Raw genomic sequence first — 461,373 nt, forward strand, 5'->3', positions numbered from 1 at the left:
TTCAATAAATCATTTAAATTCAAGTGCCAAGATTCACGTCTAATAATTCTAACAATTCCAATTGCTTGACGCCTTAATGCGTAGGGATCATTAGAACCACTTGGAATCATCCCGGCCGAGAAGAAAGTTAAAATACTATCGAATTTATCCGCAAGCGCTAGGGTTGCACCAACTTTAGATTGTGGTAATTCACCATCAGATGAAATCGGCATGTATTGTTCACGAATTGCCCTAGCGACTTCATCATTTTCACCCTTTAATTGGGCATACTTTGCTCCAATCACACCTTGTAATTCAGCAAATTCCCCCACCATTTCGGTTACTAAATCAAATTTATAAATTTGAGAGGCACGCTTTAAATTTTTTAATTGAGTTGAATCTAATCCGACATGTTTGCCAATAATTTGTGAAATGTGTTCAACCCGTTGCATTTTTTCATACATAGTTGAAATTCTATCATGAAAACTAACCCGTTTTAAACGGTTAACAAAGTAGTCAATCGATTTATTCATATCATTATGATAGAAGAACATTGCATCATCTAAGCGAGCCGTTAATACCTTTTCATTTCCAGCAATTACATTTTCAATATAGTCACTATTTCCATTACGAGCGGAAACAAAGTAAGGTAATAATTTACCATTTTGATCCTCAACGTAGAAGAAACGTTGATTATCACGCATTGAAGTAATCAAAACGGAAGCGGGCAATTCTAAATAACGACGGTTGAAACTACCGGCAAAAATAGTTGGCCATTCAACTAAATTATTAACTTCTTCTAATAAATTAGGATCAACCTTAATTTGCCAATGATGTTTTTTAGCTAAATCGTGAATTTGATTAACAATCAATTGTTTACGTTTTTTAGCATCAGCAATTACATATTGTTGTTTTAAATCATCTTCATAGTCGGAAACTTTTTTAATTGCAACATCATGACCTAAAAAACGGTGTCCACGGGTTATCCGATTAGCCTTAACATCAAGAATTGAAAAGGGAATTACCTGATCATCTAAAATGGATACAATCCATCTAATTGGTCTAACGTATTCTAAATGATAAACATTCCACTTCATCATGGTTGGGAATGTCATATCGGTAATCACTTTTTTCATCCCGGACAAAACATCTTGAACCGGTTTACCAGGAATATGCTTATTGACAAAAACATAGTCGGTTCCCTTAACATTTTTAAATTGAATATCATCAGGGGTTAATCCTTGACCACGGGTGAAACCAATTGCTGCTTTAGTCCAATTACCCTTATCATCCTGAGCAATTTTCTTTGATGGTCCCTTAACTGATTTATTAATATCAGGCTGTTTATCACTTAATCCTAAAATTTGAATGGTTAAACGTCTCGGGGTCGAAAATGGTTTAATTGAATCAAAAGTAATCCGTTGTTGCTTTAAATAATCACCTGCTCGTTTAATTAATTGCTTTATACTTGGTGTCACTACATGCGCAGGCATTTCTTCCAAACCAATTTCTAATAAATATTCATGAGTCATTTTATTTATCCCCCTTTTTATTTTTAGAATGATCTTTCAAGAGTTCTGCTCGTTTCTTTTCATCCTTAATCAACGGGAAGCCACGTTTCTTTCGTTCAATAACAAACGCTTTTGCAACCGCTCTTGCCATTTTTCGAATTCTAGCTAAATATCCAGCTCGTTCAGTTACTGAAACGGCACCCCTTGCGTCAAGCAAGTTAAAGGTATGACTACATTTTAAAATATAATCATAAGCGGGATGAACTAGACCTAATTTAATTAAACGGGTAGCTTCTTTTTCATAGGAATTAAACATGTTCAAAAGCATGTTTTGATTACTTTCTTCAAAACCATACTTAGAATGTTCATATTCTGGTTCTTTGAAAATATCACCATACTTAACGCCATATCCCCATTCAAGGTCAAAAACACTATTAACATCCTGAACATAGGATGCTAGTCGTTCTAATCCATATGTAATTTCAGATGCAACTGGATCCATTTCCTGACCACCAACGATTTGGAAATAAGTAAATTGACTGACTTCCATTCCATCAAGCCAAATTTCCCAGCCAACACCGGCACAACCCATTGAAGGATTAGCCCAATTATCTTCAACAAAGCGAATATCATGTTCTAATGGATTAATACCTAACTTTTTTAAACTATTAATGTACAAATCCTGAACATTTTCTGGTGATGGTTTCATCAAAACTTGGAATTGATGGTGTTGATATAAACGGTTCGGATTTTTTCCATAACGTCCGTCGGCCGGCCTTCTTGATGGTTCAACATAAGCAACATTCCATGGTTCTGGACCAACAGCACGCAAAAACGTGTATGGACTCATGGTACCGGCACCTTTTTCAGTATCATAAGCTTGCATTAACATGCAGCCCTTCGATGCCCAGTATTCTTGCAATGTTAAAATAATTTCTTGCATTGACAATTTTTTTGTCATTACAATCATCCTTTCTTTAGAATTGGAATACGAAAAAAAGCCCTATGTTATATTAAATCAATTATAGACAGATTTAATATAACATAGGGACGATCAACAATCGCGGTTCCACCCTAATTCTAGTTTGTCTAAAAACTAGCAGCTTCGTTCATTTCAGTTCAAAAAGTGCCCTTTGTGATTAAACCAATTGTTAGCTTCCACCATCCTAACTTCGCTTAAATTGAATTTAACACAATTTATCTTCTATCATCACTGAAAATATTCATTTCAAACAATTTTAATATTAGTTTAATGCCTAACAAATGTCAATTGTCAAATATGAAAACGATTCATTTGATCCAAAAAATGTTTACTTTTTAAATTTAAACCAACTTCGTTTTTATAAATATCATCCAATAGCATTCTTAAATTTTGTTTAACTTGATGATGTACTTTAATACTTCTAATTTGTTTCAAGTTAATAACTGAAAATTTTCGTAAGTAATAAATAGTTCGTTTATCAAAATGCATTCTTCTTGGATCCATTGAAAAATGATTTTCACAAAGGAGCCCGCCATAAATTTCAGAAAAATCCATTGGTAAATCAGAACGACCACAAATAACACAGTGCTTTAATTGGGGAGCAACACCAAATACTGGTAATAATTGAATTTCAAAGATATTAGTTATAATAGCAGGATCAATTCCGTGATCAATTAATCGTAACCCATAAAACAATTGATTGAACCACCTAAAAATCGGGGTTGAATCTGGAAAAGCCGCATCAATCAACCCCATAATATATGTCGCATAGGCATTTAAATCAATGTTTTGACTAATATTATTATAATGACTGATATCTAAAGCACTAATAATATATGAAAGCCCATTTGGACTTAAATTTCCTGAGTACTCTCCGTATGTAAAGGGTAAAATATCAGCAGTCATTTTAAACCGTGGTTTCATTGCACCCCGAACAAAGAACATTTTTTTACCGGCTTCTGCAGTTAAAAATTTAATCAGTAAATCATGTTCCTTATAGGGCTTTCGATATAATAAAATTCCATGAAAATTAGTATAAATGTGATTACTCAATTGTGATCACCTACTAATAATTAGATTTATGATAGCCTAGTGATTTCAATTCGTTTGAATTATCACGCCAATTAGGCTGTACTTTTACCCATAATTTAAGGAAGACCTTGCTACCTAATAGATCTTGAATATCTTTTCTAGCAAGCGTTCCAATTTTCTTTAGCATGGAACCCTTGCTGCCAATGATAATTCCCTTTTGACTATTTCGATCAATGATAATGGTAGCGTCAATATCTACCATCCCACTATCTCGCTTCTTCATTCTTTCAATGAAAACAGCAACAGAATAAGGAACCTCTTCTTTTGTTAATTGAAAAATTTTTTCACGAATCAATTCTGATACAATAAAACGTTCAGGATGATCAGTAATTTGATCAGTGGGGTAATATTGAGGACCATGTGGCATGGTTCTTGCCAATTGATTTAACATTTGTTCAACGTTGTTACCTTGAAGGGCTGAAATTGGGAAAACACCCTTCCAATCAATTGTATTTCGCTTATACGAATCAACAATTGGAACTAAATCATTTGGATTGATTTGATCAATTTTATTAACAATTAAATAAACCGGTTTTTTAATTGATTTCAATTTATTAATAATAAAGTTATCACCAGCGCCACGTTTTTCAACAGCACTGACCATAAACAAAATGGCATCAACTTCTCGTAATGCAGATAGTGAAGATTCTTCCATAAAAGTTCCTAATTTATTTTTAGGTTTTTGAATTCCAGGAGTATCAATAAAAATTAACTGAGCATCTTTGGTTGAATAAACTCCTTGAATTTTGTTTCTAGTTGTCTGAGCTTTATTACTCATAATTGCAATTTTTTGGCCAATAATACGGTTCATAAAAGTTGACTTACCAACATTAGGACGTCCAACAATTGCTATAAAACCAGAACGATAATTTGGATTATTTTGCATACTGTCATCTCCAATTTAAAATTAATTTTATAATGATTGGGATGAAAATAATACAACCGACAACAACAGCAAAAATTGCAGCAATAACGACATTTGCAGCTGCCACATCCTTAATTTTCTTCACTAAATCATTATAATGATTACCAACAATTAAATCACTTGTCCGTTCAAATAAAGTATTTATAATCTCAGAACTAATCACTGCTAAAATACATAGCAATAACCATAACCAATCGTTTAAATTTATTTTTAAAAGTAGCCCCAATAAGATAACGAGCAAGCCCATTTTAATATGAAAACTAAAATTACGTTCCTCAACCCATAAATCACGAAACCCATGAAAGGCATGCCTAAAGGACTGAAAATATGTCTGATTCTTATAAAATGATTGATGCTTATCTTTTAAGCCCATATGAATCCATAATCTTTCTTTGAAGTGGGAACATAACTGCCTCATCCTTTGGCTTCATATGATCGTATCCATTCAAATGAAGAAAACCATGAACTGATAAGAAACCTAATTCACGTTCATAAGAATGATTCAAAAACTCGGCTTGTTCTTGAACTTTATCAATACAAATAAAAATATCGCCTAAGTTTTCTGGTAACTCTGCTTTCAACTCTTTAGGCATTTTTAGTGGAATATCATCGTCTGAATCATCTTCAATTGCAAAACTAATGACATCAGTTGAACGGTCAACATGACGGTATTTTTTATTAATTTCTCTAATTTTATCATTATTAACAAAAGTAACTGACATTTCCGTATTTTCTTTTAATTTTAAGTATTTGCCAGCGTATTCTAAAACGTTTCTGACAAGATCAACGTGTTTTTTTGAAACGCCATCTTTAGTCTTATCATAAATTTCTAAATCCATACTTCTGCTTCCTTATTACTTATTATTTTTATCTTCATACGATTCATAAGCATTAATAATTTTTGCAACCACTGGATGTCTTACAACATCCTCTGAATTGAATCGAACAAATTGAATGTGGGTCACATGACTTAATATTTTAGGTGCTTGAACTAAACCACTGCTAGCATGCCTTGGTAAATCGATCTGTGATATATCACCATTAACAATCATCTTAGATCCAAAGCCCAGACGGGTTAAGAACATCTTCATTTGTGCATTAGTTGCATTTTGGGCTTCATCTAATATAACAAATGCAGAATCTAGCGTTCGACCACGCATATATGCTAATGGTGCAATTTCAATGATACCACGTTCCATTAAACGATTAGTATGATCAGTTCCTAAAATAGCAAACAAAGCATCGTAAATTGGACGCAAGTATGGATCAACTTTTTCCCTTAAGTCACCAGGCAAAAAGCCTAAACTTTCACCAGCTTCAACTGCAGGCCTTGTTAAAATGATCTTATCAACTTCATGTTTCTTTAATGCAGCAACAGCCATTACAACAGCTAAGTATGTTTTACCAGTTCCAGCAGGTCCAATTCCAAAAACAATATCATTTTTAGATACCGCCTGAACGTACTGCCGCTGACCAAAATTTTTAACACGAACTGCATTTCCCTTATTATCTCGAATCAGAACTTGATCATATAGATCTTTAAAATAGTTTAATGTGCCATTTTTAGACATATTCATAGCACTAACAAAATCATTACTGTGTAGTTTGACCCCTTGATGAATTAGGTCCAACATATTACGCAAAATTTTAATGACTTGACTTGCAGTATCAGAATCACCAGTGATTTTAATTGATGTTCCAACAGCATTAATTGATACATTCATGCCCTCTTCAATCAATTTAACAAACTTATCTTGAGCTCCTAATAAAACAGGTTCATCGTCTAAATTATTTAAGATGAATTCTTTTGTAACTTCAGAATTATCAGCCAAATATACTGACTCCTTTTATCGATATTTATTAAAATTTTAGCATACTTTCAACATTTAACAAAACAATTATATATGTATCAGCAGGCATTTTAAACCTGCTTTTTTAAATTAAACTAATTTAATTGAGCTTTAACGATTCGATTAACAACGGAACCATCAGCATGCCCCTTTACTTTTGGCATGACAGCACCCATCATTTTGCCAAAATCTTTCATACTGCTTGCACCAACTTGGTCTGCAGTATCAGAAACAATTTTTTTAATTTCATCTTCTGATAATTGTTTAGGAGCGTACTTACTTAAAATCTTTAATTGAGCTTCCTGTTCTTTAACAAGATCATCCCGATGACCCTTTTTGAATTCTTCGATTGATTCTTTATTCTGTTTCATTTGTCTTGAAACGACAGTGTTAATTTCATCTGGCTTTAAATCATGCCCTAATTTAATTTTTTCATTAGTTAGTGCAGATTTCAGCATTCTGATAACAGACATTGCTCTTTTATCATGACCTAACATTGCTTTTTTTAAATCTTCCATAAGCTGTTTGTTTAAATCCATGATTTTTTCTCCTTTGTTTTTCTATATCCTCAAAAATAAAAACGCCCCTGAAACACAGGGACGTTCCTACATTTTAATAGAAGCGTTGACGTTGATGACGACGACGTCTCTTTTTGCTGTCACGTTTACGAGCAGCCTCTGATTTTAACTTACGTCTTACACTAGGTTTTTCGTAAAATTCACGCTTACGATATTCTCGTAGGGTTCCGTTTCTAGAAACAGAGCGTTTGAAACGTCGAAGAGCCTTATCAAAGGATTCATTTTTATGAATTTTTGTAGACATATAAAAGTCCCTCCCCTCCGAGTTCAAGTTCAAATGATTAGAAAATAGAAACTAAACATTTCTTAATAATTATACCTAAATATTTAAAAATCGTCAATTAATCCTCATAAAATATTATTAATAAAATATGATAAAATATACCTATATCAAATATCAATCGAGGCCTTAATTATTATGGATAAATTAAACATTTTCATTATATCAGATGCAAGTGGTCAGACGGCGTTAACAGTTGCAAAAACAGCTGCTTCTCAATTTCAACACACAACGCCGAATTATCAACGTTTCACATACGTAACTGAAAAAGAAAGTTTAAAAAATGTTTTAAAACAAGCTGAAAAGAGTCAAAGTGTAATCTTTCACACCCTAACCAAACCTGAAATGAGCAAAATTGTGATTGATTTTGCTAAAAAACATCATCTTTTAGAATGTGATTGCATTCAAAAGCCAATTACAATGCTTGCAAAACAAACTGGCATGGAGCCTGAATATGTGCCTAATTTAGTCCATAATTTGAATTCTAATTACTTTAATCGCATATCAGCAATGGAATTTGCCGTCGTTAATGATGATGGTAAAAATCCACAAAATTTAAGTAAAGCTGATATTGTTATTTTAGGAGTATCAAGAACATCCAAAACGCCCTTATCACTATATTTAGCAAATAACAATTTTAAAGTTGCTAACGTTCCAATCAATCCTAAAATTCAATTACCAGATCAAGTCTGGGACATCGATAAAAACAAAATTTTTGGTTTAACCAATACTGTTAAATCACTTAAGAAAATTAGGCGTGAGCGGATGCGATCCTATGGAATGAATCTTGATACCCCATACTCTAATTCCAAAAATATTAAAGCTGAATTGGAATATGCTAAAAATCTCTACAAAAAGATTGGCTGCCGTTCAATTAACGTTTCTAATAAATCAATCGAAGAAACTGCCACAATCATTATGAGTAAATTAGGCTATAGTAAAATTAAGAATTAAATTATTTTTGATTTTTAATATCTGATAATAAATGATCATTAAATTGTTGCTTCTCTAACATTGATACTTCATATTTATGGGGTATCAATTTTTTCTTACTTCCGTCAACTTTTAACGCTGGTGTTTCCATAATTTTAGGAACATTAGTTAATTGCGGATGATGAGCAATATAATTTAAGCTCTTGAATCCAATTGTTCCCAAGCCAATAATTTCATGACGATCTTTATGACTCCCCATTTTATTTTTAGAATCATTTAAATGAACGACCTTTAGTCTAGATAATCCAATGGTATGATCAAATTGATCTAAAACCCCATCAAAATCATTTTTAACATCATATCCAGCATCATTAGTATGACAAGTATCAAAAGTAACGGAAAGTTTTTCATTTAAGTTAACCTTATCAATAATTTTAGCTAATTCATCAAAATTTCGGCCAACTTCAGTTCCTTTACCAGCCATTGTTTCTAAAGCAATTTGGACGCTTTGATCAGGTTCAATCACTTCATTTAATCCCTTAGCAATGTTATCAATGGCCGCGTCAGCACCGGCTCCAACGTGTGATCCAGGGTGTAAAACAACTTGTTTAGCACCGATTGCTTCCGCACGCTTAATTTCTTGGTGTAAAAATTGAACCCCAAACGTAAAATTACGTGGCTTTTTAGTATTACCTAGATTAATAATGTATGGAGCATGAATCACAATCGATTTAATATTATGTTCATCCATATATTGATGGGCAGGTTTAATATTTAATTCACTAACCGGTTTACGCCTAGTATTTTGAGGCGCACCAGTATAAATCATAAATGTGTTTTCGTTGTAACTGGCAGCTTCCTGTGCAGATCCAAGCAACATTTTTTTACCGTTCATACTTACATGTGAACCAATTAAGAAATCATTCTCTGCCATAACCATTCTCCTTTAATAATCTTACAATTGCTTCTGATGAGTTAATATGTTCCCAAGAACAATATTTTTGATGGAATCGATCTAATTTAGTTTGGTAATTTTTAAAACCACCATCATTAGTAAAGATATCTAATTGATGATATAAATCATCAGCTTTAGTTACTAATGGACCTGGAACATCTTTTTTATAGTTAAAATAAAACCCACGAAGCTGATCATCATAGTGCTCTAAATCATATGCGTAAAACAACATTGGCCGTTTTAAATTGGCATAATCAAACATAACTGATGAATAATCCGTAATCAACATATCACTAGCAAGATAAATTTGATTAATGTCACCTTCACTTAGAATTTTAACACGTTTTTCAAAGCCTTTAATGTTAATTCGATCCTTAATTAAATAGTGGGGTCGAATAATTAGCTTTGTATTACGATCGACATGCTTAAAAAATTGATTTAAATCAAACGGCAACTCAAAACGATAACTGCCTTTACTTCGATAATCATCATCCCGCCAAGTTGGTGCATATGTAATGATAGTTGCATTTGCATCCCCAACTAATCTCTGTTTCAAGCTTTTAATCTTATCACCCACATTGTCTTGATATAAAACATCGTTTCTAGGGTATCCACTTCGAATGAAATGATTTTTGAAAGCAAAAGCACGTTTGAAAATTTTTTCAGAATATAAATTAGGGGCAATTAAAGTATCCCAACGACTACTCTCTTTAGCAAAATTACGTTTATATTTTTTAGTGGTGGTCCCCGGAATGGAAACATTTTGAATATCTAATCCTAATTTCTTTAAAGGCGTCCCATGCCAAGTTTGAATATAAATAGTCTTTTTATTTTTGTGCCACCAAATTGGCATTCTAGAATTAAAGATCCAAAAATTGGCCCGTGCTGTGTACCAAATCCATTTGGGCATAAAACGTTTTAAAAGCTTAATGTTCGGATATTTTTGATGGATTTTTCGATATTGACTTGGTTTAATACCAAAATATAAATTATTAGCTTTAGATGGGTAGTCCCTTATCAATTGACGGTAAATTGCTGCTGGATTATCGCTAATATCCTTTCCATTAAAACTTTCAAAAATAATTAAGTCCTTTTTAACCGGTAAACAAATAAACCCATCGTTAATAACGATGAGTCCAATGCGAATTAAAAGTTTAACAGCGCGAACAAATTCTAATTTTAAATTATTTAAATTCATTTTATTCGCCCTTTTCATTTAAATTAAATCAACAAATCTAGATCTGAATTTGTAATGTAAATGAGAACCAACAACTAAGAAGAAAGCGACAAACAACCAGAACAAAATAGTCAGAACTGGTCTTTGCCAAAACCATGATTGAGATAACATTGAATCTCTAAATCCTGAAACAACGTAGAAAAATGGGTTTAATTCTAAAATTCTTACTAATGGTGCTGGAAAGGCATTAGTTTGGAAATTAAATAATACTCCAGACATATAGAATAACATTCTCATAATTGACTGTAACAGAATTCGATAATCCCTTACTAATACTGAAATGGTTGAATTAAAGATACTAAAAGCAACTAACCACATAATCATTGCAAAGAAATAATAAATCCACTGAAGCCAATAAATGCTTGGTGTTACTCCCCCAACAAAGAATCCAATGAAAACTGAGAAAGCAAGCATTGTCCAAAATGAACTTAAGTTGGAAACGATTTTAATTGATGGTAAAACACTAACCGGAAACTTCATCTTAGAAACCATGCCAACTTGATTATATATACTTTTGGCAGCTTGATTAGTAACCGTTTGCATATAAAACCACGGTGTGATTCCAATTACCATCCATGCTAAGTAATTAATGCCGCTAGAATTTCCCTTTTTTAAACCAATTCCAAAGACGAACCAGTAGATACAAATTTGAATCAAAGGATTTAAAAATTCCCATGCCAAGCCTAAATAATGACTTTGATAGTCAGATCGACTTTGGTATTTAGATACCCTAAACATAATCCTTAAATTGTTAAATTGCTCTTTAAATAAAGTAATGACTTCTTTCAAGTCTTTACACTCCTTTATTATCTTTTAATATATAGCGTTGGACAACCCGTTCAGTTGCATGACCATCATTGTATGTATTCCACACTTGATTAAAATGTTTAAAATCAGTTAGACGGTTATCTTTAATGGCATTTTCTAAATCATCAACATTTTTGATTGGTTTACTAGGTAGCCAATTATCCAAATGTTCTTGAATGCCAGTTGTTAAACGATATTGATCTAAATCGTACATAAAAAATATTAATGAATGTGCATTCGGCAATAAACTGAAATCAAAAGCAACTGAAGAATAATCAGTCACTAAGGTATTGGTTACTGAAAGCAATTCACTAGTTGATAGTTCACGATAAAAATGAATTCTAGGATTATTAATATAGCTAATCCGGTTCTTACGATAAAAAATTGGGTGCAAGCGTAGAACAACAACTGCATTTGGGTCGGCACTTAATGCTTTAAACAAACCGATGGGCGGATTAAAGTGAAATCCCTTTCGATAAGTCGGCGCATACAAAATAACCCGTTTTTGTTCAAGCTCCGGTGCCACTCGATAAACCCGTTTTCTAATTTTATCAATCCACAATTGACTAAGATATCGATCAGAACGGGGATACCCAAGTAATTTTATTTTAGAATGATCGGCATGGTAATTGTTAATAAAAACATTTCCCATTGCCTTTGAAGCAACAACGTATTCATCAAATTGATTATAAACAGCCTGAAAACGTTGTTTGTCTAATCGGCTACGCTTACTAGTACTGGGATCACCCCAACCAAATTTTTTAATTGCACCATTTGCATGCCATAATTGGATTATCTTCATACTTTTGGGATGAAACATTCCACCCAAAAACGGGAAATAATTATCACAAAAAATAGTTTTTCCTGACATAACAATGGGAAGAATTCTAAAAACAAAGTGTAACCCATTCCAAAAAGGAATTGTTTTGATACCAAATGCGGCTAAATCAATAGCTGCATCCTCAATTTTAGGATCGTATAATACAATTATTTTTTGGTGATCAGATAATTTTAACGCCATGCGTTTAATTAAATTTAAATTATTGCCAAAGCTCATAATATAAATTATATTTGATTTTTTGCGAAAATAAAAAAATCCGGAAACCATTCTAATTAAGCATAAATATAAAAATTTTAGCATTTATTACCACCATTAACGTTTTAATTAATACAATTTTGTATTATAACACAACTAAATTTAAAAATTATAATCAAATTGTAAACATTAACGTTTAGGTTCATAAAAATGCCCAATAATTTTAGTACTACTGGTAACCGTTGCAAATGCCTTAGAGTCTGATTCACTTAAGGCTTCTTCAAGTTCATTCATTTCATACAAAGAAATTGCAGTGAATAAAATTGTTTTTTTATCATGGTAGTAAGCACCCTCTGCACCATGAACAATTGTAATCCCACGTCTTAAATGATTTTGAATGCTATCAATTACCATTTTAGGTCTACTGGTTACAATCATAACTTGCATTCTTTGTTGTCTTGTATAAGCCATGTCAATCATTTTACCATTAACAAACAAACCAATGGCCGAATAAAAAGCATAGGGCCATCCATAAGCAAAACCAGCTGCAACAATGATAAATGAATTAAAAATAATGTTCACCGTTCCAATTGTTTTGCCAGTTTTTCTTCGAATGACAATTCCTAAAATGTCTAATCCGCCGGTTGAAATTTGATTTTTTAAAGCCCAACCGGTACCAAATCCATTAATGACGCCACCAAAAATAGCACAGATCATCGGATCAGTGGTTAATGGTAGTGGGTGAATGACCCTCATCATAATACTGGCTAATAAAACAGATAAGAAAGTAAAAAAAGTAAACTGGTGCCCAATATGACGCCAAGCAAGTATAAACATTGGAATATTAATAATAAAAAGTGCTAAGGAAGTTGAAATTGTGACTGGAAAATACCTTGATGTAATGGTATTCAATAATTGAGCAAATCCAGTATATCCAGATGAATATATGTGTCCTGGCGTCCAAAAAATATTCATGGCTAATGAAACCATGATTGCATATATTAAAGAAAAAGAAGCCTTCGTAAGATATTGATGCTTCTTAAACAGATCGTCCATATTAAAATTACCTTTCCTAAATTTAGTATGAAATTAGTATAACATAACAAAGCAAAAACACCCGTCAATTATAATTGGCGGATGTTTTAAATCGATTTTAATATCAATTATTTCTTATATTTAGAATTAACATCGATTCCTAAATCATCTAATTGTTGTTGAGTAACAGGACTAGGGGCATTAGTCATTGGTTCTGATGCATTGGAATTCTTAGGGAATGCAATCACATCACGAATATTGCCACGTTGTGCTAACAATCTAGCAAAACGATCTAATCCAATTGCTAAACCACCATGAGGTGGGAATCCATAATCTAAAGCCCTTAAGAAGTAACCAAAACGTTTTTCTGCTCGTTCCTTAGTGAATCCAAGTGCACGAAGCATCTTTTCTTGCATTTCTCTAGTATGAATACGGATTGATCCGCCACCCAATTCTAAGCCATTCAAAATAATATCATAGCTTTGGGCATGGGCTTTATAAGGATCTTCGCCCTTATTCAAGTAGTGTTCATCGCCTTGATTAGGCATCGTGAATGGATGATGGGCTGGAACCCAGCGTTTTGCACCTTCATCGTATTCAAATAATGGCCAGTCAACAACCCACAAGAAATCAAAAACGTTCTTTGGAATCATGTGTTGTTCCTTAGCGATTGAACGACGAAGAGCACCTAGTGAATCAGCGACAACTTTCTTGCGATCGGCAACAAATAGTAATAAATCACCATCTTTAGCACCGGTCCGTTTAGTAATGGCATTAAATAGCTGATCACCCTTTAAGAATTTAGCAATCGGACCGGTAAACTTACCATGATTAATCTTAATCCAAGCTAAACCTTTCGCACCAAAACGTTTAATATAATCGGTAAATTTATCAATTTCTTTTCTAGAATATTTATCAGCACCACCAGGAACAGCAATTGCTTTAACCTGGCCACCATTATCGGCAACGTTAGCAAAGACTTTAAAATCAACATCTTTCATAATGTCAGTTAAATCTTTTAATTCCATCCCAAATCGAACGTCGGGTTGGTCAGTCCCAAAACGATCCATTGATTCTTGCCAAGTAATCCGTTTAAATGGAGTCTTAATTTCAATATTTAAAGTATCCTTCATTACTTTTGCAATTAAGCCTTCAGTAATATCTTGAATCTGTTTTGCAGACAAGAACGAAGTTTCCATATCAATTTGCGTAAATTCAGGTTGTCGATCACCACGTAAATCTTCATCACGGAAGCATCGTGCAATTTGATAGTAACGGTCAAAGCCAGCTCCCATTAACATTTGTTTAAATTGTTGTGGTGATTGTGGCAATGCGTAAAAAGAACCCTTATGAACCCTAGAAGGAACTAAGTAATCACGAGCACCTTCAGGAGTTGAAACAGTCATTTCTGGAGTTTCAATATCAATAAAATGATGTTTATCAAAATAACTGTGAACCGACTGCATAATCCGGTTTCTAATTAAAAGCCCTTTTTGCATCACTGGCCTTCTAAGATCTAAATAACGGTACTTTAATCTTAAATCTGCGGTCGCAGTGGTATCATCTTTAATTTCAAATGGCATTGGCTTAGATTTACTTAAAATTTCGATCTTATTAACATGAAGTTCAACTTTGCCAGTTTTCATATCTGGATTAACTTCATTTTTAGCTCTTGGAACAACTTTACCAATAACTTTAATAACATATTCATTACCAAGGGTATCAGCAATCTTTAATGCATTTTTATCGATATCTTCACTGAATACTAACTGCAAAATTCCAGCACGGTCTCTTAAATCGATAAAAAGTAATTTACCTAAATTCCTTCTTCTTTGGACCCATCCACACAGGACAACGTTTTGATCAACGTATTTTTCGTTAATCAAACCAACGTACGTGGTTCTTTTCATGATTAACAGCTCCTTTTAATTAAAACTATCTTCAATAACTTCATTAAAGTTATCTTTAACATCCTTTAATGGAACACTGACTTCTTCACCAGATGCCATTGATTTAACATTAATTTTATGACTAGCCAGTTCTTTGCCGCCAATCGTTAAAGTATATTCAGCATTTAAACGGTTCGCAGCCTTAAACTGTCCACGTGGTTTCTTATCTAAATAATCACGGTCGGCAGAAAAACCAGCATCTCGCAAAGCTTGAACAACTTTAAATGTTTCGGTATCAGTATCATCACCAATTCCAACAACGTAAGCATCAAGCGGGTGTAAATTAGGGAATGGAATGTTTTCACCCTCCATAAATAGAAGAAGCCGTTCAACACCTAATCCGAAACCAACACCAGACATATCAGGTCCGCCAAGTTGTTTAACTAGCTCGTTGTATCTACCACCAGCACAAATAGTGGTATATCCTTTACCTAGTGACTTTGATTTAACCATAATCTCAAAAATTGTATGATTATAATAATCTAGTCCACGAACGACTGATGGATCAATATCATAATCAATATTTAAGGCATCCAATAAAGATGTAACCTTATCAAAATGCTGTTTAGCATTATCAGTAAGGTAATCCAAAATTGATGGAGCATCGGCTACAAATTGTTTATCTTTAGGATCCTTGCTATCCAAAACTCTCAAGGGATTCTTATATAAACGTTCTTTAGAATCATCACTTAATTCATCATAGTGTGGCTTTAAATAATCAATTAAGGCTTTTCGATAAGCATCGCGGGTTTCTTCATCACCTAAAGTATTAAGTGCTAAACGAACGTGCTTAATTCCAAATTGTTTTAATAAATCTAAAGCCATTGCAATGACTTCAACATCTAATTCAGGCAAATCACTACCAAAAGCTTCCACCCCAATCTGATGAAATTCACGTTCACGTCCTGATTGTGGCCGTTCATATCTAAACATTGGCCCCATATAAAATACTTTATATGGTTTATATGTATCCGGACCATATAATTTATTTTGAACAAAAGCACGGACAACACCAGCAGTGCCCTCTGGTCTTAATGTAACATGGCGACCACCTTTATCATTAAAATCATACATTTCCTTAGTAACAATATCGGATGTATCACCTGAGGTTCTAGAAAAGACATTAAAATTTTCAAACATGGGAGTTCTAATTTCATGATAACGATACTTTGAAAATAATTTTCGAGCTGTATTTTCAATGTATTCCCATTTATAACTTTGACCAGGTAATATATCAGCAGTTCCCTTTGGACGTTGATATTTCATCTTATTTCCTCCCTATTTTTAATCTTATATCCAATAAAAAAAGCCCTTGTTAATTAATTAAAATTAACAAGGGCGCAAAAAGCACGGTACCACCTTTTTTATTTCTTACCGGATAACGTCTAAGACGAATAGCAAATTAGCTATTAACCTCCGAAGTGTCTTTCAGATCTTAAAAATACATTTTTTCACCAACCAAATGTTCTCTTTAAATTCTTTGATCCTACTATTCTTCATCATGGGCCTTTATTTATATCTCAAATTTAGAGTAATCAAAATTAAGTTAAATGTCAAGAAGAATCTATTTTAAATTAACTTAAATTAATTATACAATATGTTTAAATTATCATAAGGAGATGTTTTATTTGAATCAAAAATGGTTAAGTCAATTGCCAATTCAAAATATCAAAAAGGTAATTCCGGTATCCGGCGGTGACATTAATGAATCTTACCAAATTCAGACTGATAATCAAAAATTCTTTATGAAAGTTCAGCCCAAACGAGGCAAAGCTTTCTTTCAACATGAAGTTGAAGGGCTAAAATTACTGAATAAAGCGGCTAACGTTCCAGAAGTCGTTAATGATGGTGAAATTAATTCAGATGGATATTTAATCCTAAAATGGATTGATTCCGGATCAGGAAGTCAGTATGAACTAGGGCAAATGGTTGCTAAAGTGCACCAAATTCATAATCATCAATTTGGTTTGGATCACGATTTCAAAATCGGTAAAATCCCTAAGAACAATCATTGGCAATCAAATTGGATTGATTTTTATATTAACCAACGGCTGGAACCATTGGTAAATTTAGCAAAGCGAAACCATGTCTGGAATCAAAATCGAGACAACCATTATCAAAATCTAAAGCAAACTTTCATTAACTATTACAAACATCATAGAATCACACCTAGCTTATTGCATGGTGATTTATGGGCTGGTAATTTTATGTTTGATAAGAATTCAAAACCAGTATTAATTGATCCGGATGTCTTTTATGGCGATCGTGAAATGGATTTAGCGATGACAACCGTTTTTGGCGGTTTTAACGAAAATTTTTATAAGGGATATAATGCAGTTTATCCAATTCAACCGGGATTTGATAAACGGGTAGCTTGGTATCAATTCAATTATTTAATGGCCCACCTTAATTTATTTGGTGAACTATATGGATCAAGTGTTGATCGGATTTTAAATCAATTTTAAAAACAATAATGCAAAATAAAAGCGCAGGATTAATCCTGCGTTTTTATTTATTATCGGTATCAAAAATAATTGTTACCGGTCCATCATTCTCCAATTCCACTTGCATATCCGCACCAAAAACACCAGTTGCAACGTGAATTCCATCATTTTCTAATGCATGATTAAATTGATCATAAATTTTCTTAGCATGATCTGGTTTCCCTGCATTGAAAAATGAAGGTCGATTCCCCTTAGCAGTATTTGCATAAAGCGTAAATTGAGAAATTGAGAGGATCGAGCCATTAACCGATGACAAATTATTATTCATCTTTCCTCGATCATCTTCAAAAATTCTAATTTTACTAATTTTATGAACGAGGTAATCAATTTCATCCTGGCCATCAGTATCTTCAACGCCAACTAACAACATATACCCACGATTAATTTGACCATGAATTTTACCATTAATCGACACTTTAGCATGATTAACCCGCTGTAATACAACTTTCAAAAAATCACTCCTTATTATTGAAAAGCACGTTTAACAGAATAAATATCATTTACATTCTTCAAACTACTCTGTAATGCTTGATATTGTTGTACATTGTGTAAATCCAAATAAATCGTAATTGAAACCACTTCTCGATTACCAACTTTTCCTTCAACCGATTTAATTTGTTTTGTGACCGCATTAATCTTCTTTAACACATCGTTTAAAAGGCCGGTTCGATTATATCCCCTAATTTTCAAAATGGTATTGTAATTAACGCCATTTGAACTATTATCAGCCCAGTGAGCATTAACAATTCGTTGACCAGTTGATTCAAATTTCTTCACATTAGGGCAATTCTTACGATGAATTGCAACCCCATGACCCATCGTAATATATCCAACGATGGGGTCACCTGGGATTGGATTGCAGCAATGGCTTAAGTGAATTAATAAATTATCAATTCCTTCAATTACAACATCACTGCCATTTTTCTTATTTTCATGACCTGATTTGCGATTAGGATCAATGGGATGATGTTGATTTAAAAGCTGTTGCTGTTCAATTGCACGGTGCTCTTTTTCTTGATTTTCTCTAACATCCTTAGTTAAACGTTTAACAATTCCTTCAGGTTGAATATCCCCAAAGCCAATCATTGCCAATAGATCATCCATATCTCGATAGTGCATCGATTGGGCAATTTTATTAATATTATCATCAGTAAGAATTATTCTTGGATCATAATCATCATCTTTAACTTTTTTATTCAAAATTTCTTTCCCAACGACAATGTTACGTTCCCGATCATTTCTTCTGAAGTATTGTTTAATTTTTCTTTTGGTTTTTACACTGGTAACCAATCCAAGCCAGTCTCTGCTTGGTGATGCATTACTGGAGGTTAAAATATCAACTACATCACCAGTTTTCAACTCATAATCAAGCGGAACCATTTTGCCATTTACAGTTACACCCGTGGTATGATTACCAACTTCAGTATGAATTTTATAAGCAACATCCAATGGTTTTGAGTGCTTGGGGAGCTCTAAAACATCTCCACGGGGGGTGAAAATATAAACATGATTATCAAATAATGCATTGCGTCCACTGTTTAAAGTTTCATCAATTTCATTTTCATCACTATTCTTATCTTGTTCCTGAAGCTCAATGACATGTTTATATTCATTTAATTTATAGTTATCAGAACTACCCTTTATTTTATCTTTAATGCCTTCTTTATATGCCCAATGGGCAGCAACCCCATACTCAGCAATTTGATGCATTTTGGCAGTTCGAATTTGAGCTTCTAGTAGCTTACCTTCAGGTCCAATCACTGTCGTATGCAACGATTGATACATATTCGGTTTAGGATTGGCAATATAATCCTTGAAACGGCCATTAACCGGTTTCCACTTCGATTGGATAGCACCTAAAACAGCATAGCAATCCTTAATGGATTTTGTAATCACACGTAATGCTAACAAATCGTAAATTTGACTGAATTTCTTATGCTTATTGTGCATTTTACGGTAAATCGAATAAATGTGCTTTGGTCTTCCATATACATCAACTTTGATGTGCAAATTAGAAATTACTTTTCTGACATCATGAACTGCCATATTAATATAAGCAACCCGTTGAGTTCGCTTAGAATGCATTAAATGTGCAACCAAATAATATTGTTCTGGGTCAAGATATCTTAATGACAAATCCTCCAATTCCCATTTAATAGCACCAATTCCTAAGCGATCAGCCAACGGTGCGTAAATAGCTAATGTTTCGTTAGCAATCCTTAAACGTTTTTTAGATTCAAGGTGTTTTAAAGTCCTCATATTATCAAGACAATCAGCCAATTTAACAATAATAATTCTTATATCGTGGCTAACAGACAGAAGCATTTTTCGATAATTAGCAGCTAATCGATCATTATGTGATTTATACTTCATCTGACTGATTTTTGTAACCCCATCAACGATTAAAGCAATATTATCACCAAATTGCTCCTTTACGTCTTTAATTGGAACATGCGCATGCTTAATAACATCATGTAATAACCCGGCGCAAATTGTTTCCGGATCCATTTTTAATTCAGCTAAAATACCAGCAACTTGCAGTGGATGCACAATGTATTTAGTTCCTGATTTTCTTAGTTGATTTTTATGGGCATGATCTGCAAAATTATATGCTCTCTTTACCATTTTGACGTGGTCAGAATTCATATATGTAGAAACACGATGTATTAAATCATCAAAATTCCATTTCCTTTCTTTAGACATATTATCAATCTTCTTTCAAATAACGCTGTTTTTATTCCTTTAATTCAAAGAAAGTTGAAAAAGCTGCCAATAAATACAACGGTGCCGTTTCAGTTCGTAAAATCCTTGGTCCGAGTCCAATTGGGGCAACACCATTAGAAATCATTTGTTTAATTTCAGACGGTGAAATACCACCTTCCGGTCCAAAAATAGTTAATGCAGTATTATCACCTTTCATTTGATTCATAATCATTTTTAATGTTGTTCGTTCACCCTGCTTGGCGGATTCTTCATAGGCAACCATTCTTTTATCAAAATTCAATTTTAATAGGTCGGTTAAAGAATCAATATATTCGACCTTTGGAATTATATTTCGATGAGATTGTTCAGCAGCACTTTTAGCAATTTTATTTAAACGTTTTAATTTTTTATTAACTCGATTTCCACGCCATTTGGCAATTGACCATTGGCTTTTGAAAAAAATAATCTCAAAAACACCCATTTCAACTGCCTTTTGAGTAATTAAATCAGCTTTATTCTTTTTAGGCAGGCCACACGCAATGCTCACTTTAACTGGCATTTCAGTATTAACATCTAAATACTTTACAATTTTAACAATCGATTCAGGATCCTTTTGAACCAATTTTCCCAAATATACCTGATGCTTATTATCAACAAATTCAGCTTGATCATTCAATTGAGCACGAACAACTGATATCCAATGATGGGCAACTTCATGTGGCAACACAATGTTTGAATTTAATTTTAAATGTTCATGTAAAAAATAATGTTGCATTCGAAATCAATTCCTCCATTTAATTCAAACAATTTTTTTTGCAATAATTCCATACCAATCTTTCATCGACGAAACTTCAATTATTTGAAAATGATTTTCCGTCAATTGGTCTAAAATTGTTGTTAAATCAGTATTAATAATTCCAGAAATAATAAATAATCCATCATTTTTAAGATTCTTATTTGCTTGTGGAATCAGTGGCAAAATAAATTTTGTCAACATGTTAGCAACAATCAAATCTGCATGCTCATTAATATGATCCAATAAATTATTAGTACTTATTATTACTTTATCACTAACATGGTTTAATTTCACATTTCTTTTTGCTGATGTAATTGAGTCATCAGTAACATCAAACCCCTTTGCTTCCTTAGCACCTAATTTCACTGCTGCAATACTTAAAATTCCAGAGCCGGTTCCAACATCTAGAACATGTTCTTCACCATGGATACTAGCTTCCATTAATTGAAGGGTCAATTGAGTGGTTGGATGAATTCCCGTTCCAAATGCTCTTTTAGGATCCAATTTTAAAACAATTTCACCCGGCATTTGGACATGGTAAGTTTGCCAACTTGGTACAATTGTTAGAAAGCGGGTGATTTTAGTAACGTGGTAATTCTTCTCCCATGCAATTCCCCACTGTTGATCATCAACTATTGATGTCGATATTTGATATTTTCCGGGATTTAAGCCAAATTGATTTAATCCCTTTACTTGATGCTTCAAAGATTTAATTTTAGATTCCACCGATGATTTAGGTGGAAAATAAGCTGTCATTTGAATTTGATGATCAATGTTTTGAATTTGGATCCCATTAGCATCTATCTGTTCTAACATATTACTAACAGCAGATGCTGCTTCATTAGAAATTAAAATTGATAATTTAGTCCATTTCATTTAATTCCACCTGATTTCCATCCATATTGGTTTAAATCCATATCACGTTTTTTCATCTGTGATACATATGGATTGTTTAAAACAATATAACGTAATTTAGCATCTGTCCATTTTCCTTTATTAGGAACGCCAATCCTGGATGTTGCTTTAATACTTTTAGGCCTTTTACAGTGAATTAAATCTAAGGATAAATTGGATTGATTGAGCATTTTTAAATTCAGTTTTAAATCAATCCCCATTGCCTCGGTTAATTTACCAGGCCCATTGGTAATATTAAAGCCCTTTTGATGTCGGTTGCGTTCCATAATATCTAATCCTAATTCAGGTTCAACAGCACGAATTAATACACCTTCTGGAATTCCCTTTCTCTGGGTAATAAAATTCAATAAATTTCTTCCCCAAATTGTAAAAATGTAAATCGTTCCTGGCCGCCTAAAAAGTGCGGAACTCCGTTTGGTCTTTAATCCTTGGTATGAATGGGCAGCCCGATCAATAACTCCCATATAAGCCTCAGTTTCAACAATAAAGCTTGATACTATTTTACCATTATGATGATAAATGATTCGTTTCCCTAATAAATCACGTGCAATTTGATCCGTTGACTTACTTTCTAAAAAATTTTTAACTTGTTTCAAAAATAAATTCACCAACTTCAAAAAAAGTGCCAAATGATTTTGGCACTAATTAGTTATAATTAACTTGTTTTTTTTATATTTTTAATTGCTTTTAATTTAATCTCATGTTCCTTCAAATGATTCTTTAAATAATTTAATAAATCACTTTCGGTTTTAAATATCCGTGGATGCTTTTGTTTATGAAGTCTTAAGTCAATTTCATTTATTTTTTGACGCCCAGTCCACTTGTGTCCATATCTTATGATTAAACGATTATTTAAGTTATTTTTACCGAATCTAAATACATAGACATTATCAGGGGTCATTAATGGACGAATATACGTCTTCTTATACTGATAGTTATTTTGTTTAAGATAGTTTTTAGTTCGAATTAACATGGATTTCACCTCCATTTTTCTTTTAATTTAATTAAGCAGTCTATTTATATCTATAATATGATAATAGAAATTAATTCAAAAGGCAAATTATCAATAATCTAAATAAAAAAGTCTATTTTGAATTTAAGCAAAATAGACCATTTCATTTTTATAAAATAAAATTTAATTATCACTTTTTCCAACATCAATTGCTTGATGCTTAAGATTAGGAAAAACATACTTATCGGATAAGCCTGTAATTCCACCTTGGAAGAAGAATGCAAATAATGTTCCAACTCCAAAGCTTCCACCAAGATCCCTGGTAATACAAAATGCAATGATAGCCATTACAGTCGGTGGAATGTATGAAAACCACATTGCCGTTGCCGCATTACCATGACAATATTTAAATCTTAAAATTTGCATTAAATCATCAGCAGGATGCAATGCTAAATTAACACGTTGATAAATTGAAATTGCCATTGCAATCATTGCTACACCTAAGAAATTCATTAAAACATAGATGATATCTGCAACAATTCCGTGGGCTTCGGGCAACAATCCAACAAAGATGTTATCAAAAAATTGAATCAAAAGAGAAAATGGTCCAAGAAAAATAATATTTCCAAATACTCTAGACCAACTCCAATGTCCAACTAAAATAGCATTTAAAACTGCTGTTAATAAACCTAAACCAAAGAAGGCCCAAAATAAACTCCAATGAAGTGCGATCCCCAAATTATTTTCAGCAGCAGTCCAATAAGCTGCTCCTAAAAATGAAGGATGAATCTTAGCACTTGATATTAACGTTAGAACGTTTCCAGCAGAATTAAAAACCAAAGAAATGGCAAAATAAATAACTGAACTAGTCATGGAAATTGTTCTTGGCGTCTTTTTACTACTCATTAACAAATCACTTCTCATTTAAATTTTTATTAACATTAACATTCCTGAAAATTAATTTTATCACAATGTAAGCGCTTATATAATTTCATTATATTTATATTAACACATGCCCACGGTAAAACTCAATTATAATTTGAAATTTTGTGAAAAAATTTCATAAATAAAGGAACTTATATCAACATAAGTTCCCATTATTTATTAGCAATTAAATCATCCACATGAACCCATACTCGATAATGCATCTTTGGATGTTCAATCAGCGCATACTTCATTCCAAATTTTTCATTAAATGAAGTTGACCGCAGTTGCATTACTTTAATAACGTTAAAAGTATCATTATTTTGATCATAATTTTTAGCAAAATTAACGTCAAAACGATCGGTAAAGTCCTTATCTTCCATCCACATCGAAGCACCATCGGCTAACTTCATGGTTGAATTTAATTTTGATTCTTGAAGTTGTTTAGATGTAACTTCAGAAACATTATTTAAACTTAATAATTGTTCAACAACACGTTTAGATGATTTTCCATCCATCCAACGATCATACCGATCGACAAATTGTTGATAACGATCATCAAAGTGCCAGTCACCATTAAAAATATTAGATAATTCATTAATTACTTGATGATTGGTAGTTAGGATTTTACCAGGAGCCTGTTTTCTGAAATCAAAGTAAAAGCCCCTTGTGTCACCAGCATATTGATCAATATCATAAGCAAAGAAGATAATTGGACGTTTCAAAATCGAATAATCAAACATGACTGAAGAATAATCAGTAATCAAAACATCACTAACTAAGTATAATTCGGCAATATCTTCATAATCACTAACGTTAATTGCGGTACTACCATAACCTGATAAATCCAATTGATTAGCAATTAAATAATGGGTTCGAATTAAAACGGTTACTTGATTACCAAAGCGTTCTTTGATTTGATTTAAATCTAAATGTAACTTAGCTGTGTACTCGCCATTACGAATAAATTCATTATCACGCCACGTTGGTGCATACAAGACAACTTTCCGATCAAATGGAATTCCTAGTTTTTCTTTAATATTCCTAATCTTTTCGGAAGTGGCATTAATCAAAATATCATTTCTAGGATAACCAGTCAGCATCATTTGATTAGCATTTTTTCTAAAAGCACGTCGCATAATTTGGTTTGAATACATATTAGGAGCAATTAAATAATCCCAGCGTTTAGCATCATTATATACCTGTCGATGATACTTATGAGCATTATTACCAGGCATTGTAACTAGGTTAACATCCGTTCCAATTGTTTTAAGCGGCGTTCCATGCCAAGTCTGTAAAAGGATGGTATTTCTAGGAACATCCCATCTAAATGGACGTCTAGCATTGGTAATCCAGTATTTAGCCTGAGCCTGTTTAAAAATACCGTGATACCCAAATCTTTTAATATATGGAATATGATGACGCTTAAAGTAATCAACGTACTCAGGATTAACGTTCCAATACAATTTATATTTTGGATAATGTTTTTTAACATAGTTATAAATTGCCTTAGGATTATCTGAAAACTGAGTTCCAAAGAAACTTTCAAACATCATAATATTCCGTTTCGGTAAAATTTGACCTAAATAATTTAAAAGCCGTGATTGAAAATTTCGAATCTTAAAAATATGCCAGAACTTATTAAAAATCACACCATTTACTGGTTCTTGATCCAAATCATCTGACTTAGTATTCAAAATAGTTTCAACCACCTTAGCAGTTGCATCCCCATTATTACCGTACTGAGCAAAGCGATCATGAAACTGTTTAATTTGGTTTCGATAATTATTTTTCACCATATCTAATTGATTAATTTGATCAATTAAATCAGTTTCATCTTTAACAATTGGCCCTGGCATTTGAGAATTATAGTCCAAATAAGTCCCACGATTAGCATCATTTAAGTACCAATCTTTATCATAAGCATAAAAAATTATTGGTTTCATTAAATGGGCATAATCAAACATCACTGATGAATAATCGGTAACTAAAACGTCACTAATCAAATAAAGATCATTAATATTTTGGTAATCACTTACATCATAGACAAAATGAGGCTGATTATAGAAACTATGGGAATGAGCAACAAAATAATGTAATCGAACTAATAAAACATATTTATCGGACAAATGCTCCTGCATTCGGTTTAAATCCAACGGAAAATCAAAACCACCATTATCTCTAAATGTGGGTGCATACAAAATTACCTTTTTATTAAGCGGAATGTTTAACTTGGCTTTAATTGCATCAATATATTTTTGATGATTATGTTTATGCAATTCATCATTTCTAGGAAAACCCGCTTTAATATATTTTTGATGATAATCAAATGCATGTTCCGTTGTTTTAACCATATAATCAGATGGAGCAACTAAATAATCCCAACGTCTAATCCGCATTGCAAATTTATTTTGAGTTCCGGGACCGGCATTCTTAAAATGTGGTTCATCAAATCCCATGTGTTTTAGAAATGTCCCGTGCAGCGTTTCAGTTTCAATTTGTCCACGACGTTTCAAATATTGATTTGGCATGTTAGTATTTTGAACAATATATTTAGCAACTGCTAAATAATACCAATATTGTAATGAATTGACCCGAACCCGTTTTCCATTTCCGGTGATTGGCGTTAATCGATTCTTAAAGAACCAAACGGTTTTAATATTTGGATGCTTTTTTTGCATATATTCATACATTGATTTTTCATTACTGCTGAATTGACTTGCCCAATATGAATCAAATACCATTACATTTTTCAACGGGAGGAGTCGCATCAGAGGGTATAAAACAGAATAATCAATGGAACGGTAACTCTTCTTTTGGTCAAGAAATCCAGAAAATGGCTGATTGATAACGACATTAAAATCAAGATTAATCGAAGTCATTACATAATAATAAATCCGATCTTTATTTTTAAATGGTAATTGCTTCCTTGGATTCTTTTGACTATGATTCATTTTAACCTGCAAATCAACAACGTGATTATTAACCGGTAAATATAACTTTAAAAAGTAACGCCCTTTTAAAATTTTAAGTTGATTTAATGACTGATTCAAAAATGGAATATCAAACGTTATTCTTTGGTTATGCAATGACATATTAATATCACTAGCATTAAAAACATATCGGTTTTGCATATCACGGCTAAGCAACTCAATTTTAAATGAATCAGCATTTGTATCATCATTAGATACAATGTTCAATTTACCGGATACTCTAAGCATTCGTTTATGAATTAATTGATATTTATCAATTATGACAGGACGGTAACCAAATGAAAGCTTAATTCCGTCCAAATCAGCGTAAGATATAAAGACACGTTGTTTAGCATTATAGGATAAACCATAATGTTTCTTATAACTAGCTTTATATTGATATTCAATTTGATGATTAGTTCTTAAATGAAGAAGCAACAGTGTAAAGTAATGATTAAAGAAACGCCGTTCAACTTGTTTGGGATCAAATTTTAAAAATGTTTTGCCATTTTTAGAAACAACCTGGCCCTTTAAATCAAATTCATTTTCTTCACTTTCACTATTGGGATTGAAACGCAAGATTGGAATGACATCATTCGGATGAACAATTCCAGCTTCAAAGCATAAGGACTGATCCATATTGATTTGCGGATTCTTAACCCAGTTAGTATTATTTGATCCAATTAAAGTTAACGGAACCGCATGGAAAGTTAATTGAACATTGGTATCAAAATCATTTGTAACGTTAACACCATGATAATTAAATGGAGTCAAAATTTTATTATTTGGATTTTTGGGCCAGCCCAAATAACCTTGAACAGTATATTTATGGTCAACGGTATCAGTAACTAACATTTTCCATCGACCTAAACCTAATTGTTGAATTGCTTTTGGATAACTAAATTCAAACAAATAACGGGCATTAGTCCAACCATAACGATGCCTTAACAATTGCTTATATGTCGGTGTTTTCTTTCGATAAAATTTGATTGACATTTCTTTATGATTAGAAAGATTAACTAATTTACCGGTAATTTGTTCCCTTACATTTTGAGAACTAAATAATTTTTTTACGTATGGTAATGATTTAATTCTAAACATTCCATCACCATTGCAAATGCCACGATTTGGATCAAACGAAAGATGACTTAAACGTTGGTTTAAGCGGAGCACATTAGTTGTCATATTAACATGTTTTAAGACATCATCACTAATTTCAGGAATTTTAAAATGATAGTGGTTAGTAATAAAGGAATGATTAAATTTACCAATGTTTTTGGTAAAAGTATATTTTTTTAACAATTCAATGTTCCCAGTTTTAATTGCATAGTATTGAATTTGTTGTTTTAATGGTAATTTTTTCATATACTTAGAATTCCATAAATGCCAATCACGTAAAAAACGATACGTTAATTCTTGAACATTATAAATATATTGTTCGTCCGTATTACCGATATTTTCTAAATAGTTAGCAATATCAATTCTTAAGACTTTGTACATCAAGGTCTGATACAGTAAACTATCCTCACCATACCCAGCATTTATCAGTTCATTCTTACAACGATTTAACGAAGAAATCCGACTTTCATAGTTAGACAGGTCGCCACGACTCTGTGTAATCGAATTGGCGGTTTCACGCCAACGCCAATGGTAGACAACATCATTAATAACTGAAATATTGTCTGACTTCAAATACGTAGCTAAAGCAAATGGTAAATCTTCATACAAAATATCTTTAATAAATCTAAATCGATACTGATTTAAAAATGATTTTAGGTATAATTTATTCCAAGCCGTTGTATCATACATTAAGCTTGGCGTTTTAGCCAATGTTGTCTTATATTTATTATCTTGAATGGCAAAACTGTGTAAAAATGAATCCCGATTTCTTAAAGAATCAAACCGTTTAACAAATCCAGATACAATATCCGAATGCTGAGTCTCAGCAGTATAGACTAAATCAGTATATGCATCGGGAGGAACGATGTCATCTCCATCAACAAATACAACGTATTTTCCGTTTGAATGGTCAATTCCATAGTTTCTAGCGTCACTCAATCCACCATTAGGCTTATGCAAAGCTTTAAATTGAGAATAATGATAATCATAACGATTTAAAATTTCTGGTGTACTATCAGTCGATCCATCATCAACCATTAAAACTTCCATATTGTCGGCAGGAAAATTGGTGGCGGCAAGTGAATCTAAGCATTCTTCAATTGTGTCTGAAACGTTATAACAGGCGACAATTACACTCAAATCAACCTTATTCATACTAATTCTTCACTCCATTTATTTTTTATCTTAATTTTGAATCCTCGGATCGTTTTTTAGCATGGCATGAACTACTCTCTCAGTTGCATGACCATCATCCCAAGCACTAAAACGTTGATTGAATTGATGGTAACGATCCTTATATTTATCCTTAATTTGATCAATGTTTTGGATTGCATTTAAGACTTCATCACTAGTTTTTAATAATGGGCCAGGTAAATCTTTTTCCATGTTCAAGTAGAATCCTCTTAAGACACCAGCATATTTAGAGTAATCATAAACATAATACAAGATTGGTCGTTTCAAAATTGAATAATCGAAGAAGACGCTTGAATAATCAGTAATTAAAAGATCTGAAATCAAGTATAATTCAGCAATATCATCATAATCAGATTCATTATAAACAAAATCACCAAATGAAGATGTATCTAAATGATTAGTAATAAAATAATGGGTTCTTAGTACCATAACATAATCATTACCAAGTGCCCGCTTTAACTTTGCAATATCTAATTTTAGTTGAAATTTATAATTACCAGCACTAAAGTATTGATCATCCCGCCATGTTGGTGCGTATAAAATCACTTTTTTATCTAATGGAATGCCAAGTTTTATTTTAATTTTTCTAGCAATCCGGTCACGATTGGGATTATTTAAAATATCATTTCTAGGGTATCCAGACTTTAACATGTGATCTTTAGGATACATAAAAGCATGACTAAATACGTTGGCAGAAAATTGATTAGCAGTAACTAAATAATCCCACTGTCTAGATTGATGATAAAAAATTTGTTTATATAGAGAAGTTGCACTTGCCACATTGTCCATATCAAAAACTAAGTGTTTTAGTGGCGTCCCATGCCAAGTTTCAATAAATTTAGTCCCATTTTTCTTATCAAACCATTTTGGCTGACGCATGTTAAAGACTTGATACTTAGATGTTGCTAAATAATACATATATTTGAAGCCAAAACGATTAACAACAATCGTATTCGGTTCGTTTTTTAGATCCTTCTTGATTTGATCGTTAGCAGCAACCCAAACATTCAAAAATTTTCCAGGATAGTGTTTTTGGATATACTTATAAATATATTTCGGACTATCAGAATAGTTACGTCCCAAAAATGATTCATAAATAATCACCCTTGGATTAACGGAAAGATGTTTAAAAAGCAATTCATATGATGCCCTGGTAGCTCCACGACCACGATTAACAACTAATTTATGGGCATCCCTTGTTGCAATTAAACTAACCATTAAATATTTAGCTCGAGCAAAATTACCATTTTTAACTTCCATTAAAATTCTTTGACTTAAGATATTAATACTATGAAAATCACGATTTGAAAGTAATCGTAAATAATTTTGTAACTTCTTTAATGTATTTTGGACGTTACCAATATTAGAATCATGCAAAATAACGGCCTTATAAAATCTTTCATGGATTTTTTGAATCGTATAACTAGCAAATGCATGTTGAATGAATGGATCATGAATGCTTTGATATCCAACAATACAAGCATTAATCCATTGTTCCCAACGGTCGGGCCGTACAACCTGATCCAATGATGGATCATTTACCGGGTCATTATGTCGAACCAAGATGTAAGCATAGTCATTTAAAACTAGCCAATGACTGGTAAATTGTCCAACTTGCAACATTAATTTAACTGATGAATGAAGTGGGTTATTTTCATCAAATTTTAAATTATGATCGACAAATAACTGCTTAGGAATAATTTTTCCAGAAACAACTAATTCATCTTTCATATGATCAAAATAATCTTTTTGATTGTAAATTGAATATGGATGTTTCAGCCATTCAGAATATTTTTCATTTTTAATTCCAAGATCATTGATCATTTTTGAATTAAATTTTAACTGACGGTTAACCGGCCGTTCAATTTTTCTCCCACCCCATTTTGGAAGATCATCTAAATAATGTTTACCTTGCTTTTGTGCTTCTAAAAATGAATTTTCAGGCTCATAGGTTAAATAAGCATTTAAATCCAAAATAGCATTGTTTTGATTTTGATCTAAAATAGTTTTTGCTTGTTTTAACACATTAAAACTTAAGAAATCATCAACATCAATAAAGACCAAATACTTACCATTAGCATTAAGAATGGCAGCATTTCTAGCAGATCCAACGGTATCTTTAGAATCATTAACAATATGAATTGGAAATGACGCATCGGAAAAATTGTCAATCGTTTTATTTGAAGCAATGATCCATTCAAAGTCAACGCCGCTTTGTTGGTCTAAATTATTTTTTAGTGCAGTTAATTTTTTAACATCATTGCTTTTACACGGTGTAATGATACTAAAATCCATTCTATAATCCCTTCTTTGATAATAATTGATTAGAGAAACGTGTTAGACGTCCCATCGCCATTTTAGAAATATTCTTAATTCTAAAAATATAAGGTAATTTTTGATTATATTGAATAATTCGATCCAAAATTTTGCGTTTCTTTGAACGATTTAACTTAGAATTTCGAAGTATCAAAAGTGAATTCTTAATTTGGTTAGCAGCAAAAACATGGTACGAACCTAAAAAGTTTGCATCACCAATGTCTCTCATTCCAGTAAATACTTGGTTCAACCATTCCATTTGACGATTTAATTTCATTAAACTAATTGCAACCGTGGGCATTTGTAAACTTAATATTTCTTGATGATCTAACATTAAGTGCAAAATGGTTGTAAATTTAGATGGATCAAATTTTTGCAATGTATTTAGATTACACTTAAATAAAATTTGATTTAAATTCATATCAGCAGACTGACTTAAAAAATCAAAACGATCGGTATCCTTTAAAATATTATATTCCTGTAAACCGAACGAAATTGCCAGTTTTTGTTTTAATGATAAATCTTTCAATTGAACATGCTGGTAAAACAAATTTTGAATTGTATTCCGCTTAGCATGGTCGGCTTTTTTTATTAAATAGTTCATTTGTTGATTAAATGATTTTTCGTTTTTTAAACTGTGCAGCCACAATTCTGATGAAGGATGGCGGCATAAAACTGATTGCCATTGATCAATTGCTGATGGTAATAAACAATCGTTATCTTTTAAATTAATCCAATAATAACTGTCGTCCTTATCTAATGAAACATCAGAATAGTGGTTAACAATTTGAATTTTTAAAGAAGCATGACTTAAAAAATCAATCATTTCATGATTTATAAATGATTTTTTAATAATTAATTGAACATTCGAATTATTTTGATAAGCAATGTTTTCAATTAAAAGTTTTAATTTATGATTCGTTAAATGATTATTTGGTAAAACATTAATTAGAAATTGCATGAATCTAGCCCCTAATTATTATTATTTCCTTAATTAATTATATCACGGATAAATTAGTTAAATTATAAACCAAAGTGAAAATATATTAAATTTTGTTAACAAAAAATCAACCTGAAATAATTACAGGTTGATGTTAAAGTTAACGATTACTTAAATTTATTTGCCACCTTTTTCATCTTCATCGGTTTTTAAAATGGCCATAAAAGCAGATTGTGGAACATCAACTTTTCCAACTGCTTTCATTCGTTTTTTACCAGCCTTTTGCTTATTTAACAACTTATCTTTTCTAGTTTGATCTCCACCATATAGTGGACCGGTAACATCTTTTCGATAAGCTTTAATATTTGTTCTTGCAATAATTTTAGAACCAATGGCAGCTTGAATCGGAATTTCAAAATTCTTTCTTGGAATTAAATCCTTTAATTTTTTAACAATCACACGACTTCTACTGTTAGCAAATGAACGGTGTGAAATAAAACTTAATGCATCAATTTTTTGACCATTCAATAAAATATCAATTTTTACTAAATCACTAGCACGATAATCTTCTAATTGATAATCTAATGAAGCATAACCGTGGGTACTAGATTTCAAATTATCGAAAAAATCATAAATGATTTCCGAAAGCGGCATATCATAAATAACATTAACACGATACTTATCCAAATATTCCATCGTTTCAAATTGACCACGTCGATGCTGGCATAATCGCATTACTGCACCAACATAATCATTGGGTGTCATAATTGTCGCTTTAACGAATGGTTCTTTGACATCTTTAATTGTTGAAACATCAGGCATTTCAGAAGGATTTTGAACGCTGATAACTTTATTATCAGTGGTATCAACGCGGTAAGTAACAGATGGAGCCGTGATAATCAATTGCATCCCAAAATCACGTTCCAACCGCTCCTGAACAACATCCATGTGGAGCATTCCTAAAAATCCACACCTAAAGCCAAATCCTAATGCTTGAGAAGTTTCCGGTTCAAATTCCAATGCAGAATCATTTAGTTGTAATTTTGATAGTGAGTCCCTTAAATCACCAAAATCTTCGTTATTGGTTGGGTATAATCCAGCGTACACCATTGGCTTCATTTCACGATAACCAGGTAATTCCTTTTCAGCTGGATTATCAACACATGTAATGGTATCCCCAACCCGGGTAGTCCTGATATCTTTAATACTAGCAGTAATGTATCCAACGTCACCAGACATTAAATAATCTTTTTCAATTGGATGTGGTGAATTAACACCAACTGATACGACGTTATATTCACTACCATTATTCATTAATTTAATTCGATCGCCAGGTTTTACAGTCCCCTCATATAATCGAACGCTCAAAACAACTCCTTGATAGTCATCATATTTTGCATCAAAAATTAATGCTTTTAAAGGATCCCTTAAATTGCCTGACGGTGCTGGAATTTTATGAACGATTTGTTCTAATAGGTCTTTAATTCCAATGCCTTTTTTAGCGCTTGCCATCACGGCATCAGATGTATCTAAACCAATTACATCCTGAATTTCACTCTTGACCTTTTCTGGTTGAGCAGATGGCAAATCAATTTTATTAATAACTGGAACAATTTCTAAATCATCATCAATTGCTAAATAAACATTAGCTAAAGTTTGAGCTTGAACCCCTTGAGATGCATCAACAACTAGAACAGCACCTTCACAAGCAGCTAAACTTCTTGAAACTTCATAAGAAAAATCAACGTGTCCAGGCGTATCAATTAAATGAAATGTATACGTATGGCCGTCATCAGCATGGTATTTCAATTCAACAGCATTCAAACGAATTGTGATTCCACGTTCTCGTTCTAAATCCATATCATCCAAAACTTGACTTTTCATGTCATGTTTATCAATTGTATCCGTTAATTCTAAAATTCGATCTGCTAACGTAGATTTACCATGGTCAATGTGAGCAACAATTGAAAAATTACGAATATACTTTTGATGCTCTTTCATTTTATTAAAATCCATGTTTATTCCTACCTTTTATTATTTTAGTTCTATCTATTAATTATAACAAACCCAAAACAGTGATGATAGTGCAATTACTCCTTAAAGTCAAAGATAATAAAAAATCGTATCTAGAAAATTCTAGATACGACTTTTATTTTTATAAAAGCATTTATTTATCAAAGGCTTCCTTCATTTTATCAAAGAAACCTTTGCCTTTATTACCTTTTAATTCACCACTAGCTTCTGCAAAAGCACGCATTGCAATTCTTTGACGCTTGTTCAAATGCTTAGGTGTATCAACTTTAACAATTACGTTTTGATCACCATGACCACTACCGTGAATCTGTGGAACACCCTTTCCTCTTAATTTAAAAGTGGTTCCAGTTTGGGTCCCGGCAGGAATCTTCAAACTAACGTTACCATACATTGTTTTAACATTAACGTCAGAACCTAGTGATGCCTGTGAGAATGTAAGTGGCTGGTTATAGTAAAGGTTTAATCCTTCACGACGGAAATCTTTACTTGGTCTGATTCGAAAGACAATGAATAAGTCTCCGTACGGTCCACCATTAGATCCGGCTTCCCCTTGGCCTTGAAGACGCATTTGATTACCATCATCAATTCCAGCTGGAATATTAACTTCAATTTCATGTTCAGAATGATTAATTCCTTCTCCATGACAAGTTGGGCATTTATGCTTGATAATTTTACCAGTTCCATGACAAACCGGGCAAGGTGATTGAGTTTGCATTTGGCCTAATGGTGTTTTAGCGACCCTTGTTACCATGCCAGTTCCATTACAATTTTGACATTGTTCCGGATGAGTTCCTGGTTTAGCACCACTACCGTGACAAGTATCACATGTTTCATCACGTTGATAGTTAATTTTGGTTTTTTTACCAAAAATGGAATCTTTAAAATCAATGGTCATATTATACTGTAAGTCACGGCCACGTCTAGGTGCGTTAGGATCATGACGTCTAGTTCTTCCGCCACCAAACATTGAATTAAAGATATCGCTAAAATCGCCACCACCAAAGTTACCGAAACCGCCGGCACCTCCGGCATTACTAAATCCAGAGCCACCAAAGCCGCCACCTTGGGAAGCATCAGCATCTCCAAATTGATCATAATTAGCACGTTTTTGTTTATCACTTAAAACTTCATGTGCTTCATTAATTTCTTTAAATTTATCTTCAGCACCAGGTGCATGATTAATATCAGGATGATATTTAGCTGCTAATCTTCGATAAGCATGGTTAATATCGGATTGACTAGCATCTCTTGAAACACCTAATATCTTATAATAATCCTTACTAGCCATCGTTAACCCCCTATTATTTCTAAATTTATAAATATCAAATTAAATATAGCATATTTTACAATAAAAAGCCAAAGCCTTAAACAAGCTCTGACTTTTTACCATCATATCATTTATATTTAAATGATTATTTATTATCTTTATGAACTTCATGGAAGTTACCGTTAACAGTTTTACCATTATTTCCATTACCGTTATTTCCATTATTTGAAGAATTACCATTAGAACCATTGGTTTGAGTGTTACCACCCTTACCTTTAGCTTGGTTTTGTTGATATAACTTAACAGCTAAGCCTTGAACTTGTTTGGTTAAAGCATCTTTCTTAGCTTTCATATCGTCTAAGTTATTATCTTTCTTAGCCTTCTTCAATGCATCTTCTGCATCTTTAGCTTTCTTAATTTCATCTTCTGATACTTTACCTTTAACATCTTTCAATGTCTTATCAGTTCTGAATATTAATTGATCAACTTCATTCTTCAAATTAGCTTCGTCTTTACGTTTCTTATCAGAAGCTTCATTCTTCTTAGCTTCGTTCATCATCTTTTTAACTTCTTCATCTGATAAGCCACTGGAATCCTTAATGGTAATCTTTTGTTGCTTACCAGAGCCTTTATCCTTAGCTGAAACGTTAACAATCCCGTTTTTATCAATATCGAATGTAACGGCAATTTGTGGAACGCCACGTGGTGCTGGTGGAATATCAGTTAATTGAAATTGACCAAGTGTCTTATCATCAGCTGCCATTGGACGTTCACCTTGTAATACATGAATATCAACGGCAGGTTGATTATCAGCTGCAGTAGAGAATACTTTGGTCTTAGATGTTGGAATAGTTGTGTTTCGATCAATTAATTTAGTAAAGACGCCACCCATGGTTTCAATACCAAGTGATAGTGGAGTAACATCTAATAGAACAACATCTTTAACATCACCAGTAAGAACTCCACCTTGAACAGCAGCACCTAAAGCAACGGCTTCATCAGGGTTAATTGAATGATTAGGTTCCTTACCAGTCCATGATTTAACAGCTTCTTGAACAGCAGGAATTCTAGTTGATCCACCATTTAAGATTACATTATCAATATCAGATGCAGATAAGTTAGCATCTTTTAATGCGTTATCAAATGGAACTTTGGTTTTATCAACTAAATCAGATGTTAATTCATTAAATTTAGCACGACTTAAAGTAGTCTGTAAATGTAATGGGCCATTATCACCTGAAGCAATGAATGGTAAACTGATTTCGGTTTGGCTAACACCAGATAAGTCCTTCTTAGCTTTTTCAGCAGCATCCTTTAATCTTTGTAATGCCATTTTATCTTTAGATAGATCAATATTATGATCCTTCTTGAATCCATCAATTAACCAGTTCATAATTCTTCGGTCAAAATCATCACCACCAAGGTGAGTATCACCATTAGTAGAAAGTACTTGGAAGACCCCGTCACCTAATTCTAAGACGGAAACATCAAAGGTACCTCCACCTAAATCATAAACAAGGATCTTTTGATTCTTATCTTTTTTGTTTAAGCCATATGCTAGTGATGCAGCAGTTGGTTCATTAATGATTCGCTTAACATCTAAACCAGCAATCTTACCAGCATCCTTAGTAGCTTGTCTTTGAGCATCATTAAAGTATGCAGGGACGGTAATAACTGCTTTGTTAACTGTATCACCAATATATTTTTCAGAGAAATTCTTAATATATTGTAAAATCATTGCTGAAATTTGTTGTGGGGTATACTTCTTACCGTTAACGTCAACTCGGTAATTATTATCTCCCATGTGTCTCTTGATTGATGAAATTGTGTTTGGATTAGTAATCATTTGACGCTTTGCAACTTCACCAACTTGTGTTTCACCATTTTTGAATGCAACTACTGAAGGCGTTGTACGTGCACCATCAGGGTTAGTAATAATTTTTGGTTCATTACCTTCTAAAACAGCAACTGCTGAATTAGTAGTTCCAAGATCGATACCAATAATCTTGTTACTTGCCATAATTAAATCCCTCGCTTTTTTATTTTTTAATTTTAAATTTTAATCAACATTATTTAGAAACGATAACCATTGCTGGCCTTAAAACCCGGTCAGCAATTTGATAGCCATCTTGAAGTACCTTAACAACTTGGTCATGTGGCTGATCTTTCTTAGCTGGCATGCTTTGAACAGCTTGGAAATATTTTGGATCAAATTTCTTACCGTCAGCTTCAATTTTTTTAACATTATTATCAGACAAGGCTTTGTTCAAATGCTCATAGACCATTTGAACACCCTGTTTTAATTGTTTGCCATTTTTATCAGAAACTTTAACTTCCATTGCCCGCTTTAAATTATCAACCACAGGCAAAATATTACTAGCTAATTTTTGACCATCATATTTTAGTAAATCCGCTTGTTCTTCACGAGCATGACGCTGAATATTCTTCATATCAGCCTCTGCACGCAAGTAACGATTTTCCATGCTATCCAACTGCTTTTTTAAATCTGCAACTTCCTTAGCATGGGCATCAACTTTTTTAGTAGATGCTTTTGATTTTGATTTACTTGATGACTTAGCTTGTTTTGATGTAGAATCATCAGTTTTTGCTTGACGCTTAACATCTTTTTCTGACATTTAAATGCCTCCTTGTTTACCGATGATAATAATTATTATAATAAGTAATTAATTTTTTAGCCAATTCTTCTCTAAATGCACTTACAATTCCAATTACTTTAGAATATGGCATTCTAGTTGGACCCAAGACTGCAATGATTCCCTTACCAAATTGACCAGCATCATAAGTCCCTGTAATTAAACTATAATGATTAAACAAATGATTTCTAATTTCATTACCAATTTTAACTGATACGGGGCCATCATGATTATCAATAAACTTTGAAACATCATCAGTCTTATCCAGAAGTGAATAAATTGACTTTAATTCCTTTGTATTACTACTATCAGTAAAATTCAATAGATTCAATTCACCACCAATGTAAAATTGGTTTCTAGCTGCTTTATCTAATACATCGTTAAAAGTACTTAAAAAACCACTTGGCGTATGAATATACTTAGTTATTTCAGCGGGAATTTCCGTTTGCAATTTTTTAATTACATCAGGAATGGACATTCCAGTTAGTTTGTCATTAATTAATCTTACGACCGCTTCTAACTGGTCTCCAGAAATAGATTTAGAAATATTAAAAATTTGATTCTGCACTTCATTATTATCAGTTACTAATATGGCCATAACTTGATAATTACTTAATGCTACCAACCGAAATCCCTTTAAATGACGAACATTATTTTGTTCTGGACGTAATGTTAACGCCGTATAATGCGTTAAATCAGATAAAATATTAGCAGATTTTTTAACAATTTCATCCATCTTACTAAAATTACCATTTAACGTTTTTTGAATAATATCCTCATCATTTTTGTTGATCGGATTAGGCTGAATTAAATGGTCAACATAATAACGATAACCCTTAATTGTTGGAACCCGTCCAGATGATGAGTGGGTTTTGTTAATCAAATTCAAACTTTCTAAATAAACCATTTCATTCCTAATTGTTGCTGAACTAACGCGCATTGGTAGTTGATTTGCTAATAGCTTAGAACCTACTGGTAAACCATCCTTTGTGTAATGATTTACGATTGCTCTAAGAATTATCTTTTCTCGTTTACTAAGCTCCAAATCAATCACCTCTTTTTAGCACTCACATAACACAAGTGCTAAGGCACATATATAATGTACCAAAGCCCCATATATAAGTCAAGAAATGTACCTATGACAAAATTATTTTTTGGATTGAAGGTATTTCATCGAAATAACTTGATCATTACGCAATTGTTTAATCAATGAATCAACGGAATCAAACTTAATTTGGTTTCTGATTCGATCATCCCAATAAATTTTAACTTTTTCACCATAAACATTCTGATGAAAGTTGAAAATATTAATTTCAACTGTAATCGGATTTGAATTACCAAATGTAACATTATGACCAATTGATGCCATCCCACCATAAAAATGATGATTAATTTCTACTTCTACAACGTAAACGCCGACTTTAGGCAATAATTGATATTGATTATGTTCAACATTAATCGTGGGGAAACCAAGTTTGCGTCCCCTTGCATATCCATGGACAATTAGGCCGTTGGTTGTAAAACATCTTCCTAATAGCGAATTAACGGTTGCAATATTTCCATTTGACAAATCATTTTTAATTCTAGTTGAACTAATTTTATGGTAATTGGCTGTTCGATCATCAACACTAACAACGTTGATTTGATGATGAACATATGATGGTAGTGCTTTCATATCAGCATCATGATTTTGATTATCACCATAAGTATGGTCAAAACCTGCTACAACAGTATCTAAATTCATATTCATTAAATAATGGTTCACAAAAGCTTTAGGAGATTGATTTTGAAAGGCATATGTATAATTAATCACATATACAAATTGAACTCCCATTGAGGCTAAAATATTCATTTTAGTATGATAAAGAGTGATGTAGCTTTTACTTAAATAATCCATTTTCTGGTAAACGACTGCCGGATGATGATCATAAGTCAGCACACCCAATTTTAAATGCTTAGCTTTTGCAATGGATTTAGCCTTTTTAATAACTGCTTGATGGCCAAGATGAACCCCATCAAAAAATCCCATTGCCAAAACTGATGGTTTAGAAAATCCTAATTGACGATGATTGGGATGATGAAGAGTAATGATTTCCATTTGTTTCCACCTACCTAATATTAATCATTTTATATGGTTTGTATTTTTTTATTTTATCATCATAGTAATAAATAGCTCTAACAATCCCACGATAAGTAATTACGATTTTTGATCCCTGTGCTTTTAATTCATCTGGGTATAAAAAAGCACCATTAATAACTCGTTTCCATTGATAATCATCAATACTATCATGGACATATTGTTGTAAAATTGTATCAATTGGTTTTAATAATTTTTCAATCCGATGATTCAAAACGGCTGATTGAATTTCCTCAAATGAATAAGTTTGTGAAAGATCAAATCCGCCACTTGATAATCTTTTCAAATCAGACATTACAGCAGGAATATGAAATTGTTTTCCAAAATCGACCGCTAGCGTTCGAACATAAGTTCCTTTACTACACTTAACGCGAAAGTAAATTGTCTGTTGATGCTTTAAAGCATTATATTGAAATGGTTTAATTTGTTCAAATGATTTAACTTGAATATGACGTTTAGGACGCTTTACATTCTGATGTGCCCGCGCGTATTCATATAATTTTCTACCATTTACCTTTACTGCAGAATACATTGGTGGAATTTGAATTAAATCATCACTAACCATTTTATGCAACCCCGAATTGATCTGCTGATTAGATAGTGGTACCATCATTGCTTTTCTTTTAATTACTTCACCATCTAAATCTTCAGTAGTTGTCATTAAACCAAGGGTAATACTGCCCTGATATATTTTACTGTGTCCCATTAAGAAATCAACAACTTTAGTAGCATTTCCAATACAGATTGGTAAAACACCATCAACATTTGGATCTAAAGTCCCACTATGCCCAATTTTTTTAGTATTCAATATTTTTCTTAATTTTCGAACACAATCAAAACTTGTCATCCCACGTGGTTTATAAAGTGGCAAAATTCCATTCATTCATTATCACTTCCATTTAATATCAATAATAAAAAAGGCAGGTTAATCCCACTCAGAATTAACCTGCCTTAATTTTTAACGATCTTCACGTTTTAATTTATTAATTAATCGGTCAATGTTATCTCCATACTGAATTGATTTATCACGTTTAAATTGAATTGTAGGTGTTTTATAAATACTTAACCTAGAACCCAATTCGCCTCTGATTAATCCAGTTGCTTTATCCAATCCCTGTTGGGTAATCTTTTGGCTGTGTTGATCATCTTCTAAAATACTGTAATAAATCGTAGCATTTTGAAGATCACCAGTAACATCAACACCAGTAATTGTTACGCCCTTAGTTCTTGGATCTCTAATTCTTTTCAAAAGAATGTCATCGACTTCACGTTGAATTTCTTGTTCTAATCTTCCGACTCTGTAATGTTTAGCCATTTAAATCCCTCCATTCTTTATTTTACGGGAACGGCCTTCATAACATATGCCTCGATTACATCGCCAACTTTAATATCATTATAATCTTGAATTGTAAGACCTAATTCATAACCCTGTTTAACTTCATTGACGTCATCTTTATAACGCTTCAAACTAGCTAATTCACCATCATAAATAATTTTATTATCACGAATTAAATGAATTTTGCTATCACTCTTAATATAACCATTGGTTACCATTCCACCGGCGATGGTACCAACTTTAGAAGCCTTGTAAAGTTGTCTTACTTCGACATCACCAGTAATTTCAGGTTTGTAAACTGGTGCTAATTTACCCTTCATTGCTGATTTTACTTCATTAATTGCATCGTAAATAATTCGATGGAGTCGAATATCAACGTTACTATTTTTAGCTTGTGATCTAGCACTTGGTGTTGGAGTGACATTAAATCCAATGATAATGGCATGACTGGCTTCTGCCAATGCAACATCACTTTCGCTAATTGCGCCAACTGCACTATGAATAATGTTTACCTTAACACCCTTAACTTCAATTTTCTTTAAACTCGATGCCAAAGCTTCAACAGAACCTTGAACATCAGCTTTAATAATAATGTCGACCTCTTTCTTTTCACTTTCTTTAAGTGAGTCAAAGAGATTATCTAAGGTAACTGTATTAGTCTTCTTACGTTCTTCCATCTGTGATTCTTCAGCACGTTTTTCACCAACGGATCGAGCAGATTTTTCATCATCAAAGACAACGAATCGATCACCGGCTTCAGGAACATCATTCAATCCAGTGATTTCTACTGGTGTTGATGGCTTAGCAGTTTTAACTGCGTGTCTAAATTCATCATGCATTGTTCTAACACGCCCATAGGTATCGCCAACAACAATAGGATCACCAACGTGCATGGTTCCTTGTTGAATTAAAACAGTTGCAACTGGACCTTGTCCACGGTCTAATCGAGCTTCAATCACTGAACCAGCAGCGTGTTGCTTTGGATTAGCCTTTAATTCCATTACTTCTGCTTGGAGAATAACCATGTCCAATAGTTTATCAACATTGGTACCAACTTTAGCAGAAATATTGACAAACATGGTGTTACCACCCCAGTCTTCTGGAATTAATCCGTACTGGGTTAATTGCTGTGCAACGTGTTGAGGATTAGCCCCTTCTTTATCAATTTTATTAATTGCAACGACAATTGGTGTTTTAGCTGCCTTAGCATGATCAATTGCTTCAACTGTTTGTGGCATTACACCATCATCAGCAGCAACAACTAAGATTGTAATATCAGTAATATCAGCACCACGGGCACGCATTTCTGTAAATGCAGCATGACCAGGTGTATCCAAGAAAGTAATCATTTTACCATTATGTTTTAATTGATATGCACCAATGGCTTGAGTGATTCCACCTGCTTCACCAGAAGTAATATGAGAATGTCTAAGATGATCAAGTAAGGTTGTTTTACCATGATCAACATGTCCCATAATGGTTACAACCGGTGCTCTTGGTTCTTCATACTTGGTATTTTTTTCTTCTTTTTGGAAAATCTTATCAATATCAGATAAGTCTTCATGCTTCTTTTCTTTTGCATTAATATTGTAAGAAGCAGCTAACAATTCAATTGTATCCTTATCTAAAGACTTATTTTGATTAGCCATAATTCCAAGCATAAATAACTTCTTAACTAATTCTGACGGAGAACGGTGAAGAATTTTACCTAGATCTTGACAGTTCATCCCAACTTCATAAACCAAAGTTTTTGGTAATGGACGTTCTTTTCTTCTAGTCGTTTGTTTGTGGTTATGACTTGGCTTAATCCTTTGATTAGTAGCATATTTGTTAAAACGACGACGTCTTTTCTTGCCATATCTTCTGTTATTACCATTTCCATGGTTATGATGATTATTTCGTTTTAAGCTACCACCAAAACGACCGCCATTATTATTGTTTCGATTGTTATTATTTTCAGAATTCTTATGATGATTGTTTGAAGACTGGTGGGTAGCATTGTTATGAGACTTCGGTTTTAATACATTTCTCAGTTTATTTTCTTCTTGTTGACTAAGTGTTGACATATGGTTTTTTACATGAAGCCCATTTTGATTAGCTGTATCTACTAATTTCTTGTTAGTGATATGCAGTTCTTTTGCTAATTCATAAATACGTTTTTTACCCATATCATCACCATCCTTTGTTTATTAAATTAATCCATGTTCATCACCATCTTGTTCAAATGTTTGGCAAAGCCATCATTATTAATTCCAATAATGGTTCTAGACATCCCAATTGCTTTGCTAATTTCTTCCCGATTAAAACGATCATAAAAGGGAATTTGGTGTGATTTGGATTTATCGTGAAACTTTTTACTTGTTGATTGACCACTATCTTTAGCAATTACTAAAAATCGGATTTGCTGATTTTTAATTGCAGAAAGAACATTATCTTCTCCAATAATAATGTTACCAGATTGTCTAGCAATTCCCAAAAGATTAAGAAACTTTTTTTTATTTGTCATTTTGGAATAATTGCTTTCTTGCTTGTTCATGTTCGGCATAATCAATTAATTGATCATAAAAATGATTATCTAATTTAACACCAAAACTTTTATCAAAAATTTTAGTTGCTTTTGCTTTTTTAGCAACATCAGCATTCATTGTAATATATGCTCCACGACCAGATTTTTTACCAGTCTTATCGATCGATACATTATTATTTTTATCTCGGACAATTCGAATTAATTCTTTTTTGGGTGCTGATTCACCGGTAACAATATCTTTTCTCATTGGAATTTTACGACGTCTCATTTTAAATGCCACCTTCTAAAATCAATTATTTTTCATCTGGTTTAGTTTGAGATGATTCATCATTTTGATCTTTATCAGATTCTTTATCATCTGAAGATTCGTTATTGTTGGTATTATCAGAAGATTTCATTTCAGATTCAGATTTAATATCAATTTTATAATCAGTTAACTTGGCAGCCAATCGTGCATTTTGCCCGCGTTTCCCAATTGCCAATGATAATTGATCATCAGGAACAACAACGGTACAAGCTTGTTCATTGTCAGGATCAAAAATAACATCCAATACTTCGGCTGGGTTTAAAGCATTGGCAATAAATTCAGCTTTATTGTCCGTCCATTGAACAATATCCATATTTTCGCCATCCAATTGATTAACAATTGACTGAACACGTTCACCACGAGGACCAACCGTCGTTCCAACAGGATCAATTCCATCAACAGTAGATCTAACAGCAACTTTTGCTCGGTCGCCAGCTTCCCTAGCGATCGATAAAATTTCAACAGTGCCGTCATAAATTTCTGGAACTTCCTGTTCAAATAGTCGTTTTAATAAACCAGGAGCAGTTCGACTAACAAAAACTTGTGGACCTTTAGAAGCATCTTCAACCCTTGTAACGTAAACCTTAATTTTATCCTGCGGACGATAAACTTCATTTGGCATTTGACCACGCTTAGGCATTACTGCTTCAACTTTACCTAAATTAATGTAAACAAAGCGGTTATCTTCACGTTCAACTTCACCAGTAATTAATTCGTCTTGGTACTTACTATATTGGTCATATACACCTTGTCTTTCGGCTTCCCTGATTCTTTGCATCACAACCTGTTTAGCTGTTTGGGCTGCAATTCGGCCGAAGTTCTTTGGGGTAACTTCAAATTTAATTTCATCCCCAACTTCATAACCTTTATTAATTTGTAAAGCATCATCTAGGCTATATTCCAACCTAGAATCAGCAACTTGATCAACTATCTTTTTAACAGCATAAACATGAATTGCTCCATGCTTTTGATCAAATTCAACGTCAACATTCTGGGCTTGATTGTAATTTCTTTTGTAAGCTGAGGTTAAAGCAGCTTCCAATGCTGAAATAATGGTTTCTTTTTTGATTCCTTTTTCTTTTTCTAAGGCATCAAAAGCCCCTACTAATTCTTTACTCATAAGAATCTCCTTTTTTAGAACTTAATTGCCAATCTAGCTTTAGCAATTGCTTTAATTGGAATGGTAATATTTCTGAATTGTCCTTTATGATTGTATTCTAATACGATATTTTCATGATCCATTTTTTTAAATGTTCCTTCGTACACTTTTTGCTTTTTGACATTATAGTATAAAGAAACATGGATATATTCATTGATTGCCTGTTTTAATTCGGCTATATTTCTTAATGGACGTTCAGCACCAGGTGACGATACATCTAAATAATAAGCCTGTGGAATTGGATCTGGATCCATTTCGTCTAATTTTTGTCCTAATTCATCACTAATCAAAGCACAATCATTGATTGTAATTCCGCCTGGTTTATCAATGTATACCCTCAAATACCATTTTTGACTTTCCTTAACGAAATTAACGTCAAATAAATTAAAGTGATGCTGTTTTAAAATTGGATTAAGAACATCGGTAACAGTATCTACGACCTTACTCAATTAAACGCCCCCTTAAAAAGTCTAATAAAAAGAGTGAGCATCCCTGCTCACTCATTTCATACGAGTTATCAATACAAAACATATATTATCATAATAATCGTAAAAACTCAAATTTCATAGTAGTTTAAGATGCATTTAGTTACATATCAAATAAACTAAGTTGATTTTTATCGGGCATTCCCTTCAAAGTGCCATTTTCGGTCATAAATTGAATTAGTTTTTTAGAAACTTTGCCACGTTTAGATAAATCTTCTTTTGATATAAATGGTTTATCGGCACGGGCAGCAACAATTTGCTTTGCAACGTTAGAACCTAATCCAGGTGCCGAATTAAATGGTGCAATTAACTTATTACCATCAATGATCCACTGGGATGCATCTGAACGCTTTAAGTCAATCATTTCAAAATCAAACCCACGTTCCTGCATTTCATTTGCTAACTCTAAGACGGTCAATAAATTCTTATCCTTAACGGATGCATCACTACCCTCAGCATTAATTTCCTTAATCCGTTTTTTAACGGCTTCTTTACCATTACACATTGCAACAATATCAAATTCATCAGCACGAATTGAAAAGTATGCCGCATAGTAAATTAATGGGAAGTAAACCTTAAAGTAAGCAATTCTCAATGCCATTAGAACATAAGCTGCCGCATGGGCACGTGGAAACATGTATTGAATCTTTAAGCAAGATTTAATATACCAATCTGGAACATTAGCATCTTTTAATTCTTTCATGAAATTATCCGCAATGCCACGACCATGCCGGACTGATTCCATCACTTGAAATGAAGTTTCAGATTTAACCCCCCATTGAATCAAATCAGTCATAATATTATCACGACATCCAATTACATGTGCAATATCAACGATGCCCTTTTTAATTAATTCTTCAGCATTGTCTAACCACACTCCGGTTCCATGCGATAAACCGGATATTTGAAGCAACTCAGAAAATTTCTTAGGATGGGTTTCTTCTAACATCCCACGAACAAACCTAGTCCCAAATTCAGGAACACCTAGGGTTCCGGTTTTTGAAAAAATCTGTTTAGAATTAACACCCAAAACTTCAGGTCCAGAGAATATTTTCATAACTTCAGGATCATCAACAGGAATTGACTTAGGTTCGATTCCAGATAAATCTTGTAATTTTCTAATCATCGTTGGATCATCATGCCCCAAGATATCCATTTTTAGCATATTATCATGAATCGAATGGAAATCAAAATGGGTAGTTTTCCAATTAGTGTTAGAATCATTGGCTGGATATTGGATTGGCGTAAAATCAAAAATATCCATGTTATTAGGAACAATAATAATTCCGGCGGGATGTTGGCCAGTTGTTCGCTTAACACCTGTATCACCCTTAGCTAATCGGTCAGTTTCAGCATTCCTTAGTTCCTGATTAGTATCACGTTCATAAGCTTTAGTATAACCATAAGCCGTTTTATCAGCAACGGTTCCAATCGTTCCGGCACGATAAACATTTTTTTCACCGAACAAAACCTTCATGTAATTATGAGCAATGGGTTGATAATCACCAGAGAAATTTAAATCAATATCTGGAACTTTATCTCCTTTGAATCCTAAGAAAGTTTGAAATGGAATATTATGTCCATCACCAATCATCATTGTTCCACATTTAGGACATTTCTTATGGGGTAAATCAAATCCTGAACTATATTCACCCTTTGTAAAGAAATGCGAATACTGACATTTTGGACAACGATAGTGCGGTGGAAGTGGATTAACTTCAGTAATCCCGGCCATTGTAGCAACCAAACTTGAACCAACCGATCCACGTGATCCTACTAAATAACCGTCTTTATTACTTTTAGAAACAAGACGTTGTGCAATTAAGTAAATTACTGAGAAACCGTTCCGAATAATACTATCCAATTCTAAATCTAAACGATCCTTCACAAGTTTAGGAAGTGGATTGCCATAATAGTTATGGGCAGTGTCAATGGTTCTCTTTTTAATTTCTTCTTCAGCGCCATCCATGTGAGGAGTATATAAATGATCCTTTACTGGATGGATATCACCAATTTCATTTGCAATTTTTTGTGAATTATCAACAACTATTTTTTGAGCGGTTGCTGAACCTAAGTAACTAAAATCATCAAGCATTTCATTTGTCGTTCTAAAAGGAACCTTAGGCAATGTTTCACGATTTAGACGATTAGCACCACCTTGAGAATGAATCAAAATTTTTCTATAAATATAATCATGGGGATCTAAATAATGTGCATCCCCAGTTGCAACTACAGGTTTATGAAGTTCTTTGCCCAATTTAATCATTTTTTTAATAATATCATGAAGATGATCAAGATCATGAATCAAATGTGATTCAATTAACGGTGCATAATTAGCTTGTGGCTGAACTTCCAAATAATCATAAAATTTAGCACGCCGTTTAGCTTCCGAATACCCCTTTTGCATCATTGCAATGAATACTTCTCCAGAATGACAAGCTGAACCAACAATGATACCCTTACGGTATTTAGTAAGTTGACTGCGTGGAATCCTTGGAACCCGGTAAAAGTAATTAATATGGGCTAAAGAAACTAGTTTAAACATGTTCTTCAAACCCTTTTGCGTTTTAGCAAGCAAGATAGCATGGAAAGGACGGGCATGCTTATATGCATTATTATCGGTCATATGATCATTTAACTGATTCAAAGTTTTAATTCCATATCGTTTTTCGGCATCTTTAATGAAAATATAATTCAAGCGTCCCGTACTTGTTGCATCAGATATTGCACGGTGATGATGAGTTAAAGTAACATGAAACTTTTTAGTTAAAGTATTTAAACGATAATTTCCAAAATGGGGGTACAAAAATCTAGCTAAGGTCAATGTATCAATAATGGGATTCTTAACTTCTGGCATTCCATGACGTTTATAACCATGATTCATAAATCCAATATCAAAGGTAACATTATGTCCAACAATGACATCATCACCACAGAATTTTCTAAATTCTTTAAAAACTTCTTCTTCAGATTTAGAACCTTTAACCATTTCATTAGTAATTGATGTCAATTTAGTAGTTTGTTCTGCTAATGGGAAGCCCGGATCAATAAATTCTTCAAATTGATCCAAAATATCATTATGATGCATTTTAACGGCAGATAGTTCAATTACCCGATCATAAATACCGGACAATCCAGTTGTTTCAGTATCAAAAACAACGTAAGTGGCATCTTTTAATCCTCTGTGATCAGTATTATAAGTAATTGGAATCCCATCATCAACAACGTTAGCTTCAACACCATAAATCATTTTAATATGATTTTTTTGGCTAGCTTTAAAAGCAGCAGGAAATCCTTGAACAGCAGCATGATCAGTAATTGCAATCGCTGGATGTCCCCATTCTTTCGCACGTTTTACGAAATCACTAATATCATTGGTTGCATCCATCTGACTCATATTGGTATGCAAATGTAATTCAACCCGTTTTTTATTAGCGGTATCCTGCCTGCCTTTATGATGGAATGGGTTAATATCATAAGCATTCAAAGTTAATTCATGGGTATAATTATCCTCTCGAACACTTCCACGAATTTTAACCCAGCTGCCCTCTTCGATACTACTAAATTGTGCCTCGTCATCTTCATTTCTAGAAAACTTTTTAACTTCGATTGAAGAAGTATAGTCAGTAATTTCTAAAATAAGTAATTGACGTCCGGAACGAAGTGAACGAATTTCCTTATTAAAAATATAACCATTAACAACCACCGAACGCTCTTCTTGAAGAATATCCTTCATATGAACAATATTTTGATCAGTACTAATCTGTTTCCCAATCATTAAGGGACCATGATGTTCCTTAGCATTTTTAGCTCGTTTAGCTTCCGCACTCTTAATTGCATCGGTTGCTTTTTTAGCTAATTTTGCATCACGCTGTTCATGAGCAGCTTTAAATTCTTTGATTTTTGCTTGTGATTGATTTTCATCAACAAATGTATGAATCATAAATTTTGGAAAACCCAAACTTTGATATTGTTCTTCAATTGGGCCAAGTGCTTTATGGGTTAAAAAGTCTTTTACAATTTCATTTTTGGCTAAGAAATTAACCCGACCATCACTTAATTTAGGAATTCCATCACATAATTCTTGAATTAATGAAGGTGACAGCGAGGTTGAATTGTGCTTTAAAATCCAATGCCAATAATCACCGAGTAATCGATTATTCATTTTAGGATCATCAACTTGAATTTTTATTTTTATTTTTGCAATTTGATCAAATGCTGTCTCCATTCGATGATAAAAATCTGAAAAAGCATCAAAGGGCATAATTTGATTTAATTGAAGATCAAATTGCCAAATTTTAGACTTTTCGTGAATTTCTAACCTATTGATTTTAGCATCCTTAAAATAATCCTCATCAGCTTTATTTTTCAATTGCAATTGTTCCAATAATTTTTGAAACAACTCATGCTGATTTAAACTCACGTTTAATCCTCCTGTCAATCATTAAAATATTTAATTTACTTACTGTTCAATTCATTCAAAAGAATTTTAATGGTATTACTTAATTCGGCTTTCTTTACTTCAATTGTTGAACCAGTCTTTCTAATTTTAACTTCAACAATTCCATCATCTGCTTTACGACCGACTGTAATTCGAATTGGAATTCCAATCAAATCAGCATCAGCAAATTTAGCTCCGGCCCTTTCTTTACGATCATCATACAGAACTTTATAACCGGCATCATTTAGTTCTTGATTGATTTCAGATGCTAATTGTCTCTGGCTATCTTTTTTAACGTTTACTGGAATGACATGAACATCAAATGGAGCAATTGAAGTCGGCCAAACCAAACCATTTTGATCGGATTGTTGTTCAGCAATTGCGGATAATAATCGACTGATTCCAATCCCATAGCATCCCATTACAATCGGTTTGTTACGACCATTTTGATCTAACACGTTCGTCTTAAAATCCTTAGTATACCTTGTTCCTAATTTAAAGATATGGGCAATTTCGATTCCACGGGTGAATTTCAATTTACCCTTATGATCTGGTGACGTTTCGCCTTCTCTTACAACTCTAAAGTCATCATAGTCATTAGGTTTAAAGTCACGGCCTGGATTAACATTTTGATAGTAATAACCATCAAGATTAGCGCCCGCAGAAGCATTTACCATTTCTTGAACGTTCTGATCAGCAATTACCTTAACTGAAGATGATACATCAATGGGTCCAGCATAGTTAGGTGTTGTTCCCATATACTTCTTAACTTCATTATCAGTAGCCTGATCCAAGAAATCAGATTTTAAATAGTTCTTTACTTTGACTTCGTTAATTTTATCATCGGCACGAATCAAAACTAAAACTGGTTTCTGATCAGCAATATAAAGAACGCTTTTGATGACATTATCTTTAACTTCATTCTGTTCATTTGAAACTGAAATCTTTTTCAACTCACCAGGTTTAGCATGCGATTTAACTGGATGGTATGCACTTTTAGCCATCTCTAAATTTGATGCATAGTCACTATTGTCAGAATATACAATTGTATCTTCACCAACAGCAGCCGGTGCAGAAAATTCTTCTGAGTCGGAACCTCCCATTGCACCACCGTTTCCAATAATACTTCGGTAATTAAGATTCAAGCGGTCAAAAATCTTAGAATATGCTGATTCCATCTGATCATATATTTTATCCAATCCGTCTTTATCAACAGTGAATGAATATGCATCTTTCATCATAAATTCACGGCCACGCAACAAACCATACCTTGGACGATCTTCGTCACGATATTTGGATTGAATTTGATAAACAACTAGTGGTAATTCTTTATATGAATTAATATTTCCATGAAATAATGATGCAATTGTTTCTTCATGGGTTGGACCTAAAATAAAATCCGTATTATGTCGATTTTTAAATTTGAATAGTTCCGGACCATAAGTCTGATAACGTCCAGATTGTTTCCATAATTTAGCAGGCAAAATTGTCGGCAATAACATTTCGTTAGCACCAATTTTATTCATTTCATCCCTAACAATTTGCTCAATGTTAGAGAGGACTCGATAAGCTAGTGGTAAATAAGCATAAACACCAGCCGATATTTGTCTAATATAACCTGCTCTAAGCATCATTTTATGACTTAGGGCTTCAGCACCCTTTGGCGCTTCCTTAAGCGTTGGTATAAACATTTTTGATTGTCGCATAAAATCTCCCCTTAATGTAAGAAGTACCGTTCAATATCATTCCAAGTAACCAGTACCATCAAAACTAAAATAAAAGCAAAGCCAATAAATGTAATTATCATTTCAACTTTTTCTGAAAGTGGTTTTCTCCTAATTCCTTCAATTATATTCAACAATATTTTACCACCATCTAATGCAGGAATTGGAACTAAATTAACGATTGCTAAATTAATTGATAGAAAGCCTAAAAAGTATAATACCCCTGATAATCCTAATTTTGTTGCTTGGGAAGTGGTTGCAAAAATAGCAACCGGTCCCCCAAGGTCATTCAAACTAAAGTGTCCCATAATCATCCTAAACAAGAAACCAACCAGTAAAACAGTCATTGACCATGTTTGAGTAATCCCAGACATTAATTTAGCAGTAAAACTATGGTCTAAAACATTTTTAACACCAATAACACCAACCTTTTTACCATTGGCTTTGGTTGAATCCGTCTTTAACGTAACATTTTTTTGACTACCATTATGATTGACAGCCAGTTTAATTTTTTGATTAGGATGTTTTTGAATTGCAACTTGTAGCTGATTCCAGTTATCAGTTTTAGTCCCATTGACATTTGTAATACGGTCATTTGATTTAATTCCAGCGTTCCTAGCAGCAGAACTTTTCGGTAATGGATTAACCTGATTAGAATTGGTTGAAACCCCACCTTGAACAAACGATAAAATCATAAAGGTTATAACTGCCAAAAGAACATTATTAAAAATTCCTGCAAAATTAGTAAGGATCCGCTTCCAAAGTGGAGCTGATTGAAACTGAACATCTAACGGTGCAATCTGGACTTCAGTCCCATCAGATTCAACAATGGTGGCATCATGATCAACAGAATATTTTTTAACGGATGACTCGTCACCATTTTGATAACCCTTAATCCATAATTCCCTTTCTAAATCAGAATCCGTAACAATTACTGGGATTCCTTGAAACAAGGTCTGCTTTTTACTTAAATTAATTGAACTAACCTGATTATGGTTACTAACTTTTAATGTTACAGGCGTTCCCGGTTGAATTTCTTCATCTTCATCATCAGCACTACCGGCCATTCTTACATATCCGCCAATTGGCAGCATCCGAAGCGTATAAGTAGTTCCGTTAAAACGATGGTAGAAAATTTTAGGTCCCATTCCAATCGAAAATTCCCTGACCATGATTCCCGATTTTTTAGCCACAATGAAGTGACCAAATTCATGAACGACAACTAAAATACCAAATACAATGATGAAGGTAATAATAGTTATAATCATTTATCGATATCTCTCCTTAACTAGATGATTCCAACAAGATGTAGAACTGGTAGTACCAATAATAGACTATCAAAGCGATCTAAAATTCCACCATGTCCTGGTAAAATTTTACCAGAATCCTTTACACCATAATACCGTTTAATTGCTGATTCAATTAAATCACCAAATTGACCAGTAATTGATAGCAAAATGGTAATGAAAAACATGATCAAATTATTGTAAATATGATTAGGGAAGAACATTAACCAAATTGTACATACAATTACTGCTAAAACAGTACCACCGATGGATCCTTCCCATGTTTTATTGGGGCTAACAGGTGATAATTTATGTTTACCAAATTTTTTACCAAATATATAAGCACCACTATCTGTACACCAAACAATCAACAAAGCGTACATGATAATTGTCCAATTTTCCGCCCTTGCGGCTAGAAAATAGTGAAATCCCATTCCAATATACATCATTCCTAGTGAAATTACACCAGCATCATCAAATGAAAAGCGATTATCAGTAAATACTGTGCTTAATAACAAAAGAACTATGAATATGTATAAAGCAAAAAATGGATTCCTAATCAACGTTGGAACATTTTGATACCAACCTACTGGAGCAATCACAAATAAAGTTCCAATTAATGAAATAATTGCTTCTATGGAAACTAAAATTTGTTTCTTCATGATTAAAATTTCAGATAATGCAATCATTCCCAAAACAAAAGCAGTAATATCAAGCCAAATTCCACCCAAAATTAATAGTGGAATAAAAATCATTAATGCTACTACTGCTGTAATGACACGTTTCTTCATTTTATTATTACCTACCTTAGTTCTATTTCAATCCACCAAACCTTCTATTACGGTGTTGAAATTCGTGAATACAATCAACTAATGATTTTTTATCAAAATCAGGCCAATATTCATCAACAAAAATAAATTCACTATAAGCAAGCTGCCATAGTAAAAAATTGGAAATTCGTTTTTCACCGCCAGTTCTGATTAATAAATCTGGATTAGAAAAAGGGCCTAAAAAATTAGTCATTAAATGATCTTCAAAACACTCTTCATTAATATTCGATACATTTAATTGCCCGTTTTTAACTTCTTTAGCAATCTTTTGAGCTGCAGTAACAATTTCATTATGTCCACCATAATTAACAGCAAAATTTAAAATCATCCCATCGCAATTCTTGGTATCTTCCATTGCTTTAATCATTGCTTGATAAGTAGATTTAGGGAGATGCTTTAAATCACCAATGGCTTTTACTTGAACATTGTTTTGAACTAATTCTGGAACAAACCGGTTAAAAAAAGTGGTTGGAAGTGACATTAAATAATTTACTTCTTTACTTGGGCGTTTCCAATTTTCAGTTGAAAAAGCATACAGTGTTAAAACTTTAACGCCTAATGAATTAGCATCCTTAGCAATTTTTTCAACAACGTTCATTCCACGTTTATGGCCCGCAATTCTGGGTAAATGTCTTTTCTTAGCCCATCTGCCATTACCATCCATAATAATGGCAATGTGATTAGGAACGTGGTCTAAGTCAATCAAATGGTTTAAATTATCATTCATTATTTTAATCACTTCCTAAATTTATTTATAAAATAAAGAAAGGATGAGTAAAAAATTCCTCATCCTTGTTAAACATATTCAATTCGATCTTAATTATTGAATTAAACGCCAATTACCATGTTTAGTTTCAACCAAGGTGTTGAAATATTTTAAAATTTGATTAGCTTTATCTGAATCATATCGATCTAATTCATTTAATCCCTTCCCAGTTGGAATTGGATTTGATAAATTAGTAATTTCATACTCATTTTTTATATTGGCTTTAGCAAATGCCATAATCCAATCATCTTGAATCAACTGAGCAACGATGAAGAACAAGTTAAATCCAGCTGATAAATTAATATAAGCGGGCATAATATAAATTCCATCTTGAATTAATTTTAATTGACGATGATTATAACTAAGCATGGTTAGTGTTTGAGGAGTTATTCGATCATTCAATTTAAGCACAATTCGATTAAATTGAGGAGTGCCTGGTATCATTTCAATTTCATCTGCCATAAGCAATCCTCCTTAAATTAAGCAATAAAAATTAATTTCCTTTGATATCCTTTTCTTTATCAGAAACAATTTTTTCAACGCCGTTAATTGCTTGATCAGTTAATTTTTGAATTTGCTGTTCTAAGTTATATTCTTCATCATCAGTTAAATCATCATCACTGTTACCTTTTTTAGCATCATCCATTGCTTCTCTTCGGACGTTTCGAACGGCAACTTTGCTTTCTTCACCAACGGCCTTAACTTTTTTAGCTAATTCATTTCTTCGTTCTTCAGTTAATTGTGGAATCACCAATCTAATGACATCACCATCATTAGCTGGATTGATACCAATATCGGCTTTTAAAATTCCCTTAACAACATCATCCATAGAACCTTTATCATATGGTGTAACCATAATCACACGTGGTTCAGGAATTTTAATTGAAGCAACTTGGTTTAATGGTGTTGGTGCACCATAATAATTAACCATAACATCGCTTAAAATGCTTGCATTAGCACGGCCTGCTCTAATTTTACCTAAGTTCTCAGATAAAACATTTTGGGCTTTTTTCATTTTTTTCTTAGTATCTTGAATTACATTATTAGAATTAATCATGAATTGTCACTCTCCTTAACAGTTGTTCCGATTTTTTGACCTTTAACCACTTTTTCAATATTACCAGGTTGATTTAAATTAAAAACAACGAACGGAATGTTATTATCCATTGCTAATGAACAAGCAGTATTATCCATTACATTCAAACCCTTATCAATAATATCCATGTAACTTAAAGTATCATATTTTTTAGCATTAGGATCTTTCTTTGGATCAGCAGAATAAATTCCATCAACACCGTTTTTAGCCATTAAAATTGCATCAGCATTGATCTCGGCAGCACGTAATGAAGCAGTGGTATCAGTTGAGAAATAAGGATTACCGGTTCCACCAGCAAAAATCACAACCCGATCTTTTTGTAAATGACGAATTGCCTTTCTTCTAATATAAGGTTCAGCAATCTGTCTCATTTCAATTGATGTTTGAACCCTAGTGGGAACACCAATTGATTCTAAATTATCTTGTAATGCTAAACCATTCATAATTGTTGCTAACATTCCAATATAATCAGCTTGGACCCTTTCCATTCCCATTTTAGCGCCGGTAATGCCTCGCCACATGTTACCACCACCAACAACAATTGAAATTTGAATTCCAAGATGATAAATATTTTTAATTTCCTTAGCAATTGATTTAATTACTGGTGGATTTAACCCCATTTTCTGGTCACCAGCTAAAGCTTCACCACTTAATTTTAAAAGAACACGCTTATACTTCAAAGCTGCCATTTAGTTCCCTCCTATTAATTTTACTACAAACAATTTTAGCATAATAATAAAAGAAACGACAATTATTATCAATTAAATCGGTATAAAAAAAAGCGTGTATTAAACACACTTTTCTTTAATCAATATTAAAAATTAATTTATTTCATTTGGTTCTTAACTTCATCAGCAAAGTTATCTGTTTTCTTTTCGATTCCTTCACCAACTTGGTACCTAACAAATGACTTTAATTTACCGCCTTTAGATGCAACAAACTTAGAAACAGATTGGTCGTTATCCATTACAAAGGCTTGGTTAGCTAGGCAAATTTCAGATAAACGTTTATTTAAACGACCTTTAACCATCATTTTAACAATTTTTTCTGGTTTACCTTCATTTAAAGCTTCCTTCTTTAGAACTTCTTTTTCATGTTCTAGTCGATCTGAAGGAATTTCATCCTTAGTTAAGTATTCAGGGTTTAAAGCTGCAACGTGCATTGCAATTTGTTTAGCGGTGGTATCGTCAGCACCACTCAATACTACTAAAGCAGCAATTTGGCTACCATTATGAACATATGCACCAAAGTGGTCGTCTGATCCCTTCCTTAATACTTTGAAACGACGTAAATTAATTTTTTCACCAGTGATTTGAGTTGTTTTAATGATATCATCATTTAAAGTTCCATTATCAGTAGGTAATTTTAATGCATCATCTAAAGTACTAGGATTTTCAGTTGCAATTTTGTTAGCAATTAAATCAACTAAATTCTTAAAGTCTTTACTACTTGAAACGAAATCAGTTTCAGAGTTAACTTCAACAATGGCGGCTTTATCACCGGAAACAACAATCTTAGTTAATCCGTTATCAGCAACTTTACCACTCTTTTTCTTAGCTTTGGCAATTCCCTTTTCACGTAAAAAGTCAATTGCCTTTTTTTCATCACCATTAGATGCTTCTAAAGCCTTTTTAGCATCCATAATTCCAACACTTGTTTTATCACGTAATGCTTTTACTTGTGATGCAGAAACACTTGCCATAATATATGGCCTCCTTATGAATTTTAATAGTTATCTTTAATTTTATAAAATCATTATTTAATTAACAAACAAAAAAGCTAACCCAAAGCCCAGGCCACTACCCGGTCTTATGAGTTAGCCTAAGCATTAAGTAATATTAACTATGAATTACTTAGATTACTTTTCGTTTTTGCTTTCTGATTTTTCATCAGTATTTTTTGATTCTTTTTTATCATTACCCTTTGAGAAGGTTTTTTCGTCAATATTCTTATCTTTACCTTGGCGACCTTCAACAATAGCATCAGCCATCTTAGATGTAATTAAACGAACGGCACGGATTGCATCATCATTAGATGGAATAATAACATCGATGTCATCAGGATCAGTATTAGTATCAACCATTGCAACGATTGGAATATTTAATTTATGAGCTTCGTTAACGGCAATTTGTTCTTTACGAGGGTCAACAATAAACATAACATCAGGGATCTTAGGCATATCTTTAATTCCACCTAAGAAACGTTCTAATTTTGCACCACGCTTCTTAAGAGTAGCAACTTCTTTCTTAGGAAGGCGATCAAATGTACCATCCTCAGAAATCTTCTTTAAGTGCTTTAAGTACTTAATTCGAGATTGGATAGTTGTCCAGTTAGTTAAAGTACCACCTAACCAACGAACATTAACATAATATTGACCAGCTCTAGTTGCTTCTTTTTGAATGGTATCTTGAGCTTGTTTCTTAGTACCAACAAATAAAACAACAGCACCCTTAGATGCTTCATCACGCATATATTTATAAGCGTTATCTAACATCTTAACGGTCTTTTGTAAATCAATAATATAAATCCCGTTACGTTCTGTGAAGATATACTTCTTCATTTTAGGATTCCAACGACGGGTTTGGTGTCCGAAATGAACACCAGCTTCTAGTAATTGTTTCATAGAAACTACAGACATAAAATTAATCCTCCAATAAATAGTTTTTCCTCCCCGCTGATCACTTAGCTTAGACACTAAATAGCACTAACTAAACTATTACAACGGGTGCGAATTGTTATAAATAATAACAAAGTTAAGTATATCTAATAATAATTTATTTTGCAAGCGAATATCAAAAAAAGTCATAATCTTAATTAAGATTATGACTTTTAATTATAAATAGTTATTAATTAAAACTTAACTAATTTATCTGAATTGCCAGTTTGAATTAATGACTTGTTAGCGTCCATTGAGAATTTAACCATGTTATGAACGGCAGTCTTAGTATAGAAAGCAATGTGTGGGGTAACTAATACATTATCACGCTTCATTAAATTCTTAAGTCTGTCATCAGAAATAGCATCAAAGCTACCAAAATTCTTATTGAAGACGCCAACCTCATCTTCATAGGTATCTAAAGCAGCACCAGCAAGTTTGCCGCTATCTAATGCTTTAATTAAAGCATCAGTATCAACTAAAGAACCACGGGCAGCATTAATTAAGTAAGCGCCATCTTTCATTTCAGAAAATGCTTTATCGCTAACCATGTGTTCATTACTCTTTAATGCTGGAGCATGTAAGGTAATGATATCTGATTTTTCGTATAATTCTTTTGGTGTTTTAACGTAAATACCTTCCTTTTGTAATTGAGGATTAGGGTATGGATCATATCCAATAACGTTAGCACCAAAGCCGCGGCAAATATTTAATACAACACGGCCAATATGACCAGTTCCAAAAATACCAACGGTCTTGTGCCCCATTTCTTCACCAACATCAGGAGCCCAACGTAAGTCACCTTCACGTTGTTTACGTTCAAATTTTTTAGTGTTACGTAGTAAACGCATCATTTCAGTAACAGCAAGTTCTGCAATTGCGTTTGGTGAATATGCAGGAACGTTAGTTACTTTAATATTGTTACGTTTAACAGCATCAGCATCAACATTATCAACACCAACATTTCTTAATGATAATGCTTTAATACCGAAACGACCTAATTTGTCTAAAATAGAAGCAGTGTAAGGTTTTTGTTGGTATGCAACAACACCATCAAAGCCTTTAGCTTCATCAACAGTTTTATCATCTAAAAGTGCTGATTCACTCTTTACTTCTACATCTGGGTTTTCTTGATCCCATTGTTTCAAATAAGGCATTTCATCATTACGAATACCATATGCAATGATTTTCATCATTAATTACCTCCAAAATAAAATGGAATTTAGTGAATTTTCACTATTTAATGAAAAATTACATTTTAATTTTAACATTCATTCATTAAAACTGATACTAAAAAGATTAATGATGGCTAATTTAAACCATATTTGGTCAGGATTTTTTCAATCTGAACGCCAGATGATTTTAATTTCATTAACTTTTGATGCCGATTTAACCGTTTAAATTCCCACTCTTTATGTAATGCCATCCCCTTCGTTTTATATTCCCAATCATATAAAATCATAAGTGGCGGATGTGATCTTGTATATTTAGCACCTTTCCCAGCTTGATGACGCTTAAATCGCTGAATGACATCTGTTGAGAATCCACAATATAATGATCCATCGTTACATAGTAAAACATAAACGTAGAATTTACTTGCCATATAGCATTTTCCTAACCTCTTTACTATAGTGGTTACCTTGATAGGCAAATAATGGTGGAAGGATTTTTAAACCATCGGCATGCCCATCTTTAATTGCCTTAATCAATACAATGTTGGCATTTTTTTGTTCTTTAGGATAAACAAAACGAATTTGTTTGGGTTCCATTCGGTGTCTTCTCATAATAATTAAAATATCAGACAAGCGGTCCGGCCGGTAAACAAAAAAAGCTTTCCCATTCATTTTTAATAAGCCACTTGCAATTTTAACCGTTGATTCTAGATTAGTTTTAATTTCATGTCTGGCAATTGCTAAATAAGGATTAGGATTTTTCTTACTGGTTACTAGATTTTTAAAATAAGGCGGATTACAAGTTACAACATCGACCGAATCTTTGGGAATGTATTGATATGTATTTTTTAAATCAATATTTAAAACTTTAATTTTAGAATCCAACTGGTTCATTTCAATACTTCGTTTAGCCATGTCAGCCAGTTGAGGCTGAATTTCAATTTCTATAATCATTCCATTCGTTTGATGTTGAGTTAATAATCCAATCACACCATTACCCGCACATAAATCAACTACCCGTGTTTTTTTATTTTTAGGAATTTTAGCAAAGGAAGACAGCGCAACTGCATCAAGTGAGAAAGCAAACATTTTAGGATTTTGGATAATTTTAACATTCTGACTATAAATTTGATCGATACGTTCATTTGGTTTCAGTTTCAAATAAAAACCTCCTTTGAAAAAATAACTTGCAATTGTTAACATTCATAGAATACTATTATTTTATATGGGAAACTTATGAAATGGTTTCCTGATTTTTATAAAACGAAAGGAGCTATCAATTTGCTATATTCATTTTTAAGAGTAATAGCAAGGCTTGTTTTATTAATTGTAAATGGAAAAGCTTCCTTTGAAAATAAAGAAAAATTACCCAAGGGAAATTATATCTTAGTTGCACCACATCGGACTTGGTTTGATCCAATCTATCTTGCACTAGCAGCTAATCCAAAACGATTCACTTTTATGGCTAAAAAAGAATTATTTAATAATAAACTACTGGGGTGGGCTTTACACCACGTCAAAGCAATTAGCGTTGACCGAAAACATCCCGGTCCCTCTGTGATTATTAAACCAGTTCAAATCTTAAGAAAAACCGATTTATCAATTATTATTTTCCCATCTGGAACACGGCATTCTGAAAAGCTAAAAAGTGGTGCTGCCCTGATTGCTAAAATGGCAAAAGTTCCTTTAGTTCCAGCTGTATATCAAGGACCATTAACATTTAAAAGATTATTCTCTAGAAAACATGTTACAGTTTCTTTCGGTGATCCAATTAAGGTTAACCCCAATTTAAAATTAAATGAAGAGGGTCAAGCTAAAGTTGAAAAAGAAATGAACGATGCATTTGAAAAATTAGATCAGGAAATCAATCCAAGTTTTCACTATGTTGATGTTTCAAAAAAGTAAATTTGTTACGTTAAAGTTAAAAAGATGGAATGCAGATAATGCATCCCATCTTTTTCTTTTTTATTTACCAGATCGATTTTTCATTGTATTCATCATCTGACGTAATTTCTTTTGTGAAGGTCTTTGACCCATTTGAGCCATCATTGTACTCATTTGTTCTTCACTAATTGGTGGGTTATTGTGTAAATATTTTTCCATGTATTTACGAGCCATGTAAAAACCGCCTAAAACCCCAACTAATAGAGCTAAAATCACAATTACGATCCAAATCCAAGTAGCCATCAAAATCCCTCCTTCATATTATTCATCTACCTATTAATTTTTGCACAAATTGTTAATAAATAAAAGAACATTTTATCTCAAGCCTTTTTTTCGCTGGATTTTACGAACTTTTTTAGGGGTAACTTCGTTTCCTTTTTTATCGTAAACTTTTGTCATTTCTAACTGTTTTTTGAAATTAGAACGAAAACGTTTTAAGTATTTTTTTCGTAATTGTTTTTGTTCTGCTCGCTCATCATCAGTTAACCCTTCTTTTTTAGACTTATGAGCTAATTCATTAATCCGTGGAAGGATTTTTTTAAAAACAGGATCCATTGCCATATTATCACCCTTTCATTTTATTATTTATACTATTCAGTTTGAAACTTACATCCCTATATGATATCTTATTATAATCATATGTGAAAGGAATTGGAAAACATAAAACCTTCAGAGAAACAATTACAAATTTTAAATTTCATTTGGAAATTTCAAAAAGAAAATAACTATCCCCCGACCATCAGAGAGATTTGTGATGAATTTAACATCTACTCCACTGCTACTGCTCATGGCTACATTAAAAGGCTAATTAAAAACAAATACTTATTAAAAAAGCCTGTCAAAAATAGAGCATTAGACATCACTAAATTAGGATTAGAAACATTAAATGTTCAAGTTGAAAGTAATGAAATGCCCATTTTAGGTGAAGTTGCCGCTGGAATGCCGATTAATGCAATTCAAAATATAGAAGGATATTTTCCCATTCCATTTGAACACCAATACTTAAAGGAATCATTATTCATGCTCAAAATTAAAGGAAGCAGCATGGTCAAAGCGGGTATTTTAGACCACGATTATGTCATCGTCAGAAAACAGCCCACAGCCGAAAATGGTGAAATTGTGATTGCAATGACTAAACAGAACGAAGTTACTTGCAAACGTTTTTTTAAAGAAAGAAGTTATTATCGACTTCAGCCTGAAAACGATGAAATGAAGCCAATCTATTTATATCAAGTTACAATCATCGGTAAGGTTATCAGTGTCTACCGCAATAAAGTAGCGTAATTTTTAAGTCAGTGGGCCCTTATATCGAATCGTTTTTAAATTATTAAAGTTATAATTTTTTACTTCACTTATTTTAGTTAAGTAAGCCCTTAAACTACCAGTAATCATCAAATTTACAATTCCCTTTTTACTGTGAAAAATAACAACTGGTTTATTATGGCTGTATGCATACCCAATTTCAAATGCGGTTCCGCTATCAACATATTGAGAATCAAAATCAATAATCGCTAGAACAACATCGCATTTTTTTATTGCATCTGTATCAATTTTAAAAATTTTAGTTGCCCAAAGAGATTGATTATGATTCTCCTCGGGCAATTTTATTTTTCTAGGACTAAAAACGTGACCAACAGTTAAATTATTGTCCAATGCTTGCTCAATTTTTTCAATCCTTTGAACTTGATCTGAATCAAAAAATGGACCTGCTAAATAAATTGATTTCATATTATTCTCCTATTTCGTTCCATAAACCCGTTTTTGATCATGAATGCCCTTTAAAATAAATTTAGCATTATCATCGGATGAATCTAATTTGATATCGGCTGCCTTAATTTTTTGATTAGAATTAAATATTTTTTCGTATTGAGAAATTGAAATCTGTTTCCGATGTTTTAAATTATTTTGAATTTTAGAAGCCCGATTTGCATTCTTAAATTGTGGCTGTAAAATTCCAGAATAAAATTCTCCTTGGGCCCCTGATCCGTAGCTAAATAACCCAATTCGATCATTAGCCTCTAGATCATCAGCGTGATCAATTAATGATAATAAACTTAAATATAAAGATCCCGTGTACAGATTACCAACATATCGATTGTATTTACGACTTGCTTCAAATTCATTCAGTAGACTCTGCTGCTTAATACTAGAAGCCTTTGGCAAAATGGCCCGCAATCCTTTGAGCCCCATTTTGGTGTACGGTAAGTGAAATGTAAAAGCCTTAAAATCATTGATTTTTAAACCAGTCATCTTTTGATATTGATGCCAAGTATGTTTAAAAAAATTAATATAAACGTCATTAGAATAATGTCCATCAACAAGTGCTTCACTTCTGTACAATGGACGCCAAAAATCCATGATATCTTTGGAATAAAAAGCACTGTTTTGATCAAAAGCAATGACTTTAGGATCAGAACTAATTACCATTGCGATTGCCCCGCCACCTTGGGTAACCTCCCCAGGAGTATGTAATCCATACCTTGCAATATCAGATCCAATTACCAAAACCCTTTTAGATGGGTGAAGTGTTACATAATCACAAGCCATTTTTAATCCAGCAGTGGCACCATAGCAAGCCTGTTTGATTTCAAATGCTCGCGTTTCTGGCTTTAAATTGAGTAGGTGTTGGAGATACATTGCAGCTGATTTAGAATTATCAATTCCCGATTCAGTCCCAAAAATCACCATATCAATTCTTTTACGATTATCATCATCAATTAATGGATCAGCCGCGTTAGCAGCTAAAGTAACTGCGTCTTGAGTATTAGGAATCACTGCTTGTTTATTTTGACCAATTCCAATTAAATATTTATTTGGATCTTCATTTCTAGCATGTGCTAAATCCACCATGTCAATATCTAAATTCGATGTGTAAAAATTGATCTGATCAATACCAACCTTTGTCAATCTAATTTCCCCCTAAATAATGAAAGCCATAGTCCATTCCAGTTGTATATAATTTATATGCTTTTTCAGATTCATTTAAAAACGTTACTAAAATCGTTGGAGTTCCCCAAGAAGAATATCCCCAAAAGATTGAATTAATATTATCATAATGACTGTTGGGATAATGATAATATCCAATTTGATCATCCCAAATGATTCCATTTGTCCTTAACCAATCCTCAGCAATCCCAGCTCTCACTTCAGCAATGGATGCATAATTATCATGAATTAACTTTGATAGTTTATGCCAATCCAATTGCCAATGATGTAATTCTGGGCGTTTTTGATTAGTATGATAAATTTTAGAATCATTGATTAAGCTTAATTTAATTGGTTTCAAATCATTAAAATCCAATTTAAGTCACTTCTCCAATCAAAATCATAATAAAAAAACGATGCATTTATAATGCGTCGTTGTTCATTTTAATTAATAAAATTAATTTTATATTTAGTAACACCGCTAAATGATTCGATTACTTGTCCCTCTTTAAAGAAACCAGCATAAGCAAATCCCTCGTGATCATGATCAGCGGGAACAAATGTCCATTGGACAACACGGCTGCCAACTGAAAGGCTCGGGATTCTAACCCCAGTTAATTGTCCAGTACTCGAATCAGAAAGCATCACCTCTTGGTTACCCAATCGGCGATCTAAGTTTAATGTTAGCATTCAATACCCATTCTTTCATTAGAATATGTTAAACATAATAACATAATTTATTAAAAAATGCATTAAAATCAGTATGCCTTAAAGCGTTTGAAGAAATATTGAACGTATGGATAACTCTTTTTATAAAATTGACTCCCACTATATGGGTTAGGACTTTCTCCCCAGAATGATAATGATACACCAATGTTATTTTGGTGACCCTTGCCATTATTTAATTGTTTAGTATGGTCTTCATTCCAAATTTTAGAATTCCAATTATGAAGTTCGTGTCGCCAATATCGATATGATTGTGATGTTAAATTTTTAGGGTCAGCAACAATGTATGTAAAATAACTATTACAATTAATTGTCTTAAAACCATCCCGGTTTAATTCGGGCAAAGTTGCACGATTCTTAACGTGATCCTTATAAGCACCTGGATCAGTTACATCCCCACTTAAACTCCAGTAATTAATTAAAATATTCTTATGGTAACGATTCAAATCATATTTTCTAAAACTATCATTCCATGCCATCATTTTTAATCCATGGTGATTAATATAAGTGTCCATGCTATTCAAATAGTGCATAATGGCTTTATCATCATCATGACCATTAATGGCAAGTTCATCAGCGCCAATCGAAAAATAGTCATTATGCTTCAAATATGACATATATTCACGAATGATCTGTTTAGATAAGGATAATGTTGCCTTCCTTTGATAAAACATCTCTTGGGGGCTATTTTCTACTTTTTTAACTAATTTAGGATTAACCTTGGAAAGTAATTGGAGCATTGCTTGAGCATGACCAGGTAAATCAATTTCTGGAATTACTTCAACATGTTTCCGTTTTCCATAATTAATAAGATCTTTTAATTGATCTTTGCTTAAAAATGCTAAATGAGTTTTTTGATTATAATAAACATTGCCAACCTTTTTAGCATTATGGGTAGTCTGATTTAATGTTTTACTTTCAATTCCAAAACGTTCATTATCAGATAAATGCAGCATTATATAGTTTCCGTGGCCCTTATGAATATCATTAATGTATTTTTTAATGGTATTCGGTGAATTATACATCCGTGCGCAATCTAGATTAAGGCCAACTGGTCGTTCTTTAGAAAGAACTGGATCATTTTTACTATTAAAATATATAAAAAATGAAACAGAAGAAATAACAATCAAGAGCAAGAAAGCTATCAAGATTGAATAAACAGATTTCTTTTTACCCATCGTTTCTCATCTCGCTTTAATAAATTAAATTCATCATACACCATTAGTTATAAAATTCAAAAGAAACCCTCAAAGGATAATTTAGCTCTATCCCTTGGGGGTTAAAATAAGGAGAGTACAGGAGTCGAACCTGCCCGCCGGTATTAACCGGTTCGTCGGATTTCGGGTCCGATGCATTACCGCTGTGCCAACTCTCCAAAATAAGACGCATATTCACAATAACAAATTTAAGCATAAAATTAAAGTGAATCATGGTCTTTAAAATATTTACATGTTATATATTAATATTTAACTAAACTTAAAACATCACAATCATTCATTTTGTTTCTGCCATTTAATTCGGATAATTCAATAATAAATGCAGCACCAACAACTTTGCCACCTAATTCTTTAACCATTTTAATGGTAGCTCCAATCGTTCCACCAGTTGCAAGCAAATCGTCAATTACAACAACCTTTTGGCCTGGCTTCACAGCTGATTGATTCATATAAAGAGTTGATTTACCATATTCTAAACCATATGAAGCACTTACCTTTTTACCAGGTAATTTGCCTTCTTTTCTTGCCGGTGAAAAACCAATTCCTAATTTATAGGCAACTGGACACCCAATAATAAAACCACGGGCTTCTGGTGCTACTACTAAATCAGCATTCTTTGATTTAACAAAGTCAGCAATTTTATTAACGGTTTGTCTAAAGGCATTCCCATTTTCAGTCAAAGGGGTAATATCTCTAAATAAAATTCCTTTTTTAGGAAAATCTGGATAGGTCGCAATGTATTTATCAAAATTAAAAGCCATTAATCCAAAACTTCTTTCTTTTTATTTAACAATCTGCTAATAAGTGAAATTAAGTTGCTAGTAGGTTGTAATAATAATTGTTGTTCAGTTTTTATTTGCTGCTCTCTTAAATGATATCGGCTTGCATCTTGAATCGATTGTTTTTTAGGATGGTGATTAAAAATCATCATTTCATCTTGAACCGAAACAAAACCCAATTCAATAAATAATTGAATCATAAAAATAACGGTTGATTTTGACAACTTAGTCTGTTCAACCACCAAATCAAAATCCTTTGTTAAATCAATTTTACCCTTCGTCTGAATCAAGCGAAAAAATTTAATAAATTGATTTCGGCTTGGAATGCCATCTAAAGTAGCGCGCTGCTTCTTATAAAAGTAAACAAATAGTTGAGTCGGGTTGATTCGTTCAAAAACACCATATAAATCAGAGAGTCGATCTGGACAATCAACAAATATTATATTATCAAAACGTTTGTCATCTGGCAAATGATTAAACATAACAAAAGTGGATTGCTCATTACAAAAATCTTTCAGATGATGCATCAAACTAGAATGAAAAAAGATATAGAGACCATGGGTATTAAAAATTGACTTGGTTAGGAAACGGGTCCTTCGATCAATAATTGCCGTTCCAATCCCCTTGATATCCTTCATCATAATTTGAATGCTATCCCGACCGCGCCAATGATTAAGACTGATGGACCCAATCATTGCAATTTGACTTGGCATGCTAGCAATGGATTTAGCTAAGTACCCTTTTTTGAACGCAATTACTTTCAAAAATTTATGCTTGCCATTAATTTTAAAACTTAAATGGGTATTATCCTTCCCCATGGTTTTAATATCAGTAATGAAACTAGGCTTAATTTCAAAAATCGGTCGTTCATTATCAGTTCCGAAGGGAGCTAATTGAAGTAAATCTTTATAAAATGACAAAGAAATATCATCAATTGATATTTTTTCTGCAACCTTAATATTTTTTCGATGATTTAATTTTAAATGCTGATCTTCTCCAGCACTTTCTAAATCATTAACCAAAGCGTCTAGTTTATTAGAATTAATGGTCAAGCCAACTGCCATCGGGTGACCACCAAAACTAATCATATCATCGCGATGATGGTCTAATGCTTTAAATAAATTAAAGCCATCAATACTTCTGCCTGAACCCTTGGCGGTATGATTTTTTGGATTGATATTCAAGATTAAAGTTGGTTTATTAAAAGTCTCAACAATTCGACTCGCAACAATTCCAACAACCCCTTCATGCCAGTTCTTGCCAGCAATAACTAAAGTTTTCCGATCCTTGTTTTTTCCTGTTTGAGCTTTTTCTACTGCGGATTTAGTAATATTTGTAACCAACTGTTTCCGCTTATTATTTTGAGCTTCAATAAAATCAGCCAATTGTTTAGCTAATTCATCATCGAAAGTTGTTAATAGGCGGACCCCAATATTAGCATCCCCCATTCTGCCGAGTGCATTTAAACGGGGAGCAATTCCAAAACTAATGCTTTCTTCATTTAAATAATCAACGTTCAGATCTGCGTTTTGCATTAATGATTGGAGCCCAAGACGCTGGGTATCCGCCATTATCTTTAGACCATTTTTAACAATGATCCGATTTTCATCAGTTAATGATACCAAATCAGCAACGGTTCCAATACTGGCTAAATCAAGCAATTCTTCTGGAATTTCATTTAATAGTGCACAGGCAATTTTAAAAGCAATTCCTGCACCTGAGAAATCACCAAATGGATACTCATGACCTGGATACCGTGCATGGATAATGGCATAAGCATGCGGAATTTTCTTTGGAAAATCATGATGATCACTAATAATAACATCACAATTCATTTGATTAGCAACTTCAATTTGATCATAACCACTAATTCCATTATCAACCGTGATAATTAAAGAAGTTCCATCATTGATAATTTTTTTAAAGGCTTTGGTATTAGGGCCATACCCATCAGTAAATCGATTGGGAATGTAATAGTCTACATTGGCACCAATATCATTTAAAACTTCATACATAATCGATGTACTAGTTAATCCATCGGCGTCATAATCACCATAGACTGTTATTTTTTCATTATCAGCAATTGCCTTTTTAATCCGCTGAATTCCCTTTTTCATATCATGAATTAAAAATGGAGAGCGCATTTGATCTAATGTTGGTTTTAGAAAATGTTCGATTTCTTCTTCATTTTGATAACCACGTTGTTTTAAAATCGATAAAATAAGTGGATTCAAATTCAGCTGCTTTGCTAAATTTTTTTCTGGTTTTAAATCTTGCAAATTCCATTTATATTTTGATGCCAGCATCGTGTTCTTCCTTTTCTAAAATTATTTTCGAATTTGTTTACCTTTATTTACCAATTGATTATTTAAATGTTCTATTTTTTGGTTTAAATCCTTAACTTCTTGATTCTTTTTTCTTTTCAACTGATTATACTTGCTATTTTGTTTGAATGTATTAATCGTCGATAATAAGAAATTAATAATCATTCCCAAAAGAATGGAGATAAACAGTAATAAAACAAGTGGGATGTTAACAACTGAAAATCCAAAATGAATTGAGACGGTACCCATATTTAAAAGTGCAAATATAGCAATTAAAATCAATAAAATAATCAAAGTAATCATTTGAATTTGTCGTTTCATTGTTTATTCCTCCGATCTTTTATTTTTATCAAACGGAATTTCATAGATATCAAAATCATTAACAACTTTCGTATTTGGGAAGATTTTCTTGGCTTGATTTTGTAATAAATAAGATTGTTTTCCAGTATACCTCGATGAAATGTGGGTTAAAAATAATTGCTTTACATCAGCATTCTTAGCTAATTGAGCTGCCTGAACATTAGTAGAATGGTAATAATTATGCGCCAAATTAGCCTCATTTTTACCAAACGTACTTTCATGAACAAGTACATCTGCATCTTTAGCCAATTTATATGAATGTGGTGATTTCCGGGTATCCCCTAAAATAGCAATAATTCGTCCCTTTTGAGCATGACCAACATAATTCTTACCATCAATCATTCTGCCATCATCCAATTTAATAGTTTTGCCAGCTTTAATTTTGCCATAAGCAGGTCCTGATGGAATATTATCCTGACGTAATTTATCTACCAATAGTTCCCCCGGATGATCACGTTCGATAATTCGATACCCAAAACATTTAATATTATGGCTTAAAGTATCCGCATATACGATAAATTTATCGTTATCGACAATTTTACCTGGATTAGTAAGTTCAACGTAGTTAATATGATAGGCTAATCTCGTTTGAGAAACTCTTAAACTAACCTTAACAAAATCCTTGATTCCTTTAGGACCATAAATTGTTAAAGGTGTATTACCACCTTGAAAAGAACGGCTGCTTAATAAACCTGGTAATCCAAAAATATGATCGCCATGAAGATGAGTAATGAAAATCTTATTAATTTTCCTAGGTTTTAAGCTTGAATTAAGGATTTGCTGTTGAGTTCCTTCACCAACATCAAACAACCAAACGGAATTACACTCATCTAATAAACGCAATGCAGTACAAGCTACATTACGAAACTTACCAGGAACACCGGAGCCAGTCCCTAAAAATTCTAATTTCATATTTAAAATCTTTCCTTTACCATATAATCTCAAAAAATTGTAACTGAATTAATTTTACCATATAGTAGAATTAAGTTCAGACGTAGGAGGAAGCATTTTGAAAAAGACGATATTTACAATTTTATTAATCGGTATCCTTTTAACCGGTTGTGGCCAAGAAAAACAATCATCAACCACCATAAATAATAATTCATCAAATTCAAATCATCAGCATTCAAGTTGGAATCATTCAAATATTAAAACTAATGAATCAGATCAAAGTAAACAAAAGCAAAGTAATTTCGATCATTATCACTATCAAGTCCCAAAATCATACCGTTCTAATCATGAATACATTAAAAATGGTAATTTGAAGCATGTTGGTGAATTTAGTTTTGATCAATTTGGTACGAAAGAAAAACTCGATCGCATTAGTAATATTAACCAATCAATTAATAGTGGCAAAATAAAGTACACAATTAAATCGATTCATTTGTTTAAAAATAAAGCCCACAACAAAGAAGCATTAGATGCTGTTAAACAAGTTTTTAATCTGAATCAAATTTCATCAACGTATGATACAATCCAATTGAAATTTAATGTTACTAATCGTTCAGATCAAACCGTTAATTTAAATGGGATTAAATTAATTCAAATTAATCATGACCAAACGCTGTCTTCAAATCAACAGTTAAATGATGAAAGTGCTGGACAAACATTACAGCCACATCAATCTAAATCCATGTTTGCAATGGGGCTGATTAATAATTATAATTTTAAGCATTTGAAATTACTCCAAATTCAATTTAACGGAGTCTATAACCAACATGGCAAGTTGATTGATCCACCTTCTAGAACAATTAATATCAACTATTAAATTAAAAAATAGCCTATCAAAAGATAGGTTATTTTTTAATCTTTAAATATATTTTTAGCAATTAGTGAAGTAAATTTTCGATTTCCTAAGGGATTAGGATGAACATGGTCATCCCAGAAATACTCAGGATGATTATAACTATATTGATACCAATTAATGACATGAACATTCGGATGCGTTTTAGCAGCGTGGTTAATCGTCTCATTAACTTGTTGCTCCCAATTTCTAGTTGGAACGTGGCAATTGATCCAATAAACATTCCGCTTTGATCCAATTACACTCAATGTTTGATTAATTTGAGCAGACGTCATTGGACTATTGGTTCCCAAATTAATTATGATATTTTTAGACAATTCATTTCGCTGTTTTAGTTGATTTAAAACGCCCGATGCTTGCCAAATTTGTCTTCCAACAGCTGCTGAAATATAAGCATTTGGAAAAACATTATGAAGATCATCAGAACTATCAGCTAAAATTGAATCCCCAATTGCAGTTACTTGATAATTATGAGCAAGCAAAATTTGTTTTTTTGTTAACTGATAATACTTTTTTGTTTGTTGTTGTTTATTAGTCAGCGGCTGATCTAAATTAATTGATGGGGAAACAGAATGCTGCTTTTTCAATACCCTTTGATTATTAGCCTTCATTGCTAATTGATTACTATGAATATTACGCTGTAATCTTTGCGAACTATTAATTTGATGATCTGGTGAAGTAGCAGCACCAAACATGGAAATTAAAACAATTAAAAGAATTGGAATTAGCCATAATCGTTTTAACCCATAAATAGAATGTTGATTAAATAAATTTTTAAAGAATTGACCGATATTTCGATAATCATAATGACGAAGCGGCTGTTCAATGTAACGATATGATAATTCACTAATAACCATAATTAAAATAGCCTCTACAGCTGCGTTTATAATTGGATGTTCACCAATATTAACAATTTTGGATTCATAAAAAATCATGACAGGAAATTGGTATAAATAAATGCCATAACTTCTAGTTCCCATCCAATGAAATAATGGATTGGTTAACAATCGATTAATATCAGCACCGGGATGCGCACAAGTTGCAACTAAAATAGTAGCAAAAAATGAAACAATAAACATTCCGCCATAATAAGTAAAATCACTCTGCCCGGATAAAAAGAAGCACATAATTATTAGGACGATAATTGAAAGAATCCCCGCGCCATCTAACAAATAACGTTGGGATTTGCTAATAATCCGTGGTAATTTTGTAATCGGCCAAATCATTGCTAGTGCAACACCAAAAACAATGGAATACAATCTTGTATCCGTCCCATAATAAACACGATCAACATTATGAGTGAAGAAGTATATCCCTGCCATTAAAAGTCCAGAAGCACAAATAATTGATATCAAAACGTAAAAAATTCGACGTCGATTTCTTAAAAGCATGATCATAACAAATAATACAACTGGCCAAATTAAATAGTACTGCCCTTCAATTGATAATGACCAAAGATGGACAAATGGTGATTCACCTTGAAAACGATCAAAATAATTTTGGCCATGTAGAATTTCCCACCAATTATAAACATACGTTAAATTGGTAAGAATAATTGATCTTAAATACCCCATCATTGAACGTTCGAAAATTGTAATATATGCAGCAGTAGTTAATACCATTGTAACTAACGCCGGATACAGACGCCGCATTCTTCTAAAATAAAAACTTAAAATATTAATACTACCATTTTGTTGCCATTCTTGAAGTAGCAAATCAGTAATTAAATAACCAGAAACGGTGAAAAAAATAGGAACCCCTAGATATCCACCCTGCAGTTTATATGGTAAAAGATGATAAATAATAACGGCTAATACACCTAATGCCCTAATACCATCAAATCCAGTAATATAACGACTGTGTTTTAAACGCTTATGTTGTTTTAATTCCATTTGAAACATATTCCCCAATCACTAGTCAACGTAAGTAAAAGTAAAATCTAAAATTGAAACATTATCCCCATCTTTAGCACCAGCATCTCTTAAGGCTTTATCAACACCCATCCCATGCAATTGTCTTGCAAAACGGAGCATACTTTGATGGTGGGCCGTGTCTGTCATTTGGAATAATTTTTCAATTTTATGACCGGACAAAATCCAATTACCATTTTCATCACGATTAATTTGAAATGGTTTTTCTTCTTTAAATGTGTATTTAACATTCTTTTGATTGGATTGTTTTTCTTGATGGGCAGGAAATTTTGGAGTTTGATCTAATAATTTAACCGTCTGGTGAATTAAATCCAATAATCCATCGTGAGTAATAGAAGAAATCGGAATTATCTTTCGATCAGATACTTTAGATTTGAATTTAGCTAAATTATCATTTGAATTTGGCATATCCATTTTAGTTGCAACGATAATTTGAGGACGTTTCATTAAATCTGGATCATAATCTTTGAGTTCCTTATTAATTGTCAAATAATCATGGTATGGATCACGACCTTCGACTCCACTCATATCAATCAAATGAAGTAATACCCTGGTTCTTTCAATGTGCCTAAGGAATTGAAAACCAAGTCCAATCCCTTGTGATGCACCCTTAATTAATCCAGGCATGTCGGCAATCACAAAATCACTGCCATCCCTTAATCTAACCATTCCTAGGTTAGGGATTAAAGTTGTAAAATGATATCCAGCAATTTTAGGCTTAGCAGTTGTGATTGTGGATAGCAAAGTTGATTTTCCAACTGATGGAAAGCCAACGAGGCCAACGTCTGCTAATAATTTTAATTCAAGACGAACATTCTTTTCTTCACCAGGTTCACCATTTTCAGCAATTTCAGGTGCCGTGTTCTTAGCACTCGCAAAATGAACATTACCACGGCCACCACGGCCACCCTTAGCGGCAGTATATGAATCACCAGGATGAGTCAAATCACATAGAATTTGATTGTTAGATTCGCCGTAAATCGTTGTCCCTTCAGGAACATCAATAATGGTATCCTCTGCACTTCTACCTGTCATTTTTTTATTACCGCCATTACCGCCGCTAGCAGCTTTAATTTTACGACGATATCTTAAATCCATTAATGTACTAAGGCCAGAATTAACTTTAAAAATAACGTTACCGCCACGGCCACCGTCACCACCGGCTGGTCCTCCGTTGGGAACGAATTTTTCGCGACGGAATGCGACGGCACCATTACCGCCTTTTCCAGCCTTAATTGAAATTTTAACTTGATCTACAAACATTTTATTCCTCACTTATTTTTTAATTTACTTATTATTAATTTTTTGAACCTACTTTTGGATGGTCCAATGTAAACTTAATTGTTTGAGCAGTCGTCTTAGATATTCCAAGATTTCTTAAATCATCAATTTGGGCATTTGCAATATGTTTAATTGAACCAAACTTTCTAAGAAGTTTATTCCGGGTCTTGGGTCCAACCCCATGAATATTATCTAATCGAGAGTTAATCGAACTTTTGGTGTGAACATGATGATGATAATTAATAACAAATCGATGGACCTCATCTTGAACCCTTTGAACAAGATAAAATGCTTGGCTCTTAGGATTCAGATTTACATGATGATCATATGCACCATAAAGTAAATCAGCAGTTTTATGCTTATCATTCTTTACCATTCCAGCAACTGGAATGTGTAAGTCTAATTCATTAATCAAAACATCTTTAACTGCATTCATTTGAATGACGCCACCATCCATCAAAATTAAATCTGGCATTGATTTATGTTCTTTTAGCAATCTTGAATATCTTCTTCTAATAACTTCCCTTGTACTTGCTGCTTCATCAGCATGATGAACAGTTCTTAATTTATACTTTCGATACAATTTATGATTAGGTTTTCCGTCAACGAAAACCACCATTGCTGAAACTAAATCGGCACCTTGAATATCAGAATGATCAAACGCTTCGATTCGATGACCAGGCTTAATGTTCAATTTATCCGTCAATTCTTTCATAGCACCCTTAGTTTTTCTATTATCCAATTCAATTAACCTAAATTTTTCCTTTAAAGTCAATTCAGCGTTTTTGGCAGCCATTTGAATCAATGCATGTTTTTGCCCTCTTTGCGGCGTTCTAACTGGAACATGCAACAACTTACTAATGACATCACATGGCAGTTGTTTTGGTACCAAAATTTCCTTAGGAAGTGGTTGATTCCTTTTCTGATAAAATTGGACAATAAAGTTAACCATTTCTTCTTCTGGTGAATTAAGAATGGGAAATAACTTCTTAACCCGTTTCATTAAACGAGCTTGCCTTAGATAAAAGATTTGAATTGAAAGCCATCCTTTATCCATATAATAATTAAAAATATCTCTTGGAACATAATCTTTAGAAATAATTTTCTGCTTTTCAACGGTTGCTTCAATATAATGTAATTGGTCACGGACTTCAGCCGCCCTTTCAAATTCAAGCTTGTCAGCAGCTTTTTCCATTCTTTTCGATAACATTCTTTTAGCAATTGAAACATCACCATTTAAGAATGACTTAATTTTTTTAATTTGCTTATCGTATTCAGATCTAGGAACCGTTTTGAAACATGCTCCTAAACATTGACCCATATGATAATATAGGCACGGTCTCCCTTGATAACCATGGCAACGTCTTAGTGGATATACTTTTTGTAAAAAATTAACCGTTTCATCGGCAGCATAGACATTTGGATATGGGCCAAAATAGTAGCCGCCATCTTTTTTATAGCTATTAACAATCATAATTCTTGGATCACGTTCATTCGTAATTTTAATATATGGATAACCGTTATGGCCCTGCTTTAATTGAATATTAAAATATGGACGGTACTTTTGAATCAACGTAATTTCTAATAAAAATGATTCTTTATCAGTTGATGTAAAAATAGTTTCAAAATCAGCAACTTCTGATACCATTTTAGCCGTTTTACCAGTATGACTACTTTTAAAATAAGAACGAACACGGTGTTTTAAATTTTTAGATTTACCAACATAAATAATTTTTCCGTTAATATTTTTCATTTCATAACATCCTGGCAAATCGGGCAATAATTTTAATTTATGTTCAATATGTGATGAGGCCATGCATTCACCTCCTAAAATAATATCATCTATTTATTAATATAACTATATTATAACGCATTCTGAAATAGAACAACTTTGTTTTTAAATATTATGACAAACGAATGTATATTTGGTATCATGATTGTTGATTAAGGAGATGATTTTAATGGGATTAATCGTTAATAATCAAAATAATCTAGATAAAATGCTTAACAATTTAGCCAAATTTAAACCGGATGATGGTAAAAAGAAAAATAATGGCAAGCAGAAGAAAGATAACAAGAAAGCAAAAAAATAAAGGATAATAAATTAGTCATATAACAAAATCGTTATATGACTTTTTTATTTATTAACTATCATTAATTATTTTTAATGATGATATTTATGACTTAAACGGTTAATATTGTTTTCACCAACATCTTCGAACGGAATGTTTTCCCATTGTGCAATCTGGGATAGGTACCATAAAACGTCTCCCATTTTACGGATTAATTCTGCTCGATCAAGATTTTGACCATCAAAAGTATATTGTTTAATTAAATTTGCAACTTGTCCACTTTTGCTAGATAATCCTAAAGCGCAATTGGTTAATATTTGCTCCTGACCTTTTAAAGTGCTGTTAGCTTTTTTTTGATATTCATTTAAATTCATTAATCCATCACGACCCCACTTTGTTGTTGAATCCAATTCCAAATTTGATCCTTTCCAGAACGAGTTTTGGCAGAAAATAAAACTAACTGATCATCATTTAAACCCATCGTTTTTTTAATCAAACTTTTGCTTTTATTCCAATGACTTTTTTTAATTTTATCCATTTTAGTAGCAACAATCAATGTTGGAATTTGATAGTATTCTAAAAATGCTTTCATTTGAATGTCAGTCTGGGTTGGTTTATGACGACCATCAATTAAATTAATTGCTCCATCTAACTGGTTTCTTTGAGTCAAATAGGTTTCAATCATTGTTGCCCATTTTTCACGTTCCATTTTGGACACCCGTGCAAAGCCATATCCAGGAATATCAACAAAATAAATTTTATTTTCAACGTTATAAAAATTCAAAGTTTGGGTTTTACCAGGTTGGTTAGAAGTATGCGCATAATTTTTACGATTGACTAATACATTTGTGAGTGAGGATTTTCCAACATTAGAACGTCCAACCAATGCAATTTCAGGATGGTTAGAACGCGGATATTGTTTTGGTTCTACCGCACTAATTTCTAGATTAACATTATTAATATTAACTGCCAAATCATTTCATCTACCTTTTAGAATTTTATTCTAACACAAAATAAAAGGAGCAAATTCAAAAAAATGCTCCCTCGTACAATCTATTTCAAAATTAATTTTGGTTCTTGATGTTTAGTAATCGTTTCGGGTTCAATTACAACTTCTGAAACGTCATCACGGTTTGGCAAATTAAACATAACATCACGCATTGAGTCTTCCATAATTGATCGAAGCCCCCTTGCACCTGTTTTTCGCTTAATTGCTAATTTGGCAATTTCTTTTAATGCTTCTGGTTCAAATTTTAATTCAGCACCATCAAGTTCAATTAATTTTTCGTACTGTTTAACCAAAGCGTTCTTAGGTTCAGTTAGAACACGAACCAGATCATGTGCATCTAACTTATTCAAAGCAGTCAAAATTGGTAATCTTCCAATAAATTCAGGAATCAATCCAAATTCTTTTAAATCAGAAGGGATTACATATTGCATTATATCCTTATCATTTAATTTGGTGATTTCTGATGAATCAGTTCCAAATCCAATGGTCTTATTTCCCATTCGATTTTTAACAATATCTTGGATTCCATCAAATGCACCACCAACAATGAATAAAATGTTAGAGGTATCAATTTGAATGAACTTTTGCCTAGGGTTCTTTCGCCCACCCTGTGGCGGAACATTTGCAATCGTTCCTTCTAAAATTTTAAGTAGTGATTGTTGAACACCTTCGCCTGAAACGTCACGGGTGATTGATACATTATCTGATTTTTTGGCAATCTTATCAATTTCATCAATGTAGATAATGCCTTTTTCAGCACGTTTAACATCATAATCAGCGTTTTGAATTAATTTTAGCAAGATATTTTCAACATCTTCACCAACATATCCAGCCTGGGTTAACGAAGTAGCATCAGCAATTGCAAACGGTACATTTAACAATTTAGCTAATGTTTGAGCAATATAAGTTTTTCCTGAACCAGTTGGTCCAATCATAGCAATATTACTCTTCTGTAATTCAACGTCTCCCGGTTTTTTATTAAGCATTTGGTGAACACGCATATAATGATTATAAACAGCAACAGCTAGCGTTTTTTTGGCTTCATCTTGTCCGATTACGTATTGATTCAATTTACTAACAATTTGAGATGGGGTTAAAACATTGACGCCCTTTTCAGACTGTTCTTCTGCCAATTCTTCATCAACAATTCTTTTACATAAATCAATACATTCATTACAAATATAAACTCCTGGTCCAGCTACAATTTTTTTAACTTGATCCTGAGTTTTCCCGCAAAATGAACAAGTAATGGGGCCGTTACCATTTACATTGCCACTATTGTTTTGAAACATATTTAATTACACCCCTTATTATTTAACCGAATTAACTAGTCAAATGAAATATATCACATTTTATAATAATCATAAAATACTTTGTTTTAAACCAAAAATAAAAGCCTAATTAAAATTAATTAGGCTTTTAAATAAAAACAAAATAGTAATTTTATCTTAGATTACTTACTGCTTTTACTAGTTTTAGAAGTTGACTTAGAGCTCTTTAATTGGCTCTTAGGAACTTGTTTTGCGTTATCAGTAACTAACTTAACGGCCTTTTGAATTGAAATATCATGTTTCAACATATCATCAGTTAAAGCACCCTTAACAGCACTTTCTTTCATGCCATATTGTTTAGCAAGGTTTTTAACTTCATCATTCATTTCTTTGTCAGTTGGTTTGATATTTGCATCTTTAACAATTGCTTCTAAAACAAGGTTGGTCTTAACACGACGACTTGCCCCGTCTTGGAATTGTTTCTTTAAGTCAGCTTGAGTAGTTCCAGTTAACTTAAAGTAAGTACTAGCATTAATCCCTTGTTGTTGCATATTTGCTAAATACTGATCCATTTGACGTTGAACGTCTTGATCAACCATTGGTTTAGGAATTTCTTTAACCTCGGCATTGTCAACAGCTGCATTAATCGCTTCATCCTCAACAGTATTCTTAGCCTTAGTTTCTTTTTGTTCCTTTAATTGTTTCTTGGTTTTATCTTTCAATTCATCTAAGCTATCAACGTCTTCGTCGACATCCTTAGCAAATTCATCATCTAATTTAGGTAATTGTTTTTCTTTAATTTCATGAACAGTTACTTTAAAAGTTGCTTCCTTATTTTGTAACTTCTTAGCTTGATAATTCTTAGGGAAAGTAACTTTGACATCAACATGATCCCCAGCTTTATGACCAATTAATTGATCTTCAAAACCTGGAATAAATGAATTAGAACCTAATTCAAGTGAGTAGTTATTGGCTTTACCGCCCTCAAAAGGTTTGCCGTCAACGTAACCATCAAAATCAATGACAACTGTATCACCCTTAGCAGCAGGCTTATCCTTTTTCAAAACTAATTCAGCTTGTGACTTACGTTTACGATCGATTGATTCGTCAACATCTTTCTTGTAAACGCGAGTATTTTGTTTCAATACCTTCAAGCCTTTGTAAGCGCCTAATTTAACATCAGGCTTAACAGTTACATTAGCTTCTAATACCCATGGCTTACCCTTATCTAATGATTTAACATTAACTGAAGGTTGAGCGACTGGTTCGATTTTAGTTTCTTTTAATGCATCACTATATACTTGTGGAAGCATAATATTTAAAGCATCTTGGTATAATGCTTCTTCACCGTACATTTCATCAAAAATATGACGAGAAACCTTACCTTTTCTAAAACCAGGTAGGCTAATATTTTTTTTATTTTTATTGAAGGCTCTATCTAGTCCTTCTTTAACTTGATCTGTGCTTAATTCAAAGGTTAATGTACCTTGAGTAGCACCTTTCTTTTCCCATTTTGCAGACATTATATTCCCTCCGAGATGAAAATATATTTTTTATTTACAATTTATCTACCAATTGCACATAAAACTATTTTAACGTATGGTATTTAAAAAGTAAATCTTTTTAATAAGAAAGTAAATCCCTCTTAATTAATATGTATAAAAAGGATTCGGAAAAATTCCGAATCCCTTTTAAATTTGTATTATGACAAAGATTATTTAACAATCTTAGTAATAACACCGGCACCAACGGTATGACCACCTTCACGGATGGTAAATCTAGTACCTTCTTCAATGGCAACTGGCTTAGTTAATTCAACATTGAATTTAGCGTTATCACCAGGCATTACCATTTCAGTTCCCTTTTCTAATTCAACAACACCGGTAACATCAGTGGTATGGAAGTAGAATTGAGGACGGTAATTTGAGAAGAATGGAGTATGACGTCCACCTTCTTCTTTCTTTAATGCATAAACTTGACCTTCAAACTTAGTATGGGTCTTAATTGAACCTGGGGCAGCAAGAACTTGACCACGTACAACTTGGTCACGGTTAATACCACGAAGTAAAATACCAACGTTATCTCCAGCTTCACCAAGATCTAAGGTCTTATGGAACATTTCTAAACCAGTAACAGTTGATTTAAGAATATCAGGAACTAAACCAACAATTTCAACTGGATCACCAATCTTAACTGTACCACGATCAATACGACCAGAAGCAACAGTTCCACGACCAGTAATTGAGAATACATCTTCAACTGGCATTAAGAATGGTTTCTTATCATCACGAACTGGAGTTGGAATGTATTCATCAACAATGTCCATTAACTTTAAGATAACCTTTTGTTGTTCTTTATCGCCTTGTAATGCTTTAAGAGCAGAACCACGAACGACTGGAACATCATCACCAGGGTAATCGTATTCTGAAAGTAATTCACGTACTTCCATTTCAACTAAGTCAACTAATTCTGGATCATCAACTTGATCAGTCTTATTAATAAATACAACGATGTATTTAACACCAACCTGGCGAGCAAGTAAAATATGTTCACGGGTTTGTGGCATAGGACCATCGGTTGCTGCTACAACTAAAATTGCACCATCCATTTGAGCAGCACCAGTAATCATGTTCTTAACGTAATCCGCATGACCTGGGGCATCAATATGTGCATAGTGACGACGTTTAGTTTCGTATTCAACATGGGCAGTATTAATAGTAATACCACGTTCACGTTCTTCTGGAGCAGCATCAATATCAGCATAACTTTCAGAATCAGCTAAGCCTTCTTCAGATAATACTTTTGTAATAGCTGCAGTTAAAGTAGTCTTACCATGATCAATATGGCCAATAGTACCAATATTTACATGGGGCTTTGTTCTTTCATAATGTTCTTTTGCCATTAATGAAAACCTCCTGTTAAAATTCATAAAAATAGCACCAGAAGTATTTCTTCTCAATGCATCTTTACAATTATTATACTACATCTCTTTGAAAATACAAAATGATATTCCAAAGGACAATTCCTATATCATTATATATACTGTAATTTTATTTGTAAATACTAACGAGTTAATTTATTAATGATTTGGTCTAATTTTTTCTGCTGACGCCAAATTTCAACTTCCAATTTGGTTTTAAAATTAAATTGTTGATCATTAAACAAAGAATCAGTTATTTTAAACCACAATTTAGCACTGTTAATTTTCCTATCATTATATGGATAAAGAATCAGTAATTGCATGTTAAAAAGATTATTCAATCTAAATGTCATCATTGGATCATCATGACCATAATGACTATCAACAATTTTTGACAACTGCAAATATGATTTAGTTTCAAAAAGTGGTTTTAAATTAGACGGGTTAATTAAATGCCGTTGATGATCAATCCATAAAAATTCAATCTGCTCATTTAAATCAATCTTTCTTAAAATATCAAAAATACTGATTCTCATGATGGGATTTAAAAATGGATTAGTTAATAGGTACTTACAAGCAAAAACAAATTGATGTAATGGCAGTTTAAGTGCTTTTTCTAATTCATTTTTCTGAAAAGGTAATTTTTGATTCACAATTGAGCAAAAAGATTTAACCAATTCATTAATTGTTGATGAATGTTTTTTACTATAATTATTTTCATAATCAACAATTTGTTTTAAATTATCTCGTTTTAAAGTTTCAATATTTACAGAAACTGTGATTTCACGTGCTTTAATAAAAGAAGCATTTTTCAATAAAACTAAAATCATAAAGTTGAAATCATCAACTGAATTAGTATAACTATCAGGCATTTCCAACAAATTTTTTTCAGCTTGTCGGTATTTTTTCAGATGAAACAAGGATTTAACAATTAAATGATTGATTTTTAAATTTGAATGATCTAAATCAATTGTTTTTAACTTATCAATTGCACTTTGATATTTATGATATTGGTAATCATCATAAGCTGAAATATAAATTCGTTTATTTTCAGTAATGTTATTATCACCCAATGATAAAATCATTCCCTATTATTTATTATGGATAAATTTTTTCTTCTTCATATTTTTACGATGATGTTGATTAATTTCCATGATAACCGGCAAAATAACCGGATGTGATTGGGTTTTCTTAAATAAATAAGAATTTAATTTTTCTCGAACTGATTGTTTCAGATGACCCCAATCAAATTCCTCATTATCAAGATTTTTTTGAACCGTATTATAAACCAATTTGGAACATTCATTCATTAAATTTTTATGTGTTTTAACATAAATATAACCACGTGATGTCAGCTTAGGTTTAGCAACAACTTGACGTTTTTTACGGTCAATTGTTATAACAGCAATAAAAATTCCGTCTTCAGAAAGGACTTTACGATCCCTTAACACAATATTACCAATGTCACCAACGCCAATTCCATCAATCATAACACTTCCAGCTTTAACAGCCGTACCACGATACATTTTATGATTTTCAGAATTATATTCAATCACATCGCCTTTATTGGGAATAAAAATATGATTTTTTGGAATACCAACACTTTCAGCTAATTTAGCATGTGCATTTAACATCCTATATTCCCCTTGAACCGGAATAAAGAATTTTGGTTTCATTAAATTAAGCATTAACTGTAAATCATTTTGACTCGCATTTTCAGAAGAATTTAAATCATCAGATATCATTTTTACATGGGCGTTAGCACGATAAATCATATCCTTAGTCTTAGCAACATTGGTTTCCATTGCATGTGATGGAGTTGTTGCAATTAAGACTAAATCATTTTCTCGAATGTTAATATGGCGATTTTGTTGGTTAGCCATTCGTTGAATTGCATTAATAGGTTCACCCATTTTACCAGTTTGTAAAATAACAATTTGTGAAGGTTTTAATTTATTCATTGAACGAATTGAATGTAAAATGATGTTTTCATCTGGCAAATGCAATTGATGCAGATCCGTTGCAATTTTAACGATTTTATTTAAATCATGGCCAGCTAAATAAACTTTTCTATGCGATTGATATGCCGCATTAAATATTTGTTGAATTCTTAAAATATTATAAGCGACACTGGCAACTATAATTCGATCATCGGTATATTGAAAAGTATCAGTAATATATGAACTAATTTTATTCTCACTAACACTTTCATAGGGATTTTCAGCATTGCTTGAATCACTTAGTAATGCTAAAACACCCTTTCTTCCAATATCACTTAATGATGAAAAATCCGTTCGATAACCCTTTTGGGCAGTCTGATCAAATTTAAAATCGCCAGTATAGACAATTTGACCTTCCTTAGTTGATAAAACAATTCCCATTGATTCAGGGATAGAGTGGGTTGTTTTAAAGAAGCTGACTGTAACATCATTATTGAATATAATTTCGCTATTTTCATTAATAACGTTAAATTTATCAAACGATTTAGTTTCTTTATGCTGATTAATTTCCATTTTGGCTAACTCAATTGTTAATTTAGATCCAAAAACGGGAACATCAAAATCACGCAAGAAATATGGAAGTGCACCAATTGCTTCAGAATGACCATGTGACAAAAATACCCCCACAATTTTATCTTTCTTGCTCTCCAAATAAGTAAAATCTGGAATTACTAAGTCAATTCCTAACATTTCATTATCTGGATATCTAAGTCCGCAATCTAAAATATAAATATATCCACTAACTTCAACGGCATACATATTCTCGCCATTTTCTCGAACACCGCCAAGTGGAATGATTTTAATATTACTTTTCATTACTCCACCTCAAATTTATAATTAATTTTTTCTTTTCATTACGTCCAATCAAAGTTAATTATAGTGTACCATATTTTATTAAGATAACGAACAGTCAATATAAAACAAAGGGATAATTTCCTATCAATAAATTTACGGGTATCTTCTCTTATTTTAAGCAAAACAAAAAACGAGATTACCAAAATAGTAATCCCGTTAATAATCATGTCAGAATAAAGAATTAACGACGTAATCCTAAACTCTTGATTAATTTTCTGTATTGAACAACATCCTTATTTCTTAAATAAGCTAATAAGTTACGACGATGACCAATTTTCTTCATTAAGCCACGTTGTGAATGATGATCCTTCTTATGGGTCTTCATATGTTGGTTAATTTCATTAATGTCAGCAGTTAATACGGCAACTTGAACTTCAGTAGAGCCAGTGTCGCCTTCGTGTTGAGCATACTTTTTAATAATTGAATCTTTATTTGCTTGTGTTAAAGCCATTTAAATTCCCACCTTTCTAAATAAAAATCGCCATGAACTGAGATTCCGCCAGTGAGATAGCGATAAAACTAAGTTCAGGTTTCAATATTTAATAATACTATTCTATTTTACTAAAATCAAGGTCAATCTAATCTAAAGTCAAATATAATTTAGTATCTATTGAAATTGCAATTAGTGTTTTGTATAATGGTATTTGTTTAATTATAGACGATTGTTGGAGGTGAAAATATGCCAGTTATTAAATCTGCTATTAAACGTGCTAAAACAAATGTTAAAGCTAATAAACGTAATACCGCACAAGTAAGTAAAATGAGAGATGCCATAAAGAAATTTATGAAATCATCTAAAAACGATGAAAACGTGTATCGTGATGCTATTAGCGCAGTTGACCATGCTAAGAGCAAGGGCTTAATCAAAGCTAATAAAGCTGATCGTGAAAAATCACACATGTCAGCTAAATTTAATAAATAATTATTATTTATTATAAAAAGATACCCTAAAATTTTCAATTTATTTTGAAAATTTAGGGTATTTTTTATTTAGAAATAAAACTCAACATAAACATTTCAAAAAGCAATTCCGGAGAAGCTTGAGATGATTTTAATTTAATTTCATTGTCAATTAATCCTAAGTACGCTTGTTTTAATTCTTTAAATTGATATGTTTGAATTGTTCTTAATGCAAGTTTGATTCTAAATGGATGAACTTTTAAGATACTAGCTAAACTACCCTGACTGTGACCATGGGAAGCTAAAATCATAACTTGAAGTAAAAGTCTAAATTGACTAACAAGAATTGCATTAATTTGAAGAGGTTCTTTTTGCTCTAAAATTAAATTATGGTATAAATCGACGGCTAATTTAACCCGTTTTTTTAAAACATAGTTAACTAGATCAAAAATATTTTGATCCAGTGATTTAGTTACCAGATTATTTATAGCATTGCTAGTAATAACTTTATCACGGCAATAAACAAATAATTTTGGCAGTTCATTCATTATCATTGATAATTTACCGCCAGTTCTTTGAATCAGCAAATTTAGTGAATTTGCATCACATTTATAATTGTGCTGGTTAATGTAACTTTTGACGTAATTTTTGACTTGGCTTTCAGAAAATTTGTTTATATCAACCATTTCTGCGACATTTTTTAGCCTTTTAGTAACTTTTTTTCTGCCATCCAATTTAGGATATGGAGCCATGAAAACAACCACTGACGATGGTTCTGGATGTTTTAGATATTGAATTAGTCCATCAATATCATGGTCAATATTATTTGATACCCGTTTGTTCGTTAAAAAATACGGTTGGTTAATTAGAACAACCCGTCGTTTACCAAAAAAAGGTGCTGACATTGCATCGTTCAAAGCAGCAGATAAAGGAGTGTCTTCCATATCATAGGATGCGTAATTCATGGTCCGTTCTTCCTTTGGAACAAGTTTAATAAACGCATTTTTAATTTGATCACTTAAATATTCCTGCCTTCCAAGAATCAAATAAACCGGCTTAACATCGTTCTTAGGTAATGATCTTAATAGTTGATTCACATTCATATTGAAATTCATCCTCCCTTCATTTAATTAGAATTTTTAATAAATGGATGCCAGGATCCATAATGATTAAAATAACGATAAGTAATCATCCCATTTGTCTGGGTATTGTATTCAATCATATGACGTTGCTTAATTTTAACAATTGTCTCTGGATTGGGATGATGATAACGATTATTTCTGCCAGCTGAAATAATTGCTATTTTGGGTTGAACTGCATTTAAAAATTCATTGGACGAGGAGGTATTGCTACCATGATGTCCAACTTTCAATACATCAGTCCTTAAATTGGGCATTTTTTGAATAATATCATTTTCACCGGCTTGATCTAAATCACCCATAAAAAGCCATTTTAATCCACCAAAATAACCATTCAGAACCATTGAATCATGATTATTACCAAGTCCCTGAACAAATGGATGGACAATATCAAATGGCAATCCATTAATATGATCATTTGCCTTTACTTGAATAATTTTAGTTTTATTAATATAGGGATCAATTCTATTCATAAAATGTTGATTATTAACCATTCCTAATGGAATAAATAACCGCTTAACTTTCATTTCAGAAAGAAAAGCTGGTAAATCACCACAATGATCAGCATCTTGATGACTGATGCATAAATTATCGATCCAATCGATGCCAATGCTATGAAGATAATTAATTGAAATTCCATCAGCCTGATAATGATTGGTTTGGGGTTGATTTCCAAAAGTTATTTTACCACCTGTATCAATCAAAGTAATCGTTTTATTAAACGGTTCACGAACTAAAAAGCTATCACCCTGTCCAACGTCAAAATAACTTACTTCCCCATTAAAGGGAAAGTGAATGCTCAAAAATGAAACCGCGTACAGCATTATTAAAAATAATATTTTAAATTTTCTTTGAACAGCAATGATACTAAATGTAATCAAAAACAATATCAATGTAATATAGATATTCAATTTACCAAACATAATATTACCAGGTAAATTGCCAATTAGATTAACGAATGCATCGAAAAATTGCAATATTTGTGCAATAATTTGACCAACAATGGGAATAAATAATCCTACTGAGCATCCGATTATTACCATCGGAAAAATAAGGATTGAAAATAATGGTAATATTAATAAATTAGCAAACATCGTTAATAAATGCCATTGATAAATATGATAAATAATAATTGGTAAACCAATTAGGTTCATTAATGCGGTCTGTTTCAAGAATGAAAAATGATTTGTGAATATTAATCCAAATGACAGAGCATAACTTAATTGACATCCAAATTGAATTAACATTTGCGGATATAGAAACAGATTGATTAATAAAGTAATTGACCACACATCTAATGGATTTAAATTGATTTTTAAAAATTTAGTGGTCAAAATGGTTTCAACCATTAAAATTGATCTTAATAACCCGATTGAAGAACCTGCAATAACAAAATATACTGGCAACAATGCCATGATTAATAAACGATAGTCTTCTCGTTTCATTCGTAAATATATGAAGAATAATTCCAGCATGTTAACAATATAATAAACATGCAAACCGGAAATACTAAATAAGTGAATTAACCCTAATTGTTTAATACCAGTTAATTCACTATTAAAATCATTATTCATGCTGCCAAGAATTAAACTTAAGCCATATAAATTTAAAGGATGCGGCAGTTGATCCATTGATTGCATCATTTTAAATCTTAAGTTATGAATCATAGCAATCAATGAATGGTCCGGTTTAAATTGAATCATTTGATTAATTTTAACTTGATTAGATATGTTTTGACTTTGGTAAAAGCGACTAGCATTAAATTGATTAACATTGGTCGGTGATTTAATTGGGCTAACATCAGCATTAACTAGCCACGTTCCACTCACATGATTGGTTTGCTTAATTTGATTTAAATCATCATCATTTTTAGCGTAACCACTTATAATTAAATGCTGATTTAACCCATCTGACCATCCCCTTCCATGATAATAATCACCATCATATTGAATATCATCAGGATAAATTTGAACCTGCATTTGTTTGTGATTAATCACCACGGATTGGTGTTCAAGACGGTTAAAATTAAAAAGACATAAGCATAAAAAAGCAGCTGCAATTAAAACGTTTTGAACGAAAAAATGGGGCTGTTTTAATAAATAAATTCTGATTAGCCAGAAAATAAGTAATAAGCAACTAAGAATCATTGGACCAATAAAAAAGCAGCTTACAATTGCACAAAGAACTGCTGGAAAAATATATAAATTAGTTTTTATGATTAATTAGATAAATAGGATGAAAACGGTAATTGTTTCATGATTTTAGGATTTAATTTAATCTTTTTTAAAGTAACATGTTTTAATTTGATAAGCGATTTAGCATATGCACTATCATGATAATCCCTTAAATAATTGATTTGTTTAATTCCGGATTGTAATAACACCTTAGTACATTGTAAACATGGGAAGTCAGTTACATACAATTCAGAATTATACGTTGCCTCGCCAAATTTAGCACACTGGGCAATTGCATTCATTTCAGCATGAATAGTTCTCAAGCAATGACCATCAACCATGTAGCATCCCTTATCTGTACAATGAACATCACCAGATACAGAACCATTATAGCCACTAGCAATAATACGGCGATCTCGCACAATTGTAGCTCCCACTGACAAGCGATTACAAGTACTTCTAGATGAAATTAATACTGCTTGAAGCATGAAGTATTGATCCCAAGGAATTCTTTGATCCATTTTATTTACTCCTTTAATTCAATATAAACATAATTATAGTATATCAATTATTGAACACAAATAAAATTTTTAATGTTATCAAAACTACGATCGCCAAATCCTGGGATATTTTTAATATCTTCAATTTTATTAAAATCACCATGTTCTTTTCTGTAATCAAGGATTTTTTGTGCTTTCTTTTCTCCAACACCATTTATTTTTTGCAGTTCATTTTCATCTGCCGTGTTCAAATTAATTTTATTTGATGTCGAATCACTTGATGATCCACTAATATCACTTGTCTGAGAACTAGATGTATTATTTACGTTAGTTACAATTTTACCTTTGATTTCACCACGAAACGGAACGTAAATCACCTGTTGGTCATTTAATTTTTGCGCTAAATTTACGTGATTTCCATCAGCTGATTTAGTTAAACCACCCGCTGCCTCGACAGCATCATCAATCCTTAAGCTTGACGGTAATCGATAAACACCCGGTTGTTTAACGGCACCCTTCACGTCAACCACGACGAGATTATTATGGGACGTTTGGCTAAAAGAATTAGATGTTTGATGTAAATTCTTAATTTTAGAACTTGAATTAGTATTCATACTACTAGCTTGGCTCATATTATTTGAAAAATTGGTTTGTGAATCACCTTGATGATTAGAAAATAAAATTATTAGGATCAAAACAACAATCACCACCGATCCAATCATTAAATAACGACGATATTCATTTATGAATTCCTTAATCCTATCCATCCATTTCACTCCCTTCAAATATAAATTCGAAAAAAGACATCTATATTTTTATAGATGTCTTTTAATTCATTAATATTTTTTAATTGCAGAGAGTGCCTCTTGAAATGTTTGAACGGGAATTACTTTCATTTTTGGAGCATACTTTTTTGCAGTCTTAACTGCCAATTGATAATTAGTAATATGCCCAGGTTCTTCACTTAAATCAGATCTAGTCGGTTTAATATAGGGAGATAAAAAGATCTTAGCATTTTTCCGTTTAGCAGCAATAATTTTTTTATCAATCCCACCAATTTCGCCTACTTGACCATCAGCATTAATTGTTCCAGTTCCTGCAATATTTTGATTACGTCTAATATTCTTACCAGTTAATTGACCATAAATTTGTAGTGAAAACATCAGTCCGCCGGATGGGCCACCAATTTGTCCAGGATCCACTTTAATTGGAATTTTAGTATGGGTATCAACATCATCAGTTAATTCAATCCCGATTCCAGCCTTTTTTCCATAAAGTTTGGTCAAAGGCTCAGAAACAGTTTGAACTCGACCATGATGTAAATAAGTAATTGCAATCTTGGTACCAATTTGGTGTCTTTCAATATAGTTTTGATAACCGAGAGCGCTGCTGAAATGATGACCATTTACCTTTAAAATAGTGTCTCCAATGTTTAAATGATGTTTAAACTTTGAATTATTTAACACATTAATAACATAAATTCCACGATAATAATTTGTAACCTGTTGATGGGCGTTTTTATAACCAGTATAAATAGCCTCGTTAATTGCACTTTTCATATAAAAAGATTGAACACGATTGAAGTCATTATTATTTGTTCCGCCAGTAACATCATTAGGGCTTTCAATTGAATAGTACGGAAGCATCTTTGCATATAGATATCTGAATGGCGTTGCCCTTGAGATGTTTACAGACATTAACATAAATTTGCCTGAATAACGATCCGGATGTCCTTTAATATTAACAATCGGTTTTAAATTAGTTGCATCCCCTGGACCTTCAATATAAGCAGATAACGGAAAATCAAATCCAATTAAAATACATAAAGCAACAATGGCAAAAACGACATACTTGCGATATTTTTTTAATTTCATTCATTTGACCTCTTATACTTTTGTTTCATTTTAGAAATGACATTTTGAGGCAAATACTTATGAACGTCACCATTGAAAAATACAATTTCTTTTAACAAGCTCGATGAAATAAATTCAAACTGCGGCCTAGCAAGCATAAAAATAGTTTCAATTTTATGATCCAAAGCAGAATTCATCTGAGCAATATCTTTTTCATATTGAAAGTCATTATTATTCCTCAATCCACGAACAATAATATTTGCATGGATCCGGTGCAGAAAATCAACCGTTAATTCATTTTCAACAGTAACCTTAACGTTTGATAAATTTTTAATATTATCTTGAATTAATTGTTTCCTTTCGTTAGCAGTGAACATCCCACTTTTATGGGTGTTTTCCCCAACCACTACAATTAACTGATCAAATATTTTGCTGGCGCGTTTAATCAAATCCAAATGTCCATTTGTAATTGGATCAAAACTTCCCGGAAAAATAGCAGTTTTCATTATTTGTCACCTACGTATTTATAAATTGAAATTACCGTTAATCCATAGTTTTTTTGCTGAATCAATTGATAACTATCAATATTATCAGACAATTCAACATGATTATCCGTTTCACATATGACTAACGCATTAGACAATAACAATTTTTTATTATTTAATTTATTTAATTGCTGGACCATTTTCTGTTTTTTATATGGCGGATCAAGATAAACAAAATTAAATTTTATTTTTTCATTTTCAAATTCATCAAGTGCTTGATTAGCATCCATTTTTAAAATTTTAAATTGTTCTGGGTGTTTGGTCATTTGAACATTAGCTCTGATGGTCCTTATAGCAGCCATTTGTTTATCCACCAAAAATGCTTTTGACATTCCTCTTGATATAGCTTCTATTCCAACACCACCTGAGCCAGCATATAAATCTAAAAATTGGCCATTTTGAAAATATGGACCAATCATATTGAATAGTGCTTCCTTTACTTTATCAGTTGTTGGCCTCGTTTTATTAGTCGGGACTGGTGTTAATCGACGACTACCAAATTGACCTGAAATAACTCTCATTAATCATCATCCTCCGTTTTAGGTTCTTTATAAAAACTGTTAAATAAATCTTTATATGGAGAAATCAAAACCCGTCTTACAAATTTTAAACGTTTAATTTTGTTTTTAGTTTCATCAAAATGATTTTCGTTTAAATACATAATTACATAGTGCATCCGATGGGAAATATAAGTAATGTTCCCATAACGATTTAAATATCGTGCCTGTTTCAGAGAATGGACATAAACAATTAAGCTCTGTCGACTTTGAATTTTAAAATTCATTTTATAATCCTTCTTTATTTATTAATCTGTTTCTAAGTAATTTCTGATGATAACTAATTCTCAGTACTAATCCTAAACAACATGACAGAGTAACCATACTCGAACCGCCATAACTAATGAATGGAAAAGTAACCCCCGTAATTGGTAATAATCCTGTGACTCCACCAACATTAAATAGCATTTGAATAGTTAAATAGGTTGCTGTTCCATAGCACACTAAAGCTGAATAAGCATCATCACTTCTAATTCCAATAACTATAATTCTGCAAACCATGAACGTAAGCAGAATCATAACAATCGCAATAGCAAAGAAACCCAATTCTTCAGCAATAATTGACATTATAAAATCGGTGTTAGGTTCAGGTAAATACCCATTTTTTTGGATACTGTTTCCTAACCCCACACCAAAGAATCCACCGTTACTTAATGCATAATATGAATTAACTAACTGTTGTCCGATTCCATGCGAATAAGCGAACGGGTCGGTAAAAGCTACAATCCTTTGCAGAGCATAAATACTTGAATGCTTAGAAACTGGTACTAAAATGCAAAAGAATACTAAAAATAAAATGGTTATAATACTAGCTGCAAATCCAACTGCGCGTTGCCATCTAATGCCACTTGCAAGCAGCATTACAAATATAATTCCAGCATTAATTGCCGTTCCACCAATGTCTGGTTGAATTAAAATTAAAATCAAGACAAGTGCTGAATACACATAAATATTCATCATTCCACGCATCCAATGATGGACAATTGCCCCTTGATGATGATCAACGTGATTAGCGATAAAAATAATAAAATAAAATTTTGTAATTTCAGATGGTTGAATATTAAACAAACCTAAAACGGAAATCCACCCAGCAGCGCCATTTACACTTTTACCAAAGAAGAAAAGATAGACAAGCATAATAATAATTAACATTCCAAAGGTTGCAATAACTTTTGTACTGCGTAAGAAATTAGCATGAAAAATAAACATAATTGTGATTAAACTTAAGATAAAGAAAAATGTCTGTTTCACTAGATACCCCATTGGACTTCCTCCATTTTGAATGGCAATATCAGAACTAGCTGAATAAACCATCACAATTCCAAAAATAGACAGAATAAAAAACGGGATAAAAACAAAAAGATCTAATTTTTTAAAAGTATCATAAAGTAATTTAATAATCGTTCTCAATTGATCGATCTCCAAATGAATAATATAGATAGTAATATTATATCATACGTCTACCAAAGCCAATAATCCTTTCGTGAAAATAATAAAAAAAAGATGGGGAATAAATATTCCCCATCTTATTATTTATTATCAATTAATGATTATTTACCATGACGTGAGCGCTTAGCAGCTTTTTCACGTTCATTAGTATTTAAAATCTTCTTTCTTAAACGAACATTCTTTGGAGTAATTTCACAAAGTTCATCTTCATTTAAGAATTCTAATGATTCTTCAAGTGTGAAGTGTTCAGGTTCTTTAATCTTAGCAGTTTCATCACTTCCAGCGGCACGAACATTGGTTAATTGTTTACCACGGGTAATGTTAACAGAAATGTCGTTTTCACGACTATTTTCACCAACAATCATTCCTTCGTAAACTTCGGTAGCTGGATCAACTAAAATGGTTCCACGGTGTTCAATTCCCATAATAGCATAAGTAGTTGCTTTACCACGGTTGATTGAAACTAATGCACCATTACGTCTACCAGGGTTCCAGTTCTTAACGAATGGCAGGTATTTAGCAAAACTATGGTTCATAATTCCATAACCACGGGTGATTGACATAAATTGAGTTGAATATCCAATTAATCCACGTGATGGAACTAAGAATGTTAAACGACTTTGACCATTACCAGTACTTTCCATGTTCTTCATTTGACCTTTACGTTGGGATAAAGTATCAATAATTGAACCGGCATATTCTTCTGGAGTATCAATTTGAACGTTTTCAAATGGTTCACATTTTTTGTCATTAATGGTCTTCAAAATAACCTTAGGACGTGAAACTTCTAATTCATAGCCTTCACGACGCAATGTTTCAGCTAAGATTGAAAGATGTAATTCACCACGTCCAGAAACTAACCATGCACCTGGATTATCCGTTTCATCAACTCTTAATGAAACATCAGTATGCAACTCACGCTTCAATCTGTCACCTAATTGTCTAGCAGTAACAAATTTACCATCCTGTCCAACAAATGGTGAAGTATTAGTTCCAAAAGTCATTTGTAAAGTTGGTTCATCAATTCTTAATTTTGGAAGAGGTTCTTTCTTATCTGGATTAACGATGGTTTCACCAACATTAATATCTTCCATTCCAGAAATAGCGATTAAATCTCCAGCTCTAGCTTCTTTAATATCAACTTTTTTAAGTCCAATGAAGCCCATTAAACGGCTAACTCTAAAGTTTTGGGTTGAACCATCTAATTTCATAACAGTAACACTGTCGCCGACTTTAATTTTACCTCTAAAAATACGGCCAATTCCAATTCGACCAACGAAATCATCGTAATCTAGCATTGCAACTTGAAATTGTAGTGGCATATCTTCATTATCAATTGGAGATGGAATATCCTTTAGGATCGTATCAAACAAAGGCTTCATAGTATGTTTCTGAGTTGAAATATCATCACTATAACTTGAAGTACCGTTCATAGCAGATGTGTAAACAACGGGGAATTCTAATTGATCTTCATCAGCACCAAGTTCAATGAATAGATCTAGAACTTCATCAACAACTTCTTTTGGACGTGCACCTTTACGATCAACTTTATTAATAACAACAATTGGTGTTAAATGTTGATCTAAAGCTTTCTTCAATACGAAACGGGTTTGTGGCATTGGTCCTTCAAAAGCATCAACAACCAATAGAACACCATCAACCATTCGCATAACACGTTCAACTTCACCACCAAAATCAGCATGTCCTGGTGTATCTAAGATATTAATTTGCTTACCATTATATTTAACGGCAGTATTCTTAGATAAAATAGTAATTCCACGTTCACGTTCAATGGCATTAGTATCCATCGCACGATCTTGGATTTCGGTATGACCATTTAGTGTATCAGATTGCTTTAACATTTCATTAACTAAAGTGGTCTTACCATGATCGACATGGGCAATAATCGCAATATTTTTAATATCGTCTCTTAGTTTCAATTTATTCCTTCCCTTCATACATACAGTTATGATGATTCAGTATGGTTTAATTCACAATTATAAATCATGCCTTTTTCCTATGTTAAAAAAACTGTGACAACAAGTCACAGCCAAAACTTAATAACTGTTTATATAGATCATCAATATGTTCAATAACACTCTAATGTTATCACAGTTAACTAAAGAACGTCAATGGTATATTACAATCACATTTTAATCATCTCTTGATTACTTTTTCTCGCTTTTTGCCAAGTTTTAAAAATATTATATCCTGAAGCTAAATAAAATTTATGCTCTAATTGCTTCTGTTCCATTTTTGATGGATTAATTTTAGTAAAGATCTGATAATTCTTCAAAATTAAATCGCGACGGCTTCCCTGGTTAATTTCATAAGCATCCTCTACACTTCGATAAAGTTTGACAACTTTAATCAATTCATCCTTAGACCAATCGGAAAAGATTGGATAACTATAATTATTTCTAATCATTTTCATCCCCAAATTAACTATTTTTACCATATTATATAATAAATCATTTAATATGATAAAATATAATTAAACGTAAATGGAGGTAGTATTTTGATATTAATGAAAAATATCGTCAGAGACGGGAATCCTGTATTAAGAAAGCAAGCAAAAAAAGTAGAATTCCCATTAAATGAAAAAGATAAAAAATTAGCTAAAGATTTAATGCAGTATTTAGTTGTCAGTCAAGATCCTAAATTATGTAAGAAATATCATTTAAGGGCCGGAGTTGGATTAGCTGCTCCTCAAGTTGGGGCTTCAGAAATGATGGCAGCTGTTCTAGTTCCGGATGATGATAACAAAAATGATGGCAAACCATTATTTAAAGACGTTATCATAAATCCGGTTATTATTTCAAATTCAGTTCAACCAGTAGCCTTAACTGAAGGGGAAGGTTGTCTATCAGTTGATAAGGATGTTCCAGGATTTGTTCCAAGATCAGCCCGAATCACCCTTCAATACCAAGATGTAAACGGTAAACAGCATGTCGTAAGATTAAAAAATTACGCTGCAATTGTTCCGCAACATGAAATTGATCATTTACATGGAATGTTATTCTACGATCACATTAACAAACAAAAGCCATTTTCACGCAAATCAAGTGACGAAATTTTTATTAGCTAATTGATTAATTTTAAAAATAATTAAAATAGGGGGAGCTATCATTAGTTCCCCCTATTTTAATTTATTAATATCCTTAACATAATCTAAAGTTGACTGGTTAACTAAATATGCAATATCAATATGAACATAATTATTATATTTAAATGCATCTGTAATTATAAATTGTTTAGGATACTTGTAACCAGTTCCAAATTGTTTCAATTCATTTGATAACGAAGTCCGAATTTTTTTGATATTATCATTTTCTTTAAAGTCAATTACATATTCAAAAACTAAAATTCCACGTCCCCATACATCAGATAATTCATTTGATTTAATAATATGATATTGCCAATTTAAATGTTGAATTGAAATTTTTAATGACGAATCAACATTTTGCTTCATTTTTAAAAGTCTTTTTCGACTTGGAACTACAACAAAAAAATGATGAACTAAATTATAAATAAAAAGTGCAATCAATAACCCTAGTGCAACTTCAAGCGCTAAAAACATACTGATCCTCCGTTCACAATACTAGTTGCATTTTACCATAATCCAACTATACTTATTTAATATTATATGATAAAATTATCTTAAATAGTTGCCATATTGCAACCCTGTTCGGTTAAATAATTCAAAATATAAAGGAAGTTTTTTTAATGATTTTTAAAGTTCTTTATCAAGATACTTTAACACAACAAGCCAAGAGAGAAACAACTAAGGTAATATATGTAAAGGCTAATAACGAATCAGATGCAAGAAGATTAGTCGAAAAAAATACTAAATATAATATCGAATTTGTTGAAGAAATATCTGGTAATCATCTTAAATACGAAGAAAACGAACCAGGATTTAAAATCACAAAATTTAATTAACAATGGAGTCTAACCAATTATGAATAAATTAAACGTCAAAAACAACGAAGTTGCTATCTATGGCGTTGGTGGACTAGGCGAAATTGGAAAAAATACCTATGGAGTTCAATTTCAGGATGAAATTATTTTAATTGATGCTGGAATTAAATTCCCAGAAGATGAGTTATTAGGTGTTGATTATGTTATTCCAGATTATCAATACCTAGTTGCTAATAAAGATAAAATCAAAGCACTTGTCATCACCCACGGTCATGAAGATCATATCGGTGGTGTCCCATATCTTTTACAGGATTTAAACGTTCCAATTTATGCTGGACCACTAGCACTTGCACTAATTAAAAGTAAATTAGAAGAACGTGATTTACTCAAAACAGCTAAATTACATGAAATTACGCCTAAATCAGTTCTAAAATTTAACAAATTAAGTGTCTCATTCTTTAGAACTACCCACTCAATTCCAGATACAATTGGAATTGCCGTTCACACGCCATTTGGTGTGATTGTCCAAACTGGTGATTACAAGTTTGACCTTACACCAGTTACCCACCAACCACCAGATCTACAAACAATGGCTGAATTAGGTAAGGAAGGCGTTCTTTGTTTAATGTCTGATAGTACAAACGCTGAAAAACCAGTTTGGACCAAGTCAGAAAGTTGGGTTGGTAAATCAATCCGCCACATTTTTGATAAGGTAAAGGGACGAATTATTTTTGCAACGTTTGCATCTAATATTTCAAGAATTGAAACGGCTTGTAAAACCGCCCTATCGCACCACCGAAAAATTGCGGTTTTTGGTCGAAGTATGGAAGCAGCATTAGTTAATGGTGAAAAATTGGGATATTTAGATATCCCACAAGATGCATTTGTAGATGCTTCAGAATTACACAATCTTCCTGCCAATAAAACGTTAATATTATGTACTGGGTCACAGGGTGAACCAATGGCCGCCCTATCAAGAATTGCTAACGGTACTCACCGTCAGATATCAATTCAACCCCATGATACAATCGTATTTTCAAGTAATCCGATTCCAGGTAATACAATTAGCGTTAACCACGTTATTAATGAGCTAGAAGAAGCAGGAGCAAATGTCATTCATGGTAAAATTAATAACATTCATACATCAGGTCATGGTGGTCAAGAAGAACAAAAGCTCATGCTTCGTTTAATGAAGCCAAAGTACTTTATGCCAATTCATGGTGAATATAGAATGCTTAAAATTCATACTAAACTGGCCGAAGAATGTGGAGTCCCAAAAGAAAATACATTTATTATGCAAAACGGTGATGTATTAGCTTTAAGCAAGGATAGTGCTAGAATTGCTGGTCACTTTATTGCCGGTGATGTATATATTGATGGAAATGGTATTGGAAACATTAGTGATGTCGTTCTACATGATCGTCAATTATTATCTCAAGAAGGATTAGTTGTCGTTGTTGCAACAATTAATTTAAATGATCACGATATTCAAGCTGGACCTGATTTATTATCAAGAGGTTTTGTCTATATGCGCGAATCTGGCAAACTTCTTGATGAAGGCCGTAAATTAGTCTTTAGAACCATCGTTAAAACAATGAAAAATAAAAACGTTAATGAATCAATGATTAGAGATGCCGTCATTGACAGTCTTCAGGAATTTTTGTTCAAAAAGACTGAAAGGCATCCAATGATTCTACCAATGCTAATTATGAATAATCATTAATTACTACTAGCGAATTCAAAGTGAATTCGCTTTTTTAATTAGCAGATTAGGGAGTGAATTCCAATTGCAATTAAAATATTTTATTATTCTAAATAAAACTGCTAATGGTCATAAGGTAGCTAAACAATGGCCACAAATTAAACAAATTCTAAATCATTACAAAATTAACTATCAAGTAACCGAAACTAAATACTCGCACCATGCCAAACTAATTACAAATTTGTACTTAAAAAAGATTGTTTTCGATCAATCTAAAAATGTTAAAAATATTTTGTTTGCAATTGGTGGAGATGGGACTATCAACGATGTTTTAAGTACGGCTAGTAATTGGCAAAATAACCACCCTAATTACAATAAAGCACCAATTGCTTTTCTTCCATTGGGAGCTGATAATAATTTTGCTAAAGCTAATCATTTGCCATTAAATTGGAAAAATGCATTAAATCAAATTTTAAAGTGCCAAAAATCAAAATTAATTAATATTGGTGTTTACAATGAAGAAATTAAAAGGGAAAATGGTTGTTTTACAAATAATTTAGGGATTGGTTTTGATGCGGAAATTGTAAATCAAGAAAATCAATTCAATAAAAAGCATCACCATAAATGGCAATTTAAAAAAATTAACTTACTACTTTCATTAATAGTAATTCTCTATAATTCACAAACATTTCCTGTTGATATTATTGAAGATGGCAAAGAATATCATTATCAAAAAGCTTTAATGCTTAATATTGCTAATAGTCCATATTTCAATGGATTTAATTTAATTAAACACGCAAATATTAAAGATTCAAAATTAAGTTTAATCGTTGTCGAACGGAAAAATATTTTTAGTTTTATTTTTAATTTAATGATGATTGCAATTGGTCATTATCTTAAACGCTCCAAGACAATTCATCATTTCAAAAGCAATCATATGCATATTACCGTTCCATCATTAGAATATGGTCAAACTGATGGCGAAGAAATTGGCAGTCGCTTCTTTGATCTTAATTTTAAAGTGACTCAGTGGCCATTTTGGTTATAAAATAAAAATTGTAAATAAAAAACTTTCAGATTAATTCTGAAAGTTTTTTATTTATAATTATTAATGATTTTATTTCTTTAAAATTTTATTAATTTGATCTAATTCATCAGTACTAAATTTAGTATTATCAAGTGCCTTTAAATTATCATTTAGATGTTTTACCTTAGAAGCACCTGTAACAACACTAGCAACCGTTGGATTATTCAATAACCAAGCAATACTCATTTGTGCTAATGTTTGATGACGGTTCTTAGCAAGATCATTTAATTGATTTAATTTATTAGTTAAGCCATGTTTTAAAACATCGTTATTACTACGGTGTAATTTAACATCATCAGGAACACCATTTAAATATTTATCAGTTAATAACCCTTCAGCTAGTGGTCCATAGACTACTAACCCATCATGGTCATCCCTTAATGCTTGAATCGTACCATCATTTTCGATTTTCCGATTTAACATGTTATATGACATTTGATTAACAACAAACGGTGTATGAAATTCATTAAAGTATTTAATAATTTCCTTTGTTTGTTTGCCATAATAATTAGAAATCCCAATATATAAAGCTTTTCCTGATTTAACAATGTCATCCAATGCCTTCGCTGTTTCTTCTAAATTAGTATTAGGATCAAATCGATGACTATAATAAATATCAACATAGTCTAATCCCATCCGCTTTAAACTACGATCTAAAGCAGCAATCAATGTTTTTCTAGAAGAAAATTGTCCATAGGGACCCGGCCACATATGATAGCCAGCTTTTGTTGTGATGACTAATTCATCACGATAAGGCTTTAAATCCTTTCGATAAACTTGACCAAACATTCTTTCAGCAGCGCCTGATCCCGGTCCATAATTATTAGCTAAATCAAAACTAAAAATACCCTTATCAAAAGCATCTAACATTACTTTTTCACTATTTTGAAAGTTAGCATCATCACCAAAACTGTGCCACATTCCAAATGAAATTGCGGGTAATTGCAATCCTGAATCTCCAGCTCTTCTTATCTTAATATTATCATAACGATGATCATTAGCTTTATACATTTAGAAATCACCTTCCATTATTATTCTTAACAATTGTAAAATATTTTATTAATCCAAGTCAAAGAAAAGATATTTTATGACATGAATTGTTGTGGAGTAACACCATGCATCCCAATCATCGGATCAATTTGATTTGATTGAATTAATTCATTAGTTAATTGGTGTTTCTTAGGTTTCTTCAGTTTAAGATCCAATTTTTTTGATGAATCTGAATCATGATCTTTCTGACCACCCATAATATCAATAATTCGTTTTTTAAGCGTTGTTTTTCTATTAACAGAAGCATTTTCAACACACTGTTCAAATGATTGGTAATCGCCTAGCATAATAAGCATTTTAGAAGCTCTTGTAATCGCTGTATATAACAAATTACGTTTTAGCATAATATGGTACTGGGGAAGCATTGGCAAAATCACCATATCAAATTCACTCCCCTGTGCCTTATGAATTGACGTACAATATGCTAATGTTAATTGATCCCAATTCTTACGATCATATTCAACTTCCTTATCACCAAAACTTACCGTTAATTTGTCCTTCATTTTTTGGCGGTCATCATTAATTTGCATTCCGATGATTTTACCAATATCACCATTAAAAATATCATTTTCAGCATCGTTCACTAATTGTAATACCTTGTCATGCATTCTAAATTTAATCCCACGGAATGGGATTTCTTCTTGTTCATGTCGATCCTTAGGGTTCATAATGTTTTGAACAATTGAATTTAAACGGTTAATTCCACTAATACCACGGTAAATGGGTGCTAAAACTTGAATATCAGATGCACTAAATCCTTTTTTCTTTGCTTTAACCACAATTTGATTAATAACTGAACCAACTTGATAAGCATTACAAGGAATAAAACTACGGTCACTTTTATTGGTTGTAAAATCAGATGGTAATTGACCATTTTTAATGGCATGTGCTAAAGGAATAATTGTTGAATGATCATTCTGCCTATAAATCGTATTCAGTTCAATTTTGGGAATCATTTTAGAAGACAAAAGATCACTAAAAATTTGGCCAGGACCAACGGAAGGTAATTGGTCTTTATCACCAACTAAAATAACTTTCATATCATTAGGAACAGCTTGAATTAATATTTTAAAAAGAGAAGTATCAACCATCGACATTTCATCAATAATTAATAATCCACCCTCAAGATCATTGATTGAATCGTCATTATTATCATCATAACTGTTTAATCCTAGTAATCGATGAATGGTACTAGCAGGGATATTAGTACTCTCACTCATTTTTTTAGCGGCCCGTCCAGTGGGTGCAGCAAGCAAAATTGGATACGGATGGTCAGCATCATACGTCTTAATATCTAATGAATAGCCATTTAAGTTAGCAAATAAATGAACCAATCCATTAATAATGGTTGTTTTACCAGTTCCTGGACCACCGGTTAAAATAAAAATTTTGGACTGAACAGCTTTAGTTAAAGCATCAACTTGTGATTGATCATAATTAATTTGTAAATCCCTTTCAATTTGTTTAATTTCACGCTTAATATTCTTTGGGGCAAATTTTTGATGCTTTGAATGATCCATAATTCTTTTAATATTTTCAGCAATTTGCCATTCTGAATAATACAATTGTTTTAAATAAATCCGATTTTCATCACAAATCACTTTCCGTTCGCGTGCCAATTGAATCAATGCCTTTGCTAATCCATCTGGATCAACAGATGTTTCAATTCCGTCATTCAATAATGATAATGATTTATCCAAAAGTGATCGAGTAGTCGTATAAGTATCACCATTTTGCACTGATAATTGCTTTAATGCTGCTAATAATCCGGCTTTAAGACGTCCTGTAGAATTAACACGAAGTCCCATCTCCCTTGCCATTCGATCGGCACGTTTAAAGCTAATCCCGTTGATATCTTCAACCAATTTGTATGGATTTTCTTGGATAATTTTTAAAGTATCATTTCCATATTTTTTAAAAATAGCAGCTGAGAGACTACTACCGAATCCATAACTATTTAGTCCAATGATTGTTTGCGCAGTCCCATTGTTTTTTTTAATTCCATTAACAAGGGTTTTCTGTTGTTTATCGGTTAATCCAATTTCCTTTTCCTTTAGTGAATCTGGTTGGTTTAAAATTACTTCAACTAAATTATTACCTAGATTATCAACGACCCTTTGGGCAATTTTTTTACCAATTCCCGGGAAATTACTTCCTGATAAATAATTAACTAATCCTTTTTTAGAATGATTAATTTCATTTCGATAATTTGATGCTTTAAATTGACGTCCATATTTAGGGTGATCAATTAATTTTCCATTAAAACGATAGGTTGAATCCGGATTAAGTTCACCAAAGTTACCAGTTACAACAATGGTATCTTCTGACCAATCAAAATTTTGGTCATCAACTTGAACCAAAAGAACCTTATAAAAACTGTCATTTGCTTGGAAAAAGGTCGTTGTTGGTTTCCCAACGACATATTTTTGTTCATTTTGATCATTATTTTGAGGTTCGGAAAATAAATTCATTGATTGTGCCACGGTAACTGCTCCTTGTTATTTCTTTGTCTGGTTATTTTTATTTTTACGTTGAACTTGAATAAATCGTTCGATATCTGCTAATTTCTTCTGACCTTTTTTAAAGTATTTTTCATCATACTTTTGAGCACGAGCAAAATATTCATGGAAATCTTCACCAAGAACCATTGCAACAATTCCACGATCAAAATTAGCACGCCCATCATTAGGAAGTGCATTTAAAACATGATCATAAAATTGAGCCGATTCTTTAAAATTACCTAATGCTAAAAGACTTTCACCCAATAAACGATTGACATCAGGATCTTGTCTACGATGTCCTTGAGCCGTTAATGCAAAAACGATTGCTCGTTTATAATCTTTTTTTGACATATAACTTTGAGCCAGCATAATATATGCATCAACTTTTAAATGTTCATCATCAACCTGTTGAAATTGTTTAATTGCCTTATCAAAATCACCAGCGGAATAATAAACATTTCCTAATCCATAAAGCAAAGCATTCTTAGCCCTTTTACTTTTATCTGCAAATAATCCCAATGCTTTCATTAGTAATTCTTCGGCCTGGGTATAACTCTTTAATTCAACTAAAAATGTCCCCAAATCATAATATGTTCGATAATTATGAGGATGATTATCAATATCGGATACTAGTTTATGAAGGGTTTTGTCTGCTTTTTTTTGAGCAGCTTCCCTTACTTTACTTACGTGTTTTTGATGCTTTCGATTTTCAATTTGCTTTTTTTTAATATTTTCGTTTGGTTTCATTTTATCAACCGTCCTTATCGATTAAATTACGTCAGTCGCACTGGGTTTCTTTGATAAATAACTAGTATCATTCCATTTAACTAATTGAAAGTGTTTCCCAAAATCATCAGTTGAAAGAATCGTTGTACTAGTGTTAGCCAATCCACCGCGTTTTCTTAATTGTGCTAGGGGTACATTCAACAATGAATTAATTTCAGCATTCAAAGCGGCCCCATGACTGACAATCATTACATTATCGTCTTTTTGATAAATTGATGCAATTTTTTTAATTGCGGGAGTCATTCGATTAATAACATCGGAGAAATTTTCGCCACCAATGGATCTTCCATCGTATAAATCAGGATGTGAACGAAAATTTTTAAAGATATTTGGAAATTTAGATTCAACTTCTGAAAATTTCATTCCTTCCATTTGACCTAAATTAAATTCCTTTAAACGACTTAATAATGTTAGTGGCGGACGATGATTTAAACGGGTTCTAATTCTAGATGCAGTAATTCGTGCTCTTTTAATGGGGCTTGCATAAATGTGTGCAAAATGAACATTATAAAAATATTGAGCTAATTCATTCATTTCAATGTAACTTTCGTTAAGTAGTGGTGAATCACCACTTGCCCCTTGGTATTTACTTTCTAAATTCCATTTAGTTTTACCATGACGAACAAAATATATTTTCAAAATAAGACCCCCGTTAAAATTTATTAGCTAATTATATTATAACAAATTAATTACCCAAAAATAAAAAAGCTCCCTTAAAGAATAAGGAGCTTTCAATTAAAAAATTAACCGTTTAATTATACATATTGAAGCTTTTTAGCATGATTATAAGCGGCATCAATTACAGCTGATCCCAAGCATTCTTTGCCATCATAAAATACGACGGCCTGCCCAGGTGTAACCGCTCTTGCTGGATCATCAAAATCAACTTTGACGCTACTTCCGTCATCACTAACGTGAACTGTTACACCAGTATCTCTTTGACGGTATCTAAATTTAGCGGTGCATCGAAAATCTTTTCCATACTTACTTGCATCGTTGATCCAAGTGAGACCGGAAGCCTTTAAACTCGTTGAGTACAAATGTGGGTTATGATAGCGTTGTCCTACCAGTAAAACATTTCTAGATAGGTCTTTGCCGATAACAAACCATGGTTCGTTACCATATTTACCGCCACCGCCAATACCAAGGCCCTTTCTCTGACCGATGGTATAATACATTAATCCATCATGCTTACCTTTAACTTCGCCATCTAAAGTCATCATTTTACCTGGTTTAGCAGGTAAGTAATTACTTAAGAACCGTTTGAAATTACCTTCACCAATGAAGCAAATTCCCATTGAATCACGCTTATTAGCAACATATAATCCGGCATCACGAGCAATTTTTCTTACTTTAGGCTTTACCATTCCACCAATTGGGAACATAACATGGTCAATTTGTTGGTGTGATAATTGACTTAAAAAGTAAGTTTGATCCTTATTAGAATCAAGTGCCCTTAACAAATGATTATGACCTTGATCATCACGAACTAACTGTGCGTAATGACCGGTCGCAATATAATCAGCACCAAGTTCAATTGCATAGTCTAAGAATGCCTTAAATTTAATTTCAGTGTTACATAAAACATCAGGATTAGGCGTTCGCCCTTTTTTATATTCATTTAAGAAATACTTGAAAACACGATTCCAATATTCTTTTTCAAAATTAACTGAATAATAAGGAATTCCAATTTGATTAGCAACTTTGGCAACATCTTTATAATCATTAGTTGCCGTGCAGACACCATTCTCATCGGTATCATCCCAATTTTTCATGAAGACACCGACAACATCATACCCCTGCTTTTTAAGTAGGTATGCACTAACGGAAGAATCAACTCCGCCACTCATACCAACAATTACACGGGTATGGCTTTTATCTTTTTCTACCATATAAATATCACCATCATTTCTATTAGATTCTGGAGAATCTACGATTGAAGGTCGTACTTCCAGCATTATTTATCATACATTATTTATATTCATAATTAAAGATTACTTACTTTTAATTACCTTTTTAATTGATAGCTCGTTCATAAAATATCTAAATTGTTCAACTTCTTTTTGATGATCATGGTTAAATAAATTAACATCCCTAAAACCAGTTGAATCTAAAATTCTCATTTTAAATTGTTTTAAATCTCTTTTAATTGTAATTTTTAACTGATAACTAGTTGGAAGATCTAAATTTAAAGAACGAACCAATCTATAATTACCAGCATTTGTTTTTTGAAATCCCATATCTGACAAAGTATATGATTTAATATCTGGGTTCAAAATATAAACCGTATTACTACCGTTTAATTTTACCTGGTTTGAAAAAAGCATTAAACCTCTTCCTGCTTTCTCTTTTTAATTTGTTTAACAATTTTAGCAATGTTCTTTATTAAAAATTGAATATCACTTTCAGTTGTATATCTTCCAAAACTAATTCTAATTGATTGTGATATTCTTGGACTTTTAGTACCATACATTGCAGTTAAAACATGTGAAGGAGCAATACTCCCAGCAGTACAAGCCGAACCACCAGAAACAGCAATTCCAGCTAAATCTAAATTAGCTTGCATGACATAGGTTGAAATTCCTTTAATCCAAATATTAAAAACATGTTGTAAATTATGACGATTTAATTCACCATTAATTTCAAAATCAATCTGATTCTTTTTTAAACCGTCAATAATTTCTTTTTTATATTGATAATAAACATCCTGTCGATGCTTTTTTTCAGTTGATGGCAAATTCTTAACAGCGGTTGCAAATCCAGAAATGCCTGGAACATTTTCAGTTCCAGCACGACGTTTAGATTCCTGATCTCCACCTTTAATGAAACTGGGATAATTAATTCCATTTCTACGGTATAGAAAACCAACCATTTTTGGTCCATTTAATTTATGGGCAGAAGTTGAAAGCATATCAATATGGTCCTTTTTAACATCAATATCTAATAATCCATATGCTTGAACGGCATCCGTATGAAACCATGCTTGATGATTTTTTAATATTTCGCCAATTTCATGGATTGGCATTCGGCTACCAACTTCGTTATTCCCGGTCATAATTGTAACTAAAATGGTATCATCATCTAAAGCTTTTTTAAAATCAGATAATGAAATATTTCCTTTACTATCAACAGGCAAGTAAGTAACTCTAAAGCCATGATTTTCTAAATATTTTAATGGTTTTAAAACTGCTTCATGTTCAATTGAAGTTGTAATAATATGATTACCTAATTTTTTCCTAGCCAAAGCAGTCTGCATAATTGCAGTATTATCACTTTCGGTTCCACCACTTGTGAAAACAATTTCATTATCGTCAGCATTGATACTTTGAGCAATAATATGTCTGCTACGATCTAAAATTCGTTTTGAATTACGTCCCAATTGGTATAGAGTCGAAGCATTGCCATAAACGTTCTTTAGCTTATCATTCATATCTGCAAGAACTTCCTTAGAAATTGGTGTCGTTGCAGCATTATCTAAATAAATTTCTTTCACCATTGATCACTTTCCTTAATTAGTTCTGATACTCAAACAGATGAATTAACATTTCAGCAGATCTTTTCCCTGCTTTAATAATAAATTGATCAAAACTTGTATTGGCATTTTCATCACCAACATCAGACATAGCACGGACAACAACGTATGGAACATTAAATTGATGAGCAACCTGTCCAACAGCTGCACCTTCCATTTCACAAGATAAAGCATCCGGAAAATGTTTTAAAATATTATCAATTGTTTTTTGGCTCGCAATAAATTGATCACCAGATACAATTAATCCTAATTTAGCATTTAGACCAACTTGTTTAGAAGCATTAACAATAGCCTCTCCCCATTTTTTAGAAGCTTTAAAGCGAGCAGGCTGTTGTGGCAATTGACCATATTGATATCCTGCCGGAATAGCATTGACATCATGATAAGCAGTTTCGGTTGAAACAACTAAATCGCCAACAGAAAGGCCTTTACCAATTCCACCAGCGGAACCCGAATTAATAACAACATCCACGTTAAATTCATTAATTAAGAGCGCCGTTGTTAACCCAGCTTCAACTTTACCAATCCCAGAACGAACTAAAACAACGGATTGATGATTAATTTGTCCAGAATAAAATTCAATTCCTTTTAAATCCTTCGTTCTTTTTTGGTCCAATGCATCATCAAGCTTCTTAATTTCTTCTTCCATTGCACAAACAATTCCAAAAGTCATTTAAATAACTCCTCAATAATTAAAAATTAACAAAAAATAAAATCAAAAAGACCAAAGTAATTAAAACAATCAAAACAATAATTACTTTATCCCAAAATTTAGCCAACCGCTGGCTTTTTTCAGCTGCAATTTGTTTCTTTTGATCAATTGCTTGCTGATCAACATTATTTTGATATTCTTCTCTGGTTAGCCGCGTTTTACGGTCAAAATCATTATTATCCATTGAACTAATTACCCCTTATTTTGCATTAATTGCCAATACAAAATAGCCATGATGGTTTTACCATCAACAATTTTTCCAGAATGTAATAATGATAGGGCTTCATCTAATGAATATTCTTTAATTTCTAAATATTCACCCTTATCACGGGGTAATTCATTAGACACAGGCTCTAAACCCGTTACTAAATATAAATCCATATATTCATTAGAAAAACCAACTGTCGAATAAAAACCAGTTAAATGTTCTATCTTTTTAGCCTTGTAACGTGTTTCTTCGTTCAATTCTCGAATCATAGCATGTTTTGATGGATCAGATGAATCACTATCCCTAGGATCAACTTTTCCAGCTGGGATTTCTAGTGTCGTTGAAGCAATTGGTGCCCGCCATTGAGTTTCCATAATCATTTTATGATTACTCGTTAATGCCAAAGCACCAACCGCTTTAGCATGTTTCACAATATCTCTAGTAGCTGTTTGTCCATTAGGCAATTCAACCGTTTGTTTTTCAACGTTAATAATCGATCCATTATAAATATGATCAGTTTTCATTACTTTTTCTTTAAAATTCAATTAAATCACCTATCCCTATTCTTTTTAATTTTAATAATAATTTAAAACAATTTCAATTAAAGTGAGTTGTGATTATTCAAAGTTATTTTAGCAGCTTGTGGTCCCCTCGCACCATAAGCAACTACAAAATTAACCATTTTACCGACTTTTGGGACATCATTATGGTTTAATAAGCCAGAAACATGGAAGAATAATTTTTCACCATTATCACCTTTAATATAACCAAAACCATGGTATTGATCGTATGAATCAATTTTTCCACTTAACATTTTTATTTCTCCTTTATGATTACAACAAAAAAGGTTGGGAAATCCCAACCTGTAATTGATTTAATTAATAGTTATTAGTCGTCGAACCCATCTTTAACGGTTGATGGAAAATCTTTTCGAACTAACTTAGCACAACGAGCACAGAAGTTAGGATAATCAGAATCACTACCAACATCTGTCTTAAACATTCTGCAACGACGGCATGGTTTACCATCAGCATGTTGAGCTAAAACATAAAAATCATCTGAATATTTGTCAGCATGATCATCAGCTTTAGATGCATCAGCAGTATTTAATTGTGAAACCATGAGAACCTTTCTAATTTCATCATTACCACCTAATGAATTAAATAAATTCTTCACATCATCATTTAGATATAAAGTTAATTTAGCTTCAGACGGCTTCCCAATGACCTTTGCATCACGGGCTTCTTCTAATGATTTTAGAACATCTTTTCTAAGTTCCATAAATTGATTCCATTCTTTATAGACTTGATCTTCATTATCATAATGCTTTACTGATGGCATTTCAGATAATTGAGCAAATTGTTCAGGTTCATCTAAGAAGTGCCAAATTTCTTCAGCAGTATGTGGTAATACAGGTGTCATTAACTTAACTAGACCAACTAAAATGGTGTAGATAACAGTCTGCATTGAACGTCTTGAAACGCTATCCTTTGAATCAATGTAAACAACATCTTTAGCAAAATCCAGATAAAATGCAGATAGGTCTGAATTAACAAACTTCAAAAATTCTTTGTACATGTCTAAGAAATCATAATTATCAAAATAATTTTTAATATCACTAACAAAATGATTAAATTTAACTAGCATGTATTGGTCAACTGAACTCAAATCATTGAATTTAACAGCATTCTTCTTTGGATCAAAATCACTAGTATTAGATAACATGTATCTAAGGGTATTTCTAATCTTCTTATAATTACCAGCAATTTTAGCAAAACTTGCCATTGAGCAACGGACATCGGCTGAAGTGTCAACGGATGCTACCCATAAACGAACAATTTCAGCACCCATCTTTTTAATAACTTCACTAGGTGCAATTGTATTACCCAATGATTTACTCATTTTATGACCAGTGCCATCTAAAGTGAACCCTTGCGATACTACTTGCTTATATGGAGCTTTACCGCTAAATGCAACGCTAGTGATAATACTTGAATTAAACCAGCCACGATATTGGTCAGAACCTTCTAAGTATAAATCAGCTGGATATTTCAAATCCGGTCGTTCTGCTAATACACCTTGGTGAGATGAGCCGGAATCAAACCAAACATCCATAATATCAGTTTCTTTAGTAAACTTACCATGAGGTGAATGGCTATTTGTATACCCCTTTGGTAATAAATCTTTGGCATCACGTTCAAACCAAACATTAGAACCATACTTGTAGAATAAGTCCGCAACATGATTCACTGTCTCTGGCTCAATAATTGCAGTTCCATCTTCAGCATAGAAAATTGGTAATGGAACACCCCAAACACGTTGTCTAGAAATGACCCAGTCGCCACGATTAGCAAGCATATTGTGAAGACGCTTGTTACCCCAGCTTGGGTGAAATTTAACCGTGTCTACAGCTTTCAATAATGGTTTTTTAATCTTATCCACGGATGCAAACCATTGAGGAGTTGCTCGATAAATAACGGGTTTCTTAGTTCGCCAATCAAATGGATAACTATGTTTATATGGAACATACTTAAGTGTTAATTTCTTTTGCTTTAATTTATCTAATGAAATTTTGTTAGCATCATCGTAAAAGATGCCTTCAAAATCTTTTCCTGCTTCCTTAGTTAAATATCCCTTATTATCAACGTCAACAAAAATATCTAATCCATATTTTTTACCAACATTATAATCATCTTCACCAAAACCAGGAGCAGTATGAACTAATCCAGTACCTGAATCAGCAGTAACAAAATCACCAAGCATTACCAGTAATTTTCGATCAGAATTAAATGGATGCTGTGCGGTCATTTTTTCTAATTGACTACCTTTAAGGGTTTTAACAACATTGTATTTCTTCCAACCGAATAATTCTGCATCGTGCTTTAATAAAGCATCGGCAATAACATAATTACGGTCACTACCATCAGGATTAACAACATCATAATCAAAATTAGCATCGACTGTAATTCCTTCAGAAGCTGGAATGGTCCAAGGAGTGGTAGTCCAAACGGCAAAGTATGTATTCTTAGGATCTAATAGACCTTTACCATCAACAACCTTTTCACCATAAAATACTGATGGTGATGTTACATCATGATATTCGACTTCTGCTTCAGCCATTGCTGATTCAGATGACCAAGACCAAATAACTGGTTTTTTACCACGATAAATTAATCCTTTTTCGGCCATCTTACCAAAAACTCTAATTTCAGCAGCTTCAAATTCTGGTTTTAAAGTTAAATATGGATGATTCCAGTCACCGGTGACTCCTAAACGTTTAAATTCATCACGTTGGCGATTAACTTGTTTCAATGCATAATCATGACATAACTTTCGAAATGCATTAGTCGACATCTTTTTTCTATCATAACCAGCTTGTGTTAATTTTTGCTCAATTGGTAAGCCATGAGTATCCCAACCAGGTACATAAGGTGCACGATATCCATTCATAGATTTAAAACGAACAATAAAATCCTTAGAAATTTTATTCATTGCATGACCCATATGAATATCACCATTAGCATATGGTGGTCCATCATGTAAAATAAATGTTGGCTTACCTTGATTTAATTTTTGTCTTTGTTCATAAACATGATTATCTTCCCAAACTTTTTCACGTTGAGCTTCTTTAACAGGAAGATTCCCACGCATCTTAAACTTAGTCTTACCCAAATTCAATGTATCTTTAACACGCATTTGATTCACCCTCTAATATAAATATGTAAACACTAATTAATAAAAAACGGAAAAGGCTTCATCACAAGGGACGAAGTCTTTTCCGTGGTACCACCCAAATTCAGAATTTAAAAATTCTCTTCATTGATTTTATTTAATTAAAAAATTAAAGCTGATCTGTAAAATCAAGAGTGACTATTGGACTTCTCATCAATACCAACTCGCTTGAAGTATCTTGATTAAACTTTCTAATCTTTAATGAAATGAAACTATCTAATTGTTTTATAAGAATCATCAGGATAAAAAACTAAAGTTTGAAGATCTTCATTAATTTTATTTCCCAACTTACTTTTAGATTTTACACTGTAAGGATTGGATTTGTCAAGTTTTTTAATACTATCATGAATTCCTTTATAATCAATAATGTCATTAGAATTCAATAAATGATTCCACTCATCATTCTTAACGAAATCTAATTGAGCCTTTAAAATTGTCTGAAATTTATTTCTAAATAATAATGCATCTTTTTGCAAATCTTCAATTACTGTTGCTAATGATTTAGCACGGTTACTAGCATCCTTAATTTTATCATTAGCCTGTTGATTAGCATTTTTAACGATTGTTTTAGATTTTTTATTGGCATTATTAATAATATCACGTGATTTAATTTCTGATTGTTTCTGAACATTATTAGCAGCTTCTTGAGCCACTAAAATTGATTGGTTCAATGATTTTTCCATGCTATTATAATTTGCCAATTTCTTTTCAGCATTCTTTAGAGACGCATTCAACTTGTGATTTTGATCAATTGTAATTTGATAATCCTTTAAAACTTGATCTAAAAAATCATTAACTTCATCAATACTATATCCTCGCATTTTTACAGAGAATTCTTTATTATGAATATCTTGTGGGCTTAATACCATGAAAATTTCCTCCAAATTATTTTTTTAGTTTTGCAATAACAATCCTTATTTTATTTTTTTTAGTGATTCCAGAAACATCATCAATTCTTAATCTGCCAAATCCCCTTACAGATATTAAATCATGAATCTGGAGCTCATAATCAGAATGCATGCAAATCATCCAGTTAACATGTATTTTACCATTTTTTACAAGGATTTTGGAATTTTTTCTTGATAAATGAAAGCCGGTGGAAACAATATTGTCGATTCTTAACGAAGAAACAGTTCCATTGCTCTGATGCCATTCATCGATTGGTTGAACGAGCTTAGATAAATTTTCAGATTCTAGCCCGACTTTCACTCTACCAACTCGATCAATTTGACTTCTAAAATAGGGTTCCATTTCTTTCTCAGTCAAAAATTGCCAAATTTTCCCATCAGTATAGATATCGCCAATTACATTTCTTTTAATACCAGTTCCCATTAATGTACCTAGGATTTGGCTATGGTTAATTTGATTAAATTTAACTGGATAATCAATATTAAACAAAGTTAATTTAAAGTCCTGTTTTTGGGGTTGAAAATAATCTGGATGGATGATGGCCCTTTGCATCTCAGCGTTATCACTACCGCCAAAATAGCTTAATTTAACATCATTATAATGATTAACAATCGTCTTCAATAAATATAATTGTCTCGGATTAATAAAATTTGTTAAGATTGGCCGATATTGCGACAAAACTTCATTGACTAAATCATCACTATATTCTAAAAACGGTGCTTCATTTTTTCTAAAATGCTGTTTAATATTATTATTCATTTAAATCAAAATCTCCATAATAAACTATCAATGACAATTTTTAAAGCTTGCATTATTATAAGAGCAAACACAGGTGAGAAATCAACTCCGCCAATTGTAAAGAAACGTAATTTTTCTTCAAATGGTTCAATAATTTTAGAAAGAAATACCCCTAATTTAGATTCATAACCACCTGGTAGCCAACTTAATAATGCATGAACAAAGATAGCTAAAATATAAAGATTGATCAACCAATCAATACACGTTCTGGCAAACTCAATTATTGTTAACATTATTTCTCCTTATTTAAAACGATCTTTAATTGAATTACTAATTTCATAATTATGTGGAGTAAATAGAAAAACTTTTGAGCTGATTCTTTCAATATGACCGTCAATCGTAAAAATAGAACCATTCAAGAAATCAATGATTCGACGAATAGAATTATTATCAGCTTTATTAAAGTTAACAATGACAGCATTATTATTAACTAATTTAGAAGCAATTCCCTTAGAATCAGAATAAATTCTTGGTTCAAAAATGGCAATGTGGTTTTTAACAATCCGATTGCCATTTTTCATTGGAACCACTTTGCTGGAATTATTAATTGCAGCATTTTCTTTATCACTATCTTCAGGTTCATTAATTCCAAAGAAATTACTCAAATTAAATCGATCTGACATTAAGATTTACTCCCTTTCAAGATTGTAGTTCTCATTAAAAATCTATTTGTTCTTGTTATTACGACGATACTTAAAGAATGGAGGCAAATCATCATCAGAATCATTTTGACTTGTATGATCATGCTTTACATTATCAGGATCAAATGGATTAAATTCACTCTTCTTGGCATGATGATCACTACTAGTTGTATGGTGACTTGGTGCTTTTCTAATATCCCAGTCATTAAGCGGATCAGAATCGGTATGATTTAATTTACGATCATCAGAATTATGATTATGACTGGATGTTGCTTCATTTTGATCATCATGATGATGAAAACTGCCTAAATGATGTTTAGGGGTAACAACATGGTGTTGAGTATCACGTTCATGAAGCGACTGACCATTTTTAATCTTATTTTGACGCTCTTTTTTATTTGCAATTCCGGTAGCAATAACGGTTACCCTGACTTCATCACCTAAATCCTTTTCAATCGATGTTCCAAAAATAATATTAACATCATTGTCAGTTGCTTGGGCAACAATGTTAGAAGCATCTTGTGCTTCAAATAATGATAAGTTAGGACCACCAGTAATATTTAATAGAACCTGTTCTGCACCATCAATTGAAACCTCAAGTAATGGTGAAGATATTGCTTTTTTAGTTGCTTCTGCCGTGCGGTTTTCACCGGTTGCCGAACCAATTCCCATTAGTGCTGATCCTTTATTTTGCATCACTGTTTTAACATCAGCAAAATCTAAATTAACGTATCCAGGACTAGTAATTAATTCAGATATTCCTTGAACACCTTGTCTTAAAACATTATCAGCTGCTTTGAAAGCTTCCATCATTGGTGTCTTTTTATCTACCATTTCTAATAAACGATTATTAGCAATTACAATTAAAGTGTCAACATTTTCTTTTAAAGCTGCGACGCCTTCTGCAGCATATTTAGAACGCTTAGGTCCTTCAAAAGAAAATGGTCTAGTAACGACACCGACTGTTAAAGCGCCTTGATCCTTAGCAATTTTAGCAATGATTGAGGCCGCTCCATTACCAGTTCCACCGCCCATTCCAGCGGTAACAAAAACCATGTCGGCACCTTCTAATGCTTCACCAATTGCTTCTTCACTTTCTTCAGCGGCTTTCGTTCCAATTTCAGGATTAGAACCTGCTCCCAATCCTCTCGTTAATTTAGGTCCTAATTGAATTTTAGTTTCTGCTTTAGAAGCATTCAAGGCTTGAACATCAGTATTAGCAACGATGAACTGAACACCAGTGACTTTTTCATCAATCATTCGATTAACGGCGTTTCCACCACCGCCACCAATTCCGATAACTTTGATTTTGGCACCCTGATTTTCAGTTGAATCTAATGAAAATTCCATTTTTATTCCTCCGTAACATTAATCAAAAAAGTGTGTAAAGAAATGTTTAATTGAATTTCCACGCTTTTTGATTGGCTTAGTGTTTGTATTATTTTTTGATGTATTATTCTTAGGCTTTACGTTAGAATCATCATTATCTTGATGATCATCAATATGATTAAAGTTACTATTAATCAACTTATCATCTTTAGTTGGATTAAACAAAGATGATCTAACTAGTGATTCAATTTCACTCATATTAGCACGATATGAAACTAAAGCTAATGGAAGCGAAAATGACGGATGTCTCAATCCCATTTGATTAGGAATATATACTCTAACATTTGTTCCAAATTGATCGGCAGCTAATTCAGAAACGCCAGGAAGTGCAGCTACACCACCGGTCAGTACAATACCACCAGGTAAGTCTAAAGCAGAAACATCATCAAGTTTCTTACCGAGCCTCTCAAAAATTTGTTCAAGCCGGGCTTGAATGATTTCCGATAAATATTTTTCAGAGATTTTAACCGGTTTACTTTGACCAACAACATCAATTGGAAATTCATCATTATTTGACGCATCAATCGAATATGCATATCCATAATCACGTTTAATTTTTTCTGCACTTTCAATTGATGTATTTAAAACGACAGAGATATCTTTTGTAATATATTCTCCGCCTTCATTATCAACTGAAGTAAATTTTAATTGATGATCATGAATAATAGAAGCAGTCGATTGTCCACCACCAAGATCTAATAAAATAGTTCCAAAATCTTGTTCGCCATCATCCAACAATTCTTTTCCTTGAGCGAGTGAATTTACAACAATTGAACTCGGTCTTAACCCAGCATGTTCAACTGCTTTTCTTGTATTATGAATGATTGTTTTAGGACCAGTTATCAATCGGCCATGAATTTCCAATCTTACGCCGACCATTCCCCTTGGGTCTTTAATTCCATTAAATCCATCGACCACGAATTCATCTGGTAAGATATCGATGATTTCCCTTTCAGGGGGTAAATTTTTAGTAAGGGCTGAATTAGTCACCCTTCTAACATCATCATCATCAATTTCCTTGGATTCATCTGCAACAGCAATCATTCCACTACATTTTTCAATTTTTAGAGAATTAGAAGGAATACCAACAATTACATCATTTATTTGAACACTTGATTTATCCTCAGCCTGTGCTGCAGCTCGTTTAATTGACTGAGCGGCCTTATCTATGTCAACGATAATTCCACGACTTACGCCTTCAGAATGTTCGTTTCCAATGCCCAAAACGTTTATTTGTCCTTGAACTTTTTCGGCAACGATAACTTTGATTGAGGTGGTACCAATATCAAGTCCAACATACATTCCTGATTTGTCCATATTAAAATGGGACCTCCATCTTTTTTATGATTAATATAACCTTAATTAAATTGATAAGTATATCATTTTTTATTGTAAACTAAAGATAATTTTAACACAGTTATATTTTATTAAAAATTAAAAATCATTTCAAATCACTTTTGTGGGTAAGAATAAGCTCCTACTTCAAAATTAATAATACTTGTTTTTTTCAATGACTTAGCTATTGAAAAATAGTATGACATTTTATATGCTAACGTGTCAATCTTAGCATAAATTTGATTGCCATCACGCATTATTAAATGAATTCTCATGTCATCAACATTACTTGGAGCATATTCAATTTTAACAATATTTTTTTTGATTGAATTCGGTAATTTTTGATATTGATTAATTAATTTATGTAAAGCGTTCGAAGAATGAAAATTAACTAAGACCGGTAATTTATTATCATGATTAGCAATTGGTTGATAATCAATCCTCCCATTGTTCATAATCGGATAATAATTATGATTAGCAAAAAGATAGCCGGTTAAATAGTATTCATCACTTTGAACGTCAATATGATTGAAACTTCTAATTTTTAAATGAAGTTTTTTAACATATGGATCAAAACTATATATATTTCTTTCAATTTTATTACGATGAGTAATAAATTTAAAAATAGAATCACCCTTTGATATTTCAAGATGATTTAGAATAATTTTCTTAGAAACTTGATTTTGATTTCTTATTTTTATAGAAGCAATCTTGCTTAATGGTGAAATGAAATAAAACATTATTAAAATGATAATAATAAAAATCGATAAATTTATAACTATTTTTTTAATTAATCGATTATGACGTTCCGACTGAAATCCAGGCAAATTCTGACTAATTTTGTTTTCATATCCATGGTTACTTAACTGTTTAGACAAAGACGGAATTGGGTTAGTGTTATTTTTCTGATTTTGCCATTTCAAGTCGGATCATCTCACTTTAAGTTAAAATTATTTTCCAGTTAATTGCTTCATAACATGATATAAACGGGTTGCCGCATCTTGGACACCCATTTTTCTAGAATTAGTTGCCATTTGATGACGTTCATTGGAATTAGCCATTAATTCATCAATCGGTTTAATTAAACTATCGGCATTTAAATCTGATTCTTTAACAATTATTGCCGCATTATTTTTAACTAAACTCATTGCATTTTTAGTTTGATGATCGGCAGTAACGTAAGGACTTGGAATTAAAATTGACGGAATTCCAATTGCCGTAATTTCCGCTAAACTAGTAGCTCCAGCTCTTCCAATAATGACATCAGTTTTAGGTAGAATCAATGGCATATTAGAAATATATGGCTTAATGACAACATTAGAATTAATATCAATTCCAGATAATTTTCTTTTAACATCATCATAACGTTTAGGACCTGTAACAAATACCAGTTGATATTTTCGCTGGTTAAATTTTTTGATTGCTTCAACCGTTGATTGATTTAATTTTAATGCTCCCTGACTTCCACCGACAATCAATGCTGTTGGAACATCATCTTTTAAATCATATTGGCTCCATTTAAAGTTACTTTTTAAATTAGCAACTTGTTGGGCCCTTGGATTACCTGTAAAAACAACTTTTCCAGATGGAAATTGATCAGCAGCCATGTGAAAAGCAATTGCAATTTTATTAACATAATGACTTAAAAAGCGATTAGTTAATCCAACAACACTATTCTGTTCATGGATCAAAGTTGGAATATGTAAACGAGATGCAGCATAAACAACCGCTCCTGAAACATATCCACCGGTTCCAATTACTATATCAGGATGAAATTGTTTAATAATTTTTTTAGATTCATGAACGCTTTTTAGAAATAAATAAACCGTTTTAAAATTATCCAATGACAAGGAACGCTTAAATCCTTGAATTCTAAGTTCCTTAAATTTAATACCTAGCTTTGGAACAATATTTTTTTCAATTCCACGTGTTGAACCAACATATAATACTTCTGAATCTGGTTCTTGTTTCTTTAATTCTTTAATTAAAGCAAGTGCTGGATAAATATGGCCACCAGTACCGCCACCAGAAATAATTAATCTCACTTTAATCTTCCTCCTGCTTTCCAGTTAATTTTTCAACATTGCTAATGAAACGATCCCCTCGGACTTCGAATGTTGGGAATTGGTCCCAACTAGCATTAGCAGGAGATAGTAAAATCACATCACCTGAATCGCTATATTTATAAGCTACTGGAACAGCCTGGTCAATATTATCAACTAATTTAATATTAGAAATTCCGGCTTTTTTAGCAGCATCTTCCAATAGATGGGCCGTTTCACCAAATAATACGATTGCCTTAACATGTTTCTTTAAATCTGGAACTAGTTTATCAAATTTGTATCCACGATCCAAACCACCAGCAAGAAGAACAATAGGTTGGTGAAAACCACGTAATGCCATCTGAGTAGCTTCAATATCAGTTGCTTTTGAATCATTATAAAATTCCCGACCATCAGAAGTTAAAACGTATTGGCAACGATGCCTAACTCCACCAAAAGTTGTTAAAACATGCACAATTGCTTGATTTGATTTTCCTTCAATTTTAGCAACAGCAATTGCTGCCAAAGCATTTTCTATATTTTGATCACCAGGAACCCTGATGTCCTTCGCGTCCATAATATATTCATCTTTAAAGTAAAGTTTGCCATTACGTTCATATGCACCATTCTCATTAACGTCTTTTCTAGAGAATGGAATCACCTTAGCTTTAGATTGCTTGCTAAGATCACGCCATTCTTTAGAATCAAAATTAATCACAAAATAATCATTAGCATTTTGGTTTTTTGTAATTTGCATTTTAGCATGAACATAGTTAGCACGCGTCTTATGATAATCCAAATGATTAGAATAAATGTTTGTAATAACTGAAATATGTGGATGAAGAGAAGTGATTCCCAATAACATAAAACTAGATATTTCCATTACAATTGTATCTTTAGGGGTTGATTTTTCTGCTACTTTAGAAGCATCAATTCCAATATTACCAGCAGCGTATGCCTTTCCAGATTGTCTTTCTTGATTCATCATTTTGGTAATCATTGTTACAGTTGTGGTCTTCCCATTGCTTCCAGTAACACCAATTAATTCAGAATTAGTAATTTCACTTGCAATTTCAATTTCAACAATAATGGGCATCTTCATATTTACAGCACGTTTTACGACTGGATTATCATATGTGATACCAGGATTCTTAACCATTAAATCATAATGATGATTTAACAATTCAGGAGATTGTTTACCACTAATAACCTTGATGTTATTAGCTAATAACTTATCAATTCCAGCCATTTTATCGGCTGGTTTTGAATCACTTACAACTACATGTGCACCTAATTTTTTCAAAAGAAGAGCTGCATTGGTACCACTTTTTCCAGCTCCTAAAATTAAAATATCTTTATTTTGATATGTTGTAATATGCTCCATTTTAAATTACCTCTTCAAAATTAATTTTTAGATTTAAAGAATTACCATTAATGCTGTAATTGACGTAAAGAGAGCGACACACCAGAAAACAATATCAATTTTCCATTCGCTCCATCCCATCAGTTCAAAGTGATGATGAATTGGTGTCATTTTAAATACCCGTTTTCCAGTTAGCTTAAATGATGTAACTTGAATAATGACACTTAACGTTTCAATTACAAAGACTAATCCAATCCAAAGCAACGATAATTCATGATGCAATAAAATCGAAACAGCAGCTAATGAACCACCAAGTGCAAGTGATCCCATGTCACCCATAAAAATTTGAGCTGGTTTATGATTATAAATAAAGAATGCAAGCATCCCACCAACAACTGCGGCACAAAAAATCAAAACATCCGTTTGATGTTGATACATTGCTATAATGCCATAAGTTAAAAATGAAATAAATGCTAATCCACTAACTAATCCATCTAAACCATCGGCTAAATTAACGGCATTTGAAAAACCAGTAATCCAAAAAATCATAAACAAAATATAAAAGAATCCTAATGATACATCACCATATCCTGGGATTCTTAAAGCAAGTGGAAAGTAATGGGTGTAGACAATTGAAAAAATAATTCCACCAACGATTTGACCCAACAATTTCTGCCAGGCCCTTAGACCAAGGTTACGGCTTTCAAAAATTTTAATGCTGTCATCCCACATTCCTAATAACCCATAAAGGATTAAAACAAATAATAGAATCATTAACATTGCATTCAATTTATGAACCATCAGTCCATATAAAACACATGAAATTACAATCGCAACAATAAATAAAAACCCACCCATTGTTGGGGTACCATTCTTTTTTTTATGCCATTTAGGACCCTCTGCTCTAATTGTTTGACCTTCATGTTTTGATCTAAAATAACGAATTAAAAAGGGCATGAAAATTACCGTGATTAAAAAAGTGCAAATTAAAGGAAATAACCAATTCATCTTTTACCATCCTTACTTAATTTATGATTTTAATTTTATAACAATTTGTTGATTATCTAAAATTGATTTATTTGGTTCGACACTCTGTTGATAAGCAGAACCGTGACCAATAACCTTGATGTTAGTATTACTTATTTTTTGATACGATTTTATACTTTGTTCATTCCAACCATTAAAATTAGGAACGGTTGAAACCCCATTTGTCATTAAAATAATTCGACTGCCATTTTTTACTTTAGACTTAGCATTAATCGATTGTTTAGTTATAATCTGTCCCTTTCCAATTACAATCGATTTGAATCCTAAGTGATTCAGTTGATTAACTGCTTTGTTTTTTTGATCAGAAATAACATTAGGAGTATTTAATTCATAATTACTAATATAATTACTGTTTTCTTGTAATGCTCTTCTCATCACTGGTTTAAATATTTCAGCCATTAATTGGGTAGCCGTTTTATTACCAGGTAAAACTGGTTTTTTCATTGTAATATACATAACATACTTCGGATTATTAGCTGGAACCATTCCTGCAACGGAATAAAGATAACTATCATTTCCCGATTCATACCCAGCGCTACCGCTCGTTTGAGCTGTTCCAGTTTTAGCGGCAACTTTGTATCCAGTCATTTTATAATCAGAACCAATTCCATAGGGTTTATAAACCACATCTTCCATGTGTTTTCTAACCTCAGAAGCAGTATTGGCGCTGATTGGGGTTCCAACAACTTCTTTTGGATAGTTTTTAATCACCTGATGGGTATTCGAATTCACAATTTTAGATACAAAACGTGGTTTAAGCATTTTACCATTATTAGCAACCGCACTAAGTGCCCTCATCATTTGCATAACGGTAACTTGAATTCCCTGTCCAAAAGCAGTATTAGCTTGCTCAATTGGATATGTGAATTGAACGTTACCTAAGGGTTCATTATCAATTCCTGAATTAGTACTTTGCAGGAATTGAAATTTTTTAATATAACTCATCCAAGTACTTGCAGACATCTGTTGCTCTAAATGAGCCATTGCAACATTACTAGATAACGCAAAACCCTTATTATAAGTGATTTTACCCCAACCATTGGGATCCCAATCAGGAATAATCTTACCATCAACAGAATAACGACCAGATTGATAAATATCATTTCCATTATAGTGACCACTATTAATGGAAGCAGCCATCGTAAAAATCTTCATGGTCGAACCAGGTTCATATAGATCCTGTACAATCGTATTTCGCCAAATACTACCAATTCCCTTACCAGTCATCGCATTAAATGTAGGACGCTGTGATGCTGCTAGAATTTTGCCAGTTTTAGCATTCATTAAAACGGCATTCATATTAGATGGATGTGCCTCATTATTAACAGTTGCCATTTGATTTTCTAATAGTGTTTGTAACCTATAATCTAAAGTTGTATAAACATTATCACCATTCTTAGCAGGCGTTGTTTTATCAAGAGCTGAATTATTTTTATCAGTTTGATGAAAACCATTTTTACCAGATAATTCCTGATTAAATTCACGTTCAAGGCCCATTTCGCCAACTAAATTAGTCAACCCATTCTTTCCAGTTTCAGGTGTTACTAATCCAATTAGATTGGAAGCAAAAACGCCATTAGGATATAAACGGGCATCTTGTTTTGTAAAATGGACACCGTTTAAGTGATACGATTCAATTTTTTGCTTAGTGGTTAAAGATAAATTCTTACCAGCATTTCCAAATTCAACTTGAAAGGTATCTTTATTCTGGGGTGATAAAATATGTAAGGCATTTCGATATGAAATCGAGATGTTATTAGATAAAACATGAGCAATTTTATTTTTATTAGTCATATACAAGGGCTGCCCATCAAGGCCATGTTGTTGTTTGTTTAGGACAACATAAATTGAATAGTTACTAGTATTTTCAGCTAATGGCTGTCCACTAGCATCATAAATATTACCCCGTTGAGCTTTAATAACATTCGTTTGCGTATATAATGACCTTGTCATCTTAGTTAAGCTGACGCCTTTTACGGTTTTAAACGTTGAAATATAGAAAAAACGCCCAATCATAACTATAAAAATAATAGCAAAAATAAAAAATAAACCTTCGCCGACAATTTTACGATTTACTTTTGGACCCATTTATTAACATTCCTAACGTTATTATTTCTTAAAGACAAACCAGCCTTATGTGCAATTTTGTTTAACCTGCCACTATTTTGTAATTCACTTATTTCTTGTTGTAAATTACTGTTAGAGTTTTTTAAATTAGCAACGCGGTTAGTAAATGACTGCAAATGTTGTTGTTCACCATTAATACTATTTTTAACCCCTAATTGTGCAATTACTAATCCTAGAATAATAACTACAGAAACAGCAACGACTGTTTTTTCAAAATTAGAGAATTTCATCGTCCATAAACTTACATCTGATTTATTTTTATTAGCATGCTGATCAAATGTATTTTCATGCTTTTCACGATTTAATTTATGATTTGTCGATATTTCATTTTGACGAACCAAATTATTTTGTGACATACAACAAACTTCTTCCTACAATCATTTTATTTTTTGAATGATTCTCAACTTAGCACTATGAGAACGGTGGTTACCAGCCATTTCCTTTTGATTAGGTACAATCGGCTTTTTATTAACCATTTTAAAACTAGGCTTCATGCTATCGGGAATCACGGGTAATCCATGTGGAACATCCTTAATTGTACTTACTTCTTTAAACATTGTTTTAATTAAACGGTCTTCTAATGATTGAAATGTAATTACACTAATCCGACCGCCAGGTTTTAGCATTGATAATGATTGTTCAATTGATTCTTCTAGTGAACCTAATTCATCATTAACTGCAATCCTAATTGCTTGAAAAACTTTTTTAGCCGGGTGTCCCCCATGACGACGTGCCGCAGCCGGAATACTTTCTTTAATTATTTTAACCAAATCACCAGTGGTATCAATTGAGTTGTTTTTACGATCACGTTCAATTCTTCTAGCAATTGGTTTAGAAAAGCGTTCCTGCCCATACCTGAAGAAAATTTTAATTAACTGTTGATAACTCCAAGTATTAACGATTATCCATGCATCAAGTTTTTGTTCCTGATTCATGCGCATATCTAACCGGGCATTTAATTGATAACTAAATCCCCTGCTACCATCATCAAATTGTGGTGAAGAAACTCCTAAATCATAGATAATTCCATCAACATGATCAATTTGAGCTTGATTTAAATCCTGTTTAATATTTCTAAAATTATCATGAATAAAACTTAATTTAGATGATTTCAAATACTGTTTTAAATGATCACGGTTATAATCAATTGCTAACTCATCTTGATCGAAAGCAAATAAATGACCATGATCAAGTCGTTTCAAGATATTAGCACTATGACCGCCTCCGCCCAATGTACAATCTACATAAATGCCATTAGGTTTGACGTTTAAACCATCAACAGCCTCATTTAATAAAACCGTTTGATGATGATAATTAATCAATATTAAAGCTCCTCAATTAACAATTTTATAGTTATAATTCAATATATTATAATTATCTTCAATTTTACCACGAACATTGGTTTCAAGCCACACCGTTAATAATTTTATAAGCAAAAATTTAATATTTATTTTTAAATTTTAGTAACCATTGCCCAAATGATACTAAAAAGCCATGAAACCGATAATAAAATATCCCCAATTCGCCAAAATATTTTATAAAACAATTTTAAATTAATGTCTTTTTGGAAATAACCCTCATAAATGGTTAAACCAATCCCAATCAGCATCCAAACTATAACAATGTATGGCATAATTGAATAACCATGGACATTCAATGTTAATCTATAAATAAAATATAATAAAAATGGTGGAAGAAGATCCATTAAACGAATTGAATAAATAAATTTTGACTTTTTAGAAATTATTTTTTTTAGAATTGATAATATAATAATTATTATAATTTGAATACAGACTGCTAATAATAAGTTAAAGAAATGAAACAATTTCATGACCTACTTTCTTTTAAAAATTTACTATGTAATAATATAATAGTTGTTAAATACATATAATTAAGTTTAAGGTGGTGATACTTTGAAAAAGAAAAAGAGCACCTTTCAAAAAATAACGTACTTTTTCATTTGGATGATGGTTATTTTAAGTATTTTATCAGTTGTCTTAGGGGCTGCTGCAGCATTCCAATAAAACAAAATCAGTTCATCTTTAAATAAAAAATCCTATTATCATTATGATAATAGGATTTTTTATTTAAAATTTATCCTTTAATTTATCATGAGGATAACGATGAACACGCTCCAAATCATTAAAATTTTGCTGACGCAAGACTTCAAAAATAACGATTGCACACGAATTAGATAGGTTCAGAGCTCTAATATGTGTATCATCTTGTGGAATTCGAATTGCCTTTTCTTGATTCTTTCTCATAAATGGTTCTGGCAATCCAGTTGTTTCCTTTCCAAACATGAAGTAATAGTCGCCATCGATATGATTACTATAATTATTTTCAGTGTAATCTTTTTCAGCAAATTTAGATACTAAAAATAGTTTAGATTTTGGCTTCATCGATTTCATAAAAGCAGGTAAATTATCATGATAGTGAATATTAACTTTATTCCAATAATCTAATCCGGCTCTTTTTAAATGCTTATCATCGACTGAAAAACCAAGTGGTTTAATTAAATCTAAAACAGTATCCGTTCCAGCACATGTTCTTGCTATGTTACCAGTGTTTGATGGCATTAATGGTTCAAATAATACAATGTGATTGGTCAACTAAAAAATTCCTCTCTTAAATATTAAATTTTATTAATTAAGCATTGAATATCAAATGGTAAATTAGAATGACATTGAATAAATTGATTTGTAAGCGGATCATTAAATTTAACTTCAAAACAATGTAGTCCCTGACGTCTTAAATGTTTATCACTAGGATTATACAACCAATCACCAACTAATGGATGACCAATTGCGCTTAGGTGCACTCTAATTTGATGAGTTCTACCCGTGTGTAAACAAACTTTAATGACTGCCATTGATAAATTTTGTCTTAGTACCCAAAATTCAGTTTTTGAAAATTTTCCGTTTGAATCAATTTTCCGCTTAATATATGAATTTTGATCCCTTTCAATGGGTAAATCAATTTCATAATGATTGCTACTAAAATGACCACATACGACCGCAATATAATATTTCTTTAATTGGTGATGTTTTAATTCATAATCTAAAATTGAATGAGCATAGTGATGTTTAGCAAATATTACAATTCCACTTGTATCACCATCTAGTCTGGTCACAATATGGGTTTTACAACTTAAATGATGATCAATTAAGTACCCCTTAACCCGATTAATCAACGAATCATTATCATCCTGAGCAGATGGCATTGAATGCAAATAAGGTGGCTTATTGACAACTAAAAAATTATTATTTTCAAAAATAACGTTAATTGATTGATGTGAAGCAATTAAATTACGATTAGGATTTTCTTTTGGTAAATAAACACTAATCAAATCATTATGATGAATAAAATATGAGGGAAACTGTGGTTCACGATTTACCATTAGCCTACCTCCATGAAATTTAATTTGTTTCAATAGTGATTTGCTTATTAATTTTGAAAACAAAAAATTCCTTAGTCGCTTTTGATCGTATCCTTTGTATCTAAAAGAAAATTTGATCATTTTTTATTCACACCAATGAATGAATTACTGACCCGATTCCAAAAATGAGAATGACGATATTTAGCAAAATAAATACGGTGTTTAGATATTTGATAGGAAATTGAACGAATTGGTCGATCTTTAATTAAAAGCTGGTCACAAGTCAAAATATTATGATAAATGTCATCAGGAATTAATGTTACCCATTCTTCCGGTGGAATAATAATCGGTGATCCCATTGTTCTGAAAACACGATTATTAATTGAAGCAATTTCAGAAATTTGCATTGCATTCAAGCGTGGATCAATAATTGCACCACCAACAGCTTTGTTATAGGCAGTCGAACCGGTTGGTGTCGATATACAGAGTCCATCCCCTCTAAATTTTTCAAAGAAAACGTCTTTAATATAAACATCGGTTACCATCGTTGTACTAACTCGTTTTAATGCCGATTCATTTAAAGCTAAAATTTGATCCGAACTACCACCATCAGCATAATGAATTTTGATTTTTAATAATGGATAACTAACACTTTGTCGATTATCCATTTCTAAACTTTTAATTAACTGATCAACTTCATAGTCACGCCAATCAGTATAAAATCCTAAGTGACCAGTATGAATGCCAACAAAACGAATATGATCGATTGCATCATTAAAATGATGAAAAGCAGATAATAATGTTCCATCCCCGCCAACTGAAATGACAATTTCAGGATTTAATCCATCAAAAGTTAATTTTTTTGATGCATCGATTTTTTTACGCAATTGAACGGTAACGTCACTAGAAGCGCCAACCATGTTACTAAAAATTGCTACTCTCATCTTATCATCTTCCTAATTATCAATTGATTTATTTTGCGGCTGTTTTGTCTGACGCAGTTTAGCTCTAATGTTAGACATATTTTGGTCTAATTGATATGCTAAATCAGCAGATTTTTGAAGTTTCTTTTCTAGATAATCAGGAAATATACCATCATATTTATAATGCAATGAATGTTCAACCGTTGCCCAGAAATTCATTGCTAAAGTTCTAATTTGAATTTCAACTAAAATCTTTTTTTGTCCAGTAATCATTGGAACGGAATAATGAAAAATCATGTGATAGGAACGGTATCCACTAGTTTTATTATTTTTAACATAATCACGTTCTTCAACTGCTTCTAAATCATCACGTTTTCTTAGAATATTAACAACTTTATAAATGTCTTCGATAAATGGACATATAATTCTTAATCCAGCAATATCTTCCATATCTTGTGAAAGACGATCATCTGAAATATAACGCCGTTTCATTTTTTCTTTAATGCTTGGAATAGTTTTTACCCTACCAATTACAAATTCAATTGGTGATTGTTGTTGTAAATTTAAATATTGGGATCTAATTCCCCTTAATTTGATTTTTAACTCGTTAACTGCTTGCTGATACGGTTGTAAAAAAGATTTCCAGTTTCGTTCCATTCATATCATCTCCTAAAAACAACACTCTCGTATTATAACCTATTCGGATATTAAAGAAAAAGAATATTACAACATTTTTAATAAAAATGCAAATTAACATAAGCAAAATAATTGTATTTTAAGTCGGATTTGGTATTCTATATTTAAGTTATAAGACGTTTAGACACTTTATGGTTAATTAAAACAGGGGGAAGCATTTTGCTTGAAGCATATTTATTTGTTAATCCATTATGCCAGCAATGCATTCAATCTGAAAAAACCGTTTTAAAATTGGCAGATACATTACAATGTAAATTTTCATTTCGATTCGTACCAATGTTAAATGTTAGCATTATTCATGAAAATATTAAGGAATTAGAAAATCAAATGGATTTAGATATCTCGGTTAATCAAAGCTATAAAATTCATTACGATTTGGTTTTAGACTATAAAGCTGCTTCATTTCAAGGCAAAAAATGCGGTCGTAATTTTCTAATGACATTGCAGGACAGTATTTTAAATCAAAACCGACCTTATAGTGATAGATTAGTACTATCAATTGCTAAAAAATCAAAATTAGATTTAAAAATGTTCAAGGATGATCGACAGTCATCATTAGCAAAAAACGCTTTTAAATATGATCAGGAACTAACAAATGAAATGAAAATTCAAAAGCCTTCTTCAGCGGTTATTTTTAATTGTGATTCATCAGATTGTGGCATTTTGATTGACGAAATCAATTATCAATATTTATTAAGTGTGTGTTCGAAGAATGGTAAACATTCGTTTTATAAGCACCCAGAAGATTTTAGAAGAAATTTTCATTGTATTTAAATTATTTTTAAGTCAAATAAAAAATCACTTCTTTTAATTGAAGTGATTTTTTATTTGGCTTGTTTTATCAAAATAGTCTAAATACCATTTAAATTCCTTTAATTGAAATAATCGGTAATGTTTGATCTTAATATAATGAAAACAAATTAATAATTTTATAAAATGAATAAATATTGATTTATACATTATTTCAACATTTTTAATCATAATCCAATCATTTTTTGCATCCAATTTTTCAAATGTTTTTTGATAAAGTTCCTTTAATGGTATACCTGAATCTAAATTTAAAATAATTAAAATATGCCATTTTAAAATTTGATGCCCTAAAATTGGCATTTCAGCCAATGGATAATGGCAAATAAAAGGACAAGTTACCATTGAATGACCGTTTTGATAACAAATCATTTGAAATTGTATCGTCTTTAAATCATGGTGCATTAATTTTATTTGAATTTGTTTAATTTGTTTTAATATATCTGAAGGATGGCAGTGAGGACTTTTTATGTGATTACTATTCCAAAATAATTTAAATTGCTTGTAATTATATAAGATTATTTTTCTAAAATTAAATTTACCACTTTGTTCAGTAATTTGATAGTGAATTTCTAAACCACACCGGGTAGTTGACCAATACATAATGTAAAATCCAAAATTTTTGGAATATTTTATAAACTGAATCATTTGTTTTAATGATAAATGACGGTTTAAATATGGTGACCCTAGAATCCAAAATGACGTCATCCCTAATTGATGATAACCAGATATCCTTTGTTTTAAACGTTGGCTAGAAATTGGGCTACATTGAAATTCAAATGCTATCTTTGAGCACAAAATATCAGGTCGTTGACGAATCGTTGGTAAATAAGATTCTAATTTAATATTTTTTAAACCTCCGTTGATCAAGAAATCGTGAATTTGTTGTTTACCCAATAAATGTTCATTTGTTTCCCCTTCACTAAAAGAATGGCAGCAATTATTTTGATCATGCGCAAAATGAGCCATTTTTTTAGATCCTTTTTTCAAAATAACTTTATTTTGACATGATGGACAAAAATATAAATTTTTCTTATGAGCAAATTCAGCATTGATTAAGTTATGATTTCGATCAACTGCAATCAGCAATTCTAATCACCCTAAAATAATTACGAAAAAAAGGCAGATGAGATTTAATTCATCCGCCTTTGTTATTATTTTTATCTAAAATAGTACCTAGTAAGCTCTAAAGCACTTGTATCCATGATTCGTTTACCATATTCTAATAGAATATCAGAGGTAACATTGGTATGATCACCATATTCATATGCAAATGCTAATTTATCTTTAATATCATCACTAGAAGTTCCATCAACATTAAGAAAGAAAGTTAAGTGCAAATAATATTTACCCTTGTATTTATAAAGATCAGAAGTTCCATTATTAATTTTCAATACTTTTGAAATGGATATAAAATCTTCAAAATGATCCAATTTAATTACGTATTGTTGGGTAGATGAATCATAATGATCAGAAGTTCCTTCTGAATCCCAATGATGATTATCTAAATCAATATTCTTATCATCATCTAAATTATTTTGATCTTGCATAAGTTCATCCGTATTTTTAATTGCATCATGGCTGCCTTTATCACCCTTAGTGATAATTAATTCTAATCCATTTTTGTTTGGTAGAACTTGAAATACAACTGATTTATCATCAATAAATTGATGCTTTGTATCTACTTCTTTCAAAATATCATAAAAGAAATCTTTAATTTGATCGCGTTTTCCCAATAAATCTAGTACAGTGATGCCACGCTCACTTAGGTCGCTATTGCTTACTAATACTTTAATGGTATCGTCATTAATTCTTCTAATTTCCATAAGTAAGCACACCCTTTCAAATATACTAATTAGTAATGTTAAATGACAATGAATCAATTATCAAATATTTACCTTTTTGTTCAATGTCGCAATTTCAACATTAACGTGACTGCCAGCACTTTCTTTAGTTTCAGAAAGTAATTGTTTTAAATTGCCAAATTGAGGCAAATGTGAAATTAATAAATGTTTGCAATTAGATCTTTTAGCTAGAAAGCCGGATTCAGTAGAGGTCATGTGCCATTTCTGACCGGTTTTATTAGAATAGAAATTAGTATCTGTTAACAATAAATCGGCATTTTTAGCGAAATCAATTAACCCATCAAAATAATTAGTATCAGATGTAAATACCAATATTTTATGGGTAGATAATTCCTCAATTCTCATTGCAAATGCAGGAACTGGATGATGGGTCTTTTTAAATGTAATTTTAAACGGACCTAAATGCAAAACACTAAATTCATTATATCCATATCCCTTAGTAGAATGCATCCAAGTTAATCCACCAAAATTAAGCGGATCTTCAGTATTACCATAAATTGGTAATACCGGTTCCCTTCTATTCTTAGGATGTAATTGCCAATAGTACTGTAAAACACCCACATCAGCAGTATGATCATGATGATAATGAGATAAAATGACTGCATTTAATTTTAACGGATCTAATTGCTTTTCAAGATTTAATAAAATTCCACTACCACAATCCATTAACAAATTATAATCATGACTTTGGATTAAATAACCGCTGGTTCCAATTCCATTGAATGGAAAACCACCATAATATCCTAATACTGTTAATTTCAAAATTATCACTCCATTTATATTCATTATCAATGCATTTAAGTCTAATTTCAAATATAATTAATTTAAGAGGTGAAAAGCATGAAACAAATTAATATCACATTTGGTAGCAAGTATATTGTTAAACAAATCATTAAAAAACATCCAGAAAGGAAATTATTTACTTTTTCATCAACTGGTCAAGATGATAACATTATGATAATGGATTTTTCTAATTTAAAACCAATTTTTAAAAATCCAATTAAATTTATAGTTAATGATTCAATTATTAAAAATCACTCTAAGCCCTTTATTAGTGTAACGAGTATGATTTTAAATGAGGATGATTTAAAACAATTTGATTCACAGTTCATAAATTTACATCATCACCATTTTCAAAATGGATTTATGGGAATTTATAACTTAAGATCCGCTGATAATTCTTTTAAAGTAACTATTTTAAATATTTGGAATTCCTATAATAATTATAAGAAATCTGAAAAAAATGATCCTTATTTAGACATTAATCGCTATGATAAAAGCAATAATTATTTTTATCAAAAAAATTATATTGCATTAAATTTATGATAAATAAAAAAGTTCCGAAAAAATTTCGGAACTTTAATTACGGTCCGTGCGAGGCTCGAACCCGCGACCTCCTGCGTGACAGGCAGGCGTCTTAAACCAACTGGACCAACGGACCATTAATTGCGGGGGATGGATTTGAACCAACGACCTCCGGGTTATGAGCCCGACGAGCTACCAAACTGCTCTACCCCGCGATAATGTATAATATTTAATGACCCGTACGGGATTCGAACCCATGTTACTGCCGTGAAAGGGCAGTGTCTTAAACCGCTTGACTAACGGGTCATATAACGGAGAAGGAGGGATTCGAACCCTCGCGCCGAATAAACGACCTATACCCTTAGCAGGGGCACCTCTTCAGCCACTTGAGTACTTCTCCATAATGGGCCTAGCTGGACTCGAACCATCGACCTCACGCTTATCAGGCGTGCGCTCTGACCAACTGAGCTATAGGCCCATAAAATATAAAAGCGGGTAACGAGAATCGGACTCGCGACAACAGCTTGGAAGGCTGTGGTTTTACCACTAAACTATACCCGCATAAAAATATTTTTATTTAATGGCTCGGGACAGAATCGAACTGCCGACACACGAAGCTTCAATCCGTTGCTCTACCAACTGAGCTACCGAGCCATATATTACATTAGACGGTCCGTGCGAGACTCGAACCCGCGACCTCCTGCGTGACAGGCAGGCGTCTTAAACCAACTGGACCAACGGACCATTAATTGCGGGGGATGGATTTGAACCAACGACCTCCGGGTTATGAGCCCGACGAGCTACCAAACTGCTCTACCCCGCGATAATAAGGAGGATGAGGGATTCGAACCCTCGCGCGGTTTGACCCGCCTAACGGTTTTCAGGACCGTCCTCTTCAGCCACTTGAGTAATCCTCCATAAAACACATATAGTATTATAACAATAAAGGCCGACTATGTCCATCGATGGACCTTGTAGGACTCGAACCTACGACCTGACGGTTATGGGCCGTCTGCTCTAACCAACTGAGCTAAAGGTCCAAGACCCTTATCGCGGCGGAGGGAATCGAACCCACGACCTCCCGGGTATGAACCGGACGCTCTAGCCTGCTGAGCTACACCGCGATATAATGAAAACATTTCCATTAATCGGGAAGACAGGATTCGAACCTGCGACCTCCTGGTCCCAAACCAGGCGCTCTACCAAGCTGAGCTACTTCCCGTTAAATGCACCCAGTAGGGCTCGAACCTACAACCTTCTGATTCGTAGTCAGACACTCTATCCAGTTGCGCTATGGGTGCAAAAAATTAATATGCCGAGGATCGGGCTCGAACCGATACGGTTATCACTAACCGCGGGATTTTAAGTCCCGTGCGTCTGCCAATTCCGCCACCCCGGCAAAATATATATCATTATATTATTTGTGATAAGCGGAAGACGAGATTCGAACTCGCGACCCCCACCATGGCAAGGTGATGTTCTACCACTGAACTACTTCCGCAAAATGCCGACTAGAAGACTCGAACTTCCGACCCCCTGTTTACAAGACAGGTGCTCTAGCCAACTGAGCTAAGTCGGCATAATATTATAATGATAATGAGCCGTGGCGGGTTCGAACCGCCGACCCTCTGATTAAAAGTCAGATGCTCTACCAACTGAGCTAACGGCTCAATTTAAATGGAGGATACAGGGCTCGAACCTGTGACCTCCTGCTTGTAAGGCAGATGCTCTCCCAGCTGAGCTAATCCTCCATATAAGTGTGGCAACGTCCTATCTTCGCAAGGGGCGATCCCCCAACTATTTTTGGCGTTTAGAAGCTTAACTACTGTGTTCGGCATGGTTACAGGTGTATCCTTCTAGCTATCGCCACCACACTATTTAATTGTTCAGAGAACTTCGTTCTCTCAAAACTAGCTAATATTAATTCCTAACTTCAACCGTTATCACCTTTTGTGGTTAAGTCCTCGATCGATTAGTACTAGTCCGCTTCATGCATCACTGCACTGCCACTTCTAGCCTATCTACCTGATCATCTTTCAGGGATCTTACTTTCCGAAGAAATGGGAAATCTCATCTTGAGGTAAGTTTCACACTTAGATGCTTTCAGCGTTTATCTTATCCATACATAGCTACTCAGCAGTGCGCCTGGCGGCACAACTGATACACCAGCGGTATGTCCATCCCGGTCCTCTCGTACTAAGGATAGATCCTCTCAAATTTCCTGCGCCCGCGACGGATAGGGACCGAACTGTCTCACGACGTTCTAAACCCAGCTCGCGTACCGCTTTAATGGGCGAACAGCCCAACCCTTGGGACCAACTACAGCCCCAGGATGCGATGAGCCGACATCGAGGTGCCAAACCTCCCCGTCGATATGAACTCTTGGGGGAGATAAGCCTGTTATCCCCAGGGTAGCTTTTATCCGTTGAGCGATGGCCCTTCCATACGGAACCACCGGATCACTAAGTCCGACTTTTGTCCCTGTTCGACTTGTATGTCTCACAGTCAAGCTCCCTTATGCCTTTACACTCAATGAATGATTTCCAACCATTCTGAGGGAACCTTTGAGCGCCTCCGTTACAATTTAGGAGGCGACCGCCCCAGTCAAACTGCCAACCTGACACTGTCTCCCGCCACGATTAGTGGCGCGGGTTAGAGTGTCCACACAACAAGGGTAGTATCCCAACAACGCCTCCACCGAAACTAACGTTCCGGTTTCTACGGCTCCTACCTATCCTGTACAAGTCATGTCAACACCCAATATCAAGCTACAGTAAAGCTCCATGGGGTCTTTCCGTCCTGTCGCGGGTAACCTGCTTCTTCACAGGTATCTCAATTTCACCGAGTCCCTCGTTGAGACAGCGCTCAGATCGTTACACCTTTCGTGCGGGTCGGAACTTACCCGACAAGGAATTTCGCTACCTTAGGACCGTTATAGTTACGGCCGCCGTTTACTGGGGCTTCATTTCTGAGCTTCGCCGAAGCTAACTCATCCATTTAACCTTCCAGCACCGGGCAGGTGTCAGCCCTTATACTTCATCTTACGATTTTGCAAAAACCTGTGTTTTTAATAAACAGTCGCCTGAGCCTTTTCACTGCGGCTGCACTTGCGTGCAGCACCCCTTCTCCCGAAGTTACGGGGTCATTTTGCCGAGTTCCTTAACGAGGGTTCACTCGCTCACCTTAGGATACTCTCCTCGACTACCTGTGTCGGTTTGTGGTACGGGTAATTAGTTGCTCACTAGAAACTTTTCTCGATAGTGTGACGTCAGTTACTTCCTTACTAAACTTCAGTCCTCATCACTGCTTGTCAACCCGGTCATAAGCATTTGACTCATGACCTGACTTACAGTTTGAACATGCACATCCAACGGCATGCATAACTTAGCCTCCTATGTCCTTCCATCGTTCAAGCACAACTAACTAGTACAGGAATCTCAACCTGTTATCCATCGCCTACGCCTTTCGGCCTGGGCTTAGGTCCCGACTAACCCTGGGAGGACGAGCCTTCCCCAGGAAACCTTAGTCATTCGGTGAACCAGATTCTCACTGGTTTTTCGCTACTCATACCGGCATTCTCACTTCTAAGCACTCCACAAGTTCTTACGATCCTGCTTCAATGCACTTAGAACGCTCTCCTATCACGTGACGAAGTCACGTCCACAATCTCGGTAACATGCTTAGCCCCGGTAAATTTTCGGCGCAAAATCACTCGACTAGTGAGCTATTACGCACTCTTTAAATGATGGCTGCTTCTGAGCCAACATCCTAGTTGTCTATGCAACTCCACTTCCTTTTCCACTTAGCATGTATTTAGGGACCTTAATTGGTGGTCTGGGCTGTTTCCCTTTCGACGGTGGATCTTATCACTCATCGTCTGACTCCTGGATATAAATCAATGGGCTTCGGAGTTTATCTAAACTTAGTAACTCAAGATGAGCCCCTCGTCTAAACAGTCGCTCTACCTCCATGATTCTCAACTCCAAGGCTAACCCTAAAGCTATTTCGGAGAGAACCAGCTATCTCCAAGTTCGTTTGGAATTTCACCGCTACCCACATCTCATCTTAGCACTTTTCAACGTACACAAGTTCGGACCTCCGGTGCGTTTTACCGCACTTTCATCCTGGACATGGGTAGATCACCTGGTTTCGGGTCTATCATTACATACTGAAACGCCCGTTTCAGACTCGCTTTCGCTGCGGCTCCGACTTATCATCTTAACCTTGCATGTAATCATAACTCGCCGGTTCATTCTGCAAGAGGCACGCTATCACCCGTTAACGGGCTCTAACTGCTTGTAGGCACATGGTTTCAAGAACTATTTCACTCCCCTTCCGGGGTGCTTTTCACCTTTCCCTCACGGTACTGGTTCACTATCGGTCACTAGTTAGTATTTAGCCTTGGGAGATGGTCCTCCCGGATTCCGACGATGTTTCACGTGTATCGCCGTACTCAGGATCCTGAACTGAGGGATTTTAATTTCACTTACGGGGCTGTCACCCACTTTGGCAAACCTTTCCAGGTTTTTCAGTTATTAAAATCTTTGGTAACTCAAATGTTCAGTCCTACAACCCCAACGAGCAAGCTCGTTGGTTTGGGCTGTTCCCCGTTCGCTCGCCGCTACTAAGGGAATCGAAATTTCTTTATTTTCCTGCGGGTACTGAGATGTTTCAGTTCCCCACGTTTACCTTTGATTAAACTAAGTTTAATCAATAATAACTCGTTAAAGCTATTGAGTTTCCTCATTCGGAAATCTCCGGATCAAAGCTTACGTACAGCTCTCCGAAGCATATCGCTGTTAGTCACGTCCTTCATCGGCTTCTAGTGCCAAGGCATCCACCATGCGCCCTTCATAACTTAACCTAATTGCCACTACGTGGCACTTTTGGTTAATTGAGTAATTACGAAAATATATTTATTGAACTCAAAATAACACGGTGTTCTCGGTTGAAATTGAATAATTATATAAATTATCAATTCAATAGAAATTAATATTATCTAGTTTTCAAAGAACAAAGCAGAGAAGCGTAAGCCTCTCAAAACTAAACAAGACATTTGCACAACATGTGTAAGTTTCCGAATTAAATCCTTAGAAAGGAGGTGATCCAGCCGCAGGTTCTCCTACGGCTACCTTGTTACGACTTCACCCTAATCATCTGTCCCACCTTAGACGGCTAGTTCCCCGAAGGGTTACATCACCGGCTTTGGGTGTTACAAACTCTCATGGTGTGACGGGCGGTATGTACAAGGCCTGAGAACGTATTCACCGTGGCATTCTGATCCACGATTACTAGTGATTCCAACTTCATGCAGGCGAGTTGCAGCCTGCAATCCGAACTGAGAACAGCTTTATGGGATTTGCTTGACCTCGCGGTTTTGCAACTCTTTGTACTGTCCATTGTAGCACGTGTGTAGCCCAGGTCGTAAGGGGCATGATGATTAGACGTCATCCCCGCCTTCCTCCGGTTTATCACCGGCAGTCTCACCAGAGTGCCCAACTAAATGCTGGCAACTGATAATAAGGGTTGCGCTCGTTGCGGGACTTAACCCAACATCTCACGACACGAGCTGACGACAACCATGCACCACCTGTCAATCTGTCCCCGAAGGGAACACCTAATCTCTTAGGCTAGCAGAAAGATGTCAAGACCTGGTAAGGTTCTTCGCGTAGCATCGAATTAAACCACATGCTCCACCACTTGTGCGGGCCCCCGTCAATTCCTTTGAGTTTCAACCTTGCGGTCGTACTCCCCAGGCGGAATGCTTAATGCGTTAGCTGCGGCACTAAAGGACGGAAATCCTCTAACACCTAGCATTCATCGTTTACGGCATGGACTACCAGGGTATCTAATCCTGTTCGCTACCCATGCTTTCGAGCCTCAACGTCAGTAACAGACCAGATAGCCGCCTTCGCCACTGGTGTTCTTCCATATATCTACGCATTTCACCGCTACACATGGAGTTCCACTATCCTTTTCTGCACTCAAGTTTTTTAGTTTCCAATGCACTTCTTCGGTTAAGCCGAAGGCTTTCACATTAGACTTAAAAAACCGCCTGCGCTCACTTTACGCCCAATAAATCCGGACAACGCTTGCCACCTACGTATTACCGCGGCTGCTGGCACGTAGTTAGCCGTGACTTTCTGGTTAGATACCGTCGAGATGTAAACAGTTACTCTTACACCTGTTCTTCTCTAACAACAGAGCTTTACGAGCCGAAACCCTTCATCACTCACGCGGCATTGCTTCATCAGACTTTCGTCCATTGTGAAAGATTCCCTACTGCTGCCTCCCGTAGGAGTCTGGACCGTGTCTCAGTTCCAATGTGGCCGATTACCCTCTCAGGTCGGCTACGTATCATCGCCTTGGTGAGCCATTATCTCACCAACTAGCTAATACGCCGCGGGTCCATCCAAAAGCGATAGCAGAGCCATCTTTCAAACATAAACCATGTGGTTTATGTTGTTATACGGTATTAGCATCTGTTTCCAAATGTTATCCCCTACTTCAGGGCAGGTTACCCACGTGTTACTCACCAGTTCGCCACTCGGTTAGATCTTAAGTCAAATTGATGCAAGCACCAACTATCATTAAGGAAACCTCGTTCGACTTGCATGTATTAGGCATGCCGCCAGCGTTCGTCCTGAGCCAGGATCAAACTCTCATTTTAAAAATGAAAAGTTTAATACAAAGCTCTTCTTAAAATAATTAAGAACGAATTAACTTCGTTCGCATAAGTTTGTTTGTTTTATATAAATATAAAACACCTTACACATCTTAGGTTGTTTAAATATCTTGTTCAGTTTTCAAAGACCTACTTGTTAGCATTGCATCTCTGCAACGCAACATTAATTATCATATCACTTGGTAATCAATATGTCAACAACTAATTTGATTAATTAATTATTGAAACATTGCTTAACTCGTAAGCAGCATTTATTATAATAGCATAACCATTATTAAATAGCAACATTTAATTAATAGAAATAAAAGTTAAGCTGATATGTCATCTCTAAATGACAACGTGTATAATCATATCAAGCATTTTAAAATTAGTCAACCTATTTTTAAAAATTATGTAAAAAAATAAGCAAAATTAAACAATTTTGCTTATCATTTATTATTTATTTTAATTCTGGAGCATTAGTTTTATACAAACCTAAAGTAGATCTATTATGATTCTTTGCCTCTAAACTAGAGTGATTTTCTTGATCAAGCTTGTTTAAACTTGCCATCCCATAATTATATTTATAATTATAGTCTTTCTTATTTACCTTCTTAAAGCCTTTTGGAGTATAGAATCGTAAAAGATCCCCTAAAATAACATGATCAGACATGGAAAGTTCTTTATAAACATGACTTTGCATTGAATCAATTTGCTTCTTTTGCTGTGCATTCGGCGTAATTTGTTTACCATTCTTCGTTAGATAAACATTGCTTCCCATTACAATATACTCAGGAGAAACAAAATCACCATTCCTAAACGGAACAATTTGATTTCGATGTTTGGACAATAAATCATTTCCAAATTGAACAGTATTGTTGTCTTTCATCCCAAGCAAATGCATAATTGTTGGAAGAACATCAATTTCTCCTCCATAAGTATGATTAATTCCACCTTTAGCATGATTATAATGAATCATAAACGGAACTTTCTGAAATTGTGCTAGATCATAACTATCAATATTCTTTTTATGCAATAATTGTGCAATTGCTGGTCGATGATTATTTGAAATTCCATAATGATCACCATATAAAACAATCATACTATTCTTGGATAATCCACTCTTATTCAAATAGTTCATGAATTCACCAAAAGCTTGGTCTAAATAATTAGCGGTTTTTACATATGGATCAACTGTATTATCACCAGTTTTAGTTGCTGGGAAGTTACTATCCTCTTTACCAATTTCATAAGGATAATGATTAGTTAATGTAATAAATTTAGCATAAAATGGCTGTGGTAATCTTTGAAGGTACTGGGCAGTATCCCTTAAGAAAATTTTATCCTTTAAACCATAACCAACATTATAAGATGGTTTAATCTTATAATAATTAGAATCAAAGAAATATTGATAGCCCCATGACTTATAGGTATTATCACGATTCCAAAAACTAGGAACATCCCCGTGAAATGCGGCGGTTGTATAGCCGTGTTGATCTAACATAGCTGGAGCAGCTTGATAAGTATTTTGTGTTCCATAGGTTTCCATTGCGGAGCCTTGCTGTAATCCAAACAGTGAATTTTCTAGCATCATTTCAGCATCAGATGTTTTTCCTTGGGCAACTTGATGGTAAAAGTTATCAAATGAAATTGTGTGTTGATTATGGTAAAAACGATTTAAATTAGGTGTAACTTCTTTTCCGTCAACTTTATAATCAATCAAAAATTGTTGAAAGCTTTCTAAATGAATGATAAAAACATTTTTACCCTTAGCCTTACCATAATATTGAATATTAGGTTTTGATCGATTAGCATTAATATATTTTAAAACATTTTGAATATCCTTCGGCTTTGCTTCAGAACGGGTGGCACTTTCCTTTTGGGTTTGATAAGCATCAAATGCAGCATATTCGTTCAAGCCCAAATATTTAACAATATAATTATTATCAAACGTTCTCGTTAATAAACCAGAACGATTTGCATTAGCCATCCCAAATTCAGCAAACATTAGAATAAAAGATAAGGCGCTGATAACAAATGCATTCCTAATTTTAAACGGGCGATGATCAATTTTAACAATTCTAAAAACAAATAGTAAAATCAAAATAATTACATCCAGAAATGCAATAAAATCAGTTGGATGAATAATTTGAGCTAAACTTTTACCAAGATTATTCTGAACATCACCTGATCCTTTAATGATACTCATTGATAGGAAATCAGAAAATTCACGATAATATAAAATATTAGCAAAAATCCAAATTGAATCTAATGCATCGATCAAAATCATTAACCAGTATGATAACCTGCCTCTAAAGTATAAAGCAATCCCTAAAAGCAAAAGGCCAGCCGGTAATGGATTAACAAATAGAAGAAATTGTTGGACACTTCCTTTTACCCCTAGCGTAAAGTCAGTCCGATAAATATAATAAGTTTTCATCCAAAACAGAAATAACACTAAAAGAAAAAAGCCAAATTTAGTGTTTAAAAAATTTCTAATTCTGCTTTTATGATTAGACATTTAAATAGCCTCCAAAACAATTTTTATTTAACGTTTTTTAATTTTATCAGATTTCATCATGAAAGCAATTATTCCTAAGAAGATTCCAAGATAATAAGTTAAGAATCGCCATAAAATCATTGCTAACACCAATTCACTATTATTCGACATATAGCTTTTGAATAACATTTCAAAACTATATTCGGCCCCACCAGAACCACCTGGAATTGGGAAAAGTGAAATGATCATGAAAATTAAAACGTGCAAACTGATTACCATGATAATATTTGCGTTATATATACCTAAAGATAGCATAATAAAATATGGAATTAAATAATAAAAAAATAGTTGCAAGAAAGTCACTAAAAAGATTTTTAAAATTAAGCGCCATTTTCTAGCTAATTTAACACTCTCATTATGAAATGTCGTAATTTTTTCATCAAGAGTAGCTTGAATTGAAGCATAGTGCTTCGGTTTCAAAAATAATTTTAACGGAGCAATAATCGTTAAAACTAATTTTCTAGTGAACGAATACCAATACATAATCAATAATAAAGCACTAATAACAAATAAATGAATAATAAATCCAAAGATGACAAATAATGATAAATAACTCATCTTTTCAGCAATGTAATGAAATCCAATGATTAAACTAATTAAAAAATTAATTACAATTGTGCCTTGAAAAACGACAAATTTCATTAAAAGAACGGAGCTAGCACGCCCGCCATCAACACCACTCCTAATCATGACAATCAATTGGCCGGGCTGTCCGCCAGAAGAAAATGGTGTAATTCCATTAAAAAGCTGTTCAACTAATGGAACCCTAATTGCATCCCGAAAGGAAAAATTTTTGACACCATCGCGATCAACCAAAATTTTAGTAACAACCGCTTCTAAACCAAAGTAAAGTAAAATGCAAGCAAGTGCAACCAGCATCCACCACCAATTAATCGCAAAAAATTCATGTTTTAAAACACCCAAATTAATATCATGAATAGAATATCCAAAAATATAAATACCAATGCACAACATTACTATCAATGAAATCACGTTACGTTTTGACATTGTTTATTCCTTTCCAGCTTGCGCGATATAAAATGAGTGCCAAATTTTAGCTAAATGATCTTCTGAATAATATTGAGAAGCCTCTAAGGCTAATTTACTAAGCTTTTTTAAATAATCAGGTTGATCTTCTAAAATTTTCACTTGACGATTTAAGCCATAAAAATCATCGAATGAAGCATAGTAACCACCAATAATTTGTTTATATAAATCTAAATCACGAAGTAAAACTGGTGTTCCGCATGAAAATGCTTCTAAAACTGACATCGGAAATAGTTCATTAAAAGATGGTAATAAAAACAAGCTTGCTAAATTATAGAAATCAATTAGTTTACTTCGTTCAACAATTCCAGGAAAATATAAATTCTTTGGTGGATGATCCACAATCCGTTTCAATTGTTTATAACCATCAGTAATTTGACCAAATGAAAATCCGCCTGCCCAGATAAACTTTATTTGGGGATTAGCTTTAGCTAACCTGGTAAAATCAAGAATTCCCTTTCTTGTCTGAATTTGACCAGTTCCAAGCACGATAAAATCATTTGGTGAATATCCATATTCTTCCCGCAAAAGTTTCTTTTCTTCAACGCTTGACGGATAAAATTCCTTTTTACTTACAAAATTAGGAATATATGTAATTTTTCTCTTTGGAATTCCATAGGTTTCTAATTTAGGAATAAACGTTGGATTTACAACCACAATATGATCCATCCGTTTATAAAAGGCAATGACGTATTTGTAAAAAATAATTTTAAATAAAAATGGTAGTTTTAAACTATCATCTAATGTTTCTGGTAAAAAATGAACATAACCAATTTTCACCCCGCGTTTTTTAGAAAACGTTGAAAAATAAAATGGCAAATTAATTGTGTGATAATGACTAATATCAGAAGTATTATACTGATTAATTTCAATTTGAAAATCTTTTGGAAAATGTTCTTTTAACATTCCAATCAGTTCATCATAAGCACTACCGACTCCTTGCCCTTTTACCTTATCCGCCGTTGAAAACATGTCAATTCTTAACAAGAATAATCCTCCTAAAAATCAATTTCGCCTAAATGACTCTTTTTGTCTTCATACATCAATTGCGAAGCATGATAAAAATTAATGACGCGATTGCCGAAACATTCTGCCGAAATTTCCTTCAGTTTATGTTGTCTTAAAATCGGATTAGTTAATTTATACCTTTCCGGGAATTTAATATATTTAATCACATCATTAACGTATTCATCTTCAGTCGAAAATGTTCGACCTAAAGTTTTATCATTTAAAAGACTATCAGTATAAGGCGTTTTAACCACAATAACTTTTAATCCAGCAGCCATCGCCTCAATATAAGTCAAGCCCTGTGATTCTGAATTAGAAGTAGATACAAAAACATTTGCCATATGATAATATTCATTCACATGATCATTACTAATTTCACCAGTAAAGATAACAAATTGATTTAATTGCATTCTATCTACCTGATGTTCTAAATCACTTTTAGCGGGTCCATCACCCACAATCACCAGCTTAACATTCGGAACCTTTTCAATAATTCTAGGCATTGCATCAATTAATTCATGGATGTTCTTTTCGTATGCAACCCGACTTACTGATAATAAAACTTTCTCTGATTTAGAAATCTTCAATTTTGGTCGAACATTAACATAGTGTTTTTGATCATACTGATTCACATCAATACCAGTTGGAATAACTCTAATTGGGCTTTTAACCCCATAGTTAGTTAATGTATTTAAAACTCGCTTACTGGGAGCAATTACCCCAGACATATTATGACAAAAAGCTAGGGTAGCTTCCTTAACGTGAATTGGCTTAACGAGTTTACCATTAGCAATATAGTGGAGATAGTCCTCATACATCGTATGATAAGTGTGTAAACATGGAACGCTTAACTTTCTAGCAACATATTTACCAATGATTCCCATTGAAAATTCAGTCTGGGTGTGAATAATATTCAAATTTAATTTTTTAGCAATTTGATATGCCCGAAATAATCCACGATAAGCAATTCGTCGATCGGTAAAAGAAATAAAAGGAATGCTAGAGAAGCGAAAAATGTTTCTTTCATACTCTTTTTTATCGACATGGGGATCGGTTGTTGTAAAAATATAAACCTGATGACCATGTTTTTCCAGTTGATTCTTCAAAGTTTTAATTGAAGTTGCAACACCACTCACCTGGGGAAAATATGTATCAGTAAAAATTCCAATATTCAATCGATTTCCTTCCTTCCAATATTTCTAATAAATCAGTTTGTATTATATGTTGTTGAATTATTCATTGCAACTTTTGATAAAATGATAAAACAAATAGGAGCTAAAAAGAATCAGCATTTTAGCTCCTATTATTTAAGTAGTTTAAAAATCAATATTGAAATGAAACCATGCTTTTTACCATTTCAATGACGTCCTCGCTAGTATTAGCGGAATGAACAACTTTAGTAGCCAATTTAGCCATTTTATTCGTATCAAGTTTTTTCATCAAAGACCGAATCTTTAAGATTGAACTAGAACTCATTGAAAATTCATCGAGCCCCATTCCTAACAAGATTGGCATTGCAATTGGATCACTAGCCATCTCACCACACATTCTGGCAGGTTTATGTTCATGATGACAAGCGTCAATCACATGTTTAATTAATCTTAAAACAGCTGGATGATAAGGCTGATATAAATTAGCAACATAATTATTACCACGATCAGCGGCCATTGTATATTGAATTAAGTCGTTGGTTCCAATGCTCATTAAATCAACTTCTTTGGCAAATTGATCAGCTAAAATAGCAGCTGATGGGACTTCTACCATAATGCCAATTTTAATTTTACCAACAGGTTGATTTTGATTAATCATTTTTTGACGTTCTTCATTATAAATGGATTTAGCAGCCCTAAATTCACCCAACGTTGAAACCATTGGGAAAATAATTGATAAATCACCATAGTTAGACGCTCGCAAAAGTGCCCTTAGCTGGGTTCTAAAAATATCTTCCTTATTTAAACTAAAACGGATGGCTCGATAACCCAAGAAAGGATTATCTTCCTTTGGCATTTGCATGTATGGTAATTGTTTATCCCCACCAATATCTAATGTTCTGATGATCACCGGTTTATTCTTCATCCGTTGCAGAACGGTTTTATAGGATTGAAATTGTTCATCTTCGGTCGGTAGTCGATCAGAATTCATGTATAAAAATTCAGTTCGGTATAAGCCAATTCCTTCAGCACCATTTTTTAATGCTGTGGTAGCATCATTATGCGTCCCAATATTAGCGGAAAGCATAACCCTTTTTTTATCTTTAGTTACCGTTTTTCGTTGTTTTAAATTATTTAAACTATTTAATTTCTGATTTTGTAATTTTAATTTTTTTTGATAAATGCTAACTTGTTTGTGGGTAGGATTAACAATTACAATTCCAGAATCACCATCAACAATAATTTGATCATTATTAGAAACAAGGTTAGTAATTTTTTGAGTATTGACAATTGCAGGCATCGCTAATATTCGTGCCATAATTGCAGAATGAGAAGTTCTCCCACCCTGATCGGCAACAATTCCCTTTACATACTTAGTATTTAACTGAGCGGTATCGCTAGGTGTTAAATCATGCGTAACAACTACTACTGGTTTATTAATTAGGGATAAATCAGGTAATTTTTTACCAAGAAGATGACTCATGATTCTTTTAGAGATATCAACAATGTCGTTTTTTCGTTCTTGCATATAATGATTATTAACCATCATATCAAAGTATCTAACGGATCTGTCGGATACTTTTTTTAATGCATACTCAGCATTAATATGGTTGTTTTTAATTTGATTAATAATTGGATTGACAAATTCTGGATCTCTCATCATTACGATGTGAGCTTGAAAAACTTGTGCAGCCTTATCTCCTAGTAAAGATAAGACCCGTTTTTTAATTGAAATTAACTCTTTGCCTGAAGATCTTAAAGCATCTTCAAAACGGTCAATCTCTTTTTCTGGGTTCTTAATTGTTCTCTTTTTAAAAGAAAGATCAGAATCTACTAGTTTATAAACAGTTGCAATTGCAATTCCATCATTAGCAGATACCCCAGTTAATTTCTTCATGACTACTTAGACAAACCCTCTTTTTCCATTGTTTCACTAACTGCATTTAATGCATCTTTTTCGTCATCACCATTGGCATTAATCACAATTTTAGCATTGTGACCAACTCCTAGTGACATGACCCCCATAATTGATTTTAAATCAACAGATTTTCCTTGATATTCTAAAGTTACCTTAGAATTATATTTGGTTGCCGTCTGAACCAATAATGTTGCTGGTCTTGCATGAATGCCAGCTTCTGAAATAATTTTAAATTGACGTTTTACCATAATAATCATTCTCCTTAATAATTCTTACCTTAATTTTTAGATTATCAATTAATGCCTTAAAATACAAGGCTTTACACTATAAAACCATTAATGTTGATAAACATAAGTTATTTTACCTTGTTGATGTGCCGTTCCAATGATTCGTTTTCTTGTTGGAAATTTCATAAACGCAACCTGAAATTGTTTAAAATTATCAGGAGTAATATGCAAAGATTTAATTTGACCATCTTTTAGTTGGTTCAATAATTTTGTATATTGGCTTGATGAGTCCATGATAACTCCCTCCTTACTATTTCGATTACACATATTTATATTATACAATATAAGGTAAACAAAATTCTTGTTGTTGCTCATAAAATGTACTAATTTATTGTAAAACAATCTTTTAAAGATTAAATCATAATTCTTGCACCATAAACATGAAGTTGTATAATATTTTTGAAAGGTCAATAAAGGTCAAACAATATTTAAAAAATATGAAAATAATTAATTGTTAAAAATTTAGAAAGGAGTTCAAAAATGCTGTGTCAAAATTGTCATAAAAATAGAGCCACAATCCATTTATATGTCAATGTAAATGGTAAAAGACAGCGAATTGATTTATGTCAACATTGTTATCAACTCCTGACAAATCGACAACAAGGTTTTAATTCTAATCATAACGGAGGTGCCAATAATATGGGACAAGATCCATTTGGATTCGATAATTTCGATGATATATTTAGAGCAATGGGCGGTAATTTAAATAATAACCGCTTTAATGGTCAACAAATGAATGGAAATAACGGTGGTCGTTTTAACGGCAACGGTAGACAAAATACTGGTGGCGTTTTATCACAATATGGAATCAATATGACTGAATTAGCTAAACAGGGTAAAATTGATCCAGTCATTGGTCGAGATAAAGAAATTTCAAGAGTAATTGAAATTTTAAACCGCAGAACTAAAAACAATCCAGTTTTAATCGGTGAAGCTGGTGTTGGTAAAACTGCCGTCGTTGAAGGTTTAGCTTTAAGAATTGCTTCGGGCAACGTTCCAGAAAAATTATTGCATAAGGAAATCATTCGTTTGGACGTTGTCTCCTTAGTTCAAGGAACTGGAATCAGAGGACAATTTGAAAAGCGAATGCGCCAATTAATTAAAGAGGTCCAAGCTAATCCTAACATTATCCTCTTCATTGATGAAATTCATGAAATCATGGGTGCCGGAAATGCTAAGGGTGGCATGGATGCCGGAAACGTTTTGAAACCAGCACTTGCCCGTGGTGAATTTCAATTACTAGGTGCCACGACTATGAAAGAATACCGTGACATTGAAAAAGATTCAGCATTAGCAAGAAGATTCCAAACCGTTATTGTTAACGAGCCTTCTCCTGAAGAAGCAATCCAAATCTTAAAGGGAATTCAAAAGAAATATGAAGATTATCACCATGTTAAATATACTGATGATGCCATTAAGGCAGCTGTTAAACTATCCGATCGTTATATTCAAGACCGATTCTTACCAGATAAAGCCATTGATTTAATTGATGAAGCTGGCTCTAGAAAGAATCTAACCTTAAATGTTACCGATCCCCAAACAGTTGAAAAGCAGATCAAAAATGCTGAGCAACAAAAACAAGCTGCTTTAAAACAGGAAGATTATGAAAAAGCTGCCTACTACCGCGATCAAGAAACTAAATTAAATAAAATCAAGGCAAATGGGAATGTTAAGGATACTAAGACTCCAAAGGTAACTTCTAAGGACATGGAACAAATTGTTGAAGAAATTACTAACATCCCCGTTGGTGAACTTCAATCTAAAGAACAACAGCAACTAAGAAATCTTGCCCCTGACTTAAAGAAAAACGTTATTGGTCAAGATCAAGCAGTTGATAAAGTTGCTCAAGCAATCAAGCGAAGCCGTATTGGTTTTAATGGAACTGGCCGACCAGTTGGTTCATTCCTATTTGTTGGAACTACCGGTGTTGGTAAAACTGAACTAGCTAAACAATTAGCTCGTCAATTGTTTGGAACCAAAGACGCAATGATCAGATTAGATATGTCAGAATATCGCGAACCACAATCAGTTGCTAAATTAATTGGTTCTGCTCCTGGTTACGTTGGTTATAACGAAGGTGGTCAATTAACCGAAAAGGTTAGAAGACATCCATATAGTTTAATTCTATTGGATGAAGTTGAAAAAGCCCACCCTGACGTCTTACATGATTTCTTACAAGTCTTGGATGATGGCCGTTTAACTGATTCCCAGGGACGCACGGTTTCATTTAAAGATACTGTCATCATCATGACTAGTAATGCTGGAACCGGTGACTCAGAAGCTAACGTTGGTTTTGGCGCTAGTGCTAAGGGTGATACCCATTCGGTTATTAATCATCTAACTGATTACTTTAAGCCTGAATTTCTAAACCGTTTTGATGATATTATCCAATTCAATCAATTAAATAAGACTGATCTAAGAAAGATTGTTAACTTAATGTTATCAAGAGTTAACAAAATGCTTGCTCAACAGGGATTCCATATTGATACAACTCCTGCCGCTCAAAAGAAGATTGTTGATTTAGGCTATAATCCTTCCATGGGTGCTCGTCCATTAAGACGTGTTATTCAGGAACAGATCGAAGATAAGGTTGCTGATTATTACTTAGATCATAAAAATCATACTAATTTAATTGCCGATGTTGACAGTAAGAACAACATTTATATTAAATCAGATGATGATAAAACTAATGATCCGACCGCATCCGATCCTCAAAATTCAAAAGAATAGCTAAAACTTAAATTAAAATCAAATAACCTCATCATTAATCAAATGATGGGGTTATTTTTTTACACTTTATTAAACTAAATTCTATTAATCAATTGTCGTTCTTTAATATCGATGTCTGTAATATGATATAACGCATTAAAAACACCGTTCATAAAATCAATATTGTTAGCAAAAATTAAAGCTTCCCTTCTCACATTCCCATTACCAATTTCCTTAACAAACGGATGCTTTTCAATTGCATTTAAAATTGGTTGCGCATTATCAACTAATTGATTGCTAAACATAATCTGCCTCCCAATACTACCACCAAAAAAATACTCCTTTGCAATTAGCAAATGAGTATTTTTATTCATCATTAATTATGATTGATAAGTGCCAGGCTTCCTTCGCTAGTATTAACTAGATCAGGTTCAATGGGTATTTCTCAGCTATTAAAGCACCCCAGTGGACAGTATTTATATTTAGTTTTGTAATTAAATTATGATTTTAATACAACACTTCATCGTAATAATTAAAACCATTAAAGATTTTTATCCATATTGTAAGTCAATTTAGATAAAGTTAATCCTTCTTCCATCAAATGATGGCAGAAGTCGGTTGTCTTCTTGTTCATGTGTTGAACAATTTTATGATTTTGTTTAGTCAAAAAGTCAGTTAATTCTTGACCAGATAATTTGTTAGCTTTTTGATTAGTTTCTTCAACGTGGCGTAACATTTCTTCTCTAGAATCCGTTAAATAATCAACGTCCTCCTGTTCAAATTTATTGTAATGAGATTCAACTAACATGGATAGTTTACGATATAACCAGTAAGCACTCTGGTCATCCATTTTTACAGGAGTATTAACGTATGATGGATCAGTATCGGTAGCATTAGCGAAGAATGGAACGTATGGACTAAATGCGGGAACACCAAAGCATAGCCACATGATTGCTGATTGTCCAGCATTTACATCGTTTCTAATCTGTAAAACATGTGAATTCTGGGTTCGATTCATAGAAACCGGTCTAAATTTAAGTTTTTTATCCCTTGGACCATTGCCTAACGGATCATAATCAGTTTCGTTAAAATGGGAACCTAAGATATATTCGATGTCATTCACATTGATTTTATGTTCAGTATGACAGATAAATGGCAATTCAGTTGACATTGGATCCTGCTTAATTTCAGGATTGAAGTAACGTTGGCCAAACCATACCCGTGGCGTATTATAATGACGATCCTTTTTATTACTGGTTCCAAAAATATGCCTAAAATTAAAACCATGGTGATCAGTATTCAAATGATGTTTTTTGACGAAATCTTGAATTCCATCTGAAAACATAAAATGATCAGGATCATCAAAATCAACCTGTTGGATTGAAACCCGGTTAGAAGCCACTGCATAAGCATCATCTGGGATTCGTTCAGCTACCCAGTGGTGTCCAGTGACAATTTCCATGTACCAAATTTCATCATTATCACTAAAAATAACGCCATTGCCTTCTGGAGAACCGTACTTCTTAATTAATTGCCCTAAATATTGAACCCCATGTTTAGCAGAATGGATATATGGCAAAACCATGGATTGAAGTGAATCTTCAGCCAGGCCGTTTTTAATCCATGGATCGAATGCTAGTGCACGATCATTACCATAAACACTTTCAGTTGCACTCATTGCAACGTTTTTTTCGTTAAAACCACTTTCGGCAAAAACACCCTCTTTATCAACTTCAACGTTTGGTGTTAAAGAATAACGGTAGCCATTTTCAGGCATTGGTGCTTTAAAACCGTTTTGATTTGATTTCCAAATCAATCCCGTTTGATGATGGTACGCTGGTTTAACAAAAAATCTTTGTGGGGTTAGTGGTAAAAATGTATCATCGTTTCTGGCAATCATCGTTGAGCCATCAATTGATGCTTTTTTACCAACTAGAACCGTTGTACATGCGGATAAATGTTTGCTCATTTCAAACACCCTTTCTAAAAAATCATAGTTTAATTATAGCATCATTTGAATTATTCAAATCATTAAAAGTTTAAATCCTAAAAAATTCCATGGAAATAATTTCCGTGGAATTAATTTTAATTATAGTTTAGCTGTTAACTTAACATCCGGGTACTTGTCCTTAAACCAACGTTCAGCAAAATGATTTTCAAATAAGAACAATGGATCATTATGTTGATCTTTAACCAATATATTTCTTGATGAAGACATTTTTTCATCTAATTGGTCAGGATCAATCCATCTTGCAATCTTGTGCCCCAATGGTTTCATAATAATATCAGAATGATATTCGTTCTTCATCCGGAATTGGAAAACTTCAAATTGCAATTGACCAACAGCACCTAAAATATATTCATTCGTTGAATAAGAAGTATATAGTTGAACCGCACCTTCTTCAACTAATTGCCGAATGCCCTTATGAAATGTCTTTTGTTTCATAACATTCTTAGCAGCAACTTTAACAAATAATTCCGGAGTAAATTGTGGCAATTTCTGGAATTTAATATTTTGTTTGCCAGTATAAATGGTATCGCCAATTCTAAAATTACCGGTATCATATAAACCAATAATATCACCAGCAACGGCAGTTTGAACATTTTCCCTCGTATTTGCAATAAATTCAGTCACGTTGGATAATCTAATTTTACGTTGGGTTCTTTCAAGAGTTACGTCCATCCCACGTTTAAATTCACCGGAACAAATTCTAACGAAAGCAATTCGATCACGGTGTCTAGGATTCATATTAGCTTGAATTTTAAAAACAAATCCTGAAAAATTAGCATCATCAGGTTGCACAACTTGATCGTCCTGGGTAGTATGTTCTTCCGGTTGAGGTGCAAAATCAAGGTAAGCATCTAAAAAGGTTTGAACCCCGAAATCAGCTAAAGCTGAGCCGAAGAAAACCGGGGTTTGATCACCACGCATGATTTTATCGCGATCAAATTGATTTCCAGCAACCTGGATCAAATCCATGTTCTCCTTTGCTTCTTTGTAAATATCATCATCTTGAATTGGATTAGATTGCTTTAAATTACCATCATCATCTAATTTCAAGTATGGATGTTCAGGATCTTTTGCATGATATAAAGCAACTCTGTCATTATAACGATCATATAGCCCTTTAAAAATTTTACCGGAGCCAATTGGCCAGTTCATTGGGTAGCCTTCAATTCCTAAAACATCCTCAAGTTGGGCAATCAACTCCATTGGATCACGACTATCACGATCTAATTTGTTCATAAAGGTAAAAATCGGAATACCACGCATTTTACAAATTTTAAATAATTTTTTAGTTTGCGGTTCGATTCCCTTAGCAGAATCAATTACCATGACCGCAGAATCAACAGCCATTAGGGTTCGATAGGTATCTTCTGAAAAATCTTGATGCCCAGGGGTATCTAAAATATTGATTCGTTTGCCACCATAATCAAATTGCATCACAGAACTTGTAACTGAAATTCCACGTTTCTTTTCAATTGCCATCCAATCTGATTTAGCAAAATTACCGGTTTTTCTAGCCTTAACACTACCGGCCTTCCTTATAATGCCACCATAAAGTAATAACTGCTCAGTAATCGTAGTCTTACCTGCATCCGGATGGGAAATAATTGCAAAAGTTCGTCTTTTATCAACGGCTTGGTCTAATTTTTTGTTTTCCATGCTCTCGTCCTTTCGTCATTTACAAAACTAATGATGTTCACAAAAAGACCCTTAGTTTTAATTAAACTAAGGGTGGTTAGTTTCATTATTTATTTACTTTCCATTTTTTAGCGTCTTTTTCACCTAAATCTTCCTTAATTTTTGTGGTTGAAATACCCTTAGTTCTTGGTAAGTAAATAACTTGACAATAAGGTTTCAAAAAGTCAAATTTACCTTTCCAATCATCACCCATAACGAAGATATCAATATGATTCTTTTTAACATCATTAATTTTTTGATTCCAACTTTTTTCTGGAATGACCTTATCAACATAGCGAATTGCTTCTAAAACATATTTACGGTCCTCATATGACATATATGCTTTTTTACCTTTTTCGGCATTAAATTCATCGGTAGAAAGGCCCACCGTTAAACTATCGCCCAATGCTCTTGCACGTTTTAACAATCTAACGTGACCCTTATGTAAAAGATCAAACGTTCCATAAGTAATTACTTTTTTCATAATTTTCTCCTACTTCGTTTTAAAATAAATTATTTTTATTTTTAAAATTATCAAATTGATAATTAATTAAACATAGTTAATAGTATCATAATCAAAAAGAACGTCAATTATAATTTAAATTTATTTAGATCGTGTTCATGTTGGATCTGCCAAATATTATAAAGATATTGAATAATCACTTTAATTACTGCATAAACTGGAATAACTAGAATCATTCCCAATAGACCAGCAATATTACCAGAAGCCAGCAATAAAATAATAATGGTTAATGGGTGAATTTGCAAACTTTTACCAATTACATTCGGATAGATTAAATTCCCATCAATCTGTTGAACAATAATAACAATGATAATTACATAAATGGTTTGGGTAATACTCATTGACAAGGCAACTAAAATTGAAGGAATAATTCCAACATAGGGACCCACGTATGGCATAATATTACAAATCCCAGCAAAAACGCCAAGTAACAATGCATATTTTTGACCAATTAAGAAATATCCTAGCGAAACAAAGGTTCCAACAAAAAGACATTCAATCATTTGACCACCAATATAATGAGAAATGGTATCACTCATCTTTCTCAATAATTTAATGGTTTGGCTTCTATGTTTCTTTGGAATAAAGCGTTCAATACTTGGAATAAACTTATACCCATCTTTTAACATGTAAAATAAAATCACCGGAACCGTTACAATCATAACAACAACACTAGTTGCCATTGAAATAATTTTTCCAACGCTATTTGCAAAACCACTTAAAAATGTTTGAGCATATCCATATAAGTAATTTTGAATCTTACTAGCAAATTGCCCCACATATGGATTTCGATTATTTTTGGAAATTTTACTAACGGTTGTTTCTGTCATTTTAGTAAAATGCGGAATATTAGCAATTAAATTACTAACTTGTGAGATTAAATGTGGCAAAAATGATAACAAAATATAAATAATGATTCCAATCATCAATAAGAAAACAATTGTAACGGCCCAATTTCTAGAAACGTGTTTTCGTTTACTAATTTTAATTTTCATCAATAATTTAATAATGGGATTCAACATATAATATAAAAATCCAGAAATTAAAATTGGTGTAAAAATTGCTGAAATAAAAATACCAATGGGCGAAAAAATAAAATGCATTTTAGTACAAAGGTAAATAATTGCAACAACAATTAAAAGTTCTAAAGACCACATGATGATTGGCGTTTGCTTCAATTTATTAAAAATATCCAATCCCTCCGTTAATTTTGAACGATTCGATCAATCCAGGAATTGATATCATCCATCAAAAATCCCCTTCGATAAAGTTTCTGCTTTGTTTTTAAAATTCGTTTTGATAAATCATAACCGCGGTTTTGATGCCAAATTTGTTGGCCCTTTTGATTCAATAGTTGTCGTTGGTGATCATCATCTGGCTGAAATTCAATTTGAGTCATAATTTCATCAATTTGTGGATACGAAAAGCCCTTTCTGACCATTCCAATTTTAGTCTTCTGGATTCGTTTTCGAAATGCATCATGTTGGTGTTTTTTAAAAATCCGTTCAGCTTGATAAACTCCATTATCAATCAATTGATGATGTTCATAATTATTATCGATTGCTTCATCAATCAAATTTTCATCGATGTGTTTCAGCTTTAGCTGTTCAATAATTTTGTTCGGTCCAAAAGCATTAATTCTCATTTTAGTCCGAACATAACTATTGGCATAATTCCTGTCATCAACTAGTTTTTCATTTTTTAAATGTTGAACGACCATTTCAATTGCATCAGGATCATCAGTAATTGACTTTAATTTTACACGGATTTCGTTCTCAGTCCGAAGCTGATTGGCCAAATAATCAATTGCCCGGTTATAAAGTTTTGAAATATTATCAGCATGTTCTAATTTCTGCTTTAATTTTTCATCAACTTCCATCCCTTTAAAAACACGGTACTTAATCATCACACTTTCACTGATTGGAAAAGCATAGTGTTGATTAATATAAACATTGTAGCGGCCCTTTCTCTTTTGAGCCTTAATTTTAGTAATTTTATTAGCCAATTGACCACCTTCTTAATTTATAAATTAACGTTCCAATTGAATTCTGCTATACTTATTTTTAAAAACAATCCCAAATTAAGGAGTTATTAAATAAAATGATCAGAGCTCACGTAGTATTTGCAACCATCACCGGAAATAATGAGGATGTCGCTGATATTGTCGATGAAGGACTAGAAGATTTAGGCATTCAAGTTAAAGAATCCGAAATATCACAAACAGACGCTAGCGACTTAAAAGATGCTGACATCTGTGTTGTTTGTGCTTATACCTATAATGGCGGTTCACTTCCAGAAGAAGGAATGGATTTTTTCGATGATTTAAATCAATTAAATCTATCTGGAAAAATATATGGTGTTGCAGGATCTGGTGATACCTATTATCAAGAATACTACAACGTTGCCGTTGATGCTTTTGATAAAGCCTTCCAAAAAGCTAATGCCATTAAGGGATCAGCTAACGTCAAAATTAATTTAGAACCTGAAGCTAAGGATATTAAAACACTAGATCAATTTAGTGCCAATTTAGTCCAAAAGTATAAGGACCTCCAAAAATAATTGTTGAATATTCAACGATTATTTTTTTAGTTTTAATTTTGAACTTGAATCAATAATCTTTTGAAACGATCGGCTTTCAGTAATCTTACCGGTCATTAATTCTTGAAAAGAAGCATTAACAACCGCACCGAATAAAACGATGATTCCAAGAAAGTATAGCCAAAACATTAAAATAATAAATGCACCTAATGTTTTATAAGCATCTAAACCGTGACTAAAGTAAACGATAAACGTTGAAAACAACCTTGAAAGTAATAATGAACCAATCCCACTAATCAGAGCGCCAATCCAAACGTACCTTATTTTAGTTGATACACTCGGAATAAAGTAAAATATTAGAAGGTTAACTCCAAATAAAATGATTAAAAACAGTGGCCATTTCATCGTTCTAAATACAAATGAAATAATAGAATTAGGGATAATATGATTTAAAATTGATTGACCAAATTCAAGAAATAAAATTAAGGCCATTGATGAAATTGCTGTTAAAAGCAATAATACAAATGAAATGATTCGGTTAATAATCGTATTATAGCCCTTAATTCCATAAATTTTATTAATAACCCGTTTAAATGCCGCAATTCCACGACTAGCTGACCAAATCAAAATTAAAATATTAATCGATAATTGACCTTCATCACCGGAATGTTCGGCTGAATTAATCATCGGCATCACAATTTGAATAATTCTCGGTGGTAATATCATTTTAATGTATGTAAAAAATGACTGAAAATCAATACCGACTAGGTGCAAAATAGCAATTGTCATCATTAAAATTGGAATTAATGACAGTAAAATATAGTAAGCGAGCACGACTGAAGAATCGGATATTTCACCCATTTGATAATGATTTAAAAGAATTTTTAAAAATTTTTTAAATTTCATTAATTAATATCATTTCCTTTAAAAGTGCTATAAATTGCATTTAAGATTCGAATCGAAGCCTTTCCGTCTCCATAGGGATTTTTAGCTAACGCCATCTTTCGGTATTCATCAGGATGGTCCAACAATTGTTCCATGTTGAATTTTATTTTATCCGGATCAGTTCCAACTAATTTTAAAGTCCCGGCTTTAACCCCTTCTGGACGTTCTGTTTCTTCTCTTAAAACTAATACCGGCTTTTCTAGTGATGGTGCTTCTTCCTGAACCCCACCGGAATCGGTCATAATAAAGTAACTCCTGGCGGCGAGGTTATGAAAATCAACAACGTCAAGTGGAGCAGTTAAATGAACCCGTTTAACATGGTCAAATTCTTCATGGGCCACTTTTTGAACTGCCGGACTTAAGTGAACCGGATAAACAATTTCTACGTCTGGATGCTTAGCTAATTCAGCTTTAATTGCTTTAAATGTCCTTTTCATTGGTTCCCCATGGTTTTCTCTCCGGTGCATCGTAAGCAAAATCATTCGGTGATTTTTATCAACATGATTTAAAACCTCGTGGGAGTAATTTTTACTAACCGTTTGATCCAGTGCATCAATTGCCGTATTCCCGGTAATAAAAATATGATTTCTATCATGATGTTCTTTTAATAAATTTTGCCGGCTTAACTTAGTTGGTGCAAAATATAAGTCTGCTAAAACATCAGTTAATTGCCGATTCATCTCCTCTGGATAAGGTGAATATTTATCCCAGGTTCTTAACCCCGCTTCAACATGCCCTAGTTTAATCTGATGGTAAAAGCTGCTGACAGCCGCGGCAAAAGTAGTTGTCGTATCACCGTGAACTAAGATAATGTCAGGCTTGTTATCATCTAAAATTCGATCTAATTTACTAATCACGGTCGTTGTAATCTGACTTAACGTCTGATTATTTTTCATGATATTCAAATCATAATCCGGTACGATGTGAAAAACATGCAAAACCTGATCAAGCATCTCACGATGTTGAGCCGTTACCAACGTAATGGGTTTAAATTTTCCCGGATTTTGTTTCATTTTTAAAATGATCGGCGCCATTTTAATGGCTTCTGGTCGCGTTCCAAAAATCGTCATAACTTTGATTGGAGCAGTCATTTATAAAACCTCCAAATATAAACAATAGTTAATTTAATTATAACAAAACTTAAGTAGTGATAACATATTATTGATGATTTAAATTATCATTGGCTAATTTATGTTAAAATAATAATGTTTTTCTAAACCATTAATTCAATTAATTAAGGAGAATTAAATAAAGTGGAAAAAATCGGTTTAATCGTTCCTTGTTATAACGAAGAACAGTCAATCAAATTATTTTATAAGACAACTGATCAAGTCTTTCAAAAGATGAACCAAGATGAAAAGAAATATGAGCCCGAATATTTATTCATTAATGACGGATCTAGTGACAATACACTAAAAATCATGAAGGATTTACAAAGGGAACATCCTGAATATGTTCACTACGTTTCATTTTCTAGAAATTTTGGTAAAGAATCGGCAATGGCTGCCGGATTAAATAATATTAACGGTGATTACGTTGCAGTCATGGACGTTGATTTGCAAGATCCGCCGGCTTTATTACCTAAAATGTTAAAGATCATTCAGACTCAGGACTATGATTGCGTTGGATGCATTCAAACTAGCCGGAAACAAAATCCAGTTAGAGCATTTTTGTCATCACAATTTTATAAGGTCATGGATTGGTTATCAGACGTTCAAGTTAAACCCAACGTTCGTGACTATCGTCTAATGACCAGACAATTTGTCGATGCCGTTTTAGAGCTTCATGAATATAATCGTTTTACCAAGGGTATTTTCACATGGGTTGGTTTTAACACCACCTATATTAAATATCCGGGACAAAAACGTGCTGCCGGCCATTCACACTGGTCAATGTATCAACTATTAGAATATTCACTTGAAGGCATTATTGATTTTTCTGATGCTCCTCTAAAATTTGCAACCCTAGTTGGTGGAATTTCTTGCTTTTTATCAATCATCGGATTACTATTTGTTGTTATTCGTGCTATCTTCTACCAAGATTCGGTTGCGGGATGGCCATCCCTCGTTTCAATCATTCTTTTAATTGGTGGCATCCAACTATTCTGCTTAGGGATTGTCGGTAATTACATTGGCAAAATCTATTTAGAATCCAAGAATCGACCAAAATACATCATAAAGGAAAAGAAATAGTGTATGAAAAAATTAATTAATTTGTATCAACAAAATAAGCAAGTAATTTCATATCTATTTTGGGGTGTACTAACAACCATTGTTAGTATTGCTGTTTATGAACTACTAATTTTTAGCCTTCCCCAAATCAAATTTAGGATTACAATCATTGGCGCCATTTCACAATTTGCTGGAATTGTTTTTGCATATTTCACCAACCGAAAGTATGTTTTTTATTCTAATGCCCACAATTTGGCCGAACAGATAAAAGAATTTTGGTACTTTTTCTTGGGCAGAGCTGGTGCCTCAGCAATTGAAATTATTCTTGTTGACATTCTAGTTAACGTTGGGATGCAATCTAAAATTGAGGAATCAATTGCGAATATTATTGGTAATGTCTTTGTTGTGATTGCTAATTATTTCTGGTCAAAATTAGTTGTCTTCAAAAAAACATCAAAATAGAATCATAATTTTATTTTAGATTGACTTTTAAAATCACAGAATTTATAATAATGTTAATTTAAATTTAATCGTGTTAAAAACATTGAGCGGAGTAGTAGCTTTTTCATTAGAAATCTAAGCGAATCCTAGGTCGGTGAAATAGGATATTTCAAAAAAAGCAAAGTAAACCGTGAGTTGTGGATATGATTTTAATTGTAGTAGCCACTGGGATTGCGCCCATTACAGCAATGGAGTATCACTTACCAAGTAAGTCGTACTCTTTAAGCAGTCGATGTTTCGTCATCGAAATCAAGGTGGTACCGCGCAAAAGGCGTCCTTAGTTAAAAACTAAGGACGCCTTTTTTGTTTTTACATAGTTTAAATTAATAAGGAGGAATTATGAATGAATATTCATCTATCAAAGAAACAGTACATCATTTTATCATCATTACTATTCGGCCTGTTCTTTGGCGCTGGTAATTTAATTTTTCCAATCCACCTTGGTCAGTTAAGTAACACGAACTGGATTTTTGCAACGATTGGATTCTTATTGTCGTCAATCCTTTTACCATTACTCTCCATTCAAGCCATCAGTAAAACGGAAAGCAATAGCATGTTTGATCTAGCACTACCAACTGGCTCCATTTTTGCTTTTATTTTTATGGCTTTGACCCACTTATCATTAGGGGTTCTAATTGCGTCTCCTAGAACAGCAACTGTAACATATTCCATGGGAATTCAGCCATTACTTCCAACTCGTGATAATCAAATTGGTCTCTTCATTTTTTCATTAATTTTCTTCGGGGGTTCATATTGGCTCGCATTTAAATCAAATCAAATTACTAAATACGTTGGTAAATTTTTGAATCCGGTATTTATTCTATTGATTCTCTTTCTTTTTATCCTTGCTTTCGTTATTAAGGGTGACTTTAGAAATCTTCCCATCATTAGTCATAATGGTCAAAATGCAAGTAATTTAGCAACCGGATTTTTGCAGGGATACAACACAATGGATGCCTTAGCTGGATTAGGGTTTGGGGTTGCTATTATCGCATCGTTAAAATTTTTTGGATTAAAAACAAAACGACAACGATCAAAAGCCGTTTCTAAAATTGGCATGCTGACAATGGGATTCGAAGCATTGATTTATATCTTTTTAATTGCATTAGGTGTCATCAGTTTAAAATATACTTCAATCAGTGCTAATGGTGGGATTGCCTTTACCGAAATTATGAAGCACTATACCGGTGTATTTGGTGCTGCATTATTAGCTACTCTGACATTATTGGCATGTTTAACAACTGAAATTGGATTAATTAGTTCCCTTTCCCAAGATTGGGCTAATCGATTTCCCAAGTTGGGTTATCATTTCTTTTTAACACTTTCAACAATCGGATCATTTATTATTGCTAATTTTGGTTTAACTAAAATTATTACGTATTCATCACCAATATTAGAATTATTATATCCAATTGCAATTGCTTTGATTATTTTAGGCGTTTTAAATCGATATCTCGAACAAAATCAAATCATCTACAAAACAACGATTATTTTCACAGCCATTCCAGCAATTCTAGATTTCATCCATAGTTTGCCTGCACCGATTAATCAAACCGCTTTTGTCTATCATTTAAGCCAATGGTGTAATTCATCCATTCCATTATTCAACGTTGGATTGGATTTTATCCCATTTATGTTATTCGGACTTATAATTAGTTTTATCTGGGTAAAAATAAGAAAAATAGCTTAAAATAAAAAGCACACAATCCTCGGCAAATTAAACAAGGTTTGTGTGCTCTATTAATTATTTATTGAATATTACCGGTCATGATTCCACCAATTACAACCAGAATCAATCCTAAAATGACGAACGTTAATTCACGCTTACTCTTGTGTTCACCGATAATAAAGATTCCACTTAAGGTTGATACGATGACACACATTTGAGAAATTGTGAATCCCGTTGCGACCCCATTCAAATGGGTCGAAATTAAATAAACAAATGCAGCTAATCCAAATAAAAATCCGGTCGACATATTCAAAATTGAATGCCTGCTGAACAGTGAATCCTTAACTGGATTTTGTTTTGATAATCCAATTGAAAAAATAACCGCCGTAATCAGCATCCCTAAAATCTGCGGAAAGAGTGCACTCCAGCCATCAGCGTTAGCAATCCTCGGAAAGGCAGAATATCCTGCATAACCAAAAGTACCAAATAGCAGTAATAATACCCCCTCTTTTAAAGCAGCAGAATTAATTTTATTATCGCTATCCGTTTTAGTGGTTAAAGCAATTCCAATGATAATTAAAACAATGGCAGAGAATCCAATGATTTTAAATTCAATTGAATTCCATTCACCAAAAAATAAAACACCAATCAGTGAATTACCAACTAGTTGCATGCCAGTTGATATTGGCATTGCCGTTGAAACCCCAATTTTTGTAAATGAAGTGTACTGGGTCAATTGACCAAAAGTCCAAAAAATGCCAGAAAGCAAACACCACCAAAAAGTACTTGCTGATATCTCAGGCCTTTTAATTAAATATACAATTAGAGCAATAATGAAAGCACCATACGTCGTTCCAATTAATTGATTAATGGGACGCCCACCAGATTTATTAACGGCAACTGGCATTAGCCCCCATAAAAGAGCCGGAATTAAGCCAATTAAAATATTCATAAAATCACCTTTCATATAAAAATAACAACGATTTCATTTTAATTGTTTTGAGCCTTAATATCACGCAATTTAAACTAAAACTATTCAAAGAAAATTAAATATATTATAATGAATATAATTTCTTTGATTTTACTAGTCTAAGAAAAATGTTATAATAGTAACACGTGTTAGCGCTTACAATATCATCATAATAATATCTAACATAGGAGGAATTATTAATGAAAACTCTAGCATTACTTGTTGGGTTAGGCCCATTAATCGGATGGGGTGTTTATCCGACAGTTGCTTCTAAGTTTGGTGGCAAGCCAACTAATCAAATTTTAGGATCAACAATTGGAACTTTTATTTTTGCTTTGTTCTTCGCCTTAATTCAGGGGGTTAACCTTGTTTCTGGCGCAAGTTTAATTCTATCAATACTATCTGGTGCTGGTTGGGCATTTGGCCAAATCATGTCATTCAAATCATTCACCCTGGTTGGATCATCAAGAGTAATGCCGATTACAACGGCACTTCAATTGATTGTAACTGCCCTTTGGGGAGTTTTTGCACTTGGTAATTGGCCAACATTTTCTGATAAAATAATTGGATTTATTGCTTTAATTGTTATCATTATTGGTGCAACAATGACAGCTTGGACAGAACATAAGACCAAGGAAAATTCCAGTAATTTAAGAAAAGCTGTTTTGTTCCTAGTTATTGGTGTCATTGGATACTGGGCATATTCAGCTGCTCCGCAAGCAGCCCATGTTGATGGGATGCATGCATTTTTACCACAATCGGTTGGAATGGTAATCACCGCTGTTATCTATTGCCTATTAAAAGTAAAAGAAAATAACGTCTTTAAACAATCAGTTTCATATAAACAAATCATTTCAGGTTTCTTCTTTGCCTTTGCAGCACTAACATACTTAATTTCAGCTCAACCCAACATGAATGGACTAGCAACTGGATTTGTACTATCACAAACTTCCGTTGTCTTAGCAACATTAACCGGGGTATACTTCTTACATGAAACTAAGACTAAAAAGGAAACAATTATTACCATTATCGGTTTAATTTTAATCGTTGCTTCTGCCTCTGTTACAGCATTTATTAGATAATTTAAGCATTAAATTTAATTAAATCTATAAATAAAAAAGCTTCAGGTATAAATACATAAATACCTGAAGCTTTTTATATTCCAATGATTATGGTCCCACTCGGATTTGAACCGAGATCAGCCGCTTAGGAGGCGGACGCACTATCCTGTTATGCTATGGGACCACAACAATTGTATATTTTCTCACGATTAAATCGTAAAGTAAAGGAATTTATTTAGAGTGATGCTTTTGATCCTCTTTCATCCACTTATGACGCATTCCTTTATTTTTGGTATGTTTTTTATTACGGTGCTTTTTGACCCGTTTGCTAATCATCGGATGATTTTTCTTCTTGTGATTAACTTTTTTATAAGAAACATTTTGGTGATGGTTAATTATATTTTGCTTTGCTTTTGGTGACGATTTTTCCTTTGTCTTAGATTGATGACCAATATAATCAACAAGGTGGTTATGATAGTAATAAATCGGCTGAAAATGATATTCAGTTTCAGCTAACATATGGCGAAGATCTCTAAAATCATGGTCATCACCAAAATTAAGAACTAAACCAGGTTCTCCCATCCGACCGGTTCTCCCAACACGATGAATGTATTGATTCGATTCAGTTGGCAAATCATAATTAACAACTGCCGGCAACTTTTTAATATCTAATCCCCGGGCGGCAATATCAGTGGTTAATAATAATTTAACCTGTCCCAATCGAAACTGTTTCAATGCATGCTGACGTTTAACTTGATTCAAATCACCTGTTAACTTAGCAACATTATTAACATGATTATGTGTGAAATAGCTATAAGCGTGGTTTAAATCGCGCATTTCATTGAAGAAAACTAATCCTTTAAAAGAAGTTACATGTAAGAGGCGGTTCAACATTTGATTTCGTTTAGCACGTGATACCTTTAAAAGACCATGTTTAACTTGTCCCCTCGTATCATCAATTTTTCTAACATCGATTCGTTCAGCATCACGGCCAAACCATTTCTTCAAGTGATGTAATATTTCGGTATCAGTGGCTGAAAAATACATTAATTGAGCATCAGAAGGCCCTTCATTCAAAGCATCACGAACTGATTCTAAAGTATCACCCTGAAGTAAATCATCAGCTTCGTCAATGACGACCATCTTTAAACCATCCAATTTTAACTTATGATCTTCAGCTAAATTTAAAATTCGCCCTGGGGTTCCAATAATTATCTTAGGATGCTGTTTCTTTAATTTTTCAACTTGACGTTTAACATTCGCACTCCCAATTAATGCAAGTGGTTTAATATTAAATATCTTGCTCCACTGTCTAATAACCTGGGTCACCTGCATTGCTAATTCCTGGGAAGGTTCAAAAATCATAACCCTCGTCTTTTCAAGATTATCATTAGACAAACGATCTAAAATTGGCAAAGCAAATGCCAATGTCTTTCCGGATCCAGTTGGTGATAATCCTAATACATCCTTACCATTTAAAATTGGTTGATAAACTTTACTTTGAATCGCGGTTGGTTTTTGATATAAATGATTAAAACGTTGTTCTAACTTTGGATTCATACTTATAATTTCCCCTAATCTTGGTTTGATTGACTAACATTTTGATCGATAAAACGATTCCATTGCGTCTTATTTCCATTAAATGCCGATTGTGTTACATTTTGCGATTGTCCATCCAATTGAAGTGATTCATTAGCCTGAAGTTCAATTAAGGTCGCATCTTTTGAACCTTCTTTTAAACTGGATCCATTTAGCCAAAGAAAGCATTTAACATGACGGCGAGTAATTTGAGTGTATATTGATTGAGTCGTCCAAACCATCACGGAACGATGATAACGTTGTTTAATATCTTGAATAAAATGTAATAAATTACTTAATTGACTGTGATTTAGATTACCACCATTGTTGGAAACTTTAATTCCAATTGGCATGGATCCGGTATTTCCGCTTACTTCACGATTAAAATTCACTTCTTGATCATGAATATTACTATCAAAACTAAAAATATGATAGACCCCAATTAACATGTTTGAACCTTCACAACGCTGATAATTATTATTAAAATCGTCATCACTATAAATAGATCCCTGGGTGGCTCTAATATAAATAAATTTTTGATTAGTGTTAGCTAAAGACACAAAATCTAAATAACCGTCCTGTTGATCAACACTAACTCCCCTAATGGGATACACATCCAAACGGGTTTGTTGATACTTACGATACATCGAAAAAGAGAGTATCAAAATGATAATTATAAAAATAAAAGCTAACCATTTGAGGATTAGATGATGTTTATGAATGTATTGCGGACCAATTTGACTTCTTTTCACATAAAACATCCTATCTGCATTTAATATATAAGTAATTATAACACTTAATTACACCTTCATTTTTATCAGAAATACTTGAATAGACAAAATGTTTTAAATATAATGAAACATAGTATTCGTTAATTCAAACGATTATATTGATTTCAAATTCATTCATCTAAAATTGGACGAATATTAAAAATAAACAATAATTTGGCGCATCAAATTAAATTTCTCTATTTGAAAGGAAGTTGGGCATGGATTATATCATCGGTGTCGACATTGGAACCACCAGTGTAAAAGTTGTTTTATATAACACCCAAGGGCAAGTAAAAGGATATGCGAATAACGGATATCCATTATATCAAGATACATCTGACATGGCAGAAGAAGATCCCGAACAAATCTTTTCGGCAATGGTCAATGGAATCAGAACACTATCCAAAAAAATGCATTTAAGCAAGGGAGATAACCTAAAGGGAGTTTCATTTTCATGTGCAATGCATAGTTTGATTTTGCTAGACGATCATCACAACCCAATTACAAGGGCAATTACATGGGGTGATAACCGTGCAGTTAAATATGCTGATGAATTAAAAGAAAATGGAATTGGAAAAGAATTATACCAAAAGACTGGTACTCCGATTCATCCAATGACACCGTTAACTAAGATTATTTGGTTCAAGCACGAACAACCTGATTTATATCATAAGGCACGTTGGTTCGTCGGAATTAAAGAATACGTAATTTACCGACTATTTGGCGTTTTAAAGGAAGATTATTCAATTGCTAACGCAACTGGCATGTTTAATATCTATAAAATGGACTGGGATGATCAAGCACTTCAATTAACGGGTGTCAAACGTGATCAATTGCCTGAATTAGTGGATACAACCTACCAATTAAAGGGCTTAAAGGAAGATTATGCCAAACTAATGAGAATTGACAAAGATACCCCATTCGTAATTGGTGCATCCGATGGTCCATTAGCTAACCTTGGTGTTAATGCTATCAAGCCTGGTGTCGAAGCAGTTACAATCGGTACATCCGGTGCCGTTAGAATTGTTACCGATAAACCAAAAATTGATCCTAAGGGTCGGGTATTCTGCTACTACCTTTACAAAAATATGTGGGTAATTGGTGGACCGGTTAACAATGGTGGAATCGTCTTCCGCTGGGTTCGTGATCAATTATGTGCCCCCGAAAAAGTTACCGCAGAACAATTAAAAATGGATCCGTACGATCTATTAACTAAAATTGCATCTAAAGTTCCAGCTGGATCAGATGGTTTGATTTTCCATCCATTCTTAGGTGGGGAAAGAGCCCCAATTTGGGATGCTAATGCTCGTGGATCATTCTTTGGCTTGACCAGAATTCATACCCGTGCTCACATGATCAGATCCGCCTTAGAAGGAATTGTCTATAATTTATATACAGTTAGTTTAGCATTAGAAGAAGTTTGTGGTACTCCTAAGAGTATTCAAGCTACCGGTGGTTTTGCCCGTTCACCATTATGGCGACAAATGTTAGCCGATATTTTTGAACAAGATGTCACCATTCCAGAAAGCTTTGAAGGAACTGCTTTAGGTGCTGCTACTTTAGGAATGTATAGTCTTGGCATCATCGATCATTTAAGCGATGTTAAGAATTTTGTTGGGGTTACCCATTCACATAAACCCAATCCAAAGAACTATCAAGTTTACCGTGAATTAATGCCAATTTACATTCGCCTAAGCCGCCATTTACAAACTGAGTACAAAAACATTGCTGACTTCCAAAGACGTCACGAAGTTAATAAAAAATAGCTAATTTTAATTTAATATTATAAAATAATAAAAGACACATCTATTTACTAGATGTGTCTTTATTATTTGGATATTGTTTTTTAAATTCAGAAATATTCTTTAACATTACCGGATCATGGGTAAATTTACTAAAATGTTGAGCATGATCTAAGTATTCAAATGCCTGATTATTGTTGTGTAACGTATATAAATTAGTACCCGCAATAAAGTAATAATGCTGGACATTATGCATCACATTTCTTCGTTTGGCTAAATTAATGGCCTGATTACAAATATATATGGCTCGTTGTCTTTCCCCTAATTTTAGGTAAAATTTAGCAATTTTAATAAACATTTTAGAAATTAAATTATAATCCACACTATGGTATTCATAAAAATTAGTAAAATTACGAAATGCCTCACCCAAATAATCAAGTGATGCTTTTTTATGATCAAGATAGTAATAAGACATTGCCATCCCAACTTGGCACCATATTTTATAAAAGCAATTTGAATCAAGACGACAGTGGTCAAAAAGAAAATTAAAGTAGTGAATGGCGAAAGGATAATCTTTTTTAACATAGATTTGCAAAATTCCACCATAGCAATAATATCTTCCCCGTGATTCAGCATCATCTAACTTATGCTGATCAATCTTTTCCCATCTTTTTAGAGCTTCTTTATAATGCTCTTTCCAAATCTGTTCTTCAATGTATTCCAAAACATCTTTATTGTACTTAGAATGTTTTTCAATCTTATCAATTGGTAAATTCAATCGTTTACAAATTGGGTACAGCAATTTAAAACTAGTACACGTATTATTTCTTTCAAGTAAACTAATTGTTGCCTGCGTACATATTTTATTAGCTAAATCTTTTTGAGACATTTTCATTTTTAAACGTCTCTTCTTAATTAATTCTCCATTAATTTCCAATATCATTATCCCTTTTATATAAATTTTTAAAGGTGAAGCAACAATGCTTCCGTATAAAATAAGTATTTTATTATTATATCATATCTAATCAATTAATCGTATTCTTTTTTAATTTGATTGTGTCGAAAACACGTTATGAGGTGATCATTGACCACCCCAATCGATTGAAGGTAAGAATATAAAGTTTTAGGTCCAACACGCTTAAAGCCTTGTTTTTTAAATAATTTAACATATTTTTTGATTAATTCATTAGCATTAGGTTCTTGTCCCGGCTTCAAATGATGATCAATTGGTTTAAAATTAACTGGTTGCCAAGTTAATTTTGATAATGTCATTCCATTTTGATGCATTTTTTGAAGCATCTTCGCATTATGAATGGTTGCTATAATTTTAGCCCGATTTCTAATAATACTTGCATCAGACATCAATCTTGAATAATCATTCTGATTAAATTGACTTACTTGTTCAATCTTAAATTGATCAAAAACATTTTTAAAAGCAGGCCGTTTCTTTAAAATTAAATTCCATGTTAATCCAGCTTGAAACATTTCAAGCGATAAACATTCAAATAATTCCCGTTCGTTTGTTTTGGGAACTCCCCATTCACTGTCATGATAATCTATTAAAAGATTACTTTTGGTTGCCCAAGGACATCTTATTAACATTTTTCTTTCACCCCCTATCAATAAATACGTTGTTAAATAAAAAAACATCCATTAAAAGGATGTTTTTTTGATTTAATTTAAAATCTTTAATCTAATGGTTCAAAATCATGACGTAATTTAGATTGACGATCAAATTCTTGGTAAGCAAGTTTAATTAAACGTTCAATCAAATCACTGTAACTAATCCCAGATGCTTTCCATAATTGTGGATACAAACTAATATTAGTGAAACCAGGTAAAGTATTAACTTCACCCAAGTATGGTTCACCTGAACTAGATACTAGGAAATCAGCTCTTGCCATGCCCTTTAATCCTAATACTTTGTAGGCATCCAGTGCCATTTTAGTGATTCGATCGGTTAATTTTTGAGAAACCTTAACTGGAATTTCAAAATGAACCTGACTAGCATCAACAAATTTATTTTGATAGGTATAAAATTTATCTTGTTTTGGTACTTTAATTGCACCCAACTGAGATGCAATTGGATGTTCATTCCCTAAAATTGAAATTTCAATTTCTTCTGGGCCTTCAATCGCTTGTTCAGCAAGAATTTTATAATCATACTTAAAAGCATCTTTTAAACCACTTTCAAATTCACTTTGATTATGAATTTGATGAATTCCGACTGATGAACCTTGATTAGCTGGCTTTAAGAAAATTAATTTTCCCAACTGATGGCTTAATTTTGCATAATTCCACTGTTTATAATTAGCAGGCGTTAACAAAATATACTTTGTATTTTGAATCCCATGGTAAGTTAATAATTGCTTTGTAATATCCTTATCAAAGCCCATTGCCGATTCTAAAATGCCACTACCAACATAAGGCTTTTTCAACAAACGTAATAAACCTTGAATCGTTCCATCTTCACCCAAATTACCATGAATAATTGGGAAAAAGACATCAATGTCATTGACGCTATTTAAATTAGAAATATTTGCTAATGGTTTCGAAAAATCAATTTTTTTCATTTCATTAGCAACAACCTTATTTTCATCAGCACCATCAAAAATTTTTCTGGATGCTTGACTACTTAATACAACCCCATTTTTAGCAATTAAAAACAAATCAACAACATATTTATTTTTATCCATTGCATCATAAATATTGTGAGCCGATCTTTTAGAAACATCGTGTTCAGATGAATTACCACCAAATAAAAGACCAACGTGTAGCTTTTTTGTATTCTTCAATGAAAATCCCGTCCTATACTTATTATTGAAACTATATTATACCATAATTATTATTCGTTAGTCGGGATCTTTAGATGGTAAAACGGCACCTTTATATTTAGATTTAATCCATTTTTGGGTTGATTTAGATTGTAAAGCGTTCATTAATTTTTTAATATTTTGATTATTCCGTTCACTTTTTCTAACCGCCACAATATTATTATATGGAGAATTAGGATCCGATTTTTGAAGCGCGATTGAATCACGTTTAGGGATTAAGCCAGCCTGAACAGCATAATTAGAATTAATGGCAACGGCATCCCCTTCATTATTTTTATAAATATCAGTCATTAATTTCGGGTCATAGCTATCTTCGAATTGAAGATGTCTAGGATTTTTTTCAATGTCGCTAAAGTTAGCGTTGGCAACGTTAACACCCGGTTTCATTGTAATTAATCCCGCCTTTTGAAACAGATCTAAAATTCGTCCATAATCAGGGACGTTATCACTAACTAAAATTTTAGAATTCGGTTTCAAATCTTGTAATTTCTTAACTTTCTTAGAGTAAATCCCAATTGGTTCTAAATGAACGGAACCAACACTAATTAAATGACCACCATAATTAGCATTCCAGCGATCTAAAAAGGCAGTGGTCTGGAAATAATTGGCATCTAATTCTTTTTCAGCTAATGCTTCATTAGGCATAATATAATCTTGGAAAACAGTGACTTTCAGATGAACGCCTTCTTTTGCTAGTTGGGGTTCAACATGTTTCAAGATTTGAGCATGCGGAATACTGGATGCACCAATTCGAATTGTATTCTTCGATTGTTTTCCACAACCAACTAATAAAATTGCCAGTAAAGCAACGGTTAAAAAACTAAGGACATGGAATTTCTTCATAAAATCACTTCCCTAAAGATTTCTCTTATCACATCGTTTAGCCCATTTATCACCCAAGAATTGAATGATTAAGACAAATAATAAGATGATGATGGTAGCAACCAATGTGACCGTATTATTATTTGATTCGAATCCTTCAATGTAAGCTAATTGACCTAATCCACCCGATCCAATGGCACCAGCCATTGCAGTGTATGAAATCAATGAAATGGCAGTAACGGTTCCATCAGCAATTAATGCCGGTGTACTTTCGGGTAATAGTACCTTCCAGATTACGTCCCATCGATTAGCACCCATTGAACGAACGGCTTCAATGACACCAGAATCAACTTCTCTAAGGTCAGCTTCAATCATTCGAGCATAGAATGGAGTTGCAGAAATGATTAATGATGGTAATGCAGCCTCTGGTCCAATGATGGTATGAACAATAGCTTTAGTAAATGGTAGCAATAGAACAATTAAAATGATGAATGGAATTGATCGAAAGATATTAACTAAGAATGAAACAACAATGTTAATTAAGTGACTCCAAAAGCCACCTTTATTTTTAGTTTCAAATAAAATCAAACCTAGAATGATGCCGAAGATTGCTACTAAAATCATTGAAATCACCGTCATCCAAACTGTTTCACCGGTTGCATTCCAAATATCATCCCAATTAACAGAATTAAACTTAAAATAAGATCCTAAACCTTGATTACTCATGATAAATCACCTCAGTTTCAATTTGTAATTTCTGCAAATATTCAATTACTTTTTCTTGTTCATCATGATTACCAATCAATTGAATAATCAATGAACCAATCGCACCATTCCTGGTTTGTTTAACATTTCCCTGAATAATACTAATTTGAATTTGATACTTTTTACTAATTGATGAAACGACGGGATCTCCCGATTGAGAACCATTAAAAATCAACCTGATGATTGCATTTTTGGGATCGGAATGAATAACATTATCCAACGTTGACTGGAGTTCCTTTTCATCACCATTTGCTTCTTTATTCACAAATTGTTTGGTAACTTCATTTTTAGGGTGGGTAAAGATATCAATTAACGATCCTTTTTCAACGATGCGGCCCGCTTTCATTACTGCAACTTTAGAAGCCACCTTTCTAACTGCGTGCATTTCATGGGTAATTAAAATAATCGTAATTCCTAAGCGTTTATTAATATCAGTTAATAAATCAAGAATATCATCAGTTGTTTCTGGATCTAGTGCACTGGTTGCTTCATCAGAAATTAAAATTTTAGGATCATTAGCCAGCGCCCTAGCAATACCGACCCTTTGTTTCTGGCCACCGGATAATTCAGAAGGATAATCGTTTCCCCTGTTTTCTAAGCCAACCAGTGATAGTAATTTTCTAGCTTTTTGAAGACGCTTTTCCTTACTAACCCCAGCAATTTCTAATGGCAGAGCCACATTCTTTAAAACGGTTCTTGACCATAATAAATTGAAATGTTGAAAAATCATTCCGATCTTTTTTCGCTGAATTCTTAATTGACTGGTACTAAGGTCACTAATATTATGCTTACCAATTAAAATTTGACCTGTAGTCGGTGTTTCTAATCCATTTAGCATTCTTACAAGGGTACTTTTACCAGCTCCTGAATACCCAATAATTCCATAAATTTCGCCATTATTAATCTTTAAGTTAACATTCTGGACAGCTTTCAAATTTTTATCTTTTAACTTAAAAATTTTTGAAACATTTTTAAATTCAATCATTATCAAATTTCACCCCTTTAAAATAAATAAAAAAGCCTTTCATCTTAACCCAATCTAAAAAAGATTAGGAAAGGACGAAAAGCTTTCGTGATGCCACCTTTATTCACTATTACCTCACGATAATAGTCTCAATAAGTATCATTTATTAATACTTAACGAAATAATGGTCGTTAACCATTCATTAATTAAATTAATGAATAAAATCACACTTTGAGACCATCATTCAACTAAATCCGCTTACCCTTTTCACCAAACGGGTTCTCTGTTAAAACATCATTAGTTTACTCATCTCAATATCATCAATTATTCAAAATTATATATATAATGATTATAATTGTCAAACATTAAGAAAAATCGCGATTTTGACTAAACATATAAGAACGATTATGGAATTGCATCGACATAATCAATCCAATTCCCATCATATTACCAATTAACGCTGAACCACCTTGGCTAATAAATGGTAATGGAATTCCAGTTAATGGAAGTAAACCAGTATTCATACCGATACTTTCAAAAACATGAAATAGAATCATCATGATAACGCCAGTTGAAATATAAGCGTAAAAGATATTTCTGGTTTCAAAAGTAACCTTAATCATTTGATAAATTAATAGTAAATATAAAAGGATTAAAGCACATCCACCAACAAAACCAAAATTTTCACCAATAACTGAGAAAATCATATCTGATTCTCGAACGGGAACGTAAACATGTGAGACATTAAAACCAGTTCCAGTTAATCCACCAGATCCAATTGCTTTCATACTTTGCCACAATTGATAACTATTACTGTTAGTATTTTTAGATGGATCTAACCATGAATCGATTCGAGCAAATTGGTATGCTTGAAATCCAAAATGACCCAAGATTTTACGTCCTTCACTTGTTGCAACTAATGCCATCGCACTAATTCCTAAAATAGCTCCAGCAACACCAACTGGTGTAATAATTTTCCAACTAACGCCTGAAATAACAATGAATCCACATAAAATGGCAAAGAAAACCAACATTGTCCCAAAATCAGGTTGTAATCTCAAAAGAACGCAAATTGGAATTGTCCATAAAAATAACTTACCGATTAATAACCAGTCATTATGAAGCGTATGCGCATATTGATTATTATGTTCAGCAACAATTTTGGCCATCATTAAAATATACGCTGGTTTCATAACTTCTGCCGGTTGAAATGTTAAAGACCCAATTTGAAACCAACTTTTAGTATTAGTTAAAGTTGCATAACTACGACTATAAAAAACAAGTACAGCAACTAACAGAAAAATTCCGAAGCCATAAGCTAATGGAGCTAATTTCCATAGTTGTTCAGAATCAAATTGCATGATAACAACGATGGCAGCCGTTCCAATTGCATACCATATAAATTGAGAAACTAGTAATTTTACAATATTAGTAGAACTAGTATCGTGTGACCCGGCAACATAAATTGCTGCTAGTCCAATTAATGCCAATAAAAGCACGCAAAATATAATTCCCCAGTCAATTCGGTTTTCGGTATTATTTACATTTTGTGTATCTCTACCCAAAGCACCTGTCCCCTTAATTAGAAAAATAATCGACTATTTATGTAAATTATATTCACTAAGAAGTAATTCAATTCCCCTACTCATATCTTGAGCATGGTACTGATTACCACGGCTTGAATTGGCAATTATTTTTCCATCATTTTTCTTAAGTTTACCAACAATTTGTTTTCTTACTTTTAATAAAGTGATCTGCTTGCCATCTGAATCTTTTGAATCTTCAAGTTGAACTTGAATGTTCTTTTTATTTCTTGCCATAACTACCTCCAAAACAATTTCTACTTAAGATGGATTGAATGCCGATATTTATTTTCAGCTACTTTATTTCTGAATACCGTAAAATGATCAGGAACCGGATCGTAACCACCCTTCACAAAGGGCTGGCAACGCAAAATTCTAGCAATTCCCATTATGATTCCACTAAGCCCGTGCTTTTTTAAAGCACCCACCATATAATGTGAGCAAGTTGGATAATAACGGCAACTTGGTGGAAATAGTGGTGAAATGAATTCTTGATAACCTTTAACCATTTTTAATAATAACTTCGTTAACATTCAAACTCACCCAATAATCTACTTAGACTTTTTACTACCAAAAAAGCCAACATGTTCTTTACCATCATGATTACTAATATGATTAAGTAAAGCACCAGCACCTTTAGCTACATTATCTAGTGGATTTTCAGATATGATTACTGGAACTGTCAAGGCATTTGAAATAACTTGATCAATATTCTTAAGTAATGAACCACCACCAGTTAGCATAATACCACGGTCAACAATGTCTGATGCTAATTCAGGCGGGGTAATCTCTAAAACATCCTTTGCTGCGCTGACAATGCTTTGAACAATACTATGAATTGCATCCGCAATTTCATTACTAGTAATTGTGACAGACTTAGGCATTCCTTCTAAAGTATCTCGCCCACGAACATCCATCGTCTTAATATTTTCTTTATCTGATTTAGTTGCAGAGCCAATTTTAATTTTAATTCGTTCGGCAGTATGTTCACCAATAATTAAATTATGATGATCCTTAATGTAATTAATAATTGCAAGGTTAGTTTTATCACCAGCAACGCGAATGGATTTACTTGCAACAATATCACCTAATGATAGGACGGCAATATCACTAGTACCACCACCAATATCAATGACCATGTTACCACGGGGTTGGAAAATATCCATCCCAGCGCCAATTGCTGCAACTTTGGGTTCTTCTTCTAAATAAACTTGGCCACCACCTGATTTTTCAGCAGCTTGAACGATTGCTTTCCGTTCAATATTAGTAATATTAGTTGGTGCACAGATCATTGTCTTGGGCTTAGACATAAATCCTTTTACATCCAATTTATTGATGAAGTAAGTAAGCATTTTTTCGGTTACATCAAAATCCGAAATAACACCATCCTTTAATGGACGAATAGCTCTAATATCACTAGGTGTTCTACCAACCATGCGATATGCTTCAGATCCGACCGCTAATACCTTATTTGATTTTACATCCACAGCGACAACTGAGGGTTCATTTAAAACGATTCCTTTTCCGACAACATAAATTAAAACATTTGCTGTCCCTAAATCGATGCCAATATCTTTTGCCATCAGTATATTTCCTCCTGATTTAAACATTTAATTTCAAAGATATATTATAACATACGTCGTTGAATTTATTTTAAGAAAACTATAATAATTATGATTTAAAAATATAAATTAAATCCCTTAAACTATCCATTAAAGATAAAACAAAGGAACTTAACAAATATCCTGATACAATTGAAAGAATGACAATTAACAATTTTCCCTGCATTTCATGCATTTTTAAATGACGTTCCAAATGAAGATCTTGAATGCACCAAAATGACATAAAAATAAAAAAGAGGTAGCAAACAATTGTTATCAATGATTGATATCCAATGAATTTCATGCAATAAAGCCTCCAATGTAAAATAAAAGCAGACTAAACATTTAAAATGCAAAGCCTGCCTTTATTCTACTATTTAAATTAATGACTAGCCACTTTAATGCGGTTAAGTGCTCTTCTTAATGCAACTTCACTACGTTGGATTGCTTTGTCATCATGAGCATTCTTAGCTTTTTGAATTACATTTTGAGCACGTTGTTGAGCACGTTTAGCACGGTCAACATCAATATCGTTTTTATTTTCAGCACTATCAGCAACAATTGTGACGGCATTATCTGAAAATTCAATGAATCCACCATTAACAGCAACTTCATCAGTTGCATTATCATGGTTGACCCTCACTTCATCAACTTCTAATGAAGCGATAACTGGAACGTGATTAGGCATGATTCCTAATTGGCCACTTTTAGTTGTAACAATAACTAAACTTGCAGCTTTTTGTTCATATACCTTACCATCAGGAGTAACGATACTAACGGTTAATACTGAATTGCTATCAGCCAATTAGAACCCTCCTTTTTAATTATTTGAGCCTTGCTTCATAGCTTCAGCTTTTTTATCTACGTCTTCAATTGGCCCACAGTTTCTGAATGCATCTTCTGGAACATTATCATACTTACCATCCAAAATAGCTTTAAATCCAGCAATTGTTTGATCAATTGTTACGTATTTACCACTAACACCAGTAAATTGTTCAGCAACACTAAATGGTTGTGACAAGAAGAATTGAATTCGACGAGCACGACCAACAATGGTCTTTTCTTCATCGGATAATTCATCCATTCCTAAAATAGAAATGATATCTTGTAATTCACGGTATCTTTGCAATACACGTTGAACTTTATTAGCAATATCATAATGTTCTTGCCCAATAATTTCAGGATCTAATGCAGAAGAAGTTGATTCTAATGGATCAACAGCAGGATAAATTCCTTGTTGGGTCAAAGAACGTTCTAAGTTGGTAGTTGCATCCAAATGGGCAAATGTAGTTGCCGGTGCTGGATCGGTATAATCATCAGCTGGAACGTATACAGCTTGAATAGAAGTAATCGCTGCAGCCTTAGTTGATGTAATTCGTTCTTGTAGTTGTCCCATTTCAGTAGCTAAAGTTGGTTGATAACCAACGGCTGAAGGAATACGACCTAGCAATGCTGAAACTTCCATTCCGGCTTGAGTAAATCGGAAAATATTATCAATGAATAATAATACATCGGTTTTTTCAACGTCACGGAAGTATTCGGCAATGGTTAAACCAGTCAAAGCAACACGCATACGTGCACCAGGTGGTTCGTTCATTTGACCATAAACCATGGCAGTGTTCTTTAAAACACCTGAGGCTTTCATTTCAAAGTACATATCATTACCTTCACGGGTACGTTCACCAACACCGGTGAAAACGGAAATACCATTATGACCCTGGGCAATGTTATGAATTAATTCTTCAATTAAAACGGTTTTACCAACTCCGGCACCACCGAATAATCCAACTTTACCACCACGAATGTAAGGTTCTAATAAATCAATAACCTTAATTCCAGTTTCTAGAACTTCAGTAGATGGATTTAAGTCATCATATTTAGGAGCGTCTCTATGAATTGGCATTCTTTTGGCATCTGCGCCAAATTCAGGACCATTATCAATTGGTTGTCCCAGAACATTAAATACTCGACCTAATGTATCTTTACCAACAGGAACAGAAATTGAAGAACCAGTATCATCAGCTTCCATGCCACGACGTAAACCATCAGTTCCGTCCATAGCAATTGTTCTAACGACACCATCACCTAATTCTAAGGCAACTTCAGTTACTAGAATTTGATTGTTCCCTCTCTTAATATTAAGAGCGGTATTAATATCGGGTACTCTTTCGTCCGATGGGAATCCAACATCAACAACTGGCCCAATAACTTGTACAATTTTACCAGTACTCATTATCGTATCCTCCCATCATTAATGTTTCAAAGCTTCTTGACCACCAACAATTTCAGTAATTTCAGTGGTAATAGCAGCTTGTCTAGCACGATTATATTTCAACTGCAAAGAAGAAATCAAATCATTAGCATTATCAGAAGCAGAACTCATTGCAGTGGAACTTGAAGCATGTTCAGAGGTCTTAGCATCTAAAATGGCACCAAATACTAAACTTTCAGTATATTGTGGAATAATAACATTTAAAACTGATGAAGCATCAGGTTCAACATCATATTCTGCACTAATTTTTGCAGGTTTGACATCTCCACTTTGCCCATTTTCAAATGCTTTACTATCCATTGGCAACATTTTTTCAGCACGGAAGTCTGATCGCATCCGATTTACAAAGTGACTGTAACATACATATAATTCATCAAAAACATGATTATCAAACATAGAAGAAATGGTTTTAACAATCGTTTTGATTTCACTAAATGTTGGAATATCAGAAACACCGCTATATTCATAAGCAACGTTAACATTGCGTTTCTTATAGAATTCGGCACCATTCTTACCAACTGCTAGAACCATGTAATCATTAGAATTAGGGGTATGTTTTTCAATAAATCGGTTAGTTCCACGAATGACATTACTATTATAACTTCCAACCATACCACGATCAGACGTAATAACTAGATATGCAACCTTCTTAGCAGAATTAGACTGCTTTGAATTAGCATTACTTGAGGAGTTTAATTGATCTAATAAATGAGACTGAGCTAAATGCATTACAACTGCTTTAACTTGAGAAACATATGCTTCATATGAAACAGAATGTTTTTGAATTTGATTCAACTTTGCAGTTGAAACCATTTCCATTGCGGTCGTAATTTGTCTAGTCTGTTTTGTAGAAGCAATACGATGCTTAACATCATTCATTGATTCAGCCATTATTTCTCACCGTCCTTCAAGTTAGTTATTTATTGTCTTCTTTTTTATCAGCTTTGCTTGGTTGAAAATTGCCTTCAAAATCTTTAATTGCACTGTTTAATTTATCTGTATCAGGTAAATTACCAGTCTTTTTAATGGTGTCTAATAAATCTTTGTGAGATGCATCAAAATATTCAAAGATTTCATTTTGATATCTTAAAATGTCATCAACAGCAACTTTATCTAAGAAACCATTAGTTAGGCAATACAAGATCAAAACTTGTTTTTCAACTGGAATTGGTGAATGAAGTGGTTGCTTTAGAACTTCAACGGTTCTAGCACCACGATCTAGTTTAGCTCTAGTAGCATCATCTAAATCAGAACCAAATTGAGCAAATGATTGTAATTCATGATATGAAGCTAAATCTAATCGTAATGTACCAGTAACAGTCTTCATTGCCTTAATTTGAGCATCACCACCAACACGTGAAACAGAAGTACCGGCATCAATGGCTGGACGATCACCTGAATAGAACATATCTGAATTCAAGAAAATCTGTCCATCAGTAATTGAAATAACATTGGTTGGAATGTATGCAGATACATCACCAGCTTGGGTTTCAACAATTGGTAAAGCAGTCATTGAACCGCCACCGTTTTTATCACTTAACTTAGCAGCACGTTCTAATAAACGAGAATGAGTATAGAAAATATCACCAGGATAAGCTTCACGGCCAGGTGGTCGACGAAGAATTAATGACAATTCACGATATGCATTGGCTTGCTTAGTTAAATCATCATAAATAATTAAAACATCTTTACCTTGATCCATGAAGTATTCACCCATTGCAGCACCAGCATAAGGAGCAATGTATAGTAATGGTGCTGGTTCAGAAGGACCGGCAGACATTACAATGGTATAATCCATTGCACCATAACGTTGTAATGTATTAACTTGTTGTCTTACGGTTGAATCCTTTTGACCAATGGCAACATAGATACAAATCATATTTTGATTCTTTTGATTCAAAATTGTATCAATGGCAATTGAAGTCTTACCAGTTTTTCTATCACCAATAATTAATTCACGTTGACCACGGCCAATTGGAATTAATGAATCAATTGATTTAATACCTGTTTGTAAAGGTTGGCTAACACTTTGACGTGCCATAATGCCAGGAGCCTTTTTTTCAATTGGATTAGATTGATCGGTTTGAATATCGCCTTTTCCGTCAATAGCTTGACCTAGAGAATTAACGACTCTTCCAATCATATTCTTTCCGACGGGAACTTCCATGATATGACCCGTTCTTTTAACGGTATCACCTTCACGAATAGTATCAAAATCTCCTAAAACAACAATACCAACATTATTGCTTTCAAGGTTTTGAACCATTCCATAAGCCCCGTTTTCAAATTTGAGCAATTCACCAGACAACGCATTGTCTAAACCGTTAGCACGAACAACTCCATCACCAACGTAGGTGACAACACCAGTTTCGTCAACTGATGGTTCATCCTTGTAATTAGATAATTGTTGTTTGATTAAAGAGCTGATTTCTTCAGCTTTAATGCTCATAGAAATTTCACCTCTCTTAATAAATACTATTAATTTAACAAGAGCTGTCTAACACGATTAATCTTAGTTCGAACACTCCCGTCAAAGATAATATTTGATGATTTAATAATAATACCACCAATGATACTTTGATCGACTTTAGTATTAAAAATAACTTTATTAGCGCCGACGCGTTTAGCAAAGGCGTTTGATAAATGATCTAATTCATCTTGGTCAAGTTTAATTGCACTGATCACATCAGCGTGAACAATACTCTTAGCTTCATCATATTGATGATTAAATTGATCAACGATTGCTGGAATATCACTAATTCGACCGTAATCGCAAGTCATTTGAATTAAATTTTTTACATACTTAGATGATGTACCATCAACCAAAGCACTGATTAATTTATTTTTATCATTCGTTGGGTAACTGACACTAGATAATAGTGAAACTAGTTTAGGATTTTGATCAAAAATAGTCTTTAATTGATTTAATTCTTGATAACCTTCATCTAGTTTATTATCAGCATTAAACAACTCAAAAATTGCTTTTGAATAACGTTTTGCAACTGTAATTTTATCTATCATTTTGCTTTCCCAACCCTTCAATGTAAGAATTAATTAACTTCTTTTGATCGTCAGCTTTCAATTCTTTTTGAATGATTTTAGAAGCAATTTCAATAGATAAATCTGCCACATCATTTTTAGCGTTAGATAAAGCATCTTGTCTTTCTTGAGCAATATCCTTTTTAGCAGAAGCTTTTAGATTCTTAGAATCTTCATTAGCGGCATTAATAATATCGGTTCTTTGTTGTTGTCCAGCACTTTTAGCATCATTAACAATCTTAGTTGCATCAGCATGGGATCTGCTTAATGCATCACGACGTTGACTAGCTAAATCATCAGCTTCTTTGTGAAGTTTTTCGGCAGAATCCATATCATTAGTGATCTTGTCAGAACGTTTCTTAAGCATTTCATTCAATGGCTTCCATGCAACGAGTTTGACAAGCCACATTAAAATAATGAATAGGACAGCAATATATACAGCATCACCAATATATAAGCCATTACTTGTTCCGCTAACTAATGAATGGCTTAAACTGCTTAAAAACAAATGTGAAAGCATCTATTGACACCTCCTTTTTGCATCATTTTAAACACTTTTGAAATTACTTGTTCATTACAAGTAAAGAAACAACGAAGGCGATAATAGGCATAGCTTCAACTAAACCAACACCAATGAACATGTTAATTCTTAATTGACCAGATAATTCAGGCTGTCTAGCCATACCTTCTAGCATCTTAGAAATAACGATACCATCACCAACACCACCACCAATGGCGGCGCCAGCCATAGCAATACCAGCAGCAATTGCTCCCATAGTTAAATTCCTCCTTAAAAAATTTTATTACTCAGATTGAATTTTCTGAGAAATATATACAGATGTCAAAGTTACAAAGACAAATGCTTGGATACTACCTAGAAATACTGAAAAGCCTTGCCATGCCAATTCAAATGGAGCCATAGCAACCATCATGATAATACCATGGGGAACAGCAAAGTTAGCAATGAGCTTTAAAAGCATTTCACCAGCGAAAATATTACCAAAAATACGAAGACCTAACGTTAGAAAGTTAGTAAATTCTTCGAAAACACTAATTGGCAACCACCATACGAATGGCTTGAAATAGGTATTTGTAAAATACTTTTTAAAGCCAAACTTCATAACTCCTGCAAAGTGAGCTAATGTAAGTGATATCAAGGCCAAAGTTAATGTGATAATTGGATCAGCCGTTGGACTTTTGATATATGTTTCTCCATTCCAAGCAACTTGAATAAATAAGCCCAGTTGATTAGAAATAAAGATGAAGAAGAATAATACAAATGCAAACAGATTAAATGCTTTTGCATTAGATCCTTCGATAGAACCCTTAACGATTCCATTTGTAAAATCAGCCATCCATTCCAATACATTCTGACGCTTTGTCGGTCTTAATTGTAAATTTCTTGATAAAGCAAAAATAACAAGAAAAACAATTATGGCTGCTAAAGTAGCAGAAATCATATTAACACTAGTAAAGGTTAATCCAAACATCTTAAAGGTGGAAGGTACTTCCAAAGATATCACCTCTTTTCGTAACCCCACCGGATATTTAGTGAGATACCCAGATGTCACAATCAGAATTAAATTCAGTATATCTATCTATCCAATAAATACACTAAAAAAATGTTACCATCATTTAAAATTAAATTCAAAGCAAAGGGTCCATTTAATAGAAAAAAAGTTGTCGAAATTAATTCGGCAACTATTTAGTTCCGTATAAACGATCACCGGCATCACCAAGTCCAGGAACAATGTATCCGTTTTCTAGATGATCATCTAATGCGGCAGCATAGATATTTAGTTTTGGATGGGCATTTTCTAAAGCTTTAACCCCTTCTGGTGCAGCAACAATACATACAAATTTAATATTAGATGGATTGGCACCGTGTTGAACAAGTGCGTTAATCGTCATAATGGCGGTTCCACCAGTTGCAAGCATGGGATCAATAACAAAAATTTGTCGATCAGCAATATCAGATGGTAATTTGCAAAAATATTCATGTGGTTTAAACGTTTTTTCATCACGATACATCCCAATAAAGCCCACTTTAGCTGCGGGAATTAAATCTAAAACACCATCGAGCATCCCAAGACCAGCTCTTAAAATTGGAACAATGGCAACTTTCTTACCAGCTAGAGCTTTGGATTTAGCTATACCCATTGGTGTTTTTACTTGAACATTCTTTAAGGGCATTTCATGAGAAACTTCAAATGCCAATAATCTGGAAATTTCATTAACGACTTCACGAAATTCTTTGGTTCCACAATCCTTATTCCTAATAATCGTTAACTTATGTTGAATCAATGGGTGATTCATAACCCTGAAATTACTCATCTAATATCTAACCTTTCTATTTATTATGATCTTGTCCAAAATGAACTTGCCCTGCTGACTTATTTAAACGGTTCATGTATGCTTCACCTAAGCCATTTGCTTTAAATGCTTCAGCTAAAATGGATTTAACCTCTGGCTCATTGTCAAAATGACGTAAACCGGCAAATAATAAATGACTTGCACTCTTTACATCAGAGCCTAAACTATATGTTTCAACATTATCAGGCCAATTAATTTGATTTAAAATGCTATCAATTGCCATTACACCAACTTTAACATTTTGTTCACCAGCCCAGTGAACAGCCTCATTAAACATATTAGGATGATCAACAACGTAAACTTGGGCGTTAGGAGCATAATGTTTATATTTCATGCCTGGTGCCTTTGGAATTTCTTTACTATTTTTAACACGATGCAATTTAGCGGTATCTTCCACCGGTCCAATTACTTTAGCAATTTCTCCAGCAGTAACAGCTCCCGGTCTTAAAATTGCTGGATTTTTAGATGACATATCCAAAACGGTTGATTCAACACCCACGTCGGTATGTCCGTCGTCCAAAATACCAGCAATCTTACCCTTTAAATCATGATAAACATGCTGCGCAGTCGTTGGGCTTGGTTTTCCAGATGTATTAGCTGAAGGCCCAACAATCGGTGTATCAGCCTCTTCAATTAATCCTAAAGTAACTTTATTTCTAGGATTTCTAAAAGCAGCCGTCGTTAAACCACCTGTAACAACTTTTGATAGAACATTGGGTTTTAAATTAAAAATAATTGTTAAAGGTCCAGGCCAAAAAGTTTGAATTAATTTCTTAGCTTTATCAGATAACGGTTCAGCATACTTTTCAACCATCTTAATACTATCAACATGAACAATTAATGGATTGTCTGCTGGGCGTCCCTTTGCTTTAAACACGTTTTTAACAGCTGAAACATTAGTAGCATCCGCTCCTAATCCATAAACGGTTTCGGTTGGGAACGAAACTAATTTACCATCCTTGATATCTTGAGCAGCTTGTTTTAGTTCGCTCGATTTATATATTCTAGTTTCCAAAAAATAACCCCCTAATAGATAATTCGAACCATTCTCGGATGATTGGAAATATCATTTTTATTTTCAATTTTAGCCTTAGGTAAATATTGCTTAAAAATTTGATTAACTGAATAACGCTGTTTAAAACCAATCTCTAAGAAAATATTAGCATGCTTTTTTGTATATAATTGAACATCCTTCGCTAATTTTTGATAAATGGCTAACCCATTATTCTGAGCAAATAGTGCTAAATTCGGTTCATGATTTAAAACGCTTTGGTCCATATATTTAATTTCATTATGAGCAACGTATGGTGGATTAGATATTACAATATCAAAATCATAAACATTAATTTGATTAAATAAATCACTTTTAAGAAATTGAATATCCGCATGGTGCTTTTTAGCATTTTGTTCTGCAACATTCAATGCTGGTTGTGATATATCAGAAGCATACACACTCCATTGATTCCGCTTTAATTTTAAAGCAATTGCGATGGCGCCACTACCAGTTCCAATATCAATTACCTTCAGCGGACGGTTATCAAATGATTTCAATAGCCAATCCACTAATTCTTCTGTTTCCATTCGCGGAATTAAAACATGACGATTAACAAAAAAATCATAACCATAGAACGGTGCATGACCAATAATATATTGCGGTGGCTCACCATTTAGAAACCGCTTAATACCATCAAAATAAGTTCTTTTTTGATAATTAGACATAAACGTCCGATTGTGCATTAATAAATCTGTATTTGAAAAGTGAAATTGCTCACATAATAAATACCTTGCAACGTCAGGATCCAAATGATTAACTCGAATCAGATTAGCTGCTTTTTTTCTAGCCTGAAAAAAAGTAATTTGATTACTCATTGGTTAATTTATCTAATTTCTTAGCCTGATCAGATACGATTAATGCACTGATGATACCTTCTAAATCGCCATCCATCACTTTATCTAAATTATTAACAGTTAAACCGATTCGATGATCGGTAACCCTATTTTGAGGATAATTATAGGTTCTAATTCGTTCTGAACGATCACCCGTTCCAATGGCAGATTTACGTTCCTGGTCATATTTAGCATCAGAAGCTTGTTTATAATAATTATAAACCCTGGATTTTAAAACTTGCATTGCTTTAGCACGATTCTGTTGCTGTGAACGTTCATCCTGCATGGCAACTACAATTCCAGTCGGTAGATGAGTCATCCGAACGGCTGAAGAAGTCTTATTAACATGTTGTCCACCAGCTCCTGATGAACGATAAACATCAGTTTTAATATCTTTTGGATTAATTTTAATATTAACATCCTGCTGTTCTGGCATTACACCAACGGTAGCAGTTGAAGTTTGTAAACGGCCTGACGATTCAGTAATTGGGACTCTTTGAACACGATGGGCACCATTTTCATACTTCAATTTTGAATATACCTTTTTTCCACTAATCATGATATCAATTTCTTTGAATCCACCAACATCAGTTGGATTTTCATCAAGGACTTCAACTTTCCATCCCTGACTATCAGCATATTTGGTATACATATTAAAAAGATCAGCAGCAAACAGGCTTCCTTCATCACCTCCAGCTGCTCCCCTAATTTCCATAATGATATTTTTATCATCATTTGGATCTTTAGGAATTAACATCAATTTTAATTGATGCTCTAGCTGTTGTTTTTTATCAGTTAAACCGTTCAATTCATCCTTCACTAGGGATTCAAAATCACTGTCTAATTTTTCATGCAACATCTCATCGTCATCATTAATTTGTTTTACAACGTCTTTATATTTTTTATATTCAGCCACAATATCACGAATACTACCCTCTTCTTTGGATAGTTTAGTAAACTTAGGTGTGTCCGCAATCACTTCTGGATCACTAATTAATTCGTTTAATTCGTTATAACGATCCACAACTGAATCTAATTTATCAAATATTTTATCTAATTTACTCACGTTTACATCTCACTTTCCGATTAAATCATGTGGTGGATTAAAATAGTGCCTTCTACAAACTGGATAATAGGATTCATTACCACCAACTTGAATCTGTTCACCTTCATATACCGGTTTATGATCATGAAATCGTAAATTCATGATGGCCTTTCGATCACAGAACCAGCAAATGGTTTTCATTTCTTCAATTTTATCAGCATATAAAAGCAAATACTTAGAGCCCTCAAATAAATTATTTTGAAAGTCATTCTTTAAACCAAAAGTCATGACAGGAATATTCAACCCATCAACCACCTTGGCAAATTCTATGATTTGCTTTTTATTTAAAAATTGAGCTTCATCCACTAAAATACAATGAGCATTTGGATTGACCTTTTTAACTACCTTTAATACATCCGTCTGATCGTAAATTGGGTAAGCAGAACGGCTTAAACCAATCCTTGATGTAATTGTACCAGGTTTTTCTCTAGTGTCCTTAGCGCTTGTCATAATAATAACTGGTTTGCCTTGTTCTTCATAATTATGTGCTACCTTAATAATATCAATTGTTTTACCACTATTCATTGCTCCATAGCGAAAAAATAATTGAGCCATATTCAAATCATCCCTCCTGGAAACTCTATTTCTAATTATAGTCGATTTAAAATCGAATTTCGACATGTAAAGGAATGGTTTTAATAATATCTAAATGGAAACAAGCATGATTAGAACTATTCAGCTTAAATTATGGTAAAATTTTTTTGTTATCTTTGATATAATGTTCATTTAATGTAATGTTATTCTAACGGATGAAGGAGGAAATAGGATGTCATTTAGAAGTTCACTTGCAGAAGTTGCGGGTAAATCTTCATATTGGATTTTACACAATTTTTTTCATGGTGGTAGCTCCTTTCCAGGAAAAATCACCACTCAAATTGACCCAAAGGTATTAAAGCATTTAGGCGCTAATTACAGGGTTATCATCGTCACAGGAACCAATGGCAAAACATTAACAACAGCCATTACAACCCAGGTGTTAAAAAAGAAATTTAATCAAATCTTAACTAATCCGTCAGGCTCCAATATGGAACAGGGAATTGTAACCACCTTTTTAGAGGCTAAGAAGCCTAAGACTCAAAAACCAGTGGCAGTACTTGAAGTCGATGAAGCTAACGTTGTTAAGGTCACCAAATATATTAAACCCATTGCATTCGTTTTAACCAATATTTTTAGGGATCAAATGGATCGTTATGGTGAAATTTATACCACCTATAAAAAAATCATCAACGGAATTAAATTAGCACCGAAAGCAACCATTATTGCTAATGGCGATGCATCAATCTTTAATTCAGTTAAGCTTCCTAATCCTAAAATTTACTATGGATTTAAGAACCACGATGAATCACAAGATATGAAGGCAAAGCCAAATACTGACGGTGTCATTTGTCCAAACTGTCATAATATTTTGCATTATCATTATATTTCGTACAGTAATCTTGGTGATTATTTCTGCCCTCATTGTGGATATCATCGTCCCGAATTAAATTACCACCTAGATCAAATTGATCATTTAACCCCGACTTCATCCACGTTTGAAATTGACGGTCATCAATTAACAATCGATATTGGCGGAGTTTACAATATCTATAATGCGTTAGCTGCATATACAGTTGGTCGTTTTATGGGGGTTGAACCGGAAGCAATTCAACAAGCATTTCAAAGTAATGAACATGTCTTCGGTCGTCAGGAAGAGATTAATGTTAATGGTAAAAAAGTTACTATTATTTTAGTTAAAAATCCCGTTGGCCTAAATCAAGTCATTGATATGATATCAACTGATAAGGAACCATTTTCATTCATTGGATTATTAAATGCTAACTATGCTGATGGAATTGACACCAGCTGGATTTGGGATGGTGATTTTGAACGATTGCCACATATGAATATTAAGAAATACATTACTGGTGGTGAACGATACCGAGACATTACTTTCAGGTTGAAAGTTGCTGGGGTTAATGAAAATATCCATACGGTGCAACCAGATCTAGAAAAAGTCGTTGATGGTATTCCTAGTTTACCAACAAAACGTGTATACATCCTTGCCACTTACACTGCAATGTTACAAGTTAGAAAGCATCTTGCTGAAAAGGGATATATCAAAGGAGGCTTTTAAAATGAGTGCTAAATATTCACTTAGAATTGCCCATTTATATGGTGATTTAATGAACACATATGGTGATTTAGGTAACGTTTTAGTTTTAAAATATTATGGCAAACAAATGGGAGTTGACGTTTCGTCTAACGTCGTCAGTTTAGATAATGATTTTAAAGCATCCGATTATGATATGGCCGTCTTTGGTGGTGGTCAGGATTTTGAACAAACCATTGTCTCTAAAGATATTCAAACCAAAAAAGAAGAAATAAATAAGTTTATTCATGAAGGTAAACCAATGGTTGCTATATGTGGTGGATACCAATTAATTGGCAAATATTATATTGGTGCTAAAGGTGAAAAGATTCAAGGCACTGGTGCGTTAGATCACTATACTGGCCAACAAGAAAACCATCGATTTATTGGTAATATTGAAATTAAAAATAGTGAAAATGGTGAAGTTTACCATGGCTTTGAAAATCATCAGGGAATTACATTTTTGTCTAAAAATGAAAAACCACTTGGTGAAGTTATTAAAGGCCATGGTAACAACGGTGAAGATGGAACTGAAGGTGCCATTTATAAAAACACCTATTGCACGTACTTTCATGGACCAATTTTAGCCCGCAACGGACAAATTGCTAAGCACATGTTAATCAGTGCGCTCAAGCAAAAATATCCTGGCCAAGATTTTAGTCAACAAGCAAGTCTTAAAATTCCTGCAACGTTTTAAATTTAAAATATCAAAAGTTAAAAAGAGCATCCAGTTATGAATTTAACTGGATGCTTTTTTGCTGACTATTTTTATTTTTCATTTGCAAAAATTCTAACAATTTGATCCCGCAAAGGAATATACTTTTCATTCGGTGCCTTCGGATGAATTCGATTAGATAGGAAAATCATCGAACGATCATGTTGCCGATCAATAATAATGAATGTGCCAGTATAGCCACCCTGCCAGATATAATTTTCATTCTGATTCTTAATGACTCGCCAGCCCCATGAGCGGCCTAAATTGCCAGTGCTAGTATGGTCAATAAACAATTCATCAATCGTTTTTTTAGTCAAAATTGGATTTGCATTTGGATGGGCAATACTATGAACAAATTTTGCTAAATCATGAAGGGTACTAAACATCCCCGCCGAACCACAATCCGCTCCTAAGATTTGTGCTTTCGGATCATCAACGGTTCCTTGAACTAAACCATGGGACGTATATTGAGTCGGAACGCAACGTTTTTTATCGGTCGGGTTAAAAGAACTATCATTCATTTTCAACGGTTCAAAAACCATTTCTTTAATTAATTGTTGAATTGGTTTTTTCATAATTCGTTTAGCAATCAATCCCAAAAGAATAAAATTATAATCAGAATAGATGACCTTCCGATCAAAATAAGGTCCAACATGCAGGCCCAAAATTGCTTTTAACAGTTTTTTTGCAGGCAACTGATTACGATTAGGGATATAACCTTCGATATCAGAAGTATGGGTTAATAAATGTCTGACTAACACCTTCGGATATTTCCATTCTGGTAAATACTTACTAATTGAATCACCAGTTTTTAATTTTTGCTGTTGAATTAACTGAAGGATAACATTCGTGGTTCCTACCACCTTTGTTAATGACGCTAAATCATAAATTTGATTTGAATGTAATTTAATTTTCCTTGGGACTAATTCCTTATTACCAATTACTTCGGAATGAACCTGATCATGATCAATAATTGCATAAGTCGCCCCTGGAATAATGTGATTATCAACTAAACTATGCACTGCATTAATTGTTTTCTTAAATTTCAAAATTATCACCAGATTAAATTATTGAAAAACTAACGTTCATATCATCGGGATCTATGACAAATAGGAAGCCGTCTTCTTTAATATATTTATACTCATTATTTCCGTTTTCCAAATGGTTAGCAAGCTGAGTTAATTCTAGCGCCGTATTAAATTTAAAATTAATATAATCTAAGCCTAATACTTCCGTTTTTCTAGGACTCAGGTCATTCTTTTCAGTTAAAACAATTTGGCGGCGTTCATTTTCGGTTGTCAGAATAGCTGCTGTCTTATCATGATTAAAACATACTTTTAACCCTAATTGATCATGATAAAATTTAATTGATTTAGAAAGATTGGATACAAAAATATTAATCCAACCCAGGAACGCAGAACTTGGTAGTAATTTGCTCTTGGCATTAAAATCTTCTAAATAATCATTCAATTTGATTTTCTTAGCATTAATATCAAAAAGATTAATGTCCTTGACGTCTAAATCTGAATGAAATTTTTTAAATTCTAAAACAATGTGATTCCCTTCAGGGTCAATTAATTTCACAATATCATAATAACCATTCTGATAAATATCAGAAAGTTTAATTCCTAAATTATTAATATGAACTAAACATTTTTTAAAATCATCATTATCGGGTAAAACAATTGAAAATGATGCCATACCAGTCTCATTTTTAACTATTTCTGGATGCTGAACTCGACGCAAGCTAATCAATACTTTATTTGAAGAATCAATTCCTAAGTATGCCTCTCGTTCGGTCCTCTTTAACAAGGATAATCCAATTACTTTAGTATAAAAATCAATCATTTGGTTCAAATTGTCAATTCTTAAGGCAACCAATCCTACACTAGCATTTACTGGTATTTTATATTCCATGCATAGTCTCCCTTTAAAAATTTACTTATATTCTTATTTTATCATCTTAACGTCATTTATGTATAAAAAAAGAATAGTTAACCGCTAACTATCCCTTTATTTATTATGCATGACTGAATTGTGAATTATACATGTCAGCATAGAATCCATTCTTCTTCATTAATGATTTATGGGTTCCAGTTTCAATAATTGATCCATGATTCATCACAATAATCTTATCAGCATTTTGAATGGTCGATAATCGATGGGCAACAACAAAACTCGTTCGTCCCTGAATTAAACGATCCATTGCATTTTGAATCAACGTTTCTGTCTTAGTGTCAACGGAACTAGTTGCTTCATCTAAAATCAAAATTTCAGGATTAGAAATAAATGCACGGGCAATTGTAATTAATTGGCGTTGTCCTTGTGAAACGTTAGAAGCCTCTTCATTCAAAATTGTATGATACCCATCCGGTAGTTGTTTAATAAATTCATCGGCTTGAGCTTCTTTAGCAGCTTGATAAACATCATCAGGTGTCGCATTTAAATTTCCATATTTAATATTATCATAAATGCTTCCCGTAAATAACCAGCTGTCCTGTAGAACAATCGAAATATGACTTCTTAATTCTTTCATCGACATATTTCTAATATCCTTACCATCTAATTTAATCGAACCAGATTGAATATTATAAAAACGTTCCAATAAATTAATAATCGTACTTTTACCAGCACCGGTTGGACCAACAATGGCAACCGTTGAATGTGGTTTAACCTTTAAATTAAAATCTTTAATCAATGGGCGATCTGGTAGATATTTAAAGTCAACGTGTTGAAAATCAATCTTGCTATCATCCTTAATTGTCGGAATATTAGGATGAATGGGTTGCATTTCCGGTTCATCTAAAATATTAAAAATTCTTTCAGCAGATGCAATGGTTGATTGAATTGTACTGGTTAAGTTAGCCAATTGTGAAATTGGTTGGTTAAACATATTCGTATATTGCAAAAATGCTTGAACATTACCTAATGTAATTGTTCCGTTAATAACTTTAATTCCACCAATAATAGCTACGAAAACATAATCTAAGTTTTTAATAAAATTCATTAATGGAAACATGAAACTAGAAATAAATTCAGCCCGCCACGACATGTCATAATATTTTTGATTTTGTTTTTCGAAATCATCAATTTTATCCTGTTCACGATTAAACGTTTTAATGATGTTATGACCAGCAAAATCCTCTTCAACCTTACCATTAACAACCCCTAAATAGCGCTGACGTTTACTAAAGTATCGCTGTGAACGGGGTGCTAAAATGGCAACGACTAAAAGGATTAGTGGAATTGTTGATAAAGCAACCAATGTTAATTGCCAACTAACCGTTAACATCATGTACAAGACACCAATAAATGTAAAAACACTATTTATAAATTGATTTAAATTATTTTGCAACATTGTCGAAACGTTATCAATATCATTAATCGCACGTGACATAATATCACCATTAGAGTGATTATCATAATAAGCCATTGGTAATTTCTGCATCTTATCTTTTAAATCGCGTCGCAATTTATAGACTACATTTTGTGAAATGTTCGTCATAATAAGTTGTTGGGCAATTCCTGATAAAGCAGATAGTAAATAAATAACTGCCACTGTAATTAAGATATGAGAAATCATTGTAAAATCAATTGGAATTGACCCAAAATGAATTCCAGATTTTCTTTCAATAATGCCCTTTTTAATGCCATTATAAATTACGGTAGTAGCTTCCCCCAAAATTTTAGGAGCAACGGTTTGAAAAATAACTGACAATAAAGCAAATAGAACCACAAAAAGCATTCCAATTTTCCAAGGCTTTAAATAGCTTAATAATCGCCACGTTGAATGCCAAAAATTATTTGGTTTATTCTTTCTCTTCATCCTATTTTCCCTCCTTTTTCAATTGAGAGTTCAAAATAGATTGATAATAAGGATTATGATCCTTCAATTCTTGATTAGTTCCACGACCAACAATTTTACCATGGTCTAAAATGATAATCATATCAGCGTTAGCAATGGTTGAAACTCTTTGGGCAACAATTACTAAAACTGCTTTTTGAATTAATGAATCATGCCTTAACTTATCCCTTAATTTTGCATCGGTTTTAAAATCTAAGGCTGAGAACGAATCATCAAAAATGTAAATTGATGCTTTTTTAATAATGGTTCTAGCAATTGCTAACCGTTGCTTTTGTCCACCTGAGAAATTATCACCATTTTGATCAACTTTAGCACCTAGCCCACCGGCTTCTTTAACAAATTCACTAGCTTCAGCAAGATCTAAAGCATGCCAAATATCATCATCAGATGCATTTTCATTTCCCATTTTCATATTACTTCTTACCGTTCCAGTAAATAGAACTGCTTTTTGCTGGGTAATTGAAATATGTTGATGTAATTCAGACTGTGTCATTTTTTTGATGGGGGTACCATCAACATCGATTTCACCACTTGTAACATCATATAGCCGTGGAATTAAGTTAATTAAACTAGATTTTCCTGATCCAGTGCTACCAATAATAGCAACCGTTTGACCAGCTTTAGCATGAAAATTAATATTTTGCAGAGCCATCGGTTCATCATTTGAATACCTAAAATTAACATCCTTAAATTGTAATTCAGCATTGGAAAAATTTTGCTCTGCTGATTTCTGGGGATCAAGAATCGAATTATCAACGTCTAGAACATCTTTAATTCTGGATGCAGATGCGGCAGCCCTCGGAATGAAGACAAAAATCATTGCAAGCATCATAAAACTCATTAAAATTTGAGTTGAATAAGTCATGAAAGCAACTAGATTTCCAACAACTAATGTTGAATGAGAAATCATTTTACCACCAAACCAAACAATTCCGATGTTAGTACCATCAAGGATAAACGTCATAATAGGAAATAGTAGTGACACTAACATGAAAACTTTAATTCCTAATGAACGATAGCCTAAATTATTTTGATTAAACCTTTTTTGCTCATATGGATCACGATTAAAAGCTCTAATCACCCTTACACCGGTTAGCCCTTCTCTAAAAGTCAAATTAATCTTATCAGTTTGTTTTTGTAATTTTCTAAATAGCGGAACTGCATACCGCATGATTGCAACTACGATCACTGCTAAAATCAGCAATGCAACGAGAAAAACAATTGTTAACCGAGGACTCTTAGTATATGCAAGGAAGATTGCACCAATTAACATAATGGGCGCCATAAACATCATTCTTAATACACTGATCATTACGTATTGAATTTGAACAACATCATTCGTTGATCTAGTTATTAATGATGCATCACCAAATTGATCCAAATCCTGGTCAGCAAAGTATAAAACTTTTCTATACATAGCAGAACGAATTTTTCGACCCATTTTTTGTGACTGGGTAGCAGCAAAGAAAATATTACCGCCGGCAGCAATAATACCGATAAATGAAACTCCAAGCATTTTAATCCCCTGAGTCCAAATATAACTCAAGTTGCCCTTTGCAATTCCACTATCAATAATACTAGCTGTCATGGTTGGTAAATAAAGATCACAAGATACTTGAATAATTAAAAAAGCGACAGCTAAAACGACTGCCCACCAAACCAAATAACGTTTACAAAGACTTAGCATGACCTCACTTCACTTCCTATTTAGTTTAATATAAAAAAACGCCGTTGCTAAGATTAGCAACGACTTTCAATTCTAATTGATTGGGCATACTGGGTTCGAACCAGTACATTGCGGATCCAGGGTCCGCCGCCTTACCAATTTGGCGAATGCCCAATAACTAACGACAAATATTATTTTAACTTTTATTAATTCAACTGTCAATAAAAATGATAAGAATCAAGCCAAGTTGACATTCAGATGCTAATTCCCTATAATATTAAGAGTTAGATATCATTGTCCGTTGGTCAAACTGGTTTAAGACGTCGCCCTCTCAAGGCGGAGCTACGGGTTCGAGCCCCGTACGGACTATCAACAAGAATCAAAAAGCTTTCCTATAATAATTAGGAAAGCTTTTTTAATAGCTAATCGCAAATGAACCAGCTTTTTTCCACATTCGATTTAAATGAACCCGACTAATTAAATTAAAATTTCCGTTTCGTGGATCGTTATAAAAAAAGGTTCGATGATTAAATCCAATTAATACAATTGGACATTGATCTCCATTCAATAATGAAATCCACATTATAACGGGATGACATCTCAACAATTGATGGGTAATGCGTCTGAAAGTCTTTTTAGTTAAATCCTCAAAAGAACCGGTTTCATTGACGAAAATCTCAAATAAATCATTTGGTTTGAAATGAAGGTCAATGGGATGATTAATTTGATTTATCAATTGGTGATAAGACACTGGCGCTCCATAGTACTGAAAAACCATTCTAATGGCTGCTAAATCCTCATCCAAAAAACATTCTTGTTCCCGCTTAATTGGAACTACATCCAATCGACAGTAATTTCTTCTAAAAAGCTTATAATGAATCCAGCCTTTACTTTGATCAGTCGTCATCGTTTCAAAATGATACCAAACATGTTTTTTAAAAAAAGCAATCGAATCAATTTTAAATTCACGCTTAACAAGTTCTTTCGGAATCTTTCGCTTAGCTAATGGTTTCATTTTTAAATCTGGTAAATACCAGGCATCAATTGCTGATTTTTTTAATTTAACATAAAAAACAGGTGTTTTTTCACTTGCAATCGTATTCGATTTCATGTTTTCACCTCAGTGTATAAGGCATATTATAAGACAAATCGAATGTTTTAATCAATCCCCGTTATTTTCGCTTGCATAGTGTATCAATTCGATCATAAAATGCTTTTGCATCAACGCTAGTAACCATAGTCAAATCACGGCCTCGATCAGTAATAAATGTTCTACCCTGTTCCTTACCGGTTGTTTTAACGTCAGCTTTAATATGTTTATAATTAGCAATTTCTGGAAATGCACTTAATACCATTGTTAAATCATCCCATAGATAATAAGTAGCACCAAATGAATGCATTAATGCAAAACCACTGCCTAACAGTTCTAATGCAGGATATTTTCTACCCTTAGCCCAATGTTGTCTAACTTCATCAGTCAATGGAACTTGCTTAGTACTATCCAAGCTAACAATTGTAATTTTGATCTTAGTGTCAAAAACTGTTTTAACGGCTTCTGAATCCCAATAAGAATTCCATTCTTGGGTTCCATCAGCTTCCGGCTCCATGACATTTCCTTCATTATTCATGGATCCACCCATCCAATAAATTCGATCAATTTTATTTTCAATTGAAGGATCAACTTTTAAAGCACGGGCTAAATCACTCATGGGTCCAGTCATAACCATTGTAACTTTTCCATCAGCATGATTTAACTTATCAACAATATCTAAATGAGCAGGTTTTGATGCTAATTTTGCTTTTGGTTCGCCACCATTTTCATGTAACATTGGCATATCATCAAATGAAAATGATCCTAATCGCCACTCCTTAGGGAATTCGTGCATTGGCCTTGAATTAGACTTAGCAACTGATAAATCTTTGTTCTTAGAAAATAGATCAACAATTCTTCTTGAAGCGTCAACCGCTGGTGTAACGTATGAATCAGCACCCATAGCACCAACCCCTAAAACGTTAACATCGTTCATTTTCATTAATAACAATAAGGAAGTTAAATCATCAACATTACCATCATGACTGTAGTAAACATTATGCATTAAAAAAGACTCCTTTAAATATTTATTATTTGTATTATATCACTAATCATTGTTAAATCATTGCATGATAATAATTTCATTTCAAAAATAAGTATGTTATTATGTTTTATGTATTATTATTAATTTTGGGGTCGTTAAGGATTCGACTGGTATAGTTCGAGCCTGAATTGCGTTCCGTAGCAACGCTACGTAAAAAACGATTCAGTTTTTAACTGCAAATAATAATAATTCTTACGCTGTAGCTGCTTAAATAAAGTTAGCTCTGCGTGATCCGCTCAGCTTGGCCTAGAAGCTGGATACGGGTTTTATATATTATAGGATACGCTAGTCACTCCGACCTGAAGTAACTAGAAGAGATCAATCAGGATAGTCAGCCAATGAAAACCTTGAGATGCGGTGTTTTTGGTTGGCGAATTTCTAAATAGTATCGCTATGAGCGTAGAGACTCGGGTGGCGATATGCTAGGACGCGGGTTCGACTCCCGCCGACTCCATAAATAAAAGCAACTGGTGATTTAATTACCAGTTGCTTTTTTAATTTAAAAATGGTTCGACAACTTTCATACAATAGTTCCATAATTTTAATTCATTTTCTTCAGAATAGTGCCGCTTGGGTGAATCAATCATTTTTCTTTTATTATTAAAATATTTTCCAGAAACACCCTTAATTTGATTGGAAGTTGCCAAGTAAAAATTAGTTGAAGCCCCTTGTTCTGGCGAAGACATCAAATGTGATTTTAAGGCAACCTTATAAATTAAATTGTTCCAAAAACCATTATCACTATTTTGGCCAAAATTAGTGGCAACCGCTCCCGGATGAGAAACATTTACAGTAACATTATGAACGTTTTGATTTTTTAATAGTTTAGCTAAATGTTGAGTATTCCAAATCACAAATAATTTACTGATTCCATAACGTTTTTGACCAGACGGTTCGTTCTTAAAATTCAAATCATTCATATCAGGATTTACCATGTTAGCAGTTGAAGATGCCATATTAATAACCCTGCCGTCCGTACTTTTCTTAAGGTTAGGCAATAATAACTGGGTTAAGAAGAACGGTGCAACCACGTTCCCACGTTCAATTGCATCGTCAATTCGATTCCATCACTAGTTTCCTTCCTTTGGTCATTCAATACTGCACCGGCGTTATTAATTAAAACGTCCAAGTGATCATATCTAGAATTGAATTCAGTTACCATTTGTTTAATTGATGGTAACGATAGTAAATCAGCAATTAAATAATGGATGTTCTGATTATGACTTTTATCTTTAATTTGTTCTACAATGTGTTCTGCTTTGTTTTCATTTCGACCGTGAATAATAACATTATACCCGTTTTGAGCTAATTCCAATGCGGCTGTTTTGCCAATCCCACTAGTTGCTCCTGTAATTAAAATTGTTTTCATTATTTATTCTCTCCCTTTTATAACTGAACAGTTAGTCTTTAATAATTAAAAATATAAATGCTACTTTTTAATAGCATTTATTACCATCGTACTTACTTGATTAATCCGATCATTTCCAAGTTTGTGGTTCCTTTCGACAATCAATAATGGAATCGAAAAGAACACATCTAAAATTTCTTGTGGAGCATCTACATATTCATTTGAATCATGAATTTTTTGAAACAAATGAATCAGTGTTGGATTAAGCTGTTGATCAAAATTGATGGCTTTTTGATCCAATAATTTTTTATTGTTCCAAAGAACTTGAACAAAATTAAATTCCTTTGGATATTTTTGATATTGATTAATACTAAAATTAATTACTTTCTTCATTTGTAGATCAATCGAATCATTATCGTTAATAACTTTATCAACGCCTCTTTGTAACTTACTCTTCACCTCTTCATATAGGCGACTCAATAGATCTTTTTTATCATGATAATGAAGATAAATGGTAGCAGGACTAACGCCGGCATTTTTAGCAATTTTAGCCGTTGTCATGTTAAAAATGCCGTAGTTCTCACATGAATCAATAACTGATTTTTTAATTGCATTTAATTTATTAAGATTTGTTTTTCGCATATCTATTATAATAACTAACTATTCAGTTATTATCAAGTAAAAACATAAATAATGATCATAATTTATGTTAAATATGATTTAATAACTTTAGGTCTAATCATAAAAGCTGCAAATATAATTAGAAAAATATAAAACACAATAACACCAGTCGAATTAGAATCAATCGTCGTATATGTTACACCAGCTAAGAAATCATAAATAATATGACTTAATATTGGAAAAATAATATTTCTGGTTCTTAAATAAACCGTTGACATGACGATCCCAAATATTAATGCATTTAGTGCTTGAAAAGAAGTAGAACTTATATTCTGCGAATTAATTATATTTAAAGAATGAATTAATCCAAATAAAAAACTACTAAAAAGTATTGAAATCAAAATTCCCTTATAGTTCTTTTTAAACTTATTTAAAAATGCTTTAAAAATAACTCCTCTAAAAACATATTCTTCAAAAATACCAGGTCCGATAGAAAAACAAATGCTATCAGCTAATGGTTGACTTAAATCACTCAATCTAAACCCATAAAAATTAACAATTAATAAAAAAAGTATAATTAAATATGAAGAAATTTGTTTATAAAATGGAATATTATGAAATCCAATTTCTATCTTTTGTTTCAGCCAATATTTATTCATTAACATAACTAAAATTAGTGAAATTATATATCTTATTCCAACCGATAAATATTCATTTTTAGGGAATAAATAATATGATATTAAAGCAGAAGCAAACAAAATGATTAATTCTAAAATATAAAAAGAGAAAATACTAACATATGAGTTTCTTTTAATTTAAATCATATCCTTATATTAAGATTTAAATATATTATAATAATATATACTTATTTAAATCAATAGTTTCTTTTAATGAATAAATCACTTACTTATAATTTAATTAGAAAGAAGTGGTCAAAATTTCAACAGTAATTTTAATCAGAGGTAATTCAGGTAGTGGTAAAACGACAGTCGCTAACCAATTACATCGTATTCTTGGTAGTGGCACCCTACTAGTTTCCCAAGATTATATCAGAAGACAAATGTTAATGGTAAAAGATAAACCAAATAACTTAGAAATTGGATTGATTGAGACAATTATTGATTATGGAATTAAACATTGCAGATTTATTATCATTGAAGGCATTCTGCCAAGTCAAAAATACGGAAAAATGTTAAAACAAGTTTTAAAGCAATCTAAAAGAATAGTTTCTTATTACTATGATTTATCATTTGATGAAACATTAAAAAGAAACCACACTAAAGTAGCTAAAAATTTTTCTAAAGAACAAATGCAATCATGGTTTATTCCAAAAAATTTTCTTGGTATTAGAGGAGAAAAGGCCATCAATAAAAATGTAACCCAAAGAAAAATGATTCAAATTATTTTAAACGATATCAAATTATAATTTTACTGTTATTTTAAAATTTCATTAATTTCTTTATATTTTTCATTCCACTGGTTATCTTCCACTCTCACACACTCATCATTCTTCAAATAACCTAGAATGTTCTTCTTATCGGCTCGATTTAAAAATAAATAGGATTGTGGTGCACTAAAGTTTTTGAAATGACTAAAAAGATAATTTTTTGAAATTTTCTTCAAACTAATTGCTTTTAAAATGGGAATGATAACGCCCTGATTCTTTTTGATGAAATACTGATACGTTTCTTGATAATTATCATTCTGAATTTTCTGACCAATTCGAGCCATTAACTTAGCCTCCCCGATGATTGGTTGCCCACATTTAATAAACAATTCAATCCCACCATGTTTACCAGTCGTATACACAAACGCCTGAAATGGATGTTTAAAGAATGATTTGCGGTATTCAATCACTTTAGTACCATTTTCAATTTGTTTTACGTACGGCGGATGAAGTGAAATTAATAGTGTTTTACGAAGTGGATCAATGAATGTTTTAATTTTCAACATTTAAGTTTTCCCCCTTTTTATTTAAAATACCGATATATAGCTCATTTTACATGATTAAATTGTAAAAAAATGATGTTAGTGTTATTATACATATGAAATAAATTAAACTAAAAATACTATTTAAGCGGATCAGTATTAAGCAATTATTTTCAAAGCGAGCTAATGTTAGTGAGAGTTTAGCAACCCTGTTGTTTAAGAATAACACCGTTAATAATTTCATTTTGAACTAAAAGTAGGAATGGACGCTTAACATTCGTTACATGTTAGAGTGGCTTTATAAAATTATAAAGCATTTTAGGTGGTACCGCGGAAAGATCTTTCGTCCTTGATTGGATGAAGGATCTTTTTTTATTAGTATTCAGAAAGGTGAGTGAATTCATTGCAAAAACCAACTGTTAGAGATTTATATACCCGGGAAAGTTACCCGGAAGAAAGCATTGAAATGGAAGGATGGGTTAGAACCATCCGAAGCTCCAAAAAGATTGCTTTTATTGAAATGAATGATGGAACCTTCTTAAAGAATGCTCAAATCATTGTTAAAAGCGCCAACACTCCTAATTTTAAGGACATCACTAAAATTCCAATTTCAGCAACCATTAAAGTTACTGGAAAGGTTATTGAAACACCGGATGCACCACAACCATTCGAAATCCATGCTGATTCATTAAAGGAAATCGGTGGTTCCAATAGTGATTATCCACTTCAAAAGAAAGCCCACTCATATGAATTCTTAAGAAAGATTGCCCATTTACGTCCAAGGACTAATACTTTCTATTCTGTTTTTAAGATTAGATCATTAGCCGCATTTGCAATTCATCAATATTTGCAATCAAAGGGATTTGTTTACGTCAACACACCAATTATTACAAGTAGTGATACTGAAGGTGCCGGTCAAATGTTCAGAGTTACAACTATGGACATGAACAATCTTCCTAAAACCAAGGATGGTAAAGTTGATGATTCTAAAGATTTCTTTGGTCAAGAAACTAATTTAACCGTAAGTGGTCAACTTCCTGGTGAAGCATACACCTTGGCATTTAAAGATAGTTATACTTTTGGTCCTACTTTTAGAGCCGAAAATTCCCATACTTCTCGCCATGCTTCAGAATTCTGGATGATCGAACCAGATATGGCATTCGCTAATTTGCAAGATATTATTGATGTTCAAGAAGGTATCGTTAAATACGTTATCAAGTACTTGTTTGACCATGCTGAAGAAGAGCTTAAATTTTTGGATGAAAATGTTAACCATGGTTTAATCAAACGTTTAATGCATACTAAAAACGAAAAATTTGCCGTCGTTACTTATACTAAAGCCATTAAATTACTAGAAGATTCAGGTGCTGATTTCAAAGCTCCCGTTAAGTGGGGAATTGACTTACAGTCTGAACATGAACGCTACTTAAGTGAACAAATTTTTAAGAAGCCCGTCTTTGTCACTGATTATCCTAAAGGCATCAAAGCATTCTACATGCGTGATAATGAAGACGGCAAGACCGTTGCCGCCGTTGATATGCTAATGCCAACCATTGGTGAAATGTCCGGTGGAAGTGAGCGTGAAGAACGTTACAATGAATTAAAGAAAAAGATTCATGATTTCAACCTCCCACCAGAAGAATATCAATGGTACCTTGAATTAAGAAAATATGGTGAAACTAAGCATTCTGGTTTTGGAATTGGATTTGAAAGATTGTTGATGTACGTCACTGGAATGGAAAATATCAGAGATGTCATCCCATTCCCTAGAGAACCAGGCAATGCTCCATTTTAAAATTTAATCAATTCAAAAGCATTCCCTCAAATTGAAGGAATGCTTTTTTAATGCCAATACAAAAATAAAACCAGATTCGATATTAAGAATCTGGTTTCTTTATTTCATTAATAATTTATTTTTTACTTTCAATATGTTTATCAATAAAATCTAAGATTTCGTATGCAATTTGAGCTCTTCTAGCGAACTTATTTAATTGCTTATCACGAACTCGGCTTCCAATTGCAACATCAAATGCTGCACTATAATTAATTGTGTCATCAGGAATATTAACCGGCTTTCGAATCCGATCAGTAAAATCACTTTCGCTTTGCTTATAAGCTTTTTTTACATCTTGGATACTACTCTTAAGATCCATTCCTAAAATATTAAGAGCATAATCCCGTTCACTTCCCTTATAAGTTGCGTAAATGAACATTGCAATATCAATCATATTTGTGTCCATATAATTTCCATCTCCTAAAGTCTTATTTAAAACGAGCCAATTAAAGTCTTTTCATTTCAGATTTATAGCTATTTTAAATTACCCATTACTTACATAATACATTGTTAAGCTTATATTTTGAAATAATATACGTTAATTCAGAGTTTATTTTCGATGATGCCTTCGATTCCACTTAAATCCAAATATAAAGGAAGCGATAAATAATAATATTAAAATAATAATAAAAATGATAATAGCGACTAAATTCAAAGCTTTACAATCCCTTCATTAATAATTTCAATTATTCAACAAAAATGGAATTAACCTATTAACAAGATTAATTCCAAATTGATTATTTAGTTATTAATTCTAGCCTTTGCCCTCTTCGAATGATGGGTATAATGTCATTCCACCATCAATAAAGATGGTTTCACCAGTAACATAACTAGATTCACTGGAAGCTAGCCAAGCAGCAGCAGCGGCAACTTCACTTGGTTTACCAATTCGATTCATCGGAATTAAATCAGTTGTATCCTTCAATTGCTTAGGATCTTTAAACTTCTTGGCATTAATTGGCGTATTAATAGCACCAGGAGCAATCGCATTAACACGGATACCACGTTTAGCATATTCTAAAGCAATTGTTTCAGTAAATAATTTACTACCACCTTTAGAAGCAGCATAATGTGCAAATGTTGGCCATGGAATCTGTTCGTGGACGGATGACATGTTGATAATATTACCCTTAACTTTATGATCCAAGAAATAATTTAGAGCAGATTTAGAACCTAAAAATGTACCAGTTAAGTTAACATTTAAAACTTTTTTCCAATCTGCCAATGACATCTTATGGGTTGGAACTTGATTTTCCATTCCGGCATTATTGATCCAAAGATCTAATTGTCCAAAATTAGTAACAGCCGTATCTAACAACTTTTTAACGTCGGCTTCTTCAGAAACATCAGCATGAACTGCAACGGCGTTCCCACCATTATTCCTAATTTTTTCGACGGCACGTTCAGCGCCTTTAGCATCGGAATTATAATTAAAGACTAAGTTCATATCTTCTTTAGCTAATCGCAATGCAATTGCTTGGCCAATTCCCTTTGAACCGCCAGTAATTACTGCCACTTTGCCTTTTAAATCTTGATACATATTTATCACTCTCACTTTATTATGATAATTACATTTACTTAAGATATATTAATTTTACAATGAAAGATTACATTTTGTTAAACAATAACTATCATAAAAATAATTATAAATTAAATTTAATTTGAAACTTTGTGTATTTACCTATACAATAATGTTTATTCACTATATTGTAATTATAATTTTTTTCTAGGTTAATAACTTTAAAGTTAAGCTGTTTCGTGCTATTTTTAATGTACATTTTAAAGTTAACTACATATATAGTTATTTAATATCAATTGATTTGGAGGATCAGTTATGAAAGTTAGTTATGATAAGATTTCCTTTGCTGGAATGCTTATTACATTAGGGATCGTATATGGTGATATCGGTACCTCTCCTCTATATGTTATGAATGCTATTATTGGTGACGCTGGGAGAATGGGTGCCATCCGGCAAGATTATATTATAGGAGTCATTTCATTAATTTTTTGGACATTAATGATTATTACCACCATTAAGTATGTGTTGATTACAATGCAAGCTGATAATAACCACGAAGGTGGTATTTTTGCATTGTATGCACTAGTAAGAAGAAACGGTAAATGGCTAGTTTGGCCAGCATTAATTGGTGGTGCTGCTTTACTTGCTGATGGTACTTTAACTCCAGCAGTTACTGTAACATCCGCGATCGAAGGGTTAAAAGGCCAAACGGTTGGCGCACTGCATTTCAATAATTCACAATTTGATGTTTTAATCATTACCACCATTGTTTTGCTATCACTGTTCATGATTCAAAAATTTGGGACAGGTGTAATTGGAAAATCATTTGGACCCGTTATGTTAGTATGGTTCGCCTTTTTAGCAATTGTTGGATTATTTAATCTTAATCCAATCATGTTAAAAGCACTATCACCATACTATGCAATTCATGTTTTATTTAGCCCAGAAAACAAAATTGGTATTTTTATTTTGGGAAGTGTATTCCTAGCCACTACTGGTGCTGAAGCATTATATTCTGATATGGGTCACGTTGGTAAAAAGAACATTTATGGAACCTGGCCATTTGTATATGCTGCATTGTTTCTAAACTACTTAGGTCAAGGATCATGGATGCTATCACATGCTCAAGATCCAATGTACCGTAATTTAGTGAATATTAATCCATTTTATGAAATGCTACCTGGATTTTGGAAACCATTTGCAGTTGTTATATCTGCTTTAGCTGCCATTATTGCTTCACAAGCATTAATTACTGGTTCATATACCTTAGTTGATGAAGCAATTGGTTTAAAATTTCTACCAAGAATGATCGTTAAACATCCTAGTAACGTTAGAAGTCAAATTTATATTTCAGGAATCAATTGGTTCCTGTGTGCTGTAACATTATTCGTTGTTTGGTTCTTTAGAAGCTCTCAACATATGGAAGCCGCATATGGTTTAGCAATTACAATTACGATGCTCATGACGACCGTTTTGCTATTTGAATTTTTATCAGGCAAAATTAAGCGTATTTTTGCATTTTGTATTGCTCTATTCTTCGGTATGATTGAAACGGTATTCTTCCTAGCCAGTTTAGTTAAATTTATTCACGGTGGATACATTACCTTCTTAATTATGTTATTAATTCTTTATGTCATGGTTGTTTGGTACTTTGGTAATAAACGCCGTGATCATTATGAAAAGGAAAGTGAATATGTATCACTTCTGGACTACCGCGATCAATTAGAAGAATTAAGTAATGATAATTCAATTCCACTTTACACATCTAACTTAGTCTACATGACCAGAATTAAGAATAACTATCAAATTAAGCGTAATGCCATGTATTCAATCTTAGATAAAGAGCCAAAGAGAGCTCGTGTTTACTGGTTTGTTACCGTTAATGAAACTAGTGTTCCTTACGAAAGTACTTACACTGTTGATATGTTAAACACAAAGAATGTCGTTGATGTTCAACTTTACTTAGGATTTAGGAAATCGCAAAGCGTTAGTGTTTATTTACACCAAATTGTTGATTATCTAATCAAACAAGGGGTCTTAAATAAGCAGGATCAAAAGTATTCAACTATTAAGCACAGAAAAATTGGTGATTTTAAGTTCGTTATTATTAATGAACGTCCATCCGATTTAACAATGAATACTGAAATTAATGCATTTGATAAACAATTAATTAGTGGAAGAATTTTCTTACAAAACGTTACTGCTTCACCTGTATCATGGTACGGATTAGAATTTAGTAATGTAATTGAAGAAGCATCACCACTATTTATCACAATGCAACATGATCAATACCTAGTTCAAAGAAAGATCTATCATTCAATCCATCACTCTACTAACAGAGGGCCCGAAAGTGGAATTAAGAATAATAAATTAAATAATAACAATAAAATGAATTAAGTAAGTTTTACCAAAAAGGCTGAGTTATGATGTTTAATCATGACTTAGCTTTTTTTTTTGAATTAAAATTCCCTTTCTTAAAATTAATGGTGAAATTAACGTTGTCATAATAATGGCACTAACCGCTAATGAATATAAATTATTATTAATTAAATGATTTGATAGTCCCATTTGAGCAATGATTAAAGCAACTTCTCCCCTAGAAATCATTCCAGCACCGATCATAAATGAATTTGAAATTGAAAATCCGCTTAAATATCCTCCAATTCCAGCACCCAATAGTTTATTGACAACGGATAAAATTGTTAAAACTAAGAAAAAGAATAAATTATTTTCAATCCCGTTTAAATTAATTTCTAGGCCAACACTAATAAAGAAAAACGGAATCAAAAAATCATACCCAATTATCGTTAATGATTGGTCAACTATTTTTCTTTGGTTGGTTTGAGCAATTGCAATTCCGGCAAAAAATGCCCCTGTAATGGAACTAATCCCAATTAATTCGGCTGCATATGCAAATGAGAAACAAATAATTAATGCCAAAATAACGACTGAAGATTCAAATTGATAATGTTTAAGCAAACTAAATACCCAAGGAACAATCCATTTAATCATTAATACCAATGCAACAAAATATGCAATTTGAATGACTATCATTAGTAACAAATGATTTGAAAATAAATTATTACCACCGGTTCCTAATAAGCTTGATACGACGCTCAATAAGATAATCCCAATTACATCGTCAGCAACGGCTGCACCTAAGATTGTAATGCCACCACTACTATTTAAAGCATGCATCTCCTTTAATATTTCTGCTGAAATTGACACAGAAGTCGAAACAAAAATAATGGATAAAAATATTGATGAACTAAAATTCAAATTAAAGAATCGGCCAATCCAATACGTACTTAATAATGGAAGTAATACACCAATTACAGCAACAGTTAAACTGGGTTTCATATATTTTTTCAATAATTTTAAATTACTTTCTAGCCCAGCAATAAACATCAAAATAATCACACCCAAATCGGAAAATATATAAATTAAATCATTAGGATGAAGCCAGTTTAATATTGCCGGTCCTAATAATACTCCAGACAAAAGTTCGCCAACAACTGGTGGCATGTTAATAGCATGGCTAATTTTTCCAAAAATAGTAGTTGATAGCAATACTAGACAAATAATCAATAAATTATCCATAAATTTAATTATCTCCTTTAAAGATATAAAAAAGCACCTACTTTAAGAATGCTTTAAGCAACCCAAACTTAAAACAAATTCTTGAAAGTAAGTACTCCAACCAAAAATATTTAATTTTATTCATCTAACTAATATGATTTTCTCTTAAAATCTTTTTAACTTCTTGTTCCATTTCAGGAGTACGTTTCCATTCTTGAAAACGATCAAAATTTTCACTCGGCATCGTATAATGAGTATTAATATAATGTTCATACTTAGCAACGTGCTCCGTATGTGCAATATTCAGTTGAATAATCCGCACCTGTTTAATCATACCACGCTCAGCGGCTAATTCAGCACGACCATTCTGAACCATATTACTAATTTCCATATACTTACTGCCATCAAGCCTTGTAATTTCTTCAATTAAAGTAAAAACTTCATGACTTTTCATTGCCAATTAAATCATCCCCGAATATTCATAGTTATTTCTTATGAATTCCTTTTTTATGGTGCTTTTGTTTAATAACATTATGGTGAGTCCGATTATTTGGAACATACAACGTCTTTTTAGGATGAAGAATTGATCTTGGATGTGCCAAAACGCGTGTTACATGGTGCCCTGAAAAATTAACTAGACAGAAGAAAATAATTAAGAGACCAATGAAGCCAGTCAGCAAACGATTGGGAACGGACATTTTTTCACTGATAACCGATCCATAAAATAATTTTTTAATCTTTGATTGTGCATGTCGATCATCAGGATGCTTTTTAGAATAATCATCAGTAATTTGTTTTTGATATTGATTAATATCAAATTCCTTTTGAACATTCTTCTTTTTAGATTCAAAAGCACGCTTTTGCTTTTTTGATAGTGATTTAAACCATTGGGTAAATTCACGATACTTATTAGTCACTTCTTCAGTTGGACCTAACATTTTTAATTGACCATAATTAATCCAAGCAACTTTATCACAAAGTAATTCAACTTGTCTTAATGCATGACTGACGAAGATAATGGTCTTACCCTGTTTTTTAAAATCAGAAATTTTATCAACACATTTTTGATAAAAAGTGTCATCGCCAACTGACAATGCTTCATCAATGATTAATATATCAGGATTGATATGAACAGCAATTGAAAAACCTAATCTTGATTTCATACCACTAGAATAACTTTTAACCGGTTGATCAACAAAATCACCAATATCAGCAAAACTAATGATATCAGGCATCATCTCATCAATTTCTTCGTTCGTTAAACCTTCCATTAATGATTTTAATCGAATATTCTCGCGACCAGTTAAATTTTTTCTTAAACCAGCACTAATCGCAACAATTGAAGTATCACCTTTAACATCAACTTTACCAGTTGTTTGTGGAATAATTCCTGAGATGATATTTGAAATTGTTGATTTTCCTGATCCATTAACACCAATTAAACCTAACGTTTCACCGGCAGGAACTGTAAATGAAATTCCCATCAATGCCCAAAAATGGGGCACATTTTTAGCTGGTAAAAAGAATGATTTTAATTTATCAGATTGCGTTTTAAAAAGATCATACTCTTTAGTTACATTTTGGACTTTTATTTTATAATTCTCAGCCATTTTTAAAAACTTCCTAGATTATAATTTCGTTATTTCAAAGACGATTATTATTATACATAATGAAACTTAGGATGTAAACGTCAAGTTAATAATATTAATTGAAAGCCTGTTGACTAATCCAATAGTTACGATGATTAATCATAATTCGAACCCAAATACTCTGATAAGCATTTCTGATTGCTAATAAATTAGAATTGACGGTATTATTCTTAACTTGATTTCCAACTTCAGCCCATTTAAATGTCTTAATTCGACGACGGGTCCCTGGAATATGCTCATACAAATCATATTCACCATAATGATTATTAAGGTTACGTTTAGAACGATCATTAATATATTGAACTCGCTTATTATTAAAAAGATAATTTGCATTGCCCCAACCGTTACGGTGTTTATTCAAACGAATTCGATACCAGATACTTTCTGAACCATTATCGTTAACAATTGCCATGTAATTGGACATGTATTGATTCTTGCTTAATTTATTCGTATTGGAAACTGGTCGGGCCAGTGCTGGATCCCCCATCACATGATTATAAATCACTTCATTATCTTGATGATTAATTAAAAGTGAAGTCTTAATTTTATAATAAGTGATTTTAGGTAAATTTAAAGCAGGACGACTAACCCAATATTTTCTAACCCGATTACTATTTTTAAACCGCAATCGATACCAAGTAGTCGTCTTTTTCTTAAAATTAGCTTGTGCAATTGCATCGACGTAAACTTTTTGTCCCGCGTAAGAATTATGATTAATCCAAGGACTTTTAACAACTCGTTTTTTAGTATTCGGAATATCACGATATAGTTGTTCACGTTGGTAATTAGAAGATAGTGACCATTTTTCTGGATCAACTTCAGTTAATTTAACCTTGGCATAAACAGCTTTTGGATGGTGCTTCTTTTTATTTTTATGATGCTTTGGATGATTAGCATCATTAACAATCTGATTAATAGTTTGGTCTAAATTAGACCAACCATATTGATTGATCAAATTGATCAACAAGTTAGCATACTGCGGAGAAGTAGCGTATTTACCGACCAAAGATTTAGCAGCATCTTCAAACGTTGCTGCATTTTCTTTGTGAGAACCAGAATAATAATTATTGTCCCAACTAGTCCCGTTTCTTAATAAATTACCATTATCGTCAATTGAATCATAGACGTTCGGATATTTTTTAAAATTAGCGTTAGTATAATATAATTGTCCATTTGAATTATATTCAGCCGTTGGCATTGAAATTGATTGGCCATTGTATGATCCTTTCATTCCAAAGTAATTATTAGCCTGCACAGCTAACTGACTTTGACCCCAATCACTTTCTAATGCTGCTTGGGCCATCATAATGGATGCATATAAATTATATTTTTTTGATACAGACTTAACGATGGGTGAAAGTTGTTGAATAAAATTAGCTTGAACGGATGAAGAAGTGTCCGCTAGTACTGTTTTACCAGCAAAAAGACCGCATAAAACCATTAACATAATTAGTAATGATTTAATCCCAATTTTTATTTTTTTCATTACTCCAACTAAACCCTCTCTACAACAGTGATATCATTATTTAGAATAACACATTTTAGAAAAATAATAATATGAAATAAATAAAAAACCACTTAAATATTCTATTATATACTGAAGAAATATTAATCTATGAGTATTCATAGAACATTAAGCGGTAATTTAATTTATTATTAATGAATTATAAGGGACTAGTATTTATTTTTAACGCCACGACGATCAGCATTTAATTCATTTTGTTGATCTTTAAATTTTTTCCAAGTAGCGTCTCTTCTAGATTGTTGTTGTTTCCGATTAACTCGATGTCTTTTTGTATATTTCATAATTAAATCCTCCCTTCTTAATTGGTTTACTAACTTTATATTATAACAATTTAATATGTAATTAGCTATTATCTAATACAAAAAAAGACGACATCAATGTCGTCTTTTTAGTTAAATTAATCGTTATTATTCAACGGTGACACTCTTAGCCAAGTTTCTTGGACGGTCAACATTGTAACCCTTATTCAAAGTTGTGTAGTATGCAAGTAACTGAGCTGGAATCACACTAACTAATGGTGTTAAAAGTTCACTCATATCTGGAATAATAAAATCATCCCCAGGCTGAGCTAATGCTTTTCTAACAACTGTTAAGCCTTTTGATCCTCTCGATTCAGTTTCTTCTAAATTACTGCGGGTTAAAGCAGCAGTTTTCTTTTGGGTAATTAATGCGAAAACGGGGGTACCCTTTTCAATCAAGGCAATGGTTCCATGCTTTAATTCGCCAGAAGCAAAGCCTTCAGCCTGAATATAAGAAATTTCCTTTAATTTAAGCGCATTTTCTAAGGAAACATAGTAATCTTCTCCACGTCCAATATAGAAAGCACGATTAGCATGAACAAAATACTTCTTAGAAATTTGATCAATCCGGTCTTTATCATCAATCACAGCTTGCATTCCATTGGCAGCTAAACTTAATTCACGTTTAACATCAAAATTTTGAGCAGTCGTTTGTCCAACTGCTTCGCCAAGTGCTTTAGCTAAAATTGCTTCAAGTGCAATTTGTGCAGTGTATGCTTTTGTGGAAGCAACAGAAATTTCAGGACCTGCATTTAATAGCATTGTATAAGTAGCTTCTCTTGATAGGGTTGAATTTTCAACATTAGTAATTGTTAAACTATCATAATCTTTATTAATGTTATTTAAAACAACTCGACTGTCAGCTGTTTCACCACTTTGACTTAGGAAAATAAAGAATGGTCTTTGTGATAATAATGCGTCCGAGTATGCAAATTCTGAAGAAATATGAACTTCAGTTGGAATATGAACTAATTTTTCAAATAGTGCTTTACCAATTAAGCCAGCATGGTAACTAGTTCCAGCTCCAACAATATATAAGCGATCAGCCTTTTTCATTGCAGAAATAATTTTAGGGTCAACGGTTGGCTTACCATCAACGTCTAAATATTCCTGGGATAATTTTCTCATGATATTTGGCTGTTCGTTAATTTCTTTTAACATGTAATAAGGGTAAGGTCCCTTGTCAGTAGCACTAGCATCCATGTCAACATGAAATGGTTTTCTTTCAACCCGATCACCAGCTAAGTTCTGGATTTCAATTGAATGGGGTTTAACGGTTACAACTTCCCCGTCTTTTAAAGCAATGAAATCGTGGGTAATATTTAACATTGCTAGAGAATCAGAGCATACAACATTTCCGGTTTTATCATTTCCGACCCCAACTAATAATGGACTCTTATTTTTAGCAACGAATAAGGTATCAGGATGTTCTCGATCCATTAATAGAAAACTATATGATGAACCATTAAGTAAATTCAAGGTCTTAAAAAATGCTTGCTTTGTACTTAAATTTTCAGTGGTTGCAAACTTATCAACCAATTGAACAACAACTTCAGTATCGGTTTGACTAGTAAATTTAACACCCTTTAAGTACTTGTTCTTTAATTCCTTATAATTTTCGATAACACCATTATGAACCAAATAGAAACGGTTATCTTGAGAAAATTGAGGGTGAGCATTCTCAACACTAACCTTACCATTAGTTGCCCAACGGGTATGTCCAATTCCAGTTGATCCCTTAACATCTGGACCAACTGCATTAATCAGGTGGGAAATATTTCCCTTTCGCTTAATTAAATAATCTTTTCCGTTCTGATCATTAACGTAGATTCCAGCAGAGTCATATCCGCGATATTCTAATTTTTTTAAGCCATTTAATAGAATATTAACGGCGTCTTTATTTCCTGTTACTCCCACAATTCCACACATATTAAACATCCTTTTTTCTTTATTATTTAAAATTGGTATATACACCAATTGTCATTTTTATTACTCAACAATTTACAATTTACAGCAATTAAGGGCACTTGTCAACAAAATAATTCATAATTGGTATACATTTTATTAATTCTAAATTAATTTTTTAAACGATTAATTATAGCACAAAGCTAAAATAAAAGTGGAAGATAATAAATTTTTATCTCCCACTTTTTAATTGCCACATTCTTAATTTTAATCTAAACCAATTTCTTTATTAGCAACATCAGCAATCCGTTTAGCATACGAATTAACTTCATCTTGAGTTGGAGCTTCAGCCATTACTCTTAATAATGGTTCAGTCCCACTTGGTCTTACTAGAACACGGCCATTACCATTCATTTCTTTTTCAACTTGCTTAATGATCTTTTGAATTTCAGGATTCTTTAATCCATCTTTTTTATGATTAGTCTTAACATTAATTAATTTTTGAGGATAGGTATGAACATCAGCGGCTAATTCAGAAAGCTTTTTACCAGTGGTCTTCATAATATGCATTAATTGAAGGCTGGTTAACATCCCATCACCGGTTGTATTGAAATCTAAGAAGACAATGTGGCCTGATTGTTCACCACCTAAGTTGTAGCCACCCCGATTCATTTCTTCAACGACATAGCGGTCACCAACTTGAGTCTGTTTACTATGCAAGCCGTGTGCTTCCATTGCTTTATACATCCCTAAATTACTCATAACCGTTGTTACAATCGTATCCTTCTTTAAGCGACCATGTTCAGACATGTATTTACCACAAATGTACATGATTTTATCGCCGTTAACAACGTTTCCCTTTTCGTCAACTGCAATACAACGATCGGCATCACCATCGAATGCAAAACCAACCTGAGCTTTTTTATCAACGACGAATTTTTGCAATTTTTGCGGATGGACGGCACCAACGCCATCATTAATATTAATTCCATTTGGCATCGTTGCCATTGTATCGAAATCAACCCCAACGTCGGCATATAAACGGGAAACTAAGTTACTAGTTGCACCGTTGGAAGCATCAACACAAATCTTCATTCCGGAAAGATCGTCAGGAATTGTTTGTTCTAAGAATCGAATGTATTTCTGACTACCTTCTGAGTAATCAGCAACGGTACCTAATCCTTTAGCACTGGGTCTCGGTAAGTCATCATTACCCTTCTCTAAAATATCCTCAATTTCACTTTCTAGTGAATCAGATAATTTATATCCATCAGAACCAAAGAATTTAATCCCATTAAATTCCGCTGGATTATGTGAGGCGGTAATCATAACTCCCGCAGCGGCATCCTGTGTTCTAACTAAGTATGCAACCCCAGGAGTACTAATAACACCCAGATGTAAAACTTCGATGCCAGCTGATAATAAACCGGCAGTTAAAGCTTCTTCCAGCATTTGGCCAGAAATTCTTGTATCCCTTGCCACTAATACTTGAGGTTGTTTATCAGAATCAGCGTGTTTAGATAAAACATATCCACCTGCTCGACCGCATCTAAACGCTAGTTCCGGTTTTAAATCTCGGTTAGCAACTCCACGAACACCATCAGTTCCAAAATATTTCATATTTATACTTCCCCATTTCTCAAATTATTCATTAACGATTTTAATTTTAATGTGATCAGGATTAAATCCTGAAACATTGTTTAAACTTTTATCCAGCTGAATTGTTTTTTCATGACCAGATGATATTTCAGAAGCATTAACGTTCACAGTGACTTTCTTTATCTTGGCTAATTGTTGTGAACTACCAAAAGCATTAACATTTTTAACATTCGAAACTACTTTCGATTTATGACCATTAGAACCCATTAAATGGAAGTTCAATGGAACCTTCTTATTATTGCCACGTGTAATTGGTAAATGAACAGTTGTAGTTGAAGGTGTTAAAATCACATTTACAATTCGATTCTTAGAATCCAATGCTTCCATTACTGCTTGAGTATCAACAGTTTTACTGGTGTTTTCCGGTAAATTAAGTTGAGCAATTACCCGTTTAATTTTAGAAATTTCACTTGATGCACCAGTAACTTTAACATTCGAAATTCCGGCAACTGGTTTGCCAGCGGTGTAACCAGGCGATAAGTTGCTGTTATTATATGCAACTTTAATTGGCATCGAAATGGTCCTTCTTGGCTGGACATCAACTTTAATCGTAGACGGCCTCAAATGATAAGTTAGATCAGAATTCAAGCCTTCTTGAAATAAGCGAACGTTATGTTTACCAACACTCAATTTACTTAAATCAGCGAAAACTTTAAAATTCTGCGTATTAGAAGTTGTGGTAACTAATGCTGACGGTCCACTAATTTGGACATTCACTTTTTCAGGATACCCAGTTACAAAATATTTACTACTATTTACATTTAATTGTAATGGTACTTGAATATTATCAGTTTTAGTTGATGTTAATTGAGTTTGTTGGCCATTACTTGATTGGAAATGATTAGTATATCTAGTTTGAGTTTGTTTAACATATGCAAATATTAAAATTGCAAACAAAAGGGAGATACATCTGAAGAAAAAATTACTGTTAAAAAATTTATTCATTATTTCTCCCTCCTCAATAGTTTGTTAAACCAACGCGTAATTGCACTTAACGAAGGTTTATTATCATCATCATCTTCCTTAAGCAATTGATCATTAAAGAATTTCAGATAATCTTTTCTGGTAAGGCCACGAATTAATTCGTTATCCTTTGTAATTGATACTTCACCGGTTTCTTCTGAAATGACAATTGTTAAAGCATCGGTTACTTCAGAAATACCAACAGCAGCACGGTGTCTCGTCCCCAATTCCTTGGGAATCAAATTACTTTGTGATAGCGGAAGATAAGCGGCTGCAACTGCAATTCGCTGATTTCTGATAATTACTGCACCATCATGAAGCGGCGTATTAGGAATAAAGGTATTAATCAACAATTCACCTGAAATATCAGCATCCAACTTAATCCCGGTTTCAATATAATCTTCCAAACCGGTATCCATTTGAATGGTAATAAGCGCCCCGATTCGACGTTTTGACATATATTGAATGGCAGTATCCAATGATGAAATCATGTGCTTGATTTCGATACCTTCTTTTTGATTCCGTCTTAAAACAGAACCACGACCTAAATGTTCTAAGCCACGTCTTATTTCTGGTTGGAAAATAACAATAATAGCAATAACGCCCCAATTAATAACTTGATCCATTAACCAGGAAACAGCGTCTAGTCCTAAATAAACGCTTATAATTTTAATTACTGCTATAATGATAATTCCACGAAATAGCTGGACAGCTTTAGTGCCCTTCAGTAAAATGATAAGTTCATAAATAATGAACCAGACAACTAAAATGTCCAATAAACTAGTAAAGTGATGGACAGTGAATAAATCACTCCAAAATGAGTTCATTAATAAGTCCTCCATATTTTTATTCCATATTTATTATATCACTTTAGGAATATTTTAACTTTAATGATCAATTTAAATCAATAAATCGTATCATTTTCTAATAATTCATGTTTTAATAATAGTCGGGAGCTGAATCAAACATGATATCCAAACACTGGCAAATTAGAATTATGTTTTTAATCATATTAAGTTTTCTCTTTGCCTATATTAAAGTCCCCTTCCGCTTCTTAATTTTAAATACATTCTTAGCATATATTCCGATTGAATTAGGTTTTCAAATTTTAAGGAAATCAATTTATAAAACATTTTGGTTATGGCCATTCTTAATTATGTGGCTCCTATTTTACCCAAATGCACCGTATTTATTAACTGATTTGTTTCATTTAACAATGTTAAATGCTTTTAATTTGGATAGCTCCATGAAATTAGTCCCAATTGAAATCTGGATATACTTTGCTTGTTTAACAATCATTGTTTTTTTATGTGTTATTATCAGCTCAAGGGGATTAATGAATATCACCCAAATGCTTACTAACAAATATTTTGCAAATGTGCCATCAAAAGTAAAATCGTTTTTAAATCAATTATTAATCGTTTTGTTAACTATCATTTCATCCATCGGTATTTTTATTGGCCGATTTTTAAGAATTCATACGATTTTTCTTTTCATATCACCACGACTATTCATCAATCCGCTGATTAACATGTGGCACTATCATATGATTATTTTTGTAATAGTATTAACAATTGTTCAATTATCAATTGATTGGGTGATTTCAATTCAAAATAAATAAAATGCAGCTATCTTTAGCTGCATTTTATTTATTTCGATTACCAATGATTCTAACTTCTGGATGAAGTTTAACTTGGTTTTGCTCATAAACCACCGATTGAACATGGTGAATCACATTTAAATAGTCATCGGCAGTTGCATGATCAACATTGACAATAAAGCCAGCATGTTTTTTGGATACTTCAGCTCCACCGCTGCGGTAGCCTTGTAAATGAGCATCATGAATTAACTTTCCAGTAAAATATCCAGTTGGGCGCTTAAAAACACTGCCACATGATGGTAATTCTAAGGGTTGCTTAGACATCCGGAGCGCATTGATATGATCCATGAAAGACTGAATTTGATTAGAATCAGCCGGTTTTAAATTAAACGTTGCTGACAACACAACCATCTTTTGATCCTGAATAATGCTATGACGATATCCAAAATTCAGTTGATCACGATTCAATGTTTGAATTTTACCATCTGATAACACATTGACTGAATCAACAATTGAATCGGTCGAACCGCCATAAGCACCAGCATTCATAAAAATAGCACCGCCAACACTACCTGGAATTCCAGCTGCAAATTCCAATCCTGATAATGAATGTTTTTGAGCACAAATTGATGCATCAATAATTGCAGCACCTGCATCTGCTATAATTTGATTACCAACACATCTAATTCGATTTAAATGAATCAAGCTAATCACTAAGCCGTGAATACCGCCATCCCTAATGATTAAATTGCTAGCCCGACCAATCACTGTAATCGGAAGCCGATCCTTATTTGCTAATTGAACTAACATTTCAAGTTCTTTTACATTTTTAGGAAATGCTAATAATTCTGCCGGACCGCCAGTTTTTGTAAACGTGTAATGAGATAGTGGTTCATTTTTTAAAATTTTGATGTCATTAAGCTTACTTTCCATAATTCAATTCCCCTAATTTTAAATCTATCTTAATTAATTTTACCACTAAACATCCGATGCTATACTAAAAACATCTAATAATTTTTCAAATAAGGAATGATAAAATTGAATTTTATTGCAATTGATTTTGAAACAGCTGCAAGAAAAAGAGCAAGTGCATGTTCTCTAGCAATTACAGTCATTAGAAAAGATGAAATTGCAAGCGAATTTTATACTTTAATTAATCCGGAAGTAAAATTTTATTGGCGCAACGTTAAAGTAAACGGTATTCATGAAAAAGACGTCCAAAATGCTCCTACTTTTCCAGAAATTTGGCCAATGATCAAGTCATTATTCCAAAATAATATGTTGGTCATTGCACACAATAATTCTTTTGATAACAGTGTTTTAAGAAAAACATTGGAACGTTATCAAATAAATGAGCCTAAATACTTAACACTTGATACTGTAAAAACAAGTCGCCATCTTTTTCCAAATTTAATCAACTATAAATTAGACACCGTCTGCAGAGATTTAAACATTCCACTTCATCATCACCATAATGCTTTAGATGACAGTTTAGCATGTGCCAATATTTTAATTGAACAAAAAAGGCAGTTTGGTGAAGAAGCAATCAAACCGTTTGTTAGAATTTTCAATTAACCGACTTAAAATCCTAGGATGAATTTATTCCATCCCAGGATTTTTTATTTTACCTTAATTTTCATTTCAATTGTTGATTGATAGTTGCCCTCACTTTGAATTATTCGATGCTTCATATGGTCTTTAAATCCACACTCACGATAAATATGAACGGCGGCATGGTTCCTTTTTTCAACAATTAATAATAATGAATGGAGGTTACTTTGGATTCTTCCCCATCTAATGGCTTCCCTTACTAATGCTTTACCTAAGCCAAAATTCCAAAATGGTTTCCTAACTGCAACGCCCAATTCGCCATCATCTGAATCAGATAATCGCTGGACAGTTACAACTCCAATTAAATCATGTTGATACTCAGCAACAATAATAATATTACCACGGGTTTGATTAATCATTATAAGCTGCCTTGCTTCTTGTTTAACAGATAGTTGGGCAATTTCTGGATCAACACTAAAAGTATCAGATTCACGGACTAGTTTTTTCATTAAATTTAACAGTGATTCAGCATCATCTGGCTGTGCAACTTTAATCTCAGCTTCCATTATTTTTGGTTCAAGCTTTCTGAAATCATTTTTTTAAAATGGTCTCCAACGGGATTAAATTCCAAAGTTCGATAATTTTCACCTTTAAGATCATCACGTTTAAAAATAATTTGTAAATGTTGAGCAGGAAGTTCACTTTTAACATATCTTGACCATTCAACAACACTGACACCATCGCCATCAAAATATTCATCTAAGCCAAGGTCAGCACCACTGCCATCATCTAAACGATATGCATCCATGTGATAAAGGGGAATTCGACCATCTTTATATTCCTTGATAATTGTAAAGGTTGGGCTCACAACATAACGTTTAATGCCTAATCCCTTAGCAATTCCCTTTGTAAAAGTAGTCTTTCCAGCACCTAAATCGCCATCTAATACAATGACATCCCCTGGTTTCAAATACTTAGCAATCGATTTTCCGATTCCAATTGTTTCCTTTGAATTATTTACTTCTAATTTCAAACTTAAAATTCACCTTCATATTAAAGTGATTGAATTGCATTAATCATTGCAACTTTATAAACATCATCTGAATTACAACCACGTGATAGATCAGAAACGGGTTGATTTAATCCTTGTAAAATTGGGCCTAATGCCTCAAATCCACCTAACCTTTGTGCAATTTTATAACCAATATTCCCAGATTGTAAATCAGGGAAAACAAAGACGTTGGAATGACCAGCTACTTTAGAATTCGGTGCCTTTGTTTTAGCAACTGATGGTACTAAAGCGGCATCAAACTGTAATTCGCCATCAACAGATAAATCAGGTTGCTCTTCACGAACTTTTTTAGTTGCTTCGACGACCTTAGTGACCATATCGCCCTTTGCAGATCCCTTGGTTGAAAAACTTAACATTGCAATTTTAGGATCTAAATCAAACATTTTAGCGGTATTAGCACTTTCAATTGCAACTTCGGCCATTGTATCAGCATCTAAAGTAATATTAATTGCACAATCTGCAAAAATGTAACGTTCACCATGCTTTTGTAAAATAAAAGCACCACTGACCCTTTTAATACCCGGTTTAGTTTTAATAATTTGTAAAGCAGGCAATACAGTGGCACCAGTAGATTGGGTGGCACCAGAAACCATCCCATCGGCTAATCCCATATAAACTAGCATGGTTCCAAAGTAATTATAATTTTGAAGCCATTTTTCAGCCCGTTCATGGCTAGTTTTACCATTTCTTCTTTTCACCAATGATTCAACCATTTGATTATGTTTATCAACTGGATATTGTTCAGGATCGATAATATTAACGTTTTTTAAATTAACATTATGATCATATGCAATTTTTTCAATTTGTTCAGAATTGCCCAAAAGAATGGGTTGAATCAAGTGCTCCTGTCCTAATTTAGCGACAGCCTTAATGATTCTAATGTCTAATCCTTCTGGAAAAACAATTTTTTTATTTTTACCTTCAATTTTTTGCTTCAATCTATTAAACAAGTTCATGACTATTCTTCCTTTTTGGTATTTGGATTTTCATTTTTTTGATCTAAACTAACGTGTTCTGGTAATTGCCAGTCAATTGGCTTCTCGCCTAAAGCCTTTAATGCTTCATTGGTTTTTGAAAATGGCCTTGAACCAAAGAAACCACGGTTAGCGGACAATGGACTGGGATGGGCTGATTGTAAAACAATGTTAGTTTCAGTATTAATTAGCTTAATTTTATTTCTGGCAGCCCGCCCCCAAAGAATAAAGACAACCGGTTCTGGACGTTCAGATAATTTTTGAATTGCAACATCAGTTAATCGTTCCCAGCCCTTTCCTTTATGTGAAAAGGCTTGACCATTCCTAACGGTTAAAACTGAATTAAGCATTAAAACACCTTGTTTAGCCCATTTTTCTAAGTAACCATGATGCACTGGTTTAATCCCTAAATCATGATATAGTTCTTTATAAATATTTTTCAAAGATGGTGGAATTTCGACTCCCGGCATAACAGAAAAACTTAATCCGTGAGCCTGATTAGGTTCATGATATGGATCTTGTCCCAAAATAACCACCTTAGTTTTACTGAATGGCGTCCATTCAAAAGCTTCAAAAATTTTACTTGCAGCTGGATGAATATAATAATGATTATATTCATTTACCAAAAATTTTCGCAAATCTTGATAATAAGCTTTTTCAAATTCTGGCTTTAAAACACCCCACCAATCATTATGAATAAATGGTTTCAAATTCAACACCTCAATTTAATTTTATCATATTTAGTACAAAAAAAGAGACCTGTTGTTTCATAACAGAATCTCCTTAGTAGTTCTTCATATAGCGTGAAATTTCACGTTCTTGATCACGACGTTTAATTGCTTCCCGCTTATCATATTGACGACGGCCCTTAGCAACCCCAATCAATACTTTGGCAAAACCATGTTTAATGTAAACTTTGAGCGGAATTAAAGTGATTCCTTTATTTTGAACATCGTTTCTTAAACGCTTAATTTGCTGCTTATGCAAAAGTAATTTTCGATTTCTTAATGGATCATGATTAAATTGATTTCCTTCAGCATACTCACTAATATGAACATTTTCTAAATATGCTTCACCATTTCTAATTCGTGCAAAACCATCCTTCAAGTTTAAACGTCTAGCACGAATCGATTTAATCTCGGTTCCTTTCAATGCCATGCCAGCTTCGACAGTCTTTAAAATATCGTAATCATGTCTGGCACGACGATTTTGCGCCATTACATTTGAATTATTATTCTGTCGGCGTTTTTTCTTTGACATTTAAATCACCCCAATCATTTATGTGAATGGTTAACCTTACCATGATGAGAATGATGATTAAAATTACGCTTGCCACTACGATTTGAGCTACCGTGACGGTTATGATAATGATTATGGTTCCCATGGTTAAAATGCTTATGTGGTCGCTTAGGTAAAATATGGGTAACAGGAGCATCCTTAGGATTAACTAAATCAAAATCAATTTCACTTTGATCAGCATCAACATGAATAACCTTAACTTTAATTGGCTGACCGATTCGATAAGTTCGACCCGTGTTACGCCCAACTAAACATAAGTACTTATCAACGTATTCATAGTAATCATCTTTCATACGACTAATATGAATAAGCCCTTCAATTGTGTTTGGTAACTCAACGAACATTCCAAATTTCATAACGGAACTAACGGTTGCATCAAATGTTTCACCAATATGATCAGCCATATACTGAGCTTCCTTCATGGAAATGGTATCACGTTCAGTATCAACTTCACGACGTTCACAATCAGAGGTATGGGTTCCAATTTCATCTAAAACATTCTTAAACTTACCTTTACTCTTAGCATTAATTCCATGATCCATGTAATAATGAATCATTCTATGAACCATCGTATCAGGATAACGCCTGATTGGAGAAGTAAAGTGGGTATAGTAAGGAGCTGCTAAACCAAAATGACCTAGTGGTTGATCACTATACCGGGCTTGCTTTAAACTTCTTAGCATCATAACAGATACCATTGCTTCTTCTGGTTTTCCTGCAACCTTCTTCAAAACGTTCTGCATCATGCTTGGCTTCAAATGGTTAACATCACCTTTAACGTTAATTCCAAAAGCAGTTAGCAATTCAAAAAACGATTTAACACGGTCAGCATCCGGGGTTTCATGAACACGATATAAGAATGGAACGTGTTTATCATAATAATGCTTGGCAATTGTTTCATTAGCAGCCAACATGAATGATTCAACCAATTTTTCTGCTAAACCACGAACACGCAATTGAACATCGATTGGATGACCAGTCTCATCAGTGATAATTTCAGCTTCATGGTCATCAAAAGAAATCGCACCACGCTTCATTCGGTGTTTCAATAAAATTCGGTGTAAATCAGCCATATCTTTGAACATTGGAACTAATTTCTTATATTTCTTAATTGTCTTCGGATCATCAGATTCTAAAATCTTATTAACATCTGTATAGGTCATTCGCGCAGCTGAGCGCATATAACTAGGATGAATCCGATGTTTAACAACTTCACCACGCTGATTGATTTCCATTTCACAACTCATGCAAAGCCTTAATTTACCTTCATTTAATGAACAAATTCCATTAGATAATCGTCTTGGTAACATTGGAATAACTCGATCAGTCAAATAAACGGATGTCCCACGCTTATAGGCTTCCTTATCAATCAATGAACCTGGTTTAACATAGTGGCTAACATCTGCAATGTGAACACCTAAGTGATAATTACCATTCGGCAATTTCCATACGGTTCCGGCATCATCTAAATCTTTAGAATCCTCACCATCAATTGTTACTAGTTGTTGATCAGTGACATCTTCTCTGCCCTTTAATTCATCCTTTGTAACGTGATCAGGAATTGCATCTGCTTCCTGTAAAACGTCTTCCGGAAATTGAGATGGAATTTTATGAGCATAGACAATCTGCAAAATATCAATGCCTGGATCATCAATACTACCAATAACTTCCTTTGCAACTCCTACCATCGTATCAGGATGTTTAGCATCTGGATACCTAGTGATATCAGCAGTAACAACTTCACCTGGAGTTGGTTTTAGGCCAACTTCGTTAACGTAAAATTTAAAGCTAGATAATTTTTTATCCTTTAAAATCACTTGACCGTAGTAACCCTGGTCATCACCCGTTTGTTGAAATTCACCAACGACCTGGGTGTAACCACGTTCACTAATTTTAATGACTTTTCCTTCGGGGCCTTTATCACTATCGGCTTTTGCTGGTCTAATAATCTTAAATTGAACGGTATCACCATTCATAGCATTCATTGTATGATCAGGTGCAATGTATGCATCTGGTAAATCTTCATCATATCTAACGAAGCCAAAGCCTTTAACATTAGCGTGAAAGCTACCCTCTAGAATTACATCGGCTGGGTTAATTTTAAAATTACCCTTAGATGTGACAATTACTTTTTTGTCACGTTCTAATTGAGCTAATTCCTGAACAATAACTTTAAAAGCTGTTGAACCATGGTAACCTAATTCAGAAGATATTTTTTCAACTGTAAAACTTTGATCTGAATTGGCCCTTAAAACACTTTCAATTTGATCTCTTAAATTTGTATCTTTCAATATTAATTCCTCATTAATTTAATATATTTGTATGCTAATTACTATTATTATTTTAACATTAATTTATTTGCTTATATATCCAAACGGATTTAATACAAAAAAATCCTCTGTTAAACAACAGAGGACAATTATTTAATGTGATGACATCCAAACTAATAGAATTGAAACAACAAAGAAAATAATCCCCAATACAACGGTTACTTTTTGCATAAATGCTTCAAATCCACGTGCTTTAGAATGTGCAAATAAATCATTTGCGCCACCTGTCAAAGATGACATGGCACTTTCTGTTTTAGCTGGTTGCATTAAAACAGCAAGAATAATTAAAATGCTATCAATCCATAATAAAATCATTAAAAAATTACTCAATGAATTGCCCCCTATCTATTAAAGACAATAAATATACATATTAATTAAATGTTATCATATTTAATCTTGTTTTTCCAATTGATTTATTTTTTGTAGATTGATTTAAAATGACAATCTGTTATTTGTTTTAACATAATATCATATAACGGTCCATTCCCTAAGATGTCAGCAATTAAATAGGCAATTACAGTCACAAAGGCGAGTGCCATTAAATGCTGAAGCGTTCCTACCATTTCAGTAATTAAAATGATACTCGTAAATGGAGTTTGGCTAATGCTTGCAAAAAATCCAACCATTCCAATGATAATAATATTAGATAAATAAATTGGATTTAATAATCCAAGATCAATAAACAATTGGCCACAGAGGTCGCCAATTAAAGCACCAATTACTAACATTGGAACTAAAATTCCACCGGGGGCTTTTGTACTCATTGATAATTCTGATAGTAGAAATCTTAAAATCAAATATAATAAAATTGCGCCAATTGAAAATTTAAAACGGGTAATCTTAATAATAAGATTACTACCACTTCCTAATATTATAGGTAAATCCATTCCAAATGGAATGACTAATATTAATGGGATCAAAACGTTAAAATTACTGGGCAATCCTTTAATATGAAATTGAATCGAATTTACCTTTAAAGTAATTTGCTGGTAAAAATAACCAGCAATTCCAATGACAACCCCTAAAATAATTAACAATCCATAATCATGGAGTGGATACATATGAAGATCCGCGAGGTGAAAAATTGGAATTTCACCAAATAAAACGGTTGAAATAAAATTAGCAATAATAGCAGATGTTAAAGCGGTTAAACTAACCAAAATTGAAAAATCACGATAAACACCTTCTAGAACAAATAAAGTACTTGCAATCGGAGCATTAAAAATAGTTGCTAATCCAGAAGCAACCCCGCCGGCCATCATTGTTCGGCGTTTTTCAGGATCATCAGTTCTTAAGATTGAAATCCCCTGTGCTGCTGATGCACCAATTTGAATTGCGGGTCCTTCTGGCCCCATAAAGATTCCACTACCAACGGTTAAAATACTGCCAATAAATTTATGCCACAGAGTTTTAAACCATGGATATTTTAAAACCCCGGTAATCTGGCCCTGTGATTGTGGAATTCCGGAACCTTTAATGTCAGGATCATCATTAATGATCCATGCAATTAAAATTCCAATTACAATATTAGTTAATCCAATTACAGCTACCCAAGCTAAATTACTTGCTGCCAGTCGATATACGATTCTAATTAACAAAAACAGTCGGTCAATTAATAATCGAAAGCAACTAGTAATAATGCCAACGACAATTCCAATTAAAACACCGTTAACAACTGCATTTAACTTATCAAGTTTTAATTTTTTCAATTTTCTCCCCCACTTAATGATCTTACTTTAAATTTTAACATGAAACAGGGAATAATCATTTTAAGATTTAATTGTTTTCCAAATTAATTTCATTGGTTTTAAATGATGATGTCGCATTTTAATAAAATTATTACGTCTCAAATGTAATTGAAATGGTAATTTAATTTTAACTGGGATTTCAATCAAATTACCATTCATAAATTGATCTAATTGATGATAATAATCTAAAGTAGCATTCACAAGCGGAACCCAATCATCATTATTATTTTGAATTGGTGCATTAGTAGGATTGATTACATTAGGAATTACCGGTATCACTGTCTGTTGATCAGAAGAATTCCCGTGATGTAGTTGATTTTTATTTTTATCAACTTGATCAGCAGAACTAGAATGAGAAGTACTGCTATTTTCTTTTGATTGTTGATCAGGTGATTTTTTATCAGGTTGTGGTTCTGGTTTTAAATGTTCATCTTTAGAATGGGATTGATGATCAGATGGTTGCTTATTCTCACCGTTATTACCAGTAGCTGATGAATTAGATTTTGAATCACTTGAATGCGAATTAGCATCATGATTTTGATGATCTTTTTTTAATGATTGATACCTTAATACAATTTGCTCATTTTCATCGTTAATTTTTCCTTCTAATTGATTCGGATCAATTAATTGATAGTCAGTTTCTTTAAGGCCGTCCAAATGGTAAGCCCCACCAAATGTTGCTTGGGTAATTAATTGATCAGAAGCAATGGAATTACCATCTTGATCAACAAATTTAACGGTAAGCTTAGCCGGATTAGCAACATAATCAACCCTCATACTTCCATTTTTTAATTTAATCTGTGAGACATTGGCATGGTAATGCGGATAATGATTAGCCAAATCAACAATTTTATTGGCATCACCGGAAATCACTTCAAATTTGGGTGATGTAGTGAATTTAGTCCCATCAGAATTATTACCCTTAAAACTGGAAATCAAATCAAAAGAAACCATCTTGGCATAAGAATCAGTACTGTTTGCTAAATTTAAGCCAGTAAAAGTAACTAAAGCCATTAAAAATAAAAATACTTTTAAACGCAAAATAAAAACACCCTTCCTTAAATTAAGTAACATTTATAGATACGAAATTTAAAGAATGGTGCTTTTTTTATTTTAAATTAAAATTTACTTATTCATAATGTTTTCGCGAGCTTCACGACTTAAATTATAGAATGAGTGAATTCCTTTGTATTGAGCAACATCGCCAAGTTGGTCTTCAATTCTCATTAATTGATTATACTTAGCAATTCGTTCGCCACGGCTCATGGAACCAGTCTTAATTTGACCAGCGTTTAAGCCAACAACTAAGTCAGCAATGGTTGTATCTTCAGTTTCACCAGAACGGTGTGAAACAACAGCGGTATAACCAGCTTCTTTAGCCATTTCAACAGCCTTAACTGTTTCGGTTACAGTACCGATTTGGTTAAGCTTGATTAAAATAGAGTTAGCAACGCCCATCTTAATTCCCTTAGATAAGAAGTTAGTGTTAGTAACGAATAAATCATCACCAATAATTTGAACCTTTTTACCTAAACGGTCAGTAGCAATCTTCCAATCATCCCATTCGTTTTCATCCAATGGATCTTCGATTGAAATAATTGGGTACTTGTCGACTAATTTGTCTAATAAGTCAACAAATTCTTCGGCTGAATAAGATTTGCCATCACTTAAGTTATACTTCTTAGTCTTAGCATCATAGAATTCAGATGCAGCACAATCAAAGGCAATGCATACATCTTTACCAGGCTTATAGCCGGCTTTCTTAATTGCTTCAACTAAAATTTCAAATGGTTCTGTATTACTGCTTAAATCAGGTGCAAATCCACCTTCATCACCAACAGCAGTAGAGAAGCCACGAGCATTTAAAATACTCTTCAAAGCATGGAATGTTTCAGAACCCATTCTAATTGCACCGTGCATTGATTTAGCACCAACAGGCATAATTAAGAATTCTTGGAAATCAACCTTACCATTATTGGCATGCTTACCACCATTAATAACGTTCATCATTGGTGTAGGCATTAAGTGGCCATAGAAACCACCTAAGTATTGGTATAATGGAAGGCCAACTTCATCAGCAGCTGCACGGGCAGCAGCAATGGAAACACCTAGGATAGCGTTAGCACCTAACTTAGCTTTGTTAGGAGTACCATCTAAATCAATCATTGCCTTATCAATTGCCATTTGGTCAGTAACGTTCATGCCAACGATTTTCTTAGCAATAATATTGTTAACATTGTTAACTGCCTTTAAAACACCTTTACCGCCAAAACGGTTTTTGTCGCCATCACGTAATTCGACAGCTTCGTGTTCACCAGTAGAAGCACCTGAAGGAACGATTCCACGTCCAAATGCACCTGCTTCAGTATATAATTCTACTTCAACAGTAGGATTACCACGTGAGTCTAAGACTTCACGACCATAAATATCGGAAATAAGTGACATTTATATCTCTCCTTAATTAAAGTATACCTTTAGAATCAAGGCCTATTACATTGGTAATAAATACCAAATTTTGGGTAATTAATATTAATTACCATGGTTAATTAAAACCACCATATGAAACAATATCATTCCATATATTATTATTATATCATATCAGTTTTAAAAATTAACAGTGAAATAATTCAAAAATAAAAAGATGAAATTTATATTGGATTATAAATTTCATCTTTAAATGATTAATTAATTTTTATTTATCAGAAATGGCTGCGATACCAGGTAATGTCTTACCTTCTAAGTATTGTAATGAAGCTCCACCGCCGGTTGAAATGTGGGTAAGCTTGTCAGCAACACCTAATTGTTTAACAGCAGAGGTAGAGTCTCCACCACCAACAATGGTAGTAGCATCTTTTAATGTACCTAAGAATTTACCAACAGCTAACGTTCCCTTAGCATAGTTAGGCATTTCAAAGACACCCATTGGTCCATTCCAAACAACTGTTTTAGCGCTCTTTAGAACGTTTTCAAAGGTTTTAATAGAATCAGGACCAATATCTAATGCCATCATACCATCAGGAATATCACCCTTAACGGTCTTATGATCAGCATCATTAGCAAATTTGTCAGCAACTACTGAATCAGTAGGAAGAACAATCTTGTCGCCGCCTTTGTCTAAAATCTTTTTGGCAACGTCAATCTTATCCTTTTCAACTAATGATTTACCGATCTTAATGCCCTTAGCAGCATAGAAAGTATAAGCCATGCCACCGCCGATAATAATCTTATCAACTTTGCTTAATAAGTTATCAATGACGCCAATTTTATCAGAAACCTTGGCACCACCTAAGATAGCTACGAATGGACGGCGTGGATTCTTAACAGCATCACCTAAATATTTAATTTCTTTTTCCATTAAGAAGCCACCTGCAACTGGCTTGCCAGCAGCTTCCATGGCTTTAGAAATACCAACGTTAGATGCGTGGTTACGATGAGCGGTACCAAAGGCATCGTTAACAAAGCAATCACCTAATGAAGCCCAGTATTGGCCTAATTTAGGATCATTACCGGATTCACGTTTAACATTTTTACCATCAACAACATCTTCATAACGAGTATTTTGTACTAATAGTACATCGCCATCTTTCAAGTTATTGATTGCATCTTCTAACTGTTTACCTTCTGTAACTGGAACAAAGGTAACCGGTTGGTTTAATAACTTAGATAAATGAGCAGCAACTGGCTTTAGTGACTTGCCCTTTTTATCTTCTTCAGTCTTAATTCTACCAAGGTGAGCAAAAATAATTGCCTTACCATGGTGTTCAATTACATATTTAATTGTTGGTAAAGCAGCGACCATTCTGTTATCATCGCCAACCTTGCCATCAGCAGTAATTGGTACGTTGAAATCTAGACGCATCAATACTTTTTTATCATTTAAGTCTAAGTCTGAAACGATTGTTTTAGCCATATTGAATCCCCCTCATTGGAATTAATTGAAATAAAAAGGCAGAGAAAGTTTCCCTCCTCCACCTTTTTAGATGAAAATTCACTTAAAATTAGTCAGCTAATTTAGCGAAGTGTAACAATGTACGAACCATGTTACATGTGAAACCAAATTCGTTATCATACCAAGCAATGATACGTACAATTTGTTCGCCATCATCACCAGAGATAACCTTAGTGAATGCAGGTTCGAATAATGAACCGTGAGTATCATCTAAGATATCACTTGAAACGATTTGGTCTTCAGTATAACCGAATGCTTCGTTAGCGTGTTTTTCTAATCCCTTGTTAACGTCTTCGTCAGTAACATGCTTCTTTGGAACGAAGTCTAATTGAGTTACTGAACCATCTGGGGTAGCAACACGTAAAGCATAACCAGTTAACTTACCATTTAAACTAGGAACAACTAAACCAATTGCTTTGGCAGCACCAGAAGTATGTGGAATAGTGTTAGCAGCTGCGGCACGGTTATTTTGAACTTTCTTACTAATAGGACCATCTAATGTAGCTTGAGTAGCGGTGTATGAGTGAGCAGTAACCATGCTACCAACTTTAATACCGAATTCTTTATCAGCCCAGTAAGCCATAGGTGCTAGGCAACTTGTAGTACAAGAACCAGCAGATACGATCTTATCACCACTGTCTAAAGTATCTAAGTTAACATCAGGAACAACGGTCTTAACATCACTACCGGCAGGAGCAGAAACTAATACACGCTTTACACCAGCGTCTAAATGAGCTTGTGCCTTTGCTTTAGAAGTGTAGAAACCAGTACATTCAAGTACAAAATCAACACCATTATTCTTAACCCATGGAATCTTAGAAGCATCTGGTTGTGCATATACAGGGTACTTCTTACCATCGACAACGATAGCATCATCAGTAGAAGTAACCTTACCAGGATATCTACCATGAGTAGTATCATATTTTAATAAATAAGCTAACATTGAAGGTGTAGTTAAATCATTAATAGCAACAACTTCAATATCACTAGAATTTAAAGCCTTGATACGTCTAAATGCTAAACGACCAATACGGCCAAAACCGTTAATACCAATCTTTACAGTCATAGACATTTTCCTCCTTGGAAATAAGATATATTACTCAAAAATGGTACATCATTATATTACCACTATTACCAATTTTTGAAAATAATTACATCCAGCTAATATAGCTTGTCATACAGATGACCTCAACAATCATCTTACAATTATGAGTATATCAACCCCCTTTTTTATTTTCAAACATTTAACTCATATTATTGTTATAATTGTAATGTCTTGAATTCAAATTCCTTTTATAATATAGTTTATTAGTAGATTTATGCATTTATAGTGTAATGGATAGCACATAAGATTCCGGTTCTTAAGATGAGGGTTCGATTCCCTCTAAATGCATTCGATGGTCAAAACTAATTCTTTGACCTTCTTTGACCATTAATATAAAATGTTGATAGTTAAAGATAAATGAAATTGATTGGAGGAAATATAATTATGAATTTAGTTCCTACTGTTGTTGAAAGAACAGCAAATGGTGAACGTGCATATGATATTTATTCCCGTTTATTAAAGGATCGAATCATCATGCTATCAGGTCCGATTGAAGATAATATGGCAAACTCAATTATTGCACAATTACTATTTTTAGACGCTCAGGATTCAGATAAAGATATTTATCTATACATTAATTCACCTGGTGGTGTCATTACATCAGGCATGGCAATTTATGATACAATGAAATTTGTTAAATCTGATGTCCAAACCATCGTTATGGGTATGGCTGCTTCAATGGCCAGTGTATTAGCTTCTTCCGGTACTAAGGGTAAACGATATGCATTACCTCATTCAGAAGTATTAATTCACCAACCTTCAGGTGGTGCTAAGGGTCAACAAACTGAAATTGAAATTGCTGCTGAAGCAATCATGCATGCTAGAAAAATGATCAATAAGATTTTGGCTAAGAATTCCGGTCAACCAATTGAAAGAATTAATCGAGATACCGAACGTGATCATTACCTAACAGCGCAAGAATCAGTTAAATATGGTTTAATTGATCATATTATGACAAACAGAAGCGAACAAAAATAATAAATAAATTTATTTATTAATAAAAAGGTTCCAAATGTTAAAAAGCATTTGGAACCTTTTCTTTTTATTATTTTTCAACGGCATCGGTTTTCATCAATTTTTCAGCATATGAATTAATTTTTCTAAGCCGATGGTTAATCCCAGACTTAGAAATTGACCCACTTGGGATCAATTTACCTAATTCTTTTAAACTCATTTCTTTATGAGCCATTCTAGAAACAGCTACCTCCCTAAGTTTAGGCGGTAATTGATCTAATCCGACAGTATCTGAAATATATTTAATATTATAAATCTGTTTGGTAGACGCATTCGCAACTTTATTCATATTAGCATTCTCACAGTTAACTAAACGATTAACTGAATTTCGCATATCACGCATGATTCTAATATCTTCAAATCTAAGCATTGAATTAGTTGCACCGATTAATTGAAGAAAATCACCTATTTTTTCTGATTCCTTTAAATAAGTGATGTAGCCACTTCTTCGATTTGTTGTTCTAGCATTCAAATGATATCTATTCATCATTTCGGAAATCATCTTATTGTGTTCTTCATATAGTGAATAGATTTCCAGATGATATCTAGATGTCTTAGGGTTATTAACTGATCCACCTGCCAGAAATGCACCCCTCAAATACGATCTAATTTGAGAATCTTTGCTTAATAAATGCGAACCAATTGGAATCCGTTCATTAATCTGATTATCAGCAAATATTCCTAAATCACTTAGGACTACACGTGACTTAGCATCAATTTTAACGATGTATAAATTATTTTTATTTAACTTCATTCTTCTTCTAACAACTAACCGACTTTTAATTTGATAAAAGGTTAGAAGTAGTTGATAAATCCTTCTAGCAATTGCTGGATTTTCCGTTTGAATATTTAACACCATATGATGCATAACAATACTAAGTGACCCGTTCATTCGAATCAATGCTGTTAATTCGGCTTTTGCATTATCACGATGAACTTTTAAAGTTGTTAATTCCTTTTTGACTTCACTAGCATATGACATTAAAAAAACCTTCTTATTTACTATTATTTACAGAATATTCAATAGTTTTTTAACAACCTTATCACCATTATGAAAAGCACCATGATCATGTAAATCCAGGAAATCATCATAAATAAATTTACATCCATGTTTACGTAATTCATCCGGATCCTTAGTAATTTGTTGGTTGTATTCATCCCACTTATTTTGATCAATGTAACCTTTTGGAACTTTTTTATTATTAACAAATACCATGTCAATAAAATGATGTTTTAAATGCTGATTTAATACTTTCACATGATCAGCATCTGAAAAACCATTGGTTTCACCATTTTGAGCCATAATATTACAAATATAAACCACTTGAGCATTAGCATTAATAATCGCTTTTCCTAAGTTGTTTATCATTAATTCAGGTAAAATACTGGTAAATAAGCTCCCGGGTCCTAAAACAATTTGGTCAGCATCATGAATGGCTTTAATAACTGGATCAATTGCCTTCGGTGCTTTACCATTAGTTGTTGTCACCCAAACCCGTTTAATTTGTCCATGGGCATTAGTAATCTCTGATTCACCATCAACCTGACTGCCGTCTTTAAACTTAGCATGGAGGACTAATTTTTGCTCAGTTGCTGGATAAACATGTCCGTCGACCTTCATAATTCTTGATAGTTCTTTGACAGCATTAAAAATGCCCCCATTCATTTCTGAAAGAGCAGCAATAATTAAATTGCCAATTGGATGACCAGCAAAAAATTGATCTTTACTTTTGAATCGATATTGAAACAAATTTAAATTCACTTTAGGTAGATTTGATAATGCATCCATAACATTTCTAATATCACCCGGCGGAACCATATCAATATAGTTTCTCAAAATTCCAGAAGATCCACCATCATCAGCAGTGGTAACGATTGCTGTAATATCAATATTTTTATTTTTTAGACTTTTTAAAATAACTGGTAATCCAGTTCCACCGCCAATCACAACAATTTTAGGCCGTTTGGAACTATTTTTTTTAATCATATTTGCCCTCCTATACTTTTCGACTTTTCTTTCTAATGTCTCGATTAGTAACATGGACAGAATAGTCTGGTTTTAATGATTGATAAAGTCGTTCAGCAATGGCGACCGAACGGTGTTGTCCGCCAGTACAACCAATTGCAATTGTTAAATTTGTTTTTCCTTCTTTTTGATAACCTGGTAAAGTATTTCTCAATAAAGCAAGGAAGTGATGATAAAAATTAGCGGTTTGCTTTTGATTCATAACATAGTCATAAACATCTTGATCTAAACCAGTTTGATTTCGCATGCTTTTAATATAATAGGGATTCGGTAAAAATCTAACATCCATTACAATATCAGCGTCCATTGGCAATCCATACTTAAATCCAAACGACAGAATTTCAATATGGAAAAAGCTATCGCTGCCAGAACTAAAATGACTTAAAAGCCTTTGCCTAAGCTGATTCAATGAAAGGTGCGTTGTATCAATGACAACTTGAGACGATGCTTTTACATTACGAAGTAGCGCCCGCTCTTTTTTAATGCCTGAAAGAAGTCGATGCTGTCTAGATAAGGGATGGGACCTACGACTTTCCTTATAACGGGTAATCAATTCTTCATTTGATGCGTCTAAGAAAATTACTTCAGCGCGGTTTTGATTCGACAAATCATCTAACATTTTTACAATCTGTCGATAAATCACTTTCGATCTTAAATCAATTACTAATGCCACTTTAGTAATATCCCTGGATGAATTAATTAATTTCACAAATTGAGGTAACAAAGATGGTGGCATGTTATCAGTACAAAAGTAACCCAAATCTTCAAAACTTTGGATTGCAATTGTTTTACCAGCACCACTCATCCCAGTAATAATCACTAATTGCCCTTTTAATTTCATTTTATATAGCTTCCTTATTTTAATAACATTTGCATTATAACATACCGGGCGTTTCTTTCATAATCATAAAAAAGAGGATGATTTTATCATCCCCTTTGACTTATTTTTTAGATTCCTTAGTCCGCTTTGTATCACGTTCCAATACCGGTTTTAAGTATTCACCAGTATAACTGTGTGGATCAGAAGCAACTTTTTCGGGAGTACCAGTAACTAAAACAGAACCGCCACCGTCACCACCATCTGGTCCTAAGTCAATAATATGATCAGCGGTTTTAATCACGTCTAAGTTATGTTCGATAATTAAGACGGTATTACCCTTATCAACTAACTGGTGTAGGACAACTAACAAACGCTTAATATCATCCGTGTGTAAACCAATCGTTGGCTCATCCAAAATATATAGATTCTTTCCACGTGATCGTTTATAAAGTTCAGCTGCTAATTTCATTCTCTGAGCTTCACCGCCGGATAAAGTGGTTGCCGATTGTCCCAATTTAACATAACCTAGTCCAACGGCATTAATTGTCTTCAGTTTTCTTGTAATCTTTGGAATGGCACTAAAGAATTTTAATGCTTCGCTGACGGTCATATTCAAAACGTCGGCAATACTCTTACCCTTATATTTAACTTCTAATGTTTCAGCATTATACCTAGTCCCGTGACAAACTTCACATGGAACATAAACATCTGGTAAGAAGTTCATTTCAATCTTCAAAATTCCATCACCGTGGCAAGCTTCACAACGTCCGCCCTTAACATTAAAACTAAATCGGCCCTTGCTATATCCCCTTATTTTAGCTTCATTGGTCTTTGCAAATAGATCCCTGATGTCATCAAAAACATTCGTATAAGTAGCTGGATTACTGCGAGGGGTCCTTCCAATTGGGCTTTGGTCAATATTAATAACTTTGTCGATATTGTTATAACCACTAATTGACTTATATCGACCAGGTTTCTTAGAATTATGGTTTAATTTTTGAGCTAGTGCACGTTGTAAAATATCATCAACCAAAGTTGATTTACCAGAACCAGAAACGCCAGTAACAACATCAAATTCACCTAATGGAAAATCAACATTAACGTTTTTTAAGTTATTTTCGGCAGCACCTTTAATTGAAATTTTCTTACCATTTCCCTTACGACGCTTTAGGGGAACAGGAATAAATTTTTTACCCGATAAATACTCACCAGTAATGGATTTTTTATTCCTAGCTACCTGTTTAGGAGTTCCAGTAGCCATAATTTTACCACCACGAACGCCGGCACCAGGACCAACATCAACAATGTAATCAGACGCTCTCATCGTTCGTTCATCATGTTCAACAACAACTAGTGTGTTGCCTAAATCACGCATTTTTTTCAATGAATTAATTAATCTAGCATCATCACGTTGGTGTAATCCAATTGAAGGTTCATCTAAGACGTACAAAACTCCAGAAAGATTGGAACCAATCTGAGTTGCTAAACGAATTCTTTGTGATTCTCCACCAGATAAAGTTCCGGCAGAACGGGACAAGTTCAAATAACCTAAACCAACGTTCTGTAAGAAAGTTAAACGATCCCTAATTTCCTTCAAAATTGGTTTAGCAACCACGGTATCCTGTTCACCAAAATGCAAATCTTTGAAGAAATTCAATTCCTTCGCAATATTTAAATTAGAAATCTCACCAATATGTTTACCATTAATTTTAACGCAAAGTGCCCTTCGGTTAAGACGATATCCATGACAGGTCTGACATGTTAACTCATTCATGTATTTACGCATTTGTTCTCTGGTAAAACTACTATTTGTATTTCGATAGCGGCGATTAATGTTATTAATCACCCCTTCAAATTTAATATCAGCATCCCGAACATGTCCAAAATGACTCTTAAAGTGAATATGGAATGTCTTATCGCCATTTCCATATAGCAAAATATGTTTCTGACGCTTAGATAAACGAGAATATGGGGTATTCATATTAATTTTGAATTTCTTACAAGCTTGTTTTAATAACGTTGGATAATATTCGGAACTAATTGGTTTCCATGGATCTAGAGCACCTTGATTTAAAGTTTTACTTTTATCTGGAACCACTAAATCAGCATCCACATCCAATTTAATTCCCAATCCATCACAATCGGGGCAAGCTCCCAATGGTGAATTAAATGAAAATAAATTAGGTTCTAACTTGCCAACACTGAATCCACAAATTGGACAGGAGTAATGTTCAGAAAAGACCATTGGTTTTCGTTTGCCAAGAAAATCAATCGTAGCATAACCACCACTCAAATGGAGAGCAGATTCTAATGAATCAGACAAGCGAGCATTGATTCCTTTTTTCATGATAATTCGGTCAACAATTACATCAATATCATGGTATTGATTTTTATTTAAATCAATTTTTTCGTCAACATCGTGCTGTTCCCCGTCAATTTGAATTCTGACGTATCCTTCACGCTTAATTCGATTCAAAACGGCCTTATGTTGCCCTTTTTTATGTCTAACAACCGGTGAAAAAATTTGCATTCTAGTTCGATCCGGCAATTTTTTAATCCGACCAATCATTTGATCAACCGACTGACTAGTAATTTTAGTCCCATCATTAGGGCAAAATGGCGTTCCAACACGAGCCCACAACAACCGAAAGTAATCATTAATCTCGGTAACCGTTCCAACCGTTGAACGTGGATTTTTAGATGTTGTTTTTTGATCAATTGAAATGGCAGGACTCAAGCCATCAATTGAATCAACATCTGGTTTATCCATTTGACCTAAGAATTGCCTAGCATATGAAGACAAACTCTCAACATATCTTCTCTGCCCTTCTGCATAGAGGGTATCAAATGCTAATGAGCTTTTACCGGATCCTGATAATCCAGTCATAACAGTTAGTTTATTCTTGGGAATCGTAACGTTAACATCTTTTAAATTATGTTCTCTTGCACCGCGGATAATAATTTTATTATTTTGCAAATCAACATCCCCACTTTAATTCATCTTAATTATGATTCATATGATGCTTTTTAGGATTACCCTTTTGCTTACCTTCTAATTCAAAGATAACATCCCTTAGATTAGCGGCTTGTTCAAAGTCCATTGCCTTGGAAGCATCCTTCATTTCATCCTTTAATCGATCAAGCATGTCATTTTGATCATCCTGACTCATCTTTTCAAAGTCAGCCTCTACAAAATGATTATCTTTATTATTCTTTTTATCTTCTTTATCTTTATATCCACTAGCGTGAATCAATGGTCGAATTGGCTTCTTAATTGTCGTTGGTGTAACGTTATGCTTATGGTTAAATTGAATTTGAAGCTTTCGACGACGCTTAGTTTGATCAATTGCTTCATGCATTGATTTAGTAATTGTATCAGCATACATAATAACAGAACCATGTGAATTTCTGGATGCACGGCCAATCGTTTGAATCAATGATCTAGTATTTCTCAAGAAACCTTCTTTATCGGCATCTAAGATTGCAACTAGTGAAACTTCTGGAACATCAATTCCTTCACGCAACAAGTTGATTCCAACTAAAACATCAAACTTACCCAAGCGTAAATCGTGGATAATTCTAGTTCTTTCCAGTGTTTTAATTCCACTATGAAGATATCTAACTTTAATTCCTAAATCTTTCAAATAGTCAGTTAAATCTTCAGCCATTTTTTTAGTCAAAACAGTGATGAAAGTTCGCTCATGATGTTTAACACGCTTATTAATTTCACCAACTAAATCATCCATTTGGCCCATACTAGGTCTAACATCAATCGTTGGATCCAATAAACCAGTTGGTCGAATAATTTGTTCAACAACTCCATCATTGTGAGCTTCTTCATACGGACCAGGAGTTGCAGACATATAAACAACTTGATTAATGTGTTTTTCAAATTCATTCAATTTTAATGGACGGTTATCTAATGCACTTGGCAATCTAAAACCATAATCAATCAACTGCTTTTTTCTGGCTTTATCACCATTGAACATCCCGCCAATTTGTGGAATCGTTTGATGCGATTCATCGATTACCATTAAGAAATCCTTCGGGAAGAAATCTAAAAGTGTATACGGTGGTTCGCCTGGTTTTCTACCATCCATGTACCTAGAATAATTTTCAATTCCATTGGTATAACCCATTTCACGCATCATTTCAATATCATAAGTTGTTCTTTGCTTTAGTCGTTGAGCCTCTAATAACTTACCCTTTGAATGCAAGTGTTTAACCTGTTGTTTCAGTTCTTGACCGATGCCCTTTAAGGCATGTGACATTACATCAGTAGTGGTTAAGAAATGAGTTGCTGGGAAAATAGCAATACTATCATGGTCTGAAATGATCTCGCCAGTTAAAGTATTGACTTCCTTAATTTGATCAATTTCATCACCAAAAAATTCAATCCGGTATGAATCTTGTCCCATGGAAGATGGAAATACTTCAACAATATCACCACGGACTCTAAAATTACCACGTTGAAAATTAATATCATTACGTTCAAACTGTAAATCAACTAATTGTCTTAATAAATCATTCCGGTTAATTTCTTGGCCAACTTTTAAAGAAATAATATGGTCAAAGTATTCTTTCGGACTTCCTAACCCAAAGATAGCTGAAACGGAAGCAACAACAATCGTGTCATTACGAGTTAACAAAGAAGTGGTCGCAGCATGACGCAATTTATCAATTTCATCATTAATTGATGCATCTTTTTCAATGTAAGTATCACTAGATGGAACGTATGCTTCCGGTTGGTAATAGTCATAATAACTAACAAAATATTCAACCTTATTATGTGGAAAAAGTTTCTTAAATTCACTGTATAATTGACCAGCCAAAGTCTTGTTATGTGATAAAACCAAAACTGGTTTATTCACATTCTTGATCACATTCGATATTGTGAATGTTTTACCAGTTCCAGTAGCACCCCAAAGAATTTGAGCCTTCTTACCATCTTTAACCCCCTGGGTTAATTTGCGAATAGCATTCGGTTGATCACCCGTTGGTTGGTACTTAGAAACCAGATCATATTTATGACTTGTATCGCGACGAATCAATAAACAAGCCTCCTTTTTTAAACTTATTTTTTCGAATCAGATTTACTTATATGCTAACACATCTACTTTTATTTCAAGAATAAAAAAGAGCCCAAAATAATTTTTGGCTCTTTTAAAATATCGCTTATATTTTTATTTTAAGGTTTGAAGATAACTGAATGCGTTTTGACCTGCAATTCCACCGTCACCAGTGGAAGTAACAATTTGTCTCAATTGTTTTTCTCTAACATCACCGGCAGCAAAAATACCAGGAATCTTAGTTTCCATCTGATCATTGGCCTTAATCCAACCCTTTTCATCGGTAATTGATAAATCTTTAAACTGTTCAGTCATTGGAAGGTTTCCGACATAAATAAAGACACCACTAGCGTCAATCACATGTTCTTGATTAGTTTTATTATTCAAAACTTTAACGCCAGTTACCTTCATTTGATCGCCAAGAATTTCTTTTACATTTGAATTCCAAACAAATTTAATTTTATCATTCTTAAAAGCTTGTTCCTGTAAAATTTTCTGTGCTCTTAATTGATCACGACGGTGAATCACAATTACTTCTGAAGCTAATTGTGATAGGTAGATACTTTCTTGGATAGCAGAATCACCGCCACCAACTACGACAACCCGCTTGTTCTTAAAGAATGCACCATCACAAACAGCACAGTACGATACTCCACGACCACTGTATTCTTTTTCGCCAGGAACACCCAGTTCTTTATTCTTTGAACCAGTTGCAATAATGATTGCACCGGTTTCAAAATCACCATTATCAGTGTGAACAATCTTAATTTTACCATTATTATCAACTGATTGGACGGTGCCATATGCATATTCTGCATCAAATTTAGTTGCGCTCTTGTACATTTTTTTGGATAAATCAGGACCTAAAATTGATTCAAAACCAGGGTAGTTTTCAATTGCAGAAGTATTGTTCATCTGGCCACCATAAACACCACGATCAAGTAATAAGACTGATAAGTCAGCTCTTGAAGCATAAAGTGCACTGGTCATACCAGCAGGTCCGGCACCAATAACAATTAAATCGTATTTTTTCATTAGAAACACCTCTTTTATTCATATCCTAAACAACTAGGTCAAATAGTACTATCAAAAAGTAAGTTTGTCTAATATTTAGAACTATTTTTTACGATCTTCTTCAGATAATTTTGCTCCTAATTGTTCGATATATTTTCTCAAACGAACTTTAACTTCAGGGTGTTGTAATCCAAAACGAATATTAGTCTTTAACCAATCAAATTTATTACCAGTATCAAAACGATCACCAGTAAATTCGTGAGCGTAAACTTTTTGGGTTTTATTTAATGTGTTAATGGCGTCAGTTAATTGGATTTCATTTCCTTTACCCGGTTTAGTATGTTTTAAAACATCAAAAATTTCGGGAGTTAATAAATATCGGCCAATAATTGCTAAATTACTGGGGGCATCTTCTGGATTTGGTTTTTCAACGAAACTTGTAACGTCATATAATCCCTTTTTAATTTCCTTAGAAGGATTAATCACACCATATTTAGAAGTATCTTCATGGGGAACTCTTAAAACTGCTAAAGTTGATGCACCAGTTTGTTCATAACTATTAATTAATTGTTTAGTTAACGGAACTTTAGCTTTCATTAAATCATCACCAAGCATAACGACAAATGGATCATTACCAATAAAACTTCTTGCAGTATAAACGGCATCCCCTAAACCACGTGGATGGCTTTGGCGAATGAAATAAATGTTCATATCGTTAGTAGCTTCAACGGCTTTTAACATCTTCATCTTATGCTTACGTTCTAAATTCATTTCTAGTTCTGGATTAGAATCAAAATGATCTTCAATGGCACGTTTACCCTTGCCAATAACAATAATAATGTCTTTAATGCCAGAAGCCTTTGCTTCTTGAACGATCAATTGAATTGTTGGTGTATCAACAATTGGTAGCATTTCCTTTGGCATTGCTTTTGTTTCTGGTAAAAATCTTGTTCCCAAACCGGCTGCAGGAATAACAGCTTTTGTAATCTTCTTCATTTTTTACACTCCTAATAATATTAATAATTTTAATTATCTAATTCAGATTTTCTATCACGCAACATTAGTTGAGAAATAGCATCTTTAATACCTATTTTACCATATAATACATAGTAAATTGCAGTGGTGATTGGCATCTCAACACCACGTTTTTTAGCTAAACGATAAGCAACCTTAGTGGTATCGATTCCTTCAATTACCATCCCAATATTTTTAACAACTTGATCTAATGACTTGCCTTGACCTAATTGGTAGCCAGCCTGCCAATTTCTGGAATCATGACTAGTTGCAGTGACAATAATATCACCAACACCAGATAAACCGGTAAATGTTAATGGATTAGCACCGAATGTTGTTCCCAAACGTGAAATTTCAGCTAATCCACGAACCATTAATGCTGCCTTGGCATTATCACCATAACCTAATCCTGATAAAGCGCCAGCACCCAATGCAATGATATTTTTCAAAGCAGCACCAATTTCAACACCGATCATATCTGTATTAGTATAAACTCTAAAATAATGATTCATAAATAATTTCTGTGCGTGGGTAGCCGCATTAATATCATCACTTGCTGCCGTTACTAACGTAATATCTTTTCTAGCAACATCTTCAGCTTGACTAGGCCCAGAAATAACCGAAATTGACTTTCGATGATCAATATGAATTTCTTCAGCTAATACTTGTGAAAGAAGTTCACTAGTAGTGGTTTCAAGTCCCTTACTAACGTGGATAATATTTGGTTTTAATTTTAGTTGTTCCAATCTATTTTCAACTTTTTTGGCAACTAAACGGATTGATTGTGCGGGAACAGCAAAAACGATACTATCAGCATTTTGAATGGCATCGGTTAAATTTGAAGTTGCAACTAATGTTTTTGAATATTTAAAATTAGGTAAATATTTATTATTAGTATGGGCTTGATTAAGTTGCTCCACTTGTGATTGATTTCTAGACCAGATGGTGACATGATTACCATTTTGATCCAATAAATTAGCAACAATACTGCCCCATGATCCAGCACCAAGAACCGTTACTCTTTCAGACATATTTGCACTCCCTGTTCACTATTTATGATTAATAATACCATGGTAGTTTAGTGTAATGGTATCTTCGATAAACAATTGCTAAAATTGAAGCAATAAATAAAATGACGGATAAAAACTGTGAAACTCTAATATCACCAAACATCATTAAACTGTCGGTTCGCATTCCTTCGGTAAAAAAGCGGCCAAAAGAATACCACATTACATATGTAAAGAATACTTCCCCTTCTTTATAGAAATGAGGCAAATGCCTCAAAGACATTAACAAAATAAATCCTAATAGATCCCACATTGATTCATATAAAAAGGTCGGTTGACGGTACACACCCATAATATTCATTTGATTAATAATAAATGTTGGCAAATGAAGGTGCTGTAAAAAAGCAAGGCTGGTTGCCTGACCAAATGCTTCTTGGTTCATAAAATTACCCCATCTACCAATTGCTTGACCCATAATTACAGTTGGCGAAATCACATCTAACATCAGCCAAAACGAAATTAAATGGTAACGACAAAACAAATAAACCACAATTCCGGCCCCAATTAATGAACCGTAAATTGCAATTCCACCGTCCCAAATTTGAACAATTTGATCAAGATTATTGCGATAATAGCCCCATTGAAAAATAACATAATATGCTCTGGCAGAAATAATTGCCACCGGAAGAGCATATAAAACCATGTTATAAATATCATCGGATTTAATTCCGTGTAAAGCACCTTCTTTAACGGATAAATAAATTGCAATCATCACGGCACTCGCGATAAAAATTCCATACCAATGAACTTTAATGGATCCTAAGTTAAAAGCAATTGGATTTAACGCTAATTCTTTAAAAATAATAGATTCATCCCTTCAAATGTGGATTTTTTTGAATTGCTTTTTTATTATTTCTTAAAATTTGTTTCTGCTTACTTGTATTATAACTGGCATCTTTTGAATTAGCTTGGATTAATTTCTGTAAATTATTATTAAATGTTGCTGTGACATCATAACCCATTTTTCTAGTTCGATAGTTCATTGCAGCTGATTCAATTAAAACCGCTAAATTACGGCCAGTTTTGACTGGGATTGTATTTTGATCAACCTTAACATCGAATATTTTTTTATAAACATTGCCATTTCCTAAACGATCATAAGGAGCATCTTTAGACCAGTTTACAAGATGAATAATTAAATCAACTTTTGTCTTACCCCTAACGGCACCGGCACCAAATAAATTCATAACATCAATGATGCCAATCCCTCTAATTTCAAGTAAATTTCTTAAAATTTGGGGAGCTTGGCCAATTAGTGTATGTTCATCCTGTTGATAAACTTCAACCCGATCGTCAGCAATTAACCGGTGCCCACGCTTAATCAATTCAAGTGCAGTTTCACTCTTTCCAATTCCAGAATCACCGGTAATTAAGACCCCCAATCCATAAATATCAACTAAGACACCATGGATTGATTTCCGTTCTGCTAATTTTCCTTCCAAGTAATTAGTCATATTACTCAAAATTCTAGAAGTCGTTAATTCTGATCCTAATACTGGAATCTTTTCAGTTTTTACCGCCCGAATTAATTCCTTAGGTGGCCTCAATTTAGTTGAAATAACAAACGCCGGCGTTTCAGGTTGGCACATATGCTCCATCACATGAAAAAGTTGCCCATTAGCCATGCCCTTAGCATACGATGTTTCGGTAATACCCAATAATTGAATTCGGTTAGCTGGATAATAATTAAAATAGCCGGTAAGTTCTAACCCAGGTCTCGAAATATCACTTGTCGTAATCAAACGATCAAGATATTCTTTTCCATAATAAACATTTAAGTTAGTATTCTTAACTAATTCAGCCACACTTACACTATGATTTGTCAAAAAGTTGCCCTCCTTTTTATTTTCTAATTATATCAGAATTTGATCTAATGATTGGGATCATCTTCCTCATGAACATCATGTAAAATCTTTCTTCCGCCGTTTGTTGAATCATCATCATTAAAATGATGGGTAGTTCCATTTTCGCTTGGCATAATAATTGCCATTAATAAGTAAATAACAATGCCAAATCCAAATGCGGTTGCAATCGTAAAAATAGTATAAATAATACGAATCAACCATAGATAATTAGTATTTAAATGATAATATTTAGCAAAGCCACCTAGCACACCAAAAATTAATTTGTATTCTGGGTCGGATGCTTTTCTTAATTTACGTTCAAATTCCATACGATCAAATACCTTCTTATTTTAAAGTTCACTTAAATTATACAAAAAAAGTGCCATAAAACAAGCACTTCGTAATTAATTATGGTGATTTTCAAAAATAACAATGCCTAATTCATGGGGTGAATTATTATAAATTGCCGTACTGGTAAGTTTAATCCGATTATTACGGTCTAATACCCTCAAATGACAATAAGTAGGATGTTTTAATAATGCTTCATAAAATGAATTTTCATTGTTAACTTTTAGATGATTAACATCCAAAATAACATCCCCAATTTCAATATTCATCTTAGATGCTGGTGAATGTGGCTTAATTCCAACAATCCGCACCCCATTGATCACTTCCGAATAAATACTATTGCCAGGATGATTATTGTGCATCGTATTTAAAATCATAATCCAGTATACCAAGCCAATCAAAATTAACGAATAAATGGTAACAATTGGATAAAAACAACTAATGATTGCTAAAACGACACTAAAAAAACACAATTTTAAGATTCGTTTACTTAAGGCTTTCATTTCATGTTTTGGAACATCATTAAAAATTGTCAGCTTCAATCCAACAATGACGGGTAAAAACATGAAGCTAAATGTATGACCATTAAAATTAAGGATCGGCCAGAAAGGAATCACTAGATGAACCCAAGTTCCAGGAATTAACGTGAACATTGGAATAATAGATAATTCTTTAAAGGGATACCCGGCAATTCTTACGTTTCGCCGATTTCGATAAATTTTAGGGGTATTATAATTTCCACCGGTAAAATTAAAGAACATCCAAGTGGCAAATAAAAGTAGGGCAACAAAAAATAAAGCATTGGCTTCATTTGATAATCGCCAGTTCATATTAAATGGTAAATTAATCTTCGTTGTTAGATTTAAATTTAAATGAAATAAAATAAATCCAATTAACGTTCCGATTGAAATTGTGATTGGAAAAACATTCCACGGAATGATAACCAAACTAACCAACAGAATGATTTCATATCCAATTACCCAGCTTAACGGAAGGGTTAATCCAATTACAGCAGATATAATTGATAAGATCATTCCTAAAATAATAAAATTAATTACTAAATTTTTTAACTCATAGTGGTGGCTAAAAATAGCCGTCCGGAATTGATTTCTGTTTTGCTTAATTCGATTTTTAGAATTTAGAAAAGTCCGAATAATACCGATCCATAAAACTGGTTGCAGAAAAATAAAGCCAAAAGCCGTTAATAATTTCATCATTAATAATAACCTCGATCTTAATTAGGATTACGTTGACTTAACTGCCAACGTAAGTAAGCATCAATAAACGGATCTAAATCACCGTCCATTACTGATTTAACGTCACTCGTATGGTAATTAGTCCGGTGATCTTTAACTAGCGTATAAGGTTGAAAAACATACGATCTAATTTGAGATCCCCAACCAATTTCCTTTTGTTCGCCATCAATTTTGGCAGCTTTTTCACGTTTCTTTTCTTCTTCCAATTCATATAGCTTCGATTTCAGCATATTCATTGCTGTTTGCCGGTTTTGTAATTGTGATCGTTGAGCTTGACTAGAAACAACAATTCCAGTCGGTTCATGGGTAATTCTAACTGCAGATTCAGTTTTATTAACATGTTGTCCACCAGCACCACTGGAACGAAAGACATCAACCCTTAAATCAGCTGGATTAATATCAACTTTCACACTATTATCTAACTCTGGCATCACATCAACCGATGCAAACGATGTATGTCGCCGGTTAGCAGCATCAAACGGCGAAATTCTAACCAATCTGTGAATTCCCTTTTCAGATTTTAAATACCCAAAGGCATTTTTACCAACGACCATAAAAGAAACGGTATCAATCCCGGCAACTTCACCTTCTTGATAGTTCAAAGTTTCAACCTTGAAATGGTGTTGTTCTGCCCATCGAACGTACATTCGATAAAGCATTGATCCCCAATCATGCGATTCAGTTCCGCCAGCACCAGGATGAATTTCTAAAATTGCATTATGTGAATCATATTTACCATTCAATAGTAAACTTAACCGGTAATTTTTTAATTCATCTTCAGTATTTTGAAGTTCAGATTCAAAATGACTCATCATTTCTGAATCAGATTCATCTTCTAATAACTCAAAATTGACTTTTAAATCATCAAATAGATTAGTTAAACGTTTAAAATGATTATATTTAACCTTCATTTGATTAGTTTTAGAAATTACCGATTGGGCACTTTTTTGATCATTCCAAAAATCAGGATTAGCCATTTTGGCTTCATTCATTTTGATACTTTCATTTAACGCATCAAGGTCAAAGTGACCTCCTAAAACCATCAATGGCTTTTTTAATTTGGGTTAATTTTGCTTTTGCTTCACTTAATTCCATTATTTCCTCCTAAATCCAATGAACTTAAAAAGCGAAGAATAAATTCTCCGCCCCTTAAAAAACATAATATCAATTATCTTTCAATGTTTTGTCTAATTTCTGCTTTCATAAATAATTTTGTAACATCATAATCAATGTCAGCAATCATTTCTTCAAACATTTGATATCCCTCACGTTGATATTCAACCAATGGATTTAATTGTCCATATCCACGAAGGCCAATCGATTGTCTTAATTGGTCCATTGCATCAATATGATCAGTCCAATGTGAATCAACAACACGCAAAAGAACAACCTTTTCAAATTCTAACATTTGAGATGGTTCGTACAATGCTTTTTGTTTATCCTGATAATTTTGATCAACAAACTTCATCAAATAATCTTCAATTTCTTGACCGTTCTTGTTTTCTAAATCAGAAAGGCTGATATCATCTGGGCTAACTAATGCACCAACTGCGAAGTCTAAAACTGGTTGTAAATCCCATTTCTTAGGATCACCCTGGGTATGAAGACTAACAATTCGATGAATCGTTCGTTTAAAGATTGGCATCAATACCCATTTTAATGATTTATCTTCATCAATGACTTGGAAACGTTCATCATAAATGACTTCACGTTGTTGTCTCATAACATCATCATATCTCAAAACTTGTTTTCTAGAATCGTAGTTATTACCTTCAACCCGCTTTTGAGCCGATTCAACTTGTTTTGTAATCATACGACTTCTAATAACGGCATCATCACCGCTAACCTTCATTCGATCTAAGAATGATTTAATTCGGTCAGATCCAAAACGACGCATCAAATCATCTTCTAATGAAAGGTAGAATTGTGAAAAGCCAGGATCACCTTGTCGACCGGAACGGCCACGTAATTGATTATCAATTCGACGTGATTCGTGTCGTTCAGTCCCAATAACAGCTAAACCACCACGTTCCACAACACCGGGTCCTAATTTAATATCAGTCCCACGACCGGCCATATTTGTCGCAATGGTTACGGCACCCTTATGACCAGCATTGGTAATGATTGAAGCTTCTTTCGCATGATTCTTAGCATTCAAAACAACATGTGGAATATGTTCTTGATCTAAACGCTGTGAAAGGTATTCTGAAGTTTCAACCGCAACGGTTCCTAGTAAAATTGGTTGCCCCTTATGGTGTAGTTTTTTAACTTCATTAATAACGGCATCAAATTTACTCTTTAAAGTTGGGTATAAAACATCAGATTTATCGATTCGCATGACCGGTTTATTAGTTGGAATTGTAATAACTTCCATGTTATAAATTTCTCTAAATTCATCTGCTTCAGTTTTAGCAGTTCCAGTCATTCCGGCTAACTTACTATACATTCTAAATAGATTTTGGTAAGTAATGTTAGCCATGGTTTTACTTTCTTGTTGAATCTTAACGCCTTCTTTGGCTTCAATTGCTTGATGCAATCCGTCAGAGAAACGACGTCCCTTCATAATTCGACCGGTAAATGAATCAACAATCATAACCTGATTATCTTGGACAACATAATCCTTATCCCTCATCATAATAAAATTAGCTCTTAAAGCTTCATCCAAATGATGGGTTAAAGCAGTGTTATCAGTATCATAAAGGTTCTTTAAGTTAAAGTATTTTTCAGCTTTAGCAATTCCTTTGTCGGTTAATGAAACGGTTTTAGTTTCTAAATCAACTTTAAAATCAGTTTTCTTCTTTAGGGTTTTAGCAAAAGCATCAGTTTGTTGATACAACTTAGATGAACCAGAAGCCTGTCCTGAAATAATCAATGGGGTTCTAGCTTCATCAATTAAAATTGAATCAACTTCATCAATAATAGCAAAATTCAATGGACGTTGAACCCGATCACGTTTATAGACAACCATGTTATCCCTTAAGTAATCAAATCCAATTTCACCATTAGTAGAATAAGTAATATCTGCATTATAAGCATCACGTTTTTCTTCTGGTGACTCATCAGAAGAATTAACGCCAACAGACAAACCTAACCAGTGATATAGTTTACCCATTTGGGTAGCATCACGTTTAGATAGGTATTCATTAACGGTAATAACGTGCACACCCTTACCGGATAATGCATTTAAATAAACTGGCATTGTTGCAGTTAAAGTTTTTCCTTCACCAGTCTTCATTTCAGCAATATTACCTTCGTGGAGAACAATTCCACCCATAATTTGAACATGGAATGGAGTTAATCCAAGGACTCTTGTAGCTCCTTCCCTTGCAACAGCAAAGGCTTCAGGGAGTAAATCATCCAATGTTTCCCCATTTTGGTATCGCTTCTTCAATTCAGGGGTTTTAGCTTGTAATTGTTTATCACTTAAATTTCGATATTCTTGTGAATAAGATCCAACTCGATCAGCAAGTTGGCTTAATCGTTTGATATCGTGCTTATCACTTTCAACCCATTTTTTTAATAAATTAGGCATTAATTGATTCCCTTCTATAAAAAAATGTATTTGTTTTGTCTCTTATTACTCAATATACTCTTCTAATTTTAACATTTATAGTTGTTTTTTAAAATAAAAAGTTATTTATCACCTTGCAAATGTAAAACCGTTGACGCTTTGGGCTTTATACTTATAAATTAAACTGGCAGCTAAACGAATTGTCGTCCCAGTTGTATAAATATCATCAACTAAGATTATTTTTTTATTTTTAATTTTCGATTTAAATTGTTCTTTGACATAAAACGGCTGTTGCATTTTTAGGCGTTCGTGGCGGTTAAGATGAGATTGTGGTGTTTCTTTTTTCCGATCATTAGTGGCTAGTGCATCCATATATTCAATCCCGGATAATAATCCAATCACCTGATTAAATCCCCTCGTCTTCATTGTATCCGGAGTTATTGGAATGGGAACCACGACCACTTCTTTCATCTGAACTAATTGTAAACTAAATTCATTTTTAAAAACATTTCTTAAATGGTAATTTCCAGCAAATTTGTATTGATGCATAAAATCGCTCATTGCTTGGTTATATTGATAAAGACTACGGTTCTTAAATGACATTTTAGAATGTTTTGACCACTTTATGCAATCGTGACATTCATAATGATCAAAGGTACCGGAACGCCCACATTTTTTACATATTTGTTTAGGATTGATTTTTATAAATTGATTCAAACATTGATTACATACAATTGGTGGTACATAGGGTCGAAAGCTCAAAATAAAGGATAGCGTAACTGGCCTTTTAATATTATTTCCACATAATAAACAATTATGTTTAGTGATGTTCAATCAATTTTCCTCCCAAATAATTTAAATGTTTGATTTGTTTAATTGCAGCTGTGACGTTTTTAGAATTAGAATGGCATATAAAATCAACGTCACCAAATGGCCGATCAGAATTTCTACCAACCCTGCCCGCAATTTGAACCAAAGATGATGTTGAAAAAATTTCATCATCCGCACCCAAAATAATGACATCAATATTTGGAAAAGTAACCCCACGTTCTAAAATTGTCGTTGTAATTAGGAATTGAAATTGATGCTGACGCATCATTTGAACTTTTTCCAACCTTTTTTCATCGCTGGAATAAACGGTTGCAAATTTCTTAGGATCAATTAATTTTGAAATCAACTTAGACACCGGTTTTAAATCAGAAATATGTGGAACAAAAAGTAAGAAGCGTTGAGAAACTTTAATTTTATTTTTTAATAACGAAATCATCAAACGTGGCAATTGATGATGCTTAATTTTATTTCGCCACCTTGGCGCAATATGAAGAGTGATTTCTGGCAACAAATGGCCATGATATCTAATCGGCAAATAACTCATTGTCATCTGATGATGATGAATTAATCTTAACAATTCAGGATTCGGCGTAGCTGTTAAATATAATAATGCCGCTTGTTGTTTAATTGCATTACTGGCAGCATAATGCAATTGTTGATTATGAACAAACGGGAACGAATCAACCTCATCAATAATTAAAATATCAAAGGCATGGTAAAATCTAAGCAGTTGATGGGTTGTACAAATGGTCATTTGACAGTATTGATATGGCTTTTTCTGATGTCCATGGAGCAAAGTAATATCAATTCCTTTAAACGCCGCCTGCAGTCTTGGATAAAGTTCCATGCAAACATCAATTCTCGGCGAAGCAATTGCAATCCTCTTTTGATGTTTCAATCCCCAATTGATTCCATTAAATAACATTTCAGTTTTTCCAGCCCCGGTTACTGCCCATAATAAGTGATGTAAATTTTTCTTAAAAACTTTAATAACCTGTAATGAACATTTCAACTGTGGTTTAGTTAATTTTCCATCCCACGTCATTGGATCTTTTTGAAATGTGTTAAAATAATTAGGTTCTTTAATTGTCCATAACTGATTTAAGGTACTGATTCGTCCTAAGTTAATACATTTTGGACAATAAAAATTATGCAACGGCAATTCGGCAATTTGCTTTGGTGATTTCTGTCCACACCGTTTACAGATAATGAAATCATCCATAACCTTGATTGGCGAACGTTTTAAAATTAAATCCTGGTCTATTTGTTTAGAATCAATTAAATTCGCACTAATTTGGCGTCCATATAACTCGTTAGCTTTTTTAATCATCATTTTATTTCACCATCATTAAACTACGTCATTACAAAAATAAAATTTTACGGAGATGAAAATTTTGACCAAAAATTACTTAACAATTAAAACTAATGGTCAACATGAAATTGACATTAAAAAATCGAGATTCATTTGTTATGTCAAAAGAATTAAAGATGAAGATGATGCCAAAAAATTTATTGAAAAGATAAAAACAATCAATCGCAAGGCCACCCATAATTGCTTTGCCTACATGGTGGGTCGCGATGACCATATTCAAAGGGAGAGCGACAATGGTGAACCGTCGAGTACCGCTGGGATTCCAATCCTAAGGGTATTACAAATGAAGCATCTACATGATACCGTTGCAGTTGTCACAAGATACTTTGGTGGCATCAAACTGGGTGCTGGCGGTTTAATTCGTGCATACAGTAATGCCACTTCTAAAACGATTGACCAAATTGGAATCGTGAAGCGGGTTTTACAAACCCAGATTAGTATCAATGTTGATTATAGTTTAGGTGAAAAATTAAAATATCATTTAGAGCAGGAACGAGTCAACATTTTAAACATTAAATACACAAGCAAAATGACAATTATCGTTGCAATTGATACGCCACAGATCAAGCCATTTCAAGAAAAAATAATCAACCTGTTGAACGACCGGGTTGAATTTAAAATAGGTCAAAAACAATACCTTGAAGTTGATTATCATCCCAATCAAAAATAAGATTATAAAAGGCCAGTAGCTACTATTGCTACTGACCTTTTTAGTTAATGATTACTTCGACTGGTATTATTTTTAACAATCTTTTTAATAAAATTCAATAGTGGTTGACGATTTTTACCAATTAATCCAATTGATTCAACAAATAGTTCTAAACCAAGTAGTGATGCAACTAATAATAAAATGGAGCCCCAAACATTAGAAATTGGGTATAGTAATGAAATAAATGAAAAAATCAATGCAATTCCATATATTACAAGCACCGCCTGACGATGGGTTAAACCAATTTGCATTAATCGATGGTGTAAATGACGCTTATCAGCATGGGAAATTGGTTGACGATTCAATAACCTTCTGATAATCGCATAGACTGTATCAGTAATCGGAACCCCAAGAATAAAGACTGGAATAATAACTGTGACAAATGTTGCATTTTTTAGACCGTTTAACGAAAATACAGAAATCATAAAACCGATAAACAATGAACCGGTATCACCTAAATAAATCCTTGCTGGAAAGAAATTATATGGTAAGAAGCCAATTTCAGCAGCTACCAAGGAAAAAATCATCAATGAAATATATGTATTCCCAATATTCAAGAAAAACATTCCGGTAATTCCCATTGTCGTTAGTGCAATAATTGAAACACCCGTTGCTAAACCATCTAATCCATCGATTAAATTAACCGCATTTGTGATTGCTAAAATCCAAATCCAGGTAATTGGCAAACTAAGCCATCCCAAATGAAACATTCCTAAAAACGGAATCGTAATTGTGGTCATCTGGACATTTCCAAAAAAGTATACCATTAGTGCACCAAGTGAAATTCCAAACACTTTTTGATGTGGTTTTAAGACAAAAATATCATCAATGACACCGGTTCCAATAATACAAATCTCACCTGCAAAAATGCCAAACAATTGTTGGGTTGGCATTTGATTCCGCATCATTACCATAGTAGCAAGGGTATAAGAAATAAAAATTGCTAACCCACCCAATGTCGGCATTGGAATCTTATTCATCCTACGTTTATTAGGATCATCTAAAGCCCCAACTTTAAAAGCTAATTTTCTAACAAAGGGGGTTAGAAGCGCCGAAATAATCATTGTTGCAAATAAACAAACGATGATTCTCAATTTCAACATTAATATTCCTTTCTTAATCATTTCTTAATCGCTTAAATTTAATTATACAAACACTTGAAGATAATAACAAGCACACAATTGATGTTTAATCAAAAAGTAAAAAATGAGCCTACCAAATATTGGTAAGCCCATTTTAAATTTTTACTTGTTAAATAATTACATCATGCCGCCCATTCCGGCTTGACCAGGATTAGGGGTATTATTATTACTATTATTATCTGGTTTATCAGCAACAACAGCTTCAGTTGTTAATAACAATGCAGAAATTGATGCAGCATTTTGAATTGCTGAACGACTAACTTTAGTTGGGTCAACAACCCCTGCTTTAATCATATCTTCAAATTTACCAGTTGCAGCATTGTATCCAATGCCTGGTTTTTGATCCTTTAATTTTTCAATTACAACGGAACCATCAACACCAGCATTATAAGCAATTTGTCTTAATGGTGATTCTAAAGCTTCTCTAACGATTTTAACACCGGTTGCTTCATCACCAGTGACTTTGATGTCATCAAAATCATTCAAGATGTTAATAAATGCAGTTCCACCGCCAGGGACAAATCCTTCTTGAATGGCAGCACGAGTGGCATTCAAAGCATCTTCAATTCTATATTTACGTTCTTTTAATTCAGTTTCAGTAGCGGCACCGACTCTAATAACGGCAACTCCACCGGCTAATTTAGCTAAACGTTCTCTTAATTTATCATGATCAAAACTTGATGTTGTATTAGCCATTCTGTTCTTAATTTCAGTAACACGGTCATTAATCTTACCCTTGTCACCAGCGCCTTGAACAATGGTAGTATTATCCTTTGTAACGTTAATTTTATTAGCTTGACCTAATTGATCAACCTTAACATCTTTTAAGTTCAAACCTAAATCGTTACTTACAAAAGTAGCACCAGTCATAGTTGCAATGTCTTGTAATTGAGCTTTACGACGATCACCAAAACCAGGAGCTTTAACGGCAACAACATTAAAGGTTCCACGCATTTTGTTCAAGACTAATGTTGGTAGTGCTTCACCACCAATGTCATCAGCAATGATTAATAATGAACGGCCTTGTTGAACAACTGCTTGTAATAATGGTAAGATTTCTTGAATATTATTGATCTTCTTATCTGTAACTAAGACGTATGGATTATCTAAGTTAGCTTCCATCTTATCATTATCAGTAACCATATATTGTGACATGTAGCCACGGTCAAATTGCATTCCTTCAACAACATCTAAGCTGGTTTCGACTCCACGGGAATCTTCAATGGTAATGACACCATCGTTACCAACTTTTTCCATTGCATCAGCAATTAAATTACCAATCTTTTTGTTTGATGAAGAAATTGATGCAATTTGTGCAATATCGTTCTTATCCTTAACGTCATGAGACATTTTGTGTAAATTCTTAACAACTTGTGCAGTTGCCTTTTCAATTCCACGACGAATACCAACTGGATTAGCACCAGCTGCAACGTTTTTCATTCCCGCATTAATAATTGCTTGAGTTAAAACAGTTGCAGTAGTAGTACCATCACCAGCAACATCATTAGTCTTAGAAGCAACTTCTGAAACTAATTTTGCACCCATATTTTCAAATTGATTTGGTAAATCAATTGATTTTGCAATGGTAACACCATCATTAGTAATATCTGGGGTTCCACTTGTTTGTTCTAAAACGACGTGTCGACCCTTAGGTCCCAATGTTGTTTTAACGGTGTCAGCTAATTTATTAACACCACGAAGCATTGATCTTCTTGCATCTTCAGAAAACTTAATTTGTTTAGCCATTATTTTTCACCTCATTAATGATTAAATTAATCAACGATTGCAACTAAATCTTTATCATGTAAAACTAAATAAGATTTGCCATCGTACTTTACAGATGTACCAGCATACTTATCGAATAAGACTTTGTCACCCTTTTTAACAGATGGTTCCAATGTCTTTCCGTTATCTAAAGTTCTGCCAGCTCCAACGGCGACAACTGTACCAGTTTGTGGCTTTTCTTTAGCATTATTAGCTAAAACAATACCACCAATGGTTTTATTCTCTTCTTCTTGTCTTTCAATGACAACACGATCACCCAATGGTTTTAACATCTATATTCCCTCCAATGAAACATTAATTTAATTCTATTAATATAACTTTTAATGAATCGATTATGAAACAACCGACCTTTATCTTTATACTTTTTAGCACTTAGCAACATCAAGTGCTAATTACACTATTAAATATATTATTTTTAGGTATTAATTGCAAGTACTTTGTTTCACATTATTTCATATCAAATTTTAAATATGATAAAATTATTAAGGTTATAATAATTCAGGAAGGGAGGTGTTTAAATGAATATTTTACAAATTAAAAACGTGACAAAACGGTTTGAGGGAAAAGATTTATTTTCACAAATTAACATGGATATTCCAGAAAAAGGACGAATTGGCCTAGTAGGAAGGAATGGTGTTGGTAAATCAACTTTGATCAAAATGATTGTGGGTCAAGAAAATATTGATGAAGGCGAAATTATAAAGAACCATCACTTAACAATTGGCTATCTTGCTCAAAATAATGCTTTAGATTCTAAAAATACCATTTGGGGTGAAATGTTAACGGTTTTCAAATCACTAAGGGATTTAGAAAATCAAATGCATCGTTTGGAAAATCAAATGAGTGAACAAAATGTTATTGAGCATCCAGCTCAATTAAAGCAAGTTACCCATACATATGATCAAGTTCAATTAAAATTTAATCGCCTTAACGGTTATGGCTATAAAGCTGAAATTCGAACGGTGCTTGCTGGATTTAATTTTCATCCAAAAGATTATGATAAGAGGATCAATGAGCTTTCTGGTGGACAACAAACCCAATTGGCATTGGCTAAGCTATTACTTGAAAAACGAGATCTATTAATTTTGGACGAACCAACCAACCATTTGGATGTCAAAACCATCACATGGTTAGAAAATTATATTCAAGGATATCCGGGTGCCCTTTTAATTGTTTCACATGACCGTTACTTTATGGATAAGATCGTCAACCACGTTTATGATTTAGAACACAAAACCATTACTAGCTATCATGGTAATTATTCAGATTTTGTAAAAGAAAAGAAGAAACGCTACTATCAACAATTAAAGGCATACCAAAAGCAGCAGGGTCAAATCAAGAAGGAAAAAGAATTCATTAAAAAGAATATCTCAAGAGCTTCGACGACCAAACGTGCTCAGGCAAGAAGAAAGCAATTGGCTAAAATTAAAAAAATTGAAAAGCCGTTAAACAATAATAAAGTTGCCCAATTCCGGTTCACGCCCAAGAGAAAAAGCGGCAACGTAATTTTAAATCTTCACAACCTAGCAATTGGATATGATCATAACGTCATTTCAAGTCCAATTAATTTAGATGTTAAAAGGCATCAAGAAATTGCGGTAATTGGTCCCAACGGAATTGGTAAATCAACTCTTCTAAAAACAATTTTAGGTCAAATCCCTAAAATTAACGGTAGTATTCATTTTGGTACCGGAATTGATATTGGCTATTATGATCAACACCAGGAAATTCTTCATAATAACAAGACCGTCTTGAATGAACTTTGGGACGATCACCCGACTACCCCTGAAGGTGAAATCAGATCAGTCCTCGGCAGTTTCTTGTTTTCAGGCGAAGAAGTTAAAAAAATGGTTCACGATTTATCTGGTGGTGAAAAAGCACGCCTTTTATTAACTAAATTAGCCATGCAACATGATAATTTCTTATTACTGGATGAGCCAACTAATCATTTAGATATCGATAGCAGGGAAATTTTAGAAAAAGCATTAAGAAATTTTGATGGAACCATTCTTTTCATTTCACATGATCGTTATTTCATCAATCAAATTGCAACGGAAGTTGTTAAAATTAATCAAAATGGTTCTAAATTATATTTAGGAAATTATGATTATTATATTGATAAAAAAGCAGAAGAAGATGCAATTAAGCAACAAAAACTAGCTGAAATTGCGGGTCAGCATCCTGAAAAGCTTAAATCTAATGCTAACAATTCATCCGGAAAGAAAAATTACTTAAAGGAAAAGGAACTTCAAAAGCAAAAACGAAAATTATCAAGAACCGTTAAAAAATTAGAAAAACAATTAGATCAATTGGAAAATGAAAAGCAGCAAATTGAAGAAAAAATGACTGAACCAGAAGTCTTTAATGATTTAAAGAAATCGCAGAATTTTCAAAAGCAATTAGATCAAATTAATAATCGTTCTAAAAAGACTGCAGATGAATGGGAACAGGATAGTCTTAAACTTGAGCAATTATAAAAGCCCTAATCAGATTAAATCTGATTAGAGCTTTTTTTATTTTATAAATAACATTATTATTTTGCTTCGTTTGGTAACCAATCAAATTCTAGTCCTGGATCAGCATTTAATGAAGCATCAGCTTTGATGCCTTCCTTATAGAAAATATAACCAGCTGCACCAATCATTGCAGCATTATCGCCACACAATTTTAACGGTGCTTTAATTAGTTCAGTTCCGCTCAATTGATCAACCTGTTTTTCTAACCGGCTTCTTAATCCATGGTTAGCGGCAACCCCACCCGCTAAAATCAATTGTTTAACTGGATGTTTTTTAAGAGCACGCATTGTTTTATCAACTAAAACATCAATTACAGCATCTTGAAAACTAGTTGCTAAATCATCATGATTTAATTTTTTATGAACTTGATGGGCATGGTGAACTGTATTAATAAATGCACTTTTTAAACCACTAAAACTAAAATCATAATTATCATCATTATCCATTGCACGGGGAAAATGAAATGTATCATGTCCCTTTGCTGCCATTTTATCAACATCGGGGCCAGCCGGATAATTAATTCCTAGGACCCGACCAATTTTATCGTAAGCTTCACCAGCAGCATCATCACGGGTTTCCCCCATAATTTTAAATTCGCCCTCTTTGGGCATCCATACTAATTCAGTATGCCCACCGGAAACGACTAATGCTAATGCTGGAAAAACAATTGGTTTAATAAAACGAGCGGCGTAAATATGACCAGCTAAATGATTAACCGGGATGAGTGGTAAATGATGAGCCCACGCCACTGTTTTAGCTGCTGTAACACCAATTAACAATGCACCTACTAATCCTGGACCATATGTAACTGCAACGGCATCTAAATCGTCATATGTAACGTTAGCCTGTTTCATTGCATCACGAATACAGAAAGTAATTTCTTCAATATGATGACGACTAGCAACTTCTGGAACCACACCGCCAAAACGCTGATGACTTTTTATTTGAGTAGCAACAACGTTAGATAAAATTTTATTACCATTTTTAATGATGGCAACACTAGTTTCATCACAGCTAGATTCAAATGACATAATTAAATTTTGTTTCAAAACTTTCCCTTCATTTCTTTAACATTATCAACAATTAAGCTTCAAACGAATCAACACTTTTATCCATTTTAGTAATATTCATTGACATATTTAAAGCATCTTCATGATCACTATAATAATAGTGTTTCTTAATTGAAACCGAATAAAATCCAAGATCTTCATATAATTTTTGGGCTTTTTTATTACTAATTCTTACTTCTAAGGTAACCCGCTTAAAATTCATCTGGCGTGCCTTAGTAATTAAATTATTCATTAAGAAATAACCAAGCCCATGATTTTGAAATTCTGGAATAACAACTAAATTAGTAATATGGCATTCATGTTTTCGATCATAAAAAGCCCCACCAATAAAGGCAACGAGCCTATCATGATTTCTAATTACTAAATACAATCGATCACGTTCATCACGGCTAAATTCATCTTCAAAAGCCTTTGAATTCCATATATCAGCACGGTTGTAAATTTGTTTTTCAGCGTCTACGATATCCGGAATATCGGCGACCATTGCTTTGGCTACAAAATAATTTTCATTTTTAATTTGAACAACGTGATCCTTAAACTGAAGTTGCTCACGCCTCAATGTTTTTTTATGGTCAAAAAAGATATGGTACCACGTTCTAAATTTTTGCAGTATATTCATTAACATAAGATTGATCATCCTTATTTGCGGCCTTAGGATGCTGTTGTTTCCAATCAAACTCAGCTTTTGTCAAGCGAAGATAGTTTGGCACAAACTTATTAACATCCGAAACCGGTGTTTTATTTTCACCAAATAAACCTAAATTAGCAGCTTGGGGAAGATTATTAATTCCCTTCGATACAATTAAATGATCAGAAAAAACATGTTTTAAATTTGATTTAAAATGATCAGCATTCCCAACTACATATAAAAATTGATTTTTATACTTAGATAATTTTTCAGTCCAGTCATCGATTGAAACGTGTTGATCCGGAATAATCGACTGGGGGATTCCATTCTTAATTTGATATAAGCCGGTAAATAAATTTTGGTTTCGCGCATCAAAAATCGGGTTAACCAGTGCCCCCTCGTTTTGAACGTTTAATGCTAAATCTAATAAACTAGATACTCCGACTAAATCAATATGTAATGTAAAAGCAAGCGTTTTTGCGGTCGTGACCGCAATTCTCAATCCGGTAAATGAACCCGGACCATCTGCAACAACAACCCGATCTAAATCTTGAGGAGTCAAGCTAGATTTTTTAAACATGTCTTGAATGATCGGTAATAAATACCTTGCGTGCTTTCTGTGAGCGGTCATTGTCGTTGTAAACAAAATTTTTTGATCGTCTAATAATGCAACGGATAGGGGTTGATTAGACGAATCAATTGCTAATACTTTCATTTTTATTGCTCCTTACTAATTCTTTTTCCAGACACAATTAGCTACTACTGCTAAATAATCATTAGAAATAATTTCGTGACGGGTTTTTGCCTTCGTCTGATTCAAATTTTTAATTGATACTTTACTCTCCACATTCTGTCCATACCTAACTTCATTCTTAAATCTTAAATCAATATGGGTTGGATTATAAGCACTTAAAAATGACGCTGGCAATGAATCAACAATCCAGTTTAAATAGTGTGAATTATTAACATGACCATTCATATCAATATCATTATATCTAACATGGTAATCCTTTTGATAAAATTTATCAGCATCATCATTAATTCGTTTAGGACGTTTCAAATGTGGAATTTCATCAACATGTCTAAATCCATAAGCTTCAACCAAGGGTTTCGGAATCAAAACCATTTTTCTTGTTTTTAGATTCATTGTGACCCAGTTACTAGAAATATGAACGTAGCTATTGCCATTTAAATCGTTAATCCAAAATTCCCTAGAAGCAAAGAATTTATTATAAGAAGATGCTCTGGTTTTAAGGACTACGTTTTCATCAGTTCTAGGTAATTTATTAATATCGATGGAATACTGAATCACAACCCAACTCGCATTTAAATCATCCCGTACCTTATTGCTAGCTAAAAGAGCGTTGTTTTGATCTTCGGATGCTAAAATTGCCATATTAATAATCATTGCTAGAGTAGCCTTGTTTTGACCATTGGTTTCATAATATGTAACACGATGCTTTTCACTGAATTCGATTTTAGATTGTTCCATCAGCCAAATACTCCTTATTTTTTAATATGGTGGTATAAATTATAAACTTCTTGTTTTTTCATATTGTGCATTTTAGCAATTTTTTTAATTGCAGGATTGGGTTTATCGCCCTGCTTTATATAATAATTGATTTGTTCATTAATTGAAAGATTAGCTAATTTCTTGGTTGCATCACTTTCATGATTTAAGTGATGATTACCTTCGACAATAATAACAAATTCACCAAGAATTGGCTTACTATCAATATAATCTAATAATTCAGTTAACGTCCCACGATCAAATTCTTCAAAGCGTTTTGTTAATTCCCTGCAAATTGCTGCTTTTCGATTTTTACCTAAAATCTTAACCATATTTTTTAAAGTCTTTTTTAATCGATGGGGTGCTTCATAAATAATGAATGTTTCAACGCGTTGATTAAGTTTCTTTAATTCTTCAAGTTGTTCTTTATTTTGACGATTTAAAAAGCCATAAAAATAAAATGGTTGGGGTGATAATCCAGAAGCAATCAAACTAGTCATTCCAGCAGTTGGACCTGGCAATGGAATCACCGAAATATCTGCTTTAATACTTGCAACAACTAGTTCATGACCAGGGTCGCTGATTGATGGCATTCCAGCATCACTTAACTGTGCCATATTAACTCCCTGTCGTAATTTTTGAACTAATTCAGGAACCCGTTCATCTTTATTATGTTCATGTAAACTAATTTCTTTCGTATCAATTTGAAAATGATTTAGTAACATTTTTGTATGCCGGGTATCTTCAGCGGCAATTAAATCGACATACTTTAAAACTTTAACCGAACGAAAACTCATATCATCTAAATTGCCAATGGGTGTTGGAACTAAATATAAAACACCATTGGATTGGTTTTTTGCAAAACTATGTTGAACTTTCAAATCTATCTCCTATTTCTATAAATTAATTCAGTACAAAAAATACAGTTTTGGCCTTCATCACGATGTTGACCAAAAAATTCAGTACAAACATGAAAACCTTCATTATATAATTTTTCTAAATTCTTTCTTGATTTAGATAAACGAGAGGAAGACTGTGCAATCTCTTCTCCATCATCATTTTTAGGATTTTCTAACTGATTCTGATTATTTTTCAAAAGTTCTCTTAAGTGTTGATTTTCAATCTTTAACTCAGTATTTTGTTCTAAAACATCAGTCATACCCTTTCTTAATTCAGAGCACTTCTCTAACATTAATTGGGTTTGTGCTTCCATACTTTTGAAGCCTTCATATAATTCACGTTGATCCAAAATGACTTCACCTTCAATAATTTAACTTATCCATAATTTGTAAAGTAATTGATTCTAGAATATTTTCGAATTGAACATTAATTGATAACAAACGATTACTTTCTAAAATAATTTCAATAATCTTAATCAACTGTTGTTCGGAAATATGATTAGCTACTTTTTCAAGAATACCAGACATTTGTGGAAATTTTAAATTTTCAGAACCACTTGGAACATACTTCGTTTGTAAAACATCCCGCCAAATTTGAATCATCATATTAACGGCCATTCGCTTCTGACTTGGCGTTTTAACTAATGGTAAAATGTCAGAACTAACGGCAATAAATGACTCACTATTTTTCCTAGCAATTAATTGAAACCACCGGATGATTGATTTTTTCAATTGATTAAACCAATCGTCTTGAAACCATTGCTTGGCTACTTTAGCACTATTGGTCATGGTACCAATTAAATTAAAATCGGTGGATGAAACCCCAGATGATTTCAATTCTTGATTAAACACGTGCTGTGGCAACGATTTAAAATTAACTACCTGAGTTCTAGAAATAATGGTTGGTAGAATTCGATTCTTATGTGAAGTTAAAAGAAACGAAATAATGTTACCCGTTGGCTCTTCGATAAATTTTAATAAACTATTAGCGGCATTTGTTGACATTTTTTCAGCCTGGTCAATAATAAAAATTTTTTGGTTTCCTTCAACTGCACTTTTAGAAAATTCAGATTTTAGAAACCGGACCTGATCAACTTTAATGCTCCGTCCATCAGGTTTGATAAATACAATGTCCGGATGTTCTAAACGTGAAATTCTTATGCATTCATTGCACTTGCCACATGGAAAATTATTTTGAACGTTGGTGCAAAATAAACGCATGGTAATTGATAATGCAACTGATAGTTTACCTGAACCAGATTCACCGTTAAATATATATGAATGGGTCAAATCATTTCTTTTTATGACATTCATAAAATGTTTCAAAATATTAGGTTGTTTGAATTCTGCTTCCTTGATTGGATTAGTATTTTGCATTGCTACCTCGTTTAGAAATGATAAAGTTTATCCATTGGTAAGATCATAATTGTCGCTCCACCAACTTGAACCCTAACCGGGAATGATGATTCATTATCACCACTATCAAGATTTACTGGCGGAGTCATAAATTTTTTTCTAGTTTTAGAAATACTCTTAATTAAATCAAGGACCTCAGGGACCCGCTTATCTTCAATTCCCATCATATAAGTAGTGTTACCTGATTTTAAGAAACCACCAGTTGTTGATAATTTAGTTGCATAAATTTGTTTTTTGATAAAAGAAGATTGGAGTTTACTTGCATCTTTATTTTGAACAACTGCAATAATTAATTTCATGAAAATCGCCCCTTAAAAATAATCACTTGCTTCATTTTTTAATAATTTTAAAACATCTTGGACAACTTTGTCTATTGGTTGGCTAGCATCAATTGACTTAATTCGATCAGAATGATGACTTAATAGCTCTTGATATGCATCATGAACCCGCTTATGAAAAGACAATTTTTCCCGATCCAGACGGTCGATATCATTTTGCCGATGCTTCTTAATTCGTTCAATCCCTAATTGAAACGGAACGTTTAAATATATCGTTACATCTGGTTCTAATCCATCGGTTGCAAATTGGTTAACATCAAAAATCTTTTTGGTCCCGATTTCTCTACCGCCGCCCTGGTAAGCAATTGAACTATCTAAAAAACGATCACATAATACTAATTTACCATGCTTTAAAGCTGGTAAAATGGTTTGAACAACATTTTGCCTTCTAGCAGCAGCATACAGTAATGCTTCAGTCTTTGAATCCATGGCAGTATTTTTAGGATTTAAAATCACATCCCGGATTTCCTCTGCAATTGGATTTCCACCTGGTTCTCTGCTAATCACCAATTTATCCTTCATAATTGGTTGAATAATTTTTAAAATTTTAGATAGAACGGTTGTTTTTCCGGCACCATCTGAACCTTCAATGGTAATGAATTTACCACTCATCAAAAAATCCCCTTTAAACATTAAAGGGCACCTCAATCTATTTTTAGATAGGGCACCCTCAAATTAATAATCAATTACTGATGGTTGGATTTGATTATTATGGACATTTCTAATTCTTGCTTCTTGATAAAGAAACAGGTATTTTTGTTTAGCCAATTCAACCTCAGCAATTGTTTCATCGTCAACTTCATAGATGGCCTTTGCAGTTTCACTTGCATGATTCCAATTTAATTTTGCTGCATTAATCGAATCCAATAAAAATTGATCATATTTAGTTTTTAATTGATTATTTCTATTCTTGCCAAACAAAGCATCACCTTCTACATCTGAGTTCTTCCTTTAATGGCACGGTATAAAGTCATATTATCAGCATATTCAATATCACTACCAACGGATAAACCATGGGCTAAACGGGTTACCTTAATTCCGGCTGGTTTAATGAGTTTAGAAAGATACATTGCAGTTGCTTCCCCTTCAGGAGTCGCATTAGTTGCAATAATTACTTCGTTAACTGATTCATTTTTCTGAAGTCGCTTAATTAATGACTTAATATTTAATTCTTCAGGCCCTTTCCCTTCAATTGGTGATAAAACACCGTGTAAAACGTGGTAAAGACCCTTATAATTCTTCATTTGCTCCATTACCATGACATCTTTAGATTGTTCAACAACTAAAATTTTCGATCGATCACGATTAGGATCACGACATATCTCACACGGATCTTCCTCCGTTAAATTACCACAAATTGAACAAAATTTGAGTTTATCCTTGGTTGAAACCAAAGCATCAGCAAAATTCTTAACGTCGTCTTTATTCATTCCAACCGTAAAATAAGCTAAACGAATTGCGGTCTTATGTCCAATTCCAGGTAATCGCATATAACTATCGATCAATTTGGCAAGTGGTTCTGGATATTGCATTTATGAACCTTCTTTTTTACATTCCAGGAATATTTTTTGTATATTTACCCATTGAATCTTTAGTAGCACTATCAATTTTTGATAAGGCATTGTTAACAGCACTAACTACTAAATCAGATAACATGTCAGGATCATCCGGATCAATGGCTTCTTTTTTAATCTTCATATCTTTCATTTTACGATCACCAGAGAAAACGACTTTAACAATTCCATCGGGTGCTTGGCCGGTAAATTCTTGTTTATTAATGTTTTCTTGATCCTGTTTCATTTGCTTCTGCATTTTCTTAACTTGATTCATCATATTTTGCATATTCATACCATTCATAATTGGAAAACCCCTTTATATTATATTTATATATTAATATTTAATTTAATCATTTTTAACATCAATAATTCCGTTTCCAAACAAATCAATTGCTTTTTTTACAATCGGATTGGGTTGACTATTCTCATGATCATTCTTTGGATCATTTTTGTCATTTGAATCTGAACTTGAATGATCAGATTTCGAATTAGAATCAGATGAATGATCACCAGATGAACTTTGACTAGATTGATTATGATGATTCTGATTATCAGAATGTTGTTTTAAATAATTACTAGTAATATAGTTTTTACGAATTGTCGGCCATTTCTGACTTGGAACAAAAACGATGGTGGGTGAATAACCGATAATTCGATTCAATCCGTCTTCAAGTGCTTGAATTAATTCCTTACTTGAATCTGCCCTTCGATAAAGAAATGAGTATTCAAAAGAGACGACAACCCCATCAGAACTTGCCGCAACTGGTTTTGAAACGTTCATAATTGCCCGTTGAGTTACTTTTAACATTGGCAGCAATTCTTGCCAAGCATTTTGAATTCGATTCAAATCTTTTTTAGTTGCATGATTCAAAACTGGATAAATCTTTTCTAAATTAATTTTAACCGGTTGTTCATGCCGTTCCTTATGAACAGGACGTGGTTTATTATGTTCCGGATTTACTTTAGTTAATTTAGATTGACTAGCAATCGACTGCTTTTTCAAAGCCTTAACCTCTGATTGTAGTTCCTTAACCTGACCTGATAATTGATCAATTAATCCTTGATTACCATCATCAGAAGATTTAGGTGTAATTTTAATGTTTGCAAGTTTAACCGTTAAGACTTCTAAATAAACGTCAGGATGGGAAGTAAAACGCATTTGTTGTTGAATATTGCTTACTTCTTCAATTATTTTATATATTATCCGGTCATCTACTTTTTTAACCAATGATTTAAAACGGTCATCAAAAACGCTTAATTCATGATCTTCAATCATTTGCGGTGACTGCTTATACAATAATAAATCCTGGCAATAATTAATCAAATCTTCAATAAATCGGTTAGCATCCTTACCATCAGCTAGAATTTTTTGCACATTCATCAATGCGGATTTTGTATCATGGTCAACAACCTCAACAAAATAATCATATAATAAATCTTGGGTAACACTACCCGTTACCTGAAGTGCCGATTGATAAGTTACCTTATCGTCACCATATGACATTGATTCATCTAAGATGCTCAACGCATCCCGCATTCCACCTTCAGCAGATTTAGCGATCAATTTCAATGCCCGATCATCATAATCAATCTGATCAGATTTCAAGATATGTTCCATTTGTTTCAAAATATCTTTCGGCCTAATCCGCTTGAAATCGAATCGTTGGGTTCTTGAAATAATGGTTGCAGGAATTTTCTGAGGCTCAGTTGTTGCTAAAATAAACACAACGTTAGCCGGCGGTTCTTCCAACGTTTTTAGTAGAGCGTTGAAAGCCCCCGTCGATAGCATATGAACTTCATCAATAATATATACCTTATATTTAGCTTCAGTCGGTGCGTATTTAGCTTTATCACGAACGTTTCTGATTTCATCAACACCGTTATTAGAAGCAGCATCAATTTCAATTACATCGTTCAACGTTCCATTAGTGATGGCTTTGCAAATTGCACACTTATTACAAGGTTCCCCATCCTTTTGATTAGGACAGTTAATTGCCTTAGCTAAAATTTTAGCAGCGGAAGTTTTCCCTGTTCCACGGGGACCCGCAAACAAATAAGCATGACTAATTTGATTAGTAATTAATGCATTTTTTAGCGTTTGCGTAATTACATTTTGACCAATAATTTCATCAAAACGCTGCGGGCGCCAAACCCGATATAAAGCTCGATAGCTCATGGAAAACTCCTTTCTAACCAATTCATATTCGTATAAATTACCACTGATAATTATATCATACAAGCATTGATAAAAAATCATCAATTGACTTTTATTTCCAAAAATAAAGGGATGAACATAAAATTTAGTTCATCCCTTTTCAAGTTATTAAAAAGTTAAATTCTATAAAACGAGAAGCACAAGATATGACTTACTTAGTGCTGCTTCCTCCCGGACCTGACACGGTTCATAAGCACACCCTTGCTTCAGGGCCTTACGGCAATTATTATATTAACTTATTTTAGAGCGAATGTCTAGTAAATTTATTTATTTTCTTCTTCTAGCTCGTTTAAAAAATGCTTTCATCAAATTGCTAGCTTGATCATCCAAAATACCACCTTTAACGGATACATGATGGTTTAATTGCTGATTATCTAGAACATGGTATAAACTCTCAATTGCCCCGAATTTTCTATTAGGTGCTCCATAATATAAATGATTAATTCTAGAACTACAAATTGCACCGGCACACATTAAACATGGTTCAATGGTTACATACATATCACAATCGTTTAATCGCCAACTATGTAAATTATTACATGCTTCTTGAATTGCCAGCATTTCAGCATGGAAAGTTGGATTTTGCGAAATCTCAATTAAATTATGGGCACGTCCAATCACTTGATTATTGTGAACAACAACTGCCCCAATTGGGACCTCATTAATTAAAAAGCTTTTTTCAGCTTCAAGAAGTGCATTTCCCATCCATTTTTTCAAATCTTTTTGCAAATTATATTCCTTCTTTTTTATTTTATATTTTAACAGCCTTAAATTTTAATTGTGTTGGTGTATAATATTTTATGTCGCGTTTTTAAATATCGATTTAAGCCGAATAAAAAATTTAATTTTTTTAAAATGCATTGTATCACTATATTTGGTGTCTTTTGATATATAGAGCACAAAATATAGTGTCTTTCAAGATTGAATTTTGTTTTTTTTGTTGTACAATCGATTTATAAATTAAATTGAGTAGGGGGATCACAAAATGAGTATCACAGTATTCACTAAAAATAATTGCATGAAATGCATGTTAACTAAACGGTTCTTAGAAGAGCATCAAATTGATTTTGAAGAAAAAAATATTAGTAAGGAAACCCAATACGTCGACTTTCTAAAAAATAAAGGTTTTATGGAAACTCCAGTTGTTTTTGTAAAAAATGAAGATGGCGAAGATTCATTCTCTGGCTTTAGACCTGACAAATTAAATCAATTAGTTAAATTATCAGTTTAATGAATTAATATCTCTATATAAAATCGGGCGAAATGAATTCTACGTTTCGCCTCGTTTTAATCTTAAGGAGGTTTATGATGGCGCTAAATAACATCAAAGATTTATCATACTTTGAATTGAACAATGATATCAATATCCCTAAAAATGGCAAAATCCAATTAGAAAAAGATCATGAAGCTTTAAAAGTTTTTATTAAAAGTAATGTTATCCCAAATACAATCAAATTTGATTCATTAAAGGATCGTTTTAATTTTCTAATGAAACATAATTATATTGAAAACGGATTCGTTAAAAAATATGATTTTAGTTTCATTCAAAAATTATATAATTATTTGAGAGATCAACATTTTCACTTTAAATCATTCATGGCCGCTTATAAGTTTTACATTCAATATGCTTTAAAGACAAATGATAATAATTACTATTTAGAAAATTTCATTGATCGAGTTGCAATGAATGTTCTCTACTTTGCTGATGGTAATCAAAAATTAGCAATGGAATTAGCGGATGAAATGATTCACCAAAGATACCAGCCTGCTACTCCTAGTTTCTTAAATGCTGGAAGAAAACGTCGTGGCGAATTTGTATCATGTTTCTTAATTCAAACTACCGATAACATGAATACAATTGGCCGAACCATTAATTCTGCCCTCCAGTTATCTAGAATTGGTGGCGGTGTTGGAATTAATCTTTCTAATTTACGTGCTGCTGGCGATCCAATTAAAAAAATTGAAGGTGCAGCTAGTGGCGTTTTACCAGTAATGAAATTATTGGAAGATAGTTTTTCATACTCCAATCAGTTGGGGCAAAGACAGGGTGCTGGGGTTGTTTATCTAAATATTTTCCACCCTGATGTTGTTGATTTCTTATCAGCTAAGAAAGAAAATGCTGATGAAAAAATTAGGGTTAAAACTTTATCATTAGGCTTAGTCGTCCCAGACAAATTCTACGAACTATGTCGAGAAGATGCTGACATGTACTTATTTAGCCCCTATAGTGTTGAACGTGAATATGGTAAGCCATTTTCATACGTTGATATCACTAAGGAATATGATAATCTAGTTCATAATCCAAATATCAGAAAGAAAAAGATCAGAGCTAGGGATTTAGAAACTGCTATTAGTAGCTTACAACAAGAATCCGGTTACCCTTATATCATCAATATTGATACTGCCAATCGTGATAATCCAATTGATGGTAAGATTGTCATGAGTAATTTGTGTTCAGAAATTATGCAGGTTCAAAAACCTTCAGTCGTTAATAATACTCAAGGATATGATCAATTAGGAACTGATATCTCATGTAACTTAGGTTCAACTAATATCGTCAATTTAATGGCATCACCCCATTTTGGTAAATCGGTAGCAGCAATGACCCGTGCATTAACGTTTATTACTGATCATTCTGACATTGATGTGGTTCCTTCCGTTCAACATGGGAACCACCTTGCCCACTCAATTGGATTAGGAGCAATGGGACTTCACAGTTACCTAGCTAAAAACCATATTTACTATGGATCTAAAGACGCCATTGATTTCACAAGTGTTTACTTCATGTTGTTAAACTACTGGACATTAAAGACCTCTAATCAAATTGCTAGAGAACGTCATCAAACCTTCTATCATTTTGATAAAAGTAAGTATGCCGATGGATCTTATTTTGATAAGTACGTCACAAAGGACTGGGGTCCAAAATCAAAACGGGTCAAAGAACTTTTTAAGGATGTTGATATTCCCTCAATCGATGATTGGAAACAACTTAAAGAAGCTGTTATGAAAGATGGTTTGTATAACCAAAACAGAATGGCAGTTGCCCCTAATGGCTCAATTTCATACATTAACGATACGACTGCTAGTATTCACCCCATCATCGACCGAATTGAAGAAAGATATGAATCCAAGACTGGAAAAATTTATTATCCAGCCCCATACCTATCAAATGATACTTTACCTTACTACACTTCTGCTTATAATACTGATATGCGTAAGGTCATTAATACTTATGCAGCCGCCCAACAACACGTTGATCAAAGTATGAGTTTAACAATGTTCATGCGTTCTACCATTCCAAAAGATTTATACGAATGGAAGAAGAATGACATTACAAATAAAATGACTACCCGTGATTTGAATATTTTAAGAAACTATGCTTATTATAAGGGTATTAAATCACTTTATTACGTCAGAACATTTACCGATGATAAGCAAGAAATCGGCGCCAATGAATGTGAAAGTTGTGAAATTTAGTTTATACCAGAATTTAATTTAAGAGGTGATTGGATGGATAGTAAATCCATTAAGAAATTTAGTAAATGGACCAAAGACGGCAACTATAAGGCGATTAATTGGAATGATATCAGTGATCAAATTGATAAGGCAACGTGGGAAAAATTAACCGAACAATTTTGGTTAGATACAAGGATTCCGTTGTCGAATGATTTAAGTGATTGGCGAACGTTAGATGATGATCATAAATGGGTGGTTGGTCATGTTTTTGGTGGCCTAACACTATTAGATACACTCCAATCACAAGATGGCATGGCTGCCCTTAGAAAAGATGTTCAGACTCAACACGAAACTGCTGTTTTAAATAATATTCAATTCATGGAATCAGTTCATGCCAAGAGTTATTCATCAATTTTTTCAACTTTAAACACTTCCAACCAAATTAAAGAAATCTTCAACTGGAGTGATACTGAAGAATTCTTACAAAACAAAACTAAGAAAATTTATAGCCTTTACCATAACGATGGCGAACCATTGAAGAAAAAGATTTCAAGTGTCTTTTTAGAAACTTTCTTATTCTACTCTGGTTTCTTTACCCCACTATGGTACCTTGGTCATAATAAATTACCTAACGTTGCTGAAATTATCAAATTAATTTTACGTGATGAATCGGTTCACGGTACCTATATTGGATACAAATTCCAAGTTGCATTCAATCAATTAAACAAACGTGAACAGGATGAAATCAAGGGTTGGATGTATAACTTCCTATATGATTTATATAATAATGAAGTTAAATATACCCACCTACTTTATGATCAAGTCGGTTGGACTGATAAAGTCCTTACTTTTATTCGATATAATGCCAATAAAGCATTAATGAACCTTGGTCAAGAACCATTATTTGATGATACTGCTGCTGATGTTGATCCAATTGTTATGAATGGAATTTCAACATCAACTGCTAACCATGACTTCTTCTCACAGGTTGGTAACGGTTACCGTCTAGGTCGTGCTGAATCAATGAAGGATTCCGATTATGATATTGGCCGTCCTAAGAATAAAAAATAAATTTAATTAAAAAGAAACAAAAAGAATGGATTATCATTTTTAGATAATCCATTCTTTTTTAATTACTAATAATTTTAATTGTTAAATTTTTGAATCCATTTCGGAATAAAGTGATTCAATTTAATATCTTTATCATTTACGCGTTCATTTACAAGGATAAGAAGCTGCAACATTGTAAAGATTAATGAATTTCCTCGACGGTATGAAATGTACTTAGGAACCCAAGAATTAACGTATTTTTCTTTATAGGAACGTAATCCTTGAAAACTATAAAATGCTTGACCATAACGATAAATTAAATGGGCAATCCGTTCGTCAATAAAACTATATCTGGATTCACCAACGTTAGATAAAGGTGCCATTCCTAAATTAAATGATTGGTATCCTTGATCCTTAACGTATTGGAATAAATGAATAAAGACCCCATCCATAATTCCAGATGGTGCATCATTACTGGAACGCATCAAATCAATTGAAGTCATTTTGTGATTACCAGTTGGCATAACGTTAGCAAACGAAACAATTTTACCATTATCATCCTTCATGACAGCAATTGGAGCTTGATTCAAATAATAATTATCAAAATAACCAAGTGAAAATCCCTTTTCTGCTGATCCATGAAGCCATTGATCAGAAATTTGTTTTAAAGATTTCATTGTCTGATCATCAAACGGTGGATTAATAATTTCAAATTGATAATTTTCACGTTTAAACTTATTCTTTAAGGCACGTTCACCACGGTGTTTTTTACCTGATAAAGTGAATTGATCCAATTCCACGTGCCCTTCTTCACCAATTTTAGTAAAATCAAATCCTTTTTCGTGCAATAACATGGTTAATGATTCACTAACTTCATAAAAGACAAGTGATAAGCCAATTTTATCGGCATCGTTCATAAACTGGTTAATTCCAGCATTTAATTTATCCTGATTACCAATTGGTTCTCCCATCACAACTAATTTATTGGCTTCACGTTTAAACATAAAGAAAAGCTGGTCCTCGCCATGTTCAGAATAGTAATAAATTTGTTTATCACGGACAAAAGCTAAATGACTAACTTCATTTCCACCAAATTTATCAATAACGTTTCGAACCCTTTTAGCATCAAACGGCTGATCTAACCAACTAATATATTTAATCGAAAAGTATCGATAAAGAATAATTAAAATTAATGATGCAACGATTAATCCTAAAAATCCAGCTAGCCAAATTTGTTGGGACGGAAATAGATAAGAATTAACAATGTGATTAATTCCATATTTAGAATGAGTATAAATCCCTAAAATGGTATAAATAATGAATGTAATTGAAAAAATTGATCCATCCATTATCAATTGTCCCCATGAATAGGAAAGGCGCTCACGATATAGGACCGATTTTGATCCAAATAAACACAGTAGAATGAAAATTAAAAGAATACTAACGTTCAAAGGAACATCTTCACGCCACAATGTATTAATAATTCCAATCACTAATACAATGACCGTTGGCCAAAAAGCACGCTTGATTCTTGAACCAATCCCACGAGCCAATCCAATTAGTAAAAAGGCGTTAATAATATTAGATAACGGATTTAAAAAATATAACGTATAAGGTTCAAGTGATAAATAAAACCGATTGACAAGAACATAGTTAGGAATGGTTGCCAATAATAACATCATAATTCCTGAAAAATACATAAAAATCGTTACAATGATTTGTGCAGTTCGTTTTAAAATGATTTTAGGTAAATTATCAAGATAATCATTCAACTGGCTTCCCGTATCATGTAAGAATAAAATTCCACCAATAATAAATGGAATGAAGTAATAAAAAACACGGTACAAAAGGATCCATATTAATGCTTCACTTCTGTTAATTCCTAACAAGCCTAACTCTAAAACCATCGAAGCATCAAACGCACCTAATCCACCAGGTAATAAGGAAACTGTCCCTAGGACATTGGCAACGATGAAAAGTGGAAACACATCCAAAAGATTAACATGAATATTCATAAAAATTCCAACAATCATAAATAAAATGGAAGCAAATCCCCATTCTAAAAATGATGCCAAAATTAATTGGAGTCCCTTCTTTAATTTTAAATCATTAAAAAAGGGTAGTTTCTTAGAATGCAAAGACCAAAATATAATTGGAAAATATAATGCCCCAGCCAATAAAATAAACCAATAGTGAGCAAAATAATCATTAAGTCCAAAGCCAATTACTAGTGAGACTAAGCAATAAAATGAAAGTCCAGATAGCAAAAATAATTCAATTTTAGAAATTGCATTAACAATTTGGCTTTTAGAAGCATCTTTACTGTAAAAATGCCCCCTTAAGCTTGCTCCAAGAAATCCTCCAAAACCAGCTAAATTAGTAAAAGTGTTGGTAATCCACCCACTTTTAATAACATACCATTTAGAGTATTTGCCGGGTAAAAATTTCAAAATAGCAAAATCATAAATTAACATTGGACTGACAGCTATAAAACCTAGTATCAATAGAATCACTAATGATAGCGGTGATTGAGTCCCTAAACTTGCTTCCAATTGTTGGCTGTCAACTTGCCAAAAAATACTAACGGTTGCGTGAATAACAAAAATTAAAACAGAAAAAACAAATAATAATTTAATTAATGTAAATTTACTACTAATAAAATGTTTTAATTTATTATATAAATTTTTCAAGAAAAGGTCCTCCAAATATTATTTATATTTTAATTATCTCAATTAATTGAATCATTAACAACCTTTTTGAATAAATAAAAAAGCGTGTGACATTATTGTCACACGCTTTTTAAGATTTTTAAAATAATTACTTAAGGGTAACTTTAGCACCTGAAGCTTCAATTTTCTTCTTAAGATCTTCAGCATCAGCCTTAGGAACATCTTCTTTAATCTTAGAAGGTACTTTATCAACTAACTTCTTAGAATCCATTAAGCCTAAGCCAGTTGCTTCACGAACTGCCTTAATAACCTTAACCTTAGATGCACCTGCTTCAGTTAATTCAACTGTGAAATTGGTCTTAGCGGCACCGCCACCAGCGTTACCACCAGCTGCAGCAACTGGTGCGGCAGCCTTAACATCAAATTCTTTTTCGATTGATTTAACTAAATCGTTTAAATCAGTAATTGAAGCGTCTTTTAATTGATCAATAATATTATCTTTATCAAAAGCCATTTTTATTTCCTCCGTTTAATTTGGATTTCTATTTTGCTTCACTATCTTTGTCGTCACCTTTTTCAGCAACTGCTTTAACAGCTAAAGCAACATTTCTAACTGGTGCTTGTAAGATATTAGCAAGAGTAGATAATAGTTCTTCACGACTAGGTAATGTAGCATATACTTCGATTTTTTCTAATGGAACAATCTTCTTTTCAATCATTCCACCCTTAATTTTAATGGAACCAGTTGCATCAGCAAATTTCTTTAAAATTTTAGCAGGTGCGATTGGATCTTCATTAGAAAATGCAACAGCTGTAGGACCCTTAAAAATATCTTTAAGGTCAGCATAATCAGCAGCTTCTGCAGCACGTTTCATAGTATTATTCTTGAAAACATGGAATGTAACGTCATTATCACGTAATTGTTTACGTAATTTAGTAACTTGACCAACATTTAAACCACGGTAATCAACAACAATTGCTGATACAGAATCTTTGAAATCCTTAGTTGCTTCATCAACTAATTTCTTTTTAGCATCTAAAACTTCTTTTTGCATAATGTCACCTCCCAATTTTCTGGGCATTAAAAAATCCCCATGCCTACCTAGACATAGAGAGAAAGTTATTACGTTCCTCGGCAGGTATAATTAAGGCGTTAGCCACCTGAGTCTTAGGTAGATTACATTTAAATTTACTTCCATAGATTAACATATAATCATTTGGTAAGCAAATGGGATTTTTATTCATTTACATTTTAAAATGATGAAAGATCAACTTTTACACCAGGGCCAAATGTTGTTGAAATTGAAAGATTAGAAATATAAGTTCCTCTAACAGAAGAAGGACGATTCTTAACAATTAAATCTTTAATTGTTTTGAAGTTTTCAACTAATTTATCATCATCAAATGATGCTTTTCCAATAATAACAGCAACGTTACCATCACGATCAGTACGGTAAGCAACTTTACCAGATTTAGAATCTGAAACTGCTTTACTTACGTTCATTGTAACGGTACCAGTTTTAGGATTAGGCATTAAACCTTTCGGTCCTAAAATACGGCCTAAGCGACCTACTTGTGGCATCATGTCTGGTGTTGCAATTGCGACATCAAAGTCTAACCAGCCATCTTGGATTTTTTGAGCTAAATCATCTGAGCCAACGTAATCAGCACCAGCTGCTTTTGCATCTTTAGCTTTATCACCCTTGGCAAAAACAATAACAGTTTGCTTTTTACCAGTACCATTAGGTAATACAACTGCACCACGTAATTGTTGGTCAGCTTGTTTAGTATCAACATTTAAATTAAATACGACACTAAGTGTTGAATCAAATTTAGCATAGTCAATTTTTTTAACTAACTTAACAGCATCAGAAGCAGAGTAAGCTTTATCTTGGTCAACTTCTTTTAAAGCTGTTTGGTATTTTTTACCTCTTTTACGAGCCATAGTGATTTTCCTCCTTGTATTGTGGTTGTAACGGAATATCCTCCCACGGAACATGCAAAATGCACGCGGAACTACTCAATTGGATTAATCTTTAACGGCGAATCCCATACTACGAGCAGTACCTTCGACCATTCGCATAGCTGCTTCTACATCAGCTGCGTTAAGGTCTTTCATTTTAGTCTGTGCGATTTCCTTAACTTGGTCTTTAGTTACACTAGCGACCTTCTTAGAGTTAGGTTCGCCAGAACCATGTTCAACACCAGCAGCTTTCTTTAAAAGAACTGCTGCAGGTGGAGTTTTTGTAATGAAATCAAATGAATGATCTGCATATACATTAATCACAACTGGAATAATCATACCTGCTTGTTTAGCGGTACGAGCATTAAATTCCTTAGTGAATCCCATAATGTTAATTCCAGCTTGACCCAATGCAGGTCCAACTGGAGGGGCAGGTGTTGCTTTACCCGCAGGAATTTGTAATTTAACTACGTTTGCTACTTTCTTAGCCACGAGACATACCTCCTTAAGTCCGTGTGTGGTAATTGGAGAGTAAAATTTCTCCTCCCACGTTATTATGTGTCAAAACACACTACTATAATATAGCATAATTATAAAAAATAAACAATCTTTATTTAAGAATTGGTTTGACCTGGTCAAAAGTAAGTTCAGCACTTGTTTCTCGACCAAACATATTAATATTAGCTTTCAACTTTCCTTTTTCACCATCAATATTAGTAATCTTACCATTTAGACCTGAAAAGGCGCCATCAATAATAGTAACTGTATCGCCCACTCTAGCGTTAAGGGTTTTCTTATCTTCACTCTTGCCAAGGCGGCTTAAAATAAGTTTAACTTCATCCGGAAGCAATGGTGTTGGTTTACTACCACCACCATGCGAACCAATAAATCCAGTTACGCCAGGTGTATTTCTAACAATGTACCATGATTGATCTGTCATTACCATTTGAATCAAAACGTAACCAGGAAATTCTTTGTCCATTCTAACTTTCTTTTTACCAGTCTTAGTTTTATAGTGCTCCTCAGTTTCTGGAACGACAACATCAAAAATATAATCCGTCATGCCCATTGAATCTTTTCTAGATTCAAGATTATTTTTTACTCGATTTTCATATCCTGAATAAGTGTGCAAAACGTACCATCTTTTTTTAGATGTTTCTACCATCTCAATTAGCTCCTTTTTTAAATAAAATAAAAAACCCTCGTAAAGCACGAAGGTTCCAAGTTTCTCTATCATTACTATAACATCATTTTTCAATAAAGAACAATTTATTTATAGTAATCCTAAGAGATATTGAACAATTGAATCAACGATTGCAAAAAAGATTGCAAACATAACGGATAATCCAATTACAGTTGAAGTATCTCTTCTTGTTTGTTTGGCGTTCGGCCAAACTACTTTTTTCATTTCTAATACAACATCATGCATAAAATGCATTTTAAAATCCCTCACTTATCTTGTTTCATAATGCATTGTATGCTTACCACAATGCTTGCAGAATTTTTTTAGTTTTAATCTTTGATTATGATTAACGTTTACGTCAACATAATAATTAATTGAACCACAAACAGAGCATTCTAGTGCCACTTTTTTCTGTGCCAAATTATCAGCCCCTAGTTAATTATTCTACCACCATTAACCTTATTTATAATAACATATTCAAAAAGGATCTGCCGGATCAACAAGTAATTTTATAAATCATATCATTAACAATAATACCAGTCAATTTACTTCAAAAATTCAAATAACTTTCTTCGACACCTTTGTAATGCATTCTTCACTTGAATTTCATCAATGTTTAATTGACGTGCAATTTGATCAGTTTCTTGTCTAGATAAATGCAATTTAAAAACACTAGATTCTAAATCAGACAAATGATAATTTAAAATCTTATAAAGTTTTTCTTCAACTAATAAATTAGCTTCCGGATTATTAAAATGTTTATCAGCCAAAGTATCAGTATAACCATCTGGTGATGCATCCAAATAGGCTACTTCTTCCTTTGGCCTTCGTTTTTTAGCATTACTTTTTCTAATCAGATCAAAGATTCGATTTTTTAATGCCATTCGATAAAACGTTCCAAAAGTAAATTTTCCATTCCAATCAAACTTATAAATTAATTTCAACATTACCAAATTGGCTTCTTGATTCCAGTCATCAAAATCCATCCCAGCAACATAATATTTTTGCCATAATGATTTCACAATTGGTTGATACTTCACTGATAAAGATTCAAATGATTTTCCACCGTTATTGCCATTATTATTTTTTCGTTTACTCATTTATATTCGCTTCTTTCGAATTTTATTTTTTGAACTGCAACCAGCAGTCATTAACAAATAAAAATTTACTGGAAAACGGGTATATCAACAAGCAAACAAACGTTCGTAGTTCATGAAGAATCTGTGTACCAATTTATTAATATAAATATATTTATATTAATTATTAATGATTACGATGATTTTTATTAGAGAGTCGGTCGCGTAGACGTTCTAATTCCGATAATTGTTTAGAAGACCACGGTAACTTACGGACAGTGGTTTGATTCGAATAATCATCAATCTTGCTTTTAATTTCACGTTTTGAAATATTAATCATATTTAAAAATTCACGATCTGGAATTCTTAATGCACCGGAAGAAAAAACAGTCCATTGTTCAGCATTATCACTGGTAACAACTACCACTTGAACTAAACGTGACTGTTTCTTTTTAGTTAAGGCTTCAATATAACTATCTGCTGTCTGGTCTTTACTTGTCCACACAACATCTAAATTATTATACTTAGCTTTTTTAGATAAACCAGGAACATAATAAGCATCAAAAACGACAATCATATTTAAGCCGGAATATTTTTGGTATTCAGACAAAGTATCTAGTAATTCATCCCTGGCATCTGCCATCCGGTCTTCTAATTTTAATCGATTTAAATGGGGCCAATTTCCAATAATATTGTAAGCATCAATGATGTATAATTTCGTTTTCATTTATACCGACCATCTTTATTTAATTGGATTTCTGGAATTAAAGCATTGATACATTAATAAACTAGCCGCAACGCTAGCATTTAAGCTTTGCACTTTTCCAACCATTGGAATTGTTAACATTTCATCCACATTTTTCTTTAAAAGCGGTGAGATTCCCTTTCCTTCATTACCAATCACAATGGCGGATGGGCCATTTCCATTCCATTTTCGATAATCATGTCCAGAGACATCGGTGCCAAAAATCCAAACGCCGCGTTCCTTTAAATCCTTTGCGGTTCGTACTAAATTAGTCACCCTGGCAACCGGAACCCTTTCAATTGCTCCAGCAGATGCCTTAGCGACAATTGATGTTAAACCAACGGCCCTTCGCTTGGGAATAATGATTCCATGCGCACCAGCAGCATCAGCTGTCCTCATAATTGAACCTAAATTATGTGGATCTTCAATATTATCTAAAATGACAAAGAAAGGATCTTCTTGATGTTTTTTAGCATTATCAAATAAATCATCAATGGTGGCATATTTAAATGGCGCAATTGAAATAATAACCCCCTGATGATTACCATGATTAGACATCTGTTCTAATTTAGGTTTAGGAACCCGTGAAATGACTAAATGACGTGATTTAGCCAGTTTAACGATCGTCCTTATATTTGCATCATTACTATTAATTCCATTTTGTAAAAAGACTTTATTGATTTCCTGTTTACTTCTTAATGCAGCAACAGCAGGATGGCGCCCCATAATAAAATCATTATTTTCGTTATTTTTCATAGGGTTCCCTCCCATCATCAATTTGTTTAATGCACCATTCAGATAAATCATCTAAACGCTGTTCTTGATTACTAAGTGAAAGGTAACCCATAATGGCTTCAAAACCGGTTGAAATACGATAGGTTACAACGTTGGTGTTCTTAGCATGGGTATGACTCTTAGCGTTTCGACCCCGTTTAAAAACCGATAACTCTTCCTTAGTTAAAACATCATCATGAAGCATTAAATTAATAAGTGCTGCCTGCGCCTTAGCAGAAACATATTTAGTTGCTGTCTTTTGAAGTCGATTAGGCTTAGTAATTCCTAACGTTAGTAAATGTCTTCTAATGTATACTTCGTAAACACTATCTCCTAAGTAGGCTAAAACCACCCCATTTAATTGGTTATAATCAACAGTTGTATTCTTTATCATTTATGTTCCCTTCTGAATCGTGTTCCTTGAGGTGTATCCTCTAAAATAATTCCCTTAGATTTTAAACTAGCTCTAATTTCATCGCTACGACCAAAGTTCTTATCTTTTCTGGCCTGATTCCGTTCTTTAATTAAAGCTTTAATTCGATTATCATTTAGGGATTCAACTTCAAAGGTAACTCCAAAAATAGAAGCTAACTTGGTTAACTTCTTTAAGATCAATTGGACCGTTTGTTTAAAAACAAGTGGTCGTTCTGCATAAACATTGCCTAACTTTGCTAATTCATAGACTTGACCAATTCCATTTTGAACGTTGAAATCATCATCCATTGCATCCTGAAAATTAGCTTGAATTTGTCTAACTTCTTGATCAACTTTTGGATCATTAAAGGCATCTGCATCTTTTAATCGATAATGTAAATTATTATATGCTGTCTTTAATTTCTTTAAATTATTAGCAGCATCGTCCAAGTTCTTTTGACTATATTGAATTGGTCTACGATACTGGGTTGTTGATATGAAGAATCTTAAAATTTCTGGATCAACTTTTTTAATTAAATCATGAACGGTAATAAAATTACCCAAAGATTTGCTCATTTTTTCATTATCTTCCCCAACGGTTACAAAACCATTGTGCATCCAATAATGAACAAAGGTTTGGCCAGTTTTAGCTTCACTTTGAGCTCGTTCATTTTCATGGTGGGGAAATTCTAAATCTTCACCACCACCGTGAATATCAAAAGTATCGCCTAAATATTTAGTCGACATTACTGAACACTCAATATGCCATCCTGGTCTTCCTTTTCCCCACGGTGATTCCCATGAAATTTCACCAGGGGTTCCTTTTTTCCATAGAACAAAATCAATTGGATCCTCTTTTAACTGCATTTCAGCTTTAGTAACGTGTTTACTAGCACCAGCCTCTAAATCGTTAACATTTTCATGTGCTAAGGCACCATAAGTTGGAAATTTTCTAGCACGGAAATAAACATTACCACCGGATTCGTAAGCATAATCCTTATCAACTAAAACTTGAATAAAATTAATAATATCTTTAATGTGGTGAGTTGCTCTTGGATTTCTAGTTGCTGGTTCAACATTTAAAGCAGAAACGTCTTGGTGATAAGCAGCAATATACTTATCAGCTAATTTAGGAACGGTCGTATGTTCCCTTTTAGCTTCATTAATCATCTTATCGTCCACATCGGTAAAATTAGAAACATAGTTAACATGGTATCCACAATATTCAAAATACCGACGAATTGTATCAAATGCAACAATACTTCTAGCATTTCCAATGTGAATATAATTATAAACAGTTGGCCCACATACATACATATTAACTACCCCGGTTTTAATCGGTTCAAATGTTTCCTTCCGCTGTGTTAATGTATTATATATTTTTAACATGTTTGACACCTCACCTTTTTATAAGTTATTAATTAATTTCATTTTAGCATAGTTTAAGGCTAATTTGACATTTTCAACCATTGTTTCAAAACAAAAAGCCCTGTCAAAATTAAAATAATTTCAACAAGACCAATTTAAAAATAAATTTTTAAATTATTTACTAATTTGCTTTAAAGTTTCTTGAATATGATGAATTGCCTTATCTCGACCAATTAATTCAATTGATTCTGGTAATTCTGGTCCCTGCATTTCATGGGTAACTGCAATTCGAATTGGCATCCATAACTTACGTCCACGAATCTTTGTATCCTTTTGAATCGATTTAATGGTCTTAAAGATTTCAACTTGATCAAAAATCTTTAAATCCTTAACGCGTTTAGCAAATTCATTTAAGACAATTGGAGCAGTATCATTACTAATTTCCTTCAATGCATCCCCACTAACTTGTTCAGGTTCTTTGAAGAAGACGCTCGCCATTTTATTAATTTGAGCCATATAACTCATTTGTTGTTTGTATAACTTAACCAATTGACGTGCCCATTCAACCGTCTTTGCATCAGGATTTTCGGGAATATTACCCTTTTTAATCAATTGACGTAAAGCTAAGTCCATTACTTCATTTTCATCTGATGATTTAACGTATTGATTATTAACCCATTCTAATTTTTTATTATCAAACTTAGCAGGTGATTTACTTAAGCGTTTTTCATCATAAATCTTAATGAATTGTTTTCGACTAAAGATTTCATCCTCGCCAACTGGTGACCAACCAAGCAAAGTAATAAAGTTAAACATTGCTTCTGGTAAGTAGCCTAACTTTCTATATTGTTCGATAAATTGCAAAACAGATTCATCACGTTTACTTAATTTCTTACCAGTGGCAGCACTCGTAATTAAACTCATGTGACCAAATTTTGGCGGTTGCCAACCAAATGCTTCATAAATCATTAATTGCTTTGGAGTATTGGCAACGTGATCGTCACCTCTAAAGATATGACTAATTTGCATAAGGTGATCATCAACAACAACGGCAAAGTTATATGTTGGCATTCCATTCTTCTTTTGAATAATGAAATCCCCGCCAATACTGTCGGAATTAAATGAAACACGGCCCTTAACAATATCATCCCAAGCATAATCCTTATTTTTAGGAACTCTGAAACGAATGACTGGTTTTAATCCCTTGGCTTCGGCATCAGCCATTGACTTTTTAATTTCGTCATCTGACATGCCTTCATATTCATACTCATAATGGGGCATGACACCACGTGCTTCTTGTTCTTCACGATCAGCCTTTAATTCATCTTCAGTTCGGTATGACTTGTAAGCTTTACCTTCAGCCATTAATTGATCAATTAATTTTTGGTAAATTCCCTTATCTTTACGTTCAGTTTGACGATAGGGACCGAAGTCACCACCAACATCAGGACCTTCATCCCAATCAAGGCCAAGCCATTTTAAATTATCTAACTGACTTTTTTCTCCATCGGCAACATTTCGTTTGGTATCAGTATCTTCAATTCTGATAATAAACTTACCATGATTATGTCTAGCAAATAAATAATTAAAAATTGCAGTTCTTGCATTACCAATGTGTAAGTGTCCAGTTGGACTTGGTGCATATCTAACTCTAATCTTATTTTTAGCCAATGCTAATTTCTCCTCTTTATAAAATAGGTTATAAACTACGCCGGCAAATACCGCGTTTTTAGGAACGGCAAAGCTTAGTTCATTCCTATGAACATAATTCCGTTCGCTAGGGCTTGTTTTAAGCCATCAATAGATGAATCACCATCTAAACATTATCATTTTACATTGTAACATGCTCAGTGATAATGGATATCTAAAATTTAAAATAATGTTATTTTTTTCTCAACGCAAGATGAAGTGCTTCACTTAAAGTTGATACCCCAACAACATTAATTCCTTCTGGTGCCGTCCACCCTTGTAGATTATTCTTAGGAACAAGCACCCGTTTGAATCCTAACTTATGGGCTTCATCAACCCGTTGTTCAATTCTAGTTACCCTTCTAATTTCACCTGTTAGACCAACTTCACCAACGTAACATTCTGTCGGACTAGTTCCAACATCACGGTAACTAGAGGCGATGCTAATTGCCATTGCTAAATCAATTGCGGGTTCGTTTAATTTCACACCACCGGCTGCCTTTAAATAAGCATCCTGATTTTGAAGCATTAAACCAGCTCTCTTTTCTAATACTGCCATAATCAATGAAACCCGATTACGATCTAAACCAGTAGCAGTTCTTTGTGCATTTCCAAAAATCGATGGTGTAATTAAAGCTTGAATTTCAACTAGAATGGGTCTGGTCCCCTCCATTGAAACCACAATCGAAGATCCGGTTGCATTCTTTAGACGCTCTTCTAAAAAAATTTCTGAAGGATTCTTAACTTCATGTAAACCGGATTCAATCATTTCAAAAACGCCCAGTTCATTAGTAGATCCAAAACGGTTTTTAACCGCCCGCAAGATTCGATAGGAATGATGTAAATCCCCCTCGAAATATAAGACAGTATCAACCATGTGTTCCAGTGTTTTAGGGCCAGCAAGAGTGCCACCCTTTGTAACATGGCCAACTAAAAAGACAGTAATTCCATTGGTCTTTGCAATGTTCATTAAATCAGAAGTAACCCCTCTAACTTGGGAAACTGAACCAATGGATGACTGAATGTCAGGTTCTTGAATCGTTTGAACGGAATCAATGACAACCACATCTGGATTCAATTTTTCAATTGCATTTCGAATTGATTCCATGTCAGTCTCAGGATAAACGTATAGGTCTGAACTGTCAGCAACCCCTAAACGATCAGCACGCATTTTAATTTGGTTAGCACTTTCTTCTCCAGAAACATATAGGACTTTTTTATGATGATGGCTCAATTGACCTGAAATTTGCATTAACAATGTTGATTTTCCAATTCCAGGATCTCCACCAATTAAAATTAATGAAGCCGGAACGATGCCACCACCTAAAACCCGGTTAAATTCTTCAGAATCGGTTTTAAACCGTGGTTCCTTATGGGTATCAACCTTACTAATTAATTCAGGTTCCGTTTTAACCCCTCTAAAATTAACCCGACTACTTCGGTTATCATGAGTTTTAGGGGAACTTTGGACGCTTTGTTCAATTAAAGTATTCCACTTGCCACAATTAGGACAACGGCCTAAATACTTAGGAGAAATATAACCACAATTTTGGCAAACATACTGAGTTTTGGCTTTTGCCAATTTTTAACCCCTCCTTTTAATTTTTACTATTTACCAGATGATCCAAATCCACCACTTCGTTTTTTGCCAGAATTTAAATCATCATCAGTTATTAAATAGGGCATAAAGATTCCCTGGGCTAATCGATCACCTTTTTTAACATGGTAATCAGAAATGCCAACATTTAAAATTTGAATCAATAACTCGCCTTCATTACTATCATTATTATAATAATCAGCATCTACAACGCCAATTCCGTTTGGTAAAATCAAGCTTCTCTTCAATGGACTACTAGAACGGTTAGCAATGATTAATACTTCGTTTGGTTGCATATATGCCTTAACCCCCGTCGGAATTAAAAATGGCTTTAATATTTTTTTAGCTTGATTAGCTTTTTCGTAAGACACACTTTTTTCGTGTTTAATTGCCCAAAGAACTTTTAAAAAGTTAACTTTCCAAATTGATGGAATTGTAAAATCAACCGCACTATGAAGATCATAACCTGCTGAGTGTTCAGTTGATCGATTGGGTAATTGAATTTGATCATCCCTATATTTTGAAACAATTTGAAATCCACGTTTTTTCATTATTACACATCCTAAATTTTTATTATGATACTATAATTATATATTACGATAAGCAAAAGTACGAATATTAATTTATCATAGACGTAAAGTAAATTAAATTGTATGATTGATTGGTTAGATTAATTATTGATATTATAATGTTAAGTGAATGATTGATATTAAAATTATTTTAAATGACATGATGATTTAAATCCAAACTGCTGAATTGTGATTCGATTCATGAATTTTAGAGGGGAACAGATAATGAATCAAGATGCATTGAAGAAAATGGTTGGCCAAGAAGCTGTCAAGTATATTCATGATGGGATGGTCGTTGGTTTAGGTACCGGTTCAACCGTTAAATATTTAGTTGAAGCATTGGGTAAAAAAGTTAAAAAAGATAAAATACATATTGTTGGTGTACCCACATCACACAGAACGGCCGAACGTGCCCGGCGATTAGGAATCAAAATTAAAAACATTAATGACGTTGATCATATTGATTTAACCATCGATGGTGCCGATCAAATCGATCGTAATTTTCAAGGAATTAAAGGCGGTGGAATTGCCCATTTAATTGAAAAGATTGTTGCAATTAATTCTAAGAAGAACATTTGGATCGTTGACGAAAGCAAAATGACTAAATATTTAGGATCGTTTCCGCTTCCATTAGAAGTAATTCCATATGGCAGCACCCAATTATTTCGACGTTTAGCTAAAATGGATTTCCACCCTACTTTTAGAATGAATGGAGACCAACATGTTCTAACCCATTCTAATAACTACATCATTGATTTACATTTAGGTAAAATTAAACATCCGCATAAATTATCTAGAAAGTTAGATGATATGACCGGAATTGTAGAACATGGATTATTTTTAGATATTGTCAACATGGTCATCGTTGGTTATGATAATGGGCCTAAAACAATTAAAGCAAGATAATTTATTTTAAACTAATTTAGAATTGATTAATTATCAATTCTTTTTTTTATTTCTAATTATGTTGTACAATATTTCATTAATGGTTGTTTTAATAACATCATGAATTAATTAAAGGAGTGTTTTTATGACGAAAGATATCAGTATGGACCAATTGAAAAAGTTCCAAAACGATTATGAAAATCGCAAGGATTCAAGTGTCCTAGAACGTGCCGTTTCACATAATGGCATCCTAGAAACTAGTGCTGATTACAAATCAGATGCTAATATGGATCCAGTTTTTTCAATTGAATTAGATACCGGTGACGTTTCTAATCAAAAAAGAAGCGGTAGATGCTGGTTGTTTGCAGCATTAAATACAATGAGACATCACATGGCTAATACTTTAAACTTAAAAGGTAATTGGGAATTATCACAAAATTACGTTACCTTCTGGGATAAGTTAGAAAAATCTAACTACTTCTTAGAAAATGTATTAAAGACTGCTAACAAGCCAACCGACTCAAGAAAAGTTTCTTGGTTAATGAATTCTCCACAAGGAGACGGTGGTCAATGGGATATGCTCTGTGCCTTAATTGAAAAGTATGGAATCGTTCCTAAGTCTGTTATGCCAGAAACTCACAGTAGTAACAATTCAGCCGGATTAGACAATGCATTAAATCTTAAATTAAGACATAGTGCCAGCGTCTTAAGACAATTAGTTGCTAAGAAAGCTACTAGTGACAAAATTTCTAAGACTAAAACCAAAATGCTTAATGACATTTATAGAATGTTAGCATATTCATTCGGCAAGCCAGTTCAAAAATTCAACTTTGAATACCGTGATAAGGATGGCAATTACCATATTGATCAAGGTATTACCCCAAAGGAATTCTTTAAGAAATACGTTAACGTTAATTTAGAAGATTACGTTTCATTAATCAATTCACCGACTGAAGACAAGCCATTTAATAAAACATATACAATCGATATGTTAGGAAATGTAGCTGGTGGACGTCAAATCAAACATTTGAATCTAACAATGGATCAATTCCAAGAATTAACCATTAAACAATTAAAGAATGGTGAAAGCGTTTGGTTTGGTAGTGATGTTGCCCAAAGTTCCGACAGGCAAAAAGGAATTATGGATACTAAGCAATATGACCGTAGTGCACTATTTGACACTGATTTAAGCATGAGTAAAGCTGAACGTTTAAATTACAAAGAAAGTGCAATGGATCATGCCATGGTAATCACTGGTGTTGACATTGTCGATGGCCAACCAACTAAATGGAAAGTTGAAAATAGTTGGGGTAAGAAAGTTGGTAATAAGGGATACTTTGTTATGAGCAATGATTGGTTCAGAACATTTGTATACCAAGTTGTTATCAATAAGAAATACATGTCAGACAATTTGAAGAAACTCCAAGCTCAAAAGCCAATCGTTTTAAAGCCTTGGGATCCAATGGGTACGTTAGCTTAATTTTAAAATCATAATTAAAATAGACATCGGTTAACAAATAAATTAATCGATGCCTATTTTTTACTTAATAAATTTTTTATTAATAACATTTAAATGATCATCAAATTCATACTCAATTGGAATTCCATTGGGGACTTCAACATTATCGATTTGATCATCAGGAATTTGATCCAAATATTTAATCAATGCCCTTAATGTACTGCCATGGGCAACAACTAATTGATTATGGTGATCTAATAAACGTGGTGCAATGCTGTCAACCCAATAAGGCATCAAACGATGGTAAGCCATTTCAAGACTCTCTCCCAATGGTTCGATGACGCCCAATTTAGTATATCTTGGATCATGATCATGATGTTTTAAAAGTGGTGGAACCGTTTTAAAGCTTCTACGCCAAAGTTTGAATTGGTGATCCCCTACTTTTTTCCTAACAACCTGCTTATTCTTACCCCTCAGTGCACCATAATGACGTTCATTTAAACGCCATGATTTATGTTCAGGAATATATGATTGATTAATTTCATCTAAAACGATATTAGCAGTATCAATCGAACGAACTAAAAATGAGGTATGGACATCAGAAAATTGAATCCCAGTTCGATTCAATTTTTGACCGGCTAAGTGAGCCTGTTGAACTCCCTTAGAAGTTAATGGAACATCTGACCAACCAGTGAATACATGATCTCGATTCGCCTGACTTTCGCCGTGACGCATGATAGTCAAAATTGACATGTTAAATCATCCCTTTGCTTCGTTAGAATTAAAAAATATAATAATTTTTAATAATTAGCCATAGTTGTATTTTAATATTAATTCAAATAAGTTAAAATGGAAACATTGACAATATTAAACACCATCTATCATAACTCAATTTGTAATCCTTACATTCATATTTGTTTATTGTTTGTTTTTAATCATAAAATTTTATATGATTAGATATAATTACATAGTATGTCATGTTTGTTACAATTTTAAAATTAATATTGTCATTGATTAAAAACTATTCTACAATTTTTAAAAAGAGATTTAAATAAACGGAGATATGTAAATGCAATCAAATAATCAACAAAAATTACCAAAAAGAGAAGATATGAAACCACAATATTCAAAAAAGAAGAAAAAGCATGGCGTTGCGCTAACCATCTTAATCATTCTATTAATTGTCCTTTGTGGTGGATTAGCTAAGGGATACCAAATGTATAAAGAAGGTCAGAAAAGTGCTGGTGAATGGTATCAATCGGGAGATACCCATAAATTAAGGGACGTCTCAAACGTTATCAATCAAGATAAACCATTTTCTGTTTTATTATTAGGAACGGATACTGGTGCCCTAGGCAGAAACGATGTTGGCAGAACCGATACGATGATTTTAGCAACCGTTAATCCAAAGATGGATACCATTAATTTAACAAGTATTCCAAGGGATACTCAAGTATCAGTTCCTGGTGATTCACAGCCGTATGAAAAAATTAACGCTGCTTATACAATTGGTGGTCCCTCATCGGCTGTTCAATCCGTTCAGAATCTATTAAATGTTCCCATTGACTTTTATGCCATCATTAATATGGGTGGTTTAGAAAAAATGGTTAACGCCGTTGGTGGCGTTACCGTTAACCCTAAATTAACCTTTAAGTATGGTAATGCTAACGTTGTTAAGGGCAAAAAACAACTTCTTAATGGCGCTCAAGCACTTGATTATTCAAGAATGCGTCATGAAGATCCGCTTGGTGATTATGGACGACAAGCTAGACAACGTGAAGTTTTGCAAAAGCTTGTTATGAAGGGAATGCAAATTTCATCCCTAACCAGATATCATCAAATTTTACAATCGTTAAATGGCAATATTAAAACTGATATGCAATTCAATGATATGATTTCCATTAGAGCGCGATATGGTGATGCAACTCATCATATTAAATCAGAAACACTTCAAGGACAAGACGCAACTATTAATGGAATTGATTATCAAGTTCCAACTCAAAATGAAATTGATAAAGTTTCTGCTATCGTTAGAAAGAGTCTTGGAATGAATCCACAATCACCTTCAAGTAATTCAAGTAGTGGTAATTCAAGCAGTAGTACTGACAGTAGTAGTAATAGTGGTAGTAATGATAATTCATCTAATAATGAATCATCTTATCAAAATCAAACTAATGATAACAATTCTTATGCCACTTCTAATTCTGGTGGATACTAAATTTAATTTAAACCATTAAATTAAAGGGATACTGATAATTATCAGTATCCCTTTTTTATGTAGAATTTTAAATCAATAAAAAAGAAGCCCTTTAAAAGAGCTTCTAACATGATGCGGCCAAGAAGATTCGAACTTCCACCGAGATAATTCTCGACAGGATCCTTAATCCTGCGCGTCTGCCAATTCCGCCATGGCCGCATTAATTCACAATGTCCATTATAACAAAGTGAATTAATTTTGACAATCAAAATTTAAAATTAAATTTATTCCCCACGAACGGTAGAACCATCACGATCAATTCCGATAATTTTAATGTCACCACGAAGTCGATCGCCACCATTTAGATGATCACGTAATTTACTTAATTCTCTTCTGATTCCTAATGCAAAAATATTTTGGGAAGTATCGCTAACAAATGTTCCATAAATTCCAAAACTATGGGCAACCCGACGAATTAATCGCAAATTTTTATCAACATCCGAAGAATACTTTTTATCGATATGTTTTTCTTCCATCATTAGTGATGCTTTGGGCCACTCATGATTCATAACGGCAGCAATAAATAAATTGGATGTACTTCTTGATGCCACAAAATCCTTAAATGAAACAGTGGTAGGCATTTGAACCGGCTTTCTTTTCTTATGATCAATATATGCTAGCAAAGAAATATTAGGCATTTTAGTTTTAATTGTCATTACTTGTTTGCCATTAAAATATGAAATAACCATATCGCCTAAAATTGCCGGTGCAATATTTTCAGAGCTTCCAGCAATTCTACTTCCAATGTTAATTTGCTGGTCTAGTGACAAATCCATTTTTCCTAAACTGTTAGCGACTTTAATTCCAGCAACAATGGCGGAGGTACTAGTACCTAATCCACAACCAATTGGAATATCTGACATCACAGTTAACTGATGTGGAGCAATTTTAGGATCAATTCTCAAAATTGTTTGAACAATCAAATTACTAGAATCATGCGGAACTTGATCACCTAAAGCATGATTAACACGCCAATGATCAGTTTCTTCTTCAACAATTACAGTACAGTATAATTGGAATGCAATCCCAAAAGAATCGGTTCCAATTCCTAAATCAGATGCTGTTGCTGGAATTCGAATAACGGCTTTTGCCATTCTTATCACTCCTAGTTATTAATTAATTTTAAATGCCCATGACACCGGCTACAAACATACCGTCTAACATTAATTCGACGTTTTCGAATGTAAATTTGGCCACAATTAATGCAGACATACCTTAAATTTCTTCGATTTATTTTAGGCTGCGGGGCATAACGACTTCCCCCAACCACCGATAATAAATGAATAAAATCTGGACTACTATGTTTAGCATTGAATCCACTTAAATGTAAATGATAATGACACAATTCGTGTTTAATAACACCAATTAAAATATGGTAGCCAAAATCATTTAACATTTTAGGATTAATATCAATATTGTGATCATTTAAGTGGTATCTTCCACCCGTTGTCTTTAAGCGATAATTAAAATATGCACGGTGCTTAAAAGGTTTTTGAAAATATTTTAAGGAAATTTTTTCAACAAGTTGTTGTAAATCAAGATTAGACATTTTTAACGCCTCTTTCAATTCATCTTCTTAAAAGAAAATACGTTATAAAATGAATTTATTTTTAAAATAAGGTAGTAAACTTAGATGTTTACTACCCTATTCATCATCCCATCATTATTTTTTGTGCATATTTAACAAAATCAACGATGCTACGATCTTGATCTTTTTCCGACTGATTAAATAATTTTTGATCCACCTTTGAATCATCAAGATTAATACTATCAACCATTTGTTGGCAGGCACTAACATATTTTTGATAATCATCAATCATCATTTTGTGTTTGCCTAATACACGTGCTGGAACCCGCATTGTTTGTAAATGTTTTAAATTTTTCTTATAAACATCGGTTCCATTTTGAAATTCATTTTTGGTTGATTTCAAATCAATTGATTCAAAATTTTGATTACTAATTGCTTTTTTTAAAGGTGTGAAATGCTTTCCCATCTTTGAACCAGTATCATTTGTTGAAGCAATTAAGTTTGAAATATTTCTAGCGTAATCTGCTAATCTAACTACTCTCATATCAGTTCTCCTTTACTTCTACTTCCAAAAAGTAGAATAAATATTAATCGGCATGTGACGTTTGTGTTCTGTCTTTCGATATAGTGATTCAATTTGATTAGCAGCTTTATCAGAAACATCCCTGCCTTCTAAATAATCATCAATATCTTGATAACGAACGCCCAAAGCAACTTCGTCAGGTAAAGCTGGTTTATTGTCCTCTAAATCAGCAGTTGGGGTCTTTTGATAAAGATGTTTAGGAGCATTTAAAACTTCTAACATCTGTTTTCCTTGACGTTTATCTAATCGCCAAATTGGTGTAATGTCTGAAGCTCCATCACCATATTTAGTATAGAAACCGGCAACTGCTTCAGCAGCATGATCAGTCCCCACGACAACGCCTGAATTAGAACCAGCAATTGCATATTGCGCAATCATTCGTTCGCGGGCTTTGATATTTCCCTTATTAAAGTCCGAAATTTTAATGCCATTATTTTCAATCGATTTTACCATCTGATCAGTTGACGATTTAATATTAACGCGAACGACCTGATCAGCTTTCATAAAACGAATTGCTTCCATTGCGTCTGATTCATCAGCTTGTTCGCCATAAGGCAATCTAACGGCAATAAATTGATAATTTTTGTTAGTTTCTTTTCTTAATTCAGAAACGGCTCGCTCGCATAGAATTCCAGTTAAAGTGGAATCCTGTCCACCAGAAATTCCTAAAACTAATGATTGAAAGAAAGGATAATGTTTTAAATATGATTTTAAGAAATTAACACTGTTCCTAATTTCTGTTTTTGGATCAATCTCAGGTTTAACTTTTAAAGTATTAATGATTTGTTTTTGTAATTGACGCATGTTTAGTTCACCCCACACTCGTTCTTGTATTGACTTCAATTTACCAAACTGTAAAATGAAGATTGTTTGGATTTTAATTACTACGTTTTAATTTTATCATTAATTGAAACAATTGTTATGAAAAATGAAGGGAAAATTATGAAAGAAGAATTTAAAACAACTGACATTTTAGGATTTCCATTTGTAAATACCACTTTTAGTAGTTTTATGAATCAAATTAAATCTAGAATTGAACAAAGAAAAAATACTTTTATTATCACAGCTAATCCTGAAATTGTTGTATTTGCAAAGAAGCATCCTAAATATCAAAATATTATTAAATCATCGAATTATATCACACCGGATGGCGTTGGCATCATTAAAGCATCACATATTCTTAATGATGATATTCCAGGTCGCATTTCTGGATTTGATATTTTTCTAAATTTATTAAAATGGGGTAATGCAAATCATAAATCAGCATATTTTTTAGGTGCAAAACCAAATGTAATCAATGATCTAAAAACAACTCTTAATCATAATTACCCGCATTTAAAAATTTCTGGTATTCATGATGGATATTTTAATTATGATGAACAGATTGTTAAAGATATTCAAAAAACTCAACCAGACATGATTTTTATTGCACTCGGATACCCTAAACAGGATTTATTTATTAATAAGTATCGTTCAATTAGTAATGGTTTATGGATCGGATTAGGTGGAAGCTTTGATGTTTTATCAGGAAATACTAAGCGCGCACCTCAATTTTGGATTAATCATCACATAGAATGGTTTTACAGACTATTAAAGGAACCAAGTCGATTGCCAAGAATGATGGCGCTTCCTTATTTCTTATATTTAATTTATCAACAAAAAGAAAAGCAGCGAAAATAAATTTCGTTGCTTTTTATTTTTCCAAATAAAATTCAAATCTTTTTCCAACATATTGGGAACGAACATATTCAAATGGTGTTCCATCTTTTAAGGCAGTGGTTTGCCTTAAATATAAAATTGCATCACCTTTTTTTATTTTTAAATAGTCAGCAATTCGTTCCGAAGCTAAAGTTGCCGAAAACATTTGACGTGCTTTTCCCGGAATTAAATGTTTTTTTTCTTTTAAAACACGGTAAAGTGATCCGGAAACGTCATCTTTACTTAAACCAGAAACAAAATGACTAGGAATTGTTGCAACTTCAAAACAAATTGGCACGTCATTACCATATCTAATTCTTTCCATTCTGAGCACGCGGTTATTTTGTTTAATATGAAGTTTCTCCATCTCACTAAGTGAAGGTGCAACGGTATAGTATGAAATGGTCTTACTTGAAGGAATTTTTTGCTGTTCCAGCATAATATCAGTGAAACTAGTAATCCCAGACATTTGCTCCTGCACTTTTCTGTGAGCAACAAAAGTTCCAGAACCAATATGATGATCTAAAATTCCTTCATCAACAAGCGTATGAATTGCTTGTCTTAAAGTCATCCGACTTACGTGATATTGGATAGCTAGCTCTCGCTCAGGCGGAATTTGACTACCAATTTGCCATTGGTTATTTTCAACTTTTCTTCTTATATCATTATGAATTCTAATATAAATTGGCAGTGACAAGTTAAACTTTCTCCCCTATTATTAATTCACTTTTTAACATTATAACAAATAAAAAGACTGATTAACTTAAAAAGTTAATCAGTCTAAGTAATTGGACTAGCTGGGTTCGAACCAGCGCATCTCGGGATCAAAACCCGATGCCTTACCACTTGGCTATAGTCCAATAATTAAAATGGAGGAGAATGGATTTGAACCATCGAACCCGAAGGAGCGGATTTACGGTCCGCCGCGTTTAGCCAGACTTCGCTACTCCTCCAAAAAACATGTAACGAATCAACAATTAATATAATACCTAAAATTCAATAAACTGTCAACCGTTTTTTTTAATTTTTTAATTATTTTTTTTAACAACGATTGGTAATAAAATACCAACAGCAATTACTATTATACCAATCCATGCAAAATATGCAACCTCATTTACAGAATAAAGTTTAATAATTTGAGAATTAATCGCCTGTCCAGCTGCATCTGCTAGAAACCATAAGGCTAGCATTTGAGATTTGTAAGCCTTCGGGGACAATTCCGTTGTAATTGATAATCCAATTGGTGAAATTAACATTTCACCAATTTCAATAATTGCCCAACTTCCAATTAACCAGAAAGGACTAATTTTAGAACTTAGGCCAAACAATAGTAACGGGATTACCATCCATAAGAATGACAATCCTGTAAAAATCATTCCATATGAGAACATATGAGCTGCATTAGCTTTCCTTTTATTTTGATTCATTTTATTCCACACCATAATAAAAAATGGAGTGTATAATATGAAAAATAATGGATTTAATGATTGGTAAACAGATGCAGGTAACGTAAATCCTAAAATATGATTATCAGTTTGATTTTGAGCAAATAATGCTAGAATAACTGATCCCTGTTCTTCGATTCCCCAAAAAATTACAGCAACAATAAAGAATGGAATATATTTTAGGAGATTTCTGTGTTCTTGTTTTGAAATTTTGTTACTTAATAGCATTACAATAAAATAAATAATTGGCACAGCAATCACAAAAATACTAGATAGTGTAATTAAATTTTTAATATTTAATTCATTCATTACTATCATTAAAGAAATAATTAAAACAAATCCGATTAAAAATAAAATTGTTTTAAAAATGATCTTTTTTACATCTTGAGGTTCAATTGGATTAGTTGGATATAAATTATCACCATTAAAATTGTTTTTATTACTAAAATAATATTGGATTAACCCGATTAACATAGCAATAGCAGATAGTAAGAAGCCAAAGTGAAAATTAATTCGCATTCCTAATCCACCGACAATAATTGGAGCAAAAAAGGCCCCAACGTTAGTACTAAAAACAAAAATTGTAAAGCCGATTTCCCTTTGAAAACCACTGCTATCATATAAATTACCAACAATATTGGTAATATTAGGTCCAAATAAACCCGTCCCCATAATTATTAATACCATCGATAAAAAAAGGGTTTTAACGCCAAGGGGAAATGATAATAACAAATTCCCAAATAGTATTAAAATAGCTCCATAAAATACTGATTTTTGACTTCCAAGCATCCGATCACTAACATACCCACCAATAATATATGATAAATAAACTAACGATCCATAAATTGACATAATAGATGCAGCTGTTCCCTGTGAAAATCCTAAACCACCCTTAGCCAATGAATAATACATATAAAATAAAATAATAGCTCGCATGCCATAATAACTAAAACGACTCCACATTTCAGTGTATGATAATGTCGATAACCCTTTTGGTTGACCTAAAAAAGCATTTTTTAAATGACCAAAATATCTTCCCAAGAAAATTCCTCCATTTGTTTTTATCTAATAATTCACTCATCATCTTTTAATATATTAAAGTACTAATATTGTATATCTAATCGAAAATCTTCGCAATAAAAAAAGGATTAGAATATTATCAATTCTAATCCGAAACTAGTGCCGGCTACAGGATTTGAACCTGTGACCCTCGGTTTACGATGCCGATGCTCTGCCAACTGAGCTAAGCCGGCATTTAATTATAAAATAAGCGGAAGACGAGATTCGAACTCGCGACCCCCACCATGGCAAGGTGATGTTCTACCACTGAACTACTTCCGCAAAATTAATACAATAATAGAGTGCTAACAAACGCTAGCACTCTAATTAAATAACTCCGGCAGTCAGACTCGAACTGACGACAACCTGATTAACAGTCAGGTGCTCTACCAACTGAGCTATGCCGGAATAAAATCGCGTGGCAACGTCCTATCTTCGCAAGGGGCGATCCCCCAACTATTTTTGGCGTTTAGAAGCTTAACTGCTGTGTTCGGCATGGTTACAGGTGTATCCTTCTAGCTATCGCCACCACACTATTTAATTGTTCAGAGAACTTCGTTCTCTCAAAACTAGCTAATATTAATTCCTAACTTCAACCGTTCCACCTTTTGTGGTTAAGTCCTCGATCGATTAGTACTAGTCCGCTTCATGCATCACTGCACTGCCACTTCTAGCCTATCTACCTGATCATCTTTCAGGGATCTTACTTTCCGAAGAAATGGGAAATCTCATCTTGAGGTAAGTTTCACACTTAGATGCTTTCAGCGTTTATCTTATCCATACATAGCTACTCAGCAGTGCGCCTGGCGGCACAACTGATACACCAGCGGTATGTCCATCCCGGTCCTCTCGTACTAAGGATAGATCCTCTCAAATTTCCTGTGCCCGCGACGGATAGGGACCGAACTGTCTCACGACGTTCTAAACCCAGCTCGCGTACCGCTTTAATGGGCGAACAGCCCAACCCTTGGGACCAACTACAGCCCCAGGATGCGATGAGCCGACATCGAGGTGCCAAACCTCCCCGTCGATATGAACTCTTGGGGGAGATAAGCCTGTTATCCCCAGGGTAGCTTTTATCCGTTGAGCGATGGCCCTTCCATATGGAACCACCGGATCACTAAGTCCGACTTTTGTCCCTGTTCGACTTGTATGTCTCACAGTCAAGCTCCCTTATGCCTTTACACTCAATGAATGATTTCCAACCATTCTGAGGGAACCTTTGAGCGCCTCCGTTACAATTTAGGAGGCGACCGCCCCAGTCAAACTGCCAACCTGACACTGTCTCCCGCCACGATTAGTGGCGCGGGTTAGAGTGTCCACACAACAAGGGTAGTATCCCAACAACGCCTCCACCGAAACTAACGTTCCGGTTTCTACGGCTCCTACCTATCCTGTACAAGTCATGTCAACACCCAATATCAAGCTACAGTAAAGCTCCATGGGGTCTTTCCGTCCTGTCGCGGGTAACCTGCTTCTTCACAGGTATCTCAATTTCACCGAGTCCCTCGTTGAGACAGCGCTCAGATCGTTACACCTTTCGTGCGGGTCGGAACTTACCCGACAAGGAATTTCGCTACCTTAGGACCGTTATAGTTACGGCCGCCGTTTACTGGGGCTTCATTTCTGAGCTTCGCCGAAGCTAACTCATCCATTTAACCTTCCAGCACCGGGCAGGTGTCAGCCCTTATACTTCATCTTACGATTTTGCAAAAACCTGTGTTTTTAATAAACAGTCGCCTGAGCCTTTTCACTGCGGCTGCACTTGCGTGCAGCACCCCTTCTCCCGAAGTTACGGGGTCATTTTGCCGAGTTCCTTAACGAGGGTTCACTCGCTCACCTTAGGATACTCTCCTCGACTACCTGTGTCGGTTTGTGGTACGGGTAATTAGTTGCTCACTAGAAACTTTTCTCGATAGTGTGACGTCAGTTACTTCCTTACTAAACTTCAGTCCTCATCACTGCTTGTCAACCCGGTCATAAGCATTTGACTCATGACCTGACTTACAGTTTGAACATGCACATCCAACGGCATGCATAACTTAGCCTCCTATGTCCTTCCATCGTTCAAGCACAACTAACTAGTACAGGAATCTCAACCTGTTATCCATCGCCTACGCCTTTCGGCCTGGGCTTAGGTCCCGACTAACCCTGGGAGGACGAGCCTTCCCCAGGAAACCTTAGTCATTCGGTGAACCAGATTCTCACTGGTTTTTCGCTACTCATACCGGCATTCTCACTTCTAAGCGCTCCACAAGTTCTTACGATCCTGCTTCAATGCCCTTAGAACGCTCTCCTATCACGTGACGAAGTCACGTCCACAATCTCGGTAACATGCTTAGCCCCGGTAAATTTTCGGCGCAAAATCACTCGACTAGTGAGCTATTACGCACTCTTTAAATGATGGCTGCTTCTGAGCCAACATCCTAGTTGTCTATGCAACTCCACTTCCTTTTCCACTTAGCATGTATTTAGGGACCTTAATTGGTGGTCTGGGCTGTTTCCCTTTCGACGGTGGATCTTATCACTCATCGTCTGACTCCTGGATATAAATCAATGGGCTTCGGAGTTTATCTAAACTTAGTAACTCAAGATGAGCCCCTCGTCTAAACAGTCGCTCTACCTCCATGATTCTCAACTCCAAGGCTAACCCTAAAGCTATTTCGGAGAGAACCAGCTATCTCCAAGTTCGTTTGGAATTTCACCGCTACCCACATCTCATCTTAGCACTTTTCAACGTACACAAGTTCGGACCTCCGGTGCGTTTTACCGCACTTTCATCCTGGACATGGGTAGATCACCTGGTTTCGGGTCTATCATTACATACTGAAACGCCCGTTTCAGACTCGCTTTCGCTGCGGCTCCGACTTATCATCTTAACCTTGCATGTAATCATAACTCGCCGGTTCATTCTGCAAGAGGCACGCTATCACCCGTTAACGGGCTCTAACTGCTTGTAGGCACATGGTTTCAAGAACTATTTCACTCCCCTTCCGGGGTGCTTTTCACCTTTCCCTCACGGTACTGGTTCACTATCGGTCACTAGTTAGTATTTAGCCTTGGGAGATGGTCCTCCCGGATTCCGACGATGTTTCACGTGTATCGCCGTACTCAGGATCCTGAACTGAGAGATTTTAATTTCACTTACGGGGCTGTCACCCACTTTGGCAAACCTTTCCAGGTTTTTCAGTTATTAAAATCTTTGGTAACTCAAATGTTCAGTCCTACAACCCCAACGAGCAAGCTCGTTGGTTTGGGCTGTTCCCCGTTCGCTCGCCGCTACTAAGGGAATCGAAATTTCTTTATTTTCCTGCGGGTACTGAGATGTTTCAGTTCCCCACGTTTACCTTTGATTAAACTAAGTTTAATCAATAATAACTCGTTAAAGCTATTGAGTTTCCTCATTCGGAAATCTCCGGATCAAAGCTTACGTACAGCTCTCCGAAGCATATCGCTGTTAGTCACGTCCTTCATCGGCTTCTAGTGCCAAGGCATCCACCATGCGCCCTTCATAACTTAACCTAATTGCCACTACGTGGCACTTTTGGTTAATTGAGTAATTACGAAAATATATTTATTGAACTCAAAATAACACGGTGTTCTCGGTTGAAATTGAATAATTATATAAATTATCAATTCAATAGAAATTAATATTATCTAGTTTTCAAAGAACAAAGTATGACAATGAAATGTCAATGGAGAATAACGGGTTCGAACCGTTGACCTCCTGCTTGCAAAGCAGGTGCTCTCCCAACTGAGCTAATTCCCCAATATTACGGTCAGACCGTTAAATGGGCCTAGCTGGACTCGAACCATCGACCTCACGCTTATCAGGCGTGCGCTCTGACCAACTGAGCTATAGGCCCAACAAAACGCGATGCCAGTAGGCCTCTCAAAACTAAACAAGACATTTGCACAACATGTGTAAGTTTCCGAATTAAATCCTTAGAAAGGAGGTGATCCAGCCGCAGGTTCTCCTACGGCTACCTTGTTACGACTTCACCCTAATCATCTGTCCCACCTTAGACGGCTAGTTCCCCGAAGGGTTACATCACCGGCTTTGGGTGTTACAAACTCTCATGGTGTGACGGGCGGTATGTACAAGGCCTGAGAACGTATTCACCGTGGCATTCTGATCCACGATTACTAGTGATTCCAACTTCATGCAGGCGAGTTGCAGCCTGCAATCCGAACTGAGAACAGCTTTATGGGATTTGCTTGACCTCGCGGTTTTGCAACTCTTTGTACTGTCCATTGTAGCACGTGTGTAGCCCAGGTCGTAAGGGGCATGATGATTAGACGTCATCCCCGCCTTCCTCCGGTTTATCACCGGCAGTCTCACCAGAGTGCCCAACTGAATGCTGGCAACTGATAATAAGGGTTGCGCTCGTTGCGGGACTTAACCCAACATCTCACGACACGAGCTGACGACAACCATGCACCACCTGTCAATCTGTCCCCGAAGGGAACACCTAATCTCTTAGGCTAGCAGAAAGATGTCAAGACCTGGTAAGGTTCTTCGCGTAGCATCGAATTAAACCACATGCTCCACCACTTGTGCGGGCCCCCGTCAATTCCTTTGAGTTTCAACCTTGCGGTCGTACTCCCCAGGCGGAATGCTTAATGCGTTAGCTGCGGCACTAAAGGACGGAAATCCTCTAACACCTAGCATTCATCGTTTACGGCATGGACTACCAGGGTATCTAATCCTGTTCGCTACCCATGCTTTCGAGCCTCAACGTCAGTAACAGACCAGATAGCCGCCTTCGCCACTGGTGTTCTTCCATATATCTACGCATTTCACCGCTACACATGGAGTTCCACTATCCTTTTCTGCACTCAAGTTTCTTAGTTTCCAATGCACTTCTTCGGTTAAGCCGAAGGCTTTCACATTAGACTTAAAAAACCGCCTGCGCTCACTTTACGCCCAATAAATCCGGACAACGCTTGCCACCTACGTATTACCGCGGCTGCTGGCACGTAGTTAGCCGTGACTTTCTGGTTAGATACCGTCGAGATGTAAACAGTTACTCTTACACCTGTTCTTCTCTAACAACAGAGCTTTACGAGCCGAAACCCTTCATCACTCACGCGGCATTGCTTCATCAGACTTTCGTCCATTGTGAAAGATTCCCTACTGCTGCCTCCCGTAGGAGTCTGGACCGTGTCTCAGTTCCAATGTGGCCGATTACCCTCTCAGGTCGGCTACGTATCATCGCCTTGGTGAGCTATTATCTCACCAACTAGCTAATACGCCGCGGGTCCATCCAAAAGCGATAGCAGAGCCATCTTTCAAACATAAACCATGTGGTTTATGTTGTTATACGGTATTAGCATTTGTTTCCAAATGTTATCCCCTACTTCAGGGCAGGTTACCCACGTGTTACTCACCAGTTCGCCACTCGGTTAGGTCTTAAGTCAAATTGATGCAAGCACCAACTATCATTAAGGAAACCTCGTTCGACTTGCATGTATTAGGCATGCCGCCAGCGTTCGTCCTGAGCCAGGATCAAACTCTCATTTTAAAAATGAAAAGTTTAATACAAAGCTCTTCTTAAAATAATTAAGAACGAATTAACTTCGTTCGCATAAGTTTGTTTGTTTTATATAAATATAAAACACCTTACACATCTTAGGTTGTTTAAATATCTTGTTCAGTTTTCAAAGACCTACTTTTTATTGTTGCATCTCTGCAACGCAACATTAATTATCATATCATCAGGTAATTAAAATGTCAACAGCAAATTAATATATTTTCTAAAAACAAGCTGTTAAATTAGTGCTCCTTAACGGAACATTTATTACTATACCGTGAATTAAATTATCTGTCAACAGTATTTTCAAAAAATTCCAATTATGTATTAAAAAACTTCATCCCCTAATCAAGGAACGAAGTTTTAAATTTATTTATCTGTATTATCTTCAGGACGCATCGTTGGGAATAATAGAACATCCCTAATGGATGGTGCATCAGTTAAAATCATAACTAAACGATCAATTCCAATTCCTAAACCACCAGTAGGCGGCATCCCATATGATAATGCTTCAACATAATCTTCATCAATTGGTTGTGCTTCATCATTACCAGCAGCCTTTTCAGCAGCCTGGGCTTCGAAACGTTTTCTTTGATCAATTGGATCATTTAATTCAGAGAACGCATTACCATATTCTTGACCAAGAATATATAATTCAAAACGATCAGTAAATCTTGGATCCTTTGCATTCTTCTTAGCTAATGGAGAAATCTCGACCGGATGACCGTAAATAAATGTTGGATTCTTAATCTTAGGTTTAACTAATTTTTCAAAAAAAGCATTAATAATATGGCCAACTTTCCAGTAACTTTCGTATTCAATATGATGTTCATCAGCTAATTTTCTAGCATGATCAACAGACATCTTAGGCCAGAAATCCACGCCGGTATATTTTTTAATGGCATCCAACATATGAAGTCTAGCAAACGGTTTCTTAAAGTCTAATTTATGACCCTGATATTCAACCGTTCCATCATCACTAACAACGTTAGCAGCAGCCTTAAAAATGCCTTCAGTTTCGTCCATAACATCATGAAAGTCAAAGTATGCAATGTATGATTCTAATTCAGTAAATTCGGGATTATGTTCTTGATCCATCCCTTCATTTCTGAAAACACGACCAATTTCATATACACGTTCCATTCCACCAACAATTAAACGCTTTAAATGTAATTCTAAGGCAATTCTTAAGTATAATGTAATGTCTAACGCATTATGATGGGTAACGAATGGTCTAGCGTTAGCTCCACCAGCTTGAGTATGCAAAACTGGTGTCTCAACTTCTGTACAGTCCATTTCGTTATCTAAATAGCTTCTAACAGCAGAAATAATCTTACTGCGTTTTTGAAAACGGTTAAAACTTTCACGATTAGCAATTAAATCCAAATAGCGTTGTCTATATTTTTGTTCTTTATTCTTTAAGCCGTGCCATTTATCTGGAAGTGGACGTAATGCTTTAGATAAAAATGTAACTTTAGTTGCTTTAACAGTTAATTGCCCCATATCAGTCTTCATAACTAAACCGGTAATTCCTAAATGATCACCTAAATCAGAACGTTTAAAAATGTGGTAGTTATCTTCACCAACAACATCTTTTCTAACGTAAATTTGAATTTTTCCAGAGCGATCCAAAATATCAGCAAATCCAACCTTACCTTTACCTCTTTTAGCAACCATTCGACCGGCAATTACAACGTGTTTATCTAATTTTTCAATTGCTTCTTTATCTAGTGGATTGTATTCATCAGTTAATTGTTGTGCCAAATGGTCACGCTTAAATCCATGTCCAAATGGATCAATGCCTTCTTTACGCAATTGATTCATCTTATCCAAACGAACACGGATTTGATCATTCATCTCATGTGCCACACTAAGACCTCCATATGAATATTTTTAGCATAATATATAATTTAACTAAATTCTTGATAAAAACAAGAAATTTAAAAATCATATTGAATGATTTTTTAGTTTATATTATTCAAGACATTTTAATTATAGCATGAACATTAATTAATTAGTAATTAATTCCAATTTGCTTTTCTTGCTTCCCTCACATGTGTTTTTTCAATAAATTGATCAAAAATATCATTCATTTCCTGCTCAGTATCAGCATCATTTAAGGCAGCTCTTGTTCTTGCGGAATGAGAAATCCCCTTTAGATAATAAGCAGCTTGGCCCCTAAAGACCCTGGGTCCCATAAAGGATCCCTTAACACCAACCAGTCGATGCAAGTGTTCCCTAGCAACGTTAATTTTTTCTTCTAAACTTGGGTCAGGTAATTTGTCACCAGTTGCTAAATAGTGTGAAGTTTGTTTTAACATCCAAGGATTACCTTCAACAGCCCTGGCAATCATAACACCGTCTGCACCAACATCATCAATCATCTTTTTAGCGTCCTCTGGTGTTTTTACATCGCCATTTCCAATAAATGGAATCGTTAGGTGTTTAGCAACATTCTTTAAAATATTCCAGTTAGCATGGCCCCTGTAATACTGTTCTCTAGTTCTTCCATGCATTGCAACTGCGGAAGCACCACCAGCTTGAGCAGCCAATGCATTATCAACTGCATAAAGGTGGTCATCATCCCAACCAGTTCTCATTTTAACGGTAATTGGAAGATCAACTTTAGAAGTAACGTATGAAACCATATCGTAGATTTTATCAGGATCAAGTAACCATCTAGATCCAGCACCAGTTTTAACAACTTTATTAACTGGACATCCCATATTGATATCAATGATATCAACGTTAGTGTTCTTCTCAATATATTGAGCAGCTTGAGCCAGCGTTTCTTTACTATTACCAAAAATTTGCATGCTCATTGGGTGTTCCCTTGGATCAACTTGCATCATCTTTAATGTTTTCTTATTCCGATAGATAATTCCACGATCAGAGATCATTTCACATACCACTAATCCAGCACCAAATTCTTTGCAAATCATCCGAAAAGCTGGATTAGTCACTCCGGCCATTGGTGCAACAATAACACGGTTAGGGATTTTAACATTGCCAATCTTAAATTGTGGTTTCAAATCAATTCACCCCTTTATTTATGCTTCTTACTATCGGCCAAAATTAAAATGGCTTTTAATTCATCTTCACTATAATGATAGTGATTTCCACAAAAATTACATGTAACATCAGCACCATGATCTTCATTGATCATTTGTTTAATATCATTAGGATTCAATCCAGCAATGTCATTAGCAAATCTCTTTTTAGAACAGTTACATTTAAACTGAGTCGGTGTTTTTGATAAAATTTTAGTATTTTTGCTCCCTAAAATTTGTTTTAAAATATCCGCTGGTGTTTGATTATTCGACATTAATTTCGAAATACCAGGCATCATTTTTAAATGATTTTCTAATTTTTCAATGGCATCTCCAGATGCACCTGGCATTTTTTGGACTAAATAACCACCGGCATATTCAACGGAACCATCTTGGTTTAATTTAACTGAAACGTCAATGGCAGACGGAATTTGTTCAGATTGAGCAAGGTAGTATGTGAAATCGTCCCCGATTTGTCCAGAAACTAATTCAACATTACTAGTATATGGTTCATCACCACCTTGACTCTTAATTACCTGCATATAACCATTTTTACCAACGACTTTACCAACGTCAATGTTACCATTTGAATCAGAAGTTACCTTAGCTTTTGGATGTTGAATATATCCCTTTACATTGCCATTAGCATCTGCATCAATGATAATTAAACCGACGGGACCCCTTCCATCAATCTTAATTGTCATAGTTTCCCGTCCTTTAATGACTGATGATGAAAGTAAAACCCCGCCAATTAAACTACGTCCTAAGGCTTCAGTCACAGCATCAGAAGTATGATGCCTTCTTTTTGCTTCCGAAACAATATTAGTTGCATCGATTGAATAAGCCCTAAACATTCCATCATTACTAATACTTTTTACTAAGTGGTCATGCTTATTTGTCATAAAAATCCTCCTATTTGAACTTCAAAAAAACGTGAGTGAAAATCCACCCACGTTTTTTTATTAATCTAAAAATATTATTCGAAATGATTATCATTATCATGATGATTTTCATCATCAGAATGATTTTCCGAATCATGATTTTGTTTCTTTTCAGATTCACGTTTTTCTAAAGCTTTTTTAGATTCCTCATAAGTAGCAGCATCATGTTCACTTGGAAATTCTGTTGAATTCTTATCAGGCATCTTACCAGTCTTATACAAACTCATAATTTGAGCAGCATTCAAAGTTTCATACTTCAATAATGCTTTTGCAATTACTTGGTGCTGTTCACGATGGGTTTCAATAATATGTCTAGCTTCTTTATGAGCTTCATCAATCATGCGTTTAACTTCAGAATCAATCTCTCTGGCTGTTTGTTCAGAATACTTAGGCTGAGCATAAGGCTGAGATGGATCTTCTAAAATAACATCACCTAATTTATCACTCATTCCATATTGGGTAATCATAGTTCTTGCAAGCTTAGTGGCTTGTAAGAAATCATTTGAAGCACCAGATGAAATTGAATGGAAAATCAATTCTTCAGCACTTCTTCCACCCATTAAACCAGCAAGTTGCTCCATTGCATTATGCTTAGAAAGCAACTTTTGATCCTCTTTTGGAAGCATGATTGCATATCCGCCAGCTCGACCACGCGGTACAATTGTTACTTTATGAACAACCCTAGCATCATTTAGAACTAGTCCAACAATGGTATGACCAGCTTCATGATTAGCAACAATTTCCTGTTCATGTGGGTTAACAACGGCATCCTTTTTGGCTGGTCCAGCGATAACACGATCTTCAGCTTCATCTAACTCTGAAGAACCAATCTGTTTCTTGCCTCGACGGGCAGCTAATAAAGCAGCTTCATTAAGTAAGTTAGCTAAATCAGCACCTACGAACCCAGGAGTTTGCCTTGCAATTTCTTTGAAATCAATTCCAGGTGCAAATGGCTTGCCCTTAGAATGAACCTTTAAAATTGCTTCACGCCCACGGACATCAGGTCTACCAACTAATACTTTTCGATCAAAACGACCGGGTCTAGTTAAAGCAGGATCTAAAACATCCGCACGGTTGGTAGCAGCAATGACGATGACACCTTCATTACCACTAAAACCATCCATTTCAACTAGTAATTGGTTTAAGGTTTGTTCACGTTCATCGTGTCCGCCACCAACACCAGATCCACGCTTTCTACCAACGGCATCAATTTCATCAATGAAGATAATTGCAGGCGAATTCTTCTTAGCTTGTTTGAATAAATCACGAACACGGCTAGCTCCAACACCTACAAACATCTGAACGAAATCAGATCCTGAAATAGAGTAAAATGGAACGTTTGATTCACCAGCAACTGCCTTAGCAAGCAAAGTTTTACCAGTACCAGGAGGTCCTTCTAAAAGCACACCTTTTGGTATCTTCGCTCCAAGTGACGTATATTTCTTTGGATTCTTCAAGAATTCAACAACTTCAACAAGTTCTTGCTTTTCAGCTTCTTCACCAGCAACGTCAGCAAATCTAACTTTACTAGTTGATGGTTTAGCGGTTGATTTACCAAATTTCATAATACCACCGCCAGTGCCACCACTACCGGCTCGATTCATCATCATATAGAAGAAGAAAATGAAGATAATTAACGGTAGAACGTATACTAATAGGTTAATCCAAAAACTATTTGATTCAGCTGACTGAACATTCATTTTAGCGTTATTGGATTTAGCATCATTAGTAATTTCATTAACTGTTGAATTATTCTTTAAAACGGTCGTTGAAAAGTTATTAACTTTGGCAGTTTTGCTGGATCCAATGAATGAAATGTTATTTGTTTTGATTTCATGGGCATTTCGATAAGAACCAGAAATTTTATAAACCCCACCAGAAGGTTGGATAGAGAAATTTTTAACCTGGCCAGTCTTTAATTCACGCACAAATTGACTAGCTTGAAGCCTTTCTGTTTGAGCAGAATTACCATTTCCCTTTAAGACAAAAAGAGCTCCCATTAAGACTAGTGCAATCACGACATAAAATAGACTACTCTTAAAAAGCCCATTCTTTCGATGATTATTCATTTATTGCCTCCTAACATCATAATAAACTAACGCTAATTATATCACGACAAACGTCAATATTTAATAAAAAGGTTTAAAATGATGAAGAAAATTTAATTTTAATTAAGGTTGGAATAAACTCTTGGCTTCAATACTCCAACGTATGGTAAGTTACGGTATTCTTCTTTATAATCCATCCCGTAGCCAACAACGAATTCATTTGGGACCTTTAAGCCAACATAGTCTGCTTTAACATCCACTAAGCGACCCTCTGGTTTATCCATTAATGTACAAACATGAATCGAATTTGCTCCACGATCCATTAATAAATTCTTTAAATATTTTAAAGTTCTTCCAGTATCAATGATATCTTCAATAAAAAGAACGTTGCGGCCTTTTACATCGGTATCAATATCTTTAACTAGTTTAACGTTTCCAGATGATTTGGTTCCACCACCGTAGCTAGAAACATCAATGAAATCAATATCCATATAAATATCCATATTACGGATTAAATCGGTCATGAAAACAATGGCACCTTTTAAAACGCCAATTACTAGCGGTTTTTTACCGGCATATTGTTTAGCAATTTTTTGACCAAGTTTTTGACAAGTTTTCTTTATATCTTCCTTGCTATAAAGAACTTTTTCAATATCATTATTCATAAATTTCTCCCCTTCAAATCAATCTAATTAAAAACCTAAAATGAATGTATATTGATGAGCTTTAGGATTATTTGAAAATCCTGAAGCTTCTTTATACCCTAATAATGCTAAAACACGATTTGAATGGGTAGTTAAAACAAGTGCCGATTCTCGATCCTCGTTTTTAACTTTTTGGTCAATCAAAATTCGCCTAATCTTTTGATGACCACCATTCTTCAATCGAATTACATCTCCATAATGCCATTTTCGCACTACTAATGGCAAATCTGAAGGTGCTAAGCTAAAAACTTTTTGACGCTTTCCATGGTACTTTAAGCAATTATGGTTAAAAATACCAAATTTAATATTATTGATCTTAGCTACTTGATTTATTTTTAATTGAAACGGCTTCAATTCAGCATGCTTCTTTGAACGATTCTTTAAAAAAGTATTAACTGACATAATTTGTAAAACTTGATAACTTTTTTTAATTAAAATCTGATTATTTTGAATTGTTGCCTGCGGTTTTCCTTTGTTATTAATAATTTCTAATAACTCTGAAAAAATATGTGAAGAAATTACAATCCCACTGAAATAATGATGAAAAATTAGTTTAATCAATTCCAACTGCAGATCAAATGGTTCTTGGCAAATTAAATTCAGATTCCATTTACCCAGGTGGCCATCCCAAAATAAAAGGATTTGATCTAATTGATGATTCATTAAAACGGTATTAGCATTAATTAAATCATTTAGTTGTTCAGCATATTCACTAATGTGATCCAAAACAGCAGGATTTTCTTTCATCATTCGCGGTAATAAAATGTGACGCATTCGGTTACGCATCATTTTTAATGAGTGGTTGGTTACATCTTCATACCATTTAATATGATGCTTTTTAGCAAATTGCTTTAAAAGCGACTTAGGATACCCAAGCAATGGTCGCACTAAAATTCCTTGATAAAATTTTCTTTTAGATCGAATCCCAATTAACTGGGAAATATCGCCACCACGAATTAATTTCATCATAAATGTTTCAGCCTGATCATTTTGATGGTGAGCAGTTATAATTACTCTTGAATGGTGCTTATCCATCACAGTTTTAAAAAAATGATAACGAAAATTCCTCGCAGCATTTTCAACCCCTGAAGCTGGATGATATTTTTTAGGCCATCTAGCAACTTCTAGATTTAAATGATGTTGATTACAATATTTTTTTAAATAACGTTCTTCTAATTCGCTTGCAGACCTTAACTCGTGGTTAACGTGAGCAACGATAATTTGTGGTTTCCTTATTGATAGATGTTCAATCATATAAAGTAGTGTCATTGAATCAACACCGCTTGATACCGCAATTACCACTGGTTCATTAGCTTGCCACCATTTTTTTCGGTTAACATTGCTAGCAAATGATTTAAGTAAATTCAAAGTACCGAATCCCCTTAAAAATAAAATGATTAAGGCCCATTAAGACCCTAATCATTTTTTATTTTAACTACGTCGGCCACCACGACCGCCACGTTTTCCTTCAGTATTCTTTTTAATAACTGCTAAACGATTTTCACTTTGTTTTAAGAAATTGGACATCATATCATCAAAACCAGGTTTTTTATTTTTATGGTTATGAGAATGTTTATTCCAATTCCCGTTCCCATGAAAGTTATTATTATGATTATGGAATTTATCACCACTATGATGATGGTCATTATGATGATATTCCTTATGATGTTCTTTAGCTTTTCTGATTGAAAGGCCAATTTTACCATCATCACCAATACTAATCACTTTAACAGTAACTTCATCACCAACTTTAAGCACATCATGAATATCTTTAATAAACTTATCTGAAATCTCACTGATATGAACTAATCCAGTTTTATGATCACCTAAATCCACAAATGCTCCAAAATTAGTAATACCTGTTACTTTGCCGGAAACCTTTGCTCCAACTTTAATTGCCATAAAAATAAATTTCCTCCTAAAAATTAAATATATATTAGTATAGCACCAAATGAGTATAATTTATATCAATTTTTAATTAATTTTGAGTAACATCCTTAGAAATATCACCTGGCAAACTATAAATTGTTTCATTTGGCTTGCTATAATAATATTTTTCTCTAATAACCTGTTCAACATAATTAGTATTTTTTAATTGTTTGACACTTGTCTTGAATGTTTCATTTTGCTTCTGTTGATTAGCAAGCTTTACTTTCGTTGTTTTAATTTGTTCGCTAGAATGATTAAATTCGTGTTTAGCTTGAAATAATCCAGTACAAGCAATCAAAATTGCTAAAAGTGACACAGAGACGATAATTAAAGAATGCTTCATTCGAGCACTAACAAAACTAAACCTGACTTCCTTTTTCTTAATTAAATGTCGCTTTCTCTTTAAGTATGGATTGTTAAGCTGTTTAATTTTATTAGCCGAACTAGTCATCCTTTTTAACCCTCCTAAATTAAAATATTATTATGTTAAACAAAACTATATGCTTTTATAATAACATGTTAAGCCCAAGATACGAGCGTTATTTCAAAATTATTTTAATTATTTTTTCATACGGTAATCATGTTTATAATCTTCGCTTAAAATGGTGTAAGTATTTTCTGCTTCCGCTTTTTTAGTTGTTTCTAAAATTTGATTAACCCTTACCGTCAATGTTTTATTACCAAATTCAATTGCGATTTGATCGTCAACATTAACATTAGTAGAAGATTTAGCAACTTTACCATTAATTTTAATTCGTCCTTGGTTGGCAATATCTTTAGCAACTGGACGTCTCTTAATAATTCTAGAAATTTTTAAAAATTTATCTAATCTCACTTCAAACACCTCACTTTGTTATTTTAGATCGAAACATTTTTAACATTTGTTTTAATTGATCTTGAGCTTTAAAAATTTTAAAAATAAAACATAATCCAATAAAAATTATTATTCCGATTGGAACCATCATTAGCATTAAAATTAAGCTTCCAAAACGGGATGGCATTAAAAATAGCTTGCTAATTTCACGCTGAAGAAGAAACAATCCAATTCCTTCCCCAATTGAAATCAAAATGATTTTAAGAAAAAAAAGCTTTGGATACAAACTTTGTTTAATAAAATCAGAAGCACAAAGATAGTTAATGACCCAGATTGTAAATAAAGCAATGACGGTAGATAAACTACCGCCCATAATTCCAACTCTTCTAACAAACCAGCTAACCAGAATGATTTTGACAATCATCCCGATTGTAATTGAAATCCAGGTATTTGCGGATCGATTCAAACTTTGTAAAACACTATTATGAATGACAATCATCGTTGCAAAGACGATGCTCAAACAATAGACCCCAATTGAATCATCATCGGCAGCATTTTTAAATAGTAAAATATTAATGGGATGAATTAAGCTAATAATTCCCATTGCAATTGCAAAGGTTAACGTCATACTAACTTGAACCATCATTCTCGCATTATTTTTGAATGTATCAAAAAATTTTTTTCGATAATTTTTAACAAGTGATGGGATAAAACCAGTTGCAAAACCAGTCCCAATTACCAATCCTAATTGAACAAGCGGTTGGGCACGATCATAAATTCCCTTTGCATTTTGGGCATCAAAATTAGTCATCCCGTAGATCAACAAATTTTTCTTAATTGTAAACGAATCAACTAGTTGCATTAAAACAACTAATGAAGCGAGAACACATAAAATACCACCTTCATTTAATAACCGTTTAAAAAGGGTTGGATAACTAATTTCAGGATAATACTCAAACGAAAACGATTCGGATTTAAAGTAATAAAGTAAAACGATGGATGCTAAAATGCCAGCAAAAAATGCTGCGAGCATTGTATCTTTTCCCATTCGATATAAGTTCCAATGGTGAAAATGGGCAGCCATGGCCACCAAAATAATCATAATCACCCGAAAAATTTGTTCTAATACTTGTGAAATGGCAGTCGGATGCATTTTAAGCGATCCTTGAAAAAAGCCCCGCGATGTTGATAAAAATGGCATTAAAATTAATAGTAATGAGACCGCCCTAATCATCTTCGATAAGTTGGGATCACCCATTTTAAAACTTAGCCATGGCGCTAATAATTGAACGACAATCAAAGCAATTCCAGAAATCAAACTAAGTAAAATCAATAATTGCCAATATAAGCGCTTACGACTGATTTGATTAGGCTGTTCCGCCATGATTTTAGATATAAAAACTGGTAATCCGGTTAGAGCTAGCGTCATTAAAATTCCATAAATAGGGTATACCTGTTGATAAATGTAGAATCCAACGTTTCCAACCAAATTCTGAAAAGGAACTCGATAAACCGCACTTAAAATTTTAGAAATTAATGCTGCACCGGATAAAACCAGTGCTCCATTTAACGCCTGATGGTTTAAAATGGCTTTTTTATGCTCAATCTTACTCATTGATTCATTTTTTCCAATCGTAAGTCATTCAATTCAAGCACAAATTTCAATAAATTATCTAAACAATCCACTTCACTCATATCAGGTTGAACCACTAGTTGAATAATGAATTGGTCATTCTTTTCATCAATTGTACTTTTGAATTTAGTTTGAGCAAGCGCCTTCATTAAGCCCCTTGCACCATAAAATTCTTTTCCAGTCTTGGATAGGATAATCTTAAATTGGCCGTTCAAATCTTGAATGGATTCTAAGTAAGTTTCATCAGCCATGGTCTTTAATAGCCCCACCTTTAATAAGTTGGCTGCTGGCATTGGATATTTACCAAATCGATCAATTAAATCATTTTTAATTTGATGATAGTCATCTAAATTATGCATTTGCTTAATTCGCTTATAAATCTCAATTTTCTGGTTGGGATCACTAATGTAATCATTTGGCAAATAACTTTCAACTCTGCTGAATTTAACCTTAGCATTTGTTTCTTTCGGTCCCTTATCTCCATTACCGCGCTTTTTAGCAACGGCATCAGATAACATCTGCGTATATAGATCATATCCAACGGAATTAATAAATCCGTGCTGCTGTTTACCAAGCAAATTACCTGCTCCACGAATGGACAAATCACGCATGGCAATTCTAAAGCCTGATCCTAACTCGGTAAAATCACGAATGGCCTCTAAGCGGTTCTCACTCACTTCAGTTAAAACTTTATTCGGTTGATACATGAAGTAAGCGTAAGCAACCCGGCTACTGCGACCAATTCGTCCTCTAATCTGGTAAAGTTGCGATAATCCCATATGATCAGCGTTTTCAACGAATAACGTATTGGTATTTGGAATATCAACACCACTTTCAATGATGGTCGTTGTCACTAAAACATCATATTCATCGTGAATGAAATCATAAAGGGTATCTTCCATCTGTCTTTCATTCATTTGACCATCAATATAGGTGATTTTGGCATCAGGTACTAACCGTTGAATTTTTTGGACGGTTTCTTGAATATCGTTAACACGATTATGAAGATAAAAGACTTGTCCACCACGTTGCATTTCGCGGCGAATACCTTCACGGATGGCTCCAGCATTTTCTTCCATGACATAGGTCTGAATTGGGAAACGATTAGTGGGTGGCGTTTCGATAACTGATAGATCACGAACCCCCATCATCGACATGTTCAAAGTTCTTGGAATTGGTGTTGCTGTTAGGGTTAAAACGTCAACATTTGATTGTAATTTTTTGATTTTTTCCTTATGTTTAACGCCAAACCGTTGTTCTTCATCAACAATCAATAATCCTAACTTCTTAAATTTTACATCTTTAGAAAGTAAGCGGTGGGTTCCAACAACGATATCAATATCGCCATCTTTTAATCCCTTGATTGTAGCTTTAATTTGTTTGGGAGTTCTAAAACGTGAGAGAACCCCCACTTTAATTGGCCAACCATGGAAGCGATTCAACATGGTTTCGTAATGTTGGTGGGCTAAAACGGTCGTTGGAACTAAGAAAGCAACCTGGTGATGGCCGTCAATGGCCTTAAATGCAGCTCTTAATGCCACTTCCGTTTTACCATAACCAACGTCCCCGACTAATAGACGGTCCATTGGATGTGGTTTTTCCATGTCCTGTTTAATTTCCTTTACACTTCTTAATTGATCAGGAGTTTCAGTATATGGAAAATCATCTTCAAATTTGCTTTGTTCATCGTCATCAGGTGGAAAAGCAATTCCCTTTTCAGATGAACGTTTGGCATATAAATCAATCAAACTATCGGCAATATCTTCAATTTTATTGGCAACCCGACGCTTAGTCCGCTGCCATTCAGTTCCACCCAGTTTATTCATTCTCGGGTGACCATCAGAAGATGAAACGTACTTTTGAATTAAATTCAATTGGTTAACCGGGATGAATAATTTAGCATTATCACGGTATTGAATTGATAGGTAATCCTTATGCTTCCCATCAATCTCCATTGTCTTCATGCCTTCATATTTACCAATTCCATGGTTAACATGGACAACGTAATCACCAGGCTTTAAGTCAGTATAGCTTTTAATCCTCTGTGCATTTGAAAAATTTGGCTGGCTTCTGCGATGGTGTTTATGAACCTTAGCAAACATCTCAGATTCAGTGATGACAACTAAATTAACAAGTGGAATCTCAAATCCCTCGTTCAACCGTTCCGGAATCAATTGAATTTTGTTTTCAATAATGTGATCTTCATCAGAATTAACAACCGGAATTTTGAAATCATTCATAGCTTGGTTCATTTTCTTAAATTGAGAACGATCACTAATCATAACAATGACCGTTGAATTATTTTTTTGCCAACGATCCGTTTCAGTTTTAAGTAATGGCAATTGCCCATAGAATTTCTGCATTGGGTGGGTTCTAATATCATTAACTTGATCTAATTTAAGCTGCCCCAATCCCTTTTGAAACTGTGAAAATAAAATTTCAGCTTGAGGAATGCGCTTGAATTCGTTTTTAAAATCATGACCAAAAGTCTGTTTTGAAAAAATTTCAGCATGCTCTAATTTAGTTTCTGCCCAGTTATTTTCATCACTAACTAACTGTTTGTTAGAATCCATCAAACGATTATAATCATCAAATGCTACAATCCCATCTTTTGGGAGATAATCAAAAATTGAGTTTGGTTGTTCAAATAAGAAATGCGAAAACAATAACCATTTCGAATCTGACAACCCCTGATTCAATTGATCAATAATCGGTTGAATATGGTCAGACATCGTTTTAGATAATTTTTTATCATCAATATCTGATAAACTATCATTTAACTGGGAAGCAATTTTTTTAGCACCCTGTTTTCGTTCATCTTCCGATACAACAAAATCAGTTGCGGGCAAGATTTCAAATTGCTTAATCTTTTTAATACTACTTTGTTTGGCAGCATCAAAATATCTTAGTGAATCCAATTCAGTATCAAAGAAGTCTAACCGGACTGGATATTCAGCATTTAGTGGATAAACATCCAGAATGGATCCACGAATTGCAAATTCACCGGGAGAAGCAACTAAGCTCTTCTTAACATATCCCATCTGATGTAATTTTAAATTTAAATCACGTAATTTATAGTTACTGCCAACTTTAATGTTAATTTTAGCATTTTTAAATTCATCCTTAGACGGCAAAAAACGACGGGCACCAGAAACAGAGGTGATAACCACTACTGGTTTGTCTGATAGTAAAGCAGATAGTGATTTGACCCGTTGCGATTTAAATTGAGGTGAGCTTGTTGCTGCTTCAGCAGCGATCAATTCTTCAGCCGGAAACTCAAATACCCGTTTGCTCGGTAAGATACTTTCAAAATCATTTGCAATCTGATCAGCATGGTATAAGGTATCTGTGACTAATAACAAGGGTTTCTTAAGTTGATTATGAATCGTTTTAAGCAATAATGCCCTCGACGAATCAGCCATCCCGGTTACTAATTGCCTTGTTTTTGGCTGGATATTTTTAATAATTGAATTATATTGTGGTAATTTTGTTAAAAATTGAGTTAATTTCAATTTATTCTTCCTTTCACCACTCAAAAATGATTAATTAATTGTACTTATTTTCTAATTGATAAAATTTCATTCCAGATATAAAGTCTAATAAAGCATCGATTGCGTTATCCCGTGCCTGTTCAAATTTTGGCTTCTGAAGTGGTGTAAACTTTCCTAAAACATAGTGAACAACACTTTCAATTTTTGGATGTGAAGTTCCAACACGAACCCGATTGAAATCATGGGTACCAATTAAGTGAACAATACTTTTGATTCCATTATGGCCACCTGAAGCTCCTTTATCCCGCAATCTAATTTTTCCGACAGGTAAATCCATATCGTCATAGACAACGATCATATCTTCTACGTTAATTTTATAGTATTTCATAATTGGTGCAACTGCTTCGCCTGAGTCATTCATAAAGGTCGTTGGTTTAACAATAATGACCTTTTCTCCGTTCACATTAGTAGTCGCAATTTCAGCCCTTAATTGTCGATTATCTTTAAAATTAGCATGGTGTTGATCAGCAAATTTGTCAACAACCATAAAACCAGTATTATGTCTCGTTTGATCATATCTAGATCCAATGTTTCCTAGGCCTACTATCATTTTCATTTCAAATCATCCTTTAATTTCTTCAATTACATAAATTATATCATAACAATAAACATTATTAATTATAAGCAATGTATTCTAACATTCGAAAATTTTCATGATATAATTATGTTGAATCAAATATTAATCAAAGGGATGATTATTTTGGCATTAAAGCATCAAAAAGTTGTTTTAGTTGGTGACGGTGCCGTTGGTTCATCATATGCATTTGCTATGATGCAACAAGGTATCGGAGAAGAATTTGTCATTGTCGATATTATTAAGAAGCGGACTCAAGGAGACGCCCTTGATTTAGAAGATGCACAAGTCTTTACTCACCCTAAGAATATTTATTCTGGTGATTATAGTGACTGTAAAGACGCTGACATGGTTGTTATCACTGCCGGTGCTCCACAAAAGCCAGGCGAAAGCAGACTTGATTTAGTTGGTAAAAACTTAAAGATTTTATCAAGTATTGTTCCACCAGTTGTTAAATCTGGTTTCAAGGGTATTTTTGTTGTCGCTGCTAATCCAGTTGATATTTTGACTTACGGAACCCAAAAGTTATCTGGTTTTCCTAAGAACAAAGTCGTTGGTTCAGGAACATCATTAGATACAACCAGATTTCAAGTTGAAGTTGGTAAAAAATTAGGTATTAACCCTCAAGATGTCAATGCCTACATTATGGGTGAACATGGTGATTCAGAATTTGCTGATATTGACGAAGCAAGTGTTGGTAACCGTCCACTGTTAGATGTTGCTAAAGAAAAAGGCCTTTCTAAGGACGATCTTCTTAAAATTGAAGATGACACTAGAAAGAAAGCCTATAACATCATTAATTTAAAGGGTGCCACCTTCTATGGTGTTGCAACTGCTTTAATGAGAATTTCACGTGCCATCTTACGTGATGAAAATTCCGTTCTACCAGTTGGTGCATACATGAATGGTGAATATGGATTGCATGATCTATACATTGGTACCCCAGCAGTAGTTAACGCTTCAGGTCTTGCTAAAGTTGAAGAAGTTCCTTTAAGCGATGATGAACAAAAGAAGATGCAAGCATCTGCTAAAACATTAAAGGAAACTATCAATAAAGGGATGGAAGTTTTAAAGAAATAAATTAATTTTCACACTTTTAATCCAAATTAAAAATCCGGGATGGTTGATTAATCATTCCGGATTTTTATTATGTCCTTATCATTAAAATGTGATATGATTATCATTAGAGTTTTTTAATGAAGGAGTCATCACAGATGTTATTAAAAACACTGATTAAACCGAAAACTTTTTTGACCACCGTAACTGAAAACACCACTTTGCAAGCTGCTTTAAAGATTTTAGAAGAAAAAGATTATCGTTGTATCCCCATCTTGGATAAAACTGGGCATATTTTCAGGGGTAATATTTATAAAATGCACATTTACCGTCATAAATCACGTGGTGGCGACATGAATCTTCCAGTGACGACATTAATTAAAAATTCAACTAAATTTGTTAATATTAATTCTGCTTTCTTCCATGTTTTTTTCACAATTAAAGATTTACCTTACATCGCCGTTTTGGATGATAATAATTATTTTTATGGAATTTTAACCCATACTAGATTAATGGGGATGCTATCACAATCATGGAATGTTAATTTAGGTGGCTTTGTCATCACCGTAGCATCCCGTGGCGAACGTGGTGATTTAGCTAAAATGGCTAAAATCATTGCTAAATATACATCCATTCAAAGTTTTATCAGTTTAGATTCACAAGATTCTGAAATGGTTCAACGATCGCTTTTCACCCTTCCAAAATCAGTCAACGAAGATTTACTTAAAAGAATTATTGCTGCTTTAAAACGAAAAGGATTTAAAGTTCCCGAAGTGGAAGATTTAACTAAAGAAAATTAATTAACATATTAAAAGAGTATTAATCACTCTAATGATTAATACTCTTTTTTCGATTTATGTATCCCACTATCTTTTATGTTATAGATGCTTTAATCCAACGCTCATTGTTAAAGCCGCATCTACTTTTTCCATTAATAATTGATTTAAATGGGTAATTTTTTCTTTTAAACGTTGTTTATCGATCGTTCTGATCTGTTCCAATAAAATAACCGAATCACGCTCAATATCTGATTCATCAGCCTTAATTCCAACATGAGTCGGCATTTTAGGTTTAGTAATTCGAGCCGTAATGGCAGCAACAATGACGGTTGGGCTATAATGATTTCCAATATCATTTTGAATAATTAATACTGGACGCATCCCGCCTTGCTCTGACCCAATTACGGGAGATAGATCAGCATAAAAAACGTCCCCTCGTTTAATTTGTACGCCAGACATTTTAAGGCTCCTTTGATTTAATTGTTATGATTTAAAAACTGTTTCAATTTCTGATCAGCATCTTCTTCACACGGTATAAATTCATTAGAAATTTGTTGATTCAAATTTCCCATTTGAATGTAACCATGAATAAGATCATGAATAACAGCATCATTTGCGAATGAATCTTGAATTCTTATACTATTCATATTAACAGAATTTGATGCAAAGGAAGCATTAAAATGCTTCAATTGCTTTGCCATTTTTGGATTAAAGATAATTTTAAAAGGGTAATCATGATAATTATCCATAAAGATACTCCTTCGTAGTCGCTAATTAATATAATGAATGGGCAAACGTCGACTAAAATCACAAGTGACTTCATAGTTAATGGTATGACAGTAATCAGCAATATCTTGTAGTGTAATTTTTTGGTTGCTATCTTGCCCAATTAAAGTTACTTTCGTTCCCGGTTGAACATCTTCCGGTAATCTGATCATGAATTGATCCATGCATATTCGACCAACAATTGGGCAACGTTGCCCATTAACTAGAACGTAAAAGCCACCTAAAGATCGTGAATATCCATCAGCGTAACCAATTGGGACGGTTCCAATCCATTGATCACAATCAGCAGTATATGTTGCACCATATCCAATGGAGCGACCCTTTTTAACTTTTTTAGTATAAACAATTTCAGACACTAGTGAAATTGCCGAATCTAAATGATACGGCGGCGTTAATTCACGACCTGATGGATTTAGTCCGTATCCGGAAGCTCCCAAACGAATCATGTTGCCATTACAAGCAGCGTGCCATAAACTAGTGGCTGAATTGGAAACATGGACATACTTTGGCCGGTGTTTAACCACCTGCATTAATTTCTGGAAACGGTGAAATTGAACCTTAAAGTAATGGTCATCTTTAGAATCAGCAGTTGCAAAATGAGTAAAAATGCCCTCAAATTCAATGTTATCATGTGCATTCATAAAATGAATTGCTTTAGATAATTCATCGGGGGTCTGAAAACCAATTCTCCCCATCCCAGTATCTAGTCCAATATGAACCAATAATTTATTACTAATATGATTATCTTGAAGTACTGATTCAGCATTTTTTAGCCATTCAACTGAAGAAACGGTAACAGAAACGTGTTCTTTCACAATTAATGGGACATCCTGAATTCGACTAATTCCTAGGACCAAAATTGGGTCATCAAAACCAGTTCGTCTTAATTCCAAAGCTTCATCCAAAATAGCAACGCAAAAACCACTTGCGCCAGCTTTTTTAGCAACTTTAGCAACTTCAGTTGCACCAAATCCATATCCATTTGCCTTCAAAACCATAAATAAATCGGTATTATCTTTCAATCTTTTCTTGGCTTCATGAATATTATGATAAATTGCTTTCCGATCAACAACTAAACTGGCATTTCGATGATTTCCAATTGCCATGACTCTCGTCTCCTAAAAAAATTAAGTAACTTAATTTTAACACAATTTGCGCACCAAAAAACTATTGATTAAATGTTTTAATCAATAGTTTTTATTTATTCAATAATATTAGTCTCTTTTGTTCTTAATGGTAAATGATTTCCCACTGTTATGGCGTTCACCATGTCCAAAACGATTATGATGACGATTATAACCATGATCATGGCGATTAAAACGGCCACCATGATTATGATGATTAAAGCGGCGATGACCACCAAAATGTCTGCCACCATGACCATGACGATTATTTCCGTGTTTCTTATTTGGTAGTGGCCTAAGTGGTGAAATCCTAACGTTAACATTCTGTCTTGTCATTCGATCAAGAAGTAATGCAACTAATGCCTTAGGATCATACTGGTTTAATAAATCAGTTGCATAACCATTAAATTGATCAACATTAACTTTATCAATTGATTTATTAATTTGATCCTTAGCGTCATCTAAACGACCATTAATGGCAGCTTGTTTAGAAGGTGCCTTTAATGGTGAAATCTTAACCCGATCGGATTTATCAATGTCTCTTAAGTAATTCATTTCACGTGGATCAACAAAAGTGATTGATTCACCATGATGTCCAGCACGGCCAGTTCTTCCAATTCTATGAACGTAACTGTCTGGATCCTGTGGAATATCAAAATTGTAAACGTGGGTAACTCCAGAAACATCAATTCCCCTAGCAGCAACATCAGTTGCAACTAAAATTGTAATCTTCTTTTTCTTAAAATCACGAAGAATATTCATCCGGCGTTCTTGGGTCAAATCTCCATGAATTCCAGCTGCTGGATATCCACATTTAATTAAACCCTTTGATACTTCATCAACCCTACGTTTCGTTCGGCAAAAGATAATACTAACCTTTGGCTTTTGAGTATCCAATAACCTTGTTAATAGATCAAATTTTTCAAAATCCTTTGCTTTCACGTAGTATTGTGATACTAAATCAGTAGTTAATTCCTTTGCCTTGATTGTAATCTGTTGTGGATGATGCATAAATTGAACTCCAACTTTTTTAATGGAATTGGGCATTGTAGCAGAGAACAAACAAGTTTGTCTGTCATCAGGTAAATTCTTAATAATATTTTTAATATCTTCTAAAAATCCCATATCAAGCATATCGTCAGCTTCATCTAAAATTAAGAATTTAAGATGAGCTAACTTCAAAGTATGCCTTCTGATATGATCTTGAATTCTTCCCGGCGTTCCAACAATAATTTGAGGATGACGTTTTAATTGCCAAATCTGATGGCGAATATCAGAGCCACCATAAACGGTTAAGCTCTTAACGCCCTTCTTAAATTTACCAAAACGTTGAATTTCATGATCAGTTTGCATTGCAAGTTCCCTTGTTGGTGAAACGATTAAAGCCTGTACATCAGGATTATTAACGTCTAACTGTTGTAAAATTGGAATTGCAAAAGCAGCTGTCTTACCAGTTCCAGTTTGAGCTTGACCAATTACATCCTTGCCATTTAAAATCAATGGAATTGTTTTTTCTTGGATTGGTGTTGGTTCCTTAAAACCACTTTTTTCAATTGCTTCCAATAAATCATTAGACAATCCTAATTCGTTAAAATTCACTCTATTTCCTCCTAAAATCAACCTAAAATAGTATTATGATAACTTTTTAGGTTGCAATTCATCTAATACCTTTTCTAAATGAATTCCATGACTAGCCTTTAATAAAATTTCGTCATGGCGATTAATTTCCGATTTTAATTTTTGTGTCATTACTTTTAATTGATCAGTTGGATAATAATGTAGATGATCAGCTGAATACTGATGTAAAAGTGCATGGTATAAGGCTTTCACATGCGTACCAATCAAGTAAACAGAATCAATTAATTTAGGATCAATGTGTTTAGATAATGAAACGTGCATTGCTTCAGATTGCCGGCCTAATTCAAGCATGTCACCTAAAACAACAATTCGTTTTCCATTGGTCTTGGTTTTAGAAAACGAGTCTAGAACGACTCTTGCCGCCGTTGGATTAGAATTATAAACATCACTTAAAATCAATTCGCCTTTTGATCCAACCATCCATTCTGCTCGATTCTGAGTTAAATGAACATCTAGTAATCCCCTTTTCATTTGTTCAGGGGTAACTTTAAACATGCTACCAACTAGAAGTGCGTCTAAAGCATTATTAACATTATAATCACCCATCATTGGGATTATAAAATTAGTATCAGCAAAACGATTTGTCTTAAAGCTTGTCTTAGTCTGTTCATCATTAGTACTAGTTGCATAAAGATCATCATTTTTTCGACGCCCAAAAGTTAATTGTTTTTGATGAACCCGTTTAGCTCGTTCTCTCAGTAAGGGTTCATCGCCATAGTAAACAAAAGTTCCACTATCCTTTAAACCGTGCGTAATTTCTACTTTTGCGTCTGCAATTCGATCACGCGTTCCAAAGTATTCAATATGGGCTTCGCCAATCATTGTAATAACTGCAATATCAGGGGTAACTAATTTGCTCAAGAAATCTAGTTGACCAGAACGATCCATTCCCATTTCAACAACTAAAATATCGGTTGAATCATTGATTGATAGCATCGTGTATGGAACCCCAATATTATTATTATAATTATTAGGTGTCTTTATAACATTATACTTTGTTGATAAAACGGCAGCTATCATATCTTTAGTGGTTGTCTTACCATTGCTTCCGGTTACTGCAATCACCTTCGGATGAACTTTATGAAGATAAAATTTGGCTAGGGTTTGAAATGCAGCCAGGGTATCATGTACAACGATCGCCGGAAAATCACTTGGAACATCAGAACGTTGGTCACTCCATAAAGTTGCAACTGCACCATTCTTAATCGCACTTGATAAGTAATCATGCCCATCATGAGTTCCAACCAATGGGATAAAAAGTGCCCCTGATTTTAATTTACGACTGTCAAAAGCAACACTCGTTACTTCAACATTCTTAAATCGATTTAAATCATTTTTAGACGAAACTGCTTTTCCAATTTCTTCAACTGTCATTTTCATACCTGTGGAACTCCTAATATTTGATTTAAGACCAAAAAATTAACTCGGTTAAGAGTAATTATAACATACAATTAACCCAGTTAATCAATTCTTATTATAAACTACATTTGGTAGACATATTTGTTAATCTTTTTTGAATCCAAATTCAATGACCATTTTAATTTGCTGGTATCATAATTTAAATATCCCATTAAAATAATATTTTGGTAAACGTCACGTTGAGTATGCCAAATTGCCTGTCGTTCTGGATATTTTTCAATCCAGACGGGAATATGATAAACCTTCTTTTCTTCTGTTGCATGGTCAAAGGCAATTACAACACCCTCACTACTTAATTTAATAATGTTTAAAATAATCTTATTATCAATGTTTTTAATCACTAACGGTCTGATAAACATTCGCCGTCCATTATGAGTCGATCTCATATGCCGTTTCAAGCTCAATTCCAGAATATGATTAAAATCAGAAAATTTACGGTAATAGGTTTTTAAAAAATTGGAATGCAATGTCATATAGATATACCGATTATGTAATTTAGAAGAAAATGCTTGATAAATTGGCACTTCCATATGACCTAAATACAGTAATCGTGCAATTTCATCGTTTAATAACGTATCTAAATCTTCATTGCTTTGAAAATCAGTAAATTTCTTATTATGAGCCTGCTTATCAAGTAGATAGCTCCAAATTGCATTTCGCCCGGACACGATACTAAATTTAGTATGAGCATTGATTGAATTAGCATGTTCCCGATCGTCATTCAATAATAAAATTTTATTGGGGATATTTTGTAAGCCGTTTAAGAAATCAGCAGCACTAATACCATAAGTAATGACCATATTTTGAACTAAATTAGCGTTAATATAAACAAAATTATCCCTCATTATTATCACACACTTTCAAACAATCATCTAATCTTCGCTGAATTAAATCTCCCATATTCATTTTACTACATTTTTTCCAAACGGTTGATCCTTTTTTCAATTGATGGATGCGTATCAAATAATTCAGTAAATGAAAATTTACTTTTTCCCTTATAGGGATCATCAATATATAAATCAGCACTATCTGGATTGACGTCATGCATTGGTTCGCCTTTAGAAATCTTTTTCAATGCGTTAATCAACCCCATTGGATTCCTTGTTAATTCAACGCCAGAAGCATCTGCTAAATATTCACGATTCCTAGATAAAGCCATTTGTGCAATTGCAGTTGCCAACGGTCCTAAAATAATCACTAAAATTGAGCCGATCATTGCCAAAATATTATCATCATCGTTATTATCACGGTCACGACTTCCACCCCAAAAGAATGAATTATATCCGATATCAATAATTAACGAAATAGCCGATGATAACGCAATTCCAATTGTGGATAATCGAATATCATAATTTCTGATATGGGAAACTTCATGACCAATCACGCCTTCTAATTCTTCACGATTCAAAATTGATAATAAACCTGAAGTTACAGCAACTGCAGAGTGTTTAGGATCATTCCCGGTTGCAAAAGCATTGGGACTATCATCATCAATAATAAAAATCCGTGGCATTGGAATCCTGGCCACTAATGCCATGTCTGAAACAATATCAAATAGTTGCGGTGCATCATCCTTATTTTTAATTTCATGGCCATGATTCATCTGCATTACAACGTTAATGGATTGATTAATCATGATTACCGCATAAATTAAACCAATCCCTAACGCTAATATAAAACCGATCATTGCACTACGAAAGAAAGCGTACCCGACTGCCATTCCAATTAAGGCTAAAAGCAAAATAAAAGCAATGATTAAATAAATGGTTCGGCGTTTATTCATTGCAATTTGATCAAAGAGCATTTTTTATACTTCCTATTTTTAATCTATTTTTGGTTAAATTCATCAAAATTAACGTGTGGAGTCTGCTTTTCATTGCTTGGTACTTCTAAATAATCACGTTTTATAAAATGATGATGTCCAGCAATTAGGTTAGCTGGAAAAGTTTTGATTTTCATATTAAAACTAGCAACGGATGAATTATATAGCTGTCTTGAATATGCAATTTTATTTTCAGTGTTACTTAATTCTTCCATCAATTGTTGAAATTGATTGTTTGCCTTTAATTCAGGATAATTTTCAGAAACGGCAAAAATTGATTTCAAAGTATTGGATAATTGATCAGATACATGCATCATCTGATTTCTATCACCATTATCATCCATTGAAACTAATTGCTGTCTTAATTGGGTTACCTTTGTTAACGTTGATTGTTCATAATTTGCGTAACCCTTAGTGGTTGAAATTAAATTAGGAATTAAATCATTTCTTCTCTTTAATTGAACATCAATCTGGCTCCAAGATTCATCAACGTATGTTGAAGCACGAACTAAACGGTTATAAATTACAATCCATGTAATGATGATAATTGCAATGATTGCAATCACAATAATTGTTATCATTTTCTTTTCCCCTCGTCTGTAAAATTGTTATGATATTAACATACAACAATTAATAATATACTACAAGAAAGAATTGATAATAAAATGAAACACGTTTTATTTGTTTGCCTTGGTAATGTTTGCCGATCTGCCATGGCAGAAGCAATCTTTAAACGGATCGTTAAAGAAAAACATTTGCAGGATCGAATCCAAATTAAATCAGCTGGAACTAGCGATGAAGAACAGGGACACTATCCCCTTCCAGAAGTAAGGAGTGTGTTAAGGCAACACGGTTTAGATCCAAGCAAATTGCATGCCAAACAAATTACAATTCAAGATATCAATTGGGCCGATTATATTATTGGAATGGATCATCAAAATATTCTAAATTTGAAACGGATCACACCAGCTAACCAACAATCTAAGATTCATCTTTGTTTAAATATTAATCCTAAATTACGAAATCAAGAAATTCCAGATCCATGGTATACAAGAAGATTTGCATTCACTTATGATGTTTTAAATCAAAACTTACCGCTCTGGTTAAATTATATCGTCCAAAACTAAAAAAGGTAAAAAAAAGGTATCAAATTAAATTTGATACCTTTTAAAAATGTTTAAATTTATTTTTTACCATAACGTTTGTTGAATCGTTCAACAGCGCCTTCAGCCTTATTGAATTTCTCTTTACCAGTATAGAATGGATGAGAATCAGAAGAAATTTCAACAATTAATAATGGATAAGTGTTTCCATCTTCCCACTTAATTGTTTGGTCTGAAGTAGCAGTTGAACCAGTTAAGAATTTGTAACCAGTATTTGAATCTTCAAATACTACTTTATGGTAATCTGGATGAATTCCTTTTTTCATAATTTATCGCTCCTTTGCCCTGAATCTATTTGAAACAGAGATTACCGAGTAATCAACTATTTCAGTTTATCATCAATTATTAATTCATTCAATAGCTAGTTCATAACTGACCATGAAAAATAATTACACGAAAATATTATATCATTTTATCATTCAAATAACTAGGTGATTAGAAATTAGATTATGATTTATCCTTATCATCATTCATTAATTCAACCTTAGCATTTAAATTCGTTAATTTGCCAATAATATTATCGTATCCACGTAAAATGTTATTTGCTTTTGAAATAACGGTTGTTCCATGAGCCATTAATCCAGCAATGACTTCTGCAGCTCCCGCTCTAATTTCGCCAGCTTCTATATGCTGTCCGGTTAAGTGATCAGTATGTTTGATTAAAATCCGGTTGCGATCATCAACCCTGATATTAGCACCCATTTTCTTAAGTTGGATAACATGTTTAATGCGTTTCGGGTAAATTGTATCAATAACGATACTTTCACCCTGGGCTTTAAGTAGTAATGGCGTAATCGGTTGTTGCAAATCAGTCGCAAAACCAGGATAAGGAGTTGTTTTAACACTAACTCCTTTTAAATCATCATTTCTTGGAACATAGATACTATCTTCCGCAATATTTAATTTAACGCCCATTTCAGTTAATTTAGCAATAAAAGATTCTAAATGCTCTGGAATGACATTGTTAATTTTAATTCCATCACCAACCGCTGCTGCCATTGATAAATAAGTTCCGGCTTCAATTCGATCTGGAATAATAGTATGGGTATTGGTTGCGCGTAATGAAGGTACTCCTGTAATTCTAATTACATTCGTTCCAGCACCACGAATTTTAGCCCCCATATTATTCAAAAAGGTCACAATGTCAATAATTTCTGGTTCCCTAGCAGCATTGTGAATAACAGTAACACCATCAGCCTTAACTGCTGCTAAGACTGAATTAATTGTCGCACCGACTGAAACAACATCTAAAAAGATATTAGCTCCATGAAGACCGTCTTCCCCCGTCGAAATTTTAACGGTCCCGTGCTCATCTTCAACCTTTGCACCTAAAGCTTTAAATGCTTTGATATGTTGGTCAATAGGACGCGGTCCAATATTATCTCCACCGGGGAAACTAACGACAGCACGGTGAAATCTTCCTAATAAAGCACCCATAAAATAGTATGATGCTCTTAAACTTTTAATGGCTTTGCTCGGTAAATTACCCTCAATAATATGAGTGGGATCAATGGTTAATACTCCATCTACAAATTCAGACGTGACATTCATTCGTTTTAAAATCAGCATTAAATTGTGCACATCTAAAATATCTGGAACCATATCTAATTGAACTGGCGTGTCAGCCAAAATAGCAGCTGGAATGATTGCAACAGTGCTATTTTTAGCACCACCAATTGTTACTTCACCTGAAAGCCGTGTATTTCCGTGGATAATCATTTTATTCATTACGCAACTTTCCTTACTTATTAATTATATTTATCCTAATATAGCAAACACTACCATGATAAATAATTAAAAGTTAAAATACAATACTTTAACTTTAAATTCATCAAATTTTAAATATATTTTAATAAGCAATCTCATATATATTTAGTAATTAAAACTTCAAAGCGGATGCTTAAGCATATTGGTCAATTAATATTATGATAACAATTATTTTTTACCGCGTTCAGTTCTCATTTTATTAGCAGCTTTAACAAAAGCAGCAAATAATCCTTCTGGACGGTTTGGTCTTGATAAGAATTCTGGATGGTATTGAGCAGCAACAAAGAATTTTTCTTTTGGTAGTTCAATGACTTCAACTAAATGATTATCTGGTGAAGTTCCTGAAATTACAAGTCCTTTATCCTGTAATGGTTTTCGGTATGCATTGTTAAATTCATAACGATGTCTATGACGTTCTGAAATCTCAGCTTGATTTCCATAAGCTTTAGCAGTAACCGTTCCAGGAACTAACTTACATGGGTAAGCACCTAAACGTTGGGTTCCACCAGCATTGCTAATGTCAGCTTGATCTGCCATTAAATCAATCACGTTATGTTTAGTTTCTGGATCCATTTCAGTAGAATTAGCATCCTTAAATCCAGCAACATCCCTAGCAAATTCAACACTAGCAAGTTGCATCCCAAGGCAAATTCCCAAGAATGGAACATCATTTTCTCTAGCATACTTAATTGAAGTAATCATTCCTTCAATTCCACGTTCGCCAAATCCACCTGGAACTAAGATTCCATCAGCTTTTCCTAAAATATCCTTAACATTTTGAGGTGTAATCTTTTCTGCATTGATCATGTGCATTTGAACCTTAGCATTTAATGGGTAACCAGCGTGTTTCAATGCTTCATTAACAGAAATATATGCATCTTTAAGTGAAACATATTTCCCTACTAAGTAAATATCAATGGTTTTCTTTAAGTTAAGAACCCGTTGTTCTAATGCACGCCATTTAGTCATATCAGCTTTTGGTGCTGACATCTTGAAATGATCTAAAATTTGTTGATCCAATCCCTGTTTTTGTAAACTCAACGGAACTGAGTAAACAGTCTTAGAATCAATTGATTCAACAACTGCCTTTGGATCAACATCACAAAATAGTGAAATCTTTTTTCGCATAGATTCAGTAATTGGTTTTTCAGAACGAACCACTAATAAATTAGGCTGAATCCCAATGCCACGTAATTCACGAACACTGTGTTGAGTTGGCTTCGTCTTCATTTCCTTAGCAGCATGTAAGTAAGGAACTAAAGTAACGTGAACATAGCAAACATTGTCATCGCCAACTTCAGCCTTCATTTCACGAATGGCTTCTAAGAATGGTTGTGATTCAATGTCGCCAACGGTTCCACCAATTTCAGTAATCACGACGTCAGCATTAGAAACTTTAGCAGCCCGCATAATCTTACTCTTGATCATTCCAGTAATATGTGGAATAACTTGAACGGTTGCCCCTAAATAATCACCGCGACGTTCTTTTCTTAAAACTTCTTCATAAATTTTACCAGTAGTAACATTAGAATATTTGTTTAAATCATTATCGATAAAACGTTCATAATGACCTAAATCTAAATCAGTTTCGGTACCATCATTAGTAACAAAAACTTCCCCGTGTTGGTAGGGACTCATTGTTCCAGGGTCAACATTTACATATGGATCAAATTTTTGAATGGTGATGTTTAATCCACGGTTCTTTAACAAACGACCGATTGAAGCAGATACAATTCCTTTACCAAGCGAAGAAACAACTCCTCCGGTTACAAAAATATACTTAGTCAATTTAAATAACTCCTCGTAAAATTTATTATTTAGGGATAAAATAAAAATAATAAAAGCTTCCCATTCGCTTGAACGGGAAGCTTTTATTTTATTCCGAAAATTCAAAACCTCGTCATTGTATCCGAGGCGCCCAAATGACATAATACATGTAAAAATGTTAAACGTCAAGGACATTAATTAAACTTTTTTATTTATCAGGATCATCATTTTGATCGTAATCAATAACGTCATCATCGCTAGAAGCATCATCTAAGAATGCATTGACACGACGACGTGGTTCTTTTGGTACTTCTTCATCCTCGTCTTCAGGGGTAACCGTTGCTTCATTAATTGAATCAAATGGATACCATGTTCTAAGGCCCCAAAGGTTATCGCCTAATGAAAGGAAGCTACCGTCAACATTTAAATCAGTATAAAACTGAGGAAGACGTTTTCTAATTTCTTTATCACTTGCACCCATGTACTTTTGAATTTCGTTTGTAATGGTAGCAAATGGCATAACATCCCCATGTTGAGCGAGAATTGCATGGGCAACTTCAATCATTGATAATTCGTCTTTATTTTTATCATCCAAGGCTTTAAGTTTCAAAATGTGCACATCCTTTCAAATGAATTAAATTACTTCATTCATTCAAATCATAACCGAATTAATACATCCTTAATCATAATACTCGTTTAGGAAGTAAATTGCAATCTAATCTTATATTGACCTAGCAGCTTAGCACCTACTAGTAAATTATAATCAATTTTGATATTACCCCTAAAGGGTAAATCACGGTATTGGACATTCAAATTTGGCGTTTCAGTTTCAATCGGTAGAATTCCATACGGTGTTCGGTACCTAGCTTCAATTCGTTTTCCCTCCGCAAAATACATCTGCATCTTGTTTTCACCTGAACGGGTCAATCGAATATTACCTTCATTATTAATCTTCATTGTAACGGGAACTGGATGGCCATTTTTATTATCATCTTCCATATACCGAATATAAACGGCATTCCCCATCTTAATAACTTGACCATTTAAATCAAAAACATAGCTGGAAACATTATCGTTTTGGGTAATGTGGGTTTCAAGATGAATTTCAACGGGCGTTCCTGGAGATTCAGTATCCATAGTTAACACTCCCTTACTTAAAGATATTTATAGTATATTATATCATACTTCAAAGATGTTACCATTTATCCAACAGTCATGCTATATTTTAGAATTAAATCAAAGTATAATATAGTATTGTGATCTATTTTATAAGGAGGATTTTTTAGTGAAATACGCTGATAAACTTTTACCAAGGGAAAAAGTCTTTCGGGACCCCGTCCATAATTATATCTACGTTCAAAATCAAGTGATTGCTGATTTAATCGACACACCCGAGTTTCAACGCTTAAGGCGGGTAAAACAATTAGGAACAACTTCATTCACATTTCATGGTGCTGAACATTCCCGTTTTGGTCACTGCTTGGGCGTCTATGAGATTACAAGGAGAATCTGTAATAACTTTCAAAAAAATTATCCAACTAAAAAAGCTGGCGATGGCCTTTGGGATCAATCAGACCGCCTAGTTGCCCTATGTGCCGCTTTACTTCATGATATCGGTCATGGTGCTTATTCACACACATTTGAACATATTTTTAAAACTGACCATGAAGCCATCACAAGAGAAATTATCACTTCTAATCAAACGGCGGTTAATCACATTCTAAAACAGGTCAGTCCTGATTTTCCTGAAAAAGTTGCGTCAGTTATTAAAAAAACTTATCAAAATCCGCAGGTCGTTCAGATGATTTCAAGCCAATGTGATGCTGATCGAATGGACTATTTATTGAGGGATTCATATTACACTGGAACTAATTATGGTGATTTTGATTTAAACCGGATTTTAAGGATCATGCGTCCGTATAAAAATGGAATCTGCTTTGAAAGTAATGGAATGCATTCAGTCGAAGATTATATTATCGGTCGGTTTCAAATGTATCAGCAAGTATATTTCCACCCCGTTTCAAGATCAATGGAATGTGTTTTAGACCGTCTATTAGCAAGAGCTAAGCATTTATATCAGCATCATCCTAAAACGAACGGGTTGCACGCTGACTTGTTGGAGCCATTTTTTAACCACCAGTTTAATTTAGAAGATTATCTAGAATTAGATGATGGGGTTTTAAATACATACTTCATTAGTTGGAAGCACCACGCTAAGGATAAAATTCTACGGGATCTAGCCCATCGTTTTATCGATCGAAGACCATTTGCATCCGTCAAATACAATCAACAAACTAAATCTGAAATCCCAAAGATGCGAAAATTGATTAAGGCAGCCGGGTTTGATACAAATTACTATACCACCACTAATAACAGTTTTGATTTGCCATATGACATCTATTACCCAAATAAAAAAAACGTCAGCGGCATCAATTTAAAACGCCCGGATGGATCATTAGTTGAACTATCAACCGTTAGTTCATTGGTAAACGCCATTACCGATAAATTACAAGGTGATCAACGCTTCTTTTTTCCAAAAGAAATGTTAGAATGTGGCGATAAGGTAGAAATTTTCCAACCGCTTTATCAAAAATTTCAGCAACATATTAAAAATAATACGATTATTAAAAAGAGAGGATGATCAGATATGTCAATTAAATTAATTGCAATTGATATCGATGGAACACTATTAAATCCAAAAAAACAATTAACGGAAGCCAACAAGGAAGCAATTCAAAACGCAAGAAATCATGGAATCAAAATTGTTCTCTGTTCTGGGCGCCCACTAACCGGTGTTAGACCATATTTAAAGAAATTAAACCTTAAGGGTGAAAGCGAATATGCAATCACCTTTAACGGTGCCATGGCGCAGGATGCTGATGGTAAGGTTATCTCACACTTAGCATTAACAAACGATGAATTCATTGATGCAGAAGCATTAAGCCATAAGTGGAATACTAATTTTCAAGTTGAAACAACCAATTCAATCTATATCTTCAACCGTGACGTCAGTAAATACTCTGTAATGGAAAGCTTCTTAGTTAACCTTCCAATTAAGTTTAGAACCGTTAGAGAAATCGTAAATAGTGATACACCCGTCACTAAAACCATTTTTATTGCAGATCCTGAAAAGATTACCAAAATTAAGCAAAATATTCCAGATGATATTTTAAAAAAGTTATACGTAGTTCAAACTGAACCATGCTTTTTAGAAATGATGAATAAGCACGCTAGCAAAGGTCATGCACTAAAGAACCTTGCTAAAAAACTTAATTTAGATTCATCCAATGTGATGGCAATTGGTGATCAAGGTAATGACGTCTCAATGGTTAAATATGCTGGATCAGGAATCGCAATGGGCAATGGAATTCCTGATGTTAAATCAGTTGCTAACCATATCACAAAAACCAACCAAGAAAATGGTGTTGCCTATGCAATCAATCATTGGGCCTTAAATCAAAAATAATTCAGTTAAATTTTAAATTTCAACTTGCAAAACAATGTCAATTTGTTATAATTAAATTGTTGTCAAGTTGATATGAGCTGATAGCTCAAATGCAGAGCACCTAACTCTTTCTTAGGTAGATGTTGGTCCGAATCCTTCTCAGCTCATCATATTAAAAGCTAGTGGTATATTTGCCACTAGCTTTTTTAGTTTAATTATTAAATAAAAAGCCGTGAATGAAAAATCATTCACGGCTTTCATTTGTTAAGATTAAATTTCTTTTGAATCAATAAAACGTTGCTTGAACAATGGACTAACTGGTTCATTTTTATCAATTCTGGTAATGGCATTTGCTAATAAAGGTGCAACCGAAATTTGACTAATATTATCAATTTTCTTTTCTGCTGGCAATTGAATTGAATCAGTTACAACCAGTTTCTTAATTGGTGAATTCTTGATTCGATCAATTGCAGGTCCAGATAGAACTGGATGGGTCGCACAAGCATAAACTTCTTTTGCACCTGCATCCATCAAGGCTTTCGCACCTAAAGTCAATGTTCCGGCAGTATCGACAATATCATCAACCATTAAGCAGCTCTTTCCTTTAACGTCACCAATAATGTTCATTACTTTAGCAACGTTTGCCTTTGGACGACGTTTATCAATGATTGCAATTGGTGCTTTCAATGAATCAGCAACCGCCCGTGCACGGACAACCCCACCGTGGTCGGGTGAAACAACAACTGAATCACTACCAAATCCTTCATCATGAAAATAACCGGCAAATAATGGAGCTCCCATTAAATGATCAACTGGAACGTTAAAGAATCCTTGAATTTGAGCGGCATGGAGATCTAATGTTACAACCCGGTCAATTCCAGCTGTCTGTAACATGTCAGCCACTAATTTAGAAGTAATGGGTTCCCTAGCATGAGTTTTGCGATCCTGTCTTGCATAACCATAATAAGGAATAACAACATTAATAGTTTGAGCACTAGCCCGCTTTAATGCATCGATCATAATTAATAATTCCATTAAATTATCATTAACGGGATTAGATGTTGATTGAACAATATAAACGTTATCGCCACGAACACTTTCTTCAATATTGACATTAATTTCACCATCACTAAAATGTCCAATTTTAGCTTGGCTTAATTTAATTCCCATTTCATTCGCCATGCTTTCAGCCAACGGACGATTAGAATCTAAAGAAAAAAGTTTCAATTTTGGATCAATATTATTATTAGCCATATGTTCCTCCACCCAATTTAAAATTTATTATTATCATTATCAATTATATCATTTCAATGATGGATTTAATCCATCAATTACATCATGATAATAAATTTATTAATTGAAATACATCACCTTTATTATAACAGAACCAAATCCTAATTATCACCGCGATAAGGTAATTTTTTGTAATAACCAGGTTTATTAGTCTGCCTGGACCTTGCAATTGCCATATCATACTGATTAACTTTATCAGTAATGGTCGAACCAGCCGCAATAAAAGAATCTCGATCGATTTCAACTGGTGCAATCAAATTAGAATTACTGCCGATAAATGAATTATCACCAACCGTGGTTGTATGTTTATTTTTACCATCATAATTAGCAAAAATAACTCCGCAACCAACGTTGATATTCTTCCCTAATTTAGCATTACCAACGTATGTTAGATGTCCAACCTTAGTTCCTTCGCCAATTTCAGCCTTCTTAATTTCAACGAAGTTACCTAAATGAACGTGTTTGCCAATCTTAGCATTAGGCCGTAAGTGACTAAATGGACCAATGTTAGAATCATCGAACATTTCAGAATCCTGTAGTTGAGATGATGTTACTCGAACGTGATTATGGATGGTACAGTTAAAAATTTTAGAGCCAGATTGAATTAAACAGTTAGAACCAATTTTGGTATTGGCATCGATTTTTACGTCCGGTTCGATGACGGTATCCTGACCAATCTTCGCACCTTCATCAATATAGGTATGCTCAGGATCAATCATCGAAACGCCCTTTTCCATATAACGATTATTAATTTCCTTTTGCATCACCTTAGTTGCTTTAGCAAGAGCAACCCGGTTATTCACACCCATTGATTCATAAAAGTTACTCATTTTGTATGCTGCAATTGTCTTACCAGCATTCTTTAAAATTTCAATCACGTCAGTTAAATAATATTCACCCTGGGCGTTTTTATTATTGGTTCTGTGTAAAGCATCAAATAATAACTGATTGTCAAAAACATAGACACCAGTATTAATTTCATGAACCGCCTGTTCCTTTTTATCAGCATCTTTCTGTTCAACAATTCTTTCAACGCCGCCAGCGTTGTTTCTAATTACACGGCCGTACCCAGTTGGATCAGGAGCAACGGAAGTCAAAACCGTAACCGCTGCTTTTTTAGCTTCATGGTATTTAAATAACTTTTTAAAAGTTGAAGCTTTAAATAATGGTGTGTCCCCACTAACGACCATGGTAGTTCCATCAAGTTGGCCCAGTTTATCTTCTGCTTGTAAAACAGCATTTCCGGTTCCTAATTGTTGATGTTGAATGGCATATTCAGTCCGGTCACCCAATTCATTTTCAACGTCATGGGCACCATAGCCGACAATTGTAATAATATTATCCATTTTGGTTTTTTCAACTTGGGTTAAAACATGGTTAACCATTGTTTTACCACAAATTTTATGTAAAACCTTATATACTTTTGATTTCATACGGGTACCCTTACCCGCAGCTAAAATAATTGTATTTCTAGTTTTCATAGCGATATCGTTAGAACTCCTTATTGATTAAATATATTTTGAACGTAGTTACCATCAGAGACGTTAATATGTTTCTGATCGATATTAACCTTAATTAATGATGTATAGTCAAAATCAAAGGCACGTTTGCCATTATAATTATCTTCAGCAAAGACAGAAACGCCCGCTAAATGGCAATCAAATTCTTTGATCAAAGCAGCTAATCCACTGATAGTTCCGCCACCCTTCATATAATCATCAACGATTAATACGTTGGATTTAGGCGGTAAGCTGCGTTTTGACAATACCATGCGATTAATTCGATCACTTGAACCTGAAATATAATTAACGTTAATGGTCGAACCATCCGTAATTTTAGATTCATGACGGGCAACGACAAATGGAACGTTCAAATACGACGCAACCATCTCTGCAATGGAAATTCCACCGGTTGCCATGGTCATGACATAATCAATTTTTTGATTTACATATTGACTAATAATAATTCTGCCGACATTCCGAACAACGGATGGATGACTTAGAATATCAGTCATATAAAGGTATCCGCCTGAAATGTATCTACTGGAATCATTTAACTCTGTTTTCATTTTATTAATAAAACCACTGGCTTCATCATACTGGATGCTAGGAATAAAAATGCTTCCACCAGCAGCACCAGGGATGGTCTTTAATGTTCCCATCCCATTCTCACTGAAAGTTCGTTTTAAAATTGTAATATCTTCACTAATTGAAGATTTTGCAGATTCATAACGGTGAACGAAAAATGGCAAAGGAATTAATGTGTGTGGGTGTTCCATTAAATACCTTGTCATATCAATCAAGCGCTGACTGCGTTTTACTTTCAAAGAATTCACCTCTAAATAGATTTAATGTTCGTGTTTCATTAATAATTCTAATCAATTTATGCTCATAAATAAAGCTCTTTTTGATAAAAAATTAATATTAATTATAAAGAATGGACTAAATAAGCTTTTTTACAGAAACCATTTAGACTATTTAAAACCCGTTGTGCTTGATGACGTTTTCTAAACATGCTAAACACGGTCGGGCCGGTTCCACTCATTTGGGCGACGTCCGCTCCATATTGCAGCATCTTCTTTTCATAATTTTTAATTTGTGGATAAAATTTGGTTGAAACCGGTTCTAAAACATTTCCCATATAATGATAAATTTCAAATAAATTATGGTTTTCAATGCCTTTAACTAATTTATCAATTTGCATATGCTGCAAGTGATCATAATTAATTTGCTTTAAAATTTTAGGGGTTGAAACACTAACCGCGGGTTTAGCAACCACAATCCATAATGATGGTAATTTAGGCAACAAATGAATCTGATCCCCCTTGCCAAGGACAACTGCCGTTTTACCAAACACACAGTATGGAACGTCAGAATCTACCTTTAATCCTAAATTAGCTAATTTTTGGTAATTTAAATTTAGATGCCATAGTTGATTTAATCCTCTTAAAACGGCAGCAGCGTCGGTTGATCCGCCACCCAATCCAGCCGTAATCGGAATTTTTTTATGAATCCTGATTAAAGCCCCACTTTGAATTTGATATTCATTTTTTAATAACTGGGCAGCGCGAAAAGCTAAATTACGGTGATCTTCAGGTAAGAAACCACAATCGCATTGAATTTCAATTGCAGAATGATTAATTGTACTAATTTCAATGTAATCTGATAAATCAATGGAAGTCATCACCATTTTCCATTCGTTTAAACCATCTGAATGTAAAAAGGTGGTATCTAACCCTAAATTTACTTTAGCTGGCGCCTTTTCGATGATTGTCATTAGACGTCACTCCCGTTCGTTTTAGTTCAATATATATTTAATTATACTAAAATTAACGAACAATGTCAGCGTCATTTAAAGTATTTTATTAATTCAACTATGATTTTAATAATTGATCGACATTAAATTGATTAGCTAGGTTGACAAAATCATCGATTGAAAGTTTACCGGGACGAATTTGTGGTTTGATATTTAATTGATCAAGGACTTGTTGAACTTTCTTTTTTACATCAGCATCATTGCCAAACAATGTCTTTAAATTATTCCAAAGTGTCTTCCGACGGTGAGCAAAACATCCCCGAACAAATCCGAAGAAAATATCCTGATCCATTTTAATTGGCTTCAATTCTTTTTTGCCGGTTAATTTAACAATGGCAGAATCAACGTGTGGTGATGGAATAAATGAAGACCTTGGAACATTCAAAGCAATTTCAGCATCATTCAAATATTGAATAATAACTGATAAGGAACCATAAGCTTTAATGCCGGGTTTGGCAGTCAAACGATTTGCGACTTCTTTTTGCATCATGACAACAATGGCATCAAAATCAGCATTGCCCTTTAATAAATCTAAAATAATTGGGGTTGTGATGTAATAAGGTAAGTTAGCAACCACTTTTACCTGATGATCTGAATCAAATTCTTCTTTAATAATTTTTGGCAAATTAGCCTGTAAAATATCTTCATTAATAATTTTAACGTTATTATAGGGACTCAAAGTTTCATGCAAGACCGGAATTAATTTATCATCAATTTCAAATCCTAAAACCTTGTGGGCGGAACGAGCTAACTGTTCTGTTAAACCACCAATCCCCGGTCCAATTTCAATTACGTCATCTTGATCAGAAATATTTGCGACATCAACGATTTGATGTAAAACGTCCACATCAGTCAAAAAATTCTGACCAAGGCTCTTTTTAGCTAACAGGTGGTAACGGTTTAAAATTGCTTGCGTCCTTACTGGCGTTGCAATATCAGGTGTATTCGACATATTTTTCTCCTTTAATTAATTTGATCAATGGCATTTTGAAATTGTTCTTTAGTAATGCCAAACATCTGCATTCTTTTCGGTAATTGCTTTGCATTCACATAACCAATCCTTAATAAATTACATAGTTGTTCACGCCGTTTTTTCGCATCTAAATCACCGGATAAACCAGCTTGAAATAATTCTTTCTTCGTAATCACTGGTTTAGCACTGTTATTTTCGGTATAAACATTTAATAAAGCATTTTGAATTGATTTTACAGAAGCATGTTCCACGCCTAGCGATCCATCATGATGTTTTGGAGTCGCATCTTTTCTCAATAAAAAGGCGTGTTTAGCATTGGGAACCGCGCTTGATACAATTCTTCTAATTCGTTCACCGGAAAAATCAGGGTCGGTGAAGATAATCACACCCCGCTTTTGATCCAATTTCTGAATCAGTTTTAAAGTTTCCTGCGAAATAGCAGAACCACGGGTTTCGATGGTGTCAGCATCGACCGCCCGTTTAATTCTTTCTGTATCGTCCTTGCCTTCAACGACAATCACTTCTTTAATTTTTTTCATTTCTATCAAGTCCAAACAAATTAATTGCATTCTGATAAGTGGCTTTAGCGACTTCATCGGGATTTACATCTAAATAGCGGGCAACCGCTTCTAACGTGTAGAGAGTGTATGCTGGTTCATTTTGCTGACCACGGAATGGAACTGGCGCAAGGCATGGCGCATCGGTTTCAACCATCATTCGATCTAATGGCGTTCGCTTGATGGAAGCGTGAACGTCATGGGCATTCTTAAAACTAGCGACCCCGCTGTATGAAACGTAGAATCCAAGATTCAAAAATTTATCTAACCATTCCGGATTACCGTTAAAACTGTGAATGACACCCTTGTGAATATTTTCATCCTTCAAAATTTGGTAGGTATCAGAAAATGCATTTCTGGTATGAATTTGAACCGGTAAGTCAAATTCCTTTGCTAATTCTAATTGATGCCTAAAGCCAAATTTTTGGGGCTTATGTTTGGTTTTATTTTCATGATAGTCCATACCAATTTCACCAATGCATACGACCTTAGGATCAGATAATTGATGTTTCAATAACTCCTTTTGTTCATCGTTATATTCATAAATACTTTCCGGATGAAAGCCGATTGTCGCATAAACATGGTTATATTGGTGGGCCAGTTTAATGGCATTCGCATTCATTTTAGCATCGGATCCGGCAATATTCATTTGGACGACACCTAATTTTTTAGCATGTTTAACGTAACCACCTGCATTTTGAATTAAATCATCATCGTTTAAATGGGTATGTGAATCAAATATTTTCATAAAAAATCCTCCAAGAACAAAATAACCATTAATTCAAACCGAATTAATGGTTATTCTTTAATCATTATTTTTATTCTTATTCAAGTGTTGAGCCATTTTCAAAATTATCAGAAACGGTCACTAATTCAACGTTACCATCCTTATGTTCAATTGATAATAACATTCCTTGACTTTCTTCCCCACGCATTTTCCGTGGTTTTAAGTTGGCAACCGCAATTACTTTTTTACCAACTAATTTTTGAAAATCAGGGTACCATTTAGCAATTCCTGATAAAATTTGTCTTGGTTTTTCTTCACCGATATCTAAGGTGAATTTCAACAATTTATCAGCATTTCTGACTTTAGAAACAGCCTTAATTTGAGCAACTTTTAACTGAACCTTTTCAAAGGCATCAAAACGAATCTGTTTCTTAGATGATTGAGCTTCCTTTTGATCCAATTTTTTACGTTCAGATTCAGCTGCAGCGGTCTTAGCAGCCCGGCCCTTTTGTTTATCAGATTTTCTCATTTTACCCTTAATAAAGTTGATTTCAGTTTGGGCATCAAGGCGTGGAAAGATTGGTGTTCCCTTTGCGACTACTTTACTGCCGGAAGGTAAATCACTTAATTTCAGATCTTTAAAATCAAAGGTTGGTTTGCCTAATCCTAATTGTTTAAAGATCTTATATGGTGTTTCAGGCATAATCGGGCTAACTAATAAACCAATCACACGTAAACTAGCTGCTAAATGTGCCATAACATCAGCTAACTTTGCTTTACTTTCATCACTATCATCTTTAGCTAATGTCCATGGAGTCGTTTCATCAATGTACTTATTACTTTGTGAAACTAATTGCCAAATATTAGCCAACGCATCTGAAAAGTAGGTCTTACCCATGTTAACTTTATAATGCTTGATAACATCATAAGCAGTCTGTTCTAATTCTTTATCATAATCAGACTGGGCAGCATGATATTCTGGAATAATACCGTCTTCATATTTATTGATCATGGCAACGGTTCGGTTCAATAAGTTACCTAAATCGTTAGCTAAATCATAATTAACCCGGTTAACAAAATCTTCCGGGGTAAATGAACCATCATGACCAAAAGCCATGGCGTGCAATAGGTAGTATCTAGTTGCATCTAATCCATATCTGTCAATCAAAGTTTCTGGGTAAATAATATTCCCCTTTGATTTAGACATCTTATCGTTCTTCATTAATAACCAACCATGGCCAATGACGTGTTTAGGAAGTGCTAAACCTAAGGCATGTAAAATAATTGGCCAGTAAATAGTGTGGAATCGAACAATTTCCTTGCCGACCATTTGGATATCAGCTGGCCAGTATTTCTTGAAATTAGTATCATCCTTACCATCGTAACCTAAGGCGGTTATATAGTTAGATAGTGCATCAATCCAAACGTAAACAACGTGCTTCGGATTAGATTTAACGGGAACCCCCCAATGAAATGAAGTTCTGCTGACTGCCAAGTCTTCTAAACCTGGTTTAATGAAATTATTGACCATTTCTTTCATTCTAGAATGAGGTTCAATGAAGTCCGGATGTTCATGATAATAATTTAGTAACCAGTCAGCATACTTGCTCATCTTGAAAAAGTATGATTGTTCATGGACTAATTGGACTTTATGACCACTCGGTGCGATTCCGCCGATTACTTTGCCGTTATCATCCCTGAAAACTTTAGCTAGTTGACTTTCGGTAAAGTATTCTTCATCAGAAACAGAATACCAGCCTTTATATTCACCAAGGTAAATATCGCCATTATCCTGAAGTTGTTGAAAAATCTTTTGAACGGCCTTTTCATGATATTCGTCAGTCGTTCGAATAAATTTAGTATTTGTAATGTGTAAAGTCTTCCAAAGTTGTTTGATTTGGCCGGCCATTTTATCAACGTAGGCTTTGGGAGTGGTATGTAATTGTTCTGCTTTTTGTTCAATCTTCTGACCATGTTCATCGGTTCCGGTCAAGAAGAAGACATCGTATCCCATCGCACGTTTAAAACGAGCTAAGGCATCACAAGCAACGGTGGTATAAGAATTTCCAATGTGTAAGCGGCCTGATGGGTAATAAATCGGTGTCGTTACATAAAATGTGGGTTTTTGATTAGGCATTTAATCAACCTCCTTAAGGATTCATTAATTATCACAATTATAGCATGATTATATTTTGATTACATTCAATCTTAGAAAAGATTTAATTGGGATGGAGCTAGGTGATGAAAATGAAGATTTAAAATTTGTTTCAATTTTAAAGCGTTCGGTGCTGCATCTTTCCCGGAATTATTGTTGAAAATAACACAAATTTCCTTTGCGTGCGGACGCATTTTATTAATCACATCTGCTAAACGATGCAATTGTTGATCATTATAGCGATAAAGTGTGCGCTGACTCCGCCAATTCCGGTTATGCTGAAACCATCCCTTGCTGTTTCGACCGTGAAGTCTGAATAAAACTAAACTCGGATTAGTAATGACCGGTTCAAATGGAACGCCCCCGTTCAAATTATGGGGTTCATCGACAATGGCTAACGTCATTTTCAGCCGTTTCAAATAATCAATAATCGATGATTTTAAATTATCATTATACCAGCTTGGGTGGCGAAATTCGATTGTAATTGGTAAATTCCCCATGGCAGACCTAATTTCCCTTAAGTATCGGATATTGTCATTATTGCGTTGGAAAAACGGTGGAAATTGAAACAGGATCGTCTTTAGCTGATGGTTGGATACTAATGGTTGCATAGCAGCTTTAAAATTTTTAAAAACATCAAATAATTTTTCGGGATCAGCCGGATGGGTCGTTCTCAAATCATGCCGTGTCATATACTGATTAGCTTTCAAAATAAATTGAAAGTCGTCTGGTACCTGTTCACGCCACTTTTCAACCGTTGTTACCCTTGGAACCCCATAGAATGGATTATCAACTTCAACCGTTGGTAAAAAGCCAGTATATTCATTCAATTTTACTTTCCGATTTTCATTATTGATAAGTGCAGGGTGGTCAGTCCAAGTTGTTAACCCAATCGTAATCATTTAAATCACCAGCTTATCTAACGTTTAAATCATCAAAGAATTTAACTGCATCTGCTTGAACCATCTTAAATGGAAAACCAAAGTTAAGTTTTTCCTGGTTAATCGCAATTACATTAGCGTTTTGATTACGATACTGTAATAGCCCGGCAAATGGATAAACCCGCATTGAAGTTCCAACGATAACAACTAAGTCACTTTTCTGCATCATCTGAATACTATTAATAATGTTGCCCTGGTCTAATCCTTCATCGTATAAAACAATCCCAGGACGCAATGTACCACCACATCCCTGATGGATAGGGCTCTTCATGTATTCATGCCAGTCAACATTCTTCTTACATTTTTCACAATAAACATGGTATAAATTACCGTGAAATTCAACTAAGTGTTTAGCGTGGGCAACGTTATATAGATTATCAACATTTTGGGTAATAATGCTAGCTTTACCTAAATTTGTGTACTGAGCCTGCTTTTCATGAATCACATTCGGCTTCGCATCCGGATAATACATATTACTCTTGACAAACTTATAAAAAACATCTGGTTCATTGTTCAAACAAGCATGGCTTAAATAGTATTCAGCCGGTTTGTCTGATTTATCCTGCGTATACAAACCGTTTTTAGAACGGTAATCAGGAATTCCTGACGGTGTTGAAACCCCAGCACCAGTTAAAAAGACAATGTGTTTTGCTTGATCAAACATTTTTTGAATTTCATCATCCATAAAAAGGCCTCCTCTTAACGAACAATATATGGCATTTTTAAGGTTTTAAATAAATCTTCTACCGTTTTATCATACAATTTTTTAAAGTACGTTGGCGTATCATTTTTGCCAACTGGTGCAGCAATGACGAATGAATTCTGGTCATCAGTTTTATTAAATCCAACGTAAGCACGACGATTAGTCTTCTTTTCATGTAATTCAGAGTGGTAAATACTGAATAATTGACGTACTTGTAATCCCAATTGACGTTTAGATAAAACACTACCGATGGTTGCAAATTCTAAGTTATGAAGCGGTGGTAAGTTCCAATCCTTCAATTGTTCATCAAATGCTTTAAATAATTTGACGACGTTTCTTCTTAAACCAAATGGTGAATCCGTTGGTTTTTCAGTTATGATTCGGTATAATTTCTTAGCAGCTGCCAATGAAACTGGATACAACTTCTTTAATTCGGGTTCCCACTTGTTAAACTGGTCACCATAAAAAACATTGGCATCAAGTAAAGTTGCTAAACGTAGCATCATCTCATTATCTAATGGATGCGGTTCCGGTTTAATGGTAGCTTTAATTCCCTTAAAGTACATCTGTTCAATCTCATCAGTAATCAAACCATGTTTTCTTTGTTCAGAAACTACCACAAAATGGGAAATAATATCGTATAATTCCGTTCCCATAATTTCCAATTCTTGATCTAACTGTTGATTTCCATTACTTAATGAAAAGTAAATTTGAGGAAAGCCGCGTAACGTCATCAGTAAATGTAATAATTCATGGGAAGCTGTGTAATTAGGCGCACTTAAATCAGCAACTTGAACAAATAAATTTTTACCATCTTGCACAACTTGAGCTTGATCATGTCGGACGTATCCAGATTGTAATTTACCAATAAATTGAACCTGGACTTTCCCTGGAAAATACTTATTAACAACGTTAATTAAACTTTGGGTTTTATCATTTAATTCAATTTTCATTTTTACACCTGATTCTCTCGAATTGTTTTAATAATTTTTTTGGCATCCGATACATTGGGATGTTTTAAATGTCGCAAGCGATTTGAGACTTTACCAACTTCATCTGATTTAGCTCCAGCAGAGAGTGCTAATGATTTCATTTGGAGTCGCATGTGCCCCCTCTGAATACCATCGGACACAATCGCTTTTAAAGCAGCTAAATTTTGGGCTAAACCGAGTGCAGCAACTAATCGCATTAGTTCACGGGCTGATTTTATGCCCGCAATTTTCTGATTAATCCGAGCCATTGGCAAAACTTTGGTAGCACCACCAACAAATCCTAACGCTAATGGCAATGTCATCGTCCCGACCAATTGATTACCATCAAGATGCCATTGGCTCAGCCCCTTGTATTGACCATCCCTAGCAGCATAGGCGTGGATACTAGCTTCAACGGCACGCCAATCATTACCGGTTGCCATCACGAGGGCATCAATTCCATTCATAATTCCCTTATTATGGGTAGCAGCCCGAAATGGATCGATCTGTGCAATTTGACTAGCTATTACTATCTTATCAGCAACTAATTCGCCAGTCATCTTTTTTGTAGCTAGTTGGTCAAAGTTGACCTTGCCAACGACACGTGTTAAATCACCAATTGCATAATTAGATAGAATACTCATAATTACAATTTGTCCCAACTGCGTTTCAATAAAATTAGCAACTGCCTCTAACATCGAGTTCATGATGTTTGCCCCCATTGCTTCTCCCACATCAACAAATAAATCGATTGAAGCTTTGGAAGCATTTAAAAACCGAACCCGAATTTTTTTAGCTCCACCGCCATATTTTTTAATTGTTGGGTGGGCATCATCAGCAATTTCAAGTAATTCATCCCGGTGCTGTTCGATAAATAATGATAAATCGCGTTTAGATTTATATTGAATCACAATTTGACCAATCAATTGACGGCCTAAAACTTTAGCATTGATTCCATTATGATCAGATAGCATTTCACTGCCATTGCTAGCTGCCGCAATGACGGACGGCTCTTCTGTTACCATGGGGACTAAGTGTGTTTTGCCATTTACGGTTAAATTAACGCCGATTCCTTCAGGAATTGAATAATCAGTCAAATAATTTTCAATCAAATCATTACCACGCTGCTGTTTATGCTTAAGGATGCCTTGAATTTCATCTTCAGATAAATTGGCTATTTTTTGGATCATTGATAATCGTTTTTGATAATCATGACGATAAAAACGATGTAATTTGTTTTGCATGTTTTTTTAATTTCCCCATTTGAATGAAAAATGACCCTTGATTTCATTTTAGAATTCAAAAGTCATTTATTTTTTGAAACATATTCGTTAATAATGCCTTCACGAACGCCGCTATCAGAAAAAATTACTTTTCTTGAATCAAGCAGGTCCATTAAGGTTACCAGTGGCAACAACCCCCCTACAATAATATCAGCACGGGCGTTTTCCAACATCCGAATTTGTTTTCTTTGTTCCAGATTTTTTTGAAGCAAAAAGTTAAACGTATTAAAAACCCGGTGATGAAATAAGAAGTAACCATTTAAATTATTATAATCAGAAGAATGGTAAGTCCGGCTTAAATTCATTCGAATCAACGAACGGTTGGTACCACCTAATAAAATAATTTGATAGTGGTAAGCATTTCTTAACCAATGAATGTGATTAAAAACGTTGTTTAAAAACGTTTGCGCTTGGAATAAATTAGCTGCTGTCACATTATCTTTCAAATGAAAACGTTCTGAAAACGTCACTGATCCCATCGATAAACTGATCAAATGTTTCTTTTGATGGTGGTTAACAACAATCATTTCAATACTAGCTCCACCAATATCCAAAATAATGTAACGACTAAGCTTGATTTGATGAACTAATCCCAAATAATCATAATACGCTTCTTTAGTACCGGATAGAACCCGAATTGAAATTCCAAGTTTTCTCCTAACCCGTTCTAAAAAAACATTTCGATTTTTAGCTTGTCGAACAGCAGCCGTCGCGATCCCAATCACCCTTAAATGATGATACTGTCGATAAATATTTTGAAAGGATTTTAAAGCACGCATCGTTCGATTGATTGCATTCATTTGAAGCAAATGCCGGTGTCCCATCCCTTCTGATAATCTGGTTGCACTCTTAACGTGCTTAATTTCTCGATAGGTACCATCTTGATTAATTTGATTAATTGCCATTCTGACCGAATTAGAACCAATATCAACGATCACTAAATTTCTCATTTGATCCCACTTTCGTCCAATGTCAAATTTAAATTAACCAAAATAGTTTAAACCAATGGCATCTTGAACTTGCCGTAAAGTATGATTAGCGACTTGATTTGCTTTATTACTACCATCTTTTAAAATTTGGTAAACCTGGTCTGGATCTTTAGCATATTGTTCACGACGTTCCCTGATTGGTTTTAAGGTTGCTTGTAAAACATCATTTAAGTAACGCTTGATCTTAACGTCACCTAAGCCTCCATGTTGGTACTGAGCCTTCAATTGTTCGACTTTATCATGATCGGATGCAAAAATATCAAGGTAGGTAAAGACAGGATTACCTTCAACTTTACCAGGGTCTTTTACGTGAATATGATTAGGATCGGTATACATTGACATTACTTTTTTCTGAATAGTATCAGCATCATCAGAAAGATAAATCGCATTATTTAACGATTTACTCATCTTAGAGTTGCCGTCTAATCCAGGAATTCGTCCCATTTCCTTTGGTGGGAAGTAACCCTTGGGTGAAACTAAAATGTCCTTTCCATAAATCCGGTTGAATGAACGAACAATTTCCCTTGTCTGTTCTAACATGGGTTCTTGATCTTCACCAACTGGAATTGTATCAGCTTTAAATGCTGTAATATCAGCTGCCTGGCTAATCGGGTATGTTAAGAAGCCAGTTGGAACACTTTGCCCAAATTTCTTCTGACTAATTTCAGTCTTAACGGTTGGGTTTCGTTTTAAACGGGAAACACTAACCAAGTCTGAATAATACATTGTCAATTCACTCAAAGCTGGGATTTGTGATTGAACAAGAATGGTTGATTTCTTAGGATCAATACCAACTGCTAGGTAATCCAATGCAACTTGTAATAAACTATTTCTAATTTTAGCAGGATTTCTAGCGTTATCTGTCAATGCTTGCATATCAGCAATCATAATGTAAGTATCATAATTTCCAGAATTCTGTAATTTAACACGATTCTTCAATGAGCCAACATAGTGACCAATATGAAGCTTACCCGTTGGTCGATCACCAGTTAAAATTACGCCTTTTTTATCTGCCATTTTCAAACCATTCCTTTCTAATGATAAAGAAAAGGGCCCTACTGGAATTCCAATAGGACGCTTAAACGTGGTACCACCTATATTGCAGTATTACTGCCACTCAATAACTATAAGGTTGTTAACCTTTAATCCATTTTGTTTAGGCCCTTTCACTTTCAGCAATCATGAAATCTCTGTCATTGCCCTCACTACTTTTAAACTCAGTTTACATTCTACTTAATTGAAAAACCGATGTCAAAAACTATTATTAATTGACAATAAAAATTATTCAATTTAGAATTATTTAGCATTAAGAAACAACCACAAGTTATGTCTAAGGAGGTTCAAAATGGACGCTAATAGTTACCAAGCTGAACAACAGCGGGTTAATCGAATTATTGATCAATTAAACAATAAAATTAATAAAACAAAGCGTGACTATCAAAAAGCAAACCAAGAATTGAAAAATGTTCAACAAAACTACGTTAGTAATACTTCCATTAATTTATCTGAAACCGATGATTTAATGGAATCCAGAGCTGAAATTCAGCAACAAAGGGCATTAGCCAGTCGTGATATTGAAAGTGCATCAATTATTAAAAAGCAATTGAATACGTATCAAACTTTAAAAAAGTCCCCCTACTTTGGACGGATTGATATTCAAGATGCCGATGAAGATACACCCGAAAAATTATACATTGGAACGGCTTCATTGATTGATAATGATCAACACTTTCTAATTTTTGATTGGCGAGCACCCATTGCAAGTGTTTATTACAATGGTGTTTTAGGCCAGGTGGCTTACGATACCCCTGCTGGACATCAATCAACTAATTTAAAAAGAAAACGACAATTTTTAATCCGCAACGGGAAAATTGATAACATGTTTGATACCAATGAAACCGTTGGCGACAAAATGCTTCAGTATGAATTGGGTCAGAAGAATGATCAAGTCATGCATAATATTGTTTCGACAATTCAAAAAAAACAAAATACCATTATTAGAGATACTGATCATGATTTATTAGTGGTTCAAGGGGCTGCCGGATCAGGTAAAACTTCTGCTATTTTACAACGAATCGCTTTTTTAATGTACCATAGCCGGGATTCATTAAATGTCAGTCAAATTGTTTTATTCTCCCCCAACCGATTGTTTTCACATTATATTTCTGATGTTTTACCAAGTTTGGGTGAAAAAAATATGCGACAGGTTACATTAAGTGAATTTCTATCTTATCGCTTTGAGGGATTAGATGTTCAAAATGTTTTTGATCGTTATGAAACTGAAAATAAATTATCAGATGATGAAATTGCCGTTCGTAATTTTAAAAACGGTCTTGATTTCATGAAACAAATTAAAAATTACTGTTCAAATCTAACATCGGATCAATTAGCGTTTAATAATATTTTATTTGACGGAAGGATTTTCTTTTCCAAAAATGAGATTCATAATATTTATCGTCAATTACCAATGGCAATGATGCCAGCTGATAAATTTCTAAAGACCAAGAATGCGTTGATTAAATTATTAAAACGGAGAATTAAAATTGAGGCTAAGAAAGATTGGGCTGCTAAAGAGGTTGATAGTTTAAGTAGTACTCAAGTTGAACAAATCTTACTAAAAGCGCATCGTAAATTTTTAAGCGAAGATGATGAACGTTCTTTCGTCACAAATAAACTAGTCAAGGAACGTTTAAGAATCGTTTATGATGCTATTTATAATGATGACTTCTTCGATCCATACGTTCAATATTTACGCTTTCTAAAAAACGGGGTTAATTTGCCCAAAAATATTACTGAATCAGCATGGAAGGTCGCCAATCATAAATTTAATCAAAAATTAGAATTACATCAATTACTATTAGATGATGCCGTTCCGTTATTATATTTACGTAATATTATGTGCGGTGATGGAATTAATCATGATATTAAATATTTGTTTGTTGATGAAATGCAGGATTATTCCATTGCACAGTTATTGTATCTCAAATTTGCATTTCCAAACGCTAAATTAAATTTAATTGGTGATAGTGAACAAGCTTTATTCAAAAATGTTGAAAATCCGCAAACCGCATTGAATAAATTAAAACGGGCATTTAATTCTAGCCATGCCAAACTTATCACTTTGAATCGTTCCTATCGTTCAACTTATCCAATTACAACGTTTGCTAAATCGTTACTTCCAGATGGTAAAAATATTCAAGCATTTCATCGTCCAGGAAACGTTCCCAAGATTATCATTCGACCCAATTCTAATAGTGCAATTAAAACATTAATCGAACAAATCAATAAAATGCTTAAGCATCAAGAAACTGTGGCAATTATTACTAAAAATCTATCAGAAACTAAAATGGTTTATAGCTATATTAGACCACAAATGAAAGCAACTATTTTATCTAATACTGACCGTTCCCTTCCTAAGGGAGTCTTGATTTTACCAGTATACCTTGCTAAAGGATTAGAATTTGATGGTGTCATTGCATGGGACGTTTCAGAAAATAATTATAATCAAAGTCAATTACTAGGAATTTTATATACAATTGCGACTCGTGCGATGCATGAATTAACATTGTTAAGTGTAGGACCCGTTTCATCATTAATTACTCATTCACATATTAATTCACATGAAATTAAAATTGATCGAAAGTTAAATGAAAAATAATAATAAAAAAGGATGTTTAATATTAATTTATTAAACATCCTTTTTTATTATAGAGCCGTTTCCGGGATTTGAACCCGGGACCTCTTCCTTACCATGGAAACGCTCTACCTTCTGAGCTAAAACGGCATAAAAAAAGTCATCGAAATTAATCGACGACTTTTTGTTTGCGTGGCAACGTCCTATCTTCGCAAGGGGCGATCCCCCAACTATTTTTGGCGTTTAGAAGCTTAACTACTGTGTTCGGCATGGTTACAGGTGTATCCTTCTAGCTATCGCCACCACACTATTTAATTGTTCAGAGAACTTCGTTCTCTCAAAACTAGCTAATATTAATTCCTAACTTCAACCGTTCCACCTTTTGTGGTTAAGTCCTCGATCGATTAGTACTAGTCCGCTTCATGCATCACTGCACTGCCACTTCTAGCCTATCTACCTGATCATCTTTCAGGGATCTTACTTTCCGAAGAAATGGGAAATCTCATCTTGAGGTAAGTTTCACACTTAGATGCTTTCAGCGTTTATCTTATCCATACATAGCTACTCAGCAGTGCGCCTGGCGGCACAACTGATACACCAGCGGTATGTCCATCCCGGTCCTCTCGTACTAAGGATAGATCCTCTCAAATTTCCTGCGCCCGCGACGGATAGGGACCGAACTGTCTCACGACGTTCTAAACCCAGCTCGCGTACCGCTTTAATGGGCGAACAGCCCAACCCTTGGGACCAACTACAGCCCCAGGATGCGATGAGCCGACATCGAGGTGCCAAACCTCCCCGTCGATATGAACTCTTGGGGGAGATAAGCCTGTTATCCCCAGGGTAGCTTTTATCCGTTGAGCGATGGCCCTTCCATACGGAACCACCGGATCACTAAGTCCGACTTTTGTCCCTGTTCGACTTGTATGTCTCACAGTCAAGCTCCCTTATGCCTTTACACTCAATGAATGATTTCCAACCATTCTGAGGGAACCTTTGAGCGCCTCCGTTACAATTTAGGAGGCGACCGCCCCAGTCAAACTGCCAACCTGACACTGTCTCCCGCCACGATTAGTGGCGCGGGTTAGAGTGTCCACACAACAAGGGTAGTATCCCAACAACGCCTCCACCGAAACTAACGTTCCGGTTTCTACGGCTCCTACCTATCCTGTACAAGTCATGTCAACACCCAATATCAAGCTACAGTAAAGCTCCATGGGGTCTTTCCGTCCTGTCGCGGGTAACCTGCTTCTTCACAGGTATCTCAATTTCACCGAGTCCCTCGTTGAGACAGCGCTCAGATCGTTACACCTTTCGTGCGGGTCGGAACTTACCCGACAAGGAATTTCGCTACCTTAGGACCGTTATAGTTACGGCCGCCGTTTACTGGGGCTTCATTTCTGAGCTTCGCCGAAGCTAACTCATCCATTTAACCTTCCAGCACCGGGCAGGTGTCAGCCCTTATACTTCATCTTACGATTTTGCAAAAACCTGTGTTTTTAATAAACAGTCGCCTGAGCCTTTTCACTGCGGCTGCACTTGCGTGCAGCACCCCTTCTCCCGAAGTTACGGGGTCATTTTGCCGAGTTCCTTAACGAGGGTTCACTCGCTCACCTTAGGATACTCTCCTCGACTACCTGTGTCGGTTTGTGGTACGGGTAATTAGTTGCTCACTAGAAACTTTTCTCGATAGTGTGACGTCAGTTACTTCCTTACTAAACTTCAGTCCTCATCACTGCTTGTCAACCCGGTCATAAGCATTTGACTCATGACCTGACTTACAGTTTGAACATGCACATCCAACGGCATGCATAACTTAGCCTCCTATGTCCTTCCATCGTTCAAACACAACTAACTAGTACAGGAATCTCAACCTGTTATCCATCGCCTACGCCTTTCGGCCTGGGCTTAGGTCCCGACTAACCCTGGGAGGACGAGCCTTCCCCAGGAAACCTTAGTCATTCGGTGAACCAGATTCTCACTGGTTTTTCGCTACTCATACCGGCATTCTCACTTCTAAGCGCTCCACAAGTTCTTACGATCCTGCTTCAATGCCCTTAGAACGCTCTCCTATCACGTGACGAAGTCACGTCCACAATCTCGGTAACATGCTTAGCCCCGGTAAATTTTCGGCGCAAAATCACTCGACTAGTGAGCTATTACGCACTCTTTAAATGATGGCTGCTTCTGAGCCAACATCCTAGTTGTCTATGCAACTCCACTTCCTTTTCCACTTAGCATGTATTTAGGGACCTTAATTGGTGGTCTGGGCTGTTTCCCTTTCGACGGTGGATCTTATCACTCATCGTCTGACTCCTGGATATAAATCAATGGGCTTCGGAGTTTATCTAAACTTAGTAACTCAAGATGAGCCCCTCGTCTAAACAGTCGCTCTACCTCCATGATTCTCAACTCCAAGGCTAACCCTAAAGCTATTTCGGAGAGAACCAGCTATCTCCAAGTTCGTTTGGAATTTCACCGCTACCCACATCTCATCTTAGCACTTTTCAACGTACACAAGTTCGGACCTCCGGTGCGTTTTACCGCACTTTCATCCTGGACATGGGTAGATCACCTGGTTTCGGGTCTATCATTACATACTGAAACGCCCGTTTCAGACTCGCTTTCGCTGCGGCTCCGACTTATCATCTTAACCTTGCATGTAATCATAACTCGCCGGTTCATTCTGCAAGAGGCACGCTATCACCCGTTAACGGGCTCTAACTGCTTGTAGGCACATGGTTTCAAGAACTATTTCACTCCCCTTCCGGGGTGCTTTTCACCTTTCCCTCACGGTACTGGTTCACTATCGGTCACTAGTTAGTATTTAGCCTTGGGAGATGGTCCTCCCGGATTCCGACGATGTTTCACGTGTATCGCCGTACTCAGGATCCTGAACTGAGGGATTTTAATTTCACTTACGGGGCTGTCACCCACTTTGGCAAACCTTTCCAGGTTTTTCAGTTATTAAAATCTTTGGTAACTCAAATGTTCAGTCCTACAACCCCAACGAGCAAGCTCGTTGGTTTGGGCTGTTCCCCGTTCGCTCGCCGCTACTAAGGGAATCGAAATTTCTTTATTTTCCTGCGGGTACTGAGATGTTTCAGTTCCCCACGTTTACCTTTGATTAAACTAAGTTTAATCAATAATAACTCGTTAAAGCTATTGAGTTTCCTCATTCGGAAATCTCCGGATCAAAGCTTACGTACAGCTCTCCGAAGCATATCGCTGTTAGTCACGTCCTTCATCGGCTTCTAGTGCCAAGGCATCCACCATGCGCCCTTCATAACTTAACCTAATTGCCACTACGTGGCGCTTTTGGTTAATTGAGTAATTACGAAAATATATTTATTGAACTCAAAATAACACGGTGTTCTCGGTTGAAATTGAATAATTATATAAATTATCAATTCAATAGAAATTAATATTATCTAGTTTTCAAAGAACAAAGTAGAGAAGCGTAAGCCTCTCAAAACTAAACAAGACATTTGCACAACATGTGTAAGTTTCCGAATTAAATCCTTAGAAAGGAGGTGATCCAGCCGCAGGTTCTCCTACGGCTACCTTGTTACGACTTCACCCTAATCATCTGTCCCACCTTAGACGGCTAGTTCCCCGAAGGGTTACATCACCGGCTTTGGGTGTTACAAACTCTCATGGTGTGACGGGCGGTATGTACAAGGCCTGAGAACGTATTCACCGTGGCATTCTGATCCACGATTACTAGTGATTCCAACTTCATGCAGGCGAGTTGCAGCCTGCAATCCGAACTGAGAACAGCTTTATGGGATTTGCTTGACCTCGCGGTTTTGCAACTCTTTGTACTGTCCATTGTAGCACGTGTGTAGCCCAGGTCGTAAGGGGCATGATGATTAGACGTCATCCCCGCCTTCCTCCGGTTTATCACCGGCAGTCTCACCAGAGTGCCCAACTGAATGCTGGCAACTGATAATAAGGGTTGCGCTCGTTGCGGGACTTAACCCAACATCTCACGACACGAGCTGACGACAACCATGCACCACCTGTCAATCTGTCCCCGAAGGGAACACCTAATCTCTTAGGCTAGCAGAAAGATGTCAAGACCTGGTAAGGTTCTTCGCGTAGCATCGAATTAAACCACATGCTCCACCACTTGTGCGGGCCCCCGTCAATTCCTTTGAGTTTCAACCTTGCGGTCGTACTCCCCAGGCGGAATGCTTAATGCGTTAGCTGCGGCACTAAAGGACGGAAATCCTCTAACACCTAGCATTCATCGTTTACGGCATGGACTACCAGGGTATCTAATCCTGTTCGCTACCCATGCTTTCGAGCCTCAACGTCAGTAACAGACCAGATAGCCGCCTTCGCCACTGGTGTTCTTCCATATATCTACGCATTTCACCGCTACACATGGAGTTCCACTATCCTTTTCTGCACTCAAGTTTCTTAGTTTCCAATGCACTTCTTCGGTTAAGCCGAAGGCTTTCACATTAGACTTAAAAAACCGCCTGCGCTCACTTTACGCCCAATAAATCCGGACAACGCTTGCCACCTACGTATTACCGCGGCTGCTGGCACGTAGTTAGCCGTGACTTTCTGGTTAGATACCGTCGAGATGTAAACAGTTACTCTTACACCTGTTCTTCTCTAACAACAGAGCTTTACGAGCCGAAACCCTTCATCACTCACGCGGCATTGCTTCATCAGACTTTCGTCCATTGTGAAAGATTCCCTACTGCTGCCTCCCGTAGGAGTCTGGACCGTGTCTCAGTTCCAATGTGGCCGATTACCCTCTCAGGTCGGCTACGTATCATCGCCTTGGTGAGCCATTATCTCACCAACTAGCTAATACGCCGCGGGTCCATCCAAAAGCGATAGCAGAGCCATCTTTCAAACATAAACCATGTGGTTTATGTTGTTATACGGTATTAGCATTTGTTTCCAAATGTTATCCCCTACTTCAGGGCAGGTTACCCACGTGTTACTCACCAGTTCGCCACTCGGTTAGGTCTTAAGTCAAATTGATGCAAGCACCAACTATCATTAAGGAAACCTCGTTCGACTTGCATGTATTAGGCATGCCGCCAGCGTTCGTCCTGAGCCAGGATCAAACTCTCATTTTAAAAATGAAAAGTTTAATACAAAGCTCTTCTTAAAATAATTAAAAACGAATTAACTTCGTTCGCATAAGTTTGTTTGTTTTATATAAATATAAAACACCTTACACATCTTAGGTTGTTTAAATATCTTGTTCAGTTTTCAAAGGTCTACGTCGTTGAGAAAATATCTCTCAACCACATCTATTTATACTATCACTATCATTAACGAAATGCAAGATAAAATTTAAATTATTTTAAAATAAATTCAATTAGCACATCGCTTAACTTCGCGACAACTAATAATATATTACTATTCACAGTAAATGTCAATAAGAAAAGGGAAAAATCATTAAATAATTTTTCCCTTTCTAATTTATATTAAATTTAAACTACTTAGTCACTCTGGCAAGGTAATAATGTTTCTTACCCTTTCTAACAACAACAAACTTGCCATCAAAATGTTTAGAAGGATCAACCGTAGCATTTATATCCTGAACTTTAATACCATTAATTCTAACTGCACCATTCTTAACGTCTTCTCTAGCCTGGCGTCTTGAAGGTTCAATCTTTGAAACATCAACTAACCAACGAACAATATCTAATGGTTTGCTATCAATTTCTACACTTGGCATGTGTTTAAAACCATGCTCAACTTCTTTGGTTGTTAAATCCTGAATATTACCGGAAAATAATGCTTTCGTGATATTTTGAGCTTCTCTAACCGCCTTTTCACCGTGGACAAACTTAGTAACTTCTTCGGCTAAACGACGTTGTGCAACCCGACGTTCAGGATGTTGCTTAGTCTGTTTAGCTAAATCGGCAATTTCATCTTGGCTCAAGAATGTAAAGTATTTCAAATATTTAATGACATCATTATCATCTTGATTAATCCAGAATTGATAAAATTCATATGGTGTTGTCTTTTCTGGATCTAACCAAACCGCACCACCAGCTGTTTTACCAAACTTGGTTCCATCAGATTTTAGCATCAATGGAATTGTTAATCCATATGCTTTAGCATCTGCACCTTCAACTTTATGAATCAAACTAATTCCGTCTGTAATATTCCCCCATTGGTCAGCTCCACCAATTTGAAGTTGAACCCCGTGGTTTTTATATAGATGTAAGAAATCAATTGATTGTAAAATTTGGTAGGTAAATTCAGTATATGAAATTCCACTCTTCAAACGACTCGCAACAATTTCTTTATTCAGCATTTCATTAACGTTAAACAATTTACCATCATCACGTAAGAAATCAATCAATGATAATTTGGATAACCAATCATAATTATTAACGATTGTAAACGAACCATCATTACCAAATAATTTTTCTAGTTGAGCAGTTAATGCTTTTTCATTATGCTTAACCTGGCCCATTGTCTGTAATTTTCGTTCAGATTTCTTGCCACTTGGATCACCAATCGATCCAGTTGCACCACCCACGATAATAAATGGATGGTATCCTGCCATTTGAAATCGTTTTAAAATCATAAAGGGAATTAAATGACCAACATGCATGCTATCACCCGTTGGATCAATTCCAGCATATAAGCCAATTTTTTTATGATCGACTAAGTCCTTTAAACCGTCAGCATCGGTCTCTTGATTAATGGCACCACGCCATTTTAATTCATCAATAATGTCCATTCGAATCCTCCTAAAAATTATATTTAAGAATCAAAGGGTTAATTAGTAATATTATAGGTATAATCAGACTTTAATTCAACTTTAATTCAATATTAAAAGCCAAAATTTATTTGTGTGTACTTATTATATAAAATATAATTGAGTAGTAAATATTATTAATTAATAGTAAAATAATTTTATTACCTGGTTTAGGCAATCTTGTGGTATTGTGTAAATTGATTACACAGTAACCTGATTGTGTTATTTAACTGTACATTAATTCTATAAGGAGGAAAAATTTTATATGTGGTTTTTGGAAGTGGTCAACGATTTCATCATCGGCTACCCCATTTTTGTATCAATCATATGGATAACCGGATGTATTTTCGGAATGATCTATCGAAACAAATATGAAAAGCCATCGAAAACGCTTAAGAAGCGTCCACTTGTTTCAATTTTAGTTCCTGCCCATAATGAACATGACACTTTGCAAAGTGCTGTCGATTCTATTTCTAAATTAAATTACAAAAATTTTGAATTAGTTTTAATAGATGATAAAAGTTCTGATGATACTTTACGAATTATGGGAAAAATTAAACGGGAATATTCTAAATTATTTCCAATCAAAATCGTTAAAATTCCGGTAAATCAAGGTAAAGCAAATGCAATGAATCAAGGAAGCAAGCATGCAGACGGTGAATACATTATGGGAATTGATGCTGATTCGATTTTAGACCGCAATTCACTCAATATTATTGTTGACGAATTAAATCGTCATCCGGATGTCGGTGCGGTTGCCGGAAAGCCGGTCGTTAGAAACCGAACAACTGTTTTAGGACGACTACAATTACTAGAATACGTTGGTGTAATTGACATCATTAAAAAAGCTCAATCATTCATTACTGGCAGAATTACTACTGTTTCCGGTGTCATCGTTGGTTTCAGAAAAAAGGCCATCCAAGATGTCCACGGTTGGAACCCTAAGGTTATGACCGAGGATATTGACATCACATGGCGTTTATACCGTCACAATTGGGAGGTTAGGTACGACCCGAATATTGTCTGCTGGATTTTAGTTCCTGAAAATATCAAAAATCTAATCAAGCAACGTCGCCGTTGGGCTCGTGGTGGTTTAGAAGTACTTTTCAATAATCGTGACATGTTGCTTCACGGTGCCATTAGTGAAAGATTATTATTAACTGAAACAATTGTTAGTGATGTTTGGGCCATTCTAACCACTCTAAGTACCATTTCTTATGTTTTCAGTTTGTTCACTGTCCATGCCGTTCAATTAGATGGTGATGTTCTATTAGTGCTCCTATTAATCAGTTGCCTTCAATTTTTAATTGGATTCTTTTCATCAAGAAAAAATGCATACATGCAATTTGTTGACCTATTATTAGTTCCAATCTACGTTATTTTTTATTGGATGATTAACTTAATTAGTTGCATTGCTGCCATTATATCTTTCATATTAGATCCTCAGCATATTGGGACATGGCGAAGTCCAGATCGGGGGCGTTAATTAATGGATCAAAGGAAAAAATACGTTGTCAGAAAGCCTAATAGTATTTTAAAAACGATTTTACATTTAATCTCATTTGCCATTTTATGGGCATTTGTGATTTTTATTATTTTTATTAATTTAGGTTTTATCTTTGGATATTATAGCGACACAATGGTCAGTTTTTACCTCGTTCTAAATTTAGATAAGGTATTATATACCAAACTAATTTTAGCCCTAATTACCCTGATTGTAATTATGGTAATTTACTGTCTCTTTCGATTCAGACATTTACGGAGGAATAGGAAATGAAGCGAAGTACTCGTAAAATTTTAGTTTGGATTGGTGCGATTATCGTCGTGATTGGATTAAGTTTTGCTATCAAACAAAATGTTCAATACGATAAAGGTGGTAACGAAAACTACGCTTTAGATCGTAAAAGTGAAGCTCAAAAAAATGGGATCTTAGTATTTTGTTACCATCGGGTATTACAAAATACCCCAGGGGTTCAAATTGCTCGGGCCCTATCAAATAATTCTCAACTTCATGATTTTGAAGTACCACTTAACCAATTCAAATCTCAAATGAAATTTTTAAAACAACACCACATTAAAGTTATTTCAAGTGCAGAAATGGTTAAAATGGTGAATGGTCATAAACCAATCAAGGGTAAATATGCCGTTCTATCATTTGATGATATTGATGTTACGACCGTTGAAAATGCAATCCCGGTCATGCGTAAATACCACTATCCATTTACCACGTTTGTTATTACAGGTAATACCGGTAGATACCGTGAAGGAACCCAACTAGCTACCTGGCCCGAAATTCAAAGAAGTAAACGTTTAAGTGGTAATTTAATGACATTAGGTTTGCATACTAATAATATGCATTACTTAACACCACAATTAATCCCAATCTTTAATTTACCGCAAAATTACCATCGTTTTACGGTCGATTTTGGAATTAGCAAAAAAACGATGTATAAGAAGATGAAAGTCCACTCCAATAGTTTTGCTTACCCTTATGGTGGTGGAACCAATCGAACCAATGATTTCTTGCATTCACAGCATTTATCATGGGTTGCAACACTTGACGGTGGGGTTATCACCAAAAAGACCAATTTACAATATACACCAAGAATGATTATCAATAGCAATTCTTGGCCAAGTATTGCTCATTGGTATGAAAAGAAATAATAACTATTTATCAAATAAAAAGGAGCACTTGAATGATTTAACATTCAAGTGCTCCTTTTTGATGATTAAGAATAATCAAGTTATTCATCTAACTTAGTCTTGTTAGTCATGTTTAACTTATCATCAAAATCATAGACAACTGGTTCACCAGTCTTCATTTCAAGGTTCATAATATCATCATCACTGATGTCTTCAATGTACTTACTTAAAGCACGAAGAGAATTACCATGGGCAGCAATAACAATATTTTTACCATCTAATAATTTAGGTGCAATTTGGTCTTCCCATAATGGCATAACACGTTCTAAAGTAACCTTTAAGTTTTCACCACGTGGTACTAATTTAGGATCTAAATCAGCATAACGACGGTCATCGTTAGCAGCGTTCTTATCACCTGGTTTAACTAATGGAGGTAGTGTATCGTAAGAACGACGCCAGATATGAACTTGTTCACTACCGTATTTTTCAGCAGTAGCTTTCTTATTCAAAGTCTGTAAAGCACCATAATGACGTTCATTTAAACGCCATGTCTTAGTTTCTGGAACCCATAATTGGTCAGATTCTTCTAAAACATAGTGTAAGGTCTTGATTGCACGGGTTAAGACAGAAGTATAAGCATAATCGAATTGTAAGCCAGCTTTTTTAACTAATTTACCGGCAGTTTTTGCTTCTTCAACTCCCTTGTCACTTAAATCAACATCAACCCATCCAGTGAATTGATTGGACAAATTCCATTTACTTTGTCCATGACGAATTAATACAAGTTTAGACATATTTTAAACCTCTTTCTTATTAGAAATTCATTACAATTCTACACCAAAAATGAATTTTTTTCAGCATTTGAAACTAAATCCATCAAAATCATTTCTTCAATTTATGAACATCTAGGATATCCAGGAAGAAAGTGAATACCGGGACGGAGACAATTAATCCCCAGCCACCAAATATTTTCTCACCAATCAATAGAACAATAAAAGTATAGAAAATTGGTAATTCAGTTTTAGATGACATGAATTTTGGATTTAAAACGTAAGCTTCCAATGCGTGTACAACGGCAATCATAATTACTAGGTAGATAATATACTGGAACCCACCAACTGAATATCCAATAATGGATAATGGAATCAGTGAAATAATTACCCCAGCAACTGGAACCAAACTTAGGAAAAAGACCATCAACGATAGAATTGCTAGTTGTGGCATCTTCATAAAGCCCATGACAACCGTTGTAATAATCGTATTACAAATTGCAATAAAGAATTGAGCTTCTAATACGACCCCAAAAGTTTTAATAAAGATTTTAGCAAAGTGTAAAACATCTTGGAAGAACCAACCAAATTCACTATTCAAAAATTGTTTAGAAAATTTAGCTAACTGGTTCTCTTCTAAGGTAAAGAAGAAACTCAATAGAACGGACATAAAGACTGAAATGCCCACTGATCCAATGTTACTAATGTAATCGACAATGGTATCAATACTGGTCTTTAGCCCCGTCATAATACTTGATTTGTATTTATCAACATAGTTAAGGACCCACTTAGCTGTCTTGTCATCTGGCACTTGATTTTGGTAAAAATCAAGGACGGAATTGGTGGCAATGACCGCCTGATGAGCAATCACCGGAATGTAATTGACAACTAAAGCTACAATTCCAAAAATAATCAGCAGATAAATAATGATCACCAAAATGGGAGCTGGAATCCTAATCCGCTTTCTAATGGCCTGAACCAACCTGGTAACTAATAATGTAAAAATAAAAGTTAGCAGGATTGTATTCATCATATCGCGGAATAAGTACAGGATTAAAATTAAGAAAAGCAAGACGCAGTAACGTCTCAATTTTATATTTTGTAAAAACTGATGCCAAACTTTCAATCTCATTCCTCCTTAATTTAATTTATTGAAATGATTTAGGATGTGCCTTCACATAACTATAAATTGATTTATGATGTTGAGCAGCCTGTCTAATGATGACGCGAACATCTTGATCACTTAATGAGCCGGCTTCAACCCCAGCCTTTTGAATTAATTTTCTAGCATCTAAAACTTGGTCTTTATTAATTTCATCACTGGTTCTTGAATTTTTATTAGATGATTTAGATTTATTTTGATTGCCAGATAAATGATCATCTAACAATTTATCGTTAAACGATGAGTTGGTACTTTGATTTAATTTTCCACTAAGCATTTGATCGTTAAATTTCTTTAACCGTTTGACTTGATTCCGAATCTTTGTGTAGTACGATTCCTTTAAAGTTGAATCATTTAACAATTGATTCACAATCGATTGAGATTCCCTTAATTTATGGTCATGACTATCGTCAGCGGCTTGTTGATAAATGCCTAGGAAACGATCTTCATTATCTTGAATCGTACTAATTTCCCTTAATTTATGATTAGAATATTGGTACAAAAGATCGGAGCCACCAATAATGTTAGAAGCACGCTGGTACCCATTTTTAGCACGTGTAAAATCATGCTTTTCAAAGGCATCTTTAGCAGCAACGTACGCTTGGGTCTGCCTAAGCAAAGTTAACGCATTATGATTATTTTGCCCTTCTTTTGAAACATTCTGAAATGCCGTCTCAGCCAACGTATAATTATGATTGGAAATCTGAACTTGACCATTTTCGATTGCATTATAATAGGCCCTTTGATTCTGATTATGTTGATGAATAATAAAACCACCGCAAAGACAGAAAATAGCAACAATGGCAATGGAAATCAAAGCTTTTTTCACAACTATTCCTCCTAGATCGGATTAATTAATATATATTATTATACCATTTTAGTTAATCTTAAATTGAAAATAAATCTTACAAATTATATTTTATAAAGTGTATAATGACAAATATAGTTATTTAATAAGGAAGGATTAAACATATGTTTGAAAAAACTTTTTATAAAGAATTTTTAAAACACAGCTTTAACATCCCCATTAAGGTTAATTACTGGGATGGTAAGACCGATGTTTACGGAGATGGTAAGCCACAAGCGACAATTACATTTAAAGAACCCGTCCCCATTAAGGATATTCAAAGGAATGCTTCCCTTAGCTTAGGTGAAGCTTATATGGATGGCAAGATTGAAGTTGATGGCAGCATCGAGGATTTAATTGATTCTGCATACACCCAATCAACCAGTTTCATGCGAAATCACAAATTCATCCAGTGGTTACCAAAAGCGGGTAAACATACTGCTAAAGCAGATAAAGAAGATATCCAAAAGCATTATGATATTGGAAATGATTTTTATCGTCTATGGTTAGATAAGACCATGACCTATTCATGTGCTTATTGGGAACACCCAGATGACAGCTTATATGATGCCCAAATTCAAAAGGTTGATCATATTTTAGCTAAATTACATCCACAACCAAACAGAACCCTTTTAGACATTGGTTGTGGTTGGGGTACCTTAATGTTAAGGGCAGCTAAGAAATACCACTTAAAAGTTGTTGGTGATACCCTTAGTCAAGAACAATACGATTACGTTAAAAAAGAAATTAAAGATCAAGGATTAGAAGACGTTGCCGATGTTCGATTGGAAGATTATCGAAAATTAGGTGATGTTCATTTTGATTATATTACATCGGTCGGAATGTTCGAACACGTTGGTAAGGATAATTTAGACGGCTACTTTAACTGTGTCTACAAATATTTAAAACCAAACGGGATTGCCTTAATTCATGGAATTACAAGACAGCAAGGTGGTGCCACTAATGCCTGGATCAACAAGTACATCTTCCCTGGTGGTTATGTTCCTGGTTTATCAGAAAACATTCAACACATCATCGATAATCACATGCAGATTGCTGATTTAGAATCATTAAGAAGGCATTACCAAAGAACATTAGAACACTGGGATCAAAACTTTAGGGCTAAAATTCCAGAAGTTAAAAAAATGTTCGATGAACGCTTCATCCGCATGTGGGACATGTATCTCCAAGCATGTGCTGGTTCATTCAAGGCTGGTAACATCGACGTTATGCAATATTTAATTACCAAAGGTGCTTCTGGTCATAATTTACCAATGACCCGTGATTATATGTATAAAGATTAATCAAAAATCATGATCTAATGGCTAATAAAAAACCGCTTCGATTAAACACTCAACGATTAGCTGGGTGCCTTTTCGAAACGGTTTTTCTTTTATTTACACAAAAAAAGACAGTGCAAAAATTGCAATTAAACCTCCAATAACTGACAATGCCATTGAACGGGTCCAATAAGCAATTCCTAAAACGATGGCAGACGCAATTAAATCCGGCAATTTGCCACTAACTGAAAAGGTATAATTTTTAGTAATTACAATATCCTTGACGACTAACGAAGTAAAAAGTGCAATCGGAACGTACTTCATCCACTCATTAAACCACGTTGGGATCCTTCGATTTCTAAAGAAGGATAAGGGGATAAACCTTGGTAATAATGCAACTAAAAAGCCACAAAGTACCAATAAGAGATGTGTTGTCGCATTCCATTTCATAAAAAAGCTCCTATTACATTACAATTAATTTTCTTTTGGCGTTCCGGCCGGGTTCTTGAAGGTTTTCAAAGCGTTACTCTTTGGATGCCGATTTCTAAGGTAATTCTCCAGTGCAAAACCAATTAATGACGATATCACGGTTGAAATGATCAATCCCAGTGTCGATTTCATTAAGACCATAAAAACAATTGATAGACCGATTGAAATGACACAAATCAATAATTTCATCATACTCTTCAATTGCATCATGATCATATAAAGGAATAAAGCAGTTAAAGCAAAATTTACAAGGGATAAATCAATTTTCAATGCACTTCCGATGAAACTCCCAATTAAGTTACTAATCGTCCAGAAAAGGACAGAATAATGTTCAACGTTCAATGCATCTTTAGGTGTCCATTTCTTATCGGTCGAAAATTTTAGATAATTAATAGCATAGTTTTCATCATTTAATGAAACGGCAAAGAAAAATGTAAATCGATCACTTTGACCCTGCAGATACTTTGAAAGACTAGAACCCAAGAGTGCATACCTTAACTCTAGGAAAAATAGCATCAAAATGACCGAATAAAATGGTGAAGAGATTAAAAGCATTGAAGCAATCAAAAATTGTGCTCCACCAGAAAAAACCAAAATTGAAACTAAAATTGTCAATAAATGGTTAAAACCAGCAGCATGCAGTAAGATTCCGCAAGCCGTCCCAATTGGAATATAACTTAGGTTAAGTGGCATTGATACCCTTAGATCCTTCAACCACATTGGGTAATTATCATTTAACATCCGTTTCGACAAATAAATTCCTCCATCTAAAATGACATCCAAAAAACTTCATTCATAGTTTATTATATGAAAAAAGTTGAAAATAACAAAGATTATTTCCAACTTTTTTCACAAATTTAAAATAAATTTGTGATACTTCGCCATAGTCCAGCCCAAAAACCAATTTTAGAAACCGATTTTGAAGCGACCATTGGCAAATTATTCATTTCACTTTGATCAACAAATTTTAATGGGACCCGGTTAGATAAAAATTGCATCTTTCCAATTTTTTGGCCAGCATTAATGGGTGCATTAACCCCGTTACCAGATTTTAAACCACGGTTAATAACAAGCCTGCTATCAACCGAACTGTTTTTTGGAATCCAATACTGTCTGATTCCACTAGGCTTGACGTTCAAGCGGTCCTGATCCCCACCGGAAACACCAACTGATTTAACTGGCAATTGAGTGTGTTCAGTATATTTCAAGTAACGGTAATGACTATAGACGTAATTAACCATTTTTTTAGTTTCGGTGAAACGGGCTGGATCGTACATATAGGCATTGGGTGCATGGAGAATAACGGTAATAATCCTTCGGCCGTTTTTCTTCATTGTCCCCGTAAAGGCACCTCCAGTGGCATCTGATGTCCCAGTTTTTAAACCATCCATTGGCATGTTCTTTTGATAGGCTTTGTTATGAGGAAGCATTAAATCCCCACTATTCAAGTTGGTATTGTCATAATATAATTTTGAAATCGAGGTTGTTTTTAAAATATAAGGATACTTGCTTAATAATTTTTTAGCGATAATTGCCATGTCAGAAGCAGAAAGTTCATTTTCACTATTAGAATTGACATTGGATTCACCAAGTGAACCTAATTCACCGTTAGTTAATCCACAAGCATTGTATAGTTTAGCATCACGGATACCTAAGGCTTTCGCCTGTTTTCTCATCAAACCAACGAATTTCTGGGGTGTCCCGGCAACTTCCTTTGCAAGTGCCAAAGCAGCATCGTTAGCAGAACCAACGATAGCAGCTCGATATAAGTCATAAACACTGTATTTTCCGCCGACTTTTAATGGAACATTGACGTAGTCCCGAGCAGAACTAAAACGAGCAAGTGCCGGTGTTATTTTGATATCCTGGCTCCATCTTAATTGACCGGCATTAATTTTTTGTAGAACAATGTAGATGGTAAGCAATTTAGTCATAGAAGCAATTGGCAACGCTTGATGAATATTTTTGCCGTATAGAATTTGACCCGTCTTCGCATCAATTGTAATTCCAGACTTAGCATTAATATTTGGTTGCATTTCTTGATTCTGGGCCTGATTTAATCCCGAACCATTGACGTCAGCTAGGGCAGAAAGTGGTATCACTAATACCATGGTTAAACTAACTACTACTAACCCCAAGCGTTTCACTAAACTTTTCATTCTCATAATCCTTCTTTTCTAAATTGGCTTATATCTAAAATCATAACAGAAATTTAATCTTAAAAACATATCAAAATCAAAAAAGGTTAGCCAATTAATATATTCAATATTAATTGGCTAACCTTAAATTAATCTTAATTCATTTTAATCGCGATTATAGTTAGGAGCCTGTTTGGTAATTTGAACGTTATGAGGATGGGATTCAATCAAACCGGCATTAGAAATTCTTACGAACTGAGCCTTTTCAATTAAATCAGGAATAGTTGCGGCACCAGTATATCCCATTCCGGATCTTAAGCCACCGACCATTTGGTAAATAATGCGTTTAACACTACCCTTATAGTCAACTCGGCCTTCAATCCCTTCTGGAACTAACTTCTTAGCTTCGTTCACTTCACCTTGGAAGTATCTATCAGCAGAACCATGTTCCATCGCACCAACACTGCCCATACCACGATAAGACTTGTATTTCTTACCATGATCTTCAAAGGTTTTACCAGGTGCTTCATCAGTTCCAGCTAACATATCACCCATCATAACGGCAGAACCACCAGCTGCTAATGCTTTGACAGCATCACCAGAGTATTTAATTCCACCATCAGCAATGATTGGCTTATGCCATTTTCTAGCAACGGTTGCAGCGTCATAAACAGCTGATAATTGTGGAACACCAACACCAGCAACGACCCTGGTAGTACAAATTGAACCAGGTCCAATTCCAACCTTAACAACATCAACGCCAGCTTCGAATAAAGCATTAGTTCCTTCACCGGTGGCAACGTTACCAGCAATCAATGTTTTGTGTGGGAATTTTTGTCTAATTTCCCTTACTTTTCTTAAAACGCCAGCTGAGTGTCCATGGGCAGTATCAATGATAATAACATCAGCACCAGCATTGAATAATGCTTCGGCACGTTTAAAAGTATCATTAGTAACACCAACGGCAGCAGCAGCAAGCAAATGATTATTGGCATCAACAGCTGCATTCGGATTCTTCTTTGAATCCTTTTCAACTGCTTTGACCTTAGCAACTTCCTTTGCTTGTTGATCAATCAACATATTCTTGTGAATCACGCCTAAACCACCAAGGTTGGCCATGGCAATTGCCATCTTAGATTCAGTGACGGTATCCATACTAGCACTCATAAATGGAACGTTTAACTTCAAATTATCAGCTAGTTTAGTGCTAACATCAACTTGATTCGGCAAAACGTTACTAGCGGCAGGAATTAATAATGCATCGTCAAAAGTAATTCCACGTTTAGCAAATTTGGTATCCCAGTTCGACATACTTAACAGCACTCCTTATTTGATTTAGTTAAATAAAAACATACCAAAAAAAAATGAGCTGGTCAATCATCAGTCCATTTTTTTATTTATTTTTAATAATCAAGCCACTTTTATCATCAAATTATTATCTACGACGATTACCAAAAATACTGTTCACGTCATATTTAATATTAATATAAAATGCTGCGGCAACGGCAATCAATCCAATGATAATATTAACCATTGGTGGCAATTCTGGATTTAAACTAATTGGCAAGAGAACCGTTGCATAGAAAATCACAATCCAAATGGCGAATAATCCAATCATTTCTAGGAACCGAATGATTCCAGAAGTTTTATACTTCACATTCGGTAGAAACAACGATGTGATTTTTGGCATCCCTAATCCAGCAGCAATTGCCGGCAAGAAGATTGTCAAAAAGCCACCGTTTTTAGATTCCGCCGGATTTTTGATTGCAATGGATGAGAATCCATAAATCAAAGCAAAGACAGCCAAAAAGACAAAGAAGTTATAGATGGCATTCGGCCAATAATTCTTTTTCATGTCGGCTGGTTTCGGCTTCGGGTGTAAAATTGCTTGCAAATGATCCTGGACGGAACCGTACAAATTCTTAGCAGTTTGACCAGTCTTTTGAGCATTTAACAGTTCATCAACCATCTGTTTCACAATCGTTGTCTTCTGTTCAGGTGATAATTTCGAATCGGCTTGGCCAAGTCCACGGTTAAAACGAAAGACAAAGTCAGCATTTCTCTTCGTCAGGCCCAGATCATCAAAAGATGCCCGTTCATTGCTGGCAGAAGAAGATTCATGGTGTTGCTTGACACTAGCGTTATGTTGTCTTATTTCTTCATCCTTATTCATAAATTCGACCCTTCCAATTTAAACGTTAAATCTAAAGTTGACGATATCGCCATCGTGCATTACGTAATCCTTACCTTCGACATGTAATTTACCGGCATCTTTAACTGCCTGTTCACTACCTAACTTGTCTAAGTCATCAAAAGCAATAATTTCAGCACGGATGAAGCCACGTTCAAAATCAGAATGAATGATTCCAGCAGCTTGAGGAGCTTTGGTGCCCTTCTTATATGTCCAGGCCTTCGTTTCAGGGCCACCAGCAGTGAAGTATGTTTCTAAGCCTAATAGTTTGTATGAAGCCCTGATCAATTTATTCAAACCAGGCTCTTTAACCCCTTCGGCAGCCAAGAATTCCTTCTTGTCTTCATCAGGCATTTCAGCAATTTCTTCTTCCGTTTCAGCCGCAATTCCAATGGCTTGAGCACCATGATCATCAGCATACTTTTTGACTGCTTGGAAGTACTTATCTTGACTTGGGTCCGCCATACTGGATTCAGCAATGTTAGCAACGTATAAAGTCGGCTTTGATGTTAATAGGAATTCACCCTTTAAAATCTTCTTTTGGTCATCATCTAAATCAACTTCTCGCGCAGCACCACCCTTTTCTAAAACGGGTTTTACTTTTTCTAAAACGGTTAATTCAGCCTTAGCAGCTTTGCCGGCTTTATCGTTTCCCTTAGCGGCACGTTGAACTTTGCCAATCCGTTTATTAACTGAATCTAAATCAGCAATACTTAATTCCAAATTAATGGTTTCAATATCTTCAACCGGATCGACTTTGCCAGTTACAGAAGTAATGTTACCGTCATCAAAAGCACGGACAACGTGAATGATGGCATCAGTTTGGCGAATATTTTCTAAGAACTTGTTACCTAATCCTTCACCCTTGCTGGCACCCTTAACGATTCCGGCAATATCAGTAAATTCAAAGGTAGTCGGAACAATTTTTTTAGATGGGATAATTTCATTAATTCGGTCTAAACGCTTGTCAGGAACTTCAACCATGCCAACGTTTGGCTTAATGGTAGCAAATGGATAGTTCGCCATCTCTGCTCCGGCGTTTGTAATTGCGTTAAATAGGGTTGACTTACCAACGTTTGGTAATCCAACAATTCCTGCTGTTAATGACATACAATTTCCACTCTCTTTCTAATTAATTCATTTTATATTATTGATTTTCTTGTTCAGAATCAGATTTCTGCAAGACTTTTTTCATCTTTTTTTCAAAACGGTGACGGCTAAGCATCACAATGTGATTGCATTTAGTACATTGAATCTTAATGTCTGCTCCCATTCGGATAATTTCCCAACGGTTAGCACCACATGGATGTGGTTTTTTCATTTCAACAATATCATGAAGTCCATACATTGTGATTCCTCCCTAGTTAATATGTAACAACTTTAAAATCCGGTCTAAATCATCTTTTGATTTATAGTTAATCTCAATTTTTCCATGTCCACGGCGATTATTGATGGAAACCTTGGTCTTCAAATGGTCTTCCAACATTTCTTCGTGGGCAATCATTGCTGGCGACTTCCGCTTTTTAGCAGTCCTTTTCTTCGGATGATGATTCAACTGATCAATCTCTGTTTGAATCTCGCGAACGGTCAAAGCTTTATTAGCAACTTTTCTAGCTAACTTCACAAGGTCATCCTTATTATGAATTGATAGTAAGGTCCTTGCTTGCCCCATTGAAAGCTGTCGTTTTTCAAGCATCTCTTTCACTTCGTTCGGCAACCCCAAAAGCCGTAAATAATTAGCGATGTAGGATCTGCTCTTGCCCAATCGTTTTGAAACTTCAGATTGGGTAATATCTAGTTTAGTCATCAAAGTATTGTAAGCTTCAGCTTCCTCTAGTGGTGTTAAATTTTCCCGCTGGAGATTTTCCATCACGGCAATTTCCATCATTTGAGGATTAGTGGCTGCCCTTACAATTGCTGGGATTGATTTGCGGTTCGCTTTTTTAGACGCTCTAAAACGACGTTCACCAGCAATAATTTCATATTTATCAGCCTTTGGTTTTAATTTACGAACGATAATGGGTTGAAAAACACCATTTTTCTTAATCGATCTCGTTAAGTCATCCAAAGCCTGTGCATCAAATTTCAAGCGGGGCTGATATGGATTCGGAATTAATTTGGTTAATGGAATTTCAATCACATTTTCATCGATATTATTTTCACTAACTTGATTATCAGCAAATAATGCTTCAATTCCGCGCCCCAAACCTTTTTTATTTGCCATGAGCAGCTAGCACTTCTTTCGTTAGTTCTTTGTATACAATTGCACCCTTAGATTTCGGGGCATAGTCACCGATTGGGACCCCATGGCTGGGGGCTTCAGATAGGCGGACATTCCTAGGAATAACGGTCTTATAAACTGCATCCTTAAAATATTTTCGAACCTGCTCATTGACCTGTTTACCGAGATTAGTCCTTGCATCGTACATCGTTAGTAGAACCCCTTCAACTTTCAATTCGGGGTTGAAATGCTTTCTAACCAACCTAATGGTATTCAATAATTGGCTCAAGCCTTCCAAAGCATAGTATTCACTTTGAACCGGAATTAAGATCGAGTTACTAGCGGTAAAGGCATTGATTGTAATTAAGCCCAGTGAAGGTGGGCAATCAATTAAAATGTAATCGTATTGGTCACTAACCTTGGCTAAGGCTTCCTTCAGGCGCGTTTCGCGTGCCATTTGCGGCGTTAATTCAACATCAGCGCCTGATAACTGAATGGTTGCTGGAACCACGTCCAGTCCCTTATGAGAAGACTTCAAAATAACGTTTTTTAGTGGTTCTTCATTGACTAAAACATCGTACATATCCTTTTGAATATGTGATTTTTCAATGCCAACCCCACTGGTTGCATTTCCTTGGGCATCGGCATCGATTAACAATACTTTTTTGCCAAAGTCGGATAAATTAGCGCCCAAATTGATGGCCGTCGTGGTCTTACCGACACCACCCTTTTGGTTCGCGAGTGAAATAATCTGGACCATTAAATTCCCTCCTCACTTATTGATTTTGATGTTCACCGATTGGTTTTTTATTTGGTGTTCCCGCTTTTCTGGGATACGTTTTCGGTGTTTTTTTAATCTTTTTAACCACGACAATGTGGCGATCATCGTGTGAAGACGGCAACTGCAAGAATTGATTCAAAGTAATTTGACCACCCAAACGTTGAATCGCAGTTTGGCCATTTTTCAATTCTTCATCGGTCTTCATTGATTTTAAAGCAACCATTCGACCGCCAATCTTTACGAGTGGCAAACATAGTTCACTTAAAACACTCATGCGGGCAACCGCCCTTGCAGTAACAATATCAAAACTTTCACGGTACTTCGAACGCTTACCACCAAATTCTTCTGCCCGGGCATGCTTCAAAGTGACGTTTGATAAATGTAAATCCGATACCAAATCTTCTAAGAATTTAATCCGTTTATTCAAAGAATCGATAATGACAACGTGTAGCTTTGGAAATAAAATTTTAAGCGGTAGTGATGGAAAGCCCGCACCGGAACCAACATCACAAATACTTAGTGGTTCATCCTGCAATGATTTAACGTAAAAAGCCGGTGTAATCGAATCATAAAAATGTTTTAAATAAACATCGTTTTCTTCAGTAATCGTTGTTAAGTTCAAATGCTTGTTAGTTTCAACTAACATTTGATAGTAACGACTGAATTGATTTAATTGATGATCATCGATTGCAATGCCATGCTGCTTTAATAATTTTTGAAATTGTTCTGGGTTCATATTAACGACTCCTAGCCGTGAAACTTTTTGTTTCACACATAGTTATATTTTAACATATTATACTATAATAGAAATAAACAGATTAAGGATTTAATCTAAACTAAATTGAATAGGAAGGTTTCACTTTGAAAAAGCAATTCAAACGATTTTCACCATATTTAATTTTTATTGTTGTCGCGTTATTAGTTTTGCTACCACAGATTACGACTAAGTCATTTTTAGCCGGTGACGATTCATTCTTTCACATGAATCGTTTTTATGACGCTGCGATGCAAATCAAGACTGGTAAGTTCAACTACTTCCAAACTAATTTTGGATTTCAGCAGACCGGTCGAATCATCAATGCATTGTATGGTCCCATTTTTGCATATCTAAATGGATTATTGCTTCTGATTATGCACGGCTGGATCCGGTATGAAATTGCCAGTTCATTTCTGATTTTGGTTGGCAGTGCCAGCATTATGGATTGGGTTGGCAGAAAACTAAATTTAAGTTCTGGCATGAGCTTTTTGATTGGTATTTTATATATGCTATCCAACCCAATCAATGCCTGGGTCTTCAGCCAGCAGTTCACTGGCTGGGGAGCAATGCTAATGCCAATACTATTGTTAGCTGGAATTAAAATGGTTCAAAATGGCGACGTTAAAGTCCTAACGCTTGCCATTCCAATGTCCTTACTGTTGCAAGTCCACGTCTTGAGCAGTCTCATCGGTGTGTTAGCATTAATTCCATTCTTCATCGCGGGATTAATCAAATCCGAGCATCGAACGTTAATGGTTAAACACGTTAGTTTAGCGGTTATCTTAACGATCCTATTAACCGGTAACATTTGGTCGGCCCTCTTGGATGTTATGGGGTCCAACCACCTAATGCCTGTCTTTCCAGTCTTTGATATGGATGCTCAAGCTATCGGTTTTCAATCGTACGCATTGCATAACGTTTTAAACCCTGCTTACATTTTCATCGTTATTTTAATCATCTTAATCCTCGTCTTAAACTGGCGAAAACTAGCGTTCCCATTCAAAGTTACTTCATCCGTCGGAATTTTTTTCATCTGGTTATCGTCATCATTATTTCCATGGAATACACTTGCCAAGATTTTCCCAAGCATTTCAGATACGATTCAATTTCCTAAACGGTTCATCGCCGTTGGACTATCACTACTATTACTATCAATTGGCTACTTTTTAACTAACTTTAAATTAATCCAACGAAAACAATTGTTTACCATTGTAATTGCATTAATAATGGTTGCACCATTAATTGATTTTAATGCAAAATTAAATGCCGGTGTCAGTACCTGGCAGTCATCAAGTGTTATCCCAAAATATAACATTTTAATGGTCTACGCAAAAAATCGGGCCCATTTACGACACGACTACCAGTCAAGAAAATTAACGCGGGTCTTAAATGCAGTCGTTAAACCATCACCTGATTATTTACCGATCAAACACCCGCTAGCAGCTAATCAATACACTGCATTCAGGCCCTACCACCTCACCCACTACACTTTAGTGAAAGCTAATCATCACCTGAAACATTATCGAGTCCATGTCAAAAGCAATGGTGAACTAGCAGTTAAATGGTATAATCCTAATCAAACAAGCCGGCAGCGGGTTCAACTAATTAAATACCGGCATTCTGTCATCAAGGAAAATGGCAAGCGCCTACACCATGTTAAAACTAACCAAATTGGGGTAATGACATTAACATCTAAGCACGGGTGGAATCACGTTACACTTGCCTACCAACCAAGAAAAATCTTTATATTCGCATCACTAGCAGCGTTGTGCTCATGGTTAATTATGCTAGGCTTCGTTATTATCAGAAAATTTAAGCAAAATTAATTGAATAAAACACCAAAAAACGGGACCGTCAAAACGACGGCCCCGTTTTTTATAACCGGTTTAACTATTCGGCTGTTTTAATTCATAAAGGATGTGCTTATAAAGCAAGCGCCCATCCAAAATATTCGTATGTTCAGCCACCTTCGTATAATGAGTGCTCAAGAAGCGTTGGGCAAACGGCGTAATATTACTATTCGTAAAGTGACTATGATGCCGTTTTAAGCTCTTCATGTACGTAATAACCACGAACTGGTCCTTTTCATCTTCTAATTGAGATAGTTGACCTATCCGCATTGGCTTATACGCATGCATGTTATTTTGGATATAAAACTTGGTGTTCGGCAACGTCTGCGTTGAAGTAAAAATCCCGGTATCCATCGAACCAAAGTTTAAAATTGTAGGATTATCGGTGGTGGAATCATGTAAAATAATCCTAGCAAACTGGTTTTGGAATGACTCGTTTGTTTTACCGCTGGCGTCGACGTACGGATTATTCGGGAACAGACGACTGTAAATAAATTCATTGTTGTTCACTGGAATCAGCATCATTGCAATCACGAAAACAAATGTTGATACAATTGCTAACGAAAGCCCCTTGATCTTCGTCAATTGTTTAATCAAAACTGCTAATAACAAAGTGAAGAAGACCATGTAAGATGCCATTGCAAAGTAATAGTAGACATAATTATTACTAACGTAGGTCGTAATGACAACATCTGAAATGAAGCCTAGTGCTAATGCGCCCTTCGCGTTCCAGTTGAACTCCCTGATGAAGAACATGAAGATAACACCAATTAATAGGATAATGACATATTTATCCCAATCATGATTATATGATGAAATGCGCATCAGGTACGATTTAACCTGGGTAAATAAAGAGGCCGTCTTGTGATAATAATTTAAATTCAAATAAAAGTAGACGTGCAGCATCGCTCTAAATGAACGAAATGCGATAAAGTAAATAAAGAGCGGAATCGTAATCGTTATGAACCCTAAGAAGGCATCCCGCACCATGATCAATGCCCGCTTGAACTCTTTTTTAATCAGCAAATAAATTCCGATATACAGGAAACAGCCAATCCATAAACCAAGGATCGTGTACTTACTCCAAAAAATCAGGGCAACAAAAATCCCCTGCCAATAAGCATCCCAGTGTGAAAAATGAAATCCAGGGTGCTGGATAATTTTATAAATGGTCACTAATGCCATCGGCAGCATAAATTCTTCCACTAAATCACCATTAATAAAAATCGTGTTGTTAAAGGTAAACGGAATGAACAAGAACGTACTGGCATAGCTGATCAATTTATTTTTAACCACAAAATTAATGATTTTTTGAACAAATAACAAATCGATAAACAAAGCTAAAGCTTCAAAAATATAAAGCCCTAAGCCACTATGATTACTAATGATAGCAGCAAAAGTATGCAAAATATAAATCACCGGACCACGTTGATCAAATAAGTAGCGGTATGGCATCATCCCGTGCAACATTCCCCGGCCAATTGTGAACATATCGTTCGTGTCCCAGGAGTTATTGGCTTGAAACATGGGGGAAGCGGTTGTCATAAATAGCATGGCAATAAAACTGACGACTAATAGCCATAGATAGTAATATCCATTGGCCTTAATTTCTTTTCTCATTTTATTCATCATTTGATTAATTAAACCTCTGGATGATTGTTATTTTCAAATCCACTTGTCTTCGCAACAATGTATAGTGGACGTTTCTTTGATTCTTCAAACACACGGAAAAGGTAGTATCCGACGATTCCAATTGTGATCATAATGCATCCCGATAGGAACAGCATTAAAAAGACGGCAAATGTAAGCGTGGAGAAACCGGTAAATAAAGTGATCAGGAAGTATAAAACCCCTAAAATCATACTAGTAGCTCCTAAGACGTTGGCTAACTTCAACGGGGCATCTGAAAATGATGTAATGCCATCCATGGCAAGCCGCATCATCTTAGGCAAGGTATACTTAGTCTTGCCGGCGTTTCTGGCATGGCGTTCATAGAGAACGGCGCCTTGTTTGAAACCGACCCAGCTAACCATCCCACGGACGAATGGTTCGGCTTCGTTCATTTGATCTAAGACGTTTACGACCTGACGATCCATCAAACGGAAATCACCGGTATCAACGGGGATGTGAATCTTAGCCATGCTGTCTAGAATGCGGTAGAACATTTTAGCGGTAAACTTCTTAAAGAAAGTTTCACCGTCCCTAGCCTTGCGCTTCCCGTAGACAACTTGGTAGCCTTCACGCCATTTTTCGACCATTTTAGGAATTACGGTTGGTGGATCCTGCAAATCAGCATCCATGACAACCACGGCATCCCCCTTGGTATAACGAATCCCGGCAGTAATTGCTAATTGATGACCGAAGTTCCTCGAAAATTGAACAAATTTGATGTTATCGTATTTTTTCTGAGCCTGTTCAATCAGTGCTGGACTCTTATCTTTAGATCCATCATTGACGAAAATTAATTCATAATCTTCTGGTTGGGATTGAACATATTTCTCTAAAGTTTCAATCGTATTCGTAATTCCTAATTCTTCGTTGAAGACCGGAAGAACAACAGAAATTAAATCGTTGCGTGAATAATCTTCCATATCAATTCTCCTTATAAACATCTTTAATAAACATTAACCATTTTATGTTACTCAGGTCGAAAATACAAGACAAGAAAAAGCCCCTACTTTTTATAAGTAAAGGCTTTTAAAAAAATATTTTTACCAAACGAAGAGACCCACAATCCCGGCTGACATTAGTGAAACTAAGATTCCAGAAAGAACCATGTATCCAACGTTCTTACTAATCAAATCATTTTTAGATTTATCAACGATTCCCTTAAAGGCACCGACAATCATTCCAACGGTCCCTAAGTTCGCAAAGGAAGTCAAGAAGACACTGATTTCAGCTCGGTAATGGGGATTGAAGAAATGTGGATTGTTGATATGAGGGCTAACGCGACCCATGACAACGAATTCATTCGTAACTAATTTGGTACCCATGTATTGAGCAAATTGAAAGGCATTGCTTGGATCCTGTCCTAATAACCATGCGAATGGGAACATGCAGACCCCTAAGATGTGTTCTAATGATAAGTTCGGGTTGATAGCACCTAAAATCTTATCAATCAAGCCAGCTAAAGCAACGAAAGCAATCACGTTCGCGGTAATAATCAAGATTAATTTACCAGCTTTTAAGATTGAATCACCTAAGAATGAGAAGAATGGTTCTCTCCCGTTTTCTTTTGATTTATCAACTTCAGCTTTGGCATCTTCATTCTTGGTGTCATCGCCAACTTTTGCAATCGTATCTTCATCTGGAGTTACTTTGATCGGATTCAAAATTCCAGAAATAATAACGGCATTTAAAATGTTCAACGGAACGGCAGTCAAGACGTATTCACCAGGAATCATCTGCATGTATGAAGCTAGAATCGAAGCAGTCACACAAGACATTGACATCATGGCAATCGTTAAATCACGCTCGCCACGCATCCGTTTTAATTGAAGGGTTGAAACGGCTAATGCTTCGGTATTTCCTAGAAACATCATTTCAACTGAAAAGAATGATTCAAATTTTGGTTGACCGGTAATATAGGCTAACCCTTTTCCAATCCATTTGATTAACCATGGTAGAAAACCAATGTAGGTCATAATATCAAATAGTGGAACGATTAATAGAATCGGTAGTAAAGCACTAGTGACGAAATCTAATGGCTTAGCATTCATCCAACTTGGCAATGCGAAGCTAATTCCTTCATCAGCGGCTTGAATCAAAACGGTAAAACCATTGGCTAAGGCCTTAATGGCATCACGGCCCCAAGCAAACTTAGTTAAGCAAAGTGCAATCACTAAGTTCAAAACAAGGACAATTCCGATCGACTTCCAATCGATATGTTTACGATCTTTTGAAAACAATACTGCAACGGCTAAAAAGGCTAATATTCCCAAAATATTAATTAATAGATACATTATTTGGTGGTTCCTCTCTTTTCCATTTATTTAGTTGTAACAACTGTCCTTTAATGGTCTTCGCCCGACCGGTCAATCACTCCTTTATAATAGGTTATTATTAATAATTGTTACCAAAATTTAAGTTACCCGATCAAGGGTAGTAAGCTGTGCGCAAACTTTGTGTTAGAATGGCGCTTAAAAATATCGATGATGGTCTTTCCAATATCACCAGCGTAGTGATTATCACCAATGGATTTGCCGTTTTGATAAGCGGGGCTGTAAATCAACAGTGGTAATTTTTCACGTGTGTATTGCTGATCAAACGTTGGGTCGTTCGCAAAACTAGAAGTAACGATCACCATATCAGTTGGATCTAACTTTTCAAAAAGGATCCCCAACTGCTTATCCATAACTTCTAAATTAGCTTTGTACCCACGCATTTGATGCTGGTAGGCATCCCTTCTGATAACCGGTGGCTGAAAGTAAATCAAACCCTGCTCTAAAGTCTTCAGTTGCACCATCAGTTGTGAATATGCCATGTCGTCATCAGATGCTTGAATCTGTTTCGCCCAGTCCTGGTCAATCAAGTAATTTTCGAGTGGTGAAATCACCGTGACCGAGAAGTTACGACGGATTAATTCGTTCAAAACCCCGATGATCCGGCAGTGCATGTCAATATCAAGCATTTCTCGAATCCCCGCATTGGGGGTATTATCTTGAACCCGATTAATCAGGCTACCAAAAAAGCCCCATGGATGATCAACGGCTGGTACCGATTTAACCGGATGATCAGCACGAATATTCCCGAGGCCTAATTGCGTTAATGTTGGTAATTTAAGGGTAGAATGAAAATGTTGATCCAGATGACCTAAGGTGTCAGCGCCAGTCGAATTAAAACGGTCCGCATCGGCAGTGGCACCAAGTCCAAGTGATGCAATATCAATGATAATGACCCTTCTGAATTTCATCCTAATTCTCCCTCCAAGAATTCACTTTTTAATCATTAATCATACTATATTAATTAAAATTAGTAAAGTTCGCTTATTACAATTATAGCATTGATTCAAAGGTTCAAAAAAGCCATATCAAGATTTTCATCCTGATATGGTTGATAAACTGGAATCACACCCAGTCCAGACACTGATATCAATGCCCCTGCCAAGGAACTATATTATACAATACTTTTTCAAAAAGTATGCATTTAAATTCAGATTCATTTAAAATGGATATAATATTTAATAAAGAAGTGATTACTTTGAAGAATCCATTTCAAAACCAAAACATTGCTGCCATCGGTGATTCCATTACCAACGGTTATAACGGCTATTACGATCTAACATCCGGGACCTATCCAGAATGGCTCGGCAAAGATTTAGATGCCCACGTTGATAACTACGGTGTCAACGCGGCCTCCATCTCTGATGAAATTACTGACCATGGCGACATGGGCGACCAAGTCAATGACAACATTAATTTTAAAAAATATGATACGGCCGTTGTCTTTTATGGTACAAATGATTGGCGTCATTCTGCCCACTCATTATCGCAGGTCATTAAAGCACTAAATCAGAACCTTAATATAATGAAACAAAAAAATTCCAAAATGAAAATTTACGCCGTTTTGCCACTTCGTAGATATGACAATGGCAAGTGTTCCGATGACGTGCAAGGTAATGGTGGCTACACAATGAATCAGCTCTGCGATGCATTAAAACGGGTCTATGCTAACCAAAACATTCCATGCTTAGATTGGCGAATTGAAGCCCCGGATTTAATTACCGATCAGAACTATAAAGAACGGTTTAATGATCAGCATCTCCATCCTACTCCGGCAACTTATAAATTGATGGCAAAGATGATTGGCCAGTTTATGGTTAAAAATGTGTGATTTATTTAAATAATTAGTTAATTATATTAATTGTTTCGTATTTACTTTTAAATGGCTACTATTTATTTAACATATAATTTTAATAAAATCTTTTGTGTTAAATATAATTAGAGTATTACATCTAATTTAGTCAAAATTAATTAAGAAAGTAGACATCGAATTGCTTAAAACAACAATAATGTTAATTATTATAAAACCTATCTTAAAAAGCATTAATTTAGAAAACACTTATTATGTATTTACTATAATTGGTATTATTATAGCCGCATTAACTTATTTTCAAAATAAACATAAAGAAAAAATAAATAATGCCATTGAAAATATAAGAAAATTTATATACGAAATAATTCCACAAATGGATATATTAAATAATAAATATAAGAAAGAATATATGCATCAAAAAAGTAAATACATTAATGAAATTAAATCATATTTAAATGGTAATCATATACTCATAGACAATAAAATGATTAATTTAATTAATAACTATGCTAATACATCCAGTTCTAAAAATTATTTAAAAAGACAAGTATTATTTAAATTAAATGCACCTAATATATTTAAAAAATTGGAAGTAATGTCAATTAAAATTTTATATGGTGCTAATAATGAAAAATTATCTTATGAATTAGCACATAAAGATGTATTGAATTTCACTAAAAAATATTCTGAATTTTTAAAATTTTTAGAGAGTAATGGCGGCATCTCATATAAACATATCAATAGATTATACAAGAAATGGTACAGAATAAGGAATAAGAATTTAAAAAGAAAATCTAATTATGCTAAAATAATTAAAAGATATAAAGGGAGTGTTTAAAATGAAAAGAGCAACAAAAAATAGTCCCAAAGAAAATTCACGAAGAAGCAGTTTTGAAACAAGATCCATGCCATCAAATCCCAAAAGAGCAATTAAATTGGCTGCCGATAAAATCATAAAGAAGAATACACAAAAGAATTTAAGAAAAGCAAGAAGAGATTACTTTTCTTAGAAACTAAAATAGTCGTCAACTTCCATATCGACGACCTCATTAGATGCCGACTTCAATTCGACATCTTTTTTCTTACCTTATTATCTTATTATTTTTTAAAACAAATTATCCAACTCGTCCTTTGAAACATCCAAGCCTTGATTCTTGGTATCCTCTTCTAGGCGTCGCTGTTCGAATGGCGATAAACTATCTAATTGCTTCTTCACCCGATCATAATCGCGGTTATCCTTCTTAATTTCCGCATCGCTGCGATTACTCAAAATATGATAGTATTTGATCCAGTTCTTGTATTTCTGGTTCATCTCTCTAATATCTAAAACATCTTCAAAATAACCTTCACCACGTAAATATTCTAACTGGCAGATTTTATCTTGAATGCTCAAGATGTAGCGTTCAAATTCGCCGTCCTTAAATTCCTTCGATTTCCGTTTCGGAAACATCGACGTATACTTATCAAGTAAACGCTGACCGTGTTCATGATCATTGGCTCCTGTATCCATGATGAATCCATGATCATTAATCGAAAGCGTGTGGCAGAATAACATCATTTTGAAATTAATGGAAAACTTAGGTGTAACAATTTGTGGCATTGACCCCAGTGGGTCTGATTCTGAAGATCCTCGTTGCATATGGCGGGAACCCCTTTCCTTAGTATTCTATGATTATATACGAAAACGATTCAAAAAGATACCCTTTTTAATGAATTTTTTAACAAATTCCCATCAAAATTATCTTGTGAGTGATAACACATTCTGGTATATTTATATATCATAGGGTAAATTTAACATGGGAGTGGACGCCATAATGCTTATTAAAGGCATTAAACAGGAGTACCAAGAAAGAATTTTTAAGCACGATTGCGTTAATATCGCAAACATTAAATTACGTCATCTAGAACACCGCACCATCACAAGCGACATCAATTGGAATAATGTTTTAATGTTGATAAATATTAAGCACCATCATCACCAGTATGCGACCCTCATCTTGGAGAAATATTACGGATTTTATCTGGTTAAACAAACGGTCAATCAGTTGATGAGCTGCCTATGGAATTCTCATGAATTCTTTGATCCATTTACCGTTAAAACAATTGGAAAGTTTATGGATGTAAAATCAAGGATTCCACTTGTAATTGATAATTTCGTCATGATTCCAATGACTCCAGAATCAAAAGATGACCAGAATCGTACATGGATCTGTAGTCATCATCTCAATGGTAATTATAGTACTGAGAACGATCAATGCGACCTGATTTTTAAAGATTATGAGCATACCATTAGATTTAACGAACAAAGTGAATATGTGAAACGGAGGATTGAGGAAGCTGGACGAATTCAAGCTTTTATTAAAATCATTTTGAATTCACCTCAGCGCAACATTCAGGAGGTATTAAATCCCCTCAATCATTCATACCTTGGTGGTAAAACATATCAGCAGTTCGAAAATTTTAGGGATAAGGAAATGGTGAAGAAAGTCCTTAAATACTTGGAGTATGACAAGATGTCAAAAGAACGATTAGATGAAATGATGAAGACCATTAAGCAAAACAAAATATAATCGCTTGGCAATGTTTAAAATAAATGTAAATGAATATGTATCAAAAATAAATAGATGATGCTAAAAAAGATTGAACCGTTTTTAACGATTCAATTTTTTTCGTCATAGTCACTATTTCTTCCAATTATATTAAATTGTCTCATAATTTTATCGCTACTTTGGAAAGAATATCTAACCATAATTATAAGAATCGATAATATATTCACAAAAAAGACACCAAGTAATGTCTCTTTTAAAGAAACTTGGTAAATGGAAGGATGATGAAATGGATCAATGATTATATAAAAAATAACACAAGTTATTATTGACATATACCACATGAAAAAATTAGCCAATCTTTTTCTTAACTTTCGTTGATATTTAATATTTTTCTTAATGGTTTTTCTATAATCTTCCCTCAAGCCAATATCTTGCTTATCTCTTCTTAATGCCTTATTAAAACTACCATGTGTTTTAGTTTCAAGTACTTTAGAATTATTTTCTGAATTATTTTCAGGATTATTTTTAATGTCTGATTTATTACTAATATGATTATTTAAATCATCATATTTCGACGATAAATTATTTTTACTATCTATTAATTTTTTATATTTATTATTTTCAGTCATGTATCATTCCACACCATCAAGAAAATTATTTAATCTTATTCTTGCCATATCATTTGAAACCTTAAATTTATTAGATAATTGATCAATTAATTTTAGATAATCTGGATCACTATTCTCTATTTCTTCCTTAATTAATCGATTAGGAATTAAAAAAGCAGCTGCAAATTCATTTACAACGGTTTCGTCATTCTTTTCTGCAACACTGTTATAATCGCCACCACGATACTTCACACTAAGTAATCTCTTATGATTAACATTGATTTTACCACTGAATGGATTCCATTTATAATCAATGACCAAATGTCCCAACTCATGAGCCATTGAAAAATTTCTTCTAACTAATGGTTGAGTAGCATTTACTGAAATAACAGGACAATTTTTTTTATAATTCCATTGTAAAAACGCATCATATTTTTTGTCAGTAAAATATCTAATATCAACTCCATTAGATTTTAAACTTTTAGATAGGTTAAAATCTTTAGGAATCGGAATTATTTGACTTACTATATTAGCTAATTCATCAATGGACTTTCTTAAGCCTTTATCCATTTAAATCCACCTCCAATATAGTATCCGCTTTATTTAATTTAAAATTTTAATTTATAACATAGTTCATTAAAAATGTTAACAAAAATACTATCAAATTACCAGCTGGCAATGTTTTAAATCATATTATTAACAAGTGAACTACATCGGAATTAAAATCCAGAATTTCTAGGAACGTTTCGCTTAAACAATCCCTTTCGGGATTGAACAAAGATAAATAGTTTAATGCAAAATCATTATTCTATAATTTCGCCAACTTCTCCTTCACCGCCAATCTTTCAGCCAACGGTGCCTGCTTGTAGTGGGGTTCATAATTATCATTTGCCCAGTCCGGAAGCGTCTCATGGATCACGGGACGCTTATTAAATTCGACCCGTTGCCGATTAGGCTTAACGACCTTCACCGGTTGCTTCAAGCCAAAGGCATCTAAAAAGAAATCCTTCAGTGCATTGGTCAAATAGCCCCAGTACTTTTGGTAGCCATGGTCACTAATATAGCTAAAAATGTGGTTCAAATGTTCATTCAACCCACTCTGTAGATTCTGATTGCTTTCAAACTGGGTCACCGCCGTCTTCGCAATCTTAGCTTTAATGGCGACCTTGTTCCTAGCGTTCAAGATAACCCTGACAATCTTGCGGCAATTCTTAAGATTGCGACCAGCGAACTTTAGGATTAATTGTAAGGTTGGTTCAGTTATTCCAATCCGACTGGTTGAATGGATCCACTGTTCAGCTTTATCTTCACAATGAAATCTAGCCACTTTCGCTGTATTAACTGTTCTATTACCCTTGTATTGATTAATATAATCTTGATTAGGTTGCACATTCTGCACTTCAGGCGTGGCAGATTTTGCCACCTTGGGTAAAAAGATCTTGCCAGCGTGATTGAATTGTTGCTTGACGACAATTAGACCCAAACGTTTCAAATGCGCATAGATCTTGCTGACCGTTCTTCTGGAAACGTGTAATTTATCCGCCATTTCATCCAACGTGAAGATGACGTAGTAATCGTTCATCTTGGTGTCATAAAAGTTGCTGCGTCTTCTTGATGACTTTAATCGATCTGCTAAACGAGCGTATGCCACCACTTCGTTCATGTTGAATTCCGGATTGTCCGCCATTTCCATATCTAAAATTAAGCACTGTTTCATTATTCGTTATCCCCTTTTGGAACAACAAAAAGGCCAGAATATTTAATTCGGACCTGCTAGTATATGTATTGATTTGAAATTAATATTAATTCAGAATATAATATTAATCGGTATGATAAATACTAGCGGGAAACTAATGATGAGTTCTACCAAAAACTGTACATCATTAGTTTTCTTTTTTATTATTCAATTTTATTTTTAAACCATTATGTGTGGCTTAGTTAACAATATAATCTTACTCCTGAAATCATAACACTGTCAATCAGGATCTAAAAAGAGCTTACCCGTTTCCATTGGGTAAGCTCTTTAATTGGAAATTAATAAAAAATCGAAAGAAGCGACGCATAAAAAACGGCGCATATATAACTACGTGGTTAGCTTCAAAATTTTTTATAATTTGATATTTTTTTAATTTTTTTATTGCTCATCATTAAATAAGACATCATCATAAAATACAAAATATAAATTATTTAAGCACTTTAAGGTGTGAATTCATATCTTTTATTGAATTAGAAATAACGGGAGCTTAAATCGAGTAAATGAAAAAATGTTGTATAAAAAAGATTGAATCAACTTAATGATTCAATCTTTTTCGTATAATTTATATCAATTAAAAGTTCTTCAAAGCACTTCTTAATGCCCTCAAAGATCTTCTTTGAGCCCTTTCTGCTCTAAAGTATGCTTGATAACGTGATACAAGCCGCTTAAATACACGAATATTTCTTTTATCATGAATTCTATCAGCAACATTTAAGGCATCCTTGGCATACTTATAACTTGAACCATAATTTTTAGTTGATTTAATTACTCTTTTATCAGAACGTAATTCAGCTCGATATGCTTTGACCAAAGCACGATATGCTCGCTTTTTAGCATAACGAGAATGTGCTCTATTATAACGTCTAAGTGCCCTTTTAGAATTAGTAACCATTTTTCGATTATAGTTTACAGCCCGACGATAAGCTGATAAGTGTCTAGTCGTACTTGGTTTAGATTTAGATGTACTTACAGCAGATTTACTGTGAGTGGAACTTGCTGAGCTAGCTTTATTAGAAACAGATGCTGAACTGGCATTACTAGCCTTTCCTGAATTAGTATTACTAGCTGCTTTAGAACTTGCATGTGATCCACTTGAGGCACTACTAGAAGCAGAACTTTGATTATGTTCACCAGATTTTAAAGCTGTACCAGTACTAGCCTTACTATTACCAGAAGTGGATGATGCACCGCTTTTAGTAGTAGTTGAAGCTGTATTACTACTTCTACTACCTGATGTATCATTTTTAGCATGGTTATCATTAATTCGTGTAGTTGTTGCCCTAGTAACATCAGCATGAACATTATGAGTAGATGTTAGTGCTCCAGTTCCCATTAACAAAGCTAATAATGCTGTTGAATACAATAATTTGTTCTTCATGATTAAATTACCTCTTTTAACCAAACCAAAAATCATATATTTTTTATATCATTTAGATTATAAATATTTTTACTAATCAATGATAATATTTAGTATTAAATACTCAAATTAAATCATGATAATATTCAAAATATAGTTGATTTAAGAATTAAAAGACATGAATTTATATCTTTTATTGGAATGAAAATAATAGGAGCTTAAATTGAGCAAATGAAAAAATATGTACAAAAAATTGAATCAAATTAATAATTCAATCCTTTATTTCATCCTTAATCACTCTTTATCAAGAATACTCTTAACATATAAGCTCCTAATCATTTCACTTTCTAAAAAAGTATTCCTTAACTCTTTAGAATTATTATAAGTGTTAGTTTCCCAATCATATTTTCTATACAACATAAATTGTTTTCTATAATTTTGATACTCAGAGTTATTTTTATTTAATAAATAAGAAAGAGATATAGTTGCAAATAACCAGTAATCTTTTTCCAATCCATTTTCATTTCTATTAATATTATTTCTGGTAGCTAGTTTTAAAACATCTTCATTAATTTTTGTAATTTGATATTTTAAATAATGCAATTCATTTAACAAATCATTAGTAAGAGTTTTCTTAGATAAATTTAGGATTTTATAAATGAGACAATTTACAACATTTTCACCATTATAATAATCCCGATTTAAAATATATCCACGATTATATGATTTTATAGCTTCATTAAGAAAATTCATAGAATTAGTTTGTAAATACAATTGTTTTTCAACTGAACCATATAATCCAGTTGTTTCCGAATCAAAAGAATTTAATGGATTTAATTTATTAATAATATTTTCTGCTTCTTTATAATCACCATTTTTATTCAGAAATAGAGATTCTTGTTGTACGTAATAAGGATTACTATTGTTACTAGCTAATTTTTTAAAAATATCAGCAACTTTTCTATATTCATGCTTCTTTTTAAATTCTTTGGCCTTTTCTAGCAATTTACTTATAGTTTCAGTGTTATAATGTTTTCTTATTATTTCTTCAATTCTTTTTTTAGAAATAGTAGGAAAAGAAAGATGATCTATATTTCGATAAACTGGACTATCATATTTATCTTTCTCATTGCCCCCACCTTTTAGATTAACTTTTTTAATAGCAGATTTTAACATTCTATTTAATTTTATTTTTGTTTGTTTTAATTTTTCCTCATTTCTTATATCTCTTAATGAATATTTAAATACACGATTGTGACTAATATCAAATGGTAAATTACAATCATCAGATGTAAGAATAATCGTAGAATATGGCTTTAATGCATGCCTTACTCCAAGTTCATACATTGCATTACTATTTAATGTTGTAATATCTGCAACAACAATCTCACAACCAAGTAGTAATTCAAACATATCTTTGTCAATCACTTCTGAATTAGATATTTCATCTCCTCTGAGGCCTTGAATATTCATATCATGTAGAGAAGGTGTTATTAAATTATTATAAATTTTATCTAGATCTACTTTAGATTTAGTATTTTTATTATTAGGATCTTTATAATAATCCATTTTCTTTCCATAGCCCATAATTACAAAACCGTACATTTATCTTACTTCCCTTCTATTTTGGACGAACTTTGATTTTACTAACTATTGGTTCTTTAGTTTTATCAAAAGCATTGTCTATATATTTATTAGGATTATTAATAAAATCTTCCCATCTAACTAATAAACAATACCTTTCGTCTGGACTCCATGCACATGATGTATGCCCTTCTTGAATATAGTAATTGGCACTAAATTCTTTAATAACGGTATCATCATTAATTTCCACATCATTATGATTATTTCCGCAATTATTGCATTTATAAGAACCTTTAAATATTTTTACATACATACTAGGAATAACAATCCCTAAGATTCCATTACGACCATGAAATTGAGAGTGATACAAAGAAGCTTGTAACTCTTTTTTAATATACTGTTGATCTTCATTAAAATCATTTTCAGCGCTATGTTGGCCAATTAAAAATATAGTTACGCTGGAATCTTTTAAGTAGTCATCTCTGATTTTTTGCATTACATAATCAGGATTTGTCGAATTAATAGGATTATCTAATGATTTGTCTATCATTTCAATATCATTATTATCTTGAATTCTCTTTTTATAATAATCATCTTTCATTTTAAATGAAATGAAGCACTTATGCTTAGTGATCAAGTATTCCTCCTTTAAGAAAAGTTTTTTAATATTTTACAGCAATTGTTAGTATATCATCTAATTAGTTTTAAGTATATTAAATAATATTATACATATTTAAATTTATGTATAAAAAGATTGGATCAAATTAGTGATCCAATCTTTTTTGTACTATGCTGTTTAAAGTATCCTAATATATATATGATTCTTCAAATAATTATTATCTTTAGTATGGTGTTTAACATCAACATAATAGTTATTATACAATTTAGAAAATTGAGGTTCAATTGTTGTATAAACTTTAAGCAATTTTTTCTTAGATATTTTATTGCCATTTTTATTTTTATTAACAACATAAGACTTAGGTTTAGATAATAAAGTTTTGATTTCAGATTCATACAAAATAATAGAAATATTCTTTCCATTTAATAATTGGTTTGGAAAGAATAAATGATAATTTTTATATTTATGATCTTTAAATACCTTATTATTCTGATATAAATAAGCATTTCCATAAAATATTGGGAACATATTTTGAGGTAATCCATAACCTGTTTTACTGTTTGAATTAGTAATTTTAAAAAATAACTTGTTTAAATTAAATAATGTTTTAGATGGTAATAATTGTATTGTATTTTTGTTATCAACAATTTTTTCTAAGGTATTTATACTGTAATGTCGATTTTTCTTTTTCTTAAGTCCATTATTATCTACAATTGTTTTCGCATTAGTTGTTTTTTTATTTTGATTGCTAACTTTTTTAACACTTTTAGGTGGTTTATTTTTAGCAGCACTACTTTTCTTAAAAAAATTTAAAATTCCTTTTTTATCATCCACATAAATATGTTTACCTCTTCTATGCACACCCTTATATTTACGAGTAGGATCTATTTTAATATTACAAGTATGCTTTTCAGATAAATCCTTTTGCCTAAAGTATGGCTTCACATGTTTACTATTAACTGCACACAAAATCACTTTTACACTGCAGTAACCATTGCCGTTAACATTTTTCTTTCCGCACGTAAAAGCATCTTTATCTGGATATTTATTTGCTATAAATAGTTTTGCAGCTTTATTAGCAGAAATCTGGTAATTGCCATTCTGTGATGTAATTTTAGTTGGATGTGCATTAAAAATTGACATACTATTATTCCTTTCTAATCTTCCTAAGTTAAATAAAAAAAGGAGATTGATCTATAAAAGATCCAATCTCCTTTTTTTATTTAACTAATTATTAATTAATAGACTAATTTAAAATTAACCTAAGTAATCAGTATTAGGATTATTTTGTTGACCTTGGTTAGTACTCATAGCAGCACCTTTAACAGCATATACATTGTAATATGAAGTTAAGTTGGTACCAAAAGTCTTACCATTATTAGCATTTTCAGTAGCATTCTTATCAAATACATATAAGTAATGGTAAGCACCATTATTATCACTCTTATTAGTGAAGTTAGTAGTTACATTGCTAGTCTTATTTAATGCATCAGCATCACTATTATAAACAACAGTGTTATTACCATTTTGTCCACCTTGTGCAACGCCATTAGTACCAGCATTAAGAGTCTTAGAACCAACTAATACACTTAATGAATTTGGAATATTATCCTTATTAAAGTTACCATTAGCAAATGTTACAGTAGTGAATGGTGAACCATTACCACCTTCAAATACTGAATTTCCAACATATTCACGATTACTTTGACCAGCATTCAAATCAGCATATGAGTCATCGGATAATTTTGGAAATACAACATCATTTGCACCAAATGGAGCTGGGTTATTAACACCATCACTCAAAGTATTAAATACTAAGTGAGATTTTACATTGCTAGTAGCAGCTGATGGTAATCTTAATGTAACAGTGTCACCAGGTTCAACATATTGAAGAGCCTTGATGTTATTACTAATAGTATTATCACTGTTATTACCATTTGTTGAACCTAAGATGCTAGCAAATTTGTAACTAGTACCATTAAAGTCATTATCAGTACCATTTGTTAAACCAGCTTTAACAGCTGCCCAAAGTGAGTTAGTGTCTCCATCAAAATTCAATACTTTATTATAATTAGCTTCAGTACCTAATTTAGTACCTTTACCATCATAATTTTGAGTATCTAAATTATAAGATTTAACAACATTACCATTTTGGTCAGTTAAATTAATTTTAACATCTTTAGATTGATCAAATGGAACTTGAGTACTCATATCAGATGACTTAACCCATCCAGTAACAGTTGGTTGGTTTTGGTCAGCAACTTCATAATAAACATCACCGGAATTGTTAACTTTAACAGCCTTCATAACTTTGAATGGATCTAATTTAACCAATTCAGTGTGGCTTAAAGCAACACCGTTGTTACTGTGAAATACAGAACCATCAGCAGCATTAGTTAACTTAGCACTAGTATTATTTAAGTAGTAAGTACCTTGTGGAGTAGATTCATCAGTAGTTGTGTTGGTCTTATCAACACCACCTCTATAAATCCAACCACGGGTCTTACCATCGAATGATACTACTTTGTAGTAATGTTGACCTTTTTGGTTATTTTCTTGTTGGTAAGCCATGAAGTATTGACCCTTAATGTCAGAGCCATTAGCAACTAACTTACGATTACGACCTAAGATGGTAGCATAGATATTGTTTTTACCGTTTGCTTGCCATGCTTGGTTTTGATCCATACCTTGACGGTCTGGGTTAAATGCTTTACGAGCTACGCGTGCATGATGAGTACGTTTAGCACTAGCGTTGTTTGCATTAGCAGCACCAGCAACAGAAACGAAACTTAAAGCAGCTAAGCCCAAGTATAATGATTTCTTTAAACTTGATTGCATTATATATTCCCTCCAATTAATTAATATGTAGCTATATCAACATAAGAATTATAACATGAAATGAAGATATATCAAAGTAGATATATTACCTCACTCATCCCTAACTCTTACTGTGTAAAGTATAACCCAATTAAGATTAATTATGCAAACAATTATCACATTCGTTAAAGAAGTGTAATCTACTTAACGAAGCGTAACCGTTTCGTAAAAAAGTGTAACGAATTTTCGGTTGATTGTGGCGAATTTTACGGATTTTTGCACCAAAATAATTTAAATTTTTTAACAAAAAAGCTGGAACCCAGTTTGGATTCCAACTTTTGAATGGTATTTAAATGAATGAATGGTTAATACGGATAAAAATTAGTTATTTAGCAGTAGATGGATTAGCTGCATTAGTAGTTCGGTCATCAAAGACGCTGGTAGTGTTGTTATCAACGTATTGAGCCGCCACTGGTTTTGCATACATACTAACGCCATCCTTTTTGAACATCTGAAGTGATGCCATATCAGCCATGGCTTGCTTGATGGTTGCTTCAGTCAAGCTTTCGTTGACGTAGTTTAACTTAAGTTTCTTAACCTTGTTATCTTCGCTTTTGAATACTAATTCTAAATGTCTCATATATTAATTCCTCCTAGAATGTAAATCTTACGCGTTAACGTCAAATACTTGGGTATTGTCAGTAATAGTTGCTGATTCGAATTTGTCACCGTCAGATAAAGTTTCTAAGATCTTACCGAAAGTTGCAAGTTGTTGATCAGAAACTTCAGCAATGACGTTATTGAAGGAACGCTTCAATCCATTTGGATGTTTGATTCCTGCCATTTTGTACACTACGTTTGTTTTGTTCCATTGTCTTTTAATCATTGGTAAGTAACTCCCTTATTAATTTAGTGATAAGTGGTTAGCGCCAACCCTTACATTCTTAGTAACAAAATGGGAGGACGATTTGTTACCATAAATTTTAAAAAAGTGGATTTATGGTAAAATAATTTATGATAGTTAAAATACTGGGTATCTATTATTAATGACCATGAAGTAACAACATTGGTTAATCGCTCTGGATGTTACTTCAAAAAGGGACTGGAATTTAATTCCAGTCCCTTTTAGTTTAATTATTAATATTTATACAACCGTTTTGCCTTACTCATGACCCTTCTTCGCCAACTATAGACGGTCTTGCGGGCAACTTGGTACTTATAAGCCATTTCTAGCACGCTCAAGTCATCGTAGACCCCACGAATGTATTTCCGTTCGTTCTGATCACAATGCTGATAGAGGTAATATAAGAAGTCCATCTCCGGATAGTAATCATCTTCGGTCGTTGGGTCCGGCATAAAGTTCAGCGGATCGTGTTCATCATCTGAGATGTCAATATGCTTAGACTGGTTCGTAACCCGGTTCAAGTAATTGATCAGCTGCCACTTCACACCTTGATAGATGTAATTCAAGTGTGCCTTTGTCCGTTTCGGTTTCGGATACTGGTAATAAGCTTTGATAAAAGCGAGCCAGCCCTCCTGCACCAGATCATCATACTGGGAATGATTCTTAGTAATGTTCAGGCGTTTCAATACCCCGTAGACAATCAACTGGTGATCACCCTTCATTAAGTAATTGAATGCTTCTTGCGATTGATCAGCGGTTAACTTCTGCTGTTTCTTCATATTCATCTGCTCCGTAAATTAAATTTACTGATTAGGCCTAAGCAGCAAATCCTAATTTACAGGAAGATGGTGTGCAAAACGATATCGAAGAAAGTACGGAAAGTGGCGAATTTATTTATTGTTGAAATTGGGGTACAAAAAAGCCGTCAAGGCTGGTACCATGGATGGTTCTAATTGGTTATATATAAATTAAAAGGACTAGCATAAACTAGTCCAGTTTAAATATAAAATCAGGTAATCAACCTAATTGTTAATTTTCAGAACACAAAAATGTCCTTTACATTTAATACATATATAATAGCACAACATTCAAAAGCTTCGTACTGAATACCATATTAAATCAGGGTACAAAAAAACCGTCAAGGTTGAAACCATGAACGGTTATTATATTTAATCAATTCTAATTGGCAATATTCATGCCATCAGTGCCATTTTATTTATCTAAATTAATTTCTTTAAATTTAATGCGATCACCTTGTTTTAATGTTGCAACAAAATTAATGGTGAGTAATACATAAGCAGGAAAAGTATTAGTTTTCATACTTATATCTTCTACTAGGGATCTAATATATGGATAAAGTATTGCATTTCCATTTAAAGCTAACATGTCTTTAATATTCTTATTTAATTGATCATTTGATAAATCATTATCATTAAAATTAAATTTAAAGGCACCTTTTACATTCACTTTAATTTGAAATGGAGTGTCCTTTTTTTAAGATTTCCCAATCTAATATTAACGCCTACTAATCCATTACTTTTATTTTTTCCAACAGGAAAATAAATAGTTGATTGGAAAGAATGTTCAACATTTAAATGTTTTTTATTATTTAAGACAAACTTTTTATCAAAATTTTTATTAATACGATATTCTAATGTATTAACATTATAATTAATAAATTGCATAGACTTAATGGGATTATTTTCCATAATTATGCAACTCCTAGCATATTAATATTATAATAATTATTATATTTATTGCTTTTATTATAGAATAATGTAGATTGTTGTTTACCATAACTATTATGCTGCTTATCATTATATATTTTTGCAGATGTTTTTACCAATTCTAGTTCATCATAAGCAGGATCCAAACTGAATCCTCTTTTAGCCATTTCGTCTTTTACCCATTGTTTATGTTCAGGAGTATCAATAAATTTAGCATGTTCTTCTGGCGTAACATTTATTCTCATAAGTAACACTCCCTTTAAATTATATTTTCTATCTTTATTGTATCATAATTAATAATTATATTGTTTTTTATGCACAATTCTGCTGAATTTCCAATAAGAGTATCAGGTACTATAATTTTTCCTAATTTATTTGTAGTTATATTGTATACACCCATTATTTCATCAGGTATAAAATGTAACCTCAAGTCCTTAATAAAAACTTCTAATAATTCTCCATCTAATTTTTTAGCATAGCCTCTATTAGAATATTTTTTCTGTAGCCCTCTAACAAGTTTTTTATTTTTTTGTATAAAATTTTCATAAAGTTCAATCACTTTAGGATTTGTTAAATCTAAAATATTATTTTCTTCATATTCTTTACGTAATTTAAATTTAATTACAGATATATGATTATAATGTTCCTATATTTTTAGATATTCGAACTTTTTTATATTTTATTATATTTAAAGCACTTTTTGTAGAAGTTCCATGATAGTAGAAGACAGCTTTTTGCAAAATGTAGCCCCCTATTTCTGAAAAATAATTATATCACAATACACTTAATTAAGATAGTATAGGGGACAAAAAAACACCCCGTTCCATCGAACGGAGTGCTTTTACGTTTTATAATTTAGATGCTATTTATTCTTCTTGTTTTGACCAGGGAAAATCCAGTTAACGTGACCAAATAGTTTGATCATTGCTGGAACAATCATCAGTCTTACAAAGAAGGCATCAAATATAATCCCGAATGATAATGAAATTCCAAATGACTTGATGGTCGGATTACTATTAATAATAAAACTACCAAAGACAGCGGTCATAATTAGAGCAGCGGTAATAATAACGGGACTACTACCCTTTACTCCAGCGATGACTGATCTGGTATTATCATGGGTCTTGACATATTCTTCACGAATTCTGGAGACCATGAAGACTTCATAATCCATTGCAAGTCCGAATAGAATTCCGATGACGGCAACTGGTAAGAAGGCAATGATTGGTGAACCCTTACTAATTCCGAAGAGGCCCTTCAAGAAGCCATCCTGCATAATTCCAACGGTCACACCGAAGGATGCAAGCAATGATAGGCCGAAACCAAGCATTGCGATAATTGGAATGACGAATGACTTGAAGACTACCATCAAGAGGATAAATGCTAAGACAATCACAACCGTTGCAAAGACCGGTGTAGCATGATTTAATTTCTTAGCAATATCAATGTTAACGGCATTATCACCAGTTAAGGTAACGTCCGTATGGTCACTCTTTCTTAGTGATTTCGAGTAGCTGGAAACTTTATTAGCCAAATTAGAAGTTTGAACAGATTCAGAACCCTTCTTTGGAATGATCTGAATCATCGCATACTTCTGGTTACCATTAATGTAGTAATCTTTAACGGCACCCTTAGTAGCTTGAGCCTTAGCTTGAGCAGCATACTGTTGAGCTAATTTAGCTTCCATCAACTTCATTTGTTGTGGATTCATTTCAAGCTTTGGATTCTTCATGACTGCCTGTTTCATATCAGCAGTAACCTTAGCTTTGATAGCTAATTTAACTTGTTGCTGATACTGTGGTGATTTAATCTTCTTGATGACAGCTTCATCTGGGAAGATTTGAAGATTATTAACACCATTCATCTTATTGATGTGCTTTGTAATCTTATTTAATGTTGATTGTTTCTGACTTAATGATGATTTTGGATTTAGTTTAATAACACCCACTAATGGTGAGTTTGTTCCTTCACCAAATTTATCGGATAGCATGTCATATGACTGACGTTCAGTCTGACTCTTTGGCAATGCACCATCATAAGGCATCCCTAGACGCATGTGATGTGATGGAATGGCAAAGGCAATTAAAACAATCAAGGAAACAATAACAACTGAAATTGGATGTTTAACAATTGATGTTGTGAACCATCCATGAGGAGTATCATCTTTTGGATCATAGAATGTTCCTGGTTTGATATGATTATGAGCTAGTGATACTAGTGCTGGCAACAATGTCAAAGCAGAAAGAACGGCAAAGACAACCCCTAAGGCAGCGGCAAAGCCCATGATGGATAGGAATTCAATTCCAGCGATGCTTAAGCCACATAATGCGATGATAACGGTAATTCCAGCGAAGAGAACGGAGGAACCAGCGTTGGCTAAAGCATTACCGAGGGCTTCCTTTGGATCATCATGAATGGATAAATCACCCTTGTACCGATGAACAATGAACAAAGCATAATCAATTCCAACTGCCAAAGTAACCATTGTCATCAATGTTTGGGCAACATCAGCAATCTGAATGTAATTGGTTCCAATCCCAACGATTGAGACACCGGTAATCAAACCAACTAAAGCACTGACGATTGGCAAACCAGCGGTGATGAATGATCTGAATAGAACTAGTAATAGAATAAAGGCAATTACTAGACCAATAATTTCAGAAGTTTCACCAATATCTAACGGCGTGATTGAAACGGAGCCAGAGTAAGCAACCTTCGCGTTGTTCACGCTCTTGATGGGGTTGAATGTCTTTTCAACTTTATGAACGACATTTTGACCAACCGTATCTTCATTTTGTTTAAATGTAATCGAGATATCAGCAGTCGTCTTATCCTTACTGATGCCTTGATTAGTATAGGGATCAGCAACGCTCTTGACTTCAGCATCTTTATCACTCTTAATTTGACTAATGGCGTTATGAATCTTATTCTTCATGGCTGAAGAATTGATTTGACCACGCTTATTAGTCTGAACGACAACATCCATCGTCCCTTTTTTCAAGTTCTGATGAAATTGCTTTTTAATTGTATTCTGAGCCTCAATGGATGGCAACCCAGAAATCTTATAAGACGAACTGTAATTGTCCCCCATGTGGGCAAAGGTTAATACAAATCCTAGAAAAATGATTAACCAAATCAATAGGGTCTTGTATTTATTGGCGTACACCCATTGACCAATATGATTTAAAGCATGTTTCAATGATGTCACTCCTTCTTTCTTTATATAATAATTATTATATAAGATAAAATTACATCCGTTAATATTCATGTATGATACAATGCACAATGGATGTGCAAATCGGAGGAATTGTCCATGAACAAATTAAGAAATAACCGTGCCCGTAAAATCATCTTTGATGCGTTTGTCGATTTATTAATGAAAAAGCGGTTTTCAAATATCACCATTAATGACATTGCCAACGCTGCAATGATTCATCGAAACACTTTCTACCATCATTTTAAGGATAAATATGATTTATTAGATCAACTATTTGTCGCCACTTTTCCATACGAAAGATTCAAGAAGAATTTGAATAGTTTCTATGACCATCCATTTAAATTCTTGAATTTTGCTTATTATGGCGATGTTTACCGTGTCCTAGATGAGCAGCGAAACGATGAAAGTTTCATTGATGAACGAAACTTGATGACGTTCAAACTGTTTGTCTCCAAGTTTCATAATAGCCAAGTTGTCTGGGTACTTGGCAAAGTTTATACCATTATTATCTGGTGTGAATATTATAAGCCAGAGTACACGTTTCGAAATGCATACAAGCAGTTAGATCATATTTACCAAACTGGTAAGTTTCCAGAAATATAAAAGCACTTCAATTAGAACTTTAATCTAATTGGAGCGCTTTATTTTTTGATTTAAAATGTAATCTTTCCGGTCATCACTTCGTAAATAGCAAAAATGGCAAAGATACTTACCACGATTGCCAAAATTCGTTCTGGTGTTTTGAAGACCCGTTGCTGATGATTATCCTTCCTTTGTAATTGCCAATAGACCGGAATTCCGGCAGCAAAGAGAATCATCATTAATAATGCAAAGTTGGTCCCAATCGAGAACAGCAGCCAGCAGGAATAAATACTGGCAACGATGCCTAAAATGATGTTTCTAACTTTATCTGACCCGTGATTTTCCATGATTGAATGTTTTAACTGGTAAAAAGAAGTCAGTGCATATGGAACTAACATTGCAGAACTAGCAATTGAAAAGAAGAAATTATAAGCACTGGCGGCAAATAATAGTAGGAACAATAAGATTTGGACTAGTAAATCGGTCACAAGCAGTGAATGAGTCGGTGCCCCATTAGCATTAGCTTTTGCAAACGACTTAGGAAAGGTCCCCGCCTTAGCAGCTTCATAAGGCACTTGCCCGGCAAGCATTGTAAATGACATCCAGGTCCCCATGACCGCAATGATCAAACCAATGTTAACAACGACGGCACCCCACTTACCAACAACGTCTTGCAAGAAATATGCCATTGCTGGTTGGCCCAAATGAGCCAGGTGATAACGGCTCATGACCCCAAAGGATAGCAAGGTAATCAGCATATAAATCAAAATAATGATTGAGATGCCAAAGACAGTTGCACGGCCAACATCCCGGCGGTGTTTAGCTTGACCAGAAAAGATAACGGCCCCTTCAATCCCAACAAAGACCCAGACGGTAACCAGCATCGTACTCTTGACCTGTTTTAAAACATCCAAAAGTTCGAAATGACCACTCGGTGTGTACCAAAAATCATGGGTAAAAATATGTAGTTTAAATGAAAGGAATGCAATTAAAATAAACAATGCAATCATCACTAATTTGGTAATTGTAATAATCACATTTGTAAATGATGCCGATTTAACACCCTTCAATAGTAGAAAATGACATCCCCATAATAGTACCGACGAACCGATAATCGAATAAATATTCTGACCGTTTCCAAAAATGGGAATGAAGTAGCCAATCGAACTCATTACTAAGGTAGCATAACTGACGTTCCCCATTAAGACCGAAAGCCAGTATCCCCAGGCGGCGTTGAAGCCCATATACTTGCCAAAGCCTTCTTCAGCATAACTATAAATCCCAGTATTTAAATCTGCTCTTTTAATTGTGAGGTTTTGAAACGTAAATGCAAGCGACATCATTCCAATCGCGGTTACGATCCAACCTAAAATGGTGGCACCCGCACCGGCACCTAATGCCATATCATGCATTAAATTAAAGATTCCACCACCGATAATGGAACCAACGACTAGGCCGGTCAATTCAAGTAAATTTAATTTCTTATCAGAATTTGCTTCCATGATCTTCTTACAAACACCTTTCCGTTTTTGACATACTTTACTATCATAACAGATTTTGTGGACCGATTGCTGGTGAAAATAAAAAACATCCCTGAATTTTCAGGAATGTTTAATCTGATTATCAATTAATTTTTATTTCTGTTTTGGCAAGTACTTGTCGAGGTATGATTCTAAGTCTTTCTGATATTTTGGAAAATCGGTGTTAAAGACAACGTCGTGGAAGGAAACACTATGATCAGCAAGTGGCTTCATGCCAACGTATTTCATTGCAAAATGCATCGGTCTTAAAACATCGTCCGGATTCAAACCTTCAAAGAATTCTTTCTTATCATTAAAAGCATATGAAGGAGCATTCCAAGTACTGGATAGCATGTACTTCTTACCTTTTAATAGACCACCCTGGCCGTACTTGAGTGATGAGTTATAAAGAATTCGAAATGCGAAAACTTGATCCAAATACTGTTTCAATTCACCCGGAATGTTGAACCAATAAATTGGAAATTGAAAAATAATGACGTCGGCCCACAAGAATTTATTAATTTCTTGATAACGGTCGTAATCTTCAACTGAAGATAATCGAACATCAAACCCCTTTTTTCTTAAATTCGATAAAATCAAACTGTAAAGCGAAAGGTTCAACTTACCATTACTATCCTTATGCGTTTCATAACCATTGATTAATAATACTTTCATCATGGTAACCCCCTAGATGGTCAAACCAGCGTTCCTTTGTAAGCGCTTTTATTCATCAACTAGAATATATATCATTTATAAACATTAATCAATTAAAAGGACAAAAAAATAGACGGTCAATGAAGACCGCCTATCCGATTCTAATCATAATCAAAATCTAAAACTTGCAAATGCAAGATAACAAAGGATAAATAAAATTATACTATGCTTTTTTATCTAGCACAAGCATAAATTCGATTTAAATTAATCTTTATCAACGTCATTTGGAATATGAGCAACGTGGGCTTCTTTGCCTAATTGTTCTTCGATTCTTAATAACTGGTTGTACTTTTCAACTCTTTCTGAACGAGCCATTGCACCAGCCTTTAATTCACCGGCGTTAACAGCAACGGAGAAGTCTGATAAGAAGGTATCGCCAGTTTCACCAGATCTGTGAGATAGCATTGTCTTGAAGCCATTCTTTCGAGCTAGGCGAATTGCTTCCAATGTTTCTGAAACGCTACCGATTTGGTTCAATTTGATAAGGAGTGTATTACCAGCACCCATCTTGATTGCTTTTCTGATGTAGATTGGGTTAGTAACAATTAAATCATCATCAACAACTTGAACTTTATCGCCGACCCGTTTAGTAAACTTAGCGAAGTTGTCCCAGTCATCTTCACCTAAAGGATCTTCAATGGACATAATGGAAGGATACTTCTTAAGTAAGTCATCCAAGAAGTCCATCCAAGCATTAACATCGTAGTCATGACCTTCAAAGTGATAGTGACCATTTTTATGATCATAAAGGCCAGATGATGCTAAATCAATGGCAATGCCAACATCCTTACCTGGCTTATAACCAGCAGTTTGAATGGCTTTAACTAATAGGTCTAAAGCTTCACCAGTGGTCTTAACGTTTGGTGCAAAACCACCTTCGTCACCTAAACCAGTTTCAAAACCAGCTTTTTCAATGACACCCTTTAATGCCCAGTAAACATCATCAATCATATCGATACCATTTCTAAATGATTTATGACTAATTGGTGTAATCATGAATTCTTGAGTGTCGATTGGGTTATCGGCATGTTCACCACCATTAATAACATTATGGAATGTTTGTGGTAATTCTAAGTCGATACCACCTAAGTAGCGGTATAACGGGATGCCTTCTGAATTAGCAGCTGCACGAGCTGTAGCCATTGATACACCTAAGATGGCATTAGCACCTAATTTAGCTTTGTTAGGGGTACCATCTAAATCAATCATGGTCTTATCAACTTTGGCTTGGTTAGTTGGATCTAAGCCATGTAAAGCTTTGTTAATTTTAGTATTAACATTATTAACAGCTTTAGTAACGCCCTTGCCACGTAAACGAGAGCCACCATCACGTAATTCGACGGCTTCTCTTTCACCAGTTGATGCACCAGATGGGACTTCATCACGGCCTAATGTGCCGTTTGATAAAATTACATCAGCTTCAACAGTTGGATTACCTCTTGAATCAAATACTTCTCGTGCCTTGACTTTATCAATATATACAGACATCCGAAGCGCCCCTTTCAAATATTTTGATTGATAGATTTAATATTTATCAACACTCATTTTTACACTTTGATTGTATAATCAGATATTATGTAATTCAAGATTTAATACTTATTAAAATGGGAACCAATTAAGTTGTTTTGTATGATATAATGCCGTAAGTGAATTATTTAATCACATTCATGAAAAATATTAAAAAAATAGTTGCAAAATATATTTATTATGGTACATTGTACTTGTAAGCGATTTCATATAATATGTTTTGGATCATTTTGGAGAGGTGTTTAAATATGAAAGCAGCAGTAATGCATCAAAATTTAGACGGACACGTTGATATTAAGGATGTTAAATTAAGACCAATTCACCATGGTGAAGCTTTAGTTAAAGTTGAATACTGTGGATTATGTCATACTGATCTTCACTTAATGTCAGGCGATTTTGGGACTTCACCGGCTGGTCGAATTTTCGGACATGAAGGTGTTGGTCGCGTTATCAAAGTTGCTGACGATGTTAAGAATTTAAAGATCGGTGACCGTGTTGCCATTCCTTGGTTCTTCAAAGGATGTGGCCACTGTGAATATTGTGTCACTGGTCATGAAACACTATGCCGAAATGCTTTAAACCCTGGCTTAAACGTTAACGGTGCCATGGCTCAAGAATGTATCGTCCCTGCTGATTACTCAGTTAAAGTTCCCGAAGGTTTAGACCCTGTCGAAGCAACTTCATTAACCTGTGCCGGTGTTACTACATATAAGGCATTAAAAGTTGGTAACACTAAACCAGGTGACTGGGTTGAAATCGTTGGTGCCGGTGGCTTAGGTAACTTGGCTGTTCAATATGCTCACAACGTCTTCAATGCTCATGTTATTATCGTTGATGGTAACCCTGACAAGATCAAGGCTGCTAAAGATGCTGGTGCTGAAATTGCCATTAATTACCATGACAACCATCACATTGGTAAGACCATTCAAGATAAAGTTGGCGGAGTTAATGTTTCAGTTGTTACTGCCGTTGCTAAAGAACCATTCACTGAGGCCGTTAATGCTCTTAGACCACTAGGTACATTAGTTGCCGTTGCCCTTCCAAAAGGTAATATGGAATTAAATATCGACAGAACCGTTTTAGATGGAATCAAAGTTGCTGGTTCATTAGTTGGAACTAGACATGACTTAGCCAAAACATTACAATTTGGTGCCGAAGGCGAAGTTAAACCAATCGTTCATACTTGCCGCTTATCTGACTTGAACAATGTTATTGATGACATGAAAGCAAGTAAGATTACCGGCAGAATGGTTGTTGATTTTACTAAAGAAAAATAATTAGTTAATCATATTTTAAATCCCTAAATATATAAAAAATTCTCGCACAGTTAATTTTGTGCGGGAATTTTTTGTTTGGAATCTTTAATTAATATCAAAACTTAATTGTATCAACAATCGTCTTATTACTAGAAACGTACTTGCCATTGCCAATGTAGAATCTTGTTAAATTATCCAATTGAATGGCTTTTTTAACACGGAGCTTAGTTCCAGTCGGCAAGAACTTGATCTTAGTACCATCGTTAAACTGTTGGTCATTATAAACGTAGGTCCCGCCCCGTTTAATCACACGAATCCACTTGCCAGCAGTCCTAGAATGATTAGCTCTGTAATAAGCATGCACGATCAACAAACGATTAGATGTAATCCAACCGCCGCCTCTGACGTGGTATCTGATTTTTCCGGAAGCAGTCCGTCTGAAACCGATGACTTTAAAGACATGGCGGTTCGGCCTAGTTGCCCGTTTGTACTTTTCAACCCGGTTCTGTCGACTAAAGTTATATGAACTGTGACGATAAACCGTGCCTAAGTTATAAACATAGTGTGGAAGATGAATCCGAAGCATTTGCCGATATTCTTTTCGATATGCTTTAGCATATGCGACAGAATAGTCATTCAAATTAGCTGGATTTTGATAATCAATTACATCGTGATAAGCAGCCAATGTTCCATCATGAATATCTTGACGATGCTTAGCTAATCCAGCACGATAGCTTTCCTCATAGTCCCTTTGATAATGTTTAGACAATTTATTAAATTGCTTTTGATTAATCGGTTTACCAGACCAGCCACGTTTATACGCATCGTAACCAATATGGTAAGCATAATCAGTATTGGCTTTCGGTTTGGAATGATAATGATTGGCAGCATCATTAATCCCGCGCTGATAATCATCATCATGATTATGATGGTTAGATGAATTACCAGAAGATGGATTAGATGGATTGCCACGATCAGGAATTGAATTGCCATGATCGTTTCCAGATGGAATTGAACTTGATGATTGATAATGCTGATATCCCTCATTATTGGCGATTGGCATCCCAGCATTACTACCGGTTTTACCATTTGCACCATTGGTATACGCAACTTTTGCATTGTCATAAGCCTGTTTAACGGCTGGATTATCACTATTAGCAAATGACGAAGTTGTTTTTCCAGATTGGGCGTCACTAATTCCCTGTTTAATTGCTTGACCAATGGAATAGGCATATGGATTATCATTAGCTCCATTGATACTATCAATTCCTAAACCGGCAATAATCGCTTCCCGTGCCTTTTCAGCATATTGTTTAAACTGTTCGCTTTCACCATTGTTAAACTGTAATGGGACATTATTTTCAGCTGAGGTGATCCCAGCACGAACTGCTTTACCAATATTATTGGCGTTTACATCATCAGAATTAGTTTTGCCATCAACTCCATCAAGATAAGACTGGTGTGATTGATTATAAATATTTTGTTGAACGGAATCGTGATACCTATTAGCATTATACTGATTATTCTGAGTATCATTTACACCGTTTTGTTGAATCTCGTTTCGAAAAGCCTTACCAGCTGCATATCCATTTGAATCATCATTATCATTAGGCTGGCCGGTTAAGCCATTTTCATAAGCTTTACGAACTTGACGATAAACACTATTTTTAGCTGGATTATCCGAATACTTATTAGCATCATAATTGCCTGAATTTGAATCATTAATGCTGGCTTGTTCAGCAGTGGTCCGATCGGCTCGACCAATTGAAAATGCATTGGCATCACCATTTTCATCTGGTTTGCCTGCTAATCCATTTTCGTAAGATTGATGAGCTTGACTATAGATACTTTGCTGAATTGGATTCTTATAGTCATTTGAATGATTTTGATTACCCTTAGCATCATTAATTCCAGCTTGTTCAGCAGTCACACGATCAGCTTTACCAGCTGCGTTAGCGATTGGATTTGCATTATCACTAACCCCATTCAATCCATTATTATAAGCATCATGGGATTGTTGATAAATTTGCTTTTGATATTGATTGTTAGCAAACTGATTAGAACTATCAGAATTATAGGTGTTGTTTTTAGTATCGTTAATTCCGGCTTGTTCAGCGACATTGCGATCAGCATGACCAATTTCATTAGCTTTCAGATCATTGCTGTCAGGCAAATTGTTTAAACCTTTGACATAGGCAGTGTGAGATTTTTGATAAACATCATTCTGAGTTGGATTTTTTGAATATTTACTTGAAGAATAACTTCCGCCGCGGGTGTCATTAATTCCAGCTTGTTCTGCAGTATTACGGTCTTTAATCCCAGCGTTATTTGCATCAGGATCACTTGAATCTTGAATTCCTTTTAAGCCATTCTCATACGCATTATGGGCCTTTTGATAAAAGTCATTTTGAGCGGTATTACTCTGATACTTATTTGATTCATAAGTACCATCCTGAGTATCTTTAACACCGTCCTGTTCAGCAGTAATGCGATCCGCTTTACCGATCTCATTTGCTTTTTGATTGCGATCATCAGTTTTACCGTTTAAACCGTTAATATAGGCATCATGGGCATCATTATAAACACCTTGCTGGAGTTTGTTTTGATACTTGCTACCACTAAATTGACCGGTTTGAGCATCATGGATACCAACTTGTTCAGCAGTGTTGCGGTCCTTAATTCCAGCATTATTGGCATTCAAATCACTACTATCAACTTTGCCATTGATTCCATTCACATACGCATTATGGGCAACGTCATAAATACTTTGTTGTTTCTTATTAGGATACTTGTTTTGATGATATTGGTTATTTTGGGTATCACTAATTCCAGTTTGTTCTGCGATAGTTCGATCGGCTTTACCTTCATTATTAGCATTGGAATCACTGTCATCAGTTTGGCCATTCAAACCATTTTCATAGGCTTGGTTAGCGGCGTTATAAATATCTTGTTGATTTTGATTCTGATACTTTTCTGGATGATATTGATTGCTTCTTGCATCACTAACACCGGTATTAGCAATCACATTCCGATCGGCACTTCCGATTGAATATGCGTTCGGATCCCCAGCTTGATTTGAATTTAATTTTAAACCGTTATTATATGCTTGATTAGCTTGATTATAAGCATTCTGGACAATTTTATTCTGAGAGTAGTTTTGATTATCAATGCCAGTTTTAGCGTCTGAAACTCCCTGGTTAGCTGCTTGGCTGGCATCACTTGCATTAACGTTTAAGCCAGCATCCTTATTTTGATAAGCTTTTTTGGCATTATTATATTCATTTTTAATGTCTGTATTTGAGTTATTAGAATAATCAGTTGAATTTTGATTGCCATTTTGAGCGTCAATAATTCCCTGTCTAGCAGCTTGACCTAGATTATATGCAACCGGATTGGATTGTGCTTCACTACTACTGTTTGAACTATTATTTAATCCAGCTTGATAAGCTGATTTAGCATTATGATACAGCTTTTGGTTAACGGAATTTACGTCAGGATCGCCATCAGTTTGATAAGTATCTTCGCCGGTTCTTGCATCATTGATTCCTTGATTAATTGCATTTTGAAACTTTGAAAAATTGTTTGAATTATCGTTGATCCAATCACCAGGATGAGGATTGCCATCATTAAATGTGCTTGAAGGAATTACATCCCCATCATCTAAATTAAGCCATTTTGTCCCTGGAACATATGATAAATTTTTAAAAACTGTTTTATTTCCTAAAATTTTAATTTCAATTAAATGTGGATCCCTCGTATCATATCCTTGATCAAATTGAGAACCCCAGAAATCATTTATGCTGTTAATGGCTTGAGTTGTACTAAAGTTTTTGCCAAAAGTAATTTTTCTAACAACAGCGTTGTTGGCGAGCATATTCCCCATATCAGTAACATTGTGAGTATCAAAATTGCTTAAATCTAAATCTTTAATATTACTATCTTGATAAAACATACTGTTCATATTTGCAACTTTAGAAGTGTTAAAAGATCTAACATCTAATCCGTTTAACGAACTACATCCAGCAAACATGCCACTCATATCGGTAACATTTTGAGTATTAAAATGGCTCACATCTAAATGTTGAATCGTATTCATTCCACCAAACATATAGTGCATACTTATAACATTTTGCGTATTAAAATGACTAACATCTAAATTGGGTAATTTATTTAATCCGTTGAACATCCCATCCATGTATAAAACATTATGAGTGTCAAAATGTGGAATATCCAATTCGACTAAATTATTTAATCCATTGAACATCCCTGCCATATAATGTGCATTTGGAGTGTAGAAACTACTTAAATCCAATTTAATTAATTTTACATCTCCATTAAACATATTACTCATAACATCAACATTTTGAGTATTCCAACCGTTTATTTTTAAATCAACAATTGAACTTAATCCACTAAACATATTATCCATATTTAAAACATTTGAAGTATCAAAATGACTAGCATCCAATGAGTTTAAAGATGATAGTCCACTAAACATGTAACTAAGATTATGTGCATGAGATGTATCAAAATTATTAACATCTAATGATTGTAATGAACCATCATTATAAAACATGCCACCAAAACCGTCTCCACTGTACTCACCACTATCAGTAACTTTGCTAGTTGTGAAATTAGGATTTAAATCTGATACAGATGAAAGTCCCCTAATGATAAATAATTTTTTATCATTAGCAAACATATGATTCATATCGGTAACGTTTTGCGTATTAAAATGACTGACATCTAATTGAGATACAGTCAAATCACCGTTAAACATATTGCCCATTTTTTGAACATTACCAGTATCAAAATGGCTAACATCAATCTGTTGTAATAATGGATCATTTGCAAACATACTGTCCATACTAGTTGCACTCTGGGTATTCAATCCGCTGACATCTAAATTACTAAGGCTTTGATTATTTGAAAAGATCGAGCTAAAATCTTGCACTTTAGAAGTATCGATTCCGTTAATAATTAAAGTACTTAAGTTCTTATCATTGTTGAACATTGAGTTCATGTAATAGACATGACTAGTGTCCCAATGACTAATGTCTAGAATTGTTAGCGATGAATCGTTTTCAAACATGTGGCTCATATTATTAACATTGCCAGTATGCCAATTTTTGATGTCAGAATTGTTAATGACAAAATTACCATTGTTAGCAAACATGTAGCTCATGTCATTAGCTTTGGAAGTATCTAAATGATCAAGATTATCAATTGTCGTTAAGTTAGAATCATCGGCAAACATATGGTTCATATTAGTAACTTGATCCGTATTTAAACCATTAACATCAATTTTCTTCAAACTACTATAGCCATTAAAAAGATTACTGGCATCTGGTGAAACCGATACGTTAGAAAATGAAATGTTGTTAACTTTATTTTTATCAAAACTGGCGGATTGATTAACGTTATTGCCAATCGTACCATTTGAAATATTTAAATTACCACTATTATCCAGTGTCCAACTGGCATTGCCCCACTTACCAGTGGTTGTAGAATTAGATGGTTGACTGATTGCATTGGTAGTGTGGGTTGGAACATTCAAAGTCGTGCCATCAATTAAAAATGGTATAATACCAGCCACTGCATTTATTTGTGAACGACTGCTCGAATGAAATGAAGTTGCAGAATTTGGCTTTAAATTACTAGTATTATTTGTTAGTGAAGATTGATCATTATATGTAGACTGGTGATCAACGCTTGCATACGATGGTTTTGATGAACTCACACTGGAATTAGCAGAAATATTTGAATTAGATTGGTCAACACTGGATGATGAAGCATGACTAGTTTGAACACTTTGGGTTTCATAAGCCCTGCTAGGATATGAACTAGCGCTGGAACTGTTTGAACGACTTGGTTCTTCCACTGCAGAATTATTATTAGCTGATTCACTAGTATTACTTAAACGATTGGGTTGATTTGATTTTGCAACATTATTTTGATTTAAAACGTTAGAATTATTTTGATTACTTTGTGATTCACGATTACTAGATTGATTATTATTAGATGACGATCCCTTTGAAGCAGCCGATGTTGATTCATCAGCATGGACTTCAATTGGATTAGAATTATTTATCATCACTCCTGATGCACCGATTGCTAAGAATAATGAGAGTGAGATAATCACCCACTGTTTTTTAACTTTATGTAATAATTTTTTATCGTTAACTTTGTTTAATTCCTTCTTATTGTAATCCATAATAGCCACTTCCCTTACGATACGCCTTAATCATATCACTATTACACATATATTAAAATTGAAACACTTTTGTAAAATTATGTAAAAGAAAAAGAACTCCTAAAAATATTTAGAAGTCCTTGATATATCTATATTTTAATTTAATTTTTAATCATTATTTTTAATCATGGCATTAACATCTTTCATGATATTTTGATGTTGATTAGCATCAAAAGCATGCATTCTGATATGTTGTCTGTAGACAAAAACAACAATTTCTTTATCGCCATGGTAAGTAACAACCCCATAAATAGAGTGATTCATGATAAACATCAATGGTTCGTGATCATTATTATCACTCTTCAAGAAATCAGGTAGATCATCATTCTTGACCATTTTCATATCAATTCCATTTGGAATATTTTGTTTTTTAAACTGGCTTTGTGCCATCCCAACGGCTTTTTCAACGTCTTTAATTTGTTGATCTGATAATTTTTGAACACTTTCTGATAACTTCATGAAATCTAATCCTTCCTTGTTTTGATTATCACCTTAACTTAACTATAATAAGAAAAAGCTAGTGGTGTCAATGCTACAAATCAGATTTTCACTAAAAGATTCGATTAGCTTTCATTAATTCTGGAATTTGATGAACAAGTAAATAGCCGGATCCATGGTTATCAAAGGTGATTCCTTCAAATTCTCGCCGTCCAGAAATTTTACTGTCGTGGACATCACGATTTTTTAAGTGTCCTAATTTATTAACTGGAATCGACATAATTCCACCGTCGGATACTAAGTATAAGCGATTGGTCCTTGGATTATATGATAACGATTGGATGACAGTTCCAGGCCAGTGACTTAATCCCTGCATAATCAAATGAAAATGAACGGAATTACCGGTAATTCTACCCTTATAAATCTTAATGAATTTATTCATGCTGCGGGTAAATGAATACGCGTTACCGTGTTCATCAAACGTTAGGACATCGCTGATTGGAATTTTACTACTAAATTTAAAGATTACTTTCCGAACCGGTTTTAAAGACGTAGCACCAATCTCTAACATGGCCGCCTTGGGTCTTGAAACCTTACCGATCTGGATCAACCATAGTTGATGATTCTTAGTATTATAAGCAAGTGATTGACCGTGGCCAGTTTCAAACCGGGGCCCGACTTTAATCGCGCTTAAAATTTTACGCTGGTAACGGTTAAAATGATTAATCTTATGTTGGTAATAAAGATATGATATTTTCCTTAATAATTCAAACCGTTTGCCAGCAATGCCCATCCGTCTTAATTTTCGCATATCATAACGAACGATCCATCCGTTATAATCGTTATCATTTTTCTTATGGTCACGGTTACAAAGAACGTATAAATAATGATTATTGGGGGTCATGGTCAAGCCCTGTACGTCACCCCAATCGTAGTGACGGCTTTTAATGTCATTTGGCAGAAACAAATAGCTACTGAATTTTACCTTTTGATTACCGCCAATCGTATGTAAATAATGACGGCGACCATTATCAGCAGCATACTTATAACGATAGGTCCACCTGGTGTAATTATGATTATTTAGGATTTTAAAACGTTTAAAATGATAAGGTGCCAGTGCATAACGGTGCTGTCTGACCGTTACTAAACGATATCTGCGATGGCGCCGTTTTAAACGATGATGGCGTTTTGTTTTATGATGTCGCTTATGGTGATAAGCCCTTGCAAATACAATGGAATGATAATTTACAGCCGTTGAAAAATTAACCCACCCTAAGGTTAATCCCATTGTTAGTACTACTAATAATGAAACTTTTTTCAAATCTCTCGATCCCTTAATTTTTAAATTTAAAAACAGACAAATATTATTATCTCGCTAGTTTTAGTTAAAAGCAATCAAAAATGACTTAATTCATTTTGAATTAAGTCATTTTATGATTGTTAATTTTAATTTACTTAACTTTACTTTACTTACTCATACTTTCAACTGGATCAAGGCGAGCCCCTTTAGCAGCTGGAATTAATGCAGCCAGAATATTAATGATAATGGCAACTGCTAATCCGAAGATGGCATTGCTCATTGAAATGTTAGCAATATTGTAATGGATCATCCCATTAAATGCTCCATTAATTCCTCCTTGAACTAAGAATGCAATAATTTCAGCAAAGATGGCTGAGAATAAACCAAGGAAGAATGATTCTGAAATGAAGAGAAGTCGAACGTTATGTTTCGTAACACCCAATGCCCTTAAAATTCCAATTTCTTTGGTTCGTTCTGAAACGCTAATGTACATAACCACAATAATCATGATGGCTGAAACAAGAAGTGAAATGGCGGCAATGCTTGCTAGGATATCAACAGCAACATTAACATAGGTATTCAATGTTTTGGCCATAGTACCAATTCCTTGAGCAGCATATGTTTGTTTCTTACCAGTTTTCAATGAAGTGATGCGGTCCTGAACTGGAGAAACATTGCTGATGTCACCAGATGATTTAGCAACATAGTATGGTGATTGAGCCGTCAAATGATGGCTTTGGTACATTTGGTTGGCCGTATTATAATTAGTTGAAATCGTGCCAGTTGTATTAAAGAACATATTTCCGGTACCCATCACACCACTAACTTTTAATGATTTAAGCATCGTAACAGGTTGATGTTGCTTATTCACACCCATCACTTTAACCTGGTATGTCTTGCCGACAATATCGTATGGATGCTTCTTATTTAGCTTAGAAGCAACGTCTTTTGAAATGATAATTTCGTTATTACCAGGTTTATGACCAGCTTTAATATTACTATCCTTGAAGACCGAACTATAAGTCATTAAGTTTTCCTTCAAATTCTGTTTACCATTTTGAACGGTTCCATCAGTATCAACGACTTTTTCAACCTTTTCAACGCCCTTAACATTCTTCAAGCGTTTAAAATCATTGTCATTTAAACTGCCCTTATTCTTTTGGACTTGAATGGCGCTTGGATTAGCCTGGGAGAAGATTTCGTGGTTCATGTATCCTTTAACCCCATTTCCCAAGCCAAGCATCAAAATGACTGAGAAAATTCCGATGGCACCACCGATGGTAATTAAAATGTTTCGGCCTAAATTATACTTCATTTGTTTCAAGGTCATTTTAATCGTATTACCGAAACTCAATGGTTTGGATGCCACTAAACGACTGTTATTGGCTTTGTATGGTTCTTTGATCCGTTTATCACTATCGATTACACCATCTTGCATATGAACAATTCTAGTTCCATAATCAGCAACCTTTTGTGAATGGGTGACAGTAATAACTAACTTGCCTTCTTGGGCGATGCTATCCAACAACTTCAAAATTTCATCAGTATTAGTGGCATCCAGTGCACCAGTCGGTTCATCAGCGATGATAACGGACGGATCAGATGCTAAGGCACGGGCAATCGCAACCCTTTGTTGTTGACCACCTGATAATTGGTTTGGATACTTGTGAATATGTTCCTTTAACCCAACCCGGTCCAATAATTCCTTTGCGCGCTTCACCTGTTTACGGTGTGATAAATTGGTCATTTCTAATGAAACCATGACATTATCTAAAACGGTTAAATGACCGATTAAATGGAAGTTTTGGAAAACAAAGCCAATCGTCTGGCGTCGGTAATTATCCAATTGCTTGGTAGTATCATGCTTCAATGATTTGCCATTTAAGTAAACATCCCCGGAATAATTACTATCCAATCCACCAATGATATTCATCAGCGTGGTTTTACCACCACCGGATTCACCAAGGATTGAAACAAATTCACCCTTATTAAAATCGAGATCAATACCCTTTAATACTTTAAAATCAGGCTCACCATTTAGATGGTAAGATTTATGAATGTGCTTTAAAGATAAAAAAGCCATATTTTAATCTCCTCCTTTTATTATTTTTAAACAATATTATATTGTGTATAATATGTAACTTAATACAATATAACATACTATTATAATTTTGCAACAAAAATTTTATTTTTACCTTAAAATTATCAAACCAATTATGCCGAGAATAATTAATCCAATCACATTTATCAGCAGAAAAATTTTAGTAAATGCTTTTACATCCTGGCGTCTATAGTTCATCAACTGTTTCAAAGTAATCAGATTAGCTAGAGAAGCCACTAATGTTCCCAATCCACCAATATTCACCCCTAAAAATAAAGCGGGAACATTATTAGTGAATTTTGCAAGTAGGATGGCAGAAGGAACGTTACTAATAACCTGGCTTAAACCCATGCCAGTCAAATATACTTTAAATGGTGATGTTACCAGCTGACTTATTTTTCGGATTAAAAATGTGTTTTGTGAAAGATTGCCGACAATTAAAAAGAAGAACACAAATGTGATTAATAAACCGTAATCTACTTTAGCGATTGATTTAATATCAATTAACCCTGCAATGATAATCGTAATCATTAATGTAAATTCTAATGGAATGATACTAAAAATTCCAAGTAGGTTGATAATGACTAGTCCAAGTGCTAGCAAAATTGATTGTTGCCCAATTGATATTGTTGTGCCTAGTTTCATCGATTGCAATCGAATCGGTTTCACTAAGTAAGTCATCAAGAGGACCAAAATTAAACTAATGATGCTAATTGGCAAGGAAGTCGTTCCAAATGAAAGCAAGGACCAATGATAATTAGCAACCAGGTATAAATTCTGTGGATTTCCAAACGGAGTTGCCATACTGCCTAAATTAGCGGCAATTGTAATCAAAGTGAGTGGCAGTGGGATTGGCAATGGTTGTTGTTTGGTTAAACCCAAATAAAGTGGCACCAGTGTTAAAATTGCAACATCATTAGTTAAAAACATTGCACTAAAAAAGGCCATGAAAGTCATGAATTGCACCACTTGACGATTATTATCAGCGTGATTCAAAAGGATCTGACTAAAATAATCTAGTAGATGAAAATGAATCACCACTTGAACCGATATCATCAGCATCAGAAGTGACATGATCGTATCAAAATTAATCGAACTAATTTTAGGATGGCCAAGGAAACAACTTATGATGAAGATTAAAATTGTAATTTTTAAGATTGAATCATGAAAAATCCGTTGAAATATTGACTTTAGAATTGCAAATCATTCCTTATGTTCTATGATTAAATTAAACGATTAATAAAGGGGATTATATTATGATTGCTTGGCATTGCAAAACATTTTCAGAATTAACAACACAAGAATTATATCAGATTATGTACTACCGAACCCAAACGTTTGTGGTGGCACAGAAACGTTCATATCAAGAAGTCGACGATGTTGACCCTGTTGCCCATCACCTTTGGGCAACTAAAGATGGCAAACTAGTCGCATATTTTAGAATTTTTAAGGATCACGATCATATTTCATTTGGCCGGGTACTAACCACTCCCGATGTCCGCGGTCAAGGATTAGGTGGCCAGTTATTAACCGTTGGATTGGGCGTGATTAACCAACTATATCCAGGCGTTAAAATGATTATTAACTCCCAGGATGATAAAGAAAAATTTTACGCTAAATACGGCTTTAAAGCAATCGGCAAGCCATTTGTTTTTCACCATACACCACATATTACGATGATAAAAGAACAAAAATAAATTAACCAATTTAAATAAAAAGGCCTGTTCAAAATTTTTGAACAGGCCTTTACTAATGTTTACAAATCAAAATTTCATTTTAATCCAACGGTGTTGAGATAAATTATATTGGTAGACGCGGTGAGCGTAATCACTGACCAATTGCCCATTTTGATAGCTTGGTTGGGTAATATCATACCAAATCGTACCATCTTTAAATTCGCCGTACTTACCAGTCACTTGTTTCTTAATCTGTGGATTCAATAGTGCGTGTTTACTATTGGGACTGTAAACTGACATGATCTTATAGTTACCATTAGCATCCTTCTTTAGATATGGGTCTAAGTAAGCATTATATGGAACCCAAATATTAACACCGTTAATGCGGTTAACCGGATTAATCATGAAGTACAAATGACGGCCGCGCATTAGTTGAAATGATAAATCACCCTTTTTATTCTTAAGAGTCGTAATCATATATGAACGGTTCAATGCTTTGGCAATCCGCTTAGAGCTACCCTGCTGGATGGTGGCACTTTGCAGATCAGGATATAAGCTCAAATCAGAAAGTTCACTGATATTGGGCAAATATAAGTAAGCTGGCTTTGCAATCCGATAATGATTAACGTTTGATGCCGGTGCAAAATGTGCAATTTGACGGTTAATCTTGGGTTGTGGCGTATAAATCCAGCCACGGTACTTTTTACTAGTAACGTATTCAATGTTCACAACTTTTTTGCCATTTTTAACGGTGGCATGTTTAGTAATTTTAAATTTAATATTCTTCACGGTCCGTTTATTTTTCAAACCATGGGAAGTTAATTTAGTATATAAATTCGTCCGGTCAAATTTAATTATCTGACTAGCTGCACTAGCATTACTGAAACTAAATGCTAATAAAAGTACTAAACTAACTAAAACGCTAGATAATATTTTCTTCATTTCAAATTTCACCCCATTCTTAAATTAATTTAGTGGATAATTATACTTCATCACTTCTGGACTCCAAAGAAGTAATTGATAACCGTTACCGGCTTGATCGAAACTCAATCCTTCAAATTCACGATGGGTATCAAATAGCGTATAGTTAACATCATCTGGTGTTAGCGTTCCCTGATTTAATTTGTCCAATGGAACTGAAGTTAATAAATCATTCGATACAATGTAAATTCGATTATTAGAAGCATCATAGCTGATATACTGATTAACTGGATTTCCACGATCAATCAATTGTTTTTCTGGTTGGAAGTAAACGGAATTATCACTAAAGTTACCCTTAAAGATAATGTATTTATTACCATCTTCACCGTAAGAATAACTTCTGCCAACGTAGGCATTCCCTTGATTATCGAATGTTAATGTATGAATCTTATAGTAGGCTCCATCGTGGGGCATCAAGAATGAATAACGTTTTTCGACATTCAAAGTATCAGGATTCATTTTAATCACATGATTATATGGATCAGTTGTTGGTTGGTCATCTTGAATCAGGTACAGTCCGTTATCAACTGGATTATAACTAAGCGATTGACCATGTCCAATATCCATTAATCCGGTTACCTTAATCTTATTTACAATTGATTTATACATTTTTAATTTTGGTATAAATGCTTGTAATTTAGCATATTGTTTTTCTTCTAAATCAATTTTAGCTTGTTGCTGTGATAAATCCTGTTGAACTTCCTTGGTCTTATTTTGATAATTATTTTGAAATTTTTGCCATGTTGAAATTTCATTATTAGCGTGTTTGATAATTTGTTTTGCAGTTGCTTGATTTGCCTTTAATTGTGACTTGGCAATTTTATTTTTCGGTTTACTACTCTGCAATTTTTTCAAATTATTATTAGTCCGGTTCAAGATTTTATTCCAGTACTTTAAAGTGGTGTTACTTTGATCCTGTTTATCAGATAACTCATTTAAAGCTGAACTTAAATGATTAGCGGATTCTTTATCACCATTAATGACACTTGAAAAATCACTGAGTGAAGTGTCAGGATTTTCAAAATACTTAGAACTTGCATACCCATGCTTATTTAATGGGCTATAAAAATGAAAAGCTTCTGCAATGCTATTAATCTGATCGGGAGTATCCAATCCCATTTGTTTAATATCGTTCATACTGATCTTAATAATGGCACCCTGATTACTATCAGTTCCCATTGATTCTAGTAAATACAAATTATCCTTAGTTACAACGATACTTTGGTAGTTACCATGTTCCCTGCTATCAACATTAAATCCCTTTGGTAGGAAGAACATGGTTTGCATCCCATTACTCTGCTGACTACTGGGATCAGTTTGATAAACATCGGGTGTTTTAGAATTAAGACGGTGGTACTTTTTACCAGTCGGATAATTAATTTGTGGCGGCTGATTTTCTAAATCAGATAAATCACTACTATCATATGACATAAGCGCACTACTATTGGTCACATCATCCGCTTTTACCGGCATTCTTTCATTTATTTCAGACAAGCCAGTAAAAGTAAATGCCATGAGAATGGTACACATAACTACTTCTAATCTTCTCAAAAGACAAATCCCCCATTAATTACCATTAATTTATATATACAAACACTATTTATTATAATACACTTATAACTATATTGTGATTGTTTCAGATTATTTTTCATCATGATAGAATGATAAATATAAAGAAAACAAAGCTATGTAAGGAAGTTAAAATGCAAAAATCTAAAATTAAAGTTGGTCAAAAAATTCAAGTTGCAACTCAGGCCGGCGTCAATCATATGGGAATTAATGGTGAAGCAATTGCTTTTTACCAAAAGAAATTAGTCTTCGTAAAAGGTGCCCTACCTCAAGAACGAATTATCGCCACCATTACCGACGTCTATAACCACTATCTTAGAGCTGATGTCAATAAAGTCATTCGGAAGAATCCTGAACGGGTCAAGCCAATCGATAGCTACGCTAACCATGTTGGTGGATTTGAACTAGAGAATATGGCCTACCCGATGCAATTAAAATTTAAACGGGCAATGTTTAAACAAGCTTTAAGCAAGTACCGTCCACTAGGATATAAAGAATATGAAGTTAGAAAAACGATTGGGATGGATCATCCCTATGGATACCGCAACAAAGCCCAATTCCAGATTAGAGCAGACCACGGTAAAGTAATGGCTGGATTATACCAGGTCAGATCCCACAAATTAATTGATTTAAAGACCTGCTCAGTTCAATATCCAAAGACAATTGAAGTCATGCGTAAAATTGTCGCCATCGTTCAAGATTTAAAGCTGCCAGTCTATGATGAAAAGCATAACTCAGGAATCCTCAAAACAGTAGTTGTCAGGGCCGCTTTAAATACTGATGACGTTCAAGTCGTCTTCATTACGAACACGGATAAAATGGTTAAAAAACACCAATTGTTAGATGCAATTAAACAACAGATGCCGGAAGTTACTTCGGTCATGCAGAACGTAAATCCTGGCCGCACTTCCCTAATTTGGGGTGAGACGACCACTAAATTATCAGGTCAGTCCTCAATCAATGAAAAAATTGGTGATACCACATTTAAATTATCGGCAAGAGCATTTTTACAGCTTAATTCCTATATGATGCCTAAACTATACGAACTAGCTGATAGAGCATTAGACCTTGATCATAATCGACACCTAGTCGATGCTTATTCTGGAGTTGGGACAATCGGATTGCCACTGGCTAAACGGGTTGATGAAGTCCGCGGGATGGATACCATTAGTGATGCCGTCAACGATGCCAACGAAAATGCAAGCATCAACAAGATTAAAAATGCCCACTATGAAGTTGGCAAAGCAGAAACATTGTTGCCACAATGGGTCAATGAAGGTTGGCAACCAGATGCATTGATTGTTGATCCGCCCAGAACCGGATTAGCTAATTCATTGATTGAAACCATTATGAAGGTTCAACCAACTAATTTCGTTTACGTTTCTTGTAATCCAGCAACCCTTGCAAGGGACCTTGTCGCACTGGTTCAAAAATATCGAATCCACTATATTCAGCCAATCGACATGATGCCACAAACTGCCCGTTGTGAAGCCGTTGTTAAATTTTCTTTAAGAAAAAGTAATAACCGCAAGTAAAGAATTAGCATTTTGAACCGTTGAATGTTATATTTGAGGAAGTTAAATATGAAATAAATGAATTGGATTTTAGAAAGAAAGTAGGGATATAATGCAAAATCCATTTAAAAACGGACAAATTCCATTACCCCCAAACTATGCAACCATGCGCAATCCTAAAAATGGTGATATTCGAATTAGTAAAGTTGGATTTTCTTTCACTTCATTAATTTTTACCATTCTACCCGCTGCAATGCGTTCTGATTGGTATAACTTCTTATGCATGATTGGAACCGAAGCAATTGTTTCAATGGGTTTATCAGTGATTATGAAACAACCACTTAATAGTGTTTTCACATTTGCATACTATATTTCAGGGATTATCTGGGGCTTCATCTATAATATGATGTACTTCAGACATCTTCAAAATATTGGATTTGTTCCGCTTGATAAACATTCAAAAAGTATTTTAATTAAAAATAAATATATTAAAGCATAAGCAAAAAAAAGATTCCTACTTAAATAAATTACGTAGGAATCTTTTTTTATTTTTAATTTAAAATTAGCGTGCGATATCAACTTTGATGTCAGCGTCAGTATCTTTTGGACGAACAGTTTCGTCATATGAGAAATCAGCGTCTTTAAAGTAGTTCTTAATTTCTTGGTTAACTTCATCTAAATCACGACGATCGTTATTTTGACGTTTGATTAATAAAGTATATTCTTTACTATCATCATCAGCATTTTCAAAATCATATGTGATATCAACAGTATTTAAAATTTCTTGAATCATTTGACGTTCAGTCATTTTCTTACCCCGTTTCCTTAAATATTCTTTATAAGATTAATTTTTATACATTATATAGGATAATGCTAAATCAAATATTTGTAAATTCTAAATTGCTTAAATAATATCTAAAGGTTGACTTGAAGTCGGTTCAGGGAAAACTTTGTTAATTTGATTCAAGTCATCTTGAGTTAAATCAATGTCCCCTGCATCCAAATTAGATTGCATGTGTTTTTGACTTGAAGTCTTTGGAATTGCAATGGTATTGCCATCCCGAATGCACCATGCCAACATAATTTGGAAAACAGTTGCATCGTGCTTTTTAGCAACTGCCTTTAAAATTGAATTGTTAATTAGGTCATGGTGACGTGAATCGGCTTCATCAATCGGTGCATAGGCAATTAACGGAATTCGGTGTTTTCTTTGCCATGGAATCAAATCATAATCAATTCCACGGCTCCCTAAATTATATAAATCTTCATTAGCAAAGACATTTTTACCATTCGGAACTTTCATTAAATCTTCCATATCAGATAAATCAAAGTTAGAAACACCCCAGTGCCTAATTTTACCGGCTTGTTTAGCGGCTTCTAAATTAGCAACCGTATCAGATAATGGCTGCATCCCGCGCCAATGATATAAATAAAGGTCTAAATAATCGGTTCCTAAATTTTTTAAGCTCCGGTCTAAAGCTTGATTCATTTGACGTTTACTTTCATGACTTGGGACAAATTTTGAAATCAAGAAAAGTTTATCCCTTGAGAAATTCTTGATGGCACGGCCAATTAATTGCTCAGAGTCACCATCACCATACATTTCAGCAGTATCAATCACGTTGGTACCGTGATTCAAACCATATTGAATGGTTTTGCTTTCTTGATCAAGAGTATTTGGATTGCTACCCATTAACCAGGTTCCAATTCCGATTGCAGGTAACTTTAATCCGTGAAAATTAATTGTTTTCATTAGTTATTTCATCCCTTTTTATTATATCTTATAACTAAATTTAATAATTTTAAAACATAATTAATACAAACTTGATTGATTATCATTTACAATAGTAATAATAGGAGGATATAGGTCAAATGGTAAAACGTTTCTTGCCAATTAAACATGGGGATAATTTTAGGGATATCGGCGGATACCGAACCAACACCAATCAAATCGTCAAATGGCATAAAATCGTTCGTTCTGGTCATATAGCTGATTTATCTTTAGATGATCAAAGATTTTTACTTAACTACCAAATTACAAGGGTGATTGACTTTCGTTCTAACCAGGAACGAAGAATGGCGCCAGATCGATTATCAAATGATGTTCAATATGAAAAGTTTCCCATTTTTGACAATCATTTTATTGTTTCCCATCAAAAAGAAATGACTGATCCCAAATTCAACTACCGTAACATGTTGAATATGTATCAATTTTTTATTCTATCTTCCCAAGCTCAAAAAAGTTTTCAAAATTTTTTTCAAAGCCTGATGAATAATCCAGGAAACCACGCCATCCTTTTTCACTGTTCACAGGGAAAGGATCGGACGGGCATGGCTGCCAGCATGCTATTGTTGGTTTTAGGAGTCGATATTCAAACCGTTAAAAATGATTATTTGCTTTCTAAAAAACCAATGATTCCATACATCCATCGAAAATTAACCCAAATAAAGCCTGAATTTATAAATGATAATTTTAAAAGAAATCTTTATGATCTTTACATTGTTCATAAAGCTTATTTTGACACTGCGGTGAATACAATTAGGTGTCAATATGGCACTTTTGATCATTTCACCCACCAATTTCTAGGGTTAAGTCAAAATGATATTCAGGTTTTGAAACACATTTATCTAACAAATACATACTGAAGTAATAGGAAGGTGTAGAAATGGACAAACGCTTATTAGATATTCATAACGGATACAACTATCGTGATATCGGTGGATACAAAACAACGAGCGGTAAGACGGTAAAGTGGCATAAAATTGTCCGCGCCGGTAATCTCGCAACGCTTTCTAAAAATGATCAGCAATGCCTAATTAATTATGGAGTAAAAGAGGATATTGATCTGCGTTCAAATCAAGAACGCCAGAACGATCCTGATCGCATTCCAAAGGGTGTTAATTATCATTTTTCCCCTATTTTTAATTCAAAACATGATAACCGCATTGATAATTTAAAGAAATTATATTCAAAAGATCCTAAAATTGGTTATCGAAATATGATTAGAACATACCAAATTCTAGTTTCCAGTAGTGAAGCTCGTCATGGTTATCGAAAACTATTTCAGGCACTTCTAAACAATGAAGGCGAGCAAACACTCCTCTTTCATTGTTCACAGGGAAAGGACCGCACTGGAATCGGTGCCGCCCTTTTACTACTGATCTTAGGGGTCGATGTTAAAACCGTTAAAAAAGATTATATGATTTCCCAAAAAATGATGGTTCCCTATGTAAAAATGAAATTGAAACAAATTGAAAAGTACCATGTTAATGACAATTTCAAACAAAACATTAGCGATCTTTATACCGTTCATGGTGGCTATTTTGATGCCGCAATGGACACAATTAAGGAACGCTATGTTAATATCCATAATTTTGCCCGTCAATTTTTAAATTTAAGTGATCGTGATATCAAAACGTTAAAGCAAATTTATTTAACAAATTAAGGAGGTCTTAAAAATGAAGGATAAGAAATGGTGGCTATTAGGATTACCGGTTTCAATGGGATTAGGTGTCTTTTTATTTAGTGAACACCTATTTAAAATGGGAATGTCTGGCCATCGTGGTCAAGACCCAAGGCCAGCAAAAGCACAACGTAAATTTGGTTATCAATATTATCGATACGTTGAATGGTACCAAAGTAAGCCCAAAGAAATCTGGCATATTTATGAACCTAAAACTGACGATACAATGGTTGCAACTTTTATTCACAATCAAGAACATCAATCTAAAAAAACCGTTATTATTGCCCATGGATATAACGGAAATCGTGAAACCATGTCAGGTTATGCCAAAATGTACTATGACATGGGCTTCAATGTTTTAATGCCCGACGACCGTGCCCATGGTCAAAGTTCTGGTAAGTACGTCAGCTTTGGCTATCTAGACCAACTTGATTACATGCAGTGGATTGACCGTGTGATTAAACAAGTTGGCGCCGATTCTAAAATTTTACTCTTCGGTGTCAGCATGGGTGGTGCCATCGTTTCAATGCTTAGTGGTAATGATCTACCAGAACAAGTTCAGGCTATCATCGCCGATTGCAGCTATTCTAACGTTAAAGATGAATTTAATTACCTGTTAAAAGCTCGTTATCACTTGCCATCAATGCCATTTGAAGCACTCGTCAGCACGATTAACAGACACCGTTTAGGATATTATCTGAATGATGCTTCGCCAATTCACATGTTAAAGAAGAACACCCATCCGATCTTATTTATTCACGGCAGCCAAGATCACTATGTTCCGACATATATGTGTTATGAAAATTACCGGGTCACAAGGGCTCCAAAGCAAATGTGGATTTGTAAGGGTGCATCCCATGCTGACAGCTTCTTCGTAAATCCTAAGGAATATCAAAAACACGTTCAAGAATTTTTAAGAACTTATTTTAAATAATAAATCATAACACCATCCTAAAAATTATTAGATGGTGTTTTTATTTTTAGCTAATATTAAACATATATTTGTGTCATGATGCGATTTTCGTTAAAATAATAATCAAATAGATAGTTCAAATTGGAGGTTATTAAATGTCAACATTAGAAAAAACTGAATTAATCGCGGTCAAATTTATTTCAACTTTTACAGCTGTATTTGCAATTTTAGGATTAATACTCCGTTCTAATGCTAACCGACCATCTCAAATCATGGTTTCAACCATCATTTTACTTTTGATTATTCAAATTTCAATCGTATCAATTCACGTTAATAAGTGGTTTGACCGATCATTGATTGGACTAATTATTATATTAAATGCGATTAATATTTTCCTAGATTTTTCAGCATGGTCCGTTGATTTAATTGCCATTGTTTCAAGTATTTTATACTTTGGATCTAAAAAAATGGTTGCAAAACACCATTCGAACGGCCTCCGATTTTACTAACCCAATTATTATTAATAGAATCAAAAATAAAACCATTCGCAAAAATTGTGAATGGTTTTTTAATTTATTTTAATTAATTATTTTTCTAAACCAACCCGTTTGAAAATATAATCAGCACGACGAATATGGTAATGATAATCGAAGGCATCATCAATATCCTTTTTAGATAGGTATTTAGAAATGGTCGGATCATCTTCAACTAATTTCTTGAATGATTCACCGTTCTGCCATGATTTAGCAGTTAACGGTTGAACGGCATCATAGGCTTTTTCCCTTGTTAATCCTGCGTCATCAATTAATTTAAGTAAAACCCGTTGTGAATAAATTAATCCATGGGTTAAATTCATGTTCTTCTTCATGCGTTCTGGGAAAACATCCAAATCGTTTAGAATATTAGTAAAACGATGCATCATGTAATCCAATAAAATGGTTGTATCTGGCATGATAATTCGTTCAACAGATGAATGTGAAATATCACGTTCATGCCATAGTGGAACATCTTCATACGCACTGATCATGTGACCCCTAACGACCCTTGATAGTCCACAAATATTTTCAGAACCCACTGGATTACGTTTATGTGGCATTGCAGATGAACCCTTTTGTCCAGTTGCAAAATGTTCTTCGACTTCATGAACTTCAGTTCTTTGAAGATGCCTAATTTCTAAAGCAAATTTTTCTAAACTAGTAGCTAGTAAGGCCAACGTTGCAATATATTCAGCATGAAGGTCACGTGGCAAGACCTGACTTGAAATCTCTTGGGCGCGAATGCCTAATTTATGACAAACGTATTTTTCAACTTGAGGTGGAATATTAGCAAAAGTACCCACGGCACCAGAAATTTTGCCGGCTTCAATTCCATTGGCAGCAGCATCAAAACGTTTTTGATTTCGTTTCATTTCTGAATACCAACGGGCTAAAACTAGACCAAACGTAGTTGGTTCAGCATGAACCCCATGAGTCCTGCCAATCATAACAGTTTTTTTATATTTGACGGCCTTTTTAGCAATGACATCCATTAATTTTTGAATATCATCCTTTAAAATCCGATCGGCTTTTTTAAAACGATAGCCATAAGCAGTATCTTCAACATCAGTGCTAGTAACTCCATAGTGAATCCATTTTCGTTCTTTTCCAAGTGATTTAGAAACATCCCTTGTGAAAGCTACCATATCATGATGAGTAACTGATTCAATTTTAGCAATCCCTTCATCCGAAAACGTTGCATTCTTTTTAATTTTTTCAACGTCGCTTGAAGGAATTTCACCTAATTTAGACCAGGCTTCATCAATTGCAATTTCAACCTTTAGCCAATCATTATATTGGTTATGTAATGTCCAAATTTTGCCCATTTCAGGTCTCGTATAACGATCAATCATGACTTTACCACCCTTAAATTTAATTGATTGTGCGAATTCATTATACCATAATTGTTTGTTTTTTAAATTACTTTCAGTTTATCAGTTCGTAAATATTAAAAATCATTTTACAAATGTCGAACATTAATTTGTATTTTTAAAATATTGTTCTTGCATTCTTATAAAATCATGCTACAATCATAATGTTGTTTAAATTTATGTTAATAGATATGGGGTTGATTCAATGTCTTCAATAGTAATTGTCGGAAGTCAGTGGGGAGACGAAGGAAAAGGCAAAATCACTGATTTTCTTAGTCAAAACGCAGATATGATCGTTAGATATTCCGGTGGTGATAATGCAGGTCATACCATTGTGTATAATGGTAAGAAAATGCATCTTCAATTAGTACCATCAGGAATTTTCTATCCTGACAAATTAGCTGTAATTGGTAACGGCGTCGTGGTAAACCCTAAATCATTAATCCACGAATTACATTACTTAAAAAAGAATCATGTTAAAACAGATAATTTAAGAATTTCTGACCGTGCTCAAGTAATTATGCCCTATCACATTTTGTTTGATGGCTTACAGGAACAACTTAAGACTAATAAGATTGGAACCACTAAGAAGGGAATTGGCCCTGCTTATATGGATAAATTAGAACGGATTGGAATTCGGATTGCCGATTTGATTGATAAGGATACTTTTGCAACTAAATTAGAGCAAGCCCTTGCCGTAAAAAATAAAATTTTAATGCGGGTTTTCAAGCGCAAACCAATTCAGTTTAGCGATATTTATGACGAATACTATCAGTATGGTCAAGAAATTAAAAAGTACGTTACTGATACTTCAAAATTAATTAATGACGCCCTAGATCAAAAGAAACACGTTTTGTTTGAAGGTGCTCAAGGATGCATGCTTGATGTTGACCATGGAACCTATCCATACGTTACATCATCCAATCCGATTGCCGGTGGTGCATCAACCGGTGCTGGTGTTGGCCCAACTAGGATCAACGAAGTCGTTGGCGTTGCTAAAGCATACACTTCACGAGTGGGTGCCGGTCCATTTCCAACTGAATTGCATAATGAGATTGCTCACCACATCCGAGTAACTGCCCATGAATTTGGGGTTGTTACCGGCAGGCCAAGAAGAATCGGTTGGCTAGACACGGTTGCTTTACGCCATGCTGTTCGTGTTTCAGGATTAACTCAATTATCATTAAATTGTTTAGATGTTTTTTCTGGCTTCAAGACAATTAAAGTCTGTACAGAATACAAATTAGATGGTCAAAACATTGACCACTACCCTGCTAATTTAGCTCAATTAGAGCGTTGCAAACCCGTTTATAAAGAATTGCCCGGTTGGGATGAAGACATTTCTAACTGTAAGACCTTAGAAGATTTGCCAAAGAACGCCCGCAATTATTTAAAATTTGTCGCTGACAATGTTCACGTTCCATTAGATACCTTTGCGGTGGGTCCTGAACGTGAAAAGACAAACGTCTTAAAAGATATTTGGAAATTAGCTGAAAAATAAAAATTAATCGCACAATGGAGGTTTAAAATATGAAAGCATTTGATTATGATGATGTCCAACTCATTCCAAATGAATGTATTATTAAAAGTAGAAAAGATGCGGATACAACCGTTAAATTTGGTCCACATACCTTTAAATTACCGGTGGTTCCATCTAATATGCAGACGGTCATCAACCGTCCCCTGGCAATTTGGTTGGCTCAAAACGGTTATTTCTATATTATGCATCGATTCCAACCGGAAAAGAGATTGGATTTCGTCAAAATGATGCATCAAAAACATCTTTTTGCCTCCATTAGTGTTGGGATTAAAGATTCTGAATATGATTTCATTGACAAACTTAAAAAAGCGAATGAACAACCTGAATACATTACAATTGACGTTGCTCATGGTCATTCCATCTATGTTATTAAAATGATTCATTACATCAAGAAAGTCTTTCCAGATACATTTTTGATTGCTGGTAATTTAGGAACCCCAGATGCAGTTCGAGAAATTGAAAATGCTGGCGCCGATGCCACTAAAATTGGTATCGGACCTGGGAAAGCATGTATTACCAAATTAAAGACTGGTTTCGGCACTGGTGGCTGGCAATTATCAGCCATTAAATGGTGTTCAAAAACAGCAAGAAAGCCAATGATTGCTGATGGTGGCCTAAGAACCAATGGTGATATTGCCAAATCAATTCGATTCGGAGCAACCATGGTTATGATTGGTTCAATGCTCGCCGGTCATGAAGAATCACCCGGTGAAGTCGTTAAAAAAGATGGTAAAAAATATAAGCATTACTGGGGCTCAGCATCTGCAAAACAAAAAGGAACTAAACATAACGTCGAAGGTCGCCAAATGTTAATTCCATACCGTGGTAAAATTGCGGATACCCTTAATTCAATGAAGGAAGATTTACAATCATCAATTTCATACGCAGGCGGTAAGGATCTTCAATCTATTCGAACCGTTAATTACGTCGTTTTACATTCATAAAATAAATACGGAAATAAGCTGTTAAAATTTATTTAACAGCTTATTTTTCATTGCAAGATATAAAAAGAGCCCTCACATTTGTGAGGACTCTTTTAATTTTATTTCAAAGGAAGATTTTTAAAAATGTTGGATAACTAATTCAAATTAATACCAACCATGACTTTGCCAGAATGATTGGGCATTAGTCCATGAACCATATCTAGATGAAACGTATTGGTTAGCAACACGGTCTTGGTTAGCTTGTGAGTAATCACCGTTTAAGTAAGATGCATCTAATTGATACTTACCAACGTATGATCCGTTTGAAGCACTGTATGAGCCACCAGATTCATGAGAAACAATCCAAGCTTTAGCAGCGGCATCACTACTATTACCAGCTGATGCACTATTTGAAGTATCATTACTTGATGATTGAGTAGTACTTGGTTGAGTAGTTTGGGTTGATTGAGTATTTTGAGCTGGGGTTGAAACGGTGGTTTGAGTTCCAGTACCAGGTAATGTTAATTGTTGACCAACATAAATAACTGAGCTGTCACTCAAACTGTTAGCTTGTTCCAATGAGGATAATGAAACGTTATTGTTTCTTGAAATGCTTGATAAAGTATCACCAGAATGAACAGTAACACTAGAAGCACTTGCTACTCCTGCACCCGCGATTAATAAACCGGCAGCAGCAGTGGTAGTGATTAACATTTTCTTGATTCTTTTGTTTAATGACATTTTAAATAAACACTCTCCTATATAAATCATGTTTCTTTAACGATTGTTTAACAGATATTCGTTGATCTCTATCAATCAACAATACGTATTCTACACGGTCAATGTTACATAGCAATATCTAGGATATTAAATAAATCCATTCAATCTGTTATATTCGTAATATTGATGAAAAGAAACATCAAAAAAGCCTAACGCATCAAGATGCGTTAGGCCCTAAAAATATCAAAAATTAATCAATTTAATACCAATTATATTGTTCCCAATGTTGTTGGGCATTGGTCCATGAACCGTATCGAGAAGTAACGTATTGGTCAGCAACCCGTTCCTGGTTGGCTGGTGAATAATCACCATTTAAGTATGAACGGTCTAATTGATATTTACCATAGTACTCACCATTTTGAGCATCATATGAATCACTTGATTCATGAAAAGCAATCCATGCTTTGGCGGCGCTTTGACTCGAATCTAGATTGTTGCTTGAACTATTACTATCATTATTAACAGTTGGTTGTGCAACCTTAGCATGATAATTTTGACTATGAGTGCGAACAATTGAACGACTACGATTACTTTGTGGGTTAGGATTACCAATTGGTTGGACTGGTAATACTAATTTTTGTCCAATTGAAATCACGGACTTGTCATTCAAATTGTTTTTCTTTTCGAAACTTGATAACGATACATTGTAGTTTTGAGCAATGCTTGATAATGTATCACCTTTTTGAACGGTCACATTTTGAGCATTTGCTCCGATTCCTGTTACTAAAATTCCACTAATCACTGAAGCAGTCATTAATAAAACTTTAACTCCCTTGAGGTTTAAAATAAACTATTCACTCTCCTATAAGTATAAATCAAAAACTGTGTCTCGAAACAACAATCAAGTATTCTATCTGCTCATCATTACATAGGCATATCAATAATATTAAAAAAATTGATCTTTTTGTAACATTAAGTAACAGAACTGTAATTAATCATTTCACAAAGTCTGATATGATAGGAATTAATGCTTACCTAAAAATGTAGACCAAAAAATAAAAAAAGATGCTTTTTTAGATTCAAAAAAGCATCTTTGTAAAATTAACCCTTTGATTTCAACTGTTATAGCTATTGAATATGTCCAATAATAAACGCACTTAAAACGATTAAAATTAAACCGAATTCGGTATAAATCATTTCAAGATGATCTTTATGTTCATGTAAGAATAGAATTCCTGCAATGACTGAAATCACAGAATTCAATTGTGAAAGTGGAAATCCAGTCGCCACCCCGTTTATTTTAGATGACACCAAATAGAAGAAAGTTCCACCACCGGATAATAATCCACAAAAAGTATTTTCAACTGTCTTTTTTCCAATTAGAAACTTCCCCCATTGTTTTGGCACTATAATCCGACTAATAATCAGTGAAGTGACAATTTGTCCGATGGTTTGCGGTAAAATACCGGATAAACCACTTGCATTCGGAACCCGTGGTAAAACATCACAGAAGGTATATGCAATTCCACCAACAACTAAACAAATAACTCCAATGTGATGCTCATGTTTATTATGCCGCCTTTGTTCATGCTTATCCTGATGAGCGGTAAAAAGAATCCCAATAAACAGTGCAATCATACATAAGAAACCAAGTATTTTGGAACTAGTGGATACCCATTCGTTTAAAAAGAAAATGCCAAAAAGCGAGGTTCCAATCATTTGAATTCCTGCAAAACTTGGAACGGCAGATGAAACGTTCATTTTAGTGAACGAAATATATTGCATTAACTGACCTAAAGCCCAAGCAGCGCCCGAAAAAAAGCACCAAATAAAATCAGGAATTGAAATGGCAGGACGAAAAATAAGAATTATAACACCTGCTAATAACAATGAACCGAATGTATTTCCAACTAATTGTTGAATCGGACTACCACCCGTTTTTTTAGTTGCAATGGGTGCAAATCCCCAAAAAATAGCCGGAATGATTCCAATTAAAATATCCATCAAGACTCATCTATTTCTAATTAAATTTAAAACATTATACTTTTAAAATAGCATAATCCATTCAAAATTTAAATTAGAATTTTAATTTTTTTGATTAGTGTGTTTAATCCCAATCCCTGTAAATCCACTGAAGACAGATAAAATTGGTGAAAGGATCGAGAAGAATACAAATGGCAAGTAGTGAGCAGTCGGAACATTAAGTGTATTAGTAATGAAGACACCAGCAACTCCCCAAGGAACTAGGTAGTTAATGACGGTCCCACCATCTTCTAAGACACGACTTAGAGCGACCTTAGCTAAACCAGCCTTTTTAAATGCTTTTGAGAAAGCATTCCCTGGTAAAATAACTGAAAGGTACTGTTCACCGATAAAGACATTCACGCCAATGCAAGCTAGGATGGCAGCTAAAATTAATTTTCCATCAGAATTCAAATGCTTTGAAGCTGGTTTCATAACGGCATCTGTAATCCCTAAATGCATTAATAATCCACCAAAAGCTAAAGCAACAAAAATTAGCGACATACTACTCATCATACTAGAAATTCCGCCACGGCTTAGCAATGCATCAACATCATGATTACCAGTGTGAGAAACAAACCCATTTAAAATGACGTTAGCAGCATTTGTAATGTTTAAACTGCCACTTTGGAAAAAGTACATAATGACAGAAACGGTAATATTAATTAATAATGTTGGAACCGTTGGGATTTTTACCCATGCACAGATGAATAAAAGTAAAATTGGAATAATTGCCCAGAATGTGATTGAAAAGTGCTGGGTCAAAACCTGTTCCGTAACGTGAATCTTGGATAAACTAACCGAACGATTACCATGACCAATAAATAGGTAAATAACAAAGGTAATGACAAGTGCCGGCAACGTTGTAAAGGTCAAATTTTTAATATGATCCATTAAATCAGCGCCAACCACAGCAACGGATAAATTATTGGTTGCAGATAATGGTGATGATTTATCACCAAAAATAGCACCAGATAGAACGGCACCAGCAACCATGGCTGGATTGATTCCCATCGTAATTCCAATTCCCATGAATGCAATTCCTAACGTTGATACGACGGTGAAAGTACTTCCAACCATGCATCCAACGAGTCCACAGACAATGAAAACTGATGGTAAGAACCATTGGGCACTGATCAAATGAAACCCAAAGACCATTAAACTTGGAATAATGCCAGAAATAATCCATGCACCAATCAAAGCACCAATTAAAATAAAAATAAATAGTGGCACAATTCCATTTTTAATTCCAACGACAAAACTATCGTTAATTTGATCCCACGAAAAGCCCTTTAATTTCGACCAAAAAATAACAATAATAATGCTGACTAGGATTGGAATCTCAGGTGATAATTTCAAGCCAATGACCCCAAATCCCATTACAATTAACATCAAAAGCAATACCAGAATGCTCTCACCTAATGAAAAGTGGGGTTCTGATTTTTTAAGCACTTTAACTTTATTCATACTATCAACACCCTTTCTGATTCCAATAAAAAAATCCCAATTACAAATTAATGTAATTGGGACGACAAATTTTAAGTTAATACCGTGGTACCACCCAGCTTAAAAGCCAATCTGGCTTCTCGCTCATTAGATGATAACGGATCTAAATATTATCCGGATAACAATTATTTTCATTGTATTTCGACCCATTCACCCTGATCGGTTCGCAGCAACCACCGACTTCCTGACACCCAGATGAACGACTACTTTAATGAAAAGCACTTGCTTAATATATTAATTATTAGAAATAATATCATTTTCATTTAATGATGTCAACCTATTTTGAATTAACTTCCGCTAATTTTTGATCTAAAAATTGAGCTAATTTATCTTTTGGATAAACTCCGGTTACTTTCTCTTTGGCTTGCCCATGTTTAAAGATCACTAAACTTGGAATGCTCATCACCTTATAATTCATGGCAATGTCTTGATTATTTTCAACATTCATTTTGCCAAAATGAATTTGACCCTTAAATTGATTTTCTAATTGTTTCATAATTGGATTCATCATTTTACAAGGTCCACACCATGGGGCCCAAAAATCAATGACAGTGATCAAATTATTTGTCTCCCGCTTTAAATTATCACGGGTAATGGTAGTTGCCAAATTAATTTCTCCCTTTCAAATACGGTTTTGCAAAATGATAGCCAACGGTTACGACGATTAAAACTAGGACGATCACGCCAAATAAAGACGGCGGCATTTCAATGTTGATTGATGGAATTGAAATCATCAATTTAATTGCAATAATAGCAATCAAAACGTATGCCATCGGTTTCAATTCAGGAATCTGTCGCATCAAGAACATAATTCCTTCAGCGACAAACCGCATGACTAAAATTCCAATCATTCCACCAATTAATACGATAACCGGATTAGATGAAACTGCCAATGCTGCCAATACCGAATCAACAGAAAAAATGGCATCCATAAATTCAATCTGTAGAACCGTTGACCAAAATAATGAAAGATGCTTATGTTTATGGCTCTTAGTTTCAGTTCGATGACGTTTTTTCTTCCGATCACGAAAGAAAGCAAAAACTAGGTATAGTAAATAAATTCCACCAATAATTTTAATTGGCCAGAAATTAATTAAATATACGCCAATTCCAATCACTAAGAAGCGGTAAAGATAGGCACCCCATAAACCATAAAATAATGATTTTTCACGTTGCAACTTACTTGGCAATACTTGAGTTTGAGCTGCTAACACAACTGCATTATCAACTGATAACAAGCATTCCATAACAACGAGTGAAAAAATAACCAAAAGGTCGTTCCAAGAAGTCACGACCGTTGACCAATTTTTCAGACTGAAAAAGGGTCCATATAAATGTGCTAGTAAGTTCAGCAAATTCTAATTCCCCTCACTCTATTAAATTAAATTCAAATTAATTATACCATGAGGTGAAAACTAAATTAATCGTTATTGATTGCTTCTAAATCATATTTGCTTAAATTATATTGTCTAATTACGCCAATTAATTTTTTAGCGTAACTAGGATCAGTCGCATAACTATTCCGCTGAAGTAAGTAAGCAGCTTTAATATAGCTATTGGTATTATTACCACGAATAAAGTTAACCTGTAATTGATGATCATGGTCAGCAATTGCTTCAGTCAAATTCGGGTATTTCCTAAATTTAGCTGGAACGGTGATTTTTTTACCATTAACATATTCGTCAGTATCATAAGAAACATACTGGCCCTGATAAGTCCCTTTAATTCCAAACGGGTTATTAGCCGTCTGATAAAGCTTAGATGTACCCCATTGCGATTCAACAATTGCCTGTGCAATCACAATACTAGGCAACACGTGATAATTTTTTTGATAAATTAAAATTGCCGGTTTTGAAATATGGTTAATAAATTTATGTTCCATATCCCGTTGCTGGATTTCACTTGAAGTTTCGGCATTTTGCGTCGTCATAATGTTTTGATTATTAATTCTAGAATTGATTTTACGAATTCCAAACGCCGCTAATCCAATTACAACGACAATAATAATTAAAACGGCAAAAACAAAGCCATGTTTGTGACTCCCTTTCTTTCTGTGATCAGCAACATGTCGCCGTTTTAATGTTAAATTTCGTTTCTTTTTCATATTAAATCATTACCTCTTTTACAACGTTCAATCAGATGAACATTCCTTATCATATCAGATTAAAGTGGGAAGTTAAATTCATTCTGCCATTTTAATTTAAGTATTTTACAATCATTCAATATATTATTGATAAATTATGATAAAATTAAGGTATGATTACTTATTAAAAGGAGAACCGATTTGAATGAAAACCATAAAAAAACTATATCATAATCGAGTGATTTCAATTGTGATTTGGCTAGTGATTATTTTCATCGCAATTCTAAAATTGCCTAATATTACTAATCTAATTACTAATCAAGGCCAACCACAATTCAATGCTAATTCACAGATCATTCAATCTAAGCATGCTCAACTTAATTGGGGTCGCAACATTAGCAACACTCAAGAAGCTGACGTTGTTTATCACAATCCAAATGGTGTCATTACAAAACACCAACAAAGCACCATTAATGCATCCATTAGTGCTTTAAAGGGTCGGGAAAAATCAAACGGGATTAAACAAATTAATAGTTTGGAAAATGATCCAAATGAAAAGTACCAATTAAAGTCTAATGATGGATCAACCGAAATCGTTAAGATCTACGTTAATCCCCAGGTGATTTCTTCTAGTCAATTGGTATCTGATATTAATGGGACCGTTAATAATAAGATCTCATCCCATTTAAGAAGTTATGTTACCAATCCAAACATTATCAATAATGAAGCATACCAAAAAATTGCTAGTATTACCCATGTAATCACCATTATTATCTTTATCTTTTCAATTATCATCATTGGTTGCTTATTCAAATCAATTATCGCACCCATTATTGGTTTTATTACCCTCTTAATTTCATATACGGTTTCTCTCAGCATTATTTCAAACCTTAGCCTAAGATATAACTTTCCATTCAATGCCTATACACCAATTTTAACATTACTTGGAACGGTCATTTTAGGAACACTATTCCTGTTTATTTTCTACCGTGAATTTCATAAGGAAATTTTCCACCGTAAAACTAGAACTAAGGATTACACTAATTACACTAACGAAGCAATCAGAAAAATACGTTTAACCGTTATCTCAACTAGTTTAATCCTTGCGTTAGCATTTGGAAGTAGTATTTTAACTTCATTTAGTTCCGTTAGAGCTTTATTCACAGTTGGAATTACTTTCATCGTCCTAATTTTTACAATTTTAACACTAATGCCTGTCTTTACGTTTCTATTGGAAGAATCAATCTTCTGGCCAAATAAGCATGGCTTTAAAGAAACGCCCCACAAATTATGGAATAAACTAACCCGTTTTTCATTATGGCAGCCAATTGCTGGAATTGTCTTAGTAATTTACTTTGTTGTTCCGTTTGCATACGCATACCGAAACAATCTTGACTATACCAATTCTGATTATATTAATAATAGTCAAGCTAAGGTCGGTGCCGATGTTTTAAAGGCTCACTTTTATCAAGGTAAACCAACCCCCTTAACTGTTTATGTTCAAAGTAATCATAAATTGGATAATGAATCATCACTTGAAACAATTGACCGTCTAACAACGAAATTGCAGACAATGAAACACGTTAAAGCTGCTTATTCTGTTACCCAACCAAGCAGCATGCCGATTAGCAAGTATTACGTTAAAAATCAATTAAATTCAGTAATTGGCGGGATCAACCAAATTCAAGTTACATTGCATAATGCTGTTAATACTACTAACCATGGCAAGCGTCAATTGAATTTAAAGCAATTGAACAAACAAATTAATTATTTAAACCGGATTGTTAATCAATCTAATCAATCACTTTCCAATAATTCTGATCTGCAAAATCAATTGCAAAACATTTCAAGTAATGCTTCAGTCCCGCAAGTTTCTGTAAGCAAAAAAGTTGCTAAAAAAATTGCCGTTTACCAAAGAAAAATTAATCAATTAAGTCGGCAGTTGGATCAAACTAACAACAACTTGAATCGATTGAATTCAAACAGTCAGAATATTAATAGTAATTCCCAAACTGTTCAAAGCAATCTTAAGACTTATAAAAATCAATTAGGACAAGTCAATAATGATCTTAAATCAGTTAAGAAAGATGTTAACCAAGCTAATGATAAATTAGATGGTATCTATAGTTACTTGGATGGCTTAAGAAGTGCTTCCAAAGGATTTTATTACATCACGCCTAGTCAAATGGCTGACACTGATTTTCAACAAAATGTCTATAATTACATTAGTACCAATCAAAAGATGACTAAATTAAGCATTGAATTTCAAAATGCGCCAAATGGCACAACTAGAAAAGAATTAAGTCACCTTAGATCAGAAATTAACACAGAATTACAAGGAACCAATTTGAAGGGTTCTAAAATCATGTTTGCTGGTGAACCCGTTAAACACGCTACGATTCAAAGGAATTTTCAACGTAGTTTCTTCGAAGCTGGACTCTTGAGCATTGCAATCATTCTAATCGTTACAATGATTATTAGCCGAAGCATCTTACATCCAATTTACTGGATGGGAGCTTTCATTATCAGCGGCCTGGCAGGATTACAATTAACTAACTTTACGATGAGCTTTATCTTTAATACCGTTAGATTTAATTGGTATGCTTCCCTGCTAATTACATTTATTCTTACAATGATTGCCGTTTGGAAGTTACTACCAATTAGTTTGATGTTCAGAAAACGTAATATTTCGATGCTACAATGGTTCGAACCATCGTTGACAACCCTTGGACAATCAATTCGATATACGATTGCAATTGTGATTACAATCATGATTGGTCTAATCTTCATTCCAAACGCAGCGTTAATGGAAACTGCATTTACCGTCATTTATACGGTAATTATCTTTAACATTATTATTCCAATTATTGTGGCTTCATTTGGAAAGTTATCATATACAATTCCAAATCCAGATTTAAGAAGACCCAGTCACCTCTTTAAAAAACGAAACAAATAATTAAATCATCAAAAATAACCGTTCTCAAAATTGAGAACGGTTATTTTTATTTAAGGTAATAATTTAAATTACCATTGTCAGAAGATGATAAATAATGATATGATTTAAGATACACTTACGAAAAATTAGTAATCTACAAAGGAAAATAATAAAATGAAATACAATCATAGAATTAACATTTATAAAGAGCACCCAAAAGTACATTTATTTAAAAATGGATTTAACAATGGATTATTTTATTTTAATATCCTCCTATTAATCATTGGATATATGGGATTAATCAGCCCAAATGGATTTAATAATAACGTTATTACACCCATTGTTTTCATTGGACTCCTTATATCTATTTTTAAAATCAATTATCGGAAAGAAATTTTCTTAAATAATAAAAAAGCCATTAGCGTTTTTGTTTTCGCATCGATTATTAATAGTATCATTGGGGTTCTTAGTTTAACCATTAATTTAAAAGAAATTGCATTTAATCAATATTATCTTAAAATTTTAATTTTAGAACGAATTGTCCTCATCATGACGGTTTCGCTACTACTTGCGGTCGAAAAAATAATTAAAAATAACAAATTATCAAATTAATTAAAAGCATCTGACTTGTTTATCAATTGGTATTCAACTTCTTGATTGGATTTTATAATTCCATACAAAATTTGTTTATGGTGATGATCAAAGTAGCCTAAATTAATTGCCGGATTGCCATGAATCATTTTAATTCCATGAAAAGATTCCCGCATGAAACTGAACACAGTATTTAAATTATTGCCATGTTCATTCACTTTATGGACAGCTCCAATTAAGGTGTAGCCTTGATTAATCCGATTTTTAATATTAGCGATCCTTAGCAAATTATAAAAATTATATACCCGTGAATTATGATTATTGGAACGATTGGATTTAATATAGCCCTTTTGTTCCCAATATCTTAATTGTCTTGATGAAACTGATACCATTTTACTGACTTCACCAATTTTAAAAATTAATTTGTTTAGATCCAATGCTTTTGGAAAAGTTTCATACCACTGTTTACTACTCATCATCATTCACCCAATCTATTAAAGATAATTATTAATTTACCACATTTTAAAATAATTTTCACGACTATTTGAAATAAATTACATTAAAGATACTTGCATTTAATTATTTTGAAACACCGTTGTTACACGCGTGTAACATTTAATTGTTATTCTTATAATAGTAAATGAATGTAGGGAGAAGTTAATTAGTTATGAAGAAAGTTAATCTTACAAAATTATTAGTTAGTTTCATCGCATTTGTGTCGCTACTCGCAATGGGTGCCAGTTTTTCAGCTAGCGCTAATAGTAATAGTAGCAGTCATCAATCTACATATAAACAAGTTTACAAAGAAGCAGTTAAACATTTAAATCAACCTTATGTGTATGGTGCTGAAGGCCCAACTTCTTTTGATTGTTCTGGATTTGTTGATTACATATATCAAAAATCAGCTAACGTCACATTACCAAGAACCGCCCAAGATCAATTTAACCAGGAAAAACGAATTAGCAGAAAGCACCTTAAAAAGGGTAATTTAGTTTTCTTTGGTTACAGTAAACGTAGCATTAGCCACGTTGGCATGTACATCGGTCATGGTCAAATGATTGATGCTCAAAACCGTGGGGTCGTTAAAGAAAATATTGATGCTCCTTGGTGGAACATTGAAGGTTATGCAAAAATTAACATGTAATAATTAATTAACAAATAAAAATAATAGCCATGGCTTATAAGCCATGGCTATTATTTTTATTTAATATTTTAATGAATGTTATATCCGGTAATTTTAACATCATTATTACTAACCCATAGTTTAGTTAAGCTACCGTTAGCAGGACTCTTAGTCGTATCATATTTACCATGGCCATAACGTTCGCCAACGGTTAAAATAACGTTGCTGTGACTAACAAGCAAGACATTGTCACCATCGTGAATATCTGGATTGCGACGCATTAAAGCTAGTCCCTGATTCCAGCGTTTCCAGTATTCCTCATCATTTTCGGCCTGATGAAATGGATCGGCAGCCTTTAAAAAGTCCTTGGCTTTTCCATTAGAGTATTTAGATACGATATCTTTAAACGTTGGTACTCCATGGGGTGCACCCGCCAAATACCATGATTGGTTAATATCATTACCCTCAAAATAGCCATAAAATTCACCACGTAAAATTGATGATGAAATTGGTTGTTTGAGATCTGATAAATGATTATGATTCAAAATGGTTTGGGCTGTATATTGAGCCCTTGTAGTATCACTACAGTACGCAGCTGCAAATTTAGTCTGTGCTAATTGATTAGCAATTTTAACCGCATCCTGCTTACCTTTTTCAGTTAAAGGTGCATTACTCCACCCCTGCAATTTATTGTAAAGGTTATAATAGGTTTGACCATGTCTAACAATGTATAAATTAAATGTAGCCATGCTAAATTCCCCTCTTATTTACAATTTAAAATAAATCTAACTGCTTATAAAATTCTTTCTTATAATATTTAACTGCTAATTGATTATAATTCAACTGTTTTAATGTATCATAAATAATCGATTTTAATTCATGCAATTTAATTTCTTTATAAGAAGATAATTGAGCAATAATTAATAACTCACAACGTTTAATAATCACTTTATCACGCGTTAATGATTTTAATGTATCATGAACAAGACGAGGGTAAAAATGAATTTTTTTGCCATTATCTAAAATAATATCTAAGTGACAAGCAATTTGATTTGACTTAGTTTTCATAATGATTAACCCTCCTCATATTTTAATGATACGTGGAAATTAAGAAAATTTCAACTATATATGGTAACATCAATTAATAGTAGTCTACATATTGTGCTAATGCAATTTATTATCACAAAATAAGGGATTATAACTGGTAATTATTAAATAATTTGGTAATATACAATTAAGGTAATCGTTATGAAGGAGCATTCATTTTTGAAAATAATTAATTTAATCAGAAACAAAATCAGCAGCCGGATGGGGTTTTTCTGGCTACTAGTATTCTTATTTTGGGCCAAAACCATCTATGCTTATTTTACAGATTTTCAACTAGGAATTAGTGGCACTTTCGAATACTTTATCGCATTTTTAAACCCGATTGCATCGACAATGCTAATTTTGGGGATTGCATTATACATAAAACCATCACGTTTATTTTATCCAATCATTATTATTTTGGATATTTTAAATACCGTCCTTTTATATTTAAATGTCATTTATTTTAGGGAATTCACCGACTTTATGACCATTAGCACTATGACTGGATATTCAAAAGTTAACCAGGGATTAGGCGGTAGTTCTTTGGCATTAACATCTGGTCACGATGTTTTTTATTGGCTTGATATCGTCTTAGTCTTACTTTTGATGGTATGCCGCGTCATTAAAATTGATCACCACCCGGTTAGACCCAGGATGGGATTTGCAATGACGTCTTTAAGCATCCTATTGTTTATTTTTAACCTATCGCTTGGTGAAATGGATCGTCCCCAGTTATTGACGAGGACTTTCGATCGAACATACATCGTTAAATATTTAGGATTAGATGCATTTACTGCATACGACGGCGTTAAATCTCAACATAATGAAGACATGCGTGCCATGGCCACAAAATCGCAACTGAATAACGTTCTTAAATTTACTAAAAAACACTATGCTAAACCTAACGTTCAATATTATGGTAAAGCCAAGGGTAAAAACGTCTTTATTATTCATTTAGAAAGTTTTCAACAATTTTTGATTGATATGAAGATCAATAATCAAACTGTAACACCCTTCTTAAATCACATCTATCACAGTAAATCAACGTATTCTTTCAAGAATTTCTTCCATCAGGTGGGTCAAGGTAAAACATCTGATGCCGAAAACATGTTAGAAACAAGTACCTATGGTTTGCCGCAGGGATCGTTATTTGCACAACTTGGTAATGATAATACTTTCCAAGCTGCCCCTGCAATTTTAAAACAACACGGTAATTATAATAGTGCCGTCTTCCATGGTAACGTTGCCAGTTTTTGGAACCGAAACAACACCTATAAGAATATGGGATATCAATACTTCTTTGATGCCAGTTATTATGATATATCTGGCGATAAATCACTTGGCTACGGCTTAAAAGATAAACTGCTCTTCAATGATTCAATCAAATACTTACAGCACTTACAGCAACCATTTTATGCCAAATATATTACGGTCACGAATCATCTCCCGTACGACTTAGATGCTGAAGATTCTAATTTCAAGACTCCAAATACTGATGATGATACCGTCAATAACTACTTTAGGACGGCTAATTACCTTGATCAATCCGTTCATGAATTTTATAACTACCTTCAAAAAGCTGGTTTATTAAAGAAATCAATCATCATTTTATATGGGGACCACTATGGAATCCCAAATTCTGAAAATCAGAACTTAGCTAAATTAATTGGCAAGAATCCAAGTACTTGGAATGATTTTGATAATGCTCAACTTCAACGGGTTCCATTTATGATTGACATGCCAGGTAACAAAAAGGGCCATATTGTTAATACCTATGGTGGTGAAATTGACGTATTGCCAACACTCCTCCATCTCCTAGGCATTAATACTAGATCGGATATTCAATTTGGAACCGATTTGTTCTCCAAACAACATGATCAATTGGTAGCATTTAGGAATCGCGACTGGGTCAGCCCAAGCTATACCAGTATTGGTGGAACGGTTTACAGTAATAAAACCGGTCAAATAATTCACCCGAATCCACAATTAACAAGAAGATTTGCACTGATGCAGGCCCGGGTCAATCGAGAGTTATCATTATCAGATGAATTAAATGAACGAAATCTCCTTCGTTTCTATAAAAATAAAACGTTCACTGACGTTAACCCAAATGATTACAACTATGCCAATGAACTCCAACAGGAATTAAAGACTGAAAATAAATTAAAGCAACATTCAACTAGTTTATATTCTGAAAACCACGATCGATCGGAAACTAATCTTTATAAGACTAATGCTCCTGAATTAAAACATAAATCAACCGATTCCAACCGTTTAAAGATTACAAACCCCGATTCAAATAATTAAAAAAACGGACGACGTTAACGCGTCATCCGTTTTCTAGATTAATATCAATTTAAAAAGGATGGTGTGAAATGACGAAGCCTAAATTTAATACAATTCAAGCAATTTATAACATCATTGTCACAATTTTAATCACCATTTCAATTAGTATGATGATCTTAGACTATCAGTTCCATTTCAATACCAGAACCGGTGATTTAATGTGGATCCACTATTTCATTTGGTTCTTCTTTTTAGTTGACTACGTTGTTGGATTTATTATATCCAAGAATAAACGCCACTACGTCTTAGTAAGACCACTTGATTTAATTGCATTGGTTCCAACCCATCCATTCGTTGTCATTTTTCGATTTGCACGGATCATTAGAATCATTCGTTATTATCACCTATTTTGGAAATTGGGCTGGGACGGTAATTTTACTAAAAAAATGCATGAATTCCTATATGATACTGGTTTCATATCATTCTTATACGTTAGTATTATTATCCTAATCGTCAGCGCCCTTTTATTTTCATACTTTGAAAATTATTCAATGGCTGATTCGCTTTGGTGGGCAATTACGACTGCCACAACCGTTGGATATGGTGATTTAGCGCCAAAAACATTGGGTGGCCGCCTTGTTGCTGCCGCTTTAATGGTCGGTGGAATTGGTTTTATTGGTTTATTAACTTCCACTATTACTAATTTCTTTACCAAAAGTGAAGATGAAGCCAATGACAAGAACGATCAAATTAAACAATTATCAAAGCAAATCAGTAAATTAACCAAGGAAGTCCACTCTCTCAAGAAAAGCGTTAACAAATCAAACCACCGTTAATTTCGATTAGGATTTAAACTAGTGCTATGAACTGCCATATTTTTATCTGGGTATAACTGTTTAATAATTGAATTAACGGCAATTGGAACTTCTCCAAAGGCAGTTGCAATAATGTCCTGCTTTCCTTGATAGGTTGCAATATCTCCAATGGCACTGACATGCGGTAAATTAGTTTGTAAGGCAACATTAACTGGAATCATACGATGCTGTTGTTTCAAATCAATCTGCCACTTTCTAATCATCCGATTGTTAGACACAAAGCCGTAATCAATAACAACTTTATCAACTAAAAACGATTTCATTTCATTATTAGAATGCATTTTTTTTGCGCTAATATTAATTTTTCCGTCATTATCATTTGTTAATTTTTTAATTAAGTAAGGTGTTTCTAATTTGATTGAAGATTTTTTAACCAGATCAACCATGTGTTCTAATCCTCTGAATGTATCACGACGGTGCAATAAATAAACCTGTTTAGCTGTTTTTTCAAGCATTAATGCGTGGTCGATAGCTGAATCACCACCACCTGCCACTAAAACGGTCTGATTTTTAAATTGATTGGGAGCTTTAACACCATAAAACAATTGTTGATGATTCACTTTATCAACGCCATCAGCCATCAATTGACGTGGCTTAAAAGCGCCATTCCCGGTCGCTATGATAATTGATTTAGTTTTAGTTTGATAATTTTTAGCAATCACTTGATAGCCATCATCTAATGGTCTGATATTAGATACCGGCGTATTCAAATGAACATCGACGTTCATTGAATCAAGCTGTTGGTTTAATTTTTGGACTAATTTAGCACCTGAAACACCGGTAAAGCCAGCAACATCTAAGATATTCTTCTTAGGATAGAGTGCGGTCACCTGTCCGCCTAATTCAGATAAACTTTCAATGATTTGCACCTTGGCATCATGCAAAGCAGCATAAAAACCGGCAAACATCCCTGCTGGTCCGCCACCAATAATTGTGATGTCGTAAATTGATTGATTCATTTTAAATTCCTCCGTTTAATTAAAAAATAAATGTGACGATAAATCAAAATATATGATATGATTTTAGTAATGTAAAAATATTGTTACATGTAATTCATGCTTCATCCAAAATTACATCAAAGGAAGGCTAATATGCACACAAGCAAAAAAGTATTCATTACGATTCTTTTACTAATTGAATGCTTCATTTTTATATTGACGATTGGCTGGCAATTCAGAGGTTCTGCATTAAATCACGTTAAAGTTCAACAACGATCAACAGCAACCGTTTTTTGTCCAGGATATGGTGGCAACGCCGTTTCAACCGATGATTTTATTGAACAGTTCAATACCCATCGCATTGCAAGAAGAGCTTTAAGAATTTATGTTGATACTAATAATCACATTTCAACCATGCATAAATATCATAAAGTTGCCAACAATAATCCACTGGTTCAATTAATTTTTAAAGATAATACCCACCCTAACCGACAGGCAAATCAAATGCCATACGTGATGAGGTATTTATATAAAGTTTACCATATTAAATCAGTCAACCTAATCGGTCATTCATCAGGTGGTAACATTGGTTTTGACTATATGTTAAACCATCCTAATCTAAAAGACGTTCCAAAAGTGAATAAATTTGTCTCCATTGCCGCTAATTATAAGATTCCAGATCGTAAGGTTAAAAATCTCCCTAAGAATCTAAAAATTTTGAACATTGCTGGAGAGATTTATAATCTTGGAACGGATGGTGAAGTACCAGTTAAAACCGTCAGTCCAATGAAAAAATTAGTTGATGGGCACGTTGCTAGTTATCAATTCTACGTTTACCGTAGTAACCCATTAGCAGCTGAACATTCAATGCTTCATGAAAACCCGCAGTTAGATAAAGTGATTGCAGAATTTCTATTCAATGAATAAAATTTAAGTTATAAAAAATCCGAAAAATTATTTTCGGATTTTTTTATTCCCTTTTCGATGACTAAAATAACCGTGTTTAACAATCTGCTGACCTTGCAAAGTCCTAACTTCACGTAATCCAGAATCCAATAGAATAAAAATTGCAATCCAACCAATCAAAATCAGGATTATTTTTTGAAGATAAAAATTATCAAAGAAAGTTCCTGGAATATTCCAGTCCCACATAGCGTGAAGAAAAATAGCTAGAAAATAATATTCAATAAATTTCAAATCCAAAATATCATTCTTTAAATTAAAGCGATAGTGCCTCGTTTTAGCTAGGATAATTCCAGAACCAACAATGGCACTCCAAATGGTATGGGTGCCAATTGCCTGCCAACTGCGAACAAAGATGGTAATTAATCCATATTCGTTGGCATAACCAGCCGTTTCAAAGACAGCAAATCCCGCTCCGACAGCTGCACCAATTAACATCCCATTCAAAATATAGTTTAAATGATAATGGTTAATGAAGTAGATAATAATAATCATTTTACCGGATTCTTCAATCAATCCAACTAAGAACGCCGATGTTAACGAAACCCCATTACCCGATGGAATAAAATCATATAAAAGCATTGTCATCAGCAATGAAGCAATCCCGCCAACTAAGAAAGTTACCGATAATTTTCGAACTGAGATATTGCGGTAAGTATTCATTTCATAGAACATAATCAATAGCGAGAACGGAACGGTCAAAGAGCCAATAAAATTCATTCCGGGAACGGCTTTATCAGTTCCAAAGACTTTAAATAAAATTGTCAGCATCGTAAAACTAAAGCCGAGTAAAACAAAAAAACGCGAAAATAGCCATGGTTCAACCGGTGTTGACGATACCTTTTTCAACGATGGTGTTGTGTATTTGGTTCCCGCTAACAGCAAACGGTCCGCTTCGTCAGAACTGTGTCGTTTAAAAACCTGGGCAAAAATCCGCCAGAAATTAATTTCAACAAATTGAATATCCTGTGAAGATTTATGAATCGGTTTTTTAGCAAATCGATCGTAATTCCTTTTAACGCCGGTTAAAGCCGTTGGTAACTTTAAATTCTGATGGTGCGTTAAACGTTTTAAGTGATCTTCTAGATGATTCTTCTGTTCCTTTAATTTTTCCATAATCATCACCTTAGTTATAGGATACAAAAAAAGAAGCCAAAAAGCGATTTTTTTCATCACTTTTTGACTTACTTTTATTTTTTATGATTTGGCAAATATCGGTGAAAGATAAATAGGAAAACAAAGAATTCAATGATCCATGGAACAAAATTAATGAGTGGATTACTAAGATAATCCTGTATGAATCCAGAAATAGTTCCCATTATGAAAGCAGATGCCATCCCTAATAAAATTGACTTAGTTTTATTTTTAATAAAAATTTCACCCCAAGTTTACTTTAAAATTTGATCTAAGCATTTTACAAAATAAGGGGTCCAAGCATAACGATATCCCATTCTAGTTGGATGAGCATCATCAAACATAAATTCAGGATGTTCACGATTCAAACGTTTGATTTCATCATTATGAGCAACATCAATAATCTTAATCTCCCACTTGTCTTGAACCTGTTTCAACTTGCGCATTAACAATTCATAATCAGGTTCTGGCTTTCTAAGGCACGTATAGAAGACAACTGGACAGTGCCACGTTCTTGTAACATAGGCAATGATGAATTCAATCGCACCAATCGTTGTATTCCGGTCAAAACTATCGAGGTTAAATGAGGCATTGACCGAACCCATCGGCTTATCTTGACGCTGATCATTAGTTGACAACTGGCAGACAAATAAATCTAAATCATTGTCTGGACTAATCCGTTTTAACATTCGATTAACGTATGAATGTTCACTCGGACCGGCTAAAGTTGTGCCACTAACGGCTTCTTTAATGGTATCAACACCATATTCCTGGTCTAAATAGTCAACAAATGAATCCCCATGGGAAGCGAAACCATAAGTAATTGATGAACCCAAAAATGCAATTTTTTGATGCCTAATGATTGGGTCGTTTTTTAAATAACGCTGGTCTGGTGCGTACTGTAACATATTGCCACGCTGAAATTCACAAAACTTTTTAGCTAATTGATAAACTAACATGCCACCCGCTACTGATAGTGAGCCATTAATTAAATTATGTTTCATTGATCAGTCCCCCTTTTGCTACGATTATATAACAAAAACGCCAGAGAAAAATCCCTGACGCTTATTTTATTTAGTTTAAATTAAATTTATTTTTGTAAATTGCTTAGTGTCTTGAAATCATCATCAGATAATTTAACATTGGCAGCGGCAACATTATCTTTCAAATGATCAACATTGCTAGTGCCAGGAATTGGAAGAATATTTGGTGAACGTTTCAATAACCAAGCTAAGGCAATTTGAGCAGATGAAGCATTATATTTCTTGGCAATTTTGTCCAGTGGACTATTAGCACCAGCTAATTTACCAGTATCCAATGGGAACCATGGTAGAAATGCCATATGGTGCTTCTCGGCATAGTCAACAACGTCATCATCTTTATGATTACCAACGTTGTAAAGATTTTCAACAGCGTCAATATCTGCATACTTTTGAGCAGCCTTCAAATCGTCAACGCTGAACTGACTAACCCCAATGTGCTTAATTTTACCTTCTTCTTTCATCTTTTGTAAAACACCTAGTTGTTCAGATAAAGGAACATTAGTATCCCAACGGTGTAAGAAGAGTAATTCTTCATGGTCACGGCCTAAAGTCAATAGTGAAGATTCAACTTCCTGTCTTAAGTACTTTGGATCACCAAATGGAATCCAAATTCCAGGGCCATGTCTCAATTGGCCAACTTTTTCAGAAATGTGAATAGAGTGGCCCTTATCAGGCATTTCACGTAATGCTTCGCCTAAATAACGATCAGCAAACCATGGTCCATATGAATCAGCAGTATCAATTAAGTTAATTCCTAACTTAGGTGCTTCTTTAATGACGTCAATTGCCTTTTGTTTATCTGGGAAGGGGCCAAAAACACCCGGTCCAGTTAATTGCATCGTTCCATAACCTAAACGATTAACAACAAAATCATCATCAAATTTATAAGTACCTGCATTCGCAGCGTTTAATTCTGTCATTTGAATCCCTCACTTTCATTTTATTAATTAAAAGTAAGTGCTATTTAGCACACGTTCACTTTATTATTCTGATAACAAAATTCAATCATTTTGTTCCTATTGATCCATGTGTTTCTTGATATTAGCTAAGGTTAATTTACTGGTATCTGGGAAGACCATATCAGCTTCGTGCAAAACCTTTGAATCACCAATCCCGATTGATGTTTCACCAGCCGCATTAATGGATTGAACGCCGACAACGGCATCTTCAATTCCAATGCAACGTCTTGGATCAAGGTTCAAAATTTTAGCACCCTTAGCATAAATTTCCGGATCTGGTTTGCCATGTTTTAAAGTTGCCGGATCAACTACTTTGCCAAAGTAGCTAGTCAAATTCAATTTCTTTAAAACTTTAGGTGAATTTCTAGATGATGATGCAAGTGAAATTGCATAGTGATGGCGTTTTAAATCGGCTAAGAATGATTTGATGCCGGGTAAAATTTCATCAGAGCCCATCTTATCCACATATTGTAAATAAAGATGATTTTTCTTATCCATCAAATCCTTCTTTTGTTGGTCAGTATAAGCCGTTTCTTTGCCGCCAGCCTTTAAAATCCGGGCAAGTGAATGAACACGGTCGACGCCCTTTAGACTATTAGCTAACTTATCACTCCATTTAGTTCCAACTTCATCGGCAATTTGATGCCAGGCTTTACTATGATAAATAGAAGTTACGGTGATGACTCCATCTAAATCAAAAACGAAACCTTTTATATCAGAAAACTTAACCATAACTAGCATCCCCTTATCTTAAATCAACAAGTTTACCATTAACGTAGGCAGAGAGTGGCTGTCCTGAAATCAATTTCAATTGAGTCCCTTGATGAGTAACATGAACTTCGATCACCCTACCACGAAATACCTGTCTAAAACTATATTGTTTCCATTCCTTTGGAAGTTTAGGATTATATTCCAATTTATCATTCTTCATTTGCATTCCAGCAAATCCCTGAACAATTGACATCCAGGTCCCACCTAAATTAGCAAGGTGCAAACCATCAGCAGTATTGCCTTGTAAATTGGTTAAATCCATTGTAACGGTGTCTGTAAAGTATGAATATGCTTTTTTCATATCATTTAAACGGGCTGCCAAAATACCAAAAATCGAACGGGATAGTGATGAATCATGGGTAGTTACTTTTTCGTAATAATCATATTCACGTTTTAATTGTTCGTTTGAAATATCATGTGGAAATAGAAATTCAGCCAACATTGTATCAGCCTGTTTAGCAACCTGGAAACGACCAATGGTTAGCGGATGATAATACATCATTAATGGACGATGATCCTTTGGAGCTGACTTTGGCCAGTACGGTTTCTTTAAGAAGCTGTCATCCTGTGCATTGATTCGTTTTGATTTGCTATATGGCAAATAAACGTTATGGGCAATATCATTTAACTGGTTTAATTCATCCTGGTCAGTTCCCATTTGGTTCAAGAATGCCGGATCCTTTTTAGCAATTAAATTTCCCATGTCATAAGCTAACTGCATATTATATTTAGCTAAACGGTTAGTGTAATAGTTATTATCAACTAAAATCGTATATTCATCAGGTCCAGTAACGGTAAAGAACTGGAAACGATGTTTGCCATTGACCTCACTGAAAGCTCCGAAGTTAGCCCAGAAACGAGCAGTTTCTAAAATAATACGATATCCATAACGTTTTAGAAAATCTAAATCATGGGTAACATTAAAGTATTCGCTAACAGCGTAAGCAACATCGCCATCAATATGGTATTCAGCGGTTCCCGTTGGATAGTATGCTGAAGTTTCCTGCCCATTAATCGTGCGCCAAGCAAATAATGCACCATGCTTAATGCCCATTGTACGGGCCCTTTGAATTGCTGGTTTTAGAACATTATAACGATAAATTAGAAGTTGTTTAGCAATCTTCGGGTTGGTATAGATAAAGTAAGGCAATAGATACATTTCAGTATCCCAGAAGTAATGGCCTTCGTAACCAGGTCCTGAAAGCCCTTTTGATGGAACGTTAGTTAATCCATCACGCCCGGCGCCTTGATTAATTTGAAAGAGATTATAGTGAAGGGCTAAATCTAATTTATCATTACTATCAATCTTGATTTCGCTTTGTTGCCAAACATGGTCCCAATAGTCTTGGCTATGTTGGGCAATCTGTTCAAACATTTCATTGTTAATTTCATCAACTGATTTTGGCAATGTTGAATTATGAATCTTGCCAATGTAAAAGTCGTAGGATAATTTAGGTTGTTTCGAATCGGATAAATCCAAGACCCGTTTAAAATCATTATATTCAGAATAAACTTTAACCATTAATCCTAAACGAGAATGTTGAGTTCGAATGGTCCATGCTTTAATTTTAGGATTAGCAACAATTGGCGTAATATCAACGGTTTTAATGCTTCGTGCCTTTCTTGGATCAATTTGATTAGCCTTTTCATAGTTATCATCATGACTGTCTAAAGAGGTTTTGATTTCTTTTTCAGCAACGATTTTACCGTAATAATTACCGGGTTCAAATTGATATCTAATTCCATAGTAACCGGTATTTTGTTGGTCAATCACCGAATTAACATTCATGTAAATTGAAAGGTGCCGTTCATTATTAGATAGAAGATATTTTTCTGATAACATCCCAGATTTTAAATCTAATTCATCTTGAATTAATTTACTGTGGTTAAATGGATAACCATCGGTTGTCTTAACATCAATTTTACGTAGACTAGGTAAATTAACGATAGTTTGGTGTTGTTTAGCATAGCCTTTGGCCACTTCGCCATAGTGGATTGGATTAGTTTCATAAAAACCATTTACCAAGGTGCCTAAGGGATGTTGATCACCAATTGGATTAACATCTTGAACACCTAAATGACCATTACCAAGTGAAAAAATGGTGGCAACGTACATTGGATCATTAACTTTTGCAATGTCATTTAAAGTAATCCTTTCCATGCTCATCTCTTCCTTTCAAAGTCAATGACATAGTACATAAATCATTAAAATATAAAACTATGCATATTGTGAATTTATTTCTTTCCTCACTTTTATGGTAGGCAGTTAGGCGCGATAATTCAACAAAAGAGGTTCCCTGGAAAACACCAGGGAACCTCTTTAATATTTAAATATTCATAATTTAATTTTAATATTCAGAATTATGATTTGCTGCATCAGCAGCTTTTTCAGCCTTTAATAATTTATCCTTCGTATTGAATTTAGCATAGTAAACAATTGTCATAATAACCAAGAAGACAACCCCAACCATCAACGGGATCTGAGTTTCAGGATTCATAGTCATAAAGACAAGGGTTAATGCTAAGAAAAATAGTGCAATGTAATTACTGTAAGGTGAGAACGGCATCTTAAACGTATGTTGCTTCATTAATTCTGGGTTTTCTTTTCTGAAACGGAGTTGGCTAACTAAAATAACGAACCACGGCACCATTCCAGGAAGAACACTAGAACTGTATACAACGACGAAGATGTCACTAGCACTCTTGAAGAACATTGGTAAAATCACGTTTAAAACGACTCCTAAAAAGATTCCAAATGAAATGGCAATCACGTCATAGTAAGGAACCCCGTGTTTATTAACCTTTAAGAACCGTTTTGGCAAACGCCCTTCCTGAGCAAGTAAGTACGCCATTCGACTCGTACTGTAGATCGATGAATTGGATCCAGATAGTGCGGCCGTTAAAACAACGAAGTTAATGATTCCAGCTGCACCGGTAATCCCAATTTTAGCAAAAGTTTCAACAAACGGTGAGTTAGAACCATTTAATTCATTCCAAGGATAAATACTAACAATCACAAAAATAGCACCAATGTAGAAAATCAAAATTCGCCAGATGGTGGATTGAATTGATTTAACAATGGTTTGCTTTGGATTATCAGCTTCACCAGCGGTTACACCAATCAATTCAATTCCTTGGTATGATGCCAAAACAATTGATAGTGCAAATAAAAAGCCTTTCAAACCGCCGGCAAAGAAACCGTGGGTCCAAAGATTACTAATCCCGATTGGATGCATATGATTACCAAAACCGAAGATAATCATTGCAAATCCAGCTAAAATCATGGCAATAATGGTAACCACTTTAATCATTGAAAACCAGTATTCTAGTTCACCAAATGATTTAACAGAAAGTAAATTAGCAATACATAGTGAAACAATTGCGATTACACCCGGAATCCATCCTGGTAAATGGGGCCACCAGAAATTACAGTAAGTTCCAATCGCAATCACTTCTGACATTCCAACTAAAATCCATTGAAAAATATTACTCCAAGCGGTTAGAAAACCAAAAAGCGGATGCATATAATGGGTAGCAAACTGTGAAAATGATCCGGTAACGGGATGAACATATAGCATTTCACCAAGCGCACGCATGATTAAATACAAAATGATTCCAGCGATACCATAATCTAATAGAACTGAAGGTCCCGTCCATTTAATCGTTGAAGCAGATCCCATAAAGAGCCCAACTCCAATGGTTCCCCCGAGGGCAATCATCTGCATATGGCGGGAGCTTAAGTTACGTTCCAGTTTCTTTCCGTCATTATCTTTTGTCATATTAACACCTCTTCAAAATTGGTTTCGATTGTCAAATAACTTAACAATAAAAATATCATATCACTAATATATCATTAATTCATGACCAATTTCAATTATAATCTTCTCAATGCAGAAAAGACAAAAATAAACCGCAAAACTGTTTAGTGTTTCTAACAGCCTTACGGTTAATTAATTATTTAATAATGTTATTTCCAACGCTATTGGTAATTACCGTCCCTAAATCTGAATCGTAATTGTTAGGCTCATTACTCAATATCCGATTAACGCCAATTGAAATCGAGAGCGAATAACCATAAACAAATTTAGAACTTACGAACGTATTAATTCCAGCAGAATTTTTCACTTGATCGTTTTCTCCTAAAATTGATGAAATAATTTTAACATTACCGGCATCCAAACTAACTTTAGTATTTTTAATCGAAGAATTAATGATTTGAATATTACCAGCATTAGAAGTAATTTTACCACCATTAATTTCTAGACTTTCTAATTTTACATTCCCAGCGGCATTATTTAAATAAAGATCTTGCAGACGATTCTGCTTCAAAGTAATGATGATCGCATTGTTATTTACATCAAAAAATGTGGGGTGAAAGAAGCCCGTTCTAGTTGGATGATGATCCACCACTTTTAAATGCCCTTCTTTAAATGAAGCCTTAATGCGGAAAGAATTATTTTTAATAATTTTAATTTGGTTAGAATTTCCTGGCTTAATTTTAACGTTGAATGAGCTCGTTTTAATTTGAATTGATAACACGTCTGATTTTAATTGATAGGTTTCTTCTGTTTTTCGATTGGTAGAAAGCAATCTGATCACCATCCTCTTTTATTAGTATGTTTTTAATTAAATTTTAATATTTAAGTTAAGAATACTCTTCCAAGCGGAAAAATGCAATCATTACTTTACTGAATGGTATTATCGCCAGCAGCGGATGATATTTTTGTCCCTTTTTCTTCATCAAAATGGTTCGAATGATTAGAAGGACTGTTATCCCCAGCTGTTGATTTTAAATGATAACCGTATTGAAATTTAGACCCGGTAAATGTATTATCACCGGCTGAACTGTGAAAGTTATCATCAGCACCTAGTGTTGAATTATCAACATCTAAATCCCCCGCACTATGTTTCAAAATTGTATGATCCAGCCTGGAATTCAAAATATGAACGTCCCCGGCACTAGAATGCATATTACTGGATTTGATATTGATACCATTGATCGTGGTATCACCGGCAGAATTATGTAAATATAATTCTTTTAGTTCGTGCTTCGTCAGTGTGATTATAATATTAGAGCCACTGCTGCCAAACCGAATTAATTTAAAGAAGTCAAAATGATTTTGGTGGGTAAAATCAAGATTGCCGTGACTTAAAACGGGCTTGATCGTGTCCCCAGTACTTTTTGTGACCTGGATTTGATTTTGATTCCCAGCATTGATTTGAACGTCACTAGCATCATCAACTAAACTCAACGTTGAAATTTCTCCCTTTAAATTATATGTTTGATGGGTTGTGCCATCATGAATGGTATTGTATGTAGCGATTCCAGCCAAAATAATGAAGATAAATAAAATTACTAATAAAATTTTCTTTAACATCCAAGTCATCCCGTATTTAACAAATTTTAAACTCTACTGCATCCACAATAATTAAAACCGTTTCTTTCTAAAGATAGCATAACCAGCAAACAAAAATAATATTGTGTATAAAAACGTTGCTATAATTAATTGTTCAATACTTAGTTTTGTGTCGCTGGCCATAGCATTATTATAATATTGTTGAGTTAAATTAACCATGTTAAATGGATTCCATTTGAGAATGCCAGATAAATTATGATTATTTTGAAGTAAAAAATTATAAGAAACATAAGCTCCCATAAAAATAATTATCATATTAACAGTAACAACGACTGCATTACTATTTATCATACAAGAAATCATAAAAATGATACTTATGATAAATGTAGAAGTTATTAAATCGATGCCAACAGTGGCAAACATGTTTAATAATAATGATTGATGATGTTGATATACAGATGTCCACGATACTTTATCTATAAGCGGTGTTAAGGATAAAATAACGGTAACTAATATTGTTATTAAATGAAGTGCAACATTATAAATAAATATAACAATTAATTTAGAGAAAAAAACTTGGAATTTATTTGGAGATCTGTATAGTACATTCAGAATTGCTTTATTTTGAAATTCCATTGAAAAAATACTTGAAGCGACAATAACTAAGGCTAATAAAATAACCTGACTAGAAGCAAAATTAGTCATTATAAGTAATTGCGGCTGACTTTTACCTTCCGATAAGCCCATTGCCAACATCATAAATAAAACTAATAATGGTGCAAACCAACTAACTTTTCGATGCAATAATTTAAAAAATTCACGATATAAATCAGAAGACATTCAATTCACCCCTCTTATTTTTATTAAACTCTTCGTTTTTTAAACATTGAATATCCTAATAAACCAAATAATACGATATAAAAAATATTAGCTATGATTATTTGCAAATTACTTAAATAAGAAATTTTGATAAAATCTTTCGGAAATGATAACTGATTCATGATATAAATCATATTAAAGGGATTCCATTTTAATAACGAAATAGATCCGGGAAAGTCACTCATAATTGCACTAGATAGGGATGCACCTAAAAATGAATTAAATAATCCTAAGCCAACTACTACAGCATTATTCTTAAATACAGAAATTAAAAGAAGCGCAAGGGTAATAATAAACATCAAATAAATAAATGTTCCCAAAACATTTAAAAATAGAGCACTTACTAAATCACTCCAGTGATACTGCCCGCCAACAATTAATTCTTTTAAAATAAAAGTTACAAAAACACTTAAAACTAATGAGATTGCACTGTAAATCACTAAAACAAATAATTTAGAAAAATAAATTACGAATTTATTTGGTCTTTTATAAAATAATGTAAGAATTGTATTATTAGTATATTCCATTGATAAAAAAGTAGAACTAATTGTAATTACAATAATTGTTAACCATTGTCCAGCACCAAAATTTTGAATAATCGTATCTGTACTAGTTTTATTTGAAAATGCACTATAAATCATCAAAATAAGTAAAATAATTAAGCCATAAAATGATATTTTTTGATGGTTAAATTTATAGAATTCTTGCTGTAAACTAAATTTCATCTTCTTCGGCCTTCTTATTTAAAGATCTAACAACCAACTGTTCAAAGTCAATCTGTTGAGGTGCTAATTCCAATAACTGAATTTTATTCTTATAAAGTAAATTCTGAATAGAAAAAATATTTTTTTCATTAACAAGTAAATATTTATTCGACTGACTTTCCAACATCCCTTTTTCTTGAAGTAATTTTTGGGATTCTTTTTGATTATTAGTTAGCAATTTATAGCGACTATGATTAATGTTTTTAAAATCATCAATATTTTTATTAATGATTAGATTTCCTTCATTAATTATTACAATTCTAGTCATAATTTTTTGTAATTCACTCAAAATATGACTAGATATCAAAAAAGATGTTCCTTGTTCAGCATAATGTTTAATTAATTTTC

General features: G+C 33.8%; 429 protein-coding genes, 34 tRNA genes, 9 rRNA genes, 2 other RNA genes, 1 pseudogene, 1 riboswitch and 4 other annotated features (2 of these 480 running past the window's edge). Of the genes and pseudogenes, 73 read left to right on the forward strand and 402 right to left on the reverse strand.

Features of this window, described 5'->3' with window-relative positions:
• The 9 genes from glyS to rpsU all read right to left on the reverse strand — a co-directional run.
• Window positions 1-1,511, reverse strand: the 5' portion of a protein-coding gene (glyS, locus tag WR164_RS04545) for a glycine--tRNA ligase subunit beta (RefSeq protein ID WP_286136367.1). Its footprint begins 568 nt before the window's first position; 1,511 of the gene's 2,079 nt are visible here — the first part of the coding sequence; it begins with the start codon at window positions 1,509-1,511; its stop codon lies beyond the left edge, outside the window.
• A 1-nt stretch (window position 1,512) separates the two neighbouring features.
• Window positions 1,513-2,451 (reverse strand): glycine--tRNA ligase subunit alpha, encoded by a 939-nt coding sequence (gene glyQ, locus WR164_RS04550; RefSeq protein WP_286136368.1) that lies wholly within the window; start codon window positions 2,449-2,451, stop codon window positions 1,513-1,515.
• Between the two features lie 312 nt (window positions 2,452-2,763).
• Window positions 2,764-3,525, reverse strand: coding sequence for a DNA repair protein RecO (gene recO / locus WR164_RS04555; protein ID WP_286136369.1), 762 nt, complete (start codon window positions 3,523-3,525; stop codon window positions 2,764-2,766).
• 13 nt (window positions 3,526-3,538) lie between these two features.
• Window positions 3,539-4,450, reverse strand: coding sequence for a GTPase Era (era, locus tag WR164_RS04560; protein ID WP_286136370.1), 912 nt, complete (start codon window positions 4,448-4,450; stop codon window positions 3,539-3,541).
• A 4-nt stretch (window positions 4,451-4,454) separates the two neighbouring features.
• Window positions 4,455-4,862, reverse strand: coding sequence for a diacylglycerol kinase family protein (locus WR164_RS04565; RefSeq protein WP_286136371.1), 408 nt, complete (start codon window positions 4,860-4,862; stop codon window positions 4,455-4,457).
• Window positions 4,846-5,328, reverse strand: a complete 483-nt coding sequence (gene ybeY / locus WR164_RS04570) for an rRNA maturation RNase YbeY (protein ID WP_286136372.1) — start codon at window positions 5,326-5,328, stop codon at window positions 4,846-4,848. The genes WR164_RS04565 and ybeY overlap by 17 nt, the downstream gene beginning before the upstream one ends.
• Before the next feature lie 15 nt (window positions 5,329-5,343).
• Window positions 5,344-6,321, reverse strand: coding sequence for a PhoH family protein (locus WR164_RS04575; protein WP_286136373.1), 978 nt, complete (start codon window positions 6,319-6,321; stop codon window positions 5,344-5,346).
• 113 nt (window positions 6,322-6,434) lie between these two features.
• A complete protein-coding gene (locus WR164_RS04580) occupies window positions 6,435-6,878 on the reverse strand; it encodes a GatB/YqeY domain-containing protein (protein WP_286136375.1) in 444 nt (147 codons plus the stop codon).
• A 73-nt stretch (window positions 6,879-6,951) separates the two neighbouring features.
• Entirely contained in the window at window positions 6,952-7,161 is a 210-nt protein-coding gene (rpsU, locus tag WR164_RS04585; protein ID WP_286136376.1) for a 30S ribosomal protein S21, read from the reverse strand.
• A gap of 174 nt (window positions 7,162-7,335) precedes the next feature.
• On the opposite strand from rpsU, the gene WR164_RS04590 reads away from it, so the two are divergent.
• Window positions 7,336-8,151, forward strand: a complete 816-nt coding sequence (locus WR164_RS04590) for a pyruvate, water dikinase regulatory protein (RefSeq protein ID WP_286136377.1) — start codon at window positions 7,336-7,338, stop codon at window positions 8,149-8,151.
• Window position 8,152: 1 nt separating this feature from the next.
• Here WR164_RS04590 and WR164_RS04595 read toward each other — a convergent pair whose 3' ends face one another.
• The 7 genes from WR164_RS04595 to hisS all read right to left on the reverse strand — a co-directional run bounded on the left by WR164_RS04595 (window position 8,153) and on the right by hisS (window position 16,415).
• Entirely contained in the window at window positions 8,153-9,064 is a 912-nt protein-coding gene (locus WR164_RS04595; protein ID WP_286136378.1) for a deoxyribonuclease IV, read from the reverse strand.
• The gene (locus tag WR164_RS04600; RefSeq protein WP_286136379.1) at window positions 9,051-10,283 is read right to left on the reverse strand and encodes a CDP-glycerol glycerophosphotransferase family protein; all 1,233 of its coding nucleotides are present in this window, start codon (window positions 10,281-10,283) and stop codon (window positions 9,051-9,053) included. Before WR164_RS04600 ends, WR164_RS04595 begins: the two co-directional genes overlap by 14 nt.
• Before the next feature lie 18 nt (window positions 10,284-10,301).
• On the reverse strand, window positions 10,302-11,111 hold the full coding sequence (locus WR164_RS04605; RefSeq protein WP_286136380.1) for an ABC transporter permease: 810 nt from the start codon (window positions 11,109-11,111) through the stop codon (window positions 10,302-10,304).
• Window positions 11,112-11,115: 4 nt separating this feature from the next.
• Window positions 11,116-12,270 (reverse strand): CDP-glycerol glycerophosphotransferase family protein, encoded by a 1,155-nt coding sequence (locus tag WR164_RS04610; protein ID WP_286136381.1) that lies wholly within the window; start codon window positions 12,268-12,270, stop codon window positions 11,116-11,118.
• Window positions 12,271-12,354: 84 nt separating this feature from the next.
• The gene (locus WR164_RS04615) at window positions 12,355-13,221 is read right to left on the reverse strand and encodes a YitT family protein (protein ID WP_286136382.1); all 867 of its coding nucleotides are present in this window, start codon (window positions 13,219-13,221) and stop codon (window positions 12,355-12,357) included.
• Between the two features lie 107 nt (window positions 13,222-13,328).
• Window positions 13,329-15,110 (reverse strand): aspartate--tRNA ligase, encoded by a 1,782-nt coding sequence (gene aspS / locus WR164_RS04620; protein ID WP_286136383.1) that lies wholly within the window; start codon window positions 15,108-15,110, stop codon window positions 13,329-13,331.
• A 15-nt stretch (window positions 15,111-15,125) separates the two neighbouring features.
• Complete coding sequence (gene hisS, locus WR164_RS04625) at window positions 15,126-16,415, reverse strand: histidine--tRNA ligase (RefSeq protein WP_286136384.1); 1,290 nt, start codon at window positions 16,413-16,415, stop codon at window positions 15,126-15,128.
• Window positions 16,416-16,480: 65 nt separating this feature from the next.
• Window positions 16,481-16,661: a binding site (T-box leader), on the reverse strand.
• A gap of 107 nt (window positions 16,662-16,768) precedes the next feature.
• On the opposite strand from hisS, the gene WR164_RS04630 reads away from it, so the two are divergent.
• On the forward strand, window positions 16,769-17,614 hold the full coding sequence (locus tag WR164_RS04630) for a fructosamine kinase family protein (RefSeq protein WP_286136385.1): 846 nt from the start codon (window positions 16,769-16,771) through the stop codon (window positions 17,612-17,614).
• A gap of 43 nt (window positions 17,615-17,657) precedes the next feature.
• Here WR164_RS04630 and dtd read toward each other — a convergent pair whose 3' ends face one another.
• From dtd to WR164_RS04810, 36 genes are all read right to left on the reverse strand, one after another.
• Entirely contained in the window at window positions 17,658-18,104 is a 447-nt protein-coding gene (dtd, locus tag WR164_RS04635; RefSeq protein WP_286136386.1) for a D-aminoacyl-tRNA deacylase, read from the reverse strand.
• Window positions 18,105-18,118: 14 nt separating this feature from the next.
• Entirely contained in the window at window positions 18,119-20,356 is a 2,238-nt protein-coding gene (locus WR164_RS04640; protein ID WP_286136387.1) for a RelA/SpoT family protein, read from the reverse strand.
• 31 nt (window positions 20,357-20,387) lie between these two features.
• Window positions 20,388-21,131, reverse strand: a complete 744-nt coding sequence (locus tag WR164_RS04645; RefSeq protein WP_286136388.1) for a 16S rRNA (uracil(1498)-N(3))-methyltransferase — start codon at window positions 21,129-21,131, stop codon at window positions 20,388-20,390.
• 24 nt (window positions 21,132-21,155) lie between these two features.
• Complete coding sequence (gene prmA, locus WR164_RS04650; protein ID WP_286136389.1) at window positions 21,156-22,028, reverse strand: 50S ribosomal protein L11 methyltransferase; 873 nt, start codon at window positions 22,026-22,028, stop codon at window positions 21,156-21,158.
• A complete protein-coding gene (locus tag WR164_RS04655) occupies window positions 22,025-22,663 on the reverse strand; it encodes a DNA-3-methyladenine glycosylase (RefSeq protein ID WP_286136390.1) in 639 nt (212 codons plus the stop codon). Before WR164_RS04655 ends, prmA begins: the two co-directional genes overlap by 4 nt.
• A 59-nt stretch (window positions 22,664-22,722) precedes the next feature.
• Window positions 22,723-23,040 (reverse strand): hypothetical protein, encoded by a 318-nt coding sequence (locus tag WR164_RS04660; protein WP_286136391.1) that lies wholly within the window; start codon window positions 23,038-23,040, stop codon window positions 22,723-22,725.
• A 162-nt stretch (window positions 23,041-23,202) separates the two neighbouring features.
• A complete protein-coding gene (locus tag WR164_RS04665) occupies window positions 23,203-23,943 on the reverse strand; it encodes a DUF6198 family protein (protein ID WP_286136392.1) in 741 nt (246 codons plus the stop codon).
• Window positions 23,944-24,116: 173 nt separating this feature from the next.
• Window positions 24,117-29,189, reverse strand: a complete 5,073-nt coding sequence (locus WR164_RS04670; RefSeq protein WP_286136393.1) for a bifunctional glycosyltransferase/CDP-glycerol:glycerophosphate glycerophosphotransferase — start codon at window positions 29,187-29,189, stop codon at window positions 24,117-24,119.
• Between the two features lie 30 nt (window positions 29,190-29,219).
• Window positions 29,220-31,523, reverse strand: a complete 2,304-nt coding sequence (locus WR164_RS04675; protein ID WP_286136394.1) for a bifunctional glycosyltransferase/CDP-glycerol:glycerophosphate glycerophosphotransferase — start codon at window positions 31,521-31,523, stop codon at window positions 29,220-29,222.
• 1 nt (window position 31,524) lies between these two features.
• Window positions 31,525-32,505, reverse strand: a complete 981-nt coding sequence (locus WR164_RS04680) for a hypothetical protein (protein ID WP_286136395.1) — start codon at window positions 32,503-32,505, stop codon at window positions 31,525-31,527.
• 156 nt (window positions 32,506-32,661) lie between these two features.
• Window positions 32,662-34,500: a translation elongation factor 4 gene (gene lepA / locus WR164_RS04685; RefSeq protein WP_286136396.1), complete on the reverse strand. Its 1,839-nt coding sequence runs from the start codon at window positions 34,498-34,500 to the stop codon at window positions 32,662-32,664.
• 151 nt (window positions 34,501-34,651) lie between these two features.
• A complete protein-coding gene (dnaJ, locus tag WR164_RS04690; RefSeq protein ID WP_286136397.1) occupies window positions 34,652-35,806 on the reverse strand; it encodes a molecular chaperone DnaJ in 1,155 nt (384 codons plus the stop codon).
• A 124-nt stretch (window positions 35,807-35,930) separates the two neighbouring features.
• Entirely contained in the window at window positions 35,931-37,805 is a 1,875-nt protein-coding gene (gene dnaK, locus WR164_RS04695; protein ID WP_286136398.1) for a molecular chaperone DnaK, read from the reverse strand.
• Window positions 37,806-37,854: 49 nt separating this feature from the next.
• Window positions 37,855-38,421: a nucleotide exchange factor GrpE gene (gene grpE, locus WR164_RS04700; RefSeq protein ID WP_286136399.1), complete on the reverse strand. Its 567-nt coding sequence runs from the start codon at window positions 38,419-38,421 to the stop codon at window positions 37,855-37,857.
• Window positions 38,422-38,437: 16 nt separating this feature from the next.
• Window positions 38,438-39,484 (reverse strand): heat-inducible transcriptional repressor HrcA, encoded by a 1,047-nt coding sequence (gene hrcA, locus WR164_RS04705; protein ID WP_373876896.1) that lies wholly within the window; start codon window positions 39,482-39,484, stop codon window positions 38,438-38,440.
• A 102-nt stretch (window positions 39,485-39,586) separates the two neighbouring features.
• Entirely contained in the window at window positions 39,587-40,537 is a 951-nt protein-coding gene (gene ribF / locus WR164_RS04710; protein ID WP_286136400.1) for a riboflavin biosynthesis protein RibF, read from the reverse strand.
• Between the two features lie 10 nt (window positions 40,538-40,547).
• Window positions 40,548-41,459, reverse strand: coding sequence for a tRNA pseudouridine(55) synthase TruB (truB, locus tag WR164_RS04715; RefSeq protein ID WP_286136401.1), 912 nt, complete (start codon window positions 41,457-41,459; stop codon window positions 40,548-40,550).
• A 75-nt stretch (window positions 41,460-41,534) separates the two neighbouring features.
• Window positions 41,535-41,891, reverse strand: coding sequence for a 30S ribosome-binding factor RbfA (rbfA, locus tag WR164_RS04720; RefSeq protein ID WP_286136402.1), 357 nt, complete (start codon window positions 41,889-41,891; stop codon window positions 41,535-41,537).
• A 17-nt stretch (window positions 41,892-41,908) separates the two neighbouring features.
• The gene (gene infB / locus WR164_RS04725; RefSeq protein ID WP_286136403.1) at window positions 41,909-44,080 is read right to left on the reverse strand and encodes a translation initiation factor IF-2; all 2,172 of its coding nucleotides are present in this window, start codon (window positions 44,078-44,080) and stop codon (window positions 41,909-41,911) included.
• A gap of 26 nt (window positions 44,081-44,106) precedes the next feature.
• A complete protein-coding gene (locus tag WR164_RS04730) occupies window positions 44,107-44,418 on the reverse strand; it encodes a L7Ae/L30e/S12e/Gadd45 family ribosomal protein (protein WP_286136405.1) in 312 nt (103 codons plus the stop codon).
• On the reverse strand, window positions 44,408-44,707 hold the full coding sequence (rnpM, locus tag WR164_RS04735; RefSeq protein ID WP_286136407.1) for an RNase P modulator RnpM: 300 nt from the start codon (window positions 44,705-44,707) through the stop codon (window positions 44,408-44,410). Before rnpM ends, WR164_RS04730 begins: the two co-directional genes overlap by 11 nt.
• A gap of 25 nt (window positions 44,708-44,732) precedes the next feature.
• Window positions 44,733-45,866 carry a transcription termination factor NusA gene (gene nusA, locus WR164_RS04740; protein ID WP_286136408.1) on the reverse strand — a complete coding sequence of 378 codons (1,134 nt, stop codon included), beginning with the start codon at window positions 45,864-45,866 and terminating at the stop codon, window positions 44,733-44,735.
• 14 nt (window positions 45,867-45,880) lie between these two features.
• Window positions 45,881-46,354: a ribosome maturation factor RimP gene (rimP, locus tag WR164_RS04745; protein ID WP_286136409.1), complete on the reverse strand. Its 474-nt coding sequence runs from the start codon at window positions 46,352-46,354 to the stop codon at window positions 45,881-45,883.
• Between the two features lie 139 nt (window positions 46,355-46,493).
• Window positions 46,494-50,813 carry a PolC-type DNA polymerase III gene (locus WR164_RS04750; protein WP_286136410.1) on the reverse strand — a complete coding sequence of 1,440 codons (4,320 nt, stop codon included), beginning with the start codon at window positions 50,811-50,813 and terminating at the stop codon, window positions 46,494-46,496.
• A gap of 35 nt (window positions 50,814-50,848) precedes the next feature.
• Window positions 50,849-52,537: a proline--tRNA ligase gene (locus WR164_RS04755; RefSeq protein ID WP_286136411.1), complete on the reverse strand. Its 1,689-nt coding sequence runs from the start codon at window positions 52,535-52,537 to the stop codon at window positions 50,849-50,851.
• 11 nt (window positions 52,538-52,548) lie between these two features.
• Entirely contained in the window at window positions 52,549-53,823 is a 1,275-nt protein-coding gene (gene rseP, locus WR164_RS04760) for an RIP metalloprotease RseP (RefSeq protein ID WP_286136412.1), read from the reverse strand.
• 20 nt (window positions 53,824-53,843) lie between these two features.
• Window positions 53,844-54,632: a phosphatidate cytidylyltransferase gene (locus WR164_RS04765; RefSeq protein ID WP_286136413.1), complete on the reverse strand. Its 789-nt coding sequence runs from the start codon at window positions 54,630-54,632 to the stop codon at window positions 53,844-53,846.
• Window positions 54,633-54,654: 22 nt separating this feature from the next.
• Complete coding sequence (gene uppS / locus WR164_RS04770; RefSeq protein ID WP_286136414.1) at window positions 54,655-55,398, reverse strand: undecaprenyl pyrophosphate synthase; 744 nt, start codon at window positions 55,396-55,398, stop codon at window positions 54,655-54,657.
• 93 nt (window positions 55,399-55,491) lie between these two features.
• Window positions 55,492-55,899 carry a hypothetical protein gene (locus tag WR164_RS04775; RefSeq protein WP_286136415.1) on the reverse strand — a complete coding sequence of 136 codons (408 nt, stop codon included), beginning with the start codon at window positions 55,897-55,899 and terminating at the stop codon, window positions 55,492-55,494.
• Between the two features lie 31 nt (window positions 55,900-55,930).
• Window positions 55,931-56,494 (reverse strand): ribosome recycling factor, encoded by a 564-nt coding sequence (gene frr / locus WR164_RS04780; RefSeq protein ID WP_373876897.1) that lies wholly within the window; start codon window positions 56,492-56,494, stop codon window positions 55,931-55,933.
• Entirely contained in the window at window positions 56,491-57,222 is a 732-nt protein-coding gene (gene pyrH / locus WR164_RS04785) for a UMP kinase (RefSeq protein WP_286136416.1), read from the reverse strand. The genes frr and pyrH overlap by 4 nt, the downstream gene beginning before the upstream one ends.
• Before the next feature lie 137 nt (window positions 57,223-57,359).
• Window positions 57,360-58,235 carry a translation elongation factor Ts gene (gene tsf, locus WR164_RS04790; RefSeq protein WP_286136417.1) on the reverse strand — a complete coding sequence of 292 codons (876 nt, stop codon included), beginning with the start codon at window positions 58,233-58,235 and terminating at the stop codon, window positions 57,360-57,362.
• Window positions 58,236-58,391: 156 nt separating this feature from the next.
• Window positions 58,392-59,171 (reverse strand): 30S ribosomal protein S2, encoded by a 780-nt coding sequence (gene rpsB, locus WR164_RS04795; RefSeq protein ID WP_286136418.1) that lies wholly within the window; start codon window positions 59,169-59,171, stop codon window positions 58,392-58,394.
• A gap of 212 nt (window positions 59,172-59,383) precedes the next feature.
• Window positions 59,384-60,382, reverse strand: coding sequence for a D-2-hydroxyacid dehydrogenase (locus tag WR164_RS04800; protein WP_286136419.1), 999 nt, complete (start codon window positions 60,380-60,382; stop codon window positions 59,384-59,386).
• 116 nt (window positions 60,383-60,498) lie between these two features.
• Window positions 60,499-60,792: a GIY-YIG nuclease family protein gene (locus WR164_RS04805; RefSeq protein WP_286136420.1), complete on the reverse strand. Its 294-nt coding sequence runs from the start codon at window positions 60,790-60,792 to the stop codon at window positions 60,499-60,501.
• A complete protein-coding gene (locus WR164_RS04810) occupies window positions 60,782-61,522 on the reverse strand; it encodes a tRNA1(Val) (adenine(37)-N6)-methyltransferase (protein ID WP_286136421.1) in 741 nt (246 codons plus the stop codon). The genes WR164_RS04805 and WR164_RS04810 overlap by 11 nt, the downstream gene beginning before the upstream one ends.
• A gap of 120 nt (window positions 61,523-61,642) precedes the next feature.
• Between WR164_RS04810 and WR164_RS04815 the strand changes: the two genes are divergently transcribed.
• Window positions 61,643-62,266, forward strand: a complete 624-nt coding sequence (locus WR164_RS04815; protein WP_286136422.1) for a lysophospholipid acyltransferase family protein — start codon at window positions 61,643-61,645, stop codon at window positions 62,264-62,266.
• A gap of 60 nt (window positions 62,267-62,326) precedes the next feature.
• Here the strand turns inward: WR164_RS04815 and WR164_RS04820 are convergent, their stop codons facing one another.
• Complete coding sequence (locus WR164_RS04820) at window positions 62,327-62,548, reverse strand: YneF family protein (protein WP_286136423.1); 222 nt, start codon at window positions 62,546-62,548, stop codon at window positions 62,327-62,329.
• Window positions 62,549-62,620: 72 nt separating this feature from the next.
• Complete coding sequence (locus WR164_RS04825) at window positions 62,621-62,866, reverse strand: DUF896 domain-containing protein (RefSeq protein WP_286136424.1); 246 nt, start codon at window positions 62,864-62,866, stop codon at window positions 62,621-62,623.
• A gap of 90 nt (window positions 62,867-62,956) precedes the next feature.
• Here WR164_RS04825 and lexA point away from each other — a divergent pair, with 90 nt between their 5' ends.
• Window positions 62,957-63,589, forward strand: a complete 633-nt coding sequence (lexA, locus tag WR164_RS04830; RefSeq protein WP_286136425.1) for a transcriptional repressor LexA — start codon at window positions 62,957-62,959, stop codon at window positions 63,587-63,589.
• 3 nt (window positions 63,590-63,592) lie between these two features.
• Here the strand turns inward: lexA and WR164_RS04835 are convergent, their stop codons facing one another.
• The 10 genes from WR164_RS04835 to rnz form a co-directional block, all read right to left on the reverse strand.
• Window positions 63,593-64,033, reverse strand: a complete 441-nt coding sequence (locus WR164_RS04835) for a nucleoside 2-deoxyribosyltransferase (protein ID WP_286136426.1) — start codon at window positions 64,031-64,033, stop codon at window positions 63,593-63,595.
• Between the two features lie 9 nt (window positions 64,034-64,042).
• Entirely contained in the window at window positions 64,043-65,212 is a 1,170-nt protein-coding gene (locus WR164_RS04840; protein ID WP_286136427.1) for a hydroxymethylglutaryl-CoA synthase, read from the reverse strand.
• Between the two features lies 1 nt (window position 65,213).
• Window positions 65,214-65,606 (reverse strand): hypothetical protein, encoded by a 393-nt coding sequence (locus WR164_RS04845; protein WP_286136428.1) that lies wholly within the window; start codon window positions 65,604-65,606, stop codon window positions 65,214-65,216.
• A 68-nt stretch (window positions 65,607-65,674) separates the two neighbouring features.
• Window positions 65,675-65,920, reverse strand: a complete 246-nt coding sequence (locus WR164_RS04850) for a hypothetical protein (RefSeq protein WP_286136429.1) — start codon at window positions 65,918-65,920, stop codon at window positions 65,675-65,677.
• Window positions 65,921-65,988: 68 nt separating this feature from the next.
• Window positions 65,989-67,134, reverse strand: a complete 1,146-nt coding sequence (locus WR164_RS04855) for a family 20 glycosylhydrolase (protein WP_286136430.1) — start codon at window positions 67,132-67,134, stop codon at window positions 65,989-65,991.
• 109 nt (window positions 67,135-67,243) lie between these two features.
• A tRNA-Ser gene (locus WR164_RS04860) sits at window positions 67,244-67,331 on the reverse strand.
• An 84-nt stretch (window positions 67,332-67,415) separates the two neighbouring features.
• On the reverse strand, window positions 67,416-67,934 hold the full coding sequence (locus tag WR164_RS04865; RefSeq protein ID WP_286136431.1) for an adenine phosphoribosyltransferase: 519 nt from the start codon (window positions 67,932-67,934) through the stop codon (window positions 67,416-67,418).
• Window positions 67,934-70,258, reverse strand: coding sequence for a single-stranded-DNA-specific exonuclease RecJ (recJ, locus tag WR164_RS04870; protein WP_286136432.1), 2,325 nt, complete (start codon window positions 70,256-70,258; stop codon window positions 67,934-67,936). The genes WR164_RS04865 and recJ overlap by 1 nt, the downstream gene beginning before the upstream one ends.
• Before the next feature lie 21 nt (window positions 70,259-70,279).
• The gene (locus WR164_RS04875) at window positions 70,280-70,597 is read right to left on the reverse strand and encodes a LapA family protein (protein WP_286136433.1); all 318 of its coding nucleotides are present in this window, start codon (window positions 70,595-70,597) and stop codon (window positions 70,280-70,282) included.
• A 3-nt stretch (window positions 70,598-70,600) separates the two neighbouring features.
• Window positions 70,601-71,548, reverse strand: coding sequence for a ribonuclease Z (gene rnz / locus WR164_RS04880; protein WP_286136434.1), 948 nt, complete (start codon window positions 71,546-71,548; stop codon window positions 70,601-70,603).
• Between the two features lie 97 nt (window positions 71,549-71,645).
• On the opposite strand from rnz, the gene WR164_RS04885 reads away from it, so the two are divergent.
• A complete protein-coding gene (locus WR164_RS04885; RefSeq protein ID WP_286136435.1) occupies window positions 71,646-72,404 on the forward strand; it encodes a hypothetical protein in 759 nt (252 codons plus the stop codon).
• A 35-nt stretch (window positions 72,405-72,439) separates the two neighbouring features.
• Here WR164_RS04885 and WR164_RS04890 read toward each other — a convergent pair whose 3' ends face one another.
• From WR164_RS04890 to uvrC, 3 genes are read right to left on the reverse strand one after another with little or no spacing between them, the layout of a single operon-like run.
• Window positions 72,440-74,332: an acyltransferase family protein gene (locus tag WR164_RS04890; RefSeq protein ID WP_286136436.1), complete on the reverse strand. Its 1,893-nt coding sequence runs from the start codon at window positions 74,330-74,332 to the stop codon at window positions 72,440-72,442.
• Between the two features lie 21 nt (window positions 74,333-74,353).
• Window positions 74,354-75,634 carry a GTPase ObgE gene (gene obgE / locus WR164_RS04895; protein ID WP_286136437.1) on the reverse strand — a complete coding sequence of 427 codons (1,281 nt, stop codon included), beginning with the start codon at window positions 75,632-75,634 and terminating at the stop codon, window positions 74,354-74,356.
• 34 nt (window positions 75,635-75,668) lie between these two features.
• Window positions 75,669-77,468 (reverse strand): excinuclease ABC subunit UvrC, encoded by a 1,800-nt coding sequence (uvrC, locus tag WR164_RS04900; protein ID WP_286136438.1) that lies wholly within the window; start codon window positions 77,466-77,468, stop codon window positions 75,669-75,671.
• A 145-nt stretch (window positions 77,469-77,613) separates the two neighbouring features.
• On the opposite strand from uvrC, the gene WR164_RS04905 reads away from it, so the two are divergent.
• The gene (locus tag WR164_RS04905) at window positions 77,614-77,745 is read left to right on the forward strand and encodes an SPJ_0845 family protein (protein WP_286136439.1); all 132 of its coding nucleotides are present in this window, start codon (window positions 77,614-77,616) and stop codon (window positions 77,743-77,745) included.
• A 71-nt stretch (window positions 77,746-77,816) separates the two neighbouring features.
• On the opposite strand, the gene WR164_RS04910 is transcribed toward WR164_RS04905, so the two are convergent.
• The 8 genes from WR164_RS04910 to rpsO form a co-directional block, all read right to left on the reverse strand.
• Window positions 77,817-78,098, reverse strand: coding sequence for a nucleoside triphosphate pyrophosphohydrolase family protein (locus tag WR164_RS04910; RefSeq protein WP_286136440.1), 282 nt, complete (start codon window positions 78,096-78,098; stop codon window positions 77,817-77,819).
• Window positions 78,098-78,697 (reverse strand): ribosome biogenesis GTP-binding protein YihA/YsxC, encoded by a 600-nt coding sequence (yihA, locus tag WR164_RS04915; RefSeq protein WP_286136441.1) that lies wholly within the window; start codon window positions 78,695-78,697, stop codon window positions 78,098-78,100. The genes WR164_RS04910 and yihA overlap by 1 nt, the downstream gene beginning before the upstream one ends.
• Window positions 78,698-78,777: 80 nt before the next feature.
• The gene (clpX, locus tag WR164_RS04920) at window positions 78,778-80,025 is read right to left on the reverse strand and encodes an ATP-dependent Clp protease ATP-binding subunit ClpX (RefSeq protein ID WP_286136442.1); all 1,248 of its coding nucleotides are present in this window, start codon (window positions 80,023-80,025) and stop codon (window positions 78,778-78,780) included.
• Window positions 80,026-80,186: 161 nt separating this feature from the next.
• The gene (gene tig, locus WR164_RS04925) at window positions 80,187-81,527 is read right to left on the reverse strand and encodes a trigger factor (protein ID WP_286136443.1); all 1,341 of its coding nucleotides are present in this window, start codon (window positions 81,525-81,527) and stop codon (window positions 80,187-80,189) included.
• 191 nt (window positions 81,528-81,718) lie between these two features.
• Window positions 81,719-82,906 carry an elongation factor Tu gene (gene tuf / locus WR164_RS04930; protein ID WP_286136444.1) on the reverse strand — a complete coding sequence of 396 codons (1,188 nt, stop codon included), beginning with the start codon at window positions 82,904-82,906 and terminating at the stop codon, window positions 81,719-81,721.
• Window positions 82,907-83,067: 161 nt separating this feature from the next.
• Window positions 83,068-83,997, reverse strand: coding sequence for a hypothetical protein (locus WR164_RS04935; RefSeq protein WP_286136445.1), 930 nt, complete (start codon window positions 83,995-83,997; stop codon window positions 83,068-83,070).
• Window positions 83,998-84,015: 18 nt separating this feature from the next.
• The gene (locus WR164_RS04940) at window positions 84,016-85,740 is read right to left on the reverse strand and encodes a ribonuclease J (RefSeq protein ID WP_286136446.1); all 1,725 of its coding nucleotides are present in this window, start codon (window positions 85,738-85,740) and stop codon (window positions 84,016-84,018) included.
• A gap of 220 nt (window positions 85,741-85,960) precedes the next feature.
• Window positions 85,961-86,230, reverse strand: a complete 270-nt coding sequence (gene rpsO / locus WR164_RS04945) for a 30S ribosomal protein S15 (RefSeq protein ID WP_286136447.1) — start codon at window positions 86,228-86,230, stop codon at window positions 85,961-85,963.
• Window positions 86,231-86,458: 228 nt separating this feature from the next.
• Here rpsO and rpsT point away from each other — a divergent pair, with 228 nt between their 5' ends.
• A complete protein-coding gene (gene rpsT, locus WR164_RS04950; RefSeq protein WP_286136448.1) occupies window positions 86,459-86,701 on the forward strand; it encodes a 30S ribosomal protein S20 in 243 nt (80 codons plus the stop codon).
• A 64-nt stretch (window positions 86,702-86,765) separates the two neighbouring features.
• Here the strand turns inward: rpsT and holA are convergent, their stop codons facing one another.
• From holA to WR164_RS05005, 11 genes are all read right to left on the reverse strand, one after another.
• Window positions 86,766-87,782, reverse strand: coding sequence for a DNA polymerase III subunit delta (gene holA, locus WR164_RS04955; protein WP_286136449.1), 1,017 nt, complete (start codon window positions 87,780-87,782; stop codon window positions 86,766-86,768).
• Between the two features lie 23 nt (window positions 87,783-87,805).
• The gene (locus WR164_RS04960) at window positions 87,806-89,965 is read right to left on the reverse strand and encodes a DNA internalization-related competence protein ComEC/Rec2 (RefSeq protein WP_286136450.1); all 2,160 of its coding nucleotides are present in this window, start codon (window positions 89,963-89,965) and stop codon (window positions 87,806-87,808) included.
• A gap of 71 nt (window positions 89,966-90,036) precedes the next feature.
• Window positions 90,037-90,513, reverse strand: a complete 477-nt coding sequence (locus WR164_RS04965) for a ComE operon protein 2 (protein ID WP_286136451.1) — start codon at window positions 90,511-90,513, stop codon at window positions 90,037-90,039.
• Between the two features lie 47 nt (window positions 90,514-90,560).
• Entirely contained in the window at window positions 90,561-91,259 is a 699-nt protein-coding gene (locus WR164_RS04970) for a helix-hairpin-helix domain-containing protein (protein ID WP_286136452.1), read from the reverse strand.
• 69 nt (window positions 91,260-91,328) lie between these two features.
• Window positions 91,329-92,366 (reverse strand): SepM family pheromone-processing serine protease, encoded by a 1,038-nt coding sequence (locus WR164_RS04975; protein WP_286136453.1) that lies wholly within the window; start codon window positions 92,364-92,366, stop codon window positions 91,329-91,331.
• Window positions 92,363-92,851, reverse strand: a complete 489-nt coding sequence (gene coaD, locus WR164_RS04980; protein WP_286136454.1) for a pantetheine-phosphate adenylyltransferase — start codon at window positions 92,849-92,851, stop codon at window positions 92,363-92,365. The genes WR164_RS04975 and coaD overlap by 4 nt, the downstream gene beginning before the upstream one ends.
• A complete protein-coding gene (gene rsmD, locus WR164_RS04985) occupies window positions 92,851-93,411 on the reverse strand; it encodes a 16S rRNA (guanine(966)-N(2))-methyltransferase RsmD (protein ID WP_286136455.1) in 561 nt (186 codons plus the stop codon). Before rsmD ends, coaD begins: the two co-directional genes overlap by 1 nt.
• Window positions 93,411-93,674, reverse strand: coding sequence for a DUF2129 domain-containing protein (locus WR164_RS04990; protein WP_286136456.1), 264 nt, complete (start codon window positions 93,672-93,674; stop codon window positions 93,411-93,413). Before WR164_RS04990 ends, rsmD begins: the two co-directional genes overlap by 1 nt.
• Before the next feature lies 1 nt (window position 93,675).
• On the reverse strand, window positions 93,676-94,797 hold the full coding sequence (locus tag WR164_RS04995; RefSeq protein WP_444980961.1) for an FtsW/RodA/SpoVE family cell cycle protein: 1,122 nt from the start codon (window positions 94,795-94,797) through the stop codon (window positions 93,676-93,678).
• Between the two features lie 200 nt (window positions 94,798-94,997).
• Window positions 94,998-96,836 carry a translational GTPase TypA gene (typA, locus tag WR164_RS05000; RefSeq protein ID WP_286136458.1) on the reverse strand — a complete coding sequence of 613 codons (1,839 nt, stop codon included), beginning with the start codon at window positions 96,834-96,836 and terminating at the stop codon, window positions 94,998-95,000.
• 206 nt (window positions 96,837-97,042) lie between these two features.
• The gene (locus WR164_RS05005; RefSeq protein WP_286136459.1) at window positions 97,043-97,324 is read right to left on the reverse strand and encodes a UPF0223 family protein; all 282 of its coding nucleotides are present in this window, start codon (window positions 97,322-97,324) and stop codon (window positions 97,043-97,045) included.
• Window positions 97,325-97,414: 90 nt separating this feature from the next.
• Between WR164_RS05005 and def the strand changes: the two genes are divergently transcribed.
• Complete coding sequence (def, locus tag WR164_RS05010; RefSeq protein WP_286136460.1) at window positions 97,415-97,984, forward strand: peptide deformylase; 570 nt, start codon at window positions 97,415-97,417, stop codon at window positions 97,982-97,984.
• A 51-nt stretch (window positions 97,985-98,035) separates the two neighbouring features.
• On the opposite strand, the gene WR164_RS05015 is transcribed toward def, so the two are convergent.
• On the reverse strand, window positions 98,036-98,476 hold the full coding sequence (locus WR164_RS05015; RefSeq protein WP_286136461.1) for a hypothetical protein: 441 nt from the start codon (window positions 98,474-98,476) through the stop codon (window positions 98,036-98,038).
• A 146-nt stretch (window positions 98,477-98,622) separates the two neighbouring features.
• Between WR164_RS05015 and WR164_RS05020 the strand changes: the two genes are divergently transcribed.
• The 3 genes from WR164_RS05020 (at window position 98,623) to WR164_RS05030 (ending at window position 101,567) form a co-directional block, all read left to right on the forward strand.
• Complete coding sequence (locus WR164_RS05020; RefSeq protein WP_286136462.1) at window positions 98,623-98,838, forward strand: DNA-directed RNA polymerase subunit epsilon; 216 nt, start codon at window positions 98,623-98,625, stop codon at window positions 98,836-98,838.
• A gap of 19 nt (window positions 98,839-98,857) precedes the next feature.
• The gene (rnjA, locus tag WR164_RS05025) at window positions 98,858-100,540 is read left to right on the forward strand and encodes a ribonuclease J1 (RefSeq protein ID WP_286136463.1); all 1,683 of its coding nucleotides are present in this window, start codon (window positions 98,858-98,860) and stop codon (window positions 100,538-100,540) included.
• A 64-nt stretch (window positions 100,541-100,604) separates the two neighbouring features.
• Entirely contained in the window at window positions 100,605-101,567 is a 963-nt protein-coding gene (locus WR164_RS05030; RefSeq protein WP_286136464.1) for a diacylglycerol/lipid kinase family protein, read from the forward strand.
• A gap of 69 nt (window positions 101,568-101,636) precedes the next feature.
• Here the strand turns inward: WR164_RS05030 and WR164_RS05035 are convergent, their stop codons facing one another.
• The 26 genes from WR164_RS05035 to WR164_RS05160 all read right to left on the reverse strand — a co-directional run bounded on the left by WR164_RS05035 (window position 101,637) and on the right by WR164_RS05160 (window position 127,609).
• Entirely contained in the window at window positions 101,637-102,617 is a 981-nt protein-coding gene (locus tag WR164_RS05035; protein WP_286136465.1) for an aldo/keto reductase, read from the reverse strand.
• Between the two features lie 74 nt (window positions 102,618-102,691).
• Window positions 102,692-105,127, reverse strand: coding sequence for an SF1B family DNA helicase RecD2 (recD2, locus tag WR164_RS05040; protein WP_286136906.1), 2,436 nt, complete (start codon window positions 105,125-105,127; stop codon window positions 102,692-102,694).
• 27 nt (window positions 105,128-105,154) lie between these two features.
• A complete protein-coding gene (locus tag WR164_RS05045) occupies window positions 105,155-105,904 on the reverse strand; it encodes a tetratricopeptide repeat protein (protein WP_286136466.1) in 750 nt (249 codons plus the stop codon).
• A gap of 21 nt (window positions 105,905-105,925) precedes the next feature.
• Window positions 105,926-106,585 (reverse strand): histidine phosphatase family protein, encoded by a 660-nt coding sequence (locus WR164_RS05050; RefSeq protein ID WP_286136908.1) that lies wholly within the window; start codon window positions 106,583-106,585, stop codon window positions 105,926-105,928.
• A gap of 113 nt (window positions 106,586-106,698) precedes the next feature.
• Complete coding sequence (mnmA, locus tag WR164_RS05055; RefSeq protein WP_286136909.1) at window positions 106,699-107,835, reverse strand: tRNA 2-thiouridine(34) synthase MnmA; 1,137 nt, start codon at window positions 107,833-107,835, stop codon at window positions 106,699-106,701.
• 102 nt (window positions 107,836-107,937) lie between these two features.
• On the reverse strand, window positions 107,938-108,270 hold the full coding sequence (locus WR164_RS05060) for a hypothetical protein (RefSeq protein WP_286136467.1): 333 nt from the start codon (window positions 108,268-108,270) through the stop codon (window positions 107,938-107,940).
• Entirely contained in the window at window positions 108,270-109,436 is a 1,167-nt protein-coding gene (locus WR164_RS05065) for a cysteine desulfurase family protein (protein WP_286136910.1), read from the reverse strand. The genes WR164_RS05060 and WR164_RS05065 overlap by 1 nt, the downstream gene beginning before the upstream one ends.
• 19 nt (window positions 109,437-109,455) lie before the next feature.
• Window positions 109,456-110,148, reverse strand: a complete 693-nt coding sequence (locus WR164_RS05070) for a 5'-methylthioadenosine/adenosylhomocysteine nucleosidase (protein WP_286136468.1) — start codon at window positions 110,146-110,148, stop codon at window positions 109,456-109,458.
• Between the two features lie 19 nt (window positions 110,149-110,167).
• Window positions 110,168-110,371, reverse strand: a complete 204-nt coding sequence (locus WR164_RS05075) for a hypothetical protein (RefSeq protein ID WP_286136469.1) — start codon at window positions 110,369-110,371, stop codon at window positions 110,168-110,170.
• An 8-nt stretch (window positions 110,372-110,379) separates the two neighbouring features.
• Window positions 110,380-110,940 (reverse strand): NUDIX hydrolase, encoded by a 561-nt coding sequence (locus WR164_RS05080; RefSeq protein ID WP_286136470.1) that lies wholly within the window; start codon window positions 110,938-110,940, stop codon window positions 110,380-110,382.
• A gap of 56 nt (window positions 110,941-110,996) precedes the next feature.
• The gene (locus WR164_RS05085; protein ID WP_286136471.1) at window positions 110,997-111,209 is read right to left on the reverse strand and encodes a cold shock domain-containing protein; all 213 of its coding nucleotides are present in this window, start codon (window positions 111,207-111,209) and stop codon (window positions 110,997-110,999) included.
• 74 nt (window positions 111,210-111,283) lie between these two features.
• A complete protein-coding gene (gene ileS, locus WR164_RS05090; RefSeq protein WP_286136472.1) occupies window positions 111,284-114,091 on the reverse strand; it encodes an isoleucine--tRNA ligase in 2,808 nt (935 codons plus the stop codon).
• 248 nt (window positions 114,092-114,339) lie between these two features.
• On the reverse strand, window positions 114,340-114,996 hold the full coding sequence (locus WR164_RS05095) for a DivIVA domain-containing protein (RefSeq protein ID WP_286136473.1): 657 nt from the start codon (window positions 114,994-114,996) through the stop codon (window positions 114,340-114,342).
• Between the two features lie 16 nt (window positions 114,997-115,012).
• Entirely contained in the window at window positions 115,013-115,795 is a 783-nt protein-coding gene (locus WR164_RS05100; protein ID WP_286136474.1) for a YlmH family RNA-binding protein, read from the reverse strand.
• 5 nt (window positions 115,796-115,800) lie between these two features.
• Window positions 115,801-116,067, reverse strand: a complete 267-nt coding sequence (locus tag WR164_RS05105; protein ID WP_286136475.1) for a YggT family protein — start codon at window positions 116,065-116,067, stop codon at window positions 115,801-115,803.
• Window positions 116,068-116,076: 9 nt separating this feature from the next.
• Window positions 116,077-116,457 carry a cell division protein SepF gene (locus tag WR164_RS05110; RefSeq protein WP_286136476.1) on the reverse strand — a complete coding sequence of 127 codons (381 nt, stop codon included), beginning with the start codon at window positions 116,455-116,457 and terminating at the stop codon, window positions 116,077-116,079.
• A gap of 42 nt (window positions 116,458-116,499) precedes the next feature.
• Complete coding sequence (gene ftsZ, locus WR164_RS05115; RefSeq protein ID WP_286136477.1) at window positions 116,500-117,825, reverse strand: cell division protein FtsZ; 1,326 nt, start codon at window positions 117,823-117,825, stop codon at window positions 116,500-116,502.
• An 18-nt stretch (window positions 117,826-117,843) separates the two neighbouring features.
• On the reverse strand, window positions 117,844-119,181 hold the full coding sequence (gene ftsA / locus WR164_RS05120; RefSeq protein ID WP_286136478.1) for a cell division protein FtsA: 1,338 nt from the start codon (window positions 119,179-119,181) through the stop codon (window positions 117,844-117,846).
• A 134-nt stretch (window positions 119,182-119,315) separates the two neighbouring features.
• A complete protein-coding gene (locus WR164_RS05125; protein WP_286136479.1) occupies window positions 119,316-120,122 on the reverse strand; it encodes a cell division protein FtsQ/DivIB in 807 nt (268 codons plus the stop codon).
• Window positions 120,123-120,149: 27 nt separating this feature from the next.
• A complete protein-coding gene (murG, locus tag WR164_RS05130; RefSeq protein ID WP_286136480.1) occupies window positions 120,150-121,244 on the reverse strand; it encodes an undecaprenyldiphospho-muramoylpentapeptide beta-N-acetylglucosaminyltransferase in 1,095 nt (364 codons plus the stop codon).
• Window position 121,245: 1 nt separating this feature from the next.
• A complete protein-coding gene (murD, locus tag WR164_RS05135; RefSeq protein WP_286136481.1) occupies window positions 121,246-122,625 on the reverse strand; it encodes a UDP-N-acetylmuramoyl-L-alanine--D-glutamate ligase in 1,380 nt (459 codons plus the stop codon).
• A 33-nt stretch (window positions 122,626-122,658) separates the two neighbouring features.
• Window positions 122,659-123,612 (reverse strand): phospho-N-acetylmuramoyl-pentapeptide-transferase, encoded by a 954-nt coding sequence (gene mraY / locus WR164_RS05140; RefSeq protein WP_286136482.1) that lies wholly within the window; start codon window positions 123,610-123,612, stop codon window positions 122,659-122,661.
• A gap of 21 nt (window positions 123,613-123,633) precedes the next feature.
• Entirely contained in the window at window positions 123,634-125,739 is a 2,106-nt protein-coding gene (locus WR164_RS05145; RefSeq protein WP_286136483.1) for a penicillin-binding transpeptidase domain-containing protein, read from the reverse strand.
• Window positions 125,724-126,134 (reverse strand): hypothetical protein, encoded by a 411-nt coding sequence (locus tag WR164_RS05150; RefSeq protein WP_286136484.1) that lies wholly within the window; start codon window positions 126,132-126,134, stop codon window positions 125,724-125,726. The genes WR164_RS05145 and WR164_RS05150 overlap by 16 nt, the downstream gene beginning before the upstream one ends.
• 21 nt (window positions 126,135-126,155) lie before the next feature.
• Window positions 126,156-127,100, reverse strand: coding sequence for a 16S rRNA (cytosine(1402)-N(4))-methyltransferase RsmH (gene rsmH, locus WR164_RS05155; RefSeq protein WP_286136485.1), 945 nt, complete (start codon window positions 127,098-127,100; stop codon window positions 126,156-126,158).
• A gap of 131 nt (window positions 127,101-127,231) precedes the next feature.
• Window positions 127,232-127,609 carry a DUF3397 family protein gene (locus WR164_RS05160; RefSeq protein ID WP_286136486.1) on the reverse strand — a complete coding sequence of 126 codons (378 nt, stop codon included), beginning with the start codon at window positions 127,607-127,609 and terminating at the stop codon, window positions 127,232-127,234.
• Window positions 127,610-127,691: 82 nt separating this feature from the next.
• Here WR164_RS05160 and WR164_RS05165 point away from each other — a divergent pair, with 82 nt between their 5' ends.
• A complete protein-coding gene (locus WR164_RS05165; RefSeq protein ID WP_286136487.1) occupies window positions 127,692-127,802 on the forward strand; it encodes a DUF4044 domain-containing protein in 111 nt (36 codons plus the stop codon).
• 63 nt (window positions 127,803-127,865) lie between these two features.
• Here the strand turns inward: WR164_RS05165 and WR164_RS05170 are convergent, their stop codons facing one another.
• The 4 genes from WR164_RS05170 to WR164_RS05185 are packed head-to-tail and all read right to left on the reverse strand — an operon-like array spanning window position 127,866 to window position 130,737.
• Window positions 127,866-128,390, reverse strand: a complete 525-nt coding sequence (locus tag WR164_RS05170) for a tRNA (cytidine(34)-2'-O)-methyltransferase (protein WP_286136488.1) — start codon at window positions 128,388-128,390, stop codon at window positions 127,866-127,868.
• 23 nt (window positions 128,391-128,413) lie between these two features.
• Entirely contained in the window at window positions 128,414-129,298 is an 885-nt protein-coding gene (locus WR164_RS05175) for an RluA family pseudouridine synthase (RefSeq protein WP_286136489.1), read from the reverse strand.
• Window positions 129,295-130,101, reverse strand: coding sequence for an NAD kinase (locus WR164_RS05180; RefSeq protein WP_286136490.1), 807 nt, complete (start codon window positions 130,099-130,101; stop codon window positions 129,295-129,297). The genes WR164_RS05175 and WR164_RS05180 overlap by 4 nt, the downstream gene beginning before the upstream one ends.
• A gap of 12 nt (window positions 130,102-130,113) precedes the next feature.
• Complete coding sequence (locus WR164_RS05185) at window positions 130,114-130,737, reverse strand: GTP pyrophosphokinase (protein ID WP_286136491.1); 624 nt, start codon at window positions 130,735-130,737, stop codon at window positions 130,114-130,116.
• Between the two features lie 198 nt (window positions 130,738-130,935).
• On the opposite strand from WR164_RS05185, the gene WR164_RS05190 reads away from it, so the two are divergent.
• Complete coding sequence (locus WR164_RS05190) at window positions 130,936-131,550, forward strand: DsbA family protein (protein ID WP_286136492.1); 615 nt, start codon at window positions 130,936-130,938, stop codon at window positions 131,548-131,550.
• Between the two features lie 33 nt (window positions 131,551-131,583).
• On the opposite strand, the gene WR164_RS05195 is transcribed toward WR164_RS05190, so the two are convergent.
• From WR164_RS05195 to WR164_RS05205, 3 genes are all read right to left on the reverse strand, one after another.
• Window positions 131,584-132,672 (reverse strand): competence protein CoiA, encoded by a 1,089-nt coding sequence (locus tag WR164_RS05195; RefSeq protein ID WP_286136494.1) that lies wholly within the window; start codon window positions 132,670-132,672, stop codon window positions 131,584-131,586.
• A 71-nt stretch (window positions 132,673-132,743) separates the two neighbouring features.
• Window positions 132,744-133,409: an adaptor protein MecA gene (locus WR164_RS05200; RefSeq protein ID WP_286136495.1), complete on the reverse strand. Its 666-nt coding sequence runs from the start codon at window positions 133,407-133,409 to the stop codon at window positions 132,744-132,746.
• A gap of 60 nt (window positions 133,410-133,469) precedes the next feature.
• Window positions 133,470-134,210, reverse strand: coding sequence for an MBL fold metallo-hydrolase (locus WR164_RS05205; protein WP_286136496.1), 741 nt, complete (start codon window positions 134,208-134,210; stop codon window positions 133,470-133,472).
• Between the two features lie 78 nt (window positions 134,211-134,288).
• Between WR164_RS05205 and WR164_RS05210 the strand changes: the two genes are divergently transcribed.
• Window positions 134,289-134,774: a hypothetical protein gene (locus tag WR164_RS05210; protein ID WP_286136497.1), complete on the forward strand. Its 486-nt coding sequence runs from the start codon at window positions 134,289-134,291 to the stop codon at window positions 134,772-134,774.
• A 40-nt stretch (window positions 134,775-134,814) separates the two neighbouring features.
• Here the strand turns inward: WR164_RS05210 and WR164_RS05215 are convergent.
• From WR164_RS05215 to ykzS, 29 genes are all read right to left on the reverse strand, one after another.
• Window positions 134,815-134,889, reverse strand: a tRNA-Asp gene (locus WR164_RS05215).
• A gap of 5 nt (window positions 134,890-134,894) precedes the next feature.
• Window positions 134,895-134,968: transfer RNA gene (locus tag WR164_RS05220), tRNA-Met, on the reverse strand.
• 18 nt (window positions 134,969-134,986) lie between these two features.
• Window positions 134,987-135,059, reverse strand: a tRNA-Glu gene (locus WR164_RS05225).
• A gap of 6 nt (window positions 135,060-135,065) precedes the next feature.
• Window positions 135,066-135,153, reverse strand: a tRNA-Ser gene (locus WR164_RS05230).
• Between the two features lie 4 nt (window positions 135,154-135,157).
• Window positions 135,158-135,231 (reverse strand) — tRNA-Ile (locus WR164_RS05235).
• Between the two features lie 12 nt (window positions 135,232-135,243).
• Window positions 135,244-135,314 (reverse strand) — tRNA-Gly (locus tag WR164_RS05240).
• A 20-nt stretch (window positions 135,315-135,334) separates the two neighbouring features.
• Window positions 135,335-135,407 (reverse strand) — tRNA-Phe (locus tag WR164_RS05245).
• A gap of 15 nt (window positions 135,408-135,422) precedes the next feature.
• Window positions 135,423-135,497 (reverse strand) — tRNA-Asp (locus WR164_RS05250).
• A 5-nt stretch (window positions 135,498-135,502) separates the two neighbouring features.
• Window positions 135,503-135,576, reverse strand: a tRNA-Met gene (locus WR164_RS05255).
• A 6-nt stretch (window positions 135,577-135,582) separates the two neighbouring features.
• A tRNA-Ser gene (locus tag WR164_RS05260) sits at window positions 135,583-135,670 on the reverse strand.
• Between the two features lie 49 nt (window positions 135,671-135,719).
• Window positions 135,720-135,793: transfer RNA gene (locus tag WR164_RS05265), tRNA-Ile, on the reverse strand.
• A 10-nt stretch (window positions 135,794-135,803) separates the two neighbouring features.
• A tRNA-Met gene (locus WR164_RS05270) sits at window positions 135,804-135,877 on the reverse strand.
• A 24-nt stretch (window positions 135,878-135,901) separates the two neighbouring features.
• Window positions 135,902-135,975, reverse strand: a tRNA-Pro gene (locus WR164_RS05275).
• Window positions 135,976-135,980: 5 nt separating this feature from the next.
• Window positions 135,981-136,054, reverse strand: a tRNA-Arg gene (locus WR164_RS05280).
• A gap of 12 nt (window positions 136,055-136,066) precedes the next feature.
• Window positions 136,067-136,152 (reverse strand) — tRNA-Leu (locus WR164_RS05285).
• A gap of 30 nt (window positions 136,153-136,182) precedes the next feature.
• Window positions 136,183-136,254, reverse strand: a tRNA-Gly gene (locus tag WR164_RS05290).
• A gap of 4 nt (window positions 136,255-136,258) precedes the next feature.
• A tRNA-Thr gene (locus WR164_RS05295) sits at window positions 136,259-136,332 on the reverse strand.
• Between the two features lie 18 nt (window positions 136,333-136,350).
• Window positions 136,351-136,423 (reverse strand) — tRNA-Lys (locus WR164_RS05300).
• Window positions 136,424-136,431: 8 nt separating this feature from the next.
• Window positions 136,432-136,504: transfer RNA gene (locus WR164_RS05305), tRNA-Val, on the reverse strand.
• A 6-nt stretch (window positions 136,505-136,510) separates the two neighbouring features.
• Window positions 136,511-136,627: ribosomal RNA gene (gene rrf / locus WR164_RS05310) — 5S ribosomal RNA — on the reverse strand.
• 78 nt (window positions 136,628-136,705) lie between these two features.
• Window positions 136,706-139,617, reverse strand: a 23S ribosomal RNA gene (locus WR164_RS05315).
• Between the two features lie 230 nt (window positions 139,618-139,847).
• Window positions 139,848-141,423, reverse strand: a 16S ribosomal RNA gene (locus tag WR164_RS05320).
• The 16S, 23S and 5S rRNA genes sit together here with 19 tRNA genes alongside, the layout of an rRNA operon.
• Before the next feature lie 454 nt (window positions 141,424-141,877).
• Window positions 141,878-143,938 (reverse strand): LTA synthase family protein, encoded by a 2,061-nt coding sequence (locus tag WR164_RS05325; protein WP_286136498.1) that lies wholly within the window; start codon window positions 143,936-143,938, stop codon window positions 141,878-141,880.
• Between the two features lie 27 nt (window positions 143,939-143,965).
• A complete protein-coding gene (locus tag WR164_RS05330) occupies window positions 143,966-144,985 on the reverse strand; it encodes a lysylphosphatidylglycerol synthase transmembrane domain-containing protein (protein WP_286136499.1) in 1,020 nt (339 codons plus the stop codon).
• Window positions 144,986-144,988: 3 nt separating this feature from the next.
• The gene (locus tag WR164_RS05335) at window positions 144,989-146,011 is read right to left on the reverse strand and encodes a glycosyltransferase family 4 protein (protein WP_286136500.1); all 1,023 of its coding nucleotides are present in this window, start codon (window positions 146,009-146,011) and stop codon (window positions 144,989-144,991) included.
• Window positions 146,012-146,022: 11 nt separating this feature from the next.
• On the reverse strand, window positions 146,023-147,207 hold the full coding sequence (locus WR164_RS05340; RefSeq protein WP_286136501.1) for a glycosyltransferase family 4 protein: 1,185 nt from the start codon (window positions 147,205-147,207) through the stop codon (window positions 146,023-146,025).
• A gap of 148 nt (window positions 147,208-147,355) precedes the next feature.
• Window positions 147,356-149,080 (reverse strand): phosphoenolpyruvate--protein phosphotransferase, encoded by a 1,725-nt coding sequence (ptsP, locus tag WR164_RS05345; RefSeq protein ID WP_286136502.1) that lies wholly within the window; start codon window positions 149,078-149,080, stop codon window positions 147,356-147,358.
• 2 nt (window positions 149,081-149,082) lie between these two features.
• Window positions 149,083-149,349 carry a phosphocarrier protein HPr gene (locus tag WR164_RS05350; RefSeq protein ID WP_286136503.1) on the reverse strand — a complete coding sequence of 89 codons (267 nt, stop codon included), beginning with the start codon at window positions 149,347-149,349 and terminating at the stop codon, window positions 149,083-149,085.
• A gap of 87 nt (window positions 149,350-149,436) precedes the next feature.
• Complete coding sequence (ykzS, locus tag WR164_RS05355) at window positions 149,437-149,622, reverse strand: protein YkzS (protein WP_286136504.1); 186 nt, start codon at window positions 149,620-149,622, stop codon at window positions 149,437-149,439.
• A 246-nt stretch (window positions 149,623-149,868) separates the two neighbouring features.
• On the opposite strand from ykzS, the gene WR164_RS05360 reads away from it, so the two are divergent.
• Window positions 149,869-152,118, forward strand: coding sequence for an ATP-dependent Clp protease ATP-binding subunit (locus WR164_RS05360; protein WP_286136505.1), 2,250 nt, complete (start codon window positions 149,869-149,871; stop codon window positions 152,116-152,118).
• Between the two features lie 74 nt (window positions 152,119-152,192).
• Here the strand turns inward: WR164_RS05360 and WR164_RS05365 are convergent, their stop codons facing one another.
• The 6 genes from WR164_RS05365 to WR164_RS05390 all read right to left on the reverse strand — a co-directional run bounded on the left by WR164_RS05365 (window position 152,193) and on the right by WR164_RS05390 (window position 158,310).
• Window positions 152,193-152,402: a hypothetical protein gene (locus tag WR164_RS05365; protein ID WP_286136506.1), complete on the reverse strand. Its 210-nt coding sequence runs from the start codon at window positions 152,400-152,402 to the stop codon at window positions 152,193-152,195.
• Between the two features lie 78 nt (window positions 152,403-152,480).
• Window positions 152,481-152,572: riboswitch (TPP riboswitch) on the reverse strand.
• A gap of 66 nt (window positions 152,573-152,638) precedes the next feature.
• Complete coding sequence (locus tag WR164_RS05370) at window positions 152,639-154,066, reverse strand: C69 family dipeptidase (RefSeq protein WP_286136507.1); 1,428 nt, start codon at window positions 154,064-154,066, stop codon at window positions 152,639-152,641.
• A 120-nt stretch (window positions 154,067-154,186) separates the two neighbouring features.
• On the reverse strand, window positions 154,187-155,764 hold the full coding sequence (locus WR164_RS05375) for a peptide chain release factor 3 (RefSeq protein WP_286136508.1): 1,578 nt from the start codon (window positions 155,762-155,764) through the stop codon (window positions 154,187-154,189).
• A gap of 85 nt (window positions 155,765-155,849) precedes the next feature.
• Entirely contained in the window at window positions 155,850-156,266 is a 417-nt protein-coding gene (gene tagD, locus WR164_RS05380; RefSeq protein WP_286136509.1) for a glycerol-3-phosphate cytidylyltransferase, read from the reverse strand.
• 107 nt (window positions 156,267-156,373) lie between these two features.
• Window positions 156,374-157,501 (reverse strand): AI-2E family transporter, encoded by a 1,128-nt coding sequence (locus tag WR164_RS05385; protein WP_286136510.1) that lies wholly within the window; start codon window positions 157,499-157,501, stop codon window positions 156,374-156,376.
• Window positions 157,502-157,509: 8 nt separating this feature from the next.
• Complete coding sequence (locus WR164_RS05390; RefSeq protein ID WP_286136511.1) at window positions 157,510-158,310, reverse strand: RecX family transcriptional regulator; 801 nt, start codon at window positions 158,308-158,310, stop codon at window positions 157,510-157,512.
• Between the two features lie 95 nt (window positions 158,311-158,405).
• On the opposite strand from WR164_RS05390, the gene WR164_RS05395 reads away from it, so the two are divergent.
• Window positions 158,406-158,864, forward strand: a complete 459-nt coding sequence (locus WR164_RS05395) for a flavodoxin (protein WP_286136512.1) — start codon at window positions 158,406-158,408, stop codon at window positions 158,862-158,864.
• An 18-nt stretch (window positions 158,865-158,882) separates the two neighbouring features.
• On the opposite strand, the gene WR164_RS05400 is transcribed toward WR164_RS05395, so the two are convergent.
• Window positions 158,883-159,749, reverse strand: coding sequence for a YihY/virulence factor BrkB family protein (locus WR164_RS05400; protein WP_286136513.1), 867 nt, complete (start codon window positions 159,747-159,749; stop codon window positions 158,883-158,885).
• A complete protein-coding gene (wecB, locus tag WR164_RS05405) occupies window positions 159,749-160,879 on the reverse strand; it encodes a non-hydrolyzing UDP-N-acetylglucosamine 2-epimerase (RefSeq protein ID WP_286136514.1) in 1,131 nt (376 codons plus the stop codon). Before wecB ends, WR164_RS05400 begins: the two co-directional genes overlap by 1 nt.
• 162 nt (window positions 160,880-161,041) lie before the next feature.
• Here wecB and WR164_RS05410 point away from each other — a divergent pair, with 162 nt between their 5' ends.
• The 3 genes from WR164_RS05410 (at window position 161,042) to brnQ (ending at window position 164,150) form a co-directional block, all read left to right on the forward strand.
• Window positions 161,042-161,980 (forward strand): glycosyltransferase family 2 protein, encoded by a 939-nt coding sequence (locus WR164_RS05410; protein ID WP_286136515.1) that lies wholly within the window; start codon window positions 161,042-161,044, stop codon window positions 161,978-161,980.
• 3 nt (window positions 161,981-161,983) lie between these two features.
• Window positions 161,984-162,421: a GtrA family protein gene (locus tag WR164_RS05415; RefSeq protein ID WP_286136516.1), complete on the forward strand. Its 438-nt coding sequence runs from the start codon at window positions 161,984-161,986 to the stop codon at window positions 162,419-162,421.
• 73 nt (window positions 162,422-162,494) lie between these two features.
• Window positions 162,495-162,742 (forward strand) — a binding site (T-box leader).
• A gap of 61 nt (window positions 162,743-162,803) precedes the next feature.
• Window positions 162,804-164,150 (forward strand): branched-chain amino acid transport system II carrier protein, encoded by a 1,347-nt coding sequence (gene brnQ, locus WR164_RS05420; protein ID WP_286136517.1) that lies wholly within the window; start codon window positions 162,804-162,806, stop codon window positions 164,148-164,150.
• 58 nt (window positions 164,151-164,208) lie between these two features.
• On the opposite strand, the gene WR164_RS05425 is transcribed toward brnQ, so the two are convergent.
• On the reverse strand, window positions 164,209-165,081 hold the full coding sequence (locus WR164_RS05425) for a GRP family sugar transporter (protein WP_286136518.1): 873 nt from the start codon (window positions 165,079-165,081) through the stop codon (window positions 164,209-164,211).
• Between the two features lie 218 nt (window positions 165,082-165,299).
• Here WR164_RS05425 and rbsU point away from each other — a divergent pair, with 218 nt between their 5' ends.
• On the forward strand, window positions 165,300-166,181 hold the full coding sequence (rbsU, locus tag WR164_RS05430) for a ribose/proton symporter RbsU (protein ID WP_286136519.1): 882 nt from the start codon (window positions 165,300-165,302) through the stop codon (window positions 166,179-166,181).
• Between the two features lie 90 nt (window positions 166,182-166,271).
• Here rbsU and WR164_RS05435 read toward each other — a convergent pair.
• From WR164_RS05435 to WR164_RS05445, 3 genes are all read right to left on the reverse strand, one after another.
• Window positions 166,272-166,344, reverse strand: a tRNA-Arg gene (locus WR164_RS05435).
• Between the two features lie 47 nt (window positions 166,345-166,391).
• Window positions 166,392-167,720: a DEAD/DEAH box helicase gene (locus tag WR164_RS05440; RefSeq protein WP_286136520.1), complete on the reverse strand. Its 1,329-nt coding sequence runs from the start codon at window positions 167,718-167,720 to the stop codon at window positions 166,392-166,394.
• Window positions 167,721-167,734: 14 nt separating this feature from the next.
• Window positions 167,735-168,490 (reverse strand): GH25 family lysozyme, encoded by a 756-nt coding sequence (locus tag WR164_RS05445; RefSeq protein WP_286136521.1) that lies wholly within the window; start codon window positions 168,488-168,490, stop codon window positions 167,735-167,737.
• 236 nt (window positions 168,491-168,726) lie between these two features.
• Here WR164_RS05445 and gntK point away from each other — a divergent pair, with 236 nt between their 5' ends.
• A complete protein-coding gene (gene gntK / locus WR164_RS05450) occupies window positions 168,727-170,274 on the forward strand; it encodes a gluconokinase (protein ID WP_286136522.1) in 1,548 nt (515 codons plus the stop codon).
• Window positions 170,275-170,314: 40 nt separating this feature from the next.
• Here gntK and WR164_RS05455 read toward each other — a convergent pair whose 3' ends face one another.
• The 24 genes from WR164_RS05455 to WR164_RS05570 all read right to left on the reverse strand — a co-directional run bounded on the left by WR164_RS05455 (window position 170,315) and on the right by WR164_RS05570 (window position 190,050).
• A complete protein-coding gene (locus tag WR164_RS05455; protein ID WP_286136523.1) occupies window positions 170,315-171,187 on the reverse strand; it encodes a helix-turn-helix transcriptional regulator in 873 nt (290 codons plus the stop codon).
• A gap of 92 nt (window positions 171,188-171,279) precedes the next feature.
• Window positions 171,280-171,852 carry a DNA-3-methyladenine glycosylase I gene (locus tag WR164_RS05460; protein WP_286136524.1) on the reverse strand — a complete coding sequence of 191 codons (573 nt, stop codon included), beginning with the start codon at window positions 171,850-171,852 and terminating at the stop codon, window positions 171,280-171,282.
• 86 nt (window positions 171,853-171,938) lie between these two features.
• On the reverse strand, window positions 171,939-173,045 hold the full coding sequence (locus tag WR164_RS05465) for a D-alanine--D-alanine ligase family protein (protein WP_286136525.1): 1,107 nt from the start codon (window positions 173,043-173,045) through the stop codon (window positions 171,939-171,941).
• A gap of 57 nt (window positions 173,046-173,102) precedes the next feature.
• Window positions 173,103-173,927, reverse strand: coding sequence for a MetQ/NlpA family ABC transporter substrate-binding protein (locus WR164_RS05470; RefSeq protein ID WP_286136526.1), 825 nt, complete (start codon window positions 173,925-173,927; stop codon window positions 173,103-173,105).
• Between the two features lie 12 nt (window positions 173,928-173,939).
• Entirely contained in the window at window positions 173,940-174,632 is a 693-nt protein-coding gene (locus WR164_RS05475) for a methionine ABC transporter permease (protein WP_286136527.1), read from the reverse strand.
• On the reverse strand, window positions 174,625-175,656 hold the full coding sequence (locus WR164_RS05480; RefSeq protein ID WP_286136528.1) for a methionine ABC transporter ATP-binding protein: 1,032 nt from the start codon (window positions 175,654-175,656) through the stop codon (window positions 174,625-174,627). The genes WR164_RS05475 and WR164_RS05480 overlap by 8 nt, the downstream gene beginning before the upstream one ends.
• Before the next feature lie 344 nt (window positions 175,657-176,000).
• Window positions 176,001-177,200, reverse strand: coding sequence for an FtsW/RodA/SpoVE family cell cycle protein (locus WR164_RS05485; RefSeq protein WP_286136529.1), 1,200 nt, complete (start codon window positions 177,198-177,200; stop codon window positions 176,001-176,003).
• A 33-nt stretch (window positions 177,201-177,233) separates the two neighbouring features.
• Window positions 177,234-177,455, reverse strand: a complete 222-nt coding sequence (locus tag WR164_RS05490) for a DUF2969 family protein (protein ID WP_286136530.1) — start codon at window positions 177,453-177,455, stop codon at window positions 177,234-177,236.
• A 20-nt stretch (window positions 177,456-177,475) separates the two neighbouring features.
• Window positions 177,476-177,751, reverse strand: coding sequence for a membrane protein insertion efficiency factor YidD (yidD, locus tag WR164_RS05495; RefSeq protein ID WP_286136531.1), 276 nt, complete (start codon window positions 177,749-177,751; stop codon window positions 177,476-177,478).
• 18 nt (window positions 177,752-177,769) lie between these two features.
• Window positions 177,770-178,801: a rod shape-determining protein gene (locus WR164_RS05500; RefSeq protein ID WP_286136533.1), complete on the reverse strand. Its 1,032-nt coding sequence runs from the start codon at window positions 178,799-178,801 to the stop codon at window positions 177,770-177,772.
• Window positions 178,802-178,889: 88 nt separating this feature from the next.
• The gene (locus tag WR164_RS05505; protein ID WP_286136534.1) at window positions 178,890-179,123 is read right to left on the reverse strand and encodes a DUF1146 family protein; all 234 of its coding nucleotides are present in this window, start codon (window positions 179,121-179,123) and stop codon (window positions 178,890-178,892) included.
• 78 nt (window positions 179,124-179,201) lie between these two features.
• Window positions 179,202-179,624 (reverse strand): F0F1 ATP synthase subunit epsilon, encoded by a 423-nt coding sequence (locus WR164_RS05510; protein ID WP_286136535.1) that lies wholly within the window; start codon window positions 179,622-179,624, stop codon window positions 179,202-179,204.
• A gap of 15 nt (window positions 179,625-179,639) precedes the next feature.
• On the reverse strand, window positions 179,640-181,052 hold the full coding sequence (gene atpD, locus WR164_RS05515; RefSeq protein ID WP_286136536.1) for a F0F1 ATP synthase subunit beta: 1,413 nt from the start codon (window positions 181,050-181,052) through the stop codon (window positions 179,640-179,642).
• An 18-nt stretch (window positions 181,053-181,070) separates the two neighbouring features.
• On the reverse strand, window positions 181,071-181,982 hold the full coding sequence (locus WR164_RS05520; RefSeq protein ID WP_286136537.1) for a F0F1 ATP synthase subunit gamma: 912 nt from the start codon (window positions 181,980-181,982) through the stop codon (window positions 181,071-181,073).
• A gap of 25 nt (window positions 181,983-182,007) precedes the next feature.
• Window positions 182,008-183,540, reverse strand: coding sequence for a F0F1 ATP synthase subunit alpha (atpA, locus tag WR164_RS05525; RefSeq protein WP_286136538.1), 1,533 nt, complete (start codon window positions 183,538-183,540; stop codon window positions 182,008-182,010).
• A gap of 29 nt (window positions 183,541-183,569) precedes the next feature.
• Window positions 183,570-184,112: an ATP synthase F1 subunit delta gene (gene atpH, locus WR164_RS05530; protein WP_286136539.1), complete on the reverse strand. Its 543-nt coding sequence runs from the start codon at window positions 184,110-184,112 to the stop codon at window positions 183,570-183,572.
• Window positions 184,102-184,650, reverse strand: coding sequence for a F0F1 ATP synthase subunit B (atpF, locus tag WR164_RS05535; RefSeq protein ID WP_286136540.1), 549 nt, complete (start codon window positions 184,648-184,650; stop codon window positions 184,102-184,104). Before atpF ends, atpH begins: the two co-directional genes overlap by 11 nt.
• A 43-nt stretch (window positions 184,651-184,693) precedes the next feature.
• The gene (gene atpE / locus WR164_RS05540) at window positions 184,694-184,906 is read right to left on the reverse strand and encodes a F0F1 ATP synthase subunit C (RefSeq protein ID WP_286136541.1); all 213 of its coding nucleotides are present in this window, start codon (window positions 184,904-184,906) and stop codon (window positions 184,694-184,696) included.
• A 27-nt stretch (window positions 184,907-184,933) separates the two neighbouring features.
• Window positions 184,934-185,650: a F0F1 ATP synthase subunit A gene (gene atpB, locus WR164_RS05545; RefSeq protein WP_286136911.1), complete on the reverse strand. Its 717-nt coding sequence runs from the start codon at window positions 185,648-185,650 to the stop codon at window positions 184,934-184,936.
• 181 nt (window positions 185,651-185,831) lie between these two features.
• Window positions 185,832-186,464, reverse strand: coding sequence for a uracil phosphoribosyltransferase (upp, locus tag WR164_RS05550; protein ID WP_286136542.1), 633 nt, complete (start codon window positions 186,462-186,464; stop codon window positions 185,832-185,834).
• Between the two features lie 16 nt (window positions 186,465-186,480).
• On the reverse strand, window positions 186,481-187,518 hold the full coding sequence (locus tag WR164_RS05555) for an L-threonylcarbamoyladenylate synthase (protein WP_286136543.1): 1,038 nt from the start codon (window positions 187,516-187,518) through the stop codon (window positions 186,481-186,483).
• A gap of 11 nt (window positions 187,519-187,529) precedes the next feature.
• Window positions 187,530-188,372 carry a peptide chain release factor N(5)-glutamine methyltransferase gene (prmC, locus tag WR164_RS05560; RefSeq protein WP_286136544.1) on the reverse strand — a complete coding sequence of 281 codons (843 nt, stop codon included), beginning with the start codon at window positions 188,370-188,372 and terminating at the stop codon, window positions 187,530-187,532.
• Complete coding sequence (gene prfA, locus WR164_RS05565) at window positions 188,365-189,456, reverse strand: peptide chain release factor 1 (RefSeq protein WP_286136545.1); 1,092 nt, start codon at window positions 189,454-189,456, stop codon at window positions 188,365-188,367. The genes prmC and prfA overlap by 8 nt, the downstream gene beginning before the upstream one ends.
• A 9-nt stretch (window positions 189,457-189,465) precedes the next feature.
• The gene (locus tag WR164_RS05570) at window positions 189,466-190,050 is read right to left on the reverse strand and encodes a thymidine kinase (protein WP_286136546.1); all 585 of its coding nucleotides are present in this window, start codon (window positions 190,048-190,050) and stop codon (window positions 189,466-189,468) included.
• A gap of 211 nt (window positions 190,051-190,261) precedes the next feature.
• On the opposite strand from WR164_RS05570, the gene WR164_RS05575 reads away from it, so the two are divergent.
• On the forward strand, window positions 190,262-191,608 hold the full coding sequence (locus tag WR164_RS05575; RefSeq protein WP_286136547.1) for a Mur ligase family protein: 1,347 nt from the start codon (window positions 190,262-190,264) through the stop codon (window positions 191,606-191,608).
• 1 nt (window position 191,609) lies between these two features.
• Entirely contained in the window at window positions 191,610-192,320 is a 711-nt protein-coding gene (locus tag WR164_RS05580) for a type 1 glutamine amidotransferase (RefSeq protein WP_286136548.1), read from the forward strand.
• A 71-nt stretch (window positions 192,321-192,391) separates the two neighbouring features.
• Here WR164_RS05580 and WR164_RS05585 read toward each other — a convergent pair whose 3' ends face one another.
• The 5 genes from WR164_RS05585 to WR164_RS05605 form a co-directional block, all read right to left on the reverse strand.
• Window positions 192,392-193,387, reverse strand: a complete 996-nt coding sequence (locus WR164_RS05585) for a serine hydrolase domain-containing protein (RefSeq protein ID WP_286136549.1) — start codon at window positions 193,385-193,387, stop codon at window positions 192,392-192,394.
• 13 nt (window positions 193,388-193,400) lie between these two features.
• Window positions 193,401-194,255 carry a VOC family protein gene (locus tag WR164_RS05590; protein ID WP_286136550.1) on the reverse strand — a complete coding sequence of 285 codons (855 nt, stop codon included), beginning with the start codon at window positions 194,253-194,255 and terminating at the stop codon, window positions 193,401-193,403.
• 103 nt (window positions 194,256-194,358) lie between these two features.
• The gene (locus WR164_RS05595; RefSeq protein WP_286136551.1) at window positions 194,359-196,164 is read right to left on the reverse strand and encodes an ABC transporter ATP-binding protein; all 1,806 of its coding nucleotides are present in this window, start codon (window positions 196,162-196,164) and stop codon (window positions 194,359-194,361) included.
• Window position 196,165: 1 nt separating this feature from the next.
• Window positions 196,166-197,890: an ABC transporter ATP-binding protein gene (locus WR164_RS05600; protein WP_286136552.1), complete on the reverse strand. Its 1,725-nt coding sequence runs from the start codon at window positions 197,888-197,890 to the stop codon at window positions 196,166-196,168.
• 80 nt (window positions 197,891-197,970) lie between these two features.
• A tRNA-Gln gene (locus WR164_RS05605) sits at window positions 197,971-198,043 on the reverse strand.
• A gap of 122 nt (window positions 198,044-198,165) precedes the next feature.
• Here WR164_RS05605 and WR164_RS05610 point away from each other — a divergent pair.
• Window positions 198,166-198,238, forward strand: a tRNA-Glu gene (locus WR164_RS05610).
• A 46-nt stretch (window positions 198,239-198,284) separates the two neighbouring features.
• On the opposite strand, the gene WR164_RS05615 is transcribed toward WR164_RS05610, so the two are convergent.
• A complete protein-coding gene (locus WR164_RS05615; RefSeq protein WP_286136553.1) occupies window positions 198,285-198,980 on the reverse strand; it encodes a hypothetical protein in 696 nt (231 codons plus the stop codon).
• A 61-nt stretch (window positions 198,981-199,041) separates the two neighbouring features.
• The gene (locus WR164_RS05620; protein WP_286136555.1) at window positions 199,042-199,965 is read right to left on the reverse strand and encodes a nucleoside hydrolase; all 924 of its coding nucleotides are present in this window, start codon (window positions 199,963-199,965) and stop codon (window positions 199,042-199,044) included.
• Window positions 199,966-200,092: 127 nt separating this feature from the next.
• On the opposite strand from WR164_RS05620, the gene ssrA reads away from it, so the two are divergent.
• Window positions 200,093-200,461, forward strand: a transfer-messenger RNA (tmRNA) gene (ssrA, locus tag WR164_RS05625).
• Between the two features lie 37 nt (window positions 200,462-200,498).
• Here ssrA and WR164_RS05630 read toward each other — a convergent pair.
• The 4 genes from WR164_RS05630 to WR164_RS05645 all read right to left on the reverse strand — a co-directional run bounded on the left by WR164_RS05630 (window position 200,499) and on the right by WR164_RS05645 (window position 202,509).
• Complete coding sequence (locus WR164_RS05630) at window positions 200,499-201,035, reverse strand: SDR family NAD(P)-dependent oxidoreductase (protein WP_286136556.1); 537 nt, start codon at window positions 201,033-201,035, stop codon at window positions 200,499-200,501.
• The gene (locus WR164_RS05635; RefSeq protein ID WP_286136557.1) at window positions 201,014-201,373 is read right to left on the reverse strand and encodes an SDR family NAD(P)-dependent oxidoreductase; all 360 of its coding nucleotides are present in this window, start codon (window positions 201,371-201,373) and stop codon (window positions 201,014-201,016) included. The genes WR164_RS05630 and WR164_RS05635 overlap by 22 nt, the downstream gene beginning before the upstream one ends.
• A gap of 60 nt (window positions 201,374-201,433) precedes the next feature.
• A complete protein-coding gene (locus tag WR164_RS05640) occupies window positions 201,434-201,994 on the reverse strand; it encodes a TetR/AcrR family transcriptional regulator (protein WP_286136558.1) in 561 nt (186 codons plus the stop codon).
• A 62-nt stretch (window positions 201,995-202,056) separates the two neighbouring features.
• A complete protein-coding gene (locus WR164_RS05645; RefSeq protein WP_286136559.1) occupies window positions 202,057-202,509 on the reverse strand; it encodes a CPBP family intramembrane glutamic endopeptidase in 453 nt (150 codons plus the stop codon).
• A 392-nt stretch (window positions 202,510-202,901) separates the two neighbouring features.
• Between WR164_RS05645 and WR164_RS05650 the strand changes: the two genes are divergently transcribed.
• The gene (locus WR164_RS05650; protein ID WP_286136560.1) at window positions 202,902-203,399 is read left to right on the forward strand and encodes an AAA family ATPase; all 498 of its coding nucleotides are present in this window, start codon (window positions 202,902-202,904) and stop codon (window positions 203,397-203,399) included.
• Window positions 203,400-203,407: 8 nt separating this feature from the next.
• On the opposite strand, the gene WR164_RS05655 is transcribed toward WR164_RS05650, so the two are convergent.
• Complete coding sequence (locus WR164_RS05655; protein ID WP_286136561.1) at window positions 203,408-203,926, reverse strand: hypothetical protein; 519 nt, start codon at window positions 203,924-203,926, stop codon at window positions 203,408-203,410.
• Between the two features lie 110 nt (window positions 203,927-204,036).
• Window positions 204,037-204,256 (forward strand) — a binding site (T-box leader).
• Between the two features lie 49 nt (window positions 204,257-204,305).
• On the opposite strand from WR164_RS05655, the gene asnS reads away from it, so the two are divergent.
• Window positions 204,306-205,697, forward strand: coding sequence for an asparagine--tRNA ligase (asnS, locus tag WR164_RS05660; protein ID WP_286136562.1), 1,392 nt, complete (start codon window positions 204,306-204,308; stop codon window positions 205,695-205,697).
• Between the two features lie 115 nt (window positions 205,698-205,812).
• On the opposite strand, the gene WR164_RS05665 is transcribed toward asnS, so the two are convergent.
• Together WR164_RS05665 and WR164_RS05670 are read right to left on the reverse strand one after the other, a co-directional pair.
• Window positions 205,813-206,142 carry a hypothetical protein gene (locus WR164_RS05665; protein ID WP_286136563.1) on the reverse strand — a complete coding sequence of 110 codons (330 nt, stop codon included), beginning with the start codon at window positions 206,140-206,142 and terminating at the stop codon, window positions 205,813-205,815.
• A 348-nt stretch (window positions 206,143-206,490) separates the two neighbouring features.
• Window positions 206,491-207,276 (reverse strand): glucose-1-dehydrogenase, encoded by a 786-nt coding sequence (locus tag WR164_RS05670; protein WP_286136564.1) that lies wholly within the window; start codon window positions 207,274-207,276, stop codon window positions 206,491-206,493.
• A gap of 294 nt (window positions 207,277-207,570) precedes the next feature.
• On the opposite strand from WR164_RS05670, the gene WR164_RS05675 reads away from it, so the two are divergent.
• Window positions 207,571-209,652 (forward strand): KUP/HAK/KT family potassium transporter, encoded by a 2,082-nt coding sequence (locus WR164_RS05675; RefSeq protein WP_286136565.1) that lies wholly within the window; start codon window positions 207,571-207,573, stop codon window positions 209,650-209,652.
• Window positions 209,653-209,685: 33 nt separating this feature from the next.
• Here WR164_RS05675 and WR164_RS05680 read toward each other — a convergent pair whose 3' ends face one another.
• From WR164_RS05680 to cdaA, 9 genes are all read right to left on the reverse strand, one after another.
• Complete coding sequence (locus WR164_RS05680; RefSeq protein ID WP_286136566.1) at window positions 209,686-210,855, reverse strand: cation:proton antiporter; 1,170 nt, start codon at window positions 210,853-210,855, stop codon at window positions 209,686-209,688.
• Window positions 210,856-210,979: 124 nt separating this feature from the next.
• Window positions 210,980-211,288 carry a hypothetical protein gene (locus WR164_RS05685; RefSeq protein ID WP_286136912.1) on the reverse strand — a complete coding sequence of 103 codons (309 nt, stop codon included), beginning with the start codon at window positions 211,286-211,288 and terminating at the stop codon, window positions 210,980-210,982.
• Between the two features lie 31 nt (window positions 211,289-211,319).
• Window positions 211,320-212,444 (reverse strand): ABC transporter ATP-binding protein, encoded by a 1,125-nt coding sequence (locus WR164_RS05690; protein WP_286136567.1) that lies wholly within the window; start codon window positions 212,442-212,444, stop codon window positions 211,320-211,322.
• 94 nt (window positions 212,445-212,538) lie between these two features.
• Complete coding sequence (locus tag WR164_RS05695; RefSeq protein WP_286136568.1) at window positions 212,539-213,969, reverse strand: glycoside hydrolase family 73 protein; 1,431 nt, start codon at window positions 213,967-213,969, stop codon at window positions 212,539-212,541.
• 188 nt (window positions 213,970-214,157) lie between these two features.
• The gene (locus WR164_RS05700; protein WP_286136569.1) at window positions 214,158-214,289 is read right to left on the reverse strand and encodes a hypothetical protein; all 132 of its coding nucleotides are present in this window, start codon (window positions 214,287-214,289) and stop codon (window positions 214,158-214,160) included.
• Window positions 214,290-214,415: 126 nt separating this feature from the next.
• Window positions 214,416-216,236: a glutamine--fructose-6-phosphate transaminase (isomerizing) gene (gene glmS / locus WR164_RS05705; protein WP_286136570.1), complete on the reverse strand. Its 1,821-nt coding sequence runs from the start codon at window positions 216,234-216,236 to the stop codon at window positions 214,416-214,418.
• Window positions 216,237-216,479: 243 nt separating this feature from the next.
• Entirely contained in the window at window positions 216,480-217,832 is a 1,353-nt protein-coding gene (glmM, locus tag WR164_RS05710) for a phosphoglucosamine mutase (protein ID WP_286136571.1), read from the reverse strand.
• A gap of 24 nt (window positions 217,833-217,856) precedes the next feature.
• On the reverse strand, window positions 217,857-218,816 hold the full coding sequence (locus WR164_RS05715; protein ID WP_286136573.1) for a CdaR family protein: 960 nt from the start codon (window positions 218,814-218,816) through the stop codon (window positions 217,857-217,859).
• A complete protein-coding gene (cdaA, locus tag WR164_RS05720) occupies window positions 218,816-219,661 on the reverse strand; it encodes a diadenylate cyclase CdaA (protein ID WP_286136574.1) in 846 nt (281 codons plus the stop codon). The genes WR164_RS05715 and cdaA overlap by 1 nt, the downstream gene beginning before the upstream one ends.
• Window positions 219,662-219,801: 140 nt before the next feature.
• Here cdaA and WR164_RS05725 point away from each other — a divergent pair, with 140 nt between their 5' ends.
• Window positions 219,802-220,455 (forward strand): DUF1361 domain-containing protein, encoded by a 654-nt coding sequence (locus WR164_RS05725; protein WP_286136575.1) that lies wholly within the window; start codon window positions 219,802-219,804, stop codon window positions 220,453-220,455.
• A 24-nt stretch (window positions 220,456-220,479) separates the two neighbouring features.
• On the opposite strand, the gene murB is transcribed toward WR164_RS05725, so the two are convergent.
• Window positions 220,480-221,367 (reverse strand): UDP-N-acetylmuramate dehydrogenase, encoded by an 888-nt coding sequence (gene murB, locus WR164_RS05730; protein WP_286136576.1) that lies wholly within the window; start codon window positions 221,365-221,367, stop codon window positions 220,480-220,482.
• A 105-nt stretch (window positions 221,368-221,472) separates the two neighbouring features.
• Between murB and WR164_RS05735 the strand changes: the two genes are divergently transcribed.
• Window positions 221,473-222,009 (forward strand): 3'-5' exonuclease, encoded by a 537-nt coding sequence (locus tag WR164_RS05735; protein ID WP_286136577.1) that lies wholly within the window; start codon window positions 221,473-221,475, stop codon window positions 222,007-222,009.
• 44 nt (window positions 222,010-222,053) lie between these two features.
• Here the strand turns inward: WR164_RS05735 and WR164_RS05740 are convergent, their stop codons facing one another.
• The 12 genes from WR164_RS05740 to gap form a co-directional block, all read right to left on the reverse strand.
• On the reverse strand, window positions 222,054-222,551 hold the full coding sequence (locus WR164_RS05740; protein ID WP_286136578.1) for a GNAT family N-acetyltransferase: 498 nt from the start codon (window positions 222,549-222,551) through the stop codon (window positions 222,054-222,056).
• Window positions 222,551-223,018, reverse strand: coding sequence for a tRNA (adenosine(37)-N6)-threonylcarbamoyltransferase complex ATPase subunit type 1 TsaE (gene tsaE, locus WR164_RS05745; protein ID WP_286136579.1), 468 nt, complete (start codon window positions 223,016-223,018; stop codon window positions 222,551-222,553). The genes WR164_RS05740 and tsaE overlap by 1 nt, the downstream gene beginning before the upstream one ends.
• A 20-nt stretch (window positions 223,019-223,038) precedes the next feature.
• Window positions 223,039-224,013: a phosphate acetyltransferase gene (gene pta, locus WR164_RS05750; protein WP_286136580.1), complete on the reverse strand. Its 975-nt coding sequence runs from the start codon at window positions 224,011-224,013 to the stop codon at window positions 223,039-223,041.
• A 2-nt stretch (window positions 224,014-224,015) separates the two neighbouring features.
• Window positions 224,016-224,741: a uracil-DNA glycosylase gene (locus WR164_RS05755; RefSeq protein ID WP_286136581.1), complete on the reverse strand. Its 726-nt coding sequence runs from the start codon at window positions 224,739-224,741 to the stop codon at window positions 224,016-224,018.
• 73 nt (window positions 224,742-224,814) lie between these two features.
• Entirely contained in the window at window positions 224,815-225,291 is a 477-nt protein-coding gene (smpB, locus tag WR164_RS05760; RefSeq protein ID WP_286136582.1) for an SsrA-binding protein SmpB, read from the reverse strand.
• Between the two features lie 14 nt (window positions 225,292-225,305).
• The gene (gene rnr, locus WR164_RS05765) at window positions 225,306-227,621 is read right to left on the reverse strand and encodes a ribonuclease R (RefSeq protein ID WP_286136583.1); all 2,316 of its coding nucleotides are present in this window, start codon (window positions 227,619-227,621) and stop codon (window positions 225,306-225,308) included.
• 132 nt (window positions 227,622-227,753) lie between these two features.
• Entirely contained in the window at window positions 227,754-227,990 is a 237-nt protein-coding gene (secG, locus tag WR164_RS05770; RefSeq protein WP_286136585.1) for a preprotein translocase subunit SecG, read from the reverse strand.
• A gap of 83 nt (window positions 227,991-228,073) precedes the next feature.
• Window positions 228,074-229,369, reverse strand: a complete 1,296-nt coding sequence (locus WR164_RS05775) for a ClC family H(+)/Cl(-) exchange transporter (protein WP_286136586.1) — start codon at window positions 229,367-229,369, stop codon at window positions 228,074-228,076.
• A gap of 60 nt (window positions 229,370-229,429) precedes the next feature.
• Window positions 229,430-230,449 (reverse strand): MucBP domain-containing protein, encoded by a 1,020-nt coding sequence (locus WR164_RS05780; RefSeq protein ID WP_286136587.1) that lies wholly within the window; start codon window positions 230,447-230,449, stop codon window positions 229,430-229,432.
• Window positions 230,450-230,533: 84 nt separating this feature from the next.
• Complete coding sequence (eno, locus tag WR164_RS05785; protein ID WP_286136588.1) at window positions 230,534-231,853, reverse strand: phosphopyruvate hydratase; 1,320 nt, start codon at window positions 231,851-231,853, stop codon at window positions 230,534-230,536.
• A 247-nt stretch (window positions 231,854-232,100) separates the two neighbouring features.
• Window positions 232,101-233,318, reverse strand: a complete 1,218-nt coding sequence (locus tag WR164_RS05790; RefSeq protein ID WP_286136589.1) for a phosphoglycerate kinase — start codon at window positions 233,316-233,318, stop codon at window positions 232,101-232,103.
• Between the two features lie 88 nt (window positions 233,319-233,406).
• Window positions 233,407-234,423: a type I glyceraldehyde-3-phosphate dehydrogenase gene (gap, locus tag WR164_RS05795; protein WP_286136590.1), complete on the reverse strand. Its 1,017-nt coding sequence runs from the start codon at window positions 234,421-234,423 to the stop codon at window positions 233,407-233,409.
• A 255-nt stretch (window positions 234,424-234,678) separates the two neighbouring features.
• Here gap and WR164_RS05800 point away from each other — a divergent pair.
• Together WR164_RS05800 and WR164_RS05805 are read left to right on the forward strand one after the other, a co-directional pair.
• A tRNA-Arg gene (locus WR164_RS05800) sits at window positions 234,679-234,750 on the forward strand.
• A gap of 96 nt (window positions 234,751-234,846) precedes the next feature.
• Window positions 234,847-235,440, forward strand: a complete 594-nt coding sequence (locus WR164_RS05805; RefSeq protein WP_286136591.1) for an ATP-dependent Clp protease proteolytic subunit — start codon at window positions 234,847-234,849, stop codon at window positions 235,438-235,440.
• Window positions 235,441-235,507: 67 nt separating this feature from the next.
• Here WR164_RS05805 and whiA read toward each other — a convergent pair whose 3' ends face one another.
• From whiA to WR164_RS05885, 16 genes are all read right to left on the reverse strand, one after another.
• Window positions 235,508-236,458 carry a DNA-binding protein WhiA gene (whiA, locus tag WR164_RS05810; protein ID WP_286136592.1) on the reverse strand — a complete coding sequence of 317 codons (951 nt, stop codon included), beginning with the start codon at window positions 236,456-236,458 and terminating at the stop codon, window positions 235,508-235,510.
• Window positions 236,459-236,485: 27 nt separating this feature from the next.
• Window positions 236,486-237,463, reverse strand: coding sequence for a gluconeogenesis morphogenetic factor MgfK (gene mgfK, locus WR164_RS05815; RefSeq protein ID WP_373876901.1), 978 nt, complete (start codon window positions 237,461-237,463; stop codon window positions 236,486-236,488).
• A 10-nt stretch (window positions 237,464-237,473) separates the two neighbouring features.
• Window positions 237,474-238,343, reverse strand: a complete 870-nt coding sequence (gene rapZ / locus WR164_RS05820) for an RNase adapter RapZ (RefSeq protein ID WP_286136593.1) — start codon at window positions 238,341-238,343, stop codon at window positions 237,474-237,476.
• A gap of 100 nt (window positions 238,344-238,443) precedes the next feature.
• Window positions 238,444-241,299, reverse strand: a complete 2,856-nt coding sequence (gene uvrA, locus WR164_RS05825) for an excinuclease ABC subunit UvrA (protein WP_286136594.1) — start codon at window positions 241,297-241,299, stop codon at window positions 238,444-238,446.
• A 25-nt stretch (window positions 241,300-241,324) separates the two neighbouring features.
• Window positions 241,325-243,373 (reverse strand): excinuclease ABC subunit UvrB, encoded by a 2,049-nt coding sequence (gene uvrB, locus WR164_RS05830; protein WP_286136595.1) that lies wholly within the window; start codon window positions 243,371-243,373, stop codon window positions 241,325-241,327.
• A 132-nt stretch (window positions 243,374-243,505) separates the two neighbouring features.
• Window positions 243,506-244,426, reverse strand: coding sequence for a thioredoxin-disulfide reductase (gene trxB, locus WR164_RS05835; RefSeq protein ID WP_286136596.1), 921 nt, complete (start codon window positions 244,424-244,426; stop codon window positions 243,506-243,508).
• A gap of 81 nt (window positions 244,427-244,507) precedes the next feature.
• A complete protein-coding gene (gene galU / locus WR164_RS05840; RefSeq protein WP_286136597.1) occupies window positions 244,508-245,401 on the reverse strand; it encodes a UTP--glucose-1-phosphate uridylyltransferase GalU in 894 nt (297 codons plus the stop codon).
• Between the two features lie 29 nt (window positions 245,402-245,430).
• Window positions 245,431-246,450 carry an NAD(P)H-dependent glycerol-3-phosphate dehydrogenase gene (locus tag WR164_RS05845; RefSeq protein ID WP_286136598.1) on the reverse strand — a complete coding sequence of 340 codons (1,020 nt, stop codon included), beginning with the start codon at window positions 246,448-246,450 and terminating at the stop codon, window positions 245,431-245,433.
• 28 nt (window positions 246,451-246,478) lie between these two features.
• Window positions 246,479-247,288 (reverse strand): prolipoprotein diacylglyceryl transferase, encoded by an 810-nt coding sequence (gene lgt, locus WR164_RS05850; protein WP_286136914.1) that lies wholly within the window; start codon window positions 247,286-247,288, stop codon window positions 246,479-246,481.
• Window positions 247,289-247,295: 7 nt separating this feature from the next.
• Window positions 247,296-248,312: an HPr(Ser) kinase/phosphatase gene (gene hprK, locus WR164_RS05855; RefSeq protein WP_286136599.1), complete on the reverse strand. Its 1,017-nt coding sequence runs from the start codon at window positions 248,310-248,312 to the stop codon at window positions 247,296-247,298.
• 44 nt (window positions 248,313-248,356) lie between these two features.
• Window positions 248,357-248,659 (reverse strand): PspC domain-containing protein, encoded by a 303-nt coding sequence (locus WR164_RS05860; protein WP_286136600.1) that lies wholly within the window; start codon window positions 248,657-248,659, stop codon window positions 248,357-248,359.
• 75 nt (window positions 248,660-248,734) lie between these two features.
• Complete coding sequence (locus WR164_RS05865) at window positions 248,735-249,895, reverse strand: PDZ domain-containing protein (RefSeq protein WP_286136601.1); 1,161 nt, start codon at window positions 249,893-249,895, stop codon at window positions 248,735-248,737.
• 17 nt (window positions 249,896-249,912) lie between these two features.
• Window positions 249,913-251,029 (reverse strand): peptide chain release factor 2 gene (prfB, locus tag WR164_RS05870; protein ID WP_286136602.1). Its coding sequence is split into 2 segments (ribosomal slippage): window positions 249,913-250,968 and window positions 250,970-251,029, totalling 1,116 coding nucleotides; the frame shifts between segments, so codons are not numbered across the junction.
• Between the two features lie 73 nt (window positions 251,030-251,102).
• Window positions 251,103-253,466, reverse strand: coding sequence for a preprotein translocase subunit SecA (gene secA, locus WR164_RS05875; protein ID WP_286136603.1), 2,364 nt, complete (start codon window positions 253,464-253,466; stop codon window positions 251,103-251,105).
• A gap of 108 nt (window positions 253,467-253,574) precedes the next feature.
• Window positions 253,575-254,279, reverse strand: a complete 705-nt coding sequence (locus tag WR164_RS05880; RefSeq protein WP_286136604.1) for a ComF family protein — start codon at window positions 254,277-254,279, stop codon at window positions 253,575-253,577.
• Entirely contained in the window at window positions 254,266-255,606 is a 1,341-nt protein-coding gene (locus WR164_RS05885) for an ATP-dependent helicase ComFA (RefSeq protein WP_286136915.1), read from the reverse strand. Before WR164_RS05885 ends, WR164_RS05880 begins: the two co-directional genes overlap by 14 nt.
• Window positions 255,607-255,670: 64 nt before the next feature.
• On the opposite strand from WR164_RS05885, the gene WR164_RS05890 reads away from it, so the two are divergent.
• Window positions 255,671-256,318 carry a YigZ family protein gene (locus WR164_RS05890; RefSeq protein ID WP_286136605.1) on the forward strand — a complete coding sequence of 216 codons (648 nt, stop codon included), beginning with the start codon at window positions 255,671-255,673 and terminating at the stop codon, window positions 256,316-256,318.
• A gap of 44 nt (window positions 256,319-256,362) precedes the next feature.
• Here the strand turns inward: WR164_RS05890 and WR164_RS05895 are convergent, their stop codons facing one another.
• The 3 genes from WR164_RS05895 to groES all read right to left on the reverse strand — a co-directional run bounded on the left by WR164_RS05895 (window position 256,363) and on the right by groES (window position 259,556).
• The gene (locus WR164_RS05895) at window positions 256,363-257,460 is read right to left on the reverse strand and encodes a glycosyltransferase family 4 protein (protein WP_286136606.1); all 1,098 of its coding nucleotides are present in this window, start codon (window positions 257,458-257,460) and stop codon (window positions 256,363-256,365) included.
• Between the two features lie 156 nt (window positions 257,461-257,616).
• The gene (groL, locus tag WR164_RS05900; RefSeq protein ID WP_286136607.1) at window positions 257,617-259,245 is read right to left on the reverse strand and encodes a chaperonin GroEL; all 1,629 of its coding nucleotides are present in this window, start codon (window positions 259,243-259,245) and stop codon (window positions 257,617-257,619) included.
• Window positions 259,246-259,271: 26 nt separating this feature from the next.
• Window positions 259,272-259,556, reverse strand: coding sequence for a co-chaperone GroES (gene groES / locus WR164_RS05905; protein WP_286136608.1), 285 nt, complete (start codon window positions 259,554-259,556; stop codon window positions 259,272-259,274).
• A gap of 246 nt (window positions 259,557-259,802) precedes the next feature.
• Here groES and WR164_RS05910 point away from each other — a divergent pair, with 246 nt between their 5' ends.
• Window positions 259,803-261,761, forward strand: a complete 1,959-nt coding sequence (locus WR164_RS05910; protein ID WP_286136609.1) for an ATP-binding cassette domain-containing protein — start codon at window positions 259,803-259,805, stop codon at window positions 261,759-261,761.
• A gap of 56 nt (window positions 261,762-261,817) precedes the next feature.
• Here WR164_RS05910 and tsaD read toward each other — a convergent pair whose 3' ends face one another.
• From tsaD to WR164_RS05985, 15 genes are all read right to left on the reverse strand, one after another.
• On the reverse strand, window positions 261,818-262,831 hold the full coding sequence (gene tsaD, locus WR164_RS05915; protein WP_286136916.1) for a tRNA (adenosine(37)-N6)-threonylcarbamoyltransferase complex transferase subunit TsaD: 1,014 nt from the start codon (window positions 262,829-262,831) through the stop codon (window positions 261,818-261,820).
• Window positions 262,832-262,883: 52 nt separating this feature from the next.
• Complete coding sequence (rimI, locus tag WR164_RS05920; RefSeq protein ID WP_286136610.1) at window positions 262,884-263,495, reverse strand: ribosomal protein S18-alanine N-acetyltransferase; 612 nt, start codon at window positions 263,493-263,495, stop codon at window positions 262,884-262,886.
• Window positions 263,467-264,213 carry a tRNA (adenosine(37)-N6)-threonylcarbamoyltransferase complex dimerization subunit type 1 TsaB gene (gene tsaB / locus WR164_RS05925; protein ID WP_286136611.1) on the reverse strand — a complete coding sequence of 249 codons (747 nt, stop codon included), beginning with the start codon at window positions 264,211-264,213 and terminating at the stop codon, window positions 263,467-263,469. Before tsaB ends, rimI begins: the two co-directional genes overlap by 29 nt.
• A 15-nt stretch (window positions 264,214-264,228) precedes the next feature.
• Window positions 264,229-264,990, reverse strand: a complete 762-nt coding sequence (locus tag WR164_RS05930) for an acyl-[acyl-carrier-protein] thioesterase (RefSeq protein ID WP_286136612.1) — start codon at window positions 264,988-264,990, stop codon at window positions 264,229-264,231.
• 14 nt (window positions 264,991-265,004) lie between these two features.
• Entirely contained in the window at window positions 265,005-265,895 is an 891-nt protein-coding gene (rsmI, locus tag WR164_RS05935; protein WP_373876920.1) for a 16S rRNA (cytidine(1402)-2'-O)-methyltransferase, read from the reverse strand.
• Window positions 265,892-266,257 carry a DNA replication initiation control protein YabA gene (locus tag WR164_RS05940; protein WP_286136614.1) on the reverse strand — a complete coding sequence of 122 codons (366 nt, stop codon included), beginning with the start codon at window positions 266,255-266,257 and terminating at the stop codon, window positions 265,892-265,894. The genes rsmI and WR164_RS05940 overlap by 4 nt, the downstream gene beginning before the upstream one ends.
• Window positions 266,258-266,270: 13 nt before the next feature.
• Entirely contained in the window at window positions 266,271-267,284 is a 1,014-nt protein-coding gene (gene holB, locus WR164_RS05945; protein WP_286136615.1) for a DNA polymerase III subunit delta', read from the reverse strand.
• A gap of 11 nt (window positions 267,285-267,295) precedes the next feature.
• On the reverse strand, window positions 267,296-267,622 hold the full coding sequence (gene darA, locus WR164_RS05950) for a cyclic di-AMP receptor DarA (protein WP_286136617.1): 327 nt from the start codon (window positions 267,620-267,622) through the stop codon (window positions 267,296-267,298).
• Between the two features lie 12 nt (window positions 267,623-267,634).
• A complete protein-coding gene (gene tmk / locus WR164_RS05955) occupies window positions 267,635-268,273 on the reverse strand; it encodes a dTMP kinase (protein WP_286136618.1) in 639 nt (212 codons plus the stop codon).
• A 63-nt stretch (window positions 268,274-268,336) separates the two neighbouring features.
• Window positions 268,337-268,582, reverse strand: coding sequence for a YaaL family protein (locus tag WR164_RS05960; RefSeq protein ID WP_286136619.1), 246 nt, complete (start codon window positions 268,580-268,582; stop codon window positions 268,337-268,339).
• An 11-nt stretch (window positions 268,583-268,593) separates the two neighbouring features.
• Window positions 268,594-269,193 carry a recombination mediator RecR gene (gene recR / locus WR164_RS05965; protein WP_286136620.1) on the reverse strand — a complete coding sequence of 200 codons (600 nt, stop codon included), beginning with the start codon at window positions 269,191-269,193 and terminating at the stop codon, window positions 268,594-268,596.
• A gap of 16 nt (window positions 269,194-269,209) precedes the next feature.
• On the reverse strand, window positions 269,210-269,518 hold the full coding sequence (locus WR164_RS05970; protein WP_286136621.1) for a YbaB/EbfC family nucleoid-associated protein: 309 nt from the start codon (window positions 269,516-269,518) through the stop codon (window positions 269,210-269,212).
• 45 nt (window positions 269,519-269,563) lie between these two features.
• Entirely contained in the window at window positions 269,564-271,393 is a 1,830-nt protein-coding gene (dnaX, locus tag WR164_RS05975) for a DNA polymerase III subunit gamma/tau (RefSeq protein ID WP_286136622.1), read from the reverse strand.
• Between the two features lie 160 nt (window positions 271,394-271,553).
• Window positions 271,554-271,651: signal recognition particle sRNA small type (gene ffs / locus WR164_RS05980), an RNA gene on the reverse strand.
• A 48-nt stretch (window positions 271,652-271,699) separates the two neighbouring features.
• Window positions 271,700-272,161, reverse strand: a complete 462-nt coding sequence (locus WR164_RS05985; RefSeq protein ID WP_286136623.1) for a nucleoside deaminase — start codon at window positions 272,159-272,161, stop codon at window positions 271,700-271,702.
• A 256-nt stretch (window positions 272,162-272,417) separates the two neighbouring features.
• Here WR164_RS05985 and nrdH point away from each other — a divergent pair, with 256 nt between their 5' ends.
• The 3 genes from nrdH (at window position 272,418) to nrdF (ending at window position 275,959) form a co-directional block, all read left to right on the forward strand.
• Window positions 272,418-272,663, forward strand: a complete 246-nt coding sequence (gene nrdH, locus WR164_RS05990; protein ID WP_286136624.1) for a glutaredoxin-like protein NrdH — start codon at window positions 272,418-272,420, stop codon at window positions 272,661-272,663.
• 77 nt (window positions 272,664-272,740) lie between these two features.
• Window positions 272,741-274,909 (forward strand): class 1b ribonucleoside-diphosphate reductase subunit alpha, encoded by a 2,169-nt coding sequence (gene nrdE, locus WR164_RS05995; RefSeq protein WP_286136625.1) that lies wholly within the window; start codon window positions 272,741-272,743, stop codon window positions 274,907-274,909.
• Between the two features lie 33 nt (window positions 274,910-274,942).
• Window positions 274,943-275,959, forward strand: coding sequence for a class 1b ribonucleoside-diphosphate reductase subunit beta (gene nrdF / locus WR164_RS06000; RefSeq protein WP_286136626.1), 1,017 nt, complete (start codon window positions 274,943-274,945; stop codon window positions 275,957-275,959).
• 74 nt (window positions 275,960-276,033) lie between these two features.
• On the opposite strand, the gene mprF is transcribed toward nrdF, so the two are convergent.
• The 16 genes from mprF to WR164_RS06080 all read right to left on the reverse strand — a co-directional run bounded on the left by mprF (window position 276,034) and on the right by WR164_RS06080 (window position 289,967).
• Window positions 276,034-278,628, reverse strand: coding sequence for a bifunctional lysylphosphatidylglycerol flippase/synthetase MprF (mprF, locus tag WR164_RS06005; protein WP_286136627.1), 2,595 nt, complete (start codon window positions 278,626-278,628; stop codon window positions 276,034-276,036).
• 127 nt (window positions 278,629-278,755) lie between these two features.
• Window positions 278,756-279,121, reverse strand: coding sequence for a 50S ribosomal protein L7/L12 (gene rplL, locus WR164_RS06010; RefSeq protein WP_286136628.1), 366 nt, complete (start codon window positions 279,119-279,121; stop codon window positions 278,756-278,758).
• A gap of 28 nt (window positions 279,122-279,149) precedes the next feature.
• The gene (gene rplJ / locus WR164_RS06015; RefSeq protein ID WP_286136629.1) at window positions 279,150-279,662 is read right to left on the reverse strand and encodes a 50S ribosomal protein L10; all 513 of its coding nucleotides are present in this window, start codon (window positions 279,660-279,662) and stop codon (window positions 279,150-279,152) included.
• Window positions 279,663-279,681: 19 nt separating this feature from the next.
• Window positions 279,682-279,798, reverse strand: a sequence feature (ribosomal protein L10 leader region).
• A gap of 61 nt (window positions 279,799-279,859) precedes the next feature.
• Window positions 279,860-280,552: a 50S ribosomal protein L1 gene (rplA, locus tag WR164_RS06020; protein ID WP_286136630.1), complete on the reverse strand. Its 693-nt coding sequence runs from the start codon at window positions 280,550-280,552 to the stop codon at window positions 279,860-279,862.
• A gap of 84 nt (window positions 280,553-280,636) precedes the next feature.
• Complete coding sequence (rplK, locus tag WR164_RS06025) at window positions 280,637-281,062, reverse strand: 50S ribosomal protein L11 (RefSeq protein ID WP_286136631.1); 426 nt, start codon at window positions 281,060-281,062, stop codon at window positions 280,637-280,639.
• A 118-nt stretch (window positions 281,063-281,180) separates the two neighbouring features.
• Window positions 281,181-281,735, reverse strand: coding sequence for a transcription termination/antitermination protein NusG (nusG, locus tag WR164_RS06030; RefSeq protein ID WP_286136632.1), 555 nt, complete (start codon window positions 281,733-281,735; stop codon window positions 281,181-281,183).
• A gap of 108 nt (window positions 281,736-281,843) precedes the next feature.
• Complete coding sequence (gene secE / locus WR164_RS06035) at window positions 281,844-282,008, reverse strand: preprotein translocase subunit SecE (protein WP_286136633.1); 165 nt, start codon at window positions 282,006-282,008, stop codon at window positions 281,844-281,846.
• Window positions 282,009-282,023: 15 nt separating this feature from the next.
• The gene (gene rpmG / locus WR164_RS06040) at window positions 282,024-282,173 is read right to left on the reverse strand and encodes a 50S ribosomal protein L33 (RefSeq protein WP_286136634.1); all 150 of its coding nucleotides are present in this window, start codon (window positions 282,171-282,173) and stop codon (window positions 282,024-282,026) included.
• Between the two features lie 125 nt (window positions 282,174-282,298).
• Window positions 282,299-282,853, reverse strand: coding sequence for a sigma-70 family RNA polymerase sigma factor (locus tag WR164_RS06045; RefSeq protein ID WP_286136635.1), 555 nt, complete (start codon window positions 282,851-282,853; stop codon window positions 282,299-282,301).
• Window positions 282,854-283,016: 163 nt separating this feature from the next.
• Window positions 283,017-283,556, reverse strand: a complete 540-nt coding sequence (locus tag WR164_RS06050) for an NYN domain-containing protein (protein ID WP_286136636.1) — start codon at window positions 283,554-283,556, stop codon at window positions 283,017-283,019.
• Between the two features lie 15 nt (window positions 283,557-283,571).
• Window positions 283,572-284,330 (reverse strand): 23S rRNA (guanosine(2251)-2'-O)-methyltransferase RlmB, encoded by a 759-nt coding sequence (gene rlmB, locus WR164_RS06055; protein WP_286136637.1) that lies wholly within the window; start codon window positions 284,328-284,330, stop codon window positions 283,572-283,574.
• Entirely contained in the window at window positions 284,320-284,742 is a 423-nt protein-coding gene (locus WR164_RS06060) for a Mini-ribonuclease 3 (protein WP_286136639.1), read from the reverse strand. The genes rlmB and WR164_RS06060 overlap by 11 nt, the downstream gene beginning before the upstream one ends.
• On the reverse strand, window positions 284,739-286,151 hold the full coding sequence (gene cysS, locus WR164_RS06065; RefSeq protein WP_286136640.1) for a cysteine--tRNA ligase: 1,413 nt from the start codon (window positions 286,149-286,151) through the stop codon (window positions 284,739-284,741). Before cysS ends, WR164_RS06060 begins: the two co-directional genes overlap by 4 nt.
• A gap of 153 nt (window positions 286,152-286,304) precedes the next feature.
• Window positions 286,305-287,801 (reverse strand): glutamate--tRNA ligase, encoded by a 1,497-nt coding sequence (gltX, locus tag WR164_RS06070; protein ID WP_286136641.1) that lies wholly within the window; start codon window positions 287,799-287,801, stop codon window positions 286,305-286,307.
• Between the two features lie 211 nt (window positions 287,802-288,012).
• Window positions 288,013-289,401, reverse strand: a complete 1,389-nt coding sequence (gene radA, locus WR164_RS06075) for a DNA repair protein RadA (RefSeq protein ID WP_286136642.1) — start codon at window positions 289,399-289,401, stop codon at window positions 288,013-288,015.
• A gap of 26 nt (window positions 289,402-289,427) precedes the next feature.
• Window positions 289,428-289,967: a dCTP deaminase/dUTPase family protein gene (locus tag WR164_RS06080; protein ID WP_286136643.1), complete on the reverse strand. Its 540-nt coding sequence runs from the start codon at window positions 289,965-289,967 to the stop codon at window positions 289,428-289,430.
• 243 nt (window positions 289,968-290,210) lie between these two features.
• On the opposite strand from WR164_RS06080, the gene rpiA reads away from it, so the two are divergent.
• On the forward strand, window positions 290,211-290,891 hold the full coding sequence (gene rpiA / locus WR164_RS06085; RefSeq protein ID WP_286136644.1) for a ribose-5-phosphate isomerase RpiA: 681 nt from the start codon (window positions 290,211-290,213) through the stop codon (window positions 290,889-290,891).
• A gap of 124 nt (window positions 290,892-291,015) precedes the next feature.
• The gene (locus tag WR164_RS06090) at window positions 291,016-292,350 is read left to right on the forward strand and encodes a C1 family peptidase (RefSeq protein ID WP_286136645.1); all 1,335 of its coding nucleotides are present in this window, start codon (window positions 291,016-291,018) and stop codon (window positions 292,348-292,350) included.
• Between the two features lie 60 nt (window positions 292,351-292,410).
• Here WR164_RS06090 and WR164_RS06095 read toward each other — a convergent pair whose 3' ends face one another.
• A complete protein-coding gene (locus WR164_RS06095; protein WP_286136646.1) occupies window positions 292,411-293,082 on the reverse strand; it encodes a 2,3-bisphosphoglycerate-dependent phosphoglycerate mutase in 672 nt (223 codons plus the stop codon).
• Window positions 293,083-293,398: 316 nt separating this feature from the next.
• Between WR164_RS06095 and WR164_RS06100 the strand changes: the two genes are divergently transcribed.
• A complete protein-coding gene (locus WR164_RS06100) occupies window positions 293,399-294,547 on the forward strand; it encodes an LCP family protein (RefSeq protein ID WP_286136647.1) in 1,149 nt (382 codons plus the stop codon).
• Window positions 294,548-294,659: 112 nt separating this feature from the next.
• On the opposite strand, the gene WR164_RS06105 is transcribed toward WR164_RS06100, so the two are convergent.
• The 5 genes from WR164_RS06105 to nadE all read right to left on the reverse strand — a co-directional run bounded on the left by WR164_RS06105 (window position 294,660) and on the right by nadE (window position 297,501).
• A tRNA-Leu gene (locus tag WR164_RS06105) sits at window positions 294,660-294,745 on the reverse strand.
• Window positions 294,746-294,810: 65 nt separating this feature from the next.
• Entirely contained in the window at window positions 294,811-295,680 is an 870-nt protein-coding gene (locus WR164_RS06110) for a GHMP family kinase ATP-binding protein (RefSeq protein WP_286136648.1), read from the reverse strand.
• 11 nt (window positions 295,681-295,691) lie between these two features.
• Window positions 295,692-296,135, reverse strand: coding sequence for a SprT family protein (locus WR164_RS06115; protein WP_286136649.1), 444 nt, complete (start codon window positions 296,133-296,135; stop codon window positions 295,692-295,694).
• 103 nt (window positions 296,136-296,238) lie between these two features.
• Window positions 296,239-296,658, reverse strand: coding sequence for a hypothetical protein (locus WR164_RS06120; RefSeq protein WP_286136650.1), 420 nt, complete (start codon window positions 296,656-296,658; stop codon window positions 296,239-296,241).
• Window positions 296,659-296,676: 18 nt separating this feature from the next.
• Entirely contained in the window at window positions 296,677-297,501 is an 825-nt protein-coding gene (gene nadE, locus WR164_RS06125; protein WP_286136651.1) for an NAD(+) synthase, read from the reverse strand.
• Between the two features lie 138 nt (window positions 297,502-297,639).
• Here nadE and WR164_RS06130 point away from each other — a divergent pair, with 138 nt between their 5' ends.
• Window positions 297,640-298,377, forward strand: a complete 738-nt coding sequence (locus WR164_RS06130; RefSeq protein WP_286136652.1) for a WecB/TagA/CpsF family glycosyltransferase — start codon at window positions 297,640-297,642, stop codon at window positions 298,375-298,377.
• 13 nt (window positions 298,378-298,390) lie between these two features.
• On the opposite strand, the gene WR164_RS06135 is transcribed toward WR164_RS06130, so the two are convergent.
• The 24 genes from WR164_RS06135 to pth all read right to left on the reverse strand — a co-directional run bounded on the left by WR164_RS06135 (window position 298,391) and on the right by pth (window position 321,659).
• Window positions 298,391-299,092 (reverse strand): GntR family transcriptional regulator, encoded by a 702-nt coding sequence (locus WR164_RS06135; RefSeq protein WP_286136653.1) that lies wholly within the window; start codon window positions 299,090-299,092, stop codon window positions 298,391-298,393.
• 91 nt (window positions 299,093-299,183) lie between these two features.
• Window positions 299,184-299,255 (reverse strand) — tRNA-Gln (locus tag WR164_RS06140).
• A gap of 10 nt (window positions 299,256-299,265) precedes the next feature.
• A tRNA-Tyr gene (locus WR164_RS06145) sits at window positions 299,266-299,348 on the reverse strand.
• Between the two features lie 75 nt (window positions 299,349-299,423).
• Window positions 299,424-300,881 carry a peptide MFS transporter gene (locus WR164_RS06150; protein WP_286136654.1) on the reverse strand — a complete coding sequence of 486 codons (1,458 nt, stop codon included), beginning with the start codon at window positions 300,879-300,881 and terminating at the stop codon, window positions 299,424-299,426.
• 139 nt (window positions 300,882-301,020) lie between these two features.
• Window positions 301,021-301,093, reverse strand: a tRNA-Thr gene (locus WR164_RS06155).
• Between the two features lie 16 nt (window positions 301,094-301,109).
• Window positions 301,110-301,181, reverse strand: a tRNA-Gly gene (locus tag WR164_RS06160).
• A gap of 53 nt (window positions 301,182-301,234) precedes the next feature.
• A tRNA-Asn gene (locus tag WR164_RS06165) sits at window positions 301,235-301,307 on the reverse strand.
• Between the two features lie 8 nt (window positions 301,308-301,315).
• Window positions 301,316-301,432, reverse strand: a 5S ribosomal RNA gene (gene rrf, locus WR164_RS06170).
• A 77-nt stretch (window positions 301,433-301,509) separates the two neighbouring features.
• A 23S ribosomal RNA gene (locus WR164_RS06175) occupies window positions 301,510-304,421 on the reverse strand.
• A gap of 174 nt (window positions 304,422-304,595) precedes the next feature.
• Window positions 304,596-304,668 (reverse strand) — tRNA-Ala (locus tag WR164_RS06180).
• Between the two features lie 23 nt (window positions 304,669-304,691).
• Window positions 304,692-304,765, reverse strand: a tRNA-Ile gene (locus tag WR164_RS06185).
• Between the two features lie 83 nt (window positions 304,766-304,848).
• Window positions 304,849-306,424: ribosomal RNA gene (locus WR164_RS06190) — 16S ribosomal RNA — on the reverse strand.
• A 378-nt stretch (window positions 306,425-306,802) separates the two neighbouring features.
• Window positions 306,803-308,290, reverse strand: a complete 1,488-nt coding sequence (gene lysS / locus WR164_RS06195; RefSeq protein ID WP_286136917.1) for a lysine--tRNA ligase — start codon at window positions 308,288-308,290, stop codon at window positions 306,803-306,805.
• Between the two features lie 164 nt (window positions 308,291-308,454).
• Entirely contained in the window at window positions 308,455-309,465 is a 1,011-nt protein-coding gene (gene dusB / locus WR164_RS06200; protein ID WP_286136655.1) for a tRNA dihydrouridine synthase DusB, read from the reverse strand.
• A gap of 14 nt (window positions 309,466-309,479) precedes the next feature.
• A complete protein-coding gene (hslO, locus tag WR164_RS06205) occupies window positions 309,480-310,385 on the reverse strand; it encodes an Hsp33 family molecular chaperone HslO (protein ID WP_286136656.1) in 906 nt (301 codons plus the stop codon).
• A gap of 74 nt (window positions 310,386-310,459) precedes the next feature.
• Window positions 310,460-312,493 carry an ATP-dependent zinc metalloprotease FtsH gene (gene ftsH / locus WR164_RS06210; RefSeq protein WP_286136657.1) on the reverse strand — a complete coding sequence of 678 codons (2,034 nt, stop codon included), beginning with the start codon at window positions 312,491-312,493 and terminating at the stop codon, window positions 310,460-310,462.
• 98 nt (window positions 312,494-312,591) lie between these two features.
• Complete coding sequence (gene hpt / locus WR164_RS06215; protein ID WP_286136658.1) at window positions 312,592-313,137, reverse strand: hypoxanthine phosphoribosyltransferase; 546 nt, start codon at window positions 313,135-313,137, stop codon at window positions 312,592-312,594.
• Between the two features lie 27 nt (window positions 313,138-313,164).
• Window positions 313,165-314,544 (reverse strand): tRNA lysidine(34) synthetase TilS, encoded by a 1,380-nt coding sequence (tilS, locus tag WR164_RS06220; protein ID WP_286136659.1) that lies wholly within the window; start codon window positions 314,542-314,544, stop codon window positions 313,165-313,167.
• Between the two features lie 63 nt (window positions 314,545-314,607).
• Window positions 314,608-315,078 (reverse strand): S1 domain-containing RNA-binding protein, encoded by a 471-nt coding sequence (locus WR164_RS06225; RefSeq protein ID WP_286136660.1) that lies wholly within the window; start codon window positions 315,076-315,078, stop codon window positions 314,608-314,610.
• 76 nt (window positions 315,079-315,154) lie between these two features.
• On the reverse strand, window positions 315,155-315,556 hold the full coding sequence (locus WR164_RS06230; protein WP_286136661.1) for an FtsB family cell division protein: 402 nt from the start codon (window positions 315,554-315,556) through the stop codon (window positions 315,155-315,157).
• A 108-nt stretch (window positions 315,557-315,664) separates the two neighbouring features.
• Entirely contained in the window at window positions 315,665-315,940 is a 276-nt protein-coding gene (locus WR164_RS06235) for an RNA-binding S4 domain-containing protein (protein WP_286136662.1), read from the reverse strand.
• Window positions 315,941-315,950: 10 nt separating this feature from the next.
• On the reverse strand, window positions 315,951-317,534 hold the full coding sequence (locus WR164_RS06240; RefSeq protein ID WP_286136663.1) for a putative polysaccharide biosynthesis protein: 1,584 nt from the start codon (window positions 317,532-317,534) through the stop codon (window positions 315,951-315,953).
• Window positions 317,531-321,064 (reverse strand): transcription-repair coupling factor, encoded by a 3,534-nt coding sequence (mfd, locus tag WR164_RS06245; RefSeq protein ID WP_286136664.1) that lies wholly within the window; start codon window positions 321,062-321,064, stop codon window positions 317,531-317,533. Before mfd ends, WR164_RS06240 begins: the two co-directional genes overlap by 4 nt.
• 34 nt (window positions 321,065-321,098) lie before the next feature.
• Window positions 321,099-321,659 carry an aminoacyl-tRNA hydrolase gene (gene pth, locus WR164_RS06250; protein WP_286136665.1) on the reverse strand — a complete coding sequence of 187 codons (561 nt, stop codon included), beginning with the start codon at window positions 321,657-321,659 and terminating at the stop codon, window positions 321,099-321,101.
• A 144-nt stretch (window positions 321,660-321,803) separates the two neighbouring features.
• Here pth and WR164_RS06255 point away from each other — a divergent pair, with 144 nt between their 5' ends.
• Both WR164_RS06255 and cbpA read left to right on the forward strand, forming a co-directional pair.
• Entirely contained in the window at window positions 321,804-322,757 is a 954-nt protein-coding gene (locus WR164_RS06255; protein WP_286136666.1) for an L-lactate dehydrogenase, read from the forward strand.
• Between the two features lie 134 nt (window positions 322,758-322,891).
• Window positions 322,892-323,533: a cyclic di-AMP binding protein CbpA gene (cbpA, locus tag WR164_RS06260; RefSeq protein WP_286136667.1), complete on the forward strand. Its 642-nt coding sequence runs from the start codon at window positions 322,892-322,894 to the stop codon at window positions 323,531-323,533.
• Window positions 323,534-323,611: 78 nt separating this feature from the next.
• Here cbpA and WR164_RS06265 read toward each other — a convergent pair whose 3' ends face one another.
• The 8 genes from WR164_RS06265 to WR164_RS06300 form a co-directional block, all read right to left on the reverse strand.
• Entirely contained in the window at window positions 323,612-323,971 is a 360-nt protein-coding gene (locus WR164_RS06265) for a type II toxin-antitoxin system PemK/MazF family toxin (protein ID WP_286136668.1), read from the reverse strand.
• 17 nt (window positions 323,972-323,988) lie between these two features.
• Complete coding sequence (locus tag WR164_RS06270; RefSeq protein WP_286136669.1) at window positions 323,989-324,261, reverse strand: hypothetical protein; 273 nt, start codon at window positions 324,259-324,261, stop codon at window positions 323,989-323,991.
• A gap of 21 nt (window positions 324,262-324,282) precedes the next feature.
• Entirely contained in the window at window positions 324,283-325,404 is a 1,122-nt protein-coding gene (gene alr, locus WR164_RS06275; RefSeq protein ID WP_286136670.1) for an alanine racemase, read from the reverse strand.
• 108 nt (window positions 325,405-325,512) lie between these two features.
• On the reverse strand, window positions 325,513-327,021 hold the full coding sequence (gene cshA, locus WR164_RS06280) for a degradosome RNA helicase CshA (protein ID WP_286136671.1): 1,509 nt from the start codon (window positions 327,019-327,021) through the stop codon (window positions 325,513-325,515).
• A 33-nt stretch (window positions 327,022-327,054) separates the two neighbouring features.
• Window positions 327,055-328,440 carry a UDP-N-acetylmuramoyl-tripeptide--D-alanyl-D-alanine ligase gene (locus WR164_RS06285; RefSeq protein ID WP_286136672.1) on the reverse strand — a complete coding sequence of 462 codons (1,386 nt, stop codon included), beginning with the start codon at window positions 328,438-328,440 and terminating at the stop codon, window positions 327,055-327,057.
• A gap of 101 nt (window positions 328,441-328,541) precedes the next feature.
• Window positions 328,542-329,324: a hypothetical protein gene (locus WR164_RS06290; protein ID WP_286136673.1), complete on the reverse strand. Its 783-nt coding sequence runs from the start codon at window positions 329,322-329,324 to the stop codon at window positions 328,542-328,544.
• Window positions 329,325-329,389: 65 nt separating this feature from the next.
• Entirely contained in the window at window positions 329,390-330,283 is an 894-nt protein-coding gene (htpX, locus tag WR164_RS06295; RefSeq protein WP_286136674.1) for a zinc metalloprotease HtpX, read from the reverse strand.
• Between the two features lie 23 nt (window positions 330,284-330,306).
• Window positions 330,307-330,882 carry a LemA family protein gene (locus WR164_RS06300; RefSeq protein ID WP_286136675.1) on the reverse strand — a complete coding sequence of 192 codons (576 nt, stop codon included), beginning with the start codon at window positions 330,880-330,882 and terminating at the stop codon, window positions 330,307-330,309.
• Between the two features lie 84 nt (window positions 330,883-330,966).
• On the opposite strand from WR164_RS06300, the gene WR164_RS06305 reads away from it, so the two are divergent.
• Window positions 330,967-331,428 carry a low molecular weight protein-tyrosine-phosphatase gene (locus WR164_RS06305; RefSeq protein ID WP_286136676.1) on the forward strand — a complete coding sequence of 154 codons (462 nt, stop codon included), beginning with the start codon at window positions 330,967-330,969 and terminating at the stop codon, window positions 331,426-331,428.
• Between the two features lie 56 nt (window positions 331,429-331,484).
• On the opposite strand, the gene WR164_RS06310 is transcribed toward WR164_RS06305, so the two are convergent.
• From WR164_RS06310 to WR164_RS06330, 5 genes and pseudogenes are all read right to left on the reverse strand, one after another.
• Entirely contained in the window at window positions 331,485-331,730 is a 246-nt protein-coding gene (locus tag WR164_RS06310; protein WP_286136677.1) for a type B 50S ribosomal protein L31, read from the reverse strand.
• A 181-nt stretch (window positions 331,731-331,911) separates the two neighbouring features.
• The gene (murA, locus tag WR164_RS06315; RefSeq protein WP_286136678.1) at window positions 331,912-333,192 is read right to left on the reverse strand and encodes a UDP-N-acetylglucosamine 1-carboxyvinyltransferase; all 1,281 of its coding nucleotides are present in this window, start codon (window positions 333,190-333,192) and stop codon (window positions 331,912-331,914) included.
• Between the two features lie 207 nt (window positions 333,193-333,399).
• Window positions 333,400-335,019: a CTP synthase gene (gene pyrG / locus WR164_RS06320; RefSeq protein WP_286136679.1), complete on the reverse strand. Its 1,620-nt coding sequence runs from the start codon at window positions 335,017-335,019 to the stop codon at window positions 333,400-333,402.
• Window positions 335,020-335,212: 193 nt separating this feature from the next.
• Window positions 335,213-335,608, reverse strand: a pseudogene (gene rpoE, locus WR164_RS06325) (DNA-directed RNA polymerase subunit delta); the annotation flags it as partial.
• 86 nt (window positions 335,609-335,694) lie between these two features.
• Window positions 335,695-336,135 (reverse strand): YwiB family protein, encoded by a 441-nt coding sequence (locus WR164_RS06330; RefSeq protein ID WP_286136680.1) that lies wholly within the window; start codon window positions 336,133-336,135, stop codon window positions 335,695-335,697.
• A gap of 148 nt (window positions 336,136-336,283) precedes the next feature.
• Between WR164_RS06330 and WR164_RS06335 the strand changes: the two genes are divergently transcribed.
• From WR164_RS06335 to WR164_RS06345, 3 genes are all read left to right on the forward strand, one after another.
• Window positions 336,284-337,639 (forward strand): HD domain-containing protein, encoded by a 1,356-nt coding sequence (locus WR164_RS06335; RefSeq protein WP_286136682.1) that lies wholly within the window; start codon window positions 336,284-336,286, stop codon window positions 337,637-337,639.
• A 6-nt stretch (window positions 337,640-337,645) separates the two neighbouring features.
• Window positions 337,646-338,464 (forward strand): sugar-phosphatase, encoded by an 819-nt coding sequence (yidA, locus tag WR164_RS06340; protein WP_286136683.1) that lies wholly within the window; start codon window positions 337,646-337,648, stop codon window positions 338,462-338,464.
• Between the two features lie 74 nt (window positions 338,465-338,538).
• Window positions 338,539-338,610, forward strand: a tRNA-Lys gene (locus WR164_RS06345).
• Between the two features lie 103 nt (window positions 338,611-338,713).
• Here the strand turns inward: WR164_RS06345 and WR164_RS06350 are convergent.
• The 14 genes from WR164_RS06350 to trpS all read right to left on the reverse strand — a co-directional run bounded on the left by WR164_RS06350 (window position 338,714) and on the right by trpS (window position 353,367).
• Window positions 338,714-339,697: a ribose-phosphate diphosphokinase gene (locus WR164_RS06350; protein WP_286136684.1), complete on the reverse strand. Its 984-nt coding sequence runs from the start codon at window positions 339,695-339,697 to the stop codon at window positions 338,714-338,716.
• 140 nt (window positions 339,698-339,837) lie between these two features.
• On the reverse strand, window positions 339,838-341,217 hold the full coding sequence (gene glmU, locus WR164_RS06355) for a bifunctional UDP-N-acetylglucosamine diphosphorylase/glucosamine-1-phosphate N-acetyltransferase GlmU (protein ID WP_286136685.1): 1,380 nt from the start codon (window positions 341,215-341,217) through the stop codon (window positions 339,838-339,840).
• Between the two features lie 20 nt (window positions 341,218-341,237).
• Entirely contained in the window at window positions 341,238-342,062 is an 825-nt protein-coding gene (purR, locus tag WR164_RS06360) for a pur operon repressor (protein WP_286136686.1), read from the reverse strand.
• Window positions 342,063-342,163: 101 nt separating this feature from the next.
• The gene (ispE, locus tag WR164_RS06365; RefSeq protein WP_286136687.1) at window positions 342,164-343,012 is read right to left on the reverse strand and encodes a 4-(cytidine 5'-diphospho)-2-C-methyl-D-erythritol kinase; all 849 of its coding nucleotides are present in this window, start codon (window positions 343,010-343,012) and stop codon (window positions 342,164-342,166) included.
• A 97-nt stretch (window positions 343,013-343,109) separates the two neighbouring features.
• Entirely contained in the window at window positions 343,110-344,003 is an 894-nt protein-coding gene (rsmA, locus tag WR164_RS06370; RefSeq protein WP_286136688.1) for a 16S rRNA (adenine(1518)-N(6)/adenine(1519)-N(6))-dimethyltransferase RsmA, read from the reverse strand.
• A gap of 11 nt (window positions 344,004-344,014) precedes the next feature.
• Window positions 344,015-344,563 carry a ribonuclease M5 gene (rnmV, locus tag WR164_RS06375; RefSeq protein ID WP_286136689.1) on the reverse strand — a complete coding sequence of 183 codons (549 nt, stop codon included), beginning with the start codon at window positions 344,561-344,563 and terminating at the stop codon, window positions 344,015-344,017.
• Window positions 344,550-345,329 (reverse strand): TatD family hydrolase, encoded by a 780-nt coding sequence (locus tag WR164_RS06380; protein ID WP_286136690.1) that lies wholly within the window; start codon window positions 345,327-345,329, stop codon window positions 344,550-344,552. The genes rnmV and WR164_RS06380 overlap by 14 nt, the downstream gene beginning before the upstream one ends.
• A gap of 76 nt (window positions 345,330-345,405) precedes the next feature.
• Window positions 345,406-347,445, reverse strand: a complete 2,040-nt coding sequence (gene metG / locus WR164_RS06385; RefSeq protein WP_286136691.1) for a methionine--tRNA ligase — start codon at window positions 347,443-347,445, stop codon at window positions 345,406-345,408.
• A gap of 71 nt (window positions 347,446-347,516) precedes the next feature.
• Complete coding sequence (locus tag WR164_RS06390) at window positions 347,517-348,365, reverse strand: DUF72 domain-containing protein (protein ID WP_286136693.1); 849 nt, start codon at window positions 348,363-348,365, stop codon at window positions 347,517-347,519.
• A 13-nt stretch (window positions 348,366-348,378) separates the two neighbouring features.
• The gene (locus WR164_RS06395; protein WP_286136694.1) at window positions 348,379-349,089 is read right to left on the reverse strand and encodes an NAD-dependent protein deacylase; all 711 of its coding nucleotides are present in this window, start codon (window positions 349,087-349,089) and stop codon (window positions 348,379-348,381) included.
• A gap of 14 nt (window positions 349,090-349,103) precedes the next feature.
• Complete coding sequence (locus tag WR164_RS06400) at window positions 349,104-350,060, reverse strand: IpaB/EvcA family protein (RefSeq protein ID WP_286136695.1); 957 nt, start codon at window positions 350,058-350,060, stop codon at window positions 349,104-349,106.
• A gap of 2 nt (window positions 350,061-350,062) precedes the next feature.
• Window positions 350,063-351,322, reverse strand: coding sequence for a hydroxymethylglutaryl-CoA reductase, degradative (locus WR164_RS06405; RefSeq protein WP_286136696.1), 1,260 nt, complete (start codon window positions 351,320-351,322; stop codon window positions 350,063-350,065).
• A gap of 62 nt (window positions 351,323-351,384) precedes the next feature.
• On the reverse strand, window positions 351,385-352,311 hold the full coding sequence (locus WR164_RS06410) for a Ppx/GppA phosphatase family protein (protein WP_286136697.1): 927 nt from the start codon (window positions 352,309-352,311) through the stop codon (window positions 351,385-351,387).
• A 33-nt stretch (window positions 352,312-352,344) separates the two neighbouring features.
• On the reverse strand, window positions 352,345-353,367 hold the full coding sequence (gene trpS, locus WR164_RS06415; RefSeq protein ID WP_286136698.1) for a tryptophan--tRNA ligase: 1,023 nt from the start codon (window positions 353,365-353,367) through the stop codon (window positions 352,345-352,347).
• Window positions 353,368-353,695: 328 nt separating this feature from the next.
• Here trpS and helD point away from each other — a divergent pair, with 328 nt between their 5' ends.
• Window positions 353,696-356,008 carry an RNA polymerase recycling motor HelD gene (gene helD / locus WR164_RS06420; RefSeq protein WP_286136699.1) on the forward strand — a complete coding sequence of 771 codons (2,313 nt, stop codon included), beginning with the start codon at window positions 353,696-353,698 and terminating at the stop codon, window positions 356,006-356,008.
• 53 nt (window positions 356,009-356,061) lie between these two features.
• On the opposite strand, the gene WR164_RS06425 is transcribed toward helD, so the two are convergent.
• The 5 genes from WR164_RS06425 to tyrS all read right to left on the reverse strand — a co-directional run bounded on the left by WR164_RS06425 (window position 356,062) and on the right by tyrS (window position 362,711).
• Window positions 356,062-356,134 (reverse strand) — tRNA-Thr (locus WR164_RS06425).
• A 40-nt stretch (window positions 356,135-356,174) separates the two neighbouring features.
• Window positions 356,175-356,291 (reverse strand): 5S ribosomal RNA (gene rrf, locus WR164_RS06430).
• A gap of 77 nt (window positions 356,292-356,368) precedes the next feature.
• Window positions 356,369-359,280, reverse strand: a 23S ribosomal RNA gene (locus tag WR164_RS06435).
• Window positions 359,281-359,510: 230 nt separating this feature from the next.
• Window positions 359,511-361,086 (reverse strand): 16S ribosomal RNA (locus tag WR164_RS06440).
• A gap of 365 nt (window positions 361,087-361,451) precedes the next feature.
• Window positions 361,452-362,711: a tyrosine--tRNA ligase gene (gene tyrS / locus WR164_RS06445; protein ID WP_286136700.1), complete on the reverse strand. Its 1,260-nt coding sequence runs from the start codon at window positions 362,709-362,711 to the stop codon at window positions 361,452-361,454.
• A gap of 283 nt (window positions 362,712-362,994) precedes the next feature.
• On the opposite strand from tyrS, the gene WR164_RS06450 reads away from it, so the two are divergent.
• Complete coding sequence (locus WR164_RS06450; RefSeq protein WP_309297711.1) at window positions 362,995-364,215, forward strand: glycosyltransferase; 1,221 nt, start codon at window positions 362,995-362,997, stop codon at window positions 364,213-364,215.
• 287 nt (window positions 364,216-364,502) lie between these two features.
• Entirely contained in the window at window positions 364,503-365,393 is an 891-nt protein-coding gene (locus tag WR164_RS06455; protein WP_286136701.1) for a polysaccharide deacetylase family protein, read from the forward strand.
• Window positions 365,394-365,473: 80 nt separating this feature from the next.
• Here the strand turns inward: WR164_RS06455 and WR164_RS06460 are convergent, their stop codons facing one another.
• The 3 genes from WR164_RS06460 to WR164_RS06470 form a co-directional block, all read right to left on the reverse strand.
• Window positions 365,474-366,166 carry a 2,3-diphosphoglycerate-dependent phosphoglycerate mutase gene (locus WR164_RS06460; protein ID WP_286136702.1) on the reverse strand — a complete coding sequence of 231 codons (693 nt, stop codon included), beginning with the start codon at window positions 366,164-366,166 and terminating at the stop codon, window positions 365,474-365,476.
• 88 nt (window positions 366,167-366,254) lie between these two features.
• Window positions 366,255-367,268 carry an AI-2E family transporter gene (locus WR164_RS06465; protein WP_286136703.1) on the reverse strand — a complete coding sequence of 338 codons (1,014 nt, stop codon included), beginning with the start codon at window positions 367,266-367,268 and terminating at the stop codon, window positions 366,255-366,257.
• A gap of 22 nt (window positions 367,269-367,290) precedes the next feature.
• The gene (locus WR164_RS06470) at window positions 367,291-368,133 is read right to left on the reverse strand and encodes a hypothetical protein (RefSeq protein ID WP_286136704.1); all 843 of its coding nucleotides are present in this window, start codon (window positions 368,131-368,133) and stop codon (window positions 367,291-367,293) included.
• A 143-nt stretch (window positions 368,134-368,276) separates the two neighbouring features.
• On the opposite strand from WR164_RS06470, the gene WR164_RS06475 reads away from it, so the two are divergent.
• Window positions 368,277-369,455 (forward strand): class I SAM-dependent methyltransferase, encoded by a 1,179-nt coding sequence (locus WR164_RS06475; RefSeq protein ID WP_286136705.1) that lies wholly within the window; start codon window positions 368,277-368,279, stop codon window positions 369,453-369,455.
• A 93-nt stretch (window positions 369,456-369,548) separates the two neighbouring features.
• On the opposite strand, the gene WR164_RS06480 is transcribed toward WR164_RS06475, so the two are convergent.
• The 10 genes from WR164_RS06480 to rsmG all read right to left on the reverse strand — a co-directional run bounded on the left by WR164_RS06480 (window position 369,549) and on the right by rsmG (window position 377,987).
• Window positions 369,549-369,881, reverse strand: a complete 333-nt coding sequence (locus tag WR164_RS06480; RefSeq protein WP_286136707.1) for an AzlD domain-containing protein — start codon at window positions 369,879-369,881, stop codon at window positions 369,549-369,551.
• Window positions 369,882-369,905: 24 nt separating this feature from the next.
• Complete coding sequence (locus tag WR164_RS06485; protein ID WP_286136919.1) at window positions 369,906-370,661, reverse strand: AzlC family ABC transporter permease; 756 nt, start codon at window positions 370,659-370,661, stop codon at window positions 369,906-369,908.
• Window positions 370,662-370,777: 116 nt separating this feature from the next.
• Complete coding sequence (locus WR164_RS06490) at window positions 370,778-372,079, reverse strand: D-alanyl-D-alanine carboxypeptidase family protein (protein WP_286136708.1); 1,302 nt, start codon at window positions 372,077-372,079, stop codon at window positions 370,778-370,780.
• Window positions 372,080-372,223: 144 nt separating this feature from the next.
• The gene (gene guaB, locus WR164_RS06495) at window positions 372,224-373,369 is read right to left on the reverse strand and encodes an IMP dehydrogenase (RefSeq protein WP_286136709.1); all 1,146 of its coding nucleotides are present in this window, start codon (window positions 373,367-373,369) and stop codon (window positions 372,224-372,226) included.
• A gap of 124 nt (window positions 373,370-373,493) precedes the next feature.
• Window positions 373,494-374,231 (reverse strand): DUF1129 family protein, encoded by a 738-nt coding sequence (locus tag WR164_RS06500; protein WP_286136710.1) that lies wholly within the window; start codon window positions 374,229-374,231, stop codon window positions 373,494-373,496.
• An 18-nt stretch (window positions 374,232-374,249) separates the two neighbouring features.
• Entirely contained in the window at window positions 374,250-375,359 is a 1,110-nt protein-coding gene (gene ychF, locus WR164_RS06505) for a redox-regulated ATPase YchF (RefSeq protein WP_286136711.1), read from the reverse strand.
• Between the two features lie 37 nt (window positions 375,360-375,396).
• Window positions 375,397-375,597 carry a DUF951 domain-containing protein gene (locus WR164_RS06510; RefSeq protein WP_286136712.1) on the reverse strand — a complete coding sequence of 67 codons (201 nt, stop codon included), beginning with the start codon at window positions 375,595-375,597 and terminating at the stop codon, window positions 375,397-375,399.
• Between the two features lie 12 nt (window positions 375,598-375,609).
• Window positions 375,610-376,473 carry a ParB/RepB/Spo0J family partition protein gene (locus WR164_RS06515; protein ID WP_286136713.1) on the reverse strand — a complete coding sequence of 288 codons (864 nt, stop codon included), beginning with the start codon at window positions 376,471-376,473 and terminating at the stop codon, window positions 375,610-375,612.
• The gene (locus WR164_RS06520) at window positions 376,463-377,230 is read right to left on the reverse strand and encodes a ParA family protein (protein ID WP_286136714.1); all 768 of its coding nucleotides are present in this window, start codon (window positions 377,228-377,230) and stop codon (window positions 376,463-376,465) included. Before WR164_RS06520 ends, WR164_RS06515 begins: the two co-directional genes overlap by 11 nt.
• 16 nt (window positions 377,231-377,246) lie before the next feature.
• A complete protein-coding gene (rsmG, locus tag WR164_RS06525; protein WP_286136715.1) occupies window positions 377,247-377,987 on the reverse strand; it encodes a 16S rRNA (guanine(527)-N(7))-methyltransferase RsmG in 741 nt (246 codons plus the stop codon).
• A gap of 125 nt (window positions 377,988-378,112) precedes the next feature.
• On the opposite strand from rsmG, the gene WR164_RS06530 reads away from it, so the two are divergent.
• On the forward strand, window positions 378,113-379,834 hold the full coding sequence (locus tag WR164_RS06530; RefSeq protein WP_286136716.1) for a putative glycosyltransferase family protein: 1,722 nt from the start codon (window positions 378,113-378,115) through the stop codon (window positions 379,832-379,834).
• 60 nt (window positions 379,835-379,894) lie between these two features.
• Here WR164_RS06530 and WR164_RS06535 read toward each other — a convergent pair whose 3' ends face one another.
• The 4 genes from WR164_RS06535 to WR164_RS06550 form a co-directional block, all read right to left on the reverse strand.
• On the reverse strand, window positions 379,895-381,478 hold the full coding sequence (locus tag WR164_RS06535; RefSeq protein ID WP_286136718.1) for a glycosyltransferase family protein: 1,584 nt from the start codon (window positions 381,476-381,478) through the stop codon (window positions 379,895-379,897).
• A 20-nt stretch (window positions 381,479-381,498) separates the two neighbouring features.
• On the reverse strand, window positions 381,499-382,449 hold the full coding sequence (locus WR164_RS06540) for a glycosyltransferase family 2 protein (protein ID WP_286136719.1): 951 nt from the start codon (window positions 382,447-382,449) through the stop codon (window positions 381,499-381,501).
• A gap of 120 nt (window positions 382,450-382,569) precedes the next feature.
• Window positions 382,570-383,820, reverse strand: coding sequence for a NupC/NupG family nucleoside CNT transporter (locus tag WR164_RS06545; RefSeq protein WP_286136720.1), 1,251 nt, complete (start codon window positions 383,818-383,820; stop codon window positions 382,570-382,572).
• Window positions 383,821-383,945: 125 nt separating this feature from the next.
• Entirely contained in the window at window positions 383,946-384,770 is an 825-nt protein-coding gene (locus WR164_RS06550) for an alkaline phosphatase family protein (RefSeq protein WP_286136721.1), read from the reverse strand.
• Between the two features lie 287 nt (window positions 384,771-385,057).
• Between WR164_RS06550 and WR164_RS06555 the strand changes: the two genes are divergently transcribed.
• The 3 genes from WR164_RS06555 to WR164_RS06565 all read left to right on the forward strand — a co-directional run bounded on the left by WR164_RS06555 (window position 385,058) and on the right by WR164_RS06565 (window position 386,682).
• On the forward strand, window positions 385,058-385,690 hold the full coding sequence (locus WR164_RS06555; RefSeq protein ID WP_286136722.1) for an SGNH/GDSL hydrolase family protein: 633 nt from the start codon (window positions 385,058-385,060) through the stop codon (window positions 385,688-385,690).
• A gap of 160 nt (window positions 385,691-385,850) precedes the next feature.
• Window positions 385,851-386,510, forward strand: a complete 660-nt coding sequence (locus tag WR164_RS06560) for a hypothetical protein (RefSeq protein ID WP_286136723.1) — start codon at window positions 385,851-385,853, stop codon at window positions 386,508-386,510.
• A 1-nt stretch (window position 386,511) separates the two neighbouring features.
• Entirely contained in the window at window positions 386,512-386,682 is a 171-nt protein-coding gene (locus WR164_RS06565; RefSeq protein ID WP_286136724.1) for a hypothetical protein, read from the forward strand.
• Window positions 386,683-386,777: 95 nt separating this feature from the next.
• Here the strand turns inward: WR164_RS06565 and WR164_RS06570 are convergent, their stop codons facing one another.
• Window positions 386,778-387,311, reverse strand: coding sequence for a hypothetical protein (locus tag WR164_RS06570; RefSeq protein ID WP_286136725.1), 534 nt, complete (start codon window positions 387,309-387,311; stop codon window positions 386,778-386,780).
• Window positions 387,312-387,486: 175 nt separating this feature from the next.
• On the opposite strand from WR164_RS06570, the gene WR164_RS06575 reads away from it, so the two are divergent.
• A complete protein-coding gene (locus WR164_RS06575) occupies window positions 387,487-388,242 on the forward strand; it encodes a hypothetical protein (RefSeq protein ID WP_286136726.1) in 756 nt (251 codons plus the stop codon).
• A gap of 89 nt (window positions 388,243-388,331) precedes the next feature.
• On the opposite strand, the gene WR164_RS06580 is transcribed toward WR164_RS06575, so the two are convergent.
• From WR164_RS06580 to WR164_RS06655, 16 genes are all read right to left on the reverse strand, one after another.
• Window positions 388,332-388,850, reverse strand: a complete 519-nt coding sequence (locus WR164_RS06580; RefSeq protein ID WP_286136727.1) for a hypothetical protein — start codon at window positions 388,848-388,850, stop codon at window positions 388,332-388,334.
• 3 nt (window positions 388,851-388,853) lie between these two features.
• Window positions 388,854-389,399 carry an ImmA/IrrE family metallo-endopeptidase gene (locus WR164_RS06585; protein WP_286136728.1) on the reverse strand — a complete coding sequence of 182 codons (546 nt, stop codon included), beginning with the start codon at window positions 389,397-389,399 and terminating at the stop codon, window positions 388,854-388,856.
• A gap of 238 nt (window positions 389,400-389,637) precedes the next feature.
• Window positions 389,638-390,546: a replication initiator protein A gene (locus WR164_RS06590; RefSeq protein WP_286136730.1), complete on the reverse strand. Its 909-nt coding sequence runs from the start codon at window positions 390,544-390,546 to the stop codon at window positions 389,638-389,640.
• Window positions 390,547-391,156: 610 nt separating this feature from the next.
• Window positions 391,157-391,963 (reverse strand): hypothetical protein, encoded by an 807-nt coding sequence (locus WR164_RS06595; RefSeq protein ID WP_286136731.1) that lies wholly within the window; start codon window positions 391,961-391,963, stop codon window positions 391,157-391,159.
• A 273-nt stretch (window positions 391,964-392,236) separates the two neighbouring features.
• Window positions 392,237-393,547 (reverse strand): tetratricopeptide repeat-containing protein, encoded by a 1,311-nt coding sequence (locus WR164_RS06600; protein ID WP_286136732.1) that lies wholly within the window; start codon window positions 393,545-393,547, stop codon window positions 392,237-392,239.
• A gap of 16 nt (window positions 393,548-393,563) precedes the next feature.
• Window positions 393,564-394,163, reverse strand: a complete 600-nt coding sequence (locus WR164_RS06605) for a TIR domain-containing protein (protein WP_286136733.1) — start codon at window positions 394,161-394,163, stop codon at window positions 393,564-393,566.
• Between the two features lie 159 nt (window positions 394,164-394,322).
• Entirely contained in the window at window positions 394,323-395,288 is a 966-nt protein-coding gene (locus tag WR164_RS06610; protein WP_286136734.1) for a hypothetical protein, read from the reverse strand.
• A 114-nt stretch (window positions 395,289-395,402) separates the two neighbouring features.
• A complete protein-coding gene (locus tag WR164_RS06615; protein ID WP_286136735.1) occupies window positions 395,403-396,983 on the reverse strand; it encodes a hypothetical protein in 1,581 nt (526 codons plus the stop codon).
• Between the two features lie 364 nt (window positions 396,984-397,347).
• A complete protein-coding gene (locus WR164_RS06620; protein ID WP_286136736.1) occupies window positions 397,348-397,602 on the reverse strand; it encodes a DUF2922 domain-containing protein in 255 nt (84 codons plus the stop codon).
• Between the two features lie 27 nt (window positions 397,603-397,629).
• Complete coding sequence (locus tag WR164_RS06625) at window positions 397,630-397,848, reverse strand: DUF1659 domain-containing protein (RefSeq protein WP_444980959.1); 219 nt, start codon at window positions 397,846-397,848, stop codon at window positions 397,630-397,632.
• Between the two features lie 251 nt (window positions 397,849-398,099).
• Window positions 398,100-398,645 (reverse strand): RNA polymerase sigma factor, encoded by a 546-nt coding sequence (locus WR164_RS06630; protein ID WP_286136738.1) that lies wholly within the window; start codon window positions 398,643-398,645, stop codon window positions 398,100-398,102.
• Window positions 398,646-399,078: 433 nt separating this feature from the next.
• The gene (locus tag WR164_RS06635) at window positions 399,079-399,333 is read right to left on the reverse strand and encodes a protein-export chaperone SecB (protein ID WP_286136739.1); all 255 of its coding nucleotides are present in this window, start codon (window positions 399,331-399,333) and stop codon (window positions 399,079-399,081) included.
• Entirely contained in the window at window positions 399,330-399,575 is a 246-nt protein-coding gene (locus tag WR164_RS06640) for a hypothetical protein (RefSeq protein WP_286136741.1), read from the reverse strand. Before WR164_RS06640 ends, WR164_RS06635 begins: the two co-directional genes overlap by 4 nt.
• Window positions 399,576-399,577: 2 nt before the next feature.
• Entirely contained in the window at window positions 399,578-399,838 is a 261-nt protein-coding gene (locus WR164_RS06645) for a hypothetical protein (RefSeq protein WP_286136742.1), read from the reverse strand.
• Between the two features lie 14 nt (window positions 399,839-399,852).
• A complete protein-coding gene (locus tag WR164_RS06650) occupies window positions 399,853-400,152 on the reverse strand; it encodes a hypothetical protein (RefSeq protein ID WP_286136743.1) in 300 nt (99 codons plus the stop codon).
• Between the two features lie 303 nt (window positions 400,153-400,455).
• Window positions 400,456-402,801, reverse strand: coding sequence for an MMPL family transporter (locus tag WR164_RS06655; RefSeq protein WP_286136744.1), 2,346 nt, complete (start codon window positions 402,799-402,801; stop codon window positions 400,456-400,458).
• 105 nt (window positions 402,802-402,906) lie between these two features.
• On the opposite strand from WR164_RS06655, the gene WR164_RS06660 reads away from it, so the two are divergent.
• Entirely contained in the window at window positions 402,907-403,413 is a 507-nt protein-coding gene (locus tag WR164_RS06660) for a TetR/AcrR family transcriptional regulator (RefSeq protein WP_286136745.1), read from the forward strand.
• Between the two features lie 50 nt (window positions 403,414-403,463).
• On the opposite strand, the gene WR164_RS06665 is transcribed toward WR164_RS06660, so the two are convergent.
• The 3 genes from WR164_RS06665 to eno (WR164_RS06675) form a co-directional block, all read right to left on the reverse strand.
• A complete protein-coding gene (locus WR164_RS06665; RefSeq protein WP_286136746.1) occupies window positions 403,464-404,894 on the reverse strand; it encodes a basic amino acid/polyamine antiporter in 1,431 nt (476 codons plus the stop codon).
• Between the two features lie 132 nt (window positions 404,895-405,026).
• The gene (locus WR164_RS06670) at window positions 405,027-405,587 is read right to left on the reverse strand and encodes an NAD(P)H-dependent oxidoreductase (protein ID WP_286136747.1); all 561 of its coding nucleotides are present in this window, start codon (window positions 405,585-405,587) and stop codon (window positions 405,027-405,029) included.
• Between the two features lie 243 nt (window positions 405,588-405,830).
• Window positions 405,831-407,114 carry a phosphopyruvate hydratase gene (gene eno, locus WR164_RS06675; protein ID WP_286136748.1) on the reverse strand — a complete coding sequence of 428 codons (1,284 nt, stop codon included), beginning with the start codon at window positions 407,112-407,114 and terminating at the stop codon, window positions 405,831-405,833.
• A 287-nt stretch (window positions 407,115-407,401) separates the two neighbouring features.
• Between eno (WR164_RS06675) and adhP the strand changes: the two genes are divergently transcribed.
• The gene (gene adhP, locus WR164_RS06680; RefSeq protein WP_286136749.1) at window positions 407,402-408,430 is read left to right on the forward strand and encodes an alcohol dehydrogenase AdhP; all 1,029 of its coding nucleotides are present in this window, start codon (window positions 407,402-407,404) and stop codon (window positions 408,428-408,430) included.
• Between the two features lie 94 nt (window positions 408,431-408,524).
• Here the strand turns inward: adhP and WR164_RS06685 are convergent, their stop codons facing one another.
• The 5 genes from WR164_RS06685 to WR164_RS06705 all read right to left on the reverse strand — a co-directional run bounded on the left by WR164_RS06685 (window position 408,525) and on the right by WR164_RS06705 (window position 419,698).
• On the reverse strand, window positions 408,525-414,623 hold the full coding sequence (locus tag WR164_RS06685) for a BspA family leucine-rich repeat surface protein (RefSeq protein WP_286136751.1): 6,099 nt from the start codon (window positions 414,621-414,623) through the stop codon (window positions 408,525-408,527).
• 147 nt (window positions 414,624-414,770) lie between these two features.
• The gene (locus tag WR164_RS06690; RefSeq protein WP_286136752.1) at window positions 414,771-415,121 is read right to left on the reverse strand and encodes a hypothetical protein; all 351 of its coding nucleotides are present in this window, start codon (window positions 415,119-415,121) and stop codon (window positions 414,771-414,773) included.
• A 91-nt stretch (window positions 415,122-415,212) separates the two neighbouring features.
• Entirely contained in the window at window positions 415,213-416,421 is a 1,209-nt protein-coding gene (locus WR164_RS06695) for an SdiA-regulated/phytase-like domain-containing protein (RefSeq protein ID WP_286136753.1), read from the reverse strand.
• Between the two features lie 145 nt (window positions 416,422-416,566).
• On the reverse strand, window positions 416,567-418,483 hold the full coding sequence (locus WR164_RS06700) for an ABC transporter ATP-binding protein/permease (RefSeq protein ID WP_286136755.1): 1,917 nt from the start codon (window positions 418,481-418,483) through the stop codon (window positions 416,567-416,569).
• A 108-nt stretch (window positions 418,484-418,591) separates the two neighbouring features.
• On the reverse strand, window positions 418,592-419,698 hold the full coding sequence (locus WR164_RS06705; protein WP_309297715.1) for an SLC13 family permease: 1,107 nt from the start codon (window positions 419,696-419,698) through the stop codon (window positions 418,592-418,594).
• A gap of 59 nt (window positions 419,699-419,757) precedes the next feature.
• On the opposite strand from WR164_RS06705, the gene WR164_RS06710 reads away from it, so the two are divergent.
• Window positions 419,758-420,198 carry a GNAT family N-acetyltransferase gene (locus WR164_RS06710; protein WP_286136756.1) on the forward strand — a complete coding sequence of 147 codons (441 nt, stop codon included), beginning with the start codon at window positions 419,758-419,760 and terminating at the stop codon, window positions 420,196-420,198.
• A gap of 66 nt (window positions 420,199-420,264) precedes the next feature.
• Here the strand turns inward: WR164_RS06710 and WR164_RS06715 are convergent, their stop codons facing one another.
• Together WR164_RS06715 and WR164_RS06720 are read right to left on the reverse strand one after the other, a co-directional pair.
• Window positions 420,265-421,119 (reverse strand): hypothetical protein, encoded by an 855-nt coding sequence (locus WR164_RS06715; RefSeq protein WP_286136757.1) that lies wholly within the window; start codon window positions 421,117-421,119, stop codon window positions 420,265-420,267.
• A gap of 24 nt (window positions 421,120-421,143) precedes the next feature.
• A complete protein-coding gene (locus WR164_RS06720; RefSeq protein WP_286136759.1) occupies window positions 421,144-422,709 on the reverse strand; it encodes an ATP synthase subunit B family protein in 1,566 nt (521 codons plus the stop codon).
• A 152-nt stretch (window positions 422,710-422,861) separates the two neighbouring features.
• Between WR164_RS06720 and rlmD the strand changes: the two genes are divergently transcribed.
• Both rlmD and WR164_RS06730 read left to right on the forward strand, forming a co-directional pair.
• Entirely contained in the window at window positions 422,862-424,262 is a 1,401-nt protein-coding gene (gene rlmD / locus WR164_RS06725; protein WP_286136760.1) for a 23S rRNA (uracil(1939)-C(5))-methyltransferase RlmD, read from the forward strand.
• A gap of 91 nt (window positions 424,263-424,353) precedes the next feature.
• A complete protein-coding gene (locus WR164_RS06730) occupies window positions 424,354-424,740 on the forward strand; it encodes a hypothetical protein (protein WP_286136761.1) in 387 nt (128 codons plus the stop codon).
• Between the two features lie 63 nt (window positions 424,741-424,803).
• Here WR164_RS06730 and WR164_RS06735 read toward each other — a convergent pair whose 3' ends face one another.
• Together WR164_RS06735 and WR164_RS06740 are read right to left on the reverse strand one after the other, a co-directional pair.
• Window positions 424,804-425,049: a hypothetical protein gene (locus WR164_RS06735; RefSeq protein WP_286136762.1), complete on the reverse strand. Its 246-nt coding sequence runs from the start codon at window positions 425,047-425,049 to the stop codon at window positions 424,804-424,806.
• A 96-nt stretch (window positions 425,050-425,145) separates the two neighbouring features.
• The gene (locus WR164_RS06740) at window positions 425,146-425,994 is read right to left on the reverse strand and encodes an aldo/keto reductase (RefSeq protein WP_286136763.1); all 849 of its coding nucleotides are present in this window, start codon (window positions 425,992-425,994) and stop codon (window positions 425,146-425,148) included.
• Window positions 425,995-426,113: 119 nt separating this feature from the next.
• Between WR164_RS06740 and WR164_RS06745 the strand changes: the two genes are divergently transcribed.
• The 4 genes from WR164_RS06745 (at window position 426,114) to WR164_RS06760 (ending at window position 429,127) form a co-directional block, all read left to right on the forward strand.
• A complete protein-coding gene (locus WR164_RS06745) occupies window positions 426,114-426,887 on the forward strand; it encodes a tyrosine-protein phosphatase (RefSeq protein ID WP_286136764.1) in 774 nt (257 codons plus the stop codon).
• Between the two features lie 20 nt (window positions 426,888-426,907).
• Window positions 426,908-427,687, forward strand: a complete 780-nt coding sequence (locus WR164_RS06750; RefSeq protein WP_286136765.1) for a tyrosine-protein phosphatase — start codon at window positions 426,908-426,910, stop codon at window positions 427,685-427,687.
• Between the two features lie 13 nt (window positions 427,688-427,700).
• Window positions 427,701-428,639, forward strand: coding sequence for an alpha/beta hydrolase (locus tag WR164_RS06755; RefSeq protein WP_286136766.1), 939 nt, complete (start codon window positions 427,701-427,703; stop codon window positions 428,637-428,639).
• Between the two features lie 134 nt (window positions 428,640-428,773).
• Complete coding sequence (locus tag WR164_RS06760; protein ID WP_286136767.1) at window positions 428,774-429,127, forward strand: hypothetical protein; 354 nt, start codon at window positions 428,774-428,776, stop codon at window positions 429,125-429,127.
• Between the two features lie 77 nt (window positions 429,128-429,204).
• Here WR164_RS06760 and purB read toward each other — a convergent pair whose 3' ends face one another.
• Window positions 429,205-430,506: an adenylosuccinate lyase gene (gene purB, locus WR164_RS06765; RefSeq protein ID WP_286136768.1), complete on the reverse strand. Its 1,302-nt coding sequence runs from the start codon at window positions 430,504-430,506 to the stop codon at window positions 429,205-429,207.
• 223 nt (window positions 430,507-430,729) lie between these two features.
• On the opposite strand from purB, the gene WR164_RS06770 reads away from it, so the two are divergent.
• Together WR164_RS06770 and WR164_RS06775 are read left to right on the forward strand one after the other, a co-directional pair.
• Complete coding sequence (locus WR164_RS06770) at window positions 430,730-432,025, forward strand: adenylosuccinate synthase (RefSeq protein WP_286136769.1); 1,296 nt, start codon at window positions 430,730-430,732, stop codon at window positions 432,023-432,025.
• A 29-nt stretch (window positions 432,026-432,054) separates the two neighbouring features.
• A complete protein-coding gene (locus tag WR164_RS06775) occupies window positions 432,055-433,008 on the forward strand; it encodes a GMP reductase (protein WP_286136770.1) in 954 nt (317 codons plus the stop codon).
• A gap of 144 nt (window positions 433,009-433,152) precedes the next feature.
• Here WR164_RS06775 and apf (WR164_RS06780) read toward each other — a convergent pair whose 3' ends face one another.
• From apf (WR164_RS06780) to WR164_RS06810, 7 genes are all read right to left on the reverse strand, one after another.
• Window positions 433,153-433,728, reverse strand: coding sequence for an aggregation-promoting factor (apf, locus tag WR164_RS06780; RefSeq protein WP_286136771.1), 576 nt, complete (start codon window positions 433,726-433,728; stop codon window positions 433,153-433,155).
• A 238-nt stretch (window positions 433,729-433,966) separates the two neighbouring features.
• Window positions 433,967-434,521, reverse strand: a complete 555-nt coding sequence (gene apf, locus WR164_RS06785) for an aggregation-promoting factor (protein WP_286136772.1) — start codon at window positions 434,519-434,521, stop codon at window positions 433,967-433,969.
• Between the two features lie 314 nt (window positions 434,522-434,835).
• Window positions 434,836-435,711: a GRP family sugar transporter gene (locus WR164_RS06790; protein ID WP_286136773.1), complete on the reverse strand. Its 876-nt coding sequence runs from the start codon at window positions 435,709-435,711 to the stop codon at window positions 434,836-434,838.
• 81 nt (window positions 435,712-435,792) lie between these two features.
• Window positions 435,793-437,196 carry a Na+/H+ antiporter NhaC gene (gene nhaC, locus WR164_RS06795; protein WP_286136774.1) on the reverse strand — a complete coding sequence of 468 codons (1,404 nt, stop codon included), beginning with the start codon at window positions 437,194-437,196 and terminating at the stop codon, window positions 435,793-435,795.
• Between the two features lie 316 nt (window positions 437,197-437,512).
• Complete coding sequence (gene trxA / locus WR164_RS06800; RefSeq protein WP_286136775.1) at window positions 437,513-437,842, reverse strand: thioredoxin; 330 nt, start codon at window positions 437,840-437,842, stop codon at window positions 437,513-437,515.
• Window position 437,843: 1 nt separating this feature from the next.
• Window positions 437,844-438,587, reverse strand: a complete 744-nt coding sequence (locus WR164_RS06805; RefSeq protein WP_373876921.1) for a TerC family protein — start codon at window positions 438,585-438,587, stop codon at window positions 437,844-437,846.
• A gap of 68 nt (window positions 438,588-438,655) precedes the next feature.
• Complete coding sequence (locus tag WR164_RS06810; RefSeq protein ID WP_286136777.1) at window positions 438,656-439,339, reverse strand: glycoside hydrolase family 73 protein; 684 nt, start codon at window positions 439,337-439,339, stop codon at window positions 438,656-438,658.
• A 184-nt stretch (window positions 439,340-439,523) separates the two neighbouring features.
• Here WR164_RS06810 and WR164_RS06815 point away from each other — a divergent pair, with 184 nt between their 5' ends.
• Together WR164_RS06815 and WR164_RS06820 are read left to right on the forward strand one after the other, a co-directional pair.
• Complete coding sequence (locus WR164_RS06815; RefSeq protein WP_286136778.1) at window positions 439,524-442,274, forward strand: MMPL family transporter; 2,751 nt, start codon at window positions 439,524-439,526, stop codon at window positions 442,272-442,274.
• A gap of 153 nt (window positions 442,275-442,427) precedes the next feature.
• A complete protein-coding gene (locus WR164_RS06820) occupies window positions 442,428-442,865 on the forward strand; it encodes a hypothetical protein (RefSeq protein ID WP_286136779.1) in 438 nt (145 codons plus the stop codon).
• Here WR164_RS06820 and WR164_RS06825 read toward each other — a convergent pair.
• A complete protein-coding gene (locus WR164_RS06825) occupies window positions 442,862-443,320 on the reverse strand; it encodes a MerR family transcriptional regulator (protein ID WP_286136780.1) in 459 nt (152 codons plus the stop codon). The genes WR164_RS06820 and WR164_RS06825 overlap by 4 nt on opposite strands.
• Window positions 443,321-443,511: 191 nt before the next feature.
• Here WR164_RS06825 and WR164_RS06830 point away from each other — a divergent pair, with 191 nt between their 5' ends.
• The gene (locus tag WR164_RS06830; RefSeq protein WP_286136781.1) at window positions 443,512-443,988 is read left to right on the forward strand and encodes a C40 family peptidase; all 477 of its coding nucleotides are present in this window, start codon (window positions 443,512-443,514) and stop codon (window positions 443,986-443,988) included.
• A 68-nt stretch (window positions 443,989-444,056) separates the two neighbouring features.
• On the opposite strand, the gene WR164_RS06835 is transcribed toward WR164_RS06830, so the two are convergent.
• Together WR164_RS06835 and WR164_RS06840 are read right to left on the reverse strand one after the other, a co-directional pair.
• Window positions 444,057-444,716, reverse strand: a complete 660-nt coding sequence (locus WR164_RS06835; RefSeq protein ID WP_286136782.1) for a histidine phosphatase family protein — start codon at window positions 444,714-444,716, stop codon at window positions 444,057-444,059.
• A gap of 25 nt (window positions 444,717-444,741) precedes the next feature.
• Window positions 444,742-445,035, reverse strand: coding sequence for a hypothetical protein (locus WR164_RS06840; RefSeq protein WP_286136783.1), 294 nt, complete (start codon window positions 445,033-445,035; stop codon window positions 444,742-444,744).
• A 180-nt stretch (window positions 445,036-445,215) separates the two neighbouring features.
• Here WR164_RS06840 and WR164_RS06845 point away from each other — a divergent pair, with 180 nt between their 5' ends.
• Both WR164_RS06845 and WR164_RS06850 read left to right on the forward strand, forming a co-directional pair.
• Entirely contained in the window at window positions 445,216-447,363 is a 2,148-nt protein-coding gene (locus tag WR164_RS06845; protein ID WP_286136784.1) for an LTA synthase family protein, read from the forward strand.
• A gap of 68 nt (window positions 447,364-447,431) precedes the next feature.
• Window positions 447,432-448,178, forward strand: a complete 747-nt coding sequence (locus WR164_RS06850) for a potassium channel family protein (RefSeq protein ID WP_286136785.1) — start codon at window positions 447,432-447,434, stop codon at window positions 448,176-448,178.
• Here the strand turns inward: WR164_RS06850 and WR164_RS06855 are convergent.
• Complete coding sequence (locus WR164_RS06855) at window positions 448,175-449,176, reverse strand: NAD(P)/FAD-dependent oxidoreductase (protein ID WP_286136786.1); 1,002 nt, start codon at window positions 449,174-449,176, stop codon at window positions 448,175-448,177. The genes WR164_RS06850 and WR164_RS06855 overlap by 4 nt on opposite strands.
• A gap of 132 nt (window positions 449,177-449,308) precedes the next feature.
• On the opposite strand from WR164_RS06855, the gene WR164_RS06860 reads away from it, so the two are divergent.
• Window positions 449,309-450,082 carry an alpha/beta hydrolase gene (locus tag WR164_RS06860; protein ID WP_286136787.1) on the forward strand — a complete coding sequence of 258 codons (774 nt, stop codon included), beginning with the start codon at window positions 449,309-449,311 and terminating at the stop codon, window positions 450,080-450,082.
• Between the two features lie 27 nt (window positions 450,083-450,109).
• Here WR164_RS06860 and WR164_RS06865 read toward each other — a convergent pair whose 3' ends face one another.
• The 11 genes from WR164_RS06865 to WR164_RS06915 all read right to left on the reverse strand — a co-directional run.
• Window positions 450,110-451,234, reverse strand: coding sequence for a PrsW family intramembrane metalloprotease (locus tag WR164_RS06865; RefSeq protein ID WP_286136788.1), 1,125 nt, complete (start codon window positions 451,232-451,234; stop codon window positions 450,110-450,112).
• A 272-nt stretch (window positions 451,235-451,506) separates the two neighbouring features.
• Window positions 451,507-452,256 (reverse strand): SGNH/GDSL hydrolase family protein, encoded by a 750-nt coding sequence (locus WR164_RS06870; protein WP_286136789.1) that lies wholly within the window; start codon window positions 452,254-452,256, stop codon window positions 451,507-451,509.
• 86 nt (window positions 452,257-452,342) lie between these two features.
• On the reverse strand, window positions 452,343-453,215 hold the full coding sequence (locus WR164_RS06875; RefSeq protein WP_286136790.1) for an aldo/keto reductase: 873 nt from the start codon (window positions 453,213-453,215) through the stop codon (window positions 452,343-452,345).
• 96 nt (window positions 453,216-453,311) lie between these two features.
• Entirely contained in the window at window positions 453,312-453,986 is a 675-nt protein-coding gene (pgmB, locus tag WR164_RS06880; protein ID WP_286136791.1) for a beta-phosphoglucomutase, read from the reverse strand.
• Between the two features lie 13 nt (window positions 453,987-453,999).
• Complete coding sequence (locus WR164_RS06885) at window positions 454,000-456,186, reverse strand: glycoside hydrolase family 65 protein (RefSeq protein ID WP_286136793.1); 2,187 nt, start codon at window positions 456,184-456,186, stop codon at window positions 454,000-454,002.
• A 187-nt stretch (window positions 456,187-456,373) separates the two neighbouring features.
• Window positions 456,374-457,777, reverse strand: coding sequence for an amino acid permease (locus WR164_RS06890; protein ID WP_286136921.1), 1,404 nt, complete (start codon window positions 457,775-457,777; stop codon window positions 456,374-456,376).
• 202 nt (window positions 457,778-457,979) lie between these two features.
• Window positions 457,980-458,615, reverse strand: coding sequence for a DUF4097 family beta strand repeat-containing protein (locus tag WR164_RS06895; RefSeq protein ID WP_286136795.1), 636 nt, complete (start codon window positions 458,613-458,615; stop codon window positions 457,980-457,982).
• A gap of 95 nt (window positions 458,616-458,710) precedes the next feature.
• Window positions 458,711-459,403 carry a DUF4097 family beta strand repeat-containing protein gene (locus WR164_RS06900; RefSeq protein WP_286136796.1) on the reverse strand — a complete coding sequence of 231 codons (693 nt, stop codon included), beginning with the start codon at window positions 459,401-459,403 and terminating at the stop codon, window positions 458,711-458,713.
• A 51-nt stretch (window positions 459,404-459,454) separates the two neighbouring features.
• Window positions 459,455-460,222, reverse strand: coding sequence for a DUF2705 family protein (locus WR164_RS06905; RefSeq protein WP_286136797.1), 768 nt, complete (start codon window positions 460,220-460,222; stop codon window positions 459,455-459,457).
• 23 nt (window positions 460,223-460,245) lie between these two features.
• Window positions 460,246-460,986 (reverse strand): DUF2705 family protein, encoded by a 741-nt coding sequence (locus WR164_RS06910; RefSeq protein WP_286136798.1) that lies wholly within the window; start codon window positions 460,984-460,986, stop codon window positions 460,246-460,248.
• Window positions 460,976-461,373 carry the 3' end of an ABC transporter ATP-binding protein gene (locus WR164_RS06915; protein WP_286136799.1) on the reverse strand. The gene runs 487 nt beyond the window's last position, so the window shows 398 of its 885 coding nt (coding positions 488-885); the start codon falls outside the window, past its right edge — the gene reads right to left on this strand; its stop codon occupies window positions 460,976-460,978. Before WR164_RS06915 ends, WR164_RS06910 begins: the two co-directional genes overlap by 11 nt.

The organism is Philodulcilactobacillus myokonensis (genome assembly GCF_027923585.1).
GTDB classification, from domain to species: Bacteria; Bacillota; Bacilli; order Lactobacillales; family Lactobacillaceae; genus Philodulcilactobacillus; species Philodulcilactobacillus myokonensis.

Bases quoted from the DNA above. Each gene is read 5' to 3' on its own strand.
- recD2 (WP_286136906.1), bottom strand. From the start codon at position 105,127: ATGAATTTATTTTCCGAACCTCAAAATAATGATCAAAATGAACAAAAA.
- WR164_RS05640 (WP_286136558.1), bottom strand. From the start codon at position 201,994: ATGCGAAAAACAAATCTTAATAAATTAAATGCAATTAAAAAATCAGTT.
- WR164_RS05490 (WP_286136530.1), bottom strand. From the start codon at position 177,455: ATGGCAAGAAATAAAAAGAACATTCAAGTTCAACTTGAAGATTCAAAA.
- WR164_RS06885 (WP_286136793.1), bottom strand. From the start codon at position 456,186: ATGGAAAGGATTACTTTAAATGACATTGCAAAAGTTAATGATCCAATG.
- atpE (WP_286136541.1), bottom strand. From the start codon at position 184,906: ATGGGAGCAATTGCTGCTGGTATTGCTATGGCTGGCGCCGCCATTGGT.
- WR164_RS04905 (WP_286136439.1), top strand. From the start codon at position 77,614: ATGGGATTAATCGTTAATAATCAAAATAATCTAGATAAAATGCTTAAC.
- WR164_RS04730 (WP_286136405.1), bottom strand. From the start codon at position 44,418: ATGACAAATAAAAAAAAGTTTCTTAATCTTTTGGGAATTGCTAGACAA.
- WR164_RS04960 (WP_286136450.1), bottom strand. From the start codon at position 89,965: ATGATTCTTAGTTGCTTATTACTTATTTTCTGGCTAATCAGAATTTAT.
- rlmD (WP_286136760.1), top strand. From the start codon at position 422,862: ATGCAAAAATCTAAAATTAAAGTTGGTCAAAAAATTCAAGTTGCAACT.
- WR164_RS06270 (WP_286136669.1), bottom strand. From the start codon at position 324,261: ATGGATAATTATCATGATTACCCTTTTAAAATTATCTTTAATCCAAAA.
- tyrS (WP_286136700.1), bottom strand. From the start codon at position 362,711: ATGGACATTATTGATGAATTAAAATGGCGTGGTGCCATTAATCAAGAG.
- ptsP (WP_286136502.1), bottom strand. From the start codon at position 149,080: ATGAAGAAATTAACTGGGGTATCTGCTAATGATGGAATTGCAATTGCA.
- alr (WP_286136670.1), bottom strand. From the start codon at position 325,404: ATGGCAATTGGAAATCATCGAAATGCCAGTTTAGTTGTTGATCGGAAA.
- clpX (WP_286136442.1), bottom strand. From the start codon at position 80,025: ATGTTTCAAAACAATAGTGGCAATGTAAATGGTAACGGCCCCATTACT.
- glyQ (WP_286136368.1), bottom strand. From the start codon at position 2,451: ATGACAAAAAAATTGTCAATGCAAGAAATTATTTTAACATTGCAAGAA.
- WR164_RS06665 (WP_286136746.1), bottom strand. From the start codon at position 404,894: ATGGAAGCAAATTCTGATAAGAAATTAAATTTACTTGAATTGACCGGC.
- WR164_RS04875 (WP_286136433.1), bottom strand. From the start codon at position 70,597: ATGAAACGACAAATTCAAATGATTACTTTGATTATTTTATTGATTTTA.
- trxB (WP_286136596.1), bottom strand. From the start codon at position 244,426: ATGAAAAAATACGATTTAATTGTTATTGGTGCCGGACCTGCTGGTATG.
- ribF (WP_286136400.1), bottom strand. From the start codon at position 40,537: ATGGAAATCATTACTCTTCATCATCCCAATCATCGTCAATTAGGATTT.
- WR164_RS06855 (WP_286136786.1), bottom strand. From the start codon at position 449,176: ATGAATCAATCAATTTACGACATCACAATTATTGGTGGCGGACCAGCA.
- WR164_RS06400 (WP_286136695.1), bottom strand. From the start codon at position 350,060: ATGAAAATTGAATTAAATGATAAAACCCAAAGTTTAATTAACGTTGTT.
- rplJ (WP_286136629.1), bottom strand. From the start codon at position 279,662: ATGCAAAAAGAAGTTTTAGATGCTAAAAAGAAATTAGTTGATGAAGCA.
- rimI (WP_286136610.1), bottom strand. From the start codon at position 263,495: ATGTTAATGAATATACTGCAAAAATTTAGAACGTGGTACCATATCTTT.
- WR164_RS05060 (WP_286136467.1), bottom strand. From the start codon at position 108,270: ATGCTTTTTTCAAACCAGGTAAAATTAAACGGTAGTAATACGGTTTAT.
- WR164_RS05400 (WP_286136513.1), bottom strand. From the start codon at position 159,749: ATGAAATTTAAAAAATTTTTAAAAATTCTTTTAAATCATTATCAAATG.
- WR164_RS04805 (WP_286136420.1), bottom strand. From the start codon at position 60,792: ATGGCAAGTAAATTCTACGTTTATGTTTTACTATGTAACGATGGATCA.
- grpE (WP_286136399.1), bottom strand. From the start codon at position 38,421: ATGTCAGAAAAAGATGTTAAGCGTCAAGCAAAAACTGATGATTCTACA.
- WR164_RS05655 (WP_286136561.1), bottom strand. From the start codon at position 203,926: ATGTTGAAAATTAAAACATTCATTGATCCACTTCGTAAAACACTATTA.
- WR164_RS06825 (WP_286136780.1), bottom strand. From the start codon at position 443,320: ATGAGTAGTAAACAGTGGTATGAAACTTTTCCAAAAGCATTGGATCTA.
- WR164_RS05425 (WP_286136518.1), bottom strand. From the start codon at position 165,081: ATGAATATTTTAATTGGCTTAATTCCGGCTCTTTTATGGGGGCTAATG.
- WR164_RS06575 (WP_286136726.1), top strand. From the start codon at position 387,487: ATGCTTATTAAAGGCATTAAACAGGAGTACCAAGAAAGAATTTTTAAG.
- rpsB (WP_286136418.1), bottom strand. From the start codon at position 59,171: ATGTCTGTAGTTTCTATGAAACAATTACTAGAAGCTGGTGTTCATTTC.
- WR164_RS05860 (WP_286136600.1), bottom strand. From the start codon at position 248,659: ATGGAATTTGAACGTAAATTAAGAAAAGCATCCGACCCAGAATACAAA.
- WR164_RS06060 (WP_286136639.1), bottom strand. From the start codon at position 284,742: ATGATAAAGAATACAACTGTTGATTATAACCAATTAAATGGGGTGGTT.
- WR164_RS04800 (WP_286136419.1), bottom strand. From the start codon at position 60,382: ATGAAAATCATTGCATATGGTATTCGTAATGATGAAATGCCTTATTTG.
- yidD (WP_286136531.1), bottom strand. From the start codon at position 177,751: ATGTTAACGAAGTTATTATTAAAAATGGTTAAAGGTTATCAAGAATTC.
- WR164_RS05360 (WP_286136505.1), top strand. From the start codon at position 149,869: ATGCTGTGTCAAAATTGTCATAAAAATAGAGCCACAATCCATTTATAT.
- WR164_RS05570 (WP_286136546.1), bottom strand. From the start codon at position 190,050: ATGGCTCAATTATTTTTTCGCTATGGAGCAATGAATAGTGGTAAAACA.
- WR164_RS06625 (WP_444980959.1), bottom strand. From the start codon at position 397,848: ATGATTAAAAGACAATGGAACAAAACAAACGTAGTGTACAAAATGGCA.
- WR164_RS06410 (WP_286136697.1), bottom strand. From the start codon at position 352,311: ATGAGAAATTTAGTGATCGTTGATATTGGTTCTAATTCGGTCAGAATG.
- WR164_RS04590 (WP_286136377.1), top strand. From the start codon at position 7,336: ATGGATAAATTAAACATTTTCATTATATCAGATGCAAGTGGTCAGACG.
- WR164_RS06120 (WP_286136650.1), bottom strand. From the start codon at position 296,658: ATGAGAGTAGTTAGATTAGCAGATTACGCTAGAAATATTTCAAACTTA.
- ileS (WP_286136472.1), bottom strand. From the start codon at position 114,091: ATGCGTGTTAAAGATACATTGAATTTGGGTAAGACTAAGTTTAAGATG.
- WR164_RS05110 (WP_286136476.1), bottom strand. From the start codon at position 116,457: ATGTCAGATCGATTTAATTTGAGTAATTTCTTTGGAATTAATGAACCT.
- WR164_RS05210 (WP_286136497.1), top strand. From the start codon at position 134,289: ATGAAACAAATTAATATCACATTTGGTAGCAAGTATATTGTTAAACAA.
- WR164_RS06225 (WP_286136660.1), bottom strand. From the start codon at position 315,078: ATGGCAATTAAAGTTGGAGCAAAGGTTTCCGGCAAAGTAACAGGTATT.
- pth (WP_286136665.1), bottom strand. From the start codon at position 321,659: ATGAAAATGATAGTAGGCCTAGGAAACATTGGATCTAGATATGATCAA.
- brnQ (WP_286136517.1), top strand. From the start codon at position 162,804: ATGAATATTCATCTATCAAAGAAACAGTACATCATTTTATCATCATTA.
- WR164_RS05035 (WP_286136465.1), bottom strand. From the start codon at position 102,617: ATGTATAAAGCTAATGATCATCGTTATGATAATATTAAGATAAGAAGA.
- WR164_RS06905 (WP_286136797.1), bottom strand. From the start codon at position 460,222: ATGTCTTCTGATTTATATCGTGAATTTTTTAAATTATTGCATCGAAAA.
- ykzS (WP_286136504.1), bottom strand. From the start codon at position 149,622: ATGGACTCATCAAGCCAATATACAAAATTATTGAACCAACTAAAAGAT.
- aspS (WP_286136383.1), bottom strand. From the start codon at position 15,110: ATGAAAAGAACCACGTACGTTGGTTTGATTAACGAAAAATACGTTGAT.
- dnaK (WP_286136398.1), bottom strand. From the start codon at position 37,805: ATGGCAAGTAACAAGATTATTGGTATCGATCTTGGAACTACTAATTCA.
- WR164_RS06350 (WP_286136684.1), bottom strand. From the start codon at position 339,697: ATGGCTAATAATAATATTGATCCAAAATTGAAACTTTTTTCTTTAGAT.
- WR164_RS06450 (WP_309297711.1), top strand. From the start codon at position 362,995: ATGTGGTTTTTGGAAGTGGTCAACGATTTCATCATCGGCTACCCCATT.
- WR164_RS05665 (WP_286136563.1), bottom strand. From the start codon at position 206,142: ATGGACACAAATATGATTGATATTGCAATGTTCATTTACGCAACTTAT.
- WR164_RS05370 (WP_286136507.1), bottom strand. From the start codon at position 154,066: ATGAGCAAACATTTATCCGCATGTACAACGGTTCTAGTTGGTAAAAAA.
- WR164_RS05635 (WP_286136557.1), bottom strand. From the start codon at position 201,373: ATGAAAACAATTTTAATTACAGGAGCAACTAGTGGGATTGGCAAAACA.
- WR164_RS04890 (WP_286136436.1), bottom strand. From the start codon at position 74,332: ATGGAATTAAAACAACATAAGCGTTTAAAACACAGTCGTTATATTACT.
- pyrH (WP_286136416.1), bottom strand. From the start codon at position 57,222: ATGGCAGCTTTGAAGTATAAGCGTGTTCTTTTAAAATTAAGTGGTGAA.
- metG (WP_286136691.1), bottom strand. From the start codon at position 347,445: ATGCCTAATCAAAAACCCACATTTTATGTAACGACACCGATTTATTAC.
- obgE (WP_286136437.1), bottom strand. From the start codon at position 75,634: ATGTTTGTAGATCAAGTTAAAATTTCAATTAAGGCTGGAAAAGGCGGT.
- WR164_RS06565 (WP_286136724.1), top strand. From the start codon at position 386,512: ATGAAAAGAGCAACAAAAAATAGTCCCAAAGAAAATTCACGAAGAAGC.
- WR164_RS05895 (WP_286136606.1), bottom strand. From the start codon at position 257,460: ATGTTGAAATTGAGAATCATCGTTTGTTTATTTGCAACAATGATTATT.
- WR164_RS06485 (WP_286136919.1), bottom strand. From the start codon at position 370,661: ATGTTAAATGATAATTACCCAATGTGGTTGAAGGATCTAAGGGTATCA.
- recR (WP_286136620.1), bottom strand. From the start codon at position 269,193: ATGCAATATCCAGAACCACTTGCCAAATTGATCGATAGTTATATGCGA.
- rpsT (WP_286136448.1), top strand. From the start codon at position 86,459: ATGCCAGTTATTAAATCTGCTATTAAACGTGCTAAAACAAATGTTAAA.
- secE (WP_286136633.1), bottom strand. From the start codon at position 282,008: ATGCATTTTATGCATGATGTTGTATTAGAAATGAAAAAAGTAGTTTGG.
- WR164_RS06900 (WP_286136796.1), bottom strand. From the start codon at position 459,403: ATGTTAAAGAAAATTTTATTAGTAATTTTATTTATCTTCATTATTTTG.
- WR164_RS06745 (WP_286136764.1), top strand. From the start codon at position 426,114: ATGGTAAAACGTTTCTTGCCAATTAAACATGGGGATAATTTTAGGGAT.
- ybeY (WP_286136372.1), bottom strand. From the start codon at position 5,328: ATGGATTTAGAAATTTATGATAAGACTAAAGATGGCGTTTCAAAAAAA.
- hisS (WP_286136384.1), bottom strand. From the start codon at position 16,415: ATGAAATATCAACGTCCAAAGGGAACTGCTGATATATTACCTGGTCAA.
- WR164_RS06045 (WP_286136635.1), bottom strand. From the start codon at position 282,853: ATGAGTAAACGAAAAAATAATAATGGCAATAACGGTGGAAAATCATTT.
- rapZ (WP_286136593.1), bottom strand. From the start codon at position 238,343: ATGAAATTAAAAGGGCAATTAGTGATTATTACTGGGATGAGTGGTGCT.
- WR164_RS04910 (WP_286136440.1), bottom strand. From the start codon at position 78,098: ATGAATTTAAATGAATATCAAAAAAAAGCTAACAGCACTTTAAAAGGT.
- apf (WP_286136772.1), bottom strand. From the start codon at position 434,521: ATGACTGCTTCAGTGATTAGTGGAATTTTAGTAACAGGAATCGGAGCA.
- pgmB (WP_286136791.1), bottom strand. From the start codon at position 453,986: ATGGTTAAGTTTTCTGATATAAAAGGTTTCGTTTTTGATTTAGATGGA.
- WR164_RS05145 (WP_286136483.1), bottom strand. From the start codon at position 125,739: ATGGGTCCAAAAGTAAATCGTAAAATTGTCGGCGAAGGTTTATTTTTT.
- cdaA (WP_286136574.1), bottom strand. From the start codon at position 219,661: ATGAACTCATTTTGGAGTGATTTATTCACTGTCCATCACTTTACTAGT.
- WR164_RS06090 (WP_286136645.1), top strand. From the start codon at position 291,016: ATGACGAAAGATATCAGTATGGACCAATTGAAAAAGTTCCAAAACGAT.
- lysS (WP_286136917.1), bottom strand. From the start codon at position 308,290: ATGAATGATCAAATCCGTGTTCGTTTGGATAAGATGAATCAATTGCGT.
- rnjA (WP_286136463.1), top strand. From the start codon at position 98,858: ATGAATAAATTAAACGTCAAAAACAACGAAGTTGCTATCTATGGCGTT.
- whiA (WP_286136592.1), bottom strand. From the start codon at position 236,458: ATGTCATATGCTAGTGAAGTCAAAAAGGAATTAACAACTTTAAAAGTT.
- WR164_RS05100 (WP_286136474.1), bottom strand. From the start codon at position 115,795: ATGAATAATAATATTAAACAGCATTTTAGAAAAAATGAAGCACCGTTT.
- WR164_RS06480 (WP_286136707.1), bottom strand. From the start codon at position 369,881: ATGAAATGGAATGCGACAACACATCTCTTATTGGTACTTTGTGGCTTT.
- truB (WP_286136401.1), bottom strand. From the start codon at position 41,459: ATGAATGGAATTTTGCCACTTTATAAACCACGTGGGATGACAAGTTTT.
- WR164_RS06845 (WP_286136784.1), top strand. From the start codon at position 445,216: ATGAAGGAGCATTCATTTTTGAAAATAATTAATTTAATCAGAAACAAA.
- WR164_RS06860 (WP_286136787.1), top strand. From the start codon at position 449,309: ATGCACACAAGCAAAAAAGTATTCATTACGATTCTTTTACTAATTGAA.
- WR164_RS04600 (WP_286136379.1), bottom strand. From the start codon at position 10,283: ATGAATTTAAATAATTTAAAATTAGAATTTGTTCGCGCTGTTAAACTT.
- WR164_RS05175 (WP_286136489.1), bottom strand. From the start codon at position 129,298: ATGATCAAATTTTCTTTTAGATACAAAGGATACGATCAAAAGCGACTA.
- WR164_RS04975 (WP_286136453.1), bottom strand. From the start codon at position 92,366: ATGAAATTAAAAAAATATCGCAAGTATGTCGTTTTTGCCATTGTTGCT.
- tsaB (WP_286136611.1), bottom strand. From the start codon at position 264,213: ATGAAAGTATTAGCAATTGATTCGTCTAATCAACCCCTATCCGTTGCA.
- WR164_RS06110 (WP_286136648.1), bottom strand. From the start codon at position 295,680: ATGGCAAAAGCCGTTATTCGAATTCCAGCAACAGCATCTGATTTAGGA.
- WR164_RS06815 (WP_286136778.1), top strand. From the start codon at position 439,524: ATGAAAACCATAAAAAAACTATATCATAATCGAGTGATTTCAATTGTG.
- WR164_RS05460 (WP_286136524.1), bottom strand. From the start codon at position 171,852: ATGTTAATAAGATGTCCTTGGGCAACCAAAAGTAATCTTTTAATAGAT.
- WR164_RS06755 (WP_286136766.1), top strand. From the start codon at position 427,701: ATGAAGGATAAGAAATGGTGGCTATTAGGATTACCGGTTTCAATGGGA.
- WR164_RS06285 (WP_286136672.1), bottom strand. From the start codon at position 328,440: ATGAAAATGACAGTTGAAGAAATTGGAAAAGCAGTTTCGTCTAAAAAT.
- WR164_RS06240 (WP_286136663.1), bottom strand. From the start codon at position 317,534: ATGAGTAAGATTGAGCATAAAAAAGCCATTTTAAACCATCAGGCGTTA.
- WR164_RS05620 (WP_286136555.1), bottom strand. From the start codon at position 199,965: ATGCATAATGTTTACTACAGTCATGATGGTAATGTTGATGATTTAACT.
- WR164_RS05805 (WP_286136591.1), top strand. From the start codon at position 234,847: ATGAATTTAGTTCCTACTGTTGTTGAAAGAACAGCAAATGGTGAACGT.
- WR164_RS05185 (WP_286136491.1), bottom strand. From the start codon at position 130,737: ATGGAACGAAACTGGAAATCTTTTTTACAACCGTATCAGCAAGCAGTT.
- WR164_RS06595 (WP_286136731.1), bottom strand. From the start codon at position 391,963: ATGAAGAACAAATTATTGTATTCAACAGCATTATTAGCTTTGTTAATG.
- yidA (WP_286136683.1), top strand. From the start codon at position 337,646: ATGTCAATTAAATTAATTGCAATTGATATCGATGGAACACTATTAAAT.
- WR164_RS06490 (WP_286136708.1), bottom strand. From the start codon at position 372,079: ATGAAAAGTTTAGTGAAACGCTTGGGGTTAGTAGTAGTTAGTTTAACC.
- infB (WP_286136403.1), bottom strand. From the start codon at position 44,080: ATGGGTAAAAAACGTATTTATGAATTAGCAAAAGAACTGCATATCACT.
- WR164_RS06130 (WP_286136652.1), top strand. From the start codon at position 297,640: ATGAAAGAAGAATTTAAAACAACTGACATTTTAGGATTTCCATTTGTA.
- WR164_RS06395 (WP_286136694.1), bottom strand. From the start codon at position 349,089: ATGGATGATGAAATTCAAAAAATGTTTGATCAAGCAAAACACATTGTC.
- WR164_RS05200 (WP_286136495.1), bottom strand. From the start codon at position 133,409: ATGGAAATTAGAAGAATTAATGACGATACCATTAAAGTATTAGTAAGC.
- WR164_RS06405 (WP_286136696.1), bottom strand. From the start codon at position 351,322: ATGCAAAACAAATTACATCGTTTTTATCGTCATGATTATCAAAAACGA.
- mnmA (WP_286136909.1), bottom strand. From the start codon at position 107,835: ATGGTAGAAAAAGATAAAAGCCATACCCGTGTAATTGTTGGTATGAGT.
- atpA (WP_286136538.1), bottom strand. From the start codon at position 183,540: ATGAGCATTAAAGCTGAAGAAATCAGCTCTTTAATCAAACAACAATTA.
- mgfK (WP_373876901.1), bottom strand. From the start codon at position 237,463: ATGATTAAAAAAAATAGTTCCAAACGGCCTAAAATTGTTGTGATTGGC.
- coaD (WP_286136454.1), bottom strand. From the start codon at position 92,851: ATGAAAACTGCTATTTTTCCGGGAAGTTTTGATCCAATTACAAATGGA.
- hslO (WP_286136656.1), bottom strand. From the start codon at position 310,385: ATGACAAATAAGCATGACCACTTAGTAAAAAGTATTAGTAATGATGGA.
- tsf (WP_286136417.1), bottom strand. From the start codon at position 58,235: ATGGCAAGTGTTTCTGCATCACAAGTAAAAGCATTACGTGATAAAACA.
- WR164_RS06685 (WP_286136751.1), bottom strand. From the start codon at position 414,623: ATGGATTACAATAAGAAGGAATTAAACAAAGTTAACGATAAAAAATTA.
- WR164_RS06460 (WP_286136702.1), bottom strand. From the start codon at position 366,166: ATGTCTAAACTTGTATTAATTCGTCATGGACAAAGTAAATGGAATTTG.
- WR164_RS05790 (WP_286136589.1), bottom strand. From the start codon at position 233,318: ATGGCTAAAACAATCGTTTCAGACTTAGACTTAAATGATAAAAAAGTA.
- WR164_RS05505 (WP_286136534.1), bottom strand. From the start codon at position 179,123: ATGAAATTCATTGGATATCAATCATTGATAACAATTGTTTGCTACCTC.
- WR164_RS04850 (WP_286136429.1), bottom strand. From the start codon at position 65,920: ATGCTAACATTAAACTTAGATCGCCGATTGGGTAACCAAGAGGTGATG.
- rbsU (WP_286136519.1), top strand. From the start codon at position 165,300: ATGAAAACTCTAGCATTACTTGTTGGGTTAGGCCCATTAATCGGATGG.
- WR164_RS04665 (WP_286136392.1), bottom strand. From the start codon at position 23,943: ATGAGAAGTGATTTGTTAATGAGTAGTAAAAAGACGCCAAGAACAATT.
- WR164_RS05350 (WP_286136503.1), bottom strand. From the start codon at position 149,349: ATGGTAAAACGTCAATTTAAAATTATTTCAGAAGCTGGCATTCATGCA.
- WR164_RS04610 (WP_286136381.1), bottom strand. From the start codon at position 12,270: ATGCTAAAATTTTTATATTTATGCTTAATTAGAATGGTTTCCGGATTT.
- WR164_RS06910 (WP_286136798.1), bottom strand. From the start codon at position 460,986: ATGAAATTTAGTTTACAGCAAGAATTCTATAAATTTAACCATCAAAAA.
- WR164_RS05180 (WP_286136490.1), bottom strand. From the start codon at position 130,101: ATGAGAGTAGCAATTTTTAGTAACATGGTTGGCGCTTCTAGTGACGTT.
- WR164_RS05700 (WP_286136569.1), bottom strand. From the start codon at position 214,289: ATGAAATATACAAAAAGACATCGAGTTAATCGGAAACAACAACAATCT.
- rpsO (WP_286136447.1), bottom strand. From the start codon at position 86,230: ATGGCTTTAACACAAGCAAATAAAGATTCAATTATTAAAAAGTATGCT.
- WR164_RS06115 (WP_286136649.1), bottom strand. From the start codon at position 296,135: ATGTCTAATCTTGATTTACAACAACTTGTTGAAAAAATTTCCTTAAAA.
- nusG (WP_286136632.1), bottom strand. From the start codon at position 281,735: ATGGTAGAAACATCTAAAAAAAGATGGTACGTTTTGCACACTTATTCA.
- WR164_RS04660 (WP_286136391.1), bottom strand. From the start codon at position 23,040: ATGTTAATTCGAACTAAAAACTATCTTAAACAAAATAACTATCAGTAT.
- WR164_RS04865 (WP_286136431.1), bottom strand. From the start codon at position 67,934: ATGGCTTTTAATTTTGATAAATACATTGCGACCTATCCAGATTTTCCT.
- WR164_RS05575 (WP_286136547.1), top strand. From the start codon at position 190,262: ATGTCATTTAGAAGTTCACTTGCAGAAGTTGCGGGTAAATCTTCATAT.
- WR164_RS05580 (WP_286136548.1), top strand. From the start codon at position 191,610: ATGAGTGCTAAATATTCACTTAGAATTGCCCATTTATATGGTGATTTA.
- tig (WP_286136443.1), bottom strand. From the start codon at position 81,527: ATGTCTGCAAAATGGGAAAAGAAAGGTGCTACTCAAGGTACATTAACC.
- holB (WP_286136615.1), bottom strand. From the start codon at position 267,284: ATGCAAAATACTAATCCAATCAAGGAAGCAGAATTCAAACAACCTAAT.
- groL (WP_286136607.1), bottom strand. From the start codon at position 259,245: ATGGCTAAACAAATTAAGTTTTCTGAAGATGCAAGAAGATCAATGCTT.
- WR164_RS06870 (WP_286136789.1), bottom strand. From the start codon at position 452,256: ATGAAACATAATTTAATTAATGGCTCACTATCAGTAGCGGGTGGCATG.
- WR164_RS06610 (WP_286136734.1), bottom strand. From the start codon at position 395,288: ATGTCAATTTTTAATGCACATCCAACTAAAATTACATCACAGAATGGC.
- WR164_RS04970 (WP_286136452.1), bottom strand. From the start codon at position 91,259: ATGGATAGGATTAAGGAATTCATAAATGAATATCGTCGTTATTTAATG.
- WR164_RS06645 (WP_286136742.1), bottom strand. From the start codon at position 399,838: ATGAGAATAAATGTTACGCCAGAAGAACATGCTAAATTTATTGATACT.
- WR164_RS06290 (WP_286136673.1), bottom strand. From the start codon at position 329,324: ATGAGGGATAATTTTGTTTATATTAACGCTAATTTAGTTCAAAATATG.
- glmU (WP_286136685.1), bottom strand. From the start codon at position 341,217: ATGAAAACTAGAAATACAATTATTTTAGCTGCGGGTAAGGGTACCCGT.
- trpS (WP_286136698.1), bottom strand. From the start codon at position 353,367: ATGGCAGATAAAAAAGGCGTAATTTTAACTGGTGATCGACCAACGGGT.
- WR164_RS04615 (WP_286136382.1), bottom strand. From the start codon at position 13,221: ATGGACGATCTGTTTAAGAAGCATCAATATCTTACGAAGGCTTCTTTT.
- WR164_RS06080 (WP_286136643.1), bottom strand. From the start codon at position 289,967: ATGAAAAAACGTGGATTTCAAATTGTTTCAAAATATAGGGATGATCAA.
- tmk (WP_286136618.1), bottom strand. From the start codon at position 268,273: ATGAGTGGTAAATTCATTACCATTGAAGGTTCAGATGGTGCCGGAAAA.
- WR164_RS06330 (WP_286136680.1), bottom strand. From the start codon at position 336,135: ATGGATACTGAATCTCCAGGAACGCCCGTTGAAATTCATCTTGAAACC.
- wecB (WP_286136514.1), bottom strand. From the start codon at position 160,879: ATGACTGCTCCAATCAAAGTTATGACGATTTTTGGAACGCGACCAGAA.
- groES (WP_286136608.1), bottom strand. From the start codon at position 259,556: ATGTTAAAACCATTGGGTGATCGTGTTGTCATTGAAAGACAAGAAGAA.
- WR164_RS06550 (WP_286136721.1), bottom strand. From the start codon at position 384,770: ATGAAATTCAGAAGGGTCATTATCATTGATATTGCATCACTTGGACTT.
- WR164_RS04630 (WP_286136385.1), top strand. From the start codon at position 16,769: ATGTTTTATTTGAATCAAAAATGGTTAAGTCAATTGCCAATTCAAAAT.
- nrdE (WP_286136625.1), top strand. From the start codon at position 272,741: ATGGCGCTAAATAACATCAAAGATTTATCATACTTTGAATTGAACAAT.
- WR164_RS05365 (WP_286136506.1), bottom strand. From the start codon at position 152,402: ATGTTTAGCAATCAATTAGTTGATAATGCGCAACCAATTTTAAATGCA.
- rplA (WP_286136630.1), bottom strand. From the start codon at position 280,552: ATGGCTCGTAAAAGAGGTAAAAAATACCAAACAGCTTTAAAAGAAGTT.
- rplL (WP_286136628.1), bottom strand. From the start codon at position 279,121: ATGGCTTTTGATAAAGATAATATTATTGATCAATTAAAAGACGCTTCA.
- WR164_RS06630 (WP_286136738.1), bottom strand. From the start codon at position 398,645: ATGAAGAAACAGCAGAAGTTAACCGCTGATCAATCGCAAGAAGCATTC.
- WR164_RS04755 (WP_286136411.1), bottom strand. From the start codon at position 52,537: ATGCGACAATCAAAAATGTTTATACCAACGCTTAAGGAAGCGCCAAAG.
- WR164_RS06660 (WP_286136745.1), top strand. From the start codon at position 402,907: ATGAACAAATTAAGAAATAACCGTGCCCGTAAAATCATCTTTGATGCG.
- WR164_RS05415 (WP_286136516.1), top strand. From the start codon at position 161,984: ATGAAAAAATTAATTAATTTGTATCAACAAAATAAGCAAGTAATTTCA.
- WR164_RS05070 (WP_286136468.1), bottom strand. From the start codon at position 110,148: ATGACTTTTGGAATTGTTTGTGCAATGGAAGAAGAAATTAAGAAGCTT.
- WR164_RS06840 (WP_286136783.1), bottom strand. From the start codon at position 445,035: ATGAAAACTAAGTCAAATCAAATTGCTTGTCACTTAGATATTATTTTA.
- rpiA (WP_286136644.1), top strand. From the start codon at position 290,211: ATGAATCAAGATGCATTGAAGAAAATGGTTGGCCAAGAAGCTGTCAAG.
- WR164_RS05005 (WP_286136459.1), bottom strand. From the start codon at position 97,324: ATGATTAGAAATAATTATAGTTATCCAATCTTTTCCGATTGGTCTAAG.
- htpX (WP_286136674.1), bottom strand. From the start codon at position 330,283: ATGCTCTTTGATCAAATTGCAATGAATAAACGCCGAACCATTTATTTA.
- WR164_RS06545 (WP_286136720.1), bottom strand. From the start codon at position 383,820: ATGTATCTATTAATTAATATTTTGGGAATATTAGCCTTTTTAGCCGTT.
- rnz (WP_286136434.1), bottom strand. From the start codon at position 71,548: ATGAAATTAGAATTTTTAGGGACTGGCTCCGGTGTTCCTGGTAAGTTT.
- WR164_RS06620 (WP_286136736.1), bottom strand. From the start codon at position 397,602: ATGAGACATTTAGAATTAGTATTCAAAAGCGAAGATAACAAGGTTAAG.
- WR164_RS05105 (WP_286136475.1), bottom strand. From the start codon at position 116,067: ATGTTAACAATAATTGAGTTTGCCAGAACGTGTATTGATTGGTTGATC.
- WR164_RS05375 (WP_286136508.1), bottom strand. From the start codon at position 155,764: ATGGAAAACAAAAAATTAGACCAAGCCGTTGATAAAAGACGAACTTTT.
- galU (WP_286136597.1), bottom strand. From the start codon at position 245,401: ATGAAGAAGATTACAAAAGCTGTTATTCCTGCAGCCGGTTTGGGAACA.
- smpB (WP_286136582.1), bottom strand. From the start codon at position 225,291: ATGTCAAAGAAAAAACGCCGACAGAATAATAATTCAAATGTAATGGCG.
- WR164_RS05520 (WP_286136537.1), bottom strand. From the start codon at position 181,982: ATGGCTGAATCAATGAATGATGTTAAGCATCGTATTGCTTCTACAAAA.
- WR164_RS06865 (WP_286136788.1), bottom strand. From the start codon at position 451,234: ATGGAAAAATTAAAGGAACAGAAGAATCATCTAGAAGATCACTTAAAA.
- WR164_RS06520 (WP_286136714.1), bottom strand. From the start codon at position 377,230: ATGGTCCAGATTATTTCACTCGCGAACCAAAAGGGTGGTGTCGGTAAG.
- gntK (WP_286136522.1), top strand. From the start codon at position 168,727: ATGGATTATATCATCGGTGTCGACATTGGAACCACCAGTGTAAAAGTT.
- upp (WP_286136542.1), bottom strand. From the start codon at position 186,464: ATGAGTAATTTCAGGGTTATGAATCACCCATTGATTCAACATAAGTTA.
- rbfA (WP_286136402.1), bottom strand. From the start codon at position 41,891: ATGGCTAAACATTACAGAGTCGGAAGATTAGAACAAGAAATTCAACGT.
- WR164_RS06590 (WP_286136730.1), bottom strand. From the start codon at position 390,546: ATGAAACAGTGCTTAATTTTAGATATGGAAATGGCGGACAATCCGGAA.
- WR164_RS06535 (WP_286136718.1), bottom strand. From the start codon at position 381,478: ATGAGAAAAGAAATTAAGGCCAATGGATATTACTATCTATGGCTATTA.
- WR164_RS06875 (WP_286136790.1), bottom strand. From the start codon at position 453,215: ATGACAGAATTAAACGCTGCGAATGCAGGTACTTATAAATTTGATGAT.
- WR164_RS04940 (WP_286136446.1), bottom strand. From the start codon at position 85,740: ATGAAAAGTAATATTAAAATCATTCCACTTGGCGGTGTTCGAGAAAAT.
- WR164_RS06510 (WP_286136712.1), bottom strand. From the start codon at position 375,597: ATGTATGGACTTCATGATATTGTTGAAATGAAAAAACCACATCCATGT.
- murA (WP_286136678.1), bottom strand. From the start codon at position 333,192: ATGAATAAAATGATTATCCACGGAAATACACGGCTTTCAGGTGAAGTA.
- frr (WP_373876897.1), bottom strand. From the start codon at position 56,494: ATGATTAATTCTAATAATGTAATTCAAGATACTAAGAAAAAAATGAAA.
- tsaD (WP_286136916.1), bottom strand. From the start codon at position 262,831: ATGTCATTTGAATCTAGCTGTGATGAAACTAGTGTTGCCATCATTAAA.
- tagD (WP_286136509.1), bottom strand. From the start codon at position 156,266: ATGAAAAAAGTAATTACTTATGGAACGTTTGATCTTTTACATAAGGGT.
- prmA (WP_286136389.1), bottom strand. From the start codon at position 22,028: ATGAAATGGACTAAATTATCAATTTTAATTTCTAATGAAGCAGCATCT.
- WR164_RS06715 (WP_286136757.1), bottom strand. From the start codon at position 421,119: ATGAAGAAAATATTATCTAGCGTTTTAGTTAGTTTAGTACTTTTATTA.
- WR164_RS06580 (WP_286136727.1), bottom strand. From the start codon at position 388,850: ATGACTGAAAATAATAAATATAAAAAATTAATAGATAGTAAAAATAAT.
- atpH (WP_286136539.1), bottom strand. From the start codon at position 184,112: ATGATAGATAAAATTACAGTTGCAAAACGTTATTCAAAAGCAATTTTT.
- uvrC (WP_286136438.1), bottom strand. From the start codon at position 77,468: ATGGCCTCATCACATATTGAACATAAATTAAAATTATTGCCCGATTTG.
- WR164_RS05740 (WP_286136578.1), bottom strand. From the start codon at position 222,551: ATGGAAGCTGAGATTAAAGTTGCACAGCCAGATGATGCTGAATCACTG.
- WR164_RS06820 (WP_286136779.1), top strand. From the start codon at position 442,428: ATGAAATACAATCATAGAATTAACATTTATAAAGAGCACCCAAAAGTA.
- WR164_RS04640 (WP_286136387.1), bottom strand. From the start codon at position 20,356: ATGTCTAAAGAAAGGAAATGGAATTTTGATGATTTAATACATCGTGTT.
- purB (WP_286136768.1), bottom strand. From the start codon at position 430,506: ATGATTGATCGTTATACGAGACCTGAAATGGGCAAAATTTGGACATTA.
- WR164_RS05675 (WP_286136565.1), top strand. From the start codon at position 207,571: ATGAAAGTTAGTTATGATAAGATTTCCTTTGCTGGAATGCTTATTACA.
- WR164_RS06300 (WP_286136675.1), bottom strand. From the start codon at position 330,882: ATGATAACAATTATTGTGATTGCAATCATTGCAATTATCATCATTACA.
- WR164_RS05680 (WP_286136566.1), bottom strand. From the start codon at position 210,855: ATGGATAATTTATTGATTATTTGTCTAGTATTGCTATCAACTACTATT.
- WR164_RS05590 (WP_286136550.1), bottom strand. From the start codon at position 194,255: ATGGAATATAAAATACCAGTAAATGCTAGTGTAGGATTGGTTGCCTTA.
- WR164_RS04965 (WP_286136451.1), bottom strand. From the start codon at position 90,513: ATGGATCAAAGAATTCCTTGGGATCAATACTTCATGCTTCAAGCAGTA.
- WR164_RS05845 (WP_286136598.1), bottom strand. From the start codon at position 246,450: ATGTCTGAAAGAGTAACGGTTCTTGGTGCTGGATCATGGGGCAGTATT.
- WR164_RS05470 (WP_286136526.1), bottom strand. From the start codon at position 173,927: ATGAAGAAATTCCATGTCCTTAGTTTTTTAACCGTTGCTTTACTGGCA.
- WR164_RS06750 (WP_286136765.1), top strand. From the start codon at position 426,908: ATGGACAAACGCTTATTAGATATTCATAACGGATACAACTATCGTGAT.
- WR164_RS06310 (WP_286136677.1), bottom strand. From the start codon at position 331,730: ATGAAAAAAGGAATTCATCCAGATTACCATAAAGTAGTATTTGAAGAT.
- pta (WP_286136580.1), bottom strand. From the start codon at position 224,013: ATGAACTTGTTTAATAGATTGAAGCAAAAAATTGAAGGTAAAAATAAA.
- WR164_RS06770 (WP_286136769.1), top strand. From the start codon at position 430,730: ATGTCTTCAATAGTAATTGTCGGAAGTCAGTGGGGAGACGAAGGAAAA.
- WR164_RS06790 (WP_286136773.1), bottom strand. From the start codon at position 435,711: ATGGATATTTTAATTGGAATCATTCCGGCTATTTTTTGGGGATTTGCA.
- secA (WP_286136603.1), bottom strand. From the start codon at position 253,466: ATGCCTAATTTATTAAAAAAATGGGTTGAAAGTGATAAGCACGATATC.
- WR164_RS06670 (WP_286136747.1), bottom strand. From the start codon at position 405,587: ATGAAAGTATTATTAATCAATGGTTATGAAACGCATAAGGATAGTAAT.
- WR164_RS06640 (WP_286136741.1), bottom strand. From the start codon at position 399,575: ATGGAAAATAATCCCATTAAGTCTATGCAATTTATTAATTATAATGTT.
- eno (WP_286136588.1), bottom strand. From the start codon at position 231,853: ATGTCACTTATTTCCGATATTTATGGTCGTGAAGTCTTAGACTCACGT.
- WR164_RS05150 (WP_286136484.1), bottom strand. From the start codon at position 126,134: ATGTCACAAAATAATTTGGTTCGTCAAAATGAAATATCGACAAATCAT.
- murD (WP_286136481.1), bottom strand. From the start codon at position 122,625: ATGGAGCATATTACAACATATCAAAATAAAGATATTTTAATTTTAGGA.
- WR164_RS05500 (WP_286136533.1), bottom strand. From the start codon at position 178,801: ATGGCAAAAGATATTGGCATCGATTTAGGGACAGCAAATGTTTTAATT.
- prmC (WP_286136544.1), bottom strand. From the start codon at position 188,372: ATGAGTAATCAAATTACTTTTTTTCAGGCTAGAAAAAAAGCAGCTAAT.
- ftsH (WP_286136657.1), bottom strand. From the start codon at position 312,493: ATGAATAATCATCGAAAGAATGGGCTTTTTAAGAGTAGTCTATTTTAT.
- WR164_RS04835 (WP_286136426.1), bottom strand. From the start codon at position 64,033: ATGAAATCAATTTATTTAGCAGGTCCATTTTTTGATTCAGATCAAGTT.
- WR164_RS06710 (WP_286136756.1), top strand. From the start codon at position 419,758: ATGATTGCTTGGCATTGCAAAACATTTTCAGAATTAACAACACAAGAA.
- cbpA (WP_286136667.1), top strand. From the start codon at position 322,892: ATGTTATTAAAAACACTGATTAAACCGAAAACTTTTTTGACCACCGTA.
- WR164_RS06095 (WP_286136646.1), bottom strand. From the start codon at position 293,082: ATGTCAATTTTGACTATCATGCGTCACGGCGAAAGTCAGGCGAATCGA.
- WR164_RS06050 (WP_286136636.1), bottom strand. From the start codon at position 283,556: ATGAAAACGAAATTATACATCATTGATGCTTACAATATTATTGGAAAT.
- darA (WP_286136617.1), bottom strand. From the start codon at position 267,622: ATGAAATTAATTATTGCAGTTGTTCAAAATAAAGATGCAAGTAAACTC.
- WR164_RS06390 (WP_286136693.1), bottom strand. From the start codon at position 348,365: ATGATTACGATTGGGTTAACAACTTGGACTGACCACCCTGCACTTATC.
- rseP (WP_286136412.1), bottom strand. From the start codon at position 53,823: ATGATTATAACTATTATTACCTTCATCATTGTATTTGGTATTTTAGTT.
- ychF (WP_286136711.1), bottom strand. From the start codon at position 375,359: ATGTCATTAACAGCAGGAATTGTTGGATTACCAAACGTTGGTAAGTCA.
- WR164_RS04675 (WP_286136394.1), bottom strand. From the start codon at position 31,523: ATGGATTTTAGTATCATTACACCGTGTAAAAGCAATGATGTTAAAAAA.
- WR164_RS06835 (WP_286136782.1), bottom strand. From the start codon at position 444,716: ATGGCTACATTTAATTTATACATTGTTAGACATGGTCAAACCTATTAT.
- rnpM (WP_286136407.1), bottom strand. From the start codon at position 44,707: ATGAGACGTCGTAAAATTCCAATGAGAAAAGATATTGTTACCGGTGAA.
- WR164_RS06305 (WP_286136676.1), top strand. From the start codon at position 330,967: ATGAAACACGTTTTATTTGTTTGCCTTGGTAATGTTTGCCGATCTGCC.
- WR164_RS06100 (WP_286136647.1), top strand. From the start codon at position 293,399: ATGCAATCAAATAATCAACAAAAATTACCAAAAAGAGAAGATATGAAA.
- WR164_RS05910 (WP_286136609.1), top strand. From the start codon at position 259,803: ATGAATATTTTACAAATTAAAAACGTGACAAAACGGTTTGAGGGAAAA.
- WR164_RS06830 (WP_286136781.1), top strand. From the start codon at position 443,512: ATGAAGAAAGTTAATCTTACAAAATTATTAGTTAGTTTCATCGCATTT.
- WR164_RS06810 (WP_286136777.1), bottom strand. From the start codon at position 439,339: ATGAAAAAGAAACGAAATTTAACATTAAAACGGCGACATGTTGCTGAT.
- WR164_RS05685 (WP_286136912.1), bottom strand. From the start codon at position 211,288: ATGAAAAGTCATGAAGTTTTTACTTTAATTGAAGAAATTACAAGGCTT.
- WR164_RS06265 (WP_286136668.1), bottom strand. From the start codon at position 323,971: ATGTCTGGCGTACAAATTAAACGAGGGGACGTTTTTTATGCTGATCTA.
- adhP (WP_286136749.1), top strand. From the start codon at position 407,402: ATGAAAGCAGCAGTAATGCATCAAAATTTAGACGGACACGTTGATATT.
- WR164_RS06735 (WP_286136762.1), bottom strand. From the start codon at position 425,049: ATGACTGAACGTCAAATGATTCAAGAAATTTTAAATACTGTTGATATC.
- WR164_RS05015 (WP_286136461.1), bottom strand. From the start codon at position 98,476: ATGTTTTTAGCGCTTGAAGTTGCACTAGGGTTATTGATTGCACTTTTT.
- WR164_RS05095 (WP_286136473.1), bottom strand. From the start codon at position 114,996: ATGGTATTAAGCCCACAAGATATTCATAATAAAGAATTCTCTGTAAAA.
- WR164_RS04565 (WP_286136371.1), bottom strand. From the start codon at position 4,862: ATGGGCTTAAAAGATAAGCATCAATCATTTTATAAGAATCAGACATAT.
- WR164_RS05075 (WP_286136469.1), bottom strand. From the start codon at position 110,371: ATGGATAATAATGATTTTGACCGTAAAACGCGGCTAACCAGAGAAGAA.
- glmS (WP_286136570.1), bottom strand. From the start codon at position 216,236: ATGTGTGGAATTGTGGGAGTAACAGGAAATAAAGACGCCGTTAATATT.
- rlmB (WP_286136637.1), bottom strand. From the start codon at position 284,330: ATGAAAAATAACGAAAATAATGATTTTATTATGGGGCGCCATCCTGCT.
- dnaX (WP_286136622.1), bottom strand. From the start codon at position 271,393: ATGAGCTATCGAGCTTTATATCGGGTTTGGCGCCCGCAGCGTTTTGAT.
- rpsU (WP_286136376.1), bottom strand. From the start codon at position 7,161: ATGTCTACAAAAATTCATAAAAATGAATCCTTTGATAAGGCTCTTCGA.
- WR164_RS05045 (WP_286136466.1), bottom strand. From the start codon at position 105,904: ATGAAACCAAACGAAAATATTAAAAAAAAGCAAATTGAAAATCGAAAG.
- WR164_RS04680 (WP_286136395.1), bottom strand. From the start codon at position 32,505: ATGCAATTTCTAATTAATGTTTTACCAAATAATCATTTAACGAATCAT.
- WR164_RS04595 (WP_286136378.1), bottom strand. From the start codon at position 9,064: ATGGCAGAGAATGATTTCTTAATTGGTTCACATGTAAGTATGAACGGT.
- murB (WP_286136576.1), bottom strand. From the start codon at position 221,367: ATGGAAAGTAAGCTTAATGACATCAAAATTTTAAAAAATGAACCACTA.
- lepA (WP_286136396.1), bottom strand. From the start codon at position 34,500: ATGGATTTTAATAAAATGAAAGAGCATCAAAAGTATATTCGTAATTTT.
- WR164_RS05930 (WP_286136612.1), bottom strand. From the start codon at position 264,990: ATGGAACAATCTAAAATCGAATTCAGTGAAAAGCATCGTGTTACATAT.
- rsmG (WP_286136715.1), bottom strand. From the start codon at position 377,987: ATGAACCCAGAACAATTTCAAAAATTATTAAAGCAGCATGGCATTGCA.
- nusA (WP_286136408.1), bottom strand. From the start codon at position 45,866: ATGAGTAAAGAATTAGTAGGGGCTTTTGATGCCTTAGAAAAAGAAAAA.
- atpF (WP_286136540.1), bottom strand. From the start codon at position 184,650: ATGCTTTCACATTTGTTTTTAAGCAGTTTAAGCCATTCATTAGTTAGC.
- WR164_RS06585 (WP_286136728.1), bottom strand. From the start codon at position 389,399: ATGGATAAAGGCTTAAGAAAGTCCATTGATGAATTAGCTAATATAGTA.
- recJ (WP_286136432.1), bottom strand. From the start codon at position 70,258: ATGCTGGCATCAAAATATAAATGGAATTTGCAAGATTTAAAACCAGAA.
- nhaC (WP_286136774.1), bottom strand. From the start codon at position 437,196: ATGAATAAAGTTAAAGTGCTTAAAAAATCAGAACCCCACTTTTCATTA.
- helD (WP_286136699.1), top strand. From the start codon at position 353,696: ATGGACGCTAATAGTTACCAAGCTGAACAACAGCGGGTTAATCGAATT.
- WR164_RS04765 (WP_286136413.1), bottom strand. From the start codon at position 54,632: ATGAAGAAACGTGTCATTACAGCAGTAGTAGCATTAATGATTTTTATT.
- WR164_RS06740 (WP_286136763.1), bottom strand. From the start codon at position 425,994: ATGAAAACAATTAATTTTCACGGATTAAAGTTACCTGCAATCGGAATT.
- cysS (WP_286136640.1), bottom strand. From the start codon at position 286,151: ATGTTAAAAATATATAATACATTAACACAGCGGAAGGAAACATTTGAA.
- dnaJ (WP_286136397.1), bottom strand. From the start codon at position 35,806: ATGGCTAGTAAGGATTATTATAAGATATTAGGTGTTTCAAGAGATGCT.
- holA (WP_286136449.1), bottom strand. From the start codon at position 87,782: ATGAATGTGAATCAACTATTAAGATCATTACCTAAGAACGATGTTAAG.
- apf (WP_286136771.1), bottom strand. From the start codon at position 433,728: ATGTCATTAAACAAAAGAATCAAGAAAATGTTAATCACTACCACTGCT.
- WR164_RS06540 (WP_286136719.1), bottom strand. From the start codon at position 382,449: ATGGAAGATTATTCACGCAACGATTTAATTTCTGTTGTTCTTCCGGTC.
- nadE (WP_286136651.1), bottom strand. From the start codon at position 297,501: ATGCGTCAATTACAAAAACAAATCATTAATACTTTAAAAGTTAAACCT.
- WR164_RS05160 (WP_286136486.1), bottom strand. From the start codon at position 127,609: ATGAAATTGTTTCATTTCTTTAACTTATTATTAGCAGTCTGTATTCAA.
- WR164_RS05885 (WP_286136915.1), bottom strand. From the start codon at position 255,606: ATGATTAAAAAAGCTAACGAGTTATATGGACGCCAAATTAGTGCGAAT.
- WR164_RS05865 (WP_286136601.1), bottom strand. From the start codon at position 249,895: ATGATGAAATTATTAACGGCTTTTGGCTTTATTTTTCTGCAACCAGTT.
- guaB (WP_286136709.1), bottom strand. From the start codon at position 373,369: ATGTCGAACTGGGATACCAAATTTGCTAAACGTGGAATTACTTTTGAC.
- WR164_RS05695 (WP_286136568.1), bottom strand. From the start codon at position 213,969: ATGAAAAAAATAAAAATTGGGATTAAATCATTACTAATTATGTTAATG.
- WR164_RS05395 (WP_286136512.1), top strand. From the start codon at position 158,406: ATGATCAGAGCTCACGTAGTATTTGCAACCATCACCGGAAATAATGAG.
- WR164_RS06230 (WP_286136661.1), bottom strand. From the start codon at position 315,556: ATGACTAGTTCGGCTAATAAAATTAAACAGCTTAACAATCCATACTTA.
- rnmV (WP_286136689.1), bottom strand. From the start codon at position 344,563: ATGAAAAAAATTAAAGAAGTGATTGTCGTTGAAGGCAAGGACGATACA.
- WR164_RS06455 (WP_286136701.1), top strand. From the start codon at position 364,503: ATGAAGCGAAGTACTCGTAAAATTTTAGTTTGGATTGGTGCGATTATC.
- uppS (WP_286136414.1), bottom strand. From the start codon at position 55,398: ATGAATGATAATTTAAACCATTTGATTGACTTAGACCACGTTCCTAAT.
- nrdH (WP_286136624.1), top strand. From the start codon at position 272,418: ATGAGTATCACAGTATTCACTAAAAATAATTGCATGAAATGCATGTTA.
- WR164_RS04820 (WP_286136423.1), bottom strand. From the start codon at position 62,548: ATGGCTACTTGGATTTGGATCGTAATTGTGATTTTAGCTCTATTAGTT.
- WR164_RS05725 (WP_286136575.1), top strand. From the start codon at position 219,802: ATGATATCCAAACACTGGCAAATTAGAATTATGTTTTTAATCATATTA.
- WR164_RS06475 (WP_286136705.1), top strand. From the start codon at position 368,277: ATGTTTGAAAAAACTTTTTATAAAGAATTTTTAAAACACAGCTTTAAC.
- mraY (WP_286136482.1), bottom strand. From the start codon at position 123,612: ATGAATTGGTTATTTCCTTTAATTTGCACTTTTTTAATCACGGTAATT.
- WR164_RS05480 (WP_286136528.1), bottom strand. From the start codon at position 175,656: ATGATTGAATTTAAAAATGTTTCAAAAATTTTTAAGTTAAAAGATAAA.
- WR164_RS06700 (WP_286136755.1), bottom strand. From the start codon at position 418,483: ATGGCTTTTTTATCTTTAAAGCACATTCATAAATCTTACCATCTAAAT.
- WR164_RS04775 (WP_286136415.1), bottom strand. From the start codon at position 55,899: ATGGCAGATGAAATTGAAATGATACCAGGCACTCCTCAATTTAATCGA.
- WR164_RS05330 (WP_286136499.1), bottom strand. From the start codon at position 144,985: ATGTCAAAACGTAACGTGATTTCATTGATAGTAATGTTGTGCATTGGT.
- WR164_RS05440 (WP_286136520.1), bottom strand. From the start codon at position 167,720: ATGAATCCAAAGTTAGAACAACGTTTTAATCATTTATATCAAAAACCA.
- WR164_RS06600 (WP_286136732.1), bottom strand. From the start codon at position 393,547: ATGTACGGTTTTGTAATTATGGGCTATGGAAAGAAAATGGATTATTAT.
- rsmD (WP_286136455.1), bottom strand. From the start codon at position 93,411: ATGAGAGTTATTTCAGGTCAATTTGGTAGTCGTCGATTAACACCAGTC.
- WR164_RS06760 (WP_286136767.1), top strand. From the start codon at position 428,774: ATGTCAACATTAGAAAAAACTGAATTAATCGCGGTCAAATTTATTTCA.
- WR164_RS05715 (WP_286136573.1), bottom strand. From the start codon at position 218,816: ATGAATAAATTTTTTAACAGTAATTTTTTCTTCAGATGTATCTCCCTT.
- tuf (WP_286136444.1), bottom strand. From the start codon at position 82,906: ATGGCAAAAGAACATTATGAAAGAACAAAGCCCCATGTAAATATTGGT.
- WR164_RS05595 (WP_286136551.1), bottom strand. From the start codon at position 196,164: ATGAAGAGAAAGAATAAACCAAATAATTTTTGGCATTCAACGTGGCGA.
- WR164_RS06775 (WP_286136770.1), top strand. From the start codon at position 432,055: ATGAAAGCATTTGATTATGATGATGTCCAACTCATTCCAAATGAATGT.
- WR164_RS05020 (WP_286136462.1), top strand. From the start codon at position 98,623: ATGATTTTTAAAGTTCTTTATCAAGATACTTTAACACAACAAGCCAAG.
- WR164_RS04825 (WP_286136424.1), bottom strand. From the start codon at position 62,866: ATGGCAATGGATCCTGTTTTTAAAAAAATCCTTCCACGGATTAATGAA.
- WR164_RS06615 (WP_286136735.1), bottom strand. From the start codon at position 396,983: ATGCAATCAAGTTTAAAGAAATCATTATACTTGGGCTTAGCTGCTTTA.
- ftsA (WP_286136478.1), bottom strand. From the start codon at position 119,181: ATGGACAAATCAGGAATGTATGTTGGACTTGATATTGGTACCACCTCA.
- ispE (WP_286136687.1), bottom strand. From the start codon at position 343,012: ATGACAATCATCGAAAAGGCGCCAGCTAAAGTAAATTTAGGGTTAGAT.
- WR164_RS05690 (WP_286136567.1), bottom strand. From the start codon at position 212,444: ATGGCTGAGAATTATAAAATAAAAGTCCAAAATGTAACTAAAGAGTAT.
- WR164_RS04645 (WP_286136388.1), bottom strand. From the start codon at position 21,131: ATGCAACATTATTTTTTACATGAACATTTAAAATTAAATTCAAACATT.
- eno (WP_286136748.1), bottom strand. From the start codon at position 407,114: ATGTCTGTATATATTGATAAAGTCAAGGCACGAGAAGTATTTGATTCA.
- WR164_RS04990 (WP_286136456.1), bottom strand. From the start codon at position 93,674: ATGAATTTTAAAATTCAAAGTCGACAGAGCTTAATTGTTTATGTCCAT.
- WR164_RS06500 (WP_286136710.1), bottom strand. From the start codon at position 374,231: ATGAATAAGGATGAAGAAATAAGACAACATAACGCTAGTGTCAAGCAA.
- WR164_RS06380 (WP_286136690.1), bottom strand. From the start codon at position 345,329: ATGAAAATATTTGATTCACATACCCATTTAAACGATGATGATTTAATT.
- WR164_RS06730 (WP_286136761.1), top strand. From the start codon at position 424,354: ATGCAAAATCCATTTAAAAACGGACAAATTCCATTACCCCCAAACTAT.
- WR164_RS06690 (WP_286136752.1), bottom strand. From the start codon at position 415,121: ATGAAGTTATCAGAAAGTGTTCAAAAATTATCAGATCAACAAATTAAA.
- WR164_RS06850 (WP_286136785.1), top strand. From the start codon at position 447,432: ATGACGAAGCCTAAATTTAATACAATTCAAGCAATTTATAACATCATT.
- rsmA (WP_286136688.1), bottom strand. From the start codon at position 344,003: ATGTCGAATACACCTGATATTGCAACGCCAGTAAGGACGCAAGCAATT.
- ftsZ (WP_286136477.1), bottom strand. From the start codon at position 117,825: ATGGAATTTTCATTAGATTCAACTGAAAATCAGGGTGCCAAAATCAAA.
- WR164_RS05325 (WP_286136498.1), bottom strand. From the start codon at position 143,938: ATGTCTAATCATAAAAGCAGAATTAGAAATTTTTTAAACACTAAATTT.
- nrdF (WP_286136626.1), top strand. From the start codon at position 274,943: ATGGATAGTAAATCCATTAAGAAATTTAGTAAATGGACCAAAGACGGC.
- gap (WP_286136590.1), bottom strand. From the start codon at position 234,423: ATGACTGTAAAGATTGGTATTAACGGTTTTGGCCGTATTGGTCGTTTA.
- glmM (WP_286136571.1), bottom strand. From the start codon at position 217,832: ATGAAATATTTTGGAACTGATGGTGTTCGTGGAGTTGCTAACCGAGAT.
- WR164_RS06570 (WP_286136725.1), bottom strand. From the start codon at position 387,311: ATGCAACGAGGATCTTCAGAATCAGACCCACTGGGGTCAATGCCACAA.
- WR164_RS05475 (WP_286136527.1), bottom strand. From the start codon at position 174,632: ATGAGTAATCAAGGTTTAGGATCTTATTTTAAGTTTAATTCTGTTAAT.
- WR164_RS06515 (WP_286136713.1), bottom strand. From the start codon at position 376,473: ATGGCAAATAAAAAAGGTTTGGGGCGCGGAATTGAAGCATTATTTGCT.
- WR164_RS05670 (WP_286136564.1), bottom strand. From the start codon at position 207,276: ATGTATCAAGATTTAAAAGGCAAAGTGGCAGTAATTACTGGCGGTTCA.
- WR164_RS05970 (WP_286136621.1), bottom strand. From the start codon at position 269,518: ATGAATGGTATGAATATGCAAAATATGATGAATCAAGTTAAGAAAATG.
- WR164_RS04855 (WP_286136430.1), bottom strand. From the start codon at position 67,134: ATGGGTAAAAAGAAATCTGTTTATTCAATCTTGATAGCTTTCTTGCTC.
- era (WP_286136370.1), bottom strand. From the start codon at position 4,450: ATGCAAAATAATCCAAATTATCGTTCTGGTTTTATAGCAATTGTTGGA.
- atpD (WP_286136536.1), bottom strand. From the start codon at position 181,052: ATGAGTACTGGTAAAATTGTACAAGTTATTGGGCCAGTTGTTGATGTT.
- WR164_RS05615 (WP_286136553.1), bottom strand. From the start codon at position 198,980: ATGAAATCGAATACGATTGCAAGTGAAAAAACACCTGTTTTTTATGTT.
- WR164_RS04670 (WP_286136393.1), bottom strand. From the start codon at position 29,189: ATGAATAAGGTTGATTTGAGTGTAATTGTCGCCTGTTATAACGTTTCA.
- hpt (WP_286136658.1), bottom strand. From the start codon at position 313,137: ATGAATAATGATATTGAAAAAGTTCTTTATAGCAAGGAAGATATAAAG.
- WR164_RS05600 (WP_286136552.1), bottom strand. From the start codon at position 197,890: ATGCTAAGTCTTTGTAAACGTTATTTGGTTTGGTGGGCAGTCGTTTTA.
- WR164_RS04580 (WP_286136375.1), bottom strand. From the start codon at position 6,878: ATGGATTTAAACAAACAGCTTATGGAAGATTTAAAAAAAGCAATGTTA.
- WR164_RS05085 (WP_286136471.1), bottom strand. From the start codon at position 111,209: ATGTTAAGTGGAAAAATTGATTCATACGATCAATACCATGGTTTTGGT.